The organism is Planomonospora sp. ID67723, from assembly GCF_015711605.1.
Lineage (GTDB): Bacteria > Actinomycetota > Actinomycetes > Streptosporangiales > Streptosporangiaceae > Planomonospora_A.
This window is the reverse complement of sequence record NZ_JABTEZ010000004.1, coordinates 334,397-795,769: the sequence shown is the minus strand read 5'-3', so window position 1 is coordinate 795,769 and position 461,373 is coordinate 334,397. Positions and strand designations below refer to the sequence as shown.

Here is a 461,373-nt window from a genome sequence, read left to right as displayed (position 1 = left end):
CACGGCCGCGCTCACCAGGCCGAAGAGGTCGTCCAGCGGCTGCGTGCCCTGGAGAAGCTCAAGACCCAGTTCCTGCGCAACATCAACCACGAGCTGCGCACCCCGCTGGCCTCGATCCGCAGCTACTTGGAACTGGTCAAAGACGGCGGCCTGGACGAGGCCACCGAGCAGCGGTTCCTCGAAGTGATCGAGCGCAACGGCGACCGCATGCTGCACCTGGTCAACGCGCTGCTGCTGATGGCCAGCCTGAACGCGCAGACCGCCACCTTCACCCCCGCCCGCATCGACCTGGCCGACCTCGTCGGTCGGGCGGTCGAGCAGACCGCCTCGGCCGCCGCGCTCAAGCACCTGGTGCTGAACCTGCACGCCCCCGGCCGGGTGGAGGTGTGGGCCGATGCCGAGCAGCTGGGCAACGCGCTGCTGCAGGTCCTGGACAACGCGATCAAGTTCACCTCCCGCGGCGGCGCGATCGACGTGGTCGTCGTCGCCGGCCCTCCGCCCGAGGTGGAGATCCACGACACCGGCGTCGGGGTGGAATCGGAGGATCTGCGGCGGGTCTTTGAGGAGTTCTACCGCACCCCGCAGGCCGAGGAGCAGGCCGTCGAGGGCACCGGGATCGGCCTGTCCATCGTCGAGAAGATCATGGAGATGCACGGCGGCACCGCACGGATGGAAAAGGGACGACACGAAGGCGTGTGCGTCTATCTCGCCCTGCCCTCATCGGCCGCAGCCGGTGACCGTCCCGTAGCCGACCCCGGCACGACCTGATCGATGCCGACGTCAGCACGGCCTTCTCCTCGCACGGGGGGCAAGGATCTCCTGCCGACCGGTGGTCCGCGCCGGGCGGGGCCGGTGACGGATCGCCCGCGTCGGCGGCGCCGCTGAGGCCGGGAGTGGCCGGCTGGTCGCAGAACCTGCGAGTGTACGCCGTCGACGTGATCGGTGAGCCGGGCCTGAGCGCGCCGTCACGCCCGCCGCTGGTGTCCGAGACGCGGTCGGCCGGAGGCCGAGGGGACCCCGCATCCGGCGTTACCGCGGCCCCCGGGAGCGCGGTACGACCAGTCCCATCTCGTACGCGGCGACGACCGCCTGCGTCCTGTCTCGCAGGCCGAGCTTGCCCAGCACGCGGCTGACGTGCGTCTTCACCGTCTCCTCCGTGACCGTCAGCCTGCCGGCTATCTCCGGATTGGACAGGCCCTCGGCGATGAGCCGCAGGACCTGTGTCTCTCGAGGGGTGAGGGCGGCGAGCGCGGTCGCGGGGGAGCCGTCGGGCTCCGGCCGCAGGAGGGCGAACTCGCTGATGAGGCGGCGGGTTATCGCCGGGGCCAGCAGCGCCTCTCCGGCGGCGATGACCCGTACCGCGTCGAAGAGCCGCTCGGCGGTGACGTCTTTGAGCAGGAACCCGCTGGCCCCGGCGCGGAGCGCGTCGTAGACGTACTCGTCCAGGTCGAAGGTCGTCAGGATGAGGACGCGCGGCCCGGCCTCCGGCGAGCCGGCGATCCTCCTGGTGGCCTCGATGCCGTCCATACCCGGCATGCGGACGTCCATGAGGACGAGGTCGGGGGAGAGCTCGCGGCAGGCCCGCACCGCCTCGGCCCCGTCGGAGGCGGTCGCCACGACGTCGAAGTCCGGCTGGGTGTCCAGCAGCGCGGCGAACCCGGTGCGGACCACCAGATGATCGTCGGCGACGACGATCCGGACCGCCGGGGACGAGGCGCTCAACCGGGCACCCCGTCCCCGGCCGGCAGGCGGGCCTCGACGAGGAAGCCGCCGCCGGCGGCCGGACCGGCGCGCAGCTCACCGCCGATGGCCGCGGCGCGCTCGTGCATGCCGGACAGCCCGTGCCCGTCGGACAGCCCGTGCCCGTCGGAGGGCCCGTGTCCGCCGGACGGCGCCGCGGCCGGGCCGGGCCCGTTGTCGCGGATGAGCAGCCGCAGCTCATCGCCGGTGTAACGCAGCTCCACATCGACGGCGGCCCCCGGCGCATGACGCCGGGCGTTGGTGAGGGCCTCCTGGACGATGCGGTAGGCCGCCAGTTCGACGCCGGGGTCGAGCGCGACCGGCGAGCCGCTCAAGATGAGGCGGGCGCCCGCCCCGGAGGCGCCTCTCGCCTCGTCGAGCAGCTCGTTGAGCTCCTCCAGGCGCAGGCTCGGCTGGGGCCGCCGGTCCGTCGCGTCCGTGCCCGCGTCCTCGCGCAGCACGCCGAGCAGCCGCCGCATCTCGGTCAGCGCCGTCCGGGCGGTGTCGCCGATGGCCGACAGCCGCTCCGCGCCGGCGGCCGGCATCCCCGGGGTGGTCAGCCGGGCCGTCTCCGCCTGCACGGAGACCATGGAGATGTGGTGGGCGACGACGTCGTGCAACTCGCGGGCGATGCGCGCGCGTTCGCCGCGCGCGGTGTGTTCCATGAGGGTGTCGGCGATGGCCTGCCGGGCGGCGCTGTCGCCCAGCGCCCGGGCGTGCGCCCGCCGCGCGATCCCGGCCAGGGCCGCCGCCGGGGCCAGACAGGCCGCCAGCAGGGTGAGAACCCCCGTCCCGCCGGCCGCCGTACCGGCCAGGGCCACCGCCACGAACGGCGCCGCCAGGAGAACGGCCAGCGGCTGCGAGCCGGTGCGGCCGAGCCGGTACCCGCAGATCAGCTGCGCGGCCACGCCCGCCGCGGTCAGGGTGTGGAAGGCCGCCAGGGACAGCAGGCCCGCCGCGGAGGCGGTGACGGCGGCCAGGGCCGGCTGCGCCCGAGCGAGCGCGACGGGCAGCGCGGCGGCCAGGCCGAGCAGGCCGGCCACCACCGAGAGCGCCGGGTCGGCGGTGCTCCGGTCCGCTCGCACGTCCCCGGCGGGCACGGTCACCCCGCCCGAGACATGCGCGACCGACTCGGCCACGGCCAGCGACGCCAGCAGGACGGCCGCCACGGCGGGCGCGTACGGGGTCGCGGCGATCCGCCGTCCCCAGCCACCGGCCCAACCGGCCCATCCGCCCTGGCGATCACGTGCTCGCTCCACGAAAAGCCATTGTTCCCGCGGGGGGAGATTCCGGCATCCCTCGTGTGGGGGATGGACCGTCCCCCACGCCAGCGATGGCCGAGATCGCTCCGTCCCGTGACGACCGGGACCCCGCCGCTGCCTAGTCTGCCGTGACATGGAAGCAACCATCGAAGTCGCCGGGCTGCGCAAGCGCTTCGGTAAGATCCTGGCCCTGGACGGGATGACCTTCACCGTGCGGCCGGGGCAGGTCACCGGCTTCGTCGGCCCCAACGGCGCGGGCAAGTCCACCACGATGCGGGTCGTCCTCGGCCTGGACGCGGCCGACGAGGGCAGCGCACTGGTGGGCGGCCGACCGTACCGGAGCCTGCGCAACCCCCTGGGCCGCGTCGGGGCGCTGCTGGACGCCGGTGCTCTGCAGCCCGGCCGTACCGGTCGCGACCACCTGCTGTGGCTGGCCCACTCCCAGGGCCTGACCGCCAGGCGGGTCGACGAGGTGGCGGAGCTGGTCGGGCTGGGTCCGGCGGCCCGGCGCAGGGCGGGCGGCTACTCCCTGGGCATGCGGCAGCGGCTCGGGGTCGCCGCGGCGCTGCTCGGCGACCCGCCGGTGCTCATTCTCGACGAGCCGTTCAACGGCCTCGACCCCGAGGGCATCGTGTGGATGCGCGGCCTGCTGCGCTCGCTGGCCGCCGAGGGCCGCGCCGTCCTGGTCTCCAGCCACCTGATGGGCGAGCTGCAGGACACCGCCGGCCATCTCGTGGTGGTCGGCCGCGGCAGGGTGGTCGCCGACACCGGCGTGGAGGACCTGATCGCGGCCGCCTCCGGCGGCCGGGTCGAGGTGCGCACCACCGCGCGCCCGGAGGCGATGGCCGCGCTGGCGACCGCCGGGGCCACCGTGGCCGCCACCGGCCGCGACACGCTCGTCGTCTCCGGGCCGGCAGCCGAGCGCGTCGTGGCGCTCCTGACCGCGGAGGCGGTGCCGTTCTCCGGGGTGGCGGCCCACCGTGCGACGCTCGAGGAGGCGTACATGGACCTGACCAGGGACGCCGTCGAGTTCCGCGCCGACGAGGGGGCCGTCGCGGGACGGGAGGCGGCACAATGAGCACCGGCACCGGCACGCCGTACCGCTCGTCCCTGCGGACCGGGCGCGACGGCTTCATCCACCTGCTGCGGGCGGAGTGGACCAAGTTCCGCACCGTCCGCGGCTGGGTGCTCGCCTTGGGGGCCGCGGTGCTGGTCACCGTACTGCTGGGGGTGCTCCTCGCGGCGGGCAGCCACACGTCGTGCAGCAAAGGCCCGGTCGAGGCGCCCTGCCCTCCCCTTCCGACGGGCCCGGGCGGTGAGGCGGTGGAGGACAAGTTCTACTTCGTGTACCGGCCGCTGACCGGCGACGGAAGCATCACCGTCCGCGTGACCTCCATGACCGGGCGGATCCGCCTCCCCGATGAGACCCCGGGAGTCCGGAACGTCGTCCCCGGCGTCGTGCCGTGGGCCAAGGCCGGGGTCATCGTCAAGGAGAGCGGCGAGCAGGGGTCGCCGTACGCGGCGGTGATGGTCACCGGCGAGCACGGGGTGCGGATGCAGCACAACTTCACCCACGACACGGCCGGCCGCCCGGGCAAGGTGTCCGGGAAGTCTCCGCGCTGGCTGCGGCTGACCCGCGCCGGCGAGACGCTGACCGGCTACGAGTCCGCCGACGGCGTCAACTGGGCCGTGGTCGGCACGGTTCGCCTGGCGAGGCTGCCCGACACCGTGCGGATCGGGATGTTCGCCGCATCCCCAGGTGATCTGACGGTGACGCGGGGCGGTCTCGGCGGGCTCTCCGCAGCGGTGCGCTTCGCCGAGGTCACCGCGGTCTTCGACCGGGTCGGTTTGGGGGGCGGGGTGCCCGGCGGCGCGTGGAACCGCCAGGACGTGGGGGTCACCACGGGGTTCGACGGCTCACCCCACCACCCGGGCGGGTTCGTCGAGTCGGGCGGTACGTTCACCGTGACCGGGGTCGGCGACGTCGCGCCCCGCGCGGACGGCAGCAAGATCGAGCTTCCTCTCACCGGTACGATGACCGGCCTGATCGTGGTGATCGTCGTGGCGGTGACGTCCGTCACCGATGAGTACCGGCGAGGCCTGATCCGCACCACCCTGCTGGCCAGCCCGCGGCGCGGACGGGCGCTGGCGGCCAAAGCCGCCGTGATCGGCGCGGTCGCCTTCGCCGCCGGGCTGGCCGCGGCCGGGATCGTGGTCCCGCTCGGCGTCCGGATCCTGCGCGCAGGAGGCAACGACGTCCTTCCGGTGGCGGCGCTCACCGAACTGCGCGTCATCATCGGCACCGCGGCGCTGTTCGCCGCCACCGCCGTGATCTCCCTCGCTTTCGGCGCCCTGTTCCGGCGCGGTGTCGCGGCGGTCGTCACCGCCGTCACGGTGGTCGTCCTCCCGCACATCCTCGCGACCACCTCCGTCGTGCCCGAGGGCCTGTCGCAGTGGCTGCTGCGCGTCACCCCGGCCGCCGGCTTCGCCGTCCAGCAGAGCATTCCGGAGTACCCGCAGGTGATCGGCCACTACGCGCCCGCGGCGGGCTACTACCCACTGGCGCCGTGGGCCGGGGCCGCCGTGCTGTGCGGCTACGCGGTGCTCGCCCTCGGCCTGGCCGTCCTCCTGCTGCGCCGGAGGGACGCATGAGGCGGGAACTGCACGCGGAGTGGACGAAACTGCGCACCTTGTCGGGCACCGGCCGGTTGCTGCTCGCTCTCGTCGTGCTGACCGTGTCGGTGAGTGCCGTGGCAAGCGCCGTCGTGAGCTGCCCGCGTGCGGGCTGCGGCCACGACGCGGCCAAGCTCAGCCTCACCGGCGTCCACCTGGGTCAGGTGGCCGCCGCCATGCTGGCCGTGCTGACGGTCGGCGGTGAGTACGGCAGCGGCATGATCCGCACCACCCTGGCGGCGATGCCGCGCCGGACCACCGTCCTCGCGGCCAAGGCGGCCGTCCTCACGGGCGTGACGATGGCCGCGGGCACCGTCGCCGTACTCGGATCCGTGCTGGCCGGGCGGCTCGTCCTGCCCGGCAGCGGCTTCACCCTCGCACATGGGTACTCGCCGCTGTCCCTGGCGGACGGGCCGACGCTGCGCGCGGCCGCCGGCTCGGTCCTCTATCTCACGCTGATCGCCCTGCTCGGCCTCGGCGTCGCCACCGCCGTCAGGAACCCCGCGGCGGCCGCCGGAGCCATTCTCGGCCTGCTCTATCTCCTCCCGGTCATGGCCTTCACGAGCTCCGACCCGGACTGGCAGCGGCGCCTGTGGCAGATCTCGCCGATGAACGCCGGGCTCGCCGTCCAGGCGACCACGAGCCTTCCGGACCTGCCCCTCAGCCCGTGGGCCGGTCTCGGTGTTCTCGCCGCCTGGGCCGCCGCGGCGCTCCTGGGAGGTGGCCTGCTGCTGTGGTCGCGTGACGCGTGACCCGCCCGCCGTCGGTCGGCCGCGTGCTTCCTGAAGTACGTCCAGCTCGTCGTCGGCGGCGCGGGTGGAGAACCGGAGCGGCTCCGTCACGCTTCCTTCACGGCGGTGTGTCGTTGAAGTCTGGTTGGCGGCAGGAGGCGGATCAAGTACACCGGGGGGAGGCGTCGGCGCGACCGGTTCGCAGGGACCGGCCGCCGGCGGGGGACGCCCTGTTCATCGACGAGCCGAGGAGGCGGGCATGCGTCATGCCGACTGGGGTGCGCTGTCCCCGCGGTGGGCGGGAATCCGCAGCGAGGAGATCGATGTCTGCGGGACCGGCGTGCACTATCTGAGCGCCGATGCCGGCCACGGCGGACCCGTCCACCTGCTGGTCCACCCGATGGCGGGCAGCGCCTCGATGTGGCTGGACCTCATCGCGCCGCTGAGCGCACTGGGGCCGGTCATCGCCCCCGACCTGCCGGGGACCTTGTTCGGGCACACCGGCTCGCCCCATCCGCGCGCGGCAGGGGCCGAGCCGAACGCGCGCTTTCTGCGGGCGTTCACCGCCCGGCTGGGCATCGGGGGCACCATCACCCACGGTTGGTCCATGGGCGCGCTGGTGGCGGTGCTGTTCGCGGACTCCGCCCCTGAGCGGGTCGGGCGGCTTGTGCTCGCGGCCCCGGTCCTGCCCGGTCCGATACCCGCCGACGAGGTGCTGTTCTGGCGCACCGCGGGCAGGTTGCTGCTGGCTGCCGGGCCGCCCGTCGCACGGGCCGTACTGCGCCTTGCCGGTCGGCGGCTGCTCGATCTCAAACTGAGGATGTACGTCGATCCCGGAATCCGGCACGACGGCGACGTCATCGGCGGAGACCCGTCGAGGCTGTCACCGGACATGACCGCGCTGCTGGCCGCCGAACTGCGCAGCGCGCAGCCGCGGCGGCTCGGTGATGCCGTCACGGCCTTCACCTCGGTCCTGTCGGCGTTGTTCGTCGATCGCTCTCCCCTTCACCGGGCGATCGCCGGGGTGAGCGCTCCCGCCCTGCTGCTCTGGGGCGACCAGGACGGCCTGGTGGGTGAAGGCACGATGGGCGACCTCGCCGGGCGCCGGCCCGATTGGGAGCAGCGCGTCTTCGAGACGTACGGGCATCTTCTGCCGCTGGAAACGCCGGGCGGCTACGTCGAGGCGGTCGGCCGCTGGCTGGCCCGCGGGGATTCCCCGCCGTGATCACTCGTGGCCGGTCCCGGCCGGGCTTCGGCCGGTCGCACGGCTCGCCGACGGCCTGCGGGCACGTCCGCCGGTGGCCGTGTCTCACACGGTGACGACGATCTTGCCGCCCACGTGGCTTTGATTCTTTACATCGCCCTGCTCGTGGTCCTGTGTGACGGCCAGGGGTCACGAGTTCCCCTCGGCAGAGGTGGCGATGGTCAGGCCGGCGTCACCGGCATCGGCGTAGGCGTCGTCGATGTGCACCACCGTCCGTCCGGCCCGGGCCAGCAGGCTGCCGGCGGCGGCGGCCCGGTAGCCGGAGCCGCAGTGCACCCACACCGTCCCGTCCGGCACCTCGGCCAGCCGTGCGGGCAGCTCGGGCAGCGGGATGTGGGTGGCACCCTCGAGGTGCCCGGAGCGCCACTCGCCTGTCATGCGCACGTCCAGTACGACGTCCGGGGCGGGCAGGTCACGGACGGTACGGCCGGCGCGGGCGGCGGCCAGGTCGGTGAACGTGGCCACCGTCAGCTCGCCCAGCCGGGCCGCGTCTTCGCCGGTCCACTGCTCGGGGGTGCCGGTCGCGGCGGCGGCGGGGCGGTCGATGCCGATGCGCGCCAGTTCGCGCTGGGCGGCGGCGACCTGCTCAGGGCTGTCGCCCAGCAGCGTGATGGGCGCGCCCCAGGGGGCCGTCCAGGCCAGCCAGGTCGCCATGGGCCCGTCCAGGCCGAAGCTCAGAGTGCCGGTCAGGTGGCGGTGGGCGAAGGCTTTGCGTGAGCGCAGGTCCACCACCCATTCGCCGGCCTCGATCCGCTCCCGTAGCTGTCCGGCGTCGGCCGCCTGCACGGGGGGTGAGGTCGATCAGATCGGCGCCGGCGCTGTTGCGTGCGCCCATGTGGGCGTAGTAGGCGGGGTAGGCGTCCAGCCCGGCCAGCGTCTGGGTGACGAAGGCGTCGGCCTCCAGCCGCAGTGCCGGGTTGGCGTCCTTCTCTCTGCCGATGGTGGAGGCCGGGGCGTCGGACTGGGTGGCCGAGCAGAAACTGCCGAAGCCGTGGGTGGGCCAGATGTGCGCGCCGTCGGGCAGCAGGTCGGCCAGGCGGCGCGCCGAAGCGTGCTGGTGACGGGCCAGGGTGTGGGTGTGCTGGTGGCCGAGCAGGTCGGTGCGGCCGGTGGTGCCGAACAGCAGCGAGCCGCCGGTGAACACGCCCTCGGGTCCTGCGGGGCCGGTCAGGACGTAGGACAGGTGGTGGAAGGTGTGTCCCGGGGTGGCCACGACGGAGAGGCGCATCGTCTCGGAGACGGTGAGCTCGTCGCCGTCGATCGCGGGCGTGTGCTCGAAGCCGACGGCATCGGCGCCGGCGACCAGGTAGGCCGCACCGGCGACCTTGGCCAGGGCCAGGCCGCCGGAGACGTAGTCGTTGTGCAGGTGGGTCTCGGCCACGTGCGTGATGCGCACGCCGAGCCGTCCGGCCAGGGCCAGGATCCGGTCGATGTCGCGCTGCGGGTCGACCACCAGCGCAACGCGGCCGTCGTGGGCCAGGTAGCTGCGGTCGCCCAGGGAGGAGGTCTCCACCACCTCGACGTGAACCATCGTCATCGCGCCTTTCGCTTGATCGTTGTCACCGGCCGGGCTCCCCGCCCACCGGGTGGAGCGGATGTGGTCTCGCCCGATGCCCGCTACGGCGGGCGGAGGGCTCGGGTGGGCTCGGGCGGGTTCGTGGCGGGTTGTGCGTGCCCGGCGCCGTGGCCGTGCCCGGCTGTCGGCTCCCGGGGTCAGGGCCGGTGACCTCGCAGGCCGTCACTGTCCAGATCTTTGGTGTGTATACCCCGGAGGTGCGCGTGCCCTTCCTGCCTGCACCGGGTGGCCGGAGCTCCGATCGGCCGGTTCCTCCGGCCGGGTCCGGCTGACCGGCGGCCGAAGCCATCCAGAAATCACTAAAATGGGATATCATCGCTATATGGCGATGAATGAAGGCGGGCGGTGCGTCGGCGCCGAGATCGCCGCCGGCGTCACACCGGCGGCGGCGCTGTTCCGCTCCCTGTCCGACGAGACCCGGCTGCGCATCGTGCGGCGCCTTGCCGCCGGAGAGGCTCGGGTGGTGGACCTGACCGGCGAGCTCGGCCTGGCGCAGTCCACGGTCTCCAAGCACCTGGCCTGCCTGCGGGACTGCGGCCTGGTCGACTATCGGACCGAGGGTCGCCAGTCGTTCTACGCCCTGACCCGGCCGGAGCTGATGGACATGCTGGCCGCCGCGGAGACCTTGCTGGCCGCGACGGGTCACGCGGTCGCCCTGTGCCCGGCCTCCGGCCCGCCGAGCCGGAGCGGCCTGGCAGAGGCGAGCGGGTGAGCGCCCCGGCCCTGACCGCCGAACGGCGAGCGGCGCTCAACCGGCGCAGTCTGCGCCTGGCCTATGCCACGGCCGGATACAACCTGCTCGAAGGCGTCGTCGCGCTGGCCGCCGGCGCCGCGTCCTCCTCGTCGGCCCTGCTGGGCTTCGGCCTGGACTCCTTCATCGAGGTCTCCTCGGCCGCCGTGGTCATCTGGCAGTTCCGCTCCCGCCTGCCCGAGGCCCGCGAACGCCTGGCGCTGCGCCTGATCGCGGTCTCGTTCTTCGCGCTGGCCGCCTGGGTCGGCCTCGCCGCCGTCCGTTCGCTGTCGGGCGGCGGCGAGGCCGGGCCGTCGGCGGCCGGCGTCGCCCTGGCGGCGGTCTCGGTGGTGGTGATGCCTCTGCTGATGAGAGCCAAACGCCGCACCGGCCGTGAGCTGGGCTCGGCGACCGTGGTGGCGGACTCCACCCAGACGCTGCTGTGCGCCTACCTGTCAGCGGTGCTGCTGGCCGGCCTGGTGCTCAACGCCGCGTTCGGCTGGTCGTGGGCCGACCCGATCGCCGCCCTGGTGATCGCCGCCGTGGCGATCCGCGAAGGACTCCAGGCGTGGAAGGGCGAGCAGTGCGACGACTGCGCCCCACCCGCCGGAGACGTCCGGGCGGGCGGCTGCGGATGCGGGCCGGACTGCGCCGACGCCTGCTGCCGGAGCGAGACGGTCAGCGAGATGCTCAAGGAGACGAAGCAGTGAGACGTCGCACCATGCCGGCGGCCGTACGCGCCGCCTACGCCACCGAGATGGCCGCCGCCCGGACCACCGGTGACCCCGTGGCCCGCTGGCGGCATCTGGAACGGGCCCATATCCTGTCCCAACCCTGGGCCTGGCCGCACACGCGCAACCACATGGCCATGTTCGCCCTGGCCGTGACCCAGCGAGACCGGCGTGAGGCGTTCGGCCAGGTGATCCGGATCCTGGTGGCCGCGCCTGGTTCGGCGCTGGGCCGCTACCCCGAGGGCAACACCGGTCGCACCCGCGCCGGTCTCACCCGGCCCATGCCGATGCCCGCCGATCTGGCGACCCTCATGGCGGGCTGAGCCGGCATCGGCACGGCTCCTCTGACCGGGCCGTGCCCTTCGACGTGCTTTTCGGCCGCCGCCGTACCGGTCACCAGGCGTCGACGAACATGCCACCGCCGCCCGGCGGTACGGGGGCGGCGCGCAGGGCGCGGGCCAGCCAGGCGCGGGTCTCGGCCGGGTCGATGACGGCGTCGATTTCCAGATGGGCGGCGACGTTGACGGCCCGGCCCTGTTCGTAGGCGGCGGCGACCATGTCCTGGAAGGCTTTGTCGCGTTCGTCCGGGTCGGCGATGGCCTCCAGCTCGCGGCGCATCGCGAGCCGGACCGCGCCCTCCAGGCCCATGCCGCCGAACTCGCCGGTGGGCCAGGAGACGTTGAGGGCCGGGGAGTGGAAGCCGCCTCCGGTCATGGACTGGGCACCCAGCCCGTATCCCTTGCGCAGGGTCACGCTGAACAGGGGGACAGTCAGGTTGGCCGCCCGCAGGAACATCCGGGAGACGTGCCGGACGGCCGCGTCGCGCTCCGACTCGGGTCCGACCATGAACCCGGGCGTGTCGACCAGGGAGAGCACCGGCAGGCGGTGCGCCTCGCACAGGTTGAGGAAGCGGGCCGCCTTGTCGGCGCACTGGGCGGTGATCGCCCCGCCGAGCACGGCGGGATCGTTGGCGAGCACGCCGAACGCCCGTCCTTCGAAACGCGCCAGCGCGGTGATCATGCCGGGGGCGAAGGACGCCCGCAGTTCGAGCACGGAACCGGTGTCGGCGAGCGTGCCGAGCACCCGGCGGACGTCGTAGACGCGTTTGCGGTCCTCGGGCGGCAACAGCCGCAGCTCGCGCTGGTCGGCGCAGGACCATTCGGTCAGGTCGCCCTGGAAGTAGGCCAGGTAACTCCGCGCGGTCCTGACCGCCTGGTCCTCGTCGTCCACCACGATGTCGCACACGCCGTTGGCCGCCTGCACGCTCACCGGGCCGATCTCCTCGGGGAGGTAGGCGCCCAGCCCGCCGCCTTCGATCATGGCGGGGCCGCCCATGCCGAGGGTGGCGCCGCGGGTGGCGATGATGACGTCGCAACAGCCCAGCAGGGCCGCGTTTCCGGCGAAGCAGCGGCCGTTGACGATGCCGACGAGCGGTACGCGGCCGCTCAGCGCCGCGAAGCGCACGAAGGTGGCGGTGTCGAGGGCCGAGACCCAGGGGGCGTCGGTGTCGCCGGGGCGGCCTCCGCCGCCTTCGGCCAGCAGCACCAGCGGCCACTTCCACCGTCCGGCCAGGTCGATGAGCCGGTCCAGCTTGCGGTGGTTGTTGAACCCCTGCGTGCCGGCGAAGACGGTGTAGTCGTAGGCGGCCACGGCGCAGGTCGCCCCCTGGCCGAACACGTCGGCGTTGACGGTGCCGACACCGGTGATCAGGCCGTCGGCGGGGCTGCGCCGCAGCAGGTCCTCCTCGCCGCGGCGGCGTCGCTGGGCCGCGACGGCGAAGGCGCCGTACTCGTTGAGGCTGTCGGCGTCCAGAAGCGCGGCCACGTTCTCGCGGGCGGTGCGGTAGCCCCGCTCGTGGCGTCCGGCGACCGCGTCCGGGCGGGCGGCGTCACGCGTCAGCGCCCACCGGTGCCGCACCTCGTGCAGGGCGGGCCGGATGTGGTCCGGGTCCTGCACGGCCGCGGCGGTGTCGCCGGGGTGCGGCCGCCCGCCGAGCGGCTGGAGGAACAGCAGAGGCCGGCCCTCGGAGACGGTGTCGCCGAGCCGGACGGCCAGCTCGCGGACCTGCCCGCTCACCGGCGCCTCGACGGGGAAGTGCATCTTCATGGCTTCCAGGACCGCCAGCAGCCGGCCGGCGCGTACCGGTGTGCCCGGCTCGACCTCGAGCGCGGCCACGACGCCCGACGTGGGCGCGGTGACCGCCACGGTCCCCGCCGGTGCGGTGGCCTGCGGTGCGTGCGCCGCGTCGGCGGCGTGCGGTTCGCGGCCGGTGAAGAAGCGGCCCTGCGGCAGGTCCCGTCCCGCGGCGATCAGCTCGGGCAGGTGCGTTTCCAGCCACGTCGTCGTCACCCGCGCGTGCTGGAGTTCGGGCCTGTCGAGTACGGCGCGCAGCAATGTGATGTTGGTCGCCACGCCGCCGATGTGGAACTCGGCCAGTGCGCGTGCCGCCTGCCGTACGAGCGTCGGCAGGTCGCGGTCGGCGCGGGAGACGACCAGCTTGGCGAGCAGGGTGTCGTAGCCGGGACTGGGGGAGAACCCGGTATAGGCGAAGGTGTCGACGCGCAGGCCGGGGCCGCCGGGTGGTTCGAAGGCGTGCAGCGTCCCGCTCGAGGCGCTCATCCGCCCGTCGGGTGCGAGGTTCTCCATGGTGATGCGGAGCTGGACGGCGCAGCCGGACGGGGGCTCGAGTGCGGGGTCGAGCCGGTCTTCCAGGCCCAGCTCGCGGAGCGTGGCGCCCTGTGCCAGGAGCAGCTGGGCGACCACGAGATCGACTCCGGTCAGCTCCTCGGTGACGGTGTGCTCGACCTGAAGCCGCGGGTTGGCCTCGATGAAGAAGAAGTCGCCGCCGGGCCCGAGGAGGAATTCGACGGTCCCCAGCCCTTCGTACCGGACGGCTCCGGTCAGGCGGAGGGCCGCGTCGATCAGCCGCGCCCGCAGGCCGGGGTCCAGAGCCGGGGCGGGGGCGAGTTCCAGGAGCTTCTGGTGGCGGCGCTGCACGGTGCAGTCGCGCTCCCACAGGTGGGCCACCTGCCGGCCGTCCCCGAGAACCTGTACCTCGATGTGGCGGGCGTCCTCGACGAGAGCTTCCACGTACAGGCCGTCCTCGCCGAAGGCGGCCAGCGCTTCCGCGCCGGCCTCGGCGTAGGCCGCTTCGAGGTCGGCCCTGCCGCGCACGACCCGCATGCCGCGCCCGCCTCCGCCTGCCAGGGCCTTGACGACCACGGCGCGGCCGTCCATCGACGCCATGAACCTCTCGGCCTGCTCCAGCGTGGTCGCCGCCTTCGTGCCCGCGACGACGGGTATCCCCACGCTCTCGGCCAGGGCCCGGGCGGCGGCCTTGTCGCCGAAGGACTCCAGCGTCGCCGCGGAGGGGCCGACGAAGACGATGCCCGCTTCCCCGCAGCGCCGGGCGAATTCGGCGTTCTCGCTCAGGAAGCCGTAGCCCGGGTGCAGGTGCGTCGCCCCGGTCTCGGCGGCGACACGCAGCATCTGCCCCATGTCGAGATAGGCCGCGGCGCCCTGACCGGGCAGGGGCCGTACCTCGTCGGCGCGCAGGACGTGCAGCGACCGCGCGTCGTCTCGGGAGTGGACCGCGACCGAGCGCCAGCCCAGGTCCGCGGCCGCCCGTGCGACGCGGACGGCGACCTCGCCCCGGTTGGCGATCAACAGCGTCGGAGTGGGGGGCATCAGGCTCCTCGTGCGCGCCGTCCGGCGGGTGCGTCGAGCCTGCCGGGACGACCGGCTCGTCGGCGCGTCCGCCCAACATACCGTCCGGACGGTATGGAACGCATCCGGCTCCTCGAGGATGTGAGCCGGTAGACGCGGACGATCCGATCGAGGAGACTGGCCCCAAGGAATGTCCCCTGACGGGGTGGCAGGGGGTGACGCATGACACTCGGCCCTGATCGGCATCTGCAGGCTCACGTCTGGCGGCTGGGCGACCTTCAGGTTTCGCGCCTTTCCGGAGAACTGGACGGGCTCACCGCCCCGGCGGCCCTGGACAGGCTGTACGACGCTCTGGTCGGCGGCAAGGCGATGCTGGTGGTCGATCTGACCCAGGTGACCTTCATGGCCTCGGCCGGCGTCGGCGTCCTGCTCGCCATCCGCCGGCACGTCGCCGAACGGTCCGGGCGCCTGGTGCTGGTCGCACCGGTCGGCGGCAGGGCCTGGCGGCTGCTGGAGCTCACCCGGCTGCTGGAGGTGTTCGAGGTCCGGTCCGACCTCCAGCAGGCCGTGCGCTCCGCCCAGGCTGACTCCGCCGACACCGACCGGCCGGGAGGCCGGCGTACTCCGGAGGTCGCCTGACCCCGGTCCGCCCGCCGGCGCTCTACGGCCGAACGCGCAAGGGCCACCTCACCCGCCGATGCCCGTCAGCCCGATCAGCGGCGGCAGGAGCAGGATGATCAGGATGGCGCCTATGACGTCGAAGCTCGCGCCCGAGCGGATCATCGTGGTGATCGGGACCACGCCGGAACCGTAGGCGATGGCGTTCTGCGGCGTGGAGACCGGCAGCATGAAACCGAACGACGCCGCGAACGTCGCCGCCAGGGCGGGCACGAACGGGTTGACCCCGGCCGCGGCGGCGATCGGGATGATGATCGGGACCACGACGGCGGCGGAGGCCGTGTTGCTGGTGGTCTCCGAGACCAGTACGGCGAGCACCACGGCGAAGGCGGTGATGGCGAACACGCTGCCCAGCCCGAGTGCCGAAGCGGCCGAGGAGCCGATGGCCTTGGCCAGTCCCGTGTCCTCGAGCAGGGAACCGAAGATGATGCCGGTTCCGAACAGCACGATCGTGCCCCAGTCGATGCGGGCGGCGTCGCTCCAGTTGAGAGGGAACTCGCGCCTGCTCCAGTCGGTCGGCAGCAGGAACAGCAGGGAGGCGCCGAGCACGGCCACGATGCCCTCGTTGAGCCGGCCGCTGACGGTGGTGTAGAGGGCGGAGTCCGTGCCGGCGAACAGTGCGACCACTCCCGGGAGGATCCAGAGGAACACGGTGACGCCGAAGGCGACGAGGGTGTTCCTCTCGGCGCGCGACAGCCTGCCCAGGGCTGCCCGCTCGGAGCGCACGTACTCCTCGACGCCCTCGATCGCGCGGATCTCCGGCCGGTTGAGCAGGAGCAGCACGGTCGCGAGCGCGACGAACATGAGCGCGCATATCGGTAGCGCGGTGACCATCCACTGGGCGAAGGAGATGCGCTGCCCGGTGGCCTCCTCGATGAGGCCGCGGCCGATCAGATTGGGCGGGCTGCCCACGGGGGTCAGCAGGCCGCCGACGCTGGCGCCGTACGCGAGCATCAGGACGAGGGCGGCACCGACCCGCAGCCGCAGCGGGTTGAAGTCGGCGGCGACCAGCCCTCGGTCCTGCAGGAGCTTGGCGATGACCGCGAGCATCCCGAGGGCCGTGGGCAGGAGCATCGCCACGGTGGCGGTGTTGGAGACGAACGCCGACAGCAGGCAGGTGATGAGGCCGAAGGCGACGATCAGCCGGGACGTCGAGCGGCCCACGCCGGGAAGCGACAGGATCCGGAAGGCGAAGCGGCGCGCCAGGCCGTGCTTGAGCATCGCCTGCGCCAGGATGAACGCTCCGATGAAGGTGAAGATGGTGGGGGATCCGAAGGGCGCGAGCGCGTCCGCGGCCGGGACCACCCCGAGCAGAACGATCATGCCGACGCCGATGAGACCGCCGACGGGGATGGGTACGGGTTCGGTGACCCACAGGACGATGACGCCGAGCAGGACGGCCGCCAGCGTCTGCTGCTTGGCGTCCATGGAGATGGGCAGCAGCAGGAAGACCACCGTGACGAGCGGCGCGAGCCACATGCCGGTGGTGCGCCTGCCCTTCTCGAATCGCTCCTCGGCCGCCGACAGCTTCTGCTCGCCGAGGCTGCGGTAGGTCGCGTGGCCCAGCAGGGCCTGATCGACATCGGTTCTCGGGCCGCCGGGGTTCATCGCCCGCTCCTCACGTTTCCGCCGCCGTTCAAGGGCCGGGCGGCCCGCAGGTCCACGACGTGTTGGCTACCTGAGTTATAAGCACCTTCTGCAGGCGTGTTCAATGGACATCCGGCAGCCTGAACCTTCCGGCCGCCCTCGGCCATGGCGGCTTCGACCGTCTCCTCCGGCCTTCCGCCGGATGGTGTGGCGCATGTCCGGCGAGCTCTCCCGGACGGCTGCACGTCCGCTTACCGGATACGGTGCCGGAATCCTGGGGCTGCGATCACCGCGTCGGCCACGATGACCAGCCATTGGCCGCACGCGCATCGCAGGTAGTCGACGGTTCCCTCGAAGCTGTCATGAGCCGACCAGGAAGTGGCCGCCGGATGTCCGCACGACGGGCATCCGGGCTGCTGCCGGGCGCCTGCGCTCATGGGGTGCCGGGTGCGGCGGCGAAGGGACCGGCCACCGGCCCATGGACCGGTCCGGCCGGGACGCCATGGTCGACACCGGTGGGCGGATGATCTGGGATATGAGACATGCAACCCTCCTGGAATGAAATTCCCTGAATTAAGATATCATCTGGAATATGATTCCTGAAGCTTCGAGTGGATCGGTCGGCGACCCTCACCCGGTCGGCGGGGTGGCCGCGGTGGTCGCGGCGGCCGCCCCCGGACTGAGGCCCAGCGATGCCCGCGTCATGCACCTCGTGATCGAAGACCCCGGCTTCGTGCGGGACGCCACGGTGGGGGCCGTCGCCGAACGTGCGGGCGTCAGCCCCTCCACGGTGGTCCGGGCGTGCCACGCCGCAGGTTTCGGCGGCTTCCAGGGGCTGAAGCTGGCGCTGGTGCGGGAGTCGGCCCGATCGGCTGACAGCGTGCCGCACACGCTCAGTGCCGGCACCGGACTCGAGGAGGCGTGCGCGACGGTGCTCGCCAGCCACGCCGACAGCATCCGCTCGGTCCGCGCCACCCTCGATCCCGCCCATCTGGGCCAGGCCGTCCGGCTGCTGGCGGCGGCCCCGCACATCCTGGTGGTCGGTGTGGGAACCTCCGCGGCCCCCGCCACCGACGCCGCGTACCGGTTCGCCACGATCGGCTGCCACGCCGAGGCGCCGGCCGACGGCCGGACGAGGCAGTTGCGGGCGAGCCTGCTCGGCGAAGACGACGCGGTCCTGGCGATCAGCCACACCGGGCGCAGTGCTGAGACGCTGGCGGCTGTCGACGCCGCCCGGACCAGGGGGGCGAAGATCGTGGCCATCACCAGTTTCTCGTCGTCGCCGCTGGCCGTCCGGGCCGACGCGCTGCTGGTGGCCGGCGGCCCGGACCTGGGTTTCCAGATGGCCGCCTCCAGCAGCCGGCTTGCTCACCTGGCCGTCGTCGACGTCCTGCACGCTGTCGTCGGGCTCTCCGATCCGGCTCGGTCGCATGTCGCGATGCGGGTGACCGCCGACATCACGGAGGCCAACAGCATCCGCGCCTGACCGGTCGCCTCCGGAACTCGGCGGGGAACGCCCCGCACCCCGCCGGGATGTCCCGGCACGGGCATGCCGGGACATCCTGCGGAGGTGGAAGGGGCGCCGGGCGGGCCGCTTGCATGCGCCATGCCATCCGCCATAAGTTACCGACAGGTAGCTTATGAAGGAGTCGCCATGCCCACGCTCGACCGCCAGGACAACGTCTTCATCCTCGACCTCGGCGACGGCGAGAACCGTTTCCACCCCGACTGGATCGCCTCGGTCAACGTCGCACTGGACGAGGTGGAGAAGGCGGACGGGCCCCGTGCGCTGGTGACGGCTGCGACCGGGAAGTTCTTCTCCAACGGTCTGGACCTGGACTGGCTGTTCGCCCACGCCGACCGGCACCAGGACTACGTCGTCAGCGTCCACGAGCTCCTGGCGCGGGTGCTGTCCCTGCCGCTGGTCACGGTGGCGGCCCTGCAGGGGCACACCTTCGCGGCCGGTGCGATGTTCTCCCTGGCCCACGACTTCCGCGTGATGCGCGCCGATCGCGGCTACTGGTGCCTGCCCGAAGCCGACATCAACATCCCTTTCACGCCGGGGATGTCCGCACTGATCCAGGCCCGGCTTGCGCCGCAGACCGCGCATGAGTCCATGACCACCGCCCGGCGCTACGGCGGCCAGGACGCCCTCGCCGCCGCCATCGTCGACCACGCCGTGGAGGAGGACGCGGTGCGCCGGACCGCGGTGGAGATCGCCCGGGCCCAGGTGGCCAAGGCCGGTCCCACCCTCGGCACGATCAAGGCCCGTATGTACGCGCCCGCCCTGGACGCCCTGCGGGACAAGGACAACCCGCTGGGCTGAAGCCGGCGGTGCGCCGCGTCAGGGGCGTTAACGGGGCTGGGCGGCGGTGATGACGCCGTGCACCGCATGGCCGATGCGCTCGGCGGCGGTCTCGCGGTCGGGCCGGCCGGCGTCCAGCCAGGCGATGACCGCTTCGACGGTCACGGCGGGGATCAGCCGGGCGGCCCAGTCGGCCCAGGGGCCCTCCGGGACGAAGGGGGCGAGGTTCCTGCGGGTGATCTCGGCCGAGGCCGCGGTCAGGGGGCCGGTCAGGGGGCGGGTCAGGTCGCGGAACTCCGGCTCGCGGGCGGCGTAGCGGAACAGCAGCCGGAAGGCGTCGGGGTCGGCGGCGGCCGCGCACAGCAGCGCCGGGATGGGCGCATCGGTGAAGTCGCCGGCGCCGGCGGTCTCGGCCAGACGGGTGCGGGCCCGGTCGAGCACGGCGCGGTACAGGTCGGCCTTGGACTCGAAGTGCCGGTACAGGATGACGCGGGTGACGGCGGCCTCGGCGGCGATGTCGTCCAGGCTGGTGGCGGTGAATCCGGCGCGGGCGAACGCGCGGGTGGCGGAGGCGAGGATCTGCTCGCGTCGCTCGGCCCGGCGCAGTCGGCGCACCGGTGCCGCGCCGGGAGTCTTCGTGTCGGCAGGGTCGCCGGCGGTCACGATCTGGGCCCCTCCCTGTTGTGTACTCGACAGTATACAAATACTGTGGTTCGGACAGGAGGGAGGCCATGACCGGCACGACGGTGAACCATCCGATCTTCGCCCGCTGCTACGCCCGCATCAGCCGCGTGATGGAAGATCGCGGCCTGGCCGCGCACCGCCGCTCCTTGCTGGCGGACCTGTCCGGGAAGGTGATCGAGATCGGCGCCGGCAACGGGCTGAACTTCGCCCACTACCCGCCCGCCGTCACGCGGGTGCTGGCCGTCGAGCCGGAGCCGCGGCTGCGCCGCCTGGCCCACGCCGCCGCGGCGAGCGCTCCGGTTCCGATCGAGGTGGTCGATGGCCTGGCCGAGCACCTGCCGGCCGCCGACGCCGCTTTCGACGCCGCGGTGGTGACGCTGGTGTTGTGCTCGCTGCCGGATGTGCCCGCGGCTCTGACCGAGATGCGCCGGGTGCTGGCCCCGCAGGGGCAGTTGCGGTTCCTGGAGCACGTGCGCGCCGACACCGCCGGCCTGGCGCGAGTGCAGGACCTGCTGGACGCCACGCTCTGGCCGCACCTGTCGGGTGGCTGTCACACCGGCCGCGACAGCCTCGCGGAGATCCGGCGCGCCGGGTTCGCCGTCACCGACCTGGAGCGCTTCCTGCTGCCGGAGGTGCGCACGCCGGTGTCGTTCTTCGTCCGGGGCGCGGCCCGGCCCGCCACCGGACACTGAGCCGGTTCACCGCGAGGTCTCGGCCGGGAGGGCTCGGCCATCTCGAACGCCGCCTCCCGTTCGGCCTCGCCCATCGCCTCCAGTTCCTGGGCGACCTCGGGAGTCTCGACGAACATCAGCACGTACTTCATTCGGCCGCATTCTCTCCGCCGTACGGCAGAGGGCGTGTCCCACGAGCGGTTCCCGATGCGCCAAGATCTACAGGTGTCGGATGGATGTCGGGTTCTGGAGGGGTGTGCGTGTCGGCGTCGTCTGCCGTGGGCGGCTCGGGAACGGTGAGGAGCCTGCAGGAGAGGGCGGCCCGGGCTCTCCCGGCCGAGCATGTCAAGGACGCCGGAGGGTGGTGGCTGCGCCACGCCCCCAGCTGTTCCTGGTGGGTGGGAACGGTGTTGCCGCACGGTGGCGCCCGGCCGGGCGAACTGATGGACAGGGTCGTCGAGGCGGAGGAGTTCTACGCCGCTCGCGGTACGGCCGCGCGGTTCCAGATCAGTCCGGGAGCGTGCTCGCAAGGGCTCGACACGGTGTTGGCCGAGCGCGGCTACCACCGCCGGAGCCCGATGTCGTTGCAGGTGGCGTCGACCGCCCGCGTTCTGCGGCAGGTGCCCGCGGGCTCGCTGCGGGTCCGCTTGGACGAGCGCCCGACACATGCGTGGTTCGAGGTCTGGCACGCCGTGCACGGCCATGGCGGCGACTCCCGCTCCGAGTGGGACATGCTCGGCCGGGTGGGGCGGCCATGCGCCTACGCCTGCGCGGTGATCGATGACGAGGTCCTCGCGGTGGGCCGCGCGGTCGCCGACACCGGCTGGGCGGGACTGTTCGGCATGGCCACGCTTCCCGAGGCGCGCGGGAAGGGCGCCGCCCGCGGAGTGATCGCCGCGCTGGCCGGCTGGGCCGGCGCGCGTGGAGCCGGCCGCATGTATCTCCAGGTGGAGCGCGGCAACATCCCGGCTCTCCGGCTGTACGAGCGGACGGGTTTCCGTGAAATATGCGGTTACCACTACCGCACCGAAGGATGAGCCTCAGGCCCGGCTCCTCCGGGTGCGGTCGCGGTCGCTCGTCGGCGCGGGCGATGTGCGCGATCGGCTCGTAGCGGACGGCGGGTTCGTCGTCTCCGGTCACATCCTGAAACGCGCCCCGGGCCCGGCGACGGTGTCCCCGACCGCGCCGTTTCGCGGGGATCGCCATCTCGCCGCCGGTCAGCGGAAGTCCGCGACGTGGTCGCGGGCCCACGTGGCGTAGTCGCGCGGGGCGCGTCCGGTGACCTGTTGCACGTCCGGCCAGATGCGCATCAGCGCCGACCAGTCCTGGTCGGCGTAGCCGCCTCCCTCGGGGTCGCCGCCGCCGTATTCGACGAAGCCGAGCATCAGATCGGCCGACTCGGCGGCGAAGCCGCCCTGCGCCTTCATCAGCTCGCGCGCGCGTTCGCGGGTGACCTCCTCGTAGCGGACCTCCTCGCCGAGCGCCGCGCCGATGGCCCGGACCTGTTCGCGGACGGTGATCAGCTCTGGGCCGGTCAGCGTGTAGGCCTTGCCGTGGTGGCCGTCCTGCAGCAGCGCGGCCACCGCGACGGCGGCGATGTCGGCCTCGTGGATCAGGTTCATCGGTTCGTCGGCGAACGGGTAGCGCACCACGCGCTCGGTCCGGATGGACGGCGTCCAGATCTGCAGCATGTTCGCCATGAACCCGCACGGCCGTACATGCGTCCACTCGAGCCCGGACTCCTCAACCGCCCGTTCCACCGGGTTGACGTGCAGGCCGGCGGTCACGGACGCCGCCGACAGCACCACGATGCGCCTCACGCCGGTCCGCTCCGCCAGTGCGACGATCTCCCGTGCGGTCTCCTCCACGGAGAACAGGTACATCGCCTCCACACCCTCCATCGCGGGCGCCACGCTCGCCGGTGCGGTGAGATCGCCCTGAACGACCTCCACGTACGGCGGCAGCGCGGCGGCGGCCGGGTTCCTGGTCAGTGCCCGCACGCCGGCGCCCGCCCGGAGGAGCTGATCCACCACATGGCGGCCGACGATCCCCGTCGCCCCCGTCACCAGGATCTTCATCTTCGTCCCTTCCCTGCATCGGCTGAGAACGACGCTAGAACACATCCCGGTCAGTTCCTGGCCGGGAGTCGCGAGAATCCGAGCTCGTGGCGGACGCGGACGGACCCCGTCGTCCCTGACGCACGCCCGCCGCTTCGGGCGCGGTGTGAGCTCTCGGCAAACCCTCTCGGCAAACCGGCGGGCCTACCCCTTACGCAACCCGTCGGCGTGCGGCGCATATCGTAGCCATTAGGCTACGCAGGGCGATGGTGCGACGGGGAGCCGCGGGGAGGCGCGATCATGGGATCAGTCGAGCGGCTGGGCGACGCCCCGGAACTGCAGGCGATCCTGGAAAACGCCCACGACGCGTTCATCTCTCTGGACGACGTAGGCAGAGTGCGGGCATGGAACGCCGCGACCGAGCAGTTGTTCGGCTGGAGCGCGGAGGAAGCCCTCGGCCGCAGCGTGATCGATCTGATCGCTCCGGCCGCGTTGCGCGACCGGTATGACCGGGGCCTGCGCGTCCTGTACGAGCACGGTCCCAGCGTGCTGCCGGGTCACCGCCTGGAGCTGACCGTGACCGACCGGGCCGGCCGGGAGTTCCCCATCGAGATGGCCCTGCAAACCGGCACCGACGCGCGCGGCGCGCTGGTCGTGCACGCGTTCGTCCACGACATCAGCGCCCGGCACGCGGCCCAGCGGGAGCTGGAGGCCGAGCGCATCTTCCTGCAGGCGCTGCTGGACAGCCTGGACGTGGGCGTGGTGGCCTGTGACCACCAGGGCCGGGCGACCGTGGTCAACCAGATGGTGCGCCAGCTGTACCGTGTGATGCCCGATCCGCGAATAGACCAGGAGAGCTGGCCGCAGGCCTACCACCTGTTCACCCCGGACGGGCACACCCTGCTGCGCCCCGAGCAGGTGCCGCTGGCGCGGGCGCTGGCCGGGGAGTGCGTCGACGGTCAGCACCTGATGATCTGCCCGCCCGAGGGCGCGGCGCACCGCTGCCTGGTCAACGCACGGCCCATCACCACTGCCGACGGGCAGCGCCTGGGCGCGGTGCTGGCCGTGCGCGACATCACGAGCCAGCACCGCGCCCAGGTGCTGCGCGACGCCCAGCACGCGGTGGCGCGGGCCCTGGCCGAGGCCTCCGGCAGCGAGCAGGCCGTCACCGGCGCGGTGGCCGCCGTCACCCAGGCGCTGGGATGGACCTACGGCGAATACTGGCAGGTCGCCCATGAGCAGCAGGTGATGACCCGCACGAGCTCGTGGCACCTGCCCGACCGGGACCTGGAGCCCTTCGTCGGCGAGCAGAGCGCCGTCGTCCGGCGGGGACAGGGACTACCGGGCATGGTCTGGGACAGGGGCCAGGCGGAATGGATATGCGATCTGCAGGCCGACGCACGATCCTTCCGCCTCAAGCAGGCCGCTCTGCAGGCGGGGCTGCGCGCGGCCATCGCCCTGCCGGTGCGCAGCGACCGGCAGGTCCTGGGCGTGCTGATCTTCTGCGCCGACACCGTCCAGCAGGCCGATGACGAGCTGATCGACCTGCTGGACGGCATCTGTGCGCACATCGGCCGCTACCTGGAACGGCGCCGTGCCGAGGAGCTCGCCTTGGACCTGGCCGAAAGCCGCCGCCACTTCGACCAGGTCATCTCCCAGCTCGACGACAACGTGTGGACGACGGAGATCACCCCCGACGGGCAGCTTCGCTCGATGTTCGAAGGCTCCAACGTCGCTGCGGTGCTCGGCGTCGAACCGCCCGAAGGCGTCAATGTGGGCATGCTGCTCACCGAACGGGTCCACCCCGAGGACCGGGCGGTCTGGGACGGCTTCCGGGCCGAGCTCATCGCCGGAAGGCCGGCGCAGGGCGAATGCCGTGTCATCGGCCTGGACGGCGTCACCCGCTGGATCTGGATGCGGGGCACTCCCCGCAGGGAAGGCGGGCGGGCGTTCGTCGACGGCATCTCCACCGACGTCACCGAACGCCATCGGCTGGCCGAAGAACGCGACCGCATGAAAGACGAGCTGGTGGCCCTGGTCAGCCACGAGCTGCGCAACCCCATCGGCGCCATCCGCGGCTATGTCGAGATGCTGCTGGACACGCCCGGCCTGACCGGGGTCCAGCGCATGTTCGCCGACGTCATCGACCGCACCAGCGCCCACCTGCTGCACCTGTCCGACAATCTGCTCGACCTGGCCCGCCTGGACGCGGGACACATCACCGTCGACGCCCGACCGGTGTCGCTGACCCGGCTGGTGCGCCAGGCCGTCGCCGACCACCGCGCCGCCGCCGAGGCCAAACACCTGAGCATCGGCATCGAGACTCACCTGCACCCGCCGGTGCACGCCGACCCGCTGCGTCTGCGCCAGGTCCTGGACAACCTGCTGTCGAACGCGATCAAGTACACCCCCGACGGCGGCACCGTCACCCTCACCACAGGTTCCAGCGGCGAGGACGCGGATACAGGCGAGCACGCGGCGGTCATCGCCGTCGCCGACACCGGCATCGGCATCCCCTCCGAACAGTACGGCCAGCTGTTCTCCCGCTTCTTCCGCGCTTCCAGCGCCCAGGAAGCCGGGATCAAGGGCACCGGCCTGGGCCTGGCCATCACCAAGGCCATCGTCGAGGCTCACGGCGGCACGATCACCGCAGGCCCGCGCGAAGGCGGCGGAACCCTGGTCACCGTCCGCCTGCCCGCGGCCGCGGCGGTCCCCTCCTGAAAGGCCACCGGACCGGCGGGTCCCGTCATCTCCGGAAGAGCGGTTCGCCCCGGCCTGCGGCCTGCGGGCCGATTAATGTACGGCACATGCATCGAAGTCGCGTCTACGCCGTTCTGATTGATACGCCCGAAGTCGATGCTCCCCACGCCGACGACGGCCAGACGGGAGTCTGCTGGTTGCGGGCGGTGTCAGGCGGCTGACCAGCCGCCGTCCACGGGGACGATGGCGCCGTTGACGAACGAGGCGGCCTCGGAGGCGAGGAAGACGGCGACGTCGGCCATCTGCTCGGGCTCGGCCATGCGCTCCCCCAGCGCGATCACCGGGCCGAGGCGGGTGATGCCGGCCGGGTCGAAGGAGCCGGCGGATTCGGCGATCCCGGTCAGGGTGGGGCCGGGCAGGATGGCGTTGCAGCGGATGCCGTCCTTGGCGTACGCCCAGGCGACGCTGCGGGTCAGGCCGACGACGCCGTGTTTGGAGGCGGTGTAGGCGGCGCCGGCCGCGCCGCCGCGGATGCCGGCCTCGGAAGCGGTGTTGACGATCGCCCCGCGGCCCTGGGTGAGCATGTACGGCAGGACCGCGTGGGTGACCAGGAAGGTGCCGGTCAGGTTGACGCGCAGGACCCGCTCCCACAGCTCGATCGGGATATCGGCGGGCAACGCCATGCTGTCCAGGATCCCGGCGTTGTTGCACAGCACGTCGATGCGGCCGTACGCGCTGATCGCGGTCTCGACCAGTGTGGCCACCGAGGCCTCGTCGGAGATGTCGGCGGCCACGGCGATGGCGGCCCCGCCGATGTCGGCGGCGGTGCGCTCGGCGCTGTCGGCGTCGATGTCGCACGCCACCACGTGGGCGCCGGCCTTGGCGAACGCGACGGCCATCGCCCGGCCGATCCCGGAGCCCGCTCCGGTGATCAGTGCGACGTACTCGTCGGAGGTGGAGTCGGTCACGTGTGCGTCCCTCTCGATCGGAACGGAGGCCGGACGGGCGAGCGGCATCGACGAACCCGATAACCGGACAGTTACGTCCGGTTATCGGCGCAGCCTCCACCCGGAAGGGGGTCGGGGGACGGGAAGAGCTCGTCGCCACAACCGGACGATATCGTCCGGTTGCTACCGTAGCTGCTATGCCTGTCGTACGTCGAGTCAACAGAGGACCCAGCGCAGCCGCGGAGAACCGGGCGGCGTTGATAGCGGCGGCCCGCGAAGTCTTCGCCAGCGACGGGTACGAGGCGCCGCTCACCTCGATCACCCGGGTGGCCCGGGTCGGCCAGGGCAGTCTCTACCGGCATTTCCCCGACCGCATCAGCCTCGCGCTGGCCGTGTTCGAGGACGGCGTCAGGGAGCTGGAAGCGCTGGCCGCCAGGCCCGGCACCACCCTCGACGACATGCTGGCGTTGATGACCGAGCAGACGATCGCCTCGACCGCGTTCATCGGCATGGTGAGCGTGTCACCGGCCGACGCCCGCGTTCTGCGCGTCAGGGACCGTGTGGCGGGGTTGCTGGAGGGCCTGCTCGCCGAGGCTCAGCAAGCCGGCCGCGTCCGCGCGGACGTCACCACCGATGATCTGATGCTGGCCATGGGCATGATCGCCGGAATCCTCGCCAAGGAGCCGGCCGCCGCCCGGCACGAGACCGCCGAACTGGCGTGGAAGCTGATTCGCACCGGCATCGACACCTGATCCGTCCTGCCTCCGTCGCGGCGGCAGGACGGCGCACCGAGTCGGCGAACCGTTCTCCGTACGAGTGCCGGACCGCCGCCGGGTCCGTCAGGTATCCGTCATCATGACGATGACGAGACCGACGAGATGGATCAGCACGATGAACACCAGCACGCCGATGAACAGCCATTTGGCGGGACCGTGCTCGAAGTGCTTGTCCTCCTTCAGGGGAGGGCGTTGTGCCTGGCGGTCGGCGATCCGCTCCTCCAGGCTCTTCCTTTTCTGACGCGTCATGATCGACTCCTCGGCGACGGCGGGCTGTCGCCCGGCCGGGGCCGGGCCTGCTTCCCCTGCCCCCCGAGCAGGGGAAGCAGGCCCGAAATGCGGTCAGCGTTCGACAGGTACACCGGCCGGGGGAGTCGCGCTCGGCCCACGCGCCGCGATGGATCTCGGGGTGGGCCGGTCGAGCGGCGGCTCCCGGAGGCCACCACCGAACCGACGCGCTCCGGATCGGCTTCAGCGCCCAAGGGCATCAGCCGCCCGCTACTGCACGCGGATCAACGGCCCGCAACGCTAGCCCTCGATGCCGTCACCGGCCGGTGTGCCCCCACTGACCGGTTCGAGCACGAAGACCGGGATCTGGCGGTCGGTCTTGCGCTGGTAGTCGGCGTAGTCGGGGTACGCGTCCACCGCCCGGCGCCACCAGAGGGCCTTCTCGTCCCCGGACACCTCGCGCGCCCGGTACGCCCGGGTCACCACGCCGTCCTGAAGTTCGATGACCGGCTCGGCGAGCAGGCTGGCGTACCACTGCGGGTTGGTCGGCGCACCGCCCTTGGACGCGACAGCCGCGTAGAGCCCTTCGTGCTCGACGCGCATCAGCGGTGTCTTGCGGACCTTGCCGGTCCTGGCGCCCCGATAGGTCATCAGCACGGTGGGCAGGCCATTGATCGTGACGCCGTCGGTCGTGCCGGTGCGCACGATCTGCTCGACGTGCTCGCGGACCCACGCCGACGCGCTCGGTTCGTAATCGCCGACCGACGCCATGCCCTGAGCAGTGTGCCCGGCCCGTCGCGATTCCGCGGCCAGACCCTGCCGGCGGCCGTGGGGGTGGTCGGGGCGCCTGGTATCCACGTTGCCGGTCAGGGCCGTGAGGACGCCGGGCAGTTCTGCCACGGTCCGGGCGGGCAGGCCGGCCACGGTCTCCTCGGCCAGAGCGCACCATAGCTGCTTGACCTGGTCGGTGAGTGCCCTGCCGCTATCGGTGAGTTCGACGATGCTGGCGCGCTTGTCGGAGGGGGCGGGCCTGCGGCGGATATGGCCGGAGGCTTCGAGCTTGCGGGTCATGAGGGTGACGCTGGGCGGCTCGCAGCCGAGCGCCTCGCTGAGCTGTGCCTGGATCATCGGACCGGTCCGGGCGAGTTCGAGCAGGAGCACCTCCTGGCCGGGATGCAGGCCGAGCGGGGCCAGCAGTGCGGCGGCCCTGGCCCGGTGGCGCAGACTCAGCAGGCGGATGGCCTGGTTGAGGGCGTCGGCGTGCTCGAAGTCCATCGGCTCTCCTTGACAATTTAGTTATGCGCATAATATTTATTCGCATAACTAATCTTACATGGGATCGAGGAGCCGGACATGACCGTGAAGGTCGCAGTCATCTACTACAGCGCGACAGGCACTGTGCACGCGCCCGCGCAGGCCTCGCTCGAGGACCTGGCGTGGGCCGACGCGTTCGCGTTCGGGACGCCGACCCGGTGGCGGCTGGCCCAGGTCGCGATCCGGCTGCTGGGGGGCGGCCGCGTCGCCGATGCCGCCGCGGGCGACGGGAACGCTCGCGCAACCACGGCCGGAACAACCTCCCGGACCGCGTGAGCGGCGGGTCGGCAAGGAGGAAGTCATGACAAGCACCAGTACCGCAACTCAGCGGGTCAGGTCGCATGCCGGTCCTGCCTGGTTGGTCCTGTCCCTGGCGTGTGCCTGCCAGTTCATGGTGATCCTGGACGCGTCCATCGTCAACGTCGCCCTGCCCTCGATCCACCGGGACCTCGGCTTTACGCCCACCGGCCTGCCCTGGGTGGTGAACGGCTACCTGCTGACCTTCGCCGGCTTCATGCTGCTGGGGGGCCGGGCCGCTGACCTGTTCGGCCACCGCCGGATGCTGGCCGCCGGGCTGTTGCTGTTCTCCGCATCGAGTCTGGTCGGCGGCCTGGCAACCGCTCCGGAGATCCTGGTGGCGGCCCGCCTCGCCCAGGGCATGGGAGCGGCCATGCTGGCCCCGGCGACGCTGGCCGTGATCAACACCAGCTTCACCGAGGAGCGCGCGCGTGCCCGGGCGTTCGGCGCATGGTCCGCCTCCGGCGGTGTGGGCGGGATGGCCGGCGCGGTCGCGGGCGGTGCCATCACAACCGGCCTGTCGTGGCGGTGGGTCTTCCTGATCAACGTGCCGATCGGCGCGGTGCTGATCGTAGTGGCCATGATGTCGCTGGCCGGCACGCGAACCGGCCGGCGGGAGTCGCTCGACCTCACCGGCGCGGTCACGGGGACGGCGGGGCTGGCCGCGCTGATCTACGGGGTCATGCAGAGCGCCGACCACGGCTGGACGTCCGTGCTGGTCGTCGGGCCGGCCGGGGCGGGTCTGCTCCTGCTCGTCGCCTTCATCGTGGTGGAGGCGCGTTTCGCCACCCGGCCGATGATGCCCCTGCGGCTGTTCAGAATCCGGAGAGTGGCCGTCGGCAACGGCATGCTGCTGCTGTTCGGAGGGATCGCCGTCGCGATGTGGTACTTCACGTCGCTGTTCCTGCAGAACGTACTCGGCTACAGTGCGCTTCGAGCCGGGCTCGGGCAGACACCCGCGGCGGTGACGTTCGTGGTGGTCGCGCGATCGGCCGCCGTCCTGCTGCCGCGAACCGGTGTGCGCCCTCTGGTGCTGGCCGGCTGCGGCTGTTTCCTGGCCGGTTTCGGCTGGCTCGCCCAAGCCCACGCCGACAGCGGCTACGTCATCAGCGTGCTCGGGCCCACACTGCTCGTCGCGGTCGGCATCGGGCTGACCTTCCCCACCCTCATGGCCGTGGCGACCGCCGACGTTCCCGGGAGCGACGCGGGGATCATCGGCGGCCTGGCCAACACCGCCAGTCAGATAGGCGGGTCGGTAGGCCTGGCGGTGCTCGCGACGGCCGCCGGCGCCAGAGCCGCGGTGGAGTCCGGCAGGAGCTCCCCGGCCGCCGCCCTCGCCGCCAGCTACGACCTGGTCTTCCTCATGGCGGCCGGGCTCGGCCTGGCCATCGCGGTGGTGAGCCTGCTGCTGCCACGGCACCGGCGCGGCTGACCGCGCCGGCGAGGTCTGACTTCTTCCTGCTCCGTGTGCGGATCCCTGATTTGTGTCGGTGACGGTCAGTAACATCAGGGCCTCGACGTTGAGGAGGACGCGATGATCCACCCCCTGATCATTCCCGTGCTGGTCACCACCGACCTGCCGCCCCAGACCGATCTGACCGTCTTCGGCCAACTGCTCGCCGACACCGTCACCCTGTTGCGCCGGCCCGGCGCCGTCCCCTACCCGGGCCACCTGCACGGCGGCGTCTTCTGGCTCGACCGCCCGGCTCCCGCCATCGGCCGGGACGCTCCGGCTCCGGCCGTGGAGCCGTTGCGTTTCGCCGCGCTGCTCGGATTCCTGTCGGTGGCGCTCGAAGCTCCGCAGGTCGCGGTCAAGGACGTGCTCGCCGACGCCCGCACGGCGATCACCACGGCTGTCGCCACCGCCTATGATGATCTCGGCAGCCCGCCGGCGGTGCTCGCGATCGGCGCTCAGGACGTGCGCGAGCGCACCCCCGAAAACGCCGTCCGGGTGGCCACGGCCAAAGCGGTCCCACGCCTGGCCTGGGCCGCCCGCACGCAACCGGTGAGCTGAATCCCAGCAGGTACGGCGCCGCCTCCGCCTGCGGGGCGCGGAACAGAGACCACGCCCAACGCAGCCGGGGGAGTGGTCGTCGTGCCGCGACGCCGTACGGGCGGGCCGGAGCCTGGAAACCGGCGGCGGTGGCCGGCGCCCTCCGCTTCCGGCGCGCATTCTGCCGGGCGGGCTCAAGGGCGGACGGCGGACCCTTAAGTTCATCGGAAGGAGACCTTAAGCGCCCTCCGCCACTGTGGAGACATCGAAAGCGAACACGACCGGGAACAGCAATCCCGAAGGGAATCACCTCATGCGCACGTTCAAGCTCCAGGTGCAGACCACCGTCGACGGCTACATGGCCGGCCCGAACGGCGAGATGGACTGGATGACGTTCCCGTGGACCGACGACATCAACGCCTACATCGAGGCGCTCACCGAACCGGTCGACTGCATCGTGCTGGGCCGCAAGCTCGCCGAGGGATTCATCCCGGCGTGGGAGGCCGGGCCTGAAGGCGAGTCCCAGGAGTCCATCGACTGGATGAACAAAACACCCAAGGTCGTGATCTCCGACACCCTCGCCGAGTCTCCCTGGGAGAACGCCGTCGTGGCCGGGGGTGATCTGACCGAGACCGTGAACCGGCTCAAGGCCCAGCCGGGCGGAGACATGATCACCTATGGAGGCGGCACGCTCGCATCGAGCCTGATCGCCCAAGGGCTGCTCGACGAGCTCCACCTGTTCGTCAACCCGACCGCGATCGGCGCCGGAATGCCCGTTTTCGCCAACCGTGGCGTCTACCAGCGACTTCACCTCGTCGCTGCGCGGCCGTTCGACTGCGGGATCACCGCCTTGCACTTCGAGCCGAAGCGCCCCTGAGCACGGCCGACGGCCGTGCTGACGGCCCACCCCGTGCCCCAAGTTCAATGAAACGGGTCTCGTTCCCTCCGCCTGCTGAGGCGCGGGCCGGTCACCTCAGCGGCCGGACGATGGGTCGATCGGCAGGCACACGGTGAAGACCCGGGGCCAGCTCGGCGCTGACGGTCAGCCGCTTGGCCGCGGCCCGGTGGTCGTCGATGGTCTCGCGCAGCAGGCCGGTCAGCGCGACCGGGCGCGGGTCGATGCCCAGGCCTCCGGCCTCATCTCCTCCCGCGAACCCGGCCCCTCGCCGGGCCCTGTGTATGTCCTGGTTCGTCCCCTCGCTCACCAGCCACGCTACGCATCGGGCCACTCCAGGCGATGAGCGGCCCAGCAGCCCCGGGGCCCGGTACCCGCAATCACCGCGGGCCGCGGTAGGCGATGCGTGCCGCCGCTGATGATGATGTTGCGCGTGGAGAAGATGAAGATTCACCTACCGTAATTACGTCAATACTGGTAGAACATCCGAAGTGAGCGGGGTTGCCGGAGGGGGAAGCCGCGCTCACTCGGCGTGCAGGCGCCTGGCCGACCACACCCGGCCGGCCGGGCGCCGCCGCCGGTTATGGTGGGGAGAGCGGGCGCTGGTTCTACGGTGTGCAGGCGTGGGGGTCGCTGCCGTGGGGGTCGCTGTCGTGGCGGCCCGGTGGCCGGGTGGCCGCCCGTAGCGCGGCAGTGATGTCGGGGTGCAGTTCCAATGCCTTTGCCAGGCCGGTGATGGTCAGGACCCGGGCCGGGGCCCCGGTGAGACCGGCGAGCATCAGGCGGGTGCCGCGTGCCCGGCTGCGCTTCAGAGCGGCGATCAACGCGCTCAAGCCGGTGGAGTCGCAGAACCGCAGCTCGCTCAGGTCCATGATCAGGACGGGAAGCTCCGGTAGTGCCCAGACGCGCTCGAGTTCGGCGCGCAGCAGCGGGGCGGTGGCCAGGTCGAGTTCGCCGGCGGCGCGCACGATGATGGCGTCGTCGTGCAGACCGGTGGACAGGGCCAGCGCCGGATCGCGGTCGGCCAGGGGCGTCATGGGATGTCACTCCTTTACCTGCGGGGGTCATGGCAGGTGTGCGGTTGCCTGCCCCGAAGGACGGGCCTTATGCCGTATGCCAGAAAAAGACTGGCCGGCGGGGTGCGGTAGCGGTCGTCGAAGACGCGCTCGATCTCATCGCTCGTGATGCCGATGCCAGTGTCGCAGATCTCCACCGCCGGGGCCGGGATGGCGACACTCACGGTGCGGCTGCATCCGGATGATCCGCGATCATCCGACTAACCGGCCGGCATCCCGTCCGCCCGTACCCTGCCCCGCCGTGCGGCCGGAGGATCGAATCGGGGAACAGGGCCGGTGCTCAGAGGCACTCCGTCCTGGCCCCGCTTTCACCGTTGCCGGGGCAGATGCCGGCGTCCGCAACGGCCGACAACCGCGAGCTCTGGACTCGGGACGCCGAACGCTTCAACGACATGTTCGGCGCCGCGCTCAACTCCCACCGGGCGTCAGTCGGCCTGGCCCCGGTCCCTGACGTGCGCAGCCACGTCTTCACCGACCGGCCCTGGCCGGCCGCCGACCCGACCTTGGGACCCTGGCCCGATCCCGCCGACCAGACCGTGTGCCAGACCGGCGCCTGGATCCTGCCGGACGAGGCTCCGTCACGTCCTGCGGCCCGACGCGGCCGCCCGCGCGCGGGTCGTCGCCGGCACGGTGCGCACGGACGGCGCCAGGGCCGTCGCGCAACGCTTGATGGCCGCGGTCCCTCGGAAAACGTCCTGAGACGAGCTTCAGGCAGGCGGCGTTCTCCCGCCGGGACGGGCACTGGCGGGCCTGCCGTCGCGTCGGGGCGGGCGTGAGGCCCGGGTGCGCAGGATCCGCCCGAGACGCCGGTCGACCGGCCGGTCCGCCGAAGCGGTATGCCCCACCGGCCACCCCGATCGCGGGGCGTCACGTGGTGCTGCCGTAGAGTCGCGGAGAGTGATGCGAGTATCGCTACGGGAGTGCACGCATGTGGGAGAGGGCGCGGCAGCGACGGCGGGCCACCGCGTGGGAGCGGGACCTGCCCGGCAGCCTCACGGCGGAGGCGGCCGGCGACGAGGCCGGGTCGCCGCTCCTGGAGGCGGGACGGCTCTACCGCGGCGTGAGCGGGGTGGACCCCGAGCCGCGGCCGATGAGCGCCGAGGAGATCGCCCGGCTGGGAGATCCGATGGCCACCGTCACCTTCCGCCGAGGGCGGTTCCCGATGACGGTGCACGAACTGCTCGCCGAGATCGACCGGAGCGGGACGGTTCCGGAACAGAAGGTCTTCATGATCGGTGAGGCCGGGCAGATTCCCCCGCAGAACGCCCCGCAGCTCCGGCGTGACCTGCGCTTCACCCTGACACGCGCCGAACGCGGCAGCGCTCCTGATCTGCTGATCAGCACCGCGGCCACGGGCGACCCCGCCGACGGTTTCCTGCAGGTCATCGCCTGGGATCCGGTCGCGCGGGTCTTCAACTACTACATGCGCATCACACCCGCCTGGGTGTGGACGGGCGACTCGTGGGCGGCGCTGGCGCCCGAGTCCCGGGGGAAGGGCTGTTTCGACAGCCACGTCAACGGCAGCGTGGTGATGAAGGAGCTGAAACAGCCCTGGGGCAACTGGCAGTCCATGGCGGCCCAGATCCAGCTCGCTCCCTCCGATCCGCTCCGCGCGGACCCGCTGTACCGGCAGGTCCGCGGCGCCGAGGAACTGGAGCCGATGATCAGGGCGCTGGTGAGCCGGTGGACGGGCGCCCGGCTGGAGGCCGTCATCGCCGACGGCGTGCTGCGCCGCCCCGACCAGCTGCTCCGCCAGCTGTTCACCGGAACGTCGGTGAACCTCGCCAGTGCCCTCACCCAGAGCGCGGCCGTCTCGCCCGGCCAGGATCTGGTGCTGCCTCTGGGTTTCTGGTTGAACGCCGACGCCCTGGTCGACGATCTCGGCCTGGATGTCACCGCGGTCCCGCCCTCGGTCCCGGGCGCGCTGTACCTCGACAGCCTGATCATGTTCGACTTCCGTCTGGAGGAGAAGACGAGCGGGTTCTCCCAGGAAGGAGACACCTTCTTCGCCTTCGTGGTGCCCGAGGCGGCCTATGAGGACAACGACGTCGCCAACCAGATGGTGCGCAAAGGTCTGGTCTCCGCGAAGTTCGCGGCCTGCGCGCTGATGGTGGACTTTCCCAGCCCGGTCTTCAGCCCCGACCGCGCCCGGTTGATGACGTACGTTCCCGCCGAGGCGACGCCGATCGACGCGCTGGACGAACGGATCGCCGAGGCGATCGTCACGGCCGCCGGCAGGTCGCCGGCCGGCAGCCCCGAGCGGCGCTTCGCCGCGGGCTGGGCACTGCCCGACGACCGCTGGCGCGCCGAGTTCGGATCACGTCTGAGCGCCTACCTGGAGAAGGCCGGCGCGCGCATCCGCACCGCCGACGGGTTCGGCGACTACGTACGGCTGGCGGAGTCGCGACGGCGTGACTTCAAGATGATGCGGCTCAACGAGTTCGAGCTGACCTTGCCGGCCACCGGCATCCCGGAGGACGCCCCTCGCCTGCGGATGACCGAGGACGCCACGGTCGCCACCCGCCCCTGAACGGCCCGCGGATCCGCCGCTTCCGGCCCACCGGATTCGCCGCCGTGGCCCGACCACCTGCCACCTGAGGAGCATGATGACCATTACCGCCAGCAGGCTCGCCGCGTACGGACCGCCGGGACGGCTCACCGACCTCGACGAGATCGGCCGCCAGGCATGGCACGTTCTCATCTCCGAGAGCGTCGACCGCGCGATCAAGGGTCCCGATCCGAGCCAGGCGCTGCACGACAGCCCGCGCCCGCAGTTCTACAACCTCACCAAGACCGAGACCGCTCCGGACGCGGCCGAGGTGGCGGTCAGGTGGACCGCTTTCCCCCGCCGCGTCAAACTCCATTCCATCGGGGACAGGAAGCGCTGGGAGCATGCCGACTCCAGCCGCGACGTGCAGGACGAATACTGCGAATGGAGCGTCACCCGCAACGATGCCGGGAAGATCACACGCGTCACCTTCACCTGCGAAGGGCCGGAGTACTGGGAGGTGCTCGCCCAGACACGGCCCGACGTCGTCGTCGACCTCTACCGGCGGCACGTCAGCCCGGACGTGCAGAGAAGCGACCTGTTCGGCCCCGACGGACGCTACCGGCCCCGCAACGAGTGGAACAACTCCACCACTCACGGCGCCATGCACCTCATCCAGCAGTCGAACACCCTCGACGCCGAGATCGAGCTCGCCGCCGCCGCCACCATCCGGCGCGTCATCGACGGCAGGGAGCTCACCACCGCAGAGGAACTCATCAACTGCAGCAAGTACGGCGCCGCCGAACGCAACAGCGACCCCCACATAGGGCAGGTCGTGAACTCCGCCGCCCGGCAGAGGGCCGACATCTCGCTGGCCGACCCGGTCGGCCTGTACATCGACGGCCTGTCGACCGACGGGTGGAGCGCACCCGACGGCTCCGACCCCATGGGCTACTGGAGATACGTGCGCGGCGACGCCGGATATCCGGTCCGGGCCGTCTACGAGGTGCCGGTCAACAGGAACTTCACCGTCGGCGACATCACCATCAACGGAAGACCCATCGAGTTCGGCGCGCAGATCGCCGACTTCATCACCGTCCGGCTCACCGCGGTGGTCTGCCGGGTCGGCCGGAGTACGGCCGCGCCCCAGACCGCTTGCGTGCAGATGCCGCAGGCCACCAGCCCGGAGGAGATCCTCCGGCACGCCAGCATGATGGCCGAGCACGGATATCCGGGTGTCCAGCGCGTCACCCGCCGGTCCTGAGGAGCGCGCGGCCACGACCGGGAGCGGGCCGGCGCTCCTGCCCGGAGCGATCTCCGCCGGAGACCTAGAGAGAGATCACGACCTCCAGGTAGTCCAAGGGCAGCAGCAGGGCGCCGGTGGTGTCGGTGTTGAGCTCCTCGGCCAGCGCCAGCAGGTCCCCGACCAGCGCGGCCCGTCCTTCCTCGCCGAGGGCGTCCATGGTCGTCGCGGTCGGGCCGTACACGTCCGCCCAGACCTGGGCGTGCTCGGCGGGGGAGGGGAACCGCCAGCGCAGGGTGCGGGGGGTGGCGTGGATCCCGGTCCCGGAGCCGAACAGCTCCGCCAGCCCTTCCCGGGTGCCCCACCGGGTCGGCGGGTGCGTGCCCTCCGGGACGGGGACGTACCGGGTGTTCAGCTCCAGCATGCGGCCCATGTAGCTCTCGGGGGTCCAGGTCGCCAGGCCGATCCGCCCTCCGGGACGGCAGACGCGCATCAGCTCGGCGGCGGCCCGTTCCTGGTTGCGGGCGAACATCACGCCGAACGCGGAGGTCACCACGTCGAAGGAGGAGTCGGGGAAGGGCAGGTCCTCGGCGTCACCCTCGTGGAAGGCGACGGCGAGCCCTTCCGCGTCGGCCCGGCGCCGCGCGTGGCCGAGCAGGTCCGGAACGAGGTCGAGGGCGGTCACGGCGGCAGCCCGGCGGGCGGCGGCGAGCGCCAGGTTGCCGGTCCCGGTGGCCACGTCGAGCAGCCGTTCGTTCGCCCGCAGGTCGAGCGCCTCGGTGAGCAGTTCGCTGGCGAGGAGGAACTGCGCACCCACCGTCCGGTAGTCTCCCGAGGCCCAGATGGCCCGCTGTCCTTCCCGTGTCTCCATTCGCCTCTCCCAGGTCGGTTCCGGTTTGAACGCGGGCTCGAGCGGCCGGGCGACCGGATCGCAGCCCGAAGGCCAGTCTTCGTCACCTCACCGGGACGTTCCATTCCTTCGGGTGATCACGATGAGTGATCACCGTCCTGGGCTGCGCGGACGTGCCCGGCCGGATGCGGACAGGCCGCAGGGTCCTCCGGCAGGGTCTCGCGCTGCGGTCTCCCGCCGACCGGCTCTCGCTAGGCGACACGGGCCGCCAGGCGGGTGCGGACGACGAGGTCGTGCAGGAGATCACCCGCGTTCGCCGTCTCCGGGAGCGGGGAGGAGTCCCTCGCCTCCTCCAGCTCGGCCGTCAGCCGGGCGACGTCGCGCTCCAACCGCAGGCGCTCGGGGGCGCCGGCGGGCAGTACGCCGTGCTCCGCCGAGCGTTTGGCCGCCACCAGGTCCGCCAGGTACGGCGGGCCGCCGCCGAGGCGGGTGAGGTCGGCGACGAGCGTGCCGGTGCGCATCAGGTGGACGCCGGTCAGCAGCACCCGGAAGGTGTAGAGCAGCGGCTTGAGCTCACCGGACCGTTCGAACAGCCGCCACTGGGTCCGGGCGAAGCCCAGGTAGTGGTGGGCGTGGCCGCGGGTGACGCACCCCGGGGCGGCGGCGATCAGCTCCTCGTGGACCGGGGAGGACGCCACCACCAGCGGAGAGAGCAGCTGCTCCAGGACGTAGCCGTTGCGGCGCAGCAGCAGGCGGCAGAACTTGGCCAGGTCGTGGGTGACGAGGTCCACCTCGACACCGTGGCGTGTCCAGGAGCCGATGACGGTCTCCTGCCCGGTCCGCAGCCCGACGACCTCCTCCAGCGGCAGCACGTGCACGCCGCGCAGGTCCACGTCGGAATCGGTGGACGGGAAGCCGTACAAGTGCGCGCCGCTGACCGTGGCGAAGGCCAGGGTGTACGGCTGCTCGGCGGGGATCTCGGCCAGCCAGGCCGGCAGGGATACGGTCACAGCAGGGACCTCCGCACGCTGATCAGGTAGTCGTCGACGGTTCGCCGGTCGGGTGCCTCGGGCAGGGCGTCCGTGCCGCCGAGGTCGTCGAAGGCGGCCGAGAGCTCGGCGCGCCAGCGCTCCACCTGCGTCCACGGCATCTCGCCCCGCCGTACGGCCAGCAGCCGGTCGCGGTACTCGTCCATGCGCACCAGGGGCTCGCCCGCCCGCGCCAGGTGCAGCCCGCTGATCAGCAGCCTGATCATGTGCATGGCCTGCTTCCACTTCGGCCGTCCGGGGTCCAGCCGGCGGAACTGCGCGTCGGCGTAGCCGGTGAATGTCCGGCGGGCACGCGTGGACAGGAAGGAACGCCGGATGGCCAGCAGTTCCTCGCCCGCAGGAGCGACGCTCTCGACGATCGGCGACCACAGGCATTCCAGGACCGTCGGGTTGGCCTCCAGCGCCAGGGTGCAGAACCGTTCGACCTCCCAGGAGAACTGCTCCGGAGCGGGGCCCTCGATGTGGGTGGGAGGCTTGTCCAGCCGCCAGAACATCGGGGTCGGCGCGGCGAAGACACCGCGCCGGTCCACGTCGGACTCCTCGGTCTCCAGCCCGTAGGCACGCGAGCCGACGACCACTGACAACACCAGGTGCTCTGGAATGCTGACAGAGCACGCATTCCGCTCCGAGCCGCCCATAACGCCCCCTCGATGGAAAGTCTTCCACGGTAGCCCTCACCGGCCCCCTCCCGCCAAGCCGTTTTCCGGGGAGCCGTTTTCCGGGGAGCCTGGGCCGCCGGAGTTCTGCGTCAGGCGCCGAGGAGCCGCCGTACGCGGTCGGGACCGAGGGCGAGGAGCAGCGCCGGAAGCCGGGGGCCGCTGTCGCAGCCGAGGAGCAGGGTGTAGAGCAGCGCGAAGAAGGCGCGTTGGGCGGCCTTCAGTTCGGGGGCGGCGTCGGCGGTGGACCCGGCCTGAAGCTTCGGCACTCCGTACACCAGGGCGGTCAGGTCGTCGAGTGACCGGTTTTCGTCCAGCCCGTCCAGCAGGTGCCGGAGCGAGGCGCGCTCGGCCGCGCCGAGAGAGGAGAGGAGTCCGGTGGCGGGCGTCTCACGGATCCGGGGACGGTGCCCGGCCGGGATCCGGCCGGCGATCCAGTGCGCGGCCCGGTCGAGCCGCGGCCAGAGCTCATCGAGGGAGGCCACCGGGTCCCCGGGGTTCAGATCATGCAGAACCCGCAGGATCCGCCCGCCGTCGCCGGCGGTGATGTTCACGACCGAGGCGAGCAGGTGGTACGGCAGCGGCCGGGGCGGAGCCGGGAGCGGACGGCCGGTGGCGCCGGCCGAGCGGCGGTAGGCGACGGCCTCGGCCGGCTCCGCCGTACCGTCGGCGACCTCACGGGCGAGGGCGTCCCATTCGTCGTAGGCCCGCTGGAGCTCCCGGCCGAGGGCGATCGTGAAGGGCTGCTCCGGCCGGTGCCGCACGTACGGCAGGCGCAGCAGCGGTGGGTCCATGACCGCCAGCGCCGCGGCGGGGGTCGGCACGCGGCCGCTGCGGTCCTTCCTGGCCATACCGGAGACGCAGACGGGGGCGTGCACCGCCCCTAAGGGCCGTTCACCGTTGAAGACCTCCCTGATGATTCTCCCGGCGGCGGCGAGCGACGGCCCGGGGGAGGCGGGGGAGAACCTCGAGGGTTCGAAGACGACGCCCTCGTGGGCCCAGAACACGGCCAGCTCGACCTCATGCGCCAGCCTGCCGCGGCCGTGCTCGGCGAGCCGGACGGTCTCGGCGTGCCCGCAGGCGCAGGTGTAGGCCAGCGCGGTGGTCTCGTCATCGTAGGAGGTGACCGTGGTCGGGTCGCGGTCGCACGCTGAGCAGTAGGGCCGGTAGGGGAAGTATCCGGGACTCCCCGCCTCCGCGCCGGAGGTCGTCCCGCTCCCGGTTGCGGCCGCCCCGGGATCCGTCCGGTGGCGGGCCAGGGCCGCGCCGATCCGGGCGCGCTCACGCACGGCGACAAGGACCCGTTCCCGGACGGCGCCGGAGGCGTACAGCCGTTCCTGGCTGGCCCCGCGGAACGTGACGCCCAGATCGGCCAGGGCGGCGATCATCGGCTCCTCGAAGTAGTACGCCCAGTTCAGGTAGGCGCTCCAGGGCGGGGACGGCACCGAGGTCAGCGGCTTGCCGATGTGCTCGTTCCATGCCCTGCGGGTCCCGGCGGGGACGCCGATCCCGGAAGGGGCCCCGCCGAACCGCTCGAAGTCATACCAGAACAGGACATGCACGGAGTCGTGACCCCGGTGTCTGAGTTCCTCGGCCACCAGGTGCGAGGTCATCACCTCGCGCAGGTCACCGAGGTGGAGCGGCCCGGACGGGGTGAGCCGCGAGGCGCAGACGACCGGCCCGTCCTGCGCACGCCGTCCCGCCTCGGCGACGGCCTCGTCCGCGAGGCGGGAGATCCAGGCGGCTCCGGTGTCACGGGCAAGCCAGGGAGGTGATGCCACCGACGTATCCTGCCAGGCCCGGCACCCCCAGCGATCCGGCCGGCTGGAGAACGCGGTAATAATCTACATTGTAAAGGAGATCGTCCGTTCAAAATCAAAATCGAGGACTGTCCCACAACAGCGAGAAGGAAGGGCCGGGTCCGGGGAAGGCTGCCAGACAGGACCGGAGACGACGGCGGAACCGACGACTTCCCCGAGCAGCATCGAAAAGAGGCCTGCGGCGAGCACCTTCCTCCACGTCGGTCTCACCGGTTGAACTTCCTTCGCATCCTTGGCAGGGTCGAGCGTCATGACGAAGCGAGAGAAGACATCCGCTCCGATCGCGACCGTCGGGATGGCCGTGGTCCTGTCGCTCACGACCACGGGCGTCCTGGCAGCCGTGCCTGAGGCATCCGCAGTGTCCGCCGACTCCCGGCGGGCTGTCCCCTCGGCCGGCCCCCTCGGCGGTTGCCCGAACACCCCCGCCAACAGCTTCTGGCATGCCGACGTCTCCGGACTGCCGCGTCATCCCAACAGCCGGGCATACGTCTCCAGCATCGGCACGGCCAAGAAGGTCAAGGCCGATTTCGGCTCGGGCCTGTGGGAGGGCGGGCCGATCGGGATCCCCATCACCTACGTCAAGGCGGGGCAGGCGAAGGTTCCGGTCTCGTTCGAGTACGGCGACGAGAGCGATCGAGGGCCCTACCCCGTTCCCCGTAACGCGCGCATCGAAGGTGGTCCCTCCAGCCAGGGGGACCGGCACGTCCTGGTCGTGGATACCGGTTCCTGCACACTGTACGAGCTGTATGCGGCCCACCCCCGGGGCAGGGGGTGGCGTGCGGGCTCCGGCGCGGTGTTCGACCTGAGGTCGAACAAGCTTCGCCCGGCCGGATGGACGTCCGCCGACGCCGCGGGACTGCCCATCGCGCCCGGTCTGGTCCGCTACGAGGAGGTCGCGGCGGGCCGGATCGACCACGCCATTCGGGTGACGGTTCCGCGCAGCCAGAAGAAGTACGTCTGGCCCGCGCGTCATTTCGCCTCCAGCAGCACCGACGCGGCCCTGCCGCCCATGGGTCTGCGGTTGCGGTTGCGGGCGGGCGTGGACACGAGCAGGCTGCCCCGGCAGGCCAGAGTGATCGCGGAGGCGATGAAGACCTACGGCGTCATCGTCGCGGACAACGGTTCCAGCTGGTTCATCAGCGGCACGCCGGACAACCGCTGGGACAACGACCAGTTGCGCATGCTGGGCACGCTCAAAGGCGCCGACTTCGAGGCCGTCGACTCCTCCTCGCTGATGATCAGCCCGGCCTCGGCGGCTGCCCGCAGCCGCTGAGGTCACGCATCGCGGCTTGTGCCGGGCCGTCGTCGCCCGCCCTCCTGGGAGGCCGGCCGGGCACCGGCCGACGGCCGTCACGGAGGTGTCCGCCCCTGTCGGTCCGGGTCGTGTGGGTGCCTGGCCGCGATCCGGGCCCGGTCGAAGGTGACGGAGGATTCGGTGATTCCCTGCCTGATCTGCTGCCGTCCGGCGTCCGCCCCGGCCAGCAGCGCCGCCACCGGCTGATTGTCGGCCAGGTAGGAGGCGGTGAAGGAGGTGATGCCGTGGTCGAGAGCGGCTTCGGCGAGCATCTCGACCAGGACGGTGGCCAGCCCGACCCGGCGCCAGGCGGGGTCGACGGCGACCGCCGCCTCCGCGCTCTTTCCTCCGGGCGACTCGTATCGTGTGATCGCGACGCCACGGCCGGTCGTGGCGTCGCGGGCGACCAGGGCGAACCGGTTGATGTAGTCGACCTGTGTCAGGTGGGCGAGGAGGCGCGTGTTCAGTGAGGGAGCACCCCCCAGGAACCGGCTACGTAACGTGTCGGGGTCGGCGGTGCGGAAGGCTTCGGCCAGCTCGGGGGCGTCGTCGGGCACGATGGGGCGGACGAAGACCGTCCTGCCGTCGGCCAGTGTGGCGGTGCGCTCGAAGGCGCGGGGGTAGCCGGCGGGCGGTGAGGTAGGGCTGAAGGACTCCATTCACCTTCTCCTACGCCGGCGTCGGCGCTGATCGTCCCACAGGAGGGGCTCCGGAACCACCTGCGGTGGGCGGGAAGTCCTTCGCGCACACCGATGGATGGGCCGCTCTCCGCTCGTCGGTGTGCGCCTGCGCCGAGCTCTCGCCCGACACGGTGCTGTCTTCTCGCTCATAGGGGCTCACGGCTCCAGGCACTCGGGGACGGAGTCGGAACGGCCGGCGGGTCGTTCGGTCCGGCCGGCCGCGTCGTAGATCTTGACCCAGCGGACCGACGGGAACTGTCTGAGCGTCGGCGTGATCTGGTCGGCGACGGTGAAGGTGGATCCGCCGCTGGTGCACCGTCCGGTCAGGTGGACCCGGGCGATGCCGTTCTTGACGGTCAGCCTGCTGAAACCGGTGACTTTGGAGCCGGTGAAGCGCAGACCCCTGGCGTACTCGGCCCGGGTCGGTCCGGCGAACAGGCGCTGCAGCGCCCCGTAGGCGGTGCCCGGAAGGGCCACCGGCCGGATCACCGCGGTGGTGTACGGCGTGCGTCCGCTGGCGAAGTTGCGGCTGTTGAGGAAGTAGGTGCGTACCTTGACGGTCCGGTACGGCGTGGCGATGTCGACGACGACCCGGTTGGGCCGGGTGAGGGTGTAGATCCGGTAAGGCGTGCGCTTGGCGAGCCCCACTCCGACCGAGAGCACGGCCTCGTTGTCGCCGGTGGTGACGACCTGGATGACGCCGGGCAGGGGGTAGGTGCGCCGGGTCGGTCCGTAGGTGACCTCGCCGTTGTCGTCGTGGCCGGTGGCGTCGGCGAAGCGGAGGTGCAGCAGGGCGTTTCCGGCGGCGCGCACGGTCATGCCGGAGGGGTCGCCGATGAGCCGGGTGACGTAGCGGGCGCTGCGCCGGGTGGGGAGGGGACCACGGAACTCGAAGACCAGCCGGTCCAGGCCGGGATGGTGGGTGGCGCGCACGTCGACGAGGGTCGGGACGGCGGGTGGGGCGTTCTGCTGCGTGGAGTGCCGTGCCGCCGTCTCCCGCGGCGGGGCGGGGGCCGAGGCGGCGTGAGCCGGTACGGGCAGCAGCCCGGCCGTGACGGTGGCGGTGATGAGGAATCGGGTGGTGAGGGGTCGGGTGGTGAGCACAGTGATCGTCTCTTCTCGTTGATCGTCGCTTGCGGTCTGGTGCTCTGCATCTACGATGCCCGGCCGGATGGCGGGCAGACCTGGCGAACGCGGTGTACCAGTGGGACCTGTTGCGCGTTCGCACCCGCCCGGCGGGGGAGCCGCGGTCCGGGATCGAGCCGGGAACCGGCCGGTGGTGAGGCCGGTCCGAAACGGTGCGCCGTTATCCGATCCTGAGGTAACGCCGGCGTGGCCGGTGCGGGACGCCGAGCAGGGGCAGACCATCGGCACGGTTCGGATGGGCATGTCGTCCTATTCCTGTCGAAGTCATGTGATCGCCGCCACCGTTGTCCGGTCTCCATGCACCGCTCTTGGCGCCCTGCCTATTGTGGTTCGGTGAATATGTCGGCAATTCGGGTGGCAAGCGTGTTCGACGGAGAGCGACTGCTCGACGGAGTCACCGTGGTGCTGGTGAAAGACGGCCGCGTTGCCGGGGTGGAGCGCGGTTCGGCGGTACCGGACGGGTGGCCGACGCAGGACCTGCCGAACGGCACTTTGCTGCCCGGTCTGATCGACGCACACGTGCACCTGTGCGCTGACGGCGGGCCGGGTGCGCTCGACCGGCTCGCCGAGTGCACGGAAGAGCAGCTGGACGCCACCATCGAGGCGTCGCTGGGTGCGCACCTGGCTGCGGGCGTCACCACCGTACGTGACCTGGGCGATCACCGGGACGCCGTGCCGGCCTGGCGGTCGAGGGCCAGACCAGGGCTGCCGGCTGTCGTGGCGGCCGGCGCGCCGATCACCAGTGTGGGCGGGCACTGCTGGTCGATGGGAGGCGAGGCCCGGGGCGCGAGCGGGCTGCGCGACGCCGTACGGCAACGGGCCGACCGCGGCGCCGACATCGTGAAGATCATGGCGAGTGGCGGCGTGCTGACACCCGGCACCGACACGATGAGCCCGCAGTTCACCGACGACGAGCTGAAGGCGGCGGTCGCTGAGGCGCACGCGCTCGGCCTGCCGATCACCGCGCACGCCCACGCGCTCACCGCGGTACGGCAGGCGCTGGATGCGGGCGTCGACGGTATCGAGCACTGCACCTGCCTCACTCCCACCGGCGTCCAGCTCGACGACGCGCTGCTCGCCGCACTCGCCGACTCCAAGATCATGATTTGTGCGACGCTGGGGTCCGACCCGAGTGTCGTGGTCCCGCCGCAGGTCGTGGCGATGGCTGAGCGCGCCGGTATCACCGAGGCCGTCCTGCAGGAAGCCGTCGCCCGTCTTCACTGGGGCGGAGTGCGCCTGGTCGCCGGTTCCGACGGAGGCATCGGTCCCGCCAAGCCGCACGGGCTGCTGCCCGCCACCCTTGATGAGTACGTCAGATCCGGTCTGCCGGCGGCGTCCGTCCTGGCTGCGGCGACCTCGGTCGCCGCCGACGCCTGCGGCCTGGGCGACCGCAAGGGGCGCATACGGCCCGGCTATGACGCGGACCTGCTGGTGGTCGACGGCGACCCGACCCGCGACATCACCGCGGTGGCCCGGCCTCTTGCCGTCTATCTCGCCGGTCGGCCGGTGGCCGGACGCCGGGGACGGCACACCCCCGGCCCCGGATAGGTTTTGTCAGTTGAGGCTGCCCGCCATCCCGTTGTAGATCTCCGTCGCCTCGCAGAAGCCGTACCCCAGATGCCCGGCGAGGGCGAAAGCCTCGTCGATCTTGGTGAGGTTGACGGATGCGGTCGGCTCCCAGCCGTCACGCCGCGCCACTGCCATGATGGCCTCGAACCGCGTGGCGAAGGCGCGGCGCGAGCCGGCGACGTCGCCGGGCGGCACGAGGCCGCCGACCATGTAGTTCTCGACGATGGTGGGCTCGTTCATCCACGACAGTTGCGGGAACATCTCCCGCAGCGGCGCGAACAGCGCCTGCGGCAGGCCGAACCCCCCGGCCGGGACGTCCGCGAGCCGGCACAGGTGCGTCGGCCAGACCTTCCCCCGCGACATCCAGCCCGGAGTCAACGCCGCCGCGTACTCCACGACGCTGAAGGGTATCTCCCGCGCGACGAGCGCCGCGGCGGAGTGTTCCCTGCCGGTATCCGGGTCCCGGATCGTCTCGGTGCCGGAACGGACGGCTGCGACGGCCAGCCGCAGCACCCGCATCCGCCAGCTGATCTCCATGGCGAGGTGGTGGTCCGCCGGCAGTGTCCCTTGTGTGTCCGGCTCGACGAGATCGACCAGACCGGGATCGAGGCGGGCGATCATCTCTCGGGCCAGCGTGGGCACGTCGTCCGGTCCGGCGCTCTGATAGCGCAGGACATCCTGCACGACCTGCTCGGCGGAGTCGGCGATCACGAAGTACGGTCTGCCCCACACGTGAAGATGCGGCTCGAACGTGTCGGCGCCCCGGGCTTCGGCGGCACGCAGCGCGCCGAGCGCCCAGGCCTTGGCGTGGAAGCGCACCTTCCTGCGCTCGACCGCCTCCCGGGTGAGGCGGTCGAGGTCGGAGTCGCTGCCGTATCCGATGATGAACGGCAGGAGCCGGTCCTCGACGAGCGCGATGTCGACGGCGTGGAAGCTGGTGTCGTAACCCATGGCCGCCCAAGGTAACGACACGGTCCGGTGATCGGCAACGTGGAGTCACGCCGGGTGGAGCCGAGACCGACCCTGACCGTGCCGCAGTCGGTGCGGTCAGAGGGTGAAGCTGTCGGCCACCGAGCGCAGCTGGTGGGAGGCTTCACGGAGGGTCTGGGCCATCTGACGGGTCTGCGAGGCGCTGGATGAGGCGGCGTGCGTGGCGTGCGCCACGCCGGTGATCCCTTCGGCGATCTCGGTGCTGCCGGAGGCCGCTTCGCTGACGCTGCGGCCCATGTCGGCGGTGACCGCGGTCTGCTCCTCCACCGCGCTTGCGATCTTGGTCTGCAACTCGCTGACCTCGGCGATGATCTGGCTGATCCGGTCGATGGCGGTGACCGCGTCCTGGCTTTCGGTCTGGATCGCGCTGATGCGCGTGCTGATGTCGTCGGTGGCCTGCGCGGCCTGCTGGGCCAGTTCCTTCACCTCACCGGCGACGACGGCGAATCCCTTGCCGGCTGCTCCCGCGCGCGCCGCCTCGATGGTGGCGTTGAGCGCCAGCAGGTTGGTCTGCTCGGCGATGGCGGTGATGGAGCGGACCACGTCCTGGATCGCGGTAGAGCTCTCTCCCAGCCGCCTGACCGTGGCGTTGGTGTTCGTCGCCGTCTCCACGCCCGAGACCGCCACCTGGGCGGCCTGAGAGGCGCTTTGCGAGATCTCGTTGATGCTGGAGGTCATCTCCTCCACGCCCGACGCCACGGTCCGGACGTTGCCGCTCACGTGACCGGCCGCCGAGGAGACGGCGGTGGCCTGCGAGGAGGCTCGGGTGGCGTTGGCGTCCAGTTCCTGGCTGACCGTGGTGAGCCGCTCGGCGGATCGGCTGAGCTCGGTGGCGCCGGTGCTCATGCCCGCGATGGCGTCGGCCATGAGATCGACCATGGCGTTGAGTCCGGCGCCGATCTGTCCGACCTCGTCGCGGCCGTCGATCGGCATGCGAGCGGTGAGATCGCGGGTGACGAGCCGGTTCAGGAAGGCCAGCGTCTGGCGCAGCGGCGCGGTCACGCTGATGGTGACCCAGAAGACCACCGCCGAGACGACCAGAACGCTGATCGCACCGATGGTGACCTGGTAGCGCAGGAACTCGTCGGACCGGGCGGCCGGGAGGTGGTCCTGGACGAAGAACATCGCGCCAGCGGTCTGGATGACGACGACGAGCGTGCTGAGGCTGATGGCCAGGAACATCAGCAGGGAGCGCATGCTGGGAAACAGCCGCCACAACCGGTTCAGGCCGGACGCGCGGGAGGTGATGGCAGGTGATGGCATGTTCTTCGTATCGGCAGGCGGGCCCGGCATCCCAGCCTTTCCCGGACCGGGTGAGAGGGAGCGGGCAAGGGAGGGCAGGGCATTCCGGTTTCGGCACCTTTCGGCACCGCCGTGTGCGCCGAGGGCGGTGCGGGATGAGCGGCAGCCGGACACGGTCACGCGGGCCGAAGGCGTCGATCTCGAACGCCCACGCGAGATCGGGACTATATGATCTACATTGTAAAGGACCTCATCAAGGTGAGAACTAAGATCACACCCGGACACCCACCCGCGAAGAAGGGCCGGGACGCGTTCTCGGGCCGTGCGGGGCTCACTGCGGCTCAGGCCGCCCGGCATGGGCCCGGCCACCTTTCTGCTCGACGGCGACGAGGTACCAGGGGAGTTCCATCACTGGGGACTCCGCCACGGGGATCGGTCTGCCGGCCTGAGGTGCCCCGCGGAGACCCGGGCGGGGCTCCGGGTCAGCGGTCGGTGTAACTTTCCCCGGAATTCACCTGCCCGGAAAGAAACGCCCGGCCATGCGGGTAGGCGACCGGTATGCGCTATCACGCTTTGGCCTGTGATTATGACGGCACGCTGGCCGGCGACGGCCGGGTCGACGACGACACCGTGGCCGCCCTTGAGCGCCTTGTGCGGTCCGGTCGGCGGCTGATCATGGTCACCGGCCGGGACATGGACGAGCTCGCCTCTGCCTTCGACCGGTTCGATCTGTTCGAACGGATCGTCATAGAGAACGGGGCCGTGCTGTACGACCCGGCCCAGCAGGAGGCCACCATGCTGGCCGAGGCTCCGCCCTCGGAGCTCGTCGAGCGTCTGCGGCAGGCTGGTGTGCAACCGCTCACCGTCGGTTCGGTGATCGTCGCCACGCGGGAGCCCCACGATGAGACCGTCCTGGGCACGATCCGAGACCTCGGTCTCGAACTCCAGGTGATCTTCAACAAGGGGGCGGTGATGATCCTGCCGTCGGGTGTGAACAAGGCGACAGGTCTGGCCGCCGCCCTCGGCGCGCTCGGCCTGTCACCGCACAACACCGTCGCTGTCGGCGACGCCGAGAACGACCATGCCTTTCTCGCCGCCTGTGAATGTTCGGTGGCCGTCGCCAACGCCTTGCCGGCCATCAAAGAACGTTCCGATCTGGTGACCGGTCGGCCGCGCGGGGCCGGTGTCGCCGAGCTCATCGATCGGCTCGTCGACGATGACCTCGCCGACGTCGATCCCGGTCGCCATCATCTGCCGCTGGGGACCACGGAGGGCGGGCGGCAGGTGCGGCTGGCGCCGTACGGCACGCGCCTGCTGATCGCCGGCCCTTCCAACAGCGGTAAGTCCACGGTCGCGGCCGCCCTGCTGGAACGCGTCTCCGCAGCCGGTTACCAGTTCTGCCTGATCGATCCCGAGGGGGACTACACCGACGGCATCGAAGACGCCATCGTGCTGGGTGACGCCCGGCGTGCTCCCACCGAGGAAGAGATCATCCAGGTGCTCGGGAACCCGGCGCAGAGCCTCGTGGTCAACCTGCTGGGTGTGCCGCTGGACGATCGTCCGGGGTTCTTCGAGATGCTTCTGCCGCGTTTGTCGGCGATACGGAGCCGATACGGGCATCCCCACTGGTTGATCGTCGATGAGGCGCACCACATGATGCCCAAGGGGTTCGGTATGGAGTCGGTGGGGTTGCTGCGCCGGGCCGGGGGGCTGCTGCTGGTCACCGTCCACCCTGCTCTGATCAGCGAACCGGTCCTGCGGACTCTGAACGCGGTCGTCGCGGTGGGGGAGAGGCCCGTCGAGGTCTTGACCACCTTCGCCTCCGCCGTCGGGCGGGCCGGGGATTGTCCGGAGCCGCTCGGTGACCTGCCCACGGGGGAGTTCCTCTTGTGGCGGTTGTCCGGTGAGCCGATCCGTGCGCGTCTGATGGCTCCGGAGGGGGAACGCCAGCGGCATCGCCGTAAGTACGCGGCCGGTGAGCTGGGTGAGGAGAAGAGCTTCTACTTCCGCGGCCCGCGTGAGGTGCTGAACCTGCGGGCGGGCAATCTGACGGCGTTCTGTCATATAGCGGACGGGGTCGATGACGAGAGCTGGGAGTACCACCTGCGTCGGGGGGACTACTCCCGCTGGCTTGCCGAGGACGTCAAGGACGGGGAGCTGGCGGCCGAGGTGGCCGAGGTGGAGCGGGGCGGCGGCGAGCCGGCCGACGAGACCAGGCGTCGGGTGCGTGAGCTCATCGAGAACCGCTATACCGCCTCTGCCGAGCCGGGCGGCGCTCTGTGAGTTGCGGGCTGCGGTGCGGTGGTGGACGGGCTCCCGGGTGGTCGCGGTCGCCGGACCCGTCCTCGGAGATCGCCTTGCGGTTCAGGGCGGCCGCGGCAGTGCGGGTCATGGCCGGTAGCGGGGGCAGCCGAGATCGCCGGTGCATGTACCGGTAAGGTTGCCAATGGTGTGCCGGGAAGCCTGGTCGGCAGTGATCAATCTGTTTCCGACCCGACCTGGAGTATCGATGACCGGTAACGCCTTTGGCACGGCTGGATTGTTCGGCAGGGGTTCCTGGCCCGAAGCGCGGCGCATCGCCGACATCCTGCGTAAGGAGACCATCGGCGGCGCGCTGCTTTTGGCCGGTGCGGTGGCGGCGATGATCTGGGCCAACTCCCCCTGGTCAGGCGCGTATGAGGCGCTACGGGCCACCGAGGTCGGCCCCGCCGTGCTGCACCTGCGGCTGGATCTGGCCACCTGGGCCGCCGACGGGCTGCTGGCGATCTTCTTCTTCGTCGCCGGGCTGGAGCTCAAACGCGAATTCGTCGCCGGCGACCTGCGCCAGATGCGGCGGGCGGCGGTACCGGTCGCGGCCGCCGTCGGCGGGGTGGTGGCCCCGGCGGGGCTGTACCTGCTCATCACCGGCAACGCGACCGGTGCGGCGACGGGCTGGGCGATCCCCACCGCCACCGACATCGCTTTCGCCCTGGCCGTGCTGGCGGTCATCGGCCGCTACCTGCCGGTGGCGTTGCGCACCTTTTTGCTGACTCTGGCTGTGGTCGACGATCTGCTGGCCATCGCCATCATCGCGGTGTTCTACACCGACCACCTGGCGTGGGGGGCGCTGGCGGCGGCGGCAGTGCCGCTGGCGGTCTTCGCCGCTCTGGTGCGCCGGCGAGTGCGCGCCTGGTGGCTGCTGCTGCCGTCGGCGCTGGCGGTGTGGGCTTTGGTGCACGCCTCCGGGGTGCACGCCACCGTCGCCGGAGTGCTGCTGGCCTTCGCGGTGCCGGTGGTGCGCAGCCAGGCGGCCGGTGACCCGCAGGCGGGCCCCGGCTTGGCCGAGCACTTCGAGCACCGCTTCCGTCCCGTCTCGGCCGGGGTGGCGGTGCCCGTCTTCGCGCTGTTGTCGGCCGGGGTGCCGCTGGGTGGAGTCAGCGGCCTGGTCACCGCGTTCAGCGATCCGGTCGCCATCGGCATCGTGGTCGGGTTGACCGTTGGCAAACCTGTCGGGATCGCGGTCGCGACCTGGCTGGTGGCCCGCTTCACTCATGCCCGGCTGGATGAGGGTCTGGCCTGGGTCGATGTGTTGGGGTTGTCGATCCTGTCCGGTATCGGCTTCACCGTGTCGTTGTTGATCGGTGAGCTGGCCTTCGGCCTCGGCAGTGACCGCGACGATCACGTCAAAATGGCGGTCCTGGCCGGTTCTCTGGTGGCGGCGCTGCTGGCGGCGGTGATCCTGCGTCTGCGCAACCGCGTCTACCGGGACATCCATGAAGCCGAGACCGCTGACCGTGACGGTGACGATATTCCTGACGTCTATCAGCGTGTGCCGGGTCAGCACGGCTGAAACGGTGCTGCGGGCGATCTGGCGTGTCGACTCGATATGTCTCGTATCCGCCGGCCGAGTGGTCCGTCACGGCGGTGTAGTGCTCTGGGATCAGGGCGGCGACGGGATGTGCCGGGCCCGCTCCGATCGGCTCAGTCGTTCATGCCCGGCCTGAAATTCTGTCGCCGCCTGCGGACACGTAGGAATCGAAAGCCTGCAGCGTTCGGAAGGTCTGACGAGGATGACGAGTGAGTGAACAAGACGACCGGTCCCGGTTCGAGGCGGTGTACCGGCGAACTTATGAGCAGATTCTGGGATACGCCGTGCGGCGGTGTTCCTCTCCCGAGGACGCGGCCGACGTTGTGGCCGAGACCTACGTGATCGCCTGGCGGCGGATAGCGGAGCTTCCCGATGGTGAGGCCGGCAGGTTGTGGCTGTACGGCGTGGCCCGGCGGGTCCTGGCCAACCACCGTCGCAGCGAGCGGCGCAGACTCACCCGGCACGCCGAACTCACCGACGAGATCGGGCACCTCTACACCGCTTCCTCCCACCACGGTGAGCAGGACGGCGTGGATGAGGCCATGGGCATGCTTTCCGGCAGCGATCGTGAACTGCTGGCCCTGGCTCTCTGGGAGGGGCTCGATCCCGGCGAGATCGCCGCAGTGCTGGACTGCTCGCGTAACGCCGCCCGTATCCGCCTGCACCGGGCCCGCAAGCGCTTCGCCAAGGCCCTGGAGAAGACCCGTCCATCGGCCGCCTGGTTCGCGTCGCGGCCGCTCATCGAGAAGGAGTCAGGGTGAACAACGACCAGATCTTCAAGGACCGGGCGAGGGTGCTGGATGAGGGCCTGGCCGGCCGGGCGTCCACCGCGGGGGCGGACGCGCTGCTGGCGGAGATCGTCCGGCTGGAGCGCGTCCCGGCACGGCGGCGGTTCCTGCCCTCCCCCGGCCGCGCTCTGCTCGGCCTGGCCGCGGCGGCCGCCGCGGTAGCGGCCATCACCCCCGCGATGCTGTCCGGCGGCATGATCTCCGTCGCGCCTCAGCCCGGCACGTCGGTGTCGACGACGGTCGAACCGACCGCCCGGCAGATCCTGCTCGCCGCCGCCGTCGCCATGGAGGAGGCCCCTGCGAGCGGCGACTACTGGCGCACCGTGACGATCGGAAAGTCGATGCTGCCCGACCCCACCCGCAGCTATGTGATCGAGACCAGCCGGTCCTTTGAGGCGTGGATGGCGGAACGGCCGGGTCTGCAGAGCTGGTGGATCCGGCAGTATCTCGGCGCCGAGCCCGCGACTCCGCAGGACGAGGCGGACTGGCGGGCCGCGGGAGCTCCCACCAGCTGGCGGTACCCCAGGGACATGGAGACGGGGAACCTGTTCGCCGTCCCGTACAGGCCGCTGGAGGCGGCGGAGGGTGAGCGGACCGCCGAACGGCTCCACGGCAGGTGGAAAGGCAAGGCCGGTGACCTGATGGTGGAGCTGATCACCTGGAAGGAGGTGCGCGCGATCCCGGGCGAGCCCGAGAAGCTCCGGAGCTATCTGGAAGAGCGCATCTCCCGGCAGCTGGCTGCGGACCCCGTCCCCGGGACGGACGTGGAGAAGCTGACGGCGCAGCTCCTCCGGCAAGGCTGCGTGGACATCATCAGCCGCCTGCCCGCCTCGCCCGGGGCCCGGGCGTCCGCGTACCGGATCCTCGCGTCTCTGCCCGGCATACGGGCCGAGGGGGAGATGACGGACCCACTGGGCCGGCGCGGGCAGGCGCTCGCCTACCAGGTGGAAGCCGAGCCGGGCCTGTTCACCCGGGTCCGGCTCATCGTCGATCCCGGCACCGGCCTGCCCCTCGCCGAGGTGACGACGAACACGACCGAGCTCGCGAACGGGCGGCAGGTGGAGATCCGCCACTCCACCTCGTACCAGGCGATCGGCTGGACCGGCGAACGACCAGAACTGCCCGCGCGGCGGAACTGAGCCGTGCAGCAATCTGCGCGTGAATGCCTGCAGGGAGGTCAGCGGCGCGTCGCCTTTTAGTGATCACTCGCCGCCGACGCTTGCGGGGGCCGGTGGGCAGACAAGGTGCAGTGTTCCCGAAGACATCTCACAGTGCTGAGCGTCAAACCCGTAGCGCCGTGAGATTCCCTGGGAGGCATCGGGCCGGTCACCGCACCGGTACCGCCCGATGCTCCTGAGGACATCGCTCAGTGCCGTCGTCTGACGTTCGGTCATGGAGGTCGCCTCAGGGGCGTCGGGGGCGAAATCGACTCCGCTTGGATAGTGGTACTATCTATTATTGGATAGCTAAATTATCCAAAGGAGGTCGAGGTCCATGACCGTGATCGTTCTTGCCGTGGCCACGCTGTGCTTCCGCCTGCTGGGTGCGGTGCTCGGCCTGGCCCGCTTCGCCACCTGGCGTGTGAGTGCCGCACACGGCCTGGCCGTCATGCTCGTGATGACGGCCAGTGCCCATTTCGTCGCGCCAGAGGTGACCTTCATGCCGAACCACGCCGACATGGTGGCCATGGTCCCGCCGTTCATCCCGTTCCCCGCCTTCGTGGTCTACCTGACCGGTGTCCTGGAACTGGCCGGAGCGGTGGCCCTCGTGCACCCGGTCACCCGGCGGGCGGCCGGGGTCTGCCTGGCGCTGCTGTTCCTGCTCATGCTTCCGGCCAACATCCATGCCGCGCTGACCGGGGTGACTTTCGCGGGAGAGGCGGCGACGCCGCTGTGGCAGCGCGTTCCCGAGCAGGTCCTCTACATCGGCATAGCACTCTGGGCGGCGAGCGTCGCGGGGGGACGTCCGAGCCGTGCGGCCCCCGCAATTTGAAAAAGGCGTCCGACGAGGTGGACACTCCGGCGGAGACCTCGATCCCCTATAACCCGACGCGATCCGATCGAGTCCGATCTTCCCCGGCGCCACCTGGGCGAACGCCCCGCTGGCGCGGACCACGTGCTCCACGGCCGGTGCGGTGACAGGCGTCGTGATCGTCCAGGAGGGCTCGACCGCGCCGGAGCCGGAGCCGACCCAGCCCGGCAACCGGCTCGGGACGTCGCCACGGTTCGGCACAATGACTGATGTGCGAGTCGAATTGCTCGGACCGTTCGAGGTCCGGAACCCCGATGGGGCCGTGGTGGAGGTTCCTGGGGTTCGGCTGCGCGCCCTGCTGGCCGCACTCGCCCTCGAACCCGGCCGGAGCGTCACGCGCGCGAGGCTGGTGGACTGGATCTGGGGGCAACGGCCGCCCGCGGACGAAGTGAACGCCTTGCAGGCGTTGGTGTCCAGGCTGCGCAGGGTGTTGCCGGACGGTGTGATCGAGGCGGAGTCCGGCGGCTACCGGCTGGCCGTGGCTCCTGACGCCGTGGACGTGTGCCGGTTCGAGCATCTGGTCGCTCAGGCCCGTGCCGCCGAGCCCGCGGCGCGGGCGGATCTGCTGCGCTCGGCCTTGGCGTTGTGGCGCGGTACGGCCATGGCGGACATCGCGCTGCAGGACAGCGACGTGTTCGACGCCGCGGTCGCGCGTCTGAACGAACTCCACGTCGCCGCCCTCGGGGACCGGGTGGAGGCGGACATCCGCCTCGGCCGCGGCTCGGAGCTGGTCTCCGAGCTGACCGAGCTGGTCGCCACGTATCCGCTGCGGGAGGGGTTCGTGGCGGCCTTGATGCGAGCACTCGCCGAGGCGGGACGTGGGAACGAGGCGCTGACCCTGTACCAGCGGACGCGCGAGCGGCTCGCCGAGGAACTCGGCGCCGATCCGTCGGCCGAGCTCTCCGCGCTGCACACCGCGTTGCTCCGTGGCGAGCTGGGCGAGCGGGCCGAGAACCGCAGGACGAACCTGCGCGCCGAGCTGACGAGCTTCGTCGGCAAGGACGACGACATCTCCGCGGTCGCCGGCCTGGCCGTCAGACATCGGCTGGTCACCTTGACGGGAGCGGGTGGCTCCGGCAAGACACGGCTGGCCGCCGAGACCGCGCGGACGATGCTCACCGAGCTGCCGGATGGGGCGTATCTGGTCGAACTGGCCTCGGTGCAGGCAGGCGGCGACCTGGCGCAGGCCGCCCTTACCGCGATCGGCCTGCGTGACCAGGCGCTGCTCGGTGAGGCGCGGGCCGGGGAACCGATGGATCGGCTCATCGCCGCGCTCCGGGAGCGCGCGATCCTGCTGGTTCTGGACAACTGCGAGCACGTGATCGAGGCGGCCGCGGCTTTCGCGGACCGGCTGCTGGGCGAGTGCCGGAGGCTGCGGATTCTAGCCACGAGCAGGGAACCGCTCGGTATCACCGGGGAGGTGCTGTGGCAGGTCGAGCCGCTCGCACTGCCCGCGGAGGGAGCGGGCCCCTCCGAGGCCGGGTCCTCACCCGCGGTGCGGCTGCTGCGCGACCGCGCGGATCTGGTGCGCAAGGACATCGGCTCCGACGCGCACACCCTGTCGGCCATGGCGCGGATCTGCCGGGCGCTCGACGGGATACCGCTGGCGATCGAACTGGCCGCGGCGCGGCTGCGCACCATGTCCGTCGATCAGCTGGCACGCCGGCTCGACGACCGGTTCCGGCTGTTGACCAGCGGCAGCCGTACGGTGCTTCCCCGGCACAAGACGCTGCGCGCGGTCGTGGACTGGAGCTGGGATCTGCTGTCCGAGGCCGAACGCGGCGTGCTGCGGCGGCTCTCGGTGTTCTCCGGCGGGGTGAGCCTGGAAGCGGCCGAGCGGGTGTGCGGGGACGAGATCGCCGGAGAGCCGGTGTTCGACGCGCTGACCGCGTTGATGGAGAAGTCGCTGCTGCTCGCCGAGGGCGAAGACGCACCGCGTTACCGGATGCTCAACACCATCAGGGAGTACGCGGCGCAGCGACTGGCCGAAGCCGGGGAGACCGAGCCGGCACGCCGGGCGCACCTCGCCTACGTCACCGAGCTGGCCGAGACGGCCGAGCCGTACCTGCGCCGGGCCGAGCAGCTGGAGTGGCTGTCCAGGCTCGAGGCCGAGCACGACAACATCAGTACGGCCCTGCGCGGGGCGATCGCCGAGGGATGGGCCCATGAGGCGATGCGGCTGGCCGCGGCGGCGGGCTGGTACTGGTACCTCAGCGGACACCGGGCCGAGGGCGCCGAGTTGAGCATCGCGGCGGCCTCGCTGCCCGGTGAGGCGCCCGACGAGGTGCGGGCGCTGGCGTACCTCATGGTGACCATGTTCGTGACCGCCGGGGTCAGCGGAGACCAGTTTCAGGCGCGCGAGTGGATCCAGGAGGCACACCGGCTCGCCCGGCACAGCGGGTCCCGCCACCCGCTGATCGGGTTCGCCGGGCTGCTGGAGGCGACGCTGCGGGGCCCGACGGAGTTCCTGCCCGCGATCGAGCCGCTCATCGTCAATGACGATCCGTGGGTGCGCGCGCAGGCCAGACTCACCCGTGGCCGATTCCGGCTCGTGCTCGGCGGCGACGAGACCGACGTGGACCTCGACGCCGAGATCGCCCTCGCCGAGTTCCGCACGATGGGCGACCGGATGGGGATGTCGCTGGCGCTGACCTTCCTGGCCGATCGGCGCGCCTCGCGCGGCGAGTTCGCACGCGCGTGCGAACTCTACGAAGAGGCGATCGCGGCGATGACCGAGGTGGGCGCGACCGAGGACGTGGTCGGCATGCGGGCACGGCAGGCTCAGCTGTACTGGCTGCTCGGCGACGAGCGGTCCAGCGCGTCCGCCATGACGGAAGCGCAGCGGTGCGCGGGCGGGATCGCCTGGCCGGACGCGCTCGCCGAGCTGGCGCTCGCGAAGACGCAGCTGGCGCGCTGGCGCGGTGAGCCGGACGAGGCACGCGAGCACCTGGCCACGGTGCGGGCGGTTCTGGGCGACGCGGAGCTGGCCGGCTCCATCCGTGCCGCGACCATGGACCTGTACGCCTACCTCACCGAGGATCTGGAGAAGGCCCGCGCGTATCGGGAAGAGGCGTTGCGTGCGGCCACGACCCTGGAGCACACGCATCCACCGACGATCGCCTACATATTGATCGGGATCGCGGATCTCGCGCTGCGCCAGGGCGACTACGAGCAGGCCGTACGGCTGCTCGCGGCGAGCGACGTCGTGCGCGGCACGCCGGATCGTTCGCTGCCGGACGCTTGCCGGATCACCGCGGAGACACGCGATCGCCTCAGCGAACGTGTGTTCGCCGAGGCGATCCGTGACGGGAAGCGGCGGGACTGGCGCGAGCTGGCCGAGATCACACTCGCTTCGTGAACGACGTGCGCGCCCACAGGTAGCCGATCAACGCGAGCCCGGCGCACCAGGCGGTCGCCGCGACGGTCGTGCCCGTCGACGGCGCGCCGGTCAGGAACCCGCGCAGGGCTTCAGGGTCCGCAGCATGGTCGCGATCACGTGCGCGTTCAGCACCGCGGCCCGGGACACGTCCATCCGGCGCCGTTGGGCCCGAGCAGGGCGAAGATCGTGCCGGCCCGGACATCGGGGTCGATACCGTCGCACTACAACAGAGGCCACAGCAACCCGTAGAGGACCACCGCGAGGAGGACCACCGCAACGGCGGCAACGCCCGCCTTGATCGGGGTGGGCCGCGGCATCAGCAGCCCGCTGCCGCCGAAGGCCAGAGAGGAGATCCACAGCGGTGCGAGTTTCAGCAGAGCCGTTTCGCTGAGATCGCCGAAGGCGCCACCGTAGATCACCGCGACCTGCGCCGTACCGAACACGAGACCTGCCGCGTAGAGGCTGCGCGCCCCTCCGTGATGCCGAGGGGATTCGGCCACGCCGGTTCTCCTGCCGGCGACCATCGGCGCGGGCGCGGTCCACTCCGCCGGCTGCAGCCCGTTCCCGCCGTTGGCGACGGTGGCGCCACCGCTGGTCAGAGTGGCGAGCACCTGAGCGGCATCGGGCCGGACGGCGGGGTCCTTGGCCAGGCATGAGGCCAGCAACGGCCGCAGCGCCTCCGGAACCCCGGTCAGGTCCGGCTCGCGGGTCAAGACGGCGGTCATCACCGCCGCCGGGTGCTGTCCGGCGAAAGCCGGGCGCCCGGTCGCGGCATAGGCCATGGTGGCGGCCCAGGCGAAGATGTCGGAGGCCGGACCGGCCGGCCGGCCGGAGAGCTGCTCCGGTGCCATGTAGCCGGGGCTGCCCACCAGCGCCGAACGGGTCGTACTCGTCTCCACGGCCCGCGCGATGCCGAAGTCGATGACCACCGGGCCCTCCGGCCCCATGATCACATTGGCCGGTTTGAAGTCACGGTGCACGATCCCGGTCCGGTGGATGGCGGCCAGCGCGGTCGCGGTGGCGACGGCCAGGCGCTCAAGCCCGCCCCCGGCACGAGGCCCTTCGGCGGTGACCAGATGCTGCAGCGACGGGCCGGGGACATACTCGCTGACGAGGTAGAGTCGCCCGTCGCTGATGCCCGCCTCCAGCACTTGGGCGGTGCAGAACGCCGCCACCCGGCGGGCCAGGGCCGCCTCCCGCTCGAACCTCTCCCGGACGGCGTCCTCGGCGGCCATCCGGGCGTGCAGGACCTTGACGGCCACTCGCCGGCCTGAGGGATCGTGGCCGAGGTAGACCGTCCCCTGGCCGCCCTCTCCGAGGACTCCGACCAGCTGATAGACACCGATCCACTGTGGATCCCGCGGCTCCAGCCGACCGAGATCGGACACCGACCACCTCTTTCTTCCACCGTTCGTCCTCAGGTCCGAAGCCCGTGATGACGTCCGATGACTGCGGAGGGTGTCGATCGCGGCACCCCGATGGGCATCCCGCGAGATCCGTATCGCGCAGGCCGCCGCCAGCGTAGCCGTACGGCACCCCGCCCGGCACGCTGCACCGAGTACGGCGTCACCGGCGACGGGCGGCCCCGACGCCGCCGGCGCGGTCGCACGATCCGTCCGGGGTGACGGCGCGCATCGGCCGGCTGAGCCGCCGTACGGCTCACCGAGTCCTCCCGGTGTCCGGAACGTCGAATAGCAGTTCCAGAGATGCTTGGCGGTTCCTGTCCTGTGAAGAATGTTGAGCGCTTGGCGATAGCGCTTCGTCGGCGCTCACGGTCATGCGCCAGGAAGGAGCCGCAGTGCCCGTCACCACCACCCTCCCTGATCTCATATGTCGTTTCCAGGACGATCCGCCTTCCACATCGAACGGCGTACTCGGCGTGATATCGCATGGATACGGCAGCGAACCGCCATCCTTGCACAACGGTTTTCCCGCGCTTCCCATCGCGGTTCCCGACACGGCTGCGACGGGACGCGTGGAGGTATGGAGAAGCAGTCGTGACGTCGTGTCCGGGTTCCACGATGAACTGGTCTACGCACACGACGGACGCTATTTGTTCTGCGGCGGCCGGATCCGCCACGACGCCGCCTACGCCGCCACCACGAAGAATGCATATCTGCGCGCATTCGAGCTTCTCGACCGCCTGGGCTATCCGGAGATCGCACGGGTGTGGAACATCGTCGGCGGAATCACCGGGCAGGCCGCGGAACAGGTCGCGACCGACAGGTACGGCGAGTTCTGCCAGGCTCGGGCACAGGTCTTCAAACAGCGCGGCCTGACGGTCAAAGACATCCCGGCGGCGACCGGCATCGGCGGGCACGACGACCACACGACCATCTATTTCCTGGCCACCCGCTCCCGAGAAGTCATCAGAATCGAGAATCCCCGGCAGATCCCGGCCTACGAATACCCCGAGCGTTACGGCCCCGAGGCGCCGTGCTTCGCACGGGCGACCTATGTCGCTGCCGAGGGCGACAGCCGGTTCGCCGACCTCTTCATTTCCGGGACGGCGAGCATCCTGGGGCACCGGACGGTGCACGAGGGAGACATCGAACGGCAGACCCGCACCACGCTCGAGAACATCGCAGAGCTGGTGTCCGGAAAAAATCTGCGCAACCACGGCATCGACGCGGAACTCACTCTGCACGATCTGGACTGCGTGAAGGTGTACATCAAACGACCGCAGGACGTCGAAACCGTCCGGCAGATCTGTTCGGCGGCTCTGGGCCCGAAGAGCGAGGTCGTGTACGTCATCGCCGATATCTGCAGGGAGGACCTCCTGGTGGAGATAGAAGGCTTCACCTCGGTCGCCCGGCCGGATATCGAGACCGTCAACTAGAACAGGACGGGAAGTCATGAAAGAGGCACTGCACCCGGTCGGCCACTGGCGCAGCTTCGAGCAGCTTCGCGAGGTTCAGGAGAAGCTGCTGAGCACCGCGCTGCAGCGGGCGTACGAGTCGCCGTTCTACCGGCGACGGGCCGCCGGCGACGGCATCTGGAACCTGGACGATGTCCCGATCACCAGCAAACCCGACCTCCGGTCGACCTATCCGTTCGGCATGCTCGCCGTACCGAAGGCGGAGCTGGTCACCTACCACGAATCCAGCGGCACCAGCGGGGCGCCGGTTCCCACGCCGACGTTCTACACGGCGGCGGACTGGGCCGAGATGGTCGATCGCTTCCTGCGCAATCCGATCCCGATGACCCGTGACGACACGCTCCTGGTGCGCATCTCGTACGCGCTGGTCATGGCCGCTCACCTGGCGCACCAAGCAGGCCTCACCGCCGGCGCGACGGTGATCGCCGCGGACGCGCGCACCCTGGCCTCCCCGTATCCGGCGCTGGTCCGCATCCTGCGCGACGCGGAGGTGACCCTCACCTGGTCCACGCCCTTCGAATGCCTGCTCTGGTCCGCGGCGGCGCGGGTGGCCGGCCACCGGCCGGACAGGGACTTCCCGGCGCTGCGGGCGTTCTACACCGCGGGCGAACCGCTCGGTCCGGCCCGTCGCGCCAGGATCTCCGAGCTCTGGGGCGGCGTCCCCGTCCTCGATGTCTACGGCTCGACCGAGATCGGCTCGGTCTCCGGCACCTGCCCGGCAGGGGCCATGCACTTCTGGGCGGACAGGCTGCTGCCCGAGATCTACGACCCGGCGTCGGGAACCTTCGCCAGGGAGGGCACGGGGCAACTGGTCGTCACCACCCTCTACCAGGAGGCCATGCCGCTGATCAGGTACGACCTCGAGGACCATGTGGAGCTGCGCTACGAGCCCTGCGAGTGCGGCTGGAAGCTTCCCACGATCAAGGTGTTCGGCCGCATCTCCCACGACTATGAGATCGCCGGCAAGCAGCTCTCCGCGGCGCAGGTCGAGGAAGCGGTCTTCCAGCTGCCCGCGGAGTACGGAGTGATCTTCTGGCGCGGCCAGGCGCACCCCGACCGCCTGGTCGTGCAGATCGAGGTCGAACCCGAGCACGCCGCGGCGGCCCGCAGGGAGCTGCACGACCTGCTGGTACGGACATTCGACGTCCCGTCCGATGTCGAGCCCGTCGACGTCGGCACCTTCATCCCGCACGAAGTCCTGACGGGCCAGCGCAGCGTGCTGAAGCCCCGCAGGTTCTTCGGCCCGGAGGAGGATTGGGACGGCGCGATCATCCACTGCTAGACGATTCACCGGTGTGGCCGCCGGGCGCTGCTGCGCCCGGCGGCCACACCGGTGTCGGAGGTCCCGCCCGGCGGGGCCCCGTCACAGCGGGGCCCCGCCGCCGCGAGACGGCCTTACGGCAGTTCCGCCACGGCCTTGCGGATGATCTCGATGGCTTCGGCCATCCTGTCCTCGTGGGTGCGAAAGGACAGCACGCAGATCCGGAGGAAGAACGAGCCCCGGATCATGGTGCTGGACAGGTGGATCCGCCCGGACTCGTTGATCTTCTCCAGCAGCAGCCGGTTGGCCTCGTCCGCGTCACCGCTCGACGGGACGTAGCGGAAGGCCACGATGCTGAGCTTCGGCGACCAGGGCACCTCGAGCCCGGGGACGGCCTTGAGCTCGTCGTAGGCGTACCGGGCCAGGTCGAGCTTCTCGTCCAGCGCGGTGCGGAACGCCGCCAGGCCGTACAGCTTGATGGGCAGCCACAACCGCAGGCCGCGGAAATCACGGCTCAGCTCGGTCGAGTACTCCGAGAGGTTCGGGATCTCTGATTCCTCCGCGACGTCCTGCAGGTACGCGGCATCGAAGTGGTGGGCGTCGCGAAGGAGCCTGCCGTCCCGGACCAGCAGGGCGCCCGTGCCGTAGGGAAGGAAGAAGCCCTTGTGGGGGTCGAGGGTGACGGAGTCCGCCAGCTCGATGCCGCGCATGGCCTCGCGGCCACGCTCGGTGAGCAGGAAGGCGCCGCCGTACGCACCGTCCACGTGCAGCCACAGTCCGTGTCGGCGGCAGATCGCGGCAAGCTCGGGCAGCGGGTCGATCTCGCCGGTGTTGACGGTGCCCGCGCTCGCCACCACGCAGAACGGCCGCAGCCCGGCCGCCTCGTCCTCGGTGACCATGCGGTCGAGGGCGGCGGCGTCCATGGACAGGGCGTCGGTGGTCGGCACCGTCCGGACGGCACGCCGGGGCAGCCCGGCCAGCATGGCGGACTTGAGTGCGGCGTGGTGCGTCTCCTCGGTCACATACAGCACCGCGCCGGTGAGGTCCTCACCCAGCTTGGTCGCGCGCGCGGTGACCAGACCGGAGAACACCGACGTCGTACCGCCCGAGGTCAGCACGCCGCGGGCCGAGTCCGGATACCCGACCATGTCGGCCAGCCAGCGGACCGTGGTCGCCTCGATCTGCGCGTACATCGGCACCGCGGACCACAGCGCCACGTATTTGTTCGTCGCCGCGCTCAGGAACGCGGCGACGGCCGACGCGTACAGCCCGCTGCCGGGGACGTAGCCGAGCATGCCCGGCCCGCTGTTGTTGTACGACTTCCTGGCGCCGAGCCGGACGACTCCGAGCACCTCTTCCAGAGTCTCACCGTCTTCGGGGGCGGCCTCCCGGAGGGCGGCCGCGGCTTCGAGCGACCCGTCCAGGTCGTTCAGCATCTCGGGGATGTCGCTGATGAATTCGGCGGCGAGTTCGACCGCGGCCGCGCCCATGGCGCGCATCTGCCGGCCGTCGGGCTCGAGAGGGTATTCACCTGGCATGGGCCGAGCTTAAGTCGGCACCCGAGGGCCTCTCTTATGCCTGATTGCTCACTGCGCCGGCGAGGACGAGGAGATGCGGCCGTGGGAGGCGGTCCGGCACGGGACATCTCCGGGTCGCGGGGCGGCCGCCCCGCGAGACCATCGGTAAAACCGGCGGCAAGTGGCCCATGACCAGGCACGTCTCCTCGTAGAGTCCGCCCATGATTCCGAACGCGTGCCTGACGAAGCGAGCGGACGTACTGATCGTGATGACCCCGGGGCGCGGAACGGTTCGCCTGCTTCCGCCTGCTCGACCGCATCCGACACGGCCAAGCCGATCCGCACGGCCTCCCGGACACCCAGGACTGCTTCGACGACCACTTCGTCGACAGCGCCGCCCGGAGCCGGCCCGCACCGCCGGGTGAAGGCGGCCACCCCGCACCACGGCCGGCCCTCGCAGCCCGGCAGCCGCCGGCTGGCGGCGACATCCCACCCTTTCATCATGATCCCAGGGAGTCCCCATGCGTAAGATCATCGCTTCCACCTACACCACGCTCGACGGGTTCATCGACAACCCGCACCTGTGGTCCATGCAGTACAACAGCGAGGACGCGATGGCCTACGCCTTCGCCATGACCACCGGCTGCGACGCGCTGCTGCTGGGCCGCGTCACCTACGAGGGCATGGCCCAGGCCTGGCCGAACATGGGCGGCAACCCCTACGCCGACCACGTCAACGCGATAACCAAGTACGTCGTGGCCTCGCAGCCGGTCGACATCTCCGCCTGGAACCCCACCACCGTCATCCCCGGCGACGACCTGGCCGGGCAGGTCGCGAAGATCAAGGAGCAGGACGGCGAGGACATCCTGATCTGGGGCAACGGCCGCCTCACCGACGACCTGGCCAAGCGCGGTCTGCTGGACGAGTACCGCATCTGGATCTATCCCGTCCTCAAGGGCGAAGGCGAGCCCCTTTTCCGCCCCGCCAGCACCACCGGCATCGAACCGGTCGACAGCACCACCTTCGACTCCGGCGTCACCGTCCTGGCGTACCGGCCGACCGGCGCCTGAGCGGCATCCGCGCCATGCTCCGACGTCCCTGACGGGCGCGGACCAAGTACGGCAGAAAGGGGCGACGGCCCTTCTCCACGGGCCGGTGCGTCACTTCTCGCGGGGGCCGGCGAACCCACGACCCGTCAAGGCGCTGACCGGCCCTATCGGCCCTTGTGGTCGTACTTGGTCCCCCCTCCGGAGGCGACCCCGTCGTCGAAAGTGGGCCGGAACCCGGTTTCTCTGTGACGCGGACCCGAGCGGGGCCGGGGTGCCTGCGATCCCGCGGCGTGATCCCGCTTGACCTTGACACAGTGACAAGGTCTTCACTGCTGCCAAGGAGGTGGTCCCGATGACCATGCGGAAACAGGACGCGGATACGATGCGAGCTTTCCAGGAGCTGGAGGACAGCCGCTCGTCGGTGCGGCTGCGGGCGGCGATGGCGATCGGTACGACCCCTGGCCCGCGGTTCGTCGACAAGCTCATCGAACGATGCGCGATCGAACCCGAATTCTATGTGCGCGATATGCTGACGTGGGCACTCACCCGACACTCGGCATCCATGACGGTCCCGGCGCTCATCGATGAACTCCGCTCGAAGCGTGCGCAGGCACGAAGCCAGGCGCTGCACACACTGTCCAAGATCGGGGATCGGCAAGCGTGGCCGGCGATCACACCGGCGCTTCTGTCCGACGCCGACGATGAGGTGGCGCGGAGCGCCTGGCGGGCGGCGGTCGTGCTCGTGCCCGACGGTGAAGAGCCCCGGTTGGCCGCAGTGTTGTCGAAACAGCTCGGGCGCGGCGAGCGCGGGATGCAGCTGAGCCTCAGCCGGGCGCTGGTCGCGCTCGGTGAGGTGATCGTGCCCACGCTGCGCGCTGCGATGACGGATCCCGACCCGCGTGTGCGCGCACACGCGATCGCCACGGAACGGCTGTTGCGCGACCCTGATGCCGGATTCGAGTTCGCGATCGAGGAGGCCAAGCGCGTCGCAGCCCTCGGCGGCACCGGCAAGGAGGAGCGATAGGCCGTGTTGATCGGTGATGTGGCACGACGGTCCGGGGTCAGCGCCCGCATGCTCAGGCATTACGACTCGCTCGGCCTGGTGCGGCCAACGGGCCGTAGCCGCGCAGGCTATCGGGAGTACTCCAGCGAGGACGTTCGGCGGATCTTCCATATCGAGAGCCTGCGATCCTTGGGGTTGTCGCTGGGTGAAGTCAGGCGCGCGCTCGACGATCCCGACTTCACGCCCTCGGAGCTCGTCGACAACCTCATCCGCCAGACACGAGAACGCATTGCGGCTGAGACGGAGTTGCTCACGCGACTGCGTCGGATCGACGCCGTGGAACCCGCCGGCTGGGAGGACGTCCTCCAGGTCGTCGCCCTCCTGCAGGCGTTGGGGTCGAAGAGCGCCGGCAAGCGCCAGCGCGCGGCCCTGTCCTCGGCCGAAGGGGTTGCGGTGCCGGTGGAGGCACTGGTCGAGGCAGCGCTGGGCGAAACGGACCCGAACGTCGCCGGAGCCCTCCGCTGGGCTCTGGCGCAGTCGGGCGATGACGGCTTGGCGCTGCTGGCGGAGGGCCTCGGCTCACCAGCAGCCGAGGTGCGCAGACGTGCCGTCCAGTCCATCGCCGAGATTCCGAACGGTGAGGCGACCGCACTGCTGCAGGACGCCCTCGCGAACCCCGACATCGCGGTCCGCAGGTATGCGGCTCTGGCACTCGGGGCACGTGGAGTGGCCGACGCGATCCCGACGCTCATCGATATCGTCGCCGAGGGGACGAACGACGTCGACGCAGCCGACGCCCTGAGCGTGCTGGCGAGCCGTCCCGCATCGGCGGATCAGATCACTGCCGGGCTTGTTGATCGCCTGGCCCACGGCAGCGTCGAATCGCCTGCACGCCGGCGGCTGACACAGGCGCTCGCGGAGATCCCGGGAACCGCGGCGTCACGAGCCCTCGCCGATCTGTCACACGACGAGGACCGTGCCGTCGCGCTTACCGCGACATACATTCTCGGGATACGCGACGCACGATATTGCCCGTCGCGCCCGAGATCTGCCACCTGATATGGTCTCGATCATGATCTACACGTTCATCCGCCTTCGGACTGCCTGAGACGGTGTCCCACCGGTCGCTCAGCGATCAGCGGCGGTTGAGGCGATCCCGCTATAACGTCGCGGCCTGAGTTCCGCGCGCCGCGTTTCGCCCGCCCGGCCCTTCGTTCACGCGCCCGCACCGGCGCACGCAGCCGCCTTCCGTCCTCGGCGCTCTGCCGTGGTCCGGGCCGGTGCCGCGTCCACGATCGCCTGTGTCGTCACCGGGTCCCGGCGAACTCACCGGCGGGTACGCCCGCCATCTCATCAGCGGCTCAACGCGCCGGCATCCGGCACCACGTTGTGTCCGCCCCCACTTCCATCCGATTGGACTGATTCGCGTGTCATCTATCTCAACCGGCTCGTCGCACCCTCGATCCGTTTCCGGCGCCTCTCCCACGTTCGTGCTGGTCCACGGTTCCGGCTCCAACGCGTTCATGTGGTCCTCCATCCAGCGCGAACTCGCGTTGCTCGGCCACCGCAGCTTCGCCGTCGACCTGCCGGGCCATGGCCTCGACGCGCAATACCCCGTCGCCTACCAGGCTCCGCAGGATCTCGATGCGTGGGCGATCGAGCCGTCGACACTGGCCGGGATCACCCTCCAGGACAACGTCGACATGGTCGTCGACGTCGTCCGCCGTGTGGCCGGGTACGGGCCGGTGGTACTGGTGGGCGCCAGCCTGGGAGGGGCAACCGTCACCGCAGTCGGTAACACGATTCCCGGCCTGGTGGATCGGCTGGTGTACATCTCCGCGTGGGCGTGCGTGCAACGGTCGAACCCGATTGAGTACATGCAGGAGCCCGAGTTCGGAGACAGCCTGATGCCGTCCCTGGCGGCGTTCAACGTCGGAGATCCGGCCCGGCTCGGCGTCGGCCGGGCCAACTACCGCACCGCCGATCCGGCGCTGCTGGCAGGCCTCAAGGCGGCGACCATGGCCGACGTCACCGACGAGCAGTTCAGGGCCTTCCTCAACATCCTGCAGCCGGACGAGTCGATCGCGGTGATGATGGCCGACGCCCGTGGTCACGCCGACACCTGGGGCACGATCGCCCGCACCTACGTTCGCCTCACCGGTGACCGATCCATTCCGGTAGCCATGCAGGACAGACTGATCGCCGAAGCGGATGCACTGACTCCCGGCAACCCCTACGACGTCCACACCCTGGACACCACACATGCGGGGTTCGTGTTCAGGGCGGCGGAAGTGGCGGCCATCCTCGACAAGTCAGCTGTCTAGCGACGACTCAGAACCGCCTCGTGTCCACGCTGCCAGGGCTTGGACACAAGGCGCTCGCGAGAAGAAGGCTCAACGGCCCCCGCCGTTTGGCCGAGTCCTCGCGGCCGACCGGCCTTCGCGGCGTCGGACATGGGTACGGCCATCGCGTGATCCCTCGTGATTGCGACATCAGGATCGAAGGATCACGTGGTGGCCGTACCCGACAGCGTGGATCCGACGGCGTGGCCGGCGGAGCAGATTCGTCGTCTCCGCCGGTACGGGTGCCACGCCGCCTCACGGGGTGCCGGCATGCGGCTTGACCTGGACGGGTGAACCTTCGACATGTGCGGAGAGGCCCGGTCGGCAAACCCGTCCACCCTAAACCAGACATGTATCGCATAAATGATTTCTTTGCGCATTATCCATGTCGGCTTACTTCAGGCACATTAGGGACGTCAAGCGTTGAGCTGGCAGGAAGCGGTTCACACACGAACAACATGTTGATCCTGCCTTGCCTGTTTTCTGGGGTCCAGAGGGCGCACATTCGAAGGTGTTAGGAAAACCGGAAAGTGCATGAAAGGTGTGAGGAATGACGAATGCAGTGGCTCGTCCCTTCGGTTTCCGTGACACCGTCAGGCCGTCGATCACCGTCCTGCCCGACCTGGCCTCATGTGAAATCCAGTGGCCGGAGCCGGAGACCTGGGTCAACCATGAGGGGGCCTCCAGACCGCACATCGCCCTCGACTCCGACGAACCGGGGGTTCGCGGCCTGTTCCGGTTCCGCCCGGAGACGGCTTTGCCCCTGAACCAGCTGGTGGAGGTGCTGCTGTGCGGGGAGAGCACCCTGTCGCGGGGGGAGCGCGAGCTGATCGCCACCTACGTGTCGGCGCTGAACGAATGCCGCTTCTGCTTCTACACCCACGCGGCGTTCACCGCGGTGCGCTTCCCCGAGGGGATGGAGCTGGTGGAGAAGGTGCGCGCGGACCTGGCCGCCGCACCGATCTCGGCCAAGCTCAAGGCCCTGCTGGCGATCGCCGGCGCGGTCCAGCAGAGCGGCAGGGCCGTCTCCGCGGCACTGGTCGCCGACGCCCGGCGCGAGGGCGCCACCGACGTGGAGATCCACGACACCGTGCTGATCGCGGCCGCGTTCTGCATGTTCAACCGCTACGTCGACGGGCTCGGCACGGTCGCCTCGGACGACCCCTCCCACTATGCCGAGCGGGCGCAGCGGACCGAGGGGTATGTGGCCGTGCTCGTCGACGCACTGCGCCAGGAGTGAGGAGGGGCGGCGGAGGCCGTTGACCGCGCGCCGTACGCGGTCAACGGCCCCCAGGCGGTCAGGCGAAGAACTCGTCGACGACGTAGGTGTCCTGAGGGAAGCTCCAGCGCTCACTGATCTTGCCGTCGGTGACGCGGAACACGTGCACGCCGCGTTCGTCCAGGATCCGGCCCTCGCGCTCTCCGCGGATGCGCAGCAGCGCCGCCACCTGGCTGTCATCGGACAGGAAGGCATCCGGCTCGAACCTCAGCACGCCACCCAGCTCGACGAACCGCGACAAGTAGTCGGCCACCGCCGCTTTGCCGCGGTAGTCGCCCGCCAGCGCACCCCGGCCGGGGATGTGGAAGGTCACATCGTCGGCAAGCAGGTCATCGCGGAAGCGGTCCAGATCGCCTTTGGCGAGAGCCTCGTAACTGTCGCGGACGACCGCGATGTTCGGGTGTTCTGACATGAAGGAGCTCCTTGCGACGGGATGAGGATTCCGGAATACGGGTGACGCTACCTTGATCCACATTGGCAGACAATACGGTAATATCAGACTTACCGTATGGCCATACGGCCGTGCCGGTTCAGGAAATGACAGCAGTCCATCAGGTGGAGGATGTGGATAAATCCGGCATTGACAGCCGGGTGGTGGTGTAGCGATCATCGAGACCGGTCGGGCGGATTCGTTCGTCACATAAGAGCATTTTCCATGCGTCCCTATAAGGAGCGCCATGCCGCATATCGCCCTCACCTCCGACGATCCGGGAATCCGCGGCCTGTTCCGGTTCCGCCCGGAGACGGCTTTGCCCCTGAACCAGCTGGTGGAGGTGCCGCTGCCCGAGGGGATGGAGCTGGTGGAGAAGGTGCGCGCGGACCTGGCCGCCGCCCCCGATGACCCGGCGGCCTACGCGGCGATGGCCGAGGTGATCGTGGCGGGCGGATACACGCGTGCGGCCGTCCCGGCGGGGCAGCAGAGCCGATGACGGCCGGAGCCGACGGGCACACCCATCGCTATCTGATCGTCGGTGCCGGCCCGGGCGGGCTGCAGCTCAGCTACTTCCTGCAGCGCGCCGGGGCCGACTACCTCACCCTGGAGCGCGAGGCCGCACCCGGCGGGTTCTTCCGCCGCTATCCGCGTCATCGCAGGCTGATCTCGCTGAACAAGGTCCACACCGGCCAGAAGGATCCGGAGATCGCCCTGCGCTGGGACTGGAACTCGCTGCTCAACGACGAGCAGGAACTGATGTTCCCCCGCTACTCGCAGGAGTACTTCCCCCGGGCGGACGACCTCGTGCGCTACCTGCAGGACTTTCAGCGCAGGCACCGGCTCAACGTGCGCTTCTCCACCCCCGTCGACCGGATCGAGAAGAGCGGGGAGCGCTTCGCCGTGCACGCGGCGGGCCGGGTCTTCCACGCGGAGTGCGTGATCATGGCGACGGGCTGGGGCGGGCCGTACATCCCCGACATCCCCGGGATCGAGCTGGCCCGGGGATATGAGGACATGCCGGTCTCCGGGGAGGACTTCACCGACCAGAGGGTGCTGATCATCGGCAAGGGCAACTCGGCGTTCGAGACCGCCCAGGCCATGCTCGGTCACGCGGCCGTCATCCACCTGGCCAGCCCGAGCCCCGTGCGTCTGGCCTGGACGAGCAAGCACCCCGGCCACGTGCGCGGCCAGTACGGCGCGCTGCTGGACAGCTACTGGTTCAAGACCCTGCACGGAGTGCTGGAGTGCCGCATCGACCGGATCTGGCGCGACGGCGACCACTTCAAGGCCGCCATCACCTACACCCTCGCCGACGGTGAGCAGGCGCTGCTGGAGTACGACAGCGTGTTGCGCTGCACCGGCTTCACCATGGACTCCACCGTCTTCGACGATTCCTGCCTACCCGAACGCGCCCCCGGCGGACGGCTTCCGGCGATCCGCCCCGACTTCCGGTCGGTGAACGTCGACGGGCTGTATTTCGCGGGCACCCTGATGCAGGCCCGCGACTTCAAACGCGCCTCCTCGGCGTTCATCGACGGGTTCCGCTACAACCTGCGCACCATGGCCGCCCTGCTGCGCGAGCGCTATGACGGTGTCCCGCTCGAGCGGCGAACCGTGCCGTCCGACCCCGACGGGCTGACCGCCGCCATGCTGGAGCGGGTCAACCACAGCTCAGCGTTGTGGACGCAGTTCGAGTACCTGTGTGACGTGTACGTGGTCGACGAGACCACGGGGAGCATCACGCACTACGCCGACCTGCCGGAGGACTACGCGGTCGACCGGTTCTGCGGCCATGCCCTGTACTTCACCGTCACCCTGCGATGGGGGCGCCGGGAGTATCCCGACGTGTTCGCCATCCAGCGGCATCCCACTCCCGAACGGGCCGACGAGAGCGCCTTCCTCCACCCGGTCGTGCGGGCCTGGCGGTACCGCGAGCAGGTCGCCGAGCAGCACCTGCTGGAGGATCTGATGGCCCGCTGGCTCGATCCCGCGCGGCACGTGCGGCCGCTGTGCGACTTCCTGGCCGCCCGGCTCGCCCCCGGTGAGCCGGGGGATCCTCAGTCCCGCACCTCCGGGTCGTCCTGATCCACCATCCGCTCCACCAGGTGGTCGACCACATCGACGGGCCGCCCGCGCCGGTCGAGGGCGGCGCGCTGGCGCGCCGCCCCGGTTCCGGCGGCGCGCAGCCACTCCATCCGCCGGCCGACCATGTCCAGGTCGCCGGTCTCCTCCAAGGCCGGGCGGATGTGCCGCAGCAGCGCGGCGAGCAACTCGCCGGCGGGCCGCAGCCGGCCGGTGACCGGATCGACGCCGTGCCCTTCCAAGCCATCACGCGCCGCCCTCCAGTAGGCCACCCGGAGCCGCTCGGCCGACAGCCGCGGGCCCAGGTCGCCACGCTCCACCCGCTCCAGGGACGTCACCACCAGGCCGCGCACCACGGCCGCGAGCAGCACCGACTCCCCGGCGGTGGCCGGCACGTCGGCCACCCGGACCTCCAGCGTCGGCAGCCGCGCCGACGGCCGTACATCCCAGAAGATCGTCCCCGGGTCCACCAGAGCCCCGGACTCGGTCAGCGCGGCGATCACCTCCTCGAACTCGGCCAGGGAGGCGAAGTACGGCGGCGGGCCGGCCACCGGCCACTTCCCCCACGACAGGGTCCGCCAGCTGGCATAACCGGTGTCACGGCCCGCCCACAGCGGGGAGTTGGCCGTCATCGCCAGCAGCACCGGCAACCACGGCCGCAGGTGGTTGCCCACCAAAACCGCCCGTTCCCGGTCCGGCAGGTGGACGTGGACGTGCCCGGCGCAGATGGCCTGCTCGTCATGGAGCGCCCGGTAGGTCGCGATGCCCACCTCGTAGCGGGGGTCGTCGGTGATCGGCGGCGGGACGACCTCGCCCAGCACCGGCGTACCCGAGGCGACCACGGCGAGCCCCTCCCCGCGGGCCGCAGCGGCCATCGCCGCCCGCATCCGCCGTATCTTCCCCTCCAGCTCGCAGGCGCGCGCACACGGCGTCGTCTTGGCCTCCACCTGAAACCGGGTGATCTCCGAGCTGACCTGTCCGCCCAGCTCGCAGGCGGCGCGTTCCAGCACCTCGGCCGCCCTCGGCGCCACCGCGCGCGTCAGCGGATCGACGACGAGGTACTCCTCCTCCACCCCCACCAGCGGGCAGAGCGCGTCGAAGGGCATCGGACGCACCGAATCCGCGGTCGCGGTCATCTTCCCTCCCAGCCGGGGGCGCCTTCCCCGTGATCGGCGGTACGGCAGGCGACGACGTCACGTTATCGATCAGATCGCAGGCGCGCAGACCGGAACGGCGGCTTTACCCCGAAGCAGGGGCCAGCCGTTCCGGAATAGGGGAGGCCGCGCTGCTGGGCCGGAGTGAGACGGTCAGAATGCCGAGATCACCGTGCTCCGGCATGAGACGGCGGTGCAGGGTGCGGCGGCCGTTGCGGGCCGCCGCACCCTGCGGTACTGCCATGCGACGAGCGGTTCAGACGCGGAAGCGGGAGACCGCGGCGGTGAGGCCGTGGGCCAGCTCAGCCAGGTCCTTGGCGGCCTGGGCGGCCTGGATCGCGCCGGTGTTGGACTCCTCTGCCGCATGGGAGACGTCGGCGACGCTGCGCGCGATGTGATCCATTCCGTCGGCCGCCTGGCCGACGCTGCGGCTGATCTCCTGGGTGGTCGCGGTCTGCTCCTCCACCGCCGAAGCCACAGTGGTCTGGTGCTCGTTGATCTGCTCGACGATCTCGGTGATCTCCGACAGGGCCTGCGCGGCCTCGCCGCTGCTGGCCTGGATCGCGGCGATCTTGCGGCTGATCTCCTCGGTGGCCTTGGCGGTCTCCTGGGCCAGTTCTTTGACCTCGGTCGCCACGACCGCGAAGCCCTTGCCCGACTCGCCGGCGCGGGCGGCCTCGATGGTGGCGTTGAGGGCGAGCAGGTTGGTCTGCTCGGCGATGCTGTTGATCACCTTGACCACGTCGCCGACCTCGCTGCTGGCCGTACCCAGGGCGGCCACCGAGGCGTTGGTCTGGGAGGCGACGGCCAGCGCCTTCTGCGCGACCTCCACCGCGCTGGCGGCGCTGCGGGAGATGTCGGCGATGGCCGCGTTCATCTGCTGGCTGGCCCCCGCCACGGTCTGCACACTGGCCGAGACCTCGTTGGCCGCGCCGGCGACGCTGTGCGACTGCGTGGCGGTGGTGGTGGCGCCGGACTCGATGCGCGTGGCCAGGCCGGTCAGGTCGGCGGAGGCGGAGGTGAGCTGCCCGGCCTGGGCCTTGACGTGGTCGACGCTGAGGCGCATGGCGGTCAGCGAGCGGCACAACGCGGTGGCCATCATGCCGACCTCGTCACGGCTGGCGGTGTCGGGAACCTCGGTGGTCAGGTCTCCGTCGGCCACCGCGTTGAGCGCGTCGGCGACGCGGCGCAGCGGCCGGCTGATGCCCCGGGCCACCCACAGGGCCAGCCCCAGGCCGAGCATCACCGCGATGCCCAGGCCGGCCAGGGAGAAGGCCACGGCGCGGTCGTACTCGGCGTCCAGGTCGGCCGCGGTGGCCGCGGCCTCCTTCTCCTCCGCGGTGAGCATCTCCTTGAGCAGGTCCTTGGCCGCGTTGTAGGGCGGCAGCGCCTCGCCGTCCTTGACCGCCGAATAGGTCGCCACATCACCCTTGAGCACCGCGGGGATCATCTTCTGCGAGGAGATCGCGGTGTAGGCGTCGAGCTGCTCGATGAATGCGTCCACCGTCTGCGGCGCGGCGGCGACCGGCCGGTACCGGGTGGCCAGGTCATTGATCGCTTCGATGTCTTCGGCGACGTCGGCGGCCTTGGAGGCGATGGCCTCCGAGCCCGGCTTCATCATGACCATCACGTTCTGGTCCAGCCGCAGCAGGCGGAAGGTGTCGCGCAGGTCCGAGGCGACGACCATGGGCTGGACGTTTCCGGTGTAGATCGACTGACCGGCCGAGCGGACCTGGCTGGTCTGGGATAGCGTCACCAGGTTGGCGGCGGAGGAGGCCGCCAGTGCGAGCAGCACAGCACTGGTGATCTTCGCGCCGACCGGCAGGTCGGCCCAGATCCGGCGGCCTGCCGGTCTGGTCGGCAGGGGGGTGGCTGGCATGGCTTTGTCCTTCGGAGGAAGTCGGAGGAAGAAAGTGACGAACGCCTCCTTCGTCGGCGCTCGTCACCCCGAGCTGAGGACATCGCCTCTTCCGCACTTGTAAGGACCGGGCAGGGAGAAGATCTTTTTTCGGGACGGCCGGGTCGACACCGTCGAGCACGACCTTGTCGCGGTAGGACGTGCGCAGCCCGTTCGACGAGGTGGCCAGGCTCGTCATGACGGGTGCTCCTCTGAGGAGCAGCCTCAGAGGCTGCTCCTCAGAGGCTGCGGGCGGTGATGTCGCCGTAGGCGGTGGTGGCGTGGATGTCGAGCTCGGCGGCGCCGTCGTTCTTGAGCGCGTTACTGACGCGGCCGTAGGAGGTGCCGGCGTCCAGCGAGGCCGAGACGCCGGGGGCGGCGCCGACCGAGATCGCACCGGACTGGGCGCGCAGCACGACCGTGCCGCGCACGGCCTCGGCGATCCGGATGTCGCCCTTGCTGGTGCTGATCTCTGCGGGGCCGTTGAGGCGACCGACCTCGACGTCTCCGGCGACGGCGGTGAGGCGGACGCTCGCGGCCTCGTCGATCTTGATCTGGCCGTACGCGCCCTCGAAGACGACGTCGCCGAGGCGTCCGACGCCCCGGAACTCGGCGCTGGCGGCCTTGCCCTCGATCCGGGAACCTGCGGGCAGCTGGACCGTCACCTCGATGGACCCGGAGGAGCCGAGGACCTGGTTCTTCACCGGCGTCTCGATCCGCAGGACGCCGTCGCGGTAGTCGACCGTGGTCTGCTCGGCCGCCTTCACATCACGGCTCTTGGAGGCGTTCGCGGGCAGGATCTCGACCGCGGTGTCGGCGCGCTCGGCAGCGATGACCTGCACACGCCCGGCGGGGATGTCCAGGACGGTGGCGATGGGGGCGGGGGTGTCGAACTTCTGCATTGTTCTCTCCTTGCGGCTGGTCGTTTCGAACAATGCAAAAGCTACGTTGCTTTCCAAAATCTCGCAACAAGATCTTTGCTTCAGAATCATATTCATGCAGGTAAGCGCCACAAGAATGTTGCAATGGGTTGAGATTTAACGCAACGACAGACACTCCGATCGTTGCAATGAGTTGAGGGTGAACGCTATGGTGGAGTCGTCGGCGATCGCCAGGGAACATCAGGGAGGCCATGATGCCGGGAGGCAGGCTCACTCAGCAGGACCGCCAGCAGATCGCGCTGGGGCTGGCCGACGGTCTGGCCTACGCGGAGATCGCCAGACGCCTCGACCGGCCGACCTCGACGATCACGCGCGAGGTGATGCGCAACGGCGGCCCCACCGCCTACCGGGCCGACCTGGCTCACCGCGCCACCGAACGCCGCACCCGCCGACGCAGGCAGACCGCCCCCGCCAGGGCGCAGGCGGCCCCGCAACCGCACGGACGCGACGCCGAGGCCGTCCGTGAGTACGAGGAGACGTTCACCACCGTCCTCATGGCTTCAGGCCTGCCCAAGCTGATGGCACGGGTGCTGAGCTGCCTCTACACCACCGACGCCGGCAGCCTCACCGCGGCCGAGCTGGCCCACCGCCTCCAGGTCAGCCCGGCGTCCATCTCCAAGGCGATCGCCTTCCTGGAGAGCCAGGACCTCGTCCGCCGGGAACGCGACGAACGCCGCCGCGAGCGCTACGTCGTCGACAACGACCTCTGGCACCAGTCGACGATCGCCAGCGCCCGGTCCCTCGCCCAACTCGTCGAGGTCGCACGGCAGGGCGTCGGCGTCCTCGGCGGCGACACCCCGGCCGCCGCCCGCCTCGAGAGCATCGCCCGCTACCTCGACTTCGTCAGCGAGAGATTCACCCGCGCCGCAGAACAAGCCCGCGAAATCCTCTACACCCACCCCAAGGAAACCCGCGACGCCGGGACCGACAACCGCCCGGGGTGACAGACCCCGCCATGGCCGGCCGAGCCGCCGTATGCGGATCACCCTCATCGGCGACACCGGCCATCTCGATCCCGCCTTCCTGCATGACGTCCCGCTCCCGAACGTGTCAGGGCTTGAGCGACGACAGAACGGCCGGTCCGGAGCTACCGAACCGGTGACGGTTCGGCGGGGAAGCCGTGCTTCCCGGCCTCCCCGCGCGGGGCCGGGCCGCTTCTCCGATCACCTCCTCCAGCGCCAGCGACACCGCCAGGCAGATGGTCGTTGCCCGAAGCACCGGGTGGGGTCAGGGCGAAGCGCACGCCCTCGGCCGCCTCACGCCACCACCCCGCCCGAGGCGCCGCCGGTCCCTTGCTGCCGGCTCCCCGGGATCCGGGGTTTGCCGACCGGAGGCCCTGGGCTACTGTTCTAGAACAGTCGAGAGAGGGAAGACGATCATGGGCGAGGTATCCCGGTCCGGCCGGCAGGGCGTCACGGTGCCCGCCGCCCGCGCGATGAGCGACCCCGGCGTCACCGGCCGGTTCGGAACCTACGGCGGAAGGTACGTGCCGGAGTCGCTGGTCCCGGCCTGCCACGAGATCGAGGCGGCGTTCCGCGAGGCCTGGAGCGACCCCGAGTTCCGCAGCAGGCTCGACACCCTGCTCACGGTCTACGCCGGCCGCCCCACTCCGTTGACCCCCGCCTGGCGGCTCTCCCATGAGCTCGGCGTCACCTTGTTCCTCAAACGCGAGGACCTCACGCACACCGGCTCGCACAAGATCAACAATGTGATCGGCCAGGCGCTGCTCGCTCACCGGATGGGCAAGGAACGGCTGCTGGCCGAGACCGGCGCGGGCCAGCACGGCGTCGCCACGGCCACCGCCGCGGCGCTCCTGGGCCTCAAGGCGACCGTGTTCATGGGCGAGCGCGACATCGAACGGCAGGAGCTCAACGTTCTGCGGATGAACGTGCTGGGCGCGGAGGTCGTGCCGGTCACGACCGGGAGCCGCACCCTCAAGGACGCCTGCAACGAGGCGATGCGGCACTGGGTGTCGTCGGCGGACACCTCCTACTACTGCATCGGATCGGTGATGGGCCCGCATCCCTATCCGTGGATGGTGCGCGAGTTCCAGCGGGTGATCGGCGAGGAGGCCCGCGCCCAGTGCGCCGCCGAACTCCCCGTCGGTGTGCCCGACTACGTGGTCGCCTGCGTCGGCGGCGGCTCCAACGCTGCGGGCACGTTCGCCGGCTTCGTCGACACCACTGCCCGGCTCATCGGGGTCGAGGCCGAGGGCGGTGCGGCGGCGACCTTCGGCAAGGCCGGGGTGCTGCACGGCTTCCGCTCGCTGGTCCTCCAGGACGAGAACGGCCAGGTGAGGGAGGCCCATTCGGTCGCGGCCGGCCTCGACTATCCGGGGATCGGCCCCGAGCACGCCCATCTACGCGACAGGGGGCGCGCCCGCTACGAGACGGTGAACGACGAAGAGGTCATCCAGGCGCTGCTGTGCCTGGCCCGCACCGAGGGGATCCTGGCCGCACTGGAGTCCTCACACGCCGTGGCCTGGGTGATCCGGGCCGCCAAGTCCGGCGAGATCGCGCCGGGGTCGACCGTGATGCTGACACTCTCCGGCAGGGGAGACAAGGACATCGCCTCCATCAAGGAGCTGCTGTGACCCAATCCCTGGAAGAATTCCTGACCGCACGCCGTGGCACGGGGCGTCCCCTGCTGGTGCCCTATGTCACCGCCGGGGTCACCCCCGGGTGGACGGACGTCGTCCACGCCTACGCCGACGCCGGAGCCGACGCCGTCGAACTGGGCTTCCCCTTCTCCGACCCCATGCTGGACGGCGTCACGATCCAGGAGGCCTCCGACCGGGCGATCGCGGCCGGGACCACGGTCAAGGGGATCCTCGAGAAGGTCGCGGCGCTCGAGGCCGACGTGCCGCTCATCGCGATGACCTACAGCAATCTGGTGGTGCAGCAGAGCACCGCGGAGTTCTGCGCGCGGCTCACCGCGAGCGGGCTGCGCGGGCTGATCGTGCCTGACTCGCCCCTGGAGGAGGTCGGGGAGCTGGCGGACGCCGCGGCGGCCGAGGGCCTGGATCTCGTACTGCTCGCCGCTCCGTCCTCCTCCCGGGCCAGACTGCGCGAGATCACCGAGCGCAGCCGGGGCTTCGTCTACGCACTGACCCGTATGGGCACCACCGGCGAATGCGGCGAGATTCCCGAGCAGGCCGCCCGGCTCGGCCGCGAGCTCAAGGGACTCACCGACCGGCCGGTCCTGTTCGGTTTCGGGGTCTCCAACCCGGCACAGGCCGCCGAGCTGGCGGGTCATGCCGACGGCGTCGTGGTTGCTTCGGCGCTGATGCGCAAGCTCCTCGACGGCGCCCCGCCACGCGAGCTGGGAGAATACGTGGCGAGCATTCGACGCGCACTCGACCAGGGAGCCAGATGAGCAGTACGCCCCGCTACCGCGCCATCGCCGACGACCTGACCCACAAGATCAAGTCGGGCCACTACCGCGCGGGCGAGGCGTTGCCCGCGCAGCGTGAGCTCAGCGCCTTCTACGGCGTGACGATGATGACGCTGCGGCAGGCGTTGCAGGTCCTCAGCGGTGAAGGGCTGATCGTCCAGCGGGCCGGCCGCGGCACTTATGTGACACCGGCCAGTGCGCAGTACCCCCTCGACACGCTGCGCAGTCTCGGCGACGATCTACGCAGGCAGGGTTACCCCCTGCGGACCGAGGTGCTGTCGGCCGCCATCCGGCAGGCCCCGCGCTCGCTCACCCGGCTGCTGGGCGACGCGCCGGCCGACCCCAGGGCCCTCCGGCTGGCACGCGTACGGCATCTGCTGGGCCGGCCCGCCGTCCACCAGATCTCCTGGATCGTCGAGCCGCACGCCTCGGCGATCAAGAGGACCGATTTCACCGAGACCCCGCTGTACACCGCCCTCGCCGACGTCGGCGCGCGAGTGCACCGGGCGACTGAACGGGTCAGGCCGGCCCTGCTCACCGCCCTGGTCGCGGCGCGGCTGCAGCACCCGGCGGGCAGCCCGGTCTTCGTCAGCGAACGGACGACCTACGACGACCAGGGCGCCCTGATCGTCATGGACCACGCCACAATCCTCGGCGAGTGGATGGAGATCAGGGCCGAGCGCAAGGCCACGGACCTGTCGCTGCACTGGGTCTCCCAGCACTGACCGTTCACGGTTTGAGGGGAAGCTCCAGACGGCCACCCATGGGCGGAGCATCCGCTCAAGACCGCTACAACCCGGGGAAGACCGTGAGTTCCCGACGAGGGACCTTCAGCATGGCTGAACTCACGGCGGACACGCCGTTGTCGTCGCCGGCGCCCTCGGGCAGCTCGGTGACGGTGGCGGGGATGTCGGCGACGGCCCAGCGCCAGAACCCGGACCCGGTGAGGGCGTCGGGGGCGTAGACGGTGACGGCGCAGCTGTCTCGGAGGGGAGAGCGGCCGGGCGGCGGGGGAGCAGCAGCGGGGTCGCCAGCAGGAGCACGCCGGCCAGGCCGATGGCCGTACGCGGGCCGAGCAGGCCGCCCAGCACGCCCCCGGCGGCCGTCAGGAGCGCGGTGGAAGCCTTGGTCGTCACCGCCCAGGCGGACAGCGTGCGGGCGATCCGGTCGGTCGCGGTGCGTTCGAGGCGGTAGGTGGCGTAGACGGGGTTGAAGACCCCGCAGCAGAAGACGAGCCCGAGTTCGACGCCCATCACCAGCAGCAGCCCGCCGGTGCCCGGCCCCAGGAAGGCCAGGCCGACGGGCCAGAGCGCGCGCAGCGTCCCGGCCACGACCAGGACCTGGTGCTGCCCGAACCGGGTGACGAGCGGTCGAGCCAGCCGCGAACCGAGCAGTCCGCCGATCGCGGGCGCGGCGAAGGCGAGGCCGTACTGCCACGGTGCGAACCCGAGCTGGCCGAGCATCAGGACGACCAGCAGCGCGTCGGTGGCCATCACCAGGCCGTTGAACAAGGCGGTGTTGAACAGCAGCGGACGCAGCGTCGCGTCGGCGAGGATGTACCGCCAACCGTCGAGCAGGTCCCCGGCCCGCACGCGCGCGGCCTGCCGGCGCTCGGGCGCCGGCTCCCGGCCGCCCGTCGCGCGGATGCCCAGGGCAGAGAGCAGGTAGCTGACCGCGTCGGCCGCCACCGTCGCCACCGGACCGAGGAGCCCGATCGCGGCACCGCCCAGCGGCGGTCCGATGATCGTGGTCGTCCAGGCCGTGGACTCGAATCGGGCGTTGGCGACCAGCAGGTGCTCGGCCGGCAGCAGCGTCTTCAGGTACGCGCCGGAGGCGGCGCGGAAGGTGATGTCGGCCGCCGCGACGACGACCGAGACCAGCAGGAGCTGGACGAAGGAGAGCACGCCGAGCGCGAGCGCGGCGGGGATCGTCAGCAACGCCGCGAACCGCACCAGGTCCATCCCGATCAGCACCGGCCGCTTGCGGCGGAACTCCACCCACGGGCCGAGCGGCACCGCCACGGCCGCGCCCGCCAAAGCCCCCACGGAGGACAACGCTGCGACCTCCGCCGGCCCGGCGCGCAACACCTGGATGGCGATCAGCGGGAACGCGCCGAAGGCGAGCCACGTGCCGAGCGCGCTGGTCCCGTACGCTCCCCAGAGCCACCCGAACTGCCGCCCCAACCGGTACCCGCTCCGCATGCCCGAGGCTCCTCGCCACCCACTCGCACAACCGATCCGCGACCGAAAGCATCAAAGCGCGCCCCATGCCAGGGGATCAAACAACCACCAGGCCACCTGGCCACAACCAACGGTTGTATCCATAGGCTGTCCGCATGGACCTCGACACCGTCCGGACCTTCGTCGCCGCCGCCGACACGGGGCAGTTCCGGGAGGCCGCCTCCGAGCTGGCGGTCACCCAGCAAGCCGTCTCCAAACGCATCGCCGCGCTGGAGCGCGACCTCGGAGTGCGGCTGTTCACCCGCACTCCGCGCGGCGCCGAACTCACCATCGACGGGCAGGCGTTCCTGCCCCACGCCCGGGAACTGCTCCGGGTCGCCGAGCGCGCGGTCGCGTCCGTCCGCGCCGGCAGCCGTCCGCTGCGCGTCGACATGATCGCCTCGCGCACCGCGGCGTCGGGCCTGATGCGCGGTTTCCACCGCGCGCACCCCGAGATCGAGCTCGACGTGGTGATGCTGTTCGACGTCGAGACGGCCGTCGCCGCCATCTCCTCCGGTGCGATCGACGCGTCCTTCCGCGCCGTCGCCGCACCCGGCCGGCCCCTTCCCGAGGAGATCGCGTCCGTCCGGGTGCTCGACGAGCCGCTCCAGCTCCTCACCGGCCCCGCCCACGCGCTGGCGTCCGCCCGGTCGGTCACCCTGACCCAGCTCGCCGGGCACCGGATCTGGATGCCCGGCATCGTCCCCGGAACCGAGTGGGCCGCCTACTACGACGACCTCGTCGCCGAGTTCGGCCTCACCATCGAGGCGACCGGCCCCAACTTCGGCTCCGACGCGCTCCTCGACACCATCGCCGACACCCCGGCCCTGGCCACCTTCATGGGCGAGCAGACCCGCCTCGTCTGGCCCGCCGACCACGGTCTGCGCCGCATCCCGGTGACCGACCCCACGCCCGTCTACCCGCACTCGCTCCTGTGGCACCGCGACAACCCCCACCCCGCGCTGGCCGCCCTCCGCGGCCACCTCGCCGCTACAGCGGACCGCCGCGGCGCCGCCGGGACCTGGGCGCCGCACTGGGCAATCCCGCGTTGAACGCCGCCTCGACGGGCCGGACCGGCGGACCGGGATTCAGGGGGCGGGCATCGGCACGCTCCGGTCCGGCCCCTCCGACGGCCGCTGTGCCGGGCAGGCGTCGCGGCCGACCGCCTGCCCGTGGCCGGACGTCAGGTCACCAGCGTTCGCGGCGGACCACCGTCTCCAACGGGAGGCGGTTCCGCCAGCCGCGCCGCTCCAGGTCGGGGACCACCTCGAGGTGGGTGACCGGTCCCAGGCAGAGCCAGGCCACCGGGCGGATGCCGTCGGGGATGCCGAGCAGGTTCTGGACGAAGGGCTCCCGGTAGAACGAGACCCAGCCGACGCCCATGCCCTCGGCGGTTGCGGCCAGCCACAGGTTCTGGATGGCCAGGCAGACCGAGTACAGCCCGGCGTCGGCGATGGCGTGCCGGCCCAGCACCGCGGGGCCGGCACGCTCGGCGTCGTAGGTGACGACCACCGAGAGGCTGGACTCCAGCACTCCGTCGATCTTGATCTGGGCGAACCGCTCCGCTTCGGCTCCGGTGAGGGACGCCGCGAAGACGTCCCGTTCCCGCTGGACGTGGTCGTGGAAGGCCCGGCGGGTGCCGGAGTCCTCCACCAGGATGAAGTCCCACGGCTGGGAGAGCCCCACGCTGGGCGCGGCGTGCGCGGCGGCCAGCACGCGCGTCAGGACGTCACCGGGGACGGGCTCGCCGTTGAACTGGGACCGTACGTCGCGGCGGCGGTGGATGACGTCGTAGAGGCCGGTGGCCGAGGGAACGTCGAAAGGACCGGTGCTCACAGGCAGGCTCCCGCTGTGTCGTGCCGGAATTGCACCGGACTTCCCGATTCCCTTTCCGGGGGAGGCACCTCGCGCTGGTCTGTGCCGGAGGCGACTGTAGCGCAACCCGCGCTGCCGCCCGCCGTCCCGGTCACGTGGAGGAGCGACGAGAGAACCGGCGATCAAATCACAAAAAGGTTAATCTACATTGTAAAATCGAGAGGAAGTGAAATCTCAAACCCGGACGGGTCGTGGTTGCCCTGAAGTTCGCCGGTGAGGAATTCCAGGGCGACGCCATAGGACTTGAGCTGCTCGGCGAGCTCAGCCAGGGCCAGGCCGCGTCCGAGGCGCTTGTGCTCGTGGACCACTAGCGTGACACCGAGGCTGGCGGCCCGCAGCTCCCGCGCGAACTCCGCCGCACGGTCGAGCTCGGGACGACTGACGGCGCGGGTTGAGATCTTCTCGGAGAAGATCTTCGTCACGCCCGCGGCGGTGAGAGAGTCGAGCTGGGTGTCGAGCGACTGTCGGGCTGTGGACGCGCGAGCGTACCCGATCCGGACGTGCCCGCTCAGCTCGGCCCCGGAGCTTGCGGGGCGGGGCAGTTCGACCCACGGAGTGCCCGGCTTGCGGATCGGCGGGGTGACAACCGTCAGGGCCTTGGCGAGCGAGGGGACGAGGCGGAACCGGGCGGTGTGGTAGTTGATCGCCACCCTGCCCTTGCTGGTCCGGCAAGGTGACCCGGCGGGCGCGGCACAGCCGGACATGGGGCAGCCGTGGGTTTCCACGCTGAGGTACCCGTCATTCACCCGGCGAGTGTTTCATGGGGTCGTTTCATGTGGCTACAGTTTTGAAACGACCTATGAAACGGCGAATGCCCTGTTCGCGATCTCCGGTGAGAACTGTTTCATGTGTGCTCGTCTATGAAACACCCGCCGGGATCGACCGGAAGTGATCTCGCGGGCCCAGCCTTCAGCCGACCGGTTCTGTGGGACGAGATCTTCCGGGGCCCGCGATCCAGTTTTAGTAGTACTGATGCATCAGGTTGGTTGCCCAGGGGGCTTGCCGTACCTCGTCCTGCGGCGCGAACTCGCGGAGGTACGGTTTGATGTCCAGCACCGGCGTGCCATCCAGGGCGTCAAGATCGGCCACGTGAAGCGCGCGCCCAGGGCCCGATAGTCCTATGACGTCGGCGCGGCCCCGCCAACCCCGGAGACTCTGATGTGCTGATGTCCTACCCGGCGGGCAGGATGGGCACGGGAGGTACAGATGAGCGACATCGCGGGCGTTCCACCCGCCGCTGTGGGCCGGCTCCGGGTGATCTGCGGGGAGCTGCCCGAAGCGTACGAGGAGCCGGCGTGGATCGGCTTGCGGTGGCGGATTCGCCGGCGGACGTTCCTGCACGTCTACACCACCGACGTGAGGGGGTCGGCGTACATCGATATGGACGATCCGGCCATCCTGATGACCTTCCGGGCGCCGCCCGGGGAGTTGGCCGCGCTGGCGCATGCCGGCCCTCCGTTCTTCCGGGCCGACTGGGGTGTGAATGTCGTGGGAATGGTGCTGGACGACGAGACGGACTGGGTCGAGGTTGCCGAGCTGGTGACGGCAGCTATCGCGTGCAGGCGCCCCGCCGCCTCGCGTTCCGGCTGAAGGCAGGTGGATGAACCGCCGGGTACCTCCCCACGTTGCACCATATCCAGGTTCGGTGCTGAGAAACATTCCTATTCACGGTGGGATAGGTCGGGTTGCCGCACTGGCCAGAGATATTTCAGGAGACGATTCCGATGACGACATCACCCAGTGCCGCATGCTCCGGCCGTCTGGCCGGATTTGCGGGTGCAGTTCATTCCGGGCGTGATCGCCTTCGCAGGTCCACCGCGGCGTGACATCGAGGAAGACCTCGCGTCGTTCGTTGGGGAAGCCCGCATTGCTGGTCTTTCCGTAGCCGGTCGTGACTACCTCGCCGGTCGGCACCGCGCCCTGGCTGGGCAGCGCGGGTGCGATGAGGGGCTCCGACAGCAAGATGGGCTGGTCAAGCGCAGGATCGCAAGATCGCCGTCCATTGCCGGGACGCGCCTTCACTCGGTTCGGGCACCGGCCTCGAGCACGGTGAGGTCGCGGACCGCATACCGGTGATGCTCGGCCTCTTCCTTGCACACCACCGTGAGGCAGCGGCGCACGACGTACTCCCGGTCCGGATATGGGTCCGCCGGCTTGCGACCACACACCCGATCGAGCTCGGCCTCGGTGAGCTCGTCGACGACCCGGCGCATCGTGGCCATGCGGGCGAGCCGCGGCGCGAGTACCTCGTCGAGCGTCGGGGTGGCATCGAGGGTGAGCCCGAGCTTCGCCGATGCTTCGGCCGGCATCCCGCCGCTAGGAAGGCCCAACGGGTGGTACGGCGCGTCCTCCTCGAGCACGGCGTTGCCGATCCAGGCATCGCTGGCCATCAGCAGATGCCGCTGCGTCTCGACGAACGACCACTCGCCGTCGACCTGCTCGTGCAGCTTCGCCTCGGGTAGGCGCCTGGCGCGGTCGAGCGTCTCCTCCCATTGCTTCTCGATGGCATCCCAAGCGGCCCGGTATTCGGCGGCGGACGTGGCCTCACGGGCCAGCACCCGGTTGGGATGCAGCCGGTCGAGCTCGGCCTCGACGTAGGCGGTCACGTCGACGTCGTTGACAACGACACGCTCGAAGCCGCCACCGAGGGAGACGTTGCCCCCATAGCAGTCCACGATCTTCAGGCCGGTGACGTCGCAATCGCGAATCTCGAGGCCGGAGAGGTCGCTCAGGTGGATGCGGGCACCACGGAACTGGTCACTTTGGGTGTACTCAGCAGGCATTGGGACAGTTTCCCGTATCCGTCCCGCCCGTGCCAGTGAATGGCACAACGTGAGGGTTGCGTGTTGCGTCCGGGTGGGGGAGTGCGGGATCGAGCATCTTGGCGAGCGCTCGACGATCGATTTTGCCCGCACGGTTGAGGGGGTCGGAGTGATTTGGAACGAAATCCCGATCCTGGACAAGGTCGGACGGGGTCGCCATGATCACGAATTTGGCGGCTGGGCGCATGCCTCTTACTTAGTGGAGCCATCGGCGGCGTGGACGAAGGCGTCCAGGAATCCGGTCCAGGAGTGCACCTCGAACAGCAGATCCGGCAGTTCGATGCGGGGCAGCATCGCGGCGGTCGTCGCCCGTAGCCAGCGCAGCATCTCGCTTTCGCCCAGCGCGCCGAGCCGCTCCACATTCAGCTTGGGGCGTCCCCTCTCCGGGACCACGATGGAGATTTTGGCCTCTTCGCCCGCTTCCTCTAGTTGTTCTGTCCCGTGAGGTTGAGTACGCGGCTGGCGGGTGGTCGGCCATTCAGTGCGGTGTGACCGCGGTGGTGATTGTAGGCGTGCAGCCACTGCGGGAGGGCTTGGCGACGCTCGGTCTCTGAGGTGTAGGGCCGGGCGTAGGCCCATTCGTCGAGCAGGGTGCGGTTGTAGCGCTCGACCTTGCCGTTGGTCTGAGGACGGTAGGGACGGGTGCGTTTGTGCGTGATGCCCGCGGTGGTCAGGGCATCACGCCACAGACGTGAGCGGTAGCAGGAACCGTTGTCGGTCAGCACGCGGGTCACGGTGATGCCGCAGCCGGTGAAGAAGGCCTGGGCGCGCTGCCAGAAGGCGGTGGCACTCTCTTTGGTCTCGTCGGGCAGGATCTCGGTGTAGGCCGGGCGGGAGTGGTCATCGACGGCGTTGTGCAGGTAGCCGTAGCCGAGATTCGGGCGGCCGCGGCGGGTGCGTGCCCGCTGCGGGTCGCGGTGGGCGGAGCTGTTGCGGTCTCCTGCGGCACGGCCGTTACGCCGCAGCCTACTCATCCGTCAGAAACTCAACCGGCATGAAGCGGACGATAGCTACCTGATCGGCTGGTTCGTCCGCATCGTGATCGAACTGTGGTGCTCACGACCAGCGAAAACGCCAAGATCATTCTCACCGCTAATGGCTGTACCGCTGTTCCTCAACCCCGGAATCCGGCGCCCAGGGCCGACCCCGCACCCAGCCAGATCCGCCAGCGCCGGTCCGGGTTCTCTGACGGCAACCTTGATCCACCGTTTCCGAGCGGACCGGTCTGTCAGGCTGCCCGGTCGAGGGAGATGCCCCGCGCGCTGAGCAGCGCCACGAAGACGCAGCTTCCGACGAGGGCGATGTCGGCGAGGTTGCCGACGAACAGTCCGCCGTAGTCGATGAAGTCGACGATGTGGCCCCGGGCGAAGCCGGGCGGGCGGAACAGGCGCTCCAGCAGGTGAGAGGCGGCGCCGCCCAGCAGCGCACCCAACGCCACGGTCCAGGCCGTCGAGCGCAGCCGCCGCCCGACATGCACGATGCCGGCCACGACCGCAGCCGCCACCAGGGTGAACACCCACGTCATCCCCTCGCCGATCGAGAAGGCGGCACCCGGGTTGAACAACAGCCGCAGCTGAATCACCCCCTGGATCACCGAGACGCGTTCGCCGTCGGCCAGCGCCGAGACCGCCCACAACTTGGAGGCCTGGTCGGCGAGAAGAACCATGACGGCCAGCGCGAGCATCCACCCGTACGGCCGCATTCCTCGTCTTGCTGCCCGCGCACTTCGTTCGTCTGACACGCCTACCTCGCAATCGTGGGATCGAGCGCAGCAAATCTAGCGATACCGACCTGGCGGTGGATACGGCGATGACGGTCCGCCCCTCACCCCCGTATACCGGAGCAAGGAGTCCACGACGGCCAGCACCAGCGCCCATCCGGCCAGCGCGTCGCTCGGCCAGTCCGCGCCCAGCTCCAGCCGGGATAGGCCCGCCGCGACGGCGAACAGGTCGGCGGTAGGAGCCGTCCTCAGAGGACGGCTCGGTAACAGCAGCGCAGGGTGTCGGAAGTGATCACCCGAGGGATTTGCTGACGCTCCGGACGGCAGGCGCTCAGCTGAGGCGAAGGCGACATCCGTCACGTGAATGGCCCGCAGGTCAGCGCCAGGTCGCGCAGGCCGGCGTCGTCTTCAGGGCGCAGCTTGGCCGCCCAGGAGCGGAACGCGGCCAGAGCCTCTTGTGGCTCCTTCTTGCAATGGCGGAGGATCGCCATCGGGCGGCGGGAGCCGGCGGGGCGGGGTGAAGCGGTGGAGTTCGAGGATCGGCGGCAGCGGGACCAGGCCGGGACCACCGGCACGGACCCACTCGGCGACGTCGGCGGTGGCGTGCTCGTCGTTGACGAAGGCCAGCCACACCGGACGGCCACCGGCCGCCCGTCCTTCCGGCGTCGGCTGCACGATCAGGACGTTGGCCTGGTCGCACACGTCGAGGCAGCCGGTCACCCGGACCTCGGCGACTTCGGCCAACCGGCGGATCTGCTCGTCGTGATCGAGGGCGGGCACTCTGCGCAGGCTCCCGCAGCAGCAGTCCCGGCACACGGTGATCCTTTTCATGCGTTCCTTCCCCGGGCCGCCCGGTGGCGCAGCACGCAGTCACCGCACATACCGCCTCCGGGCACCCGGTAGTAGAGACAGCAGGTGCGTCGGACGAAGAACGGCCGCGCGGCGAATGTCCCTTGGCCGCGCAGGCGCCCGATACCCATCAGTTCGCTCCCCAGCGCCAGGGCTGCCGCGGTGCACTGCGGCCGGTGCCGGGTCAGAGCCTGGATGCTCCCGGCGAGTGCCGAGGCGGCCAGGGCGAAGGCGAAATAGTCCCCCAGCGCGGCCAGTTCACGCACGCGCGGGCACACGGGCACAGACGTCCGTCCTCTCTCGGGGAGATCCGCCCCGGCTGGCGAGGAGGCGACCGCGTGAGTCTCCTGGCTCTCGGGTCGTCGCTCGTCCCGGCTTTCCCGCCCCGTGGGGTAGTGGCTCGCTCGGGAGTCGCTCGCCGATCACAGTGGCGGGACCGCACCGGAGTCGCACCGGTTTCCTCGTTCCGCCGTCACCTTCACCGGACATGATCCCACAAACGATATAGGGCGCATACCGGCCCCTGACGTCGTCGATGATCGGAGACCGGTCGGCCTGCGGAGTCGGCGCGCTGATGCTCGTCAGCGCGAGCGCCGGTCTGCCCGGGGCTGTGCGAGGAGGGCCGCCCGGGGACTCGTCCGGCGGATCAAGCCATCGACAGGTAAGGGCCTCATGCCTGTCTTCCCGTGGTCGGCCCAGGCCAAGGCAGAGGCAGGGGATCACGACGACATGCCGTGGCCAAGCCACTGACAGCAGCGACGAAACCCCAGGTCGACGAATCGACCGTTCGCGTCCTTCTCCATGTGATCCCGGCAGGGCTAAGGCAGAAGCAACTTGCGGGAATTGTCATTCCCGGTAGTTACCGGTACTTCAAAGCCGCGCAACGGATCGTCTTTACTGACTTCTAATTTCCAGAAATTAAAAGTGGTAGGCTGTGCCGGTGACCGCAGAAGCCACCACCATGACGCCCTGTAAGCACTGCGGGACGCCGATCGAACGGCGCCCGGGGCGGGGACGGCCACGGGCGTACTGCCCGCAGGGCGATTGCCAGGCCGAGGCGAAACGGGAGCGGGAGCTGCGGCGGGCCACCCCGGGCCTGGAAGGGACGCTCGCCCGCGCCGAGGAGTTCTACGAGCGCATGGAGAAAGGCATGGCCGCGGTGATCGCGCCGCTGGCCCACGCCCTGGCCGAGGAGCTGAGCCCGGCCGGAGTGGAGGCCAAGCTGAGCGCGATGCAGGCCGAGGCCCACACCCGGGTGGCGATCGCACGCACCGAACGGGAACAGGCCTTCGAGCAGGTACGGCTGGCGCGCGAAGCCGCCGAACACGCCCGCCGGGAACGCGACGTGATGGCCGGCCAGGCCCAAGAGGCCAACGCCGAGCGCGACACGGCGCTGCGCGACGCCGAGACCGCACGCGAACAGGCACTGGCCGCGCTGCGTGAGGCCGCCAGCACCGAACGCCTGGCCCGCAGCGCCGAGGCGGCGGCGCTGCGGCGGGCAGAGCGAGCCGAGGCGGCGCGGGACGAAGCGGTGCGCGAGCTGGCCGAGCGGGTGGAGGCCGCCGAGGCCCACGTACGGCAGGCACAGGCGCAGGCCGAACAGGACAGGCGCGACAGCGAGCAGGCGCGGGCCGAGCGCGACGCCGCACGCCAGGCGCAGGCCGCCGCACGCGAGGGCAGGGCCAGAGCCGAGCAGGCCTCCGCCGCGGCCGCCGCACGAGCCGAGGCGGCCGAGGCCGAGCGCGACAGGGCGCTGGCGCGGGCCGAAGCGGAGGCCGCCGCGCGGTCACAGGCCGCGGCGGAGGCCGCCGAGGCCGCCGCACGGGCCGAGCGGGCACGCAGCGGCGCCGTCGAGGCCGACCGGCGGCTGACCGCCGCCGAGCACAGCGTCCGGGAGCTGCGTGAGCAGGTGCTCCAGGTCCAGGCCGAGCGGGACGGGATGAGAATGGAACTGATCTTGGAGCGGGCGCGCGTGACCGACCTGCGCGAGCAGGCCGAGACGCTGCGGGCGGAGGCCGCCGCCCTGCGTGAGCGCGCGGTCACGGCGGAGCTGCGGGCCGCCCCCGGCCCGCCCGGCCACCCGTCGGCGCCGTCTTCCGGATAACCGCCCGACGGCCACGGCCGGAACGCCTGATCGGACAGGCCGCGGCCTGAGCGATGACCCCCGGCTCCTCCACGGCTCACGCCTGCGGAGGGTCGCCGTCCCGGGGCGGGTCGTCCGGGACGGGCAGGGTGAAAGCGAAGCGGGCGCCGCCGCCGGGGTTGTCACCGGCGGTGATGGTGCCTCCGTGGCGCTGGACGACCCGCTGGCAGATGGCCAGGCCCAGGCCGGTGCCGGTGTAGCCGGTAGCGGCCCGGTGGAACCCTGCGAAGATCGCCTGATGCTCGCCCGGCGGGATGCCGATGCCCCGGTCGGCGACCTCGATGCGGGCCCAGCCCGGCGGGGCGGGATGGGCGGTGATGTCGACGCGTGCGGCCTGACCGGGCGGAGTGTATTTGACCGCATTGCCGATGAGGTTGTTGATCAGCTGGCGGACCAGAGGCGTGTCGGCGTGCACCACCGGCAGCGGCCCGGCATACACCTGCGGCGGCGGACGGCCCTGGTCGGTGGCCGCGGTGGCCAGGTGCTCGGCGACGACCTCCCCGACCAGCGTGTTCAGGTCGATGTCGGTGAGGGTCAACGTGGCGTCGCGTGCGGTGGCATAGGCGAGCAGGTCGTCGATGAGACGGCTCATCCCGGTGACCGCGGTCAGGATCCGCTCCAGATGCCGGACGTGGTCGTGGGCGACGATGCCGCTTGAGCCGCCGGCGGCCGACACCGGCGGACGGGGGCCGGCCGGCTGGTCCGCCTGGTCCGCTCCGGCCGATTCGGTCAGGTCCTCGTGGAGGAGCTCGGCGAACCCGCGCACCGTGGCGAGGGGGCGTTTGAGGTCGTGGGCGACGATGCCGGCGAACGCGGCCAGTTCGGCCTCGCGCTCGCGCAGTGCGGTGATGGTGAAGGAGGAGGCGACCGCGCCGATGATGTCACCGCCGGAGTCCCGCAGCGGCCGGGCGTGCAGCATGATGACGTGCCGGTTGCCGTCCGGCAGGGCCACCACGACTTCCAGACCGGCGAAACCCTCGCCGTGCAGGGCCCGCACCAGCGGATTCTCCTCAAGAGGCATCGGTGTGCCGTCGGAGTAGGACATGCCCAGCAACGAGATGGTCTCGGCGATGGTCAACGGCCGGGCGTCGACCGGCAGGACGGCACGGGCCACCCGGTTGGCGTGCACGATCACCCCGTCGGAGTCGCAGGTGATCACACTGACGTCGATGGCGTCCAGCACCTGCGTCAGGTAGGCCTCCTGCGCGGCCAGCTCATCGCGGGCGGTCCGCAACTCGACCTGGTCGGCCTGCAGGGCGGCGGCGGCGTGGGCCAGCTGCTGCTCGGCTCGGGTACGGGCGGTGATGTCGTGGAAGACCGCCACCGCGCCGCTCTGCCCGGCGGCGGTGTCCAGGGGCCGGGCCGACACCGAGATGATCACCCCGTCGGGGTGGGCGTCGTTGCGGATCAGCATCGGCACCTGCTCGACGTGCTCACCGGCCAGCGCCCGTACCAGCGGCAGCTCCTCGGTCGGGAACGGAGCCGACCCGTCGGGGGTGAAGATGCCGTAGTGACGCTGCCAGGAGGCGATCTCGTTGGTGTCCAGACCGGTGCCGAGAATGACCCTGGCGGCGGGGTTGTGCAGCAGGAACGTCCCGTGCTCGTCGACGACGCCCACCCCGTCGCTGATGCTGTCCAGGACCGCGCTCATCAACGCTGCCTGGCCGCGTGCGACGGTCTCGGCGGCACGCAGGTCGGCGGTGGCCGCCTTCACCTGCGCGCGTGCCCGAGCCCGGCCGCTGCCCAAAGTGAACACCAACGCCGCCAGCAGCAGGCTGAGCGTGACACCGACGGCGGCCGTCGCCGGGCCCAGCAGTCCGCGGCTGCCCGGTACCCGCCCGCGGGCGGCCGAGAGCTCCAGTTCCCAGGACTGCTGGGCGATCGGGAGGCGGATGCCGCGACGCAGGTCTTTCACCCCCGCCGTCGTGAGCGAGGCGACGGTCACCACGGTGGCGTCGCTCTGGCGGGCACGCAGATGCACATCGACGCCGTAGGTGATGCGCTGCAGCACGGCGCCGAGGAAGTCCTGGCCGTGCAGGCTCATCATCACCCAGCCCGCGAACGACCGCTCACGGCTGCTGCCGCCGTCGGCGGGCACGTAGACCGGGGCGGCCAGCACGAACGACAGCTGCCGCGGCCCGGCGGCCCGGTCGCCGCCGGGCAGGTGGAAGGCGTCGGACACGGCCACCTGCCCGCTGCGGCGCGCCTCGGCCAGTGCCTGGGCGGGCGCGGCGACGTGGGTGATGTCGGTGCCGAGCACAGGAGCGGCACCCGGCACCAGTTCCCGGCTCAAGACGAAGAAGACGTGCTCCTCCGTCCGGTCGGTGTGATCGTGGGGCTGCAGCCTCAGCGCGGGCACGCCGCGCGCCCGCCAGCGCTCCTGCACCTTCGGAGTCTGGGCGTCGGTGGCGGACACCAGGAAGCTGATCGAGGCGGCACCGGGCAGGCGGGCCTGCCGCAGCGGCCCGGTCAACCGGGCGAAGGCCGTGCCGGTCAGCGGCGCCACCGTGCCCGCCGCCTCGGCCACCAGACGCAGCGCATCGACGTGGCGGCCGGTTTCGGCGGTGAGCACCTCACGCATCAGCTCGGTGCGCCGCCGCATCGTCTCCTCGGCGGCGTCCTGCTGCATGCCGTACAGGATGCCGACGGCCACGGCCGTCACCCCGATCCCGGCCGCGGCCACCAAGAGCGCGGCCAGCACCGCCAGCGTGGTCGCCGACCGGGACAGCCGGCGGATGCGGTACCTGATCGCGTGGTCCACGTCGTGTTTTCCTCACCGCCCGCTGGTCAGGTCTCCCGCGCGGATGCGGGCGCCGCCAACGGCACCCGCAGACCTGGGTACCTGGCCCGTACCGCAGTCGGAGGCAAGGGAAAACCCCGCTCGCCTGCGCTCCATACCGGCAATCGGGAAGCTGACGGTAAAGGCCCCGGGCCGTCGATCGGACGGCCGGACAGCAGATCGCGCACGGAGACGGGGAGCAGCCGGACGAACGCCGGCGGCCACGCTGCACGGGTCAGGCAGGCCGGCGCTCGAAGAATCCGCCGGAAGGTAGGCTGGCGGCCGTGGATCATGTCCTGACAACCGGGCGGCTCGTGCTGCGCCCGGTGACCGAACACGACCACGCCGGGCTGCTGGCCCACTGGGGCGCCCCGCAGGTGCGGCGGTTCCTGTTCGACGGACAGGCCCCGTCCCCGGCGCAGGTCACCGGCATCATCGAAGACAGCCTGCGGGGCTTCGCCGAAGCCGGATACGGCCTGTGGCTGATCCGGGAGATCGGCGAGAGCGACCCGGTCGGCGCGGTCGCGCTGCGGCCGCTGGAGGACGCCGGACCCGGGAGGATCGAGATCCTCTACAGCCTGGCGCCCGCCGCGTGGGGCCACGGGTACGCCACCGAGGCCGCCCGCGCCGTCATGGAGCACGCCCTCGGCCGGCTCGGCCTGCCCGAGGTGCTGGCCGAGGTCGACGAGGGCAACACCGCGTCGGCCGCGGTCGTCGAGCGGCTCGGCATGACCCCGTACCAGGTGGTACCTGGCCTGCTCGGCCCGATGACCCGCTACCGCAGGACACGCTGAGCCGCCTCGGGTGGTCGGCCGGTCCGGTTGGGGGTGCGGCGGGGTCAGCCGGCCCCGCGCGCAGCCCCCGCCAGCCGCGCCACGTCCTGCGCGCCGTCCTCGATCAGCTTCGCGGCCAGATCGGACAGCGCCCGCCCCGCCGCCAGTTCGTCGCCTATCCCCGCGACCGGCTGGTCGCTCGGGTTGCGCCGGGCGTGGGCGACACTCTCGTGCCGCACCCCGTCGTGGGACAGCACCGCTCTGGCGGTGGTGACGTCATCGTTGTCGTCTTCCTCGATGAATACCTGCACATCCCACTGCTTGGTCTGCATCACGAACACCTCCTCGTTAAAGCGTCCCCCTCCCAGACAAGCGGAAAAAGAGCACTTGACCGGGACAAAACCAGATTTAGCACGCCCTGTACCGAACTCCGCCACCCACCCGGAACCCGGCCACCCGCCACCACCGCCCCTGGGGACAGCCCCGCCACCCACCGGACCCGCATGGTGAAAACCAATGGACGCAACCGACCACACGGTGGAATAGTCCCGCCGTGACCGCCACCACAGCTTCCCCCGCCCTACCCGTCCCCCTCCCCGACGGCCTCATCCTGAGAGAAGCGCAGCCCGCAGACCTCGACCAGATCGGAACACTCCTCGCCGAACGCGGCGAACCCGCCGACTCCCTCGACCACCGGCTGGTCGTCACAGACCCCGACGCCGGCTGGCCGGCCTGCGCCGTGGTCGTCGACGGCGACCGAGTCGTCTCCACCGCGACACTCCTCGACGAAGAAGTACGCATCGCCGACATCCGCCTGCCCTCCGGCCAGGTCGAACTGGTCGCCACCGACCGCGAATACGAAGGACGCGGACTCGTACGGGCACTCATGCGATGGGCCCACAACCGCTCCGCCGCCCGCGGCCACGTCATACAGGCGATGATCGGGATCCCGTACTTCTACCGGCTGTTCGGCTACGAGTACGCCATCGACATACCGCCCGCACTGACCGTGCACACCCCGCCGCCCGGCGAGGGAACCCCCGCACTGCGCCCCGCCCGGCCCTCCGACATCCCGGCCATGGCAGCCCTGCAGGACACGACCCAGAACCGGTTCGACGTGGCCATGCCGCACTCGCCCGCACGCTGGCGATGGCTGCTGGCCCACGAGGCCAGCACCCTGTGGGTCCTCGAGCACGCCGACACCGTCATCGCCACCGGGCGCACCACACCCCCCGAAGACGACGAACTGCTCCTGGCCGAAGCCGCCGCACTCGACGAGGCCGCGGCACGGGAACTGCTCCGCGGCGTCACCGCACTGGTCCCCGACGGGCAGGCACAGGTCGTCCACCGAGCCGGCACCGTGACCGCCGCCGCCTGGCACGACTTCCTCACCCACGAACCGCGCCGACAGGCGGAGCAGTACTACATCCGCATCCCGGACGTCACAGCACTGCTGGACCGGCTGCGGCCACTGCTCTGGCACCGCCTCACCGCAGCCGGGATAGACCACACCGGCCGCGACATCGTCATCTCCACCTTCGGCGCCCACTACCGGATCCCGGTCCACGCCGACGGCCTCGGCGCGGTCACCGCCGGCGGCGCGATGCAGGGCCCCGCAGCGGTGGGAGGCGCCGGAGTGGCACCCGACTACCTGCCCGCCCTGCTGTTCGGCCCGCACGGCATCGAAGGCCTCAGCCGGATCCGGCCCGACGTCTACACCGCGCAGGAAGAACTGTTCCAGGCACTCTTCCCACCGCTCACCGCCGATGTACTCAGCTACTACCTGCCGTACTAAGACCCGTCCCGTGAACCACGGGGGCCAGTCCGGGTGATGATCAGCAGGACCTGGCAGCGGTAGATGACCGCGTGCCTGGCACGGCGGGAAGCCGGCACGCGGTGACACTCCATCGCAAACAGGCCTAGCGCTGCAGATGGGACCAGGCGTCCAGGGTCAGAATGACTCCGGCGATGCCCATCGCCCAGCCGACCGCCGACGCCGAATTCCTCAGCAGCCATGCGCGCAGCTTTTCGAGCCGGGCCTCCAACCGCCCGCCCGCCACAGCACGGGCACCCATGAGAGCCAGCGCGGGAAGGACCATGACCACGACGTAGGCGGCGAGCACGGGAAGCCACGACACAGCAGCCAGACCGGCCTTGGTGAGAAGGCCGATGGCCGCCAGGTAAGGGACCATGGTGGCGACCTCCACCACCCCGGCGGTGAGCGCCAGCAAGAGCACGGCTCCATGACCGCCGAGCCGCGGCTCCCACAGCGGCTTGTAACCGCGCTTCCTGGAATCGAACCGCCAGCTCAGCGCGAAGAGGCCCACGCCGACGGCCAGCTGGATCCAGTAGGCGGTACGGCTGTAGAGCACGTCGTGGAAGGTGGTCAGCAGGGCGTCCAGGCCGAGCATAAGACCGACGCCGACCAGGAAGTAGAAGCAGGCGATGGCGGCGAGGTAGAGCAGCAGGCGACCGGTGACACCGCGCCCGCCGGTGAGAAGGAGGACGAGCGGCACTCCCAACGTGCCGAAGCTGGTGCTGTCGACGAGCGCGAGGGCCGCCAGCCCGACAAGCAGTCCGACCGACATGCTCCGATCATGCAGCCCTTTGGGCGGCGGCCGCCTCCTTCCCCGGGCCCGGCTTGCCGTACACCTTTGTGCGTATGCGCACAGTGCGGTCGACACGCCTTCGGACACCACCCGCGGGACACGACGCTCGCCTGAGCGCCGGCGACGACCCGGCCGCCCATCGGGCCCGATCGTCGCCGGCGCTCCGTATCCGCCGCTGCGCTCAGAAAGCAGGCCGGACGTGATGAGTCCGGCCACCGGTACCGGTGTGATTGGCTCCGGTGGACCAGACGCGGTCGTTGATCAGAATCTTGTACTCGAAACGCTGCCCCTTGGGGATGCCCACGACGGCACACTCCCACAGGTCGGCGGCCCTGTTGACGCACTCACGGCCGACGCTCCAGCTCAGCGGAGGGATGTCACCGCGGATGGTGATCGTGTTGCCGAATCCGGCATCGTGGTGAACGAGCACGATGCTGTCACCGACGCACATCTCGAGGCGATCGAGACTGCCGTGGGGACCGATGTGCCCGGAACCGACAGTGGCCGTCTGCCCCGCCGCCAGGAAGACGCAGCTTCCCCGGTGCCCGTCCTGGTAGACGAGCCTGAAGGCCAGACCGTCGGCACAACCGTTGGTGGCCATCGTGTAGCGCCAGTCCTGCCCGTAGGACAGGCAGGCGGGAACGACCGCGCCGGAGTCCGACCGGGCGCCGGCAGGGCCGGCGACGCCCAGCAGGGCGGTGAAAGCGACACCGACGCACGCCAGCATCATGGTGAATCGAGATGTCATGCGCTTCTCCTCGTGGAGTGGGGGAGGACTCGTAACGCGCGTGATTTTCGGTACCGGAGCCTGATCCGGGCACCGAAAACACCGGGAGGCGCACCCGGGCGGTAATCCGGGGAAACGGATCACCGCCCGGGCGGCCCGCCGTCAAACCATCACCCTGTCATTCGGCCGTCACTGCCAGGAGTCATTCCTGCTGGCGGTTCCGACCGGGGGAGTGGTGAACGTCCGAACCGGCCGGGACCGCCAGGGCGCCCATGGCAGCGATGAGAGCGGCGACGAGCAGAAGCCCTGCCGGACGCGACCGACCCGTGCGGTTTTCCGTGTGTGTTCGGCCGGGTGTGGTGACACCGTGAATTCTCCCTGGTCACTGACGGATGAGGACAGCCGTGGACGCCGTTGCTGCGGCGTCGGCGTCCACGGGACTCGCGGAGCTCCTTGCGATCTTGAATCTTGCCCGGCCTCCATTAAGGCTGCAAGTCCTTGTGGAAAGTTTCTGAAAGCTTGCATGACACGGTTCACTTCGAACAAGTAACGCAGAGCGGTAAAAGACCGCTGAAGAGCCCTGTTGTCCACGACCTCAAAAGGATCGCTTCCTTGTGAGAAGACTCACAACGGCATTCACGGCAGCCGACCACCCCTTGCGGTCGACCGGATCCCGCAATCCACAAGGAAATATTCCGAAAGCCCGCACAGACGAGAAACCGGTGGGGCCGCCGTTCGCCGACGCACCCGACCGCCGGAAGTCATCCCGGAGCCGCCCGGCCGGGAACCGACAGACTCATCAGTCGCCTTCGGCCGGGTGCCCGTCGCGCACAGAAGAAGGCTCACACCCCGCCGGGAATGCCCCTCGCACTCAACCAACGCCGGACATCCTTCCGGACCGGCAGGGGAGCGGAGTCGGAAGCGGACGCAGAGGCAGAGGCAGGCGCCGGAGGCCCGTGCCGGGGGCAGCGCGACCGGGCGCACGCCTGCCTCCTCGTCGCAATCGCATGCGCGACCACGCGGTGCGGAGCGGCCACGAGACAAGAGGACAAAAGTCGCATTTACTCCCATACCAGACAGAATTAGCCTTCTGTCTGGTATGGGAGTTTCTTCGCGGAGCGGGGTTTCCGTCAGAGGCGGCGGACCAGTCGGGAGGCCGCCCGGTGACTCATCCCGGTCTCACCGCGGATCAGGAAGACCGCCTCGTCGAACTGGCCGGTGTCCTTCAGCTCGCGCGCCTGGCTCACCAGCTCCGGCCCGAGATCACCACCGAGAAGAGCGTTGCGGGGCTTGTGGGTCAGCCGTACCGCGAACCAGATCAAACCCATGATCACCACCACGACGACCGCGGTGAGCGCGATGATCCTGATCATGTCCGCCATAGATCGAGGATAGCCCCGTCGATCGGTCGCTGTCTGTAGTGCGGCGAGCGTGCGGCAAGACAGACGTGCTCGCCGTACGGAGGTCGGCGGGGTTCCGGGCGTGCCGGCCCCTTCTCTGACGTAAGTGATGCATAATCGCACTTATGCATCACTTATGCATCACTTGTGATGTCCTCCCCTCACGCCCCAGGCGGACCCGCCGCAGCCGCACAAGCGAGACCGGACGCACCCCCGCCCCATCGGGTGCGGGGCCACCGGGCGAGAGGCCACCGAGGAGCCGTCCGATCGTCGCAGCGCGCCGCGTCAGGCATCATGACGTCGACGTCGCGGCCTCAGGCTTCGGGCTTCGGGCTTCGGGCTTCGGGCTTCGGGCTTCGGCGACGATGCCCACAGTGATGCCCACAGCGCTCCACCGCGAGCCGTCCGCTCTGCCGTCTCCGACTCGGCCCGCTCTGGCCCGCTGCCGGCGGACCCGCATCCGCGGCCTTCCCTGTGGCGGGCCTCCTCCCCCGGCCTCCTGTGAAGAATCTTGCGTGCTGCTGTAGCTTGGCTTTATATTCCATCAGGATTACGGGCACTCACATTTTTTTCTTAGGCGGAAACAATGATCGACCGTAGTCGTCTGGCTCAGCTCCTCGAGCGTGAACGCCGCGACTTCCGCGAGCGCAACCCCCGCTCGGCAGCGGCTTACGAGCAGGCGCGCGCCCACCTGTTCGGAGGCGTGCCGATGACGTGGATGAACAAGACCGCCGCGGGTTTCCCCCTCTACCTGTCCGAGGCCCGGGGCGCCAGGGTCGTCGACGTGGACGGCCATGAGTATGTCGACCTGTGCCTGGGCGACACCGGCGCCATGGCTGGGCACTCCCCCGCGCCCACGGTCGAGGCGGTCACCGAGCGCTTCGCGCGCCGCGGCGGTGCGACGGTGATGATGCCCACCGAGGACGCGGCCTGGGTCGGCGCCGAGCTCGGCCGCCGCTTCGGCGTGCCGTACTGGAGCTTCTCGCTGACCGCGACCGACGCCAACCGGTGGGCCATCCGCCTGGCCCGGGCCGTCACCGGCCGGCCCAGAATCCTCGTCAACAGCTACTGCTACCACGGCAGCGTCGACGAGGTCCTCCTGGTCGTCGGGCCGGACGGGCGGGCGGTGGCGCGTGAGGGCAACGTGGGGGCTCCCGTCGATCCGACGCTCACCTCCCGGGTGGTGGAGTTCAACGACCTGGCCTCTCTGGAGCGGGAGCTGGCCCACGGCGACGTGGCGGCGGTCCTGATGGAGCCCGCCCTGACCAACATCGGCATCGTGTTGCCCCGGCCGGGCTACCTCGAGGGGGTTCGCGAGCTGACCCGCCGGTACGGCTCGCTGCTGATCAACGATGAGACGCACACGTTCTCGGCCGGTCCCGGAGGGTGCACGCGCGCCTGGAGGCTGGAGCCCGACGTCGTGACGATCGGCAAGGCCGTCGGCGGCGGCATCCCGAGCGGCGGGTACGGGCTGTCAGCGGAGGTGGCGGCCCGCGTCGAGGGCATGAGCGGCCTGGACCTGGTCGACATGGGGGGCGTCGGGGGCACGCTCGCCGGCAATGCGCTTTCGATCGCCGCGATGCGCGCCACCCTGGAGTATGTGCTCACCGACGAGGCCTTCGCCGCCATGGAGGGGCTGGCGGTCCGCTTCACCGAGGGCGTGCTCAAGGTCGTCGACGCGCACGCCCTGCCGTGGTCGGTCGTCCGGCTCGGGGCGCGCGCGGAGTACCGTTTCACCAGCCCCGCTCCTCGCAACGGTGGCGAGTCCAACGCCGCGGCCGATCCCGATCTCGATGACTACCTGCACGTCTACCTGGCCAATCGGGGCGTGCTGCTGACGCCGTTCCACAACATGGCGCTGATGTGCCCGGCCACCACCGCCGCCGACGTGGACCGGCACAACGAGGCGTTCGCAGACGCGGTGAGGGAACTGGCCGGGTGAGCGGGGCACGCGAGCGGCCTGCGCGGGGCGGCACGCCGGCCGGCCTGGACGAGATCGACCGGATCGTGCTGCGCGAGCTGCAGCGGGACGGCCGGATCTCCTACACCGCGCTGGCCGAGGTGACCGGGCTGTCGGCGCCCGCCGTACGGCAGCGCGTGCAGCGGCTGCGCGAGGAGGGCGTCGTGCAGATCGTCGGGGTGACCGATCCGATGGCGCTCGGCCTGCCGGTCATGGCCCTCATCGGCGTGCGCGTCGACAGCGACGTGCACGCCGTGGCCGACCGCGTCGGTGAGCTGCCGGGCGTCATCTACGTGGTGCTCACCTCGGGTTCGTTCGACATGTTCGTGGAGGTGGTGTGCGAGGAGCCCGGTGAGCTGCTGGCCGTGCTCAACGACCACATCAAGCGGGTGCCGGGGGTCACCCGGGCCGAGGCGTTCACCTACTTCGGCATCCACACCCACCGGTTCGCCTGGCCCGGTTCCTGACCTGTCACCGATCGAGCGCAGGAGAGGTGACCGGTCGGGGTCTCGGTGGTTTTGCCGAATCGTTCTCGTCGGGGGTTCAGCTGCCCGCCGGGCGCGCCGATGGATCGTCGGAAGCATAGGAGGGCCTGTCATGCACCGGTTCGTGGAACGGATCCCGGCGAAGGTTCGCAATCTCGTCGTGCTGCTCGGCTATATCGGCGGTCTCGTCACGCTGAGCGTGATGGGCGGTGGTGCGGCCGATGAGGCGGCCGCGTCGCTGCCGGTCGGGGCACCTGCCCGGGATGGGCTGGAGTCCTTCTCCCGGGTCGCGTTCTGGCTGCCGGTCGTGCTGGTCCCGATCGCTGTGTACCTGCAGCTGTCGGTGCAGCTGACCGTCGTCAAAGGTCTCAGGCACGCCGCGAAGGTGGCGATGGCGGCCGCTGAGGGCGACATGACGCAGCGTATGGAGATCATGGGTAAGGATGAGCTGGCGCTGCTGGCCCGGTCGTTCAACACCATGACCTCCCAGGTGGGCGGGACCATCCGGGGCATGCGGGAGACCGCTGACCGGCTCGAGGGGGCCGCCGCCAGGCTGGAGAGCGGCAGCGACGCGATGTCCGGTTCGGTCGGGCGGACGGCGGCCGAGCTGGAGACGGTCTACCGCTCCGTTCAGCGTTCGTCTCACGACCTCACCGGGATCGCCGCGGCCACCGAGGAGATGCACGGCGCGATCGGGGAGATCAGTGTGAACACCGCCGCGGTCTCGACGGCGGCCGCCGAGGCGGTGACGAGCACCGGCCAGGCCGTTGCGGACGTCGATCGGCTGCGGGAGTCCAGCCGCCGCATCGGTGAGGTGGTGCGTGCCATCACCGCCATCGCCTCGCAGACCAATCTGCTGGCGCTCAACGCCACGATCGAGGCGGCCCGGGCGGGTGAGGCCGGTCGCGGGTTCGCCATCGTTGCCGGTGAGGTCAAGGAGCTGGCGCAGGCCACCGCGAAGGCGACCGACGAGATCACCGGGCGGATCGGCGATATTCAGGTCAGTACGGAACGCGCCGTGGGGACCGTGGCGGGCATCGGTGCGATCATCGAGTCGATCGCCTCTCACCAGGGTGTGATCGCTGCTGCGGTGGAGGAGCAGACCGCCGTCACCAGCGCCATGGCCGGTGGTGCCGACGAGGTGTCGCGGAGCGCTACGGCTATCGCTGCCGCGATCACCAATGTCCGTGACGCCGCCGGGCATGCCGGCGAGGTCACGGAGCAGACCCGTTCGGCCGCCGCGGAGCTGGCCTCGATGTCGGCCGAGCTCACCCGGCTGGCGTCGTCGTTTCGCTGCTGAGGGCTGCGGCCGGTGTCGGGTCGGCTCCCCCGCGTTCCGGGATGGCCGGTGGGGCGGGCTCGGTGGCTGTGATGCGGGTGGGCGCTGAGGTTGTACGGCGTGCCGGGGCCGCGCTGCGCGACTTTTGGCCGATAATCCGGCGTATGTGCCGCCTGCGTCCCTGCGGGGGCGCCGTCTACCCCCCGTGGGAGGTCGCCGTGGATCGTGACCCGCTGGTGCTCATGCGCGTGCCTGAGGCGATACAGGAGTTCCTCGCGTCGCTGCGCACCAAGAAGCTGTCCGGGCACACCGTGGCGGGCTATGAGCGTGACCTGCGGGCGGTCACCGAGATCGTCGCCCGGGAGGCGGGTGTGCCGGTGGCCGATGTGGAGGTGCGCCGTCTCACGGGGCGTGTCGTGCGTACGGCGTTCGCCGGCTTCTCCGGTCCGCGCTCGGCGGCGAGCGTCAACCGGGCGTGGAGTGCCTGGAACCAGTTCCTCACTTTCTGTGTCGCCGAGGGGTTGCTGGAGGGTAATCCGATGGCGGCGGTCCCCCGGCCGCGTCAGCCCGCCAAGGCTCCGAAGCCGCTTCTGGGGGACGGCAGTGCCTCGGCGACGTTGCTGGAGCGGATCGCGGAGGGCGCGCGCAGGGCGCGGGATCCGTGGGTCGAGCGGGATCTCCTCGTCCTGGCGTTGGCGCTGGTCACCGGTATGCGTTCGGCGGAGTTGCTGGGTTTGACGGTGGGGTCGATCGGCGGCTCCCCCGGTGACCGGCGTGTCCAGGTTGTCGGTAAGGGCGGCAAGACGCGTTCGCTGCCGATCGAGCCGCCGATCGAGCGGCTTGTCGAGCGTTATCTGGACAGTCGTCTTTCGCGGTTCGGCCTGGCTTCGCTCCCCCGTTCGGCGGCGTTGCTGGTCGACAACGGCAATGAGCCGTTGCGGCGGGGCGGGCTGCAGTATCTGGTCCGGCAGTGTTATCGCCATGCCGGGGTGCACGATCGGGTCCAGCGGGGCACGCTGGTGCACGCGTTGCGGCATGAGTTCGCGACGCGGTTGGCGGAGCGTGGTGCTTCGGCGCATGAGCTGATGGAGTTGCTGGGGCATTCCTCGATCGTCACGGGTCAGGCGTATGTGGCGTCGACGGCTCGTGAGGTGCGGCAGGCGGCGAGGGCCAATCCGGTGTATGGGGTGATTGACCGGCTGGGTGATTGATTGTCTTTGGGCTTGTCTGTTTTATGTGTTTTGTCCAAACCTATCGCCTTTACAATGTAGATTTATAAATGCGCTGTGTCGGCCTGCCGGCACGAGAGACTCCTTCCGGGCATGGACCGCTTGGCCCCGGGCAGTGGACGCCGCATGAAGAACTTCTTCAAAGTCGTGGTGGTCCGGTGGTTGTCGCGCACTCCCCTGGGTCTGGCCCTGCTGGGTGTGGGCTGGTTGCTCGGCCGGCGCAGGAAGCGCCGGGCCCAGGCCGACGCCGCCTGGAGCGGCCCCGACTCGGGCAACCGGCGTGACAGGTCCCGCGCCGGACGGAAAGCGGCCGTGAACCGCTCCCCCGTACGGCGATAACACGGCGATAAATCGCTTGCGGGATTGTCGGACGGCTCTGTTACGGTCGCGGGCGTGTCTGAACAACCCCTCATCTACGCCCGCGGTCTGGTCAAGCGGTTCGGTGACTTCACCGCCGTCGACGGCATCGACCTGGAGGTGGCGCCCGGCGAGGCGTTCGGTTTCCTGGGGCCCAACGGCGCCGGGAAGTCCTCGACGATGCGCATGATCAGTTGCGTCTCCCTGCCGACAGGCGGTGAGCTGCGCATCCTGGGCCTGGACCCGGCGCGGGACGGATCGCGCATCCGGGCGCGGCTGGGGGTGTGCCCGCAGCTCGACAACCTGGATCCCGACCTGAGCGTGCGGGAGAACCTGACGACCTACGCCCGGTACTTCGGGCTGTCGAAGGCGCAGGCGCGCAGCCGGGCCGACGAGCTGCTGGATTTCGCGCAGTTGCAGGAGAAGGCCTCCAGCGCGGTGGAACCCCTGTCGGGCGGGATGAAGCGGCGCTTGACGATCGCGCGGGCGCTGGTGAACGACCCGGATCTGGTGCTGCTGGACGAGCCGACGACCGGGCTGGACCCGCAGGCGCGCCACCTGTTGTGGGAGCGGTTGTTCCGGCTCAAGCAGCGGGGCACGACGCTGGTGCTGACGACGCACTACATGGACGAGGCCGAGCAGTTGTGCGACCGGCTGGTGGTGATGGACGGCGGGCGGATCGTGGCCGAGGGGTCGCCGCGGTCGCTGATCGAGACATACTCCACGCCCGAGGTGGTGGAGCTGCGCTTCGCCGACGGGGTCGACTACGCCGGCAAGCTCGAGGGGATCGGGCGGATCGACCCGTTGCCCGACCGCATCCTGCTGTACGCCGACGACGGGGACGCCGCGGTCGCGGAGGTGCACCGGCGGGGGCTGACCCCGTCGAGCGTGCTGGTGCGCAGGTCGTCGCTGGAGGACGTGTTCCTGCAGCTGACCGGCCGGACGCTGGTGGACTGACGATGGCCCATCCGACGGTGGCCGTGCTGGAGCGGCACCTTCATCTGTACCGGCGGCTGTGGCGGGCCTCGGTGTTCTCCTCCTTCATCCTGCCGGTGCTGTTCCTGGTGAGCATCGGGATCGGGGTGGGAGGTTACATCGGCGACATCGAAGGAGAGGACTACCTGGTCTGGATCGTGCCGGGGGTGATGGCCTCGACGGCGTTCCAGATGGCCATCGGCGAATCGACCTACTCGGTGCTGGGCGACTTCAAGTGGGTGCGCGCCTACCACGCGATGCGCGCGACCCCGGTCGAGATCAGGGACATGGTGGCCGGATGGATGTTGTACATCCTGTTCCGGGTGGAGATCGCCGCCGTGGTGTTCCTGGGGATCACAGGCCTGTTCGGGGCGTTGCGCTCGCCGTGGGCGGTGGTGACGCCGCTGATCGCGGCACTGGTCGCGGTCGCGGCGGCGGCGCCGGTGACGGCGTTCGCGGCGAGCATCGACCAAGACAGCTACTTCGCGCTGCTGTTCCGGTTCGTCATGATCCCCTCGACACTGTTCGCGGGGGTGTTCTTCCCAGTGGAGCAGCTGCCGGAGGCCCTGCGCCCGCTGGCCTATCTGTCCCCGCTCTGGCACGGGGTGGAGCTGAGCCGTGCGGCGACGATCGGAGTGGCTCCCCCGTGGCCGGCGGCGGTCCATGTGGGATACCTGCTGGCGTTCGCCGCGGCGGGACTGCTCTGGGCGGTCTCCGCCTTCCGTAAGCGACTTCAGGACTGAGGGCATGGTTACCACGATGCTGGCCGCCCGGATCTCTCCCTCCCGGGTGGGCGCGGTGATCAACCGCAATGTGGGGGCGTTGCGCAGCGGGCCCTCCTACTGGCTGGTGCTGGTGTCGGGCTTCTTCGAGCCGGTGCTGTACCTTCTGTCGATCGGCGTCGGGGTGGGCGCGCTGGTCGGCGAGCTGAGGCTGCCGAGCGGCCGGGTGGTCGAGTACGCCGAGTTCGTCGCCCCGGCGATGCTGGCGGTGTCGGCGATGTCCGGGGCGCTGGCGGAGACCACGTTCAACTTCTTCTTCAAGATGAAGTACTCCAAGACCTTCGAGGCGGTCCTGGCGACGCCGGTGAAGCCGTTCGAGATCGCGGTGGGCGAGCTGGCGTGGGCGCTGGTACGCAGCTCGGTCTACACGGGGGCGTTCCTGGTGGTGATGGTGGCGCTGGGCCTGACGTCGCCGGGCTGGGCGCTGGCGGCCTTTCCTGCGACGTTGCTGGTGGGGGTGGCGTTCGGCGGGGTCGGGATGGCCATCAGCACGCTGATGCGCGGCTGGCAGGACTTCGACATGCTGACGACCGGGCAGTTCGCACTGTTCCTGTTCTCGGGGACGTTCTCCCCGGTGCAGGACTACCCGGCCGCGTTCGAGGTCGTGGTGGCGGTGACGCCGCTGTTCCACGCGGTGGAGCTGGTGCGGGGGCTGGCCATCGGCGAACTCGGCTGGGGGCTGCTGGGGCATGCGGCGTATCTGGTGGTGATGGGGGCGGCGGGGCTGGCCTTCGCGGCGCGGCGGATCCAGCGGACGTTGTGCGTGTAGACGCCGGACGGTCTCTGCACGCCGCCCGGCGGCACCCCGGTCCGGGCGAGGCTGCACGCGGTCGGGTGGGACAGCCGCGTCCTCAGGTGGGCCGGTGTCGCGGCGCAGCCGGCGCGGGTCGTGGCGGTGGCGGGGCAGGCGAGGAAGTGATCGACGGCTTCGGCCGCGCTGGGCCCGCCCTGGCCGTCCGCAACCGGGCCTCGGCGGCCCAGTGGGGCGCGTTCCATTGGTCGGCGATGGTGGCGGCCTGGGTGAAGTGGGCGGCGGCCTCGTCGGTGCGGCCGAGGAGGACGGCCAGATCGCCGAGGGTGTGGGCGACCGGGCGCAGCGCCAACGACAGGCTCGTTGCACCCGCCGGGGGGGCGTTGCGGTGCGGAAGCAGCGTCGCGTAGATCTCCTCGGCGGCGTCGCGGTCGTTCAAGGCGACGATGGCCATCGCGCGCAACGTTGTGAGGAAGGTGAAGAAGAAGTCAGGGCGGATCGGGCTGGCTGACAGGCGGACCTCGCGGGCTTCGGCGTCCAGGCCGTTGGCGTGGAGGGCGAGCGCGAGCAGGTCGGAGGCCATGGGGCCGAGCGCCGCGTGGAGGGCGCGCACGTCGTCCAGGTGCGCACCGAGCGTGCCGTCGTTCAGCCGGATCGTGGCCAGGGCGAGTTGGAGAAAGCCCGTGTGCACCGATCCGGCGCGCCGCATGCCCTCGTCGGCCTTGATGTAGAGGAGTTCGGCGTCGGCCGATCGGCCTTCGATGAGCGACAGGGTCGCCAGCGTGATCTCGGCGGCGGCGATCGCCTCGCGCATTCGGTAGGTGCGCGCGAGGTCCAGCGCCTCGGTGGCCACCCGGTGCACGGTCACCGGGTCGTTGGCGGCGGCGGCGACGCCGGCACGGTTGAGCAGCCCGGTGACGCGGTAGACCGGCAGGTCGTGCTCGGTGCCGATCTCCACGAGCTCCCGGCAGAGCTCGGCGTCGCCGTGGACTCCCGCCAGGATCTCGAGTGCCGCGGCCCGCAGCCGGGGTTCGGTGGCGAGGTCGAGTGCCTCCTGCGCTGCCTCCACGACCGTCGGGTCGTCCTCGCCGACCAGTTCGTGCGCGTACGCCGTCAGGAGCCGGGACCGCGCCGAAGGGGGCAGGTCACGCTTCAGCAGGCGGCTCAGGCGGTCGACGATGGGCCGGTCCACCGTGCCGTACGTGCGGGCCTGCCAGGCGGTCGGCTCTGTCCACGCGGTGAATGCGGCGATCATCAGGTCGTCGCGGCCCAGGGACTCTGCGTACTCCACGGCTTCACGGCGTGTCTCGCGGGCGGCCCCGACGGCTCCCGCCCGGATCTGCGCGCGCAGCAGCCTGCCGAGCAGTTCGACCCGTTCGCCCGGTCCGGTCGAGTTGGTGACGGCGTCGGTGAGGAGGTCGGCCGCCACGTCGTGGGCGTAGCGGGCCTCGGCAAGCTCGGCGGCCTGGACGCAGTAGCCGACGGCCTTCGGTGAGCCGGCACGCGTGTGGTGGTGGGCCAGCGCCGCGATGTCGTCGGTTCCCTCAAGAGCGGCGGCGATCCGGGCGTGCATCCGGGTGGCACGCAATCTGCTGAGGTCAGCGACGAGCGTGTCCCTGACGAGGGCGTGGACGAAGCGGATGAGGCCTGGGCCGGGCTCGTCGAGGAGCCCGGCGATGACGCCCGCGTCCAGCGCGTCCATCACGCCGTCCTCGTCGGTGTCGGCGGCCTTGACGAGGACGTCCACTGAGCTTTCCCGGCCTGCGACCGCGGCCAGCCGGAGGACGGACACGCCTCCTTCGGGCAGGCGCGCGAGCCGGCGGCGCAGGACGTCCCGTACGCCTTCGGGGACCTCCGAGAGGGCGACCAGCGCGCCTTCGCCGTTCAGCAGCCGGGCGCTTTCGCGCACGTAGAACGGGTTGCCGCCGGTGCGCTCGGCGATCCTTGCGATGGTCTCCTCGTCGGCCTCGCATTCGGTCCGTACGAGCTCCGCGACGGCCTCGTCGTTCAGCCCCGGCAGTGCCAGGCGGAGGGGCGTGGCGCGCGCGACGGAGGCCAGCGTTTCGGTGAGGTGCCCGCTCTCGTCCGCGCGGTACGCGGCGACGACCAGGATCGGGGCCCGTATGCCGAGGCCGCCGCCGAGCAGCTCCAGGGTGGCGGCGTCCGCCCAGTGCAGGTCGTCCAGCACGACGGCGACCGGGCGTTCCGCGGCGACCGCCGCGAGCCACTTCCACACGGCTCGGCGCAGCCGGAACCGTCCGGCGGTGGCGTCGTCGTCCGCCGGTCCGGTGTCGGTGAGCAGCGGCGCGAGGTCGCCTGCGAACTCGCCCGGGGACCTGGTCGCGGCGGCGGCTCTGAGCACCTCAGTCCAGGCCCACGCGGGTGGCGCGCTGTCGACCTCGGGGCAGTGGCCGACGGCGACCAGCCACCCGTCACGTTCGAGCCGCCTGCCGAGGTGTTCCAGCAGCGTCGACTTGCCGAGCCCGGCCTCGCCGGTGACAAGGGCGATGCGGATGCCGTCGGTGGCGGCCGTGGTGGCGGCCGTGACCAGTGCCGACAGCTGTGCCTCGCGTCCGACGAACGGCGCCTGCACGATCGGAGCCGGCCGCGGTGCGGCCGGCGGGGGCGGTGGCAGTGGCAGTGGCAGTGGCACGGTCTCGCGCATGACGTCCGTGCGTTGGGTGAGGATCGCCTCCTCCAACGCCGTCAGGTCCGGGCCAGGGTCGAGCCCGAGCTCCTCGGCGAGGATGCCGCGGGCGCGGCGGAGCGTCGCCAGCGCGTCGGCTTGGCGGCCGCTGCTCCACAGTGCCAGGGCGTGCAGCCGCCAGCCTTCCTCGCGCAGGGGCTCGTCGCGGGTGAGCCGCTCGGCCTCGGGAACCACCGCGGCGGGGTCGCCGATTCGCAGACCCGCCGCGGCGTGCAGTTCGGTGGCGACCAGGCGCAGCTCGTTCAGCCGGGCGGTCTCGGCGGCGGCCCACGGCTCGTCGGCGACCTCGGCGAACGCCGGTCCCTGCCACAGCCCCAGCGCCTCGGCGAGCCGAGCCTGGGCGAGGCGCGGGTCGGTGTCCGTACGGGCTTGGTCGAGCAGGTCCTCGAACCGCCACGCGTCCACCGACTCCGGCGGCAGCCGCAGCGCGTAGCCGGGCGCCGCGCTCACCAGCAGCCGGGCCGGCGTGCGCGGCGGACGTCCGGGCTCCAGCAGCCGGCGCAGGTTGGACACGTACGCCTGCAAGGACATCAGCGCTCGCGCGGGCGGCTCCCCGCGCCACAGGTCCTCGATCATCCGGTCGACCGGCACGACCTGCCCGCGCGCCGCCACCAGCAACGCCAGCACGCCCCGTTGCCGCGGCCCGCCCAGGGGAACGGGCTCGCCGCCGACCTCGGCCCCGAAAGAGCCCAGCACCCGGATGAAGACCATGATCCGCACATTTTACGTGGACGTTCCAAGTCGACTCCAAATCCCCTCCAAACACCCGGGAGCAGCCTGAACACGTCGCAACCGATGAACCCTGCCCAGTCTGAACGTCACGAGGAGAAGAACCATGTCGCTGAAGAACGTCAACACCGTCCTGGCCACCGCCGTGGTCCTGTTCACTCTCTACCTCGGGACGTCCTTCATCCTGATCCCCGCAACGCAGGCGCCGGGCTTCGGCCTGCCGACCTGGCCCTCCGGCGACGGCGGCGGCTTCCTCAACGTGAAGGGCAGCCGCGAAATCGCGATGGGCCTGGCCATGGGCGTCCTGCTGGTGACGGGCCACCGCCGCGCCCTGGGCTGGGTCCTGCTGATGGTGGCCGTCGCCCCGTTCGGCGACATGGCTATCGTCCTGGCCCACCACGGCTCCACGGCCGCCGCGTTCGGCGTCCACGGGCTGACCTCGGCGCTGATCGCGGTCACGGGCCTGCTGATCCTCCGCGAGACCGGCAAGGCCCAGGAGGCCGCCGCCCCGGCGCCGGCCGGGCAGCCCGCCTGACGTCTACGCCCCGAAGGGGTCCGAGAACACGTATTCCTCCGCATTTTCTGAGAACTCGAAAAGGGAGACGACGATGACGACCAACGATCTGCGCGGTGTCCTCAAGGGGCGCGTGCTCCTGGCCGACGACGACGGCTTTGAACAGGCGGCCACCGCGTGGAACCTGACTGTCAGGCAGCCGGTGGCGGCCGTGGCGGAGGCCGCGGATGCCGATGACGTGGCGGCGCTCGTGCGTTACGCGCGGCGGGCGGGTATGACGGTGACCGCGCAGCCGAGCGGGCATGGCGCCTCGGGTGATGTGGAAGGCCTGATCCTGTTGCGCACCGGCCTGCTGAACGAGGTGGAGATACGCGCGCAGGAGCGCGTGGTCCGGGTGGGCGCGGGCGCGAAGTGGGGGCAGGTGCTGGCGGCGGCCGGTCCGCTGGGCCTGACCGGCCTGGCCGGCAGCGCGCCGGGGGTCAGCGTGACCGGCTACACCCTGGGCGGCGGGGTCGGCTGGTTCAGCCGCAAGTACGGCTTCGCCTCCGACAGCGTGCAGGCCATCGACATCGTGGACGCCGATGGCGAGCCGGGCCGGGTGACCGCCGAGTCCGACCCCGAGCTGTTCTGGGCGCTGCGCGGCGGTGGCGGGGACTTCGCGGTGGTGACCGCCCTCGAACTGGAGCTGTATCCCGCGCCGGCCCTGTACGGCGGGCGCGTGATCTGGCCGGAGCACCGGACCAGGGAGGTGTACGACGCGTTCCTGGAGATCACCGCCGAGGCGCCGCGTGAACTCAGTGTCTGGATCAACCGGCTCCAGCCACCCGGCGCGCCGCCGATGGTGACGCTGGATCTGGCCTACCTGGGTGAGGCGGCTCAGGGGGAGGACCTGCTGGCGCGCATCGGCAAGATCGAGGGCGCGATCTCCGACAACCGCGGCGTCGTCCCGGTTGCCGACCTGGGCGACATCGCCGCCGAGCCCACCGATCCGGCCCCATCCGTCGCTCGTGCGGAGTTGCTCACCGGCCTGGACGCGGACGCGGTGGAGCTCCTGCTGGCCAAGCCGGTCGAACCGCTCATCAACATGCAGATCAGGCACCTGGGCGGGGCGCTCGCCGAGCCGGGCGGCGGGGCCGGTGCGAGCGGTGCGGTGGCCGAGCCGTACCTGCTCGGTCTGCTGGGCCTCGGCCTGCCGCACGCGGCCGAGGCGACGCGCGCCAAGCAGGCCGAGGTCGTGGCCGACCTGGGGGCCTACATCAGCGGCCGCAAGCCGTACACCGTGCTGTCCCCCGGCGACACGGCGGCGAAGGCCTTCTCCGGCAGCGCACTCGCGCGACTGCGGGAGATCAAGCGGGCCCGTGACCCGCACAACGTGTTCCGCGCGAACTACCCGGTGCCTGGAAATTTCCCCAGGACGGCAGCGAGGCCGAACGGGACGGCGGAGATCACGGCGGAGACGGGGATCGGCCCGTAGACGTGCGGGAAGACCTCCCCTCCCGCCCCCTCCCGCCCGGGCCCGCCCGGTCCGGCCGGGGCCTCGTAGCGCACGTCGAGTCCGGTGGGATCGACGCTCAGGAGGGTCAGCGGCTCGGTGACACCGCGGTAGAAACGGTGGACGACGCCGTCGAGCTGGACCCGGTCGGCGCAGGCGTGGATGAAGCCTTCTTGCTCGAGGGTGCGGCCGAGGGTGGAGATGCGGTACTCCCCCACCGCTCGGGCGGCGTCCCAGTCCGCGGTGAGGGCCAGGTGCAGGATGGTCATGGGATCAAGTGTGCCCGGCCCGTACGGCCCGCACCGGGTGAGGGGGGTACGGCCGCACGCCGCGGCGGCACGCACGAGCCCGGGCGGCCTCTCCTCGGGGACGGCCGGCGGGCCGGCCTCAGGAGACGCTTTCCAGGATGACGGCGTTGGCCAGGCCACCCGCCTCGCACATGGTCTGCAGGGCGTAACGGGCCCCGCGCTGCCGCATGGCGCTGACCAGCGTGGTCGTGATGCGCGCGCCACTGGCGCCGAGGGGATGTCCCAGGGCGATGGCGCCGCCGTTGACGTTGACCTTGCCGGGATCGGCGCCGGTCTCCTGCAGCCAGGCCAGCACGACGCTGGCGAAGGCCTCGTTGACCTCGAACAGGTCGATGTCGTCCAGACTCAGCCCGGCGCGGCGCAGGACTTTCTCGGTGGCGGGGATGACGCCGGTGAGCATGAGCAGCGGGTCGGAACCGGTGACGGCGAAGGAGTGCAGCCTGGCCAGCGGGCGCAGGCCGAGGCGGGCGGCCGTCTCACTGGTGGTGATCAGTACGGCCGCCGCGCCGTCATTGATCGGGCTGGAGTTGCCCGCGGTGACCGACCAGTCGATCTGCGGGAAGCGCTCGGCGTAGGCGGGGCGGAAGAAGGCGGGCTTCAGGCCGGCGAGGATCTCCACCGATGTGCCGGGCCGCACCGACTCGTCCGTGGCATGCCCGCCGATGGGTGCGATCTCCTCGGAGAAGTCCGCCGCGGCGGCCTTGGCGTGGGAGCCGGCGGAGAAGGCGTCCATCTGCTCGCGGGTGAGCGACCACTTGGCCGCGATCAGCTCGGCGCTGATGCCCTGCGGGAGGAGCCCTTCGGGGAAGCGCTCGGCGATCCCGGGACCGAAGGGGTCGGTCCCCGCAAGGACGTTGGACCCCATCGGGACCCGGCTCATCGACTCCACACCGCAGGCGACGACCAGGTCGTAGGCGCCGGAGATGACACCCTGCGCGGCGAAGTGGACGGCCTGCTGGGAGGAGCCGCACTGGCGGTCCACGGTGACGGCGGGCACCGAGTCGGGGAACCCGGCCGACAGCCAGGCGTAGCGGGTGATGTTCATGGCCTGCTCGCCGACCTGGTCGACGCAGCCGCCGATCACGTCGTCGACCAGGGCGGGGTCCACCCCGCTGCGCTCCACCAGCGCGCGCAGGGTATGGGCGAGCAGTTCCACCGGATGGATCCCGGCCAGTGCGCCGCTGGGCTTGCCTTTGCCTATCGGGGTCCGTACGGCGTGCACGATGACGGCGTCGCGCATCGCATCCTCCTGTCAGTTGGAAAACTGGACCCACTGTAGACGAGTGCGTTGGATTTTCCAATGCACTGCCGTACCCTGGACACATGACAGCGGCACGCCCCTGCTCGATCGCCGACGCCCTCGGCGTGGTCGGCGAGAAATACTCTCTGCTCATCCTGCGCGAGGTGTTCCTCGGCGTACACCGCTTCGACGCGATGGTCCGGGCCATCGGCGCCCCCCGCGACATCCTGGCCACCCGCCTGCGGCACCTGGTCGAGGCCGGAGTGCTGGAGAAGGTCTGCTACAACCAGCGGCCACCGAGATACGAATACCGCCCGACCTCAGCCGGACGGGAACTCCAAGGAGTCCTGCACCTGCTGCGGCAATGGGGCGACCGACACCTGACCGACCGGCCCCCGGTGGTGTTCGAGCACTCCTGCGGCGCGGCGCTCGACCCCGTCGTGGCCTGCCGCTGCTGCACCCAACCCGTCACACCCGACTCCCTGACGATCCGCTCCCGGATCCCCGAATGGGACGCGGCCACCACCACGAGGTGACCCCGACGGCCCCGCAGCGCCGTCAGCATCCGAATTCAGCGGCGAGCCTGCCACTCGCGGCGCAGGATCGCGTAGACCACCTCGTCGGTCCACTCCCCCTTGACCCACTCGTTCTCCACCAGGTGCGCCTCGCGCCGCATGCCCAGCCGCTCCAGAACCCTGGCCGAGGCGGTGTTGCGGCCGTCGATGCGACCGGTCACCCGGTGCAGGCCCAGGCCGTCGAACCCGAGCTCCAGCAGAGCGCGCCCGACCTCGGTGGCGTACCCCCTGCCGTGGTGATCGGGGTGCAGCACATAACCGATCTCGCCGGCGCGATGGGTACGGCTGTGCCAGAACAGCAGGCCGTCGCCGATGACCTCACCCGTCGCGGCGATCTCCACCGCCAGGGAGAGCGCCTGACCCTCGTCCAGGAGCGCCGTCTGCGCGAGCTTGGCCTCCAGCGACTCGCGGACCTGCTCCCGATCGCGGGCCTCCCAGTACAGATAGCGGGTGACCTCGGGCAGCGACTGCACGGCATGCAGGGCGTCCAGGTCGCCGAGGGTGAAGGGACGCAGGAGAAGCCGGTCGGTCCGGATCGGATAGGAGGGCTTGAACATCCGGCCAGCCTAGAACAGGGCGAAGACGACGGGCGATGCAATAAAGTCCCGGCTCCCGCCTTGCCGCCTGGTTTTCGAGAGCCTGATTTCGTGTCCTGTTTATTGCCGGCTTCTTTACATTGTAGATTAATAAGTCGGCACCGCGGCCGGCCGGTCCGCCAGGTCAGTGGGCCCCGCCGGCAAGGTTGAGCACGAGCACGCCCGCGATGATGAGGGCGATACCCGCGATCTTGGCGGCGGTGAGGCTCTCCCCCAGGAACAGCACGCCGATCGCGGCGATGGCGGCGGTTCCCACACCCGACCAGACCGCATAAGCGGTGCCGACCTCCATCTGCAGCCGCAGGGCCTGGGACAGCAGGTAGAACGCGGTGCCGTAGCCGGCGACCACCAGCAGCGACCAGCCCTTGTGGGAGAAACCGTCGCTGAGTTTGAGGGCCGTGGTGGCCAGGATCTCCGCGACGATCGCGCCTGCCAGCATGAACCAGGCCATGTGTGAAGTTCTCCCCCGGAAAAACGCGCTTACAGGCGCTCCAGCTTAGGGTCGCCTCACGCACCCGGATCTCCGGGCCCCTGCCCCGGGGAGGCAGGGGCGGCCCTCAGGCGGTGAGGCGTTCGCGCAGCCGCGGATGATCGGCCAGGGCGGTGACCAGCATGCCGGTGATCAGCGGGGCGAAGGCGGCGCGGTCGATCGCGGCCCAGTCGATGGGGCCGTGCGGCGGCTGCGGATCGTACTCGATCATGAGCTGGACGGTCCGCGCCATCTCCTCGCCGGCCAGCCGGTCGACCAGGGCCAGCGCCATGTCGATGCCGGCCGACACCCCGGCGGCGGTGACGACGGGACCGTCGTGCACGACGCGCTCGGCGACCGGGACGGCACCCAGGCGGCCGAGCACGTCGAGCGCGGCCCAGTGGCTGGTGGCGCGGCGGCCCTGCAGCAGCCCGGCGGCGGCCAGGAGCAGGGAGCCGGTGCAGACCGAGCCGACCACCTGGGCTCCCGCGGCCAGGGCGCGGATGCGCCCCAGGAGCCTGTCGTCGGCCAGCGCGGCGAAGGTCGGCTCGGTGCCACCGGGCACGATCACCGCGTACGGCGCGGCGCGCTCGGCGAGCTGGTCGAAGGTGTGGCTGGCGGTCAGGCCGAGCGGGGTGTCGGTCGGGGCGGTCTGGAGGGTCTCGGCGGCCACCACCACGTCCCAGGAGGGGTCGAAGGCGGCGAACACCGACGCCACCTGGAGGGGGCCGACCAGATCCAGGGCGGTGATGCCGGGGTAGAGCACGAACGCGAGGGTCTTCATGGGCGTCTTTCTTCCTTCCGTCGTCCGCCCTCCACCGTCGCCGCGTCCGGGCCGCGGGGCGAGCCCGCCGACCGGGCAGGTCCGGATTCTTGGGATGCGTGTCCTGCGGACCGACAGGGGGCGGGAGAGGCGGTGACCGCGGGCACCTGCCGGAAGCCCTTGCGAGGGGAGTCGAAAGCGTGTTCCACTGATCCGCATGGGATGGCACTCCCCCGCGTTGCTGGCCGAGGCGCCCGACGCCCGGCCGCGGATCGAGCGCACCGCGGTGACCCGGGTTCATGGCGCGCTGACCTGCTACGAGGTTCGGGCGCGCACCGCGCTGGAGGCGCATCCCGACGGCTGGGCGGTCAGCCCGTACCGCGGCTGCGCCCACGCGTGCCGCTACTGCGCGGCCCGGCGCGGCCACCGCTACCTGGGGCTGGACGCCGGGGCCGACTTCGACTCCCGCGTCGTGGTGCGCACCGACATCGTCCGGCGGCTCCGCAGGGAACTGGCCGGCAAGTGGGACGGCAGAGCGGTCTCGGTGGGCCTGGCGGGTGACTGCTACCAGCACGCCGAGGAGATCTACCGGATCATGCCGCACCTGGCCGGTGCGCTGGCCGAGGCCGGGGCGGCCTTCACCGTGCACACCAAGAGCCCGCTGGTCCTGCGGGACGCCGAGCTGCTGGCGGCGGGCGGGGCGAGCGTGATGGTCTCGGTGGCGTTCGTCGACGACCAGGTGCGCCGCCTGGTCGAGCCGGGGGCGCCCAGCGCGCAGAAACGCCTGGAGCTGGTGGCGGCGCTGGCCGAGCGCGGCGTGCCGTGCGGCGTGGCGATGTCGCCGATCCTGCCGCTGCTGACCGACTCTCCCGACCAGCTCTCGGCCACGGTGCGCCGGATCGCCGCCGCCGGGGCGGCAGGTCTCGAGCCGAGGGTGCTGCGCCTGCCGCCCGGCGCGCGGGAGTGGTACCTCGCCTGGCTCGCCGAGCGCCACCCCGGCCTGGTGGAGCGCTACGCCGAGCTGTACGGCAAGGGCCCCGACGCCGACGCCGGCTACACCGCGCGGATCACCGGGCAGGTGTGCGAGCTGGCCACCCGCTACGGCCTGCGGCCCGCTCCCCCGGCGGTCCGGCCCGCGCCGGCCGCGGCCCGGCAGCTGTCCCTGCTCTAGACGAAGGCTCCGGGCGTGCCCGGTGGAGACCGATCGGGGCCGCCTGGCGGCGGCGCTGCCGCAGCGAGAAGGTCGAGCCGCCGGACGGGGAGCATCAGACCGAACGCGTGGTCGCTTCGGCAGTGCGTCGCTTCGAGGAGATCTTCGCCGGCCAGGTCACGCACCGGCCCGAGCCGGTGCGTGACCTGGCCGGCTGGAGGAGCTGCTGGCCCAGCCGGCACAGTTGAAGGCCGATCCGCGTCCCCGCTGCCAGGTGCGACTCGACCTGCGGCAACTCCGGCTGCGGATTCGACTGCAGAGGCAATACCTGGACCAAGTCCGGTCGTCGCTGACATTCGGGAGGAACGTGCGACGCACGCGGTGCCGGCCCGGCGGCCGCTGCTCGGGAAGGCCGCCGGGCCGGGATCTCAGCCGCCGCTGGAGTCCAGGCCGGGCCCCTCGTCCTCACCGGTGCCGGACTTCTCGGTGGTGGCAGGCCCGGTCGGTTCGGGCGCGGCCGGCCCGGGACCGTTGGGCTCCGGCATCGGGACCGCCTTGCAGGGCTCGACCTCGCCCTCGGTCACCTGCAGCGATGTCGCGGTCGGTGGCTGGTCCGGGTGGGCGTGGTCGAAGGAGACTCTCAGGACCAGCGTCTCTCCGGTAGTGATCTGCCCCGGCTTGAGCTGGAAGAAGATTCCCCTGCCGTCGCGGCCGATCTTTGACTCCACCGGTTCGCCCGCACGGCCGCCCCCGGATCGCCCATCCCGGGGCGCCTCGCAGATCTGGTCCCCGGGCAGGTAGTCCACCTGGGCTGTGATCCCCTCCTCTGCAAGCTTGGCCTCCAGCTCCGCGGAATCGCGAAATTCCTTGATCCACACATCGACTGACCCGCCCGCGCCCTTGGTCACCGCGAAGGCCGGGCTGCCGGCTCCGCTGAACAGGGTGACCGCCACCGCGGTGGCCGCCGCGGCCCCCGCCAGCGCGGCGGCCAGCCCTGCGACGCGGCGCCCCGATCTCCGCCGCACCGGGGTCGTGATCGCCATGCGCTCTTCGGCGGTCCCGGTGGTGATTTCCTCCTTGAGCGCCATGAGCAGGCGCTCTTCGAAGTTGCTCATGCCTGTCCTTCCACGTATACGGCCGGTGGCGAAGCGACGTCTCCAAGAGCGCGTCTGGCACGGTGCAACCGGACTCTCGCGGTCACCTGCCTGATTCCCAGGGCTTCGGCGGCCTCCGCCACGGTGAGCTGATCGATCGCCACGAGTTCCAGCACGGCCCGTTCGCCCTCGGGAAGCTCCCGCATCGCTTCCAGAGCGCTCCGCATCCGACGCTCGGCGTCGATCCGCTCCTCCATGCGGCTGAGGTCGTCATCGTCCATCAGCCGCCGACCGGCGATCCGGCTGGTCACCCGCGCCTCGCGAACCGTCTTCCGCTGCTGGGCGGCGATGACGTTGCGCGCGACGCCGTACAACCATGCGATCTCGCTCCCCTTCCCGGGGCGGTAGGTATGCGCCGAGCCCATGGCCGCCAGGAACACCTCAGCGGTCAGATCAGCAGCCAGGTGAGGGTCACTCACCCGCCGGACGACGAACCGCATGACGGCGTCAACGTGGCGACGGTAGAAGGCCTCTAAGGCCACAGGATCTTCGTTGAGGCGCACCGGCCTCGCTCCCTTCGTCGTTCGCCCTTACACCCCTACTTGGACCGGGCGCCGCAAAGCGTTTCCTCGCAGCTGTAGAGCCACCACCGCAAATCGTCGGCTAGTGCGGTGACCACATAGGTTCACCGGGCCGCTGCTCGCGGTCGCGGGGCCCGGGCCGGCTGGATATGAGGTGTCAGATCTTCAGCTCGAGCAACTGCGGCACGATGACCTCACGGACGTGCTCCTGCACGGTCTGGCCGAAGACCCGCTGCGCTTGGAGGACGACGGTGCCGTGCGGGGCCGCGTGCCGCTTGACGTGCGGGCGCGACTCGAGCTCGACCCCGCTGCCGACCAGGACCGCCACGAACTCGCCCCTGTCGAGCAGCGCGAACGCCTCCTCGTCACGGGTCACGCCCACCGTCCGGAAACCGCTCGCCTCGATGATCGACGTCGACGCGTCGACCAGATGCCGTTCCCTGCCGAGGACCAGTACGTTTTTCATCTCCGTCATTCCTCTCACGCCGTCACGATCTCGGACTCGGGCTCGTCCAGCAGCGGGTTCACCATCTGCGCGCGCCGCGGCAGGGCGAGGAACCCGATCGCCACGATCAGCAGCACCAGGGCGCCGCCGATCAGGACACTCGCGAACGCGTACGCGAAGTTCTTGGCGTCGGCCGTGGCGACCGCCGCACGGAACGCGGTGGCCGTCCCCGGGCTCAGCGCACCGGTGTCACAGCTGGCCGGGGTCCGGCTCGGGTCGAACGACGCCGACCGGTCCGTCACGCAGGCGCGGAAAGCCGCCAGGACCTGCTGCTGCTGGGGGTCGGCCGCCAGCTGCGACTGCAGGGCCGGGGTGGCCGCGTCGGCGCCGCGCTGGTGACCGCTGTCCAGCTGGGCGAAGAAGCCGAGGCTGAGGGTCGCGACACCGAGCGCGATGCCGACCTGCTGCACCGTGTTGAGCAGACCGGAGGCGTTGCCGGCCTGGTCGTGCGGAACCTGGCCGAGCAGCATGTCGAGGCTCGGCGCGACGATGAATCCGAAGCCGATGCCGCACAGCAGGTGCGCCGGGATCAGCTGCCATGAGTTGAGCGACTGCCCGAAGTGGGTGATCAGCCAGGCCAGCAGCAGCCAGCCCGCCGCGTTGATGATGCCGCCGGCCACCAGCACGCGGCTGCCGAATTTCGGCACCAGCTTGGTGGGCGCGTTGCCCGCGCCGATGCCGACGCCGATCGCCAGGGTGGCGGCGGTCAGGCCGGCGTGCATCGGGGACCAGCCGAGACCCGCCTGCAGGAACAGCGTCCAGACGAAGAAGAAGCCGCCGGAGGCGATCCAGAACAGCCACCACATACCCATGCCGACCGAGAACTGCCGGGAGCGGAAGACCCCGAACTCGACCAGCGCCGAGCCGATCGTCGCGAAGCGGCGCATCTCGTAGGCGACGAACACCACCAGGAGCAGGACGGCACCCGCCGGCATCGCGAAGGTCCAGCCGGCCCAGCCCACGTGCCGGCCCTGGGTGAGCGGGTAGACCAGCAGCGTCACCGCGGCCAGGGCCAGCACCATGCCGGCGGCGTCGAGCCGGGGCCGGCGCGCCGAGCGCGACTCGCGGAGGAAGACGGCGCCTGCGATCAGCGAGGCGATACCGACCGGCACGTTGATCAGGAAGATCGTGCGCCACTCCCAGCCGAACAGGTCCCACTGCACGATCACGCCGCCGAGCGCCAGGCCGAAGAGGGCCGACGACCCGGTCACGCCACCGAAGAGGGCGACCGCCTTGCCCCGCTCGTGTGCGGGGAAGGTCACGCGCAGGATGGCCAGGATCTGGGTGACCATGAGGCCGGCCGCCGCGCCCTGGGCGAGCCGGGAGGCGATCAGCATCGCGGGGCTCACGGACAGGCCGCAGCTCAAGGACGCGACGGTGAAGGCCGCCATGCCGATCATGAAGATGCGCTTGCGGCCGTAGATGTCACCGAGACGGCCGCTGAGGATCAGCAGGCCGGCGAAGGACAGCACATAGGCCGCGACGACCCACTCCAGCTGGACGTAGTCGGCCTGCAGGTCACGCTGGATGCTGGGGATTGCGACATTGACGATCGTCGAGTCGACGAGATCCACGAAGCCGGCGACCAGGACCACCGCGAAGGCGAGCCAGCGGCGCGGATCGAGGGCCGTGTCGTCCCGGGCGTCCCGGGGTGCGTCCGCAGTTGATGACGAGAGCTCCTGAGGCATGCCGCCAAGTATGCATCATGAGTGACTATCCCTCAACGTGACTATCTCTCGTAGTGACTATCATGTGAGTTAGCATGGTTCCGTGACACCACAACCGCTGTACGGCCACCCCGCCTGCCTGATGACCCGGCTGGGCGTCCACGTGGAGGCACACCTCACCGAGCTGCTCGTCCCCCTCGGCATCCAGCCGCGTCACTTCGGCATGCTGAGCCTGCTCATCGAGCAGGACGGGCGCAGCCAGCACCAGCTCGCCGAGCCGCTGAACGTGCATCGCAACGTCATGGTCGGCCTCGTCGACGAGCTGGAGCAGCGTGGCCTGATCGAGCGCCGGAGGCATCCGGTCGACCGGCGCGCGCACGCCGTGCACCTGCTGCCCGCCGGCCGCGAGCTGCACGCCGAGGCGGATGCCGTGGTGACCGAGTTCGAGGCGAAGATGCTCGGCGGGCTGTCCGCCGAGGAGGCGGCCACCTTCGTCGAGCTGCAGAAACGGGTTTCCGAGCACGTCGGCATCAGCCATGAGCTGCATCCCGGCCTGCGGGGCGACCTGCGGTAGGGGCCGGCCGCCCCGGCGGCGAACCCCGGTAGCGGCCGGCCCGACCCGCAGTCGGCTCAACGACCCAGTCGGCGGTCTGCTGGGTGTACTGGTTGATCAGGTTCAGGCTGGTGTGGGCCTCGCGCGGGTGCACCACCAGCCGATGCCGTACGCCCCAGTCCCGGTCGAGGTCGTGCAGCGCCTCCACCGGAAAGATGTCGTCGAGCGCGCCGTGCACGCCGAGCGCCTCGGTCCCCGGTACGCCGCCGCCCAGTTCCATGGCAAGTTGGCATCAGGGGAGTACCGGAGCGGATTGGCGCTAGCTGCCGCAGAAGGCGTCGGCGTGGTCGATGGCCCATTCGGCGTAGGGCAGGGCGGGACGTCCCAGCACCCGTTCGACGGTGTCGGTGGCCGGGCCCGGCTGGTCGGCGCAGGTGGACAGGTAGCCGAGCATCCGGTCGGGAACGTCCTCGGGCAGTCCCTGGGCGAGCATGGCCTGGCGCGCCTGCTGGTGGGTGATCTCCTGGAAGGCCAGCCGGCGGCCGATCGCCTCGCCGATGAGACGGACCTTGTCGTGCTGGGTGAGCGGTTGCGGGCCGGTCAGGGCGTAGCGGCGGCCGGCGTGCGCGGGATCGCGCAGGGCCCGGACGGCGACCTCGGCGATGTCGCGCTCGTGGACCGATGCCGTCGCGGCGTTGCCGTAGGCGCCCCGGACCGTGCCCGTCGCGCGGATCTGCGGGGCCCAGGCCAGGGTGTTGGCGGCGAAGTCGGCGCAGCGCAGAAAGGTCCACGCCAGGCCGGAAGCGGCGACTGCCGCCTCGATGCTGGTGAACGCCGCGGCGAAGCGCTCGTATCCGCCGCCGTACTCCACCGTGATCGCCGATAGCAGCACCACCCGCTGCACGCCCCGTTCGGCCGCCAGCCTCAGCAGTTCGGCGGCAGTGTCACCGACGGCTCGAGGCGCGAGCAGCAGCGCCGTGACGCCCTCCAGCGCCGACGCCAGCGTTTCGGGATCGGCGCCGGCGACCCGCACGTCGGCGGGTAGCTTGGCGGCGTGCGGAGCCCGGGTGACCGCGGTCACCTCCTCACCGGCGTCCACCAGGAGTTTCATTACTTCGCGTCCGATGGTTCCGGTCGAGCCGGTCAGAAGGTACACGGGTTTCCTCCGCTGCCACGGCTTCTCAGTACGAGGGTCGTAATATACGAGAACCGTAACAGATTGATTCGAGAGGCGTAAATTATGGTTTCCGTACCATCTGGGGATCCGGATCGCGCTCGACGGCAGACGACAACGGCGATCCGCGGGGCGCTCCGCGAGCTGAGCCTGCACCTGTCCCTGCTCAACCGGCATGTCGGCGCCCACCTCGACCTCAAGGACGTCGACCTGGACTGCCTGGACCTCATCAACGCCCACGGCCCGCTCACTCCGACCGCCCTGGCCCAGCGCGCCGGCCTGCACCCGGCCACGATGACCGGCATCCTCGACCGCCTGGAGCGCGGCGGCTGGATCACCCGCGAACCCGCCCCCGCCGACCGCCGCGCCACGCGAATCCGCGCCCGGCGTGAACGCAACGCCGAACTGCTCGGCATGTTCGCCGGCATGAACGCCTCGCTGGAGCAGATCTGCGCCGATTACGGCCCAGCCGAACTCGAGCTCCTCGCCGGCTTCCTCCAGCGCACCTCCGAGGCCGGCCGTAACGCGACCGAGCAGATCCACCAGGAGCTTCCCGGAAAACGGGCAGGCGCGACCGGACGCCGTAAGCGACGGGACACCGCTTCCTGAGGCGTCGGCAAACGACCGTCTGGCGACACCGCGTAACGGATCACCGGCTTGCCGCCTGGAGTTCGGCCGCCCCGCGGGCGGCACGCAGCTCGCGCAGGTCCGGGACGTGGTTGTAGAGCGTGCTCGCCGAGACGCCGGGCAGACGCGCGATCGAGGTCACCGAGTGCTCGGGGTTTGGTCGCCAGCCGCACACGCGAGACCACGGGGTCCTCCTCAGATCGGGCGGGTATCGGCAACAGTCATCGGCCGCCGGCAAGGAGCGGCAGCAGGACCGACAACCAGAAGACGGCCATGGCCGTGACGCTGAGCAGGATGCGGCGGAGCCGGGGGGTGACCGGGGTTCGCCGCCGTTGTGTCCTCCGGCGGGAGGACGCCGGCGGGCCTTCGCCTCGTCGGCGGATCGGTGTCTTCACGGCCGTGGTCACCGGGGCCCGGGTGCGGAGCCCCGGTTTTGCTCCAGGCGCTCGATGCGTTCGATGAGCGGCTGCAGTTGCCTCTGCACCGCCGCGGCCAGCGCCTGCGTCGGGTCACCGGCAGCCGCAGTCTGAGCGCGCAGGTGCACGTAGCCGGCCAGGGCCGCTGTCACGGCGCGGCGGACCAGGCGGGGTTCGGCGCCCAGCGCCCGCAGCACCTGCCCGGCGGTTCCGTCGGGCTCGGTGATCAATCCCAGGAGCAGGTGCTCACAGCCGACGTAGTTGTGTCCCAGCGCGGTCGCTTCGGTGACCGTCAGTTCAAGAGCGCCCGCGGCGGGATCGCTGAAGTGGACCGATGAGCCCTCGCCGGCTCCGCCTTCTTCTCCGGCCGTCTGCCGCTCCAGGTCGCGCTGGACCTGTGCGGGGTCGATCTCGACCGCTCTGAGCACGTGCAACGCCAAATTCTGCCCCTCGGCCAGCATTCCGGCGAGCAGGTGCCCGGTTCCGACGTTCGGCGCAGCATCGGCACGCGCCCGGTCGATGGCCAGCTTGACGACCGTACGGGCACGGTCGGTGAATCGCGGCAGCCGTTCGCCCAGGTCATCGGCGGCCAGTTCGCCCAGAGCGGTCTGGCGGATGGCGGTGATCCGGCGCACCGCCTGCTCCAGCGCGCGTTGGCAGATCGCCGACACCGGGACGCCGGCGTTCTTGACCGCCTCCGCCAGCTCGTCGGGCAGGTACACGTTGATCTTCGGCACAGCGACGACCTCCCAACATTGGGGTTATCGACGGGTTATATGACACTTATACACCTATAGGGATTACATTTTCTAGCGCTTCTACCCCCATTCGAATGGAGGGGCGGTGTCTGCCGAGTCCGGGCGCACGCCTGGCGCGTGGCCCTGGCATGTGACGGCGGTCCAGGCGTGCGCGCCCGAGCACCGGCCTCCGCGAGAAGGGCGATACGGTCGAGGGCGGAGACGGCGGCGCAGAGGGCGCCGTCGAACGGCGAGCACCAGGATCGCGAAGCGGGTGCGCCGCCGGAGCCGACGACGACGTTCGCGCCGTCGCGCGTGAGGACCTGCTCGGTGGTCCCGCCCGCCCGATGGCCCCAAGATCGTGATCTTTGACCGGGGTCTTCGCAGCGGTCCCGGCTTACGCCACCGCGGGGAGGTGGCGGGCGAGATCCACGCGTCGTCGCGGAAGGCCGCCTACGCCGGCTTCTTCGCTCCGGAGTTCTTCGCCGAAGCCGTACGACACCGGTGTGACAAGTGGCATGACGTGCCGGCCGAGGGAGAGGACACCGTCATGCCGGCACGACCGGGCCGCCGCCCTGTTCCAGCACGGTGTCCTGACCTCTCACCGCTGGTGCGAGGACTGGTAGCGGGCCAGCTCGAGGGCGTCGTGGGCGCTGAAGACCTCGACCCGGTCCCGCGGAAGCTCCCGCAGCCGGGCGAGGTTGGCCAGGCGCCGGGCGTGGTCGACGGCGACGGCGCGCTGGGCGGCGCGCAGCACCAGGGGGCAGCGCGGCGGAGTGGCCACCTCGCCGTGGAAGTAGTAGGCGTCGCCGGCGTGCAGCAGCCAGCCGTCGGCGGTCTGCACCGCGACGGCGGAGTGACCTCGGGTGTGGCCGGCGAGCGGCACCAGGGCGACGCCGTCCACCCCGTCCAGCGGCCGGGCGCTCAGACCGAACAGGTCCTCGCCGGCGTCGTCGTAGGTCGCCCAGTCGGGCCCGTGCGCCCACTGGGCGGACCGGTAGCGGCGGCGCTCATTCGCCGTGGCCGGGCGGGTGGCGGCGGCCAGTTCGGCGGCGTGCAGGTGGACGCGGGCGTGCGGGAAGTCACGCAGCCCGCCCGCGTGGTCGGGGTCGAGGTGGGTGAGCACGATGTGGCGCACGTCGGCGGGGTCCAGGCCGAGCTGCCGGATCTGGTGCACGGCGGGCTCGGCCGGGTCCAGTGCGGGGCGGACCATGCGGGTGAAGCCCGCGTCGAGGTTGTCCTCCCCGGCGGCGAAACCGGTGTCCACCAGTACGAGGCCGCCGCCGGTCTCGAGGAGCAGGCAGTGGGCGACCATGCGGGGCGAGGCCGGTGGGAGCATCGTCCCGCAGTTGAGGTGGTGTGCCTTCATCCCGTTCATACTGGCCGGTAACAGGCCGCCCATCCAGCCGATGTGACGTGGATCACCCTGTGGGGCGGGTCCCGCCGGACATGCGGCGGGACCCGGGGGTCAACCGGCGCTGTCCGCCGTCTCTGCGGCGTCACCGGCGCCCGCGTCGCCGTCGGAGGTGCCGGCCGGCAGGGCGCTGCCCTTCTTCCACTCCTTGAACGACAGCTGCCAGTAGCTCCAGCCGTTGTTCCACTCCACCTCGCGGTCGGTGCCCTTGACGATGATCACGTCGCCGCGCTGGACGGTGTCGTAGAACCATTTGGCCTGGTCGGGCCGGGCGTTGATGCAGCCGTGGCTGACGTTGCGGCGGCCCTGGGCCCAGACGTTGTTCTTGGCGTGGACGTACTCGCCGCTGTTGGAGAACCGCACGGCATGGTTGATCATGACGTCGTAGTACTCCGGATGGCCCTTCTCGAAGCCGGGAGAGATCATCCGCTCGGGGTTGGCCTTGCCCATCGCCAGGTGCACACCGCTGGTGGTGGTGTAGGCGCGGGTGGTGGCCATGCCCGCGCTGATGAGCATCTTCTTGACCACCTTGCCGTCCCGCTTGACGATCATGGTGTGCTTGCGGGTGTTGACGGTGGAGATCTGGGCGGCGCCGACGCGGATGGTCTTGGTGAAGTCCTTGACGCCGTACATGTCCCTGCCGCCCTGGACCCCCTCGAGGTGGGCGGTGAAGGTGATCTTCTGGTGGGCCTTCCAGAACTTGGCGGTCCGGTAGATGACGGTCTTGTCGTCGATCCACCGCCACGCCCCCCGGGCGGGCTTCTCCGCGGTGACCTCCAGCGCCCGCTCGACGTTGGCCTTTCCGGCCCTGGACGGGATCGGCTGGTTGAAGGTCACGATGATCGGCGCCCCCACGCCGACCTTCTCCCCCTTGACCGCCGGGGTCACGTCGGCCACGGCCAGCTCGATCTCCGGCTTCAGCGTGGTGAAGGAGCTGCTGGCGGTCGTGCCGCCGGCCGCACGCGCCGAGACGGTGTAGTCGCTGGCGGGCTTGAGCGGGACCTTGGAGACCCACCTGGTGCGCTCGGCGTCGAACTCGCCCTCCACCTGCTCCCCGCCGCTCTCCACGGTGACCTGCTCAAGCGGACCGCCGGCGGCGGTGACGACGACCTTCTTGTCCGGGCGGACGGTGGCGCTGCCCTCGGCGGGACTGATCTTGATGACCGGCGCGGCCGGGGTGGCCGGCGCGGTCGCGCCCCCGTCACCCCCCGCGGCGGCGGGCCCCGCCCCGGCCGGCTCGTCGGAGCAGGAGGCGGTCAACACGGCAAGGGCGGCCACAGCCAACCCGGCTATCGGCATCCTCAACCGGCTGTGATCAACGTTCAGCACAAAATTCTCCCCCACTGTGCAAACTCATCCAAAAACACTATTAGGAGATGCGCGTGAAGTGCACATGGTTCAGGGGAGTTAGGTCACATTTGCATTACTTCGAGAGGTCAACCCTCTGCCGACAGCGAGTGAACCTGATAGTGGCGTGTCGCCTGGCGCTCCCCGCAGACCCGTCACCGTCCGGCCCGCACCCGGCGGCCCGCCCGCCGCGCCGCTTCCGTGCGGCATCCGCCGCGTCGCCTTCGTACGGCGTCCGCCGAACTGTCCGCGCCGCATGATGGAGGCATGACAGCCACCGCGCAGATCCCGCTGGCCGCCCTGGCCTCCCTGCTGGCCGACGGCACCCGGGCCCGGTTCTGCCTGGCCCTGCTGGACGGGCGCGCCTGGACTGCCGGGGAACTGGCCCGGCACGCCGGGGTGGCCGCCTCCACGGCCAGTGAGCACCTGTCCCTGCTCGTCCAGGGCGGCCTGCTGGCCGAGGAGCGCCAGGGCAGGCACCGCTACCTGCGCCTGGCCGGCCCCCGGGTGGCCCAGTTGCTGGAGGACCTGGCCGCCCACGCCGATCTGGCCGTCTCCGCCCCTCCGCCGCCCGCGACGCTGCGCGCCGCCGCCTCGGCCCGGGCCATGACCGAGGCCCGTACCTGCTACGACCATCTGGCCGGGCGGCTCGGCGTGGCCGTCGCCGACGCCCTGACCGCCCGCGGCCTGCTGCTGCAGGACACCGGTTTCGCCCTCAGCGACGCCGGCCTGGAGTGGTTCGCCACCCGTCTGGAGGTACGGCTCACGCCGTCCGGCAGGCGGCCCCTGGCCAGGGGATGCCTGGACTGGACCGAGCGCCGCCACCACCTGGCCGGCGTGGCCGGGGCCGTGCTCTGCGCGACCGCACTGGAACGCGGCTGGGTGAGGCGCATCGGTTCGGGCCGGGCGCTGCGCGTCACCGGTCCCGGCGCGCAGGCCCTGCAGGAGCTGCTCGGCATCGAGAACAGCACAGGCAGCGGCACGGCCGACAGCGCGGAGGGACCCACGGAAGACGGACCCGCGGTGCGCTCCCGCGGCGACGGGATCTTCTAGCCCTGGCGCAGGCGATGGGTGAGGCTGGTGTGCCGGCGGCCGGCGCCGCGGGTGCGCACCGCCTGCGCCAGCGCCCGGCGTGAGCCGACGATGACGACGAGCTTCTTGGCGCGGGTGATCGCGGTGTAGAGCAGGTTGCGCTGCAGCATCATCCACGCGCTCGTGGCCAGCGGGATCACCACCGCCGGATACTCGCTGCCCTGGGAGCGGTGGATCGACACGGCGTAGGCGTGGGCCAGCTCGTCCAGTTCGTCGAAGGAGTATTCGACGTCCTCGTCCTCGTCGGTGCGCACGACCAGCTTGTGGTCGTCGGGCTTGATGTCCACCACCACGCCGACGGTGCCGTTGAACACTCCGGCGGCGCCCTTGTCGTAGTTGTTGCGCAGCTGGGTGACCTTGTCGCCGATCCGGAACACCCGCCCGCCGTAGCGGCGTTCGGGCATGCCCTCGCGGGCGGGGGTGAGCGCCTCCTGCAGGATGGTGTTGAGGTTGCCCGCCCCGGCCGCGCCCCGGTGCATCGGCGCCAGCACCTGTACGTCGCGGCGGGCGTTGAGGCCGAACCTGCGGGGGATGCGGCTGGCGACCACATCGACGGTGAGCGCGGCGATCTCCTCGGGCTCCTCGCACGGGAACAGGAAGAAGTCCTTCATGCCCTCCAGTGCCGGGGGCAGGCCGGTGTTGACCCGGTGGGCGTTGACGACCACGCCGGACTCCTGGGCCTGGCGGAAGATGTGCGTCAGCCGTACCCGGGGGATCTCCTCCTCGGCGGCCAGCAGGTCGCGCAGGACCTCGCCCGCGCCGACCGAGGGCAGCTGGTCGACGTCGCCGACGAACAGCAGGTGGGTGCCGGGAGCGACGGCCTTGACCAGCTTGTTGGCCAGCAGCAGGTCCAGCATGGAGGCCTCGTCGACCACGACCAGGTCGGCGTCGAGGGGGTTGTCGCGGTCGAAGGTGGCGTCGCCGCCGGGGCGCAGCTGCAGCAGCCGGTGCACGGTGGTGGCCTCGTGGCCGGTCAGCTCCGACAGCCGCTTCGCCGCCCGGCCGGTGGGGGCGGCCAGGATGACCTTGGCCTTCTTGGCGCGGGCCAGGGTGACGATGGAGCGCACCGTGAAGCTCTTGCCGCAGCCGGGCCCGCCGGTCAGCACCGCGACCTTCTCGCTCAGCGCCAGCCGCACGGCCTGCGCCTGCTCGGCGGCCAGGTCGGAGCCGGTCCGGCCGCGCAGCCACTCCAGCGCCACCTCCCAGTCGACCGTCCGGAAGGCGCCGAGCCGGTCGTGCGAGGAGGTGAGCAGGGCGCGCAGCGAGCCGGCCAGCGACAGCTCGGCACGGTGGAAGGGGAGCAGGTAGATCGCGGGGATGGTGTTGTCGCCGACCGGGAGCTCCTCACGGACCACGCCCTCCTCCGCGACGAGCTCCTCCAGGCACGAGGCGACCAGCTCGGCCGGTACCTGCAGGATCTTCACCGCGTCGGCGACCAGGTTGGGCGCGGGCAGGTAGCAGTGGCCGTCGTCGGCGCCCTGGGACAGGGTGTAGCGCAGGCCCGCCTTGACCCGCTCGGGACTGTCGTGCGGGATGCCGACGGCCTGGGCGATGGTGTCGGCGGTCTTGAAGCCGATGCCCCACACGTCGTCGGCCAGCCGGTACGGCTCGCTCCTGACGACCGAGATGGAGTTGTCGCCGTACTGCTTGAAGATCCGCACCGCGATCGAGGTGGAGACCCCGACCCCCTGCAGGAAGATCATCACCTCTTTGATGATCTTCTGTTCCTCCCAGGCCGCCGCGATCATCTTGGTCCGTTTCGGGCCGAGCCCCGGGACCTCGACCAGCCGCTCCGGGCTGGTCTCGATGATCTCCAGGGTGTCGGTGCCGAAGTGGTCGACGATCCGCTCGGCCATCTTCGGCCCGATGCCCTTGATGAGCCCCGAGCCGAGGTAGCGCTGGATGCCCTGGACGGTGGCGGGCAGCACCGTGGTGTAGGACCACACCTCGAACTGCCTGCCGTAGCGCGGGTGCGAACCCCACCGCCCGGTCAGCCGCAGCGACTCGCCGACCTGCGCGCCCAGCAGCGGCCCCACCACGGTCAGCAGCTCGGCGCCCGAGCGCTCGGTGGCCACCCGGGCGATGGTGTAGCCGGTCTCCTCGTTGGCGTAGGTGATGCGCTCCAGCACCGCAGAAAAACTTACAGCGAGGGAACCATCCTTGACACCCTGTCCCCTGTCTGCGGGCTCCACTCCTGCACCCCTTCCGCGCGAACATGCGACTCCACGAGAGTACGGCCGAGGCGGCGACTTCACGCCACTTTGATCAACAAGTTCATCAAGCGAGATCTCCCGGTCTGTCCGGTGGACCGAAGCGACACAGACCGGCCCGTCCGCCACCTGTACGATCGCGTCAACCTGGACATGCGCACCGGCTCCGACGCCCAGCGACGTGCCATCGGGGACAGGTCAGGACCGGCCGCCCGCACACTGCCGCCACCCGCCGCCGGCACCCCCGCCCTGACCGGCGCCGCCTGCAGTCAGACCAGGTCGGCGTCGTGGACCAGGAGAGCGATCTGCACCCGGTTGTTCAGTTCGAGCCTGGTCAGCGTCCGGGACACGTACGCCTTGATCGTGGCCACGCTCAGGAACAGCTCAGCGCTGATCTCGGCGTTCGAGCAGCCCCGCCCGATCGCCACCGCCACCGCCAGTTCGCGCTCGGTGAGGCGGTCGAGCAGCCGCTGGGCGCGCTCACGCCGGGTGTCGGCGATCGGGTCGACGAGGTGGTCGATCAACCGCCGGGTGACGGACGGCGACAGCGTCGCCTCCCCGGCGGCCACCTTCCGGACCGCCTGGATGATCTCGGGCGGCGGGGTGTCCTTGAGCAGGAACCCGCTCGCCCCGGCGCGCAACGCGTGCAGGACGTATTCATCGGTGTCGAAGGTGGTCAGCACGATCACTTGGGGGGCCGGCGGGCGGGCCCGCACCCGCTGGGTCGCGGCCAGACCGTCCATCCGCGGCATCCGGATGTCCATCAGAATGACGTCGGGCCGGTGTGCGTCCACCATCGCCTCGACCTCGTCGCCGTCCGTGGCCTGGGCGACCACCTCGATCCCGTCGGCTCCGCGAAGCAACATGGCCAGACCGGCACGGACCAGCGCGTCGTCGTCCACGATCGCCAGCCGGATCGCTCCATCGTCGGTGGGGTCAGTCATATCGGGCACGGTATCCAGGTTTCGAGGCGGAAGGTGCCGTCGGGGGCGGGGCCGTGGGTGAGGTACCCGTCGGCGAGCTCGACGCGTTCGGCCAGGCCGATCAGGCCGGTCCCGGACCCGGGCACGGGGGAACCGGTCGGCGGGGTGGCCGGGAGGGGGTTGCTGACCTCGAGGTGGAGCCAGCCGGGGGAAGCGGTGAGAGCGAGGCGGACCTCGGCGCCGGGGGCGTGCTTGCGGACGTTGGTCAGCGCCTCCTGGATGAGGCGGTAGATCGTCCGGCCGGTGACTGCCGGTATGGCCTGCGGGTCGGTGACGGTGGTGGTGTAGTGCACGGAGTTGCCGGCGGTGGCGCTCTGGGCGACGAGTTCGGGGACGTCGGCCAGGCAGGGTTGCGGACGTTCCGGGCGGCCGGGGACGGTGGGGCCTTCGTGGAGCAGTTCGATGACCTCGCGTAGCTCCCGCAGCGCCTGGCGGGCGTTGGCGCGGATCACCCCGGCGGCGCGGGAGGTCTCCTCCGCCGTGACGTCGGTGCCGTGCTCCAGGGCCCCGGCGTGCAGGCTGACCAGGGAGATCCGGTGGGCCAGGACGTCGTGCATCTCCCGGGCGATGCGGGCGCGCTCCGCCCGCCGGGCCTGCTCCATCCGGAGCCGCTGGTCACGATGGGCGTGGGCGGCGCGTTCGCGCAGCGAATCGATCAGTTGCCGGCGGGAGCGCACCAGCATCCCCCACCCCAGCACCGCCGCCACGAACATGATCCCGGCCGGTACGGCGGTCAGTTCCCCGGAATCGGGTTCCTGATCGGCCCTGGCCAGGAAGTACAGAGGCGCCGGGGCCAGGGCGAAGGCGCTGAGCAGCAGTGCCGTACCCAGCCTCCGGCGCACCGCGACGGTGAACAGCGCGGCCAGGGCGGCGACCAAACCGGCGGAGAAGACGAACACGCCGAGCGGGGCGCAGGCCAGGGCCACCCCCACCGGCCAGCGCCGCCGCAGCCACAGCGCCAGGCAGGCCAGCGCCCCGAAGACCAGGTCGGCCCGGCGCAGCGGCTCTGACGCCCAGGTGAAGCCCGGGACGAGGCCGTACAGGGCCACCACCGAGGCCGAGGCCGCGAAGAGCATCCCGTCGACGGCCCACGCGGGGATCGTCCACATCGCCCGGTGGGTGCCGCCGTCCCGGTCCCGGGGGTCCTGGACGGCCGGCTCCAGGGCGTCGCCCGGCACCGGGCGCGGCGGTGGGCCGCTGCCGGGCGCGCCCGGCCGGTCGCGGAGCAGGCCGATGACCTCGCGCAGTTCCTGCAGCGCCTGGTGGGCGGCGGCGCGGATCACCCCGGCGGCGCGGGAGGTCTCCTCCGCCGTGACGTCGGTGCCGTGCTCCAGGGCCCCGGCGTGCAGGCTGACCAGGGAGATCCGGTGGGCCAGGACGTCGTGCATCTCCCGGGCGATGCGGGCGCGCTCCGCCCGCCGGGCCTGCTCCGCCCGGAGCCGCTGGTCGGTCTCGGCCCGTTGCGCGCGTTCCCACAGCGAGGCGAGCACCTGCCGGCGGGAGCGCACCAGCATCCCCCAGCCCAGCACCGCCACGGTGGACATGATCGACAATATGATGTTCTCCGACGGCGGCTGGCGAGCCGGGTCCGGGTGCACCGCGAAGTACAGCGGTGCCGTGGCCAGGACCGGCGCGGCGACCAGGAGCGCCACGCGGGCGGGCCGGTGCACCGCCACGGTGAACACCGCCAGGGTGGTGGAGGTGATCACCGTGGGCAGGACGAGGACGCCGAGCGGGGCGCATGCCAGGGCCACCCCCACCGGCCAGCGCCGCCGCAGCCACAGGGCCAGGCAGCCCATCCCGGCGAGTGCTTCGCCGCAGAAGGCCGGCGGCCCGGACGGCCGGATCGCCGGGGCGGATGTCTCGATCTGCACGACCACCCCGGCGACGGCGAGCACGAAGAACAGGCCGTCCACGAGCCAGTCGCGGACGCTCCGCCTCCTGCGGGACACGCCCTCCCGGTCCCCGGCGCAGGGGGTGACGGCACCGGGCAGCAACCACGGATGATCGACCGTGCCGCCCCCGGAACCCGGGGGCGGCACGGCGTTCGACACGTGTGCCATGGTACGGCGATCAGCGTTCGACCGCCGATCACCGGCGCTGCACGTATCCGCCGGCCGACGCTCTCCCATCCGGACGGTCAGTCCTTCGTGGGGGTCTCGCCGGAGCCGGACGCGCCGGGGTAGGGGCTGACTCTGCTGCAGGTGATGTCGGTACCGGGCAGGACACCGGTGAGCAGGTAGCGGTTGGCCACGCGATCGACGCAGGGGTTGCCTTCGAAGAAGGTCACCCCGTGGCGGTAGGCGCCGCGCAGGGTGAGCATGCGGGAGCCGGTCAGAGCCCGGTGCATGACCAGCTGGCCCGCGTAGGGGGTGCCGGGGTCGCCGCTGGCGCCGACGATCAGGACGGGGCGGCCGTTGCGGATCGTGGTGGGGGGCTCGGCGGGCTCGGCGGGCCAGAACGTGCACGGGGTGACGTTGCGGTTGGGCGGCCCGAAGAACGGCTCGCCGGCGCGGTGGGCCTGGATGTCGCGGTAGTAGACCTCGGGGTCACGGGAGGAGGACGCCCGGTCCGCGCACCTGCTCGCCGCCGAGGCGGCGGCCTCGGTGTTCACCTCGGTGGAGGACAGGATGGCCAGGACCTCCTCCTGGGCGGGGGTGGGAGTGACCTTGACGCCGCGGGCGGCGTCGTAGAGCAGGCGCATCATGTCGCTCCAGCGCGCGTACGTCCACTCGGCGTCGGTGCCGAGGGCGAGCCTGCGTACCAGGTTGAGATCGGCCCGATGGCGGCCGATGCGTACCGGGCGGCCGCGGTCGGCGACCCGCCGGATGACGTCCATCGAGGCCAGGACCTGCGCGGTGGTGGCGCCCAGGTGATAGCGGTCGTCGTGCCGGGCCGCCCAGGCCGCCCAGTTCCGCTGTTCCGCGGCGAGCGCGGGCGCGTTGTCGCGGGCCCCGTCGGCCCCGTAGGTGTCGGGATCGGGAGGGCTGTCCAGAAGCATCCGGTCGACGCGGTCGGGGAACATCTGCAGGTAGACCCCGCCCAGGTAGCCGCCGTAGGACCAGCCCAGGTAGGAGACCTTCCGCTCGCCGAGTACGGCGCGGATCACGTCCAGGTCCCGGGCGATGTTGCGGGTGGAGACATGCGGCAGCAGGTCTTTCTGGCCGGCGCAGCGGGCGGCCAGTTTCCTGGTCAGGGCCACGCTGCGGTCGAAGCTGGCCCGATCCAGCCCGACGAACGCGGCCTTCTCGGCGAGCCCGGTGGGCCAGCCGCACGCCAGCGGGGGGTTGCGTCCCATGAACCGGGGATCCATCCCGACCAGGTCGTAGCGTTTGGCGAGCTGGGGTGAGCCGACGGCGAACGGCGGCAGTCCCTGCAGCACCCAGGTCACACCGGAGAGCGATTCACTCGGCCCGCCCGTATTGATCATCAGGGTGCCCAGCCGGCGGGCGCGGTCGGAGGCCTTGCGCCGGGAGATCGCCACCGTGGTCGTGCGGCCGTCCGGCGCGCTGTAGTCCACCGGGACGGTGACCTCCGCGCACCGGGCCCCGGCGGCGTCCAGGGTCTTGCCGATGTCGTCGTTCCTGTTGCGCCGGCAGCTGTGCCAGGTGATCGGCTGCCGGTCGAACCGGGCCAGGCGCGCGTCTCGCCCGTCGTCCGCCGCGTACCCACTCATCGGCCCATTCATCGGCTCGTTTGCCGATGCGGTCGCACCGGTGTCCGCCAGCGCCGCCGGCTGCGGGTTGATCACCCCGCCGGCCGCCAGCACCGCCACCGCCGCCCAGGCGAGGCGCGCCCGGCCTCGCCTCACGGGGTGGGACCGGTCGGGTCGTCGGGGCGGGAGAGGCGTCTCAAGGTGTTCGTTCATCGGGGTCCGTCCGTGGTCGAAGAGCTGGTCCCCCGATCCTTCGTCTCGCCCCGGCCCAGCCGATACGGCTGCCCGGCCACGGGGCCGTCGCTTTGGTCTCCTCCCCGCAACCCGCCGACGAGACCAAAGGTGATCCGGGGATAGACCGGCGGCCTCAGCGGTCGCCGCACCGTTCGGTTTCGCGCTCCCGCTGTGGTGCGAAGACCTGGCGTGAGGCTCGGGAACGCGATGATCGCGGCTCCAGGTCCGGCCGGCCTGCGGCTTCGAACCAGGAACGGCGCTGTGTACTCACCTCATCACCTAAAGTGAAGCGAGTGGATGGCGCCTGCGGAGCCAGGCCGCGAGAAACCGAGGGGACGACGTGCCTGCCGGAGAACGGGAAGCGGCACTGGTGGCGCTGCTGGACGGTGTCACCGCGGCGCTCAGCGCCAGCGACGATCTGGAGTCGGCGGCGCGTGCGACGTTGCGTGCGGTGCGCAAGGCGATCGGCTGGCCGCTGGGCCACATATGGGTGCCGGACGGCACGAGCGGCTGCTTCGTCTCGTCGGGTGCATGGACGGGCGCGGTCAAGGAGTTCCCGCTGCTGTACGAGGTGACGACGGCCGCCCGGCTTCCCCCGGGAGCCGACATCATCGGCCGGGCCGCCGCCACGGGCGAGCCGGTGTGGTCGCGCGACGTCACCCGCGACCCGCTGTTCACACGCGCCCGGCCGGGCGAGGAGGTGGGGGTGAGGGCGACGTTCGCACTGCCGGTGGTGACCACAGTGGGTGTGACGGCGGTGCTGGAGTTCTTCTCCCGCGAGGCGGTCGCGCCGGACGAGTCGCTGATGCGGGTGATGGCCAGTCTGGGCCACCAGATGGGCCGGGTGGTCGATCGCCAGCATGCCCGCCGGGAGGCGGAACTCGCCCGGCACCGGCTGGAGCAGGTCATCGAGACCTCGGTGGAGGCGTTCGTGTCCGTCGACGCGCAGGGGCGCATCAACGGCTGGAACGCCACGGCCGAGCGCATGTTCGGCCTGACGCGCCAGCAGGCCCTCGGCAGGCCGATGGACCAGACGATCATGCCGGCCCGCTACCGGGACGCCTACGAGGAGGACCGGGCCCAGTTCCTGGCCACGGGCAGGTCGCAGGTGCTGGGGCGGCGGCTGGAGCTGAAGGCGCTGCGCTCCGACGGCAGCGAGTTCCCGATCGAGATGGTGATCTGGGCCACGTGCGAGGCCGAGACGTGGACCTTCAACGCGTTCGTCCACGACATCACCGACCGCCGCCGGGCCGAACGGGCGCTGCGTGAGGCCTACGCCCAGGAGCAGGCCGCCGTGGCGCGGCTCAAGGAGCTGGATCGGACCAAGGACAAGTTCATCGAGACGGTCGGCCACGAGCTGCGCACCCCCCTGGTGAGCATCCTCGGCTACCTGGAACTCCTCACTTTCGGCAACGACGACCTGCCCGCCGGCCAGCGCATGCGGATGCTGCGCGCCATGACCCACAACGCCATGCGGCTGCAGAGGCTGGTCGAGGACCTGCTGGCGGTCAACACCGTCGCCGGCGGCAACCTGACCGTCAACCCCGCCCCGGTGGGAGTGGGCGAGATCATCGACGAGGCGGTGCAACTGGCCTCCGCCGAGACCCGCTCCTGTGACCATCGCGTTCAGGTGGACGTCGATGCCGTTCTTCCCCCGGTGCACGCCGACCGGGGCCTGCTGGTGCGGGCGGTGAACGCGCTGCTGTCGAACGCGGTCAAGTTCTCCACGACCGGCACCCCGATCACCGTGTCGGCCTCGGCCACCGATGACGGAGTGGCGATCGCCGTCAGCGACGCCGGGGCCGGCCTCGGCGCCGACGAGCTGCCGCGCGTGTTCGACCGCTTCTACCGCACCCCCTCCGCCTCCGCGGCGGCCATCCAGGGCATCGGGCTGGGGCTGAGCATCGCCAAGGCCATCGCCGAGGCCCACGGCGGCACCATCACCGCCACCAGCGTCCCGGGCCAGGGCTCGACGTTCACCCTCCTGCTGCCCCATTCCCGGCCGGAGCCCTGAGCAGAAAGCGGAACGAAACTTTCCGCATCGGGTGGCATCGTCGCAGTCATGAGCACTCCGCGCACCCTGACCACGACGGCGCTCAACCGGATCACCCTGGACCGGCAGCTCCTGCTGCGCCGCAGCGAGCTGTCCCCGTTGGCGGCCGTCGAGCACCTGGCCGGCCTGCAGGCCCAGTCGGCCAACGCCCCCTACCTCGGACTGGCCGCCCGGCTGGCGCGCTTCACCGTCGCCGACCTGACCGCGCTGCTGTACGGCAGGCAGGCCGTACGCGCCTCTGTGCTGCGCGGCACCCTGCACCTGGTCGCTGCGGCCGACTACCGGTGGCTGCGCCCGCTCATGCAGCCCGTCCTGGCCAGGGGTCGCCAGGCCTCCTTCGGCCGGGTGACCGCGGGGGTGGATCTGGAGGAACTGGCCGCCGCGGGCCGGGAACTGCTGGCCGGGCGCGTCCTGACCCGCCCGCAGCTGGGCCGGCTGCTGGCCGAGCGCTGGCCCGGCGTGCCCGCCGACGCGCTGGGCTGGTCGGCCCAGAGCATGCTGCAGCTGGTTCACGTCCCGCCGCAGGGCACCTGGGGCAGGGGCGGCGCCACCCCGTTCGCCCTGGCCGATGAGTGGCTGGGCGGGCCCGTGGAGCCGGCCTGCCCGGAGGACGGGGCCGGCGCCTCCGGGTCCGTTGCGGCCGGGCCGCCGGTCGAGCGGCTGGTCCACCGCTACCTGGCCGCCTTCGGCCCGGCCGCGGTCATGGACGTGCAGGCCTGGTCGGGCCTGACCCGCCTGCGTGAGGTCGTGGCCCGCATGGACCTGCGGGTCTACCGCGACGAGAACGGCCGGGAGGTGTTCGACCTGCCGGACGCCCCGCCGCCGCCCGACCCGGACACCCCGGCCCCGGCGCGGTTCCTGCCCGAGTTCGACAACCTGATGGTCGCCTACGCCGACCGCACCCGGATCATGACCGACGAGCACCGCAGGCGCGTGTGCGTCGGCTCGATGGTCGCGCCGACCGTCCTCGTCGACGGCACCGTCCACGGCACCTGGAAACTCACCGCGGACCGCCTGGTCGTCCAGCCGTTCGTCCCGCTCACCGCACGGGCCGAAACGGAGCTGAGCCAGGAGGCGGACCGCCTGCTGACCCTCACCGGTGCCCGCGACCTGGAGTTCCTGCCCCCCGCGTGACGGCGACGGGCAGGCCCTCCGCTCGGGAGGAGGGCGGCAGGAGCGCCGAACACGGCCACAAACCCGGATGATTCCGGATCTTCCCAACATCCCACCCGCGGGATAGGAACGGGGGTGCGCCGAAGGTTCCGGGGACGGCGCGCCATCGACACGTGAACGGGGAGATCGACATGACCAGACAGGTGATCATCGAGGCGGTCGCGCAGGCGGGACTGACCGCCGAGCGGGTACGGGAGGTCGCCTCGGCCCACCCGGCCGTGCTGGCGCACCTGGAGACCGCCGATGCCGACCGGCTCATCCTGGGTCAGGCCGTCGCGCTGAGCCGCCAACCGGGTGAGCGGGCGCCGTTCCGGGCGAGCGTGTTCGACCCGGTGTCCAACCGGGGGGTGGAACTGCGCGGCACCGTCGACCGGCCCGAACGGGCCGAGGTTCTGCCCAGCGGCTACCGGCCCAACCCGCGCCCCGCCGAGCTGCAGGCGGCGGCGGGGATCCTCCGGGCGGACGCGCGCTTCCCCGCCGGCGACGACGTGGTCGTCTACCAGCCGATGCCGCCCCTGGCCGATCTCGAGAACCCCGACGGCACCACCGTGCGCCGCCCCACCCTGGGTGTCTACACACCCGGCGAGGACGTCAAGCACCGCATCGTCGCCGTGGACGTCACCGCGCGCACCGTCGACTGGTCCCCGGCCGGGGTCAGCGTCGCCATGCACCCCGGTGACTGCGAGTCGCATCTGCCCGTGCCGGTGGAGAGCCTGCGCGACCGGGGCGGCCCGGACGCGGTACGGCTGCGCGTGGTCGACGACGGCGTCGAGCTGTGGAACCTGATCGTGGTACGGCCCCGCGCCTCGGCGCCGCAGGATCCCGGTGACGGCTCGGGGGTGGAGCTGCGCGAGGTCCGCCACCGGGGCAGGCTGGTCTTCCGCCAGGCGCACGTGCCGATCCTCAACGTCCAGTACGAGGAGGACGGCGTCACCTTCCGCGACTGGCAGAACCAGGAGACCCGTTTCTCGGCGACGGGCACCGACCCGGTCGGCTGGGGCTGGCGGATCTGCGACCGGGCGCCGAAGACCATCCTGGAGCGGCCCGACAACGACGCGGGCAACTTCCAGGGCGTGGCCTTCCACGACGCCGGCGGCGAGCTGCGGATCATCAGCGAGATCTCGGCCGGCTGGTATCGGTACGTCTCGGAGTGGCGCCTGGCCGACGACGGCATGGTCCGCCCGCGCTTCGGCTTCGCCGGGGTGCGCAACCCGCGCACCTGCATGCGCCACCGCCATCACGTCTACTGGCGCTTCGACTTCGACGTCGAGGGTTCCGACAACGACGTGATCGAGCAGTTCGACGGCACCTCCGACGCCCCCGTCGGGACGACGATCGTGCGCGAGACCTCCCGCAAGCGCCGCCCCCCTGCCCGGTTCTGGCAGGTCACCGACAAGTCCAGCGGCCGCGGCTACCGGATCGTGCCCGGGGAGCACGACAACACCGCCGACCCCTACGGCATCAGCGACCTGTGGTTCCTGCGCCGCCGGGCGAGCGAGCTGTACGACGGCAACCCCGACGACGACAACCGGGCGATGCTCGACCGGTTCGTCGACGGCGAGAGCGTCAACGGCACCAACGTCGTCGTCTGGTACGCCGGGCACTTCCGCCACGACCAGAACGCCCCCCACCCGCACCAGGGCCACGTCGTCGGCCCGGACCTGGTGCCGGTCCGCTGAGTGCCCGCCTCGCAGAGCGGTCCCGGCCCGCCGGGCCGGGACCGCTCTGCGATCATTCATGGACCGTTCATGCCCGCCATGTGTTCCCCATCGTGAGGAGAGACCTGTGACCTCTTATGCCGAGTGGTGTGCTTCGGCCCCCGTCCCCGCGTTCAGCGAATGGCTGCGCGCCTCCAGCGAGCCCGACTGGAGCGCCGTCGTGGAGCATCCGTTCGCCGACGCCATCGCGCGCGGCGAGGCCGACATGCGGCGTTACCTGGTGCAGGACTTCCAGTTCGTGGACGCCTTCACGGCACTGCTCGGGGCGGCCGTGGCTGCGGCCGACTCCTTCGAGGCCCGGGTGCCCACCGGCAGGTTCCTGGGGATGGTCGTGGCCGACACCGAGCGGGGCTACTTCCACCGGGCGCTGGCCGCCCTCGGCCAGGATCTGGTTCCTCCGGCCCTGGAGCCGGCCACCGTGGACTTCAGGGACCTGATGGACGAGGCGCGGCTCAGCCAGAGCTACCCGCTGATCATCGCGGTGCTGTGCGTGGCCGAGTGGAGCTACCTGGGCTGGGCGAGCCGGGCCGGGGAGCCGCTGCCCGGTGACTTCGTGTACCGGGAGTGGATCGAGCTGCACCGCGGCCCGGGCTTCGAGGGCTGGGTCGGCTTCCTGCGCGGGGAGCTCGACCGCGTCGGCCCCGGGCTCGGCGTGGACGAGCAGAAGCGGGTGCTGGAGTTCTTCCGGCGGGCGACCCTGCTGGAGCGGCGTTTCTTCGACATGGCCGCCGGCACGCCCGGCTGAGGCGTTCGGTCGAGGCGCCCGGTGAGGGGCGGGCCCGCCTGCGGGCGGGTCCGCGCCGGGCCGCCCGAGATCTGCGGCCTGGCGGAGGCATGGCGGGAGGACTATACTCAAAAGCTTACTTTGAATACAAGAAACCCATTAGACAGGAGTCTACCAAAGAGATGGCGCTCCGTCAACCGGGAACCGCCGGCCCCGCAACCGCCCTGACCGAGGCGATCCGCGTCGAGCAGACTCGTCTCACCCACCTCTACGGCCGCCTCGACATCCTTCGCGAGCAGGCCCGCTCCTCACTGGCCGCCGTCCTGGCGGCGGGCCAGGCGGGCGGGCCGCACCAGGCCAGGATCGAGCGCGACGTCTCCGCCGCCGGGCACTCCCGCCGCCTGGCCCGGCTGTCCGGCGTCGAGCACGGCCTGTGCTTCGGCAGGATCGACGAGACCGGCGGCCAGACCCACTACATCGGGCGTACGGGGCTGCGCGACGACGACGGCGAGATCATCCTGACCGACTGGCGGGCCCCGGCCGCCCGCCCCTTCTACACCGCCTCCCCCGGCGACCCCGGCCCGCTGGCACGCCGCCGCCACCTGCGCACCCACGGCCGGGCCGTGGTCGGCGTCGACGACGAGGTGTTCGATCTGGATCGCCTGAGCGAGCGCGACCGGCGCGGTCTGGTCGGCGAGGCCGCGCTCATGGCGGCGCTGCGGCGGGGCCGCACCGGGCGGATGGGCGAGGTGGTGGCCACCATCCAGACCGAGCAGGACCGGGTGATCCGCTCCGGCCTGGCCGGTGCGCTGGTCGTGCACGGCGGCCCCGGCACCGGCAAGACCGTCGCCGCCCTGCACCGGGCGGCCTACCTGCTGTACACCCACCGCGAGGTGCTGCAGCGGCGCGGCGTGCTCGTCGTGGGCCCCACCACGCTGTTCTCCCGCTACATCGCCCAGGTGCTGCCCTCCCTGGGCGAGACCGACGTGGTGGTGGCCACCCTCGGCGAGCTGTATCCCGGGGTGCGGGCCACCGCCGCGGACTCCCCCGCCGCCGCGGCCGTCAAAGGCGACCTTCGCATGGTCGAGGTCGTCGCCGCCGCGGTGCGCGACCGCCAGCGCCTGCCCGCCGGTGATCTGCAGGTGACGATCCCGGTGCGGACCTCGCTCCGCGACGGGGTGGAGGTCGTGGTCGAGGAGATGACGATCAGCGCCCCGCAGGCCGCCTGCGCCGCCGCCCGCGACCGGGCCAGGCGTTCGGGCCTGCCGCACAACACGGCGCGCCGGCTGTTCGTGCTGGACGTGCTCACCGCCCTGGCCGCCGACGAGGCCGCCCGCCTGGACGCGCTCGTCGCGCTCCCCGCCGAGGAGGCCGCGCGGCTGGAGGCGCTCCTGGCCGAGGACGAGGAGGACCTCCGGCCGGAGGAGCCCCGCGACGCCGATGACCTGCGCTACGCGGGCAAGGTCCTGTGGGCGCACCCGGCGGTGCGCGAGGCGATCGAGCAGCTGTGGCCGTACCTCACTCCGGAGCGGCTGGTCGGCGAGTTCCTGGCCGACCCCGCCGCGATCGCCTCGGCCGCGCCGCAGTTCTCGCCCGCCGAACGTCAGGCCCTGCTCCGGCCGTACGGCTCGCCGTGGACGCCCGGTGACGTCCCGCTGCTGGACGAGGCCGCCGAGCTGCTGGGCGCCGACATCGCCGAGGAGCGGGCGGCACGCGAGGCCGAGGCGGAACGGTGGCGGCAGGAGGAGGCGTACGCGCGGGGCGTGCTGGAGTTCACCGGGCTGGCCGAGGAGGAGGTCATGGAGGCCGGGATGCTGGCCGGTCGCCACCACGACCCCGGTCCGGAGACCACCACCGCCCAGCGGGCCGCCGCCGATCGCACCTGGGCCTACGGGCACGTCATCGTGGACGAGGCGCAGGAGCTGTCGGCGATGGCCTGGCGCACGGTGATGCGGCGGATCCCGGCCCGCTCGCTGACGGTCGTCGGCGACCTGGCGCAGACCGGCTCGGCCGCGGGGGCCCGCTCGTGGGGCGAGATGCTCGATCCCTACCTCGAGGGCCGCTGGCGCGAGGAGCGCCTGACGGTCAACTACCGCACCCCGGCGGAGATCATGACGCTCGCCGCCGACGTGCTGGCCGCGGTCGCCCCGGAGCAGGAGGCGCCCGGACCGGTCCGCGAGGGCGGGGACCCGCCGCGCGCGGTACGGCTGGACGCGGGCGCCAAGGGCGGCGTCACCGGCCTGCCCGCCCTGGTGGAGGCGGAGCTGGCGGTGGTCAGGGCGAGCCTGGGGGAGGCGGAGAGCGCCGCCCGGCCCGCCTCCGCAGAGCCGGAGGACGGTGACGGCCGGGCCTCTCCCCCGCCGGAGGGCACCGGCGCCGCGCCGGAGGCCGCCCACGTGGCAGGGGGACGGCTTGCGGTGATCGTTCCCGACGCCCGGCACGCCGAGGTGGCCGCGTTGTTCCCGCACACGGCCGCCGACGTGCTCGACCGCCCGGTCGCCGTACTGACCCCCGCCGCCGCCAAGGGGCTGGAGTTCGACGCGGTCGTCGTCGTCGAACCCGCCGAGATCCTCGCCCAGGGACCCATGGGCGGCCGTGATCTGTACGTCGCGGTCACCCGTGCCACCCGGCGGCTGACCGTGGCGCACACGGGCGCGCTGCCGGACATGCTGTCGCGGCTGGAGCGGCACTAACCTGGGACGATCTCAGTCGTCTCGGGGAAGGGCCCTGTCGATGTCGCCGGTTCTGGAGAGTACGGCCCGCGCGCTGCTGCGCAGGATCGCGGTGGAGCAGGCCGAGTCGCGCCTGCCGTCCCTGGCCGCGGCCGTGGTGCGCGACGGGCGGATCGCCTGGTTCGGCGCGCGCGGCAAGGTCGGCGGGGCCGCGCCCACCGAGACCACCCAGTACCGGATCGGGTCGATCACCAAGAGCATGGTCGCCGTCGTCGTCATGCGGCTGCGCGACGAGGGCCGCCTGGATCTGCTCGATCCGATCGGCAAGCACGTCCCCGGCACGCCCGTGGACGAGGTGACCGTCGCCCAGCTGCTGTCGCACACCGGCGGGCTGACCGCCGAACCGCCCGGCCAGTGGTGGGAGCGCACGCCCGGCATGCCCTTCGAGGAACTCCTGCCCCTGCTCGGCCCCGAGACGCCCCGGCACCGCCCCGGCCGCCGTTACCACTACTCCAACCTGGGCTTCGGCCTGCTGGGCGAGCTGGTGGCCCGGCACCGCGGCACGGACTGGGCGCAGGCCGTGCACCGGGAGGTCCTGGAGCCGCTGGGCCTGCGCGACACCACCACCCGGCCACGCGCCCCGCACGCCACCGGCTACGCCGTGCACCCGTGGGCGGACGTGCTGCTGCCCGAGCCCGAGCACGACGCGGTGGCCATGGCCCCCGCCGGGCAGATCTGGTCCACCCCGGCCGACCTGGCGCGGTGGGCGGCGTTCGTTGCCGGCGACACCGGCGGCGTGCTGGCCGAGGCGACGCTGGCGGAGATGCGTGAGCCCGCGACCGTCGACGAGGGCGACGTCTGGACCGGCGGGTACGGCCTGGGCCTGCAGCTGTCCCGGCCGGGCAGGCGCCGTCTGGCCGGGCACACCGGATCCATGCCGGGCTTCCTGGCCACGGTCTGGGCCGACCCCGCCGACCGGACGGGGGTGCTGTTCATGGCCAACGCCACCTCCGGGGTGAGCCGGACCCTGCTGACCGACCTGCTGGCCGTACTGGACCAGCACGAGCCGCGCCTGCCGGCCGAGTGGGCGCCCGCCGAACCCGATCCGGGCCTGCTGGAGCTGGCCGGCCCCTGGTACTGGGGACCGTCGCCCTACGCGCTGCGGCTGCTCGGCGGCCGGGAGCTGTCGCTGACCCCGCTGGGCGGGCCTGGCCGCGCCTCCCGGTTCACCGCACAGGCCGATGGCACCTGGCTGGGCCTGGACGGTTACTACGCCGGGGAGACGCTGCGCCCCGTCCGGCGCCCCGACGGCTCCCTCAGCCATCTGGACCTCAACACCTTCGTCTTCACCCGCGCCCCCTACGACCCGGCGGCCGGCGTGCCCGGCGGCGTGGACCCGGACGGCTGGCAGGGCTGAACGGCGGGCCCGGCCGCCCGCCGGAAACCGGATCAGGAAGCCGGGTCGGGGGCGGCCGGGGAGCCGGTCAGCTCGCTCACCAGGCCGACCGGCGGGCCCGGCAGGGGGCCGTGCAGCATCTCCACCCGGTGCACCACGCGCGGCGCGACCAGCGGGACGCCGATGACGCCGGGACCGGCGACCGGGCCCGTCCAGTCCGGGGACGCCGCTCCGGCGGCGCCGCCCGGTCCCTCCCGCTCCGCCGCCAGCGCGGAGGCGGGCAACAGGGTGAGACCGTGCCCGGCGGCGGCCAGGGACACCACCGTGCGCAGGTCGTGGCCGTCGTAGCGGAACGCGACCCGGAACCCCTCCCCGCCGGCCGGCAGGCCCGCCACCTCGCACAGCCGCTCCACCGCGACCGCGGCCGGGGCCTGCAACCACAGCGCGTCGGCCAGGTCGGCCAGGGCCAGTCCCCGCCTGCGCGCCAGCGGATGACCGGAGGGCAGGACCACCAGCAGGCGCTCCTCGGCCAGACCGACGGCGGTCAGCGGGCCGACGTCGGGCAGGCGCAGCGGGTCGCTGGGCGCGGCGATCCCATCGAGCAGCCCCATCTCGGCCGCGCCGGCGGCGACCTGCTCGGCGACGTCGCGGCGGCTCACGGTGCGCAGCGTCACCTCCAGGCGCGGCCCGCGCAGGCGGCGGACGATCGCGGGCGGGCAGGCCAGCGGGGAGGCGGCCACGACCAGGCGGCGCGGTGGTCCGGCGGCGGCGCGCAGCACGTCGGCGCGGGCGGCCCGGTGGCGCAGCAGCAGCGGTTCGGCGTGCTCGAGCAGGCGCTGCCCCGCCGGGGTGGGCGCCACCGGACGGCGCTGCAGCAACGACGTCCCCAGGTCCGCCTCCAGCGCCGCGACCTGCTGCGACACCGCCGACTGGGTGTAGCCGAGTTCTTCGGCCGCTGCGGAGAACGAGCTCAGGCGGACGACGGTGACGAACGTGCGCAGCAGATGTGGATCCACAGTGCATCAGTATCGCTTATCGAATCAGCAGAAATCATCGTTGGCGCTTACCTGCGGGCGCCGCCAGGATGAGGGGCATGACCACCGCGACAGTCGCCCTGGTCGGCGACCGATCCCCCAGCGTCCAGGCCCACACCCGCGTCCCCGCCCTGCTGTCGGCGCTGCGCGAGCGCGACGGGCTGACGCTGGACGCCTACTGGATCCCCACCACCGACACCGGCGACCTCGCCGGGTTCGACGCGATCTGGATGCTGCCCGGCAGCCCGTACCGCAGCGAGGCCGGGGCGGTGAACGCCGCCCGCACCGCCCGCGAGCGCGGCATCCCGTTCCTGGGCACCTGCGGCGGATTCCAGCACGCCATCCTGGAGTACGCCCGCAACGTCCTGGGCCTGGCCGTGGCGCACGCCGAGAACGACCCGGACGCCGGGGACTTCCTGCTGGTGCCGCTGGAGTGCTCGCTGGCCGGACACGAGGACGCGGTACGGCTGGCGCCCGGCTCCCTGGCCGAGCGGATCATCGGGGTGGAGCGGACCGTGGAGCGCTACTCCTGCAACTTCGGGCTCAACGCCGCCTACCTGCCGCGGCTGGAGGCGGGCGGGCTGCGCTTCACCGGCCGTGACGAGGCCGGGGCCGTACGGGTCCTGGAGCTGCCGGACCACCCGTTCTTCCTGGCCACGCTCTTCCAGCCCGAACTCGCCGGGGACGGCACCCGCCCCCATCCGGTGATCACCGCCTTCGCCGCCGCCGCCGTCGCCCACGCCGGGCGGCGCTCAGGTGAGCGGGTCGGCACGGCCGGATAGCCGGGCTAGGGCCCGGCCCGCGGGGCATTCCGTTCCCGGCCGTCCGCGCGGCCTCAGTTGATCGCCTGAACGAAGCTGCGGGCCTCGGCCTCGGCCATCCCGGTCTCGCCGCGCACCAGCAGGACGGCCTGCTCCGCGCGGCCGGACGCCTTGAGCTCGCGGACCCGGCCGGCCAGATCGCCGTGCGGGGTCGTCCGGGACGCCATGGGCATCCGGCCGGCGGCGAGGTCGTCGACGTAGCGCTTGGCCTCGGCAAGGCCGAGGCCGGTCTGCTCGCGGACCAGCTTGATGGCCGAGATCTGCTTTCCCTGAGCGATCAGGGCGTGCGCCTGCGACTGCAGGTCGGCCGCGCTCATGGGGCGGGGCGCGAGGACTCCGGACCGGGCAAGCGCGCGGGAACGCCCGGCGCGCCGTACGAGCAGGGCCACCCCGATGATCAGCAGGATCGGGACGACGAAGATCAGGAGTTCCGTCGGTCCAATATTCGGCATGCTTTGATCTTATTCCGAGAAAAGACCGATCATCGGAACCAGCTGACGGGTCAGCTCGACCGGATCTCGCCGCCGGTCCCGTTCCCGCTCTCCGGGAGATCGCGCAGGGTCCGCAGCGGCGAGAACATGATCGGCAGGAAGCTCACCGCGAGCGCCGCGGCGCCCGCCCACAGCGCGGCCCGCGTGCCGGCCAGCTCGCCGATCACCCCCGCCGCCCCGGCTCCGATCGCCAACGCCCCGGTGAACATGAACCGCATCGTCGCGGTGACCCGGCCCAGCAGGTGGGCGGGGGTGATCCGCTGCCGGAAGCCGACTTTGATCACGTTGGCGACGCCGACCTTGTAGGTGACCACCATCCAGCCCGCTCCGGCCAGCCACAGCCCGGCCCCGGCGTCGAGCAGGGGGATCAGGGGCGCGAACGGCACGATCGCCACACTGGTCAGCCAGACCAGGCGGCTCTCCCCGAAACGCCGCCCGAGCCGGGCGGCGCTCGCCGAGCCGAGAAGGAACCCGGCCCCTCCGGCGGTCAGGAACACCCCGAACCACAGCGGCGACAGACCGAGCTCCCGGACGAATATCAGGGGAAGCATCGTCTGGACGATCTGGATCGCCAGGTTCGTCAGCGCCCCCTCCACGGCGATGGCCCGCAGGATCGGATGCCCTGCGACCATGTGCACCCCCTCCCCGATCTCGCGCAGCAGGCTCACGCGCTCCTGGCGGGCGGGAGAGGGTTCGGGGCGGGTGATCCCGCGCAGGCACACCGCCGACCACAGGTAGCTCAGCGCGTCCACCAGGATCGCCACCGGCGCCGACAGCAGCTGGATCAGCAGGCCGCCGATCCCCCGTCCGGCCAGCTGGTTGGCGGCGTCCATGCTGACCAGCGCGGTGTTGGCGGCCGTGAGCCGGTCCGGGCTGACCAGGTGCGGCAGGTAGCTCTGGTCGGCGATGTCGAAGAAGACGGTGGCGACCCCGCAGGCCAGCACCACCGCGCACAGGTGGGCGAAGGTCAACGCCTCCAGCCACCAGGCCAGCGGCACCGACGCCAGGAGCGCCGCCCGCACCAGGTCCGCGACGATCATCACCGGCCGCCGCCGCAGCCGGTCGACCCACACCCCCGCGGGCAGGCCGATCAGCAGGAACGCCGCCGTGCTCAGCATGGCCAGCACGCCCAGCTCGCCGGGGGTGGCCGCCAGCGCGGTCACCGCGGCCAGCGGGACGGCCAGGTGACCGATCGAGGTGCCCAGCTTGCTGGCGGTGGCCGCGGCGAACAGCCTGCGGAAGTCGGGGTCGGCGAAGATCAGCCGGCCTGGCGCCGTCTTTTCGCGGGGTGTTTTCTCCGGTGTCGTCCTCATGCGGCGACCTTGCCGCCCTCGCGTGGGGAGCTCCATTAATTTAGGCAGGAGCGAATCCGTCCGGCACATCCCGTGCCGGACGGGCCGGAGAGGGGAAGGTGCCGTGCTGAAGCTCGGGTTCGGCCTGGCGGATCTGGCGTGCACCAGGTTCGCGTTCTCGCCCCTGTGGGAGGTGATCGCCAGCGTCCGGGTGCTCAAGAGTCCCGGCGAGCACCCCCTGCACCGACCGTGGGTGACAGCGGTACGGCCCCGTCTGGACGCCTCCGGCCTGGACTGGGACATGCTGGCCGACCTGGTGCCGGTGCCGACCCGGACGATCCCGGCGTTCGTCTGCCCGCCGCCGGTCACCACCTCCCCCGACCTGGAAGTCGAGCTCGCGACGTTGCGCTCCACCCCGCCCGGCCAGGTGGAGGTCGAGGGCGACAGCCCGCGCCTGGCCGCCCTGCGTGAGGATCCCGAGACGGGGCTGGAGACGCTCGCCGAGGTCATCCGGGGCTACTGGGCCGTCACGCTGGCACCGTACTGGCCCAGGATCCGCACCCTGCTGGAGAGCGACGTCCTGTACCGCGCCCGGCAACTCGCCGAGGGCGGGGCGGACAGGCTGCTCAACGATCTGGACCCGGCCGTCCGCTGGGAGGACGACACCCTGTCCGTGGCGCACCGGCACGTGTCGGCGGTCCGGGAACTGGGCGGGCGGGGTCTGCTGCTGGTGCCGTCGGTGTTCGTCTGGCCGCGACTGTTCTCGGTGACCGCCCCGCCCTGGCAGCCGACGCTGCGCTACTCGCCGCGCGGGATCGCCACCCTGTGGGAGCGGCGCCCCGCCGACGTGCCCGAAGCGCTGGCCGCCGTGCTCGGCCGCTCGCGGGCCCTGCTCCTGGCCGAGCTGGACACCCCCGCCTCGACCACCGACCTGAGCGGCCGGACCGGGATGTCGATGGGCGGGGTGTCGCAGCATCTGACGGCGCTGCGTGACGCCGGGCTGGTCGGCGCGCACCGCAGCGGCCGGTACGTGCTGTACGCCCGGAGCCAGACGGGGGAGGCGCTGCTCGCGGCGGCCCGTCCGCCCGCCTGACGGCGCCGCCGGAGGTTCCCCGGCGCGGGGCCGCCCGCCGGCCGGGTGCTCAGGCCGCAGGGGAGAACGCGGGGCGCAGGTCGTCCACGTCGGCGAGGGTCAGCACCCGGTGGAGGTGGTGGACCCCTGCGGGCAGCCCGGCCGCCGCGCGGGTCGCCAGGGCGGCCATCACCGCGGTGGCCTGTGACTGGATCCGGCCGCCGAGCCATCTGACGGTGCCGTCCCCGCTGCGGGCCAGGGCGAGCCAGCGGTCGCTGCCGGGCGGGTGCAGCCCGCGCGGCACCCTCGACGCCCCGGGCACCCGGGTCAGAGCGGCGAGCGCCGCGGTCGCGGCGCGCGAGTCCAGGCCGAAGTGGGTCCGCACGGGGACGCCGAGGTCGCGGGTGAGCACGTGCTGGTCGCTGTAGTCGGTCCGGTACAGGCGGCGCGGGCCGTACCCGGGCAGGACGAAACGGCGCGGGCGCGTGTAGTTGCGGATCGCGGCGCCGGTGGCGGGGTCGTGGAAGTCCCGGCCGAGCAGGTCGTACGCCCACGCGGTCGACGCCCCGCCGTGCCGCTCCCCCGCGCCGAGCAGCAGGGCGATGTCGATCGGCTCGGCGGGGCTCACCTCGTGCACCGCGACGGCCAGCAGGTTGGTGAGCCCCGGGGCGAGCCCCACGCTCAGCAGCACGGGCGCGGGTGGCGTGAGCCGCTCCACCGCGGTGACGTAGCCGGCGGTGGCGGTGATGTCGACGAACGCCACCCCCCGGCCGGTGACCGTCTCCACCAGTGCCGGGTCCTCGGCTCCTGCGGCGTTGACGACCGCGTCCACCCCTTCCAGCGCGGCGTGCAGGGTGCGCGGCTCGCGCAGGTCGACGGTGACGTCGGCGCGCCGGGAGTCCCGGCCGGCGGCGAGGGCGGCCGCTCCCCCGGCCCGGAGCTCGGTGACGATCCGGGCGCCGACCGCGCCGTACCCGCCGAGCACCAGGACCTTCATACGGGCCTCACCACGAGCTTGCCGACGAGGGCGCTGACGGGCTCCCGCCGGACGGCGTACCGGGGGAAGGCGGCGCGGGCGGCGATCTCGGCCCGGCGCAGCGCCAGCGTGAAGTCGTAGATCCAGAGCTGTCCGCCGGGGCGCAGCACGCGTCTCAGCTCGCGCACGCCCGTACCGGGATCACCCCAGTGATGCTGGCTCATGGTGGACACGACCAGATCGAAGGCCTCATCGGGGTAGGGCAGGTCGGCGACGTCCCCGACGGTGAAGCCCACCCGGTCGTCGCCCGCGGCGGCCCGCCGAGCGTGGGCGATCATGCCGGCGGACAGGTCGACGCCCTCGGCGCGCAGACCGGGGCAGGCGCGCACGATCGCGATCGGCACCCGTCCCGGTCCGGTCCCGACGTCCAGGATCCGGGCACCGTCGGACAGGCCGGCCCGAACGACGTCGGCGACGGCGCGCGTGTAGATCCGCCGGAACCCGAACACCCGGCTCATCCGGTCGTAGAGCCCGGCGTGATTGAAGAAGCCGAACATGCTGGCATGAGCATTCACGGCGACCCCCTCCTATAGTTGCATGAAACAACTGTTCTCTCTCCGAGCATAGGACTGATAGTTGTACGACACAACTCATGGGAGCGGATTCCCCGACGACGACCTTCGCCGTCTGATGAAACTGCTGGTGCGCGTGGGCGGGCTGCTCGAACCGCAGGAGTACGGCGGGCTGCGGGCCTCCCTGTCGGAGGTGTTCGCCCTCGGCGAGCTGGGAGAGGCGGGCACACTGTCACAGCAGGAACTGGCCGCCCGGCTCGGCCTGGAGAAGAGCACCGTGAGCCGGCTCGCCGCGGGCATGGAAGGGCGGGGCTGGCTGTCGCGTGAGCGTGACCCGGCCAACCGGCGTTTCTACCGGCTGCGTCTCACCCCGCAGGGGCAGGACGCCACCGAGCGGATCGGCCAGGAGTTCCGGCGCACGCACGCCGCCCTGCTGGAGGCGCTCACCCCCGCCGAGCGCGCGGGGCTCGCCCTGGGCCTGTCCGGCCTGATGCGCGTCTTCGGGGGGCACGGCCGCTGAACTCCCCGCCCCGGGCGGTTGCCGGAGTGTCCTTGTCGGTGCCGCGCGGTACGTTCGTGCGAAGCGAGAAAGGACACCCCCGCCCCCATGCGACCCGCGGATCTCAATCGCCTCACCGTCCAGGAGTCGGCCGACCGCTACGTGGAGCTGATCCGGGCGAAGACCTCGACAGGTGCACTGTCACCGGCCACCGCGGAGGTCTACGCCCGCGACGTGGTGACGTTCGTGGAGCTGGCCGGCGCAGGCCGGGTGCTGGACGACCTGACCGGCGAGGACGTCGACGCGGTCCTGCTCGCCTTCGCGCGCAGGCCCGACGGGCGGCGGGCCCGGCCGCGTGACGGCGCACCGGCGGCCTCCCGCCCGGAAGCCGCCGCGGGACCGGCGCAGTCGCCGTCCTCACAGGCCCGCTTCCGCCGGTCGGTCTCGGCGTTGTTCAAGCACGCGGCACTGGCGGGCTGGGTGCAGATCAACCCGATGACGGCGGCGACGGTGACGGCTCGCGAACGCGGCGGGCTGCGGCCGGAGCGGCGTGCGCTGACCCGCGAGCAGGCCCAGGGACTGATCGGCGCGGCACGGGCCCTGGGCGAGGACGGCGGTGCGCCCGCCCCGTCTCCGGGCGAGCGCGGGGCCAGACGGCGCGACCAGCGCACCGAGCTGCGGGACGCGCTGATCGTGCTGCTGCTGTCGACCGTCGGACCGCGGGTCTCGGAGCTGGTCCGCGCCAACCTCGAGGACTTCTACACCAACGACGGAGTGCGCTACTGGCGGATCTTCGGCAAGGGCGGCGGGACCCGAGACGTGCCGCTGCCCGGTGACGTGGCGCGGATGCTGGAGGTCTACCTGGCCCGAGGACGGCCGGAGACTTCGGAGAAGGCGCTGCTGCTGTCGTGGCGGGGCAAGCGACTGGCCCGGGGGGACGTCCAGGCCGTGATCGACCGGGTGCAGCGGCGGGTCGACCCGGACCGGCGCCGATCGGTGACGCCGCACGGCCTGCGCCACACGACCGCCACCCACCTGCTGGCCGACGCGGTGGACATGGACGCGGTACGGCGCGTGCTGGGTCACAGCGACCTGGCGACGCTCGGCCGCTACCGCGACGAGCTGCCCGGCGAGCTGGAGGTGGCGATGCGCACCCACCCGCTGCTGCGCGGGCACGGTACGCGGCCGGACACCGGTGCGGCAGACTGATCCGCACACGGGGGCACCGCCGCGCACGCCGTCCACGGCCCACGCCGAGACATCCGGCGACCGGACCGCCCGGCCGTTCCGCACCCGGTCACTGCGACCGATCCGCCGCGAGGTGCGCCCGCTCCTCGATCTCGGGCTGCAGGGTCTCGATCGTGCCGCGGACGAGATCGAGCTCCTGCCTGATCTCACGCAGTGTGCCGGCGGTTTCGGAGAGCCGTCCTGTCCTGCCCTGCGCCTCCAGCCGGGCGCACAGCTCCGCCAGGGCGGTGGCGCCCATGTTGACGGCCGAGCCCTTCAGGCTGTGCGCCTGCTCCTCCACGTCCTTGGCGTCATCCCTGCCGACGGCCTCCGCCAGCTCCTCGACGGCGGTCGGGGCCTTGCTGACGAAGGAGGTGGCGAGATAGTCGACCATCTCCCAGTCGTCCTGCCCCGCGTCCGGACCGGCCAGTTCCTCGAAGCGGTTCCTGATGGCGGTCTCCCGGGCCGGCGCCCCGGTCTCCTCCTGCGCTGCTTCCGGGCCGGCCGCCGCGGGTCGCTCCGTGTCGGAAGGCTTCTCATCCGCCCGCTCCGGACCGGCCCCGGCTGTCGGCTCCGCCTGTCCGGCCCGCTCCTCCGGCCGCCTGTCCGGGGTGCTCCCGGGCACAGCCCCCGTGCCGGGGGCGGGCTCCGCGGGCCGCAGCCGCTCGAGGAGTTCTTCCAGTTCGTGTGCGCGCACCGGCTTGGCCAGGTAGTCGTCCATGCCGGCGGCCCGGCAGGCCTCCTGGTCCTCGCCGAGAACGCTGGCCGTCAGCGCCACGATGTACGGCGGGGCCTCGAACTGCTCGGCGCGGATCCGCCGGGTCGCCTCCAGCCCGTCCATCTCCGGCATGTGCACGTCCATGAGGATCACGTCGTAGGAGGCGCGCCGTACCGCCTCCAGAGCCTCTGCGCCGTTGCCGACCGTCTCGACGCGGTGGCCGAGCCTGCCCAGCATGAACTGGGCGACCTTCTGGTTGACCGGGTTGTCCTCGGCCAGGAGCACGTTCAGCACGCCGTGCCTGGCCGCCTGACCGGGTTCGGCCTCCTCACGCCGGCCGGCGGCCGCCTCCGCCCCGGGCGACGGGGCCTTCCTGCGCGCGATCGCGTCCGCCAGCTTCTCCCGCAGCACGGTGCTGCGGGCGGGTTTGGTGAGCACGGCGTCGAACAGGGCCTGCTGCCCGCCTTTGGCACGCCAGTGCACGCTCGTCAGCAGCACCATCGGCAGGTCCCCGCCGGCCGTGAGGTCACGCAGGGCGGCGGCCAGCTGCTCGCCGTTCATCTCCGGCATGTGCATGTCCAGGAGGGCGACGTCGTAGGCGCGGCCGGCGGCGAGGAGTTCCACCGCCTCACCGGGCGAGCCGACGTCGGTGCATTCCATGCCCCAGTTGGTCAGCTGCAGCCGCAGCACGTGCCGGTTGGTCGCGTTGTCGTCCACGACCAGAGCCGAGCGTCCGGCGAGCTCCACGGTGGTGGGCGGCGGCCCGGGTTCCGGATGCTCGGGGTGGCCGGTCAGCACCGCGGTCAGCGTGAAGGTCGAGCCGACGCCGACCTGGCTTTCGACCGTCAGGTCGCCGCCCATGGCCCGGGCCAGCCGCTTGCTGATCGCCAGGCCGAGGCCGGTGCCGCCGTAGACCCGGGTGGTCGAGGAGTCCGCCTGGCTGAACGACCGGAACAACCGGTCCATCCGGTCGGCGGGAATGCCGATCCCGGTGTCCCGGACCGCTACCTGGAGGCGGACCGGCCCGTCGTCCCGCTCCGAGAGCCGCTCCCCCTCCACGGTGACGACGATCTCTCCGGTGTCGGTGAACTTCACCGCGTTGCTGAGCAGGTTGACCACGATCTGCCGGAGCCTCGTCATGTCGCCGCGCAGCGTCCGGGGACAGTCGGGGGCGATGTCCCCGACCAGCTCGAGGCCCTTGCTCTCGGCTGCCAGCGCCATCAGGGCGAGCGTGCTCTCCAGGCACTCCCGCACGTTGAACGGTTCGTCGTCGAGTTCGAGCTGACCGGCCTCGATCTTGGAGTAGTCCAGGATGTCGTTGATGACGGCCAGCAGGGCCTCGCCGCTGTTGCGCACGGTCTCGACGAGTTCGTACTGGTCGGGGTCGAGCTCGGTGTCCAGCAGCAGGTCCGTCATGCCGATGACGGCGTTCATGGGAGTGCGGATCTCGTGGCTCATGGTCGCCAGGAACGACGCCTTGGCCGCCGCCGCCGCGAGCGCCTCGTCCCGGGCCTGGGCGATGACCTGGACTGAACCGTTGACCGCCTCGGCCATCTCGGCCATCTCCAGCGGTTCGCTCACCTCGGCGGGGCGGCTCACATCGCCGGCCGCGACACGTCGGGCGGCGGCGGTGACCTCCTCCGCGGAGGAGGTCACCTTGCGCGTCGTCCACCACGCGCAGGCGCCCACCAGCAGGGCCGAGCACAGCGAGCCCCACAGGATGAGAGTTCGGGTGTCGGCGGCGCTGGCATCGCCGGCACGCTCGCGCTGCTCGAGCAGGCGCGCCTCTTCCTGTCGTATCTGGTTCAGCAAGGTCTGGAAGCGGGCCATGGCCTGCTGGCCGCGACCGGTCATGACGGCGGCTTGCGCGGCCTCGAAGCCCTCCTCCCGGCGGAGACGGATCATCTCGGTCGCTGTGTCGAGCTTCGCCTGGGTCGCCTGGCGCAGCAGTCCCAGCGTCTCCTGCCGGCGGGGGTTTCCGGCGGTCATCCGCTGCAGAGCCGCAAGCTCGTCGTCGATCTGCCCGACCGCCTGCCGGTAGGGCTCCAGGTAGCGGTCCTGCCCGGTGATGATGTAACCGCGCTGGCCCCGCTCGGCGTCCTTGACCAGTTCACCGACGGCCCCGATCCGGCCGAGAACCCGATTGGTGTGCTCGACCCAGCGCAGGTCCTCCTGCAGAGAGCCGATACGCGCATAGGAACTGAGCCCGATGACGGCGAGGGCGAGAAACGCGATCACGTAGCCGACCGCGAGCAGCGGGCCTACGGCCCAGTTGCTCCTGCGCCGGCTCTCAGCGGAGCCGGGCGGATGCGGTCCGGGTGAGGGTGCCGGCGCGGGTGCCGCCATGATCTCGTCCCTTCTCCATCTTCGCCACATGATCCTGTTTATGGTTATATATCCGTTTTTGCGGAAGGGATGTGTCTCACCATCCGCGCACCCGATCCGCCCGCCAGCCGCGCGCCTGACTCCCAGGTCAGTACACCTGGCGCTGCGCCGCGTCGATCCTGCGAGGGTGCGCGCCGACGGGCAGGACTCCTCAGTCCTTGATGAGAACGGCTGCCAGGCCGGACAGGGCGGTGTCCATCCGGGCCAGGTCGAAGGCGGCGGAGTCGAGGCCGAGCCATTCCAGACGATCCTCGTGCTCTTCATGCTCGGGATCGGCGAGGATCTCCAGGAGACAGTCGTAGCCCCAGATGCCACCGCAGTCTTCAGGCGGACAGGCTCGCCGGCCGGTGAGGCGGCGCGGATAGATGATCCACGCACCAGGGTGTCTGGGAGTTCTTGAGCCGGACGCGCACGCCTCTAATCTGGCCTGCGTGCCGAGGCGAGCGTGCGCAGCGTCTCGATGAATGCCACCTGCTGGCTGGTGGCGAGCGAGGATAGGTACAGATCTTCCTGCTTGTGCAGGTCGGCTTGCGCCTCGACGGCGCGGCGCCGACCGGTTCGGGTCAGGTGGAGCCGGTTGGCCCGGCGATCGGCCGGGTCAGGGGTACGCCGGAGCAGGCCCTCCTTCTCCAGCGCATCGATGTCACGGACGATGCGGTTCTTGTCATGCCCGATCGCCTTGGCGAGATCGGCCTGATTGGTGCCAGGGCGGTCCTTGACGGCGACGAGGATGATGTAGCCCCAGTGGGTCAGCCCGTGCCGTCGAGCATTGCCGACCTCCATGGCGAGCACGGCCTTCCACACCGGCAGCAGGACCGCTCCGAGATCCGTCCTCGATATAGTATGCACAAGCATATTATATGCAAGGGTCTACGAAGGAGCGTGATGACCACCATTCACCTGCGACCGGTGGAAGACGCCGACCACGATCAGATCTTCGAGATGATGCGTGATCCCGAGTCGGTGAAGATGGCGGCCTTCACCGCTGCCGACCCCGACGACCGGGCCGCGTTCACGGCGCATATGAGGAAGGTGCTCGGCGATCCTGAGGTGTGCCAGCGCGCAATCACCAGGGACGGGGACCTCGTCGGCACGATCGCCAGCTTCGTGGTGGAAGGCGATAGGGAGATCACCTATTGGCTGGACCGCAGCGTCTGGGGCCAGGGGATCGCCAGCCGGGCTCTGTCGTTGTTCCTGGCACAGACCGCGACCCGGCCCTTGTTCGCCCGGGCGGCGAGCGACAACACCGGTTCCCTCCGCGTCCTGGCCAAGGCCGGGTTCCACGTCGTCGGCACCGAATCGTCCTACGCGCACGGCCGGGGCGGCGACATAGACGAGACCGTCCTCAGGCTCGGCTGAGGACGGTCTGCTCTCGGCCCCGTCGATGCGCCGACCATTGCGTGCGCCGGATTTCGACGGTAACGAACGGCACCGACGATGAGGCCGCCGTCGTGGGCTGCGTCCTGGGCGGCACAGTGCCGAAGGCCTTGCCCGGACACCGGCGGAGTCGCCCCGAGTCACCGCTCAGGACGAGACGATGCAGGCGTAGGTGCGGTCGAAACGGCCACGGGCCAAGTCTCGCCCGTCGATGAGGAAGTCGAGCTGACCGGCGTCCCACCACACCATGTCGGCCGCCTGGTGCGAGTCGACCGAGAACAGGACACGCCAGTGCCCGATCTCCTCGTCGTGCTCCCGACGCCCTGCGACGAACCATTCCAGGTCGTCCACCACCCGGCTGTGGGCGCCTGGGCCATCGACTCCTCCTTCGGGCCGTCGCGATCGCTCGGCCTGCAGCTCCTGCACGGTTTTGTGCCAGTGGAACAGGATGGATTCACGGCCCGACACGCACAGGTACGCGTCCCGGCCGGTGCCGTCTTGAGGATGGCCGCCGATGCGGCTGCGGCCGTCGAGGCCGGAAGGAGCGGGGTGGGGCAGCCTCCGCAGGCGCTCACCGAGATCACCCAGGTCCCACAGCAGCTGTTGCGGCAGACTCACCGTCGCCTGCACTCGCAATGCGCAGGCGGGAAAACCGGTCAGCTCGTCGTTGTGGAATCGGGCAACCGGGGGCGCGCACTCCCGTAAGCGCGACGCATCGGGAAAATACCGGATCGCGTGTACGACGTTCGCGGCCGGCTCATCGATCCCGACGAAGAAACCGAGCAGGCCGACGGGAGGCAGACCGACGATCGACGCGTCGAAGGCACCGAGATCGAGCTGGCCGACGAAAGTCAGCGCCTCGCCGCCGACGGTGGGCCAGTGACCGGAGTCGGGCAGGGCAGGCCTGCCACCCAGGCGGCTACCGGCAGGCAGGGGCGGACCACCGGGCACGACATCCGCCGCGAACGCGGGCAGTGCTGCGGCCTGCATCTCGGGCCATCGATCGGCCAGACCTCCCCGTTCGGCCAAGGCTCGCATCTGCTCCATGGTTGCATCGGTCATGTGCCGTATCCAACCAGCATGCCGCAGGTCATCGGGAGCGTCTGGCCCCAGACCGTCGTCCAAACCTGCGTGGTGCACCTGCTGCGCGCGAGCTTCCGCTATGCCGCCCGCCAGCACTGGGATGCCATCGCCAAGGCCCTCAAGCCCGTCCGCACCGCCCCGACCGAGGCCGCCGCGTCAAGTGCGTCTACATGGCGATCATGAGCCTGGACCCGACCGGCAAGGGCCGCAAACGCTGGGTCACCCGCTGGAAGGCCGCGCCGAACGCCTTCGCCGTCACTTTCGACGGCCGCCTGACCCCGACCACCCGATAACTAATCAAGATCGAAGTACGCCGTTGTCTAGGCTCTGTCCCGTAATCGGTGGTAGCGCAGAGCGATCACCTGCCAGCCTGAGGCGTGCTGAAGATCAACGATCTGGTAGGTGTGGTGTTCTCAGGACTGTCTGCCCTGGTCATCAAGGACGTAGAGGACGAAGGCGACCTCATCCGGATCGTGGCCCGTACCCGCGACGAGCCGGTCCCCTGCCCGGTGTGCGGGGCATTGACCGGTCGAGTGCACGGCTACTGCGGCCGGACGATCACCGACCTCCCGGTCGACGGACGGCGAGTGGTGGTGTCACTGCAGGTACGGCGTCTGCTCTGCCCAGCGCGGGAATACCCTCGGCAGACATTCCGCGAGCAGGTGCCCGGGCTGCTCGAGCGCTACCAGCGTCGAACAAGCAGGCTCACCGGACAACTGAGCGCCGTGGTCAAAGAGCTGGCCGGCCGGGCGGCTGCCCGGCTCTCGACGGTCCTGGCCGTGACGGTCTCCAAGTCCACGGCATTGCGACTACTGATGCGGCTGCCGCTGCCACCGCTGCGGATCCCGCGCGTTCTGGGCGTCGATGACTTCGCGCTCAAACGCCGCCACCGCTATGCCACCATCCTCATCAACGCCGAGACCGGCGAGCGGATCGACGTGCTGCCCGGCCGCGGTGCCGAAGTCCTGGAGCTGTGGCTGCGCTCCCACCCTGGGGTGGAGATCGTCTGCCGCGACGGGTCGGGCGCCTATGGTGAGGCGGTTCGACGCGCCCTGCCGGATGCGGTGCAGGTCGGCGACCGATGGCACCTGTGGGCGAACCTGTGCGACAAGACCCTCGCTGAGGTTCGGTCCCACAGCGCCTGCTGGGCCACGATCAACCCGTCCCGGCCCGCCGGCGTCCGCGAACAGAGCACCCGCGAGCGTTGGCAGCAGATCCACGCCCTGCTGGGCAAGGGCGTCGGCCTCCTGGAGTGCGCCCGCCGCCTGAACCTGTCCCTGGGCACCGTCAAGCGCTACGCCCGCACCCGCGAACCCGAGGCTTTACGCCGGGCTCCGCGCTACCGGCCCACTCTGGTCGATCCTTACCGCGATCACCTGCGCCAGCGGCGCGCCGCCGACCCTGCCGTTGCAGTCCTGCACCTGTTTCGGGAGATCAAAGAACTCGGCTACACCGGCAGCCTCAACCTGCTCTACCGCTACATCACCCAAGGCCGAGCCGAAGGAGAGCGGCCCGTCATCACCCCGCGCCGCCTGGCCCGTCTGCTGCTCACCCATCCCGAGCGGCTGCGGGAAAGCGACACCCGGCTGCTGCGGGAGCTCACGGTCGCCTGCCCCGAACTGACCGAACTCGCCGGCCATGTCCGCGGCTTCGCCGCACTCCTCACCCCGGCCGAAGGCAACGACGCCAAGCTCACCGCCTGGATCACCGCCGTCCGCGCCGCTGACCTGCCCCACCTGCACGGCTTCGCCAACGGACTGGAACTCGACCGCGCCGCGGTGAATGCCGGTCTCACCCTTCCGTACCACAACGGCCGGACCGAAGGCGTGAACACCCGTGCGAAGCGGATCATGAGACAGATGCACGGACGGGCCGGATTCGACCTTTTGCGCTACCGCATCCTGCTGCAGTGAAGATCACCCAGCGTCACCACCGATTACGGGACAGAGCCGATTACGGGACAGACCCGCGGACGGGACCTCTTCTGTCCTGATGATCCCTGCAGGAGATCACCGAGACCCACGACCGCGTCGACACCGACGGTCATCGCAGGTCCTAAACTCCCGCCATGCAGTGGAAAGCCGAGCACTTCGCCGCCGCGGCGCAACGGCTCGACGACGCGGTCGCCTGCCTGCGCGCAGGCCGGCGACGGCGCCGCGGCGCTGGAGTATTTCGACAACCTTGGCGTGACCCTGCCGCGGGTCCGGTCGTAGCTGAACCGGCTGACACACCCCCGACGCCTGACTCAGGTCTTTGGCCGGTGCCACCTTCCACGCTCTCGCCCTCGCGCCACGCTGTGGACCCGGACACTGCGAGAGGGCTCACCCGGGCTCATCCACGAGAGCCGAATAATCGGACGGCGATGTCGAGAACCCGTGTCCGGCTCCGTCCCCGGGGTGAACGCGGCCACAATGGGCCGCACGAGCACCGAGGAGAACCACGATGGCCAAGTACCTGCTGCTGAAGCACTACCGCGGCGCCCCGGCTCCGGTCAACGACGTGCCGATGGACCAGTGGAGCCCGGAGGAGATCTCGGCCCATATGCAGTACATGAACGACTTCGCGGCCCGGCTGGAGAAGACAGGCGAGTTCGTCGACGGTCAGGCACTCGCCCCCGAGGGAGCGTGGGTCCGCTACGACGGTGAAGGGCGCCCGCCGGTCACCGACGGACCGTTCGCGGAGACCAAGGACCTCATCGCCGGCTGGATGATCATCGACGTCGACAGCTACGAGCGCGCCGTCGAGCTGGCCGGGGAGCTGTCGGCCGCCCCCGGGGCGGGCGGCAAGCCGATCCACGAGTGGCTGGAGCTGCGCCCGTTCCTGACCGCGCCGCCCACCATCACGGAGTGACCTCACCCATGGACGAGGTCCTGCTCAGGAGCCTCACGCCGAGCGTGCTCACCGTCCTCGTCCGCCGCGGAGCCGACTTCGCGGCGGCCGAGGACGCCGTGCAGGAGGCTCTGACGGAGGCACTCCGGGTCTGGGCGGCCGACCCGCCGCGGGATGCCAAGGGCTGGCTGGTCACCGTGGCCTGGCGCAAGTTCCTCGACGCGGCGCGCGCCGACGCCGCCCGCCGCCGGCGTGAGGACCGCGTCGAGGAGGAGCCTGCGCCCGGGCCGGCTCCCGCGGTGGACGACACGCTCCAGCTCTACTTCCTGTGCACCCACCCGTCGCTGACCCCGGCATCGGCGGTCGCGCTCACGCTGCGCGCCGTCGGCGGGCTGACCACCCGCCAGATCGCCGAGGCCTACCTGGTGCCCGAGGCGACCATGGCGCAGCGCATCAGCCGGGCCAAACGCACCGTCTCCGGCGTGCGCTTCGACCGGCCCGGCGACGTCGCCACCGTGCTGCGTGTCCTCTACCTCGTCTTCAACGAGGGCTACTCCGGCGACGTCGACCTCGCCGCCGAGGCCATCCGGCTCACCCGGCAGCTCGCGGCCCGCATCGACCACCCCGAGGTGGCCGGGCTGCTCGCCCTCATGCTGCTGCACCACGCCCGGCGTGCCGCCCGGACCGCGCCCGACGGCAGCCTGGTGCCGCTCGCCGAGCAGGATCGCGGCCGGTGGGACACTGCGTTGATCGCCGAGGGCGTGGGGATCCTCCAGGCGGCCCTCGCCCGTGACCGACTGGGCGAGTTCCAGGCCCAGGCCGCCATCGCGGCGCTCCACGCTGACGCGCCCACCGCCGAGGAGACCGACTGGGTGCAGATCGTCGAGTGGTACGACGAGCTCACGCGCCTGACCGACAGCCCGGTCGTCCGGCTCAACCGCGCGGTCGCCGTCGGGGAAGCCGACGGACCGCGCGCTGGCCTGGCGGCGCTCGCGGCGCTGGACGCCTCACTGCCCCGCCACGCCGCGGTGGCGGCGTACCTCCATGAACGCGACGGCGACCTGGCGACGGCGGCACGGCTGTACGCCGAGGCCGCCCACAAGGCACCCAACCTCGCCGAGCGCGACCACCTGACGCGCCAGGCCGCCCGGCTCAACGCCCGCCGATGTCGCTGACGGGTCGCGCTCGGATTTTCCCGCGGCACTGGGCGCGCCTCCACGGCCAGAACGGTCGCCTCACCGTGAGTGGGCGGGTCGAGACCGGCTGCACGCCGCGTTGCCGACGGGGAAACAGCGCCAAAATCCGGTCCGGTACTCCCCTGATGCCTTCTAATGCCTGTCCTGTGGATCTTCCGCTGGTGCCTGTCCGACTCCGCGAGGACCTCGCGGGCGAGCAAAGCGAGTTTGGCCGGCGACGGCCCCGGCCATGGGTGCTCAGATCAGGGAAGTGCGATAGACGGTGGCTAAAGCGTGTCTCATCGCTGTTCGAGCTCATACCCCACTCCGGTGTTGGGGTGGACCTGATCCGGCGCAGCCGGGTCGGCATGCGCGACCGGCAATCTCATGCCAGCTGAAGCGATGAGTTTCGGCGGGCCAACCGGTCCACCTCAGTGAGGCTACGCAAAACCAGCCCACCGACGAGCCGGGGAGGCCCTTGCGGGAAACGCTGTGGTCCACTTCGAGGTGGAGGGCAGGGACGGCGATGCACTTCGGAAGCTCTACTCCGAGATGTTCGCCTGGCGGATCGACGCGAACAACCCGGCGCAATACGGCGTGGTAACCCGCGACGAGAACGTCAACGCCGACGGCATCGGTATCGGCGGTGCCGTATACGAAGTTCCGGAGACGCCCTCGCCGACCTGGCGCGGCCCGTCCCGCGCCGACGGATACCAGGGCCACGTCACCGTCTACGTCGAGGTGGACGACGTGGAAGCCGCGCTCGCGCAGGCCGAGCGCCTTGGTGGCAGCCGGATGCAGGGACCGGATGAGGTAATGGGAGGACTGATCATGGGCAAGTTCAGTGATCCCGAGGGCCACCTGATCGGGCTCGTCAGCAGACCCCTTCGGCAGATGACCGGCTGAGGCCTGGATTGCGACTCTCAGCTCAAGAGCTTCCCCCGGTCACCGATGTGGCAGACGTGGTGCACCGGGGGAGAACTCATCGATCAAGGGACGGGCAGGGCGACCTTGGCACCCCAGCCGCTGAAGCGGGTCTTGATGGTGATCACACTGCGGGAGCTGGAGCGCAGCGACCGGGAGGACTCGGTGCAGGAGGTGACGATCTGGCGAGTGCGCTGTTTGGCGTCCAGCCACAGCTTCCAGCCGATGGCGAGCTTGGCGTTGGATCCGTGCGGCTTTTCACCGATCGTAGAGCGGAAGGATGGTGAGACCGCATACAGCTGGCCGACCGTGATCGCGTGCCCTTGCGCACAGCGGCAGGCGACCCGTCGACCCCGTGCCCGGCAACTTGGACTGCTGGGTGAGGTCGGAGCCGATCACCTTGGAGGCGCCGAACTGGCTCGTGGCTCAGCCCGTTTGAGAACGGACAGCGGATTCGTCCGGCGCGCTCAGCAGCCGACCTGGGAAGTTCCGGCCGAGGCGCCTGCCTCGCCGGGCTATCGCAGCCACCGCAAAGCCGCGTCGGCGCAATCCTCAGGACTGCTGCTGTTGAAGGCGATGGCCGCGTCGGGCGCGTGCCGCCGGACCAGGTTGATCACCTTCTCGAAGAATTCGAGCAACGGCTCGTGCTTGCGGATGCCGCCCCCGATCACCACGCAGGCGTAGTCTTTGCGGGTCAGCGCCTGCACGATCGTTCCTTCGGGGTTCTCCTCGAGTGCCACCAGACACCAGTCGGCCTCAATATTATGATCGTCGAAGCGGGCCTGACCGCGGGCTATCGCCGCCTGGACCGGCTCCGGGTCCCAATCCGGGGTCGTGGCCGGATCGAGGCCGACCACCAGTACTCGTGCCACTGCCACGCGTCCTCCCTCTCGCGGAACGTTTCCACGCCAGCGCGACGGTCGAAGGTGGTGCCCAGGTCCATCGACATCGTCGATCTCCTCCAGAGGGCGTCACGTTATCCCGATCTTGCCACGCGCGCTTCTCCGGAGACAGAGCGAGTACGCCGGAAAGGGGCCCGTCCCAGGCTTGAAGGGCCGTCTCCGCGTGAGATGCAACGGTTCGGTTCCCCCGGCCCGGCAGCCCTCGATACGGAGGTCACACTGGTCGTCAGGACCTGCCCGGAGGCCCGGTTACGCATCCGGTTCCGGATCGGGCGCTGGGGAGCCCGGAAAGTGCGGGGAGGTCAGCGGGGTCGGCGGCTTCGGAACGGGGCGTGAGCAACAACCGAACGGCCAGTGGCGTTAGCGGCCCGGCCTGGCCGTCAACACGGTCGGCCGGGCCTATCGGGAGCTGGAGGAGGCGGGGCTGATCGAAACCCGGGGGCGGGCGGGCTCGTTCGTGTCGGCCGCCGGCGAGGACGGCCGGGAGCGGGCCCGTCGGGCCGCCGCCGACTACGCGGCCGTGATCGCCAGCGTCGGCATCGACGCGGGCGAGGCGATCCGCATCGTGCAGGCGGCTCTGGCGTCCGGCTCGGCGGCACCGGCCCCGTCATGACCGCGACCCGGCCGCGGGAGCTGTGGGAGCCTGGGGCCCGAACGGCGGATGGCGGCGACTCCTCCCGCGCCGGCCAGGGCCTGGGCCACGTGCCGGGCATCGGGCCACCAGGTCGTCGAGGTCGTCGCATCGTCCACCGCAGCACGGTATCGGAGGCATCCCGCCGGGGGTGATTGAGGCGTCCCCGCCCGCACCGGCCGGGGCGGCGTGCCGGCCTGCGGAGGCCTGGAGCCCCCGAGGATCCGCACCGACCGCTACGAGTACTCCACCCCGATCATGTGGGACGGCGATGAGAACTGGTACCGCATCGAGCCCGACGACATGACGTACGGCGAGCTCGGCAAGAAGTGCCGCGCAGGAGCTCCTGGCGGCGCCGGTGGCGGGAGGACAGGGCTGATGGGACGGCACGGCAAGTTCACCCCGGACATTCAGGCCCGCGTGGTGCAGGCACCGGAGGGCGGCCGGATCGTAGCCGTCGCGGCTCACCCCTCTCCTGCGGCCCTTGGAACCCCGGGTGTGCTGGGCGCGCTGACGGCCGAGAAGACCGCCGATGAAATCCCTCACCTGGGTAGAAAAGGCATAAGGGGTGGTGCGTCATGGGGACGAGTGATCGAGACCGCATCGGTGATCCAGAGCGGTTGCGTGTGCTGCGCGCCACCGGTCTGCTGGATGCTCCGGCGGTGCCGGTGCTGGACCGGGTGACCCAGATGGCGACCCGGCTGCTGGACGTGCCGGTCGCGCTGGTGTCACTGATCACCGAGGACCGGCAGGTCGTCATCAGCACGGCGGGGGTGGCCGACCCGCAGGCCGTACGGGAGAGTCCCCTGGCGCGGTCGCTGTGCCGGCATGTCGTGGCCGAGGACGCGCCACTGGTCATCGGCGATGCCTGCGGCGACGGGCGCTGGCACGATCTTGTGGAGCACACCGACGGGCTGGCGGCCTATGCCGGGGTGCCGCTGAACGCGCCCGGTGCGCAGGTGATCGGCGCGTTGTGCGTGGTCGATGCCACGGCCCGCTCCTGGGATCGCGATCAGTTGCAGATCCTGGAGGATCTGGCCGCCCTGATCGAGCCGGAGATCGCGTTGCGGCTGGCCCGCGCCGACGCCGCGCTGGGGGCCGCGCGCAGGCAGCAGGAGCGCATCTTTCTGCGCGCCCTGCTCGACAGCCTGGAGGTGTCGGTGATGGCCTGCGACGAGAACGGCAGACTGGTGATCAACCGGTCGCTGCGTGAGAGCCTGCACACCGATACTCCGCCAGCCGACGTGCGCTCCTGGCTGAAGAACTACCCGCTGTACGCCCCCGACGGGCGGACCCCGCTGACGGTCGAGGAGATGCCGCTGACCCGGGCGTGGGCCGGGGAGTACTTCACCGGCTGGCAGGTGGTGGCCGCGACCGATGTCGGACCGCGCCGCTTCCTGGTCAACGGCCGGCCCATCGACACTCCCGAGGGGCACCGCCTGGGCGCGGTGGTGGCCGGCCACGACATCACCGACTCCCACCGCATCGGCCTGCTGCGCGAGGCCCAGCAGGCCGTCACCCGGGTGCTGGCCGACGCCGCCTCCAGCCGGGAAGCCGCCGCCGGCGTGGCCGCCGCGGTCACCGACGCACTCGGCTGGACCTACGGCGAGTACTGGCAGGTCGATGAGGACCGGGCCGTCGTGACCCGCATCGGTTCCTGGAGCAGGCCCGGCCGGGACCTGTCGGCCTTCACCGGCGGCCACCCGGCTGCCTTCGCTCGAGGGGAGGAGCTGCCCGGCCTGGCCTGGGAGCGCGGTGAGCCGGTCTGGGTCGCGGACACGGCGGCCGACCCGGCCAGCAGCCCCCGGGTGCGGGCCGGGCTGCGGGCCGGCCTGCGCTCGGCTGTGGCCCTGCCGGTGCGCAGCGGCGAGCAGGTCCTGGGCGTGCTGGCCTTCGCCGCCGACCACCCCCAGCGACCCGACAACGATCTGGCCGATCTGCTGGACGGGGTGTGCGCCCATGTGGGCCGGTACATGGAGCGCCGCCGCGCCGAGGAGCTCGCCCTCGCCCTGGCCGAGAGCCGCCGCCAGTTCGACCAGATCATCAACCAGCTCACCGACAAGATCTGGACCGTCGAGGTCCGGCCCGACGGCACCGCCCGCCCGGTCTACGTCAACACCGAGCACACCACCGTGTTCGGCGGACGGCTGCACCTGGATCCCGACGACGACTTCATCGCCGTCATGCTCCGTTTCGTCCACCCCGGCGACCGCGACGCCTTCGGCGCCTACTGCGCCACGCTCATCTCCGGCGAGCGGGCCCAGCTGGAGTATCGGCTCATCGGCCTGGACGGCGTCACCCGCTGGATCTGGACCCGGGGCATCCCCCGCCGCGAGGGCGAGGGCGAGGACGCTCGACTGCTGGTCGACGGCATCTCCACCGACGTCACCGAACGCCGCCAGATCACCGAGGAGCGCGAGCTCCTGCTCGCCCAGCAGCAACAACAGGTCAGCCGCCTGCGCCAGATCGACGAGGTGAAAAACCAGTTCCTGCGCACCGTCAACCACGAACTGCGCACCCCGCTGACCTCGATCCACAGCTACCTGCAGCTCATCCGCCAGGGCGATCTGGACGCCGTGACGCAGGCCCGCTTCCTGGAAGTCATCGACCGCAACAGCACCCGGCTGGGCCAGCTCCTGGACGAGCTGCTGCTGATGGCCAGCCTGAACGCCGGCGACGCCGCCTTCACCCCGGCCCGCGTCGACCTGGCCGCCTTGGCCCGGGAGGCGGTGGAGGCGATCACCGCCCAGGGCCGCGCCGAGCACCTGACCGTGACCGTACACGCCCCCACCAAGGTGATCGCCTGGGCCGACGCCGGTCGCATCCGGCACGCGCTGGCCCACCTGCTGGACAACGCGGTCAAGTTCACCCCGCCCGGCGGCCGGATCGACGTCACCGCCGGCCCGGCCCCGGCGATCGAGGTCGCCGACACCGGCATCGGCATCGACCCGCAGGATCTCGACCACGTCTCCGACGACTTCTACCGCGGCGGTGCCGCCGAGCAGCAGGCGATCGGTGGCACCGGCGTGGGCCTGGCTCTGGTGCGGAGAATCGCCGACATGCACGGCGGGAGCCTGCACATCGACAGCCGTCCTGGCCACGGCACCCGGGTCCGCCTGGTCCTGTCCGACACGGCCGAACCCCCTACCGGTCGGCAAGCCCGCAGACGATCATCATCTTCGGCCCGGTCACACCGGCACCGGTGATGCCGCGCGCTGTAGGCCCTCCGTGTCTTCGCCGCGCTGGCCGTGTTCATTCGCGAGGAGTCGACCTCGGCGCCTGACGCGTTGAACCTCCCCCATGAGGACCCATCATCGGCCGCGGAACGCGAACCGTCATCCCTCAAGGCTTGTGAGAGCTGCGACCGGCCCTGCTAGCCCTTTCCGGCGTACTCGGTCTGCCCCCACCCACAGCCGCTTCACGTTCCGCTACACCGACAACCCCGCCCGGCCGACCAGGCCCTGCGCGGCGGCCTGCAGGCGATGGCCCAGAAGCGCGGCCGGTTCTGGCCTTCTGACGTCGTACGGCCCCGCTCCGGCACCGGTACGCGCCCGGACGGGGCGGGGCTGTACGACTGTCAGCGCCCGTCCGGGCGCGTGCCGCCGGAGGCCCGCCCGGCCCTCTCACGCCGGCCCCCGTCCCGCGGGACTGCGGTACATCCGGCCGATCCAGGCATCGTAGCCGGGCCCGGCGACCCGGTAGTCGTGCCGCCGGTACAAGGCGAAGGCCCGCCGCTTGACCTCGCGCTCGGCGAGGTCGAGATTCGGCGGCAGCGATGTGATCGGGTAACCGGAGTAGGAGATCACCTCGATGTCCGCAGGCGCCGCCTCGTCGGCGAACCGGGCCGCGGCGACATGGTCGGGATGGTCGGGCCGCCTCCCGGCGGGCGGAGCCGGGTCCAGGCTGCGCAGCACGGCGGGCCTGAAGGTCCGTATCGCGGCGCGCAGCATGCCCAGCACGTCCGCCCGGCTCAGGCAGGCGGGGCCGGAGGCGATGGCGTGCACGCAGGCCGCACCGGACCGGTCCGTCCACAACCGCGTCAGCGCGTTCCGGCCACCGTCCGCGCGGGGGTCGCCCCCGTCGGGCAGCCGGGCGAAGACCAGCTTGATTTGGGGCCGCTCCACGAGCGTGTCCACGGCTACCCGGACCCCGCCCAGGCTCGTCGTCTCGCGCCGCCAGTGGTCACGGAAACCGGCGACCCAGGCGTAGGCCGCCCGCACGCCCCGCTCCCGGTCCTCGATGTAGCCGACAGGGTTGCGGTCATCCTCCAGCCCGGCCACGGCCTCCCCCGCAGTCAGGTAGACCGTGACGGTGTTCCTCCCCCGGGCGATCCCCCGCAGCAGGTCAGGGCTCATGAACAGCAGATCGTCGTCGGGATGCGCAACCACCTGGAGGGAAGACCTGCCGCTGTCCGCCGCGGCCGTACCCTGCAACAGCGCGCCCGGCTCGTATGTCTGGGCCAGCGGCAGCGCGAGCGGCAGCACCAGAGCGGCGATCACCGCGATCACAATTACCGTGCGTATGCTGCGCACGCCCCTCATACCGCCCCCGTGGCCCCGATGTGGTCCAAACCTAAAGAGCGGCTTGTCCGCTTTTATGGCCTATCGGGATGATCTTTTGGGGTATGAGGTCATTCCACAGACGGAACCCGGGATGCGACCTGGGGATGATCCGATCCACCGCCCCTCCCGGAGAAGAGGGCGCCGAGCCGTCCGCGAGGGGAGCCTCCTCTCCCGCCTGTGATCAAGATCCGTCGACGGCAAAGGGCCCGGCTCGCTTCCGCCCTTTCCCGGTCGGCGCGGCGTGCGCGCCGTCGCCCACAGCTCCGACGAATGGCGCCAGGTCATCACCGGGCAGGCGGCTCCGATGGTCGCCAAGCGTTACGAGCAGATGCTCACCTGGCGCTCCGGGAGAGCCGCCGCACGCCGACCCTCCCGACACAGAACGCGCGATCGATTCCGGTCATCTCAGCGACCTGGGCCTGCGGGTGGATCTTCCCGTCCTGGCGGACGGCCGTCTGCCAGGGATTCTCGGGAGTTTGGTGATCGCAGCCTCGTCCACATCGGTGATCTTCCAGTCCACGGTGAAGCCTCAGGCATGCACTAGAGCGAGTTTCAGGACAGAGCTGGCTACGGGGAGAGCCTCCGCGCACACGGCCTCACCCTGTCGCTGCCGTCGATCAGGGCGATGACGCTCTCCAAGGCCGGCCTGGCGAGGTGGCCGAAGTTTGACCTGATCATGAGAGGTGCCCCTGCTGGGAGCGGGCGGCGATCACGACCTCCCGGAGCCGGTCAGCGACACGATCGGCACGCGTGTGCCACCCCAGCCATGTCGCCAGGTTCGATTTCTGCACCGCCCAGGCCGAGATGACCCTCCCGGCGTGCGTCTCGATCGTGATGCCGTCGTCGTGCGCCGAGATCGACGCGATCTGGGCGAGGGGGATCCGGTGGGTCGACAGCGGGTTGCGGATGATCACGACCTCACCGTTCAGCCGTATCCAGGGACGGATGCTGTCCAGCAGGCATTTCACAAGGAGTGCTCTCATCAGCGGGACGAGCCCCACCAGGCCGAGCACGGAGGCGACCGGGGCCACCTCGAACCCAGAGATTATGATCATGACGACGAAGGCGAGCACCCCGAGCAGCACCAGAAACAGGCCGACTCCAACGATCCTCAGCGCGAGACTTACGCGCCATGTCTGTTCCATGCTGCGCCTCCCGTCGTAGGCGGTGCGCCTGGACGATCAACGAGAGTGGCGCCCGGGAGGTTCCGCCCCGACGGCCAAGGCGATCTTGTCCACCTACCAGATGATCGCCACGCCCGGCCCCTTGCAGGGGTACGTGATCAGCAGTCTCGCCCTCATCGGCAGCGCGGTGACCCCCATCGAGCCGATTGGCCGCTCTGACGCATCCGACATAGAACATGTGATCGATAAGACGGTAGAGTCGGCACATGCCCGCCTCCGCGTTGCTGCCGGTGCCGCCGCTGGTGCTGTATGGCAGGCGGCCGGTGTTCCTGCGCGGGGCCGCGAACCCCGTGAGGGCCAGCTGTGGGCGCACATCTGCTGGATCCTGCCAGGCGAGCCGATCACCGCCGCGCCCGCCGTCATCGACCAGCGCCTGCCGTATGCGGATCTGGCCGAACTCGACGGCCAGCCCTACAACCAGCTCCCCCACCGCCCGGGAGCCCTGCTGACGCTGCCGCCAATGGTCGCCTACGCCGGCCAGGTGGTGCTGCTACGCGGCTGGCGCCACGCCAGAGGCTCGTGGTGGGCGCACCTGGCCCGGCTGACCGTGGGAGAACGCGACGACAAGCGCCGCGCGGTCCTGACGGATCTACACGCGGCCGCAGCATCGGCGCCAGCACGGCGTTTTGCTGTCCGAGCTCGGCAAAACCGGCCACGATCTGCTCCAGCAAACAAGTATTGCCGCTGGCGATCGCCTCGCTGATCACCACCTGGGTGGTCTGGGCCTGCGCCAAGACCACGGTGAGGGTCTCAGCCAAGGCATCAGCGCGGGCATCACCGGCCTGCAGGACCTCCTGCAAGCGAGCTGCCAGCTCCTGCTCCAGCCGCCGTAGAGCCTCGTCCATCTGCTCATCGGCGCCTGCACCGTCGCTGCCGTCCCCAGCAGTGATTGACCCATCGGCATGCGAGGCGCCCAGGCGGGTGCGCTCCCGTGCAGCAAACAGCGAAGCACCCATGGCATCAGACAAGATGTTGGTTCCAACCGAGCCGACGACACCAAACCAAGCTGCTACCACCGCTGGACCCGGCTCAGCCAGTGCCAGCGGTGCCAGCGCGCCAGCAGCCAAACTCGCCAGCAGTGCCCGCGGGGTCGCCCACTTCACACCCTGCGCAATGGTGTGGCGCACCCAACCACGCACCCCCTCCTGCGCCGCGGCGATTTGCTGCGGCGGCACGCTGGAGGCATCCGGCTCAAGCGGCTCGCCATGCTGCTCGCCCGAAAGCCCCACCCTGTCGTTCCTGACCGCGCCACATTCTCTGCCGACATGCCTGCACGCCGCTGCGGCCAATGATGATCACGGCTCCACAGGGCCCATGGGTTCATCGGCTCTGCTCGCTTGAGCGCTACCGACTGTGGCCATAGGAATCCAGATCGGTATGGCAGGAGGCTGGGTAGTCGCCGTGAAGGGAGATGGAGGGTCGAGAAGTCACGCAATAGGGGAGCTCACTCAGATACCAGACAGTATTGTTGTTCTGTCTGGTATCGGATGACGGTCTCCGTATGTCACTTCTCGTTCTACTGACTCCGCGAGGTCTGCGGCCATGAGTAGCCGTAGCGTCGGCACATGACGCCCTGTGGCGGGCAGCTCTGAAAACCCTATATCGATCCAGGTGAATTCGAGCGACCTTGTGGGCGGCGCGAATCGGTTATCAAAAAATCCCCAGAATGAAAATTTTCCGGCCATGATTTTGCCGGGGCCAGGCGGATGCTCTCGCATCGCCCGGCCCCCGGCGATGCGCGTGGTCAGCACGGTCAGTTCCGCGTCCCAGGACACGACGAGATCACAGGTCAGAGCGCACGTCACGCACCGACGATGGACTAACCGCGTCCCGTGGCGGAGCCAAACGAATCAAGATCTATGAATGTAGTACCGGAAAGTAACAAAACTTATGATTGACTCAGTAGCATGAGCTAATGACGACGCTTATGTGTTATCACCATAAGTATACCGTCCGGCATGCATCTAAAAAGACTGGCGCATGCCGGACGTATGCTACTATCTTTCGACTTCTATTCGCAATGCTATTGAATCTTCTGCTAGCCACCCAGAATAGGTATCGAAATCGAAGTGATTTCCGTCAGGAACTTCACTCTGGGCAAGCGCTAGAAGATGTCGTGCTAGAGATATCAGGCCAGCCGGGTTTCCAGATATTACGGCTGTCTGCTCAGGAGTTGGCCAGACTTCCACGCGAAGCGTGGCATCATCCTCGTTCCAACTCCCGATGCCTCGCCTAGGGTCGTAGGCTTGGACTTCCACCGTAACAGCTTTTTTGCGTGGCCATCCTTGCTGGCTAGGTTCTATCGCAGATGCCACCCTGACTCCTCTGGTAGATATACATGAAAGTTTTCTCGCGGTGGTCCGCCACGCATCCCAGGGCCGATAGGTTGATTGTATATTTCGAAATTAATGTGAGGATCCTGTCGCCGATGTGCGAGGTCACCATCTGTCATTCGCACTTGTCTCAGACCGTCCTTGCTGAGGAAGCGTCCGCCCCCCATGTCTCGATACCCCGACCCGAGGAATTCTATCGCCGTGTCCAGAGCGTCATCCGTTGTCATATAGACGTCGTGGTCGAGATTTTTCAATCCGCCCGGTACTGTATTCCGGGCTGTTCGAGCACTTCCTCCGCCGCCGAGCCTAATAGCGCCAGTATCGTCGGCGAAGTCAAGCCTCTTACTCCAATTCCTAATATTATTCCAGATCTCTCTGGCATTTCTGGCGACCGATACGACGGCTCTGGCGCCTGCGCGGACGGGGGTGATCATCTCGGCGATGGTGCTGGCGGCTCCGCCCTTGTCATACCAGGAGTTGGCGGTGGTGGTGCAGGCGTAGCCGGGGTTGATCTTTTTGCGGGCGTAGGCGGTGAACCCGAAGGTGACGTCGTCGATAGCGCCGTTGAAGAAGCCCAGGGCATCTCCGGTAAAGCCCGTGGTGAGGTCTTGTGTGGACGGGCCCATCAGGACGAGCTTTTCGAACAAGTTGCAGTCTTCGCACAGACCGGTGGGGTCGGTCAGCTGCAGGGGGTTGTTGCCGACGTAGGCATACAGTTGGCCGGTGGCGTCGATGAGGGGGTCGATGGTGAGGAACTGGCCGGTGGCCGGGTCGTAGTCGCGGGCGCGTAGGTAGACCAGGCCGGTGGCCGGGTCGGTCCAGTTGCCGGTGTAGCCGATGCGGCTGTCGGCGGTGCCGGTGTGGGCGGTGCGCTTGCCGTAGGGGTCGTAGGTGATGGTGGCGGCGGCGGCGCCGTCGGTGGTGGTGATCAGGCGGGTGGAGCCGAGGTTGTCGGCGTGCAGGTACTCGATGCCGCCGTCGCGGTTGATTTGGGCGTAGGGGGCCAGGTCGGGGCCGTACAGGTAGGTGTGGGTGCCGTCATCGAGCAGCAGCGGCATGGCGCCGGTGGTGGCCCACAGGAACGTCTCGGTGCCGGTGGCGGTGGTGCGGCTTTGGCGCAGGCCGGTGGCATCGGCGGTGTAGTCGACGCTGGTGCCCTCGGCGGTGGTGGCGCCGGCCAGGTGGTTGGCGCTGGTGTAGCGGTAGCTGACGCTGCTGCTGACGGCCGGGTCGCTGCTGGAGGTGGTGGTGGCGCGGGCGCGGTTGCCGCGCTGGTCGTAGGTGTAGTCGGTGACCGCCCCGGCCGCCTCGGTGAGGCGGGCCAGCTGGCGGGCGTCGTTGTAGCTGAGCGTGGCGCCGTTCGGCAGGCCGGTGAGCAGGCCGGCGGAGGTGGTGGCATAGGAGCCGTCGGCGAAGCTGCTGGTGCCGGTGGTGGTGGCGACGGATTCCAGCTGGCCGGTGGGGCTGTAGGTGTAGCTGCGCGCGTCCCCGCCGGTGGCGTCGCCGCTCAATTGTGCGGCGTCGTCGTAGCGGTAGGTGTAGCGGCCCAGTACGGCTTGGTCGTGGGTGATGGTGATGTCGACCGGTTGGCCGACCTGGTTGTAGTCGGTGGTGGTGGCCACGTCGTTGGGGGTGGTGCGGGTGCGCTGCTGGCCGTCGGCGGTCCAGGCAAAACGGGTGGTGCGCTGCTGCCAGTCGGTGGCGGCGCTCATCTGCCCGGCGGCGTCGTAGGTGTAGATGACGGTTTTGCCGCCGGGGTAGGTCAGCGCCTCCAGCTGGCCCAGGGCGTTGTAGTGGTAGCCGACTTCGGCGCCGGCGCCGTTGACCGAGGTGATGCGCCGGCCGAGTGCGTCGTAGGTGTGGCGGGTGGTGCCGGTGCCGTCGGTCATGGTCGTCATGCGGCCGAGCGCGTCGTAGGTGAAGGTGACATCGGCGGTGGCCGGGTCGCTGTAGTCGATGTGCTTCAGCTGCCCGCGGGGGGTGTAGGTGCGGGTGATGGTGCTGCCGTCGGACTGGGTGGTGATCTGGTCGCGTCCGGCGGCGTCGTAGCTGTAGCGGGTGATGGCGCCGCCGGGCAGGGTGCGGCTGGTCTTCTTGCCGCTGACCGGATCGTAGCTGTAGCGGGTGGTGGCGCCGTCGGCGTCGGTGACGGCCAGCAGCTGGCCGTCGGCGTTGTAGTCGGAACGGGTGGTCTTGCCGTCCGGTCCGGTGACGGCGGTCAGCAGGCCGTCGCGGTCGTAGGCGCGGGTGGTGGTGCGCTTGTTGGGGTCGGTGCTGGCGGCCAGCCGTCCGGCCGCGTCGTAGGTGTAGGTGGTGGTCTTGCCGCGCGCGTCGGTGCTTGAGGTGGGGCGTCCGGCCGCGTCGTAGGCGGTGCTGGTGCGGGCGCCCGAGGGCAGGGTGATGGCGGTCAGCCGGTTGGCCGCGTCGTAGGTGTAGGTGGTGGTGCGCTGCAGGGCGTCGGTGACGCCGGTGCGGTTGCCGCGCTTGTCGTAGGTGTAGGTGGTGACATTGCCGGCTGCGTCGGTGATGGTGGCCGGCAGAGCGGCGTCGGTGTAGGTGGAGGTGGTGCGGTTGCCGGCCGCATCGGTGACGGACACCAGTTCCCCGGCCAGGTTGAAGGTGGTCGTGGTGGTGTGCGCTGCGGCGTCGGTGAGCTTGGTGCGGTGGCCGTCGGCGTTGTAGACGAAGGCGGTGGTGTTGTCCTCGGGGTCGGTGGTGGCGGTGATGCGGCCCAGCCCGTCCAGGGTGTAGGTGGTGGTCTGGCGGTTGGTGTCGGTGGTCGCGGTGACGCGGCCGTCGGCGTCATGGGCACTCGTGGTGGTCTGCCCGCCGGGCCCGGTGACCGAGATCAGGTCACCGTCGGTGTTGTAGGTGAAGGTGGTGCGGTAGCCGGCCGCGGTGGTGGCGCTGGCCAGGGTGCCGTTGGCGTTGTAGGTGAAGGTCTGGCTGCGCCCCTCGGGGCTGGTGACGTGCGTGCGGTTGCCGCGCGCGTCGTAGCCGTAGCGGGTGGCGTTACCGGCCGCATCGACGAACTCGACCAGATCTCCGACCTCGTTGTAGCGCCAGGTGCTGGTGGCGCCGACCGGGTCGGTCATCGTGGCGCGCTCACCACTCGGCAGGTAGGTGAAACGGGTGGTGTGCCCCAGCGCATTGGTGATCGAGCTGATCTGGGAGGTGAGCGGGTCGTAGGTGTAGCTGGTAGTGGCCGCCTCGCTGGTGCCGGCGGCCTTGGTCTGGGCGCGCAGCTGGCCGTCGACATAGGACTCGACGGTCTTGACCCCATCGGGTGCGGTAATGGTGACGGTGGAGGTACCGAGCGCATCACCGTCGACGTAGGCGAAGCGCCAGATGCGGCCCTCCGGGTCGACCTGCTTGATCACCCGGCCGGCGGCGTCGTAGGTGTTGGCGGTCACGGCGCCGCGGGCGCTGGTCATTGTGGTCAGCAGATGCTGGTCGTTGTAGGCGTAGCGGGTGGTGGCGCCGGTCGGGTCGGTGACCGCGGTCAGGTCACCGGCCGCGTTGTGCTCATAGACCACCTTGGCGCCGGAGGGAGCGGCGGCGGTGGCCAGGTAGCCGGCGTTGTCGTAGGTGAAGCGCAACGCCCGCCCGGAGGCGCCGGTGACCGCGCTCAACTGCCCGGCAGTGTTGTAGGCGTAGGTGAGGGCCTGGCCGCTGCGATCGGTCTGCTTGATGATCTTTCCGGCGGTGTTGAAGACCATGACCTGCCAGCGCTGGCGGGTGAAGGTCCAGGTGCCGTCGCTGTTTTTGACCAGGGAGGCCTGCACCCGGGGGGCGGCTTTGAAGCTGCCGTCGGCCTGGCGGGCAAAAGCGACGACGCTGCCGTTTTCCTGCCGCACCAGCACCTGGCCGGTGACAGGCTCGGTGACGGTCATGCCGTACGGCCAGGCCCAGCCGTAGCCCAGCACCGAGCGCGTGCTGGCGGCCGCGGAGCTGTAGGTGCGCGACATCTCCAGCGCGCGCGCCTGGTCGGAGACGCGCAGGTCGGTGACCGGTTCCAGCAGCGCGCCGGTGTCGGTCTGGATCGGGTCGCCGTGGCAGGCGTTACACGCCGCCGCCTCGGGTGAATCGGGGGCGCCGATGGTCGGGTTGTTGCCGCCGGTGGTCTCTCCCGGCAGGCTCGGCCCGCCCTCATAGGTCGGCAGCTTCGTCTTGCGGATCGACAGCAGCCGTTTGGTGGAGTCGGTCAGGTAGAGGCGGCTGCCGTCAGTGGCCAGACCGTTGATCAAACCGAGCAACCGGCCGGTGTGTACCAGCGTGACGGCACCGGTCTTGCTGATCCGATATACCTGGTAGTAGGAGATCCCACTCTCCCAGTACTGAGCGGCTCCGTAGAGGTAATCACCGGCCAATAGCGCGCCCGTAAAGGGGAGGGAGGGCAGGCTGGTAGTGATCGTAGTAGAGCCGCCAGTGGCGCGGTCGATGCGGTAAAGGGTGCTGTTTGAGACGAGCCACAGGTAGTTTTCGTCGCCGGCCATCACTCGGCCGGAGGGGGCACTGTAGGTCAGTGTGCGGAAGGTACCGGTGACCAGGTCGTATCGGTCGATGGAGGGCCATCGTGCGTCGATGTAGCCATACAGGGTGTTGCCGATCACCGCGACCTGGTTATAGTAGGTGCTGGTCAGGGTGGAGGTGACACCGGTGGACGCATGGATGCTGCGCAGCCCGCACCCGTCGGTGACGTAGATCAGCGTGCCGTCAGTACCCACTACCTTGGGGGGAAGAGGGCTGCCCCAATCAAGGGGCTTAGAAGTGAAGCGGGCCGCTGAACCGCTGGCAGCATCGGTACAGCCGCTCTGCGTGGCCGAACCGGCCAGCAAGGTAACGACTCCGGTGCTCTTGTTGATTCGCACGATGCGGTAGCCGTCAGCGACGAAGGCATCCTCACCGAGCACGGTCACGCCGTTGGCCGCCGACAGCGCCCCGGTCTCGGTCACCGCGTTGACCGCACCAGCCTCCAACACCGGCGCGGCGGCCGCAGGGGAAAACGAGCGGGCGCTGGTGGCGCTCACGCTTTTCAGCCAGGTACCGCGTGAGCCGGAGTCGGCCAGATAGAGCTTGGTGCCATCGGTGGCGATGCCGGTAGGAAAATAGAAGAGGTCACCGCTGCCCGCGCCGCCACCGGCGATCAATCGCCGGGCTCCGTCGGTCTTGCTGACCCGCATCAAAGCAAGAGCACCGTCATACGGGGCGTTATACGGCCGCGCGGTAAGGTACAGGTAGCCACCGACTGACAGCAATGCGGTAGGGCTGGCATTCAGACTGTTGGTGACCGTGGTGACGTTGCCGGTGATGCGGTCGATGCGGTAAAGGGTGCTGTTTGAGACGAGCCACAGGTAGTTTTCGTCGCCGGCCATCACACCGCCATAGGTGACCTGACTGGTCAGGGTGTGGACGGTACCGGTGACCAGGTCGTATCGGTCGATGGAGGGCCATCGTGCGTCGATGTAGCCATACAGGGTGTTGCCGATCACCGCGACCTGGTTGTAGTAGGTGCTGGTCAGGGTGGAGGTGGCACCGGTGGACGCATGGATGCTGCGCAGCCCGCACCCGTCGGTGACGTAGATCAGCGTGCCGTCAGTACCCACTACCTTGGGGGGAAGAGGGCTGCCCCAATCAAGGGGCTTAGAAGTGAAGCGGGCCGCTGAACCGCTGGCAGCATCGGTACAGCCGCTCTGCGTGGCCGAACCGGCCAGCAAGGTAACGACTCCGGTGCTCTTGTTGATCCGCACGATGCGGTAGCCGTCAGCGACGAAGGCATCCTCACCGAGCACGGTCACGCCGTTGGCCGCCGACAGCGCCCCGGTCTCGGTCACCGCGTTGACCGCACCAGCCTCCAACACCGGACCGCTCTCGGTTTCGGCGCTGGCCTGCATCGCCGAATTGCTCATCGTCATCGGCGCGGAGCTAAAGGAGAAGGACAAGGCGGTGGAGAAGCCGACACCAGTGCCGCGGATGCCGGTGCGGTACGAGTAACGCCCGCTGGTGCGCCCCTCATCGGCGGCCTTGTCCCGGCGGGAACTGGGATCCGTAGAGGCCGTGGTGGTCTTGCTAGTGATCACCCTTTGGCTGCTCTGAGGGCGCGCGGGGAAAGCGGCGGCTGTGCGGCCCAGGCGCTCGGCGACCGGCTCGGCTGTGGCCGGAGCGGCGACTGCGACTGCGGCCGTGCGGGAAAAGCCGAACGCGGCAGAAGTCTCCGCAAACGAGCCGGACGTGGCGACAACGGTTGCCACCAAACTGACCGCGATCGTCCGAATCCGGCGAGAACTTCTACGAGCAGCGCCAGAGAAGGCGGGCACAGTTTGTCCCACGTCACACACTCACAAGCAGCTAGAAGGGGTGAAACGGAGGTAACCGTACGTGCGCCCTTTTGGTGCCTTATGCCGTGTTTACATCCACCGGCGGTGATCTACTTCGGCTTGACCCGGTGACGCAGGTCACCTCCTTGGAAGTGACCTGGATGAAGGACGCCGCGGATTCTCGGCGGCGGGCTGCTCGCCGTGACGGCGAATGGATCTTTCTCCTCGCCTGGAGTGAGGAGCGTCACAGCGAGGCCCTGGTCATTCGCCAGATGAAGATCAACGAAGCTTTGCCGCGCTTTGCCCGGTTTGCCGTTTCCCTTTACACCCTCCGCTGCCTTACGTATTCGCTCTGTCACTGCACGTATCGCAGGGGTGCAGGAGGGGCATGTCACCATGCCGCCAGATCGGTGGCGTGATCAGGTTCCTGTCGCGCGCAGCCGTCGCCTCGGCAGGGCCGGGTGAGGAAAGCCGATGTCGTGCGGCCTCCCCAAGCCAACCGTGCACCGCGCCGGACGACGGCAGGCCAGAAGACTCGCCGGTCGCTCTTGTATGGGGTTCACCCCGGTGCCGCTGCGCCCCAAGGGGGGTGACCCGCCGCAGAAGGCCGGCACCCGGAGCGCGCCGGGGCGGGGAGTGTGGTGCACCGCCTGAGCAAACCCGGTGAGCTGACGGCGGCATAAAAGATGCTCCTGCGGGGCCGACCGCTCCGGCGAAGGCCGGGCCACTCCAGCCGACCGGTGATGGAGTGCGGCTGCGGCGTCAGCCGCGGGGTGGCGGCTCCCGCGGGCGGGGCGTTCAGGTGGAGCGTTGCGATGGGGCAAGGTCCGGGACACGCCCATAGAAAGCGGGGAGGCCGCCGGAGATAGGAAACCGATACGAGAAGGCGCCGTAGGCGGCTTCGCGTGGTTCCGGCGATGCGGTCCCGGCGCCTCCAAAAGCGCGCCCTGCTCCGGCCCTGTCACCGGCGCCACGCTGCCGACCGGGATCTTTGCCGCATGGCCATGACAATCCCATAGATGTTTAAAGATTTCCCATATCGGCTTCCACGCTTATGGGACACAAAATGCGCCCCGGTAAAGTATTTCCGTTTTGCTTCTCCTTTGGCTTTTGGACTCCGCGATGAGATCTTTTGGGCGTATGCCAGCGAACAGGCCGGCTATCCCTGCCCTTCCACCCTCGCCGGTGGATGCGGCCGGCATCGCCGCCCGGCCCTGACCGCTTCGGCTGTCGCCGCCCTGCCTCAGTCACGGCTGCCTGGCGGCCCCGGCCGCGCTGAGGTTCGTCACCCCGGCGGCCCGCCCGGTCGCCTCCTCGTGTCCCGGTGCATGTGTTGCGTGCCGGATGCCGGTGATGCGGCGAGGCCGCCTGCCCCCTGCCGCACCGTCAGCGGGGACACCCCGACCCCTATCGATTGCGCTTTTCATGAGACTCCTCCCCCGCACCCGCCCGGTCACCGGCCTTCTTGCCGCCGTGCTGCTCAGCGCTGTGGCAGCGCCTGCTGCTGAGGCCGCAGCCCGGCTGCCGCTGAACTCCGGCACGGTCGCCGATTCTCGTGACATCGCCCGCGATGAGGTCATCAAGAACGCCACGTTCAAGCCCAAACCAGCACCGACCGCCACCCGCATGCCCACCCCGGCCCCGACGGTGGCGGCGGTGGTCGCGACGCCGACGGTGACCATGACGGCGGCCCCGGCGCCGGCGGTCACCATCACCGTGACGCCGACCCCGACGATCACCATCACCGCGGCACCCGCAGTGGTGGTGCACTCACCGCCCCCGGTGCCGCCGGCCGGCGCGCTGCCCCAGCAGGTGTCTGCGCCTGCGGCCACCCCGCCGCTTGCCGCTCCGCCGGCGTCACCCGAACCGCCGCTCGTCCTTCCTGCCGCCGGAGCCGAACCGGCTGCGGCCGCGGCAGCTTCTGCTCCCGTTCCCGCCCATGAGCCGGCCACCGCCGAGCCGGTCGCCATCGTGCCGGTCGCTGAGCACGCCCCGCTTGCTGAATCCGACCAGCAGCAGACCGTCAGCCTGGCATTGGCCGGCCCGGCGCTGCTGCTGATCCTGGCCGTGATCACCGGATTGGTCTTCGTCGACGGCCGCACCCGCCGCCGCCCCGCCCCGCCGGCCGCTGCGCCTGCCGACGACGCCCACCCCGCCTTCGCCTGACCCCACCACCCTCGCCAGCCTCGCCCTGCCGGAAAGAAGACCCCTGCCTCGTGAACACTCTTGCCCGCCTGCTGTCGGTCACCGCCGTGCCCTTGGCCGCCGCGGCGATCGCCGCGCTTCCCGCCCACGCCATCCCGATGCCCACGCCCACGCCGAGCCCCACCTCCGGCACCCCGATGACGACTGCCGGTGCTCCGATGAGCGCTGGTGTCCCGATGAGCGCGGCGACGGCCTCGGCCCGGCAGGCCACCATCGCCTACACCTGCGCCGCCCCGCTCGGCACCGGGACCGCCACCCCTATGCAGGTGATGGCCACCATCCCGGCCACCGCCGCCGTCGGCCAGCCTTTGGCGGTGCAGTGGAACCTGACCACCGGCCTGCGCGCCCCCGAGGCCATCGCCGCCAACACCGCCCTGCACAAAGGCGTCCTGAAGGTGATCGGCGGCGCCCCGGCCGAGATCATCACCAGCTCGGCCGGCAACCCGGCCGCCATCGGCACCGGCCAGCCGCTGGCGCTGCCGGCCATGCAGGCCAGCTACACCCCCACCCAGGCCGGAACCCTGACCCTCATGGCCGGCGACGTCAGCGTGCTGCTCACCCGAGGCGGCATCGCCCAAGAGACCCGCTGCAGCGCCGATCCCGCCGCCGCGCCGTTGGCGAGCGTGAGCGTCAGCGCCAACGGCGTCACCGGCGGCGCCCCGGCCGCGGCCCCGGCGCCGACCGTGACCGTCACCGTGACCGTGACCGCCACCCCGACACCGGACAAGAAGAGTAAGGCCGCGCGTCCGCAGACCGCGATCACCCCCAAGGGCGGCGCACCGACCGGCGGCGGCGGCTTGGCCGGCGCCAACCCGTGGCCGTATGCCGGCCTGGGCGTCGGTGTGCTGTTTGCCGCCGGGCTCGGCTGGGAGCTCCGCCGCAAGCGCATCCATGGCTACTGACCCCTCCCCCGCCCGCCGCACGCGCCCACTGACCTGGACGCTGCTGATCGCCGGCATCAGCGCGGTGATCGCCACCCCGGCGGCCATGGCGCTGCGCGTGCTCAGCGACAGCACCGCCCCGCCCCTGCTCTCCGGCGCGCCCGACACCTCGCTGGTGGCACAGCCGCCCACCGCCGCGCCCCCGCAGGAAAACGCCTCCAGCGCCAACGCCCCCAGCGCCGCAGCGGCCACGACCGCAGATGCCCCGGCCGGCCTGCCGCGCTCGGCGCCGGTCCGGTTGAGCATCCCGGCAATCAAACTGTCGGCCCCGATCACCACGGTCGGCGTCGACGGCGACGGTGTGGTGCAGGTACCGCCGCTGAACCGGCCCCAGCAGGCCGGCTGGTACAAGCACGGCCCCACCCCGGGCGAACTCGGGCCCGCCGTCATCCTCGGCCACGTCGACACCACCACCGGACCCGCGGTCTTCGCCCGGCTGGGCGAGCTCGCCAAGGGCGACGCCATCACCGTCACCCGCAAAGACGGCAGCACGGCCACCTTCACCGTGACGTCCATCTCCAAGGTCGCCAAGAAGAACTTCCCGACCCGCCGGGTGTACGGCCCGCTCGACTACCCGGGCCTGCGGTTGATCACCTGCGACGGCGACTTCGACACCCGCACCCGCAGCTACACCGACAACATGATCGTCTACGCCGCGGCCCGCTGAACGCCCCCCGCTCCCACCCGATGAAAGACACCACGCACCCCTCCCTGACCTCCCCTTTCACCCCATCTGCCCCGGGTGCCGTTCCCGCCCGGCCGGTCCGGCCGGGCGGCGGCCTGTCCATCGCGGTGGTAGTGCTGCTGGGCGCCACCACACTGGTCGATCTGGCCGCGCTCGTCATCACCGTCGACCACCCGCAGACCAAGGAGACCGGCGAGGACACGCGAACCGTCGATCCGACCGGCGAAGCTCACCCGCCGCCCGCGCCCAACCCGGCGACCTATCAGGCGTCCAGCCGTACGGTCCGCCGGGAGAGCCGTAGAGGCATTCACCCAACTGGCGGCTCCAAGCCTGTCACGCCGACCCGGGCTGTGAACCCTGGTGACTGATTGCGTCCGGCGGGTACCCTGAACCCCATGGACGCCGAGTACGAGATCACCGAGCCGGAGCAGGAGCGCACGCCCTACTCCGATGCGCAGCGCGCGAAGGTTCTCGCCCAGCTCCTGGAGATTATGGGCGGCGAACCCTCCGAGGAGATGCTTCGTCTTGCCGAGCAGCGCGATGAGGAATTCGCTCGGCGTCGTTCCCACGCCGCGTGATCGGTCGCGTTCTGGACAGCAGCGCCTTGATCCACTGGGCACGCCAGTCCTCCCCCTACGTCAACGCGATCGTCTTCTCCCGGGCCAAGCACCCGGGTTACATCGTGCCCGTCGTCACCACCGCGCCCGCCGTCACCGTGGCACTTGCCCAGCTGCCCGCCTCGGCCGTCCCCATCCTGGACGCGCTCATCGGCATGGAGATCTGCCTCGTCGATGACCTGACGCCGAGCAGCGCGCCCGGCGTGGCCGAGGTCCTCCAGGTTGTCGGCCCATACGCCGCTGAGCACCTGCTGACCGCGGCCAGTATCGTCCAGGCCGCCCGGCGCCGGAATATCCCCGTCACGACCTCGAACCCCTATCCGCTCACCGAGCTGGCCAGCCGTCTAGGGATCGAGCTGGAGACCGATCCGATCCCGTAGCGCTGCCTCAGACGCCGGCCGAGCAGGCTGGTGCCGGAATGGGGACCCTTCATGCAGGTAGAGGACCGCGGAGCAGAGGTCGTCGTCACGATGGCCAGAGAGGAATTCTTCCTTGTCGTATCACTCATGAGTGAGGCTTTTTCATCCTGATAGCCTGACACGACAGGTCGACGGAGAACCGTGCCTCCATGGAGCCCGCAAGAGCTTGCAGCGAAGCGATCCACCGATCGCGGCCTATCCGCGGGGACCACGGGCGGCGGGTTCTGCTCACCTCGGCCTGGGAAAGCCCCCGCACAGGTAGATGGACTCCTCCAGCAGTTGCGGCGTCATCGTGATCCCGGTGAGGCGCTCGGCCAAAAGAAACGCCGGCCCTTCGTAGGGGTCGGGGCACGACGGGTAGACGAAGTCGATCCGCTCCATGGTCTCCGCGAGTTCGTCCGGCATCTCCTCCGAGCCTTCCTGCGGCGGGAACCTGAGCTGGACCTTTCCGTCCTCGATCCAGTAGAAGTGAGCCTTTTTCATCCTGCGTAGCGGTTGGCTTCGACGTCGTGCAGGACGAGGATGGCCTGCACGATCGCGGCGGCTCGGCGGGGGCAGCAGCGCAGCTTTGTCAGTAGTTTCCAGGTTCCCGAGAAAACATCTTCGTGATCCGCGGAAAGCGGATCGTCATCTCCATTCGATCGCTACCCGCGCCCCAGGGTCGAAGCGTTCTCGGTTGGTGAGACGGTCACGCCCCTGGGGCGGACGGGTGGATAAGGGCATCCTGGTGCTGAGATGACAAACGCGACCCCTCATGATCGTCGGGTGTCTGCGCCAGACGATCAAGAACAGGGACCGCGTTCATGCACCGTCATCCCCGACCGACGTGCTCGTCCGCCACATGGAACACGTCTCCACAGCCGATCCACTGTTTGGCCTGCCCGCACTGGCTGAGGTTCTGGCTGCCGCAACCCGCCCGCGCAGCCGCCGCTGCCAGCTCGGCTCGCTGCCGGCCTTGGCCCTGTTCGCCGTGCTCAGAGGGTCGATGCCTGGTGAAGATCACCCGGTTCCTGCCTGGCCTCCTCTCACCCCGGGTGAGACGAGAACAAAAGACTTTCGGTGATCTTCTAGCACGCGGCATGCCAGCGGATCGAGGCCACTTCCGTGAAGTTGGGGCGGTTCGGGAAGGAGACGACGCGCTCCCACTCGTACGTCGTGTTGATCCGCGGCATCCGCGGCCCATCCGGTGCCTTCACGGTGGCCAGGATTTGGCCGGCGCTGTTGAGGAAGGAGAAGGTGCTGTGCCAGATGTCGGCGCTGTTGGTGTGGGTGGTCCAGGCCCGTGCGTGCCAGATCAGCTCGTTGGTGGTGTAATCGATCCCCACGGTGACGGGGTCTCTATCGAAGGCCGGTGCCATGACACAGTCGCCGACAGGGAAGGCGCTCCACAGCCTGCTCCCGAAAATAGCGTGGCCGGGACGCGAGAAGAGGTCCTCGACATGTTCGAACGGGAGCATCAGGTTGCGGGGGTTCGGCGCCGACGCAGCCGTCGATGCGGTTGATGCATATGACGATCCCGGGAGAGTGGTCAGACCGATCAGCGTGGTGGTGACGGCTAGTGCGAGGACTCTGAGGCCGGGCTTGGCCATGCTGGTCTCCTTACTGTGGGCACCGTCGTCGGACGACGGCGCCTCATGACGATTGATGGGGAAAGCGGTCCGAAGAGCGAAGAGCTGCTCCGGTTTTCCTTCGAACCGGTCGCCACCATTTGACTCCGAGCCTGTACGGCGCACATCCGTGCTCAGTACGGAACTCCCGTCAGTGGTGAGGGTCACGCCCGCATCTACCGAGACACCGTCGATGTCACCTCGATCAGGCCCCAGCCCTGCGACCTGACTCCATCGGAGGCCTTGAACTGCGGAGACGCCGAGGCGAAGCCACCCGGATGACCCACCACCGCCTCTCGAGTGTCCGTCACCGGCTGCAGGCACCCCACCGCCGCCGCCGAGGTCGCCATTGAAGTCGGCCAGCCGGGCCGCGACCGTGTCCGTCGCCGCCGCCAGCCGTTCCGGTAGGACGGCGGAGAACTTCAGCCCGCTGACGGCACGGCGGTCGACGTCCGGCAGCACCAGGATCTCCCCGTCGCCCGCTCTGTCGCGGGCCTCCTGCCAGGCGGCGGGGGGTAGGTCCTCGCGCAGCCGTACGGAAAATCCGTCGGCCGCTGGACCGGGTCGGCGATCGATGGCAGTGTGGCGGCGAGCGTGGCGTTCGCGCGGTAGCCGGCCCAGGTCCACCACCGCACGTCGTCACCGGTCCGGGTGATCAGCGTCCCGCCGGGGTGCACGATGCCGGGCGCCTCCTCCTCGCGCCATCCGGCGCAGATCGCTGAGACCCGTCAGCGCTGTGCCCGTCTTGCCGCCGAGGTCCGCACGAGCATCGCGGCGGGATAAGACAACAATGAGGCTCTCGTTGGCGCATCAGATCTTGGTCGGCTCTGTCTGACCGGGGCCTCATCTCACTCAACCTGGCCTTCTATCCGATGAACCTCGGGTGCTGGTGGAGGAGCCGCCGGTCTGGATGTCTCTTCGACGAGGCCCGGTGCCATCACCGGGATGAACCCGTAGGAGACGAGCAGGCCCCGCTCGTACCTGCAGTCCCTTCAACGAGGTCCGGCTCCACCGCCGGAATGACGGTCACCTGTACAAGGTGGCGAGGGCGTCCGGGGTGTCGGCAGTGATCGACACGGCGGCGGTGCCGTACCTGTCCGGGGCCCGCGAGGCCGTACGCGACGGGGGAACGCGGCGCAACCTCGACTGGGTCGCGCCGCACGCCGACTTCGGCCGGGCGGACGAGGAGACCCGGTTGCTGCTGGCCAACGCCCAGACCTCCGGCGGCTGCTGCTCGCCGGAGAGATCCCGGGCGCGCCGGTGATCGGGGAGCTCGTCCCCGCCGGGAGGACGTGCTCATCCTGCGCTGACCGGTGCCGCGGCGTCGATCACCGCCGGGGCGCTACGCCCGGCGCGTGGCGCCGATCACCGACCGGCACAGCGCGCTCAGCTCGTCGACCACCGTGTCGAGGGGCGCCGAGGAGCGCTGCGCCTGGGCGAACACGAGCGCGCCCTCGAGCGCTCCGACGACGAGCACCGCCACGGACCGCGCCCGCCGCGGGTCGGCTCCGTCCGCGACGAGCTTGTCGGCGATCAGGCCGCACCAGGTCTCGAACGTCTCCCCGGCGATGTCCCGGGCGGTCCGTTCGGTGCCCAGGGCCGCCGCGACGATCGGGCAGCCGACGGTGTGGTCGCCGGCCTCGAGGCCGCGGCGCCACAGGTCGGCCATCGCGCGCAGCGCGCCCGGCGCGTCCGAGGCGCCGAGCACCCGGGCCACCCGGGTGTTCAGCTGCTCGGCGGCGCTGCGGGTGGCCTCCTCGACGAGCTGGGACTTGCCGCCGGGGAAGTGATGATAGATCGAACCGCGCGGCGCGCCGCTGTCGGCCAGGACGTCGGCGAACGAGACCGCGGCGATGCCGCGTCGGCGGATCAGCCTGATCGCGCTACGGATCATCGCCGCGCGGGGACCGGCCGGGTCCTGCTCTCTCGCCATACCCTCTGCTCCCGTCGTCACCGGCTCTATGTATGTTGTCATACATACACCCGTATGCGAAGGAACCCCCGTTCCGCTCCGAGGAGACAGCGTGACCGAGATCGACGCTCCGCCGCATCCGTTCGACGCGGCCATCGCCCTGCCCCCCGCGACCGACGGCCGCATCACGAGCCGGACCCGGCCGGAGTACGCGAACATGGTCGGCCCCTTCGGCGGCATCACCGCCGCCACCCTCCTGCGGGCCGTCCAGCAGCACCCCGACCGGCTCGGCGATCCGCTCTCCCTCACCGTCAACTACGCCGCCCCCGTCGCCGACGGCGACTTCGACATCACCGCGCGGGCCGTGCGCACCAACCGCACCAACCAGCACTGGACGCTCGAACTGACGCAGGACGGCGCCGTGACGACCACCGCCACCGCGGTGTTCGGCGTCCACCGCGACACGTGGTCGGACACCGAGATCGACATGCCGTCGGCGCCGCCTCCCGAGGCCGTGCCCGTGCAGAGCTTCCCGGACTTCATCGCCTGGGCCCAGAACTACGAGATGCGGTTCGTCGAGGGCGCGGTGCCGGACCAGGACGCCGGCGAGCACCCGGACTCGACCTCGACGCTGTGGGTGCGCGACGACCCGGCCCGCCCCCTCGACTTCCCGGCGCTGGCATCGCTGTGCGACGTGTTCTACCCGCGGGTGTTCCTGCGGCGCGGCCGGTACGTGCCGGCCGGCACCGTCTCCCTCACCATGTACTTCCACGCCGACGCGGAGGAGATCGCGGCCCAGGGCGCCGACCACGTCCTGGGCACCGCGCGCACCCGCCGCTTCTCACGCGGCTACTTCGACCAGACGGCCCACCTGTGGGGCCGCGGCGGCACCCTGCTGGCGTCCAGCCACCAACTGGTCTACTTCAAGGACTGACACCCCCGTCGAGGTACGGCGGCGGCCGGGCGTCCACGGCAGGAGGGGGACGGCCGCCACGGCGCCGCCGGGCCTGGCCAGGTCTCGTGCTCGTGCTCGTGTCACTACATCTTCGTGGTGGTGCGCTGGATGACGGCGGGGGCCAGACGGACGCGCCGGGCCGTGACCCGGTGGCCGCGGGTGTCGGTGACCCAATGAACGCGACCTGGCGTGCGAGCCGGATGTCGCGCTCGAGCCTTCAACGAGGTCCGGCGTCACCGCCGAAATGAACCGCCTGGGGGCTGGGCGATCTACGAGCCGACGTGGGCCCTTCGACGAGGCCCGGCTCCACCGCCGGAATGAACCCGCCAGCGCGAGAATCTCCACCGGCGGGTCGCGGGGAACCTTCAATAAGGTCCGGCATCACCGTGAACCGCGCCGGGTTCCCTGGAGGCCCTGAAGCCAGCATGATCTTGCTGGCGGAAGGGAGAATCACACGCGATGCCAGCCCCCAGGAAGTACCCCGACGAGCTCCGCGAGCGCGCGGTATGGATGGTCTTTGAGATCCGAGAGCGCACCGGTGAGCCGAAGGGCGCGATCGCCCGCGTCGCCGAACAGCTCGGTGTGCACCGCGAAGCACTACGCGGCTGGGTCCGCCAAGCCGAGATCGACAACCGGCAGCGGCCCGGTACCTCCACCGCCGATGCCCAGCGCCTCGCCGAACTCGAGCGCGAGGTACGCGAGCTGCGCCGGCCCGACCTGCTCAACGGGTTCATCGCCGAGACCGGACTGACGATCGCTGATCCGACGTAACCTCCGGCTTTCTTGCTCAGTAGTCGCCGGCGCGCTCGATCGCATGCACGGTGCCGTACCGGGCGGCCCGGGTCGGCAGCTCGTCGAGGACCTCACCGTAGACGACCGTCACCGAACCGGAACAAGTCCGGAGGCAGCCAGCTCAGACTCGGCCACCGCTGCATGTACGGCCAGTTCCTCGACAGCGCGTTGAAGGTACCCGGGGTTGAGGAATCCAGGAACGGCGGTTATCGCTGAGAACGATCTTGTGTGACGGTCAGGCCGGGGTTGCGTGGGAGACGGAGGGCCAGGCGGCGGGGCCGAGGACGGCGGTGACCTCGGCCATGGTGGCGTGTGAGGGTTTGAAGTAGCGGCGGGCGTGCTGTTCCTTCTTGTGCCGGGACTTGGCCATGAACAGCAGTAGCGATAGCCCCGACTCGCCCAGGTGGGTGAGGGCGGAGTGGCGGAGTTCGCGCAGGTCGCATCCGGTGCCCGCTTCGCCGCCGATGCAGGTGGCCGTGTCGAATAGGGAGCGGGCTTGTCCGTAGGACAGGCGGGCTCGTCCGGTGTCCGGGCATAGGTCACGGACGTCGATCTTCTTGCCGGGGCCGGGGCGGCGGTGGCCGATGAACAGCGGCCCGCAGTTGCGGTCGCCGATAAGGACCGTTATCCATGGCAGTGCCGACGGCGCCCAGTGTGAACTCCCGCCAACCACCCTTCAAGATCATCCTCAAGTGCGCCCGGTTCATGTGAGGACCGGAGTTATCCGCCGAACTGCTCCGCTTCGGCATCGACGCCTCGAACCTCTTGTCCCGGAAGCGTTTGGGCTGTTTGCGGGACAAGAGGTTCGAGGCACTGCTCGGAAGGGTCCGGCTAATACGCGTGACGCAGTAGCAAGGTGACGAAGCCGAGCTTGCCGCGGTAGCCCTTGAGCCACATGTCACGGTGCTCCAGCGCGGCGGCGAGCGCGGTGTCGCCGCCGGGCCCTGGGTTGTCCATCGCCCAGCGGGCCAGCGAGCCGGTCCACGACCACTCGTACTCGTCCCACTCGCCCAGCGAGCTGGTGTGCGCGTAGACGGTGCGATACCCGGGCTCCTCGGCCTGGGCGACAAGTCCGGCCAAGTCAGGGTATTGGCCGATCTCGGCCTCCAGCTCCGGCGAGGGGGGCGTCTCCCAGAAGCCCTCCCCCACCAGCACCAGCCCCTCTGACCGGGTCAGCTGCCTGATCGCCTGCAAGCTCGGCGTGAGACCGTCGAAGGCGTGGGTGGAGCCGACGCACAGCACCAGATCGTACGGCTCGGCAGCGCTGAAGTCCGCCGCCCCCATCTCGTGCAGCCGGATGCGCTCGCCCAGCCCGCGCGCCTCGGCGTGCTTGGCCGCGGCGGCCAGGGCACTGGCGGAGATGTCCACGCCGTCAGCGGTCGAGCCGGGAAACAGCTCCAGCGCCCGCAACGTCCACATCGCCTCGCCGCAGCCGAGGTCGAGGATGCGGGCCCCCTGGCGGAGCTTGGTCCGCCGTAGCAGCGTGTCCAGGCTGGCGGCGCTCACCGGGGCGGCGATCGGGTGGTCGCAATGGGCGATGCTACTGATCAGGGAGCGGTCCATCGGTTCCTCGTTCACGGCGTGGCCGTCCGGGCGTAGGTGAGGAAGAGGACGCCGCCGGGCAGGGCGGTGCTGTCGGTCAGGGTGTGGTGGTGTGGGCTGAAGGGCGTTTTGTCGCCGAAGAGTGGGATGCCCGCGCCGACGGTGACGGGGTTGACCTTGAGGATCAGCTCGTCGATCTCTGGGTGGAGCGCCCCGGCCAGTTCACCGCCGCCAACTAGCCAGATCCCGAGGCCGTCCTGGGCCTTGAGTTCCCTGATCTTCGCCACGGGGTCGGTGGCGACGATGTCCACCGATGGGTCCGGGCTCGGGCCGAGGGTGCGGGAGAAGACGTAGTGCCGCAGGTGCGGGTAGGCGTTGGTGACACCCATGTCCAGGCCAAGCTGGTAGGAGCGGCGGCCTTCGACGACGGTGTCGAAGCGGGTGCCGGGCGCGGTGATACCGAGTGCCTGGCGCGCCATGACCGGCAGGGTCTCGGGGTAGTGCGCGATGATCTGCTCGACGTAGTCGGGGGTGGGGGTGAGGATCCCGCCCGGCCCGGACGGATCGGCGCCGGTGGGGTCGGCGATGAAGCCGTCGAGGGTGGTGGCGACGTAGTAGGTGAGCTTTCGCATGGTTGTGCTCTCTTCGTTAAGCGTGAAGGGGTCGTGCGTGGCCGACCGCGTCGAACAGGAGCTTCGCGGCGACCGTCGCACCGTCGGTGCGGATCGTGTCGGCCACGGCGGTCGCTCGCGCACGGATCTGGGGGGTCAGGGCCGTTGTGAGTGCGGCTGAGAGCGACTGTGTGGTCGGGGTCGGACCGTTGTGGGCTATGCCGATGCCCAGGTCTGCCACCCGGCTCGCAAAGTAGGTCTGGTCCACTGTCTGCTGGGGAACCACCACCTGCGGCACGCCCGCCCAGGTGGCCGTTGTGGTGGTGCCTGCCCCGCCATGGTGGACGACGGCAGTCACGCGGCGGAACAGGGCCTGGTGGTTGGCCTCGCCGACGGTGAAGCAGTCGTTCTGGTCATCGATCAGGGCCAGGTCGGCCCAGCCATGGGACAGGAGCGCGCGGTGGCCCTGCGCGCGGATCGCCTCGATGGCCGCCCTGGCCATGTCGTGTGAGCCTGTCGTGGGCATACTGCCGAAGCCCACGTAGACCGGTGGTGTGCCGGCGTCCAAGAACGCCTCCACCTCGGGCGGGAGCGGGCGTTCGTCCGGCAGGAACCATGCGCCGGTCTGCACAACGTCCAGGTCCGCCGGCTCCTGCCACGGGCCCAAGACGGGATCCGCCGCAAGCCACGGCCTGTCGGTGAAGGCGTAGTCACGGACGTTGCCCACCGGTGATAGGCCGATCGACGCTCGGTGAGCGTTGACTACCTCGGCGAACAGCACGTTCGAGCTCTCCGCGTCCAGGTCCCACAGCACCTGGTGATCGGTCACCTCAGGCGGCAGCGGCCGGAACGGCCGCGGGGCCGGCGGATGGTGCGGCGACGGCAAGGTGACCGCCTGGTAGCAGGCATACACGTAAGGGATGCCGAGCTTGTCAGCCACCGACCGTGCGGAGGCCACGGCCGCCAGCACACCGGTCGCCAACATCACGTCACATCCCTCGGCCGCCTCGGTAAGCGTGCCGAAATGCGCGGCGACCAGCTCGGCCACGATCTGCTGGAAACCCGCAGCCCCCGGCGGTCGCGCCTCGGTCGCCAGCGAGCGCACCGCCGGGCCGACTGGCACCATCTGCACGCCCACACCAGCCAGCCGCTTGCCGAACTCCTCATCCGGCGGCGCGCACACCCGCACCTCCGCGCCGAGTTCCCGCAGCCGTACCGCGAGTCCCACTATGGGTTCGACGCCCCCACGCGAATCGTAGGTCGACAACAACACCCGCATATCACGACTCCAGTCTTCTAGGTTCCGGCCTCGGCCGACGATCATCACCGGCGTAGCCGGTCTGGTATGGGGCGTCAGGCGATCCACGGCGGGATGACCTTGTCGGTGCTTCCCGGGACACCGGCCCGGGCGCCGGCGGGGGCGGTGACGATGGCGGTGAAACCCTGCGGGCCTGCGGTCACCTGGCGGGTGGCGTCGGCGGCCAGGATGGCAGTGTCGCCCTGGCCGAGATGCAGGTCCCGGCCGTCCAAGGTGATCGTCGCCTCGCCGACCATGAGCGCCCAGACCTGCTCGGCGTCGATGAGGTGGACGGGGCCCTGAGCAGCAGGCTGCATCTCCACGCGCCAGAGCGCCAGCGTGGCCTCCCCTTGGGAGGGGGAAGCCAGGGTGGTCATGACGGCGGCGGGCGTTTCGGTACGGCGGGCATCGGCAGAGCGGATCAGTGTCACGGCAGTCCAATCGTGAGAACGGGCAAATCGACTACCCCATGGGGTCGGTGTGCTGGAACGGCCACACGCCTACGACTCCTGACGCATCGGCATGGTGTCGTACGGCCACTCAGGCGGTGGCGCTCCAGCGGTCCACAGCGGTGTAGGCGGGTCGCCAGCGGTGCCGATAGGCGTGGCGTACCGGTTCGGGGAGTGCGGCCAGCAGGGTGGCGACGGTCTGGTCACTGGCACCGTCCAGGAGCCAGGGCAGGATCCGGGAGGTGTCAGAGCGGATCCACCGGAAGTGGATCCGCCGGAAGTGCTCCCACTGCCGGCGGGTGGTGAGGCGGAGGACCAGCGGCACCGCTTGGTCCTCCTCGTGTCTGAGATGTCCGACCACGCCCGTGGCCAGGGAGTCGATGAGGTCGCTGAGCTGGTCCAGCCCGGCCTCGGGGTTGGCCAGGGCCGCGTCGATCGCCTCGATGACCTCGTTGATGGCGCCGTGCTCGGCTTCCAGCGCCTCCAGCGGCACCAGGTCGGTCGGCCGGTCGGCCAGGCCCTCGCGCAGGCCGGGCCACAACGCCTCGTCTTCGGCGGTGTGGTGGACGCGCAGGGCCGTCTTGAACAGTTCCCAGCCGGTGGCGGTGCGCAGCACAGAGCGGGGATCGCGGCCAACTCGGGCAGTGACCCTGGCCAGATGCCCCGCTTCCCGGCGCAGCGCGTCGTGCATGACGTACATCGCCGACAGGTCGAGCGTGCTGCTCACGGGCCCTCCCTCGAGTGGTCAGCCTGGCGCGGTTTCAGACGTCCCCAACTCTGGAATAGGACACAGACCGTATCAACACGTGATTCCGTATGATCCCTATAACCTGTGAGTTATCAACCAGATCGGAATGACGTGGAGCTTCGGGACATCGAGATCTTCCTGGCCCTGGCCGAGGAGCTCCACTTCGGTCGGACGGCCGCCCGCCTGCACATCTCCCAGGCCCGGGTCAGCCAGGCGATCAGCCAGCAGGAACGCCGGCTCGGGAGCCCGTTGTTCGATCGCTCCAACCGCCGCCAGATCCGCCTGACCCCCATCGGGGAACAGTTGCGTGATGACCTGCGGCCGGTGTACGCGGGCCTGCGCGACAGCCTCGAACGCGCCCACCTCGCCGCCCGCGGCATCACCCACGTCCTGCGCGTCGGCATGATCCCCCTCAACGCCCACGATCTGCGCCCCTTCTGGGACACCTTCCGCGCCCGCCATCCTCAGTGTCGGCTGCAGATCCAGCACGCCTCCTTCGTCGATCCGTTCGCCGGGTTGCGCCGTGGCGACCTCGACATGCTGGTCTGCTGGCTGCCGGTCGAAGAACCCGACCTGACGGTAGGCCCGGTCCTGTTCACCGATCCGCGGGTGATGGCCGTGGCCGCCGAGCACGAGCTCACCCGGCGCACCTCCGTCTCGCTGGACATGCTCGCCGACTTCCAGCACAGCGACGCCCCGTCGAGGCCGGACTACTGGGCCGAAGGCTTCGTCCCGTCTCACACCCGCTCAGGACACCGGATCGAGCGCGGCCCCTTGGTGCACAATTCCGAGGAGATTCTCACCCTGGCCAGCACCGGGGAGATCGTCAACCTCTTCCCCGCCCACGTGATGCGTTACTGGGGCCGGCCCGACATCGCCTACCTGCCCGTCACTGACATCGACGCCCTGTCGTACGCCCTGGTGTGGCGTACCGAGACCGAGAACGACCTCATCCGCTCCCTGGCCCAGACCGTCCGCGACCTCGGCCCCACCGCCTTCTGACACGCCTCCACCGGCCTTCGGACAGCTCACGACCACGAGAGCGGATCGGCACCGGCAGGGAACTACTCGCCGTGACATCGACCCGAAACCGGGAAGTCCCAGACGAATGAGTGCGTCACGAACGCGGCGATCAGTCGTCCTCCTGCCCGCCCGGCCCGCCCGCTGCCGTCCGCAGGGGCCGCAGCCTCTGTCCCGGTCCCGGTCCCGGTCCCGAGGGCGCGATAGCGTAACGACCTAGGCAATCGAGGTGGGCATGACCCAGCGGGGACAGCCGGGCCACGTGCTCATCGGTGACGCCGATGCCTTCGGTGGAGGTCCAGCCGACCGCCCGCAGGTGATCGGCGATCGCCGACACGTACGTGGAATTCCACAGCACCACGGCGTTGACGACCAGCTCGAGCGCGGCTAGTTGATCTTCCTGGCCCTCCCAGTAGGCCTGGCGGATCTTCCCGCCTCCGCCATGGCAGATCTCCGCGCGAGCCGGTGCCGCGACTCCTGGATCGACAGCTGGCGGCCCAGGGTACGCCGGCAGGTGTTGTCGATCGGGTCCAAGATGTTCAGCAGGTGCAGAGTCTTGTCGATCCGGCCGTACTCGGCGAACGCCTGCCCCAGCAGGCCGTAGCCGGACACCGGCGGGCGGCCGTCGTCTGCGGTGGGCAGGTCGGCCCGCCGGAAACCGCTGGTCGCCCAGGTCGGCGAAGCGGGGCGCGAACCGGTACCCGAGCATCGCGAAGATCCCGGACACCATGTCCGGATCGGAGGCCTGGTCGGTGGTGTCCTGGGCCGCGGCGTGGGCGGCGCGGTCGGTGGCCGCCGCCAGCTTCTCGCTCAGCCGAGTGGCGGTGGTGACCTGTTCGGCCAGCTCATCTTGCACGGCCAGGGCCGCGTCCCGGGCCGTCTCGGCGCCGGTTCGCGCGGCCTGCTCGGTGCCCAGATCCCGTAGAGCTTTGAGCTCGGAGGCGATTGCGGTCTCGGCGCGCTCGTGCGCCTCGGCGGCGTCGCGGTCGGCCTGGGTGCGGGCGCCGGTGAGGCGAGGTTCGGGGCGGGATCAGGCGCGGAGGTACATCAGGACGGCGCGGACACGGCGGTGGTCGTCGGTGACCGTGGGCGGGAGGTCCAGTTTGGTGAAGATGGCGTTGATGTGTTTGCTGACCACCTTCTCGCTCACCCTCAGCTCGTTGGCGATCGCCATGTTGGAGCGGCCCTGCGCCATGAGGGCGAGGATCTCGCGTTCGCGGGGCGTGAGGCGGGTCAGCGGGTGGTGGGTGAGGAGGCGGCGGACGACCTCGGGGTCGATGACGCAGCCGCCGGCGGCGACCCGTTCGACGCCGTCGACGAACTCGCGCACCTCAAGGATGCGGTCCTTCAGCAGGTAACCGATGCCGCCGTCGTTCGTGGACTCCAGGAGCTTGGCGGCGTAGGCGGTGGCCACGTACTGGCTGAGGATCAGGACGGGGAGGCCGGGGTGGGCGTGGCGGAGGGCGACAGCGGCGCGCAGGCCCTCGTCGGTGAAGGTAGGCGGCATGCGTACGTCGGTGACCACGATGTCGGGGGACTGCTCGGCGACGGCGGCGGACATCGCATCCGGATCGCCGGCGGCGGCTACCACCTCGTGGCCGAAGCGGGCCAGCAGCGCGGCCAGCCCCTCGCGCAGCAGTAACGCGTCCTCAGCGAGCACTATGCGGAGCATGGCAGCTCCAGGCGCAGGGTCGTGGGCCCGCCGGGCGGGCTGGTCAACGTGATGGTGCCGGCCAGGGCGTCGACCCGGTCGGCCAGTCCGGCCAGGCCGGTGCCGCGCGCCGGGTCCGCGCCGCCCTTGCCGTTGTCGCCTACGACGATGGTCAGGGTGTCGGCGGTGGCCGAGCCGGTCACCGTGATCTTGGTGGCGGCGGCGTGCCGGGCCGCGTTGGTCAGAGCCTCGGCGACGACGAAGTACGCCGTAGACTCCACCGGCGCCGGTAATCGTTCCGGTACGTCCATCGCCACGGTCACCGGCACGGTCAGGCCCGCCGCGAGGTCGGTGACGGCGGCGCGCAAGCCCAGGTCGGTGAGCACCCGGGGATGGATGCCGTGGACCAGCTCGCGCAGCTCAAAGAGCGCGGCTTTGGCCTCGTCGGCCGCCTGGGCGAGCAGGGGGCGGGCAGCCTCGGGGTCGTGGTCGAGTTCGAGCTGGGCCGTGACGAGCGTCATGCCGAGCCGCAGGAGCCGCTGCTGGGCGCCGTCGTGCAGGTCGCGCTCGATGCGGCGGCGTTCCGACTCGAAGGCGTCGATGAGGCGGACGCGGGAGCTGGTCAGCGAGCGGACGCGAGCCTCATCGCCTGGGGAGAGCAGGAGGCGGGCGAGCGCGCCGTGGGCCAGCGCGGCGAGGGCCGTCGCGTAGGCGAGGAGGACGGCGGTGCCAAGCACGGCTAGCGCAGCACCGCCGACCAGCGCAAACACCTGGCCGTCGGCGGTGTCGGCCCGCATCGCGGGCGTGGCGGACGCCGGTCCGTCGGGCTGCGAGGTCGCGAGGTTGGCGACGCCGCTCAGGTAGACCAGCGCAGGGGCTGAGCCGAGCAGCAGCGCCACGACGTTCACTGCCAGGAGCACGCTGCCGTGCAGCACCAGGTAGGCCAGCTCCCGCCAGGTGGCCGCGTCGGTGTGCTGAGCCCTCAGCCAGGCGGCGAGCCCGGCATGGTCCGGGATGCGGTGCGGGTCGGGCAGCGCGGGCAGGCCGAGGAGTGCGACGCGCCGCCGCTCGGCCGCCGCGAGTGGGGACGTCAGCAGCGGCGTGAGCACGTACGCGCCCGCCACCAGGGCCACCGGAACCCACGCCAGGGCCAGCAGGCCGCTGACCACGCCGGTGAGTACGTAGGCGGCGGTGCGCAGCGGCCAGGGGGACGCGACGAAGCGCAGGGGAGCCCCGCGCAGCGCCTCTGCCATTTCCATGGCCGCCACTGTACGAGGTAGAGCCTGCCCACCCCCGGAACTGGGTGCGGAGACTCCTGTGCCCGCCCGCCGCACCGCCTTGGATGGGCTTTCGACACCTCACGAAGGAGGAGCTACATGATGGGATTTGCGCACAAGGCGGGTGCGGTGCTCACGGGCGCTGTGCTCGCATTCCCGGGCGGTAGCGTGCTTCCGGGCCGCGGCGCGGCAGCGGAGCCGAAGATCGCGTGGGCGCCGTGTGCGGCCAACCGGGCCGTCGAATGCGGTGAGCTGCAGATCCCGATCGACTGGGGCCGCTCGGGCGGGGCGAGGTTCGGCCTGGCGGTGGCCCGGCTCAAGGCAGCAGAGCCCGGGCGGCGCGTCGGCGTCCTGGCGGTGAACATCGGCGGCGGGCCGGGCACCGATTTCGTCCAGGGCGAGGCGAGCACGTACTTCAGCAAGGAGATCCTGGCGAGATTCGACATCGTGGGGTTCGACCCGCGCGGCGTGGGACGCAGCTCCCCGGTGCGGTGCTCGGCCGACATCGTCCGGCGCGAGCCCCTGCCCACACCGCGTGACCAGGCCGACTTCGACCGGCTCCGGACGTACGCCGCCGAGCTGGCCGCCGACTGCCGACGCCGCACCGGACCGGTGGCCGATCACCTCGACGCGGTCAGCGTCGCTCGGGACCTCGAGGCCGTACGGGTCGCGCTCAGCGAGCGCACGATCAGCTACCACGGCGTGTCCGCGGGAACACTGCCCGGGCAACATTACGCGGAGCTGTTCGGGCGTAACCTCCGGGCGATGTCGCTGGATGGCGTCCTCGACCACAGCCTGCCCACCGGCCGCTTCCTGGTGAGCCAGGCGGCCAACGCCGAGGAGGCGTTTTTGGCGTTCGCCCGCTGGTGCGCCCGCGAGCGGGCGTGTGCGCTGCACGGCAGGGACGTCCTGCGGATCTGGGACGGGCTGATGGCCCGGGCGGACCTGGGCACGCTGCGCGATCCCGCCCTGGCTGGCCGCGTGCTGAGCGCGTACGACCTGGCCACGGAGGCGCATCTGGGCGGCCTCATGGGGCCGGACTACTCCTGGCTGGCCGAGCGGATCGCCTCGTTGCAGTCGGGGAGGCCGGGACCGCGCGGCGTCGTACGCGGCCAGCCGGGTCCGGAGGTTCGGGAGATCGAACATCCGGCCCCTGCCGCCTGCCAGGACTGGCGGCTGACGATCTCCGACCACCGGCGGTTCGCCGCCCATGCCGCGAAGATGCGCCGGGTCGCGCCCCACATGCGTACCCAGCCCGACACCCAGGCGTTCGCACTGACCTGCGCCCTGTGGCCGGTCGAGCCGCGCAACCCCCAGCACCGGCTGAAGGTGCCGGCGGGCACTCCCCCGATCCTGCTGGTCAACGCGCGTCACGACCCGGCGACCGGGCACGCGTGGGCGGTCGGCGTCCGCCGGCAGCTCGGTCGGGGTGCGGCGCTGGTGACCTACGAGGGCGCGGGCCACAGCGCCTACCAGCGTACGGCCTGCACCCGGCGGGCGGTCGACGACTACCTGTTGCGCCTGCGCGTCCCCACCGAGGGCCGTCTCACGTGCGGGCGCTGAGTTGTGCCTTCACCACCGCCGACTGACTCCCGCACGTTGCGCTCCCACAGCCTGCTGCTCGTCCTGACAGAGCAGATCATCCAACTGCATCCTCTGGTCCGTGCGGTCCTGCGGGTCCGCCGCTCCCCTTCACCAGGGGCGGATCCCCGTGACGGAGCCGATACGGCGGCTCGCTCGATCTGCGCACATGGCCGACTGCGCGGCGGCTATAGTCCAGCTGATCACCAGGAGTCCGCACAGCAGCCGCGCCCGGCTGGGCGGGCAAGAGCATAGGGAGACCCGGGCAGCGGTGACCGAGCGCAGCAGGGGACGGCCCGGATGGCTGCACGTGGGCCCGCTGGAGTCGCGGCTGCAGCGCCACTGGGATGCCGACGCCTTCCCGCCGGCCGAGTCCTTGCTTGCGATCATGACAGTGGCGGCGCTGCCCCAGGCGCTGGCCACCCGCCTGGCCGCCCACCTGACCGGCGGCATCATCATCGGCCCCGGGGCAGTGCCGGACCTGCCCGGTTTTGAGGGGCTGCGCGGGGTGGCGCTGCCGATCCAGGCCGGGTCCTGGGAGCGCACCGCCGGCGTCCGAACCCGCGGCCGATCAAGAAATCCTCGCGCGCTGGCGCACCCGGCAAAGCGCCTGATCACCTCCACCCCGCTGGCCGAGCCCCGGCGATGGCACCTGCGGGCATCTGCCCTGTCACGCGCATCTGGCCACCCTGATGCGGAAGAACCCCCCGGCCGAGGGTCGGACAGCGCCACCGGCCGGGTGGCGACCGGCGCCGGAGATCGCTCCCCGCACCCGAAGGCTTGACGGCTTCCCGCTTCATCGCCCCGCGCCGCCCGTCTCGAAGGACAGAAGGTCTTACCGAGGCTCGGCCCTGTGGATCAGCGGCCTGGCCAGCTCACCGCGTCTGGGCTGCGCCGCGATCTCCCATGCCCGCGGGCTTTGACACCGGGCGGCGCGCCCACCGCCTGGAATATACCTGGGGGGGTATCTGTTGAGGAGGAGTGAGCGGCGGACCGCTTCCGTGGAAGAAAAGGCCGCCTGCACTCATGCACCCCGGCGGCACACTGGATCTTGAGGTGGAGACCATGGAGATGGACGCGATCGTCTTGGCCGATGCGCTCACCCGGCTCAGGCGGGCCCACGGCCAGCTGGGCGGGGTGATCGCGATGATCGAGAACGCCGAGGACTGCGAGCGGGTGCTGACCCAGCTGGCGGCGGTGTCCAAGGCGCTGGACCGGGCCGGATTCAAGATCATCTCGACCGGCCTGCAGCAGTGCCAGGTGGCGCGCGAGCGCGGCGAGGAGCCGCCGATCAGCCCCGAGCGGCTGGAGAAGCTGTTCTTGGCCCTGTCCTGACCCGACGCGCACGGTATCCCCGCTTGCCGGGCCGGTGAGCGGGAACCATGCCGCGATCAGGGCTTTTCTCTGCCCATCGCATACCCCCCCGGGTATATTCGCTGAGGAGTGACCTGATGACGATCCGTGAGATGACCGTTGCCGAGCTGCGGCGCGACGACCGGACCGGCACCGCCGCGCAGGCCCTGCACAGCGCCGGGGCGCGGGTGCGCTCCCTGGCCGGCGGCACCGATGCCTGGCAGCGGGCCGGCCTGCCGCTGCAGCACGGCCGCTGACGCCCCCGCACATCCCGCAACCGACACCGACGACCTGTTCCTGATTCCGACGACGTGAAGGCGGCAACGACGATGAGCACGATCCACGTCGAGGTGGTGGAGACCTCCTCCCTGGGCGACCGCAGCTACCTGGCCCACGACGGCCGCGTTGCGCTGGTGGTCGACCCGCAGCGCGACATCGACCGGATCCTGGCCCTGGCCGGACGGCTCGGCGTGCGCATCACGCACGTGGCCGAGACCCACCTGCACAACGACTACGTCTCCGGCGGCCTGGCCCTGGCCAAGGTCGCCGGTGCGGCCTACCTGGTCGCCGGCGCCGATGCCGTCGGCTTCGAGCACACGCCCGCGATCGACGGCGACGAGCTCACCGTCTCCGAGACGATGCGCCTCTCCGTCGTGGCCACCCCGGGACACACCTTCCACCACCTGTCCTACGTCCTGACCGGCCCCGCAGGACCCGAGGGCGTGTTCACCGGCGGCTCGCTGCTGTTCGGCACCACCGGCCGCACCGACCTGCTCGGCCACCAGCACACCCACACCCTGGCCCGTCACCAGCACGCTTCGGCGCGCCGCCTGGCCGACCTGCTGCCCGACGGCGCGCACATCTGGCCCACCCACGGCTTCGGCAGTTTCTGCTCGGCCACCCAGTCCGACGCCCCGGCCTCCACCATCGGCAGAGAGAAGGACGCCAACCCGGCACTGCGGCTGGAGGCCGACGCCTTCGTCACCCAGACGCTGGCCGGGCTGGACGCCTACCCCGCCTACTACGCCCACATGGGCGCACGCAACAGCGCCGGCGCCGATCTGATCGACCTCACCCCCCGTGCAGGCGGCCGACGCCGGACAGCTACGGGAGCGGATCGAGGCCGGCGAATGGGTGGTGGACCTGCGCTCACGCAAAGCCTTCGCCCACCGCCACCTGACCGGCACTCTGAGCTTCGGCCTGGACGGGCCCATGGCGACCTGGCTGGCCTGGACGGCCCCCTGGGGCGCGCCCATCACGCTGCTGGGCGACAGCCCTGAGCAGGTCGCCGCCGCCCAGCGCGAACTGGCGCGCATCGGCATCGACCGCCCCGCCGCCGCCGCGACCGGCACCCCCGAGCAGTGGACCGGCGAAGACGCGGCCCGGCTGGGCGAGCTGACGGTGGCCACGTTCACCGACCTGGCCGCCGCCCGCGCCGGCCGTACCGTCCGTGACCTGCCCGCCCCGGACGTCGTACTGGACGTGCGCATGACAGGCGAGTGGCGCTCCGGGCACCTCGAGGGTGCCACCCACATCCCGCTGCCCGAGCTGCCCGCACGGCTGGCCGAGGTGCCGGACGGGACGGTGTGGGTGCACTGCGGCTCCGGCTACCGGGCCGCCGCCGCCGGCAGCCTGCTGGCCCGGGCCGGACGGACGGTGGTGCACATCGACGACGCCTATGCAGGCGCCAGTGACGCCGGCCTGACCCTCACCGCCCCCGCGAGGTGACCCTCCGCAAAAACCGCCCCCGGGGAAGGCGGCCGCCGTCCGGCGGCCGCCGCCCGCAACCGGCCGACCGCCCTGACCTCTCGACAAGGAGACCGCATGACCGCCGCCGACACCCCGAAAGCCCCCGCCGCCCTGGACACCGCCGTCCTGCGGCGGCTCCTGGAATCCGGCGAGCCGCCCCGGCTGATCGACGTGCGCACCCCCGGCGAGTTCGAGACCGCCCACATCCCCGGCTCCTGCAACGTGCCGCTGGATGTGCTGCGCGAGCACCGCGACGAACTGCGCCCCCACCTGGACGAGCAGGTCGTGCTCATCTGCCGCTCCGGCCAGCGCGCCCAAGCGGCCGAGCAGGCCCTGGCGAGTGCGGGCCTGCCCAACCTGCGCGTCCTGTCCGGCGGGATCACCGCCTGGCAGGCCGCCGGAGCCCCGGTTGCCACCGGCAGGCCCCGCTGGGAGCTGGAGCGCCAGGTTCGCCTGGTCGCCGGCTCCATCGTGCTGGGCTCGCTGCTGACCAGCACGGTGATCCCCCGAGCCAAGTGGGTCGCCGCGGCCATCGGCGGCGGGCTGACCTTCGCCGCCCTGTCGGGCACCTGCGCCATGGGCATGGCCCTGGCCAAGCTCCCCTACAACCGCGGCCCGCACACCGACATCACCACCGTGCTGGGCGCCCTGGCCGACGAGCGCAAATGAGCCGGGACGGCGCGCCCCGGCCCCTGACCGACCGGACGCGCCGCCCGGCCCCGGCCGACCGAACCGACCGAAGCGACTGAACGGAGACGGCGATGCTGAGTGCACTCGGCCTCGGCGCCGTGATCGGCATCCTGCTCGGACTGCTGGGCGGCGGCGGCTCCATCCTGGCGGTTCCCGCCCTCGTCTACGGCGCCGGCCTGCCGCTGGCCTCGGCGATTCCGGCCTCCCTGCTGGTGGTGGGCATCTCCTCGGCCACCGCCGTCCTGCCCCGCATCCGCGCCCGCCAGGTGCGTTGGCGCATCGCCGCCGTCTTCGGCGGCGCCGGCGCGGCGGCCGCCTTCGCCGGCGCCGCCCTGGGCCGGCTGCTGCCGCCGCAGGCGGTCCTGATCGGGTTCGCCGCCCTCATGGTGGTGGCCGGCTGGCGGATGCTGGCCGAGCAGACCGCCGTGGGCGGGGCGTGCGCGCTGCCCGGCGGCGGGGTCAACTAGCGCAGTTGCCTGCCCAAGAGCATCGTCGCGGGCGCGGTCGTGGGCGCTTTGACCGGCCTGTTCGGCGTCGGCGGCGGCTTTTTGATCATCCCGGCCCTGGTGCTCGGCCTGGGGCTGCCGATGACGGCCGCGGTCGGCACCTCGCTGCTGATCGTGGTCGTCAACGCGGCCGCCGGGTTCGCGGCCCACGCCGGGGACGCGGTGCTGGACTACGGCGTCATCGCCTCCTTCACCACCGCGGCGATGGCCGGGTCGCTGGCCGCTGCCCGGCTGGGCCGCCGCCTGGAGGCGGTACGGCTGCGCCGCTGGTTCGCCTACCTCGTCTTCGCCGTAGCGGCCTTCGTCGCCGTCCAGGAGCCGGTCAACCCGGCCGCCCTGAGCGGCTGATCCGGCCCCGGCCGGGCCGTGCGCTCCGCGACCGGCCGAACCCGCGGCGGGCGGGGGGTTGGCGCACGCGCGCCGGGCATCCTCCCTGGTGAGAAGACTTTTACGGCCAGGAGCAGCCGATGGGCTACGCCCATACCATCACCGTGACGGCGCCCTTCGACGAAGCGGTGGCAGCCACCCGCCAGGACCTGGCCGAGCACGGGTTCGGCATCGTCAGCGAGATCGACATCCGCGCCGCCTTCGCCGGCAGACTCGGGCCCGAGGCCGCCGCGACCGGTGACTACCTCATCCTGGGCGCCTGCAACCCGCAGCTGGCCCACCAGGCCCTGGGCGGTGAGGCCGAGCTGGGCCTGCTGCTGCCGTGCAACGTCGTCGTCCGCCGGGCCCCCGGCGCCGACGCCACCACGGTGCAGGCCGTCGACGCCCGGATCATGGGCACCCTGACCGGCGCCCCGCAGGTGGCCGAAGTCGCCTCCGACGCCGACGCCGACGCGCGGCTGCGCGGGCCCTGCGGGCCCTCACCATGCCGCAGGCCTGACCCCGCCCGGCGCAGCCGCCCCGCCTGAACGGCCCGCCCCTACCGTCACCGCGGGGTGCCGGGATTGACTCCCCTCCCGGCGGGCATGGCCGCTGCAAGCACATCACCACCGCTCATCACGGTTCACAGGAGAGCTGGAGAGGGGAACCCCTGATGGCCCAGCACGCAGACTCATCGCCCGCGCAACGCCGGCACCCGCCCGGCATCGCCCTGCCCGGCATCGTCTTGGGCATCGGGCTCGGCGGGTTCGTCGACGGCATTCTGCTGCACCAGATCCTGCAGTGGCACCACATGCTCACCAGCACCGGCACCGACAACATCGGGCTGGCCCCCTATCCGGCCACCACCGTGCACGGCCTGCAGATCAACACCCTGTGGGACGGGCTGTTTCACACCTTCACCTGGCTGGCGGTACTGACCGGCTTGGCGCTGCTGTACTCCCGTGTCACCCATGCCCGCGGCCGCGTCTGGGCCTCCCGGGTGCTGTGGGGCTGGGTGCTGGTCGGCTGGGGGCTGTTCAATCTGGTCGAAGGCGTCATCGACCACCACCTGCTGGGCATCCACCATGTGCGCACCGGCCCCGGTCAGCTGGCCTGGGACCTGGGCTTTTTGGCGCTGGGCGCGCTGCTGGTGGCCGGCGGCTACCTGCTGCAGCGCAGCGCGGCGCCGGCGGCCACCGCGACCGGTCCAGCGCGATGACCGCCCTGCCCTCCGCCCACGCGCACGCCGGGCCGGGCGCGTGGCTGCCGGTGGCCGCCCTGGCCGCGGTGGCCGGCGGCTACCTGCTGCTGGCCGCCCGGCGCCGCCGCGCCGGGCGGGCCTGGAGTCGGCGGCGCAGCAGATCCTTTTTGACCGGCTGCGCCCTGCTGGCCTGGGCCACCGGCCCGGATCTGCTGCCCTTCGCCGAAAGTGACTTTCGCGGCCACATGCTGCAGCACCTGCTGATCGGCATGCTCGCCCCGCTGGCCCTGGCGCTGGCCGCCCCGATCACCTTGCTACTGGGCACGCTGCCCACCTCCTGGGGCCGGCGCCTCGGCCGCGCCCTGCGCAGCCGCCCGGCCCGTCTGCTCGCCCATCCGGTCACCGCGCTGCTGCTCACCGCAGGCGGCCTGATCGCGCTGTATGCCACCCCGCTGTACGCGCTGACCGCCACCACGCCCTGGGCGCACCACCTGGTGCACGTCCACTTCCTGGCTGCGGGCTACCTGTTCGCCTGGGTGATCGCCGGAGTGGACCCGGCCCCGCATCCTCCCTCGGTGCCGTTCCGGCTGGTCGTGCTCGGGGCGGCCATCACCACCCACGCCGTGCTGTCACAGCTGATGTACGCCGGGCTGTTCATCGACCTGCCGGTCCCGGCCGAGCAGCGACGCGGCGGCGCCGAGCTGATGTACTACGGAGGCGACATCGCCGAACTGCTGCTCGCTTTGGCGCTGTTGGCCACATGGCGGCCGCGCCGCCCCCGGCCGGAACAGCACCGCTCCAACTCCCCGGCCGGTGAGTCGATCACACCGGCTTTCCCCCGCGCCTCAGCGCCCGGCCCGCCCCAGTGAGATCCGCATCGGCTTCACCTCGCTGCACGAGAACCTCGACACCACCACCCCGTGCGGGCGGCTGGTCTTCCACGTCTTCGCCGCGCTGGCCGAGTTCATCCGCGAGCGCATCGTCGCCGGCACACGCGAGGGCCTGGCCGCGGGCCTAATCGGCGGCGCGAAGGAGGCCGTCGAGACCGCGGCCCGCAAACTCGACCGGTATTGGGTGGCCACGGCCGGGCGGGCGCTGGCGGAGATCCGCGACGGGCGGCTGTATGAGCTGTACGGCCACAGCTCATACAGCGACTACGTGGCCGAGCGGTGGGGAATGGTCCGCCAGCACGCCTACAAGCTGATGCGGACCGTACGGGTCCAGCGGGCGCTGCCGGAAGCGGAGGTGGACTGGACCGTCCGGCAGGTCGATCTGCTCGGGTCGGTGGCCGAGCCGTACGACTTCAGGACCTCCGCAAGCTGCGTCTGGTGGCAGTGCCTCGGCCCTGGGACGTGGGTGGTGGGGCCACGTTCTTGTGGCTCACCGGCAGGTTGCCGGGGCGAGGGCGCGGACGGAGGATCAGTGCCCGTCGCAGAGGAGCCACGATGACGTTCACGGCCAACGGCGCCGCCCAGGCGGCCATCACGGTGGTGAGGACCTACAGCATCGAGGCGGACAAGGTCGCCTCCGTCAAGGAGGCGACCGGGTTCTCGGTCCACTTCGAGTGCTCGGGCAATCCGCCCCAGCAGGGCCTCGATGACGTGTCCGGCTGGACCTACTGTGCCCTGTACGAAGAGGGCACGAACCAGCCGTACGCCACGATGATCTCCCAGGGTCCTGATCCGGCCAGGCTTGTCGAATGGGCAGCCAAGCTGCACAGCGCCCAGGTCAACGTCTGGATCAACTCGGCCAAGGCCACCTCGGCCGGAGTACTCGCGGCCATCGCCCTACACGAGTTCGAGCTGCACGTCCTGGCCTTCTACGAGTTCTTCAACCGGCTCAGCACGCTCGCCTACCACGCCGACCTGCACAACTCCACCCAGGCGGCCGACACGCTCAGGGATCTCGTCGGAGACGTGAACGCGGGGACCTACCGAGCCTCCACCCAGCACGCCTCGACCGTCCTGCGCGCCAACCAGGCCCTGTCCGCCTTCGCCCTGGCCGCCGAGCAGGTCGCGGGCAGGATGACCGACGTGGGCGCCAAGCCTGAGATCGACCCGGACAGCTACGAGTACGCGGCGATCATGACCACCCGCAACGACATCACCGAATCCTTCGAGGACCTCGCCCCGGTCAAGGCCGCCTACGGCGGCAGGCTCGGGCCCCTGGAGACAGTCTGCGGCAAGGAAGTCGTGGACTTCGTCGTCTCCGAGTTCGAGACGGAATAGATGATTGATCCCAAGGGTGGTGTTTGGCGGAGGGCATGGAGCGAGGGTATTCAAGATCCGTCAGCAGAGGGAGCAAGGGGACTCCCGGGGACGGCTTCCAAGGGCTGAGGCCTCCGCTGGAAGGTACAGAAATCAAGCACATTGTGGCGCCAATCCGCCGAGTTGACCCGGGCGGAAACCGACTCGATCAGGTCCAAATCGTACGCGGGATCAGGATCGCCGAAGCCCACGCCTAGTGTCTTGAGTCGCTGATTCGCTGCGTAAATTGGTTGATATTCGACATGACGGCGGGGTAGCGAGGACGGGACGGCCGAAGGCCGAGCTGGTACTGACCGAGGACGAGCGTATGACGCCGACCCGCCGGGCCCGGCGCCGCACCTCCTCGCAGGCGTTGGCGCTTCCGCGCCTGGATCGCGACCTGGAATGACGATCCCAAGCCCTTCGTCTGGACCAAGACCGCAGACGAGATCTTCGAACGACTCTCCGGATATTTGAATCGAATTAACGACTCAGGACACTAGATGCCCGATCCCGCCTCGCAAAGCGAGGCGGGATGCTCTTCCCTGTGCAAGACGGCCTTCAGCGATATCCGTCATGCGGTCAACGCGATGCCCGGGAGGATCCGGTGGAGTACGAAGACCGGAATCGCTCGGTAGGACGCCACCATGACTAACACCTTACGTCTGCTGGCCGGTCGCGTCCGAGATGCGGTGTAAAAGTGAACGAGCGTAGGTTGCCGTGGTGAACCGGCCAAAGGATGCACAACGGCAGCCGGGCCGAGCCGATCTTGGCCACCTGGGGCATCACCACCGCCGGTAAACCGGTCTTCGTCGGCCTGGCCGCCGCCGGATCCGAATCCACTGATGCCTGGCACGACTTCCTGCCCGACCTGACCGCCCGCGGCCTGAAGCCGCCGCTGCTCATCGTCTCCGACGGCGCGCCCGGCCTGATCAGCGCCGCCGAGCAGGGCGTCTCGCACTCACTGCACCAAAGGTGTCTGGTTCATCGCGCCCGCCACGTACCGGCCGAGGTCAGCGCCACCGATCAGGCCGAGGTCAAGGCCGCCTACCGGCAGATCTTCGACCTCACTGAACCGGGCCAGAACGTCAAGCCCGGCCAGCACCTCGTGGACTGGGCGCAGGCCCGCATCGACGCCTTCGCCGAGGTCTGGGGCGGCCGCTGTCCGGCGGCGGTCACGTACCTGCTCACCGACCGCCACAGCCTGACCACCTACCTGCGCTTCCCGATCGAGCACCACAAGCGCGTGCGGCACTCCACCTTCATCGAGCGGACCTTCGGCGAGACCCGCCGCCGCGTCAAGGCCATCGGCCACTTCCCCGGCGAGAGCAGCTGCGTCTCAATCGTATGGGCCGTGCTCGATCGCGCCCCTCGGGGCTGGCGCGGCTTCACCATGACCAGCACGGGTCTGCGCATCCTGCAAGACCTCCGCCGGGCCCTGCTGCATCCACCCGCCCAGCTCCGCTCGACCGACGACCCTGCCTTGGCACCCGGCATCGAGGCTGCCTAAGATCCCCTCGCGGTACCTGCCTCGTCGAGCCATTTACACCGCTCCGCGGACGCGACCGGGCGAGGACCGGCGGAATGGCTTACGCCGCTTCCGGTGTACGGCGGGCATCTGCACCCAAGCTCATCCCCGATGAGACCACTGGGACCAGCTGAACAGATCGAGGCTCAGTGCACGGCGCCGCACCATGGGGTCGCATCAGGAACGAGATCGACATGACAGGTAGGAAATTTCCTACATATAGTGGGTGCATGACCATCACACACGCGCGATTCGTCACCCTGCCCGTCTCCGACCAGGAGCGGGCCAAGGACTTCTACGTCACCGCCCTCGGATTCGAAGTCGTCGCCGACCGGCAGATGGGACCGGTGCGGTGGCTGCAGGTGGCGCCCGCCGGGGCGCAGACCAGCTTCACCCTGGCCGCCCCCGCCCAGGGGTTCGCACCGGGCAGCGCCCAGGGCATCATGCTGGAAAGCGCCGACCTGCAGGCCGACTGCGCCCGGCTGACCGCGGCCGGGGCCCAGGTGGAGGGCCCGGTGGACCTGCCCTGGGGACGGCAGGCGACCCTGCGCGACCCCGACGGCAACGGCTTCATCCTGGCCGCGCCGGTTCCCGCGGGCTTCTAAGAACCGGCATGAACAACGCCCCACGGATCTCCGAGGACCGGGTCTTCGCGGCGCTGGCCAGTCCGGTGCGCCGGGAGGTGCTGCGGCTGCTCCGGCAGGAGGGGCCGCAGCCCGTGCAGCAACTGGCCGGACACTTCGCGATGGCCCGCCCGAGCTTTTCCGAGCACCTGCGGGTGTTGCGGGAGGCCGGGCTGGTCACCGAACGCAAAGTGGGACGGCAACGGCTGTATCAGCTGCAGGCGGTGCCGCTGAACGAGGTGCAGCAGTGGCTGAGCCCCTTCGAGCGATTCTGGCGCGACAAGCTCACCGGACTGCGCGACCTGCTCGACCGGATGGACGACGACGAGTCATGAGCGACGACGACCTGACCATCCTGCACCTCGACCAGTTCCTCGCGCACCCGCCCGCCACGGTGTGGCGGGCGCTGACCGAGCCGGACCTGCTCGCCCAGTGGCTGATGCCCGGCGACTTCCGGCTCCAGGTCGGGCACCGATACACCATGCGGGCCGTCCCCATGCCCGCCACCGGCTTTTCCGGCACCGTCCTGGCCGAGGTGCTCGCCTACGAGACCGGCACGATGCTCAAGATCGGTTGGCGTGACGCCGAGCCCGGCGGCGACGCCAGTTGGACGATCACCTGGACTCTGCAGCCGGAGGGCACCGGCACCCGCTTGTTCCTCCTGCACGAGGGATTCGACCCGGACAACCCGCTGCAGCAGCGGGCCCGCACGATCATGGGCGGCGGCTGGCGCTCGGCCGTGTTGCGCGACCTGGAAGCGATCCTCGCCCCTCTCTAGAGCCGGACCGCACGTCGGGAGGCGGCGGCCGTCCCCTTCCCCTTCCCCTTTCCCCATCAAAGATCGGATCATCACATGTATGGAATCGCCGACCGGTTCGACCGCCTCGCGGATGACTTCCTGGCCCGCGTGCGGGCCGTACCGGCCGATCGCTGGGACCGCCCGAGCCCGTGCGCGGGATGGACCGCCCGTGACGTCGTGACGCATGTCATCAACGGGCACCGCGGCATCATCGCGGCCGTACGCGGCACCGCGCCCCGGCCCTCGCACGGCGTGGGCGTGTCCGGCATGGCCGGCGCCCCGGCGGTCGAGCCCGGCGCCGACCTGGCCGCCGCCTACGCCGAAGTCCGGACGGGGCTGCGGGACATCCTCACCGATCCGCGCCTGGCCGCCACACCCCTGCCCTTCACCCCGATCGGGCCCGTCCCGGTCGAGCAGGCCGCCGACGTCGTGGGGGCCCTGGAACTGCTCGTCCACACCTGGGACCTCGCCCGCGCCGTCGGCGGGGACGAAACCCTGGATCGCGAGGCCGTCGCCAGAACCCACGAGAGGCTGCGCCCCCACTACGCCGCCCTCCAGGCGACCGAGGCGTTCCATCCGCAGACCGCTCCCCCTGCGGGAGCCGATCCGCAGACGGCGTTCCTGTACTTCACCGGCCGCCGCCCCTGACACGGCCCTCCCGCCCGGTGCGCAGCGGACCTGTTCGGGTCAGGACCTGATGGATACGGTGCCGGCCGGAGAACCGTTCACATTCACGCCGGGCATCCCGCAGGGGACGTTGCCCCTCATCGTCTGGACGATCCAGTTCGCGGTCGGGCAGGCTGCGGTGTCCTGCGGCGGACGGAACGGTGCACGACGGCGTGTCGTGGCACCGTTTCTCATCCACCGGTTCTGTCGGAGCCCGTGTTCAGGCTGTCGGCCATGGGCGGAGCCGAAACAACCGGCGCCGAGCCGCAGGTCCTGCTCGCGGGCGCGCGAGTCAGCGACCAGGCTGCCTTCGGCGCCCTGCTCTCACCCCATCACCGGGCACTGCACCTGCACTGCTACCGGATGCTCGGCTCGTCCGTCATCGGACATCGGTGGCCGGGGAAGCATCACCGGGTTCCGGGGAACGGAACCCGGTGACGCCCCCGCCGGTCAGCCCAGCCGGCCGCGGTCCGGGGTCAGCCGCACCACTGTGTACGGCAGCACCGGGCTGGTGGCTCCGTACTGGAAGTTGACCACCAGCAGGTCGCGGCCGTCGAACGCTGCCGTGGAGGGGCCGTGCAGCCTCGGATCGGTGACCCGCGCCAGCAGTCTGCCCCGGCCGGAGCGGACATCGAGCCGTATCACGTTGACGGTGTTGCCGTCGCCGTCGGCGTTGCTGACCGCGTAGAGCGTGTGGCCGCGGAGGAGCAGGCCGTCACCGCGCACCAGGGCGCCGCCCAGGTCGATCGGCCTGACGGTGCGCCGCCGCAGATCGACACGGTGCAGCACTCCGTCGTTGTAGTCGGCGACGACGAGGTATCGCTGGTCCGGGGTGACGGTGATGCCGTTGAGGTTGAAGCCCTCGGTGTACACGATGTCCGTTCCCCGCAGGTCGAGGAAGGGCCGCAGCGGTGCGGTCGCCCCGCTGCCGCCCCGCAGCTCCGCGGCGCCGATGCGGTAGATCGTCGGCTGGAACGAGTCGGTGACGTAGACGTCGCCGTTCCCGGCCACGGCGACGTCGTTGAGCATCGAGTTCGGCGTGGCGGTGGCGAAGCGGTGCAGCAGGGCGCCGGTCCGCGTGTCGTACACCCACACGAAGCCGGTCGCCCCGCCCGCGACGATGAGGCGGCCGGCGGCGTCGACCTTCATCCCACCGGCGGTGGTCCGGCCGTCGGCGGCGTTGCCGGGTAGCCACACCGAGGTCTGCGGCGAGCGGACGTCGCCGCGGTAGATGCGTCCGTCGGTCACGCTGCCGACGTAGAAGTACGGCGTCCTCGGATCGCGGGCGATGCCCTCGGGGTAGGCGTCGTCGCCGGCCAGGACGTAGACGCCGGGCCGGTCGGCCTGGGCCGCCACCCCCGCCGCCTCCGTCGCCGTCGCCGATGCGGTCCCGGCGGAGGAGGCGAGCACCACGGCCGCCACGGCCAGGGAGAGAAGTCGGTGGATACGCACGGTTTCCCTTCGATAGTCGATCGCAGCCAGCCTCGCGCCCGGACCGACACCTCAACAAGATCGTTTTGGGTATCCCGGTATACCCTGGCGGTATGTCGATCGACCTGCGACTCATGCGGTACGTCGTCACGATCGCCGAAGAAGGCGGTTTCCAGCGGGCCGCCGAACGCCTGCGCATGGCCCAGCCTCCGCTGAGCAGGCAGATCCGCGACCTGGAACGCCGGCTCGGGGTACCGCTGTTCCACCGCCGCCCGACCCGGCTCACCGAGGCGGGCGAGGCCTTCGTGGCGTCCGCGCGGAGGCTGCTGGCCGACGCCGACTCGATGATCGAGCTGGTGCGGGCGGCGGGGCAGGGCCAGTCCGGCACGGTGCGCCTGGGGATGGTCATGAGCGCCGCCCACGAGACGGTGCCGGAACTGCTCGCCGCGTTGCGGGCGGCGTACCCGGGCGTCACCGTTCAGGCGCGCGAGGCGTGGTCGGGCGAGCTCGACGCCGGCCTGCGGGCGGGCCGGTTCGATCTGGTGCTGGGGCGGATGATCCCGCGGCGGCCCGGCCTCGCCCGGCAGACCGTCCGGCGGGAGCCGCTGGTCGCGGTCGTCGGCACCGCCCACCCGCTCGCCGGCCGCCCGGTGGCGGCCCTGTCCGACCTGTACGGCAGCCGGCTCCGCCTGGTCCCCGGTGACGTGGCGCCGGACTACCGCAGCGCGCTCCTGGCCGCCCTGGCACGTACCGGTCTGGAGTTCGAGGTGGACGACTGCGAGGTGCTCGGCTGGCGCCACCTCGGCCTCGCCGACGGCAAGGGTTTCGCGCTGGTACCGAGTTCGCTCGGTGCCCTGCCCACGGCCGATGGTGTGGTGCTCCCGCTCGCCGACCACCTGCCCGCCCCCGACCTGGAACTGGTCTGGCGGCGCGACGCCCTGCCTCCGGCCGGTGCCGCCTTCACCCGTGTCGTGGAGGCGACGGCGCGTGAGCGCGGCTGGCTGGAAGCCGCCCCCACCGGTCTGCCCGTCTGACACCGGTGCCGCCCGCCGGCCTCGGGGAGGTGATGGCGGTGACCGCCGGCGCCGACGGCGGCTTCACGTTCTCAGCAGCCGGGGAACCGTACGGCGTTGCCGCCGACCGGCTCACGCAAGGCGGGGCCCGCGACGGCGTCCTTGCCTCCTCGGCGTCGCCGTCATCATGGACGCGCCCCGTACCTGAACAGCCCTGCGGCGAGCAGTGAGGCCGGACGATCCCTGCGATAGGCCCCGAGAGAAAAGCTTCCGCCCGATTCACCATTCGGCGTGTTGTGGTAGCCGTGCCTGCCGGCATGCTCGGATCCCGCGACCGTCGGCCGTAGCCTACGGGCTCATGGTTGAGCGGAAGGTGCGGCGGTAGGCGTCCGGGGGTACGCCGACCGTGCGGTTGAAGTGCCGGCGCATTGTCGTCGCGGTGCCCATGCCGGTGGTCGCCGCGATGGTGTCGATGCTGTCGTTCGTGGTCTCCAGCAACTCCTGGGCGTGGCGGATCCGCTGAGTCAGCAGCCATTGCAGCGGGGTGGTACCGGTCACCGACTTGAAGTGGCGGCCCAGGTTGCGTGAGCTCATCCGCGCCTGGCGGGCCAGATCCGTCACGGTCAGCGGCTGGTCGAGCCGTTCGATCACCCAGGGGAACAGGCCGGCGAGCGGGTGGTTGTCCGGGGCCGGCACCGGGGTGGTGACGAACTGGGCCTGGCCGCCGTCCCGGTGCGGCGGCACGACCAGGCGGCGGGCAACCGTGTTGGCGATCGAGGAGCCGTGGTCGCGGCGTACGAGGTGCAGGCACAGGTCCATGGCGGCGGCTTTTCCGGCGGAGGTGAGCAGGCTGCCGTTGTCCACGTACAGGACGTCCGGGTCCACCTGCACCCGGGGGTAGCGGGCGGCCAGGACCTCGGTGTGCGCCCAGTGTGTGGTTGCGCGCCGCCCGTCCAGCAGGCCGGCGGCGGCCAGCACGAACGCGCCCGTGCACAGGGAGGCCACGCGTGCGCCTGCCTCGTGAGCCGCGCGCACCGCCTCGACCAGGTCGGCGGGTGGATCCTCGTCGACGTCGGCCCATCCGGGGACGATCACGGTGTCGGCGCGCGAGAGTTCGCCGAGGCCGTGGTCGGGCTCCAACCGGAACCGGCCGACCCGTACGGCGGCCGGCCCGCAGACGGTGACGTCGTACCAGGGGACCGTTACGCCGGCCGGGGCGGCGGCGAAGACCTCGTATGCCAGGGACAGTTCGAAGTGCAGCATGCCGTCGGTGACGGCCAGTGCGACAGAACGCATGTCCGGAATTGTACGAGTCATGGCGTTCCGGACACTCACGGTCGGCGGCCCGTTCCCGCCAGGATGTCCGCAGCGGATCATTCGAGCACAGGAGGGAATCCATGGGACCGGGGCAGATGGGATCGGGGCAGACGGTGGCGGTGTTCGGCGCGTACGGGCACACCGGGCGGTTCGTGGTGGCAGAACTGCGGGAGCGCGGGTTCGTCCCGGTTCTCTCCGGCCGCGACGCCGGCAAGCTGCAGGCGTTGGCGGCGTCCCATCCCGGACTCGAGGCCCGGCCGGCGTCGGTCGACGATCCGGTCTCGCTCGATCGCGCACTGGCCGGGACGGCGGCCGTGATCAACTGTGCCGGGCCCTTCGCCGCGACGGCAGCCCCCGTGATCGAGGCGGCGCTGCGCGCCGGGATCCCGTACGTGGACGTGGCGGCCGAAATCGAGGCCAACGTCGACACGTTCGCGCACTTCACGGACCGCGCCCGCGCCGCAGGAGCGGTGATCGTCCCCGCGATGGCCTTCTACGGCGGCCTCGGCGACCTGCTGGTCACCGCGGCGATGGGCGACTGGAGCGCGGCCGACGAGGCGCACATCGCGTACGGGCTGAGCGGCTGGCACCCCACCGCCGGGACGCGCACCGCGGGTACGGTCTCCCGCGAACGGCGGGGCGGCCGGCGCGTCCGCTACGCGAACGGACAGCTCGAGTACCGCGCTGACGCCCCGCCCACCCTGGAGTGGACCTTCCCTGACCCGATGGGCACCCGGGCCGTCATCGGGGAGTTCACGATGGCCGACGTCGTCACCGTTCCCAGCCACCTGTCCATCCCCGAGGTGTGCACCTACATGGCGATCGAGGCGGCCAGGGACATGGCGGACCCGGACACGCCCGAGCCGGCCGCGGTCGACCGGCTCGGGCGGTCCGCGCAGACCTTCCTCGTCGACGTCGTCGTGCGCTCCGGCGGCGGCGAACGGCGCGCCGTGGCGGGCGGCCAGGACATCTACGCCGTCACCGCCCCCCTCGTCGTGGAAGCGGTCGACCGCATCCTCACCGGACGGACCAAGACCGTCGGCGTCGCCTCCGCCGGTGAAATCTTCGACGCCCTCGACTTCCTCCGCGCGCTGTCCCCGCACATTTCCCTGGAACTGCGCCCTTGAGCGGCCCCGCCGGAGGCCGCCTGCGGGCTGGGCCCGCACGACACCGCCTTCGATGCGTCACTGCTCACCTGCTTCCGGCGGCGCCTGGCTCGCTCACATGACCCGAACCGGATCTTCACCCGGGTCAAGCAGGTGATCGCGGCCATCGGAGTGCCGGCCGGGCGACAACGGCGCGCCCTCCGGAATCGCCGGCACCGTCACGACCTCGATCTCTCCGTCGTCGAGGACCGTCACGTAGCCGGCCGCCTTTCCCGTTTCGAACAACTCGACCACCGGTTCCGTCTCCGCCCGGACGGCCTCGAGGAACACCGCCGTCCAGGCGGAGGCGACGGGCCGCCAACGACCGTAGGTCCGGAAGTTGTCCACCTTCGAGTCCTCGATGAACCCGACCAGCTGCTGCCGGTAGTACACGGGAGCGTCCATACCGTCCTTTCCGGGTCCGTGGTGAGCCCTCTCCATCCCGGGCCGCGAGCTTCCGGCCGGTCCCGCAACACGGCGCGCACGCCGTTTCGGCAGCCGGGTAGCGGCCGGCCGGCAGTCTCTCCGCATCAGGGCCGGTTGTTCTTCCCGTCCAGCCAGAGTGTGTCGGATTCATCGCGGTGGGAGCCGGAGCTGCCGACGTGTTTGGCGTCGATCTCCGGACCCTTCTTGATCACGTGGACCAGGGCCATCGCGTGCCCGCGTCCCAGGTCATAGTCCTGCTTCAGCCACTCCACGATCGGTCCCGCCTTGGTAGACGGGTCGTCGAAGCCGCGTTCCTCCGCCAGGGCGATGAACTCACGGGGAGTCAGGCCGGTCTTGTCCTCGATGTTGTCCAAGTACGCCTGGAAAGACATGTGCGCCCTGTTCCCCTCTGCGATGTCGCCGCCGAGTATCGCAACAGACGGTCTTGCGCGCGAACGGCGGGCCCCTCTCGTATCAGACCGAGGCGCGTGCATCCCGGGGGCGGGGTCGGACCGGTCACATTATGGGTCAAGTGACCTATAGTGGGGCCATGGACGATCTACAGTTCGATCCCGCGGGCCCCGTGCTCCTGGTGGGCGGGTACGGCACGGTCGGCGCCGAGCTGGCCAGGCTGGCGGCCCCCTCCTGGCCGCTGCTGCTGACCGGCCGCACGACGGAGCGCGGCGAAGCCCTGGCGCGGGAGGTCGGCGCGACGGTCCGCCGCTGGGACCTGTCCGACCCCGCCCCGTTCTCGGCGAGGATCCGTGCCGTCGTCGGCGTCGTGAACGACCCCGACGACCGGGTGCTGCGCGCCGCCGTACGGGCCGGGGTCCCCTACGCCGACGTCACCCGGTGGACCGCCCGCCTGCAACGGGCGGCGACCGTGGCCGCGACGCTGCGCCCGGACGCGCCCGTACTGCTCTCGTCGAGCTGGATGGGCGGCGTCAGTCCCCTGATGGCCTCGGCACTGGCCACCCGGACCGGCGGAGCCGACACGGTCGAGATCGCGGTGCGCTGGGATCTGAAGGACCGGGCGGGAGCCGACTCCGTGGAGTTCATGGACCGGCTCGGCCTGGAGTACGAGATCGTGGAAGCCGGGCGGCGGCGCCTGATCACGCCGCTCACCGACACCCGCACCGTCACGATCGGTTCCTCGCGCACCCGGGTGGCACGGATCGACACACCGGAACAGTTCACCCTGCCGATCGCCCTCGGCGTGAGCACGGCGGCCACCCGGATCGGTTTCAGCTCCCCCGCCATGACCTCGGCGCTCCTGGCCGTCAAGCGGTCGGGGTTCTTCCGATGGGGACGCGGCGAGCGCTGGACGTCGCTCCGCCGTTCCCTGCTGCACTCCGCCGGCGAGGGCGGGATCGCGCAGCTCCGGATCGACGTCACCGGCCCGGCCGGAACCCGTGCGGCGACCGTCACCGACCCCTTCGGGCAGGCGCACCTGACGGCGGTCGGGGCGCTGATGGCGCTGCGCAGGATCCTGGGCGCCGACGGCGCCGTCCCGCCGCGGGGGCTCGTGTTCCCGGAGATGACCCCGCGCCCGCAGGACGTCCCCGCCTTCCTGGAGTCCGTGGGGGTGTCGGTCACCGAGGGCACCCCCGTGCCGGCGGAGCGAGCCGCATGACGACGGCCGGACCGGGCCCGCTGGCGAACCGCTCCTCCCCCGCGTCGACCGCCAAGGGAGACAACCGACGGCAGAACCTGCTCGACGTCACCGAGCACATCCTGGTGACCAGGGGAAACGCCGAACTGTCCCTGCGCGCGGTCGCCACCGCGGCGGGTGTGCGCCTGGGGCACCTGCAGCACTACTTCCCCACCCGCGGCGAGCTGATCCACGCGGTGCTGAACCGCGTCCTGGAACGCTCACTGCGGCAGGTGGCCGACCTCATGGGCCCGCAGGACGCGATCGGCGTCCGGTCCCACGAGCCCGTGCAGCTGATCCAGGTCTTGCTCACCCAGCAACAGGACGACCGGCTCGTCCGCCTGTTCACCGAGGTCTGGGCCCTGGCCGCGCACGACGCCTCCGCGGCCGGCGCCGTACGCGCCTTCTACCGCGACTACGTGGGACATGTGGCCGCCTTCGTGCAGCAGCGGGATCCCGTCCTCACGCCGCAGGTCTGCCAGGCCCGCGCCGAGACGTTCGTCATGCTGATCGAGGGCGCCGCCCTCTTCCGGTCGGGCATCGCGTCGAGCGTCTCGGCCGGGACCGACGCCGAGCTCCTCACGACCGCCGCCGCACTGCTCGGGAGCGGGCCTCCCGGATCGGAGTAGGAGCACCGCAGGTCACGGCCCCGCGCCGAAGACGACGGCCACCGGCGCCATCGGGCCGAGGACGAAGTAGCCGCCAGCCCACAGACCCGCTGGTTCGTGTCGGGCGCACGGGGGCGGCGGCGCCCCGCGGGTGTGGCTGCTTTCATCCTGACCACGTGTTGACAAACCGTGTTCGGATATTTACTTTCAGTAATGGAGATAGGAAACGGTTATCTTTTCCAAGCCTATCTGCCCTGCCGCGAACGACACGGGCCCGGTCCGTTCACGGCTGCCAGCCGCCCCGGCACGCACGGACGCAGCCTGCGGCGCCACCCCCCACCCCCGCTTCCCCCGCGGAAAAGGAGCCAGCCATGCCGCTCGCCAGCGCCCTGCCCACCGGATCGGTGATGATGGTCCACCACGTCACCGGCACCTACTTCATGTGCAACGACTTCCACGACAACGTCGGCAACCACGTCCAGACCTGGGCTCAGGACCCCTTCGCCGACGCCACCAGCCACCGCTGGACGCTGGGCCGCAACCCTGACGGCACCGTCGTCATCCGCTCGGCCGCCCACGGCCGGGCTCTGACCGTCGGCGCCACCCCCGCCGAGGTGGTGACCCTGCGTGAGGGCAACGACAGCCTGCACCAGAACTGGCGCTTCGAACATGTCGACACCAGCGCCGACAGCTACGTCATCGCCTCGGTCGTCCACCCCAGCTACGCCCTGTCCATCGCCTCCCACTTGCAGGCCAACGACCAGCTCCTCGGCCTGACCCGCATGTGGGGCGGCCCGAACCTCTCCCAGGTCTGGAAGGTCTTCTCCCAGGGAGCCTGACCGCTGACGAGCCAGGCGGACGGGTGAACGCGGTCCTGACCGTGCTTGAGAGCCGTCGCGACTCACCCGATCCGCCGAGCGGTCACTGGCCGGTGCGCCGTCTCGCAACGTCGGCGCACCGCGCGATGCCGGCCCGCAGACCATGGGTGCGCCGGGGCCGGCCCGCAAGGCGAGCCGCCGCCGGTTTGACCTTGACGCTGCGTCAACTTCTAGCATCGGAGCCATGTCGATCACTGTTCTTGACACCTACTCCGCCATGAGGCGGATCCTGCTGGCCCCGGTCGCGGGCCGCGTTGACCTGCTGCGTTCGATGCTGGAGGCCAACAGGGGCATGTACCGCCACCACCCCGGCGAGGTCGACCTGGTGGCCATGCACCTCCAAGCGTCCGGGTTCCCCGTCGACCGCGACGAGGAGCGTTGCCTCGACGCGCTCGAAACCCTGGCGGCGGCCGGAGCCTGGGAGCGGATGCAACGCGCCCTCGACGACGCTCTCGCCGTACTGCTGGAGGCGAGGCCGGGGCTGGAGGCCCCGGACATCACCGTGCTGTTCGTGCTCGGCGATCCCGGTGACGAGCACTTCATGGGGCCCTGCCAGGGAGTGACCGGGTTCGGCGGCATCTCGGGCCACATCGCCATCACGTTCTGGCCCTTCCCCGAGAACGTGGAGCGGCTGGAGGCCACCGCCGTGCACGAACTGCACCACAACCTGCGGTTCGGCCCGGGCGGGGTTGTGTGGGACCCGATGACCGTCACGGTCGGCGATCACATCGTCTCCGAGGGCCTGGCCGACGCCTTCGCCCGCCAGCTCTACGGCGACGGGCTCGGCCCCACCCGCATCGGCGTGCCGCACCTGCACGACGACGAGGTCGTCGCCAAGGTGCTCACCGGGCTCGACGTGACAGGCATGCAGAACTTCACTGCCTGGGTGCACGGCGACCCCAGCGCCGAGCGCTTCGGCCTCACGCCGGTGGGGCTGCCGATGGGCGCCGGGTACGCCGCGGGCAACCGGCTGGCCGACGCCTACCTGGCGGCGACCGGGCAGACGGCGGCGCAGGCCCTGCACGCCGACAGCTCGGAGGTCATCGCAACCACGCTCCGACGCGGGTGACACTGGGACGATGGAGTGGACGATCCAGGAGCTCGCGGCGAGGGCCGGCATCACCAGCCGCGCGCTGCGTCACTACGACCGCGTCGGGCTCCTGGCCCCGTCCCGGGTCGGCGCGAACGGGTACCGCTACTACGACTCCACAGCGGTCGCCCGGCTCCAGCGGATCCTGCTCATGCGCCGGCTCGGCATGGGCTTGCCGGCCATCGCCGGGGTCCTGGCCGACGAAGTGGACCCGTGCGACGGGCTCCGCGCCCACATCGCCGCGCTGGAAGAGGAACGGGACCGCATCGAACGGCAGATCCGGTCTGTGCGTCACACGCTCGAGGCCCTGCAGGCGGGGGCGGAACCGCGGATGGACGTCATGTTGGCGGGGTTCAACGACCGCTACAAGGACGAGGTGATCTCACGCTGGGGCGAGCGCGCGTTCCAAGTGAGCAACGACTGGTGGCACGGCAAGACCCTCGACCAGCAGCGGGCCTGGAAGCAGGCCGCCGAAGACCTCGTCGCCGCATGGGTCGCCGCAGCGAAGGCCGGGGTTTCCCCGACATCGGAACACGCCCGGTCACTGGCTGCCCGGCACGTCCGGTGGCTGGGCCAGATCCCGGGCACCCCCACGGCCGAGGGCGACCGGGAGCGCTCGATCGAGATGGTGAGATGCCTGGGAGACATGTACGTCGACGACCCCCGCTTCGCCGGCATGTACGACGACGCCGCGGGGGCGACGTTCGTCCGGGACGCACTGCAGGCGTACGCGCGGACCCGGATGTAGCTCGTGCGGTTCGCGGGAATGACCGGTTCTGCGAGATCCGGTCACCGCCCGCCGGACGTCCGGTTCGTTTCTGAGTTTCGTTCTCAGAACCTCTTGCGCAACCGGGTTCTCGGAACGCCGTCCGCACGGGGTTCTGAGAACCGTACACCTCGGCCAACGCTTCGATCTCGATCACGTCGTCTCCTTGATTCGGGGAACCCCGGCCCCGGCTTGCGGGGCCGGGGCCGGTGATCAGAGCTCGTCGAGAACCTCGATGTCGTCAGCGGTGACCTCCCGGGCCACCGCGAACGCCGCGGCGGCCACGGTGGTGCCGGGCAGCGTCTGGCGGGCCGCGGCCAGGCTGGCGGCCGAATCCCAACGCCAGACGCCGACCCATGTCTCGTCGTCGAGCCGGCCGAGGCGCGCCTCGGTGAGGCCCGGCAGAGCGGCTCTGGTCGCCGAGACCAGGGCCGCGTGCCGGGCTCGAACCTGGGCGGCGTCGGCGGGATCGGCCTGGAAGCGGGTGACACTGATGACCGTCATTGCTAGACCTTCTCTCTAGAGTTGACTTCTAGTGAATGAATCTAGAGATAGACTCTAGCCATGAGTGATGTCAAGCAGCCGAGCAAACGAACGCAGAAGGCGAAGGAGACGCGCCGGCGCATCCTGCAGGCGGCACTCGAGCTGTTCGTGCGGGACGGCTATGGCGCGACGAATCTCCAGGACGTCGCCGACAAGGCCGGAGTCGCGGTGCAGACGATCTACTTCGTCTTCGGAAACAAGCGCGCCCTGCTGAAGGAACTGGTCGACGTGACGATCGCCGGTGACGACGAACCGGTGTCCACGATGGACCGGCCGTGGTACCGAGCGGCCCTGGCCGCCGACACCGCCCAGGACATGTTGCGCGCCTACGTTACGGGCACGAGCGCGATCCTGCAGCGGGTCGCGCCGATCGGACAGGTCTTGGAGGCGGCGGCCGCGAGCGATCCCGAAGTCGCCGCCTTGTGGCCGCACGATGTCGATCCGCGTTACGTCGTCCAGCAGGAGGCGGCCAAGGCACTGGTCGGCAAGCCGGGCGCACGGGCGGATATGCCGGTGGAGGAGGTCGCCGATCTGCTGTACGGGCTGCTCAGCCCGGAGCTGTACCTCCTGTTCGTCCGTGAGCGCGGCTGGTCGCGCGAGCGCTGGGACGGCTGGGTCGGCGAGACCCTGCGCGGCCAGCTCTGCCAGACCTGACCGGGCCGGACCGGCCTGCGCCGGTCAGCCCCGGCGGCGGGTGCGGTAGGCGGCGGTCTTGGCGGGGCGGCGCAGGCGGCACTGCAGCGACGCCGCGTGGCCGCCGGGTCCGCGCCCGTGCCGGACCGCCTCCTTGATCTCCGCAGCTCGTCCACGAGATCATGCATGGGCGTCTCCAGCCCTACCGCAGCCATCCACCAGACCCCGGACGGCTGATCCGCAGATGGAGCACCGCTGCGGATCGACCGGAATTCGCTGCGCCACCGGGGCTTGGGGGACACTGGGCCGAGTACCCCACCCGAAGGAAGAGCATGAATGCACGTTCCGAGGCGGGCAGCCGCCTCACCGCCCTGGGCACGCAGTTGCTCGAAGTGCATATCTGGCTCCGCGAGATGCTGGAAGACCTCCAGGACAGCATCGACGACTACTTCGACGGCAGGGGGCTTCCGCCACGGGACCTGCGTGCCCACTGCCTCTCCTTCTGCACGGCGTTGACGCGCCACCACACCGGCGAGGACAAAGACGCGTTCCCGGCGATCGCCGAGGAGTTCCCTGAGCTGCGCAAGGTGCTCTCCGACCTGCGCACGGACCACAACCAGCTGGACTGGCTGCTGGGGAATCTACAGAAACTGCTCGACTCCCTCCCGGAGAAGCCGGACCCGGCCACGGCCTCCAAGGTGCGCGAGGAGGTGGAGGCGCTGTCGGCGGTCATGCAGACGCACTTCATCTACGAGGAAAAGAAACTGATCTCCGTGCTCAATTCGATGGATGTGCCCGAGTGGCGCGAGAACCGGCCCGGGTTCCTGCTGATCGACGACGAAGACGAGCCCCGGACTCCTTCTCGGTGAGGGTCCGCACCGGGAGAACGGCCGATCCGGACACCGGACGCGTGTTCCTGCTGCCGGTCGAGCGCACCGGAGCGGGCGAACAGTCACCGGTGCCGTGCCTCGGCGATCGTATGGGCGTCCCCGGACTCCATCACGATCTCGCTCACGGGTCCGCGCTCTATGATCGCCGTCGGCAGGACGCAGCCCGTCGCGGACGGCGGATCGAACGGTGGGACACAGTATGATCGAGGAGTTGCTCCAAGACGTCATGGCGACCGCGTACGGCGAGTGGACGCCGGAGAACGGGTGTACCGGCACCGAGATCGCCGCGGCTGAGGACCGCCTCGGGATCGGCCTGCCGGACGCCTTGCGCGCCTACTACGCAGTGGCCGGGCTGCACGCGGAGATGATGGGGGCCGACGGGCACCAGCACACCCTTCGGATGAGCGCCCCCGAGCGCCTCGTGGTCGAGGGCGGGTGGCTGATCTTCTGCGGGGAGAACCAGTGGCCCGCGCAGTGGAGCACGCACCCGGACGACGACGACAGGCCCGACCCGCGCGTCCACGGCCGGACCGGACCCGGGGAGAAGTGGTTCAGCGAGTCCCGCTCGCTGTCGGCTTTTCTGATCAACGTCGCCTGCCGGCAGGCCGTGATGTCGCTGCCGTACCAGGCCACCTGCCGGCTGCGGAAAGGGCAGTTGGAGACCGTCGAGTCACTGCTCGGCTACGTCGGCTCGCGGGAAGCCTGCCGGGGCGGCGACTGGCTGAGCTTCCTCGACCGGCCGACCCGGACCCTGGCCAGTTACTCCTTCATCACCTCGACGGTACGTGTCGGAGCGACGGCGCCCGATGCGCTCGCGTCCTTCCAGGAGCGGTCGGGCCTTCGGCTCAAGGCGGCCGAGGGCCGGGGGCCGGCTGCCCGGCCGTGACCGGCCCGGCTCTCAACCTGCCGTGACCCAGCGGATGAGGATCCAGCGATAGTCCGGCTGGACCGGACGGCCGCATCCCCGCGCATTCCACTCGGTTGAGCGCACCCGCAAACAGCCAGAACATGATCGGACCGAAGCCGCCGACGGCAACCGTCCGGCACCGGTGAGGCACTGGTCCTGCCACGCCCATTCGGTGGACTGGGCACCGGCCAGAGGGAAGAGCGCCGACCGGTATCCCGTCCGGCCACAACTCCGACGGTTCGTCTCACCTGCCGTCTGGGCCTGCCGATGAAGGGAGGTCGGAGTTCATGGAAGAAACGGACAACCCTCATGCGTTCCCCCTCTCGTCTGGCCGCCGCGCTGGCCGCCGGCGCCACCACCGCGGCCCTGGTCGCCGTCCCCGCTCTCAGTGCCCAGGCCGCGGTCAAGGATGACGGCCTGCAATTGGTCGTGCCGACCCTGGCGGCGATGCTGCCCGGCCAGCAAGGCTGGGTCAGCGCCATGTGGAAGGCCACCACCGATGTGTGTGATGTGAAGGTCACCGCCACCGCGCCGGGACTGACCGTCGGCTACCCGGCCAACACCGCCACCTACACCTCGCTGTACGACAGCTCCGCGCTGCTGACCGACGCCATGGACTTCACCGCGCTCAACCTCGCCGTCCCTGCCGGCGCCTCCGGGCCGGTGAGGGTCACCCTGAACATCTCCTACACCCAGCTGCCTCCCGGCCAGGCCAAGAAAGACGACGCCGGCATCACGCAGAAGTTCGACTGCAAGGGCCCCAAGGGCAGCCAGAGCCTCACCGCGACGCTGCCCATCGGCTCGGCCTCCGGCGCGGCGGTGGTGCAGAAGACCAGCGCCGTCACCGTCACCAAGGACGCCCCGGCCTGGGTAAAGATCGCCTTTGAGGGCCGCGAGGTGGGCGTGGACGACTTCCGCCTCACCCTGACCGCGCCGCGGGGCCTGGAGGTCATCTACCCGGACGAGAAGACCTCGGCCGGCCTGCACACCGGCAACGCGCTGGCGGTGGCCCGGGAGGACTTCGCCGCGGTTCGCCTGGACGCCTCCGGCCTGGCCGCCGGCACCTACGCCGTGCCGGTGCACGTCACCTACACCGGCGGCAGCTACGACGGCGAACTCACCGTCACCGTTCAGTAACGCCCATCCGCCGAGCCGGGCCCCGTAGCCCCGGGGCCCGGCCGCCCGGATCCCTTCGCCCCGCATCGATCACCGCAGGAGACCGCCGACGTGAAAAGCCGTACCGTAGCCCTGATCATCGCTGTGCCGATCATTGTCGCCGCGACCACCATCACCCTCCACCTGCTCACCTCCTTCGGCACGGTCGGCCGGCAGGCCGCCGCCGCACCGGTCGCACCCAGCACCGTGCCGGCCGAGCCGGTCGCCGCCACGGCTCCGGCCGGTCCGGCCGTCGCGCAGACGCCCGAGGAGCTCTTCCTGTCGGTCACCGCCGCGCACCTGTGCACGGTGCAGTCGACCGTCTACACCGATCCGGCGGCGATGGCCGAGGCGTATGCCGCCGCCCCCGACTACCCGGCGGGCCTGACCGAGGACCAGGCCGCGCAGCTGCGCCAGCGCCTGACCGACGACGGCGCGTTCTCCGCCCGGCTGACCCAGCGGCTGGCCGACACCTGCCAGCCTGCGGCCACTCCGTAACCGGGTCGATGCGCATGTGCTCGGCCATCGCCCAGCCGACGATGCGCCGGGAGCGCACGTCCAAGACCACGGCGAGGTAGACGAAGCCCTGCCGGGCCGGCACATGGGTGACGTCGGCGGCCTGGACCCGGTTCGGCTCACCTGCCGCCGCTCAGGTCGGTCAAGCCGCCTCGGGCGGTGGTGAATCGATCGGCAGGCACACGGTGAAGACGGTGCCGCCGCCGTCGCGGGGCGCGGCGGTGATGGTGCCGCCGTGTGCTTCCACGATGGCCTTGGTGATGGCCAAACCGAGACCGGTGCCCTTGATGCCGGCGTCTTTCGCGGTGGAGGCGCGGAAGAACCGCGAGAACAACCGGTCGTACTGCTCGGGCGGGATGCCGATGCCGGTGTCGGCGACCGTGAGCACGACCGCCTCTCCCACGCAGGCGTCGCCGGCGGCGGCGAGGGTGATGGTGACGGTTCCTCCTGAGGGCGTGTATTTGATCGCATTCGACAGCAGGTTGTCGGCCAGCTGACGGATCCGTACCGGATCGGCGTGCACCCGCAAGGCCGGGGTCAGCTCGGCGCTGATGGTCAGCTGTTTGGCCGCGGCCGCGGGCCGGTGGTCGTCGACGGCCTCACGCAGCAGGCCGGTCAGCGCGACCAGTCGCGGATCGATGCCGATGCCGCCGGCCTTCAGGCGGGCCAGGTCCAGCAGGTCGTCGACCAGGCGCTGCAGGTGGGTGCTCTTGCGGTCGATGACGTCGGCGAAGGAGCGCTGCTCGCCGCTCAGGGCCTCATTGTCCAGCAGCAGTTCGGCGTAGCCGCGGATGGCGCCGATGGGGTTGCGCAGTTCGTGGGTGACCATCGCCATCAGCTCGTCCTTCATCGCGTCCAGCTGGCGCAGCCGCCGCACCTGCTGCTGTTCTTGGGCCAGCAGGTACTCACGCTGCTCGGCCAGCCGGCGGCGCTCGGTGATGTCGGTGGAGATGCCGTCGACCAGCAGCCGGTCGCCCTCGCGGCGCGACATGCCGCGCATCCAGATCCAGCGGGTGACGCCGTCCAGGCCGATGAGACGGTATTCGGCCTCAGCCTTCCCGCCCGAGGCGGTGGCGGCCTGGAAGGCGGCCATGGTCGAGCGGTCGTCAGGATGGACCTGGCGCATGACGAGCTCGGACGGATCGACGCCGGCGGGGATCGGGCCGCCGAGCAGCTTGCTCAGGTTCGGGCTGACCAGGGTCCGGCTTGAGCCGTCCGGCCCGATCTCGGTGGTCCACACATCATCGTCGAGCTGGGCGATGATCCGCTCGAACCGGCGGCGGCTTTCGGCCAGCTCCAGCGCGAGTTCCTCGGCGCGGCGGCGTTCCATGTAGCGGCCCACATGCGCGCAGATGCTGTCCAGCAGGGCGACCAGGTCCTCGTCGGCCTCTTGGGCGGTGTCGGTGAAGAAGGCCAGCACGCCGTGCACCTGGTCACCGCTGTGGATCGGCAGGCCGATGGCCGCGTGCAGGCCCGCGCGCATCGCCTGGGGCTTGCGGGTGAAATTGCGGGGATCGGTGGCCAGGTCCTCCACCCACATCACGCGGCCGCTGTCCCACACCAGCCCGGCCAGCCCCTGGCGGCGGGCGAAGGTGAGCGGCTCGCAGCTGGTGAAGGCCGACACGTCCCGCCCGGGCCGATGCCAGGAGGCGGTGCGGGTGATGCCGCTTCGGCTGGGCTGGACCTGCCAGTACTCGCCGCAGGTCCAGCCCAGCGCGCCGGTGATGGCGGCCAGCACGCCGGCGGCGGCCTCCTGACTGGAGCCGGCCTCGGCCAGCACCCGTACCACGGCGTGATGCGCTTCACGCAAAACCTGCATGCGGCGCTGGGCGGTGATGTCGTGCAGCACCGCATGACACAGCGACCCGTCCTGCTCGGCGTCGACCTGCACGATCATCTCGGCGGGGAACTCCCGCCCGGACCGATCGACCGCGGTCAGCTCCAGCCGCTGCCCGAGCGGAGACGACCCGCTCTCCTCCCGCACCCGGCGTTGTATCTGCTCCCAGTCCGAACGCAGCCGCTGCGGGCTGATCAGCGCACCGGCCTGACAGCCGGCGGCCTCGGCGGCCGACCAGCCGAACAGATGCTCGGCCGCGGCGTTCCACGCCGTCACCGCCCCGGAGACGTCGAAGGAGATCACCGCCTCCGGCACCCGGTCCAGCACCGCCTGCGCTCGGGCCAGCCGCGCCTCGATCTCCGCCTCCACCATCGCGGCCAGATCCCCCAGCGTGCCCAGCTGCTCGGTGCTCCACTGCCGGGGCTGATCATCGATCACGCACAGCACGCCCAGCACCTGACCGCCGCCGGACCGCAGAGGCACTCCGGCATAGGCCGCCGGCTGCCCGCCGGAGACGGCCTCGACCGCGCGCCAGCGCGCATCGGCCCGCGCGTCCGCCACGGTCAGCGGCGCATCGTCGACCACGATGCGCTGGCACATCGACTGCGACAAAGGACTGTGCCCTGCCTGCCGCCGGTCGGCGGGCCCGGCCGCGCTGACCACGACCTGGCGGTCGACGTCGATCAGCGAGACCATCGCCACCGGCGCCCGCAGCCACTGGGTCGCCAGCCGGGTCACCCGATCCAGCAGCGGCACCTCGCTCGCCTCCATCAGGCCGGTGGCGTGCAGCACCCGCAGCCGCCGCGTGTCCTGGATGCGATCTGTCGCCGGCATGGTCTCATCTCCCCCGCGAATCCGGCCCCTTGTCGGCCCTTTGTACACCTGGGTTCGTACCCTCGCCTACCAGCCACGTTACGCACCCGGCAGCGCCGGGCGATCCGCCCCCTCCAAGATCAAAAGTTTCGGGTCTGCGACGCAGGCTTCAGCGCGGCCTTCTCCTCACCCTGAGGTGGAACTTCGAGTGAGCGGCACCGGCTGCACGGTGTGCGTCCCGGGCGATTTCAGGGCCCCGGCAGGTGAGCCGGGGCGAACAGGCGCAGGTGCAGGGCCTCGGCTGCCGGGGTTCCACACGCAGGTCCGTGACCGCCGGGATTCTGAGGTGCCCCCGTCTTCTGTGAAGAGACCGGCCGGTGACTGTTTGCCGTATCTATGATGAGGAAGTGCGGAAACGCGTCGGCCGCAGCCGGCTGGGAGTGTGGCTCCTCGCCGTCGCCGTAGCGGTGTTCGCCATGATCCGGCGGTTCCGGTTCGCTTCACCGCCGAGCGAGCCATGCGCGCCACCCGTCGTCGACGACTCTCCGCCGGCGCAGCCGACGACCGTGGCGTCTCGGATCCGCAGGTCCGGGCTATTGATCGGCGTCGGGGTCCCGTTGCTCGCGGTAAGCATCGGCATGGGATGCATCGCGTGGGGTCAGTACGCCATCGCGACCGTGCAACCGCCCCGGCTGACGTCCGAAGGCTCCGTAACGGTGTACGTGCCTCCCGACGTCCAGGGCGTCGAGCCCAAAGCGGTCGTCGCCCAGATGAACCTGACCCCTGACCGCTACAGCATGAGGCTCTTCCTGCAGATACACCCACGCGTGTGGAGATCCGCCTGCGTTCCCTACGTGGTCAGCCTGTACGGCTCCGCGCGGTTGGCGTCTCCCGAGCCACGGCTCATTGATCAGGGCGTCGTCATCGAGGGCAACACCTGGCGCCGCACCGCAGAGGAACTGCTGGTTCGCGGATCGGCCTGTCCTGGACGCTCCGCGGACGGTCAGGACCCCGGTCGGCTGTACGGAAGCGTCGGATGGCCTCTGGCCGGGCCGACCGTGATACAGCAGGGCAGTTGGACGGCCCTCGCCATCCCCTCGCTCGCGGTGCGGACCGGTGACCGGGAGGACTTTTCCGCCATGGTCCGGGACTTCGACAGCGGTTCGCCCCATGGGCTGGGGACGACGTATTCCGCCGACGCCGAGTGCACCGTGGACCTGGGGCCTCTGGGGCCCGTCGACCGGCTGGAAGCCGCGGCTCCGCCGCTCGACGGGCCCGGGCTTCGCTGGCTGACTTGCGAGAAGCCCATGACGGCCCTGCTCGTGTCGATCCCGCTCAAGGCCGACGCGGATCGAGCACTGTTCTGGGCGGGCCTGTCCGGCGGACTTGCCTTTTCGCTGCTTCTCTTCATCCTGCAGCTCATCGTGCAGGCGCTTCTCGATTCGTGACCAGGAACAGCGCTCCCCGAAAAGAGCTCGACGACCACCCAGCTGACCGAGGCCGGCTGCATCCGGATCTTCACCGACCGCGCCGAGCTCGCAAGGCGCTGGACTGCCTGCGCCGCCGCGCCACGGCGTCGGCTTCCGATCGCTGCAAGAAGCCCGCGACCTGTCCGCGCGGGTCAATCCACCCATGGAGCACGAGCTAATGTGGATGGCCGATCGCGTCCGTGTCCTTCCGAACCCGCAGGAACCGGGGTTTCCGCAACCTGGACTCCCGGAGATCGGGCGAAAACGGATACGGCTCGGTCGGTATCCGAAGCTTCGGGGCCGCCTCGCCTCTCCCCGGCGCTCCGGAAGTATCGGGCCGCGTAGGCCTGGCCTCCAGGCGTCGGCCCTTCAGCAGCGACCGATCGGCCGGTGGCGATAGCGGGTCGGCACGTGGTGCGTTGCCTCATCCAGCGCTCCGATGCGGGCGGCAGCTGGCGGTGCTGCCCGAAGACTCGGTCGACGACGGCGACCTGCTCGGCGTGAACTCAAGCGACAGGGACCATCGCCCGCCGGAAAACCGTTTGAGCCTCCCTTCCGCGTTCCCATAGGTTGCCCACGGCCCCGTTGCAGTGAGGACAGAGGACAAAACCGCGTGACCCCGCCTGCTCTTTAGACCTGACGCCTTCTTCCGCTCACCTTCAAGCCGACCCTCCCGTCGGCTCCGCCGGGCTGCCCGTGTGCGCCCGGTCATACAGCGTTCGAGGCCGCGCGCAATCGGCCTCGTGTCAGGTCTAGAGAGATCATGTCTTCACAACCTCATACTGTGCTGCCCTGGGTCGTTCGTCGGACCAGGCTGCCTCTGCTGTCGTTGCGGTGCGTGGACTGTCGGTCGGAGTCGGCCACCACCGGCGAGGGCAGGTTCCGCGTCAATGCCAACGGCAAGCTGCTGGACGTGTGGCTGCTGGTCCGCTGCGTGTCCTGCGACCGGACGAGCAAGCTCACCGTGCACGAGCGGGCTCCGGTCAGATCCTTCGATCCGGCCGAGCTCGACGGCTACCACGCCGACGATCCGGGGCTGGTGGCGTCCAAGCTGTTGGATCCGCTCCTCGCCCGGCGCAACCGCTTCACCCTGGACTGGGAGGGGGCCTGGCGGCTGGACACCCCGTCGGTACGGTCCGACGAGGCGTGGCCGGTCCACGTGGATGTCGTCTTCGAGGATCCGGTACCGGTGCGCCCGGAGCGGCTCATCGCGCAGGGGCTCGGCCTCAGCAGGAACGAGGTGCTGCGCCGGATCAAGTGCGACATCCCGCTGCGCCGTCCGACGAGCGCCGGGTTCACCTTCACCGTGATGGCCGGGGACTAGCGGGAATCCGGCCGCGGCGCGCGGTCCCCTCAAGCATCCGTGCGAAATACGCCTCGTCCAGCGGCGGCTCCGGCGGTATGGAGTCGCCCAGGGCGGCCACCGCCGCGCGGGGGCGAGCTCCACCCTGAGAGGCGGGCACTCCTGGTCGACCTGGGCGCGGACCGGCTGTAGCCGGTCCGCGCCCAGCTGTCCGATCACCTGGCTGGCAGGACAGCTTTCCATCCCCCGCAGCGGCTTGGATCAGGCGTACTTCTGCACCCACATGTTGATCGTGTGGGACTTGGGGCTGAGGGAAACGACGGCACGGAACTGACCCGGCCGGCCGTTGTTGATCCTGATTCGGTGGTACATCTTCCCGCCGACGCAGTAACCGCTGCTGCTCCCACCCGCGGTCAGCCAGATGCCGGCGCGCTTGAACTGGAAGTACGCTTTCGCCCGCGTGCCGTCACCGCCGTTCCAGCATTGAACCACGATCTGCAGGATCTTGGTCCTGTCCGACCGGGTGGCGCTGACCAGCTTCTTGGTGTTCTTGTTGCCGTACCAGATGGTGGACCAGCGGGCCTGAGCCGATACCTCGCCTGCGTCAGTCTCCAGGGGACCTTCCACCTCCGACAGGGGAGAAGGATCTTGGGCGTCGGAGACCGCCTCGGCCGACGTGGGTGTCGGCGTGGGCTCGGAGCCGACCGCATAGGCCGCCGTCGGGATGAAAAGGCCCGTGGCGAGCGCGCCGGCAACCATAGTGGTGCGAAGGTGTCTCATCGTGCTTCCTCTCAGTTCGTCGTCCTGGACGTGGGACAGTCCAGCGCTGTTCAGCGTTCGGTGGAGGAGCCCTCGCGCACCGGCCGTGAGGGCTGATTCCCGCCCTCTGCCTCGAGGCACGGCCCGGAGAGGCCGGCACAACGAGGCGAGCGGCCGGATCGGGCCGTACCGTCTGTTCATGGGGGACAGGGCACGTACCTGCCGACGGTGCAGCCCGCAGCGGCGATAACCGCACATCCAGGTTCTGTCCGCTAAACCCGATACCCTGAGCCGGGCAACCACCCGGCGAGCCGGTCATCGGCCGCGCGGGCAGTGTGATTCGAGTGCCGCTATCCGATCATGCCGGGCCGCCGTGCACAGCCATGCAGCCACCGCACCCCGTCGTCAACATGGCCGCTGAGCTGCGCAGTGCGGCTTCGGTCCGTCCTTGGCCTGTCCCCAACGATGAGGTTCACTTCTCCTCGCCCCCTGAGCCCTGTCACGGGATTTCGTGCGGTAGGTGATGGCTTTCCCCTTGCTGCCGAACACCGTCCTCACGCTATGAGCGATGCCGGTAAAGGTCGTCAAGCTGAGGCGGTAATCATGGGTTCCTTCTCGCGGTAACCCGCCGGGGGATTCGCAACTTTCGCGGTATTCGGGCTGAACTTTCGCAGGACACTCCCCGCTCCCCTGCAGGGACAGATTCGACAACCAGCGCGGTCTGCTCGCCTTCGCCGCGCACGCGATCGGCAGAAGCGCCGCCGCGCGCATCGCCGGACATCTGCACGCCGACCTGCCGGGCCTGGAGCGTGCCCAGCTCATGCTCGAAGAGCTCCTTCCGCTGGACGAGGACCGCCGCGTCGAAGTCGACGTGTGGCTGGCGTGTCGGGTGCGCTCGCGCGTCGATGAGTCCCTGGCGGAGCTGCGCGGCACCGGATGGGCGGGCGAACGCCACATCTGCCGCCTCGCGGTCGCCTCCTGTCACGACACGCCGTCGCCCGAGATCGGAAAGGAGTTCGCCGATGCCGGCATGGAACGGCAGGCAGCGCGGCTCCATGTGTTCATGGACGGTCTGACGCTGCAGACGGCGGCCTACTCCCGCAACTTCACCCGCAGGGCATCCGCACAATCGTCCGTGAAGAGCTGCGCCTGCTGACCGAGGCGCGGCGACCTTCCGCGGAGAAGGATTCCGGTGGCCCGAAGCCCCGCCCGGGAACCTGCTGAGATCGGTCCTGCTGCTCCTTCCCACTGGTGGACACCGGCGAGGACAGTTGCCGCGCCGGACGCCATGGCGTCGCCGACCATGCGTGTAAATAAAGTTTGACACGGTGTCTCAGTCGCTTTACATTAGTTGATGTCAGCCTTGCTTTACATGAGGAGCGGGCATGGCCTTCGAGGAAAAGCGCGCCTGGGTGATGATCACAGTCTCCGGCGGCGCGTACACGATCTCCATGGCGGCCGCCCTGGGCCGGGTCGGCGACGACCCCTCCCGCCGATGTCGCCTACGCGAGAACTCTGCTGTGGACCATCGGTGGCGCCGTCGCCGCCGCGATCGTGGCCCACCAACGCGATCCGGGCCCTGCGGTTCGCGCGCGACGAGATGACCCAGGCCGAGCTGGCCGACCGGGTCGGCGTCCCCTCCAGACCGTCATCGCGATCGAAAAGGGTCGCCACTCCCCCTCCCTGGGGATGGCATTCCGCATCGCCCGGGTTTTCCGGGACGGACTCGACGACGTCTTCCAGTACCCCGACACCGAAGGAGACCCCTCATGAAGGCGATAGTCCAGGACGAGTACGGCCCGCCGCACGCGCTGAGCCTCGGCGAGGTCCCGACCCCGACACCCGGCGCCGACGATGTGCTGATCCGGGTGCACGCGGCCGGCGTCGACTACGGCGTGTGGCACGTCATGACCGGCCTGCCGCTCATCGGCCGCCTCGGCTTCGGCCTGCGCCGGCCCCGCAACCGCGTGCCGGGTATGGACGTGGCCGGCGTCGTGGAGTCCGTCGGCGCCAACGTGACCGCGTTTCGCCCCGGCGACGAGGTGTATGGCGCGGCGACCGGCGCGTACGCGCAGTTCGCGCTCGCCCGCCCGGGCAAGCTCGCCCGCAAGCCCGCCAACCTGAGCTTCACCGAAGCGGCGGCCGTACCCGCGTCGGGGGTGACCGCGTTGCGGTCCGTCGGCCAGGTCACCGCCGGCGAGAAGGTACTGGTCATCGGTGCCGGCGGCGGAGTGGGCAGCTTCGCGACGCAACTCGCGTTCGCCGGCGGCGCCCACGTCACCGCCGTGTGCAGCACCGCCAAGGCCGACCTCGCCCGGTCGCTGGGCGCCCAGGCCGTCATCGACTACACGCGCGAGCCGCTCACCGGGGCGTACGATCTGATCATCGACATTGCGGGCATCCGGCCGCTGGCCCTGCTGCGCGGGCTGCTCACCGAGCGCGGCCGGCTCGTCATCGTCGGCGGCGAGGGCGGCGGCCGGTGGTTCGGCGGGCTCGGCCGGCTGCTGGCCGCCCGACTGATCACCCCGTTCACGCGCCAGCGCCTGGACGCGCTGATCGCGCTGACCCGCACCGCCGATTTGGACACGCTGCGCGATCTCATCGAGGCTGGGACCCTGCGACCGGCCGTCGGGCGCACGTACCCCCTGGCGGAGACCTCCACCGCAGTGGGTGACCTGGCGGCGGGCAACGCACCCGGAAAGCTCGTCATCACGGTTGATTGACCCCGGGACGCCGAGATCAACACCCTGCACCGGGTCTTGGCAGAGGTGCGTCCGATGACCTCTACCGCCCGGCGGTCCTGGATCGACGAGCCACAAGATCAACGCTGTTTGGGGCTTGACACGTTTCTTACCAGTACCCCTTAGGTTGGTGTTCGCGTGCCTTGGTCAGGGGACAAGCAGGTTGATGGCGACACCGACCGGGATGGAAACGGCGGCACCTATGGCGAAGAACAACCGCTGCTGACGGCGTTCGGCGAGGATCGCTTGGTCTCACCGACGAGGATGCTCCGGATCCTCTCGACTTCAGGGCGGTCCAGGTGTGGTCGATGCCCTTGCGGGCCCGGTTGACGCCCCACAGCAGGTCATCGCCGACCGAGTAGCAGCCGTGGAAGGAGCGCACGCCCTGGGTGCGGCGGTAGGTGGCCGGTAGCCGGTCCGGCCTGCCTTGCGGTGCCCAGCCCGTCCCGGCGGTGGGCCGGATGCCCAAGGGCCCGATCTCATTGAAACGGTGGATCACATCGCGCACGGTGTCCTTATCGGCGGCGACCAGGCGGGCGATGACCGGGACGGTGTTGCCGCCGGCCGAGGCCGGCAGCATCATCGCCCGCCGGTAGCGCACCGAGCTGGTGCTGCCCCGTCGCACGATCCGCTGCAGCTTCTGTCCTTCTTGGTCGGTGGGTCTGCGGACCTTGACCGGTTGGGTCACCTGGCCTTCCGAGTGCTGATCGAACGTGATCAGCGCCCATCCAACCGGCCGGGACGTCCTACACGCCAACCCGGTGATCGTTTCCGGTCACAGCACTGGTGTTTTCCTGCGCCTGGTGACCTTCACCGACAACGGGGACATCGTCACCCGCGCCGCGCCGGACGACGAGTCGTTCGATCGATCGTCGTTTGAACAGGAGCAGGCGCCTCACGCCGTCCTCTCGGCCTTGTCGAGCGGAGGCGGCGGTGGCTGGTTTGTCGCCGTCTTCCCTGAAGCGGTCACGGGCCGGGCGCCGAAGCTGGTCATTCCCGACTCGGCTACTCTCGGCGCCACCGACGTTCATTCTTCGATCCGGGCCAACTACAACCGCATCGTCGGACGGGAGACGCCAACGCATGAATACGCCACCATCGCCACCTGGAGTGGAGCAGACTGACGGATCAGCCGTCCGGATCGGCGCTCTCGTTCCGCTAACCCGGCCTGGCTGGGTACAGGCAGGCCGGCACGTGCTCGCCGGACTCGAGCTGGCCGTTCGCGACGTCAACGACGCCGGCGGGATCGTCGGAAGACCGCTCGAGCTGGTGGTCCGAGACACCGCGGCTGATCCGCACAGGGCCGCTGCGGCCGTCGACGAATTGGCCCGCCTGGGCGTGGCCGCCTTGGCGGGGGAGTATCACAGCGTCGTCGCTCGCGCCGCTGCCGCCAGGGCCGACGTCCTCGGCCTGCCGTTCCTGTGCTCGTCAGCGGTTCTCGACGCGCTCACCGAACAGCCGACGCAATGGGTCGCGCGCCTCGCCCCGGCACAGTCCCACAGCTGGCGGGTCTACGCAGACTTCCTCCTCAGCGCGGGCCACAGCAGAATCGCCGTAGCGGCCGAATCGAGTGTCTACTGGTCATCGGGGGCCCGCATTCTGCGGGACTACCTCGCTCCACGCGGCGGGACCGTCATCGAACTCGACATGCGCGCGCTCGCCCCCACCGCCGTGTGCGACGAACTCGCCGACAATCGGGCGACGGCCCTCCTTCTCCTGGTCGGCCACCCGGAGCCGGCGGTGTCGATCGTCAGGTCCGTCCGCCGCGACCAGCGCCTCGCCGAGATCATGATCGGTGCTCCGGCCGGGCAACCGGAGTTCGCCGAATGGGCGAGGTTGCTGGGCGACGACAGCGCCGCGATCCCGTTCTTGCGCTACCTGCCCGAGCGCCTCAGCCCACTCGGTGCACGAGTCGAGACGGCCCTTCGTGAGCGGCTGGCCGAAGCGCCCTCCTTCGTCGCCTTCGAGGGCTACGACACGGTCACCGTCCTCACCGACGTGCTGCGTTCTCACGGCGCGGACCGGGCGCGCATCGCCGAATCCTGGCCACGCGTCGCAGTCGAAGGCACCCGCGGGCAGATCCGGTTCTCCCGCACGCCAGGCGTCAGCGTTTGGCAATGGGCTTGGACGCCGATCCAAGTCGTTGATCGAGATCCGGCGGAACCCGATCGCTTTCGGATCCTCCATACCGGCTGAGAGAGCGCGGAGGCGCGACTGCCCCGATCACACCCTCTTCGCCGGGCGCCGGATCGGGGTGGGCCAGGGCGGTCAAGGCCACCGGAGCAGGCGCTTTCACCGGGGGCGGTGACGGAAGTGCCTGGTCATGGCCACCACTCCCTGGACCAGGTCCCGGGCCGGTTCGTACGCCGGGCCCGTACCGAGGCCGGGTCGCATCCGGCGAAGTGGCGTCTTTCCGTGTCGGACCGCGGACGCCAGGGAGGCGCCGCTTCCGTGGACGCAATCCGGCCGTTTCCTGTGCTGATCGGTTGGCGATGGGTACAGCTCCTGGATGAAGCGCAGCGCCGCCACGCTGTTGAAGGGGTGCGGGCCGCGGCCCCGCCCTCGAGGTCGGCCTCCTTGACCGCGTCCCGCACGGCATCGGCATACAGCCACAGCGCCCGCCGGGCGCGTATGGTCGTAGCAGGCACTCCACGCCGCCGGCGCTTCGGCGAAGCCGGGGAGTGAATCGCGGCAGACACCGTATCCCTGACCGCCGAGATCAGCGTGTCGGCGATCAGGTCGCATTGACCGACCTGTCCCGGGCGGGCGTTCAAGCCGACCCGGGACAGATCGTTCAACCGCAGCGCGACGTCACCTTCGCCGGTGATCGTCACACCGGGCGGCCGGGACCCGATCACCTGGCCGCAGGAGCAGTGCGGCCGCGGCTGCGAGCAGCACTCCCCCGGCCGGCACGGTCATCAGGCGCGTCCGGATCACCATTGGACGTAGGCGAACCCCACTTGGGGATAGTCCCTGGCCGTCGGCCAGAAAGGCTTGTTGGCCTGTCCCCGGCCGTTGCTGTGGTGGGTGTAGTAGATGCCGTACTTGTCGTTCCGGGTCTTCTTGGTCAGGATCGAGACGTGACCGATCTTGGACCAGGACCGGTGACGCCAGTACATCACGTCGCCGAGCTCCACCAGGTAGAAGTTGGGCTCCCAGTAGACGCGCTTGCGCTTGATGCCGAAGTGCTCGTAGTTGTAGTAGGCGCCGGTCCAGCTCCACGTCTTGTTGAGTGAGTTCTCCCACCAGTACATCCGGTTGCGGTACCAGCCGGAGTACTTCTTGGCGCCGCCGCCGTAGCGGACGGCCTTGGAGACGAAGTTGGCGCAGTTGTCCCTGTACTGGTGCCGCATGCCGACGTTTCTCAGCGCCCAGCTGGCGATGCCGCTGTGGTTGACGCGGGCCTGGGCCTTGAGGGCACCGTCATCGGCGGCGCGGGCCGCAGCGGCGGGCGCGTCCACGTTGATGAAGTGGCTATCGTCGATCGTCTGCTCGGCCTCCTGCCCGGGGGTGAAGGCGTTGATCTGGATGGCGTTGCCGGTCCCCTCCTGGCTGACCGATGTCAGAGTCGGCTCCTGAGGGTCGGCGGCAGCCACTGCACGGGCCGCGGGCGCCCCCGGCAGGGTGAAGACGAAATCGCTCACCTCGACGAAGTCACTGTTGGTGCGGTCCTCGGCTGCGGTCCCCGCCTCGTTGGCGTAGACGGTGGTTCCGGTGAGAGTGGCCCGGACGGTGACCGTCTTATCGGTGTCGGAGTAGCTGACGAACACCTTGGGGACGTTGAGCGTAGTGCTCAGCTGGGCGGCCCTGACCTCGGCGGCCTCCTGCCGTGTCTGAAGGATGCCCCCGGCCAGGGTGTTGAGCAGGTCGCGGAACAGCTCACCCTGGGTGCTGGCCTTCACCGCCTCGTCGGCGCTGTCGTAGCGGTTCTCCATCAAGCCTTCACGGCTGATGACGAACTGCTTGACCGCCTCGGTGTATGCGGCGACGTCGCCCGGCACCGCCTGCGGGGTTACGGTTCCGCCGGCGGTCCACTCACCTGTGCCGTAGGCGTTGCGGGCGCGTACCCTGAACCGGTACCCGGTTCCGTGGGTCAGACCGGTGACCGTCACCTCGGGTTTGGTGGTGGCGAGGGTGTTGACGACATGACCGCCGGAGTCGAGCACGTGGACGTCGTAGCCGGTGATGACGGAATCGGGGTCGGCTCCGTCCGCGGCCGGGGCGGGAGCCGCGCCGGTGTCCTGCGGAGGACTCCACGTCAGCTGCGCCGACTTGTCGCTTCCCAGGGAGCTGATGCCGCCGGGGGCTCCGGGGGCCGTCGCGGGGACGTAGTCGATGGTCGCCGACAGGCCCGACCCCGGGTAGCTGATGGGGGGAAGCGCATCACCCGCGAGCTTGAGGATCAGTCCGTCGTTCTGGTCCTCGCGCCACAGCGTCGCCAGGCCGCCCAGGTTGAGTTTGGCTCCGTTCAGCTGGGTGGTCTCATCGACCGCCTCGGGCAGCAGATTCGACGCCGCTTCGGTGCCGGTGGGCTCGCCGGTCCAGGTCTGCTTGGGTTCGTGTCCCGCGAGTTTCGCCGTGGTGGGGCATGAGGCGCCGCATGAGGCGGCGCCGAACTCCAGGGTGGCGCCGACTACGCGAGCCCCGGCCGGAAGCGAGCTCAAGTCCAGCTTGACGACGGAGAGCTGCTGCTGGTCGCCGGTGCCGCCCAGGTTGACGGCGGTGGCCTCGGCCAGCGGGCACGGGGCGCCGTTGCACGCCTTGTCCCCGGTCATGGCACCAGTGATCTTAATCTTGTCGGGTCCGAGTCTGACTTGGGTAGTCTGCGGAGCCGGTGCGGGCTGCGGCACGGTGAAAGACACCGGAGACGTCGGCGGGCTACAGGCGTCGCCGACGCAGGCGTCCATCCGCCACGTGTAGGTCTTGCCCGGCTGGACCAGGTCCTCTGGCAGCCGCAGGCTCACGCTCTCTCCGCCCTTGACCACGCCTCTGCCCAGCGGGCTGGCGCCCACCGGGTTTCCGGCCTGGTCGTGCAGGTAGAAGCGGCCGGTGACGGGTCCGCCCGACGGGCGGTTGACGGTTCCGGTGAGCACGGGCTGCTCGGGCGTTTCCAGCGACGTGGCGAGCGATGCGGGCACCAGAGGCGCATCGACGAGGAGCCATCGCCAGGTGGACCAGATGTCGTCCTGGCCGTCGGCGGCTTTGACGCGGAAGCGGTAGGCGCCCGGGTTGCTCAGGACGTTGGCGGGCACTTTCCAGACGCCTGCGTCGCCTGCGGGCACCGACGCCGCCGTGCCGTCGGCCACGGGGGTGTCGGTATGCAGCGGGGCCACCTCGAAGGTGTAGGTGACCGGGTCGGCCCCGATCGACGAGGCCAGCGCCGACAGCGTCGGGGTGGTGCTGTTGACTCGTGTGCCCTCGGCCCAGGTCGAGTCGGACGGTACGGCCTCCAGCATGGTGAAGCCAAGTCCCTCGCGGAAGTAGCCGTACACGGCGACGCTGACGGTCGCGGCGGCCGTGCCCGTGTTGCGGATCAGCACCTTGCCGTCCGCGCCGAGCTTGACTACGGTGGATGCGGTCGCCCGGACGTTGGCGTCGAAGCCGACCGTGTGGGTGGTGGGCGCCGTCGTGCCCGAGGGGTAGGACGTGAGGGCGCCGGCGGCTGTGCTCTGGGCCGTCAGGCTCACCGAGACGGCGTCGACGCCCGTTACGGGAACGCCGCCCTTGCCCAGCGGGGCCAGGCTGTAGGTGGCGCCTGCCGCGATGCTGGCGTTGGCGACCAGGCGGGAGGGCTGGACCCCGCGCAGCGTCGGGCCGGTGGGCTTGTTCTTGGTGAAGTACCCCGCGACGTCGACCCACACGGTGACGGGGGAGAAACCAAGGTTGTGAATGTTGATCCTGCCGCCGCTGCCGATCTTGGTGATGGCGAAGTTCTGCAGCGCCAAGCCACCGGCGTAGTCGATCGTGGCGTCGGCCGGCCAGATGTCTCCGGCCGCGTAGGCGCGCAGGGTCCCGGTCGAGGTCGCCTTCGCCCGCAGGGTGTAGGCCAGCGACTCGACGTCGGAGGCGGGCACGCCGCCCTTGCCCAGCGGCGACAGCTCGTAGTTGCCGTTGGCGGGAACCGTCACGGCGTTGGCGATGCGTGCGGGCGGCAGGGGGACGTAGGTGCTGCCGACGGTGGTTCCGGCCTGGGTGAGGGTGTAGCCGTGGACGTCAAGGTAGACCCGGGCAGGACCCGGCCCCTTGTTGGCGACCTTGACGTTGCCGTCGGCGCCGACCTTGATCGTCACCAGGTTGCCCCCGTACACCTCCTTCCGGTAGCTCACGGCGGTGGCGGCCGGCTCGGCGTCGCCCGAGGGGTAGACGACGATCGAGCCGGTTCCGGTCGAGCCCTTGGCCGCGATGTTCAGGGCGATCGAGCCGACGCCCGACCAGGGCACGGCGCCGACGCCGACGACCCGGACGGTGCTGGTGGAGCCAGCCGCGATCTCGACGTTGTCCAGTGCCCTGCCGCGCGTGGGGAAGAATTCGCCGGGAGCCGACTGCGGCGTTTCCGCCTTCGCCTGGCTCCAGCGGAGTGCTGACGGCAGCGCCAGCGCGGATACCGTCAGCACTAAAGCCATCACCGTGCGTAGTGTTCGTTGGTGACGGCGGAGGGGGGGTGCGTGCATTGTCTCCATCCGGCGATGAGGGGGCGGACGTGTGGCGCCGACCCTAGCGCGGCAGCACTTCGTAGTGATCAACCGAGGAGTGGAACTTCCTTCCACCCCGCACGGTAGCCGTGTTTCCGTCGTCAACCTTCGGCGGTATACGCAGCACGCCTCGACCGGCTCGTCACGCAGCCGCTCGGCCTCGCTCCGACGAGAGGCCGATGCCTACGTGGACGACGTCCTCCAGGAACGCCCGAGCTCCGGAAGAAACCAGGTCAGCCGCACCAGGGAGACGTTGATGCGCCTGAGCGGCTGCGCGCCCCTCGTGCCCGGAAGGTGAACCCCGGGAAGCCGAACGAGGGGTGCTCGAAGGAGCCCCCGCGTCGTCCACCCCTGCGGTAGACGATCCGGCTCTTGTCCGGGTGCCGTCTTTTCGCGTGCCGCCCGGCGGTGGCCAGGCGGTCGCGCCAGGCGGCCGTCTCGCGGGCGGTGACCGCCCAGCCTGCCGGCGATGGCGACGGCCTCTTCCCCGGTGACATGGGCGGGTCCTGCCGGCGCACCCCGTTTCCTTATCGGCTCCTTACATGCAAATATCTAAAGTACTAGGACACTAGATAAATGGGAGAACCGGTGATCGAGTTCCATCTGGATGCGAGGTCCGGCGTCTCGCCGTACCTGCAGCTGGTCCAGCAAGTGCGGCATGCGCTACGGCTCGGTCTGCTGCACGAGGGCGACCAGCTGCCGACCGTCAAGGAGGTCGTGGCGCAACTGGCGATCAACCCCAACACCGTCCTCAAGGCCTACCGGGAACTCGAGCACGAGGGCCTGGTCGCCGCCCGGCCGGGGGTGGGGACGTTCGTGACGGCGACCCTCACCGACACCTCGCTGGCCGCGCACGGCCCGCTCCGGCTGGAACTGCAGCGCTGGCTGGCCAAGGCCCGCCGCGCCGGCCTCGACGACGAGAGCATCGAGGCCCTCTTCATGACCACCTTTCGGACCACCGCTCAGGAGGACATAGCGTGACCGCTGTCTTACAGGCCCAGGGGCTGGGCAAGAGATATGGCAAGCGCTGGGCGCTGCGCGAGTGCACCATCGACATCCCGGCGGGCCACGTCGTCGGGCTGGTGGGCCACAACGGGGCCGGCAAGACCACGCTGCTGAAGCTGGCCAGCGGCCAGCTCGAACCGACGGCGGGCGACATCACCGTGCTGGGCGGCCGGCCCGGGGACAGGCCCGCACAGCTGGCCAGGGTCGGCTTCGTCGCCCAGGACACCCCCGCCTACGCGGGGCTGACCGTCGCCGAGCACCTGCGGCTGGGGGCACGGCTCAACCCCCGCTGGGACGCCGCCATGGCACGGGAGCGCATCGCGCGGCTCGGGCTCGATCCCACCCAGCGGGCGGGCAAGCTGTCAGGCGGTCAGCGCGCCCAGCTCGCCCTCACCCTGGGCCTGGCCAAGCGGCCCGAGCTGCTGATCCTGGACGAGCCCGTGGCCTCGCTCGACCCGCTGGCCCGCCGCGAGTTCCTGCAGGGGCTGATGGAGGCCACCGCCGAGCACGAGTTCAGCGTCGTGCTCTCCTCCCACCTGGTCTCCGACCTGGAACGGATCTGCGACTACCTGATCGTGCTCTCCGACTCGCGCGTCCAGGTCGCCGGGAACGTCGACAGGCTGCTGGCCACCCATCACCGGCTCACCGGCCCACGCCGCGATCCCGACCGGCTCCCCGCCGGCCAGCACGTGGTCTCCGGGCGCCACACCGACCGGCAGAGCACGTATGTGGTCCGTACCGACGCCCCGATCCATGACCCCGCCTGGACGGTCACCCGCCTCAGCCTGGAGGACCTCGTCCTGGCCTATATGGACAAGCCCACCGCCGCCGACCGGCGAGCCCTCCTGGAGGTTCAGCGATGATCTGGCTGACCTGGCGCCAGCTCCGCGGCTCGGCCATCATGCTGGCGATCTTGCTGGCGCTGCTCGTCGCGATCCTGGGCCTGACCGGCTCCCCGCTGGCCGCCGACTACGCCAGCGGGCTGGCCGCCTGCACCCGGGGCGAGGAGTGCCTCGGCTTCTACGACCAGCTCTTCGACGACTACGAGATCCCCTTCCTGGCCAGCATCCTCGTCGTGCTGCTGCTGCCCGCCCTGATCGGACTGTTCTGGGGCGCGCCGCTGATCACCCGGGAACTGGAGGCGGACACGCACCTGCTGGTGTGGAACCAGAGCATCACCCGGACCCGGTGGCTGGCGGTCAAGCTCGGCCTCACCGGCCTGCTCGCCGTCGCCGCCGCGGGTCTGGCCGGTCTGGCGGTGACCTGGTGGTCCGGCCCGCTGGACCAGTCCGCCCCGCAGGGCTTCGCGCTCATGGATCCCCTGGTGTTCAGCGCGCGCGGGATCGCTCCCCTCGGGTACGCGGCCTTCGCCTTCGCCCTCGGGGTGACCGTGGGCATGCTGGTGCGCCGCACCCTGCCCGCCATGGCCCTCACCCTGGTGATCTTCGCCGCCGTGCAGATCGCCATGCCCATGCTGGTCCGGCCCCACCTGATCCCTCCGGTCACGGGGACCTTCGAGATCGGCCAGGAGAACACGGACGGCTTCGGCATCAATCGCGACGGCACCTTCGATGTCCGTATCGGAGCGGCGATCCCCGGCCACGCGGGCGCGTGGGTCCTGGCCAGCGACCTGGTCGATCCGTCCGGACGGACGATCGCCAGCAACGGCGCGGAAGGCGTCGTCAAGGGGGTCTCCACCACGTCGGGACCCTGCGCACCGGCAGCGGGACCGCCGAGCGCGAACGGGTGCCCGGCCGAGGTCAACCGGCTCGGCTACCGGCAGAAGGCGACCTACCAGCCCATCGAGCGCTTCTGGCCCCTGCAGTGGATCGAGACCGGGGTCTACGCCCTCTTCGCCGCCGGTCTCACGTGGCTCTGCTTCTGGTGGATCCGGAGGCGGCTGACATGACCGAGCCCGTCGAGGCCGTCGACAGACACAGCGCCTCGGTGACGAGGCCGGCGAAGGATGGCCCATGACCTCCTTCAGGGCCGCGGCAGCCGGGCTCGCCCTGCTCCTGGCGGCGGCCTGCACGGCGCCGACGCCGCCGCGCAGCCAGGCGAGCGCGGCAGCCGGTACGGCCTGCGCGCGGCCTTCGGGGCCCCTCGGGGCGGAGACGGCCACCACGATCGACGTGATCGAGCAGGCGTACTTCTGCATCCTCGACCGCTACTACAGCGGCGCCACGCTGGACGCCCGCTCGCTGCTGACCTCCGGATTCATCGCCCTGACGCAGGAGCTCAACCGCAACGGACGCGACGTGCCGGAGGCGACCATGCCGGCGCTGACCGGCGACCGGAAAGCCGACTGGACCGCCTTCGAGGCCGCCTACCGAAAGATCACCGATCAGGTCCCCGAACTCCGCGACAAGCTGGCCGTCGTCACCCTCGAAGCCGTCGTGTCCGCCCTCGGCGACAACCACGCCCAGTGGATGCGCGACGTCAAGCCACCGCCCGACTCCTACGACGGCGACGGCTACGGCCTGGGCCTGCAGGTGAACGTCACCGGCCTGCAGGCGGACGGCGGCCCCGGCGTCGCCCTCCCCCCGCTGTTCGTCACCGCCGTACAGGGCGGCGCGGCGCAGGCGGCCGGCCTGCGCCCGGGCGACATCATCGAATCGATCAACGGATCGGCGCCCTTCGTCGAGGGGAAGGCCACCCCCGCGATCGCCGCCCTCTACCCGCAGTACCCCGAAGCCCGCCCGGTACGGCTGCGGCTCCTGCGGCAGGCCACCGGCCACCGCTGGACCGCCACGCTCAAACCCGGCCTCTACCCGCAGGATCCGGCCGCCCTGCAGGTGGTGAGATCGGAGCTGCTGGAAGACGACATCGCCTACGTACGGCTGCGCGGGTTCCCCTCCGACGCCGCCAAAAGGGTCTTCAACGCGATCACCCGGCTGCGCACCGGCCGGACGCTGTCGGGCGTCGTGCTGGACCTGCGCGGCAACGGCGGCGGCAGCCCTTCGGAGGCGACCCGGCTGGTGAGCGCGTTCGTCCACGGCCAGGCCACCGGCTACCAGTGCGCCGTGGACGGCACATGCGAGACCATGCGGACCGACGACACCGTCGAGCTGCTCAACCTGCCGCTGGTGGTGCTCATCAACAGCGACTGCCCCTCGGCCTGCGAGCACTTCAGCTCCGCGGTCAAGGACCTGCGCCTCGGCCGGCTGGTCGGCACCAGGACCGCCGGGGCGATACCGGGTCCGGCGCAGTCGTACCTGCTCGCCAACAACACCCTCCTGCGCTTCCCCACCACGCGCCACCTCGGGCCCAACCGCGAGGTGATCGACCGGATCGGCGTGCCGCCCGACCACCACGTGCCCCTGACCCCCGAGGACGCGGCCGCCGGGCGCGACCCCGCGCTGGCCAAGGCCCTGACCTTGCTGCACAAGTGAATGGACCTCCCGATGAGACAGCTCCTGGCAGTCGCCGCGGGACTGGCCGTCCTCGCCGCGTCCGCCTGCACCGCGCCCACCCCGCCCAGACCCGCCGGCGTGGCGGCCACGCCGACCGGCCCCGTCACGCTGCCCGCCCCCACCGGTGACCATCCGGTCGGCACCACCGTCCTGTACCTGAAGGACGCCTCCCGCCCCGACCCCTGGAACCTCGACGCCGACGCCCGCGAGCTCAAGGTCACCCTGTGGTATCCGACCGGACAGCGCGACGGGCAGCGGGCGCCGTACATGACGCCGAAGGAATCGGAGCTTCTCCTGAAGGGCTCCAGGATCACCGGCGTGCCGTACGACACGCTGAGCAAGACACGCACGCACGCCGTCGAGGACGCCGAGCCCACGGGGCGGAGGCTCCCGCTGGTGGTGCTCTCCCCCGGCTTCACCAAGCCGGTGAGCACGCTCACGTCCCTGGCCGAGGATCTGGCCAGCCGCGGGTACGTCGTGGCCGGGATCGACCACCCCTACGAGAACTACGCCACGACCCTCCCCGGCGGGCGGGTCGCCGAATGCATCGCATGCGACAGCGACGGCGACCCGGGCTTCGGCATGGGCGTGGTCCAGGGCCGGGCGGCCGACGTCTCCTTCCTCCTCGACCGGCTGCCATCGGAGTGGGACGGTTCCGACCGGATCGACCGCTCCCGCATCGCGATGGCGGGCCAGTCGATCGGCGGGGCCAGCACCCTGGCGGCCATGGTGAAGGACCCCCGCGTGCGCGCCGGGATCGACATGGACGGCACCACCTACGCCCGCATCCCCAAGAGCGGGCTCACCCGGCCGTTCATGTTCATCGGTTCGCCGCAGCACGTCCCCGGGGGCCGCGACATCTCGTGGGACCGTGACTGGAAGCTGCTGACCGGGTGGAAACGCTGGGTCGTGCTGACGGGCGCGAACCACCAGTCCTCCACCGACCTGCCGCTGCTGGGGAGCGTCCTCGGCATCACCCTCCCCTACGGCGCCCTGTCCGGGGCGCGATCGGCCGAGCTCACCCGCACGTACGTCGCGGCCTTCCTCGACCAGAACCTGAAGTCGCAGCGGCAGCCCCTCCTGGAGGGGCCGTCATCACGCTACCCCGAGGTCAGGTTCTGCCCTGTGGCGTGCGGTCGGTCCTGAGGTCCGGCGGGGGCCGGGCGACGGCCGGACCTGGTCCGCGGTCTGGTCATGCTCAACACCGCGGATGACGCCTGCCGGCCACCGGGTCGGTCATGGTGGTTCTCCTGGCAGCTCCGGTATCGGTCGGTCACAGGTAGGACTTGCGCTGTGGCGCAGAACCGTCGTTCGCGGGAGAAAGCTTTCCCGGGCCTCCGCGGGCGCGATCGGATCCGGATCGAGGCCGGCGCCCCGCTGCTGCCAAGCCTCGCGCACGGCGGCGGCCATCGCCGCCGCATGGTCGCGATGGCCGCCGTAGTGGCCGCCGGCGGCGTGCATGCGCTCCATCGCCTCGGCGGCGACCTGACGATGCACCTGCAGCAGGTCGGTGACGGCGCGCTCGAGGGCCGCACACGCGGCGGCCTCGGCGGCGGCCTCGGCGCTGACGGCGTGACCGCTCTCGGGCTTGGGCGGGTCGAGGGCGCCGACGCCCCGCGCGATGCGGTGCCGGTGGTGGGCCGCCTCGGCGGCGGCCAGGGCGGCGCCGGCGGCGTGCTGGTGCGGCATCTGCTCGCCCGCCCACAGCCGCAGGTAGCGGGCGCCGGCGTCCCCGGCCACGTCGGCGATGCGCTCGGCCAGGTCGGCGTGTTCGGCCGCCAGCAGTTCGCGACGCGCCCGTAGCGCCGTCAGGTATCGGTCGGCAGGTTCGGGCCGGTCGACCAGGTCGCGCAGGACGGCACGCGCGATGCCCGCGGCGAGGCAAGAGGGCGGCGCGTCGGCGATCGTCGGCTCTGGGGGGATCGGCACACCGTGACGGTAATGGCCGTATTGCGCACTCGACAGCCCTACCCCGCGGTAGGACGAGAATGTGATGCTCGCCGGTCGCCTGCCGTACCGCCCCGGCCCCTGAGCCGCCACCGGAACGAGGGGCCGCCGGACCTGCCGATGCCGAACAGCGGCCTGGCAGGCTGCGCTGTCGGCGGCCATGCGGGGTAGGACAACGGTTGTCAGCGGCCGATGGCGGGCGTCGGGCCGACGGGGGGCGAGGAACGACCTATGCCGAACGAGGAGCGGGAAGAGTCGCTGGTGGCGTTGCTGGAGGACGTCACCGCGATCGTCGATACCACCGAGGATCCGCGCTCGGCGGCCCAGGCGATGCTGCACGCGGTGCGCAAGATGACCGGCTGGCCGCTGGGCCACCTGTGGGTGCCCGACGGTCCCGGAGGCGCGTTCGTCTCCTCCGGCGTCTGGGCGGGACCCATCGAGCGCTTCCCGCACCTGCATGAGGTGACGGCGCGCGCCCAACTGCCGGTGGGAACCGGCGCCGCCGGTCAGGCCGCCGCCACCGGACGGCCGCTGTGGTCACGCGACCTCACCGGCGACCCGCTGTTCGCGCATGTTCACCATGATGGGGCGGTGGAGGCCAGAGCGGCGCTGACGGTGCCGGTGGTGACCGGCGACGTCGTGGTCGCCGTATTGGAGTTCTTCTGCCCCCAGGCGCTCGCACCGGACGAGCCGATGCTGCGGATCCTGGCCAGCCTGAGCCGCCAGATGGGCCGGATGGCCGAGCGCTGGCGCGCCCGCCAGGAGACGCAGACCGTCAAACGCCAGCTGGAGCAGGTGATCGAAACCTCGGTGGAGGCATTCGTCTCCACCGATGCCGATGAGCGCATCATCGGCTGGAACGCCGCCGCCGAGCGCATGTTCGGACTGTCGCGTCAGCAGGCTCTCGGTAAGATCATGCACCGCACGATCGTGCCGGCCCGCTACCAGGCCCTCTACCAGCAGGAGCGGGAACGCTTCTTGGCCACCGGCCAGTCATCGACGCTGGGACGGCGGCTGCAGGTGGCCGCGGTCCGCGCCGACGGCAGCGAGTTTCCTGTCGAGACAGTCATCTGGGCTACCCGCGAAGCCGGCGCGTGGACCTTCAACGCCTTCCTGCACGACATCACCGACCGCCGCCGCGCCGAACAGGCCCTGCAGCAGGCCTACACACAAGAACAGGCCACCGTGGCGCGGCTGGAAGAACTGGACCATGCCAAGAGCGCGTTCATCGACACCATCGGCCATGAGCTGAGCACCCCTCTGGCGGGCATCCTCGGCTATCTGGAGATCCTCACCACCACTGATGACGACGCGCTGCCGGCCGACCGGCGTATGCGGATGATGCGGGCCGTGATCGACAACGCCATGCGGCTGCAGAAACTGATCGAGGACGTCCTCGCGGTCAACGCCACCACCGGCAGACCCCGGAAGACCGTTCCCGTTCCGACGACGGTGCAGGCGGTCATCACCGAGGCCGTGCGCACCGCAAAGGCCGAAACCCGTTCCGGCGAGCATCCTGTCCGGGCGCACGTCGACGCCGGTCTGCCGGCCCTGCACGCCGACCACGGCCTGCTGGTGCGCGCGGTGAACGCGTTGCTGTCCAATGCGGTCAAGTTCTCCGTGACCGGGACCCCGATCACCGTGCACGCCTCACTCGCCGGCGATGCAGTGGCGATCGCCGTCAGCGACTCGGGGATGGGCATCGGCGCCGACGATCTGCCGTATGTCTTCGACCGCTTCTACCGCACCGCCGCCGTCCGCCAGGCGGCCATCCAGGGCATCGGATTGGGACTGGCCATCGCCAAAGACATCGTCGAGGCCCACGGCGGCACCCTCACCGCCAGCAGCCTCCCGGGAGAGGGCTCAACCTTTACGCTCCTCCTCCCCTACCCGCGATCCGACCCCTGACAGCTCTGCGCCATGATCCCGGAGCCCTTCGCATTCCTCCCGTCGCCGGTTCGCTCCCCCGACGATCTTTCTCTCGGTGTACACCGTCACCGGGTTGTTCCAGGCATGGCTCCTCTGACTGATCGCACGCGGACGTGGAAAGACCACGCCTCCCGCGGGGGGCACTCCGGCTCCAGGACGATCGCCCTGGGCGGGGACCGGGTTCGCAGGTGGCTTGGGACCGGCTCGTCCCGCCGTCACAGAGCAGGCCGAGCAGATCGGGGTGCCGAGGTCGTCCGGCCGTGAGGCGCTCCGCCTTGGCACTCCGGCGCTGGCCCGCTCCTTGACGGGCGGGACGACGGCGACGGGAGGATCCGCCGGGAGGGATACGTGCTGCCCGCACGGGGTTCAGGTGCGGAACGGGCCGCTCACGCAGTAGGTGATGCCGCCGGAGGAGGAGCCGGTGGTGCCGCGCTGGGAGGAGAAGTACAGGCGGTCACCGGCCGGGTTGAAGGCCGGACCGGTGATCTCCGAGGAGCTCTGGCCGTTGATCCGCAGGAACGGTGAGATCGTGTCGTCCGGGGTGATCAGGCAGATCTCCATGCTGGCGCCGTCCTCGGCGACGTACAGGTCGCCGAAGGTCGAGCCGGTGACGTTGTCCACGCCGGTCAGCGGGGGTGTGCCGGGGTTGACGAGGCTGTCGTCGTAGGCGAGCTCGTAGGTTCCGGCGGCGAGGTTGACCTGCCAGACCCGGTTGTCGCCCTTGGTGGTGAACCACACCGTGTCATCGGCGTAGTAGCAGCCCTCGCCTCCGTTGAAGGACTTGGCGCCGGCCACCTGGCTGCGGGTGGCGGTTGGGAAGCCGTCGGGGTCGGGGACGTCGGCCCAGGTGAAGGTTCCGGAGGCGGCCGACCCGGCGCGCAGCACCTGCAGCCGGCCGGAGGACAGGTCGCCCCAGGTGGTGGGGACGAACCGGTAGAAGCGGCCGTTGCTCTCATCCTCGGTCAGGTAGATGACCTTGCGGACGGGGTCGGCGGCGGCGGCCTCGTGCTTGAAGCGGCCCATGGCCGGGCGGCGCACCGCGCTGCCGCCGAAGGGGTAGGTCTCATAGACGTAGCCGCGGCTGACCTCCTCGCAGGAGAGCCAGGTGTTCCACGGGGTGGCGCCGCCGGCGCAGTTCTGCCGGGTGCCCGACAGGATCGAGTTCGCGGAGACGACGACGCCGCCGGAGTCGAAGCGGAGGGCCGAGGCGCCGCCGCCGGGGCTGATCTCGGAGTTGGAGACGTAGATCCAGCCGCTGCCGTCGGCGAAGCAGGCGCCGCCGTCGGGAGCCCTGTGCCAGGTGTAGGAGGTGCCGGGCACCGTCTGGCCGGAGCGGGCGATCACCTGGCTGGTGAAGCCGGCCGGCAGGTGGATGCCGTTGGCGTCGGCGGCCAGCAGCGGCCCGTAGGGACCGGGGGCGTTTTGAGCCGGGGCGGCCAGAGCGGCGTTGTGCCAGAGGCTTCCGGTGAAGGCCAGGGCGCCCGTGCCGAGCACCGAGGCGCGCAGGAATGTACGGCGTTGCATGGATGAGCCTCCCAGGTGGAGATCAGCAGGACCGTGCTCCCCCCTAGCGGCTTCAACGCTAGGAGCACCGGCGAACGTGCGCCAGTGCCGCGGAGGTGAACGGAGGATGGCCTGGGCGCAGCCCTTGGACCGTGTCCTCCTGGTGAGCGTCCTCCGTGGTGAGCGTCCTCCGTGGTGAGCCTGGGACGCCGCCTGCGGCAGGTCATGACCGCGCCGGACCTCGCGCTTTCGGGGCCCGCGCCGCAGGGCTCCGGGATCAGGCGGCGCGGTCGGCGGCGACGACCTCGGCCAGGACGTCCAGGGAGACGCCCAGGGCCTGGGCGAGGGCGGCGATGGTGAAGAAGGCGGGCGTGGGCACCCTGCCGGTCTCGATCTTGCGGAGGGTCTCGGCGGACAGCCCCGCGGCGGCGGCCACCTCCACCATGCTCCGTGCGCCACGCGCCTGGCGCAGGAGCGCGCCCAGGCGGTGGCCGCGTTCGCGGTCGAGTTCGGTCAGCGGAGGTCGCACCATGCACGCGATCCTACAACCGTGATAACAATACCGGTATAAGTATTGGGCAGCGAGGAGCGTGGAACATGGTGGAGATCAAGACCGCGACCGAGATGGAGTGCATGGCCGAGGCGGGGAGGGTCGTGGCGGCGGCGCTGGCGGCGGTGAGCGCCCAGGCCGCCGTCGGGGTGAGCCTGCTGGAACTGGACGAGACCGCCCGGACGGTGATCGCCGAATTCGGCGCCCGGTCGGCTTTTCTGGGCTACAAACCCGGATTCGCACCCACGCCGTTTCCCTCGGTGATCTGCGCATCGGTCAACGAGGCCATCGTGCACGGCATCCCCGGCCGCTACCGGTTGCGCGAGGGGGACCTGCTCAGCGTCGACTTCGGCGTCTATCTGGACGGCTGGGCGGCCGACGCCGCGGTCAGCGTCATCGTCGGCCGCCCCCGCGCCGGGGATCCGGAACTCATCGCGACCGCCGAGGCCGCGCTGGAGGCCGCGATCGCCGCCTGCGTGCCGGGCGGACGGCTGGGCGACATCGGCCACGCGATCGCCCGGACCGGCCGGGCCTCCGGGTACGGCATCCCGGAGGACTTCGGTGGGCACGGCATCGGCCGGGCCATGCACGAGGACCCGTCCGTGCCCAACCACGGCCGCCCGGGCCGGGGCCTGGTCCTGCGGCCCGGCCTGGTGCTGGCGATCGAGCCGATGTTCACCGCCGGAGGCCGCGACGGATACGTGATCGCGGCCGATGGCTGGACCTTGTCCAGTTCCGACGGCAGCCGCGCCGCGCACGTGGAGCACACGGTGGCGATCACCGAGGACGGCCCGCGCGTGCTCACCCGGCTCTGACCACCCGGCGCCGATCTCGGCGGAGCGGGTTCTCCCGCTCCGCCGCTTCCTTTGCGACGGGAACGAGCATGATACTGAGCGACCGGCGGGACGACACGGTCGACCTGGTCCTGCCGAAACTGCAGCGGCGCGGTGCTGCCGATGTTCTCCGAGGCGCTGGTGGACCGAGTGCTGCCGGAGGCCGACGGCGGGCTGCTGACCATGATCGGCCTGGGGCTGGCACTGGCCGCGGGCATCGAGGTGGTCAGGCTGCGCGGCTCGATCGAGCTGCACGACGTCGGTTTCCGGCGCGACCGGTCAACTACGACGGCGTACCGCTGCCGCAGCTCAACCTCCGTTCCCTGCGCCACCGGTTCGGCGTGGGCAACCAGGATCCGTCGCTGTTCACCGGCTCGATCCGGGAGAACATCGCGCTCAACGACCCCGACGCCCCGATGGAGCGGATCATCGAGGCGGCCGAGCCGGCCTGCCTGCACGAGGAGATCTGCGCGATGCCCATGGGGTACCAGACCATCGATCCGGCCACCACCGGGAGCTGATCGGCGTCGGCCGTCGTGACCGCCTTCGGCCCGGCCGTTTGTTCATGCGAGACGGCCGGCCCGACCTCGGCCCGCTCAGTACGTGATGAACACGGGCTGCTCGGTGATCTGGACGACGTCACCCGGCCGGACCGGGGCGCCGGACCCGTCGAGACGCCATACGTTCCGGGCCCCGGGAGCGGCGATGGAGGCCGTCCCTTGGTGCGTCCAGCGCAGGACCGCGGCGTGCTCGCCCTCCGGACCTGCGACGGTGAACTCGCACTGCCAGACGTTGTCCGGCAGCTCGATGGCCAGCCCCTGCCCGCAGGAGCGGAGCCGGGCGTGGGCGAGCCAGCGCTGCAACTGCTCGACCGCCAGCGCGGCCCGCGTCGGAGCGCCCCCCTCGGCCTGCAGCACGACGGGGATGGAGTTGCCTCCCCAGTTGTAGAAGTACATGCGCTTCAGGTTGAGATTGGTGGCGTACAGACCCAGCAGGTAGAAGCGCACCGCGTAGTCGGCGGCCCGCCGCTCGTCCAGTGACCCCTGCAGCGGGATGTCATAGCTCGTCCCGGTGTTCCACAGCGGTGGATGCACACCGAGCCGGTGGAACACCCGGTCGACCAGGCGCAGGACCTGCAGCATCGTCTCCGGAGGATCCGAGGCGCGGCGCTGGTGCAGCTTGATGCCGGCGGCGTCGCAGTGCCGGTAGCCCCCGAGCTCGGCGAACCGCTCCAGCGCCCGCCGGGCACCGGGGTCCCACAGCCTGCCCATGCCGGGGCACACGACGGTCGCGCGCGGATCGATCCGCCGGATGATCCGTGCGGCGCGACGCGTCATCTCCACCAGCACCGGGACGCCCCCGGTGAAGAACCGCTCGTCGTTGCCCATCACCCACAGCTCGTAGGCCTCGATCCGGCCCCGGTACCGGGTGACCAGGGTCCGCACGAGCGCCTCCCAGTCCGCCAGGTCGTCGGGCGCCCCGGCCCGGGACTGGTCGCCGTAGGGACCGGGCGGCGCCTGCGGAGCCGCCCATGCGGGAGTCCCGCCGAAAACGAACAGCGCGGGAAGCCCGGCCCGGTTGGCACCCGTCACCAGGCGGTCCAGCGTGCTCCAGTCGTACTCCCCGCGGCGCGGCTCGATGCTCGCCCATCGCGTCCCGCTGTCCCAGAACCTGACGGCACCGACCCGGAAGGAGGGCATGGTTCCCGTGTTGGAGTTCATGGTGACGCCGAACAGCTCCCGGCGCACGGGCGCGGGCGCCCGGACCCAGCTGGGGCCGGAGATCCACTGCGCCGCCCGCGTGGTCTCCCGGGGCGGCGCGGCGGAACCCGCGGCGGACGCGCTCCCGGCCAGCCCGGCGAGCACGAGAACAATGCCGAGAACGCGCCTCCATCCCGTCGCCCCGCCGGTCCCCGGGCTGCGGGGTACGGCCTCCGCCCGGCGTGGCGCCTGCTCGGCCGAAGCGGCGGACTCGGCGGACTCGGCAGCCGGACGACCGGGCCCGGCGCCCGTCTCTTCGGCCGCGCCCGCCTCTCCTCCCGGAGCCGCCAGCGCCGACCAGGCCCGCAGCACCTCCTGCAGTTCTCTGCTCCCGGCTCCGCACTCCCTGGCGATGCGCATCACCACCCCGATGTCGGAGGGCACGCTCTTGCCGTTGCAGTAGCGGTGCAAGGTCGACCGGCTGACGAACGACGCCGCGGCCAGGTCCTCATAACTACGCCCGCTGCGTTCCTTCAGCCTCCGCAGCAAGAGGGAGAAGTCGCGCTCTTCCCGCCCGCCCACCGAACCTCCTCAGCGTTCCGGTCCCGACATCGAAGCGTGTCAGACCTAGCGCCGAAGGATGTCAGATCCTCCCAAAGAGGAGATGAACTCGCAGGCCGGAGCATCTTCCCGCATCCCACCCGTCTCGTTTCCCCCTGCCCCCTTGTTCGCATTCGAAGCTTCTGATCATACTTGCGATCCGGCTGATCAAGAGCCCCGCCCGGGGCGTGACACCGTACCCACCGACGGTCGTGCAAAAGAGGGACCATGAAGACCCAGAAAGCCGCAGACCGCGGCAGAGCGTTCGAACCAGGTCGTGAACTGGAACGCCGGCACCCGGTGCCACTTCGCGGTGCGGGCCTGCTCGCGTCCCGATGACGGCCGTCCGAGCGTGTGCGGCAAGTGGTACGTCGACCGGAGCTGACCACCCGGCGCCCGGAGAGCCGGCGACGCCGGCTCTTCGGTGTAGGGACCGTGATGGGTCATCTGCATGCACAGTCCCTCGGTGAAGGTCACCGGCTGCGCCCGATGGGTCATCGGGGTCGCCGGGCAGGCCGGCTCCCGGGTCCGGCCGGCCAGGGGCGCGGGCACCTCGTCCGGCACTCGCCCCGGCCGGTGAGGCCCAGGGCGCGGCCCGTGCCGTGCTCGGCGAGTTCGGAGGCGTCGGAGGCGTGGTGCCAGGTCATGAGAGATCCTCCAGTCGGATCATCAGGTCGGTGACCAGCCGCTCGGGCGGCGTGGTGACCGGGTCGGACAGGTAGACCTCGCGGACGGGGCCGCGCGCGGGATGCCCGCGCTCGGCGCACCAGGCGAGGAGCGCGTGGTAGGCCAGGGTGATCTGGTCGTACGGGCCGACATGCGTGACACGGGCGAAGGCCCCGCCGGGCAACAGGTCCAGGGCGGTTCCCGGCGGCGGGCGCAGCTCTCCGCCCGCGTTCCGTAGGGCGGAGTCGGCCGCGGTCCCTGCGGCGGCCGGGGCGAGGTCCAGGGCGACGGCGACGGGCAGCGGCTCGTCCGGTTCGACGGGGAACAGCCCGATCAGCCGCGCGGGAGCGGTGTCCTGCCCGCCGGGGCCGTCCCGGACCGCCACGCTCTCCACGACGGCGTCCTCGCCACGGGGGCGGGCGCCGTCGTGGACGGCCGGCAGCAGCCGCGCCACGCACGAGGAGACGGCCCGGCCGATGTCCTGGGCGGAGGCGGCCGTGTCCCGGGCCAGCGCCACCCGGCGGGCCGGTTCGGCCACGACCTCGACCGGTGAGGCGGGGATCCCGTGGAGAAGGACCCGCTCCAGCGTGGCGAGGGTACGGCGGCGCCGCGCCAGCTCGGCCTCCAACTCGTCGCGGACCCGTCCCAGCGTCCGGACCTGCGACGAGCCGGAGGCCGTACCGGACAGCACCTCGCCGATCGCGGCCAACGGCACGTCCAGGGAGCGCAGCAGCCCGATCGAGAGGGCCTCGCGCGCCTGCCCGGCCCGGTAGTAGCGGTATCCGGTGGCCGGATCCACCCATGCCGGCGCCAGCAGCCCCAGCTCGGCGTAGTTGCGCAGCTGCTTGACGCTGAGCCGACACAGCCGCGCGAACCGCCCGATCGGCAGCAGTTCCCCGCCGTCTTCCCGTTCCTCGTTCACGCCTTCAAGCATGGGCCATCTCCCGGGGGGAGAATCCAGCCGCGATAATCGGCTTGACCCTCACGTAACGGCAGGCCGCACCCTGGAGCGCGTAAGGGAAAGGGGGACGGCCATGGGCTACTCGGTCGGGCAGGTGGCCCGGCTCGCCGGGGTGACGGTGCGCACGCTGCACCACTACGACGAGGTCGGGCTGCTGTCGCCCGGGCAGCGGTCGGCGTCGGGCTACCGGCGCTACACCGACGCCGACCTGGAACGACTGCAGCACGTGCTGTTCTACCGGGAGCTGGGCTTCCCCCTCGAAGAGATCGCGGTCATCCTCGACGACCCGGGCAGCGACGCGCTGACGCACCTGAGGCGCCAGCACGAGCTGCTCAACCGGCGCATCGGCCGGTTGCAGGAGATGGCCGCGGCGGTCGAACGCGCCATGGAGGCGAACACGATGGGAATTTCACTGACGCCGGAGGAACGTTTCGAGATCTTCGGCGACTTCCGGCCGGAGGACCACGAGCAGGAGGCCGAGGAGCGCTGGGGCGGCACCGAGGCGTTCGAGCAGTCGCGGCGCCGCATGGCGAAGATGACCAAGGACGACTGGGCGCGGTTCACAGCCGAGGCCGCCCGCACGACCGAGGCCTTCGCCGAGGCGTTCACCGGCGGGCTGCCCGCCGACAGCGAGCGGGCCATGGAGCTGGCCGAGGAGCATCGGGCGCACATCACCCGCTGGTGCTACGACTGCTCCTACGAGATCCACCGGGGCCTGGGCGACATGTATGTGGCCGACCCGCGCTTCACGGCCAACTACGAGCCGCTCACGGCCGGCCTGACGCAGTACATCCGCGACGCGATCCACGCCAACGCCGACCGTGCCGCGGACTGATCGGCGGCCACCCGGAAGCTCTGCGACGATTACCTCATGATCCGTGCGATTCTGTTCGATCTGGACGGCACGCTGATGGACCACCGCGGCGCGGCCGACCGCGCCGCGGTGGCGTGGGCGAGCGGCCTGGCGCCCGGCCACCCCCGGCTCGAGGAGGTCCCCGCGCTGTGGCGGCGCCTGGAGGAGACGCACATCACCGCCTGGCAGGCGGGTGAGTGCTCCTTCACCGAACAGCGCCGCCGTCGCGTCCGCGGCCTCTGCACCGAACTGGGCCTGCCCGGTCCCACCGGGACCGCCGGCGCCGACGCGTCCTTCGCCGTCTTCCTGGACTACTACCGGCAGCGGTGGCGGATCTTCCCCGACGTCGCCGAGACCCTGACGGCCCTGACCGCGCTCGGCGGCCTGCGGCTGGGCGTGCTGACCAACGGCGAGGCGGCCGTGCAGGCGGCCAAGCTCGCCCGGATCGGCCTGGCCGACCTGCTGGACCCGGTGCTCACCGCCGACCTGCTGGGCGGCCACTTCAAGCCCGCCCGCGCCTGCTACCTGCACGCCGCGCGGCTGCTCGGCCTGGAACCGGGGCAGGTACTGGTGGTGGGCGACGACGTCGCCGCCGACGTGACGGGCCCGCGCACGGCCGGGATGGGCTCGGTCTGGCTCGACCGCGACGGCGCCGGGCATCCGGGTCCGCCGCCACCGGCACCCCGGATCAGCCTGCTGACGCAGCTGCCGGCCCTCCTGACCGGCGCGCCGGCGGCCGGAGGATTTCCTCTGGTCCCCCTCGCGCCCGGGGGCGGGCCTCCCCCGCCGTGACGGCTCAGCCGCGTCGGCACGCGCCCGCCGACGGAGGACTCCTCGGATCATCATACCGGCGTGGCCGCCCGCCCTCCGGGCCGGGACCGCGCAGGCCGGCCCGTAGGCTGGGGCCGTTCCCCGAGGTCGTCTGAGAAAGGGTGGCTCCGTCGTGCCCACCGCACTTCGTCTGTTCCGTTACGTGGCGATCGCCGAGGCGTGCTCGTGGGCCGGACTGCTCATCGGCATGTACTTCAAGTACGTCGCCGCCACCGGCGACCTCGGCGTCAAGATCTTCGGCCCGATCCACGGCGCGCTGTTCGTGCTGTACGTCGCCGGGGTGTTCGCCGCGGCCCGCGTGGCCAGGTGGAGCCTCGGCACGATCGTGCTCGGCCTGGCGTGCGCGGTGCCCCCGTTCACCTCGCTGTGGTTCGAGCGGCGCATGCTGGCCCGCTTCCGCGAGCCCGTCGCCGCCTGATCCGCCGGGGCACGGGACCGGCACCGCGCACGCGGATGCCGCGGAGGCGCGAGGGGCTACGGATTCAGTACGGCGCGCGTCACGGCGCGGCACCGGCCCGGATGCGTGAGCAGGTCTGCGGAGTCGGCGAACTGGTCGACCGAGCCGACCGGCGGCAGCCCCGCCACGACCGGGTCGGTGATCGAGGCCGTCAGCGCGTCGGCGAACCGCTGGGCGTCGATGACCTGGAAGGGCCGCGCGTGGTGGCAGCGGGTGGAGCTCTCCAGCGGCTCGGTCAGAGCCAGCCGGTTGTGCAGGGCCGCCACCCGTTCGTAGGCACGGCACAGGTGCCGTTCGCGTTCCCGCCAGTCCGTGGCGGCCAGGGCCGCCGACAGGGAGTCTCCGAGCTCGGCCGACCCGGACAAGCGGGCGAAGCCGCTGCCGAGCCATTTGGAGTAGGGCGGGTAGCGGCGGCGCATCAGCAGCGCCAACCGCACCACGTCGCGTACGAGGCGGGCGGTCACGAGGGCCGACCCCAGGTCGTCGCCCACCTCGCCGCACCGCCCGGGGAACGCCTCCTCCTGGGCCAGGCGTCTCCACTGCGCGGCCAGCACGTGCCGCCACAGGTCGCCGGGGTACCAGCGCAGCGCGGCGCGCGCCTCCTCCAACGCGCCCAGGCCGTCGTGGAAGACCTCCCCGCTGGTGACCTCGGCCAGTCTCTGCCAGGGAGCCGACAGCCAGTCCAGGGGGGTGATCTCACGGCGCGGGTCGAACCCCAGCTGTCGGGTGAACCATCCCCCAGGCTCGGCGACCTCGACGCCGTGCCGGCCGCCGAAGACGGTCGGGTACCCGCCGAAGGTGGGGGGAAGCGCCCGCTCGACGGCCTGCCGTACCTTCCCGGCCAGCTCACCGGCGACGAACAGGACGACCCTGGGCCCCCAGTCGTGGTCGGTGGAACGCTCGGTGTCGAATTCCAGAACCTCCGAACCCGCGCCGATCAGCGCGGCGCTGTGGGGAACGTCGGCGACCGCGGGCCGCACGACCTCGGCATAGAAGTCACGCGACAGCTCCAAACCAGGCACAAAACTGGACATCATTTCGCCCACTTTGCCCGTCGGCTCCCCTCTGCGCACCCGGTTTTCCCGACCGGGTCACCCGCCGTCACACTGCCGTCACACTGTCGCCGGACTGCCGGCGGACTCCGGCCGGAGGCCCTCAGCAGGCGGCCGGCTGCTGGCGTAAGCTGGGTGGGCGCGCTCAGGGCGCCACCGGTCCGCGGGAAGGGCTGAGCCCACCTGATTCTCACCGAACGACTCGGCCCGACCTCTTTTCCGGCCTGACCATGCGGACACCAGGCCAGACGGAAAGGAGGCCCTGGTGCCTATCCACCGCCTGCCCGACAATCCCAGCATCGAACGGCTCCGCAAGCAGGCCAAGACACTCCTGCGGCGTGCGAAGGCGGGAGCTCCCGAGGCGCTCGGGCTCGTCGCCGAGTTCCATCCCCGACCGCCGGAGACGCTCAAGCTGTCCGGCGCACAGCTCGTCACCGCCCGCATGTACGGCTTCGCGAGCTGGCCCAGGCTGAAAGAGCACATCGGCACCGTCGAGCGCTACTCCCGGTCGCCGCACCGGGTCGCGCCGAGCCGGGAGTTGCCGCAGGAGTTCTTGCGGCTTGCCTGCCTCACCTACGGCACCGACCATCCGGGCCGGGTCGCGGAGGCCGAGCTGCTGCTGGCCAGGCATCCCCGGCTGCCCACCGCGAACGTCTTCACGATGGCGGCCACCGGCTCGGCCGACGCGCTGGCCGACGCGCTGGCCGGAGATCCGGGCCTCGCCCGGGCGCAGGGCGGCCCTTTCGGATGGGAGCCGCTGCTGTACCTGGCCTACGCGCGCCTCCGCACTCCCGGCCGGTATGCGGCGGCGGCCCGGCTCCTGCTCGAGCACGGTGCCGACCCCAACGCCGGCTTCCTGTGGGACGGGCTGAGCTCGCCGTTCACCGCCCTCACCGGCGCATTCGGCGGAGGAGAGGGCGACCAGCCACCGCATCCGCAGGGACTGGCGCTGGCCAGGCTGCTGCTGGAGGCCGGAGCGGATCCCAACGACGGCCAGACCCTGTACAACCTCGGGCTCGGAGGCTCCTTCTCCGACGACACCGCCCACCTGCGGCTGCTGCTGGAGTTCGGCCTGGGCCGCGGCCGGGGCGGGCCGTGGCATGCCCGGCTGGGGCCGACGCTGCAGTCCCCGCAGCAGATGCTGCGCGACGAGCTGGCCACCGCCGCGCTGCGGGGCGGCCCGCAGCGGGCCCGGCTGCTGCTCGCGCACGGCGCGGAGGTGAACGGCCTGGGCGGGCATCCGGCGTACGGCGGACGCACTCCCTACGAGCTCGCCCTGCTGAACGGGCACACCGACGTCGCGGAGATCCTCGCCTCGGCAGGCGCCTCGGCGATGCTGGAGGAGATGGACGCGTTCATCGCCGCCTCCATGCGCGCCGACGCCGACGCGGTGGCCGGGTTCGGCGCGGAACTGCTGGCGCGAGCGCTCGCCCGATCCCCGGAGTTGATCAACACTGCGGCCGAGCAGCGCAAGCCCGAGGCGGTGCGGCTGCTCGCCGGTCTCGGCTTCGACGTCAACCACCTGTGGCGGACCACCCCACTGCACCGGGCGGCCTGGAACGACGACGTGGAGACGGCCAGGACACTGATCGAACTCGGCGCCGATCCAACGATCAAGGACACCGAGCACGGCGCGACCCCGCTCGGCTGGGCCGAGTACGGCGGCAGACACCGCGTGGCTGCCTACCTGCGGAATCCGAGGTAGACGCCGGCGATCTGCGAGGCGATGGCCTCCCGCCACGAAGTGGGCTGGGTGGCGGCTCGGCGGACGGGGCGTTGCCGACGCGGCGGCGGCCGTCGTGGTTCTGGGCGGCCACCCGCCGCTCCGTCATACGGCGGCCCGTCTCCGCAGCGTTCCGCTTCGGCCGCCGACCACGCCGGTGCACGGTCGGCAAGCGGACGGGCCGGCAGGAAGCATCGGACGACGTCCTCCCCTTGACGAATCAAATGAACAGTCTTTTAGTTTGAGCGTGGGACGCATCGCGGGTGTCACCGCCGCCGAAACACGCGAGCGACTGCTGCGCGCGGCCGCCGACGTCTTCGCCCAACGCGGGTACGACGGCACACGTGTGGCCGACATCGCCGCAGCCGCGGGTGTGAGCAACGGCGCGCTGTACGCCCACTTCGGCTCGAAGGCCGACCTGCTCGTGGCCGCGCTGCACGCGCACGGGCGGCGGCTGCTCGCCGGCCTGTTCGCCGCCGATCCCAACCGGTCCATCACCGACCTGCTCCTCGTCATCGGCCGCTGGCTGCCCCGCCGTCGTGACGCCCCCGGCCACCTCGTCGTCGAGGCCCTGGTCGCCGCCCGCCGCGACCAGGACGTCGCCCGGCCGATGCGCGGCTACGTCGGTGAACGCGCCGACTGGATCGCCGGGCTCGTCCGCGCCGCGCAGACCGGCGGAGAGCTCGACCCCGCGCTGTCACCGGACGCGCTGGCCCACTTCTGCCTCCTGCTCTCGATGGGCGGCGCGCTCGTCACACCGGACCTGCACCCGGTCGACGATGCGGAGTGGACCGCGCTGCTCACCCGCGTCGTGACCGCCCTCGCCCCCGCCGACACCACCGCACAGAGCGGAGCGCCGCAGTGAAAGTACGGATCGACCCCGAGCGCTGCCACGGGCACGGCCGCTGCTACGACCTCGCCCCCGAGCTGTTCGCCGAGGACGACGAGGGCTACGGGCGGACCGTCGGCGACGGCGCCGTGCCGCCGGGAGAGGAACAGGCGGCACGCCTGGCCGTGTCCAACTGCCCGGAACGGGCGATCGACGTCCTCCAGGAGGCGTGACATGACCGTCGACGACCGTTTCACGGGCGACTTCCGGCAGACGCGGACAGATCTGCCCTTCGGCACGCGCAACGAGATCATCACCGGCCCGGTGGCGGACTGGGCGACCGACTTCTCCCACCTCGAACCCGAATGGGCCGCCGACCCGTACCCCGTCCAGGACGACCTGCGGCAGCGCTGCCCGATCGCGCGCACCGAGCGGTTCGGTGGCGGATGGCTGCCGACACGCTACGAGGACGTCGCGGCGATCGCCTACGACACCGAACGCTTCTCCTCCCGATCGATCATCATGAGCAACTTCCGGCCGCCACGCGAGATAGCGCCGGTGGGCGGCACGCCGCCGATCTCCTCCGACCCGCCGTTCCACCACGACGCGCGCAAGCTGCTGCTGCCGGCGTTCACCAGGAGCGCGGTCACCAAACGGGAGCCGACGACCAGAGCGCTCTGCCACTCACTCATCGACGCATTCGACGGCCGGCACGTCGTCGACGCCGCCCGCGACTACGCCCAGCACATCCCGATGCGGGTCATCGCCGACATGCTCGGCTTCCCGCCCGAGGACGCGCCGCGGTTCCGCGAGTTCATCGAGAACGCGCTCGAAGGCGTCAATCTGCCCCCGGAGGAGCGCATCGCGCGGATGGGCCGGCTGTTCGACTACCTGCTCGCGCAGATCCGCGACCACCTCGACCACCCGCGCGACGACCTGACGACCTACCTCGTCAACGCCGAGCTCTACGGCAGCAAGCTCAGCCCCTCCCACGTGGCCGGCACGATGGCCTTGCTGCTCATCGCCGGGATCGACACCACCTGGAGCGCGATCGGCGCCTCGCTGTGGCATCTGGCCAGGACTCCGGGCGACCGCGAGCGCCTGGTCCGCGAGCCCGGCCTGCTTCCGACCGCGATGGAGGAGTTCCTGCGGGCCTACGCGCCCGTCACGATGGCCCGGCTGGTCAAGGAGGACATGCACTGGCACGGCGTCGACATGAAGGCCGACGACTGGGTCCTGCTGTCGTTCCCGGCCGCCAACCGCGACCCGGCGCAGTTCGACCGGGCGGGCGAGGTCGTCATCGATCGCGAGGTCAACCGGCACGCCGCATTCGGCCTCGGCATCCACCGCTGCGTGGGCTCGCACCTGGCGCGCATGGAGCTGCGGGTCGCCCTCGAGGTCTGGCTGGAGCGGGTCCCGGCGTTCAGCCTCGCCGATCCGACGGCGGTGACGTGGTCCGCCGGCCAGGTCCGCGGCCCGCGCACGCTTCCGCTCCGCATCGGCTGACGCTCCGGGCACGTCCCGCACTCTCCCGTCAACGGCGTCCCCGCGGTCTCGCCCTTCGAGGCGGCCGGCGCGGCTCGGCCGGCACGGGCGCCGCGCCGGCCGCTTCGTCTCTTCCACCGCTCTCGCGGCTGCTCTCGTCCGCTGCCGCCGACACGCCAGTCGACGCCTCCTCTTGACGTCAGCCCACGACGGGAACTGTCCGTGGTGATTGAATTACACAGAGCAGTAGAGCGCCGGCGGCGGGAGTGGCTTCCCGCCGCCGGTCGTACGGCTCGACCTCCCGCCCCCTCCGCGATCACCACCGCAGTCATTCCCTCACCCCTTAGGGAGCCGGCCCCGTGTCACGGCGTGAACGTGTGCGTTCCATCCTGGAGTCCCGCTTTTTCCAGCGGGCCCTCATCACCGTCATCGTCCTCAACACCGCGACCATCGGCGCGGAGACCTCCGCGGTGCTGACCGATCACATCGGCGGGATCCTGCACACCGTCGACCGGGTGACCCTGGCGGTCTTCGTCGTCGAACTCGGGGCGCGCGCGTACGCCTACCGGGGCGCGTTCCTCAAAGATCCGTGGAACCATTTCGACGCCGTCATCGTGGCCGGTGCCCTGATCCCGGCCTCCGGGCCGGTCTCGGTGCTGCGCGCGTTGCGGATCCTGCGGGCGCTGCGGCTGGTCTCGGCGGTGCCCAGCATGCGCAAGGTCGTCACGGCGTTGCTGGCGGCCATCCCCGGCATGGCCTCCATCATCGGCCTGCTCGTGCTGGTCATGTACGTCTCGGCCGTGCTCGCCACCGAGCTGTTCGGGCAGGCGGCCCCCGCCTACTTCGCCGAGCTGCCCGTCTCGCTGTTCACGTTGTTCCAGATGATGACCGGGGACGCGTGGTCCGACATCACTCGCACGGTGATGGCCGAACACCCCTGGGCGTGGGTGTTCTTCATCGGCTACATCCTGGTGTCCACCTTCGTGGTGCTGAACCTGTTCATCGCCGTGGTGGTCAACGCCATGGACGAGCAGAGCACCTCCTCAGAGGAGGAGCGCACCGACGAGCAACTGGCGACGGTGCTGGCCGAGCTGGCCCGTCTGCATGCCAAGATCGACGCCATCCAGGCCGCACCGGCCGTGCCCGTCGTCCCCGACGGCCGGCTCCCAACGGGTACCGCATGACCGGCTGGGACCCGTGCGCGACCGGCGGTGCGCTCCACGAGCGCACCGCACCGGCCCGGCCGAACCCGGGACCCGGGCCTACGGCGAGGTCAAGGCCGCGGCGGCGACCGGGCGGATCCGCATGCCCAGCCGCTCGTACAGCCGGATCGCGCTCTGGTTGTCGGTGTCGACCATCAGCGCGACCCGTTCGTGCTCGGCGGCCAGCGCACCGAGCACGAACCGGCACACCGCCTCGCCCAGGCCGCGGCCCCGGAGGGCGGGGGCGGTGGCCACCCCGGCGACGAAGCCCACCCGCGGCGTCGACCACGCGTCGGCGGCCACGGCCGCCAGCGTTCCCGCGGCGTCCCGGATCCCCGCCCACCGGCGGATTCCCGTCAATCCCGGAACCGCCCACGCCGACGGAGACGCCTGGGCCAGCAGGGCCGTCACCTCCGCGTCGGATTCGGGGCCCAGCCAACCGGCCTCGCCGTCCCGCCCGGAACCGCCGGACCCGTTCCCGGCGGTGTCCATCCACTCGAACGTCCCCACGACCTCCGCTCCCGGCACCCGCCGTACCACCTCGGCGACCAGCGGCCGCTCACCCAGCAACCGGTAGGACGGCCCGAGCTCGGGGCGCACCTGCCGCACCAGCTCGGCCACCTGATGCGCGGGGCCGCGCACGGCCAGGCGGTCGCGGCGGTTCAGGTCAGGGCAGGCCACCGCCACGGCCCCGTCCGACGCCCACGCCCGCACCCCGGCGCGCAGTCCCTGCGCGGTCCACATGATGACGGCGTCGTCGCCGGACGCGGTGGCGACATCCTGGATGGTCTTCAGTTCCACGGGCGGCTACAGGATCGCCCCGGGAACGTACGCGGCGGCCTGCGGGTAGCGGGAGGTGATCTCCCCTACCCGCGCCACGACCGCCTCGACCTGCTCGGCCGCGGCACCGGTGAACACGATCCGGTCGGCCAGCAGCGCCTCCAGACCGGCCCGGTCCAGCGGGAACCGCTCGTCGGACGCCAACCGCTCCAGCAGCTCGTTGCCGGCCCCGCGCTCGCGCATCGCCAGCGCGGACGCCACCGCGTGCTCCTTGATCAGCTCATGCGCGGTCTCCCGGCCCACCCCGGCCCGCACCGCAGCCATGAGCATCTTCGTCGTCGCCAGGAACGGCAGGTACCGGTCCAGTTCGGCGGCGATCACCGCGGGGAACGCGCCGAACTCGGCCAGGACCGTCAGCATCGTCTCCACCAGCCCGTCGAAGGCGAAGAACGCGTCCGGCAGTGCCACCCGGCGCACCACCGAGCACGACACATCGCCCTCGTTCCACTGGTCCCCGGCGAGCTCGGCGGCCATCGACGCGTACCCGCGCAGGATCACCGTCAGCCCGTTGACCCGCTCGCACGAGCGGGTGTTCATCTTGTGCGGCATCGCCGAGGAGCCGACCTGGCCCTCGGCGAAGCCCTCGGTGACCAGCTCGTGCCCGGCCATCAGCCGGATGGTCTTGGCCAGCGACGACGGCGCGGCGGCCAGTTGAACCAGCGCCGTCACCGCCTCGTAGTCCAGCGAGCGCGGGTAGACCTGCCCGACGCTGGTGAAGCGGTTGGCGAACCCCAGGTGCGCGGCGACCCGGTCCTCCAGCTCCGCCAGGGCGCCGCGGTCGCCGCCCAGCAGGTCCAGCATGTCCTGCGCGGTGCCGACCGGCCCCTTGATCCCGCGCAGCGGGTAGCGGGCGATCAGCTCCTCCAGCCGCTCGAACGCCACCAGCAGCTCGTCGGCGGCCGAGGCGAACCGCTTGCCCAGCGTCGTCGACTGCGCGGCCACGTTGTGCGAGCGGCCCGCCATCACGGTGCCCGAGTGCTCGGCGGCCAGCGCCGCCAGCCGGGCCAGCAGCGCCACGCACCGATCGCGCACCAGCAGCAGGCTGTCGCGGATCTGCAGTTGCTCGACGTTCTCGGTCAGGTCCCGCGAGGTCATGCCCTTGTGCACGTGCTCGTGACCGGCCAGGGCGTTGAACTCCTCGATGCGGGCCTTGACGTCGTGGCGGGTGACGCGCTCGCGCTCGGCGATGGAGCCCAGGTCGACCTGCTCCAGCACCTTCTCGTAGTCGGCCACGACTCCCGCGGGGACCTCCACCCCCAGCTCCGCCTGCGCGGCCAGCACGGCCAGCCACAGGCGCCGCTCGGCCACCACCTTGTATTCGGGGGACCACAGGCGGGCCAGCTCCACGGAGGCGTAGCGGCTGGCCAGGACATTGGGGATACGCGGCTTGGCAGTCACGTTGCCGCAGTCTATCGGCGCCGTCGCCCGCAGTGCGCCCCGCCCCTTCCCGTGGCCTGCGGCATCTCGTCCTCAGCCCGACTACCGGGATCCGGAGGCGGTCCGGTGTCGCGGCCGGGAAGGTCCACCGGGAGGAGGATCATCGGTGAACGGGGTCGGTGAATTAGGCGCGGAGCCGGTGACGCGTGCGCATCAGGATCCGGCCGAGCATGTTCTTGCCGGTTCCGGTCCTGCCGCGCCCCCAGTAGTGGTCGGTGGTGGTGTCCTCGACGATCTCCTGCTCTCCGGTGGACAGCAGGATGGCGCGAATGTCGGCGTGCGCGTGGAACTTCGCCGCCACGGCACGGCGCATCACGTCGTCTTTGACCCGCTCCCAATCCCGCCGTAGCGGCCTGGACGGGTCCCGGCCCAGTTCGGCGGCGCGCAGGGGGGTTCGGGCCCGGCGGATGACATCGGCGTGGCGGGTGCCCGCGAACTTGCAGGCCTGGAAGTAGTGCTCCGAAGTCGGCCACCAGTGTCCGTCAAGGTCGAAGCCGTGTGCGGAGAAGTTCGAGAAGCATCCGTAGGGAACCTCGTCGGCGGCGTAGAAGTAGATCGTCATCCATTCCTCGGTGGGGTTGCCCGAACCGGCACTTTGCCAGAGACCCGTGGCCCTCGCAATCGTTTTGCCCGCCGGTCCCGGGGCTCGGCGCACCGGCCCCATGCGACCCGGCTCCGCAGGCCGCATGGGGCCTGACATGCACACGGGCCGTACGGCGGCGTGCGCCGTACGGCCCGTGTGCATGTCAAGGGATCACTTGGCCGGGGCCAGCTCCCCCGGGTTGCGGACCTCGGCCCCGGGCTCCCGCCCACCGGCCTTCGGCTTGCGGCGCAACCGCTCCTTGGTCCGCTCCAGCATCACGTACAGGGTCGGCACCAGCACCAGCGTCAGCAGCGTCGACGACAGCAATCCGCCGATCACCACGATGGCGAGGGGCTGGGAGATGAACCCGCCCGACCCGGTCAGGCCGAGCGCCATCGGGATCAACGCGAAGATCGTCGCCACCGCGGTCATCAGGATCGGCCGCAGGCGGCGGCGCCCGCCTTCGATCACCGCCTCCACGATGCCCAGGCCCTGCGCGCGGTACTGGTTGATCAGGTCGATCAGCACGATCGCGTTGGTCACCACGATGCCGATCAGCATCAGCATGCCGATCAGCGCCGGGACGCCCATCGGGGTGCCGGTGACCAGCAGCAGCCCGAGCGCGCCGGTCGCCGCGAACGGCACCGACACCAGCAGGATCAGCGGCTGGACGAAGCTCCGGAACGTCGCCACCATGATCATGAAGACGATCGCGATCGCGGCCAGCATCGCCAGTCCCAGCTGGCCGAAGGCCTCTGCCTGGTCGGCGCTCACGCCGCCGATGGTGTACGACGCCCCTGCCGGCAGCGACAGGCCCTTGAGCTTCTCCGTCAGCGCCGCCGTCACGCTGCCCAGGTCGCTGCCGGTGGCCGTGCCCGACACCGTCGCGCTGCGCTCACCGTCGATCCGGGTCACCTGAGTGGGCCCCCCGATCTTCTTCACCGACGCCACGTCCGCCAGCTCGACCAGGCCGGTCGCGGTCGGCAGCTTCAGCTCGCGGATCTCCTCGACGTCCTTCGGCGCGTCACCGCTGCGCAGGACCACGTCGCCGGCCTGCCCGTCCAGCGTCATCTCGCCCAGTGGCGCGCCGCGGAACTGCTGCGCGACGATCTGCCCGATCGCCGCCTCGCTCAGGCCCCTGGCCGCGGCCTTCTCCCGGTCCACCTGGACCTCGATCCGCTCGGCGCTGGCCGCCAGGTTGGAGGTGACGTCGCGTAGCCCGTCCAGCTCGGCCATCGCGCCGCGCACGGTCTCGGCGGCCGTCTTCAGCGTCGCGAGGTCGGGCGCCTGCACGATCACCTGCAGCTGGTTGGTGGAGCCGCCGCCCATGCCGCCGCCGCTCGCGCCCACGGTGATCTCACCGGTGCCCTGCAGCTGGGCCAGACGCTTGCGCAGCGCCTCCTCCAGTGCCGGGGTGTCGGTGCCCTCGGCCACGCTCACCGAGTAGGACGCGCGGTCGCCGCCGCCGCCCGTCGCACCGCCCATGAAACCGCCGCCGCCGCCCACGTTGACCTGATAGGACTGAACGCCCTGGCTCTTGAGGCCGGCGAGCACCTCCTCGACCTTCTCGGCCGCCGCGTCCGTGGTCGCCAGGTCGGTCCCGACCGGCATCTTCTGGCTGATGGAGATGGTGTTCTGCCCGGAGGAGTCCAGGAAGTTGGTCTCCAGCCGCCCGGCCAGGCCCAGCGTGCCGACGAACACCACGATGCCGATCAGCACCGTCACCAGGCGCCGCCGGGTCGCGAACCGCAGCACCGGCAGGTAGGCGCGCTGCAGCGGGCTGCGCAGTTCCTTGGCCTCGGCCTCCTCGCGGACCGCGCGGGCCTGCTCCGGGCTGAGCACCGGGGCCTTCAGGAACCAGTACGCCAGCACCGGGATCACCGTCAGCGAGACCAGCAGCGAGGCCAGCAGCGCCACCGTCACCGTGATCGCGAACGGCGCGAACAGCTGGCCCACCATGCCGCCGACCACGGCGATGGGCGCGAACACCGCCACCGTCGTCAGCGTCGAGGCCGTCACCGCGCCGCTCACCTCGCGCACACCGGCCAGCACGGCGTCACGCTTGGCCTCGCCGTACCCCAGGTGCCGCTTGATGTTCTCCAGGACCACGATCGAGTCGTCCACCACGCGGCCGACCGCGATGGTCAGTGCGCCCAGCGTCAGCATGTTCAGCGAGTAGTCGCCCAGCCACAGCGCGATCAGCGCGATCACCACCGAGAGCGGGATCGACACCGCCGTCACCAGCGTGGAACGCAGCGACAGCAGGAACACGAGGATGACCAGCACCGCGAAGGCCAGGCCGAGCAGCCCCTCGGTCGTCAGGTCCTCGATCGAGCGCTCCACGTAGGGCGCCTGGTCGAAGATGACCGTCACCTCCGCGGCGTCGCCGAGCGCGCGGACGATCTCCGCCTTCTTCTCCTCCACCGCGTGCGAGATCGCCACCGCGTTGCCGTCGGGCGACATCGTGATCGACACGCCCAGGCTGGGCTCGCCGTTGGTGCGGGTCAGCGAGGTCGCCGCCGCCGGCTCGCGCTCCACCTCCGCCACGTCGCCGAGCCTGACCGGCTCGGGTGCGGCCGCGGGCCGCTGCTGGGGCTGCTGCTGCGCCGCCGTACGGCCGGGCGCCTGGCGGCCCTGCTGTGCCTGGGCGGCCGGGTTCTGCTGGGCCTGGGCCGCCGGGGCGAGGTAGAGGTCCCGCAGTTCCTCGATCGAGTCGATCCTGCTGCCGACCTGCACGGTCAGCGACATGTTGTCCTCGGTGAAGCTGCCGGCGGGGATCGGCTGGCCGTTGGCCCGCAGCGCCTCCGCGATCGCGGTCGGCTGCAGGCCGCGCAGGGCGAGCTTCTTGAGGTCCGGGGTGATGACGACGTTCTCCTCACGAACGCCGGTCACCGTCACCTCGCTGACGCCCTCGATGCCCCGCAGCTCCGGAACCATGATCCGTTCGAGCTTGTCGGCCATCGCCCGGGCGTCCCCGCCGTCGCCGACCGCGAGCACCATGACCGGGATGTCGTCGGTGCCGCCCGCCAGCACCTGCGGGTCGACCCCCTCGGGCAGCTGGGCCTCGATGCGGGAGACCGCCTGCTGCATCTTGCCGACCGCGGCCTCGATGTCGGTGCCGTACTCGAAGGACGCCTGGACCTGCGACATCCCCTCCCTGGAGGTGGAGGTCACCTCGGTGATCCCCTCGATGCCCTGGAAGCTGTCCTCGATCGGCTTGGTGACCTGCTCCTCGACGATCTCGGGGGAGGCGCCGAGGTACGGGGCCACCACGAACGCCCCGGGGAACGAGAGCGAGGGCAGCAGTTGCTGCTTCAGCGACGGGATCGCGAAGGCGCCGAACGCGCTCAACACCAGCGCGATCATTATGACGAGGCTGCGGTTGGCGAGGCTCAACCTGGCCAGGGCGGTCATCGGGACGGACTCCTAGGGCCGGGGACGTCACAGTAAATTTCGCACAAGACTAACACTTCGCCTCACACGAATATTTAATGGCGTCTTACAATCCTGATAACCTTCTCAGGAAGCGAGGGGTGAGTGTGGACGACGAACGCGACCGGCTGATCGACCGGATCGGACAGATACAGCGCGACCTGGGCCGATTCCTCGCCGAAAGCCGCCAGCACTCCTCCCCCCTCCTCGACTCCAACCTCACCATGCGCCAGCTCAAGGTCATCATGTTCCTGGCCTTCCGCGAATCCGCCTCCGGACAGGACATCGCCCACCACCTCGACGTCGGCCTGGGCACCGTCACCGGCATCGTCGACCGCCTGATCGGCCACGGCCTCGTCACCCGCCGCGAGGACCCCAACGACCGCCGCGTGCGCCGCGTGGAACTCACTCCCGAGGGGCACGTCCTCCTCGAACGCATCTCCGAGGCGGGCATCGACGACTTCCGCCGTCTGCTCGAACGCCTCGACACCCGCCTCCTGCACGACCTGTGCACCGTCCTCGGCGAGATCCAGGTCACCGTCGCCGACCTCGGGGAAGATCCACCTCGGTAAAGGTGGGATGATAGGATTAAGGGCTATGCCCGGATATCTCGATGACCTCTTCTCCCTCACCGGCCGCACCGCTCTGGTCACCGGCGGCAGCTCCGGCATCGGCTACGCCATCGCCGAAGCCCTCGGCCGCGCCGGCGCCCGCGTCGTCATCGCCGCCCGCCGCCCAGGGCCCCTCGCGACCGCCGTCGAGAACCTGCGCCGCCACGGCGTCCAGGCCGCCGCCGTCAGCGCCGATCTCGGCGACCGCGCCGATGTCGCCCGCCTGTGCGAACAAGCCGCCACCCACCACGGCGAAATCGACATCCTGGTCAACGACGCCGCCAACAACATCCGCCGCCCCATGGCCGACCTCACCGTCGACGACTACGACCAGACCATGGCCGTCAACATCACCGCCCCCTACCTCCTGGGCCAGCACCACGGCCCGCGCATGGCCGCCCGCGGATGGGGGCGCATCATCAACATAGGAAGCCAGCAGTCCATCAGCGCCTTCGGCGACAGTGGCGCCTACGGCGTCTCCAAAGCCGCCATCGCCGGCCTGTCCCGCTCCCAGGCCGAGGCCTGGTCCGCCTCCGGCGTCACCAGCAACACCATCATCCCGGGCTTCGTCCTCACGCCCCTCACCGAGCCGGCCCAGGCCGTCCCCGGGCGCGTCGAAGCCCTCGCCGCCCGCGCCATGACAGGCCGCAACGGCCTGCCCGCCGACTTCGCCGGCCTCGCCGTCCTCCTCGCGAGCCCCGCCGGCGCCTGCATCACCGGCCAGACCATCTGCGCCGACGGCGGTTTCTCGGTCCACTGAACCTCCCCGGCCCCTCCCTCCGAAGGGGAACCCGGACCGGAAACCCACCGGGCACCCGGCGACCCGCCCGATGATTGAATGACGACTCCCAGCCGATCACCACCCCCGGGGACGAACATGAGCACCACCACGACCCAGCAGGCCGTCAACGCCCGCCGCGCCGTGTCCTACTTCTTCATCCTGCTCGGCACCGTCTCCGGCGTGTGGGCCGCCCGCATCCCCGCCGTCAAGAACAGTCTCGCCCTCACCGACGGCCAGCTCAGCTACGGACTCCTGGCCGCCGCCGGCGGGCTCGTTGTCGGCATGCGCTTCGCCGGCCGCCTCACCGACCACCTCGGCAGCACCCGCGTCATCGTCCCCGCGGGCATCGGCACCGCCCTGGCCATCATCCCCGCCGGCTACGCCCCCAGCCTCCCCCTCCTCATCGCCGTGCTCTTCCTCTACGGCCTGATCAACGCCTCACTCGACGTCTCCATGAACGCCCACGGCGTCGAAGTCGAACGGGCCCACGGCCGCCCCATCATGTCCTCCTTCCACGGCATGTTCAGCATCGGCGGGCTCATCGGCGCCGGCATCGGCGGACTCTTCGCCTTCCTCGGCCTCAGCGCCGGCATCACCCTCATCGCCACCGCCGTCCCTCTCGTCCTGCTCTCCCTCTACGCCGGACGCCACCTGCTACCGGCCACCCGCGCCCCCCGCGCCTCCGCCACCACCGGCCGCGCCCCCTGGAGCGGCTGGATCGTCCTCATGGGCGTCGTCGCCTTCGCCGGGCTCGTCGGCGAAGGCGCCGCCGTCGACTGGACCTCCGTCTACCTCTTCGAGGACCTCCACGCCTCCGAGACCGTCGCCGCCCTGGGCTTCGCCGTCTTCTCCACCGCCATGACCGTCGGCCGCTTCGCCGGGGATCGCCTGGCCCTGCGCCACGGCCCCGTCCGGCTCGTCCGCGTCTCCGGCGTCGTCGCCACCCTCGGCCTCGGCGCCGCCCTGCTCGTCGGCACCGTCCCCGTCGCCATCGCCGGTTTCGCCCTGTTCGGCCTCGGCCTGGCCACGATCGTGCCCCAGGTCTTCTCCGCCGCGGGGAACCACGATCCCGCCCGCGCCGGGCAGGCCATCGCCCAGGTCGCCACCGTCGGCTATGCCGGACTCCTCGCCGGCCCCGCGATCATCGGCGGCGTCTCCGAGCTGGTCGGCCTGCCCGCCGCCCTCGCCGTCCCCGTCGCCCTGGCCGCCTTCATGGCGGCCTCCGCCGGCGCCCTCCGCCCCCGGCAGGTGCTGGCCCGATGAGACGCGACTCGGCTTCTGCTGCTCTGGTCCTGCTGGTGGCTTCTATTTGGTCTTGAAACAAGCAAACGCCTTTACGTTGTAGATCAACAACGCTGGTCCCGTCACTCGCGGCGAATCTCGTGAAGCCCCCGGCCCTCGTGCCACATCTGGATGACCAGGTGCGTCCCGCCCGGGGCCACGAAGGTTCGGACCACCTCGGCCACCTCGATCCGGAACAGGTGCGCCCCCTCCCCCGGCAGGCCGAGCCGCTCCAGCACCTCCGGATCGGTCACCTCCACCGCCCGGCCGGCGAGTTTCGCGTCCCCTGCCCACGCCGCCGGATCCGCGTCGTCGGGATCCTCCGACGCGCTGTGCAGGGCGACCCGCGGATCCCGCCGCAGGTCCTTCGCCTTCATCGCTCCCGGCATGGACCCCAGCCACAGCTCCCCGTCCTTGAACTGCGCCTCCGTCCCGCTGATGCGCGGAGAGCCGTCCTTCCTGAGGGTGGCCATCGTCTTGTGCCGGTGGGCGTCGAACAGCTCGCGCACCCTGCCCGCGAACTCGGGCTCTTCCTTCTCGATCTCCTGCCACGAAGCCATGGGGACATCGTGTACCCGCCCACCGACAGATTCCGCGGAATCAGCCGATGAACTCGAGGATCAGAGCCGTGATCTCCTCAGGCCGCTCCATGCTGGGCAGATGGCCCGCCCACGGCAGTTCCACCAGCCGGGCCGAGGGCAGCTCCGCCGCCACCCGCCGGGCCGACAACTGGAAGTAGGGCAGATCATGGGCGCCGGAGACCACCAGCGCGGGCGCCTCCACCTTCGCCAGGTCGACCTCGCCCTCCAGCTGCGAGGGTTCAGGGTCGGCGGCGAGCTGCACCTGGAAGGCGTGGCGCTGCATCTCCGCCAGCCGGGCCCTGACCTCCTCGCCGGCCTCCGGGCCGAGCCAGGTCCGGACGTTCAACTCGACCGCCGCCTCGATCTCCCCCGCCTCCAGCAGCCGGTTCTCCTCCGCGCCGAACGCCTTCAGGTCGGGGGTGGCCTTCAGCCCGGAGCCGGGATTGAGCAGCACCAGGCGGGAGACCAGCCCCGGGTGGGCGGCGGCCAGCTCCAGCGCGACCCCCGCGCCGTGGGAGGAGCCCACCAGCACGGCCCGCTCCACCTCGATCGCGGCGAGCAGCTCGGCGACGTCGCCGCTGTCGGAGTAGGGCCTGTCCGCCGCGTACGGCGTGCGGCCGTACCCCCGCAGGTCCGGCCGGACGACCCGGAAGCGGCCGGTCAGGACCTCCCACTGCGGGTCCCACATCCGCGAATCGGCGGTACTGGAGTGCAGCAGCACCACCGGGCTCCCGCTGCCCCCGTCATCGAACATGATCGTCATCGCGCCTCCACCGCCAGTCGCACGCCCAGGCCGATCAGCACGGCACCGGAGACCTGCTCCAGGCGGTACCGTACCGCGGGCCGGCCGAAGACCATCCGGGCCCGTCCCACCGTCCAGATGAACAGGCCGTACCAGACCGTGTCCACCAGCACCCAGACCACCGCGAGCAGGGCCAGGGTGAGCGGCACGTCCGCCCCCTCGGGCACGAACTGCGGCAGGAACGACATGGCGAACACCGCGGCCTTGGGGTTGGCCAGGCACGTGCTGAACCCCAGCAGGTAGGAACGGCGCCAGCCCTCCGTGACCGGGCCGGGCCTCTCCTTCTCCGGTCCCGCCTGCGCCGCCCGTCCCCCACGCGCCCGCCGGATCGACTGGACGCCCATCACGACCAGGAAGCCCGCGCCGAGGATCCGCATCACCTCGTAGGCGACCTCCGAGGCCAGGACCAGCGCCGACAGCCCGAAGGCCGCAGCCAGAGCCCACAGCAGGATGCCGGTCTCGTTGCCGAGCGTGGCGGCCATGCCCGGCCCCCTTCCGGCACACAGGGTCTGGCGGAGGATCACGGCCGTGCTGACACCCGGGATCATCGCGAGCAGGAAGCACGAGCCGACGAAGGCGACGAGGAGCATCACGACATCGTCACCGCTCTGGTACGGCGACCGCAACGGGTTTCCCGCGCCCGGAGACCGACCGGCCCGGCCTCCCCGGGGCACATTCCGACCGAACGCCACCAGGCCGGCCGATGCCTGGCGGGATGAGTTCGGCGAGAGCACGGCTCGTAGCGGCGGCCACCGCGCGTCGAGAACCACCCATCGCCAGGCGGAAAGCAAGGTTGGAAGCTGTCCCTATGCGACGGGGTTGCTGCTGCGGAGACGGTTGATCCATTCTTTGAGGGCCGCTGTGTCTGCGCTGTCGAGTTGGTCGAGGAGCATCAGCGCGGCCTGCCAGCGTTCCTGCGCCCTTTCCTCATCGCCGGCCGCGGCGTGTGTCTCACCCAGATGGGTCAGGAGCGTCGCTTGCATCGAGCACTTGCCCAGTTCCTGGAGCAGGACGTACGCCTGCTCGTAGCAGTCGATGGCTCGGTCGAAACGGCCCAGGTGGTGATGGGCGTAGCCGAGGCTGTCGAGGGTACATGCTTGGCCGTACAGGCAGTCGACCTGCCGCTGCATGGCGAGGCCTTGCTCACCGGCCACGAGGGCATCGGTGTGGTTACCGAGGCGGCTGTGGCACCAGCCGATCATGTTGAGGGCGTTGGCCTGTCCGGTGGCATGACCCGCTGATCGGAAAAGTTCCAAGGCTTGTGATGCGTTTTCCAGCGCCGCTCGATAGTCGCCCTGGCCTTCCAGCACCAGAGCGAGGTTGAGGTGCACATTGGCGCGGGTGGAGTCGTCACCGTGTCGGGAGGCCAGCTCCAGCGCCTCCTGCAGGTGGATACGCGCCTCGTCGCGGCGGCCGAGGGAGGTGCAGGCGCTGCCCAGAGAGCGCAGTACCCTGATCTGGCCCAGATGGTCGCCGAGGCGCCGGGCCGCCTCCAGGGCCGTGTGCTGGGTGGTCACCCGGTCGCGCCAGTGTCCCCGGCGGTCCAGGAAATCAGTCATGGCCCAGGCCAGTTGCCATGCGTGGACGTCGAATCCCGAGCGGCTCGCCTGGTGCACGGCTGCGAGCAGATTGTGGTGCTCGGCGGTGAACCACTCCATCGCCCGATCGCGGTCAGGCACGTCGCCGAATGTCACATCCGGTGCCGGATCGGCTACCGCCACCGGGTCGCGGTGCGGGTTGAGTGGAACCAGCACTTCGTCTTCAGAAAGGCCGAAGTCATCAACAACCGGCAGGCATGGTGGATCCACCCTCGATACACCGACATGCAGCGGTGCCTCGACGTCACGAACGGCACCAGCAACGGCGGCGAGCAGCTCCAGATCTGGTCGTGCCACTCCGGGTGGCAGCAGCAGTTCCACGTCGAGGAAGCCGGCAACGGCCGGTTCAGGATCAAGCCCTCGTACAACGGCTGGTGCCTCACCGCCAACTATCCCACCACGGGAGACCTGGTGCCGATCAGGCAGTATCAGTGCCCGAACTGGAGCTGGAGCTCCCAGGAGTTCCTTCTCCAGAGGGCCTGACGCCGGTTCCAGGCACCGGTGACACGTAAACGCTGTGCCCGGGCTGATCCGCCCGGGCACAGCCCGCCCCACACCCCGCCACGCCGGGATACCGTCACGAGGGCGGTTCGGAGCCTCCGTCGTACAGCTCGCCGAGCCGGGCGACCGCCTCGATCATCAGGGCGCGCAGCTCGGCCGGTTCCAGGACCTCGACATCGGCTCCCATCCGCAGCAGGAGCCAGCGGGCGTGCCGGACAGACTCGATCGGCAGGCGCACGGTCGTCCAGCCCCGCTCGTCGGGCGGCTCCGCCCCGGCCAGCGCGGCGTCGGCGGCGTCGTCACCGACCGTGACGCGCAGCAGGCCCCCGGCTCCGGGCGCCAGCCTCACCAGCGCCTCCGCGGTGTACATGCGCTCGCGGAACTCCGCGGCGTAGCGCGTCCAGAAGTCCGCCAGGTCGAAGTCGTCCGGCCGATCGAACCGGCCGTCGAGCACTTCCACGGTCACGATCCGCGCGACCCGGTAGGTGCGCGGCGCCCCGCCATCGACGGCGGCCACCATGTACCACGACCCGCCCTTGAGGACCAGCCCGTACGGATGGGCCAGGCGCTCCACGTCCTTCGGCCCCCAGCGGCGGTAGGTCATGCGCAGCGGCCGCTGCTCCCAGACCGCCTCGGCGACCTCCGACAGGAACGGCACCTCGTCGGTGCCGCGGTACCACCCCGGGACGTCCAGGTGGAAGCGCTCGCGCATCCGGGCGGCGTGGAGGCGCGGCTCCGGCGGCAGCGCGGCCAGCAGCTTGAGCTCGGCGGCGGCGACGACCTCCCCCAGTCCGAGCTCGGCCGCCGGGCCGGGCAGCCCGGCCAGGAACAGCGAGGAGGCCTCTTCGGCGGTCAGCCCGTTGAGCCGGGTGCGGTAGCCGTCCAGAAGCCGGTAACCGCCGGCGGGCCCCCGGTCGGCGTAGACCGGCACTCCTGCCGACGACAACGCCTCCACGTCCCGGTAGACGGTCCGGACCGAGACCTCCAGCTCCCGCGAGAGCTCGGCGGCGGTCACCCGCCCCCGGGTCTGCAGGAGCATCAGGAGTGAGAGCAGCCGACTCGCGCGCATGCCCCCGAGTCTCCCGCAGATTGCTTTTCTCACATGCATCATGTTCAAATGAACACATGGAAAGTTCTGACCGGTTGCGGGCGATCATGTCCGCCCTGCGCGCTCACGACGCCGTCTCGGTGGCGGAGCTCGCCCTGCAGCACGCGGTCTCGGAGATGACCATCCGCCGCGACCTCGACGAGCTCGCCCGCCAGGGCGTGGTCAGGCGGGTCCGCGGCGGCGCGGTGAGCCTGCTGCTGCGGGGCGAGGAACCCCCCTTCGAAGTGCGGGAGCGCGAGGCGGTGGAGGCCAAGCAGCGGATCGCCGCCGAGGTCGCGGAGCTGCTCGCCGACGGTGAAGCCGTCCTGCTGGACTCCGGCACCACCGCCCTGGAGATCGCCCGCGCGATCCGCCACCGCCGCCTGACGGTCCTGCCGCTCTCCCTGCGCTCCGCCCACGAGCTCGGTACGGCCCCGCGCATCCGCCTGGTCCTGCCCGGCGGCGAGGTCCGGCCGGGCGAGCTCAACTTCACCGGCCCGCTGACCGAGGGCTCCATCCGGTCCCTGCGCTTCGACACCGCCGTCATCGGCTGCTGCGGACTGTCCGCCGAGCACGGCCTGACCACCCACGATCTGGCGGAGGTCGCCGTCAAACAGGCCGCCATCGCCTCCGCCCGCCGCGTCATCGCGGCCGCCGACTCCGCCAAGTTCACCCGCACCGCCTTCGGTGCCGTCTGCTCCCTGGACCGCCTCGACCTGGTCGTCACCGACTCCGGGCTTCCCTCCTCCGAGCGCGACGCCCTCACCGCCGCCGGCGTCGCCGTCCGAACCGTCTGACCCGCACCACCATCGGCGCGGGTCCAGCGGGTGCACCGTCCCCGCCCCCGAACCGGGCCTCAGGAGCATCGGCCCGGCCACCTCACGCGGTCCGCAGCCGAGGCCGGCCCTCTCTGTCACACCGCCCCGGCGCCCCGTTCCCGGCCACCACCTTTGGAGACCCCCTTGACCCTCATCCTTGGCGACCGTGCCGCGCTGCGGCGCGGCACGGTCGCGGTCTACCTGCTGTTCCTGCTCTCCGGAACGGCGATCGGCACGTGGACGGCCCGCATCCCGACGATCAAGCAGGAGCTCGGGCTCGGCGACGGCCAGCTCAGCGTCGGCCTGCTCGGCATCGCCGCCGGGGCCATCACCGGCATGCAGGTGGTGGGCCGTCTGGTCGACCGCTTCGGCAGTGTCAGGGTGATGGTCCCGATGGCCTTCGCGCAGAGCCCGGCGCTGGTCCTACCGGCCCTCGCCCCGAACCTGGCCACCCTCACTCTCTCCCTGTTCGCCTTCGGCGCCGTCCACGGCACCCTCGACGTGGCGATGAACGCCAACGCCGTCGAGGTCGAGCGCGCCGCGCAACGACCGATCATGTCGTCCTTCCACGCGGTGTTCAGCATCGGCGGCTTCCTCGGCGCCGCCACCGGCGGCCTGCTCGCGACTGCCGCGCTCACCCCCGCCGCCACCTTCCTCGTCGTCGCCGCCGCCATCGCGGTCATGGCACTGTGGGCCTCACGCTGGGCCCTCGCCCCGGAGGCCGGAGCCGGCCCGCAGGAGAAGACCGGCGGTCCCGGAGGCGGGCGCGGCGTGCTGCTCCTGGGCGTCCTCGCGTTCTGCTGCATGATCGGCGAGGGCGCGGCCGCCGACTGGAGCTCGGTCTACCTCCGCGAGGACCTGGACAGCCCGGAATGGCTCGCCGCGGCCGCCTACGCCGCCTTCTCCGCCATGATGACCGCCGGGCGCCTCGCAGGCGACCGCCTCACCGCTCTGCTCGGCCCGGTCGTCCTGGTCCGCGGATGCGGCGTCCTGGCCGCCGCCGGCCTCGGCACCGCCCTGCTCGTCGACCGGCCGATCGCCGGGGTGATCGGCTTCGCCTGCTTCGGGGCAGGTCTGTCCTGCATCGTCCCGCAGGTCTTCTCCGCCGCGGGTCGCCGCGACCCCGCGCGAGCGGGCCAGGCCCTGGCCCGGGTGGCCGGCCTCGGCTACGTGGGCTTCCTCACCGGCCCTGTACTGATCGGCGGAGCCGCGGAGTGGCTGGGCCTTCCCCGGGCGTTGGCGATTCCCGCCCTGCTGGCCCTCTTCGTGGCGCTGGCGGCCTCGGCCCTGCGCACCGGCGGGCCTTCCTCCGCTGTCGCCGGGTCTGTCCGCATCGGCTCGGAGGATGAGGATGCCCAGACCACGTCCTTTACAAAGTAGATCATCTAACTGGACGCGGCTCAGGAGCCCGTCTGGTCGATCCCCAGCTTGGCCACCATCGCGATTACCACGCAGAGCAAGACGATCCGCACGAACTTCGCCCCCTTGCGCAGGGCCATCCGGGCGCCGAGCTGCGCCCCGGCGACGTTGCAGGCGGCCATGCCCAGCCCGAGGAGCCACAGCACGTGCCCCTGGTAGGCGAAGACCAGCAGTGCGCCGAGGTTCGTACAGGAGTTGATGATCTTCGAGTGAGCGGATCCCCCCACGAAGTCCATGCCGAGGAGCGTGGTGAACGCAATGATCAGGAAGGTGCCGGTACCGGGGCCGAGGATGCCGTCGTAGAAGGCGATCGCGACACCGGTCACGGCGATCGCGGCCAGAGTCCGGGCACGGGTTCCCAGATGGGGCTCGGGATGGACCCCGAAAGCCGGGCGGAGGGTGACGAACAACGCCACCACCACCAGCGCCGCCATGACCAGAGGGATCAGCGCGTCCCGCGAGATCGCCGCCGCGGCCGAGGCGCCGAGCCCGGCGGAGGCCAGCGCGGCCAGCCCCGCGGGGATCGCGACCCGTTTGTCGATCTTCGTGGTGACGGCGTAGGTGACGGCGGCGGAGGCCGTGCCGAAGACGGAGGCGAGCTTGTTGGTGGCCAGCGCCTGCACCGACGGCACTCCCGCCAAGAACAGCGCGGGCAACTGAAGCAGTCCTCCCCCGCCGACCACAGCGTCGATCCACCCCGCCCCGGCTGCGGCCACCAGCAGCAGCGCGACCTCCGCCATATCCATATATCCCCCGAAACGATCCGATCGCCAGGCAGAGCGTACCGGCGGGGCGACGCCGCCTCGGGACCCGGCGGGGCGGCGCTCCCTCCTGCAGGGGAGACCGCTCCCCCGGGAGCGGGAGTGGCCAGGCCGCCGCCGCCTGGGAAGATCTCCCTGTGAGACGTGTCCTGGCCCCCCTGACCAGCGTGACCACCTACCTGCGGTGGACATGCCTGATCCTGGGCGGAGCCCTGGCGACGCCGTACGTGATGGCCGGCTCGGTGGTCGACGGGCTGCTGAGGCTGCCGGATCCGGAGGGTTACCCGCTGCTGGTCAGGGACCCGGTCGTCTTCACGGCCATGCTCCCGGTGATCGCACTGACCGGGCTGTTCCTTCCGGTCCGCGGACTGGAGCTGACCGCCGCCCGAGGACTGCTCGGAGTGGAGGTCGGCCCGGTGCCGCCCGGCGGAAAACGGACCTGGGCCGAGCGGCGCCGCACCTCAGCCTGGTTCACCCTGCACCTGGGGATCGGCGCGGTGGTGGCGGGCGCGACGCTCGCGCTGATCCCGTTCGTCCTGTGGCTGTGCCTGCTCCCCCTGTTCGGCGACCCGGCCGGGATGCTGGGCGTCACGTTCGAAGCCGGCTGGACCAGCGCATGGGGGCCTCCGGCCGGAGTGGTGACGCTGGTCCTGCTCATCCATGTGGTGGCGGGTGCGGGGGCCCTGCTGGAGCGGTTCGCCCCGGCGCTGCTCGGCCCCTCGCCCGCCGACCGGCTGGCCGCGTTGCAGGAGCGGGCCCGGCGGTTGGCCGCGCGCAACCGGCTGGCCCGGGAACTGCACGACTCGGTCGGGCACGCGCTCAGCGTGGTGACCGTGCAGGCCGGTGCAGCCGGCAGGGTGCTCGGATCCGACCCGGAGATGGCGCGCGCCGCGCTCACCGCGATCGAGGAGACCACCCGGGCGGCACTGGAGGACCTCGACCACGTGCTCGGCGTGCTGCGCGAGGAGACCGACCGCGAGGGAGCCGGTGACAAGGACGGTGACGAGGACGGCGGGCGCGGCCCGGTCCGGACCCTCGCCGACCTGCCCGAACTGATCCGCGCGACCGGAGCCGCCGCCGAGGTCACCGGCGACCTCGGCGGCCTGCCCGCCCTGGTCTCCCGTGAGGCCTACCGGATCCTCCAGGAGGCCCTGACCAACGCCATCCGGCACGGCGCCCGGCCGGTCCGGCTGGTGGCGGCGGTAGGGGACGACGGGCTGAGCCTGGACGTACGCAACCCGATCGGGGAGCGGCCGGGCCCGGGCGGCGGGCGCGGGCTGGCCGGCATGCGGGAGCGCGTGGCGCTGCTGGGCGGCCGCATCGAGGCACGGGCGGCCGGCGGCGAGTGGCTCGTGACCGTGCGGCTGCCTCTGCACGGCGACCGGACCTGATCCTCTCGCGTTTTCCCTCAGAGGGGGCGCGTCGTGTCCGATCAGCGTCATGAAGTGGCTGAACCCGTCCGGCAACCGGGCGGCATCCCAGCGCGCTCCACTGCCGCGATGCCGCCGGTTCGGCGACCGGCGGGGCCGCCCCGAGAGGAGGAACATGAGTCAGACGTTCCCCGGAGCCGCACTGGCCGCCGGAGCCCGTCTCACCCGCGGGCCGCACGGCTGGCTGGCGTTCCTTGTGCTGTCCGGGCTCCTGGCCCTCGCCGCCCCGTTCCTGGCCTCCCTCTCACCCGTCCTGGACGTGCTGCCCTGGGTACTGCTGCAGGGCGCGACGGCGCTGGCCGTCATCGTCGGGATCCGCCGGCACGACCTGAACCGGCAGTGGTCGTGGCGGCTGATCGCCGCCGCCAACGTGATCATCTGGCTGGCCACGACCGTGTGCTGGGGCATCGGCTGGGTCTGGCTGGAGATCCCGTTCCTCCTCGATCTCTACAACCGCGTCGCCGTGGACTGCCGCATCCTGACGCTGATCGCGCTGGTGATGCTGGGACGCCGCGAGAGCGGCTCGTCCGGCGCCGCCCTGCTGGATGCGGGCATCGTCACCGTCGGCGTGGCCATGCCCGTCTGGGCCTTCCTGCTCCACCCCATGCTCCACAGTCTCCCGCGCAGCGGCGTGGATCTCGTCCTGGGACTGGCCACCCCCATCACCGACCTGTTCGTCGTGGGCCTGGCCGCGCGGCTGGCGCTCAGCAAGGGGCGGGCGCCGTGGCTGGTCCTGTTGAGCGCCTCCTACGGCATGGTGTTCATCGGTGACAGCGCCTACCTGCTCGACCAGATGGCCGGCCGGCCGGACGGCGCCGTCGCGACGGTCGGCTGGCTGGCCTGGTCGGTCCTGATCGGCGCCGCCGCGCTGCACCCCAGCCTCGCCCACACCGGGGACCGGGCACCGGCCCTCGACGTCTCCCGTCGGGGCCGGGTGACGACGTTCCTGATCCTGACGCTGCTCAGCCCGATGGCCTCGATGCTCCAGTTCACCGTCCTCCACGGGTACGGCCCGGAGACCACCGACAAGCTACTGATCATGGGGTTGACGGTGGTGCTGGCGGTGCTGCTGGTCCTGCGCCTGAACACCGTCGCCCGCCTGGCCGAAACCCACGCCGCCGCCCTGGACCGCCAAACCGAGCAACTCACCCGCCAGACCCACGAACTGTCCACCGCCCTGCACACCCAGGAACTCCTGCAGCGCAGCCTGTCGCACCGCGCCTCCCACGACCCCCTCACCGGCCTGGCCAACCGCACCCTGCTCGGCCAGGCCCTGCACCGCGCCCTCAACCAGCACCAAAACCACACCCACACCCACACCCACACCCACAGCCAGGGCGAGGGCCACAGCCACAGCCACAGCCAGGGCCAGGGCCACAGTCAGGGCGCGGATCAGGACACGGCACCCGCCACCCCGCCCGCCCTGCTGCTGCTCGACCTCGACGACTTCAAAGACGTCAACGACAGCTTCGGCCACCCCATCGGCGACGACCTCATCATCGACGTCGCCCACCGCCTGCGCGCCCTGACCCGCCCCGGCCACACCCTGGCCCGCCTCGGCGGCGACGAATTCGCCCTGCTCATGCCCGCCACCGACACCCCCACCGCCCAGCACACCGCCGACGCCATCCGCACCGCCCTGGCCGCCCCCTACCGGCTCGGCCCCCACGAAATCCACCTCACCACCAGCATCGGCATCCTGGCCGAAGTGCCCGTGGCCACCCCCGCCGAAGCCCTGCGCGACGCCGACCTGGCCCTGTACGCCGCCAAAGCCGCCGGCAAAAACCAGACCACCGTCTTCGACACCGCCCTGCGCACCGCCCGCCTGGAACACACCCGCCTGAGCAACGGCCTGCGCCACGCCCAAGCCCGCGGCGAGCTGTCCCTGGCCTACCAGCCCGTCGTCGACCTGCGCACCGGCCGCATCCACGCCGTCGAAGCCCTGCTGCGCTGGCAACCGGCCACCGGCCGGCCCATCCCCCCCGACGTCTTCATCCCCATCGCCGAAGACACCGGCCTCATCGTCGACATCGGCCTGTGGGCACTGCAGCAGGCCTGCGCCGACGCCGCCCGCTGGCACACCGAGCACGGCCTGGCCGTCACCGTCAACATCTCCGGCCGCCAACTACGCGAACCCGCCTTCGCCCACGCCGTGCTGGAGACCCTGGCCCGCCACCGCCTGCCCGAACACGCCCTCATCCTGGAGATCACCGAAAGCATGCTGCTGGCCACCACCCCGGCCGAGACCAGCCGCCTGACCGGCGTGCTCAGCCGCCTGCGCGCCCACGGCGTGCGCATCGCCCTGGACGACTTCGGCACCGGCTACTCCTCCCTGGCCTACCTGCGCACCCTGCCGGTCGACATCCTCAAAATCGACCGTTCCTTCACCACCCCGCCCACCGCCGCCGACCACGCCCAGACCCGCGCCTTCACCAAGGCCATCTTGGAGCTGTCGGCCAGTTTGCACCTGCAGACCATCGTCGAGGGCGTGGAAACCCCCGAACAAGCCGTGCTGCTGCAGCAGATGGGCTGCCCGCTGGCGCAGGGCTACCTGTTCTCCCCCCCGGCCGACGCCCACCAGATCGACGACCTCCTCCAGACCACCCCCGGATACGAGGCCGCCTGACGATCCGGGCGAGGCCGCCTGACGGTCCGGGCAGGGCGGTGACGGAAACCTCCGGCCCGGGCGCCGGGGAGGTCGCGCGCCGCCCTCGCAGTCGGACGAGCGCCTCCCGGGCACGGCGGCTCCGGCCGCAGACGCCGTAGCCTGCCGGGGGCGCTCCGCTACGTTCTCATCGTCAGGCCAGCCAGACGGCGGTGTCGGAGGGAAGCTCCTCTCCGTCGAGCGAGCCGCTGGCCAGCAGCACCGATCCGTGCGGCGGGAGCCGTACCGGATCGGAGCCCAGGTTGACCACGCAGGTCAGGCCGGACTCGCGGGTGAAGGCGAGAACGTCGGGACGGAGGTCCAGCCAGGTGAGCGTGCCGTCGCCGAGCCGGTCGCGGCGCAGGCTCAGCGCGGCCCGGTAGAGGTTGAGCATCGAGCCGAGGTCCTCGGTCTGGGCCTCGACGGTGAGCTTGCGCCAGTCCTCCGGCTGCGGCAGCCACGGCTCGCCCTCGCCGAAACCGAACGGCGGTTCCTCCCCCGACCAGGGCAGCGGCACCCGGCAGCCGTCCCTGCCCGGAACGGTGTGGCTCGAGCGGGTCCACATCGGATCCTGCCGGAGCTCGCCGGGGATGTCGTCCACCTCCGGCAGGCCCAGCTCCTCGCCCTGATAGATGTAGACGCCGCCGGGCAGCGCCATGGCCAGCAGCGCGGCGGCCCTGGCCCGGCGGTATCCCAGTTCCAGGTCCGACGGCACGCCGTCCCTGCGATCGCCGTGGTCCCAGGAGGTCTCAGCCCTGCCGTACCTGGTCACCACGCGCGCGACGTCGTGGTTGGACAGCACCCACGTGGGCGGCGCACCGAGCGGGGTGTGGGTGTCGAGAGTCTGCTCGATCGAGCGGCGCAGCGCCGCGGGCTCCCACGGACAGGCCAGGAAGTCGAAGTTGAAGGCGGTGTGCAGCTCGCCCGGGCGCAGGTAGCGGGCGAAGCGCTCCTGGTCGGGGAACCACACCTCTCCGACGAGGATGCGCTCGTCGTACTCGTCGGCCAGGCGGCGCCAGCTCCGGTAGATCTCGTGGACCTCGTCGAGATCGGTGTAGCCCTCGGGGTCGCCGCCGTCGAAGTCCTTCACCAGCACCGCGGCCGAGTCGATGCGGATGCCGTCCACACCCCGGTCGAACCAGAAGCGCAGAACGTCGTGGAATTCGGCGTGCACCTCTGGGTTGGTCCAGTTGAAGTCGGGCTGCTCGGGAGCGAACAGGTGCAGGTACCACTGCCCGTCGGGCACCTGCGTCCAGGCGGGCCCGCCGAAGATGGACTTCCAGTCGCCCGGCTCGTCCTGGAACCAGAACCGCTCCCTGGCCGGTGAGCCCGGCTCCGCGGCCAGAGCCTCCTGGAACCACGCGCTCGCGGTCGAGCTGTGGTTGGGCACCACATCGATAATGATCTTGATCCCCAGCCCGTGGGCCTCCTGGATGAACTCCTCCGCCTCGGCCAGGGTGCCGAAGACCGGTTCGATGTCCCGGTAGTCGGCGACGTCGTAGCCGCCGTCGGCCATCGGCGACGGGTACCACGGATTCAGCCAGACGGCGTTGATCCCCAGGTCTGCGAGGTACGGCAGGCGGGAACGCAGCCCCGCCAGGTCTCCCGTCCCGTCACCGTTCCCATCGGCGAAACTGCGCAGGTAGACCTGGTAGATCGCGGCCCCCCGCCACCACGTTTCCGGCATGCTGAACACGACTCCTTGCTGGTAGACCTTGACGGTGGAGAATCTCAGCCCTTGAGGCTGCCGGCGGTGAGGCCCGCCATGATGTGACGCTGGAAGAGGAAGAACACGACGATGGTCGGGATGCTCGCGATCACGAGCGAGGCGATGAGCACGTTCTGCGGCATCTGCGACGACAGGCTCGCGATGCCGATGCTGACCGACATCCTCTCGCTGTCGGTCAGCACCAGCAGCGGCCAGACGAAGTCCCGCCACACGTTGACCACCGTGAGGATGGACACCACGCCCAGGATCGGGCGGGAGATGGGGATCACGATCGACCACAGGATGCGGCCCGGGGCCGCGCCGTCGATCTCGGCCGCCTCCAGCAGCTCCCGCGGGATCGAGTCGAAGAAACGCTTGAGCAGGAAGATGTTGAACCCGTTGGCCGCCGCGGGCAGCCAGATCGCCCACGGCGTGTTGAGCAGGTCCCATCCCAGCAGCGGCAGGTCTTTGACCGTCAGGTAGGCGGGCAGCATGATCACCATCGGCGGGATCATGAGCGTGGCCAGCATCAGGGCCAGGACGAGCTTGCCGAGCACCGGCCGGAGCTTGGACAGGGCGTAGGCGGCGGTGACGTCGATCGCCAGTGTGAACAACCAGGCCCCGCCCGCGTACAGGGCGGTGTTGCCCAGCAGCAGGCCCAGGTCCATCAGCTCCCACGCCTCGGCGTAGGCGTCGAGCGTGAACTGCGGCGGCAGGAACGTCGGCGGGATCTGCACGAGGTCCTCGGTGGACTTCATCGCCCCGGTGATCATCCAGTACAGCGGGAAGACGAAGGCCGCGGTGAAGCTCACGACGACGACGGTCAGAACGCTCCAGTAGACGGCGCGGCCCCGGCGGGAGTTGAGCTGGTGCGGTGAGACGACGGTGCGGAACTCCTGCCGGATCTTCCTGCGCGGCCGTTTCGGAGGAGCCGGGAGAGCCGCCGGCGGCGCGGGCCGCCGGGGTTCCTTGGACACCACGGTGAGGTTCGACATCAGCTCTTGTCCTCCCGCGAGACGCGCAGGTAGATGGCCGAGAAGACCATCAGAACGATCATCAGCATCACGCCGAGCGCGTTGCCGCCGTTGATGTTCCCGAAGTTGAAGGCGTACTGGTACATGAGGTAGACGACGCTGACCGTGGAGTTCTCCGGGCCGCCTCCGGTGAGCAGGAAGGGCTCGATGAAGACCTGCATGGTCGCCACGATCTGCAGCAGCAGCATGACCAGCAGGATCAGCTTGGTCTGCGGGATCGTGACGTGCCAGATGCGCTTGAGGATCCCGGCGCCGTCCAGCTCCGCCGCCTCGTACAGCTCTCCGGGGATCGTCTGCAGCGCGGCGAGGTAGATGAGCGTGCCGGTGCCGAGGTTCATCCAGGTGGAGACGACGACCAGGGAGATCAGCGCGGTGTCGGTGGAGTTCAGCCAGTCCAGGGCGGGCAGGTGGAAGAAGCCGAGGACCTGGTTGAACAGCCCGTACTCCGGCTCGTAGAACCACTGGAACAGCAGCACGCCGACGGCCGGGGGCAGCATCACCGGCAGGTAGACGACGAATCGGAGGTAGGCCCGCGCGTGGCGCAGTTCGTTCAGCACCAGTGCGACGACGAACGGCACACCATACCCGAAGACCAGCGCCAGGACGGTGAACATCACCGTGTTCTTCCAGGCGGGGCCGAAGGCCGCGTCCTCGAAGACCGTGACGAAGTTCTCCAGTCCCACCCAGACGGGCGGATCGACGAAGTTGGTCTGCTGGAAGCTGAGCACAACCTCCCAGATCATGGGGTACCAGGAGAAGAACGCGAAGCAGATCAGCGCTCCGCACAGGAATCCGTAGGCGGTGACGTTCCGCCGCACGGCGCGCCGCCGCCTGGTCGGGGGCCGCCCTCGCGAGCCTCGCGAGGGGCGCATGCCGGTTGTGGTCATTCTGTCTTCCGATCTCGACGTGATCGCCGGGGGCGGCGGGAGCGCCGCCCCCGGCTCCTGCGGGTCAGCCCTTCTGCTCCAGCAGGGCGTTGACCTTCGCCTCGGCGTCGGCGAGCAGCTTGTCGATGTCGGCGTCCTGCCTGGTCAGCACCGCGGACATCGGAGTGTCGAGGATCGCGTAGATCTCCTGTGCGTACGGCCCCGGCTCGGCCTTGGCCGGGATGCCCTTGGAGCCTTCGACCCAGAGCGCGAACTGCCCGGGATCGACGTTGGCGTTCTCGGCGCGCAGCTTCAGGACTTCCTGGCCGGAGGGGGTGTCGGCGCCGTACAGGTCGGGGTACGGCTGGCCGACGGTCAGGTTCGCGCCCTTGGCCCGCACGTAGTCGAGCTGGCCCTTGCCCGGCGTGAGGAACTCGTACTCGATCCACTTCAGGCCTGCCCGGATCTGCTCGGGCGTGGCCTTGGGGTTGATCATGTAGCCGGCGCCGCCGTTGAACAGCGCCTTGGCCTCGGGCAGGGAGGTGACGGCGTAGTTCTCGAACTTGGCCTGGAAGTCGTTGCGCAGCCCGATCAGCACGTCGGGGGCGCCGACCATCATCCCCATCTTGCCGCCGGCCATGGCCTTCATCAGCGCGGGCCAGTCGATGTAGAGCTTGGACCCCATGCTGTTGTCGGCCCAGCGCATCTGCCTGAGGTTCTCGAGCACGGCCTTGCCCTCGGGGGTGTTGAAGGCGGCCTTCTTGCCGTCCGGGGTGATCACGTCACCGCCCCGGCCGTAGAGGGAGGCGGTGAAGTGCCAGCCGCCGACGTTGTTGCCGCTGTACTCGCCGAAACCCACGTAGCCGGGGCCGAGGGCAGCGATCTTCTTGGCCGCGGCCTGCACGTCGGCCCAGGTCTTGGGCGGGTTGTTCGGGTCGAGCCCGGCCTTGGTGAACACCTCGCGGTTGTAGACCAGGCCCATGCCGTACCCGTCGGTGGGCAGGCCGTAGATCTTGCCGTCTTTCTTGAAGATCTCGATGGAGGCGTTGTAGTCCTTGAAAGTCTTCAGTTCCCCGACGTAGGGGGTGATGTCGGCGGCCTGGCCGCTCTCCATCAGCCGCCCGACGTTGGGGAAGTTCACGTAGAAGACGGTCTCGAGCTGGCCGCCGGCCAGCTTGGCCTCGAAGGTCCGGGGCTCATAGCACGGGAAGGCGTCGGTGGCCTTCTCAACCTTGATGTTGGGGTTGAGCTGCTGGAACGCCGCGAGATCCTCCTCGAAGGTCGCTCGCTGCGCCTTGTTCGTCTTCGGCGGCATGCAGTTGACCGTGATCGACACCGGCCCGGCCGCGGAGCCCTGCGCGGTCGGCTTGGACTCGTTCCCGGCCGGCTTCTCCTCCGAGCCGCATGCCGCCGCCGTCAGGCCGAGCGCTGTCGCGAGCAGCAGTCCCATGGTTCTGCGATAGCCGGATCTCGTCATGGAGCTGACCCTTCTGATGCGTGTGGAAGCCGGCGAGCTCGAGGACGACCCGATCCGGCGTGGCCATCACGATAGGCTTCATGACACTGCTATGCAATATTTCAACAGAACTATGAAACATAACGACTAGATCACGCGCCAGATTGAAGGAGCAAACGAAAGAGGGGATGACACGGCTACCGTGTCATCCCCTCCGCAGGGCCAGGAGGCGGGAGGTCAGGGTGAGGGCCGCGCCGTCGAGGCCCTCACGACCAGCTCCGGCTCGAAGAGCAGTTCCTCGGCCGGCACGACGGCCTTGTCGATCAGCGCGACCAGGAGGTCGACGACCGCCCGCCCCATTGCGTCGATCGGCTGACGCACCGTGGTCAGCGGCGGCTCGGTGCAGTTCATCAGGGCCGAGTCGTCGTATCCGATGACCGACACGTCACCCGGCACCGACAGTCCCGCGCGGCGCACGGCCCTGACCGCGCCGAGCGCGAGCAGGTCGCTGGCGCACACGACGCCCGTGACCCCGCCGCGCAGCAACCTGGCCGCCGCCGCGTGCCCGCCCTCCAGAGAGAACATCGTGTGCTCGACGAGCCCCGGATCGCCCCCTGCGGCGAGGAAGGTCTCCAGTTTGCGGCGGGAGGGCATGTGGTCCTTGGGCCCCAGCACCATGCCGACCCGTTCGTGGCCCAGCGACCTCAGGTGGCCCAGGGCCATCTCGGCGGCCACGACGTCGTCGCAGGAGACCTGGGGGAACCCCAGGTGCTCGACGGCCGCGTTGACCAGCACCACGGGCAGACCGCGTTCGAGCATCAGCTCGTAGTGCTCGTGGGAGGCGTCCGCCTGGGCGTACAGGCCACCCGCGAAGACCATGCCCGACACCTGCTGCTGCAGCAGCAGGTCGACGTACTCGGCCTCGGAGACCCCTCCCACGGTCCGGGTGCACAGCACCGAGGTGAACCCCTGCTGGGCGAGGGCCCCGCCGACGACCTCGGCGAAGGCCGGGAAGATCGGATTCTGCAGCTCGGGCAGGACCAGGCCCACCAGGCGGGCCCGGTCACCGCGCAGCTGGGTGGGGCGCTCGTAACCGAGCACGTCGAGGGCCGTCAGCACGGCCTCCCGGGTCGCCGCCGAGACCCCCGGCTTCCCGTTGAGCACGCGGCTGACCGTCGCCTCGCTCACCCCGACCTTCTTGGCCACCTCTGCAAGTCGTCGAGTCATGCGCAAACTATATGACAATGAGCGCAAGTGGTTTCACCGACTTGCGTGATCCTGATGTCGCGAACTTGCGCCCAGAAGGAAGAGTTTCACGACTCCGATGATCGCCTGACCGGGGAACATGTTCCCGGGACCGTTCCAGGCAAACAATCTATTTCTTGCGAAACTTAATCGTAATATTGCAAATAGCTGCTACTCATCTTACGGTTCAGGCCGTGAGGCCCGGACGCTGAACCGCCTGAGCCCGGGCCGGCACCCCCCGCATCCCAGAGAAGAGACGGCAGAACGGATGAAAGCCACACACCCAGTTCTCCTACGGCTGATCACGGTGATGACCGTCCTCGGCCTGATCGTCGCCGCCGGGCCTCCCTCCCCCGCTTCCGCGGCCGGCGGCCCCAACCTGGCCGCGGGCAGGTCCGCCTCGGCCAGCGGCGCCAGCGGCCCCCACTCCCCCGGCAACGTCAACGACGGCGTCCAGGCCACCTACTGGGAGGGCCCCGCCGATGCCTTCCCGCAGTGGATCCAGGTGGACCTGGGCTCCGCCGTACGGGTGAACAGGCTCGTGCTGAAGCTGCCGGCCGGCTGGGAGGCCCGCACGCAGACCCTGGAAGTGCAGGGCAGTACGGACGGCTCGGCCTTCTCCACCGTCGCCGCCTCGGCCGGCCACCGCTTCGATCCCGCCGCCACGATCACCTTCAACGCCGTGACCGCCCGGTACGTACGGCTGCGCTACACCGCCAACACCGCCTGGCCCGCCGCCCAGCTCTCGGAGTTCGAGGTGTACGGCACCGCCGTCGGCGACACCCAGGCCCCGACCGCACCCGGCACCCTCGCCTACACCGAACCGGCCGCCGGCCAGATCAAGCTGACCTGGACCGCCTCCACCGACAACGTCGCCGTCACCGGCTACGACGTCTACGCGGGCGACGTCCTGCGCACGAGCGTGGCGGGCACCGTGCTGACCTACACCGACGTCCAGCCCGCGAGCGCCACCGTCACTTACCACGTCAGGGCCCGCGACGCCGCCGGAAACCAGTCCGCCGCCAGCAACTCGGTCACCCGGTCCGGCAGCGGCGGCGGCTCGAACCTGGCCGCAGGCAAGCCGATCAGCGCCTCCTCCCATGTCCACACGTTCGTGGCGGCCAACGCCAATGACAACAGCACGGCCACCTACTGGGAGGCCGCACCCGGCGCCTACCCGAACACGCTGACCGTGAAGCTGGGCGCCAACGCGAGCGTCACCTCGGTCGTGCTCAAGCTCAGCCCCGACGGCGTCTGGGGTACCCGCACCCAGACGGTCGAGATCCTCGGCCGCGAGCAGACCGCCTCGTCCTTCACCACGCTGAAGGCGGCGGCGCCGTACACCTTCGACCCGGCCACCGGGAACTCGGTGACGCTCCCGGTCACCGCCGACGTGGCCGACGTCCAGCTCAGGATCACGGCCAACACGGGGGCGAGCGGCGGACAGGTCGCCGAGCTCCAGGTGATCGGCACCCCTGCGCCCAACCCCGACCTGACGGTCACCGCCCTGGCGTGGACACCCTCCTCCCCGGTGGAGAGCGACGCGATCAGGCTGCAGGCGACGGTGCGGAACTCCGGCACGCGGGCCTCGGGCGCCACCGATGTGAACTTCTACCTCGGCGGGACCAGGGTCGGCACCGCCCCGGTGGCGGCGCTGGCCGCGGGCGCGTCCGCCACCGTCTCGGCCGGCATCGGCACGAGGGACGCGGCCGCCTACCAGGTGAGCGCCAGAGTCGACGAGGGCAACGCGGTCATCGAGCAGAACGACCTGAACAACGAGCTCGTCGCCTCATCCCCGCTCACGGTCAGGCCGGTCGACAGCTCCGACCTGGTCGCCTCACCGGTGAGCTGGACACCCGGCAACCCGGCGAACGGCACCGCCGTCGCCTTCTCGGTGGTGATCAAAAACCAGGGCGGCGTCGCCTCGGCGAGCGGCGCCCATGGCATCACGCTCACCGTGATCAACGACGCCGGGAGCGTCGTGCGCACCCTGACCGGCTCCCACACCGGCGCCGTCGCCGCGGGTGCCACCACCGCTCCGGTGAACCTGGGCACGTGGACCGCCGCCAACGGCAGGTACACCGTCAAGACCGAGCTGGCCGCCGATGCCAACGAACTGCCGGTCAAACGGGACAACAACACCACCACGCTCCCGCTGTTCGTCGGCCGGGGCGCGAACATGCCCTTCGACATGTACGAGGCCGAGGACGGCGCCGTCGGCGGCGGCGCGCAGGTCGTCGGCCCGAACCGGACCGTCGGCGACCTGGCGGGCGAGGCGTCCGGGCGCAAGGCCGTGACACTGAACACCACCGGCTCCTACGTCGAGTTCACCACCAAGGCACCGACCAACACCCTCGTCACCCGCTTCTCCATCCCGGACGCACCGGGCGGCGGCGGGATCGACTCCACGCTCAACGTCTACGTCAACGGCACCTTCCACAAGGCGATCAACCTGACCTCCCGGTACGCCTGGCTGTACGGCAATGAGACGAGCCCGGGCAACTCGCCGGCCTCCGGAGGGCCGCGTCACATCTACGACGAGGCCAACATGATGCTCGACTCGACCATCCCGGCCGGAAGCAGGATCAAGCTGCAGAAGGACGCCGCCAACACCACCGCCTACGCCATCGACTTCGTCAACACCGAGCAGGTGTCGCCGCTCGCCAACCCTGACCCCGCCCGGTACGTCACGCCCACCGGCTTCGGCCACCAGGACGTCCAGAACGCCCTGGACAGGGCCCGGATGGAGTCCGGCCGACTCGGCGTCTACCTGCCGCCCGGCGCCTACCAGACCGCCGGCAAGTTCCAGGTGTACGGCAAGCCGGTCAAGGTCGTCGGCGCCGGGCCCTGGTACACGAGGTTCTACGCGCCCGCCACGCAGGACAACACCGACATCGGCTTCCGCGCCGAGGCCTCGGCCAACGGTTCGACGTTCGCGGGCTTCGCCTACTTCGGCAACTACACCTCCCGCATCGACGGTCCCGGCAAGGTGTTCGACTTCGCCAACGTGGCCGACATCACGATCGACGACATCTGGGCCGAGCACATGGTCTGCCTGTACTGGGGCGCCAACACCGACCGGATCACGATCAAGAACTCACGCATCCGGAACACGTTCGCCGACGCCGTCAACATGACCAACGGCAGCACCGACAACCTGGTCAGCAACAACGAGTCCCGGGCCAGCGGCGACGACAGCTTCGCGCTGTTCTCGGCCGTCGACGCGGGCGGCGGCGACGTCAAGGGCAACGTCTACGAGAACCTGACCTCGATCCTGACCTGGCGCGCCGCCGGCGTCGCCGTCTACGGCGGGTACGACAACGTCTTCCGGAACATCCACATCGCCGACACGCTGGTCTACTCCGGCATCACGATCAGCTCGCTCGACTTCGGCTACCCGATGAACGGCTTCGGCGCCGACCCTCCGACGCGCTTCGACAACATCTCGATCGTCCGCGCCGGCGGCCACTTCTGGGGCTCGCAGACCTTCCCCGGGATCTGGGTCTTCTCCGCCTCGAAGGTGTTCCAGGGCATCCGGGTGAGCAACGTGGACATCGTCGACCCGACCTACCACGGCATCATGTTCCAGACCAACTATGTCGGAGGCCAGCCGCAGAACCCGGTCAAGGACACGGTCTTCACGAACATCTCCATCACCGGCGCCCGCAGGAGCGGGGACGCCTACGACGCCAAGTCCGGGTTCGGCATCTGGGCCAACGAGATGCCCGAGGCCGGGCAGGGGCCGGCTGTCGGCTCGGTGACCTTCAACAACCTGAAGATGAGCGACAACCAGCAGAACATCAGGAACACGACCTCGTCCTTCACCATCACCGTCAACCCCTGACGGCCCCGACCGGCCCCTGAGCCGGCTCGCCGTCCGGGCGGGAGCCCTGCCTCCGCCCGGACGGCAGCCTGTGCGCGTGGCGGGGCGCGGCCCCCCATCGGCGTCACTCCTCGCCCAGGGCGTTCGCCAGCGCCTCCCGGCGAGCCTCCAGCTCCGTGATCAGGCTCTGCTGCTCGTCCGCCATGTTGATCATCTGTGCCCGCTCGACGGCGTCCGTGGCACCGATCTCCCCGACCTGGTCGCGCAGGGCGGCGACCTCCGCGCGCAACCGTTCCAGGTCCGCATCGACCTGGCGGAGCTCATCTCGCTTGCTCATCCGCTGTCCATACCCAGAGATCGCGGCTCGACGCGGCACGTCCCTCCTGACGGAACCGCGCAGCGACAGCGGCCGCGCCGGTGACCCGGGAGGGGGACCCGAGAGGTGGGCCACTCACCGTGCGGGCCGATGCCTCCCCGCGGGCAGGCCTGAGACCGCCACGTCATGCGCGGGAACCGTCTCCGGCCATGTCTCGTTGGGCTGGGTGAAGATCCGTCCGGCGATGCAGGGGTCCGGCCACAGGAGGAAACACCCGATGCCCGATTTCGAAGCCGACCGCGAGAGGTTCTCCACCCCCCAGAATTATCGGCCGGTCAAGCGCGCATCGAGGTGGCCGGCTCGAATGATGATCGCCTCGTGGGTCGTCGGCCTCCTGTGGACGGCCGTCTACTACACGATGCCCGACGCCCCGGTCGTCCGCGAGCTGCACAACTGGAATCTGCTGGTCGGATACCTCTTTCTCGGCCTCGGCGTGGCGCTCGGGATAGGTCTCCTCCTGCGGCGGTAGCGATGCCGCGCGCCGGCTGCGGAGATGCGCACCGGACACCCGCGCAGCGAACGGAGAACCGGAGCCGGCGGAGGAAAGGCGGTCGGAGCGCGGGGCTCGTCGGCCGTGGTGAGCTCCAGACGCAGTGCGATGGCGTCGTACACCAGCGCCGTCAGCTCGGGGTCGGCGCCTGCTCTCCCGATCAGGGCTGCGGCCTGCGGCGTGCCCCTTTCAGCTCCGGGGTTCCGGACGCCGGGACCCGCTGCCACAGAGGTTCCCCGCGGCGGCCGCCCGCACCCCTACCTCATTGCTCATTGGCGGCCGGCCGGGCCGGCTGCCGCTCGATCACGACCGCGGCGCGGCCGAGATCCTGCCGGGGTCCCGGTGAACACCACGCGGGCGCCCGCGATCGGGAACGGCGGCGACGTGACCTGTGAGCCCGATCGGCGCGCCTCATGGACCGTGTGGTGCTGATCACCCTGGCTGTGTGGATTTCTCCATAGTTGATCTCTGGGCTTCTCCGTAGCGTTCAGATCGCTGCCGGGGGGACCGGCGGCACCGACCAACGGAGGAACCCGATGCGTAAGACCTTCACGATCGCCGCTCTGGCCGGCTCGATGGCCCTGACCGGCCTCGCCCTCACCCCGGCCACCGCCCAGGCGGCCACGCAGCCGGCCGCCTCCACCGCGACCACGGTCGTGCAGTGGGGCAAGTTCTTCTCCAGCGACCACAAGGCCTACACCTTCGGCAAGACCTGGAAGTCGCACGGCAAGGTCTACACGAAGTGGCACGGCGCCGACAGGGCCGGCGGCAAGAAGGGCTGGGTGTGGTTCGAGGTCTACCAGAACGGCGACTGGCACAAGTTCAACAAGTCCTGGGACGGCGAGGTTACCGGCACCTGGAGCGGCCACGGGATCAAGAAGGTGTACACCTACACCTGCTGGGCCGGCAAGTTCGACAACTGCGGCGAGAAGTACCGCATCTATTAGACGAGCATGTCCGATCACCCGGTCGGTGACCGGGTGATCGGGACGTTGGTCGCATGATTGCGCCAGATCGCGGTGGCCGTCGCCGGAATGCGCCGGGCGAGGCGGGTGGCGACTCCCGCGAAGGATCGGCCGCCGTGGGCTTCCGGGTCGCATCGGCTTTTGAGAGTGTCGTCGGGCGATTCGATCGACTGCCGGACCTTCTTGAGCACCGGCTCGCCGTAGCGGGCATTCGCATGACCCGCTTGACCAGGCCGAGCACAGCGCGTAGCCGCTCGTCGTAACCGGACTGCCGGGGCAGGTACGGGAACAAGTCGGCTCGGCGTGATACGACAACCGTGGGGCTATGATCCGCGCTGCTGTCAGGCGATGTGTCCCAGCACCAAGGCGGCGATCACCGGGCCCATGTACAGCAGGGGAAAGACGACGGTCGAGTACGAGCGTGCCCGGAGCACGGTGAAGACGGCTCCGGCGAAGTACAGCACCAGGCCGATCCCGGCCAGGAGGCCTACGACCGGCACGAACAGGCCGACCAGCAGGCCTGCGGACCCTGCGGCCTTGGCTGCGCCGAGCCAGGTCCACCATGAGCGGGGGACGCCGTAGTCCGTCAGCGGCTTCACGACCCACTCGGCGCGGCGAAGGAGGGAGAAGGCGGAGAAACCCACCCAGAGGGCGGCCAGGACGGTGACAATGGTGGCGGTGGTGGACATGGGGACACTCCCTAGCTGGTGCTTTCTTGTGACACCAATCCTGCGAGCCCCGGTTGATAGATCCGCGATGCGTTCACGACGCGCGGGCTTCCCGACCGATCCGTGACCCGGCGGCGAAGCATTCCGCTCGGAAGCCTTCAGACTTCCTCGTCCGGGGGACGAGACACCCGCCTCTGCCGGGGTCGGCCGCGGCGGCCACCTTCGGGAGGGCAGGCCGAGTGGGCCGGAAAGGGGCACGCCGCACGTCGGAGGTCGGGCCAGAAGCGGATCATCAACCCCAGGAAGCAGTACCGGCCGAAGAGCGGAGACGTTGCCCCTGCCTGTCGTACGTGGTCTGTTCCCGGGTCCGGCCTGCTCGGCCTACCGCCGCTCGGCGGGCGGAGGCGTGCAGCGGACCGGACCGCCGGCGCCCCGGGCGAGTTGTTCGGCGTACGCGCCGATCTTGCGGGTGATCAGGCCGAGGGACTCGGTGAGCTGTTCGATCTGCGTGGCGACCTGGTCCCGGTGCTGCCTCAGGAGGGCCAGGAGCTGCTCCTCGTCGCCCGTCCCTTGTCTGATGAACTCCGCGTATTGGCGGATGGCGGGCAGCGGCATGCCGGTGGCGCGCAGGTTGACGCAGAGGTGGATCCACTCCACGTCGCTCTTGCTGTAGAGGCGCCGGCCACCGGGTCCACGTCGCACCGGGGCGGCCAGAACGCCTTCGCGCTCGTAGAAGCGAAGCGTGTGGACGCTCAGCCCGGTGAGCTCGGCGACCTGCCCGATGCTCAGCCCCCGGTTCGTCTCCGGCATGCGGTCCACACTAAGGCTTGATCTAGAGTCGGCTCTAACTCGTAGGCTCCGACGCGCGCCCGGCCCCGACCGCCCGGCGGGGATCGTTCCGGCGCTCCCCCATGACGTCTTCCAGGAGCCTGATCATGCGTTACCGCGTTCTCGGCGGCACCGGCATCGAGGTGAGCGTCCACTGCCTGGGCGCCATGATGTTCGGCGCGGTCGGCAACCCCGATCACGACGACTGCGCCCGCATCGTCCACCACGCCCTCCACCAAGGGATCAACTTCATCGACACGGCCGACATGTACTCGGCCGGCGAGTCGGAGGAGATCGTCGGCAAGGCGCTGCGCGGCCGGCGCGATGACGTCGTGCTCGCCACCAAGGTGCACTTCCCGATGGGAGAGGGCCGCAACAGGAGCGGGAACTCGCGACGGTGGATCATCAAGGAGATCGAGGAGAGCCTCCGGCGCCTCCGGACCGACTGGATCGACCTCTACCAGGTCCATCGTCCCGACCCCGCGACCGACGTCGAGGAGACGCTCGGCGTGCTGGGCGACCTGGTCACGCAGGGCAAGATCCGGGCGTTCGGCTGTTCGACGTTCCCGGCCTCCGACATCGTCGAGGCGCACCACGTGGCCGAGCGGCGCGCCCTGCGGCGCTTCAGGACCGAGCAGCCGCCGTACTCGCTGCTCGCCCGCGGCATCGAGGCCGACGTGCTGCCGGTGTGCCAGCGGTACGGCATGGGCGTGCTGACCTGGAGCCCGCTGGCGTCGGGATTCCTGTCGGGCAGGTACAGGAAGGGCCAGCCCGTCGACCTGTCCACCGGCCGCCCGTCGATCAACCCGGATCGCTTCGATCCCTCGATCCCCGAAAACGCCGTCAAGCTCGACGTCGTGGAGCAACTCGTCGAGCTCGCGACGGGCATCGGCTGCACGCTGCCCGAACTCGCCGTCGCCTTCCCCGCGGCGCACCCGGCGGTCACGTCGGTCATCGTCGGCCCGCGCACCATGGAGCAGCTGGACGCCACCCTCAAGGGCGCCTCCCTCGCACTCGACGACGCGACCCTCGACCGAATCGACGAGATCGTGCCGCCGGGCACGAACCTGTACCGGCCCGACGGTGCCTGGCGGCCGCCTACCCTGGCGGACGCCGCGCACAGGCGACGCCTGCCAAGCGACCGAGCCGCGGGCTGACGGGCACGTCCGCGGCGGCCCCGGCGCGGTTGCACACCGCCGCCCGATCGCGGGTTTCGCCGGTTGCGTCGGGGACCGCACGGTTATCGTGGCAGCATCTGCTGCGCTATGTCCTCAGGGGAGCTGGATGTCTGATCAGTCGTGGCCGGCGCGGATCCGCGCCGAGTTCGCCCAGTGGGTGCTGGACTTGCGCGCCGAGCACCCGGGCATCGGTGCGTCTCTGGATCAGCACATCGCCGCGGTGCGACATGCGCTGGCCGGAGTAGGTCAGCACTCGGTCTGCCTGCTGGCGTATCTGATCGGTTTCTGGGACGGCGCCCATGAGAAGGGCTGGCGAGCACCGCAGCCGGGCCAGCCGCTGGACTTCGCCGCGCTGCGGCTGAGCGCATTGTGCCTGATGCTGGAGACGGCTCCGGCTTCCTGAACGACCCCACCCGCCCGGTCCGGCGGACGGCCCGTGAAAGGGAACGGTCGGCCGGACCGGGGCAGGCGCGGCCGGACCGTTGAGGACCGGCCGCAGCCGCCGACGGGCAGGTGTCTGTGGTTCAGCCCTGCGGAGGGGCCTGGCCGGGGTAAGACTGCGGGCCGGGCATGGGACGCACCTCGCTCTCGACCGGGATCGGGGCGGCGGTCCCGGCGCTGGCCGGGCGCGCGGCCTCAGGCACCTCGACGGTGGCCATCGCCTCGGAGCGGCCGCGGTCGTAGGCTGCGGCCTGGCTGCGGATGACGCCGGTCTCGGCCTCGGCGCGGGTCAGCCAGCCCTCCCAGCGCTGGCGCATGGGGCCGATCAACCCGCCGCCCACGCCGACGACGAGGATGCCGGCCACGGTGGCCAGGAAGGCGATCAGGACCGGGGTGGTGACGGTGGTGGCCACCTCGATCTGGTTCAGCGCGGCGATGACGCCCAGGCCGATGATGAACGCCGAGGCGATGGTCGCCAGGGTGCGGCCGTACGACAGCCCGCCGAGTGCACCGGAGACGATGTCCTTGACCGCGCGGGCGATGGCGGTGGCGATGACGATGATGACGATGGCGACGGCGGCCTTGGGCAGCCACGCGACGACACCGGCGAGCAGGGTGCTGACCGGGTTGGGGCCGAAGACCGAGAAGCCGATCTGCAGGGTGATCAGCAGCACCGCGTAGTAGGCGAGCTTGGCGATCAGGTCGGAGGCGTCATAGCGGCTGCGGGCCAGGACGCGGCCGACGCCGCCGCGTTCCACCCACCGGTCGAATCCGACCCGTTCCAAGACGGCGTCGATGGCCTTGCGGAGCAGTTTGGCGAGCAGCCAGCCCACCAGCAAGATCACCAGGAAGGCGAGGAACTTGGGGACGAAGGTGGCGATCGACGACCAGGCGTCGGCGATGCCCCGTCCGAAGTCGACGGGAGCGGCCATGCGGGCCTCCTGATATCGGGGGGTGCCCACCGGGATGGCGGGCCGTTCGGCGGCTGTGGCTACCCCGTGATCGGCCTCTCATACCAGAACCGCGTTCGCTTCGTCACGGAACGCAGCACTGCGAGGCATGGCGATGGCTGTGCGGCCGCTCGGCCGGGGACTTTCCGGGGCCGCCTGCTCCCCATCCTGTCGTGGGCTGGGAGCAGGCGGCCTCTGCTGCGGACACCGCGGCATATCGGCGCCAAACGGGATGAAGCCGCGGTATGACGAGCTGGGCGCCGGCGCGTAGCGCGGCCAAATGAACGCGCAACGCATGCAAGGCGTAGAACGCGCCGCCGGTCCGGTGCGCATAAGTGCCGTCCGGGCCGGGCGATGTCAGGCCGTCCTCGGCACCCGAGACGTTCAAGACTGCGACGTTCGGCTTGCGGCCAGGTCAGTGATCAGCGGGTTCCCACCACGTCAGATGGGCGGCCGCCTGGGCCACCGGCTCGATGATCTCCCACGCCTCGGCGATCAGCCCTCATCGAACCGCCAGATATCGACGACCGCGATCCCCGGCTCGGCACCGGGAAGCCGGCGCCGCGAGTACATCACAACGTGATCACCGTCGGCCAGCACGTGACGGACCTCGACATGCATGCCGGCGAGCGGGATCAGCGCGGCGCCCACGGCGGCGAGCCATTCCGCCTTGGTCTTCGAGGTCACATCCGGCCGATGGTGGACGAAGCCGTCGCTCGGCAACGGCGCGAGCACATCGACGTCGCCCGTCGCGACCGGTGCCGTCAGGGGCCGGGTGCAGGGGGGCCTGCAGCCTGGCGGTGACGCGGGCGTGCATGCCCGGCCCGCTGAGCTCTATCCATCGGTCTCGGCCGGATGCGGCGGGAGACTGCCATGCCCGAGCGGCGGACGAGGTCGCCGTCGCTGCTGCAGGCCTTTCCCCGGCGGCCCTCCGCATCAGTGCTGAAGATCGCACCGACGATGAGGAGGGCCAGGAGAAACTCACCGGTCTTGTACAGGCCGTATCCGATGCAACCGCGCAGCAGGGCGAGCGTTCTGGATCAGCGTCCGGATGCAAGCGGAGGGTCGTAGACGGTGACGGTGATGCCCTTGTCTGTCAGGGATGCGGTGATGAGGGGTGTGATCCGGTCCCAGGATCCGCCCGCCAGGTCGGCGCCGATGCGGGGCATGTGCACGCTGGCCCGGCGTGCAGCGGCGGCGTCAGCCAGGGTGTCCAGGCACTGCTTCAGGGCGTCGTAACGGATGGGCGCGCTGTGGTCGCCTCGGCGCACGCCCGTGGCGGTGCGTAGTCCGGTGGCGGTGCGGATGCCATGCTGGCCGATCATGTTGGCCACCCAGAGGTCGTCGCCGACCTGCACGATCTGCACCGCGCCGAGGGTGAAACCGTCGCCGGAGTGGTGCCAGGCGCGGTAGGCGGCCTCCGGTTCGGGCCAGCGCTGGGAGAGGGCCTTGACGAAGCCGCGTCCCCAGGCGCCGATGTCGTTGCACACGTGCGCGATGATCTTCAGGTCGCTCCCGGCGGGGGTGGTGGCGTCGCCGGTCCGGTAGGTGATGGTGGTCATGCGGACCCTTCGTCGAGGAAATCAGGCGGCAGACATGCTGGCGGGCGGCCTGCGCCATCGGCAGACCGCCCGCCGGCATACGGAGATGTCACAGGAAGTCGGAGACCATGGCGGCGAACTCATCCGGAGTGATGATCCGCACGCCCAGGTCCTCGGCCTTGGTCTTCTTCGATCCGGCCTTCTCCCCGGCGACCAGCAGCGCGGTCTTGGCCGAGACGCTGGAGGAGGCCTTGCCGCCGGCGCGCTCGATCAGCTCGTTGACCTGGTTGCGGGACAGCTCGGCCAGCGGGCCGGTCATCGTCCCGGTGGCCACCACCGACATGCCCGCCAACGGCAGCGCGGTCGCCGCCGCATCGCCGCTGCTGTCACCGTCGGCGACTGCGGTCGCCGTAGTGGCGCCGGGCTCGGTCATGTTGACGCCCGCCGCGATGAGCTTGTCGATCAGCGGCCGCACTTCGGCCAGCTCTTCGAGCATGAGCTTGGCCTTCTCGGTTCCCATCCCGTCGACGGCCTGAATGGCTTCGGCGTCGGCGGCCATGATGGCCTCCATGCTGCCGAAGTGGCGGGCGATGCGCCGCGACATCGACCGGCCGGTCCCGCGGATGCCCAGCGCGCAGAACACCCGGCTCAGGGGCCGGGTCTTGACCGTCTCGATCGCGGCCAGCAGCTTGTCGGTGTTGGCGGCGCCCATGCGCTCGAGGCTGAGGAGCTGCTCGCGGGTCAGGGTGAACAGGTCGGCGAAGTCGGTGATGAACTTCGCGTCCAGCAGCTGCTGGACGCGGTTTTGCGCCAGGCCTTCGACGTCGAGCTGATCGCGCCCGGCGGCGTAGACGATGGAGGCCAGCGCCCGGCAGGCGCGGCCGCGCACGCACCGCCAGCGTTCCTGGCTGGTGTCGATGGCATCGCCGCAGTTCGGGCACACCTGCGGTACGGCGATCGGCTGCTCGTCGCCGGTGCGCAGATGCACGACCGGTGCCTCGACCCGCGGGATGATGTCGCCGGCCTTGTAGACGGTGACGTGGTCACCCAGGAGCAGGCCGCGGCGGGCGATGTCGGCCGCGTTGTGCAGCGTGGCGAAGGACACGACACTGCCGTCGATCTCGACCGGCTTGAGCACCGCGCGCGGGGCGATGATGCCGGTGCGCCCGACGTTCCACTCCACGGCGATGAGCTGGGTGATCTTCTCCGTGGCCGGGAGCTTGTAGGCGATCGCCCAGCGCGGCGCCCGGGAGCTGAACCCGGCCGCGTTCTGGTCGTCGGCCAGATCCGCCTTGACCACGATCCCGTCGATGCCGAACGGCAAGGAGGCGCGCGCCTCGGCGATCTGCTCGATGCGGGCCTGGACCTCCTGCACCGTGGCGGCGACGATCCCGGCGACCGGCGTGGCCGCGGTGGTGGCCACACCCCAGGCGGCGACCTGATCCATGATCTGACTGTGCGGCAGCGTGCGCAGCCGCTGCGCGGGCTCGGAGGCGTCGCCGGGCGGCAGCGGCAGCGCCCCGTAGCCGAAGAACGTCAGCTCACAGGTGTAAGCCCGGTCCTGAGCGCGCAGGGTCCCGGCGGCCGCGCTTCGCGGATTGGAGAAGGTGGTGCCGTCGTGCGCCCGCCGCTTTTCGCACGCGGACTCGAACTGCGCGGCCGTCATCATCACCTCACCGCGGATCTCCACCGTGACCGGCTCGGTGAGGGCGTCCGGCAGCCCGACGACGGTCCCCATCGCGTGGCTCACGTCCTCGCCGGCGACGCCGTCGCCCCTGGTCACCAGCTGGACCAGGCGGCCACGCCGGTAGCGGGCCGAAATCGCCAGACCGTCCAGCTTGGGCTCCACGCTCCAGGCGGTAATCTCCCGGCCCAGGCGGCGCTCCAGCCCGGCGGCCCACCGCTCCAGCCCGGCGGCGTCGAAGACGTTGTCCAGGCTGAGCATCGGCACCGTGTGCGGCACGTCGCCGCTGACGGCCCCACCGGCGACCTTGCCGGTGGGGGAATCGGGCAGCACCTGCTCGGGGTGGTCGGCCTCGTAGGCCTCGATGCCACGCACCAGCCGGTCGTAAGCATCATCGTCGAGCGGAGAGGTGCCGTCGCCGTAGTAGGCGGCTGCGGCGTCGACCGCCAGCTGCACGGCAGCGGCGTAGGCGGCCTGGTCGGCCAGGACGGTGACGGGGGCAGGGGCCGGAGGAGCGTCGTTCATAAGGTCATTCTGTCGGGCGGGACCGACATTCTCCGACCGGCGAGTACGGGCATGAGCTGGGGGATCGCCGGTTCGTGTGGCAGCCGGACCGAGGGTGAGGGCCTGTGTCCGAGCGGCAGGCTCCTTGAGAGGGCGGTCACACGGTACGGCGTGACCGTCCATGCGTTCTCCGTGGATCGGGTGAGAGATCAGCGCCGGGACCGGCAGTGGCCTGCAGGGCGCCACCGACTCGGAGCTGCTCAGCGGGGTGGAGAGCGGGCGAGCCACCTGCTTCCGTACCGATGCGGGGACCAGGCGGCCTCCCCGCGCTCAGGTATTGCCCCCGTGCACGTGGGCCGTTCTCGTCCCGACGCTTCGGACACCGCAGAAGACGCGTGCCCGTCGGGCAGCACCGTCTCCTGGCGGAGGCCGGGTCCGCCGGCGGCGAGGACTCTGAGAGTGCGTTACGTGAGCTGACACCCTTTTCGTCGTTGCGGTTGGATGAGGTCTGCTGATCGATGGGTCGCCGCTCGGTCTGTCGTCACGGCTGAGTGAACAAGCCGGGCTCGGTTTCGATGAGGATGCCGCGGCTGGTCAGGCGTTTGAGCTTGGCGCGGACGTTTTGGATGCCGTTGGGCGTCAGAGGCAGGTCCATCGCCAGAGCCAGGTCGCGGGTATCGGGCCTGGTCATGTCCACCGCCAGGACGGGGTCGCGGAGGTCAGGCGCCGGGACATCACGTCCGTCAACGCCCAATACACCCGTGATTCAGAACTGGCTGGACGGTGCTCGTAGTCGCGGATCAGGCGCCGGTGGAACATCAAGATTCCGTAGGTCTGCTCGACGACCCATCGTTTCGGCTGGGGCACGAAGCCTTTGTCGGCGGGGTTGCGTTCGACGATGTCCACGGCGATCCCCAGGCTGGCGCCATGGGCGACGACCGTGTTCTTGAACCCTTGGTCGACCAGCGCTTTGGTCACGCTGCCCTCGGTGACGACGGCGGCCTGGTCCAGCAGGGCGATCCCGGCCGTGTTCTCGTGGGCTGAGGCCGCGAGCACGACGACCGCGATGACCAGCCCAGCACGTCTACGGCCAGGCCTCGCTTGCGTCCCGGCACCTTCTTGGCGACGTCCCGGCCGGTCGTTTCGGCGGGAACCCCGGCCGCGACGTGGACGCTTTGGGTGTCCAGTACTGAGCAAGAAAGCCGGAGGTTACGTCGGATCAGCGATCGTCAGTCCGGTCTCGGCGATGAACCCGTTGAGCAGGTCGGGCTGGTACTGCATGGATTTGAGCCGACTCTTGATCAGGGTGGTGAGCTGGTCGATGCCGTGAACGGTGAAGTCGAGGGCCTTGGTGCGCAGGTTGGACCAGATGCCCTCGGCCGGGTTGAGATCGGGTGCGTACGGCGGAAGCCGGTAGACCAGCAGCCAGTCGTCCTGGGCGGCGATCCATGCGCGCATCTCGGCGCTGACGTGCTCGGGCAGGCTGTCCCACACCAGCGAGATCGGCCCGCCGAGCTGGGCGTGCGCGGCGCTCAGCAGGGCCTGGAAGGCTTTCTCTCCGAAGCCCTTGGGCTCGTGCTTGCGGCGGTGGTAGGTGAGCGTGCGGTAGATCAGCCGTGTCCGCCGGCCGGGCTTGACGCAGATCAGCCCGGCGATCGAGGTCCGCCCGGCTCCGCTGTAGGCGACCGGCAGGACCGGCGTACATCCCGCGGGTGCCCACGTTCTGCCCTTGGGCGGCCTGGAGGCTCTGACCGGACTCGTCGGCGAAGCAGAGCCACGAGCCCCAGGCCGCCCGGGTGCTTTTATCGCAGGCCAGGTCCGCTTGACCCAGGTGGCGACCTGGTCCTCGTCGCGCCGGGCGACCCGGTGCGCCGGGACCTGGAACGACCAGCCCAGCCGCTGGAGCAGGTAGGTCACCCCGCGCGAGGTGTAGCGGATGTGGAACGTCTGGGCGATCAGTACAGCGATGCGTGCGCTGGTCCAGCGCTGGTCGTCCCAGCCGTACGCGGCCGCGCCCGTTCCTGTGTCGCAGACCAATTGTGCGCTTGGATCGGTTCCGTGGCTCGAGCCCGCCAGCGTGGAAGATCCCTCGGTTGTCTCCGGGCGTGGAGCCCTCAGCAAAGACAGGGAGCCGCGATGGTCGCCGGGATCACGGACGGCTCATCGGATGTCAGGCCCAGAGCCTTCCCATTAGGGCGCCGTGTGGTTCCGCCAGGGCATTGACCAGCGACAACGCCAACACCGGAGGCAGAACTTGAAGATCACCTGCGGTATCGACTGGGCCGAGAAACACCACGACATCGCCCTCATCGACGAAAACGGCGCCCTGATCGCCAAACGACGCATCAGCGAGACCGTCGACGGCTTCAACGAGTTACTCTCCATGCTTGCCGAGGCCGGCGACAGCCCACAGACCCCGATCCCCATCGCGATCGAAACACCCCGCGGCCTCCTGATCGCCGCGCTCCGTGCGGCCGGCCGACAGATCTACCCGATCAACCCCATGGCCGTCGCCCGCTATCGCGAACGCCACCCAGCCTCGGGCAAGAAGTCCGACCACGCCGACGCGATGGTCCTGGCGAACATCCTGCGCACCGACGCGCACGTGCATCGGCCACTGCCCGCAGACACCGAGCTCGCCCGCTCGATCAAGGTGCTTGCCCGCGCCTGCCAGGACGCGACCTGGCGACGGACCCGTGCAGGTAACGAGCTGCGCTCCCTGTTACGTGAGTACTATCCGGCGATGCTGGAAGCGGCCGCCAATCGCAGCGGCAGCCTCCACGCGCCGCTCACCCGGGCACTGCTGCAGTTGGCCCCCACCCCGGCAGCCGCCCTCAAAGTTTCCCAGGCGAAAATCGCTGCAGCCCTGCGCAGGGCCGGCCGCCTGCGCCATGTCGAGGAGGTCGCCGCTGAACTCCATGCCATCTTGCGCCGCCCTCACCTGCGCCAAGACCCGCTCGTCGAGCACGCGATGGGCGTCCAGGCCCTGCGCCTTCTCGCCACTCTCAGCACCGAGTGCGAGAGCATCGAACAGCTGTCACAAGCCACCGAAGAGGCGTTCCGGCAACACCCCGACTACGAGATCATCACCAGTTTCCCCGGCATCGCCGACCAAGCCGGCGCGCGGATCCTGGCCGAGATCGGCGACGACCGCACCCGCTTCACCAGCGCCCGATCCCTCAAAGCGTTCGCGGGATCGGCCCCGGTCACCCGTGCTTCTGGCCGCAGCCTCGTCGTCTCCTGCCGCAGAATCAAAAACGACAGACTCGCAGCCGTCGGCTTCACCTGGGGCCTGTCCACACTCAATCTCTCGCCCGGAGCCCGCGCCCACTACGACCGGCGACGAGCCACAGGCGACGGACACGCCGCCGCCTTCCGCAACCTGTTCAACCGCTTCCTCTACCACTGCCTCCACAAGCGTCTGCACCACAACGAGACACTCGCCTTTCCACCCACCGTCCCAGCCGCGGCTTGACTCTTACGCCCATCGGATGTCTTGCCGGCGAGCGTGACGATGCCGGCCCGTTCCAGCATGCGCAGGATGCCCCAGATCCGGGCGGCGCTCAGATCGTGGACCTTGCCCGGCAGAGCCCCCGACGTCCACAGGATCGTCCCGTCCGGTGCGGCGAGGACCTGCACGTTCATCCCGTGCACGCGATGCTTCCGGAGAAGTACGGCCGGTCGGCCTTCACCCGGTCGGTGTGGATCAGCGTGCCGCCGGCACCAGGTAGGGCAGCCCGTTCTTCTCGGCTGTGCGCAGCGCCCTGCGTAGCTTCGGCGACCTCGCCGACAGCAGTGTCACCGTCTCTTCCACGTACCGCCACGCGGTGGTCGTCCAGACCCCGAACCCGGCGGCGATCTCGTTGAACGTCTCTCCTTTACGCAGGTAGACCAGCACGAGCAGGGCTTGCTGCCGGGGGTTCAGCCGCCGCCAGGGCGAGCCGATCGCCTTGCGCCTGCGGCGGATCAGGCCGGCCACGTAGTTCAGCGTTGAACGCGACACATCGACCGCGGCACGGTAAAACAACACCTGAAGCTCCTGGTTGGGATGGGTCTGGTTGTGGTGATCAACCCATCTACCAGGAGCTTCTCTACGTCGTCAGGCGAACACCCGACTCCCGATCATGCTGTGACCAGGCAGGCCTCTACCCGGGGATGAAAAGCGTTCACTGTAGAGATCACCTGGCCAGGACACTCCACGACCTCACTCAAGATCAGCAGTTGTTCAACCCTCACTCACTGATGCCAGGTCATCTGTTTCGGGGGCAGGAACGGATGGCTGTCACCTCGGCTGGTTGGATTCCTTCATGACGGATTGGTCGCAACTCAGCCACGCCTATGGCTGTGCGGAGGATATCCCAGCCCTGCTGGATCGGCTCGAGACGGACCCGGACGCTGACTGGAACGATCTGTGGTCTGCTCTGTGTCACCAGGGCACCGTCTACTCGGCCAGCTTCGCAGTGCTGCCCTGGCTGATGGCGCTCGCGACCGACGGTGATGAGGACACACGGCTGGATGCGCTGTTCCTGGCGGGTGCGATCATGGCAGGGGCCGACCAGCCTCATGGAGCAGGCGCGGTCCGCCAGAGGTACGCAACCGAGATTGCACAGCTGCTGCGGATGGCCAACGAGCGCCGGCGCACGCTGCACGACTGCACCGACTACCTCTACCTGCTCCACGCCATCGTGGCGTTCGAGGGTGTCCCAGGGGGATGCGAAGCTTTGGAGGGGCTCGGGAACGGGGTGTACGCAGTCTCCTGCCCTGCCTGCGCAACCGCTTTGTTCATCGTCATCGGCGACGACGGCTACTTCTCCACCAGCGGCGACCATGTCCTGAAAGACGATGTCACGAAGACTCCCCTGCGTCCTGCGAACCCGGAGAGCCTGAACGGCGTCGGCCGACGCCTGCACGGCATCGCCCTGGCCGACGGTCAGCACGACGCCGCCGCAGCGATGACCTACCTGTTCGGGACCGCACTGTGCACCAGCTGCGGAGCGGCTTTCTGCGTGGCCGACCAGGTGGGCCGCGCCTGAGGACCATGCCATAAGCGGTTACAGCAATCCAGCCGAGGACATATGGGCGGCATTACGGACGAAGCTGTTCAACTTCACCGTCGGCGACATCGACCAGCTCGCCGCCCTGATCAGAAGCCGGCTCAAGCCCATGCAGTACCGTTCCGACCTGCTCAACGGGTTCATCTCCGCGACAGGTCTCACGCTCGACTCGCTGTAACCCCCGACTTTCGGCCTCTGTAGGCATCCGGTGAGGCTGGGTGGGAACCGATGCTTCTGGTCCCCCAGCCATCCTCAGCGGCCCTCCTCGCCGCTCCTGCCCTCCGGGCGCGTCGGCTTGGCCTCGGGCCGGGGACGGTCGGCGCGGCGACGCCGACGCTCGGCGGCCAGCCGGAGCGCGGCGGCGGTCAGGTTGAGGCCGACCACCAGCAGCGGTAGCCACTCGGGAAGTTGGTTCATGCGCGAACCAACCCGAACGAATCGCTGCGTGAGATCCCCCGGGGTGGGCATGCTGATCAGCACGAACCCACGATCGGCCGGCGGCGGGATGTGGGGATGTTCGCCGCCCTTCGAGCCCTACGTCGAACACTCGGCGCACGGGCGCGGCGCCGTACGTCAATAAGCGCCCACTGATTCACGTACAAGATCACCCCGAAACATGATGACAGCGCCCGCCGCGCGGCGGGCGCTGTCATCACTCCCTGGTGATAGGCCGCGGCGTCGCCACCGACCCGCGGGGCTCAGGCGCCGGCGGCCGTGAGGAAGTCGGCCTCGTCGGTGTCCGAGAGCGGCGTGTTCAGGTCGGATACGACGTCGCCGTTGACGAGAACCCGGTGTACTGACTGCAGGTTCCCGCTGCCGTCGAAGAGGACGGACCCGAGCTGCGGGTACGTGCCCCTCAGCTGTGTCAGAGCCTCCCCAGGGTGGCGGCTGTGACGTCGGCCATCCGTTCGTAATTAGTGAAGCGCAGGAGCAGGCCGCTGAATCTGAATCTCATGGCAGAGGCCATCTCCCCACGGGGACCGTCTCAACCCGTGACCCGCCCCGCGCCTGGCTGCCTGCTCAGCTGTCGGAATAGGCCTCCTCCTCCCGAAACTCCGAGGGCGGGGCCGCGATGCGGCCCCGTCCTCGTCGTGTCGGCTCCGGGAAACGGCGGACGCCCCGCCGTACGGCTCGCGCCGAAACGGGGCGTCGCAGGAGGAATTCGGGCGGCTCAGCCGGTGCGGCCGCCGGAGCCGTAGGGGTTGTATCCGCCGTACCGGGAGCCGCCGAGGATGTCGAGGTCAAGGTCGAGGTCGAGAAGACCTCCCTTTCCCTTCCCGTACCGGTGGTTGCTGGAGAGGATGTTGAGGTCGGCGTCGAGGTCGAGGAGGCTCCCGTTCCGAGCGCCGAGGTTGGCATCGGTGCTGAGACCGGGCTGGGCTGCGGCCGGGGCGGCGGCGAGCAGCACGCCGAGGCCGGTCAGGGCGGCCGCGGCGGTGAGCCGGGTCGGGCGGGGCATGGGCGGGTCCCTTCGGTATCGGGGCGGCGGGGTGCCGCCCCCACTTTGACTACGAAGAGTAAAATATATATCACATTGAGTAAAGGTTTGGGGGGTGCGGCCCGCCGGGCAGTCGCAGAGCCGGGCGGTTTCCGCGCCTGGCAGGCCTGCTCCCTCCTCGCTGCCAGGGTGAAGGCCAGCCCGGCCCGAGTCCGCCACTTCACCACGGCGGGCACGCCGTCCGGTGCGGGACCGCCCTCGGCCTCCAGTGGCCGCCGGGGACGTGCGGAGTGCTGACCTTGTGGGGCGGCGCATCACTCGCGATTCCTGGGCGACCGGGGTGACGTCGCGGGCCGGCCTGCCCGCGGTGACATTGACCGGCTCGGGCCGGTGTCGCCCGGCTCCGCCGTCACAGAGAAACGCCTGACCATCCGCAAGGCGGCATGATAACTCTTGGTAGTCAAATAATTGCAATCAGCCCACCATGGGTTCGTCAAGAACGGAGAGTGCACGTGCGTCCAGTGTTCAGGACGGCCGTCATCGCAAGTCTGCTCACCGCAACCCTCACCGCGGGTGCCACGGCTGCCAGCGCAGTCAGCGCAGAGGTGAGCGTGGGCGGGGGCGGCGCACAAGGCGCTGCCGTCAACTCGCCGGGAATCGCCTCCGGCAACGTCGTCCAAGTCCCGGTACAGGTTCCGGTCAACGCCTGCGGCAACACCATCAACATCGTCGGCCTGCTGAACCCCACCTTCGGCAACACGTGCGTTAACTACTGATCGGGCCCAGGCCCGGCCCGCTCACGGCCAGGGCCGGCCTGAACCCGAGACGACACCCGCCGGCCCGGGAACCGGCGGGTGTCAGGAGCAGTCCGGCGCGAAGCCGGGCTCATGCCGTCCGGCCCCGCCCCTACTCGTCAGGGTTTGACCTGCAACCGACCGGTGAACGGCGTTTGCTGGGCCTGATTGGACAGTCCCTGGGTTCTGCCCGGTCGCCCTGTGGCGTTACCTCTTTCCGGCGTCCCTGATCCGCCCTCAAGGACAGGCAGTCAGAGCACCAGATCGTCGTGTTCGTCGAAGATCCAACCGTCTTCGTAGAGCACCTCGAACAGGTGACCGTCGGGATCGGCGAAGTATCCGCTGTGCCCCCAGGAATTCGGGCCGGCCGGGCGGGTGACGGTGGCGCCTAACTCGGCGGCCTTGGCCATGACCTGGTACACCTCCTCGGCGCTGCGAGCCACATATGCCAGGGCGAATCCGGCGAAGCCACCCGGCTGACGGTCGGGTAGACCGGCGTCGGCCGCGAAGGCTTCCCGGGACTGAAACGCGACCGCGACCCCACCTAACTCGAACAACGCGAACTCGTCCGAGCCTGCCGTGGACCTTCGCCAGCCCAGTTCCTGGTAGAACGCGACCGAGGCGGCGACATCGCGCACACCAAGCAGAATCAGATTGAGTCGCTGCCGCATGTCTTCCCCCTGGGAACTAGCGTCCGGCACGTCATCCTGCCATCTCCGGCCACCACCATGACCAGCCCTATTAGCCCTTTCCGGCGACTTGGCCTGCCCCCGCAGGCCGCGTCGACGGCCAGACGGGCCTGGACCAGGGCGCCCAGTGCGGCTGAGGACACAAACGTCACCGCCGTCAGGTCCACCACCAGCGACACCGGCCTACTGTCATCGGTGAGTTCGGCCAGCTTGGCCTCGAACGCCGGAACGGTCGACGCATCCAGCTCGCCCACCAGGCGAAGGATCCACAGATCCCCCACTGCGTACCTCTGCCCGGGGAGGGCGCCCATCGGCCATGCCGTGCTCCTGCCCGCGGTGATCACTGGATGGAGTGTTCCACCTGCGATCGCTTCGTGGCGCGCACCGGCGGGCGGCTGCGCTTGTTCTTCCTGCCCGCCTACGCACCCGAGCCCAACCCCGATGAGTGGGTCAACCAGAACCTTCGGACGCGGGTGGCCCGCCAGGCGGTGGCCGATGAGCACGAGCTGGCCGCGGCCATGCACGCCGGCATGCGCCGGCTGCAAAAGCGGCCCGACATCGTCCGGGCCTTCTTCGCCGATCCGCACCTGGCCTACATCACCAGGTAGCACTGATAGTCCCAGAACTTACGGCCGACTCAGTATCCGCCGTTCTCACCACGGGGGATCCACCGGTTCGAGCACACCCGTACACCCGCCTGCGCCGGTGTTCGCCCGGAGGCGTATAACCGGGGTCATGACAGCGGATACCTTCACGGATTCGACGACATTCCTCACCTCCAAGGGCGCCGCCGAGATCTCCCATCCCGGCGGAACGCTCCTGCAGCACCTGCAGCGCGTCGCAGTCCAGCTCAACGCCTGGGGCGCGGCTGAAGAAGTGCGACTGGCCGGACTGTGCCACGCGACCTACGGCACGGACGGCTTCGACCGGCGGCTTCTCGACCTCGCCGATCGGGCTACGCTGGTCGAGCTGATCGGGCCCCGGGCCGAGGCGCTGGTGTACCTCTACGCTTCCTGCGACCGTACGGCGACCTATCCCGCCCTGCGCTTCGCGGATCGCTTCACGGGCCGGCCGGTGGACCCCTCCGATGCCGAGCTCCGGGCATTCGTCCTGATCACAGCCGCGAACGAGATCGACGTCGTACGGCACAACCCGGACATCCGTGCGCGGCACGGGGCAGCGCTGCACGCGTTCTTCACCCGGAACCGGGACCTGCTGCCACCGGTCGCCTGGGAGACCGTCAAGGAGACCTTCGCGGTCCGCATCGCTAGCCTCGACCACCTGGTCCTGACCGTGGTGGACATCTCCCGGACGATCGACTTCTACCGGGATGCCCTCGGAATGGAGCCGGTGACCTTCGATGACGGCCGCCACGCGCTGACCTTCGGCTCCAGCAAGATCAACCTGCACGCGGCCGGGCACGAGATCCGGCCGCACGCCCTCCGTCCGGTGCCCGGCAGCGCCGACCTCTGCCTGATCACCAGCTCTTCCCTGGACCAGGTGGCCGCTCACCTGGCTGCGGCGGGCGTCCCCATCGAGGAGGGGCCGGTTCCCAGAACCGGCGCGCTCGGTCCGATCACCAGCCTGTACATCCGGGATCCGGACCACAACCTCATCGAGATCGCCACCTACGACTGATCCGGCGCGGCGTCAGGGTCACCCCTCCCCTGGACGTTGGATGTCAAGCGGCGAGGCCGATCTAAGCGCGTATCCAGAAGTCCTGCATGTAACAGGGTGTGAGATCGCCGGAGCAGACAGGCGTTGACATGAGCCTCGCCGGGGGTTGGATCGAGGTTGCTCAGACCGTCTGTCCGCCCCGGCGAGGTCGTGGTCAGTATGCGCCCTGCTGTCGTGTTCGCCAATGCTTCGGACGCCTCGATCGAGCACCTGCGCGCGACCCTGCGTAGCCAGCGGCGGCAGGCGACCCGCGCGATGATGGTGCTGTTGTCGCTGCACGGGCTGTCGGCGGCGCAGATCGCCGAGCTGCTCGGCTACGACCCGGGTACGGTGCGCCGCTGGATCGCGGTTCAACCGGTTGGGACCGGACGGCCTGGCCGACCACCCACGTTCGGGCCGCCCGCCGCTGGGGGGACGGCGGTTGTGCGACCGGATCACCGCGCTGCTGACCCGCCCGGGCCCGTGGACCATCCCCGGCTGTGGCGGTTGTTGCACCGGCCCCGCCTCAGCCGGCGCACCCTGTATCGGCGCGTGCGCCAAGTGGCCATCTGGCGGCGACCCAAACTGATCGCCAAGGGCGATCCGGACCGCTGGCGAACGGTCGCCGCCATCGCCGCCCGGCTACGGGCCCTGCCCCGCGGGGCGGTGGTGTGGGCCGCCGATGGGACCCACATCCACTGGCTGCCGCATCTGCGGGCCAGCTGGACGCTGCGCGGCCACCGCCCGAACGTCGTCACCCCGGGAAAGAACCGGCAGGTCACCGTGCTGGGCGCGCTGGAGCTGACCACCGGGCGGTGGGTGTATCGGCTGGGGCTCCGGTGCGCAGCCGACTTCCTGCTCCTGTTGCAGCAGGTGGTTGCCGCCTTCCCGGCCGCCCCGGCGATCGTGGTGATCTGCGACAACGACAGCATCCATCACGCCAAGCTCATCACCGCCTATCTGGCCGAGCATCCCCACGTAGAGCTGTTGTACGCGGCGCGCTACAGCCCGCACGACAACCCGACCGAGCGCATCTGGATTGGCTCCGGCCGGTTGCAGGCGGAACTTTTGGGACGTCGCTCAGGTCGCGGGGCATGTGTGCGGATACGACCGCTCGGGGACGTGTCGTCGCCACTGCGCTTCGGCCAGGCTGCGGATGAGCACGCCGCAGATGTGCTCGGCCGAGCGCCGGGCGTCGGTCTGCCAGACGATGACGGCCTGGTCGGCGCCGGCACTGGCCAGCAGGCGGCCGTCCGGGCTGAAAGCAATGGCTTGCACCGGCTGCGTGTGGCCGCTCAGGCGGGCCAGAAGCCGTCGGCCCCGCAAGTCCCACAAGGCGATGGTGTGGTCGCCACCGGTGAAAGCGAGGGTGCGTCCGTCGGGGCTGAAGGCCACCCCGGTGGTGATGGCGTCGGCATGCTCGGGCAAGGTGGCCAGCCGGGTGCGCCGCGCCACATCCCACAGCATGACGGTGCGGTCGGCGCCGGCGCTGGCCAGGATGCGACCGTCCGGGCTGAAGGCGACGGTGCGCACCCAGCCGTTATGGCCTGCCAGCGGAGCGGCCAGCGGTTTGCGCGTGACCACATCCCACAGCATGACGGCGGGGTCGTGCCCGGCGCTGGCCAGGATGCGACCGTCCGGGCTGAAGGCCAGGCCGTTGACGGCCAGGCTGTGGCCGGTGAGCGTGGCCAGGCGTGTACCACGGGCGGCATCCCACACGATGACGGTGTGATCGACGCTACCGGTGGCCAGCAGCCGTCCGTCCGGGCTGAAGGTGGCATCGAGCACCGGGCCGGTGTGGCCGTTGAGCCGGGCGGCGATGCGTCCGTCGCGCCACAAGGTCACCGCGCTGCCGGCGATGAGGGAGGGCAGTCCGACGGTGCCGCCGGCGGTGGCGAGCGTGCGTCCGTCCGGGCTGAACGCCAGGGCGTTGACCTGCGGTGAGGGATCGTCGTAGACGGCCGACAAGGTGCGATCGGCGCTGTGCCACAGCATGGTGCGCCGGCCACTGGCGGCGGCCAGGGTGCGCCCGTCCGGGCTGAAGGCGATGTCGGCGACCGTGGTGGCGTGGCCGGCCAGGCTGGCCTGGGTCAGGTCCCACAGCAGGATGGTGCCGTCCTCGCCGGCGCTGGCCAGCGTGGGCGAGGACGGATCGAAGGCGATCGTGTAGACGTTGGCCTGGTGGCCGGTGAGTCGGCCGCGCAGGGTGCGGTGCGGCACGTCCCACAGCAGCACCGCCGGGTCGTGTCCGGAGCCGGCCAGGGTGCGGCCGTCCGGGCTGAAGGCGAGAGTGATGATCTGCCCGCCCCCGCCCCCGCCTCTGACCTCGCTACCGCCCCTGACCTCGCCGCCGTCACCGCCGGGGCCGAGTCGGGCCAGCCGGGTGCGCCGCGCCACATCCCACAGCTGGACGCTGGCCTGCCCGCCGGCGCTGGCCAGGGTCCGGCCGTCCGGGCTGAAGGCTACGGCGGCGGCCGTCTCAGGGTGCTCGCCCAGCAGCGCCGGTGGCGCCTGTCGGGTCAGGTCCCACAACAGCACGGCCCGGTCGTCGCCGGCGCTGGCCAGCGTGCGGCCGCCCGGGCTGAAGGCCACTCCGCGCACCGCGGCCCGGTGACCGGTGAGGGTGCGCAAACGCACGCGCCGCTCCACATCCCACACCACCACGTTGTGATCGTCGCTGGCGGTGGCCAGCGTGCGGCCGTCCGGGCTGAAGGCGATCTCCCGAATCTGTCGCTCATGCCCGGGCAGTGCGGCGATGCGGGCGCGGCCGGGCACATCCCACAGCACCAAGACGCCGTCCTCGCCGCCGGTGGCCAGGGTGCGGCCGTCCGGGCTGAGCGCCGCAGCTTTCATCCAGGTGTCGTGACCCATCAGGCTGGCCAGCAGGGCGCCGCTGCGCACATCCCACAGCCGCACGCTCCTGTCGCGGCCGGCGCTGATGAGTGTGCGGCCGTCGGGAGTGAACAGCACCTGGGAGACCGCGCCCGCGTGACCGGTGAGCGTGCCGCGGCGCGCCAGGTGCGGCGTCATGCTGAGCAGGGCGCTGCGGGCCTCGGTGGTCGGCGCCAGGGCGTGTGCTTCGACCGCGAGCGGCATGGCCGCATCGGGCTGGGAGTCGGCCAGGTACAGCGCCTGCGTGGCGAGCTGGCGTGACAGCGCCACTCCGTGTGCCTGGGCGGCCTCGCGCCACTTTGCGGTCGCGAACACTCCCGTGGTCGTGGAGATGACCAGCAGCAGCGCCAAGCCAGCGGTGAGCATGCGCAGTTGGCGTCTTCGGCGCACCGTCTTGGTGTGCTCGGCGGTTTCCTGCGCGATGGAGGCATCCACAAAGGCCCGTTCCAGCGTGTTGAGCACGCCGCGGTGCGCACCGGCGTCCTGGCCGTGGCGGCTCCCGGCGTCCTGACGGTTCAGCCATTCGCGGGCGATCACCAGGCGGGCGCCCCGATACAGCGCGCCGGGGTCGCGTTCCAGCTCAGTCCATGCTTGGGCCGCCTGGGTGAGCCCGCGATGCACGCACAAGTCCTCCCGGTCGGTGGTCAGCCACTGGTGCAGCCGGGGCCAGGCCCTGATCAGTGCCTCGTGGGCGATCTGCACCGTGTCCGCGCTGAGCGTGATCAGACGGACCCGGGTGAAGTGCTCCAGGACGCTGCGGGTGTCGGCGTCGATGGGCTCCAGCTCGGCCGGGGAGATCGGGCGGCCAGTGTCGCCGGTGCCCTCGCCGAAGGCGGTCAGCCGTACGAACACCTCGCGGGCACGGGCCTGCTGAGCCAGGGTGAGGGCGGCGTACACCGTCTCGGCGGTCTTGGCCAGGGCGCCGTGGATGCCGCCCGCCGCCTGATAGCCGGCCAGGGTCAGGGTGGTGCCGCGGCGACGGCGCCAGGTCTCGGCCAAGGCGTGCGAGATGAGCGGCAACGCACCGATCTGACCTGCCGAATCAGCCATGATCGCAGCCAGCAGGGAGCCCTCGACGACGCAGCCGGCCTCCTGGGCGGGCCGGGTGACGGCCTGCCGGAGCTCCTCGGTGGTCATCGGCCCGACCGGTACCTGAGCGCCGGTCAACGCTGCGGCCAGTTCGGGATGGTCGGTGCAGTGGGCATAGAAGTCGGCCCGCACCCCCAGCACGACGCGCCCTGCGCCGGCCCCGTCGGCCAGGGCGGGCAGGGCCGCGATGAAGGCCGCCCGCTCCCGCCTGTCCCGGCAGAGGGTGAAGACCTCCTCGAACTGATCCACGATCAACAGCAGCCCGGGGACTACGGTGAGCCCGGCCGGATCATCTTGCAACGTGGCGTGGAGTTCGTCCGCCGAGGCGCCGCTTGCCTCGGCCAGGCGCTGTGCGCACTCCAGCAGCGGATGCGCACCCGGCGTCATCAGTACCGGGCGCCACCCCTGCGCGCACGCGCGGGGCAGCAGCCCCGCGCGCAGCAGCGATGACTTGCCCGCCCCGGAGGCGCCGCACACCGCCAGCAGACGCCGCCGGCCCAGCCGCGCCATCAGGTCGTCGATCAGGCTCTCCCGGCCGTGAAAGCGCGCGGCGTCTTCGGGCTGGTAGGCCGCCAGACCGACATACGGCGCCTGCTCGTCCTGGCCGTCATCAGCCGGCGCGGGGGCGCCGACCTCCTCGGCCACACAACGCCAGCGCTTCTCCCAGTGTTCGGCATCCCCGCCACAGGCCCGCACATAGGCCCGCACCACCGCCAGGCTGGGCAGCGTCTCTCCGCGCGCGGCCTGCGCCAGCGTGGTCGGCGCGTAGTGCGCCCGCCGCGACAGCTCCCGATAGCCCGGGTTGCCGGCCTGCCGCCGCAGCTCGCGCAACTCCCACGCGAATCGCTGGAGGACCCCGGCCTCCGGATCGACCGGACGCTCGGGACGCGGCATCTCCTACCTCCGGGGCTGTCAAGGCGACTGGGGCGGCGGTGCAGTTGTGCGGTGTTGATTGTGCACCGGCTACCCCGAAACCGCACAACCCGACAAGCACTACACATATCGCTACACGGGCAAGCCATGGCGGAAGATCGCGCTTGCCCGGAAGACGCCATATCTCTGTAGGGAGGGCTCTTTGAGCATCGGACGAAAGTTCTGCGCGACCGGCCTCGCCGCGGTGAGCGCCGCTGTTCTCCTGGCGGTGGGCACGGCAACTCCGGCCTCCGCGAATTCCAGCGAGTGCACCGTTCCTTGGGGCTGGACCACTTGCACCACAGGCCGGGTCGCGGCCGATCCGAACGGGCATTTCGTGGAGATCAGCACGTGGGAATCACCGAAACCGTTCAACAATCCCATCTGCAGCGAGAGCGAGATCAGGTGGAAGGTGGTGGACGCGATAACCGGTGATGTCGTCCGTCGAGGGTCTGGCAAGGTCACTGACCTGAGAATCGACCGCGTCTACAGCCAGTACGTCGCCCGGCTCGACAACTGCCCCCGCATGACCGTGCATCTGTCCGGCTGATCGAAGAAGCCTGCTGCCCGGTTCACCCGGCCGGGCAGCAGGGCACCGTACTGATCTAGAAATGTGGGCGTGACGTAATGCCAGTCCCTTTCCGAGGCGGGTTTTCCCTGGTGGCAGCCTTGAAGGATGAGGTACTCCGATAGAAGCGGCGGACTGTCCGCAGCCGAACGGGAGCGGCGCCAGGCGTTGCGGTTCCAGGCCGCGGACATGTTCGCCGGGAACATCGCCCCACCGCGGGTCGCCCGCCTGCTGGGCATCACCCGCAAGTCCGCCTACGAGTGGCATGCGCTGTGGAGGCGCAACGGCAAGGCCGCGCTGGCCTCCAAGGGCGCCGCCGGGGCCGGCGGCAAGCTCACCCAGCGGCAGCTGGAGCGGCTGCAGGCGCTGCTGGAGCAGGGCGCGGCCGCGCACGGCTGGGCCGACCAGTGCTGGAGTGCTGCGCGCATCGCGCTGCTGATCGCCGAGAGGTTCCGCATCCACTACACCGCGCGTGGGGTGGCCTATCTGCTCAAGCGGCTGGGCTGGTCATTTCAGGTGCCCGCGCATCGGGCGCTTCGCCGTGATGAGGCCCGCGTCGCGACCTGGGTCAGGCGGGTGTGGCCGGCGATAAAAGTACCTGGGCGGCCTGGGGCTCCTGGCTCGTCTTCGCCGAGGAGTCCGGCCAAAGCCTCCAGGCCGTCCAAGGGCCGAACCTGGGCCCGCAAGGGCCACACCCCTACCCTGCCGGTGTCCTACCGCGGCTCGGGCCGGGTCTCGATCGCCGCGCTGCTCTGCGTCAAGCCCGGCCGGCGCACCCGGCTGATCTACCGCACGCTCACCTACCACCGCCGCAAGCACGAGCCCAAGGGCTTCGGCGAGCAGGACTTCCCGAACCTGCTGAGCGCCGCCCACGCCCAGCTGGGCGGGCCGATCCCACTGGTCTGGGACAGCCTGCCCGAGCACGTCAGCACCCCGATGCGCACCTGGATCACCGCGCATGAGGACTGGCTGAGCGTCTATCGGCTGCCGCCGTACGCGCCCGGCCTCAATCCGGCCGAGGGCATATGGGCGGCATTACGGACGAAGCTGTTCAACTTCACCGTCGGCGACATCGACCAGCTCGCCGCCCTGATCAGAAGCCGGCTCAAGCCCATGCAGTACCGTTCCGACCTGCTCAACGGGTTCATCTCCGCGACAGGTCTCACGCTCGACTCGCTGTAACCCCCGACTTTCGGCCTCTGTACGACCAGGCTCGGGTCGGCTAATCGGCCCTTCTTCTCGCGCAGGTGCCAGCGCAGCAGGTCGTGGATCGTCTTGTCGGTGCCGTCGTCGCGCCATTTGGCGAAGTAGTAGTACGTCGCGCCCTTGGGCGGCAGGTCATGGGAAGACAGTCCCATTGGACGCCGGTTCGTCCCTGGTAGCGGATCGCGTTGACGATCTCCCGCAGCGCATAGTTGCCTTCGTGGCCGCTGACCGAGGGGTGCGCGGCCTTCCATGCCGTGAGGACCGGTTCGATCAACGCCCACTGAGCGTCGGTTGAGTCGCTCGGGTACGGCTTGCGCTCAGTCACCGCGCCATCCCAGCACAACTGGACCCGCAGACTGGCGGTAACACTACAAATCCACACGATCACATAACGACATCACGGATGGAGGCTCACGTAGGCACTCTCAGGGGCTCGAGGGCGGCTAGGACGAGGTCGAGGCCGAAGGTGAACTCCTCCGCCGGGTCGTAGCCGGCAGCGGCGAGCGCCGCGGCGGACTCGTTGAGGTAGGGGAACTCGTCAGGAGGAAGCTGGGGCAGGAAGACGTCCTCGGCCATGTCCGCGAACTCATCGGCGGTGTCGAACGGCAGGCTGGCTTCCTGCAGGGCGAAACCGTAGACGTAGCTGTCGAGCAACCAGTTGGCGTGCGTCGCCATCAAGACCGGGAAGCCAGCCCTCCGCAGGCAGGCGGTGACCGCTTCGCGGTGGCGGAGGTTCGCGGGCCCCGGCGATGTCCGCGACTCCATCAGGCCGATCGCCCACGGGTGGCGTGCGAGAACCTGTCGGGCGGATACCGCCCGACGTCGCATCGCTGACTGCCAGTCGGTCTCTGCAGGCGGGAGCTCGATCTCCTCGAACACGACGTCGATCATGGCGTCCAGCAACTCCTCCTTGCTCGCCACGTAGTAGTAGAGCGACATCGCGCCCGCGCCGAGCGCGCGAGCCAGCCGGCGCATGCTCAGCTCGCCGACCCCCTCGCGGTCGGCGAGCCGGACCGCCTCGACCACCACCCGCTTCTTGCTCAGCCCCGCATCTGACGCGACCTGGCGTCGTTCCCTCGCAGACAACGGGTCTCCTCGCTCCCTCGAACGGCTTGACAATCGTCCAGCGTACGGTCATCGTACAGCGTACGATCGTAGTACAGCGTACGACGTACGATGTACGAACCAGCGAGAGTCGCAGCTCGGACGTGAGGAGGCTTCTGTGGGAATCGAACAGCGATCGAGTGCCGGAGCACGCCTGGTGCCGGGGGCAAGTCCGGCCGGGGCGACGACGATGCGGGCCGCCCTCAGTGCTCGAGCCGTCCGAGGTCGGGCTACCTCTGCCCGGTCGAGGCGATGTGCTCGTCCAGGCGGGCGCAGTCTCGGTACACCCTGGCGCCTACTTCGTCATGACCGGTGAGCCGTACGTGGTGCGCTTGGCGTTCAGGCTCCGCCGGCCGCGCCACGGCATCCCTGGCAGGGACCTCGCTGGCGTGGCGGCAGCGGCCGGGAAGGATGTCACCGCTCTCCGCCCCGGCGGCGAGGTGTTCGGCCAGAGCACCACTGGAACGCTCGCGGAGTCCGCCTGCGTCCCGGCGGACAACCTCTTGTCCGCGCCCGCCAACCTGTCGGTCGTGGACGCGCCAGCGGTGCCCACCTCGGCCATGGCGGCGTTGCAGGCATTGCGCAAGATCGAGAACGTTCGACCGGGCCAGACGGTGCTGGTCACGGGCACGTCGGGCGGCGTGGGCTCCTTCGCCGTACAGATCGCCAAGGCGTTCGGCGCCGAGGAGACGGGTGTGTGCAGCACCCGCAACGTCGACGAAGCAGCCGACGCCCTCCGCTACGTCGCGGCCGGCCACACCCGAGGGAAGGTCGTCGTCACCGTCTGACGACCGGACCGACGAGAACGACCCAACCCCGTGCGTATGTACGCCCCAACCTGCCGCCACTCCGGCGGACGGACCGCTCCTCTCGAAAAGAAGAACCGATGACCATCCGGACGAAAACCCCGAACCTGCTCGACAACCCGCCGGTCCCCGTGCAGGTCAAGCTCGCCGCCGCATGGACCAGCTCCATGTTCCTCTACATCTACGTCGACTACTTCCACCTTTACAAGCCTGGCACCGTCGACAACATCCTGGCTGGCGTCGTCTTCGAGTTCGACATCAGCCCGACATTGTTGACCGTTATGCTCGCGTCCGTGGCGACCCCGGCCCTGATGGTGATGCTCTCCATGACGCTGCCCGCCCGGGTGAACCGCGCCACGAACCTCGTCGTTGCATCGCTCTACATCCCCTACTCGGTGTTCAACGCGGTAGGGGAGTCCTGGGACTGGGCCCCCTTCTACGGCCTCTCCATCGGAATCGAGGTGCTGCTCCTGGCCTTCATCCTGCGCTCCGCCTGGACATGGCCTCGAACCCCCGTCGTCCCAGCCGGTCCCGCGACGACCGACCTTCGACAGGACCTTCGACAGTAGGTGTCCGTGCAAAGCCCTACGGCGTGAAGCCCGCCGCCGCGGACACCGGGCCGACCGTGACCAGCTCAGTCGCGGTATACGCAGAGAACCTGCTCACGAGCGGTCCGGTGTTCGCGCCAGCCGCGCCCGTAGGCCGAACGGCGGCTGACCGACCAGCAGACCTCATCCAACCAACCACAACGACGAAAGGGGCATTAGCTCGCTTAACGCACTCTGAGACGTCGGTGGGCGCCATGGAAAGGCACCTGACCACCTGGCCGGAACTTCGAGAGCAGGACCCGCTGACCGGCGCCGTGCCGGTCGTCAATCAGCAGCCTAAGGCGGCCGTCATCGAGCGGATCCCCCGGTCTACCGGCGCCCGGTGCTCGCCGCGAGTCTTTCGCTTGGTCGCCTTCCGGACGAGATAGCGCCAATGCGCCCAGTTTCGGCCGGCCTGCATCTGGTTCATGTCCCGCAGGTGTGGGCGTAGCGGCACCACCCAAAGGGACAAAAACCCCAACGACACCGCGGCTGGCACAACGAGCGAGGCAAGCCTGACGGCGGCGGGAATCTGCTTCTCGCCATGATGCGCAAGCTGCGTGATCGCGGCCACCAGCGCCGTGACGACGAGACAGAACGCGAACGCCGAGCGAAAGTGCACAATCGAGAACAGCCGAGTCATGGCGGAGGCCGTCGTCTGCCGGTTTCCGGACGCCGTCAAGATCTTGTTCCTCATCGTCGCTCGCATGCTCGGGCCTGGCCTTGTCGCGTCGGGCGCGGAGGCCGGGGATGAGGCCAGAGGCCGGCGCTGGAGATCGACTTGCCGATCACCGGGGCGACCCGAGGTCCTGGCGGCAGTCGCCGAAATCCAACGGACGTCGTTGATCAGCGACGGCGTGGAGCATTCCGGCAAGGTCAGCGACGTCCCCGGCCCGGCCCGGGGACTTATCCGGGGATCGGCCGGTCATCGGGGAGAGTGCCTCGTGCCCTCTCATCTGGTCAGGGGTGCGTTCAAACGCAGGTGATCTCCAGGGGGCGCGCTCATCCGGCGGGCGTGCACGCTCGAAAGCTAACCTGGTCGGCGACGGTGCTCGCCTTGGGCGCGGCCCTGACTCTCCTGGCAGGCCCCCTCGGCCTGGCCGGCCCCGCGCAGGCGGCGCCGGTCACGGCGAACACCGACCTCAACGGCGACGGCTACAACGACCTGGCGGTGGGCATTCCCGGCTATCCCGGTTACGAGGGAACCAGCAACAGCGGCCTGATCGCCGGATAACGCCCGCGCTACCTGCCCGTGATGTTGGGCGTGAAGAGGCGCTCATGCTCCTCGAACAACTGCGTACCGGTGACGATCACGCGGCGGTGACCGCCGGCTTCCTCCTCAGCGCCGTATCAGGCTCCTCGCCCGGCATCGATTCGACGGGGCAACGGCTCCCGTGTATCGCCCGCAGGTGGCGCCGCCGGGCCGATGCCCGCTCCATCAGGGCCTGCAGCGATGCTGTGGGCCGGCAGCCGGGGAGGGTCACCAGCTGCACCGCTGGGCGCGGGCGTTGTCGGGAGACTCCCAGGGGGTGTCGGCAGTTGCCCGACGAAGTCCCGCATTCGGCCCGCGCCCTTGGAAACACCGGAACACGACGTCCGCTACCTCTGCGGTAGCCGGTCGATGTAGGAACGGATCGCGTGTTCCGCGTCCTGGGGATAGGCGAAGCCGTACGCCTCGGCGACGTCCCGGGCGAGGTCGCCGAACAGGTCAGCTGTCTCCTGGGCCTGCCGTAAGGGGTCGTGGATACCCAAGACCTTCTCGACGCGCTCCCAGACACCCGGCGCCGCCCAGTCCCGCATCTTGGTCCCGATATGCCAGACGTCATGACCGGGGCCGTAGTGGGTCACGGCATGCCATTCGATCATGGATAGGAGGAGTTCCTTGGTCTCCCAGTCCCGGGCCCTGACGACCCACAGGTCGCCTCGTGCCAGGTAACGGGGCAGGTGAGCGATCTCGAACCAGAACTCCGCACAGGTCTCCCGGAACTCCTCCTCACCGGGTGCCTCCGTGAGCGGAGCGCTCCGAGTGGCCGCCGGAAGCCGTGCCGCGATGCCGTCACGGTCGAAGAGCACCTGGTAGCCCCGCTGGTGGAGTTCGTCCAGACCGCCGTCGATCATGTTCTCAAGGAGACTCATCGGCACCACCTGGAAGTCGACCTTGACACCACCCTCGAAGAACACCAGGTGCGCGGGGTTGTCATAAGGGCCCTCAAGCTCGATGTTCACCCATACCGCACCGAGTTCGCCCACCCACTCGTCCGATCCGGCGTACTCGTCGGGGGCGGTGGTGTAGAGCTCGATGTCGTGGTCGGACAGTGCGTCGACGCTGCCGTCACCGCGCGCGCGTGATCCGGTGCGGAGCATGGCCCTGATGTCCGGCCGGCGCCGTGCCCATTCCACCAGACGTGTCACCAGCGCATCATCGTCATCAGTGATCATGGCACCACGTTAGCCACCTCGTGCGGAGCTCGGTTTCCAGCGGGCAGCCGCCGACCCGGGACAAGGGCGACTCCCATACCCTTATCGATCATCGATGCGATTCCGCCGCCGTCGCCGCCCTGCGCCGCTACAGCCTGCTGAGCCGGCCTGCCGACGCCCTGGCCGCCCGGCACAACCTCATCCACGTCTGTCGCAGCCCGGCGGAGGCCTACGCTGAAATCGCTGAACAGCGGTGATGCGTTGGTCTCTTGAGACCGCCATCGTCTACGGGACGATCCGTCAAGATCGTTTAGAGATCGCGTTTCCGCAAGCTCGGGGAGACCATCTCGGCCATCGCCAAGGCCCTCGGGGTGGGGCGCTCCACGCTGTACCGGGCGCTGGAAGACGATCCGGCCCCGGTCCCCCACTCCCCCGCCTGAATCCGGCCGGGGGCCGCCCACGTGGCCGTAGCGGCCCCCGCATCCCCCAGAACCCACGACGACCCGAAGGGACACCCCCATCAGGGCGAAGTCCTCCACCGTCGCGGAGATCCGCGAGATGGTGACCCACACCGAGGCCTGCGAAGAGTGCCGCGGAGGCGACTCCGACATCCTCGCGGCCACCTACGACGAGAGCCTGCCCCCGCAGGAGCTCGCCGACTACATCGCCTCCACCCACTCCCCGGAGTGGACGGCGTTCATGGAGAGGCACGGCCGATGACCATCCCGGTGCCCGATCTGGGCGACGACATCTTCGCCGTGCTCGCGGAACTGGAGGAGGTGTTGCTGACGTACGCGGTCTGGGAGAGCGGCGGCGTCACGCGGTACAGGAAGGAGCCTTCGCCCCGACCGCGATGCGGTAGGCGGTGGAGATGAGTTCGCTCTCCACTCGCTTGTTCCCGGTGAACATCTGGTTGACGGTGCCGGTGACGGAGGTCTTCGTGCCGGGGTCGTAGAGCATGAAAGCTCCGTGCGCACCCAGATGGCCCCAGAACGCCGTCTTTCCCTCCTGGATGCGCATGATGCCCAGGCCGTAGCTGCCTTCGCTACGCGGGGTGGCCTGCAGCATGGTGTCGAGCGTCTGGGCGTGCGCGAAGACCCGGCCTTCGAACAGGCCGCGGATGAACCGGGTCAGGTCGGCGCCGGTGGAGACCAGGCCGCCGCCGCCGAAGGTGTCGTAGGTGGGGTTCCAGCGCCTGAAGTCCAGGTCCAGGACGTACGGGTGCGACAGCCGCCCGCGGTGAGGCTCCCAGTGCTCCAGGTAGGTTGCGCGCATGCCCAGCGGCTGCAGGATCTCCTGGCGGTAGACCTGGTGCAGGCGCTTGCCGGCGGCTTTTTCGATGATGAGCCCGGCCAGCACGTAGCCGGTGTCGGAGTAGTGGTACCCCTTTCCCGGCTGGAACGAGGCAGGAAGCCTCAGTCCCCGCTCGGCCAGTTCGCGAGGTGTCCAGGTGCGGCGGGGGGAGGCGAAGACCTCGCTCATCCACGACGGGTCGTCGGTGACGTAGTCGGCGATGCCGGAGGTGTGGTCGAGCAGCTGCCTGAGGGTGATGCGCGAGCCGTAGCGGATCTTCTTCATCAGGGCGGGATCGAGGTGTTCGCCGATCGGCTCGTCGAGGTGCAGTCTGCCCTGCTCGACGAGCCGGAGAGCTGCCACCGCGGTGAAGGTCTTGGTGACGCTGGCGGTGCGGAAGGCGTCGCCGGGGCGCAGTCTGCCTGCGCCGAGGGCGAGGCGGCCGGCGGCGCCGGTGAACCGGGTACCGGGCGTTCGGACGTCCAGCACGATGCCGGGGATAGGGGTCTTGACGTGCCCCGGAACAGGCGTCTGGTCCTTGGGCAGGTCGGGCAGGGGCGTGGCGGCGACCTTGTCGATGAGGCAGCGGTAGGGCGAGGGATCGTTCGCGCCGGCGTCGGCCCTGGCCGCTGACGGCGTCAGCACGGCCAGGGCGGCCGCGGCGATCACGGCGAGTTTCGCGGAATGCACGAGGGGTTCCTTCCGGAAGGGCGGAACAGATACCTATGAAAGGTCATGGAAGATGGGTCCGCGACGGATCAGGGTGATCCCCCGCCCGTCCCTGAGCGTCAGGATCAGGCCGGTACCTCAGGAGGAGGCCGAATGGCCGATCACCGTAGGGGCGCGGCGTCGGCGGCCGCCGGAGTTCTGCGAGTTTCGCGAGCTGCCCGCGCGGGCGCGCGGCCACCGAAGTGCTCCGGCAGATGCGCGCCGACTGGGCGGCAAGGTTGGAGCGGGCCGTGGCCGACGACGTCGGCATCGCCCCCCGGCGGGCCCGCAACCAGGACCCGCGCGCCCGGGAGAGTCCCGGCCGGCCACCAGCCTGGCTGAGGCCCGCCGCCAGCTGGAGGCTGTGCGCGCCGAACTCGCCCCGCCCGGATCGCGGCCGGGGCGGACGCGGCCGGTAACCGGACCCGAAGGACGAAGATCTCTGAGACGCTCACCAGCCGCTCTTCGTGCCGAGGCCAAGCCAGCGGGCGAAGGCCGTGCCGAGCCTCACCGGTCCCGGCTGAGCCCGGCCGGCTGCGGGACGCCTGGTCCACTATTGAGTTACCGCCGCCGCATCCGAGTCCGGTGGGCGGACACGTGGACCCTAGTGGCGCACTGGCGTGAGCAGTATTCGCGGCGGCCGTTGCGGGACACATCGACGAAGACGGCGCGGCACCCCGGTGCCGCGCACCGGCCGAGGCGACATGGATCGGTCTCGGTGAGTACCAGGGCGAGCCCGGCCGCTGTGACGGCCCGTACTCGCGTGACGACGTCGGCGTTCTCATCGGCGTAGTGCAGGTGCGGTGGCTGGCCATCGTGCGTGGACACATACGGACGGGCTGCCGCATCAGCCAGCAACCGGTTGACGACGGCGACTCGCTCCTGCGTGGTGGCTGCGGCGAAGACCTCCCACAGGCGAATACGCCACGCCAGCAGGAGCTCCAGTTGATGGTCGGTCAGTTGGGCGCGCGCCACCCGATGCTCGGCCAGCAAGGCCTCCACCACGAGCGTGTCGCATCGATCGTCGAGGTTCGACAGGGCCGCCGCCAGCAACGCCGCGTTGCCGCCGTAAGCGTTGAAATGCACTTACTCATTGCACCACGGTCATGGGGTGACAATGCACATCTTTCTCCCCCGCTCCCAGCGCTCGACGTCTCTGGCGCGGGTGCGCGACCAGGGCTGCGTGTGCGGCCGCTTGCGTGTGCTGCCGAACTGGCAGGCCCTCAACGACGAACTGGCGTTGCCACGCGAGCTCCGGCTCGCCGATCCGGCGAGGATGCTCACGAGTATGGCCGACGGCGGTGAGCCGACGTGGTAGCCCTCAGCTGGGCCGAGCTGGGTAGCTTCGTCGCGCTGTGCCTGATCCTCGCGGCAACCCCCGGCGCCAATCTCACGGTCGTGCTGCACTGCGCACGACAGGGCGGTCAGCGCACCGCGGTCGCTGCCACGATCGGCCTGACGCTCGGCAAGATTTTCTGGGCTACGGCCTCGATACTCGGGCTCGCCGCTTTGCTGGCGTCCTCACGCGTGGCCTACGACGTGCTGCGCCTGGCGGGCGCGGCGTACCTGATCTGGCTGGGCATGCAGTCCCTGCGCTCGACCCGGTGCCGGGCAGCCGGTCGGCGGTCCGACGGTTTCGCTCCCACGCTCTCCATGCTCGGCGGGTTCCGCCGCGGTCTGGTCGGCGACCTGCTCAACCCAAAAGTGGGCATCTTCTACACCACCGTGTTCCCGCAGTTCATCAGGCCGGACGACGCGGTCGCCCCCACTGCTGCCGTGCTGCTCCTCGCGCACGCCGCGGTGCTACTGACGTGGTATCCCGGGATGAGCTTCCTGCTCACCCGAGCGGGTCGCCGAGTTCGGCGGCCCACACTCTCGGCGGTGCTGGACGGGGTCATGGGCTCCGCACTCGTCGTGCTCGGCATCCGGCTGGCCATCGCCCCGCTCTGAGGCGTCCGACCGAGGCGTGATGCAGTCCCTGCAGCCACGGCGGGTCACGTCCAGCGAAGTGGTGTATGAGCCGACCTTCGCGTGATCCTGTTTCTGCAGGTTAAGCGGTAAGTGTCTGCGGCAACGCGTTCTGCCCCGGTGTGTCGCCGCAGATCATCCGTAGCCGGACCTTGGCCAGTACGTCCAGGCCCATGTAGCGGCGGGCCTCGGTCCACTCATCGGTCTGCTCGGCCGAAACCGCACCGACGAGACGGACGATCGCAGCTCGGTCGGGGAAGATCCCGACGACGTCGGTGCGGCGGCGGATCTCCTTGTTCAGCCGTTCCTGCGGGTTGTTCGACCAGATCTGCTTCCAGACCTCGCGCGGGAACGCGGCGAAGGCCAGCAGGTCCTCGCGTGCCGCTTCCAGGTGCTCGGCCGCCGCCGGATATTTCGCTTCCAGAGCGTCGATGACCCAGGTGTGCTGGGTGCGCACCGCCTCGGCGGTGGGCTGGTCGAAGATCGTGCGCACCAGCGTGGCCACCCATGGCTGGGCCGACTTGGGCATCGTGGTGAGCAGATTGCGCAGGTAGTCGAAGCCGTAAAAGATCGCTAACGTGTTGGGGTCGCTGCCGGAGTTCGCGCACCCGGGCGCCAAGAAGACGCTGGCCGAGATCTGGGACGCCGAGGACAAGACGCACGCGCCGGCGGCCGTGGAGGCGTTTTCGGCCGCTTACGGCGCCAAGTACGGCAAGGCGGTGGCCAAGGTCACGGGTGATGTCGGCGAACTGCTGGCGTTCTACGATTTTCCGGCCGAGCACTGGATCCACCTGCGCACGACCAACCCGATCGAGTCGACGTCTGCCACCGTCCGGCACCGCACCAAGGTCACCAAGGGGCCGGGGTCGCGCGCGGCCGGGCTGGCGATGGCGTTCAAGCTGATGGAGTCGGCCCAGGCTCGCTGGCGCGCCGTGAACGCGCCTCATCTGGTCGCCCTGGTCCGCGCGGGGGCCACCTTCGTCAGCGGCAAGCTCGTCGAACGTCCAGAAGGGATCGCGGCATGAACGACAAGGCCACCACCGGAACACTGCACCACATCGAGATATGGGTGCCCGACCTCCATCGCGCCGTGATCAGCTGGCAGTGGCTGCTGCAGGCGCTCGGATACACCCTCTTCCAGGACTGGAGCGGGGGGCGCAGCTGGCGGCTGGGAGCCACCTACCTGGTCCTGGAGCAGTCATCCGCGCTCAGCGCCGACCGGCACGACCGTTGCCGCCCTGGACTGAACCACCTGGCCTTCCACGTGGAAAGCCGCGCCCTGGTCGATGCGCTGACCGAGCAGGCGCCCGCACACGGCTGGAGGCTGATGTTCCCCGATCGCCATCCGCACGCGGGTGGCGAACAGCATTACGCCGCCTATCTGGAGGACACGGACGGGTTCGAGGTCGAGCTCGTCGCGGCCGATATGACAGACCAGTCCTGACAATCCTGCTCTCAATCGATCCACGACTCTTGACGATTGCTCCAATCATGAGTCACGGGGTCTCTACCTGGGTCCCGGAGCACTGGCCCTACCTGGCACGGTAGGGACCGCCTTACCGGTGGTCAGGGGGTGAGCCGGGCTGACCGGCCCGGTACTGATCCCTAGTGTTGGGCCTCACTTCCCCATTGAAGAGAGACCATGATGTTGCGCGCATTGACGCGGGCCGGACTGTCCGGTTCCGCCGTGATCCTGCTATCAGGACTGTCCGCCCCTGCGGCCATGGCCGGATCCACCGGACCAGTCCACGACGGATCATTCGACTCCGGGCGCGTACAGGCCTTCCTCGATCGGCGCGTTCCCCAGCTGCTGCGGGAACAGAAGGTGCCCGGTGCGGCGGTGTCGGTGGTGGACAGCGCCGGTGAGATCTTCACCGGCGGTTACGGCTATGCCGATCTCGCCGCCGGGAAACCGGTTGTCGCCGACACCACGGCATTCCAGACCGCCTCAATCGCCAAGACATTCACCGCGGTCGCCGTCATGCAATTGGCGGAGACGGAGAAACTGGATCTCGATGCCGATGTCAACGGCTATCTGCCCGAGAAGGCCAAGCTTCCCGACACCCATCCCGGACGCCCGGTCACCTTGCGTCACCTGCTGACCCACACCGCAGGTTTCGCCGAGATCACCGAGGGCACGGCAGCCCCCTCCGCCGAGAGGGTGTCGGCCCTGGGCGACTACATCGTCCGTTACCAGCCCGCCCGCATCCACCCACCCGGTCGCTTCGTCGCCTATTCCAACTACGGCATCGACCTGGCCGGATACATCGTGCAGACCGTCTCGGGCCGGTCCTTCGAGGACTACATGACCCAGCGGGTCTTCGCTCCCCTGCGGATGACCCGCACCGCCTTCATGCAGTTGGACGAAGCCCGCAGGCGGTTGTCCGCCCCTGTCCCATACGAGATCATCGACGGCGAGAACCGGCCCGTTCCCCTGTGGTACGCCAACGGCGCCCCTTCGGGAGGGTCCTACGCCACCGTTACCGACATGGGCCGTTTCCTGCGCGCCCTGCTCAATGGCGGCGAGCTCGACGGCAGGCGGGTGCTCACCTCCACCAGTGTGAAGGCGATGCTGCGACGACAGGCGGGCCCCCAACCGGAACTCAGGGGTCCCGGATTCGGAACGTTCCAGGGAAAGGGCACCGGTCCGCAGTGGGCGTGGCACACCGGTGACGAGAGCGGCGCCCACGCCGAGTACGCACTGGTCCCTGAACGGGGCGTGGGTATCTATATCGCGGTCAACGGCGACGGTGTGGCGCCGGACAAGCTGTCCGGCGTCCGCGACGTGGTCATCAGGGAGTTCCTGACGACGTTCGCCGGAGTGAAGCCGTACCCGGTGCCCGCCTCGCCCGCCGCCCCCGGCCGGGATCTGGACTCCTACACCGGGGAATACCTGGCCACACGGATGAGCGAGGGCGAAGCGTATGAGCTGTTCCTTTCCGCCGCGGATCGGGTGACCGTCACCGCCCTCGGGGACGGCACCCTGCACACCTCCCACCCGGTACTGCCGGATCGAGTGTGGATTCCGGCCGGCGGTGAGACGTTCGTCTCGGCCGACGGCACGGACCGCCTGGGGTTCATCAAGGAGGAGGGAAAGATCGTCGGGTTGTCCTCTGACGGCAACCCCACACAGAACTACGAACGAATCTCCTGGTACGCATCCCCGATGGTGCTGCTGCCGACGGCCGCAGGCGCCCTCCTGGTCCTGCTCGGCGCGCTCGCCTGGCCGGTGGCCGCCCTGGGACGGCGGTTGCGCGGACGTGCCACACCGCCGACGGGCCGGGCTGCATGGCAGGCACAGGTGCCAGCCGTGGCGACCGCGCTGATCTGCCTCGGCTACCTGGGCTTCCTGACCCGCGCGGCTTCGGATCTGGCATCGCTTTCCACGGGTACGGCGTTGCCGTTCTCGCTGGTGTGGGTCCTGCCCACCACGGTGACGGTCGTGGCGCTCGCGGCGCTGTCGTGGTCGCGAGGCTGGTGGTCGAAGGCGGCGCGAGTACGCTACAGCGCCGTGGCGGCAGGCGCGGTCGTCTTCCTCACCATCGCCGCCCGTTACGGCTTGATGTGAGAAGGGAAGCGGGACGGCGATCTCACGACGGTCACCGCTGCTCCGGGAGCGGCGGAAGAGCGGCGAGTCATCCCGCCGCTCTTCCGCCGAACCGCGTCGTCGGCCACGACTACCCGCACGGCACCTCCGCCACGATCACCGTCGGCCCGCCCACCGGTGAGTCCACCGACAGCTCGCCGTCCGCCGCCCGCAGGCGGTCGGCGAGGCCGGACAGGCCGTGTCCCTTGGCGACGTGCGCGCCGCCGACCCCATCATCCCCGATCGTGAGCATTAGGACGCCGCCGGTCTTGGCCAGCGTCACCGTGCAGACGCTCGCGTGGCTGTGCTTGGCGATGTTGGTCAGGGACTCGGCGACCACGAAGTAGACGGTGTTCTCCACCGCGGCGGCGAAGCGCCCCTCCACCTGGACGTCCAGCTCGACCGGGACGGTGCACCGGCTGGCCAGCGCGGCCAGCGCCGGGGCCAGACCGCGGTCGGTGAGGATCGGCGGGGCGATGCCGCGTGACAGGGCGCGCAGCTCGTCCAGGGTCTCCCGGGTCGAGGTGATGGCCTGGGAGAGCATCTGCTCGACGGCCTGCGGGTCGCGCTTGAGCTGGCGCTGGGCGCGGGACAGGTCCATGGCCAGGGAGACCAGGCGCTGCTGCGGCCCGTCATGGATGTCGCGCTCCAGCTTGCGCAGCGCGTTGGCCTCGGCGGAGACCGCCGCGGCCCGGCCCTCGGCCAGGTCGTCGATGCGCTCGTGCAGCTCGGCGACGCCGGTCAGCATGGCCCGGCTGAGCCCGGCCTGGATCAGCGCCCCGCCGCGGATCACCACCGGCAGCGTGATCGCGAACAGCAGACCGACCCCGGTGGTGATGAGCACGTCGATTACTGTGCTGTCACCGAAGCCGAGCAGGTAGGCCGGCCCGTAGTTGTCCGGCATGCTGGCGGTGAGCCAGCCGTAGAGGGGAAAGGTGAGACCGACGATCGTCCCGGCCCACCAGGTCACCGTGAAGCAGAACGTCACGACGGCGATCGGGAAGTTCACGATGGCGTGCAGCAGGTCCAGCCAGGACTGCCCGCTGGTCAGCGGGTTGACCATGCGGCGGAACCAGCCGGCGCTCTCGGGGGCGCGGCGGTAGCGCGGCCGGGCGACCGGGTGGCCGAGAACCCCGGCAAGTATCGTCCGCTGCAGATCGGCGACGCTGCGGGCGAGTGTCAGCGTCGCCGCCAGAATCGGTGCGCCCACCCAGACGGCCACTGTTCCCGCTCCGGCGGCGAACCCTGTCACTACCAGCGCGAAGACGACTACGGCGAGAGGAAACCCGACGAACAGATAACGGGTATCGGCACCGATACGGCGCAGGAGGGACTTCATGGGGGTAACCGTATGAGGTATGACATCCACCATCGACCTTGCATGCAGGAATCGTCAGAGTAGTGCTGACCCCACCCCAACTGTGGAACCTGGAGGTGCTATTGGTCGGAAGCCCTTCTGGGCTATGACGGTGGCCATCGGCTGATCATGCTGAACAGCGCCGCTGGCTTTAGCACCTGACGATCTCGAGGGTTTTGAAGAGCTGGTGATCATCTGGTTGAACGCCAGGACCGAGGTCGGGGAGGCTGACAGTCGAGAAATCCCTGGAAGGCGGTCGGGTGGCGTCGTCGATCAAGACGGGCCGAGCGTTCAGGCTGTCGCACAGTCATGGGACCGCTGCGGAAGGCGATCAGGCTTGCGCCTGGCAATTCCCGGCCTCGCCCGAGAAGCGGGTGCCGGAAGGCCGGTTCCCGTACCCACTCTCCTACCGTGCGTCCCGGCAGGTGCAGGAGTACGGCGCTGCCCCCGCTGCGGAGCGCCGGAAGCATGGCGATCGGCGCGAGAACGGACTGCGACGGGCCAACAGCCACCGGTGAGCGGGATGCTCATGGTCCACCGACCAGGCGGCAGCCCGGCAGGACGCACCGGTCACGGTGTCGCTCGGTGAACCTCCGCCAGCAGCCGGGCGTATGCCGAGACCAGAGGTGAGCTCTCGGTCCTGCGCCAGGCGAGGACCAGGCGGCTCGGCGGGGCGTCGGTGATCGGGCGGAAGACCACGCCCTCCGCGGGAGAGCGCTGCGCGACCCGGGCGGGCACCATCGCCACGGCGCCGTCCCACAGCACGGAGGCGTACCAGCGGTGCCCGCCTCGGGAAACGGTGACCGACCGCACCACGGCCTGGCCACGGGTGATGAGACGGGCCAGGCGCTTGGCGGAGTCGTGCAGCCACACCTCGCCGAACGTGGGGATGCGTAACCGCCGGTAGGTGACCAGCCGGATCCCCGGTCTCTTCACGTCATGGGGATGCGGAAGTACCGGGTCCCGCTCGGGGATGCCGCGGTGTCCAGGGCAGAAAAGTCTCGCTTCGTGGCCGTGATGCCCGGCAGATCAGGGGCGGGTGCGGAAGGTGGTGCGGTAGGTCTGCGGGGAGGTGCCGACGGCGCGGGCGAAGTGGGCACGCAGTGTCGTGGGAGAGCCCATGCCCACCGCTTCGGCGATCCGGCCTATCGGCAGATCGGTGCTTTCCAGCAGGTGCTGGGCGCGGCGGATACGGGCGTGCAACAACCACTGCAGGGGAGTGGTCCCGATCTGAGCACGGAACCGGCGAGTCAGGGTCCGTACGCTGACGCAAGCGTGACGGGCGATGTCACCGAGACTGAGCGGCTGGTGCAGGTTGGACTCCATCCAGGTGAGGACGGGCTGGAGCGCGGTCCCCAGGTCGCGGGGATCGGCGTGCCGGATGAACTGCGCCTGGCCTCCGTCGCGCTGGGGTGACATCACTATCCGGCGAGCGGTCTCAGCGGCCACCGCCGAGCCGTGATCGCGCCGGACCAGATGCAGGCACAGGTCGATGCCGGCCGCCACACCGGCCGAGGTGAGCAGATCGCCGTTGTCGGTGAACAGCACCGAGGCGTCGACCTCGATGGCGGGGTAGCGCCGGGCCAACTCGGCGGCGTAGGTCCAATGCGTGGTCGCCCGCCGTCCGTCGAGCAGCCCGGTGGCAGCCAGCAGGAACGCCCCAGCGCAGATCGAGGCGATCCGCGCGCCGCGCCCAGCCGCCGCCCGCACCGCCTCCAGGACGTCCCCGGGTGGCTCTTCCAGGAAGTTCCAATGACCAGGGAGTACAAGGGTGTCGGCCGCTGCGAGGTCATCGAGACCCCATGCGGTCTCCAGCCGCATCGCGCCGAAAGGCTCCGAGGTCCGGACGGCACCGCCGACGGTGCACAACCGCGTCTCATACAGCGGCTGATACCGATCACCCGTGGAACTGCCGAAGACCTGGGCGGGCACCGTCATGTCGAAGGCGACCACTCCGTTCATCGCCAGCACACCGACCACATGCATGGCCAGAATCTAGCGCAGTACGGCATTACAGCCACTTTCCGCACGGTCCCTCAGTGGCCACGATCAAACCCATGACAGATCACTTCACCGGCTTCGCGATTCCCGACACCCCACTGACCCGCGAGGCGTACGGGTTCGTCCAGGAGATCGCCGCGCAGGCCGTCCTGACCCACAGCGTGCGCAGTTACCTGTTCGGCAGGGCCATCGGGGAGCGACACGGTCTTCGGGCCGAGCACGATTACGACGACGAGGTCCTGTTCCTGGCGTGCATGTTGCACGACGTCGGGCTGACCGAGCGGGGCGAGCGAGGCGGGCGGTTCGAGGTGGACGGCGCGGACCTGGCCGCGGAGTTCCTCACCGAACAAGGGCTGGCCGCGGACCGGACCCGCCTGGCCTGGGAGGCGATCGCCCTGCACACCAGTCTCGGCATCGCCGACAGGATGCGGCCCGAGATCGCGCTCACCCATGCCGGTGCGGGGGCGGACGTGGCGGCGTTTGGTGCCGACAAGCTCCCCGCAGGCTACGCCGACCGGGTGCACGCCACCTACCCGAGGCTGGGCGGTAGCGTCGAGTTGACCGAGCTCATCGTCGGCCAGGCCACGCGCAACCCGGCCAAGGCCCCGCCGTTCTCCTTTCCGGCGGAACTGCTGCGGCAGGACGCTCCCGGCACAGCCGTTCTGCCATGGCGTGAGGTGGTCACCGCAGCCTGGTCCGGCGTCGCCTGACAGGGCTGGCACTCATCAGCCCCGTGCAAGACGGGGAGCGTCTCCCTCCGAGAGGTCCATCTGCACCACCAGGCGCTGGAGGCCGTCGCGGGCCGCTGCGACCACTGAGCGCTGGTCGAGTCGCGAGAACACCGACCGGATCAGATCTGCGACATCTCCGATGGTCGAGCCGTCGGCGGCGAAGAGCACACGGCCGAGGCTGAGCCCTACCTCTCCACGCCGCCTTCTGCACCCGCAACTCGGTGATCAGATCCAGACCGTTCGGCAACAGGCCGCCGAAACCCGCCCTCTCCGAAGGGCGCAACGGGCCGTGTCGCACCAGCCATGGCCCCTTTCCGGCGTACTTGGCCTGCCCCCGGAGAAGACCTACGTCGGCGTCAGGCCCGGTCCGGAGCGCGCAGGTACGTGAAGGCGAAGTGGGCATCGGCCAGTCGTCGCGCGGCGTCGTAGCAGTGCACGATGATGCGCAGCTTCCCTGGATAGCTGTAGGAGTTCCACGACAGCACCCGGCACCACCGCGCCTCCGGGCCGATGGCGGCGACGTCGACCAGGTCGGCAGGGTAGGTGAAGGGGTTGCCGATGGCTTGGTAGTTGATGTCGTACACGCCTGGCGCTGTGCGGGCGATGGTCGGCAGTTCACCAGTGCTGCTCCACGAGCGCCGGGTGTCGATGCCCGGCGCCGACGCGTTCCCCGCCGTGCTCGCGTACGCCGCCGGTACGGCGGGATCGTGGTGGGTGCCGACGCCTTCGGTGTAGGACAGCAGCCACGGCGTGCTGCGTGGGCGGAAGTCCGCGCCGAGGCACTCCACGCCGATGCGAACGCCCGTACCGGTGTCCTCGGTACTCGTCGCGCGGCACCGGACGCGTACGTCGTTGAGCGCGGTGATCCGCGCGTATCCGGTGGCGTCGAAGACCGCGCCCCCGGCCGTCACCTCGTAGCGGCCTTCACCGGCCCGACGCACCTCCACCGGGCCCGCGGCGGAGTTGTACGTATCGCCGTTCACCAGCGGTAACGCGTTGCCGAATCCGCCGACAGTCTCGTAACGCGCTTGGAGCTGCGGCTGTGCGCCTGGGCTCGGCCCGCTCGCCCAGACGGCGAACGGCAGGTTGCTGGGCGTTCCCGCACCGTCGAAGCAAGCCACGTCCAAGTGCTTGTCGGTGCCGTTCCTGGTTACGGTCTCCAGCTGGCACCAGGCGGCGTCCATGCGGCCCCACGAGACGCCCGCGCCAGCATGCGCGACGCCCGGGGTCGTCCCGAGGCCGGGCAGCGTGACGGTGTAGCGGCCGGTCCCCGTACGGATCATGGTGGCGTGCCTGCTCACCTGTTCCGGATCGCTGTCCCGTTTCCAGGTGCCCCATTGCCAGGACGGGTCGAGGGTGACTACCTCGCCGACCGGGGCCTCGTACTGCAGGGCGCGCGTGGAGGCGTAGCCCCAGCTCGCCGCCGGCGGTGCAACGACCCGTACGGTGACATCGCACCTGGATGTGTACCGTGGGTCGGCGAGCCAGGTGGCCTCCGGTGACAGGCGGTAGTCGCCGGGTGCGGCGGCGGCCGGAGTGGTGATGAGCAGCCGGCTCACCGTCGTCGCCTTGGCATCCAGGTCGGCGCTGTCCCCGCTCCATGACCAGCCGGGCTCCAGTTGCCCGGCCAGGCCCAGGCCGACGGCTCCCGACTGCTCGCTGGTGTTTTGCACGGGAAGGCGCAGGGCGACGGTTTGTCCGGCGATGACCTGCACCTCGCGTCGCCGGGTGGGGGTGGAGCGGTCGAAGCAGTCCACGGCGGCGCCCGGACCCGGCACGTCGAAGTAGACCGTCGTCGTCGGCCCGGCCTCGTTGACCATCCGGATCGCGACGTTACTGGGCGTGCCGTCGCGCCAGGGGCCGGTCATGTCCCGCTGCGGCGTCTCGGGGTCGCTCGCGTCCCATGCGTAGTGGGTGCACGAGTAGTCCGGGCAGGGGCCCTGCAGTCTGATCGGGTAGGCGTCGGGTGCGTTGTTGTAGTACTGGCTCTCGTCGATACGCCACACGGCTAGGCCGTTGTCCTTCACGTCGGCGTCATAGCCGCCGGGGCGGCGCCATCGGTTTTCGACCAGGAGGTAGTCGTCGGTGCCTCGGTCGGGGTCGTAGAGCAGGAACGCGGTGTCGCTGGTGTCCCAGGTGGGGACGCCGTAGTAGCCGTCCCGTGTCACAATCGTCGGTTTCGCCCAGCCCAGGTGCATCTTGTGCCAAGAGTTGAGGTCCACGTACCACTCGTCCTCGGTGCAGGTGTTCCCCATGACGTCGAAGCCGTGAATGGGGTATCCGTGGAAGTCGCGGTCCAGGCCGAACGCGGCGTGCATCATCTCGTGGTCGAGAGAGATCTGGTTGGTCGCGCTGTTGGCCCAGACGTTGACCCGCCTGTCCAGATCCATTCCATCGAGCACGGGACCCGGGAAGACCTCCCGGGCAGCGCCGCATTCTCCGATGTACCCGCCGGTGTCGGAGCGTACTGACTGCAGGACCACGATCACCACCTCGTCCTGGCCGAGCCGGTGATCGCCGTTACGGTCGAAGGCCGCGTAGTTCACCAGGGGGTCAGCCAGGTTCACGGCGTGACGCATCATCTGCTCGTCGGTGAGCGCGGTCCACTGCGCCAGCGTCAGCCCGTAGTCGACGGTGACGATCCCGTCGTCGTGGACGCCGGAGCTCTCGGCGGCGCGGGTGAGGTACACCCGGCCGTCGGAACTCTGCACGAAGTAGTCGCGCACACTGGGGTAACCCCCGAAGTAACGCCGCCCGAGCCAGGCGTCGTCCTTGACCGCGGGCCACGGCACATCGGTGAAGCCTCCGCGGATGATCAGGACAGGCCGGCTGGTGGCCGCGTTGACCGGCTGGTACCAGGGGTAGTGCGGTGCGTGCGGATGGGCGAAGTCCGGCAGCGGCTCGGGGTAGTCCATCGCCGCTGTCAGAGCGACGATCACCATCATGATCACCGGAGCGGCGAGCTTCCTGGCGAGCGTGTACAGCATGCCTACCCCTGTGAGGTCCAGCGCCAGACGATGTAGGAGATCTTGAGCGGGGCGTCACCGGTCGGGATGACGGGGAACTGGATCGCGACGAGGTTGCCCTCGGCGGTGCGGGCGCAGGCCCAGTCACCAGCCGCCATCGTGCCGACCTCCACCTGGTCGTAATCGCGAGCGGCCAGCGCCCGCGCGCATTCGGCAGGGCCGGGGCGCACGTCCACGGTGGTGATCGGGCGCTTGCCGCCGCCAGCCGTCCACAGGGAGCGGTACGGGCTGACGTACCACAGGTCGCTCGTGGCCGGGGTGATCGTACCGATGCGGCCGGACTCGACGTCGAGGTAGTCCTGGTCGCGTAGGGACGCCTCAGCCTCGTGGATCACCTCCCCGGCTGACGCCGAGGGTGTGGGCCCCGTAGCGGTGGCGCTCGTGCCGCGGGACGAGTCCGGGGACGGGGACGGGGACGGCACGGTGGGGCCACGGGACGCTTCCGTGAACGCCGCAGGCCCGGTGGCGCCATTCACTGGAGCGGCGGCGGACGGACTGCCTCCGGCGACCGCGTCGGCACGATACCGCTCGATCATCACGCCGGTCAGCCCCGCACCGACGGCGATCAGCGCAACCATCACCATGGCCGGCATCCGCATGGGCTGCCCGTGGAGCTGGATCAGTCCGAGTGTCCCTGCGAGCACCGACAGCAGCCCGGCGACGAGGATCCCGTGCCGCGACTCGGTGGTGACGAGCTGCGCGATCGCCGCCATGTCGGCGATCGAGCCAACCCCCGCCAGCGCGGCGGCCCGGCGGGCAGCGCCCTTGTCGGGCCCGTCGTCTTGCTCCGGGACGGCGCTCTGCTGCGTCTCCGTGGCGCTCACCCGCCCATCTGCGTACGCCGCAAGCCGTGCTCGTTCACGGTGGATCGCAGCGTCCCAGGGAGGTGATGGATGCGCCTGGCATCGTATCCAGACAAGGCCGTCATAACCGCAGTGTGCATGATTGGTAATCGCCTGTCAGGGCGAAGCGTGAACATCGGCGTGAACGCACTACGAATCCTGCTACTGGAGGCCGGCGTGACGGTGACCACCGACGCCGGTGGTGGCGAGCGCGTCGACGCGGTGACCACCTGGCTGCAGTACGGCCTGCACCTGGTGGCCGCCGGCGACCAGGTGCAGACGGCGCCTGGGTGGGGCCGTCTGCACCTGACCGGCGGCACCGGCGGGCCGCCGCGGCGGTGAAGGTGGCCGTCGACCGGTCGGCGGGCCTGACCGCCGGGACCGCTGACGGCTGAGACGGCCGCCTGCCCGGGACGCGACGGCTGGCCCGCAAGGAGGGCGGCTGAGGCCGCCGGGAAAACAAGACTGCTCTTTCCCGGCGTTTCTCCCTAGATTTCCCAGCACGGTCGACGAGGAGGACACCTTGACGGAGCTGTGGACGTTGGGCGCGTGGGATCTGGCAGAGCTGATCCGCGCCGGAGAGGTCTCATGCCGGGAGGTGATCGAGGCGCATCTACGGCGGATCGACGCGGTGAACTCCCGGGTGAATGCGATCACGGTCACGCTGGAGGAGGAATCGCTCGCGGCGGCGGACGCGGCCGACAGAGCCCGCACGCGAGGGGACGCGGTCGGTCCCCTGCGCGGCGTACCGATAACGGTGAAGGAGAACATCGACGTCAGGGGGTCGGCGACGACGCTGGGAATCGTCGCGCTGAGGGAGACGGCGGCGGCCGTCGACGCGCCTTTCGTCGCCGAACTACGCGCGGCGGGGGCGATCCCGATCGGCCGGACGAACATGCCCGAGTTCGGCATGCGCTGGCACACCGACAACGCGTTGCGCGGCGCGACGGTGAACCCTTGGTCCGCCGAACACACGCCGGGTGGCTCAAGCGGCGGGGAGGCGGCCGCTGTGGCGACGGGAATGTCCCCGCTCGGAATCGGCAACGACGGTGCGGGCTCGCTGCGATGGCCTGCCCAGTGCTGCGGCGTCAGCGCGCTGAAGCCCTCGCTGGGCAGAGTGGCGCAGGCCGGGCAGGGGGCGGGGCCGGCTCCCTTCGCGTTCCAGCTGCTTGCCGTCCATGGTCCGATCGCCCGGCGCGTGCGGGATCTGCGTTTGGCGTTCGACCACATGTGCGGGCGGTCCGGCGGGGACCCGTGGCACGCGCCGGTGCCCGTGTGCGGCCCGCCCCTGCCGGCACCGGTACGAGTCTGCGTGGTGACCGATCTCGATGGGACCGAGATGGACCCGCAGGTGGCCGACGCGCTGAAGCGCGCGGCCGCGGCCCTGGCCGACGCGGGTTACCTCGTCGAGGAGGGCTCGGCCACGGCCCTCACCCGGGCGAGCGAGATCTTCACGCAGATCATGTCGGACTACGGCCGGATCCACCGGGAACAGCCCCCTGCGGACGCGATCGCCTCTCCTGGGTTCGTACGCTTCTGGCAGGCGTACGAGCCGATCTGGACGCGGGCCCGCGGAGAGCAGGCGTTCGACCCGATGATGGAGCGGGCGTCCATCGCGCGCCTGTGGAGCGCGCAGCTGAGCCGTACCCCGCTGATGCTCGCGCCGATCCGCACACGTCCGGCCTTCCGGATCGGATCCGATCTCGACCCCCGGTGGCTGGACGATTGGCCGGACACAATGCGCATGGTCGTGGCGATCAACCTTCTCGGGCTGCCCGCGGTCGCTGTACCGGTCGCCTCGGCCGATGCGCTGCTGCCGCAGGCCGTGCAGATCATCGGCCCGAGGTTTCGCGAGGATCTGTGCCTGGAGGCGGCTGCGGTGGTGGAAGCCGCGGCCGGGACGCCGACGCCGATCGACCCCCGCTGACCGTCCGCTCCTCGTGGGGGCCGCGCAGGACCTCCCACGGTTCGCGGAACTCGAAGGACCGGCCCGCTATCAGGCGGCCGACGCTTGTCCCGCCTGCCCCGAAACGGTCCCGTCGCAGATCGATCCCCGGTTCGGTGTCCCTGCGGCGTGGGCTGTCCGGTGTGTCGTGTCACCCGGAGGGCGGGCGGCAGGTCGGCCGTACGGGTGACGCCAGGTCTGCCCCGGCCCATCAGAATCCGTTCCATGAATGCCCAGAAGATCGTGCGGTCGGCGGTGCTGCTGGCCCTGGTGACGACCCTGACCGCCCCGCACGGGCCGGCGCGGGCGTCCGCCCCGGCGCCGGGGAACACCGACTTCAACGGCGACGGCTACAACGACCTGGCCGTCGGCAGCCCGAGCTACCCCGGCTATCCCGGCACGGGGAACTCCGGCCTGATAGCCGTCCTCTTCGGCGGGCCGGACGGGCTCACCAGCCACCGGCACATCATCCGCCCCGCGCCAGGCTGCACGAGCTGGGGACCCTGCACGGGGTGGGGCCGACATGTAAGCGCTGCCGACGTGGACTCCGACGGCAGGACCGACCTCGTCTCCGAAGGACATTACGACATGCAGGTCGACTCCTGGACCTCCCAGGGAGCCACCACGATCGAGCGCCGCGTCATCGGACCCCTCCTGGGCCCCTGGGGACTGACCGGCGGCCAGTTCGACGACCAGCCGGGAACCGACATGGTCGGACCCACAAGGGGCGGCTACTGGTTCCGCGTCGGCGGCTGGTACAACAGGGACGCGAAGCCCGTCTACCCCGACTTCGAAGATCGAAGCTATATCTCCCACGAGACGAGCGCCGCCGCCGGCGACATCGACGGCGACGGCAAGCTGGAGATGGCGGTCGTCGCCAGCAGGCACTCCGGCGAAGGGGAGCCCGGGCCCCACCTGTGGCTCATCGATGATCCGCACCGGGCCCCGGTAAAGCTCACCACGCTGGGTTCGCCGTCCACCTGCACCTCGCCTCCCTCCCCCGGCCACGGCTGCCCGAAGAACGACTCCAAGCTGGCGATGGGCAACGTCAACGGCGACGGGCACACCGACCTGGTCATGCTCACCCCGAGCACCGCCTCGCTGCAGGTCTGGTACGGCAGGGCCACCGGCCCGTCCCCCGCCCCCGGCCACACCATCGACCTGTCCTCGCTACCCAACGCCGCCGAACTGGGCCCGGGCCTGGCCGTGGGCGACGTCAACGGCGACGGCTGGGCCGAGATCGCCGTCGGTGCCGCCAAGGCCACCGTCTCCGGCCACAGCGAGGCCGGCGCCGTCATGGTGATCCCCGGCTCCGCCAACGGTCCGGTGGTCAAACACGCTCAGATCATCACGCAGGACGGCGTCGGGACCACCGGCGGCGGGACCTCCGCGCCCGACCCGATCCGTGAACAGTCCAGGCCCGGTGACCACTTCGGACAGGCCATCACGATCATCGACGTCACCGGTGACGGCAGGGGCGAGGTCATCGTCGGCACCCCCGCCAAGAACGGGGGCAGCGGCATGCTGGCCGTCTTGCACGGCTCGGCCACCGGCGTCTCGGCCACCACCGCCCAAGCCGTCCACCCCAGCTCGTACGGCCTCAACTCGACCCAGGCTAATTTCGGCGGATTTCTACTGAAATAAGCCGACCGACGCGGTCAAAGGCTCCCGGAGCCACGCCCAGCAGAGCAACCAAGCATCCGAAGGCGGCCGACAGGAACGACTGCTGCCCGCCCGGCCTCCACGCCCGGCGGGCAGCGGCATGTCCCCGCGCGCGGTCCTGCGCTCCGGAGCCTCCGATGATCAGCAGCCGGACCTGGGGCTGGATGGCGGGCCTGATCGCGGCGGTCGTCGCCGCGGCCGATGCGCTGTATCGGTGGCGCGCCCCGCACGGCTCCGGGCTGGGCGCCATCCGGTGGGTGGTCGAGCGGACCTTCGCCCGGCTGCACCCGTTCAAACGGTTACGCGTCCGCTACGAACACCGTGCCGATCTCCGGCAGGGCCTGCTCGACCTGGCGTGCAGCATCATCTGCCTGCGCCGCCTCCGAACCCCATGTTGAGATGATCACGAGGTTGCGGCGTGAGTCCGACCGATCAGCGTCGCCACGCGGACGTGCTCGGTGAACGGCGCATACGGCTCCAGCGCACAGCGGACCTGCTCGGCGAAGGAGGGCCTGCGGTCCGGGGCGGGAAGCTCATCGACGGGAAGTGCCGAGTAGACGCTGCCCACGATCCGGTCGAGGTCCAGTTCGTCGGTGTAGTCGACACCGGTCTCGTGCACCTCGAACCCGGCGGCGGCCAGGCTCGTGCCGTATCGCCTCCGGCTCTCTTCGTCGGTGCCGCAGGTGCGGGTGAGCTTGCGACCGCACCACTGCTCCAGGACGTCGCGCAGCGCCCGCGACCAGGCAGTGTCCTGCTGCCAGAGCGGGGTCCCGTTGGCCAGCACGGCCACGCCTCCGCCGGGGCGCACCAGCGGAGCCAGTGTGTGGAACAGTCTGTCGTGGTCCATCCAGTGCAGGGCCTGACCGATGGTTACTGCGCCCACGGTCCCGTCGCCGAGCAGCCTGCCCAGTGTCGGCGTGTCGGTGTCGGCCCCGATCATCCAGCTCACATTGGCGACCCCCTGTTCGTCGGCAGCACGCCGGGCGCGGAGGAGCATGTCGGGTTCCGGGTCCAGGCCGACGACCGCCCGCACCTGTCTGGCGATCGGCAGGGCCAGTTGACCGGTCCCGCAGCCGAGGTCGACGACGGTGTCGTCCCCGGTGAGACCGAACGACTCCACCAGCGAGTCGATGACGGCCGGGGGATAACCGCGCCGGTACCGGTGGTAGAGATCGGCCACCTCACCACGGAAACCAAGATCCATGATCCCAACCTGCCCGCCCAAGGCAGTGCGGGGTAGCGGTTCAGCTATCGGCGTTGAGCGATCTCTGCATGACGGGAGCCGCCCGGCGGGCGTTTCCCGCCTGAAACCAGCACACCGTTCATTTTGGAATGGGTGCAGTTCGTTCTGAGTGACTGCTCCCAGAGAGGAAGCGGGTGCCTTGCGCCACCCCGAGAACTCCGCGCAAGTGTCAGAGCCGTCTCCGATCGGATGTGATCGCGCCCGGGTAGGGTGAGGGCATGCTTTGACGCCTGCCCGGTAACCGGGCACCTCCGGATCTCCTTCGTTTGTCGCAGCTCCGCCCCGGACCCACGAAGGAGATGTCTTCCATGAACACCTCGACCCGCATGGACGTTCCCGCCCTGTTCGCCGCGTCGTATGCCGCCAACGGCGCCGAGGCGCGCACCTGGATCACCGATCTGCCGCGTCTCGGCGGCAAGTTCCTGGACCGCTGGGGACTGCGGCCTGACGGCCCGGCCGCATACGGCATGGCCTCGCTGGTGCTGCCTGTACTTCAGGCCGACGGGACACCTGCCGCCCTCAAGCTCCAGCAGCTGCGGGAGGAGACCGCCGGCACCGCCGCCGGCCTGCGGGCGTGGAAAGGCAACGGCATTGTGCGCCTGCTCGACTATGACGAGATAAGCGGCACGCAGTTGCTGGAACGCCTGGATGCGACCCGGCCCCTGTCCTCAGTGGCCGACGATGATGCGGCTGTGCAGATCCTGGCCGAACTGCTGGCCCGTCTGACCTCGTTGCCTGCTCCAAGGCATCTGCGACGGCTGTCCGACATCGCCGCGGCCATGCTCGACCGGGTCCCGCAAGCCGTACCGGCACTGCGGGATCCCGACGAACAGCGACTGGTGCGCACCTGCGCGTCCGCCGTGGCCGAACTGATCGGCGAACCCGGCGACCGCCTGCTGCACTGGGACCTGCACTACGACAACGTCCTGGCGGGGGAACGGGAACCCTGGCTGGCCATCGACCCCGAACCGCTGGCGGGCCACCCGGGGTTCGAGTTGCTGCCGGCACTGGACAACCGGTGGGAAGAGGTGGAGGCCACCGGCGATGTGGCTCGCGCGGTGCTGCGCCGCTTCGACTTGCTGACCGAGATCCTCGGTCTCGACCGGGGGCGAGCGGTGGGATGGACCCTCGGCCGCGTGCTGCAAAACGCCCTGTGGGACATCGACGACGGCAAGACCACCCTCGAACCTGCCCAAGTCGCCATCGCTATGGCGCTGCTGCTCCGGCGGAGATGAGAAGGGTGTAGTTCGTTCCGAGCAACTGCGTTGATCAGGCGGTGAGGTTGTATTCGCCCTGGTAGCCGTGGTGGATGCGCTGGTGTTCGCGTGCGAGGTGGGATCGCCATTAGGCCTCCAGGTCACCGTCGGCGATCACATGATGCTCAGAACCCGTCTTTCCGCCGCACAGCGCCTTGCGGTCATCCAGCCGCTTGCGCCCGGGGTAGCGCTGCCGTCGCTCCGTCTTCGGCAACAGCGGCTCGATCCGCTCCCACAGGCCGTCCGAGACGATCCACGGAGGCTGCCCACCCTTCCTCACACGCAGATCAACGATCATCCGGGAGGGTGGATACGGCCAAGGTCATTTTGCTGGGAGTTGTAAGCCCGCCGTCGGCGACCGGTGGTCAGCAGCAGCGCAGCGCGGGTTGCCCGGGGGCGGACCTGCGACGAGCCCTCTTCCAGCCACGCGGGGCTTCGTCGGAGGTCAATGGATGTCGCATGGGCGAGGTGACTGTCAGCTGGCCGTCTCGCCCGTCTCGGCCCGCGGTCAGAGGCCGATGACCTCGGCCAGGAGGTCCACCTGTGCGGGATCCGGATCGTTGCCCATGAAGATCAGTTCGTCACAGCCGATCTGGTCGAGGCGGTGATCGCGGCGGTGATCTGTTCCGGTTCGGTGTAGGCGATGGAGATGCCGTACTGCGCGTACTCGTCGCCGGCGAAGGCGTAGTAAGAGCCGATGGCATCGGAGATCGCAGCCTCGGCATCGGAGCCGAGCGCGTACATCACCGACGCCACCAGGCGAGGCGCGCCGGCTCTGCCGGCCGCTTCCCAAGCCTTCCGGATCTGGGGTGCGAAGTCCTGCACGTCCTGTACGGTCGCGTCGCCGGCGATCCGTCCCGTTCCGTGCGAGGCGATGCGGCGCAGGGTCGCCTTCGAGTTGCCGCCGAACAGCAGGGCGGGCCCGCCGGGTGTGGCCGGCCAAAGCGATCAAAGGCTCCGGCGTCGACCAGGCCAGACGGTCACTGACGCTGAGGGTGGAAAAGCCGCGTGCTTCGGCACGGCGTGCCCACTCCACCAAGGTTGTGCCTTCGGTCCACCGAGCATGCCCGGGCAACCCGATACCGATGTCCATCGCTGGTGAGATTCCTTTCAGAAAGAGATGTCGAGACGGTGCAACAGGCATGACCGGAGTCGTCTGTCAGCCAGGCCGGTCAGGGTTGATCAGAACGCCGTGTGAGCCGGCCGGTTCGTTCCGCAGGAGCCCTTGCAGATCGGCGACGGGCTGGACTCCGGAGACCGGCGGGCGGCCGTCGATCACGAGGCTGGGCACGCCGGTGATGCCGTGCTCTGCCGCGTGGCGCCGGTCGGCGCGTACCTCGTCGGCGTAGTCGTCGCCGTCCAGCACAATGCGCACCTCCCTGGTGTCCAGCCCGGCCTCGCCGCCGAGGCGCTGCAGGACCTGCGCGTCGGCCACGTTGTGTCCCTCGGTGTGGTACGCGTGCAGCAGCAGCTCCATCATCTGGTCGGCCCGGTCGCGGTCGGCGGCGAGCTTGACCAGCCGGTGCGCGTCGAGGGTGTTGACCGGGCGGGCCAGATGCAGGTTCAGTTCCAGGCCTTCGGCGGCGCCCACGGACCGGATGCGGGCGATGCGGGCGGGCGCCTGCTCGCCCCACCAGCCGGCCATGGCCTCCGCGGCGGTCGGGCCGGGTGTAGGTCCCCGCGAAGCGGCGGTAGTCCGCCTCGCTCGCCCAGTGCGCGATGTTGTATACCCGGGTCCCGTCGGTGCTCACATGGAAACGAGCCGAGCGGTAGCCGGGGTAGAAGCGCACCCACCGCTCTTGGATCTCCGCGAACGCCTCGGCAAGCTCACGCTGTGTGTCAAAGCCGTCAACGGTGTAGTCGATGATCGAATGGAAACCGGAATCGGTGCTCATGAACAACTCCCCAAGATGCAGGGGCGACGCCCCGGCCGCCATCGTGCGATCTCAACCAGAGTTGAGGTCAAACGCCCGGGCGAAGGCGCAACCGATCCTGCTCTGCTTTCGGAATGCCTCAATTCCGGAAGCAGACTCCGAGGGTGGCTTCCGGAAACACAATCCCAGAGATCGCGCAAGTCCTCTGCACAGCTTCCGGAAACACAACCCGGTCCCGGACCGTCGTGCTCCCCCGGCCCGTACGCGGCGATCCTCGACGACTACGCCACCGCGCTCGAGCGCTCGCCGCTGGCTGACTCCAGCGAAATCAAGTCACCGGTCATGGTGTCGCTCGGTGAACCTCCGCCAGCAGCCGGGCGTATGCCGAGACCAGAGGTGAGCTCTCGGTCCTGCGCCAGGCGAGGACCAGGCGGCTCGGCGGGGCGTCGGTGATCGGGCGGAAGACCACGCCCTCCGCGGGAGAGCGCTGCGCGACCCGGGCGGGCACCATCGCCACGGCGCCGTCCCACAGCACGGCGTGCATGCACTCGTCCACCGAACGGACCTCCGGTCCGCCCGCATCGCCGACCGGCTGCCAGAACGCGCGCCAGTGCGCGTCCGCCTCCGCCGGGAGCCGCACCCACGAGCACCCGGCGAGGTCGGCGAGGCGTACGGCCCGCGCCCCGGACAGCGGGTGATCGGCGGGGAGCACGACGACGCACGGCTCCTCGGTCACCTCCTGGAGAACTAGACCGGTGGTGTCGAACGGGGCCCGGGTGACCGCGAGATCGACGGCGCCGGCCGCCAGTCCCATCGTCGGATCGGAGAAACCGCCCTGGCGGAGCTCGACCCGCGCTCCGGGATGGGCCTGCCGGAAGACTGGCGCGACCCGCGCCGACAACGTCTGCTCGCCGGGTCCGAGCACGCCGACCACCAGGCGCTGCGCGCCCGCCGCGGCGCGGACCCGTTCGCGTGCGGAGTCGACCCTGGCCAGCAGGTCGCGGGCTTCGGTCAGCAGGATCTCGCCGGGCCGGGTGAGGCACATCCCGGCAGGCGTCCGCTCGAACAGCGCACAGCCCAGCTCCGCCTCGAGTTCGCGGATGCGCTGGCTCAGCGGCGGCTGCGACATATGCAGCCTGCGGGCGGCTCGCCCGACGTTGCCCTCCTCGGCGACCGTCACGAAGTACAGCAGCCGCCGCAGGTCCACGCAGGCACGATATCAGCGTGTTGACCACCCGGTCCGAGACGGACTTAGACACCGCCGCTGCGACTGGGATGTGATCGGAGCATGTGCTACAAACATCCATCCGACCTGAATCTGATCCCCCGCCTGAAGGATCTGGCGCCTGCCGAGGCATCGGCCTTCCTCGATTTCCACAACGCCGTGGGCCGCTCCAGCGGGGCGGTCCCGCCCCGCTACCGGGAGCTCGTCGCGATCGGGGTCGCGCTGACCACTCAGTGCGAGTACTGCATCGACACCCACACCCGCCAGGCACGTGAGGCCGGAGCCACGGCCGAGGAGCTCGCCGAGACCGCTCTCGTGGCCGCCGCCGTACGGGCGGGCGGGACCCTCGCGCACGCCCTTCTCATGATCCGGCTGCACGACGAGGCACGTGACGGGGTACATCGCGAGGTGCGCGGCGAGGCGGCGGCCGATGCGTAGGCTGCTGCGGAGGGTCACCCGGCTGTGCGGCCGGTGCGCGACGGCCTGCACGCCGCGCCGGTTCAGGTGGCGCCGGTGACCTTCCGGTCGTCCCGACAGGTGGCACGACCGCCGGCGGAACCGGGATAGCCGGAGAACCGGTGACCTGCCGGCGGCGACGGCATCCCGCCGGTCCTCGGCCTGACCGGCGGCAACCGCGGGCGACGTCACCCGGCTCATGCCGCTGGCTCAAGGGGATCCCGCCGTTGCCAGGGCCGGCGCGGGCGGCCCCGGCAACGGCCGAAGACCTTGTCCGCCGACCGCGGCTACGACCATGACAAGTACCGGCGCATGGTCTGGGTCAAGGGCGTGAAGCCCGTCATCGCCCGCCGGGGCACCCCGCACGGTTGGGCCGCCCGCATGGCGGAGCGGCGGATCGTGTGGTCCATCGCCCCTCCTGCAAAACGCTTCTCACCGGTCCGTCCATCACCGCTGTATGAGGCGGGGCCGCCGCCCGGTTGGGCGCTCCGAATGCGCGCGCCGGCCGTACCGGGTGGTGCCCCGTGGTTTGTACACCGCCAAGACCATGGCCGAAAGCAGCACCAGCAGGCCACCGCCGGAGTGCAGGACCAGGGAGATCCGCAGCTCCCGCAGGTCGGCGCCGGACGGCCCTGTCATCGCGGCCGCGTCCGCCACTGCACCGATCACCCCCAGCTGCATCACCAGGACGCCGATCGCAAAAACGGTCAGCGCGAGTTTGGCCAGCACCCAGTAGTGCCGAAACAGCCCCCACGGGGTGCCGAGCGAGGAGACGACGCCGCTCAGCAGAGTAGCGAAGGCCAGCGGGACGATCGCCGCCCAGGTGATCACCTCCATCGCCGGGTAGAGCCCGCGTCCCCTCGGGGCGTCCTGGCCGCTCAGGCCGGTGACGGCGAGCGCCAGGAAGCAGACGACCGCGCCGAGCCAGCCCGCCGAGGAGGTGACGTGCACGGTGAGGGCGAGCTTGCGCACCGCCGGGGCCATGGTCACGGCCCGCCCATGTGGCGCGCTGCGCCGGCGACCAGGGCCGTCCGGTGAGCGCCGTCGCCGGACGGCAGGTGACGGCCGGGGCCGTGCTCGCCGCCGCTGATCAGGATCACGGCGATGGCGAGCAGCACCAGGACGACCACCGTGATCGCCGCTACCTTCACCCAGCGGGGCGTCGGCCCGCGGTCGCCGCCCGTGCCGTCACTGCCCGCAGAGGGCGGAGGGTCGGTCATGTGCGTCTCCTGTGCCGTAGGTGCCCGCCAGGACGTTCTCCCACCAGTTTTTCGAGACAGTATGTCTATGTCAATACATCATGTGTCAATATCGGCGATGCGTAGACTGAAGCGGTGCCGAAGCTGTGGAACGAGACCATCGAGGCGCACCGCCGCGCGGTACGCGAGGCGACCTTGGACACCACCGCGGCGCTGGTGGCCGCGCACGGGCTGCGATCGGTGACGATGTCACGAATCGCCGAGGAGACAGGCATCGGGCGCGCGACGCTGTACAAGTACTTCCCGGACGTGGAGGCGATCTTGACTGCCTGGCACGAGCGCCAGGTCGCCGGTCACCTGGCCCGTCTGTCCGAGCTACGCGATCGGGCCGACGGCGCCGGAGCGCGGCTCGAAGCGGTGCTCGAGGCCTACGCCCTCATCCAGTACGAGCATCCCGGTGGTGAGGTGGCGGCGCTGCTGCACCGGGGTGAGCATGTGGCCCGGGCACAGCGGCACCTGCGTGATTTCCTGCAGGATCTGCTGGCCGAGGGCGTGCAGGCCGGACAGCTGCGTGACGACGTCGCCCCGGAGGAGCTGGCGGGCTACTGCATGCACGCCTTGGCGGCGGCCGGCGGCCTGCCGTCCACCGACGCGGTCCGCCGACTCGTCATGGTCACCGTGTCGGGGTTGCGTCCTGCGCCTGCCGGCCGGGGTGCGTCCCGTCTGGGGGGTCAGCCGAGTGTGGTGAGCAGTTCCTGACGAGCCCGCTCACAGTCGCGGCAGGCCTGGGGTGCAGACCGGCGCGCTGAGCCTCCCCCTCGGCACCGATATTCCTTCCGAGCCGATCGCGACCCGTTCAGCGAGGGCGAGCGTGGCGGCCACCCGTACGGCGGTGCCGGCCGCGCGCTCGGCTGCGTGCGGAGCGCCTTGACATCGGCGGGCCGTTCCGGCCGATCAGACGCCTGTTCAGGAGCCGCCTACCGGTGACCGCTCCCCCGACGGCCGCGCCGACAGCCGTCAGGAGGATCCCGGTGGAGATGCCGCCGGAGTCGTCGACCGCTGAGGAAGCGGCGGCTTCGGCTCTGGTGGTCTGTATCGGAGCGGGAGAGGCGGCCGGAGTCTTCACCCCGGTCTGAGCGCTTCCCGCCGGAGGGGGCGCGGTCTTCTCCGGTTCGGCTTCGGCCTCGTGCGGGATGGTCACGGGTTCGGCGGGGTCGGTGTCCCTGATCGACCAGGCGCGGGTGGAGAACGGCACCGGGTGGTTCTTCTTGCCGACGCCCGGGCCCCACTTGGTGATGACGTAGTCGACCTTGATGTGGCCCAGACCGCCGTTGCCGTGCACGGTCAGCGTGCGCGGGTCGAAGGTGCCGCCGGTGAGGTCGGCGAAGGTCTTGGCGTCCAGATCGAGCATGATGCCGCGGCCGGAGGGCTCGCCGGGGCCGCGGTCGCCGACGAAGAAGGGGGCCTTCTTGCCCTTGTGGACGACGTAGCCCTCGGTCAGCAGCGGCCAGCTCGGGCTGGCGGCCAGGCCCTTCTGCATGGGCTTGCCGGAGGCGGGCAGGCCGGTGTCGCCGGCGCGGCCGGAGCCGTCGTCCCAGAAGTAGGAGGCGGTGGTGGAGCCCTTCAGCATGACCTGCTGATCGTTGTCCGCCTGCGCGGCGCCGGCGGCCGGGGGCGCTCCGGTGGCCAGGGCCAGTCCGACCGCAACGGTCAGCACGCGGGAACGGCCGGTACGGCGGACGGCTGGAGCCATGAGGAAAGCAGACCCTCCAGGGGAAGACACGGGTGTCCTCGACCGGGGCGGCGCCGGATACGCCGTTGAGCGGTCGTCTTCTCCACTGGACCCGCCGAACGTAGCGGGAACAGGAGCGCGGAGGGTGCCGAAGGGTTGCCGGGACCATAGACCGATCAGCCGCTGCAGGCCGTCGGGGTGCGGCAGATCGTCGTTCATGCCGGAAACGAGTGGAGTCCTTCCCCCCAACCGGGGGAAGGACTCCACTCGTTTGCGGCGGCGGTTCCTATCTGAAGCCGCGCAGGCGCAGGCTGTTGGTGACCACGAACACGCTGGAGAACGCCATCGCCGCTCCTGCGATCATCGGATTGAGCAGGCCGAGGGCGGCCAGCGGCAGGGCGGCCACGTTGTAGGCGAAGGCCCAGAACAGGTTGCCCTTGATGGTGGCCAGGGTCCGCCGGGACAGTCGGATCGCGTCCGCGGCCACCCGCAGGTCGCCGCGGACCAGGGTCAGATCGGAGGCCTCGATGGCGGCGTCGGTGCCGGTGCCCATCGCAAGTCCCAGGTCGGCCTGGGCGAGCGCGGCGGCGTCGTTGACCCCGTCGCCCACCATGGCCACCGTACGGCCCTGCTCCTGCAGCCGCTTGACCACGTCCACCTTGTCGGCGGGCAGCACCTCGGCGATCACCTCGTCGATGCCCACCTCGGCCGCGACCGTCCTGGCGACGGCCTCGTTGTCGCCGGTCAGCAGCACCGGGGTCAAGCCCAGCGCGCGCAGTCGCCGGACGGCTTCGGCGGAGGTCGCCTTGACGGTGTCGGCGACGACCAGGACCGCGCGGGCCCGGCCGTCCCAGCCGACCGCGACCGCGGTGCGGCCCGCCGCCTGCGCCTCGGCGAGCTTGCGCTCCAGCTCGACCGGCAGGTGCTGGGACCACTCGGCCAGCAGTTGCGGGCGGCCGACGAGCACGGCGTGGCCGTCGACGACGCCCCGCACGCCCAGCCCCTCGATGTTGGCGAAGTCCTCGGGGAAGGGCAGCTCACCCACCTGCTCGGCCGCGCCGCGGGCGATCGCCTGGGCGATGGGGTGCTCGGAGGCGTGCTCCAGGGCGCCCGCCAGGCGCAGCACCTCCTCGGCGTCCTCACCGTCGGCCTGGTGCACGTCGACGAGGGTCATCCTGCCCTCGGTGACGGTGCCGGTCTTGTCCAGCACCACGGTGTCGATCTTCTGGGTCGATTCGAGGACCTCGGGGCCCTTGATCAGGATGCCGAGCTGGGCGCCGCGGCCGGTGCCGACCAGCAGCGCGGTCGGGGTGGCCAGGCCCAGCGCGCAGGGGCAGGCGATGATCAGTACGGCGACCGCGGCGGTGAAGGCCGCCCCGGCGCCGTCACCGGTGCCGAGCCAGAAGCCGAGCGTGCCGACGGCCAGCGCGATCACGATGGGGACGAAGATCCCGGAGATGCGGTCGGCCAGGCGCTGCACCTGGGCCTTGCCGGTCTGGGCGTCTTCGACCAGCCTGGCCATCTGGGCGAGCTGGGTGTCGGCGCCCACGCGGGTGGCGCGCACCACCAGGCGTCCGCCGGCGTTGACGGTCGCGCCGACCACGGTGTCGCCGGGCCGCACCTCCACCGGCACCGACTCGCCGGTCAGCATGGAGGCGTCCACCGCCGAGGAGCCCTCCTCCACCACGCCGTCGGTGGCGATCTTCTCGCCGGGCCGGACCACGAAGCGGTCCCCGACCACCAGCTGGTTGCTGGGGATGCGGACCTCGGTGCCGCCGCGCAGCACGGCGACGTCCTTGGCGCCCAGTTCCAGCAGCGCCCGCAGGGCGGCGCCGGCGCGGCGCTTGGAGCGCGCCTCGAAGTAGCGCCCGGCCAGGATGAACGCGGTCACCCCGGCGGCGGCCTCCAGGTAGATGTTGCCCGAGCCGTCGGTGCGCTCGATGGTGAACGCGAACGGGTGGGTCATCCCCGCCGTGCCCGCGCTGCCGAAGAACAGCGCCCACAACGACCAGCCGAGCGCGGCGATCGTGCCGAGCGAGACCAGGGTGTCCATGGTGGCGGCGCCGTGCCGCAGGTTGGTCCAGGCGGCCTTGTGGAACGGCCAGCCCGCGTAGACCACGACCGGAGCGGCCAGGGTGAGCGACAGCCACTGCCAGTGGGTGAACTGCAGGGGCGGGATCATCGCCATCGCTATCACCGGCACGGCCAGCACGACGGAGGTGATCAGGCGGGCGCGCAGCGACGCGAGTTCGTCGGCCGCCTCCTGCGGGGCGGCCTGCCCGGCGGTGTGCCCGGCGGGCGGGGCGGGCAGCGCGGCGCTGTAGCCGGCCTGCTCCACCTGCTCGATCAGCGTCTGCGGGTCGAGGCCCTCGGGGAAGGTGACCTTGGCCTTCTCGGTGGCGTAGTTGACCGTCGCGGTCACGCCGTCGAGCTTGTTGAGCTTGCGCTCGATGCGGTTGGCGCAGGACGCGCAGGTCATGCCGCCGATGGAGAGCTCGACCGCGCCGGTGGCGGCCGGTGGTCTGTCGTCGGTCACGGGGGACATCGACGTCACCGTTCCTTTCTCGCGTCGCGCATGTGCGTCAGTGCGTGTGCTCGCCGTGCGAGCCGGACTTCTCAGGGGTTGCTGCGGGCCGCGGCGTGGGCGCCGTGTCGGCAGGACGGGCGGGGGTCGCCGTCGGGGCCGGGCTCTGGCCGGCGTGGGCGGTGAAGGCCGCGGTCCGCACGACTCCCTCGTGCTGGAAGTCCAGGAAGAGCCGGTAGTCGCCGCGGCTGGGCACCTCGGCGTGGAAGGTGATGCCCGGACCGGCCGCCGTCGTGCCGTCGCCGGGCTCGCCGTCGGGGTGCACGTGCAGGTAGGCCAGGTCTCCGGCGCGCAGCGCGACCAGGTGCCCGTAGGCGCCCAGGTACGGCTGCAGGTCGGTGACCGGCTTGCCGTCCTTGCTCACCGTCAGCGTCAGGGCGCTGGAGGCGCCGGGGACCAGCTCCCCGCCCAGCTCCACCGTGTAGCCGTCGACCGTGGCGGTGCGGCTCACCTCGGGCAGCGCCCTGGGCGTGTAGTCACCGGCGGCGTGCAGGTCCGTTCCCAAGGTCAGCCCATGGCCGCCTTCGGGGGCGAAGTCGGCGAACGCCCGGTAGACGCCCGCCTCCGGCAGGGTCAGCTTCACCGACCAGGTTCCGTCGGCGGCCTTGGCCGGGTGCAGGTGCTGGAAGTCGCCCAGATCGCGGGAGACCACGATGAGGTGAAGCTGCTTGCCGTGCTGGGTCTGATAACCGGTCAGCGGCCGGCCGTCGGGCCCGGTGACGGTGAACCGGAAGTCGGTGGCCTCGCCGGGTGGGACGGTCGTCGTCTGCGGGGTGAGGGTGTAGCCGCTTTCGGACATCTGAAGGCCTCCTGGAAGGGACGCCGGGGCCGCCGCGGCGGGTCGGCGGGGAGTCGCGCTCGGGGCCTCGTGGACGGTGTGGGGTTGCGCGGCGGGTGGGGAGGCGACAGCGCCGACGGCGTTGCCGATCCCCAGCGCCCCACCGAAGACCACGGCGAGTCCGAGGGCGTAGGCCCCCAGCTTGGCGGGGGTGTTCACGACGGCGTCACCACTTCGTACCCGGCCTCCTCCACGGCGGCCGCGACCGCGGCGGGGTCGATCGGGCCGTCGCTGTCGACGCTCACCCGGCCGGCGGCCAGGTCGACGTCGACACCGGTGACGCCGGGGACGGCGCCGACCTCTTCGGTGACCGAGCTGACGCAGTGGCCGCAGGTCATCCCGGCGACGGTGTAGGTGGTGGTCATGATGATCACTCCTTGTCGTTGCTGGTCGATCTAGTGGTCAGGGTGGTCAGGAGCGCACCAGGCGGGCGATGGCCTCGGAGGCCTCTTTGACCTTGGCCTCGGCCTCGGCGCCGCCCTTGGCGGTGGCGTCGGCCACGCAGTGGGCCATGTGCTCCTCCAGCAGGGCCAGGGCGAAGGACTGCAGGGCCCGGTTGGCCGCCGAGACCTGGGTGAGGATGTCGATGCAGTACTTGTCCTCCTCGACCATCCGCTGCAGGCCGCGAACCTGCCCCTCGATGCGGCGCAGCCGCCTGAGGTGGTCCTGCCTGTCGTGGGTGTATCCCGCCATGTCCCCGCCTCCCGGTCATCGTGCTCTCATCTCTCACAACACCATACCCCCCTACCGTATTTCGATTCTCGTGGATTCATTCGACGCAACCGGCCGGTAGCGGGCGGAGCGCAGCCGGACATCGGTCCGTGCGGTTGCTCCAGAAGCCGTCCGCACCACCGATCACGGCGATCTCACTGTCGTGGCCCGGTCGGCTGCCGACTTCTCCCGCCGCTTCACCAAGGACGTGGGCATCACCCCCGGCCGCTACGTCGAGCAGATCCGGGTCAGAGCCGCCCAGGTGCTGCTGGAGACCCGCGACGACACGTCCACGTTGTCCTGTTGTCTCCTCGCCCTGCACGACAGGCGTGCCACCCGGAGGAGACCTCCGGGTGGCACGCCCGATGATCCTGATCAAAACGGTCCGCTGTGATGACGGCCTGCCGCGCTGCGCGGGTGGACACCCGGGCGGGCGACGTGGGCCGGCTCAGGCCCTGACCGCCTCCTGCCGCGCGTCCGTCTCGGTGGTCGCCGGCTTGGGGCGGCGCATGAGCAGCACCGTCAGGACCGCCCCGGCCGCCGCGACGGTCCCGGCGCCGATGAAGGCGGCCTGGAAGCCGCCGGTGAGCCGGGGCAGGTCGCCGAGCCGGTCGGCGCCGGAGGAGGTGGCGATCGCGGTCATGACCGCCAGGCCGAGCGCGGAGCCGACCTGGTAGGTGGTGTTGACGATGCCGGAGGCCAGCCCGCTGTCCTCCGGCCGCGCTCCGGACATGGCCGACATCATCGCCGGGATGTAGGCCAGGGACATGCCGACCGCGGCCACCAGCGAGGCGGGCAGCACGTCGGCGGCGAACGCCCCGTCGGGGCGCACCAGCGACAGGCCCGCCACGCCCGCGGCCAGGATCAGCAGGCCACCGGTGATGAGCGGCTTGGCGCCGAAGCGGCCGAGCAGCCGGGCGGTGATGGCGATCATGAAGATCATGATGGCGACGGTCATCGGCAGCAGCGCCGCGCCGCTGGCGAAGGCGCCGTAGCCCAGCACCTGCTGGAGATAGAGGTTGAGGAAGTACCACATCGGGATCCATGCCGCCCCCAGCAGCGCCATGGCCAGGTTGGCGGTGGCCAGGCCCGGGGTGCGCCAGATCGCGAGCGGCATGAGCGGCTCGCGCACGCTGCGCTGGATGAGCAGGAACGCCACCAGGAGTGCGACGGCCCCGGCCAGCTCCAGCACGGTGGCGGCCGAGCTCCAGCCCTGTTCGGGGGCGCGCACGATGGCGAACACGGCCAGTGCGATGCCCGCGGTGACCGCGGCTGCGCCGAGCAGATCGAGCGAGCCGCGCCGGCCGGCGACGGCCGGGAGCAGGGCGGGGACGGCCGCCAGCGTGGCCAGGCCGATCGGGACGTAGACGATGAACACCCACGGCCAGCTCAGGTATTCGGTGATGACGCCGCCGAGGAAGACGCCGGCGGTGCCGCCCGCGGGCGCGGCGGCGCCGTACAGGGCCATGGCCTTGCCCAGTTCTCGCTGGTCGTGACCGAACAGCATCATGAGCAGCGTCATCGCGGCGGGGGCGATGAGCGCGCCGCCGACGCCTTGCACGGCCCGGCCGAGGATCTCGACCCAGGCGGTGCCGGCCGCCGCGGCGACGACGGATCCGGCGATCAGGATGATCCAGCCGGTGGTGAAGACCTTCCGGGCGCCGAACAGGTCCGACAGCCGGCCGCCGAGCAGCAGCAGGCCGCCGAAGGCGACGACGTAGGCGTTGAACACCCACTGCAGGCCGCCGGGGCTGAAGCCCAGGTCGGCCTGCATGTCGGGTAGCGCGACGCCGATGATGGAGGTGTCCATGATGACCATGAACTGTGCGGCGGCCAGCACGATGAGTGCCTGCCACCTGCGGGGACTGACGGCGTTCATGCCGTTCTCCTGGTTTCTCGCCTCCGTGCCGAAAGATGGCAGGATGCGTCGTAGGGGGTTGGGTGGATGTCGATTCGGACCGGCCCCGCGGGTGGGCGTGCATGCCAGTGCACGCCCACCGTCTGTTGTCCGGGACCGTCCTTTATGGGCCTTCAGGCGGAGGCGGGCGCCGCGCCGGCCAGGGTGTAGCCGGCCCGCTCCACGGCCGCGCGGACCTGCTCGTCGGAGAATCCCGCACCGCTGACGCTGACCTCGCCGGCGGGCAGGTCCACCCCCACACCGGTCACGCCCGGGATCCGGCCGACCTGCGCCGAGACCGACGAGACGCAGTGCCCGCAGGTCATGCCGGTGACCGTGTAGACGGTGCCCGCGCCGGTCCCGACCGGGGCGGAGGTGGTGTCCGTGGTGCTGCAGGAGCATGCCGTGCACATGGGCGCCTTCCCTTCATGTACCCCAGTGGGGTATCTGCTGTCGGGTCGCAACATACCCCTATGGGGTTTCATTCCTCAAGTGGCGGCCGACATCCGACATCCGGCGGGCCGCACCTGGCCGACGTGCTCGCAAGGCGTGCAGGGCCGGGTGCCACGCGGCGTTGCGGCAGCTGCGCCTCCTGCGGCGATCGCCCTGATCCGCGAGCACCTGACCGCCGAGGCGGCCGGCTTCAGCAGGGGCGACTACGACCAGCACGCCGGACACGGCCGACCCCACCCCGGACGCTTCTACCGTCAGCGCCAACGACTCCCGGGTTCCTCAGCACCGGCGCCGGCGAAGACGAGACCGAGTTCGTAGGCGAGGATCGCCGCCTGGGTGCGGTCACGGGCGCCGAGCTTGTCCAGGACGTTGCCGACGTGCGTCTTGACCGTCTCCGTCGTCACGTGCAGGGCCGCCGCGATCTCCGCGTTGTTCCGTCCGAGCGCGATGTGCCGCAGGACGTCCAGCTCGCGTGGAGTCAGCCCGACCGGCGTGCGCGGTTCGGCCGTACCGAGATGCGGGGAGGCGATGCGGCGCAGCGCGTCGGGGAAGAGCACCGCGTCGCGTGCGTGCACCAGCCGGACGGCCTCCACCAGCTCGCCGGCGGGCGCGCGTTTGAGCACGTACCCGGCGGCGCCGGCGCGCAGGGCGCCCCAGACCAGCTGGTCGTTCTCGAACGTGGTGACCACGATGACGCGCGTCGCCGGGCAACGCCGGGCGAGTTCCCGGGTCGCGTCCAGGCCGTCCATACGGGGCATGCGGATGTCCATCAGCACGACGTCGGCGCCGGCGCCGGCCTCGACGGCCTGGTGGCCGTCGGCCGCCTCGCCCACCACCGCGATGTCGTCGTGCAGGGAGAGCATGGTCGTCCATCCCGAACGGATCAGCTTCTCGTCGTCGGCCAGGACGACCCGGATCACAGCGGCAGCCTCGCCTGAACGCGCCATGTCCCGCCCGCCTCCTCCCAGGTGAACGTCCCGCCGGCCAGGCGGGCCCGCATGCGCATGCCGGTCAGGCCGCGGCCCTGCCCGCCGCAGGCGCCTGCGGTCGCGTTGGCCACGGTCAGGATCAGGTCGGCCTCGACGGCGACGTCGAGCGTGACCGGGCCGTGCCCGTGGCGCAGGGCGTTGGTGAGCGCCTCCCGGGCGATGGCGAAGGCCGCGCGCGAGGTCGCGGCCGGCACCTTGTCGAGGGGGCCGACGCTCGCGTGCACGTCGAGGCCGCGGGTGAGGGCGCCGAGCGCCTCCAGTGTGGGCGCTTCGGCCGTGGTGCCGTCGTCGAGCACGCTCAACAGCACGTCGAGGTCCTGCTGGGCGTGGCGGGCGGTGGTCGTCAGATGCTCCAGCGACTGCGCGGCGAGCGCGGGCGCGGTCCGCTGCAGCGCCGCCTGGGCAGCCATGGCCTGCACCAGGACGACGCTGAGGGCATGGCCGACCGAATCGTGCAGCTCCAGGGCGAGGCTCTGGCGGCGGCCGAGTTCGCCGATCAGCCGGGACGGCTCGGTGCGCAGCAGTCGGCGGGCTGCCCAGCGCTGGCCGAATCCTGCGGCGACCATCGCCGCCAGCACGGCGGCGGCGAGCAGGAGCACCTCGGCCAGCTCGCCCGGCGCCGGGCGCCACAGCCCGCCGAACGGGACCAGCCCGGGAGACAACGCCAGCACACCCGCACTGAGCGTGGCGCCGCCGTACAGGTGCAGACCGGTCAGGGCGGTCAGGTAGAGGCGATCGGCTCGCTCGGGCACGTCGACGTCGAGCAGTTCCGACAGCGCGACCACCTCCAGACGCCGCATCAGCGGCGTCATGGCCAGCAACACCGCGGCGGGCAGGCACACCGCCCACAGCACCAGCACCCGCCCCGGCGTCAGCTCGTTCACGATCGGCAGCCCGAGCGCCACGGCGAGCGGAGTCAGCAGCGCGGCGCCCAGCACCTGGTAGATCCCGGCCCTCACGGCCTGGGCGATACGGCGCTTCACGACGACCGACGTTAGCCGACGCCCCGCCCGGCTGCCTCCCTCGCCAGGGGGAGGCGGCCCGCTCCGGCCGTTCCTAGCGTGGGCGGCATGACGAGAACTGCTAGGGCCCCCGGCGCGGGGCCGCCGCCCGCGGTGACCACCGGAACGGAAGAATCGGCGACGGCCGGTGCACCAGTGGTCACCGGGCGGCTGCGCACCGCGTGGAGGGCCGCTCATGCTCCGGTGCCCGGGGTCCCCCGCTGGGCGCGGCTCGCCGCCTACGCCGTCCCGTTCACCGTCCTGCCGTCCAGCCTCTGGCGGCTCCCGCTCGTGTTCCGCGACGGGGTCGGGTTCGGCGAGCGGGCCTACATCGTCTCCCTTTCGGTCGTGTCGGAGCTGGTGGCGTTCACCGCCGTCGGGTTGGTCGCCGCCTGGGGAGAGCGGTTCCCGCGCTGGATTCCCGGGTTGCGTGGCCGCACAGTGCCAACGCCGGTCGCCGTCATCCCCGCGGCCCTCGGCGCCGTGGTCCTGACGGCCTTGTGGACCTACGCTTTCGTCACCGTGCCCGCCGGGGTCACCCTCGGCGGTGAGCCGATTCCCGCGGACTTCCCCACACAAGCGGGCGGTTGGGAGGCCGCGATCTTCTACCTCTGCTACCTGCCGCTTCTGCTGTGGGGGCCACTGCTCGCCGCCGTCACCTACGCCTACCACCAGCGCCGCAGGAAGCACTGATCTCGTTGGCCGGGTCGGCGCGCAGGCCCTCGATCCAGAACCGGCCCGCGGTGTAGCCGGCCACATACAGGGCGATGCCGCGGCGGCGGCAGGCGATCCACATGCCCACCCCGCCCAGGGCCACGGCGCCCCAGATGCCCAGACCGCGCCAGCCCGGCCCGGACTCGCTCCAGATCAAGAGCGCGTCGACAGGTGCCAGACGCCCTCGGGCGGGCTGGGGATCGCGGCGAGGGTCAGGGCAGGCATCAGGTTCCGATCAGCGGTGAGGGAAGAGCCGCCGGGCGGATCACCGGCGGCCGGGGGCGGTTATCCGCGCGGGGCGTACATGATGACCACCACCCCCACCAGGCAGATCAGCGCGCCGATCACGTCCCAGCGGTCGGGGCGGAAGCCGTCCATGACGATGCCCCAGACCAGGGATCCGGCGACGAACACGCCGCCGTAGGCGGCCAGGATCCGCCCGAAGTGCGCATCGGGCTGGAAGGTGGCCACGAACCCGTAGGCGGCCAGGGCCAGGATCCCGGCGGCGATCCACGCTGGGCCGCGGTGCTCGCGCCAGCCCTGCCAGATGAGCCAGGCGCCGCCGATCTCGAAGACGGCGGCCAGGGCGAACAGCACCAGCGAGCGGACGATCGTCATGACCGGCTATCCCAGCACAGGCGGCGGGCCGGACCATGACCGGCCCACCGCCGCGGCGCGGCGGGCGGTCAGCATCCGCAGCCACCGCCGCATCCGCAGCTGACTCCAGAGGCGGCGGCCTGACGGGCGGTGCGGCGCCGGTGCAGCCACCACATGCCCGCCGCGGCGGCGATCAGCAGCCCGGAGACGGCCAGCAGGGCGTTTTCCACCAGTGCGGCGCCGGCTCCGGTCAGCAGGCCGCCCGCGATCAGCAGCGGCAGGGCGCAGCAGACCGCGCACGCCAGCACGGCCAGGGCGGCGGTGACCTTGCTGCGGGTGGGGGGCGCGTTGTCCGGGCCCGCGGGGCGGCGAGCGGCGGTCGTGGGCAGGGTGGGGCGGTCGGTGGGCAGGGTCATCGGGTTTCTCCTCCGGCCAGGTCGGCGAACGGCAGCGGGCAGTCGGCGCAGGTGCAGGTGCAGGTGCAGGTGCAGGGGGTGAGGCTGTCGCAGCGGGCGGCCACGACCTGCTCCAGGGCGGTGCGGATGGTGGTCAGGTCGGTGATGCGGGCGTCGACTCCGGCGAGTTCGGTTTTGGCGCGTTCTTGCCGCCCGCATACACGCGCACGCCGGTGTGGCCGAGGCGGGCGAAAGCGGCCGCAGTGGTCTTGGAGCGTCCACGGTCTTGGAGCGTCCACAGGCCGGACCGGAGCAGTAGACCGCCACGGAGATTGTCGGGTCCGGGGCGAGCTGGGCGGCCAGGGCCGCGGTCAGCCGGTCGGGCACGTTGACGGCGCCGGGGATGGCCCGGCGGCGTAGGCGGCCGCCGGCAGAGCCTCAATGGGCACCACCGCGTCAGCCTCCAGCAGGACGCGCAGTTGCTCGCGGCTGATCGTCTCCATCACCCGGTCTCCGGGATGTCGGCGGTGCCGAACAACGCGGTCACCAGTTCCTGAGCGGCCTCCGGCGCGGTGGCGGTGAACGTCATGCCGCCAGGGCCGAGGCTGAGGGTGAAGGTGAAGAACGAACAGCACGCGAACTCGGCGGCCGCCAGGCGGGCCAGCTCCACCGCGACGTCGGCGTCGTGGGCATAGGTCAGCCGCAGCCCGCCCTCGACGGCCTGGCGGCCGCCGGCGGGGGCGAGAACCGCCTGCCAGGCGGCCACGCGCTCCCGCATCGCGTCCACTCCCCCGCCCAGCGTGCACACGATCTCCGGCTCCGCCGCCGGTGCCGTCGCATCGGTGAGGGTCAGGGCGGTGCGGGAGAGGGGGATCTTCGGAGTGGTCACCGCCGACGCCGCGCCCAGGCACGCGCACTCCTGGTCGCACGCCCCGGCGCGGGCCGAGGCGGCCAGGTGCTGAGCGGCGGCCTGCAACCGGGCCATCTGGCCGGTCAGCTCCGCCGTGCCGGTCTGCAGCGCGGCCAGCACGTCACCACCCGCACCGGCATCGGCCCGGCGCACACCAGCCGCATGCTCGATCTGCTCAATGACGGCCCGCTCGGCCGCCTCCAGCCGCTCTGCCGTCAGCTGCCGCATGCGCGCCTGCACCACGGCGCAGTCGCCACCGTCGAACAGGCCCACCAGCTCGGTCAGGACCGCACCGGTGATATCCAGCTGCTCGGCGCCGGCGAGGAACCGCGCCCGTACCGCCGCGGCGCCGGTCATGTCGCCGGTTGGGACGGGGTGCAGCGCGCACCCGCCACTCGTGCTCTGACCTGCCATGACGTCCTCCCGTCGATCGGTGTGCTTCGACGGTAGGGCTGTACCTGGGTACCGGATGCAAGTCCTATGGGCGAACTCATCACCGGCTCATCACCGAGCGAGGACATCAGGCGGACCCCGGGGCCGCCGGTCTTCACTGACAACAACCGGGCGTACGGTCACCGACAACAATCAGACGCCATCCCAGCAACCGGCATGAGTCCAGCAACGTGGCTCCATCCAACTCGGGGCACATCACTCCATCAGACCCGGCGCGGTTCAGGGCACCCGCCAACGCCTCGACCGCTTCCCGCTTGAACTCTTCGGGATCCCTCTTGCTCGTGCGCTCTCTTTAATCACTTTCCTGGACGTCGAGGACGGCTTTTCCGGGAACCTGTCGTCTCAGCAGCTGCTCGATGGCTTCTTCGTAGGAGTGCCAGTCGCCCCTCCAGCCGACGGGGATCTCCAACCGGCCCTGCTCGGCGAGGTGGACGAGGTACTGCAGGTCGCTGCCGAGCGGTACGGAGATGTTGAACGTCTCGATGCGCCCGCGATCGTGACCGATCCGGGCCTGCTCGAAGTCGATCGTGGTCGGCTCCTTGGACGCCATGCCCACCGCCGCGACGACACCGCCGGATGAGAGCCGCTGGTACGCGTCCGCCAGCTGCTGGCCGCCGACGTTGTCCACCACGCCGTCGACCCGTCCCCTCATGGCGTGCGGGCCGATGACGACCTCCGCCGCGCCGAGGGCGAGCAGGCCCCTGCCGCGTTCGGGCGAACCGACGGACGCGACGACCTCCGCCCCGGCCAAATTCGCGAGCTGCACGGCGTACCTGCCGACACCGCCGGACGCCCCGGTGACCAGCACGCGGCTGCCCAGGATGGGGCCGAGCCGCCGGACGGCCTGCAGCGCGGTGACACCGGCGACCGGCAGCGCCGCCGTGGATCCGAGGTCTACCCCGTCCGGAACGACCGCGAGCTCATCGGTGTCGACCGCGCGGAACTCCGCCCACGCGCCTGCCCAGCCGAAGGCGACCACGCGCGCTCCGGTCGCCGGGCCTGAGCCGTCGGCGGCCGGAGTGACCACGATGCCCGCCGCGTCCCATCCGGGGATCGTGCCGTCCGGAAGTTCCGGCGTCCGGAAGGCGACCTCCCCGAAGTTGAAGGAGAACGCGACGACCTGAATGAGTGCTTGTGATGGACCGGGCTCCGGGGCCGGTGCGCTGTCCATGCGCAGCATGTGCTTGCCGGCCCGGTGGTGAACGAGTGCTTTCATCTGGTATCCGATCTGCGTGTGCGCCGAGCCCGCTGTGCGCTTCTCAGACACGCCACTGGTCGGCATGCTCGGCGATGAACTCCCTGATCGTGCGCGGCGAGCGCCCCGTGACCTTCTCGACGGTGTCGCTGACCGTGGCGAACGTCCCGTCGTGCACCCGGCCGAACATGTCGCCCACGACTTCGGCGAGCCACGGGGCGGCTCCGGCGATGGCCGCCGACAGCGGCGGGACCGAGGCTGTGACCTCGGTGCCGATCGCGGCTGAGATGTTCGCCGCGATGTCGGTGGTGGTGACCGCCTCCGGGCCGGTCACGGTGTAGGCCTTGCCGTGGTGGGCGGTGGGGTCCGCGATCGCCTGCACGGCGACGGCGGCGATGTCGCGGGTGTCGACCCAGGCGATCGGCGTGCCGCCGGTGGGCAGGCTGATCGTCCGCTCGCGGCGGATCGCGTTGAGGAAGTAGCGTGGATCGGTCAGCACCTGCTGAAACCACGACGGGCGGAGGATCGTCCAGCGGCTCGCGTTGCCGGTGACGGCGTCTTCGACCTGCCGCACCCAGCCGTCGGCCGCGACCCGGTCCGCGCCCTGCTCGGAGACGAGGACGATGTGAGCGCCCGGTGCGGCGGCGATGAGCTGCGTGACCAGCTCGGCGGAGTCCTGGACGTCCGGGCGTCCGAGGTAGATCGCGTCCACCCCCTCCACCGCTTTCGGCCAGGCCGACCGGTCCCGCCAGTCGAAGGCGACCGTTGTCGGCTCCTGCGAGCTCCGCGAGGACCCACCGCGGACCACGGTGTCACCGCGTCCGGCGAGTTGCGCCACCACTTCGCGACCGGTCTTCCCACGCGCTCCGGTGACAAAGACGGTTCTGGTCATGTTCATCGGTCCTTCGATTTACTCGGTGTTCTCCAGCGCCGGGTAGTCGGTGTACCCGGTGTGGTCGCCGCCGTAGAACGTCGCCTGGTCCGGCGTGTTGAACGGGCCGCCGGCCTTGATGCGCACATCGAGGTCGGGGTTGGCCGGCCACAGAACGCCCAGGGAAACTGCGTCCGCGATACCGGCCTCCATCGCCTGCTGCGCCGCCTCGACGGTGGCCGGGAAGACCTCCATGGTCTCGTGCGGGTTGAGGATGAGCGTGCGCGACCAAGCGGCCCGAAGCTGCTTGGTCAGGTCGCGCGTGCCCATCTCGACGACGTGGATGTAGGCGATGTCGAGCGCCGCGAGTTCGTTGAGCAGTGCGGTGTAGACCGGAACCGGGTCTGCTTCGACCATGTTGTTGTACGGGCTGCCCGGCGAGACCCGGATGCCGACGCGGTCGGCGCCGACCACCTCGGCGACCGCGCGCACGACCTCGACGGCGAAGCGGATGCGGTTGGCGACGGAACCGCCGTACTCGTCGGTGCGCAGGTTGGTGTTGTCGGCGAGGAACTGGTGCACCAGGAAGCCGTTCCCGCCATGCACCTCCACCCCGTCGAAACCGGCCTCCAGGGCGTTGCAGGCGGCCTGCGCGAACTCCTCGACGGCGTTGGCGATGTCCACGGCGGCCATCTCCCGCGGCGTCGGGTGGTCCACCGGCCCTTCGAAGCCGATCATCTGCTCACCGGAGACCACCGGGGACGGCGCGATGGGCAGCTCGCCGTTCGGGTACAACGACGGGTGCCCGATCCGGCCGCAGTGGGTGAGCTGCGCCACGATGCGGCCGCCCTTCGCGTGCACGGCATCGGTGACAGTGCGCCAGGCCGCCACCTGCTCGGCGCTGTGCAGGCCGGGGATCAGGATGTGGCCCTGGCCCAGCACGCTCGGCTGGATGCTCTCGGAGATGATCAGACCGGCGCCGGCCCGCTGGGCGTAGTACTCGACGGTCAGCGGAGTGAGGATGCCCTCCGGGGTCGCCCTGTTCCGCGTCATCGGGGCCATCACCAGGCGGGACGGCAGCTGCAGCTTGCCCACCGCCGCCGGGTCGAACAGAGTGCTCACGACTTCTCCTCACCGAAAAACGCCGGACGCGGCCGAACGCGAATTACTTGATTGACTCATGGATATCCTGGCACGGTTACTTGAGTCGATCAAGCAATCTCGGATTCTTGAGTGACTCAAATGCCTGGCCTACAATCACCCCATGGCAGTGCCCTCTGTACCCGCGAGCGCCGCGACCGACGTCGAACAGGCGATGTTCGAGTTCGTCGACGCCTACAACCAGGCGTGGGAAGCCGCGGCGAACGAGCATGGGCTCAGCACCGCCCACGCCTGCGTGCTCGGACGCGTCGAGACCCGCCGCAGCATGGGGAAGCTCGCCGAGGAGCTGCGCTGCGACGCCTCCAACATCACCCAGATCGTCGTCCGCCTCGAGACCCGCGAGCTGGTCCGCCGTGAGCCCAACCCGGAGGACAGGCGCTCCCGGCAGATCGTGCGCACGCCGAGCGGCGACGACCTCTACGGCGCGTTCGAGGAGTCCTTCGAGTTCCCGAGGTCGGCCGCGGCGAACCTCACCGTCGCGGAACGCAAGCAGTTGACGGCGCTGCTGCGGAAGGCGATGCGGGGCTGACACGATGACGGCCGCGCCCGTGGAACCGGGCCCGGCCATCGGCTTTCTCCCCGCTCATTCCGCCGGCAGCAGCCCGAGATGTCGCCGGGTCAGGGTGGCCGTGCCGCGCCACCGGCCGTGTCGCACACCGATCGCTAGCGGGGCGTCCCGTCGTGCCCGCTTCTTCGGGCGAGGCGTTGGAGTTGCCCTTCGTGCACGTCGCTCACCCACTCCCAGCCAGGCTTGGCCGACGGGCCGACCCGTGGGTCGGCGGGGACCTGCCCGTTCTGCAACGCGAGTACGTACGCCCGATCCTGTTCGATCCGTGCCTGTACCTGGTCGGATCCGCCGACGGAACCGTGGCCCGGGACGACGACATCGACGCCGCCCGCCACGCCCTCGAGCAACCGCAGCGCGGCGAGGTAGTCCTCGATCGGGTCAGCGGTGCCGTCCAAGTCGAGCATCGGAATCAAGACATCGGAAAGCATGTCGCCGGCGACGAGAACCCGGCGTTCCTGGATCAACAGCGCCGCGTGGCCCGGTGCATGCGCTTGATGCTCGATGACCCGGACCCCGGGGCCGTCCCAAGGGATCTGCGCAGTTTCGGCGGGCAGGCCGGTAATGAGACCGAGTAGGTCCAGCGGTACCTGCCCGGCGATTTCCGTCTCGAGCAGGTGGGCGGCGATGCGGGCCTTCGCATCTGCGTCCGACAGCTGATCCCGGACGGTGGCCGCGCAGCGCGCCGTGCCGTAACGGGGCGCCTCGCCGAGCCGGGCGTGCCAGAGCAGGTGGTCCCAGTCCGGATGCGTAGAAAACCCCGCCACAACGGGCTGACCCAACTCGCGAAGGTCGTTCGCGAGGCAGTCGATCTCGGAGCCGGTCACCCCGGGGTCGATGAGCAGCACACCGGCCCGGCCCTGCACCACAACGGCGTTGCTCTGCACGAACTCGCTCTCATGGACCAGCACACCCTCCGCGACCTGCCTCAGCACGAGCTCGCCTCCTTCGCGTCCCGGATGGCGTAGCGATGCATCGTGACGCCCTGCGCGAACGATCGCTGCTCAAGCAGGTCGAGATCGATCGGCATGTCGTAGTCGTCGAACAGCGGCCTGCCGAAGCCGAGGATTGCCGGGTGGGTGAAGAGCAGCAACTCGTCGAGAAGCCCCGCCCGGAGCAGCTGCGTCGCGAGCGCCGCGCCACCCACACTGATGCTGCCGTCGGTCCCGGCCCGGAGCGCGGCGAGCTGCTCGATCGCGTCGTCTCCGCCGATGATCCGGGTGTTGTGATCGGCGCTGAGGCGCGTGCGGGAGACGAGCACCTTGGGCTTGGCGGTCCAGATCTCGCCGTACTCACGCATGTAGCCGGGCAGCGACGCGTCCTCGCGCGCCCGCGGCCAGCACTCCTCCATGACCTCGTAGTAGACCCGGCCCTGGACCATGAGCGCGAGCGCCTGCGTCTGCGCGTTGGCCTCGCGGTGCAGTTCCTCGTCGATGCACAGCCACTCGCCAGCGCCGTTGTCCCCCGGAACTTGCTCGATCCGCAGGTCGAGGGACACCTGCATCGAATAGACGAAGCGGCCCATCGGCGCCCCTCCCCAAGAGTGATTGTATTATGCAACTACTATAAGTACGATGAAATGCCTGTCAAGGAGGAGATCGTGGAACCACGATCCGGGTGTCCGATCAACGCCGCCGTCGAGGTGCTCGGAGATCGCTGGTCGTTGCTCGTGCTGCGCGACGTCATCTTCGGCGACCGCCGCTACTTTCGGGCGCTGCTCACCGGGTCGATCGAGGGCATCGCTTCGAACATCCTCGCCGATCGCCTCGTGCGGCTCGTCGAGGCCGGGATCCTCACCCGCGGTACCGCCATGCGGGGGCAGCGCGCTCGCTACAGCCTCACGGAAACCGGTATCCAGACTCTTCCGATCATCTACGCCCTCGGCAACTGGGGCCTCGCCTGGCGCCCGGGCAGCGACGAGCTCCGGAGCCGGCAGCAGCTCATGCGCGATGAGGGTCCGGCGTTCATCGAGGAGCTCATGGACGAGCTTCGCGTCCGCCACCTCGGCGCCCCGCCGAAGCCGCACGACGGTCCAGGCCCGTTCGAGCGCCTCGACGCCGCCTACGCCGCGGCCTCCGAGCAAGAGCACGTCGACTAACGGTGACGGAACGGCCCCCGCCCCGACCTTCTTGGGCTCCGGTAGCTTGCCGTCACCGCACACAAGCGTCGCCGCCATGGGACAGACACGCTGCCTGCCCGACGTCGGATGGCTCCGCGACGCCCAGGACCGTTTTGAACTCGGGCCTTGCCGGATCCCTGGTTGCTGACGAGGCGGCGCCAAGACACGGTGGCGTACGGCTGTCCTACGCTCATCTTGCTGCAGCGGCCGCCCGTCAACCGCCGTCGAGCGACGGCTGCCCTGACTGCCCGGGCGACCTACGCCGACGGAGCACACCTGCAGGCGGTGCCTGAAACTCACCCGGCGCGAGCCCGTCGTCGATCGGCTGAGGCTGTTCGACGACTCCGGCCCCACCATGGTCGTGCCCCTGGCCCGCTGCTCCCCCGTGGCAGGGTCCTCGTGGCCGGCACCACCGCGCGCCTCGGCCGACAGCCGGGTGCACACGACCAGCCTGGGCACGCCCAACGCCGCGGACTCCGACCGGGCCGAGGACTCGCTGAACCGATTGAGGGAGGTCGCCGCAAAGCGGCTGCGCTCGATTCCCGGCGTGACTTACGCGGTCGGTGGTGACGTCGCCAGGCACAACGACGAGATTGCCATCCAGGCCGAGAAGATGCCGTGGGTGGTGGGATTCGTCCTGCTGCTGACATTCCTGATCATGTTCGGGGCGTTCCGATCCGTGATCGTCGCGATCACCGCGATCGTGCTGTCCCGGCCGCCGCGTTCGGTGTGCTGGTGACGGTGTTCCAGTACGGGTGGGCTGAGCAGCTGCTCGACTTCCGGACCAACGGCGCGGTCATCTCGTGGGTTCCGCTGTTCCTGTTCGTCGTTCTCATCGGACTGTCGACGGACTACCACGTGTTCCTGATCAGCCGCATCCGCGAGGCCGCCGGACGTCCGGGTGCGTCCACGCGGGACGCGGTGGCGGGCGGCATCATCAGCTCGGCCGGAGTGCTCACCAGCGCCGCGGTCGTCATGGTGTCGGTCCTCGCCTTCGTGTTCACCGCGATGGTGGAACTGAAACAGCTCGGCCTGACACTGGCAGTCGCCGTGCTGCTGGACGCGGTGGTCATCCGGATTCTGATCCTGCCCGCGCTCATGGTCTTGCTCGGCAGGTTCAACTGGTGGCCGTCCACGCTGTGGCGCAAACCCATCACCCTGGCAGGAGGTGATGAGGACACCGTGAATGCTGAGGGCAATCGCGCGGACACCCAGCCCGCCTGGGGACAGCGCTGAAATAGCTCCGGCCGGTACGCCACGCCCGGCAGCTTCGGCACGCCGAACGGAACCGGTGCTCGAAGTGCTCGGCCAAGCCCCGGGCCGGCGCCCGGTCAGCCACCGGAGCGGCGAAGCACCGCGACGTCCCGGCCGAACCCCACCGCCAGCTCGCCCTCCGGTCCCCAGGCCAGGGCGTTGGGCACCATCGGGAATACGATCCCTGCGTGAGGCGGTCGCTCGGGATCGTCCCACAGCAGCACGGTGCGGTCCGCCACGGCCACCGCGATGCCACCGCTCACCGGGTCCGCAGCGATCGCCGTGACGTACGTGGACCGCGCGTCCGGGCCGGACTGCCCGGTCGCGTCGTTCCGGCCGGCGGCCGGCCCTGGCAGGACGGGGCCGGGCTGCCCGGTGCGCAGGTCCCAGAACCCGACCGGGCGCTCGTTGCGCCCGCGATCAGCACGGGGCGGCCGTCCAGACAGGAGACGGCGTAGGCGTCGAGGTCTTGGGAGTCGAGCAGGGACCTTTCGGCCCGGAGCGGGCTCAGGCTCCCCGCCCCGCCGGCGCCGGTGCGGGGCGGCGCCGATGATCATGCCGTTGGCGCTCATCTGATCGGTGCTCATTCCGGGGCGCCCTCCGGGCCGTAGGGCAGCCGGGCCGACACGTGAAAGCCTCCTTCGGGCCGGGGTCCGGCGCTGAACGTGCCTCCGTACATCCTGGCCCGTTCCCGCACGCCGATCAGGCCGCGGCCGCCCTGATCGGCGCGGCCCGCACGCGGCGGGCGGCCGTGGTGGGGGCCGTCGTCGACGACCTCGATCGCGGCTTGGCGCCCGTCGACGTCCACGGTGACCGCGCAGCGGGTGGGGCCCACGTGGGTGATGACGTTGGTCAGGGCCTGTTGCACGATCCGGTACACCGACATCGCGACCGCGGGGGGCAACGCGGCCTCTTCGCGGACGGTCAGGTCCACCTCGATTCCGGCCGAGCGGGCGTGGACGGCCAACTCGGGCAGGTCCGCCATGCCGGGCGCGGGCAGGCGGTCCTGCCGGGGGTCGCCGTCGGAGCGCAGCAGGTCGAGCACCCGGTGGATCTCGGCCAGCGTGCTGCGACTGGTCTGCTCGATGACGGCCAGCGCGGCGCGCACCTCCTGCGGGCGGGCCTCGGCGAGGTGGTTGGCGACGGTGGCCTTGACGGCGATCAGGCTCATGCTGTGGCCGATCACATCATGCAGTTCCCGGGCGATGCGCCGGCGTTCGTCGGACACCGCGGCGTCGGCGATGCTCTTTCCATCGAGGTGCCATCCAGGCCATTTCATGGCGGCAAGTTATCGCCTCAACAGATCATCCGGCGTCTGCCCACGGTCGGACATCCGCATCCGTCCAAGGTCGCATCACCGGCCCGTGCCTGCCCGCCAAGATGCGACCCGGGCCAGACGCGCACCCCCCGCCCCACCCAGCACCATTCTGGTGTGCCCCGGCAGACCGGCCCGGGCACACCACTACGGACAGGACGGGCAGCACTCCATGAGCATCGACCTCCACGGGCGCATCACACGGTGGCGGCAGACCGGCGCGGACCGGCGGGCCGCCAACACCGCCGCCAACCTGGACCGCCAGCCGGCGTTCCCCGGCCGCTGGGTGAGCGCCGCCTCACTGATCGCCGGCCCCACCCTGATCATGATCGGGACGCTCCTGCGCTCCTCGTTCTACTACTTCGTCCCTTACCAGCTCGTCGCCTACACCCAGCATCCCACCCTCATCACCGCCGCCTACGCCTGCTTCGCCTTCGGGTTCGTGCTGCTGCTGCCGGGGGTCGTGGCACTGGCCCAGCGAATCACCGCCACCAGCCCGCTGTGGGGACTGTGGGGCGGCTGCCTGGTGATCGTCGGCCTGTTCACCCGGACCTTCCAATTCGGCACCGATCACCTGGCCTTCCACCTGACCGACACCCTGGGCCTGCAGACCATGCTCACCGGCATCGACGGCTACTACGACGCCTGGCGCGAGACGGTCTGGCACCCGTTCCGGTCCATGTCCGGACCGGCCTTCTTCGGCTGGGTCGTGCTGGCCATCGGCGCCTACCGCTCCGGCGCCCTGGGACTGGGCCGCTCCATCGCCCTGGGCCTGATGTCGGCACTCGCACTCGGGACGCTCAAGGGCACCGAACCGCAGTCCTTCATCGCCGTGGGCGGCCTGTGCCTCGCCTTCATCCCCCTGGGCATCTCGCTGCTGCGCAGCGGCCCCCCGCCGACCAGGCGCGCCATGATCTGGATCGCCGTCCTCATCGCCATCCATGTCCTCATGACGGGCTTCGGCCCGCGAGGATGACGACCCGGACCGGTGGTACGCCGGTGAGCCCGAAACCCAGCTCAGGCCTGGCCGACTCCGCGCAAGAAACCACCCCCACGTGGATCGCGCCTGGACCCCTGCAAGCCGTTCATCCACGACATGCTCCGCGTTGATCTGGACGCGCCGCCGTCCTCGCCCGCCGCGCACGCGGAGAATCCATCCGCGCCGTCGCCGCCGACGTCAACGTCTCCATCGGCGTCGCCCACAAGACCCTCGCAGACGCCAAGGACTCATAAGCCGATCCGGCGACCACCCGCATCAGAACGGCCAGTGACGCTAAGCCGGGCCCACCGAGCTCCTTATCGTCATTGGCCGTTCGGCTGCTGCTCAAGCCCCGACTCAGGCCTGGGGAACGAGGGGGCCGTCGGTGAACGAGCGGCCGACGCCGAGGGCCTTGGCGATGACCGGGACGGTCTCGCCGCAGGCGCGGGCGGCGGCGAGTTTGTCGGCGTCGATCGCCGGCGGCCGGCCTCCGCGGCGGAGGTGGCGGGGGCGTTCATGCTTCCATCGCCCTGAAAACGGTCCTGGAATTCAATTTACGGGGACGGAGTTCCGGGATGAGTTCCGGGACGATCCGCGACGATCACTCCTGCGGAAATTGTCAGCTTCGGTCACGTCCAGCGAAGTGGTGTATGAGCCGACCTTCGCGTGATCCTGTTTCTGCAGGTTAAGCGGTAAGTGTCTGCGGCAACGCGTTCTGCCCCGGTGTGTCGCCGACAAGGACACGCAGCCGGACCTTGGCCAGCACGTCCAGGCCCATGTAGCGGCGCGCCTCGGTCCACTCGTCGGTCTGCTCGGCCAAAACCGCCCCGACCAGACGGACGATCGCGGCCCGGTCGGGGAAGATCCCCACCACGTCGGTGCGGCGGCGGATCTCCTTGTTCAACCGCTCCTGCGGGTTGTTCGACCAGACCTGCTTCCAGACCTCGCGCGGGAACGCGGCGAAGGCCAGCAGGTCCTCCCGCGCGGCCTCCAGATGCGTCGCGGCGGCCGGATATTTGGCTTCCAGGGCGTCGATGACCCAGATGTGCTGAGCCCGGACGGCCTCGGCGGTCGGCTGGTCGAAGACGGTCCGCACCAGCGTGGCCACCCACGGCTGCGCCGACTTGGGCACGGTGGTGAGCAGATTGCGCAGGTAGTGAAGCCGTCAAGAAATAAGGCGTTGCTTTCCGATCTTGAACTCGTTGAGATGGTATGGCGATCTCCAGCGAGGTCCGTGGCCAGCTCGCGCGCAAATTCCAGGCGCTGCTCCCGCATCTGAACGAACGCCAGCAGCGGCTGGTCCTGGCCGCCGAGGCGCGGCTGCTGGGACACGGCGGGGTGCGCGCCGTCGCCCAGGCCACAGGAGTCAGCGAGACCACCATCCGCAACGGCATCTTCGAGCTCGAAGACGGCCGCAAGCCGCTTGCGCCGGGTCGCATTCGTCGGCCCGGTGGCGGTCGCAAACGGGTGGAGGACACCGATCCGGCCGTGCTGGCGGCGCTGCTGGGGCTGGTCGAGCCGGATGAGCGCGGCGATCCGCAGTCCCCGCTGCGCTGGACGACCAAGTCGCTGCGGCACCTGGCCACCGAGCTGACCCGGCAGGGCCATACGGTCTCGGCGCCCACGGTGAGGCGGCTGCTGAAGTCGGCCGGCTTCAGCCTGCAGGCCAACGTCAAAACCCTGGAAGGCACCCAGCACCCCGACCGCGACGCCCAGTTCCGCTATATCAACGAGCAGGTCAAAGCCCATCAGGCCGACGGCGAGCCGGTGATCAGCGTGGACACCAAGAAGCGGGAACAGCTGGGCCGGCTGCCGATGGCCGGACGCGAGTGGCGGCCCAAGGGCGAGCCGGTCCAGGTCGAAGACCACCACTTCTTCTTCACCGGCCCGGATGTCGAGCAGGCCATCCCGTATGGGATCTACGACATCACCGCCAACACCGGCTGGGTGAACGTCGGCGTCGATCATGACACCTCGGTGTTCGCGGTGGAGTCCATCCGCCGCTGGTGGAGGGCGCGCGGCCACCGTGACTATCCGGCCGCCTCGCGTTTGCTGATCACTGCGGATGCGGGTGGCTCCAACGGTTATCGCTACCGGGTCTGGAAGAGCGAGCTGGCCGCGCTGGCCGCTGAGACCGGGCTGGCGATCACGGTCTGCCACTTCCCGCCGGGCACCTCCAAATGGAACAAGATCGAGCACCGGCTGTTCTCCCACATCACCTTCAACTGGCGCGGCAGGCCGTTGACCAGCCACGAGGTCGTGGTCAACACCATCGCCTCCACCCGCACCAGCAGCGGGCTGCGGGTGGAGGCCGTCTTGGACCGCGGCGACTACCCGACCGGCGTGGCGATCAGCAAGGAGCGCTTCGCCGCTCTGCCCCTGGAGCGGCACGCCACCCGCGGGAACTGGAACTACACCCTGCGCCCCGCATCAACCGACGAACCGGCCGACCTCAGAGCGGTTGGCGAGGCCGATGGGCCGGCGCAGCGGCGCCAGGCCATGCTCGGCCGCCTGGCCGATGCGCGGCTGACCGGCATGAGCCTCGACCGGTTGGAGCAGTTGGCCGCGGTGCTCGCTCCGGCTCAGGCCGCCCGCACCCAGGAGCGACACAGCCGGCAACGCGGCGGCCGCGCTCGGCGGGCCACCGGCAAACTCCGCGTCAGACCACTGTTCGACGATGCCGCCCGCCTGCTGCTCACCCTTCTCTATCAGCGGCAAGTCTGCTCCATGCGCGTGCTCGCAGATCTTTTGGAGGTCACCGATGCCTGCATCGCCGACCTGGTGAAGGAGACCCGCAGAGTCCTGGAAGACCGCGGCCACCACACCGGAGCAGCTCAGGTCCGCTTCGCCAAGCCCGTCGCGCTCCTGGACTTCCTGGACACCGGCTGGCGCCCCGCACGAGCCGTGATCACCGACCGGCTGGCGCATCCGGTCCTGACCGGGATCACCCGCAACGAGCTTCATCTCCTCACCCAGCGCCTGGCCGCCTCGCAGAGTGCTCAAGGCGAGCGCCTCGGTTACCAACGGCGGGGCGCTCCCCGTCAGCCCGGAACCCGATCCGGTGTCTTCCCGCAGAAGATCAGCAACAGTGAACGGGTCCTGCTCACCATCCTCTACCAGCGGAAACTCTGCACCCTGGAGGTCCTGGCCGACGCCTTGGGCGATGTCAGCAGATCCTCCATCGGCAATGTCATCCGGGAAACCCGCCCCCTGCTCCAGCAAGCAGGTCATGTCCCTGCACCGGCGACCGTCCGTTACCGCACGGCGGCAGATCTGCTTGCCGCAGTGCCAGGCGACCGCGACACGCCAACAAGTTGATCTTTTACGGCTTCAGTGGGTGCGGCAGCGCTGCCAGGCCGCGCCCGCCAGCGTCGCGCCGACCGCCTCCACCAGCCCGCGGTGGGCGTCGGAGACGACCAGCTGCACCCCTGACAGGCCCCGGGCCACCAGGGAGCGCAGGAAGCCCAGCCAGCCTGCGCCGTCCTCGGCGGAGGTGACCTCCATCCCCAGGATCTCCCGGCGGCCGTCGGCGTTGACCGCAGTGGCGACCAGCACGTGCACGTTGACGGTCCGGCCGCCCTCGCGGACCTTCTGAGTCAGCGCGTCCAGCCACACGAACGCATACGGGCCACCGTCCAGCGGCCGGGTCCGAAACGCCTCCACCTGCCCGTCCAGTACCTTGGCCATCTCACTCACCTGGCTTTTCGAGATCCCGGTGACGCCGAGCTGCTCGATCAGCTTGTCGACCCGGCGGGTGGAGACGCCCAGCAGGTAGCTGGTGGCCACCACGCTGATCAGGGCTTGTTCGGCGCGGCGGCGGCGCTGCAGCAGCCAGTCCGGGAAGTAGGTGCCCGAACGCAGCTTGGGGATGGCCAGCTCCACGGTGCCGGCGCGGGTGTCCCAGTCCCGGGTCCGGTAGCCGTTGCGCCGGTTGACGCGGTCTTCGCGGCGCTCGCCGTAGGCGGCGCCGCACCGGGCGTCGGCCTCGGCCGACACAGGCGCCTCGGCCATGGTCTTCACCATGGAGCGCAACAGATCCGGGTCGCTGGTCTGAATCTGCTCCGCCAGCCAGGCGGCAGGGTCCACACTGTTGGGCACGGCCATCGCTTTCTTCCTTCGATCTTGATGTCGCAATCACGAAGGATCACGCGATGGCCGTCTTCATGTCCGGCGGCACGCCTGTGTGCTGGGGAAACTCTTACACCACTTCCATGGACGCAACCCTACTACCGGTGCCGCTGGGACACCTGCTCCCTGAGCATCGGCGGAGAGGATCCCACGGCCATCCCGGATTGGGAGGACGAGCAGGTGGTCGAGGGCGGTGAGTACGTGGCCAGCCATATCGCGCCAGACGATGCCGTCCGCATCCTGCTGGAACTTCACACCGTTTGGAAGGGGAAGACCGATACGGCTGATCAGCCGGAGGGATAAGGGTGTGGTCTTCACGTCTTCCTGCTGTTCCACTTCCTTGGAAGCGGAACAGGTGCGGCAGGCACGGCTGAAGGCCGCCAGCGGAGACTCCTCTCGCCGGAGCGGCGCTGGCCGCCCTACCACGACCGCAAGGACTTCCTTTTTAGTCGTATATAAGTGTTATGGGTGGTATCGGCGTCCAGGGTGGAGGTCGACCGTGAGGCGCACCTTTGCGTGAGCCGTCTCCCATCGCCCCACCCCCACCTCCGCCCCTCGAGGAGCCCCCTGTGCGCCGGACGATCACCCTCCTCATCCCGCTGGCGTTGCTGGCCCTGCTACCACTGGCCTCCTGCGACGACGGCCGCATGAACGCGGCGGAGTTTCGCGACCGCGCCCGGCAGACGGCCGACCGCTGGCGCGGCTCATCCGCCGACCGCGCCTGGCGGGAGGGGTTCGTGCCGCTGCGCCCCCTCGAGGTCGACCGCCGGCAGATGCCGGACTGGGCGATCGTCAGCGCCATGAACGGCGCCTGGGAGCTGGCCACCGGCCTGCCCGCGGCTTCTCCGTCCCCGGCCCGGCTGCGCTGGCCGGACGGCTCCACACTGACGGTCGGCCTGATCACCGCGGCGACGGCGTATGCGCAGCTGAGCATGCCCGACGAGGTCCCCGACGCCGACTGTCCTGCGGCCGGCTGCCGACCGCTGCGGGTCACCGCCGTCGAACTCGGCCGCACGCCGGTGCCCACCAGTCGGGGCATGGTCGACGTGCCCGCCTGGCGCTTCACCGTCGCCGACGTGCCCGCCCGCGTCAGCGTGCTGGCCGTCGACCCCGCGGCGATCACTCCCCGGCCCACCCCCGAGGACGGGCTCGAGGAGGTGACCTCGTTCAAGACGGCCGCCGGCGACCCCCGCCGGATGCGGTTGCACTACGGCCACGGTCAGTGCGACACCGTCCACGGCGCCCACGTCTATGAGAGCGCCGAGGTGGTCGTGGTCGACGTCGACACCGAGTCCAGCGGCGGGATGTGCACCGCCATGCTGGTCCTTGGCGAGATCACCGCCATCCTGGATGAGCCGGTCGGCGACCGGATCGTGCTGGACGCCGAAAGCGGCCTGCCGGTCCTGCCGGCCGCGCTCGCACCGCGCTGACCGCACCGTCCCGCCCTCCGCCGGTACAGAACACGCCGCACAACACGGCGGCACCGGCCCGCCCCACGAACCGGCCTGGTCCGCTCCCGAGCAAGCGCAACGGTTGGCCTCCCGTCACCGGACGGTTCACCGGACCACCTGGATGAGACGGCATCGGCGCAGGTCACGTCCTCCTGTTGTCCATGATCGGGAGTGTCCGGTGGAGGTTCCTCTAACGGACATCTCCGCGACCGGGCCAAGCGCGAGACCGAAAGCCGACACTAGGTGCACCGAGCAATACATGTCGGAAACCCGCCTTTCCGCGGGCACCGGCGAGGAAATCCTCAGGCACTTCTCCAGCCAGAAGCCGTAGCGTGAGACTGTGATCACACGTCAGCCGCCTGTTCCGGCGGAACCGCTCCGTCGGTTGCCTACCCGGGATGTTACGCTCCTTCTCCTGCAGAACCTCGCCAGCGGCGGTCGGCACGTTCAGTTCGCCGGACTAGTCAGCTCAGCGAAACAAGCGTTCCAAGGAGAGCCGGACGCCCCTGCTTTGCTGGACCGGCTGGCCGATGCGTGGACGTGGCTTGAGTCGCGCGCCCTGCTGTCCCGGGACCCCACGCAGTCCGAAGGCTTCTGTCGGGTGTCGCGGGAGGGCAGGGAATTGGTGAAAGACCCCCAAGGGCTCCAACGTTTTCAAGCGCGCGAGCGGCTCTCAGGGCCGCTGCACCCGCGGCTCGAAGGAACGACAGTGCGCACCAACTTTGACCTGGGTGACTACGAGACGGCGTGCTTCTCCGCGATGAAGGCAGTGGAGGCCGCCGTCCGGGAGGCATCGGGCCTGGCCAATTCCCTGGTTGGCGTGGGCCTGATGCGCGCCGCATTCCAGCCGCATCAGAAAGGCAAGACCGGCGGCCCACTCGCCGACGCGGGAGCCGAAGCTGGCGAGCAGGAAGCGGCTTCGGCTCTCTTCGCGGGCGCCATGGGCGCATCCAAGAATCCGTCCAGTCACCGCACGGTCGACTTCGACGACCCCATCGAGGCTGCCGAAATCATCCAGTTCGCAGATCTCTTGCTACGGCAGATCGAGCGAGCCACAGCTCGCCAGTCCCTGCCGTAACCCTAACGGCCGCCCTTCGAGGAGGTGAAGCGGGTGGGCTCGGGGTCGGGGAGGAAAGCATCGGGTATATCATGGCGGATCATGAAGTCGCGTCCGCGGTCGTAGGCCTCCCTGGTCCGGCTGTAGAGGGTGAGGAGGCCGAAGATCCGCCGGTCATCACCTAGTGTCCTGAGTCAGTAGTTCGTCTAGTGTTCGGTTATGGCGCGTCCTGGACCGAAGCTCGCACCACTGGATTTGACCGCCAACGAGCGGACAGAGCTTGAGCGCTGGGCGCGGCGACGCAAAGGCGCCCAGGACATGGCCCTGCGAGCCCGGCTGATCCTGGCGTGTGATGCGCCGGCGAGGACGGGCTCCCCGTCTCCACGAAGATCGTCGCTGATCAGATCGGGGTGTCCCGGGAGACGGTGTCGAAGTGGCGCAGACGGTTCCTGTCCGACCGGCTGGAGGGCCTGTCGGACGAGCCACGCCCAGGGCGGCCGCGCACCGTCAGCGACGAGCAGATCGCCGAGCTGATCGCGCGGACGCTGGAGACCAAGCCGAAAAACGCCACCCACTGGTCGACGCGGTCGATGGCTCGGCAGGTGGGCCTGTCGCAGTCGACGGTCTTTCGGGTGTGGCGGACCTTCGGCCTGCAGCCCCACCGCTCGCAGACCTTCAAGCTGTCGACCGACCCGTTCTTCGTCGACAAGGTGCACGACGTGGTGGGCCTGTACCTCGATCCGCCTGAGCGGGCCGTGGTGCTGTGCGTGGATGAGAAATCGCAGATCCAGGCCCTGGACCGGTCTCAGCCGGTGCTGCCGATGATGCCCGGCGTTCCCGAGCGGGCCACCCACGACTACATCCGCTCGGGAACCACGACGCTGTTCGCCGCCGTCGACGCGGCCTCGGGCAAGGTGATCGGTTCCCTGCACCGGCGGCACCGGGCGGTGGAGTTCAGGAAGTTCCTGTCGTGGTACTGCCTGCAGGAGTGGGTGCCGCCGGCGCCGCGCCCCGGCCAGTATCCCCACCTCGCCCGGCTGGATGCGGTCTCGCCTCGATCTCAGAAACTCACCGAACTCACGTAGATCCACGGCCGCCATTGTGGGCCGACGACTCGCCGACAGACAGGCGCTGTCAGCACCGGGCAAGGTTCAGAGTCTGGTCGCGGTGCGGATCAGTGAGGCGAGCGCCAGGGACCGGCTGTGCGGCGGCCAGGCGATCACGGTCGTCACCGTCGGCGCGTCCGGCACCGGCACCACGGCCAGGTCATGGAGTAGCTGGGCGCGGCATGACTCGGGCAGGATCGCCGAGGCGCGGCCCAATGCGATCAGCTGGCACAACTGCGCGAGGTCGCGGACCTGCGGGCCGGGCCCATCGGCGTAGGTGCCGTCCTGACGGGGCCAGCGCGGCTGCGGCAGTCCGGGCAGGTCGGTGACGTCGGCCATCCGTAGTTCGGCCCGGTTGGCGAAGGGGTGCCCGGCGGGCAGCACGGCGACCTGTCCCTCCGCGTGCAGCTCTTCGGTGTCGAATCCGGTCGTCGAGTCGTACGGCAGATGCAGCAGCGCCACATCCGCCCGGCCGTCGCGCAGCAGCCGCTCCTGCTCGGCGATCCCGCACAGGATGACTTCGACGGCGACGGAATCCGGCTCGGCGGCGTAGGCGTCGAGCAGTTTGGCCAGCAGTTCGCCAACGGCTCCGGCCTTGGTGACGAGGACCAGGCCCGGTCGGCCAGTCGCGGCTCGTCGGGTGCGGCGCTCGGCGGCCTCGACCGCGTCGAGGGCCGCCCGGCCCTCGCGCAGCAGGACTGAGCCGGCCTCGGTCAGCGCGACAGCGCGGCTGGTGCGGGTTAGCAGCAGGACGCCGAGCCTGCGTTCGAGCTGCAGGATGGCCCGCGACAGGGGCGGCTGCGCGATGCCGAGCCGCTGCGCGGCCCGCCCGAAGTGCAACTCCTCGGCGACCGCGACGAAATACCGCAGCTCTCGCGTTTCCATGCCCTCACCGTACGGCGGAGCGGCCCGTCCCGCACCGCATTGATACCGCTGAGGTATCGCCGGGCACCCAAGCGGTGTTGGAAACCGCAGCCGGTGCGCCGCCAGGATCGAGGCATGAGCGAACAGTCAATCGCGCTGGTCACCGGCGCGAACAAGGGAATCGGTTACGAGATCTCGGCCGGTCTGGGCGGCCTCGGCTGGCGGGTCGGGGTGGGCGCCCGGGATGCGGGACGCCGGGAATCGGCCGTGGAGAAGCTGCGCGCGGCGGGCGTCGACGCGTTCGGTGTGCCGCTGGACGTCACCGACGACGCGAGCGTGGCCGCCGCGGCCCGGCTCGTCGAAGAACGCGCCGGGCGGCTCGACGCGCTGGTCAACAATGCCGCGGTGACCGGCGGCATGCCGCAGGATCCCACGACGGTCGACCTGTCGGCCGTGCGTGCGGCCGTAGAGACCAACGTGATCGGCGTCATCCGCGTCACCAATGCGATGTTGCCGCTGCTGCGCCGCTCCGCCTCTGCGCGGATCGTGAACATGTCCAGCAGCGTCGGCTCCCTCACCCGGCAGACCACGTCCACGGACCTGGCCGTGACCGGGCCGCTGTCGGCCGCGTACTCGCCGTCCAAGACGTTTCTCAACGCCGTCACCCTCCAGTACGCCAAACAACTGCGGGACACGACCATCCTGATCAACGCCGCCTGCCCCGGCTTTGTCGCGACCGACCTCAACGGCTTTCGCGGCGTGCGCACGCCCGAGCAGGGCGCGGCGATCGCGATCCGGCTCGCCACCCTGCCGGACGGCGGCCCGACCGGTGCGTTCTTCGAGGACGCCGGGGTGGTGCCCTGGTAACGGCCTCCCCGAAGCCCGTTCACGGACGCGAGGTCTTCAGTTCCCGCCATTCTCGCGGCGTCATGCCGTAGGCCTGTTTGAACAGGCGGCTGAAGTGGGTGGCAGGGGTCTCGGGATCGGTGAAGCCTCGTCCTCTTCGTTGAGGTTTTTGTAGTGATGGTGAAGAGAAGGAAGCGCGTGACCGGCCCGTCCATGGATGCCCTGGTCCGGTGTCGAGCGTTGCTCTGACAGAGAATGCCTGCTCGCGCGAGGGTCGGCTTCGTACACCGGCTCAGGCGTCCCAGCCGCTCACCGGGCCGGCCGCCGTCGTCGTGTTCTGGGCAGTGCCTGGTACCGCTCCGAGACCGGCTGGCCATGAACGACCTTGGCCTTTGATGAACCCAAGGGTGCATACTGAGTCGGCCGTAAATTTTGGGACTATCAGCGCTACCCGGTGATGTAGGCCAGGTGCGGATCGGCGAAGAAGGCCCGGACGATGTCGGGCCGCTTTTGCAGCCGGCGCATGCCGGAGTGCATGGCCGCGGCCAGCCCGTGCTCATCGGCCACCGCCTGGCGGGCGACCCGCGTCCGAAGGTTCTGGTTGACCCACTCGTCGGCATTGAGCTCGGGTACGTAGGCGGGCAGGAAGAACAACCGCAGCCGCCCGCCGGTGCGCGCCACGAAGCGGCCGACCGCGGCGGCGGTGTGGATGGAGGAGCCGTCCACGACCAAAAAGATCGGCTGTGTGATGCTGCGCAGCAGCTGCGTGCAAAAGCCGAGGAAGGCCCAGCGGTCCATCGCTCCACAGCCCAGCCGGTAGCGCAGCGTGCCGTCGGCGCCGACGGCCGAGAACATCTTGATCGACCGGCGGCCGGCTCCGGCGCACACCACCGGCGTCTTGCCGACCAGGCCCCAGGTGGTGCCCGAGCGGTGATTGACGCGCATGCTCATCTCATCGGCGAACAGCACCAGCGCGCCCATCCGGCGGGCACGGCGGCGAAGGCGCGGGAAGGTCGTGTGCATCCACCGGGCGATGGCCGCCGCATCGCGCCGGATCGCCCGATAGGCCGGGCGCTGTACCGACAGACCCACCTCGTGAAGCAGCCGCCCGACCGAGGTCACCGAGATCCCGATGCCGAACCAGGCCGCGATCACCAGCGCCACCAGCGCCCGCGTCCACAACACCACCGCGCTGCCCAGCACCTGACGGGGGGTGACATCGCGCACCACCGCCTTGACGGTCTGCTCCTGGCCGGGTCGCAATCGCCGCGGCCGGCCCGGCGCCTTCTTGATCCGCAGCGCCTCACTGCCGCCGGTGCGCGCCTGGCGCTTCCACCGGAAGATCGATTCGCGGCCCACGTCCAGTGCCTCGGCCACCCGATCCGGGGACATGCCCTGCTCCAGCAGCCTCAGGGCGAAGACCTTCTCCTCGAACGTCGCTCTGCGACCTTTCCTGGCCATTCTCCCAGCATGACCCCACCAGAACGCGATCTTTCACCGCCCCCGGCAAGTACCAAAACTTATGATCGACTCAATACCCCCGAGCCGTCAAGCGCCCCAGAAAAAGCAGCTACCGCGAACGACGCCCCTCCGACAAGGGCACCCGCCACGCCGGGCCACCCACCGTCCGACTCGTGCCCACCACCCGAGGTGCCCTGCCGCCCAGATGATCTATCTAAACGGCATTGGCTGGACCTTGCCCCGGCCCCGCACTCCCGAGCAAGCCGAGCGCTGGACCTGGCTCATCATCGCCGCCTACACCCAGCTGCGCCTGGCCCGCGTCATCGTCACCGATCTACGCCTGCCCTGGGAGAAACTGTTACCGGCTCACCGATTGACCCCGGGGCGTGTACGGTGTGGATTTCGCTCTGTTCATGCGGAGGTCGGTACTCCCGCCAGCGCACCTCAACCCTGCGGGCGCTCTCCAGGCCGTCCGTGTGGCACCACTCGCGGCCCTGCTGCCCGTCATCCGGCCATCAAAACGACCAACCAGGCTGCCTGACGCCCCATCACGGGTTAAAAGTGAAGCTTAGTGGGCAATCCTCGGTCCGGTTCTCTGGGGTTACTCGGCATCAACGATGTGGTGCCCATCTCTACGAACAGGGCTTCCAACAATAGCAGTTACACCTTCGTAGACTAGCGAGATTAGCTCTCCGCCGAATATGCATAGCGTTTTCTCCCAAGGATGCGCAAAGGTCCCGAAGCTCAAGTCTTCCGAGACGTAAATGTAATAGTCACCATCTGGGAATATGGATCCAGGCCATCGACGTTGTCCTGAGCCTCCGACAGAGCGCGGTTGAAACCGTATAGCCTCATGATACCAATCTATAGAGTAGACCCAGCCTCCCGGTGGCGTACATACGGATATCCCCTGCTCGATCATCGACTGAAGACGGGAAACTTTCACTCCTTCCATGCTTTCTTCTATGGGATCATTCATAATCTCAAGCAAGCTCCACGTAAACGAGGGCTTCGGCTCTCGAATGCTTGGCCATTCTTCTGAATAATAGCTAGGGTGAAAATGAAATTTACTGCGAAATGAGTCTGCAGCCTTGACATATTCGGCCCCCTCGAGCTCCATGTATGCATCTTCTTCCATCTCATAATGATACACCAAGGGCCCTCTCTTGGCACACTTCCACTCCAGCTAGGAGGTGATTTGTTATTTTTTGTACGTCTCTCCTATCGCAAGTTAGCCGAATGTCTGGGATGGTTTTCATCCCAGACATTCGGCTAACTTGTGTTTGAACGAGGTTTGGTCGTTCTTATACCTCGCTTGATCCCTGCTATCTGACCAACGTCTAAACTATGCCTTATTTCCAGTCTGGCAATTGATAGAACGTTTTGTAATGGTCTGTAGTTATATATGCTAGTCCGTCATCAGAGTAGAGTAGCCGTGCACCCGGCTGCTCGGCGCGACTTCGCGACGACGTGAGACCGATATCCGCCTCTCTCCATGTACGGCCTGCGGCCACCGGCAAGCCAACGGAAGCCGGGTCATTGAATGCATCTCCACCGATTCGACCGTTTGGGACGTAATTCCCTAGGGCTTTCCCACTTTCCCAGCCAGCGGATTTGGCTTGGTTTTTCGTCACATAATTAGAGGGGAGTTGGCCTGTCGACCTCAAGCTTTCCAGAGCGGTGTTGGCAGATTCTGCGACCGCAAGGTCTCTGCGAAGCCCAGCCCTAGCAGCGTTTGTTGTGGCGTTGTTAAGGATCTTCTTTCCGGTGATAAGATCTCCGAAAAATGGGATGATGCCGATAGCTGATAGTGCTGCTTCCGCATAGTTTCCCTCGGAAAGATTTGTAACACCGTCCAGTACGTCGGCGGGAGTTCCGACTAGAGGGACGAAGCCGAGTCCACCGAAAAGCGCGTGCGCAGCGTCTTGAATTGTCGTATTGCACGACTCAGGGCTAATCCTGCACAGGATGGGGTAGATAGCTGGGTTTGTTCCCGAGCTTGGGCTGGGAGTCGGGCTCGCGACAGGAATCGGCTCTACCGGAGCAGCTGGTACAGGCGCATTCGTGGAAGGAGCGGGTGCAGGAGATGGTGACGGCGCCGTGGTGCCTGTGGAGCGGCTGCCACTTCCACTGTTGACAGGGCCAGTGACACTGCCAGCGTCAGCACCACTTCCGCCGCCTTCGCTGCTGCCGCTGTCGGGGCCGTAGCCCTCCTGCCATGGGTCACCGGAGTTGCAAGCGGAGTAGATACCGCACTGTGCGCCGCCGTCCAGCAACAGTCCGGTGGGGTCGGAGAAGGTGACGGGGTTGTTGTTGGCGTAGGTGTAGCCGTGGATCTGCTGGGGGTCGGCCAGGTCCATGATCGGGTCGACGCTGATGAACCGGCCGGTGGCCGGGTCGTATTCGCGTGCGCCCAGGTGGGTCAGGCCGGTGCTGTCGTTGGTGCCGCCGACGAATCCCCGCTCGCCGGGCCACAGGCCGCTCGAGCCGCGTAGGCCACCGAAGGGCAAGGTGCGGCGTAGGGAGACGTTTTGGGTGTTGGCGTTGATGGACAGCTGACCGGTGCCCTGGTGGTCGGGGGCCAGGAAGGACACGCCTCCGGTGGAGGTGCGCATGGCGATGGCTTGGCCGGCGTGGTTGTAGTAGCGGGTGGCCGAAACCACGGTGGCCTTCTTCAGCTCTAGCCCGTTCGGCAAGTACAGGGTGACGGTGGTGCCGTCACGCCGGATCAGCCGACTGCCGGTGGCGTCGTAGAGGTAGGAGGTGGTTTTGCTGCCGTCGCTGACCTTTTCCAGGCGTCCTTCGGCGTTCCAGGTGAGGGTCTGGGTGGTGGCGCCGAGGGTGCGGGTGGTGGTGTTGCCGGTGGCGTCGTAGGTGAAGGTGTCGGTGCGTTCTCCGGTGGCGCCGCTTTGCTGAACGCCGGTCAGGCGGTGCTGGCCTTGGCCGGGCGCGGGGTAGGTGTAGGTGCGGGTGGTGTCGGCGGTGCTGGCGATGCCGTGCTGGATCTCGCTGGTGCGGTTACCGGTGGTGTCGTAGGTGTAGGAGTGCCAGTACGGCTGCACGCCGCCGACCGCGTCACCGGCTGGAGCGGTCGAGCAGGTGGTGTCACCTTCGGTCCAGGCTTCGGTCAGGCGGCGCAGGTAGTCGTAGGTGAAGCACTGGTTGTCGGTACCGGAGCGGGAGGTGTCGGCGATGGAGGTGATGTTGCCGGCTGGGTCGTAGGTGTAGCCGGCCGAGCGGTCGATGCCGGCTTGGCCTTCGCGGTCGACGCGGGAGGTGGCCAGGCGCTGGGTGCCGTACTCATACAGGTAGGTGAACCAGGCCTTCTTGCCTGCGGTGGTGCCGACTTCGTACTGCTCGGTTTTTCCGGTCAGCCCGTACTGGGTGCGGGTGACGTAGGTGGCCAGGTTCGAGCCGGTGGTGGTGGGGCGGGCCAGCTCGTCGTAGCCGTAGGTGACCACTTCGGCGGCCAGGCCGCCGGCAGCCGGGTAGCTGGTGGACTGCACCGTGCCGTCGAGGTTGTAGGCGGTGTTGAACTGATAGGAGCCAGCCAGGCCGGTTTCGGCGGTCGGGATGGTGACTGTGCTGCGTACAGCCCGGTTGAGGTTGTCGTAGATGTTGACGGTGGAGGTGTAGGCCTGCCCGGCGACGTAGCGGGTGGCCGAGGTGAGCTGTCCCTTGCGCACAGTGTCGTAGACGAACTGGGTCAGCAGCGTGCCGGTGGCCGAGCCCTGGCGGGTGTGGGTGGTGCGGCCCAGGCCGTCGTAGGTGGTGTGGATGGTCGTGCCGCGGGCGTCGGTGCTGGTGATGCGGCGGTCGAGGTTGTCGTAGGTGTAGGAGGTGGTGCCCTTGTCGGAGTCGGCTTCTTGGATCTTTCGGCCGCGCTGGTCGTAGCTGTAGCTCCAGGCGTTGCTGGCTCCGTCGGTGACTTTAGACAATTGCCCGAACGGCGTGTAGTCGTAGGTGATTACGTCGTAGGCACCGGTCGGGGCATCGCCCTTGTACTGGCGGGCCTCGATCACCTGGCCGCGGGCGTCGGTGATGGTGGTGGTCGGGGTGGCGCCGGCGGGCGGGTCGATGTGGGTGCGGTCACCGCCGTAGCGAGTGGTGGTGCGCCATTTCTCTTCGCCGGTGCCGTTGCCGGTCAGCAATCGCTCGACGGTGACGCGGCCCAGGCCGTCGTAGGTGTAGGCGACCTGGGACTCCACCCCCTCGGTGACCTTGAACAGTGATGGTTCGGGCGCGCCGGTGGCGTAGTAGGGGGCGTAGCTGCGGTCGGTTTTGCCGAGGCTGTTGTAGAGGGTGTCAGTCAGCAGCCGGCCGCCGTTCGGCCCGGGGGCCTGGCTCTGGCGCGGGCGCAGCAGCCCGTCCAACAGGCTGTAGCTCCACGGGGTGTAGGCGCCGTCCTGGCCGAGGGTGCGGCTGCCGACGGCGACGATCGTGTTGGCCTGGATGCTGTAGCTGTATTCGGTGCTGGCGCTTTGGCCGCTGGCTTTGCTTCGGTTGGGCAGCCACACCTTGTTCAGCCGGCCGAGGGCGTCGTAGGTCAGGTCGGTGCGGGCTCCGGCGGCGTCGATCGCAGCAACTGGAAGGTTGTAGGCGTTGTCGATCTCGGTGGTGGTGGTCATCGCGGTGGTCGCGGTGGTCGCGGTGCCGGCGGTGGCCGGGGGACTGGTAGTTTTGACCGAGGTCGGCAGCCCGGTGCTCAGCTTGTATGGCGAGTGCAGGCCGGGCTGCGGCCGTATTGGCTGCGGGACCTGGATGACGGGTCCTGGCTCGCGGTCATCACCAACCCTGCGGTGGGCCTGCACTGGTCACAGAAGGATCGGCTGCGTAAGGACGCCTGCCAGGGCCGGCCTCTCGATCCCGACCGGGCGGTATCGTCCGCGTGGTCGACTACACCGTGCCCGACCGCAAGGGCGACCACATCAGGCTGATCACCACCATCCTCGACCCGGCCGATGCGACCGCCGAGCAGCTGGCCTCCTGCTACCACGAGCGGTGGGAGGCCGAAACCGGGTTCGATCAGTTGAAGACCTATCTGCGCAGGCCCGGCAGGATTCTGCGGTCCCGGACCCCGGTTCTGGTCCGGCAGGAGATCTGGGCCTACCTCCTCACCCACTGGGCCCTCGCGACGCTGATCTGTGTCGCGGCCACCACCGCCGGGGTCGACCCCGATCGGATCAAGTTCCTGGCCATGGTCCGCATCGTGCGCCGATCGGTCACCGGCCGAGCGGCCTTTCCCCCCTGAGCCCCACGACGGCCTCTGGATGCGCACCGTCCTGCGGGTCGGCCGACCTCGAAACCGTAACCCCGCCCGCCGTCACCGCAGCTACCCCCGAGCTGTCAAGCGCACCCGACGCAGCAGCTACCGCGAACGTCGCCTCTCCGACAAGGGCATCCGGTACACCGGCCCGCCCACCGTCGCCCTCCTCCCTCGGTAAGCCCAGGTCCGAGGCGTGATCGTTAACTAAACGGCATTGTCCTTGCGGGCCGGGCTCGAAGCGCGTCTCGGCATCTAGGGCCTGTCCGGCAGATCATGTGAAGCGCCATGTTGGGTCATTGTTCCGGTCATGGGGCGGGGCGATCTGACACATCAAGAGTGGGCGCGACTTGCGCCGCATCTGCCGAAGTCCGGTCTCCGGGGAGGACGCTGGGCTGATCACCGCAAGGTGATCAACGGGATCTTGTTCAGGGTCCGCACGGGTGTCCCATGGCGAGATCTGCCAAGCCGGTTCGGGAGCTGGAAGACGGTCTATGAGCGCCATCGCCGATGGTCGGCGGATGGCACCTGGGAGAGAATCCTTCAGGCGATCCAGGCACACGCAGACGACCAAGCGCAGGTTGACTGGAGCATGGTGAGCGTGGATTCCACCTCGTGCCGGGCGCACCAGCACGCGGCTGGGGCACCGCGCAGAACGCCGCGGGTGCCGAAGAGAAGATCAACGCCTCGACAGCACCGTCCCGACGAAGGACTCGGCCGTTCGCGAGGCGGTCTGACCTGCAAACTCCACCTTGCCGGAGAAGGCGGCCTCCGCCCGCTGGCACTGCTGATCACCCCTGGTCAGTGGGGCGACAGCCCACAGCTGATCCCGGTCCTCGAACGCATCCAGGTCAAGCGCCTCGGCGGTGGTCATCCACGTACCCGCCCTGACCACTTGGGCGGGGACAAGGCGTACAGCTCCCACCGTAACCGCTGCTACCTGCGCAGACGCCAGATCAAGCACACCATCCCGGAACCGAAGGACCAGCGGGCCAACCGTCGACGCCGAGGAAGTCGAGGAGGTCGACCCGCGGGCTTCGACAAGAAGAAGTACGGGCGCCGAAACGAGGTCGAGCGCACGATCAACCGGCTCAAGCACTCCCGCGCCGTGGCCACGCGCTACGACAAGCGCGCCTACGTCTTCCACGGCACCGTCACCGTGGCCTCCATCCGTCTGTGGCTCAGTCCGTGGGCGAGCAGATAAAGCGGTGGTCGTCTGATTGGCTTCCCTGCCACGATCTGGGTGTGACCACGTTGTTCCTGATGGTCGGCCTGCCAGGGGCCGGAAAGACCACGAGGGCTCGGCAGCTCGCTGCGGAGCACGGCGCGCTGCGCCTGACGCCCGACGACTGGATGATTGCCCTGTTCGGCGAGGCGGAGGCGGACGGGAAGCGCGACGTGCTGGAAGGACGCATGCTCTGGCTCGCCTTGGAGGCGGTCAAGCTGAGCACCAACGTCGTCATGGACTACGGCTGCTGGTCACGGGACGAACGGTCTGCGATCCGCTGGCTGGTGGAGGCCGAGGACGCGTGCTTCCGCATGGTCTACCTGCCAGTAGACCACGCGACCCAACGCGCCCGTATCGCCCATCGCTGGGCGACCACCCCCGAGGAAACGTTGCCAATGTCCGAGGCCGACATCCTGCACGGGCAGGCGCACTTCGAGGAGCCCGACGCGGCGGAGCTGGAGGGCCGCGGGGCCGCCGGCCCGCCGCCCGGCTGGGCGGGCTGGCGGGAGTGGGCCGCCAACCGGTGGCCGTCGTTCGCGTGACTGCTGAGGCCCACGACAGCGCAGCCGTAGCGGGCGTGCCCGGAATGATCCGCCGGACAGACCCTAAGACGTGCAGTCCAACTCTCGATGCAGCGGCGCCGTGCGCTGCCACCTCCCTTGCCGGCGCTCCTGCAGGTCGTTGGTTAATTTGATCACAAGAGTCAGTTTGATCAGGGATCTTTCTTTGTGTAAATTTACTGATATCTTCGAGAAGTCGAACATGTGTTCGTATGCCCTGAGCTTTAGCGTGGGCCACTTGTATGTATGCAGGAGACCTGAGTGACCTTAACGACAGGAAGTGGAGAGCCCTTACCGCTCTCCTCCAGTCCTCGAAGGCGTAGACGCCGTTTGGCGAACGCCACCGCCGCGATCCTGACCGTGACCATGGTCGTCAGTCTGAGCGCGGTCCCGTCCTGGGCCGAGCAGGACCCCACACCGGCCACCACTCAGACCTCCGCCCCTCCCGCTCCGAAGGGGGGAGAGCCCGTCGTGGACGAGACGGTGGAGGCGGCCAAGAAGAAAGCTCGCGAGACCAGCGAGCGGGTGGAGATCCCCGAACGTAATACCGAGACCTCGACGCTGTTCGCCAATCCCGACGGCAAGACCCTGCGGGCCGAGCTGTACACGGAGCCTGTGCGTGTCAAGAAGGCCAAGGGTGAGGGATTCACCCCGATCGACACCACGCTGGTGCAGCAAGACAACATCATCAAGCCCAAGGCTGTCGAGGGCGAGCTGATCCTGTCGGCGGGTGCGGACACCACCGTGCTGAAGAGCAAGACCGCCCAGGGCACCGCCGAGATCGCAGCTCCGGGTGGCAAGCTGCCCAAACCCAAGCTCGCTGGTAACACGGCCACCTACCGGTCCGCTTACGGCAAAAACACAGACCTGGTGGTCGCCACGACCCCCACCGGTTTCCGGCAGAAGATCGTGATTCGGGAGCGGCCGAGTGGCCCGGTGACTTTCCGTGTGCCGGTGGACCTGCCCAAGGGCCGGTCTTTTGGCAAGAACGCCACCGGGCAGCCTACTGTGCTGGACCAAGACGGCAAGCAGCTTCTCGACATACGGCCGGTGCCACTGCTGGACGCCACCGCTGTGGACGCCAACGCGCCGATCGATGCCGGCAAGGTTGGCAAGGCCGCCGTCACCCTCGACGTCGACGGCTCCACACTGGTGTACACCCCCGATGCGGCGTTCCTGGCCGACCCGGCGGTCACTTACCCGGTGACGCTCTCGGCCGCCGACTCCGACTGGTGGGAATGCGCCATCGGACGCACCCCCTGTACTTCCCCGAGGGGCGGGGAGGACACGTTCGTCAATAACGATGCCTATTACGACAGCTGGAACAACTTCAACCTCGACCGGATCCTGGTCGGTAAATCCAACAGCGGCGCCGTGCGCTGGCGCAGCTACATCCGCTTTCCCAACATCTCCGAAGGGCTGAGGGGAGCGAAGGTCCAGAACGCCGACCTGGTCCTGTGGAACCACCTGTCCAACGACTGCGGCGGGTCCGTCGGCTCTGGCATCGTCGCCCGCCGGGTCACCTCACCGTGGGATGAGATGACCATGCAGTGGACCAGCCAGCCGTCGGTCACCACCGCAGGCCAGGACGTCGAGTACGCCGCCTACAGCCCCAACTGCACCAGCGGTGCGGCCAGCTGGGCTGGTAAAGAGTGGGATCTGATTCATTCCGTCAACCAGATCGTCCAGGCTTGGGTTGATGGTCAGCCGAACTACGGTTTCCAGCTCGCCGCTGCCAACGAGTCCGACATCACCAACTGGCGCCGCTACCGCACGCAGGAGTACACCTGCTGCAGTGCAGGTGCCCACCCGCCCAAGCTCACAGTCGACTTCGAGCCTGCGGAACGCGTCAGGGTGGTGTTCAGCACCAACGGAGACTTGACGTCACTCCCCACTTATAGCGAGGCGGTGGCGATGCAGGAAGTCTTGCTGGCCACCCCGGACCACAGCGTCCTCACTACCGAGCAACTGAATGTGATTGAACGCCAGCGCTACGCGGAATCCGACACCGCTATTGCTGATCTGCTGCCGCTGGAGGGGGAGAGCCAAGAGCCACCCGCCAATCCTGGCGTCGGTGACATTACCGCGCCGTCCGTTATCGAGACCACTCCGGCTGATGCTGCAGGCGACGTGCCGACCGACGCCGGCGTCACCGTCACCTTCAATGAGGATGTAACGGATGCGGACCTTGTCCTGAAGGACGCCGACGGCGGGGTCGTGACCGCCACGGCCAACGAAGTCGCTGAGTACGGCAGCGCCACCCTCACCTTCGCACTCAGTCAGCCGCTGCGTGCCAGTACCGTCTACACCGCGACCGTCAGCGGCGCGACGGACCTGTGGGAAAACGTCATGTCCCCCCATTCGTGGTCCTTCAATACAACAGGGCCGGACACGACCGCTCCGATGGTGAGCGGGACCGATCCGGCCAAGGACGCTACCGACGTGCCGGTCGGTGCACCTGTACGAGTGACCTTCAGCGAAGCCGTGTCCGACGCGCAGGTCACGATCAAAGACGCCCAGGGCGCGGGGATCACCGGCACTGCGGAGATGGACGCCGACAACAAGGTGGTGACCTTCACTCCTCAGCAGCCGCTGGCTAACAGTGTGAGGTACACCGCCGAGGTGAGCGGGGCCAAGGATGCGGCGGGCAATGTCATGGCCGAGCCGCACACGTGGTCGTTCACCACGGCAGCACCGGACACCACGGCGCCCACGGTGAGTGAGACGAGCCCCGTCAAGGATGCCGTCGATGCGCGTGTCGATGCGCTCGTGAAGGCCACCTTCAGTGAGGCCGTGTCGGAGGCGCAGATCACCGTCAAGGATGCCCAGGGCGCGGGGATCACCGGCACTGCGGAGATGGACGCCGACAACAAGGTGGTGACCTTCACTCCTCAGCAGCCGCTGGCTAACAGTGTGAGGTACACCGCCGAGGTGAGCGGGGCCAAGGATGCGGCGGGCAATGTCATGGCCGAGCCGCACACGTGGTCGTTCACGACTGCACAAATAGTCTCGAAAACGATCTCATTGCCGGTACAGACCGATGCCACGATCGACAGCTTCGGAACCTCTGACCCAGGTGGGAGTACGTTGTGGGCTGGTACCTACGACTACGGCGGCGGAATACTGAGCCTCAACCGATCGTATCTGACATTCGATGTCTCCGCCCTAGCAGGTAAGACGATCACTGATGCCCGGCTGGAGCTGTGGAATTTCGCAGGTGGCTCCTATGGGTGCGGCACCAGTAACTCGGGCATCAAGGCCCAGAAGGTCACCGCCGCCTGGAACGCTGAGACCTTGCAGTGGAGCAATCAGCCCACGACCGTTACCAGTGGCGAGACGATCGCCAAGGACCCGGGTGGGTGCACCGACTCTTCCGCACCGCCGAGTGATGTTGCCTGGAGTTGGCCCGTCACCAGCATCATGCAAGGTTGGGCAGCAGGACAGCCCAACCACGGCCTGCTGTTGCGCGGGGTCGATGAATCAGCCTCGGTACCTATGTACGACCGCGGGTTCAACGCATCGGAAAACAGCGAGCCCAATGCTCACCCACCAGTGTTGAAGGTGACCTACACCGACACCGCTGGTCCCGACCCGACCCCCACAGCCACTCCCACCTCAGGGTCAGATGCGATACCGCCGACGGTGCTGGAGGTTGTCCCGGCTAACTTGGCTGAAAACGCGGCGGACCACGACCAGGTGAAGGTGACCTTCAGCGAGCCGGTGACCGGCGTCGGGTTCACTTTGACGGACCTGATGTTCAAGAAAGAAGTCCCGGGCACCGTAACGATGGACGTCGGCAACACGGTGCTGACATTCACCCCGAACGAACCCTTGCATTCCTGGTACTACGAGGCGACGGCCAGCGGAGCCAAGGACGCCGTCGGCAACACCATGGCCGAGCCCTATGTATGGGGCTTCTCCAATGGCATGGGAGTGGCACAACGCCGGTCGGACGCGCGAACCGCTACCGCGCTGGCCGATGCCAAGCCGTTGGTGAGCAAGCTGTGGACCCGCTCGCTGAAGCGTAAAGACGGCACGGTGGTCGTACCGACCACGACCCCGGAACTGATGGTCAAGGTCTCAGACCCGCTGAAGCGGCGCCCCACAGTGGAAGTCGAGGTCGCCCATGATCCGAAGAGACCTTCGCAGGGCAAGGATTTGATCTGGTCCGAGACCGCCGACGTTTCCGCTGGATCTGTGGGAATCGTTCAACTGCCCGACGGGAAGCTGAACGACGGATGGCAGGTGCAGTGGCGTGCTCGCGTCACCTCGGCTGGCACTGCTTCGCCGTGGTCGGACTGGCAGCAGGTCAAGGTGGACCTCAGCGACGGTAGCCAGGCCAAGGTCGCAGCGGAGGCGAAGGCCGCCACTGTCCAGGCCACTGGCTTCGACTATAAGCACATGAGTCTTGAAGACTGCACGGCCGTGCGCCGGAACTCGAGTATGCCGAATGCCAGCTTCGGATGGCAGAAGTCCACCCGATACAACGCCTGCTGGAGCAAGATTATAGGCGTCGGCGAATACATCAAGAGGGGAGAGAACGTTCGACCGCAGGTGGAGGACGGCTACTTGGTGGAGGCCACGACTGTTTACCACACCTATCTAGGAACCGCCAACGGTGTGGGTATTGTCAACGGAACGGGGGTGACTCCGCAGACGATCTCGTTGTTCACCCGGCTGCAGAACATCGTCGCCTATGACGATGGCGAAGTGATTCCAGCCGACAAACTCGATGAGTACCGGATCGGCCTGGTGATCAGCTCGAAGGGTGAGAGTGGCTCCACCTGTAGGCCCACCTCCGCCACTATCAATGAGATGAAGGCGAAGGGCTGGAGGGAGTATGCAGAGGACATCTGGACGTTCCGGGACAGCATTGCCAAGTTCAAGGCCAACGGCGACACCTACTTCCGTTTTATCTCCGATAGCACCGACAGCGACCTTGTCAACACCTGCACGCTCCGTCCCCGGCTGTACAACACTCTGGATGAATGGGACGACGGCATCGAGGACGAGAGCTGGGGCACGGCGGCGATCCCGCTGTGGAACACCGGCTGTTTCGACGACCAGGGCCGTGACGTAGGAAAAATTATCGGTACGGCCCGCGTCTGTGGCGGCCCCAGCGTTGCTTACGCCCCGACCGTCAGGTGTGACGAGCTCACTCTCGGCGACAATGAGATCATCCCCGATAATGATGAGGGCATCCAAAGCAGCCTAAAGGCATCGGCCTCGGCTGCGGCGAACAGCACTTATGGAGTGCACACCGGCGGCTGCATTTTCAACATCACTCCCGTGTTCACCATGTCGAAAAGCGCTGCGGTGGCGGCCGGAAAACCAATGGACGAAGTGATCGACCACATCGCCGAGGCGCTAGATCCGGCGAGGAACAAAAACACCTGGCCGTATCTGCTGGACGCGAACGGCAATCGTCAGCCCAAGAACATTCCAGGTAGTGCCGACCGTCCCGGGCAGCCGCTAACCTTCCTCAAAGACAAGGGGAAGCAGCATGAAAACCGGAAGATATTCAGCTGGAGAAGGAATGTTAACGGCTTTTATACAAAGGGTGAATGTGACCTGTATTACTGGGATCAAAATCCCGCTCTAAGAGGGAAGCAGCACTACACTGCCGCTAGTCTGGAGTGCGATGAATTTCCCTTTGCCAGCACATACGAAGGGGCCGCATCACTCAATTACGATTATTCCGTCAAGCCTGTCAATAAAGTGCACAACAATAAGCACGGATGGGTATGGCTCAATGCCTTCTATTCGAGAAATAGAATCGACGACAAGGATCCGTTCCTGGTGAAAACCAGAAGCTGAAACCGGCCCCGGCCCTCTGCCCGCTCGGCAGAGGGCCGGGGCAAATCAGCGGCCAGTTCGGATACGGCATAATCGTCCTGTCCATGAAACGTCAATCCGAGGAGCGTCATGAGAGGTTCCGGGCCAGTGGGATGGTCTGGCATCAGCGGGCGCGGCTGGGCTGATCTCGAGGCGGTTCGTGCCAGGCTGGAAGCGGGCGCCGACCCGAACTCGGGCGTCTATGCCTTCGGCAGCTACGACGGGAAGCCGTTGCACCTCGCAGCAGAATGGGGAACTCCTGAGACGGTGACCGAGCTGGCTCGCCGCGTCAACGATGTGGATGCCGAGCACGACGACCGGACCGCCCTATGGGTAGCGGTCTTCGCCCACCGCCTGGACAATGCCCGCGCCTTGGCCGCCGCCGGAGCGGACCCATGGCGGCCCATGATGGCCGGATGGTCTCCTGGACGGCTCGCCCTTGCCGGTCCGGCACCCGACCTGTTTCCGATCCCCGCAGGGTACCCCGGCCTGTCGCCCGCCGAGGCCGCAACGGCCGCGGAGGCACGACGCCTGATCGCCGCACTGGGGGAAGCGGGCGAAGACAATCTGGGCGTGGCGTGCGTGGCGAACATCACCGCAGCCGAGGCCGCCCGACGGCTGGAAGCCCGGCCGGTCGACGACGCCGATACCGAGGCTGTCCTGAGTGATCCGTGGTCCGACCCCGATGCCAGTCTGAAAATAGTTGGAATCACCGACGTTCCCGGCGGATGCGTCGTCACCCAGCCATGGGGATACGCCCCCTCCACCCCCGAAGTGACCCTGCCGCTGTCGGTGGGAACGGTCTGCTACAGCATGTTCGCCAATCCGAAGAGCGGTAACCAGGGAGCCGTGAGTCGCAACGGCGTCCTCGATGACTCGGACACACATCCCGGCGGCGGCGACGCCGGTGGACACCTGACGGCCGACGAGATTCTCGCCGAGTACCTATACCAGGACCAGGCCGTAGCCTATTGCTGTGCCGCGGCGGGACTGCGAGTACCCGACGCGCGGGCCGTCACCGGCCCACCGGATCTGTGGTTGCGGCTGTCAGAACGAGACCGCTGAAGCTGAAGCGACCAGTCGGTCTTGGCGGCGGTCCGCGGTTCGCTCCTCCGCCTCCAGCCCGTGCCCATACCCTGTACGGGCTGGGTGGTTACCATGATGGCAGCCGCCTCCGCCGAGTCGTGGGTGCCGCCACTCCTGGCGGCACCTGCACGAAGGCGGGTTCGACGCCCGCCGTTACACGGTCAGCGCCCCGTTGACTGAACGAAGCACGCTGATTGTGCAGTTCAGGGCACGGGTTCGGCTATCGCGCAGTACGGTCTGCGGTCGTGATGGACGATCGTGTTCCCGAGCGGGATCTGTCGAGGCTGACGGTTCCTCGGTGGGGTCGGCTGGTGGAGACCGGCGACCGGTACGAGCCCTATCGGCTGGTCGACGCCGACGGTGTCGCGGTGGAGCCGGTCGCGATGTTCTTCCAGGAGCTGCTGGCGGCCGGGAAGGCAGCGGCGACGGTCCGCTCCTACGGCATGGACCTGCTGCGGTGGTGGCGGTTTCTGCACGCCGTCGACGTGTCCTGGGATCGGGCGACGCGTGTGGACGCCCGGGATTTCAGCTGCTGGCTCCAGCTGACGGTCAAGCCGCGAGCGACCGCGGCCAAGCGGCGGCCAGCCCGGACCGTCGGAGCCCCGAACCCGGTGACCGGGAAGCCGACACCGGGGCCCGGCTATGCCCCGTCGACCGTTGCCCACGGCGAGACGGTACTGCGCCGGTTCTACGACCTGCACCGCGATGCCGGATCCGGGCCGCTGCTGAACCCGTTCCCACTGGACCTGGCGCGTCGCTCCGGCCGCGCGCACGCGCACCACAACCCGATGGACGCCTGGGCTCCGGAGCGGACGGGCCGCTATCGGCCCACGGTTCCGCACCGGATCCCGCGCTCGATCCCGGACGAGTGGTTCAACACGCTGTTCGCGGCGCTGCCGTCGAACCGCGATCGAGCGCTGATCACATTCTGGATATCCAGCGGAGTCCGGGTCTCGGAGCTGATCAGCCTGCGTCAGTGCGACGTCGACCCGGGCCAGCAGCTGATCAGCGTCGTGCGGAAGGGATTCTCGGGGCGGCAGCAGGTACCGGCGTCGTCGGACGCGTTCGTGTGGCTGCGGCTCTACCAGACCGGGCTGCACGGTCTGGTGCCGCGCGGCCGGACGCAGCCGGTCTGGTGGACGCTGCGGCGGCCGATCCGGCCGCTGACCTACCACGGTGCACACCGCATGTTCGAGCGGGTGAACGCTGCCTCCGGTGCGGACTGGACGCTTCACGACCTTCGCCACAGCGCCGCCGCCCGCATGGTCCGCGACCCGCAGCTGACGTTGACCGTTGCCGACCTTGACCGACCACAGCTTCTTGCCACCGGCGTCAATCGCCGCCGCGTGGTGGCTGGTCTTGCCCGCGTCGATCCCCACCCACACATCCGCTGCCGTCACTCGGCCCGCCTTTTGTTCTCGCAGGTCAACCCCATGGACGACCCCGCCGGCAGGTCCCTAAACAGCGACGATTCGCATCAGATCTCAATCAGCGGCCAGGGCGTCCAGGGCGGCGAGGCGGCAATTCTTTCGAAGCCACGACAGAGGCAACATCCCAGCAGCCACACCCCGTCGCCTTGGGTATCCAGAGCGACTCACTCCAGACAAATCGATCTTAGGGACATTCCAGGGGTTATGGGCGTCAAGCGGCAAGGCGATCGGCGTGGTGGTGCCAGGCGGTTGCCTCGTCATAGACGGTGCCGGTTTTGAGACATCCATGCAGGATGCCGACGAGCCGGTTGGCGAGCCGGCGGCCGCGGCGCTGCGCCGTCTGCTGGCCGCCCACGCGACCAAGGCGGTAGACCTGCGCCTGACGGCCTGCATCGCCTCGGAGAACCAGCCGGGGGGCGCTCCCCCGTCGCCCACCTTCACCACGTTCCAGCAGCGGCTGCAGCAGCTGCAGCTCGACCACCTGGAGATCCTGCCCGCGCCGATGACTCTGGATGTGGCCTATCTGGGGCAGGCGGTGCTCGCAGGCGAGGACGACGTCTCGTTGATGGAGCGCATCCACGCCGTGCTCTTTCCTGCCCAGTCCTTCGCGCTGCAGGACGCGCTGCGCTTCGCACCGCCCGGCCAGGATGCGGAGAAGACCAAGCGCAAGTGGCGCAACCGGCTCCTGGACGTCCAGGCCCTGTGGTGCCACCTGCACCACGGCGGCGACGTCTTCGTCACCACCGACGTGGACTTCCTCAGCAACCGCCGCCAGTTGGCGCAACTCGGCGCATCGATGATCTGCACCCGGGCGAGGCTCTGGACTACATTTCCCAGCATCGCGGCACCGGTGAGGTCTCACCGACGTAGTCCGCCATGGCCGGGCACACTCCCTTGCTCCCGCCCTGGTCACCCCCTACCCCCCGGGGCCAAGGAGGAGGCCGTGCTGACGTTGGCGTCGCAGCCCCGAAAAGTTGTTGATCTTGACTGAAGGGTGCCGCCGACGGCCCGGACCAACCCGGGGATCGGTCGGACGAACGTCAAGAGAGCGGGAATTGCTGCGCTTGCTGCACCGCCCTCGCGCGCAGGCGTGGGGAGGACTGGAGATGTTCGTGCTACCGCTGTCACTAATTCGGCTCACCCCCACGAGTGCGGGGCCGACAGACAGCCGACGCAGCAACCGCCCGGATTCCGTGCACCACACCCGGCATGCGGGGTGTGGTCGCGATCGGAATGAGACTTAAGGTGCCATGCGCGCCCCGCCACGGCAAACGCCGGATGCATCCTGTGTCGTTTGCGCTTGATCGGACCGGTGAAGCACTGACCGTCTCGGTGGCCGAGGCTTCACCGTGCTCGCTTCAGTACTCGTCGTCCCTCGGCTGGGTGATGAGCCCCAGGTCCCGGCCATAGGACAGGTCCGCCATCACGAACCCGTCCTCGCGGACCTGCCAGCCGGCGCGGAGCACGGACTTGACCGGTGCCGGGAGGAGGTGGTCCCGTGGGCTGCCTTCGCCGATCTGCTCACGGGCAGGACCGTGATGGAGTGGCCGCCGTCCAGGGTGTAGCCGTACCAGCGTTCCAGCTCGTCGGGCAGCTTCCCCGGGTACGTACGGCCTTGCGCCTGCATGTGGCCGAGGCCGCCGACACGCCCGCCCCGGCATAGAACACGCGATCGATAAAACGGTAGAGTCGGCGCATGCCCGCCTCCACGCTGCTGCCGGTGCCGCCGCTGGTGCTGTACGGCAGGCGGCCGGTGTTCCTGCGCGGCCGCGAACCTCTCGAGGGTCAGCTGTGGGCGCATCTGTGCTGGATCATCCCCGCCGACCCGGTGACGGACGCACCATCCATCATCGAGCGATGCCTGCCGTATGCGGATGTGGCCGAACTCGACGGCCAGCCCTACGACCAGCTCCCCCACCGCCCGGGAGCCCTGCTGATGCTGCCGCCACTGGTCGCCTACGCCGGCCAGGTGGTGCTGCTACGCGGCTGGCGCCATGCCAGAGGCTCGTGGTGGGCGCAGCTGGCCCGGCTGACCGTGGGAGAACGCGACGACAAGCGCCGCGCGGTCCTGACGGATCTACACGTGGCCGCAGCCGAGGTCACCCCGCTGCCCGGCCAGAACTATGCGCACGTTCCACGCACCCACCACTCGCACCAGTAACCGCCTGGCCGCGCGCACCGCCCCGCTGGGATGTGGCGTGGTGCGGAGCCTGCGGGCACCGAGAGTCACCCAGCGAGGAGGCGGCCGCAGGCTCCGGATGCGGATGCGATTTCAAGCACCGCATCCGTCACCCGCGCCCCACTCCCCCCGGGCCGGGATCGACTATCCCGGAGCGCCCAGTCACTCGGTGGATCGGCTTGGCCTACCTGATCGGCTGGACCAACATCGCCGCCGTCGCCGACCATTGCCACAGCCGTCCCGCGGACGGTCTTCAGCCACTTGGTCGCACAGCATGAGGACGCTGCGGCCCTGGCTGGCAGAGCCGCAGTATCACTCCGCCCTCTGCCGCCCGCAGCGCTACGGATCTATGAAGTCCGGAACAATCCCGAGCTTGATTACATCGCGCCGTACACTCGCAATGAACTTATCGATACAGGCGGCGAGCTCACCCCATGAAATTGGATCACTTTGCAGTTCCGGTGTGAAGATTGAGCTCACCGCCCAGCCGGACTGGCCACGGATAATTCTTACCGCACCCGGATCTTCAAAGGAAAGTGATGAGAAGGAGAAGTCCGGAGCTTGAGGCTCGCCCGTCGATACCCAGCGAGCAAGCTCGCGCGCCAGCTCTGCTACAGGGAAGCAGGACTCTGAGTAGATCACTTCGGATCCGTCGACTATCTCGAAAAATGCCTCGACGTTCACGAGGACGTCCGCGACCGTCGCCCCCCTTAGATCGCTTGCGTTGATTTCGCGGTAGAGCATTCGCATTGAATCACTTCACATTAATCGAGAAGGCGTTGATCGCTCTGCCGTCATTGGCCACAATGAGGCTTTTTCATCCCGGGCGGGACGCCTGCTGATCACAGCATGATCGCGGGTACGGTGTTCGCCTGATGATGCAGAGAAGCTCCCGGTAGACGGATTGATCACCACAACCACGTCCGTCACAGCCAGGAGCTTCAGGTGCTGTTCTACCGCGCCGCGGCCGATGTGTCGCGTCCGACACTGACCCACACGGCCGGCATCATCCGCCGACACCGCAAGACGATCGGCACCCCCTGGCTGCGGCTCAACCCCGGCCAGCAAGCCCTGCTCGTACTCGCCTACCTGCGGAAAGGCGAAACATTCGCCGAGACCGCCGCCGGCTTCGGCGTCTCGGCAGCCACCACCTGGCGCTACGTCGAGGAAACCGTGCGCCTGCTGTCGACCCGCTCCCCAACTCGACCAGACCCTGCACACGGCCAGGAAGAACGAACTGCACTACCCGGTCCTGGACGGCATGCCCATCCGCACCAACCGCGCGGGCCGACCGGCCCTCCTACTCAGCCAAACACCGCACCCACGGCATGAACATCGGAGGTCATCACCTCCCCGGACGGGACGATCCTCTGCACCTCCGGCGCCCTGCCGGGCACAGCCCATGACCTGACCGCCGCCCGCATCCGGGGCATCCTGCGCGCACTGGAACGGGCCGGCATCCTCACCCTCGCCGACAAGGGCCACCAGGGCGCCGAAGGCCCGGTCGTCACGCCACACAAGGGCCGCAACAAACCCGTCTCCCACATTCGGCTCCGCGGTCCCGGCGAGCGCGCCAACGCCCAGCTCAAGAGCCGACGCATCCTGAACAGACTCCGCTGCAGTCCCAGCAAGGCCGGACACCTGTGCAAGGCCATCGCCGTCCTGCAGAACTACGAGGTCACCCGAGGATGAAAAAGCCTCCATGATCATGATCAGCGCAGGGAATGTCGCCTGGCAGGCCAGGCCACCGCCGCCGCCGCTCGGTGTGCGGTGCGGCCGCGGTGCGCTTCCGGTGTTGTTTCCCGCTCCCGGGTGGCCACATCCGGACACGCCTCCACCCGTCCGGCAGGAATTGTCGCCGACGGCATTTACGGTGAAATCCGCTGCTCGTGCTCATCTCCGCTCCTTTTCGCTCCCGTAGTCGAAAGGTCGCTCGATGACCGCTCGGTTTTCTCCTCGCCCTGTGCCTTCCGGCGGCGCCGGTGCCTCCGCTCACGCCCGCTACCGCGAACTGCTGGCCGAAGGACGCCGCCGGCGGCTGCTGGTGCGCGCCGCCCTGACCGTCGCCGCGGCCGGTGACGCGCGTGCTGCGGCTCCAGTTCTTGGAATCGACCACCCAGATGCCGGTGGGGCCGATCACCATGTGATCTACATTGCTTCGGCTGCGGGGCAGGGCCCGGTCGTGCAGCAGCGCATACCCGCGCCGGGCCAGGGGGCGCAGCAGCCAGGCGGTGCGCCGCTCGCCGACGGCACCTTTGCGCCAGGTGCGCACCGCCTCGTCCTTCTGGTGACCGATCAGGCCGGGACGAGGCGCCGACATGAGGTCAGGCTGCCCAGCCGCGCAGCGCGGCGGGGATCGCCGAGCGGAAGGTGGCCTCGGCCGTGGCGGTGTCGAGGGCCCCGGCCAGTTCGAGCGTCACCAGACCGTGCAGGGTCACCCAGAGGGAGAGCGCGATCGAGGTCGCGTCACCCGAGAGTGTGGAGGCCGATCGAGCGCGGTCTATCGCCTCGATGAGCGGCCTGACGGGATCTGCGGCGCCCACTTCGCCGGACGGGTCGAAGCTCTGCACGCCGCCGAACAACACGGTGTAGAGGTGGCGGTGCTCGCGCCCCCATCGCCGGTACGCGACCGCCAGCGCATAGAGGTCGGCGAGGGGGTCATCGGAGGTCGGCGCCGCCGACAGTTCCCGGGACAGCCCGGCGACCGCCCTGTTGCGCACTTCGGCGATCAGCCCGTCCTTGCCGTCGAACAGCGAGTAGACCGCGGCGGTCGCGGTCCCGGCGGCGGCGGCCAGGGCTCGAATGGTGATCGACTCCCGTGGACGGGTGGCGAACATCTCGGTCGCGGACTCGATGAGGCGGTCCTTCACGGTGTCGTCGTTCGTTCTCGGCCTTCCCACGACGACCAGCCTAGCCGAGCTGGTAGTGTTTCCAAACATCGTTTTGAAACAGCGTTTGGAAATTTATATGTCTCTTCCCGTCGCCATCCGCCTTCTCGGCCGTCTGATCCTGGTCCTGCTCGCCGTCGTGGGGCTGGCCGGGCTGTTTCTCGCCCTCGTCGTAGTGACGGACGGCGCGCGCTCCGGGCTCGCCGCCTGGCTGACCGCCTTCGCAGTCGGCATCGTCGCCGCGCTATGGCGCGGCCGGGGCCGTACCTGGCCGGGCCGGCTGTGGCCCTTCGTCCCGGTGGTCGCCGCCGCGGCGCTCACCGCGTCAATCTGCGTCCCCACCGTTCCCACGACTCGGCAGTACCCGCCTGACCTGCCCTTCGTCGCGATGGGGCACTGGAGCCTGAGCACGGGAAGCCGGGTCGCGGTCTACCACTATCCCCCCGTCGGCGCCCCCCGCCGTCCCACGCCGCTCGTCTACCTCCACGGCGGGCCCGTCCGCTCCATCTCCGTGCTCGACCACCGCTTCCTGCGGCTCCTGGCCGGACAGGGCTACGACGTGTACGCCTACGAGCACCCCGGCGGCGGGCGGAGCGACCTGCTGCCCATGGAGCAGTACACAATCTCCAGGTCCGTGCGCGACCTCGCTGCCTTCATCGACCGCCTGGACAAGGGCCCGGCCGACATCCTCGGATTCTCCGCGGGCGCGATCGTGCTCACCCGGGCCCTGGCCACCCCCGACACCGCCGCCCGCGTGCACCGGGCGATCATCGCCGAACCCGGCCCCATGGACGGCCCCACCGCACTGACCAGCGGGCAACAAGGGCGACCGTCCGCGCGTGGCCTCGCCCCGGCCCCGACCGGAGGGCGGGCGACACACGTCCCCCGGTACGCCGTCGCGCTCGGCCTCATCCAACTCGGGCTCCTGCCGCCCGACACCGGCCTGATCACGCAGGCCGAAGGCGTCAACGCCTTCAAGGCCGCCGATCTCGGCAGCGACACCGCCTCCGCCTACTGCGCGCGCGACGCCGGCCGCATCCCCACCGAGGACACTGCGGAGAACTTCTCCTTCAACGCCGCCGCCAGCCTACGGATCCAGCAGACGATCAAAGACTCACCCTCTATCGTTCCCGGGCTGAGCCGCTCCCGGACCCCCGCGATGCTGATGATCGCCGAATGCTCCTCACAGACACGCCAATGGCAGACCAGCATCCTCGCCGCCGGCTCCGCCATCGAGCGAACCCAATACATGCCCGGCGTCGGACACCGCCTGTGGAACGGCCTCGACGACAACAACGAGCGCGCCGCCGCCGTCATCACAGCGTTCCTCCAGGGCGAGCCGTCGCCCCTGCCCAATTACCCAACCCGCACTGGCATCTCCGCCTTCCTCCGCGACCACAGGTGAGGCTCGCAGCGGGCCGATGTCATCCCACCGGAGGTCCGCTCGCGGGTCCAGTGAACGGTGTAACTCGATCTTGATTGCTTCTATCGGGAAACCGGGTTCAGACGGCCTTCGCCATGGCGCGGGGAGACCTCACCAATGAGGAAGGGGGTCTTGATACGGCCCCACCCGTCTTGGGCGAGCACGGTTCAATCCAGGCTTGCCATCAAGCTAAGTCGAGGTTCTACGGTCATCACAACGGTCTCGCCCGACCGGTATTCGAAGGAGCGATAATGAGTCTTGAGATCTTCGGCGTTGCCGACGACCCTCAGAATGACGTGGACGCGATCGTCGGCCTGGTGGCCGCGGTTCAGGAAGCCCAGCAGAACGAGAAGGTCGAGGCTTTTCTCAGTCTGTTCCGTAAGGCGGACCCGGTCTGGACGACCGGGCACGGCAAGCGCCTTTCCGGCTGGCAGACCATCCACGACTTCACCGCCCAGGTCCTTCCGGGCTCCACCCGGCATGGAACCGCTGCCTACACTCCGGTTCGGATCCTCTTCATCCGCCCGGACGTGGCCGCTGTCAACGTCCATCAGGTGCTCCTCAACTCTGATGGCACTCGCGCCGACGGCCCCGAAGGACGTCCCTTCTACATCCTCGCCAAGGAAGAAGGTCTCTGGAAGATCGCGGCCGCCCAGAACACTCAGGTCCACGAGAACCCCTGAACCATCTGACGCCACCGGCCCGCTGGCCGTCGCCCAAGCTCCGGCTCGGCTGATCAGCGTGGACGGCACAAGTTGGCGGGCCGCCGGGAGAACACAACGGTGCTCCCCGGTCATCACAGGCCCTGATGTCGCGTCGGCACAGATAGACACCGTTACCGCAGGAGGAGTACGTCTTGGCCCAGTACTCCCGAAACTACGGTGAGCTGCAAAGCCATCGGTGTACCCGCCGGTGACATGGGGGAATGCCTGCGGCGAGGACCGCAGCCCCTACCCGGATCTTACTAGTCGTGATAGAACCTTTACCCTTCGTAGTCATTGTGGAGAGCGGCGCCCCGCCGCCCCAATACGGAAGGGACCCGCCCATGACCCGCCCGATCCGGCTTACCGTCGTGACCGCCCTCGCCAGCCTCAGTGTGCTGATCACCAGCACCCCGGCCTCGGCCCAGCCAGCCCCCGTCGGCGTCACCGCCGGCACCGATTTCCTGGGGAGTCTTCTGGGGCAGGTAAACAACGTCCTGTCCGGCATTCTCTCCGGGGGAGCCCTCAACACCATCCTGCCCAACGGTGTCCTCAGCGGCTGAGCCGTAAGGGCTGCTGCAAGGCGGATGCTGGCCGCGCGCATGGCCGACAATGCGACGCCGCCCTTCTTGGCGCGAGGAGGGCGGCGTCGCGAGCCCTCAGCTCATGGCGTCCAAGGTGCCGATCCTCTCACCCTGCTTGTGCACGAACCGCTGAGCAGCGTTGATCTTGGCCAGCAGCTGCTGGTGCTCGATCGGGCATAGCGCCACTTGCCCCAAGCTCGCCCGATCCAGCTCACCGGACAGCTGAGCGCATCGCTGTCACACCGCGCCGGTCCAGGTGATCTTCGGGGAGCTGGGGACCAGGCGCAGGACCGGCTCCCCGATGCTCACTTCGGCATCGGCGGTGATCACCGCCCACACCATGTCGGGCAGTACGTCGGCGGGCTGGCCGGTGGTCAGCGCCTCGGCGACCCGGTGACGGACGCACCATCCATCATCGAGCAGCGCCTGCCGTATGCGGATGTGGCCAAACTCGACGGCCAGCCCTACGACCAGCTTCCCAACCGCCCGGGCCCGAGGGTGGAGCTGCCGCCAATGGTCGCCTACGGCGGACAGATAGTCCTGCTGCGCGGCTGGCGGCGCGCCAGTGGTTCGTGGTGGGCGCATCTGGCCCGGCTGACCATCAGCCAAAGCACCGGAGCGCGCCGCGCGACCCTGGACGATCTACATGTCGCTGCCGCCGAGGTCATCCCGTTGCCGGGCCAGGACTACCGGCGGGTGCCGCGCGAATACCACACTCACCCGTGACCGGCGCCGCTCTCCTTTGTTTCCTGGATTGCCGGGTTCGGTCGCTACGGTCGCTGCCCGGCGGCGGCTGCCGTCAGCTCCGCCAGAACCACGCCGACCCGGGCCGTGGCCTCCCGGACCTGCGCGGCGCCTGCGGGATCCGGTGGCAGCTCCCGCAACTGCCCTGCCAGCAGGCCCAGATGAGCCAGGAACCGCTCGCAGGCGTCGACGGCAGCACTCACCGCGGCGGGAGCGGCATCAGGCAGACCGGGGAAGGGATCATGGGGGGTCACGGTGAGCTACGCTACACCGGCCAGCGCGACCAGGTCGGCAGGTCAAGCCGATTCGCGTCCGATCCTTCGCGGCTTCGAGACCATGCCAGACGGCATCCAGGGTGCACTTTGTGGCCGCGGCGCATGAGCGGTCTTCGCCCATTAGCCGCCGCCGGCCCGCTACCGTGGCAGTCGGAGGCTTTGGTCATGCGGTCGCGCGGCCGGGGTCTTTGTAGGGGGTCGCCTGTTCCTGGCTCCTGTCGTGGACGGGGAGCAGGCGGCCCCTGCCGCGTAGCGCGTCCTGTCGCGGCCGCCTTCCGGGCCGACGCGGCAGCCTCTGCCTGCGATCAGCTCTCCCCCAGCGGATGCAGCCAGCGGGCCGGGACCCGGATCGCCGCCGCCACCGGCATCTCCACCGCCCGGCCGTCGGCGCCGTACCACTCGCCGCGTATCCGGTAGGCGACGCCGCTCTGCAGCCCGAAGGCCTCGACCTGCGCGGGCGTGAGCGCGACCTCGATCCGGCCGGAGTCGACCACGCGCAGGCCCTCCACCATCGGGATTCCTGCGAGAACCACCGCCGTGGCGGTGACGGTCAGCTCGAAGGTCGTGCCGCGCAGCCGGCCGTACTCGCGATACAGCACCGGGCCCAGTGCGGCCAGCGGGTAGCGGCCGGGCGGCAGGTCCACCGGCACCCGGACCAGGTAGGTGGCCCCGGCCACGACGCCACGAAAGCGCACCGTCGCCTCCTGCAGCCGAGTCGTCTTCACCGGGAGGCCTACCCGACCCCGTGCGGGCACAGTCGGATAAGCCCGCAGCCGGGCGCCTGCAGAGCGGGTTCGGCGGCATCGCTGCCTTCGTACCCCCGGGCAAATGCGCGGCACAACGCTCGCAGGCCGGTCGTGGCCGAAGGCGCCCCTGGCACGTCCGGCGATAGCCGTCGCTCACCGCCCGTCCAGGTCGTCGCGGCGAGCGTGCCCACGGGGCCGGATCTCATCGATCGGGCACACGGCCAACCACCTGCTACAATGACATCGAAAGCTCTGGGCGCCTCCTGGTGAGGCCACCAGAGTTCTGGTTCTTCATCACGAGGGGCGCCCACCGTACGGTGGGCGCCCCTCGTGATTTCCGGGGCGGACGCCACCAATAGCCAATACGTGCCGCAATCTTTCGCTTACCGTAGGTGCTCCTGGTGAAGGAGTGTCCCTTGTCGGAAAGGTCGAGGCGCCGGTGCTGTCCGAACCCCCCGCCCGTGTGCTCGAGCAGCGGTTGTCGCCCGAGCGACTGGGCCGCTATCGCACCGCGGTCGGCGGGGATCTCCGCCAGGCCATCGCGCTGTATGAGTGGAACGCCACCATCAGCGCCACCTTCTGGAGCACCCTGGGGCACTTGGAGGTGCTGATCCGCAACGCGATGCACCAGCAGCTGACCGCGTGGTCGACGGCGTCATACGCTCAGCCTCGCTGGTATCTCGATCCTGGCCGGGTCTTCAGCGATCAAACCCGCAGGGAGATCGCCAAAGCCCGCGGCCGCGCCACCCTCAACGGCCGTCGACCGGAAACCATCGGGCACGTGGTGGCAGAGCTGTCCTTCGGGTTCTGGCGCTACCTGCTGATCAGCTCATACGACCGGTCCCTGTGGCCCCATCTGCGCCACGCGTGGCCGAGCCGGCAGCTGCGCCGCGACGTCTACGACCCTCTCGCCCAACTCCACGATCTGCGCAACCGCATCGCCCACCACGAACCCATCTACGAGCGGCCGCTGAAGGAACTGCATGCCGCCACCCTCGACGTCGCCGGGTGGACATGCCCGGACACCGCCGCGTGGATCCGATCCCGGTGCGCAGTGTTAGATGTCCTGGCCCGGCGCCCGGCAACGATTCCCCGTCCCCGATAACAGCTGCTATGGGTTGGCGGACCGTATCGCTACCAGCCGTTGCCGTGCTCAAGCTGGGCGGCGTGGACGTGCTGAACCTCGGCCAACGTGCCCAGGGTGTCCCGGGACAGCTACGCAAAGGCCTGGGGGAAGCCTCTGAGCATGTCTGCGGCACGGGCGGTCTGGAGGCCGCTCGCGCATCCTGGCCCCTGGTGGTGGTGTGCGGGAGGGTGAAGGCGGTCTCCTGGCCGAAGGCCTGCATGCGCTGCACCGCCGTCGGGGTGCAGCTACCATCCAGCCACATCGGTATGGGACGAACGACGCCGGACCGGATGCCGGTCCCGGAGTGACCGCCACCCGACACACCCGGCCTGGGACGTAGTGCTGTCCTGAGACACCTGACGAAGCCGCTCATACGGCGTAGTGTCGACGACGCGTGAAAACTGACTCTCAGGCGACGGCCGAAATCTGACCCCTCCGCTGTCATCGTGGAGGGTGATCAAGGTGGAGGACTGGGCGGAGATCCGCCGGTTGCACCGGGCCGAGAACATGCCGATCAAGGCGATCGCTCGGCGGATGGGCATCTCGAAGAACACCGTCAAGCGCGCGCTGGCGGCCACAGAACCGCCGAAGTACCGGCGGGCGAGCAAGGGATCGATCGCAGACGCGGCCGAGCCGCAGATCCGCAAACTGCTGGAGGAGTTCCCGGACATGCCGGCCACCGTGATCGCCGAGCGGATCGGCTGGCAGAACTCCCTGACCGTGCTCAAGGACCGCATCCAATTGCTGCGGCCGCACTACAAACCCGCCGACCCGGCCTCGCGCACGACGTATCAGCCCGGGCAACTGGCCCAGTGCGACCTGTGGTTCCCGCCGGTGCGGATCCCGGTGGGCGCCGGACAGACGGCGATCCTGCCGGTGCTGGTCATGGTCAGCGGCTACTCGCGCTGGCTGATGGCCCGCATGCTGCCCTCACGCGCGGCCGGGGACCTGTTCGCCGGGATGTGGGCCCTGCTGACCGCTCTGGGTGCGGTGCCCAAGACGCTGGTGTGGGACAACGAGAGCGCGATCGGGCAGTGGAAGGCGGGCCGACCGCAACTGACCACCGAGGCCAGCGCGTTCCGCGGAACGCTGGGCGTGGCCATCCACCAGTGCCGACCGGCCGATCCCGAGGCAAAGGGCCTGGTCGAACGGGCCAACGGCTATCTGGAGACCTCGTTCCTGCCGGGGCGCTCCTTCGCCGGCCCGCACGACTTCAACGCCCAGCTGACCGACTGGCTGAATCGCGCCAACGCGCGTCATCACCGGCGCATCGAGTGCCGGCCGATCGACCGCCTCGACGCCGACCGGACCGCGATGGTCACGTTGCCGCCGGTCGCCCCGGTGACCGGCTGGCGCAGCTCGACCCGGCTGGCCCGCGACCACTACGTGCGCATCGCCTCCAACCACTACACGGTGCACCCCTCGGTCATTGGCCGGCTGGTCGAGGTCGCCGCCGACCTGGAGCAGGTGGTCGTGACCTGCGGCGGTCGTCTGGTGGCCCGGCATGAGCGGTGCTGGGCCGCCCACCAGACGATCACTGATGCCGGTCACGCCGCCGCGGCGGCGGCGCTGCGCCGCTCGGTCAACCAGGCCGCTCGGCCCGCGGGCGTGATGGTGGTCGAGCATCGGCGGCTCAGTGACTACGACACGCTGCTGGGCATCGAGGGGGTGGCCTGATGGCCGCTGCTGCGACCGGCTCGCGCAACGTCGCCGCTGAGCTGGCCTATCTGACCCGGGTGCTGAAGGCGCCGTCGCTGGCGGCGGCGGTGGAGCGCCTGGCCGAACGCGCCCGGGCCGAGTCCTGGAGCCATGAGGAGTTCCTGGCCGCCTGCCTGCAGCGTGAGGTCGCCGCCCGCGAATCGCACGGCGGTGAGGCTCGCATCCGCGCGGCGCGTTTCCCGGCGCGCAAGGCGCTGGAGGACTTCGATTTCGATCATCAGCGCTCTCTCAAGCGCGAGGTCATCGCTCATCTGGGCACGTTGGACTTCGTGGTGGGCAGAGAGAACGTGGTGTTTCTCGGCCCGCCCGGCACCGGCAAGACGCACCTGTCGATCGGGCTGGGCATCCGGGCCTGTCAGGCTGGTCACCGGGTCGCGTTCGCCACCGCGGCCGAATGGGTCGCCCGCCTGGCCGAGGCACATGCCGGCGGCCGGTTGCAGGACGAGTTGGTCAAGCTCTCCCGCATCCCGGTGTTGATCGTCGATGAGGTGGGCTACATCCCGTTCGAGGCCGAGGCGGCGAACCTGTTCTTCCAGCTGGTGTCCAGCCGTTACGAGCGGGCGTCGCTGATCGTCACCAGCAACAAGCCGTTCGGGCGCTGGGGTGAGGTGTTCGGCGACGATGTGGTGGCCGCGGCGATGATCGACCGTCTCGTCCATCACGCCGAGGTCATCAGCTTGAAGGGAGACAGTTACCGGCTGAAGAACCGTGATCTGGGCAGGATTCCTGCGGCCGAATCCGGCAACGACCATTAGCGACAATCCGTGACCAACATCAGCGTCAGGGGGTCAACTTTCAGTCGTCGGTAGGGGGTCAGAGTTCGAGCGTCGTTGACACGTAGCGTCGAAGACATGGCGCAGGAGAAGGAGACGCCGGTCTGCGGGACCTGCCTGGGTGCCCAGGGCGAGTGGGTCGATCGCAACGGTGACAGCACGAAGCAGGCCGTCTGGGTGCCGTGTACGTCCTGCGCGGGGACGGGGCGTCAGTGACCGACCCGATCATCTGCCCCGAATGCGGCGGCGACGGCGGTCAGCGCGTCGGCCGCCTCCGCCTCGCCTGCCGGTTCTGCGGCGGCTTGGGCCGGGTCGGCGGCGAGCACGAGCCCGCCGAACGCGGCGGCCAGGAGCCGCCCGCCGGGCCGCCTGCGGTCTGGGAGCACCGCATCTGGACCGACCCGGTGGCCGCGGCCGCGCTGGGCTGCCGCCGCTGCTTGGGCGCCGGGACCATCACTCACCTCGACCGGGCAACCCGCACGCTCACGACCGCGCCCTGCGAATGCCGTACGCCCGACAGCCGGTCGGCGTAGGCCATAGGCAGGCGGGTTCAGTCCTCGCCGAACAGAGCAGTCATCCCGTCCAGCATGATCATCAACCGGTGCCCGAACCCACCGACAAACGGTGCCGGTTCTCACAGGCAAAGCCATGCGTCATTTCTTCGAGTGCCGTGTGGCGGAGGAGCCAGCAGGTTGATGCAGCAGGCGTTTCATGGTCTCGCTGCGCTGAAGATGGGTGTGCTGTCCAGCGGTCCTGCCGGTGAGGCTCCGCGAGGGGCTCAGCACCGGCAGGGGGCATCTCATCCGGTGAGCTGGTGGGTGATTGACAGGTCGGTGATGGCGGTGTCGGCGGCCAGCAGGAACGCCTTGGACAAGATGACCGAGAGCATTCCGCCGTCTTCTTCGAAGGGCAGGAAAACGGAGCCGGTGTCTCGGTCGCGGCCGGGGACGATGCACAGGTAGGCGTCGTTGGGCTCCATCAGGATGTTGCCCGACCCGAGGTGGATCTTGTAGGTGCGCAGGTCTCCGCGCACGCGCAGGAACCGGTCGGTCAGCTCGGCCCGGTCGGCGATCTTCAATCGGGGCAGGAGGCGAGCCAGCGCGTCGCGCCGGGTTCGGGCGGTCTCGGTGAGCTCGCCGAACCCGTAGGACTGCCAGTAGTCGCCGTGGCCTTCGGGGTCCAGGCCGGTGGAGGTGACGCCGACGGCCAAGTCGGCGTCGCGCAACGTCTCCGACAAGATGAGCGGAGCAACCTCGGCCAGCGGGACCGGAGAGGTGCCGGCGCGGACGCACAGGTCGCCGCTGACGCACATGGAGACGGTGGTGCCGTAGCCGTCGCGTTCGTAGGAGTGCTCGTCCAGGTGGAAGTCCCACCTGGCGGTCAGGCCGCCGGGCAGCTCTTTGGCGGCGGTGCACTGGCCGGATCCTCCGGCGGCGTCCCAGTGGCCCAGCGACATACCGCTCCAGCCGCGCTCGGTGAGCAGTGCCTTGGCTTGGCCGTAACGGAGTAGATGATCGGAGAAGCGGCGTGAGTGGTCGCGCGTCACCTCCTCGGCAGGGGTGAGCAGGTAGACCTCCCGGAAGGCCTGCTTGAACGGCTGGCGCAGGCCAATCGCCAGGAGGTGGTCCCGCCAGGTGCGGACCTCGTCGGCGGTGTGGGAGATGGGGTGCCACAGGCGGACCAAGGTGTCAGGGCGCGGTTGGATGCGGTGCCCGGTTGGGTCGGTCAGCTCCCAGGCTCTGTCGACGCGGACAGGGAGTCCGGCCGGGCCCTGGATGATCTCCCAGATCAGGTTCCGGGCGAAGGCGCCGGTGACCGGGTGGTCGAGGTAGAACGCGCACGCCTCCTGCCACGGCCAGGTCCGCTCGGATGCCAGCGCGCGCTCGACGCGGAACCGTTCGGCGGGAATCGTCTTCTTCAGTTCCTTGGCCGTGGCCTTGAATTCGGCCAGCAGCTCCCGGTCGACGCTCCTGGGGATGGTCTTGCGGCCGTTGCAGGTGATCGCGCCGGTCACTGACAGGGTCAGCCCCCGTTCAGTGCGCGTGCCGTCGTGGTCCAGGCCGAAGGTGGGGACGGTGCGTTCGAGCAACTGCTCCGGAGACAGGCCTGTCTGTGCGGCTATCGCCTCGAGGATCTGCTTGACCTTGGCCAGGATGCTCTTCCTGCGCACCTTGGCCTGGATGCGGGCCAGCTGGGTGACCGCCTCCGTGCCTCCGCGCCGGGCCAGTACGCCGAGGGCCGCGTTGGCCACTCGCTCGCTGCGTGAGTTCGGGCCTGATCCACCGATCCCGGTGCTGGTGGCCAGGGCCACCTCGCCCAGGAGCCCGGTTACCCAGGGCTCGTCGATCAGCTCGCAGGTCCAGATCATCCCGCGCAGGAGCTCGGCGGTGCGTTCCCGGAGATAGGTGACGACTTCGCGGTAGCCGTTGTGCCAGGGTCCTTCACGGTAGGTCGGCACGCGGCCCAGGATCTCTCGCATCAGTTCGACCGTACGGGGCGTGAGCAGCTCGGCTGCGCGTGCTGTCCACTGCGCTGTCGAGGTGGCGGATGTCGCGGTGGCCCAGTGCCTCAGGAGCGGGAGGGCATCGCTCTCGCCCAGGCGCTTGCCGTACTCCTCGCGCAGCAGCACGGCGAAGCCGTCACCCTCGGGCACCAGAGAACGCGTGGCCTCGGCGGGGTCGTCGGCGAGATGCTCAGCAAGCAGGTCGTCCAGCAGCCGCTTGGCCGCCCAGCTGGCTGAGATCGGGGTCGCCTCCATCTCCCGCTGAGCCCACATGAGGTAGGGCAGGAGCGATTCGCGCTCGCTCGCTGGCAGCCCCTTGATCGAGGAGATCGGGATGCGGTAACACACCTCCGTCCAGTACTGCTCCGGCGGGGTGAGCGTGGTCCGCCACAGCAGTTCCCGCTCCTGCGGGGTCCAGCGCAGTTTGCGCTGCGCCAGCCTGGTGAGAAGTCTCTCGCCGGCGATGCTGCCGTCGGTGGTCCGCGTGAGCAACTGCGCCCACAGCGCCGTCGTCCGCCATTCGACCTCGCCCCAACCGGCGGAGAGCTCCTTCAGGAGCGTGTCGTCGGCGAAATGGTAAGCATCCTGGGGTCGGAGGGTAGCGTCGAGACGCCGAAACATCTCCAGGGTCGCTTCGTCCAGCCCGTCGAGCCAGCCACGAAGCCCGTCTGGAAGACCGCCGATGACCCCCACGTCAGCCTCCGGCCAAGGGAACGAGTTTGACGAACGACACCACGGGATCGGCGATCAGGTCGATTTCGGTGTCCAGGTCCTCGATCGGGCGGTCGCCGACCAGCAGCAGGAAGCCGTTGCGGGCGAACGCGGCCTCAGTCGCGTCGGCCTGCTGCTCCCCGTCCAGCCTGCGCGCGGTTCGCATCCGGTAGCTGTTCAGCTCGGTCTCGGCGTCGGTGGGCTTGACCAGCCCGCGGAAGTGATGAGAGGGGGCGGCGTTGTGGCGGGCCGCCTCCTCCCGGACGCGTAACCGCACCAACTCCCGCGTCGAGATGCTCTCCGGAAGATCCGGCAGCGCGAACTCGGCCCGCGGTTTCCCGGTTGCCGTCTCATCCCGAAAGGTGACCGTCACCATTCCACAGCTCCATAAATCATCGGATGTTGCAATGGAGGCCATGGATATCACCGAAGGACGACAGAACCTCGTGTGCGGGATTTGGCGGGCTCAATCGGTCACCCGGCGTTCGATAGGTAGGCGGCTACGGCCAGCAGCGCGGCGCCCAGCCGTACGGCCGTTTTCCGGTCGACCGGGCCGTTGACGCCGTACGCCATGAGCACCCGGCCGTTCTCGGCGAGCACCGCGGTGCCGTCGTCGAGCAGATCCCCGGGGTGCCGTCGATGTCGACCAGCGATGGCAGGGCCAACTCCGCCAGCCGGGCCTCCCTGTCGGCCAGCCGACTCCTCAGCTCGGTGGTGCGCTCCTGGGCGGCGGCGCGTTCGGTGGCCAGCTCGGCCTCGAGTGCGGCGGCTCGGGTGCGGGCGGTCTCGGCCTCGGTCCGCAGCCGCTCGGCCGCGGCGTGGACGGTCGTCAGTTCGGCGCGGGCCCGCTCGGTGTCGGTCTCGGCGCGGTCGGTGGCCGCCGCCAGCTTCTCGCTCAGCCGGGCCGCGGTGGTGACCTGCTCGGCCAGCGCGGCCTTGGCCTCGGCGGCAGGCTCACCCAGATCGTCACCTACTACCAGCCGCCCCATCCCCGCCCACCGCACCGGCTGATGATCACCGGAGCGCCCGGCTCCGGCAAGACCGTTCTGGCCATCGAACTGGTCTTGAGCCTGCTCGCCGCCCTGTTGCCAGTGGGCGCGCCAGCGCCGTTCCGTAAACCGGAGTCGGGCCTTCATGGATTGTCGGCACACCGCCCTTATGGTCGATCCGTGACCGCTCCCGCCTGGCAGCAGATCGAGTCGGAACGCTACGAGGACTTCTGGGCGCCCTTTGATGCCCGCTTCGACTTCCGGCCCAGCCCTGAGCCGTACGACGAACCTGCGATCAACGAACCGGCCCCATCGATCACCATTGACCTGTCCCCTATCTTCGCCATCAGTGGATCGGCCCAGTTCGCCGCGGCGCAGGACGCCGTCAACACTCTCGGTCTGCTGGCGATGACCCGCGTCTTCGCTCCATCACAACGACTGCTCGTGCTCGACTGGCACCATCCCAGCTGGTGGTTTTGGCCTCATCGCCAGGCCCTCGACGAGAACCCTCGCTGGCCCGTCGAGATCTTCCCTGACGGTGACTACTACGTCTTCTTGTCTGAGGACATGGCGAACGGCACCTTCGGCCACCCCTGGGAGCAAACCCTCTGTGTCTTCGGCGCAAGCCTGACCGGTGTGTTGGCACCGCTCCTGACGTCATGGCTGCCGGTCAAGCGTGCCCGTTCCTAACGGAAGCGGCGGGGTCAAACGCGCCGCCCTTGCGCTGCCCCGTCCCGCGGTGAGACGGGTCGATGTCGTGCACGGATTGCGCTTGCTGACTTTTCGCTGAGTTCGGTCCGCGAAAGCCTTTCTGGGACCGAGCGTACGGGGCTACGGCTTGAAGACCTCGACGGTCTCGCCGTCGGCGATCGCCCTGGCCGTATCCAGGACATGGTCACCCTGGCAGACGTCGAGCCCGGCGCGTGCCAGGGTCTCGACGACGCCCTGACCGAGCTGGCTGCGAGTGACGGCACCGGATTATATGAGCGCCCAGACCTAACTCTTTGAAGGCTCTCACCTTCCGAGCGTAACGCGCTAGGTGATCACATGGAGGCTGTCGAGCCAAACGATGGCCGCCTATGCCCGGATGTCCGGGTTTTCGGGGCGGCGGAAGCAAGGCTCGACCACGCCGTCGAGGTCATCACGGCGTTCGGCGCCGTCATCGGGGCGCCGAGGCGTCCTCCAGCCACAGCCGGACCGCGAGCGCGGTCTCCCGCAAGGCGATGGTGGCCACGTCCGGCCAGGACCGCCCGGGTCAGCAGGTCGGCGATAGCGTGGCGGTTGACACCGGAGGCGGCGGCCAGGCCGCGCAGGTTCAGACGCCGCACCGGCCCCGAACCGCCCGGCGAGCATGGATACGAGCCCGGAGACGAAGAGAGCCCGCCCGATCCGCACGATCAGACGAGCACTCGTGACACATGATCAGGCCATTTCAAGAACAACCCGGTCAGGGAGCCCAGGGCAGCCGTACCGCTTCGATCTCGGGGTCTTTCAGCAGGACCTCGATGAGCGAGGCGGGTCCGGCCACTTTGGTGGCCCACAGGTCGTAGTCGGTGCAGATGATCCATGAGCGGTCCTCGGCCCAGAGGTTGGACGGGCTGAAGCCGACCTCGGGGTTGTCGTACAAGATCTCGGCATCGCCGAGCAGACCCGCACGCACATGGAGGTTCTCGAAATCGGTGGCCCCGAGCGTTAATGGGCTGTAGTAGGCCAGGCAGCGGGTGTCCGCGCCCGCAGGGCTATGAACGCGGAGCAGGCCGATCAGACGGTTCCAGGTCTCACGGTCCATGCTGCCCTCGGTCGGCGGAACGATCGTGATGGGCCAGCTGCCGTTGATGGAGACGGAGGGAAAGCAGCGGTAGCAGGGCAGAAGACGGTCGGGGATCATCGGGTCGCCGCTGCGTCGCGCGAGGTCGGCCCAGCGCAGCCGTTTCCAGCCGGGACCGGGGTGCTCGGCGCGGCCCAGGCCGCCTCCGGTGACGGTTCCCACGGTGTTCATGTCGATGCCGCCGACGATCTCGGGGGACACGCTTCCGTTCGCGATCGCGGCGCGGTGGACGTCGTCATGGGAGATACCGGTAGGGGCCTGATCATGTTCGTACATGGCGTTCAGCACCCAGGCCGCGTCCGGGAGCGGAGGCGGCATGAAGCCGGTAAGACCGTCGCCGGCGAGTTCTCGCAGCCAGTCGGTGGCGCTGGCGGGTGCGAGCGGCCACCGGGCTGAAAGCGCGGTCGATGCCTGGGACATCTCACTATTCTCCCAGGTCAGGGTGATGCCGCAGACTCGCCCAAGGAGCCACTGCCCCAGGGCGCCAGCATGGCCGATCTCACCCCAGAACGATCTCGATCGCATCGCTCAGAAGCTGAACGCCCGGCCTCGCAAGACGCTGGAGTTCGATACCCCCGGCCGATGGGTTTGCCGCCCTGTTGCGTTGATGGGTTGAGTGCACCGCTTCTTCACATACCCCAGCGGGCTCGGCGGGCCCGCTCCAGGGGCAGCAGCCCGAACGTCCCCACCGCGGACGATGGTCTCATGGTCAATCTGCACGCCTACGGCACTCGAGCCTCTGGCGCTCTGGTCATCTACCTGGCCCGCACCGAGACCGACACCGCCGCGGCGACCTACGTCGACAGCTTCGAGCGTGTCTGGGCCGGCGCCGAATCGGCCATGTCCCGGCTCTGAGCGGCAAGGCTCCGGGCTACTCTCCGCTTTCTTCGGGGGTGAATCGCGTGATCTTCTTCCCCGTTTCGGTCTCCACCCGCTTCACCGCACCGATCCAGTCCCCATCGGGATACTCCCAGCTGGTCGGATCCAACAGGACCGAGTGAAGCCGCTCTGCAGGGATGAGATCACCGGGCTGAAAACCCTGCTGGCCCGTGGGGCTGGTCCACGCCTCATACCGGCACACCTCGATCCACCCACGATCCACCAGGGACAGCAGGACCCCGGCCAAGGTGTCGACCGAAGCATCGCCGGCTTCAGCGAGATCGCCCCAGACGCCGGCGAGGATGTCGATCTCACCAGAATTGATCAGGAAGGCTTACTCTGTTTGGGTCAGCCCATCCCATACCGCCTGCATCATGCCAGGTGGGAGCGCATGTGAGGCTCAAACAGTACCTTGGGCGACTCGCGAGGCACCCAGACGACATCAAGATGCAGGGCTCAGGGCCCGTGCGACAGATCCGGCTCGGGAGGCGGGCGGCACTCCGATTAGATGATCTTTGGTATGTCGTGACGACAGTATCGTGACCGACGTGCCGCGAGCAGAGCGCGGTCAGGGATCGGCCGGCCCGAGGAAGTCAGCCGGCCCAGAGACGGCGGCCCTGCTTCAGCACGGCGAGGCCTGCGGGACTGCTGGTCGGCCAGATGTCGATGCGGTAGCGGAAGTGGTCACCGGGTTCGGAACCGTTGTGTCCGGATGCCGGAGGATCAGAAGGCAGGTAAGACACACGCACCCGATAGCGACCGGCTGCGACGGTGACATGCCGTTCCTGGCCGGGATCGCCGGCGGCCGCGCACACCCGGCACAGCAGCCGCCTGCCCCATGTGCGGATCCGCCGACGAGGCCGCGGCCTCGTCGGCGCCGGCCTGGCTGTCATGGTGGCCGGTCAGCGCGCCCGCGCCGTCGGCGTCGCCGGTGTCGCTCTCGTCGCAGCCGTCGCAGTCGGTGACGTCGCAGTCGGTGATGTAGCAGGCACGGTTCCGTTGGATGATCCGGTACGGCGCGTCCTGCGGCCGGCTTTCGAGTGCCGGCGCCAGGAAGCGGCGGGCGACCTCCTGCCTGGCGAAGTGCATCGGGCGGCCCGCCTCGTCGGTCGCCTCGCACCGTGACCGGCTCCGGCGATGTATGGGCGTTTTATGAAGTATCTTCCTCTATCGGCGCAAGACATGACGATTGTCGGTCTTGTTTGGGCGGTGGTGGCCACCTTGCGAGGGTGAGAGACGCGATGAAACACGGGGCAGCGGCGGGGCTGGCGATAATCTGCCTGCTCAGCTTCGCGCTGCTGACCGCACCGGCCGCACAGGCGTCACTCGCCCGCTCTCCCGATCCCGGCGTGATCGAACCCGGCCCGGCGACCGAGGAGGACGCCTCACCAGAACCGACGCCCCGCGCGCCTGAGCCGACCGTGACGATCACGGTGAGCAGCCCGCCCGCCGTCACGCCGCCGGCCGCCCCATCATCCCCGGCGCCGTCGCTCCCGCCCGATCCCGCCCTACCGCTGGAGAGCCCGCCCGCTCTCACGCCGCCGCCTACGGCCCCCAGTGGCCAGGACCCCAGTGGTCAGCAGATGCCGGAAACCCCGCTCGTTCTGCCGGCAGCGACGACGCCGCCGGTGATGCCGTTGCCGACCGCGCCCAGCGCCGCGCCGACGCTGCCCGCCGCTCCTGAGCAGATGTGGACGACCACCGTCTCCTCTGATGGCGCCGTGCCTGATGGCGAGGTCAGCCTGCGCTTGGCCGTCCCCGCCCTCATGCTGATCTTGACGGTGATCGCGGGATTGATCGCCGTCGACCGCCGCACCCCCAAGCGTGTCCCCGCCACTGCCCATCCCGCTGCTCCCCGGGAGCGGCACATCGGCCAGCACCGCGCCCCCTGAGCGTCCCTTCGGCGCTCAGATCGCCCCCGTTGAAGCTAAGGAAGCTGTTGTGAACACCCCGATTCGCCTGTTGACGCTCGGCCTGCTCGCCGCCGCGGCCACCCTCGGATGGCCTGCGGCGGCAGTAGCCGAGCCGACCCCCACCCCTACACCGACGCCCACTGCGGTGCAGACCACGGTCAACTACACCTGCCAGGCCCCCGTGGGCGGCGGGACGCTCACCTCGGCGCGGGTGAGCGCCAGCCTGCCGACCTCGGCGGCGGTCAACCAGCCACTGGTGGTGGAGTGGAACATCGACGCCGGCCTGCTGGCCCCCGAGACGCTGCCCGCCGGCGCGCTGATCCAGCGGGCGGCCATCAAACTGTCCGGCGCCCAAAGCGGCACCATCGCCACCGTCTCGGCCCCCAGCACCTCCGCGCTGAGCAAAGGCCAGGCGCTGGCGCTGCCGGTGATGAAGGGCAGCCTCACCCCGACCCAGAGCGGCAGCCTGACCCTCACCCCGGGCGATCTGACCATCGCCATCACCCACAACGGCAGCCTCCAGCAGACCTCGTGCACCGCTGATCCCGCCGCAGCGGCGCTGGCCACCGTCAACGTCGGCGCCGCTCCCACCCTGACGCCCACGCCCACGCCCACGCCGACGTCGAGTTCGACTGCGACGGCGCGGCCGACCGCGACCGTGACGGTCACCGCCACCCCGACCCCGACTCCCAGTGAAGCGCCGGCGCAGATCGCGGTGACACCCGAAGGCGGCGCCCCGACCGGCGGCGGCGGGCTGGCCGAACCGCTCGTGTGGCCGTATGCCGCCGCCGGCGTCGGTGTGCTGTTCGTCATCGGCATCGGCCTGGAGATCCGCCGCAAGCGCATCCATGGCTACTGACCACCCGCCTGAGCATCTGGCGCCGCGGCGCGCCTGGATCGACCGCTACGGCGTGCTGTGGATCGAACCCGCCCCACCCCCGCCGCCGCTCCCACCGCCAGCGGCGCCGTCTGCGCAGCCGGCGCGCCCGTGGAGTGCGTTCACCTGGAGCCTGATCATCCTCGGGGCGCTGGCGGCCATCGCCACCCCGCTGGCGATGGCCGCAGCGATCCTCAACGCCGCCGCTGCCCCGCTCGCGGTCGGGCCAGCCGAGCAGCCCGGCACCGCCATGAGACTGGAGCCGGTCCCCGATGCGGCGCAAGCCGCTTCGCCGCCCGACGCCACGGCGGCAGTGCTGCCACGCTCGATGCCGGTGGCCATCCGCATCCCCGCGATCGGCGTTTCGGCGCCGGTGCGGGCGGTGGGGCTGGACGCCGACGGAGCGGTCAGCGCCCCACCGGTCCGCCAGCCGAACCTGACTGGCTGGTACAAGCACGGCCCCACCCCCGGCGAGCTCGGCCCGGCGGTGATCCTGGGCCACGTCGACACCATCACCGGGCCCGCGGTGTTCGCACGGTTGCGGGAGTTGGCGCCCGGAGCGGTGATCGAGGTCGTCCGGCGCGACGGCAGCACGGCCACCTTCGTGGTGGACGGCCTGGAGAAGGCCTCCAAGCGCACCTTTCCCACCGGCCGGGTCTACGGCCGTCTCGAGCATGCGGGCCTGCGCTTGATCACCTGCGGTGGTGACTTCGACCACAGTGCGCGCAGCTACACCGACAACGTGATCGTGTACGCGCACCTGCGTTGACCGCCTTCCCTTGCGTCGACGCTGAGTGGGTCACGCGCGTCGCGTCTGTCGCTTGCCCCTGGTGGTGGACAGCAGAGCGGCCACACCCTCACCTGATCGATGATGACCGGTGCCCTCGGGCGCCGGCGGCCGCTGTGGCTTTCGGACGATCAGTCATCGGTCGATAACAATGCTTTTGCAGCATTTGAGACTTATGTGATCTTTATGTAGCTTCTAACCGTTTGTTGTTCATGTGCCTCATGTGGTTGATCTCGGCTCTGGTCGGGCGCGCCCGTGAGGCGGCCCGCAAGGCGCTGGTCGTCACGCTGGTTGATGCGAAAGGTGACGGCATATGCGCCGCAGTTTGTCCTGGTCACGTTCGGCGGGTCGCACGACCTGGCTGACGGCGGCGTTGACCGTCGCCCTGACGCCGGGCCTGTTGACGATGCATGCGCCTGCGGTGAGCGCCGATGGATTGTCGATCACACGGGCCACAGCGCCGGTGGACACCCCTGACCAGTTGACCGGATCGGCGGCGAACCTGCCGTCGCTGGTGGATGCCAAGGCCACCACGACCACGGTGCCGATGCCGGAGGCCAAGCAGGATGCCCGGCCTCCCAAGAACGCCCTGGCACCGGAACAGCGCCTGATCGATGAGAACGCGGGTAAAGCCGGCAACAACAGCGAGCCGACACAACCGGCTGAGCCGGCGTCGGTGCGCCGCACGCCGTCGAAGCAGCCGCTCATCCGCAACGCATCTTCCCGCGCCTCTGCCACCGACACCGCTGCCGCGCCGAAGCAACCCGCCGTACGGCAAGCGTCTTTCGCTACCAACACGGGATCAGTCAACGCCGGCAACGCCCTGATCGAGAACTACTGCGACCGGTATCGCTATTTCGACTCCATGACCTTGTATCCGCCGGGGTCGGTGGTGACCTACAAAGACCGTGTGTGGACAGCGATGAAGGAGGCCATCGGCCAGTGGCCCGGAGGCGGATGGGGTGGCTACTGGAGTGATGGCGGGCCGTGCCCGCCCCCGTCCACTCCGCCCCCGCCAGCGCCGAAGGCCCCGACCCTGTCGAAGACGTTCCCCACCGACCAGATGCTGGTCGACTCCCGTACCCCCCTGCTGGTGGCAGGTGGATGGAGCAACGAGGGCAGTTACGCGGTCCGATTCACCTTCACGGTGTGTGACACCGAGCAGATGTCCGGAGACGGCTGCTTCTCCTCCGGAGAACTCGGTAACAACGTCAACAGCTGGCGGGTGCCGGAGACCAAGACTCTGGCGTGGAGTAAGCAGTACTGGTGGACGGTATCGGTCAGAGACACCTCCAACAACCTGACCGCTGACTCCGGCAGGCAATCGTTCACCACCGGGGTGCGCCAGCCGGCCATCACCTCGCAACTGGCCGCCCGCGGCGCCAACGGCCAGGAGTTTCACCAGCTCACCGGCAACTACACCACCACCTTCACCGACGCGACGGTGGCCAGTGCCGGGCCGCCGCTGTCGATCGTGCGCTCCTACAACAGCATGGACCCGCGCAAAGACGGGCTGTTCGGCGCGGGCTGGTCGACCCGGTTCGACATGAAGATCCGCCCCGAGACGGCCGGGGCGGTCAAGACGCTGCTGGTGACCTACCCCGACGGCCGCCAGGTGCGGTTCGCCGACAACGGCGACGGCACCTTCCAGCCGCCGCCGGGCATGTACGCCACCTTGGTGGAAGTGCTGCAGCCGGCTCCCTGCTCCACCGAAGTGCCCGCAGCATGCCCCCAGACCATGGTGCCCGCGGGCTGGCGACTGATGGACAAGTCCTCCACCTCGTATGGGTTCGACACCCAAGGCCGGTTGACCAAGGTCACCGACGCCTACAACCGCAGCATCGAGTTGGAACACGCCGCTGACGGCAAGCTGAGCAAGGTCAGCGCGCCGGGCGGCCGGTACCTGACCTTCACCTGGAACGGCGCGCATGTGGCCTCGGTCTCCACCCCGCCGGTGGACGGCCAGACGCTCACCTGGAACTACACCTACCAAGGTGACCAGCTGGTCAAGGTGTGCACGCCGACGGCCACGCCGACCTGCACCACCTTCGGCTACGGCGACGGCTCGCTGTATCGCAGCAGCGTGCTGGATTCGGACGCGCTGGGCTACTGGCGGCTGAATGAGACCTCCGAAACCACCGCGGCCGACTCCGGTTGGAGCGAAGGGCCGGCTGCCTATTCATCGGTGACGCTGGCCCAGCCAGGTGCACTGGCCGGTACTGGGGACACCGCGGCCACCTTCAGCGGCGGCGCCAAGCTGACCTTGCCGCCCGACAGCCTGGCCCGGCTACAGGGTGCCGCCTCCTTCGAGACCTGGTTCAAGACCACTGGGCCAGGCACTGTGCTGGCCATCGGCGGCGCCGCGGGTCTGCTGTATGTCGGCAACGACGGCCGCCTGCGCGGACAGCTGCGCAAGGTGCAGGGCTCGACGCCAATCGCACCGATCACCTCCACGGCTACGGTCACCGACGGTGCCTGGCACCATGTGGTGCTCACACTGACCGAGACCGAGCAGCGGATGTACCTGGACGGTCAGCAGGCCGGCGTTTTGATCGGCATCCCTGTCGCTGGCTGGCCGAGCACTGCCACGGTCGGCACCGGCACGATTTTCGGTACCTGGCCATCGGCTCCCGCTTCGGGCTCATTCGCCTTCAACGGTCAGATCGACGAGGTCGCGCTGTATGCCAAGCCGCTGGCGATTGAGGAGGCGCAGGCCCACTATGCAGCGCGGGCCGCAGTGCCGTACAAGCTCACGAAGATCACGCTGCCGTCGGGCCGCATCTGGGCAGCCAACACCTACAACGCCGCCACCGACCGGCTCGCCAGCCACACCGATGCTCACGGCGGCACCTGGCAGCTCAGCGCTCCGGTGTACTCAGCCGAAACGGGCATGTCGACGGTGAAGGTCACCGACCCCAACGTCAACACGTTGACGTCTGTGCACGATGCCTGGCGCGGCTATCGGCTGGCAAGCCAAACCGACCAGCTCGGCAAGACCACGAAGTTTGACTATGACACTGGTGGCTTCCTCTCCAAGATCACTGATCCTAACGGCAACGTCACCGAACAGGTCAACGATGCACGCGGTAACGTAATCGCAGTTACTACCTGCCGAACGGTAGGAAATTGTCAGATCACCCGTCAGTCGTTCTACCTCAATAAGGACGACGAGTTCGATCCGCGCAACGACAAAGTGACCGTCAGTCGGGATGCCCGCTCGACTAGTGCCAGCGACACCACCTATGCCACCGCCTTCGACTACACCACTCGCGGTGATCTCGCGAAGGTGACCACTCCGGCCACGCCAGACTTCCCCGAGGGACGATCCGCTATCTCCACCTACACTGACGGAACCGAGCCCGCCGTCGGTGAGGGGACCATGCCAGCCGGTCTGCTGAAGTCGCAGAAGAACGCCCGTGGCGATGAGACCACCTACCGCTACACCGCCTCTGGTGACCTGACTGAGCAGATCACCCCGGCCGGGCTGAAGAGCACATTCACTCATGACGCGCTGGGCCGAGTGATCTCCCGCACGGAGATTTCCGAAGCTTACCCCGATGGGGTTACCTCCACCTTCACCTACGACGGTAGTGGCCGCTTGCTGGCCCAGACCGATCCCGACGTGAAGAACGAGATCACCGGCATCACTCACACCACCAAGACCACTTATACCTATGACGCCGATGGCAACAGACTCACCGAGACTGTTGCAGATCTGACCGGTGGTGACCCCGCTCAGACAACCGCCTATACCTACGACGCGGCTGGCCGAGTCAAGTCGGTGACTGACCCCGAAGGAAGCGTGGTCACCTCCACGTGGGATATCACCGGTGCGCTTACCTCGGCGACCGACCCAATGGGCACACTTCACACTTTTGCTTATACCAAACGCGGCGAACCTGCCTCTACCACGATCAAGAATTGGACCGGCAGCCCAGTCGCCCCACAGACCGCTCGCGATGTGGTACTGGAGTCCTATGCCTACGACCCCGCAGGCCGACTGGCCACCAAAGCTGACGCGATGGGCCGCAAGACCTCCTACACCTACTTCGCTGACAACCGTCTGTCCCAGGCAATCGCTGACGAGGTGCGGCTAAACGGCTCCACCACGCCGACCGACGTGGTGCTTGAATCCAACACATACGACGCGGCCGGCAATCTGACCAAGCAAGTTACTGGGGGAGGCAAGGCCACCACTGATTATGTCTACGACGCGGCTGGGTTGATGAGGTCGACCACATTTGACTCAGCCGAGCTCAGGCGTAAGACCGCCTACACCCACGACGCAGTCGGCAACATCACCACAGAGGCATTCACCGGCACTGACAGCAACCGAGTGGAATCCACCAATTACGCCTACAACGCTTTGGGTCAGGTCATCCGCCAAAGTATCGACAATGGCGACACCGACCTGACTTCCATTTGGACCTATGACGAGCGTGGTCTGCTGGTCAAGCAGACCGACCCGCGTGGCAACGCCGATGGCGCTGAGGCTGGCGACTTCACCACCACGATGCGTTATGACCTGGTGGGCCGCCTGGTGGAGAGCACCGCACCGCAGGTGAAGATCGAAAAGAACGGATCGGCCACGGCTGGCCGACCGACCGTCCGCTATGGCTACAACAACATCGGCCTGGCCACCCACACTGTGGATGCCGAAGGACGCCTGCTCACCTCGACGTTCGACAAGGCTGGCCGACTGACCTCAACAACCGGGACGCCGTACACCGTTCCGGATCTCGACTCTGGCTCCGGCCCGATCGGCGGGGAGGTTGGTTCGTGGAAGATGGAGGAAGGCTCCGGAACCGAGCTGACCGACTCCTCCGGGCGTGGCCGTACTGCGACGTTGGCCGGGCCGGTGGTCCGGGGTGAGGGCAAGATCGGCCAGGGCGTCACCTTCGACGCCGGCACGCACGCGGTGACCTCGGCTCCGGTGCTGGCCACCGATGCCAGCTACACGGTGAGTGCCTGGGTCAAACTCACCCGGGGCGATCTGTCCTCGGCGGTCCTCAGCCAGGACGGCGCGGTCAACAGCGCTTTCAAGCTGGCCTACTCCTCCGGCGACAAGAAGTGGCGGATCGCGGCTTATGGAACCGACGCCGCCGGTTCCACCGAGACCAAGGCCGTCTCCTCTCGGGAGGCCAGGCTCAACGCCTGGACGCACCTGACCGGTGTCTACGACGCCCAGGCGCGTAAGCTGCGGCTGTATGAAGACGGTGAGCTGGTCGCTGAGACCGACTACACCAGCACCTGGAACGCCACCGGCGGCCTGCTGATCGGCCGCACCAAGTTCGACGGCTCCTACCAGCACTCCTTCCGCGGCACCATCGACGAGGTCCGCGCCTACGACAAGGCCCTACCCGCCGACCAGATCCGCACCCTCATCACCACCCCCAAGCCTGCCGCAGACGGCAGGGTCGGTTCGTGGAAGATGGAGGAAGGCTCCGGAAACCAGCTGACCGACTCCTCCGGGCGTGGCCGTGCCGCGACGTTGGCCGGTCCGGTGGTCCGGGGCGAGGGCAAGATCGGCCAGGGCGTCACCTTCGACGCCGGCACGCATGCAGTGACCTCGGCTCCGGTGCTGGCCACCGATGCCAGCTACACGGTGAGTGCCTGGGTCAAACTCACCCGGGGCGATCTGTCCTCGGCGGTCCTCAGCCAGGACGGCGCGGTCAACAGCGCTTTCAAGCTGGCCTACTCCTCCGGCGACAAGAAGTGGCGGATCGCGGCTTATGGAACCGACGCCGCCGGTTCCACCGAGACCAAGGCCGTCTCCTCTCGGGAGGCCAGGCTCAACGCCTGGACGCACCTGACCGGTGTCTACGACGCCCAGGCGCGTAAGCTGCGGCTGTATGAAGACGGTGAGCTGGTCGCTGAGACCGACTACACCAGCACCTGGAACGCCACCGGCGGCCTGCTGATCGGCCGCACCAAGTTCGACGGCTCCTACCAGCACTCCTTCCGCGGCACCATCGACGAGGTCCGCGCCTACGACAAGGCCCTAACCGCCGACCAGGTACGTGGCCTGACCGCGACGATGATTCCGAAGACCGTTTACGGTTATGACGCGGCCGGGCGTCAGATCAGTGTTACCGACCCCCGCGGGTACACCACCACGACCGAATACGACGCGCTGAGCCGTCCGGTGCGCATCACCGAACCGGGGCCTTCGGGTCCGGGTGGGGCGCGGGTAGCCGAGTTCGACCTGGTGGGCGAGCAGCTCGCCGTGATCGATCCGACCGGCGCCCGCAGCGAGGCCACCTACGACGACCTGGGCCGCACTATCACCCAGACCGTGATCGAGCGCAGGCCCACCACGGCGGCGCTGACCACCACGCTGACCTACGACACCGCGGGCAATCTCACCAAGGCCGTTGCGCCCGGCGGTAAGATCACCAGCTACGCGGTCAACGCTGCTGGTCAGGTCACCGCCATCACTGATCCGAACGGCAACACCACCAGTCACGCCTACGACGCGGTCGGTCGTGAAACGAAGGTCACCGACCCGCTGGGCAACGTTACCGAGATCACTTATGACCTGGCTGGCCGGAAGATCGCCGCCAAGGACCTCGACGCGGCCGGCGCGACCGTGCGCAACGTCGGTTTCGGCTACGACCCAGCTGGCAACCTCACCCACAGCACCTCGGCTGAGGGACATGTCACACGCCAAGAATTTGACGCGTTAGGCCGGATGACCGCACTCATCGAACCGGTCTCGGCCGACAAGTCGATCACCACGACGTTCGGCTACGACGCAGTCGGTGCGCGCACCCGCCTGACCGACGGTCGCGGTAATGCCACCTGGACCAGCTACAACAGCCTGGGCTTGGTCGAATCCCTCATCGAACCATCCACGACCGCGCACCCGAACGCCGCCGACCGTACCTGGACCCAGATCTACGACGCGGCCAGCAACAACACCGCCACGCTGCAGCCGGGCGGGGTGCGTATTGACCGCACCTTCGACCACCTGGGCCGCACAGTCAGCGAGCGCGGAAGCGGCGCCGCGGTGGAGACCCCGCAGCGCACCTATGGCTACGACGCGGCCGGCCGGCCCAGCGCGATTGGCGACTACGGCCTGGAGTACAACGACCGAGGCTTGCTGACCAAGCTGTCCAAGGCCGCCGCCCAGGTCGCCACCTACGCCTACGACGCTCTGGGCAACCCGACCCAGCGCGTCGATCCCACGGGTACGGCGAACTTCACCTGGGATAACGGCAGCCGCCTGGCCACCGCCAGCGACCCGGTGACCGGGCGCACGTGGACCTACGGCTACGACAAGGCCGACCGGCTCACCAGCCAGACCTCCGCCAACCCCATCAACATTCATACCTTCGCCTATGACGCGGTCGACCGGCCCACCTCCCACACTCTGACTGGCAGCGGCGGGGCTGAGCTGGCGAAGATCGTCTATGGGTGGGACAAGGACGACCGGCTCACCTCCAAGACCACCTCCGGCACCGCCGGAGCCGGCAGCAACAGCTACGGCTACGACCACGCCGGACGCCTGACTTCCTGGACCGGCCCCGACGGCAAGAGCGTCGACTACGCCTGGGACGAATCCGGCAACCGCATCAAGGCCGGAGACACAACCTTCACCTACGACGAACGCAACCGGCTGACCTCCGGCGCCGGTGTCGACTACACCTACAGCCCGCGCGGCACCCTGGCCACCGAGACCACCGGCGGCACCACGAAAAATCTGGTCTTCGACGCCTTCGACCGGCTCATCACCGACGGCGAGACCAGTTACGGCTACGACGCCCTGGGCCGGATGACCTCGCGCACCAAGGGCACCGCTCAGCAGCGCTTCACCTATTCGGGCCTCAGCAATGACATCAGCGTCATCGCCGACGGTGTCGGTGCGGTTCAGGCCACGTACGGCCGTGATGTGGCCGGTGGGTTGCTGAGCATGCACGAAGGCGGTAGCCCCGCGCTGGGCGTGATGAACGACCTGCACGGCGATGTGGTCGCGACCTTCTCCGGCACCGCCCTGGTCGATTCCACCGCCTACGATCCGTTTGGCCAGGTCACCCACACCTCCGGCAGCAAGCGATCGATGGGTTATCAGGGGGAGTACACCGACCCGGACACCGGCAAGGTCAACATGCACGCCCGCTGGTATCAGCCCGGCACCGGCGCCTTCACCTCCCGCGACGACTGGACCCTCGACCCCAACCCGTCGGTGCAGGCCAACCGCTACACCTACGCCAACGCCTCCCCGCTGACCGGAACCGACCCCACCGGCCACGAAATGATCAACACCATTAGTGATGATCGTCCTCGGGAATACAGTGGCGTGTGTGACGAGTCGTGCCTGTATTCATGGGACCCAACTCCCGCAGACCTTCGTTTCCACGGCACTACTGAGGAAGACCTCGCTTGGCATGAAGCGAACTTCGGAGGGAGAGGATGGATTCCGGAGCTTTCAGAGGAAGAGGCACGCCGAATTGGATACCTCACCACTGGAGATCCGGCACCTGATGGCTACTGGCGTGCCACAAAAAAGCAGCGAGCAAAATACATTGAAGGATACGATAGGAATGCGGCCGACGAATACAATAATGCGCTCTGGATAATAATAATAGGAAAGAATCCCAAGGTGAAGGCGGGCGGATTTTTCGCCAAGCTGGCCACAGCCCCTCCGCCTAGGAAACTCAACGCCTGTGAGAAAAAATGGGGTGTAGAGCAGTGCCGGATGCCCCTCTCGGTGTCACTTAACGGCGACCTTCTCTTTCCGCCCTCCGCCCATGCGTTTGCAAAGGCAGTAAAAAACGCAAAGGATCATCTCTGTTATAAAAGAATCCGATGCTCCGGGTGGGCAACCCCCGAAGGGCAGGCATATCTCCACCTTTATGTTTGCGTCCACAATAAGACATGGTGCGGAGATACCTGGGCAGCAAAAAACAGTATCGGCCAGGAGGATCCGTATGCGATAAAGGAGATGGGATTCGGATCTGCTGCTGCCCGACTGGGAAATCTCCTTAAGGCGACCTCAAAGCTTGCCGCAGGATTTAGAAACAATACGGTTTATGTGGGGTATGATGCCTCAGGAAATATAATCTATGTGGGAATTACCAAGAATTTTGCGAAACGTTCTCAGCAGCACGGGGCAAGATTCACGATGAGAGCTATCGCGAACGGGCTTACCCGTGGAGAGGCGCGTGCGATCGAGCAAGCAGTAATCCATAGACACATGATGGGGGGCGGTCGCTTTAATTTGACAAATAAAATTAACAGCATATCGCCGAAGCATCCATATTATCAGAATATGGTAAACTGGGGAGTCCGGTGGCTCAGAAGCAATGCGCCACACCTTCTCTAGAGAGTAGGGATAGAAATGCATGGCGAAAAAATTCACTTCGAAGTACTTGGTAGATCACGAAAAGCCCTAGCCCCTGGAGACCTATTCACCTTCTCCATAAAAACTCGTGGATACTTTTTCGGGCGCGTTATATCTCCTTCCATGCCCGAAGATCATCCACTCACTAGCTCGGCATGTCTCATATATATCTACGCCTTCGAAAACTCTGAAAAGCGGATCGACCTTCAGTCTATAGATGTGCGATCGTTCCTTATTCCGCCGCTCTTCACGAATCGGAGGCCATGGACGATGGGGTATTTTCAAGTACTAGAGAATATCCCCTTAACCCAAAGGGATGTCTTGGAGAAGCACTGCTTCTGGGATGTTCCTTTTGATAGATATGTAGATGAGATGGGGTGCCTTGTAGAGAAAAAGATTGAGCCATGTGGCTCTTTTGGTTTGGCTAGCTACTATGGAATTAGCGAAGAGATAGGAGAGGCTCTGGGGTTGCCTGTGATCGCAGGGCCAGAAGATTATTGAGGTTTCTTAGTGAGGTGCAGGAACCGTGCTGCTGGAGTGAGTCTCCGGATGGGGAAGGGCTGCGACAGGCGTGAGGCCAGGGCCGATGTGTTCTCCGTTGGTGAGACGGGCGTGCCTCTGACACGTGCGATTAGTTGAGGGCTCCCCGGAACAGGGAACGGCAAACGCGACCCCTGATGATCGGCGGTTGTCGAAGCCAGTCAATCAAGGACGGAGCCACGTTCACGCGCCGATGCACGCTGATAGGCGTCTCGGTCGGGGTGGCGGTGACCATCCAGGCCCCACTCGCTCAGCGGGTGGACAGCGTGCGCATGAAGGTGTGCTGGGATGGCACCTGCCACATACCGGAGCAGGTTGTCCTTTACCCCGCCAGTGATGGGGCGGCCGCCTCCTCCGGCGATCGGCATGTCATGGGCGAGGTGCCGGAACTGCCGGAGCGACCGGTGCAGGTGAGCTTGTCCCTGCTGGATGCCCACGGTGAGCCCCTGCTGAAGCAGCGGATCGATGTCAGGCCGAGGATGATCTATCCCAACGGCCGGTCCTGCGGGGCGGGAGGCCCTCAGACTGTTCTGCTCGTCGATAGTGGTGGCCGGCTCCGCGAGAGCACACCTACCCGGTGATCGTCCTTTATGGCCGTGCAGGTGATCCGCGCCTTCAACTTGCTGGACAAAGCCTCTACCCACGATGAAAACGCTCAAGGAGTGCACGATCAGCCGCTATCGCGGCGGCTACATCCTGACACGCGCCACCGGCGGCGCACGGCAGTCAGCTCGCCCTACCGGCACACGCTCCGCTCGAGCCTGCGGGAGATGATGTTCGCGGTCAAGACCGGAGCGGCCTACGTCACCGGGACTTCCACCTTGGACGTGGACACCTTGAGACCTGAACCATGGAATGGTTCAGGTCTCAAGGTGTCCACGTCGGGGACGTTCAACTACCCGGCGGAGTTCCGGGCTGACGCTGTGGCGCTGGTGCGCTCGTCAACCCGGCCGCTCGCGCAGATCGCCAGACAGCTCCGGTGGTCAGCGGTAGCTCGCCACGGTCTGCGCGCTCACCGGGCGCAGGTCGGCCAGGGCTGTGAGTGCCTCGGCCTCGGACGGGGCGCTGACCTCGATCAATGTGTCCTGCCGCTGGGCGGTCACAGAGACCTGCCCGTACTCGTCGGCGCGTAGCCAGAGGTTGCCGGAAAGCAGCCGGCAGGTCTGGCGGGATGCGGCGGCGGACGGCCGCGTGCACAGCTCCTCCGTACTGCCCCAGGACGCGGGAATGAGCATGACGTCGATGGACCTGATATCGGCGCTCCCGGCGGTGCTGCGGAGTTCGTACCACGCGGTGAGGCCGGTGGGCAGGTCCTCCTCTGCGTGGTCCTGCCAGAGGATGGACCCGTTGGACTGGTAGGTGCGCGCGTCGAGTCCGAGGAGAGTGAGGTCCAGGCCTGCTATCGCCCGCTCCTTGTGCCAGTCGGCGATCGCGGCCCGTCCCTGGAGGATGACGGCAACGAGGACGCAGAGCGCCGCGGCCGCCGCGATCCTCGGCCACCGCGAACCGCGACCGGCGGCGATCCAGGCCACCGCCGCATAACCGATCACCCCGGCGAGGACGAACGGGAGCGCGTAGAACACCTTGGGCAGCTCGGGAGGGGAATGGCTGGGGATGAGCGCGTTCAGCGTCTGCACCAGGGCCGCGAAGGCGAGCGGCCCGGCCAGCGCGCTCGCCCACCAACGGGGCAACCGGGTGCCTGCGGCCAGCATCGTGCCCAACGGCACGGGCACGAGCAGGATCAGCAACAGGTGGATGACGGCGATGCCCTCGGCATGCCACCAGATCGCACCCTCCACCGTCCCGACGGCGGCGCCGATCAGGGCGCCCCGGCCGGTGACGGCCCAGGACGTCATTGTTCTCATATATGGATAATCGGGCAGGAAGCTGCATGAGTGGGGCCATGCGTCCCCAGTTCCGGCTGAGTATGCGTACTCATCTTGTTGTGCTCGGTGCCGCTGGCCGCCGAGGCGGGGAGGTACCTGGCTTTCCAGCACGCCCGCAGGCCCGTACCCGGAGGCGGGATGCTCGAGCAGGCCCACCCCGGCGATCCGCTGCCGTTGCTGCCGCGTGAGCTCTTCCGGCCTGCCTGGGAGGTGTTCCTCCACGCACTGCCACAGCCTGCTTACTTTCGGGTCCCGGGTTGGATCTTGGCTGGTATTGCGTTCAATGAGGTAGGCGGCGATCCGCCATCGATCGATGACGCTGCGTTCGTGAAGAGGATGATGTTTGATGGGGTGGATGCCGCTCTGGCGACTTCGTTCGGACACGTTTCTATGCAGGTCATACTTGCTGCGCAAGTCCTTGGTTACCATCGATTGAAGGATGAGCGCGATATTGGCAATATCCTCTACACGCTAAAGAATCCTGCATCGAATCTATTTATTGTTGCGTCTTATATATCTATGCTACATAAGTATATGGGAGGTGGTCATTGGGGTGATGGGGAGGCAAGGTGGATCGCGGCGGTCTATAATGGAGGACTGGAGGGCTGGAAGTCTGCCAAGGCTCAACGTTATGCGCGGGACTTTATGGCAGCCAAGCCTATAGTGACAGAAATCCTTGGTGGAAAGTAGGGGGAAGACTTATGGTCAATCAAGGCGAGGATAATCGTGTCTCGAAGGGCGCTTCTAATTGGAGAGCGTGGCATGTAGCGGGCACGGCGACTTGGCTGCTATTTTTTTCGCTGAGCGCGCTTATCGCTCTTGCGGGCTTCGTTGTCAATGTATACGATTACAGCTGGAACACCGGCGAGCCTATAGGTGTTGATCCTGACGCCCTCCTTGTGGCGCGATTAATTTTCTATTTCGCTATTAGTATGAATATGCTTTCCATGACTCTAGCGCGTGCAATGTCAATGCGGGCCGCATCTCTTGTGTTGGGACTCGTGGTTATCGTGCGGCTAGCTTCTTTCCCTGGCTGACCTCGTGGTGCTTCAAAAGCTCAGGGGTATAACGGTCGACAGGCGTTCATGTTGAATATTCGTGTTGAATATTCATGTCGGAAGAATACTGCTAATAGTAAATGCCTATGCGAGAACGCTGGCAGCTCATGGATAAGCGCTGCAGCGGGGGAATGTACAAACAGCGGCTCTGTCGCAGATTCGGTGGCGACGGAACGTCCCGCCACGTCACGCTGAGCTGTGCTTGATGCCGACGAGCTACTGAGAGCGTGACTCATTTGGTGAGTCGGCGGTAGCAAATGAGAGCGGCAGCCAGCGCGACGAAGGACGCGAAGTGGTCCGCGCGGCGCTCGTAGCGGCGATGTAGCCGACGGCATCCGCTCAGCCAGGCGATGGTGGCTCTTCGAAGTTAAGCGGGGTTGAGGCATCCGCGGCTTCGTCGGGTGGTGGCGCAGCGGGTGCGTAGACGCTGGTTTTCCGGATTGCGGAAACCGTAGGCGTCTCGGGCGACCGTCTTGATCACTCGGTTGGTGCCCTCGGAGCCGGCGTTGGTGACGCCGGTCTGGATGAACGCGAGGATCTCGAGCCACCAGGTCTCGACCGTGCTCGCCAAGCGGTGGAGCTCGGGCAGGCCGGAGGCCGCGCATCGGTCGTAGAAGCGAAACAGCCGCTCGGCGATGAGCGTGCGATCGGGGTGCGTGCGGGCCAGCGCGAGCAGGTCGAGCAGGTCTTCCTTGGCGTTCCACGCGGCCAGGATCGGCACACCGATCCGCTTCGGCAGCGCCGCCAGGTCATCGACCATCGGATCAAGCTGCGCGCCGTGCATCCGGGCGGCCGAGCGGGTCAGCCGGTTGCGCAGCTCCCATTCCCGGTTGCCCTTGCGCCCGCGCCAACCCCGCACCTGGACGGTGACGCGGCGGCGGACCTCGGTGACGGCGGCGTTGGCCAACTGCACGATATGGAAGTGGTCGACCACCAGCCTGGCCTGCGGTAACACCGCCCGGACCGCGGACTTGAAGATGGTGCACATGTCGATCGCGACGAAGGCCACGCCATCGCGCCATGCCTGGCCGCGCTCGCCGAGCCAGCCGGTGACGGCGGCGCTGGTACGGCCTTCGACCTGACCGAGCAGCCCTTGCCCGCCCGAGATGTCGACGAAGCCGACATGCCAGCGGTCCACGACAGTCTGCCAGGTGTCGGTGGTCTCATCCCAGCTCCAGCGAGGCCGGCCACGGCGGATCTCATCGATCCCCAGCACCGTGACGGGGGCGGGCTGATCGGGCAGGACGCGGGCGGCGTGCGCGGTGAACGCCGCACAGGCCACCGGCCAGGACATGCCATGGTCACGAGCCGACTGCACGATCGTCCTCCCGCCGTCGGCGACCGCCGCCCCAGCGGCCTGGCGTAATCGCACCGTCAGCCGGGCCCGGGCCGGGACCTGGGCGACGTGCTCGGTGAACGTCCCGCGCGGGCAGGGCGACTCGTCGCAGTACCAGCGGCGTTTACGCCAGCGCAGGTCACAGCGGCGGCCCGCGACCGGCAGATCACGTGGGCGGGTGGTCACCCACTCCTTGACCCGGGCCGCCGGCGTCCCGCACTCGGGGCAGGCCCGGGCGGTCTCGTCGGCGGTGACCAGATGCACGATCGGCCCTTGTCCGTACTCATTTCCGTCCTGACGTGCTGTGATGACGTCGACGACGGCCAGGCCCTCCAGGCCCAGCAGCCGGGTCGTATCGTTGACCATGCTCGCGGCTCTTCTGTTGTCGTTCTTGCCTAGACAACAGGAATGATCAAGGAGAGCCGCGGGCTCCCTCAAGATGCGATCTCAGCCCCGAACAGCCCGGTGAGTGTTCGGACCCCGGCTAAGTTCGAAGAGCCGCGATGGTGCGCTCGATCACCCACCGATGGCGGCCCAGGCGCTGGCTGGACTCCACAGCGCGCCGCGCGATGTGCGGGGTGATGCCGCGCTGCCGCAGGAAACGCCGCACGCCCGGGTAGTCGTATCCCTTGTCGCCGTGCAGCTTGGCCGGGCGGCGTCGACGCCGCCCGCGCCGGGAACGGGTCGGCGGGATGGCGCGTACCAGCGGCTCGACGGCCAGGCTGTCATGGACATTGGCCGCCGAGATCGCCACGGAGATCGGCAGACCGGTCCGCTCGATGATCATATGGATCTTCGCCCCGCTCTTGCCGGGGCGTTCACAAGTACGGCTGAGCTGTGCGAATCCGAGGGTTCGATGATCGCTTCCCGGACACATGATGATCGTTTCCCAGTGCTCGCAGTCCGTCCAGGAAGTGATCGACTACCGGCTCGCCAGGGGTTCCCGCTCCGGCGAGCCCAACGCCGGAGGGGCTTCGGGTCGAAAACGTGGTGGCGCACGCGCTGCAGCGCCTGGCGCATCTTCTGCACAACGACCCCGTCGTGGCGGCGGCGTTCGCGGAGACGCCGGCCGCCGTCCGAGGTCTACAGCGGCTGCCGTCCGAACTGGTCACAGCCGGGCTGTCGCCGTCATGCCGGCAGCGGTCAGCGCGGCGAGCAGGGCCCAGGCGGGAGTGAAGCTGTCGGTCAGGTCGGTGAGCAGGCCGAGCACGGGTGGTGCCAGGATGACCGCCACCTGGTTGACGGCCATGGCCAGGCCGAGGGTGAAGCCGGTGTGGGCCGGCGGCGCCGATTCGGCGGCGTAGGCGACCCAGGGGCCATACCAGCCGATTCCGAAGAAGCCGAGCCAGATGAAGAGCAGGCAGGCTGCGACGGGGGATCGGCCGATGGGGGTCGTCAACGCCGTCATCCCGATGATCACGGCGGTCAGGCAGGTCAGGACGCAGGCGTAGCGGCCGGATCTGTGGCGGTCGCTCCAGGCCGCCAGGCAGATACGGCCCAGCGCACCCGCGCACTGGACCGCGACGTAGACCAGGGCCGCCGGGGCGGAGTCCATGGACGTAACCTCGTGCAGGTACAGCACGGTGAGGACGCCCACGCCGCTGTGCACCGACACCATGCTCGCACCGGACAAGATGATCTTCTTCATGTACGGTTCGCGGAGCAGTTCCAGCCGCACGCGGGATGTGGTCGGTATGGGGCGTTGGCCCGGTGGGCGCCGATAGAAGCCTATGAAGGCGACGGCGCCTGACAGTGCGACGAGCGCACCGGCTAGGAGCGTCGACCGCCAGCCGAAGGCCGTTGCCAGTGCGGGAAGTGCGAAGGCGGCGAGGACTCCCCCGAGGTCGCGTCCTCGGAGCGGTGTAAAAGGCTCGACGAGGTAGGTGCCGTGGGCTGATCTTAAGCGGCTGCTGTTTCGGGTGTCGAGTCGGTGGCCGGGGTGGTTGTCGGGTGGATCCGGCTGGGCGGGGCAAGCAGGGCGCGGCGCAGGTCTTGCAGGGTGCGCAGGCCCTTGGAGGTCATGGTGAAGCCGCGCCAGCCGCGCCAGCCGCGGGAGGCGCGGTCCAGCACCGCCCAGACCAGGCTGACGCAGGAGGTCTCGCCGGGGAGGCGGCCGATGACCTTGACCCGGCGGCGGGTCTCGCCGAAGGTGCGCTCGATGAAGTTGGAGTGGCGGATGCGCTTGTGGTGCTCGACCGGGAAGCGCAGGTAGGTCGTCAGCGCGGCGCGGTCGGTCAGCAGGCTCTTGACCGCCGCCGGATAGCGCCCGCCCCAAGTGTCGGCGAAGGCGTCGATGCGGGCCTGGATGCAGGTGACCAGGCCCTGACCCGGTTCGATCTCCTTGTCGTCGCCCTCCTGCAGGCCGCTGAGATCGAAGATGTCCCAGAAGGCGGCCTTGATGGTGGCCTGGTCTCCGGCACTGACCTTCGAGAGCACATTGCGGCATTTGTGAAGTCGTCAAGAAATAAGGCGTCGCTTTCTGATCATGGACTCGTTGAAGTGGTATGGCGATCTCCAGCGAGGTTCACGAGCAACTCGCGGCACGGTGTGCGGTGTTGCTGCCGCATCTCAATGAGCGTCAGCGGCGCCTGCTGCTCGGTCAAGAAGCGCGGTTGCTCGGGCATGGCGGGGTTCGGCTGGTGGCGGCCGTGGCGGGAGTTTCGGAGACGACGGTTCGCGCTGGGGTGGCCGAACTGGAAGCGGGTGAAGAGCCTCTGCCCGATGGCCGGGTGCGACGGGCCGGAGGCGGCCGCAAGCTGGCCGAAGCTCTCGATCCCAACCTGATCACCGCCCTGTTGACACTGGTGGAGCCGGACGAGCGCGGCGATCCGACCTCACCACTACGCTGGACGACCAAATCTCTGCGGAACCTGGCCGAGGAACTGACCCGGCAAGGCCATCCTGTCTCCGCGCCAACCGTGGGCCGGCTGTTACGCGGCCAGGGCTTCAGCCTTCAGGCCAACGCCAAGACCCTGGAGGGCACCCAACATCCTGATCGCGATGTCCAGTTCCGGTACCTCAACGAGCAAGTCAAGCAGCACCAGACGGCCGGCCAGCCGGTGATCAGCATCGACGCCAAGAAGAAGGAGCAGCTCGGGCAGTTGCCGAACCCGGGGCGGCAGTGGCGCCCGAAGGGTGATCCGGTGCAGGTGGAGGACCACAGCTTCTACTTCATTGGCCCGGACGTTGAGGTGGCCATTCCGTTCGGCATCTACGATTTGACCCGCGATTCCGGCTGGGTGAACGTGGGCACCGACCATGACACCTCCGTCTTCGCGGTGGAGTCGATCCGCCGCTGGTGGCGCGCACGCGGACACCTCGACTACCCCAGCGCCGACCGCTTGCTGATCACTGCGGACTGCGGCGGTTCCAACAGCTACCGCTACCGGCTCTGGAAGGCCGAACTGGCGGCGTTCGCCGCCGAGACCGGCCTGACGGTGACCGCCTGCCACTTCCCGCCCGGCACCTCCAAGTGGAACAAGATCGAGCACCGGCTGTTCTCCCACATCACCCTCAACTGGCGAGGCAGGCCACTGACCAGCCACGAAGTCGTGGTGAACAGCATCGCGGCCACCCGCACCCGCACCGGGCTGCGCGTGCATGCCGAGCTGGACACCGGCGCCTACCCGACCGGAATCTCCGTCAGCCGCGACTACCTCCGCTCACTGCCGATCAGCGCCCATGAGCACCGGGGAACCTGGAACTACACCATCGCGCCCACCGGCCCCGGCAGCACCGCCCTGAGCACCGACGAGCGGGAACAGTCGCGCACCCGCACCTTGGCCATGCTGGCCGATCCCCGGCTGACCGGCATGACCCGCGAAGATCTGGATGCCTTGTGCGGTCTGCTGGCGCCCGCGCAAGCGGCCCAGGCCGAGCAGCGCAAGTTCCAGACACGCGGCCGCCGACGCCTCAAGGCTCCGGGCAACCACGGCCGGCCTCTGCTGACCCATGCCGACCGTGTCCTGGTCACCGTCATCTACCTGCGTCAGGTCTGCCCGCAGAAAGTCCTGGCCACTCTGCTCGGCACCAACGCTGTCACCATCGGCGAGGCGATCCGGGAAACCCGCGCCCTCATGGACGAACAGAAGATCACGCTGGGCCAGACGACGCACTACTTCTCCCAGGCCCAGGATCTACGTGACTGGCTCGACCACGGCGCGGTCACCAGTCAGATGCACATCTTCCAGGCGCTGACTCACCCGCAGCTGACCGGCATGCCTCTCCGCGACTTCCACGCCCTGGCCGAACGGCTCGTCATTCCCTACCAGGCCCTCCTCGAACAGCGCCGCCACCACCGCCGCGGCGGCGACCGACGACCGGGAACGCGCCGTGGCGTCTTCCCACAGAAGATCACCGACATCGACCGCATACTGGCCACCGTCCTGGCCCAACGCCGCCTATGCAACCAACAGACCCTGGCCGATCTGTTCGGCGTCAGCCGCGGCACCATCCGCAACGCCGTCGATGACGTCCTTCCCCTGCTCAAACAAGACGGATATCTGCCCGAACCAGCCACCCGTCACTTCGCCACGGCTGCAGACGTTCTTGCGTTCGTCACCAGTACTCCCGGCGACGAAACGCCAGGTTGAATTTTCACAACTTCACAGTGGGTGCGGCAGCGCTGCCAGGCCGCGCCCGCCAGCGTCGCGCCGACCGCCTCCACCAGCCCGCGGTGGGCGTCGGAGACGACCAGCAGCGGTGGACGCAGCCCGCGTCCGGCCAGATCGGTGAGGAAGTCGTGCCAGGCGTCGGTGGACTCGGCGGCGGCCGGGGCCAGGCCGGCGAAGACGGGCTTGCCGTCGGTGGTGATGCCCCAGGCGGCCAGGACCGGCTCGGCGCGCTGCCCGTCGTGCATCTTGAAGTGCGAGGCGTCGCAGAACAGGTAGTCCAGCTCGAGCGCCGACAGGTCGCGGCGGCACCAGGTGTCGTACTCGGTGACGATGGCCTGGCAGATCGCTGAGACCGTCGACTTCGACAGGGCGGCTTCGGGGCCGAGGGCGTCGGCCAGGGCGCCCTCGACGTCGCGGACCGACAGGCCGCGAACGAAGGAGGCGATGACCAGTGTCTCCAGCGCGTTGGTGCGACTCACGCCGGTGCCGAACAGGCGGGAGGCAAACGTTTCGGTGGTGCCGCGCAGCTTCGGGCGGGCGATGGTGATGGGCCCGCTGGTGGTCTTGACGGTGGTCGGGCAGTGTCCGTTGCGGTGGCCGGGCCGTACGGCCTGCTGCTCACCGGCAGCGGAGACGGCGGCGGTGCGCTGGTAGCGGGCGCGGCCGAGGAAGGCGTCCACCTCGGCCTCGACGGCGGTCTGGATGATCAGGCGGGCGCCGAGACGGGCGACGTCCTCGATGACCTCGACCAGGTCACGGCCTTCAGTGAACAGGGCGTCGATCTCGGCGTGGATGGCTTGAACGGGCGGTAGTGTGCGTGCCACGAGCGTAGGTCCTTGCGTCGTGCGAACTTTGGACGGTTCAGCACGGCAACCTACGCTCGTTCTCTTTTACACCGCATCTCGGATGTGACCGCGCCGCTGCGACGAGTAGCAGCGCCTGAAGAGCGGCTAGACCCTCGAGGAACAACGGGCCAAGGACACGCATCAAAGTGGATCAAGCACCGGGGTGAGCGTTCAGGGCCGGACCATCGTGTCCCGTTTCATATATTTAGCGGAGAAAATCACGATTAGTGCTGCCTGAGAGGTCCCATGGTCACGTTGGAGGCGGCCGACTGCATGCCGCGCGCGGCCAGGAACGCCCGGGTCGTCATGACGCTCCAGTCGGTCTTCGGGGCGCTGGCTATCGTGATGCTTTCCATCGTGCTCGTCGGCACGCTCGACACGCCGGCCCAACCGGAGGGATCGACCAGGCTCCTGCTCCTGAGCCTGGGCTTGGGAACCGCTCTCACCGCGCTGACCAGTTGGCTGGTGCTCAGATGGGATTCGCGTAAGCGGGGCGTATGGAGCGCTGCGCTTCTCCTCCAGAGCCTGCTGGCGCTCTTCGCCGTCGCCGGCGTGGTGTTCGATCCCGCTTCCGGGATCACTGACTTGCTCGGGTTCAACTTCGTGACGCCGGTCATCGTCACAGTTCTGCTGCTTCTTCCCTCGGTGAGGGCCTGGTTCGATCGCTGACCGAACAGCAGCACTCCCCCGCCGATGGTCCAGGCCGCGCTCCGCCATACCTCTTCGGCACTGACCATCATGCTCTCGCGCTCCCAGCGGCGGGGTGCCGCGGCGGGACCTAGTGTCCTGCACCTGAAATTCGTCGGCAATATTTAGCGAGGGATTCCAGGATCTCTTCGGCGCTCTTGGTCCACACGAACGGCTTGGGATCATCGTTCCACTGATCCATCCAGGCGCGGATGTCCTTCTCCAGGGCCTGGACGCTCTTGTGGACTCCCCGCCGGATCAACTGCTCGGTCAGATAGCCGAACCACCGCTCGACCTGGTTGATCCACGAGGAGCCGGTCGGGGTGAAATGCATGTGGAACCGAGGATGACGAGCCAGCCACGCCCTGATCGCCGGGGTCTTGTGCGTTCCGTAGTTGTCGCAGATCAGGTGGACGTCCAACTCGGCGGGGACGCTCTTGTCGATGGTGATCAGGAACTTCTTGAACTCGGTGGCGCGATGCTGTCGGTGCAGTTCACCGATCACGGTGCCGTCTTCGACGTTGAACGCGGCGAACAGGCTGGTGATCCCGTTGCGCACGTAGTCATGGGTGCGGCGCTCGGGCATCCCCGGCATCATCGGCAGCACCGGCTGGGACCGGTCCAGGGCCTGGATCTGCGATTTCTCATCCACACACAGCACCACGGCCCGCTCCGGCGGGTTGTGATACAGGCCCACGACGTCGACGACCTTCTCCACGAACAACGGATCGCTCGACAGCTTGAAGGTGTCGGTCCGATGCGGCTTGAGTCCGAAGTCCCGCCAGATCCGCCCGATCGTCGACCTGCTCAGCCCGCTGCGCTCGGCCATCGAGGCCCGTGACCAGTGCGTGGCCCCTGTGGGCGTCTCCTCCAGTGTCGCCACCACCACCTGTTCGACCTGGTCCAGGGTGATCGACGGCGGCCGGCCCGGCCGCTGTTCGTCGATGAGCCCCTCCAGTCGCAGCCGGCTGAACCGGGTCCGCCATTTGGACACCGTATCGGGATGTACCCGCAGTTCAGCGGCGATCTGCTGGTTGTCCTTGCCGTCCGCACACGCCAGCACGATCTTCGACCGCATCGCCAGGACCTGTGACGATTTGGCCCGTCGTGCCCATCGCTGCAGCGTGGCTCGTTCCTGGCCGGTCACCGTCAACTCCGACTTCGGTCGTCCTGGACGCGCCTGGTCGATCAGCCCGTCGATCCCGCCGTGGGCGAAGGCCGCCCGCCATTTGCGTACCGTGGCCAGAGCTGCTCCCAGGTCCCGCGACACCTGCGCGTTACTTGCCCCCGGCTCGGCACACGCCAGCACGATCTTCGCCCGGATCGCCCGCCTCGACGGTTCCGCCGACATGCCGATCAGCCGAGCACGCTCAGCCTCACTCAGATGGATCTCCACCGCCGATGGACCAGGATGCGACATACGAATCAGCATAGAAACTTATGCGGCGAATTTCAGGCGTATGACACTAGGAGCTGTTCGAGGTTCGGATCATGTGGTTGAGGTGAGGAACTTCAGCCACATGATCGAACCTCGAAGGTAGAGTCCAGCCTCGTAGCTCTCCGGGGCCTTGTCATAGCGGGTCGCCAGAGCGCGCCAGGTCTTGATCTTCTGGAAGCAGCGTTCAACGGTGTTGCGCTCCTTGTAGAGATCGGTGTCGTGACTGACGGGCCGACCGCCCCGGCTGCCCTTCCTCCTGCGATTGGCGGCCTGGTCCTTCTTCTCCGGGATGACCGCCTTGATGTGGCGTTTCCTCAGGTAAGCACGGTTGGAACGGGAGGAGTAGGCCTTGTCCGCGGCGAGGGCGCCCGGCCGGGTGCGGGGCCGACCGACCGGACCGGGAACGCGGATCTTGTCCATGACGGTGATGAACTGCGGGCAGTCGGCGGCCTGGCCGGGCGTGAGCACGAAGGCCAGCGGCAACCCTCGGGTGTCGACCGCGGCATGGACCTTGCTGCTCAGCCCGCCGCGGGACCGGCCGAGCCCGGCGGCCTTGGTCCGGGCCCTGCGGCGTCGCCGCGCAGCGGCGCGATCCTGCTCCGACGAGGTGTCCGCGCCGGGTGTCACCGGAGGCGCATCACCCGCAGCACCGGCGGCTGCTCCGATAGCGGAGCCCCCTTTTCCTCGGTCAGGGCCTGCTCCAGCGCATCCAGGGTCTCCCCGGCCACGGCCAGACCGGCCGATTCTTGATGCGCCCGCACGATCGTGGAGTCCACGCTGACCAGTTCCAGCCCGACCTGCCCGCGCGATGCCGCCTCAGCGATCAACGCGTCCATCAGCCCTTGGAACACCCCGGCCTTGACCCAGCCGTTGAACCGGGAGTAGAGCGTGGACCAGGGCCCGTAGCGTTCGGGGACGTCACGCCAGCCGGACCCGGTGCGAAAACGCCACAGGATCCCGTTGAACTGATCACGCACCCGCCGCGGCAGCGGCCCGGTGGCCGCCACCGGCAGATACGGCTCGATCAACGCCCACTCGGCGTCCGTCACATCAAAACGCGCCACATCCGAGTTCTACCAGCCGCCGGCCCGCCACCGGGCCCTACCTAGATCCGAACCCCAAACAGCTCCTAATAGCGATGGTCAGAGGCACGAAAGCCTACTGGACGGTCGGGCCGGGCGCCCAGCAGTACCTTGGGCATCCGGCCCGGCCGATACCGCACAGCTTCACCGTTCTGTCTGGTCACAGGAACCAGATCGTCCCAGGTCATGGCCCTGAATCCGATCGCCCCGCCAATCCGGTCCCCGATGCCGCACCGGGACGGGCTGCCGAAACCCGGCCCTGGAGAGCGGTACGGAAACTCGCGCTGAGCTGGACCAATCCGCCTACTTTGCGGCTCGCCGCAGCTAATGGAGGTGCAACCGCCCCTCAGGAAGAGGGAAGAACGGTTGTGCAGCCAGCCGGCCGGTGAGCACTTGGCGTAGCGGGGCCGTCGATGAGCCCTACCCGAAGATCGTGCCCCGGCCGGCCGGTGAGAAGGGTCGATGGCTGGTGGGATGAGGTGCCGAGGTCCGAGCACTGATCCATTAGCGCGCCGCTGTCCTTCTCATGGCTGATCCGATCACCGGACACGGAGGGAGCACTACATGATCTTCGTAGGGATCGACTGGGCCGAACACCACCACGACGTGTGCCTGCTGGACGCCGACGGAGGCGAACTCGACCACGCCAGGATCACCGACGGCGCAGCCGGAGCGCGCCGGCTGCATGAGCTGATCGCCCGTCACACCGACGACCCCGACCAAGTGGTCGTCGGGATCGAGACCGATCACGGGCTGCTGGTCACCGCGCTACTGGCGACCGGCTACCGGATGCACGCGATCAACCCGATGGCCGCGGCCCGCTACCGGGAGCGGTACGCCACCTCCCGCGCCAAGTCCGACCGGGCCGATGCCCGGGTGCTGGCCGACGTCGTCCGCCTCGATCGCCACCGGCACCGCCCCATCGCCACCGACTCCGACCACGCCGAGGCGATCAAGGCCCTGGCGCGGGCGCACCAGCAGCTGATCTGGGCCCGCCAGCGCCAGGTCAACGTGCTGCGCAGCCATCTGCGGGAGTTCTACCCGGCCGCGCTGCAGGCCTTCGACGACCTGACCGCACGCGACGCGCTGGCCGTGCTGGCCAAGGCTCCGACCCCGCAGGCGGGCCGGGCTCTGACCCGGGCGCAGACCACCGCGGCGCTGCGCCGCGGCGGACGGCAGCGCTACCTGCCGACCCGCGTCGAGCGCATCCAGACCGCCCTGCGTTCTGAGCACCTGGAGGCGGCGCCGATGCTCACCACCGCCTTCGGCCACGCGGTGCAGGCGCTGGTGGGCGTGATCGCCGAGCTGACCGCCCGCATCGACGCACTCGAAGAACAGGTCAACCGGCTGCTCGATGCCCACCCCGACGCGCAGGTCGTGCGCAGCCTGCCCGGCCTGGGCGGAGTCGTCGCCGCCCGGCTTCTCGGCGAGTTCGGCGACGCCCCCGGCCGGTTCACCGACGCCAAGGCCCGCAAGGCCTACGCCGGCACCGCCCCGGTCACCCGCGCCTCCGGCACCCGACAGGTTGTCCTGGCGCGCGTCGCCCGCAACCGCCGCCTGTTCGATGCCTGCTATCAGTGGGCGTTCGCCGCGATCCGCTGCTCACCCGGCGCCCGCGCCCTCTACGACCGGCGCCGCGCCGCCGGCGCCGGCCATCACGAGGCTCTGCGGGTGCTGGCCAACCGCCTGGTCGGCATCTACCACGGCTGCCTGCGCCACCACACCCGCTACGACGAGCAACGCGCCTGGGGCGTCCGGATCAGGGCCGCTGCCTGACGGTGCTCCTACGGTGAAATCCCCCTAGGAGCACCAGGTCTGGCTAAGCGCCCGCTACCGCACGTTCCGCCGCCATGATGGCGTTGCGGAATAGCATCGCGACGGTAGTGGGTCCCACTCCGCCCACGCGCGGTGTGATCGCACCCGCAACGCTCTCGACCGACTCGTCCACGTCCGGTAGCAGGCGGCGGCCCGCGTAGCGGACCCCGCCACCGACCACGACCGCGCCGGGTTTAACGTGCTCGGGCTGGATGATGCCGGGCACGCCCGCCGCGGCTATGAGAATGTCGGCTCTTCGCGTATAGCGCGCCCAGTCGGGCACACCGGTATGGACCACGGTGACGGCGGCGTTGGCGGTCGGGCGCTTCTGGCTGAGCAACATGGCAAGCGGCCGTCCAAGGGTGGCGCCACGGCCCAGGATGACGACCTCCCGCCCGGACACGGCAATGTCGTAGTACGCGAGCAGCGCCTCGATACCCGCCGGCGTGCACGGCAACGGACCAGGCATGCCGAGGGCCAGGCGACCCATGTTGAGCGGGTGCATGCCGTCGACGTCCTTATCCGGGTCCATGGCTTGCAGCGCGGCGTCATAGTCGAGCTGTTCGGGCACCGGGTACTGCACCAGCAGTCCATGCACTGTCGGGTCATCGTTGTAGGTCGCGATAGCGGCGTGCAGATCGGCCTGAGTGGCACCAGCGGGCAGGTGCGTATGCGGTGAATCGAAACCGAGCTCGGCGGCCTGACGCTGCTTGATACGGATATATCCGGCACTGGCGTCATCGTCGCCGACGAGGATCGTGGCCAGAGACGGAGTGACGCCCTTCTCGGTGAGTACGGCGGCGCGGGCGGCCACGTCGTTGAGTACACTCTCGGCGACCGGGCCGCCGGGCAGCATGCGTGCGCTGGACATGCGTCTCCTCGGGAGTGGTCGCCCAGGCGGTCGGCTTCCACAACGAGCTCCCCGATGGTCGATTCCATCCCCTTGCCGCCAGTCGCGCTCTCTAGGATGCCCGGCATTCGAGCAAACTGCGATGGCTCGGTGCTTCCAAAGGCGTCCGTATCAACGCTGCCGCTTGACGGCTTAGCACTGTGTGGCTCTGTAGGTGAGTTGTGACAGCGTTTGTCGGTCGGCTGTGACAGCGATCGTTTGTGGCGCACGGCGATGTCGCTGAGAAGTAGCAGCGCTCTCGGGCTTGCGGTGGAACGATGGGTGTGCTCCTCAACGTGAGGGGGATCCGGTGCAACCGAAGTCCAAGGTCGAGTTGTACGCGGCGATCCGCCGCGATTCCCGTGCAGGCCTGGCGAGCAGGGCTTTGCAGAGTAAGTACGGGGTGGGCTTTCGCACGATCGAGAAGGCCTTGGCATCGGTCTGGCCGGAGCCACGTAAGCCGCTGCCGCCCCGACGGTCACGGTTGGACTCGTTCAAGCCGCTGATTGATCAGATGCTGCGGACGGACCTAGACGCGCCACGTAAACAACGGCACACGGCCAAGCGCATCTTCGACCGGCTGCTGGAGGAGCACGATGCTGATCAGCTGTCATACGGCATGGTGCGCGACTATGCCCGCAAGCGGCGCCCGGAGATCCGATTACAAGAGGGACGGGATCCCCCACAGGTCTTCATCGAGCAAAGTCATCGTCCCGGTGCCGAGGCGGAGGTGGATTTCGGGGATGTGTGGATCCGCCTGGCCGGTGAGCTGACCCGGTGTTATCTGTTCTCCTTCCGCCTGTCGTGGTCGGGCAAGGCCATCCACCGGATGTTCCTGACCTGCTCGCAGGAGGCTTTCTTCGAAGGTCATGTGCACGCGATGACCATGCTGGGCGGGCTGCCGTCGGACAAGGTGCGCTATGACAACCTCAAGCCCGCAGTGGCCAAGGTGCTGGGCTTTTCCCGGGCCCGCGTGGAGAGCGAACGCTGGGTCGCCTTCCGTAGCTGGGCCGGGATCGAAGCCTTTTATTGCCGACCGGGTGTGGAGGGAGCGCATGAGAAGGGCGGGGTGGAGGGCCAGATCGGCTGGTTCCGCAGAAACCACTTCGTCCCGGTGCCCGATGTGGCCTCGCTTGCCGAGCTGAATGCGCTGATCGATAGCTGGGACCGGCACGATGAGCGGCGCCGGATTCGGATGCGGACCCAGACCATCGGCGAACGCTTCGCCCAGGAACAATCGCTGCTGAGGCCGCTGCCGATCGAGCCGTTCGAGATCGGCCGTCTGCTCACCCCGCGCGTCAACCTGCACAGCCAGATCACCGTGCGCACCAACCGCTACTCGGTGCCCATCCGTCTGGCCGGTCACCCGGTGCGGGTGATGCTGTTCGCTTCTCACCTGGTCGTCTATCACAAGGGCGTGGAGGTCGCCCGGCACGAGCGGCTGATCGCCAAGGGCGGGGCCCGGCTGGAGCTGGATCACTATTTGGAGGCCTTGGCGCACAAGCCCGGTGCGCTGGCCGGGGCCACCGCGCTGGAGCAGGCTCGGGCCGCCGGCACCTTCACCGCTACGCATGAGGCCTGGTGGGCCGCGGCGCGCAAAGCGCACGGGGAGGCCGCTGGCACCGGGGAGCTGATCGAGGTCTTGCTGCTGCACCGGCACATGGCTCACCACCACGTGGTTGCGGGCATCGCGGCCGCGCTGAAGGTGGGCGCGTTGAGCGCGGACGTCGTCGCCCTGGAGGCGCGCAAGATTGCCCAGGCCGGCGACGGGTCTGCGGCCGAGTCCGCGCTGCCCCGCCCAGAGCACTTGGTCTGGATCGATGAGCCCGCGGTGATCTCGCTGACCACGCGGAGGCTGGCCCAGTTGCCACCCGATACCCGGCCGCTGCCGTCGGTGGCCGTCTACGACCAACTGCTGCGCCGTCGCACCGGCGGCGCTCAGCCCGCATCCGAGGGAGAAACGCCATGACCACCTTTCACCGCCGCGGGCTGACCGAGGAAGCGGCCGAGGCCTCGATCTATGCGGCCTGTCAGCGGTTACGCCTGCCGACGATGCGCGGACAGTTCACCGACCTGGCCGGGCGGGCCGCCCGTGATCAGATGAGCTATCTCGGCTTCCTGGCCGAGTTGCTGCTGGCTGAATGTGATGACCGGGACCGGCGCACCTCGGAGCGGAGGATCAAGGCGGCAGGCTTTCCCCGGCAAAAATCGTTGCGGGAGTTCGACTTCGAGGCCAACCCCAACATCGACCCGGCCGTCATCCACACGCTGGCCACCAGTGATTGGGTGCGCAAGAGCCTGCCGTTGTGTCTGATCGGCGACTCGGGAACCGGCAAGTCACATCTGCTGATCTCACTGGGCACCGAGGCCGCGATGGCCGGGTTCAAGGTCAAGTACACCCTGGCCGCCAAGCTGGTCAACGAGCTGGTCGAGGCCGCCGATGAGAAAGTACTAACCAAGACCATCGCCCGCTACGGCCGTGTCGATCTCCTATGCATTGATGAGCTCGGCTACATGGAGCTGGACCGGCACGGAGCCGAACTACTGTTCCAGGTTCTCACCGAAAGAGAGGAGACCAACAGTGTCGCGATAGCGTCAAACGAGTCGTTTTCGGGATGGACTAAGACATTTACCGAACCGCGGCTCTGTGCCGCTATCGTCGACCGCCTTACCTATGGCGGCAACATCATCGAGACCGGTACAGACTCCTACCGACTAGCACAAACTCGCGCTCAAGCCGACATCACCGCTGGCCAGAAGCGTGCCACCGGATAATCGGGGATAGAGCCGGGACGCCGGGAAAGAGGCTGTGGCAAGCAGCGGCCACACCGGCCATCACGTACCCTTTGTGGACATTCATCCGGTTTCAGGTGCCTTGTGAGCGTGACGTGTCCATGATCAGACTTCCTTCTCCCTACGCTCCCGGGGAACCCGACTGGACACTCGTTATCCGTTCGCTGACCCAAGTCGTCGTCTTGAGCGTGTCGCTGTTCATGGTCGGCACCGTCGCGCTCTCCATGATCGCCGACAGTCGTGAGCCGGAGCACGCGAAGGAGCGATTCGCCGCGGTGATGGACACCGCCGTGCAGATCGCCAATCCCGACTACCGCTTCCACGGCTTCAGCAACGACGGTGACGGGGCATCGGACCGATTGCGCCTGACAGGCGAGCCGCTGGCAGCCAGCGACGGCATCGCCGAAGACATCCACGGCGATGGCGTCACCTACGAGGTCACCAGGGACTCCTCCGGCAAGGTCGACGCCGGCTCCGCCCTGAGCATCGGCGACTCGGCACTCGATCAGAGCCTGATGACCATCGGTGAACGCGACCAGAGCCAGGATGCGGCCCGCCGCCAAGCCCGAAAGCGCCTGGATGCCCTGCCGGCGGCGATGAACGCGGTCGCGCTGGTGGAGTTCGAGCGCCCTCTGACCGCATCTCAGCTGGTCGACTTCACCCGCCGGCACGGTCACTGCGGCATGACCACCTACATCTACCGGCCCTTCGGCCATGGCAACGGCCTCAATCCGGAGAACGCGATCAGCTGGCACGTGGGCATGAACCCGTTCCCGGACACGGCCGGCTTGTCACATGAGTGTGAGAAGGAGCCGGAGGCGGCGCTGGCGTCATACCGCTCCTGGGTCGCCGCACTACGCCCGCAGGACGATGCCGGCTTGCGGCAGCTGGCCCTGACCCGAGCGGGACTGGCCGACGCCGCAGGCAAGGGTGTGGCGCATGCTTTCGTCGCCGAATCCTGGATACTGGCCGACCTGCGCGCCCTGCTCGATGATCCACAGGTGCGGACCGTCCGGGTGACGGATGTGGCCTTCAATCTAGTGAGCCGGTCTTGAGATCCTGTCGCAGTAGCGGCAGATACGGTCGATGATCTGGTCGGCAGTCTTGGTCCACCGGAACGGCTTGGCATTGTCGTTCCAGAACGCGATCCATTCCTCCAGAGCGGTCGTCAGCGCCCCCAGGGAGCAGAACACCCCACGCTCCAGGCAGCGTCGCTGCAACTCGGCGAACCAACGTTCGACCTGGTTGATCCACGAGGCATAGGTTGGGGTGAAATGCAGCGTGAAGCGTGGATGGGCCAGCAGCCAGCGGTGCACCAGCGGCGCCTTGTGTGCCGCGAGGTTGTCGCAGATCACATGGACCTGCAGGTCGGGTTCGACCTGCAGGTCCATCTCGGCCAGGAAGTCGCGGAAGTCGATCGCGCGGTGCCGGGCCGACAGTTTGCTGATCACCTGGCCGGTTGCGGTGTTCAGCGCGGCGAACAGGTCCACAGTGCCGTGCCGGATGTAGTCGAAGCTGCGCCGCTCCGGGGTCCCGGGCAGCATCGGTAGGACGGGCGCAGTCCGTTCCAGGGCCTGGATCTGGGGTTTTTCATCCATCGAGAACACCACCGCGCCGGCCGGCGGGGCCAGATACAGTCCGACCACGTCCCGGATCTTGTCGATCAGCAGCGGGTCCGGGGAGATCTTGAAGTCCTCGGTCCGCCACGGTTGCAGGCCGAACGCCCGCCAGATCCGCAGCACACTGGTCGGGGAGATGCCCACCTTCCGGGCCAGCTCGCGTTTGGACCAGTGGGTGGCTCCGGCAGGGACTTCTTCCAGCGTGCGCACTACCACCTCCTCGACCTGGGCGTCGGTGATGGTGCGCGGCACGCCGGGCCGGGGCTCGTCATGCAGTCCGTTCAGCCGGGCGGACAGGAATCGGCTGCGCCAGCGGGCCACGGTTTTACGGTGGATCCGTAAGCGTCCGGCCACCGCCATGTTGCTGCCGCCCTCGGCGCAGGCCAGCACGATCCGTGCCCGCAGTGCCAAGCCCTGCGCGGTCGTACGGCGTTTCACCCACCCCTGCAACGTCGAGCGTTCGAGCTCGGTCAGCACCAGCGGCTCCAGTCGTGGATCACTCATCCCTCCAGCAGAACGCGGCGCGGAGGTCTCGTCACCTCGCGCTGCGGCCTGAAACACAATTCACCTCATGTGGTGACACCACAGCTCAAGACCGACTCACTAGGTTGAACGCTCCGTCAGCTGAGATGACGACAAACGATCGCGTTCCTTCTTCCTCGGTAGCTGTCCGATCGGACAGCCGCCATACCGGGTGGAGAGGAAGAGCCGACTCCGCCAAACGTGACCTACCGTGCCGTTGCAGCGCTGCTACTTCTGACCGACATTCCTAACGCGCATCCATCCAGAGCGCTGTCCAAACTGACCGACAAACGCTGCTGCTCATCACCGACGTAATCACACTGTGGGATGTCTTCGGGAGCACTGGGCCATCATGGACGGGAAGGGCCGTGGGGATCGTCCGCCGAGGGGAACCGCTGTCGCCAAGGGATGCCCCCGGGTGCCGGCCAGGTGTCTTCCGCCATCCGCGTTTCCCACTGATGAACGTAGTCTTGGAGCCCGGCCTCCGTCCGCGGCATGTCCAGCCACTCCTGGGCCGCCCGCTTGAACTCGCGCAGGGCCAGGGCATCGGTGTCCGATCCGTAGTCCAAGGGCCAGCCATCGAGGATGTCGTCGATCTCCGCCCAGATGCAATAGACACCGCCCGCGCCCCACAGGTGCCCCCCGTAGGGCGATTCCGTGCAGTGCCATTTCACTTCATGGACGAAGTTGCGCGCCTGCGCTACGTCCTCACTGGCGAGAACACCCCGCATGAGCGGGTCAAGCTCTGCCATGAATCTGGAGAGCTCCAGATCCACGGGATCGGGATCGGGATCGGGATCGGTCATAGCTTCAGCATCGCAAGCAGGCGCTGAGCAACTGCGGTCAGTCTGGCCAAGGCCGCGACGATCGCTGTAGGTGGCCGACCGCCATAGGTGTCGGCCCTGTACTCCCAAAACTGCGCCGAGCCGCAAAGTAACTCATCTGAACAGGTCAGAGCCCTGATCGAAGGCGCTTCCTCGGACCACGGGAACCAGTAGTTCCCGCAACATGAGCTCCCAAAAATCGGATGAAACAGGGCGCGGGACGACTCCCTGTGATGCTCCGGGGTCTACCTTGCGGCTCGGCGCAGCTATGGGAGTCCAAGGCCTAGAAGTCCTAGAGTTCCCGCGAACTCAGGGGTTGAGGCTGAGCGGGTGGGTGGTCTGGGAGGTTGTGCACCCTTGGGTTCGCCGGAATCCGGGGCCGTCTATGGTCAGCCGGCCCCGGAGCGACACCGGGCGGTGACCGGGAACCCGACGACGGCGGTCGGCCCGGCCTGGCGAGCGCCGAGGTGCCTGGGCTGGTGTACGGAGCTGTCCCCATGTGAGCAGGCGTTCTTTGTCAGCGCGGCACTCAGCGCCGGGCCGAGCCGCCCTCGACCGGGGCCGGCGCGCGACTCCTCGGCTTCACCGCCGCTGCAAAAACCTCAGCGACAAGAGAGGAGCTTCACTGATTCCGAGACTTCCTCAATCGCCAGAGCGACGTGCTCTACGCGGAGAACGCCCTGGTCCTGGGGCTGGATGGCCAGGAGAGCAACTCGGGAACTCAGAGGTTATTCCTTATAGAGCAGTGAACCTGGAGGGCGGTAAATCAGGGCCTCAACCGAAGCCGGAGCGGTTCACACCATGCATTCGTTATGGCTACCCGGTGATCAGCGGAGGGATGATCGTCACCGATAGCCAGGCGAGGAAGGTGCATCCGAACCAGGCCGTAAGCATCCATAGCACGGCGCGGCGTGCTCGGGTGCGTTCGGCGTGCGTCCGCTGCGGGCGACCGGAGCATCCCAAAATCACGCCGGCCACCACAAGGAGGCAGGCGGTTGAGATGAAGAACGTCGGCGTATAGACCAATGCATCCTCCAGAGGGCTCCGATGCTGCAGGTGCCGCGCGCCGACCCCCAATGACCTGGTCACGAGGACGGCGCGCGGCTTTTACGTGGACTAGCGAATTGGTCTTTTACCAGCAGATCTCAGGGCCTGGCTTTTTGACCGTCCGGTAGGTGTCCTTGTCGCGCCAGCGTCTCTGGACGCATTTACCTTTCTTCTTCTTGGTGCAGACAATCTCTTTGTCATACACTTTTTCGATGACGAGTTGCTTGCAGCAGGTCTTGTACGACGTGTTTTGGCAGTAGGTAAGTGCCCCTCCGTAGGCGATCGAGCATGCCCCCATGCAGGGGGCACATCCGATCCCCAAAGTGCCGACGCAGACCGCCCCGCAGGCCGCCATGCAGCCTGCATAGATGGCCACGATTGGATCATGACATGTTGCGAATGCATCATGATCAAATACCTGGTAGGTAGGCCCGTAGCAGGCCTTGCCGTCGAGATCGAGGCCGTTGACCGGGTCCTGCCGGGCGTAGTCTTGCCGGTTGGCGCAGGCGCCGGGGATGGGGTCGGTTTGCAGCATGCGTCCCGTTGCGGGGTTGTAGACACGGGCGCCCATGAGGACCACGTCGCCGATGGTGTCGGCGGCGCGTTGCTTACTGCCGAGCCAGCCGTAGCGCTCTGGTGCAGTGGCGGTTTCCCGAGGGGCACCGAACTCGGTGTATTCGGTGTAGGAGGCGATACCGGTGGAAGTCGGCTCGGTGGTAGCAACGATATCGCCATGCAGGTTGGCCAGTTGAAGCTCAATTCGGCCGTTGCTGCGATAGATGGCATTCATGTCGCCCAGCCCGTTGAGATAACGGGTCCAGGTTCCGTCGGGCTCGGTGGTCCAGGCGGGTGTGTCGGCGCCGGTGGCGTAGTGGTGCGTTGCGGTGCCGGAGGTGTCGGTTTGGGTGAGAACGCGTCCAAGCGGGTCGAGGGTAAAGGTCTGAGTTTGCCCCGCCTGGCTCAGTGAGGCGACCATGTTGTTGGCGTGGTAGCCGCTGGTCAGCACCTGCCCGCCGGCGACCTGGTCTCCAGGGGTGGTCAGGATTCGGTCGAGGTTGTCGTAGGTGTAGCCGGGGTCGGTGATGCGGTCGGCGGCGTCATAGGCGTGTGTGGTCGTGACCGGGGTGGTCGAGGTGGAGCACACGCCGCCTGGCCCTGCGGGGTAGCTGGCCTGACTGGTGCGGTTGGAGTTCTTGTCGAATCCGTAGGCGCGGGTGAGGCAAGCACCATTGTGGGTGTCCTGAATCCTGGTGAGGCGGCCGTTGACGTCGTAGGTGTGACGCTGCTGACTCACCGGACTGCTTGCGGCCACCGTGCGGGACATGACGTCGCGGGTGACGGTGAAGCTCAGCCAGGTCTGCCCGCTCTTGCGATAGTTGAGTGTGCTCTCGGTCCCGGTGTTGTCCACGTTGGTGATGGCGGTCAGGCCGCCAGGCAGCACCTCGTGGTACTGGTGTCCATCGGCGTCGTAGGCATAGCCGAAGGCGCCGACACCGGCGACATCGATCCGGGTGGTCTTGCCGCGTCGCTCGGGCTTGCCTGCTGCGTCGACGCCGTCGTATGAGAACGTGATCGTGCCCTTGCCGTCGTTGACCGTGGCCGGTCGCCCGTAGGCGTCGTAGGCGGTGGTGACGGTGTTGCCGCCTGCGTCGGTGTAGCTGGTGGGTCGGCCGAGCGTGTCGTAGGCGGTGGTAACCGTTCTGCCGCCGGAGCTGACGGTGGTGGGCACGCCGGTTGTTGGATCGTAGCCGTAGCTGATGGCAGGTACCGGGATGCCACCGTCGGCGGCAGGGGCGACCTCGACCTTGAGCGCGGTGATCCGGCCCGCAGTGTCGAAGGTGGAGGAGGTAGTGCGGGTGGTGCTGCCGGAGGTTTCGGTCTTGCCGACGAGCTGACCGTAGTAGTTATAGCTCCTCGTCTCCACCGGCAACGGGGCGCCTGCGGGCTGGACTGACGGCGCGATTCTGCAGGCGAGTCCGGCCCAGTGGGGCTTGTTGCCGCACTCGGTCATGCTTGGGTGAGTTCCGGCGGTGTAGTAGGCGGTCACGGTTGTCCCGGCGTCGGCGCCGCTCGATTTCGGTGTCCGCGTTTCGATCGTCCGGCCAGTCGCGTCGTAGCGGGTGCGCTGGACGATGTCATCGCCACCGGGCATGACACTGGTGACGCTGGTGGCCTGCCGCAGGGTCCAGCCGGAGGCATCCCCGGCCTTGATCGGGTCATAGCCCAACTTCTTGATGGTGCGGTCGCTAGCTGTCGGGCTAGCCAGGCCGTCCATCACGACCGGCTCCACCGTCGTCGTGGTGGTCAGGTGGTAGGCGATCGCACTGCTTGGCTTGCCTTCGTCATAGACGTTGGTGGTGCGCTGCCGGGCCGAGACCACTGCCCCCGATGCCAGTACCACCGGATGGACAGGGCCGATGCTGCTCTGCAGGTCACTGTCAGGGGAGAAGGTATTGATGTTGGCGAGCAGGTTGGCCCGCTCGGCCGAATCGGCTCGCCCGGCCACATATGGGTCGGTGTCGGTCGTCGGTATCAGCGCCTGAGCACGGTTGCTGGCAGAAAGATCCCACGTCATGTTGCCGCGTTCGTCATAGCGGGCAGCGGAGATCTGCCAGGCTCCGGCGCCGTAGGCGGCCGAGTTCACCGCCC

General features: G+C 69.8%; 410 protein-coding genes, 33 pseudogenes and 2 riboswitches (2 of these 445 only partly in view). Of the genes and pseudogenes, 230 read left to right on the top strand and 213 right to left on the bottom strand.

Features of this window, described 5'->3' with window-relative positions; translation table 11 throughout:
- Positions 1-768, top strand: partial view of a GAF domain-containing sensor histidine kinase gene (locus tag HS041_RS30385; protein WP_196444245.1) — the 3' portion only. Its footprint begins 486 nt before the window's first position; 768 of the gene's 1,254 nt are visible here — the last part of the coding sequence; its start codon lies beyond the left edge, outside the window; its stop codon occupies positions 766-768.
- A 261-nt stretch (positions 769-1,029) separates the two neighbouring features.
- Here the strand turns inward: HS041_RS30385 and HS041_RS30380 are convergent, their stop codons facing one another.
- Positions 1,030-1,722: a response regulator gene (locus HS041_RS30380; protein WP_196444244.1), complete on the bottom strand. Its 693-nt coding sequence runs from the start codon at positions 1,720-1,722 to the stop codon at positions 1,030-1,032.
- Positions 1,719-2,999, bottom strand: coding sequence for a sensor histidine kinase (locus tag HS041_RS40245; RefSeq protein ID WP_196444243.1), 1,281 nt, complete (start codon positions 2,997-2,999; stop codon positions 1,719-1,721). Before HS041_RS40245 ends, HS041_RS30380 begins: the two co-directional genes overlap by 4 nt.
- Before the next feature lie 136 nt (positions 3,000-3,135).
- Here HS041_RS40245 and HS041_RS30370 point away from each other — a divergent pair, with 136 nt between their 5' ends.
- The 4 genes from HS041_RS30370 (at position 3,136) to HS041_RS30355 (ending at position 7,631) form a co-directional block, all read left to right on the top strand.
- Positions 3,136-4,080 carry an ATP-binding cassette domain-containing protein gene (locus tag HS041_RS30370; RefSeq protein WP_196444242.1) on the top strand — a complete coding sequence of 315 codons (945 nt, stop codon included), beginning with the start codon at positions 3,136-3,138 and terminating at the stop codon, positions 4,078-4,080.
- Positions 4,077-5,654, top strand: a complete 1,578-nt coding sequence (locus HS041_RS30365) for an ABC transporter permease subunit (protein ID WP_196444241.1) — start codon at positions 4,077-4,079, stop codon at positions 5,652-5,654. The genes HS041_RS30370 and HS041_RS30365 overlap by 4 nt, the downstream gene beginning before the upstream one ends.
- Positions 5,651-6,427, top strand: coding sequence for an ABC transporter permease (locus tag HS041_RS30360; protein WP_196444240.1), 777 nt, complete (start codon positions 5,651-5,653; stop codon positions 6,425-6,427). Before HS041_RS30365 ends, HS041_RS30360 begins: the two co-directional genes overlap by 4 nt.
- 238 nt (positions 6,428-6,665) lie before the next feature.
- Positions 6,666-7,631, top strand: a complete 966-nt coding sequence (locus HS041_RS30355) for an alpha/beta fold hydrolase (RefSeq protein ID WP_196444239.1) — start codon at positions 6,666-6,668, stop codon at positions 7,629-7,631.
- Positions 7,632-7,799: 168 nt separating this feature from the next.
- On the opposite strand, the gene HS041_RS38895 is transcribed toward HS041_RS30355, so the two are convergent.
- Together HS041_RS38895 and HS041_RS30350 are read right to left on the bottom strand one after the other, a co-directional pair.
- Entirely contained in the window at positions 7,800-8,324 is a 525-nt protein-coding gene (locus HS041_RS38895) for a rhodanese-like domain-containing protein (RefSeq protein WP_230879864.1), read from the bottom strand.
- Positions 8,257-9,207: an MBL fold metallo-hydrolase gene (locus tag HS041_RS30350; RefSeq protein WP_230879863.1), complete on the bottom strand. Its 951-nt coding sequence runs from the start codon at positions 9,205-9,207 to the stop codon at positions 8,257-8,259. Before HS041_RS30350 ends, HS041_RS38895 begins: the two co-directional genes overlap by 68 nt.
- 361 nt (positions 9,208-9,568) lie before the next feature.
- Between HS041_RS30350 and HS041_RS30345 the strand changes: the two genes are divergently transcribed.
- The 3 genes from HS041_RS30345 to HS041_RS30335 are packed head-to-tail and all read left to right on the top strand — an operon-like array spanning position 9,569 to position 11,030.
- Positions 9,569-9,958, top strand: a complete 390-nt coding sequence (locus HS041_RS30345; protein WP_196444238.1) for an ArsR/SmtB family transcription factor — start codon at positions 9,569-9,571, stop codon at positions 9,956-9,958.
- Positions 9,955-10,686 (top strand): cation efflux transmembrane domain-containing protein, encoded by a 732-nt coding sequence (locus HS041_RS30340; RefSeq protein ID WP_196444237.1) that lies wholly within the window; start codon positions 9,955-9,957, stop codon positions 10,684-10,686. The genes HS041_RS30345 and HS041_RS30340 overlap by 4 nt, the downstream gene beginning before the upstream one ends.
- Positions 10,683-11,030, top strand: a complete 348-nt coding sequence (locus HS041_RS30335; protein WP_196444236.1) for a DUF3703 domain-containing protein — start codon at positions 10,683-10,685, stop codon at positions 11,028-11,030. Before HS041_RS30340 ends, HS041_RS30335 begins: the two co-directional genes overlap by 4 nt.
- A gap of 70 nt (positions 11,031-11,100) precedes the next feature.
- Here the strand turns inward: HS041_RS30335 and HS041_RS30330 are convergent, their stop codons facing one another.
- Positions 11,101-14,394, bottom strand: coding sequence for an acetyl-CoA carboxylase family protein (locus tag HS041_RS30330; RefSeq protein WP_196444235.1), 3,294 nt, complete (start codon positions 14,392-14,394; stop codon positions 11,101-11,103).
- Between the two features lie 201 nt (positions 14,395-14,595).
- On the opposite strand from HS041_RS30330, the gene HS041_RS30325 reads away from it, so the two are divergent.
- Positions 14,596-15,012, top strand: coding sequence for an STAS domain-containing protein (locus HS041_RS30325; RefSeq protein WP_196444234.1), 417 nt, complete (start codon positions 14,596-14,598; stop codon positions 15,010-15,012).
- Positions 15,013-15,060: 48 nt separating this feature from the next.
- Here HS041_RS30325 and HS041_RS30320 read toward each other — a convergent pair whose 3' ends face one another.
- Complete coding sequence (locus HS041_RS30320; protein ID WP_196444233.1) at positions 15,061-16,659, bottom strand: SLC13 family permease; 1,599 nt, start codon at positions 16,657-16,659, stop codon at positions 15,061-15,063.
- A 571-nt stretch (positions 16,660-17,230) separates the two neighbouring features.
- Between HS041_RS30320 and HS041_RS30315 the strand changes: the two genes are divergently transcribed.
- Both HS041_RS30315 and HS041_RS30310 read left to right on the top strand, forming a co-directional pair.
- Entirely contained in the window at positions 17,231-18,124 is an 894-nt protein-coding gene (locus HS041_RS30315; RefSeq protein WP_196444232.1) for a MurR/RpiR family transcriptional regulator, read from the top strand.
- A 168-nt stretch (positions 18,125-18,292) separates the two neighbouring features.
- Positions 18,293-18,964 (top strand): enoyl-CoA hydratase-related protein, encoded by a 672-nt coding sequence (locus HS041_RS30310; protein ID WP_196444231.1) that lies wholly within the window; start codon positions 18,293-18,295, stop codon positions 18,962-18,964.
- A 27-nt stretch (positions 18,965-18,991) separates the two neighbouring features.
- Here HS041_RS30310 and HS041_RS30305 read toward each other — a convergent pair whose 3' ends face one another.
- The gene (locus tag HS041_RS30305) at positions 18,992-19,606 is read right to left on the bottom strand and encodes a TetR/AcrR family transcriptional regulator (RefSeq protein WP_196444230.1); all 615 of its coding nucleotides are present in this window, start codon (positions 19,604-19,606) and stop codon (positions 18,992-18,994) included.
- A gap of 68 nt (positions 19,607-19,674) precedes the next feature.
- On the opposite strand from HS041_RS30305, the gene HS041_RS30300 reads away from it, so the two are divergent.
- Both HS041_RS30300 and HS041_RS30295 read left to right on the top strand, forming a co-directional pair.
- Positions 19,675-20,319, top strand: a complete 645-nt coding sequence (locus HS041_RS30300) for a class I SAM-dependent methyltransferase (RefSeq protein ID WP_196444229.1) — start codon at positions 19,675-19,677, stop codon at positions 20,317-20,319.
- A 239-nt stretch (positions 20,320-20,558) separates the two neighbouring features.
- On the top strand, positions 20,559-21,335 hold the full coding sequence (locus HS041_RS30295; protein WP_307845515.1) for a GNAT family N-acetyltransferase: 777 nt from the start codon (positions 20,559-20,561) through the stop codon (positions 21,333-21,335).
- 180 nt (positions 21,336-21,515) lie between these two features.
- On the opposite strand, the gene HS041_RS30290 is transcribed toward HS041_RS30295, so the two are convergent.
- Positions 21,516-22,376 carry an SDR family oxidoreductase gene (locus HS041_RS30290; protein ID WP_196444227.1) on the bottom strand — a complete coding sequence of 287 codons (861 nt, stop codon included), beginning with the start codon at positions 22,374-22,376 and terminating at the stop codon, positions 21,516-21,518.
- Positions 22,377-22,655: 279 nt separating this feature from the next.
- Here HS041_RS30290 and HS041_RS30285 point away from each other — a divergent pair, with 279 nt between their 5' ends.
- Entirely contained in the window at positions 22,656-25,076 is a 2,421-nt protein-coding gene (locus HS041_RS30285) for a PAS domain S-box protein (protein WP_196444226.1), read from the top strand.
- A 188-nt stretch (positions 25,077-25,264) separates the two neighbouring features.
- On the opposite strand, the gene HS041_RS30280 is transcribed toward HS041_RS30285, so the two are convergent.
- Positions 25,265-26,023, bottom strand: a complete 759-nt coding sequence (locus tag HS041_RS30280; protein WP_307845514.1) for an SDR family NAD(P)-dependent oxidoreductase — start codon at positions 26,021-26,023, stop codon at positions 25,265-25,267.
- Positions 26,024-26,199: 176 nt separating this feature from the next.
- On the opposite strand from HS041_RS30280, the gene HS041_RS30275 reads away from it, so the two are divergent.
- The gene (locus HS041_RS30275; RefSeq protein WP_196444224.1) at positions 26,200-26,754 is read left to right on the top strand and encodes a TetR/AcrR family transcriptional regulator; all 555 of its coding nucleotides are present in this window, start codon (positions 26,200-26,202) and stop codon (positions 26,752-26,754) included.
- Positions 26,755-26,841: 87 nt separating this feature from the next.
- Here HS041_RS30275 and HS041_RS30270 read toward each other — a convergent pair whose 3' ends face one another.
- The gene (locus HS041_RS30270; RefSeq protein WP_196444223.1) at positions 26,842-27,027 is read right to left on the bottom strand and encodes a hypothetical protein; all 186 of its coding nucleotides are present in this window, start codon (positions 27,025-27,027) and stop codon (positions 26,842-26,844) included.
- Between the two features lie 279 nt (positions 27,028-27,306).
- The gene (locus HS041_RS40240; protein WP_196444222.1) at positions 27,307-28,281 is read right to left on the bottom strand and encodes a nitroreductase/quinone reductase family protein; all 975 of its coding nucleotides are present in this window, start codon (positions 28,279-28,281) and stop codon (positions 27,307-27,309) included.
- Between the two features lie 78 nt (positions 28,282-28,359).
- Between HS041_RS40240 and HS041_RS30260 the strand changes: the two genes are divergently transcribed.
- From HS041_RS30260 to HS041_RS30245, 4 genes are all read left to right on the top strand, one after another.
- Complete coding sequence (locus tag HS041_RS30260) at positions 28,360-28,596, top strand: NADPH-dependent FMN reductase family protein (protein ID WP_196444221.1); 237 nt, start codon at positions 28,360-28,362, stop codon at positions 28,594-28,596.
- A 25-nt stretch (positions 28,597-28,621) separates the two neighbouring features.
- Positions 28,622-30,049: an MFS transporter gene (locus tag HS041_RS30255; protein WP_196444220.1), complete on the top strand. Its 1,428-nt coding sequence runs from the start codon at positions 28,622-28,624 to the stop codon at positions 30,047-30,049.
- Between the two features lie 102 nt (positions 30,050-30,151).
- Entirely contained in the window at positions 30,152-30,631 is a 480-nt protein-coding gene (locus tag HS041_RS30250; RefSeq protein WP_196444219.1) for a hypothetical protein, read from the top strand.
- Positions 30,632-30,923: 292 nt separating this feature from the next.
- Positions 30,924-31,487, top strand: a complete 564-nt coding sequence (locus tag HS041_RS30245) for a dihydrofolate reductase family protein (RefSeq protein WP_196444218.1) — start codon at positions 30,924-30,926, stop codon at positions 31,485-31,487.
- Between the two features lie 91 nt (positions 31,488-31,578).
- Here the strand turns inward: HS041_RS30245 and HS041_RS30240 are convergent, their stop codons facing one another.
- Both HS041_RS30240 and HS041_RS30235 read right to left on the bottom strand, forming a co-directional pair.
- Positions 31,579-31,815 (bottom strand): hypothetical protein, encoded by a 237-nt coding sequence (locus HS041_RS30240; RefSeq protein WP_196444217.1) that lies wholly within the window; start codon positions 31,813-31,815, stop codon positions 31,579-31,581.
- A gap of 298 nt (positions 31,816-32,113) precedes the next feature.
- Complete coding sequence (locus HS041_RS30235; protein ID WP_196444216.1) at positions 32,114-32,542, bottom strand: STAS domain-containing protein; 429 nt, start codon at positions 32,540-32,542, stop codon at positions 32,114-32,116.
- Between the two features lie 967 nt (positions 32,543-33,509).
- On the opposite strand from HS041_RS30235, the gene HS041_RS30230 reads away from it, so the two are divergent.
- Both HS041_RS30230 and HS041_RS30225 read left to right on the top strand, forming a co-directional pair.
- Positions 33,510-35,111: a hypothetical protein gene (locus tag HS041_RS30230; RefSeq protein WP_196444215.1), complete on the top strand. Its 1,602-nt coding sequence runs from the start codon at positions 33,510-33,512 to the stop codon at positions 35,109-35,111.
- A 73-nt stretch (positions 35,112-35,184) separates the two neighbouring features.
- The gene (locus HS041_RS30225) at positions 35,185-36,333 is read left to right on the top strand and encodes a DUF8225 domain-containing protein (RefSeq protein WP_196444214.1); all 1,149 of its coding nucleotides are present in this window, start codon (positions 35,185-35,187) and stop codon (positions 36,331-36,333) included.
- A 64-nt stretch (positions 36,334-36,397) separates the two neighbouring features.
- On the opposite strand, the gene HS041_RS30220 is transcribed toward HS041_RS30225, so the two are convergent.
- The 4 genes from HS041_RS30220 to lysS form a co-directional block, all read right to left on the bottom strand.
- Positions 36,398-37,183, bottom strand: coding sequence for a class I SAM-dependent methyltransferase (locus HS041_RS30220; protein WP_196444213.1), 786 nt, complete (start codon positions 37,181-37,183; stop codon positions 36,398-36,400).
- Between the two features lie 230 nt (positions 37,184-37,413).
- A complete protein-coding gene (locus HS041_RS30215) occupies positions 37,414-38,172 on the bottom strand; it encodes a nucleotidyltransferase domain-containing protein (RefSeq protein WP_196444212.1) in 759 nt (252 codons plus the stop codon).
- On the bottom strand, positions 38,169-38,798 hold the full coding sequence (locus tag HS041_RS30210) for a nucleotidyltransferase domain-containing protein (RefSeq protein ID WP_307845513.1): 630 nt from the start codon (positions 38,796-38,798) through the stop codon (positions 38,169-38,171). Before HS041_RS30210 ends, HS041_RS30215 begins: the two co-directional genes overlap by 4 nt.
- A gap of 161 nt (positions 38,799-38,959) precedes the next feature.
- Positions 38,960-40,648, bottom strand: a complete 1,689-nt coding sequence (gene lysS / locus HS041_RS30205) for a lysine--tRNA ligase (protein WP_307845512.1) — start codon at positions 40,646-40,648, stop codon at positions 38,960-38,962.
- 289 nt (positions 40,649-40,937) lie between these two features.
- On the opposite strand from lysS, the gene HS041_RS30200 reads away from it, so the two are divergent.
- Positions 40,938-41,960 carry a hypothetical protein gene (locus tag HS041_RS30200; protein ID WP_196444210.1) on the top strand — a complete coding sequence of 341 codons (1,023 nt, stop codon included), beginning with the start codon at positions 40,938-40,940 and terminating at the stop codon, positions 41,958-41,960.
- A gap of 77 nt (positions 41,961-42,037) precedes the next feature.
- On the opposite strand, the gene HS041_RS30195 is transcribed toward HS041_RS30200, so the two are convergent.
- Entirely contained in the window at positions 42,038-42,640 is a 603-nt protein-coding gene (locus HS041_RS30195) for a GNAT family N-acetyltransferase (RefSeq protein WP_196444209.1), read from the bottom strand.
- A gap of 177 nt (positions 42,641-42,817) precedes the next feature.
- Positions 42,818-43,765, bottom strand: coding sequence for a GerMN domain-containing protein (locus HS041_RS30190; protein ID WP_196444208.1), 948 nt, complete (start codon positions 43,763-43,765; stop codon positions 42,818-42,820).
- 405 nt (positions 43,766-44,170) lie between these two features.
- Here HS041_RS30190 and HS041_RS30185 point away from each other — a divergent pair, with 405 nt between their 5' ends.
- Entirely contained in the window at positions 44,171-45,355 is a 1,185-nt protein-coding gene (locus HS041_RS30185; protein ID WP_196444207.1) for an amidohydrolase family protein, read from the top strand.
- 6 nt (positions 45,356-45,361) lie between these two features.
- Here the strand turns inward: HS041_RS30185 and HS041_RS30180 are convergent, their stop codons facing one another.
- Together HS041_RS30180 and HS041_RS30175 are read right to left on the bottom strand one after the other, a co-directional pair.
- On the bottom strand, positions 45,362-46,327 hold the full coding sequence (locus HS041_RS30180; protein ID WP_196444206.1) for a hypothetical protein: 966 nt from the start codon (positions 46,325-46,327) through the stop codon (positions 45,362-45,364).
- Between the two features lie 96 nt (positions 46,328-46,423).
- Positions 46,424-47,629: a methyl-accepting chemotaxis protein gene (locus HS041_RS30175; RefSeq protein WP_196444205.1), complete on the bottom strand. Its 1,206-nt coding sequence runs from the start codon at positions 47,627-47,629 to the stop codon at positions 46,424-46,426.
- A gap of 552 nt (positions 47,630-48,181) precedes the next feature.
- On the opposite strand from HS041_RS30175, the gene HS041_RS30170 reads away from it, so the two are divergent.
- The 6 genes from HS041_RS30170 (at position 48,182) to HS041_RS30145 (ending at position 57,632) form a co-directional block, all read left to right on the top strand.
- Positions 48,182-49,891 (top strand): HAD family hydrolase, encoded by a 1,710-nt coding sequence (locus HS041_RS30170; RefSeq protein ID WP_230879861.1) that lies wholly within the window; start codon positions 48,182-48,184, stop codon positions 49,889-49,891.
- Between the two features lie 226 nt (positions 49,892-50,117).
- A complete protein-coding gene (gene nhaA / locus HS041_RS30165) occupies positions 50,118-51,437 on the top strand; it encodes a Na+/H+ antiporter NhaA (RefSeq protein WP_196444203.1) in 1,320 nt (439 codons plus the stop codon).
- A gap of 227 nt (positions 51,438-51,664) precedes the next feature.
- A complete protein-coding gene (locus tag HS041_RS30160; RefSeq protein ID WP_196444202.1) occupies positions 51,665-52,216 on the top strand; it encodes an RNA polymerase sigma factor in 552 nt (183 codons plus the stop codon).
- A complete protein-coding gene (locus HS041_RS30155) occupies positions 52,213-53,382 on the top strand; it encodes a CU044_5270 family protein (RefSeq protein ID WP_196444201.1) in 1,170 nt (389 codons plus the stop codon). The genes HS041_RS30160 and HS041_RS30155 overlap by 4 nt, the downstream gene beginning before the upstream one ends.
- A 355-nt stretch (positions 53,383-53,737) precedes the next feature.
- Positions 53,738-54,235, top strand: a complete 498-nt coding sequence (locus HS041_RS30150; RefSeq protein WP_196444200.1) for a DoxX family protein — start codon at positions 53,738-53,740, stop codon at positions 54,233-54,235.
- Positions 54,236-54,485: 250 nt separating this feature from the next.
- Positions 54,486-57,632 carry an AfsR/SARP family transcriptional regulator gene (locus HS041_RS30145; protein ID WP_501224837.1) on the top strand — a complete coding sequence of 1,049 codons (3,147 nt, stop codon included), beginning with the start codon at positions 54,486-54,488 and terminating at the stop codon, positions 57,630-57,632.
- 242 nt (positions 57,633-57,874) lie between these two features.
- On the opposite strand, the gene HS041_RS30140 is transcribed toward HS041_RS30145, so the two are convergent.
- Positions 57,875-59,041, bottom strand: coding sequence for a serine/threonine-protein kinase (locus HS041_RS30140; RefSeq protein WP_196444198.1), 1,167 nt, complete (start codon positions 59,039-59,041; stop codon positions 57,875-57,877).
- Positions 59,042-59,451: 410 nt separating this feature from the next.
- Between HS041_RS30140 and HS041_RS30135 the strand changes: the two genes are divergently transcribed.
- Both HS041_RS30135 and HS041_RS30130 read left to right on the top strand, forming a co-directional pair.
- On the top strand, positions 59,452-60,492 hold the full coding sequence (locus HS041_RS30135) for an FkbO/Hyg5 family chorismatase (RefSeq protein ID WP_196444197.1): 1,041 nt from the start codon (positions 59,452-59,454) through the stop codon (positions 60,490-60,492).
- A 16-nt stretch (positions 60,493-60,508) separates the two neighbouring features.
- A complete protein-coding gene (locus HS041_RS30130; protein ID WP_196444196.1) occupies positions 60,509-61,813 on the top strand; it encodes a phenylacetate--CoA ligase family protein in 1,305 nt (434 codons plus the stop codon).
- Positions 61,814-61,926: 113 nt separating this feature from the next.
- Here HS041_RS30130 and HS041_RS30125 read toward each other — a convergent pair whose 3' ends face one another.
- Positions 61,927-63,330: a pyridoxal phosphate-dependent decarboxylase family protein gene (locus HS041_RS30125; RefSeq protein WP_196444195.1), complete on the bottom strand. Its 1,404-nt coding sequence runs from the start codon at positions 63,328-63,330 to the stop codon at positions 61,927-61,929.
- A 500-nt stretch (positions 63,331-63,830) separates the two neighbouring features.
- On the opposite strand from HS041_RS30125, the gene HS041_RS30120 reads away from it, so the two are divergent.
- From HS041_RS30120 to HS041_RS30100, 5 genes are all read left to right on the top strand, one after another.
- Positions 63,831-64,379 carry a dihydrofolate reductase family protein gene (locus HS041_RS30120; RefSeq protein WP_196444194.1) on the top strand — a complete coding sequence of 183 codons (549 nt, stop codon included), beginning with the start codon at positions 63,831-63,833 and terminating at the stop codon, positions 64,377-64,379.
- Positions 64,380-64,710: 331 nt separating this feature from the next.
- Positions 64,711-65,382 (top strand): HEAT repeat domain-containing protein, encoded by a 672-nt coding sequence (locus HS041_RS30115; protein WP_196444193.1) that lies wholly within the window; start codon positions 64,711-64,713, stop codon positions 65,380-65,382.
- 3 nt (positions 65,383-65,385) lie between these two features.
- Positions 65,386-66,420, top strand: coding sequence for a HEAT repeat domain-containing protein (locus HS041_RS30110; RefSeq protein ID WP_196444192.1), 1,035 nt, complete (start codon positions 65,386-65,388; stop codon positions 66,418-66,420).
- A gap of 431 nt (positions 66,421-66,851) precedes the next feature.
- Positions 66,852-67,685 (top strand): alpha/beta hydrolase, encoded by an 834-nt coding sequence (locus tag HS041_RS30105; protein WP_196444191.1) that lies wholly within the window; start codon positions 66,852-66,854, stop codon positions 67,683-67,685.
- A gap of 568 nt (positions 67,686-68,253) precedes the next feature.
- A complete protein-coding gene (locus tag HS041_RS30100; RefSeq protein WP_196444190.1) occupies positions 68,254-68,943 on the top strand; it encodes a carboxymuconolactone decarboxylase family protein in 690 nt (229 codons plus the stop codon).
- 58 nt (positions 68,944-69,001) lie between these two features.
- Here the strand turns inward: HS041_RS30100 and HS041_RS30095 are convergent, their stop codons facing one another.
- Complete coding sequence (locus tag HS041_RS30095) at positions 69,002-69,394, bottom strand: nuclear transport factor 2 family protein (protein WP_196444189.1); 393 nt, start codon at positions 69,392-69,394, stop codon at positions 69,002-69,004.
- 265 nt (positions 69,395-69,659) lie between these two features.
- Between HS041_RS30095 and HS041_RS38880 the strand changes: the two genes are divergently transcribed.
- Complete coding sequence (locus tag HS041_RS38880) at positions 69,660-69,911, top strand: hypothetical protein (RefSeq protein WP_230879859.1); 252 nt, start codon at positions 69,660-69,662, stop codon at positions 69,909-69,911.
- Positions 69,908-71,500: an NAD(P)-binding domain-containing protein gene (locus HS041_RS30085; protein WP_196444188.1), complete on the top strand. Its 1,593-nt coding sequence runs from the start codon at positions 69,908-69,910 to the stop codon at positions 71,498-71,500. The genes HS041_RS38880 and HS041_RS30085 overlap by 4 nt, the downstream gene beginning before the upstream one ends.
- Here the strand turns inward: HS041_RS30085 and HS041_RS30080 are convergent.
- From HS041_RS30080 to HS041_RS30070, 3 genes are all read right to left on the bottom strand, one after another.
- Entirely contained in the window at positions 71,473-72,633 is a 1,161-nt protein-coding gene (locus tag HS041_RS30080; protein WP_196444187.1) for a carboxylate-amine ligase, read from the bottom strand. The two genes, HS041_RS30085 and HS041_RS30080, sit on opposite strands and share 28 nt — an antisense overlap.
- Positions 72,634-72,907: 274 nt before the next feature.
- On the bottom strand, positions 72,908-74,530 hold the full coding sequence (locus HS041_RS30075; protein ID WP_196444186.1) for a methyl-accepting chemotaxis protein: 1,623 nt from the start codon (positions 74,528-74,530) through the stop codon (positions 72,908-72,910).
- A gap of 257 nt (positions 74,531-74,787) precedes the next feature.
- On the bottom strand, positions 74,788-75,450 hold the full coding sequence (locus HS041_RS30070; protein WP_196444185.1) for a DUF4097 family beta strand repeat-containing protein: 663 nt from the start codon (positions 75,448-75,450) through the stop codon (positions 74,788-74,790).
- A gap of 233 nt (positions 75,451-75,683) precedes the next feature.
- On the opposite strand from HS041_RS30070, the gene HS041_RS30065 reads away from it, so the two are divergent.
- The 4 genes from HS041_RS30065 (at position 75,684) to HS041_RS30050 (ending at position 79,607) form a co-directional block, all read left to right on the top strand.
- A complete protein-coding gene (locus tag HS041_RS30065) occupies positions 75,684-76,433 on the top strand; it encodes a helix-turn-helix domain-containing protein (protein WP_196444386.1) in 750 nt (249 codons plus the stop codon).
- A gap of 434 nt (positions 76,434-76,867) precedes the next feature.
- A complete protein-coding gene (trpB, locus tag HS041_RS30060) occupies positions 76,868-78,082 on the top strand; it encodes a tryptophan synthase subunit beta (protein ID WP_196444184.1) in 1,215 nt (404 codons plus the stop codon).
- Positions 78,079-78,864 carry a tryptophan synthase subunit alpha gene (gene trpA, locus HS041_RS30055; protein ID WP_196444183.1) on the top strand — a complete coding sequence of 262 codons (786 nt, stop codon included), beginning with the start codon at positions 78,079-78,081 and terminating at the stop codon, positions 78,862-78,864. Before trpB ends, trpA begins: the two co-directional genes overlap by 4 nt.
- Positions 78,861-79,607: a GntR family transcriptional regulator gene (locus HS041_RS30050; RefSeq protein ID WP_196444182.1), complete on the top strand. Its 747-nt coding sequence runs from the start codon at positions 78,861-78,863 to the stop codon at positions 79,605-79,607. Before trpA ends, HS041_RS30050 begins: the two co-directional genes overlap by 4 nt.
- Positions 79,608-79,671: 64 nt before the next feature.
- Here HS041_RS30050 and HS041_RS40555 read toward each other — a convergent pair.
- Both HS041_RS40555 and HS041_RS30045 read right to left on the bottom strand, forming a co-directional pair.
- A pseudogene (locus HS041_RS40555) lies at positions 79,672-79,809 on the bottom strand (hypothetical protein); the annotation flags it as partial.
- A gap of 89 nt (positions 79,810-79,898) precedes the next feature.
- Positions 79,899-81,083, bottom strand: a pseudogene (locus HS041_RS30045) (MFS transporter); the annotation flags it as partial.
- Positions 81,084-81,217: 134 nt separating this feature from the next.
- Here HS041_RS30045 and HS041_RS30040 point away from each other — a divergent pair.
- Positions 81,218-82,153, top strand: coding sequence for a LysR family transcriptional regulator (locus HS041_RS30040; protein ID WP_196444180.1), 936 nt, complete (start codon positions 81,218-81,220; stop codon positions 82,151-82,153).
- A 136-nt stretch (positions 82,154-82,289) separates the two neighbouring features.
- Here HS041_RS30040 and bluB read toward each other — a convergent pair whose 3' ends face one another.
- The 3 genes from bluB to HS041_RS39540 all read right to left on the bottom strand — a co-directional run bounded on the left by bluB (position 82,290) and on the right by HS041_RS39540 (position 84,098).
- Positions 82,290-82,937 carry a 5,6-dimethylbenzimidazole synthase gene (gene bluB / locus HS041_RS30035; RefSeq protein WP_196444179.1) on the bottom strand — a complete coding sequence of 216 codons (648 nt, stop codon included), beginning with the start codon at positions 82,935-82,937 and terminating at the stop codon, positions 82,290-82,292.
- Positions 82,938-83,119: 182 nt separating this feature from the next.
- Complete coding sequence (locus HS041_RS30030; RefSeq protein WP_501224839.1) at positions 83,120-83,701, bottom strand: recombinase family protein; 582 nt, start codon at positions 83,699-83,701, stop codon at positions 83,120-83,122.
- 235 nt (positions 83,702-83,936) lie between these two features.
- Entirely contained in the window at positions 83,937-84,098 is a 162-nt protein-coding gene (locus tag HS041_RS39540; RefSeq protein WP_271217825.1) for a TrmO family methyltransferase domain-containing protein, read from the bottom strand.
- Positions 84,099-84,182: 84 nt separating this feature from the next.
- Here HS041_RS39540 and HS041_RS38865 point away from each other — a divergent pair, with 84 nt between their 5' ends.
- A complete protein-coding gene (locus tag HS041_RS38865; RefSeq protein WP_230879858.1) occupies positions 84,183-84,566 on the top strand; it encodes an MmcQ/YjbR family DNA-binding protein in 384 nt (127 codons plus the stop codon).
- A gap of 428 nt (positions 84,567-84,994) precedes the next feature.
- On the opposite strand, the gene HS041_RS30020 is transcribed toward HS041_RS38865, so the two are convergent.
- From HS041_RS30020 to HS041_RS38860, 6 genes and pseudogenes are all read right to left on the bottom strand, one after another.
- Entirely contained in the window at positions 84,995-85,759 is a 765-nt protein-coding gene (locus HS041_RS30020) for a DinB family protein (protein WP_196444178.1), read from the bottom strand.
- 231 nt (positions 85,760-85,990) lie between these two features.
- Complete coding sequence (locus tag HS041_RS30015) at positions 85,991-86,191, bottom strand: hypothetical protein (protein WP_196444403.1); 201 nt, start codon at positions 86,189-86,191, stop codon at positions 85,991-85,993.
- A gap of 32 nt (positions 86,192-86,223) precedes the next feature.
- A pseudogene (locus tag HS041_RS30010) lies at positions 86,224-86,760 on the bottom strand (integrase core domain-containing protein); the annotation flags it as partial.
- A gap of 266 nt (positions 86,761-87,026) precedes the next feature.
- Positions 87,027-87,500 (bottom strand): signal peptidase II, encoded by a 474-nt coding sequence (locus HS041_RS30005; protein WP_196444176.1) that lies wholly within the window; start codon positions 87,498-87,500, stop codon positions 87,027-87,029.
- Positions 87,501-87,926: 426 nt separating this feature from the next.
- The gene (locus tag HS041_RS30000; protein WP_196444175.1) at positions 87,927-88,349 is read right to left on the bottom strand and encodes a hypothetical protein; all 423 of its coding nucleotides are present in this window, start codon (positions 88,347-88,349) and stop codon (positions 87,927-87,929) included.
- Positions 88,346-88,633, bottom strand: a complete 288-nt coding sequence (locus tag HS041_RS38860; protein WP_307845510.1) for a (2Fe-2S)-binding protein — start codon at positions 88,631-88,633, stop codon at positions 88,346-88,348. The genes HS041_RS30000 and HS041_RS38860 overlap by 4 nt, the downstream gene beginning before the upstream one ends.
- Before the next feature lie 54 nt (positions 88,634-88,687).
- A riboswitch (cobalamin riboswitch) is annotated at positions 88,688-88,873 on the bottom strand.
- 434 nt (positions 88,874-89,307) lie between these two features.
- Between HS041_RS38860 and HS041_RS29990 the strand changes: the two genes are divergently transcribed.
- Positions 89,308-90,471 (top strand): coiled-coil domain-containing protein, encoded by a 1,164-nt coding sequence (locus tag HS041_RS29990; protein ID WP_307845509.1) that lies wholly within the window; start codon positions 89,308-89,310, stop codon positions 90,469-90,471.
- Between the two features lie 76 nt (positions 90,472-90,547).
- Here the strand turns inward: HS041_RS29990 and HS041_RS29985 are convergent, their stop codons facing one another.
- A complete protein-coding gene (locus HS041_RS29985; protein ID WP_196444174.1) occupies positions 90,548-93,271 on the bottom strand; it encodes an ATP-binding protein in 2,724 nt (907 codons plus the stop codon).
- 302 nt (positions 93,272-93,573) lie between these two features.
- Here HS041_RS29985 and HS041_RS29980 point away from each other — a divergent pair, with 302 nt between their 5' ends.
- Entirely contained in the window at positions 93,574-94,083 is a 510-nt protein-coding gene (locus HS041_RS29980; protein WP_196444173.1) for a GNAT family N-acetyltransferase, read from the top strand.
- Between the two features lie 44 nt (positions 94,084-94,127).
- Here HS041_RS29980 and HS041_RS29975 read toward each other — a convergent pair whose 3' ends face one another.
- A complete protein-coding gene (locus HS041_RS29975; RefSeq protein WP_196444382.1) occupies positions 94,128-94,394 on the bottom strand; it encodes a dsRBD fold-containing protein in 267 nt (88 codons plus the stop codon).
- A gap of 221 nt (positions 94,395-94,615) precedes the next feature.
- Here HS041_RS29975 and HS041_RS29970 point away from each other — a divergent pair, with 221 nt between their 5' ends.
- The gene (locus HS041_RS29970; RefSeq protein ID WP_196444172.1) at positions 94,616-95,857 is read left to right on the top strand and encodes a GNAT family N-acetyltransferase; all 1,242 of its coding nucleotides are present in this window, start codon (positions 94,616-94,618) and stop codon (positions 95,855-95,857) included.
- 124 nt (positions 95,858-95,981) lie between these two features.
- On the opposite strand, the gene HS041_RS29965 is transcribed toward HS041_RS29970, so the two are convergent.
- From HS041_RS29965 to HS041_RS29955, 3 genes are all read right to left on the bottom strand, one after another.
- A complete protein-coding gene (locus tag HS041_RS29965) occupies positions 95,982-96,650 on the bottom strand; it encodes a GAP family protein (RefSeq protein ID WP_196444171.1) in 669 nt (222 codons plus the stop codon).
- Between the two features lie 202 nt (positions 96,651-96,852).
- Positions 96,853-97,419 (bottom strand): alpha-amylase inhibitor, encoded by a 567-nt coding sequence (locus tag HS041_RS29960; protein ID WP_196444170.1) that lies wholly within the window; start codon positions 97,417-97,419, stop codon positions 96,853-96,855.
- A 1,109-nt stretch (positions 97,420-98,528) separates the two neighbouring features.
- On the bottom strand, positions 98,529-98,780 hold the full coding sequence (locus HS041_RS29955) for a hypothetical protein (RefSeq protein ID WP_196444169.1): 252 nt from the start codon (positions 98,778-98,780) through the stop codon (positions 98,529-98,531).
- Between the two features lie 604 nt (positions 98,781-99,384).
- On the opposite strand from HS041_RS29955, the gene HS041_RS29950 reads away from it, so the two are divergent.
- The 8 genes from HS041_RS29950 to HS041_RS29915 all read left to right on the top strand — a co-directional run bounded on the left by HS041_RS29950 (position 99,385) and on the right by HS041_RS29915 (position 106,634).
- On the top strand, positions 99,385-100,740 hold the full coding sequence (locus tag HS041_RS29950; protein WP_196444168.1) for a transaminase: 1,356 nt from the start codon (positions 99,385-99,387) through the stop codon (positions 100,738-100,740).
- Entirely contained in the window at positions 100,737-101,225 is a 489-nt protein-coding gene (locus HS041_RS29945; RefSeq protein WP_196444167.1) for an Lrp/AsnC family transcriptional regulator, read from the top strand. Before HS041_RS29950 ends, HS041_RS29945 begins: the two co-directional genes overlap by 4 nt.
- A gap of 130 nt (positions 101,226-101,355) precedes the next feature.
- On the top strand, positions 101,356-102,543 hold the full coding sequence (locus HS041_RS29940) for a methyl-accepting chemotaxis protein (RefSeq protein ID WP_196444166.1): 1,188 nt from the start codon (positions 101,356-101,358) through the stop codon (positions 102,541-102,543).
- A 221-nt stretch (positions 102,544-102,764) separates the two neighbouring features.
- A complete protein-coding gene (locus HS041_RS29935) occupies positions 102,765-103,733 on the top strand; it encodes a tyrosine-type recombinase/integrase (RefSeq protein ID WP_196444381.1) in 969 nt (322 codons plus the stop codon).
- A 144-nt stretch (positions 103,734-103,877) separates the two neighbouring features.
- Positions 103,878-104,090: a DUF6203 family protein gene (locus HS041_RS29930; RefSeq protein ID WP_196444165.1), complete on the top strand. Its 213-nt coding sequence runs from the start codon at positions 103,878-103,880 to the stop codon at positions 104,088-104,090.
- Positions 104,091-104,144: 54 nt separating this feature from the next.
- On the top strand, positions 104,145-105,065 hold the full coding sequence (locus HS041_RS29925; RefSeq protein WP_196444164.1) for an ABC transporter ATP-binding protein: 921 nt from the start codon (positions 104,145-104,147) through the stop codon (positions 105,063-105,065).
- 2 nt (positions 105,066-105,067) lie between these two features.
- Positions 105,068-105,826, top strand: a complete 759-nt coding sequence (locus HS041_RS29920; protein WP_196444163.1) for an ABC transporter permease — start codon at positions 105,068-105,070, stop codon at positions 105,824-105,826.
- A gap of 4 nt (positions 105,827-105,830) precedes the next feature.
- Entirely contained in the window at positions 105,831-106,634 is an 804-nt protein-coding gene (locus HS041_RS29915) for an ABC transporter permease (RefSeq protein ID WP_196444162.1), read from the top strand.
- Between the two features lie 82 nt (positions 106,635-106,716).
- On the opposite strand, the gene HS041_RS29910 is transcribed toward HS041_RS29915, so the two are convergent.
- Positions 106,717-110,034, bottom strand: coding sequence for an ATP-binding protein (locus HS041_RS29910; RefSeq protein ID WP_230879857.1), 3,318 nt, complete (start codon positions 110,032-110,034; stop codon positions 106,717-106,719).
- A 124-nt stretch (positions 110,035-110,158) separates the two neighbouring features.
- Between HS041_RS29910 and HS041_RS29905 the strand changes: the two genes are divergently transcribed.
- Together HS041_RS29905 and HS041_RS29900 are read left to right on the top strand one after the other, a co-directional pair.
- A complete protein-coding gene (locus tag HS041_RS29905; RefSeq protein WP_196444161.1) occupies positions 110,159-110,587 on the top strand; it encodes a DUF4267 domain-containing protein in 429 nt (142 codons plus the stop codon).
- A gap of 73 nt (positions 110,588-110,660) precedes the next feature.
- Positions 110,661-112,040, top strand: coding sequence for an FAD-binding oxidoreductase (locus HS041_RS29900; protein WP_230879856.1), 1,380 nt, complete (start codon positions 110,661-110,663; stop codon positions 112,038-112,040).
- On the opposite strand, the gene HS041_RS29895 is transcribed toward HS041_RS29900, so the two are convergent.
- The gene (locus HS041_RS29895) at positions 111,953-112,327 is read right to left on the bottom strand and encodes a DUF952 domain-containing protein (RefSeq protein ID WP_196444160.1); all 375 of its coding nucleotides are present in this window, start codon (positions 112,325-112,327) and stop codon (positions 111,953-111,955) included. The two genes, HS041_RS29900 and HS041_RS29895, sit on opposite strands and share 88 nt — an antisense overlap.
- 118 nt (positions 112,328-112,445) lie before the next feature.
- A complete protein-coding gene (locus HS041_RS29890) occupies positions 112,446-113,606 on the bottom strand; it encodes a thiolase family protein (protein ID WP_196444159.1) in 1,161 nt (386 codons plus the stop codon).
- Positions 113,607-113,689: 83 nt separating this feature from the next.
- On the opposite strand from HS041_RS29890, the gene HS041_RS29885 reads away from it, so the two are divergent.
- Entirely contained in the window at positions 113,690-114,142 is a 453-nt protein-coding gene (locus HS041_RS29885; RefSeq protein ID WP_196444158.1) for a winged helix-turn-helix transcriptional regulator, read from the top strand.
- A gap of 35 nt (positions 114,143-114,177) precedes the next feature.
- On the opposite strand, the gene HS041_RS29880 is transcribed toward HS041_RS29885, so the two are convergent.
- The 3 genes from HS041_RS29880 to HS041_RS29870 all read right to left on the bottom strand — a co-directional run bounded on the left by HS041_RS29880 (position 114,178) and on the right by HS041_RS29870 (position 116,030).
- Positions 114,178-114,738 (bottom strand): GNAT family N-acetyltransferase, encoded by a 561-nt coding sequence (locus tag HS041_RS29880; protein WP_196444157.1) that lies wholly within the window; start codon positions 114,736-114,738, stop codon positions 114,178-114,180.
- A 163-nt stretch (positions 114,739-114,901) separates the two neighbouring features.
- Complete coding sequence (locus tag HS041_RS29875) at positions 114,902-115,228, bottom strand: DMT family transporter (protein WP_196444156.1); 327 nt, start codon at positions 115,226-115,228, stop codon at positions 114,902-114,904.
- A gap of 106 nt (positions 115,229-115,334) precedes the next feature.
- Entirely contained in the window at positions 115,335-116,030 is a 696-nt protein-coding gene (locus HS041_RS29870) for a DJ-1/PfpI family protein (RefSeq protein ID WP_196444155.1), read from the bottom strand.
- Between the two features lie 196 nt (positions 116,031-116,226).
- Here HS041_RS29870 and HS041_RS29865 point away from each other — a divergent pair, with 196 nt between their 5' ends.
- Positions 116,227-117,180, top strand: coding sequence for a radical SAM protein (locus tag HS041_RS29865; protein ID WP_196444154.1), 954 nt, complete (start codon positions 116,227-116,229; stop codon positions 117,178-117,180).
- Positions 117,181-117,587: 407 nt separating this feature from the next.
- Here HS041_RS29865 and HS041_RS29860 read toward each other — a convergent pair whose 3' ends face one another.
- The 4 genes from HS041_RS29860 to HS041_RS29845 form a co-directional block, all read right to left on the bottom strand.
- Positions 117,588-118,274 (bottom strand): hypothetical protein, encoded by a 687-nt coding sequence (locus HS041_RS29860; protein ID WP_196444153.1) that lies wholly within the window; start codon positions 118,272-118,274, stop codon positions 117,588-117,590.
- Positions 118,271-118,816 carry an RNA polymerase sigma factor gene (locus tag HS041_RS29855; protein WP_196444152.1) on the bottom strand — a complete coding sequence of 182 codons (546 nt, stop codon included), beginning with the start codon at positions 118,814-118,816 and terminating at the stop codon, positions 118,271-118,273. Before HS041_RS29855 ends, HS041_RS29860 begins: the two co-directional genes overlap by 4 nt.
- A 175-nt stretch (positions 118,817-118,991) precedes the next feature.
- On the bottom strand, positions 118,992-119,300 hold the full coding sequence (locus tag HS041_RS29850; RefSeq protein ID WP_196444151.1) for a hypothetical protein: 309 nt from the start codon (positions 119,298-119,300) through the stop codon (positions 118,992-118,994).
- 14 nt (positions 119,301-119,314) lie between these two features.
- Entirely contained in the window at positions 119,315-121,027 is a 1,713-nt protein-coding gene (locus HS041_RS29845) for an MFS transporter (protein ID WP_196444150.1), read from the bottom strand.
- An 82-nt stretch (positions 121,028-121,109) separates the two neighbouring features.
- On the opposite strand from HS041_RS29845, the gene HS041_RS29840 reads away from it, so the two are divergent.
- Positions 121,110-121,580, top strand: coding sequence for a MarR family winged helix-turn-helix transcriptional regulator (locus HS041_RS29840; protein WP_307845508.1), 471 nt, complete (start codon positions 121,110-121,112; stop codon positions 121,578-121,580).
- On the opposite strand, the gene HS041_RS29835 is transcribed toward HS041_RS29840, so the two are convergent.
- On the bottom strand, positions 121,537-121,839 hold the full coding sequence (locus HS041_RS29835; RefSeq protein ID WP_196444149.1) for a hypothetical protein: 303 nt from the start codon (positions 121,837-121,839) through the stop codon (positions 121,537-121,539). The two genes, HS041_RS29840 and HS041_RS29835, sit on opposite strands and share 44 nt — an antisense overlap.
- Before the next feature lie 39 nt (positions 121,840-121,878).
- Positions 121,879-122,910: an NAD(P)H-binding protein gene (locus tag HS041_RS29830; protein ID WP_255530097.1), complete on the bottom strand. Its 1,032-nt coding sequence runs from the start codon at positions 122,908-122,910 to the stop codon at positions 121,879-121,881.
- Here HS041_RS29830 and HS041_RS29825 point away from each other — a divergent pair.
- Positions 122,800-123,342, top strand: a complete 543-nt coding sequence (locus HS041_RS29825; protein WP_196444147.1) for a MarR family winged helix-turn-helix transcriptional regulator — start codon at positions 122,800-122,802, stop codon at positions 123,340-123,342. The two genes, HS041_RS29830 and HS041_RS29825, sit on opposite strands and share 111 nt — an antisense overlap.
- A 421-nt stretch (positions 123,343-123,763) precedes the next feature.
- On the opposite strand, the gene HS041_RS29820 is transcribed toward HS041_RS29825, so the two are convergent.
- The 3 genes from HS041_RS29820 to HS041_RS29810 form a co-directional block, all read right to left on the bottom strand.
- Positions 123,764-124,513 (bottom strand): Clp protease N-terminal domain-containing protein, encoded by a 750-nt coding sequence (locus tag HS041_RS29820; RefSeq protein ID WP_196444146.1) that lies wholly within the window; start codon positions 124,511-124,513, stop codon positions 123,764-123,766.
- A gap of 601 nt (positions 124,514-125,114) precedes the next feature.
- Positions 125,115-125,882, bottom strand: coding sequence for an MBL fold metallo-hydrolase (locus HS041_RS29815; protein ID WP_196444145.1), 768 nt, complete (start codon positions 125,880-125,882; stop codon positions 125,115-125,117).
- Positions 125,883-125,981: 99 nt separating this feature from the next.
- On the bottom strand, positions 125,982-127,256 hold the full coding sequence (locus HS041_RS29810; RefSeq protein WP_307845507.1) for a L,D-transpeptidase: 1,275 nt from the start codon (positions 127,254-127,256) through the stop codon (positions 125,982-125,984).
- A gap of 285 nt (positions 127,257-127,541) precedes the next feature.
- Between HS041_RS29810 and HS041_RS29805 the strand changes: the two genes are divergently transcribed.
- A complete protein-coding gene (locus tag HS041_RS29805; protein WP_196444144.1) occupies positions 127,542-128,327 on the top strand; it encodes an ArsR/SmtB family transcription factor in 786 nt (261 codons plus the stop codon).
- Here the strand turns inward: HS041_RS29805 and recD2 are convergent.
- The 4 genes from recD2 to HS041_RS29785 form a co-directional block, all read right to left on the bottom strand.
- Positions 128,324-130,495, bottom strand: a complete 2,172-nt coding sequence (gene recD2, locus HS041_RS29800; protein WP_196444143.1) for an SF1B family DNA helicase RecD2 — start codon at positions 130,493-130,495, stop codon at positions 128,324-128,326. The two genes, HS041_RS29805 and recD2, sit on opposite strands and share 4 nt — an antisense overlap.
- 350 nt (positions 130,496-130,845) lie before the next feature.
- Positions 130,846-131,520 (bottom strand): response regulator transcription factor, encoded by a 675-nt coding sequence (locus HS041_RS29795; RefSeq protein WP_196444142.1) that lies wholly within the window; start codon positions 131,518-131,520, stop codon positions 130,846-130,848.
- Positions 131,517-133,613, bottom strand: coding sequence for an ATP-binding protein (locus tag HS041_RS29790; protein ID WP_196444141.1), 2,097 nt, complete (start codon positions 133,611-133,613; stop codon positions 131,517-131,519). Before HS041_RS29790 ends, HS041_RS29795 begins: the two co-directional genes overlap by 4 nt.
- A gap of 86 nt (positions 133,614-133,699) precedes the next feature.
- Positions 133,700-135,235, bottom strand: a complete 1,536-nt coding sequence (locus HS041_RS29785; RefSeq protein ID WP_230879854.1) for an alpha/beta hydrolase — start codon at positions 135,233-135,235, stop codon at positions 133,700-133,702.
- Positions 135,236-135,788: 553 nt separating this feature from the next.
- On the opposite strand from HS041_RS29785, the gene HS041_RS29780 reads away from it, so the two are divergent.
- From HS041_RS29780 to HS041_RS29755, 6 genes are all read left to right on the top strand, one after another.
- Positions 135,789-137,462, top strand: coding sequence for an ATP-binding protein (locus HS041_RS29780; RefSeq protein ID WP_196444139.1), 1,674 nt, complete (start codon positions 135,789-135,791; stop codon positions 137,460-137,462).
- A 48-nt stretch (positions 137,463-137,510) separates the two neighbouring features.
- Positions 137,511-138,635: a winged helix DNA-binding domain-containing protein gene (locus HS041_RS29775; RefSeq protein WP_196444138.1), complete on the top strand. Its 1,125-nt coding sequence runs from the start codon at positions 137,511-137,513 to the stop codon at positions 138,633-138,635.
- 170 nt (positions 138,636-138,805) lie between these two features.
- Entirely contained in the window at positions 138,806-140,353 is a 1,548-nt protein-coding gene (locus HS041_RS29770) for a hypothetical protein (protein ID WP_196444137.1), read from the top strand.
- A 106-nt stretch (positions 140,354-140,459) separates the two neighbouring features.
- Entirely contained in the window at positions 140,460-141,137 is a 678-nt protein-coding gene (locus tag HS041_RS29765; protein WP_307845506.1) for a TenA family protein, read from the top strand.
- Positions 141,138-141,298: 161 nt separating this feature from the next.
- Positions 141,299-143,809 carry a HelD family protein gene (locus tag HS041_RS29760; protein ID WP_196444135.1) on the top strand — a complete coding sequence of 837 codons (2,511 nt, stop codon included), beginning with the start codon at positions 141,299-141,301 and terminating at the stop codon, positions 143,807-143,809.
- A 40-nt stretch (positions 143,810-143,849) separates the two neighbouring features.
- Positions 143,850-145,205 carry a serine hydrolase domain-containing protein gene (locus HS041_RS29755; RefSeq protein WP_196444134.1) on the top strand — a complete coding sequence of 452 codons (1,356 nt, stop codon included), beginning with the start codon at positions 143,850-143,852 and terminating at the stop codon, positions 145,203-145,205.
- A 32-nt stretch (positions 145,206-145,237) separates the two neighbouring features.
- Here HS041_RS29755 and HS041_RS29750 read toward each other — a convergent pair whose 3' ends face one another.
- Positions 145,238-146,200, bottom strand: coding sequence for a LysR family transcriptional regulator (locus HS041_RS29750; protein WP_196444133.1), 963 nt, complete (start codon positions 146,198-146,200; stop codon positions 145,238-145,240).
- A gap of 77 nt (positions 146,201-146,277) precedes the next feature.
- Between HS041_RS29750 and HS041_RS29745 the strand changes: the two genes are divergently transcribed.
- Positions 146,278-147,000: a CTP synthase C-terminal region-related (seleno)protein gene (locus HS041_RS29745; RefSeq protein WP_196444132.1), complete on the top strand. Its 723-nt coding sequence runs from the start codon at positions 146,278-146,280 to the stop codon at positions 146,998-147,000.
- A gap of 53 nt (positions 147,001-147,053) precedes the next feature.
- Here HS041_RS29745 and HS041_RS29740 read toward each other — a convergent pair whose 3' ends face one another.
- Positions 147,054-147,491, bottom strand: a complete 438-nt coding sequence (locus tag HS041_RS29740; RefSeq protein WP_196444131.1) for a ribosomal protein L7/L12 — start codon at positions 147,489-147,491, stop codon at positions 147,054-147,056.
- 50 nt (positions 147,492-147,541) lie between these two features.
- Complete coding sequence (locus HS041_RS29735; protein WP_196444130.1) at positions 147,542-148,843, bottom strand: MFS transporter; 1,302 nt, start codon at positions 148,841-148,843, stop codon at positions 147,542-147,544.
- 103 nt (positions 148,844-148,946) lie between these two features.
- On the opposite strand from HS041_RS29735, the gene HS041_RS29730 reads away from it, so the two are divergent.
- Positions 148,947-149,915: an ArsR/SmtB family transcription factor gene (locus tag HS041_RS29730; RefSeq protein ID WP_307845505.1), complete on the top strand. Its 969-nt coding sequence runs from the start codon at positions 148,947-148,949 to the stop codon at positions 149,913-149,915.
- Between the two features lie 49 nt (positions 149,916-149,964).
- Here HS041_RS29730 and HS041_RS29725 read toward each other — a convergent pair whose 3' ends face one another.
- Both HS041_RS29725 and HS041_RS29720 read right to left on the bottom strand, forming a co-directional pair.
- The gene (locus HS041_RS29725) at positions 149,965-150,891 is read right to left on the bottom strand and encodes an NAD-dependent epimerase/dehydratase family protein (protein ID WP_196444128.1); all 927 of its coding nucleotides are present in this window, start codon (positions 150,889-150,891) and stop codon (positions 149,965-149,967) included.
- The gene (locus HS041_RS29720) at positions 150,888-151,445 is read right to left on the bottom strand and encodes a class I SAM-dependent methyltransferase (RefSeq protein WP_196444127.1); all 558 of its coding nucleotides are present in this window, start codon (positions 151,443-151,445) and stop codon (positions 150,888-150,890) included. The genes HS041_RS29725 and HS041_RS29720 overlap by 4 nt, the downstream gene beginning before the upstream one ends.
- Positions 151,446-151,506: 61 nt before the next feature.
- Between HS041_RS29720 and HS041_RS29715 the strand changes: the two genes are divergently transcribed.
- Positions 151,507-151,962 carry a MarR family winged helix-turn-helix transcriptional regulator gene (locus HS041_RS29715; protein ID WP_196444126.1) on the top strand — a complete coding sequence of 152 codons (456 nt, stop codon included), beginning with the start codon at positions 151,507-151,509 and terminating at the stop codon, positions 151,960-151,962.
- 87 nt (positions 151,963-152,049) lie between these two features.
- Positions 152,050-153,150 (top strand): tyrosine-type recombinase/integrase, encoded by a 1,101-nt coding sequence (locus tag HS041_RS29710; protein ID WP_196444125.1) that lies wholly within the window; start codon positions 152,050-152,052, stop codon positions 153,148-153,150.
- An 88-nt stretch (positions 153,151-153,238) separates the two neighbouring features.
- Here the strand turns inward: HS041_RS29710 and HS041_RS29705 are convergent, their stop codons facing one another.
- The 3 genes from HS041_RS29705 to HS041_RS29695 form a co-directional block, all read right to left on the bottom strand.
- Positions 153,239-156,232 (bottom strand): hybrid sensor histidine kinase/response regulator, encoded by a 2,994-nt coding sequence (locus tag HS041_RS29705; RefSeq protein WP_196444124.1) that lies wholly within the window; start codon positions 156,230-156,232, stop codon positions 153,239-153,241.
- 190 nt (positions 156,233-156,422) lie between these two features.
- Positions 156,423-156,581 carry an IS1096 element passenger TnpR family protein gene (locus HS041_RS40550; RefSeq protein WP_374058893.1) on the bottom strand — a complete coding sequence of 53 codons (159 nt, stop codon included), beginning with the start codon at positions 156,579-156,581 and terminating at the stop codon, positions 156,423-156,425.
- Between the two features lie 107 nt (positions 156,582-156,688).
- Positions 156,689-157,054, bottom strand: coding sequence for a MarR family winged helix-turn-helix transcriptional regulator (locus HS041_RS29695; protein ID WP_230879980.1), 366 nt, complete (start codon positions 157,052-157,054; stop codon positions 156,689-156,691).
- A gap of 102 nt (positions 157,055-157,156) precedes the next feature.
- Between HS041_RS29695 and HS041_RS29690 the strand changes: the two genes are divergently transcribed.
- Positions 157,157-157,630, top strand: a complete 474-nt coding sequence (locus HS041_RS29690) for a GNAT family N-acetyltransferase (protein WP_196444122.1) — start codon at positions 157,157-157,159, stop codon at positions 157,628-157,630.
- A gap of 165 nt (positions 157,631-157,795) precedes the next feature.
- On the opposite strand, the gene HS041_RS29685 is transcribed toward HS041_RS29690, so the two are convergent.
- Positions 157,796-158,710, bottom strand: coding sequence for a DUF1963 domain-containing protein (locus tag HS041_RS29685; protein WP_196444121.1), 915 nt, complete (start codon positions 158,708-158,710; stop codon positions 157,796-157,798).
- An 18-nt stretch (positions 158,711-158,728) separates the two neighbouring features.
- Between HS041_RS29685 and HS041_RS38850 the strand changes: the two are divergent.
- The 5 genes and pseudogenes from HS041_RS38850 to HS041_RS29660 all read left to right on the top strand — a co-directional run.
- Positions 158,729-159,024 (top strand): annotated as a pseudogene (locus HS041_RS38850) (transposase); the annotation flags it as partial.
- A gap of 84 nt (positions 159,025-159,108) precedes the next feature.
- Positions 159,109-160,644 carry an ISL3 family transposase gene (locus tag HS041_RS29675; protein ID WP_501224836.1) on the top strand — a complete coding sequence of 512 codons (1,536 nt, stop codon included), beginning with the start codon at positions 159,109-159,111 and terminating at the stop codon, positions 160,642-160,644.
- A gap of 529 nt (positions 160,645-161,173) precedes the next feature.
- Positions 161,174-161,581 (top strand): YciI family protein, encoded by a 408-nt coding sequence (locus HS041_RS29670; RefSeq protein ID WP_196444119.1) that lies wholly within the window; start codon positions 161,174-161,176, stop codon positions 161,579-161,581.
- An 8-nt stretch (positions 161,582-161,589) separates the two neighbouring features.
- Positions 161,590-162,735: an RNA polymerase sigma factor gene (locus HS041_RS29665; RefSeq protein ID WP_196444376.1), complete on the top strand. Its 1,146-nt coding sequence runs from the start codon at positions 161,590-161,592 to the stop codon at positions 162,733-162,735.
- Between the two features lie 492 nt (positions 162,736-163,227).
- Positions 163,228-163,641, top strand: a complete 414-nt coding sequence (locus HS041_RS29660) for a VOC family protein (protein ID WP_196444118.1) — start codon at positions 163,228-163,230, stop codon at positions 163,639-163,641.
- 533 nt (positions 163,642-164,174) lie between these two features.
- On the opposite strand, the gene HS041_RS29655 is transcribed toward HS041_RS29660, so the two are convergent.
- Positions 164,175-164,537 (bottom strand): hypothetical protein, encoded by a 363-nt coding sequence (locus HS041_RS29655; RefSeq protein ID WP_196444117.1) that lies wholly within the window; start codon positions 164,535-164,537, stop codon positions 164,175-164,177.
- Between the two features lie 534 nt (positions 164,538-165,071).
- A complete protein-coding gene (locus HS041_RS29650; protein WP_196444116.1) occupies positions 165,072-165,311 on the bottom strand; it encodes a hypothetical protein in 240 nt (79 codons plus the stop codon).
- 459 nt (positions 165,312-165,770) lie between these two features.
- Here HS041_RS29650 and HS041_RS29645 point away from each other — a divergent pair, with 459 nt between their 5' ends.
- Complete coding sequence (locus tag HS041_RS29645) at positions 165,771-168,398, top strand: GAF domain-containing protein (RefSeq protein ID WP_196444115.1); 2,628 nt, start codon at positions 165,771-165,773, stop codon at positions 168,396-168,398.
- Between the two features lie 417 nt (positions 168,399-168,815).
- Here the strand turns inward: HS041_RS29645 and HS041_RS29640 are convergent, their stop codons facing one another.
- Positions 168,816-169,724, bottom strand: coding sequence for a PIG-L family deacetylase (locus tag HS041_RS29640; protein ID WP_196444114.1), 909 nt, complete (start codon positions 169,722-169,724; stop codon positions 168,816-168,818).
- A 704-nt stretch (positions 169,725-170,428) separates the two neighbouring features.
- Positions 170,429-170,899 (bottom strand): hypothetical protein, encoded by a 471-nt coding sequence (locus tag HS041_RS29635; RefSeq protein WP_196444113.1) that lies wholly within the window; start codon positions 170,897-170,899, stop codon positions 170,429-170,431.
- An 85-nt stretch (positions 170,900-170,984) separates the two neighbouring features.
- On the opposite strand from HS041_RS29635, the gene HS041_RS29630 reads away from it, so the two are divergent.
- Entirely contained in the window at positions 170,985-171,641 is a 657-nt protein-coding gene (locus HS041_RS29630) for a hypothetical protein (RefSeq protein WP_196444112.1), read from the top strand.
- A gap of 745 nt (positions 171,642-172,386) precedes the next feature.
- On the opposite strand, the gene HS041_RS29625 is transcribed toward HS041_RS29630, so the two are convergent.
- The 3 genes from HS041_RS29625 to HS041_RS39535 all read right to left on the bottom strand — a co-directional run bounded on the left by HS041_RS29625 (position 172,387) and on the right by HS041_RS39535 (position 179,522).
- Entirely contained in the window at positions 172,387-172,713 is a 327-nt protein-coding gene (locus HS041_RS29625; RefSeq protein ID WP_196444111.1) for a hypothetical protein, read from the bottom strand.
- A 222-nt stretch (positions 172,714-172,935) separates the two neighbouring features.
- Positions 172,936-173,127 (bottom strand): Imm32 family immunity protein, encoded by a 192-nt coding sequence (locus tag HS041_RS40620; protein WP_501224838.1) that lies wholly within the window; start codon positions 173,125-173,127, stop codon positions 172,936-172,938.
- Positions 173,128-173,237: 110 nt separating this feature from the next.
- Positions 173,238-179,522, bottom strand: coding sequence for an RHS repeat-associated core domain-containing protein (locus tag HS041_RS39535; RefSeq protein WP_196444110.1), 6,285 nt, complete (start codon positions 179,520-179,522; stop codon positions 173,238-173,240).
- A gap of 194 nt (positions 179,523-179,716) precedes the next feature.
- On the opposite strand from HS041_RS39535, the gene HS041_RS29615 reads away from it, so the two are divergent.
- The 7 genes from HS041_RS29615 (at position 179,717) to HS041_RS29585 (ending at position 184,416) form a co-directional block, all read left to right on the top strand.
- The gene (locus tag HS041_RS29615) at positions 179,717-180,007 is read left to right on the top strand and encodes a hypothetical protein (RefSeq protein ID WP_196444109.1); all 291 of its coding nucleotides are present in this window, start codon (positions 179,717-179,719) and stop codon (positions 180,005-180,007) included.
- A gap of 1,054 nt (positions 180,008-181,061) precedes the next feature.
- Positions 181,062-181,754, top strand: coding sequence for a hypothetical protein (locus HS041_RS29610; RefSeq protein ID WP_196444108.1), 693 nt, complete (start codon positions 181,062-181,064; stop codon positions 181,752-181,754).
- A gap of 50 nt (positions 181,755-181,804) precedes the next feature.
- Entirely contained in the window at positions 181,805-182,695 is an 891-nt protein-coding gene (locus HS041_RS29605) for a hypothetical protein (protein WP_196444107.1), read from the top strand.
- Complete coding sequence (locus HS041_RS29600; RefSeq protein WP_230879852.1) at positions 182,685-183,401, top strand: class F sortase; 717 nt, start codon at positions 182,685-182,687, stop codon at positions 183,399-183,401. The genes HS041_RS29605 and HS041_RS29600 overlap by 11 nt, the downstream gene beginning before the upstream one ends.
- 20 nt (positions 183,402-183,421) lie before the next feature.
- Entirely contained in the window at positions 183,422-183,787 is a 366-nt protein-coding gene (locus tag HS041_RS29595; RefSeq protein WP_196444106.1) for a hypothetical protein, read from the top strand.
- 27 nt (positions 183,788-183,814) lie between these two features.
- Entirely contained in the window at positions 183,815-183,997 is a 183-nt protein-coding gene (locus HS041_RS29590; protein ID WP_196444105.1) for a hypothetical protein, read from the top strand.
- The gene (locus HS041_RS29585; protein WP_196444104.1) at positions 183,994-184,416 is read left to right on the top strand and encodes a hypothetical protein; all 423 of its coding nucleotides are present in this window, start codon (positions 183,994-183,996) and stop codon (positions 184,414-184,416) included. The genes HS041_RS29590 and HS041_RS29585 overlap by 4 nt, the downstream gene beginning before the upstream one ends.
- Before the next feature lie 267 nt (positions 184,417-184,683).
- Here the strand turns inward: HS041_RS29585 and HS041_RS29580 are convergent, their stop codons facing one another.
- The 3 genes and pseudogenes from HS041_RS29580 to HS041_RS29570 all read right to left on the bottom strand — a co-directional run bounded on the left by HS041_RS29580 (position 184,684) and on the right by HS041_RS29570 (position 186,524).
- Positions 184,684-184,938, bottom strand: a complete 255-nt coding sequence (locus tag HS041_RS29580; protein ID WP_230879851.1) for a DUF6461 domain-containing protein — start codon at positions 184,936-184,938, stop codon at positions 184,684-184,686.
- Positions 184,935-185,042, bottom strand: a pseudogene (locus HS041_RS29575) (IS5/IS1182 family transposase); the annotation flags it as partial. The pseudogene HS041_RS29575 and the gene HS041_RS29580, both read right to left, overlap by 4 nt.
- A gap of 480 nt (positions 185,043-185,522) precedes the next feature.
- A complete protein-coding gene (locus HS041_RS29570) occupies positions 185,523-186,524 on the bottom strand; it encodes a DUF6294 family protein (protein ID WP_196444103.1) in 1,002 nt (333 codons plus the stop codon).
- Positions 186,525-187,128: 604 nt separating this feature from the next.
- Between HS041_RS29570 and HS041_RS29565 the strand changes: the two genes are divergently transcribed.
- A complete protein-coding gene (locus HS041_RS29565) occupies positions 187,129-187,326 on the top strand; it encodes a hypothetical protein (protein ID WP_230879850.1) in 198 nt (65 codons plus the stop codon).
- Between the two features lie 78 nt (positions 187,327-187,404).
- On the opposite strand, the gene HS041_RS29560 is transcribed toward HS041_RS29565, so the two are convergent.
- The gene (locus HS041_RS29560; RefSeq protein ID WP_196444102.1) at positions 187,405-187,995 is read right to left on the bottom strand and encodes a TetR/AcrR family transcriptional regulator; all 591 of its coding nucleotides are present in this window, start codon (positions 187,993-187,995) and stop codon (positions 187,405-187,407) included.
- A 91-nt stretch (positions 187,996-188,086) separates the two neighbouring features.
- On the opposite strand from HS041_RS29560, the gene HS041_RS29555 reads away from it, so the two are divergent.
- Both HS041_RS29555 and HS041_RS29550 read left to right on the top strand, forming a co-directional pair.
- On the top strand, positions 188,087-188,908 hold the full coding sequence (locus tag HS041_RS29555) for an acyl-CoA thioesterase (RefSeq protein WP_196444101.1): 822 nt from the start codon (positions 188,087-188,089) through the stop codon (positions 188,906-188,908).
- A 480-nt stretch (positions 188,909-189,388) separates the two neighbouring features.
- Positions 189,389-189,700, top strand: a complete 312-nt coding sequence (locus HS041_RS29550) for a transposase (protein WP_196444100.1) — start codon at positions 189,389-189,391, stop codon at positions 189,698-189,700.
- 256 nt (positions 189,701-189,956) lie between these two features.
- On the opposite strand, the gene HS041_RS29545 is transcribed toward HS041_RS29550, so the two are convergent.
- From HS041_RS29545 to HS041_RS29520, 6 genes are all read right to left on the bottom strand, one after another.
- Positions 189,957-190,394: a hypothetical protein gene (locus HS041_RS29545; RefSeq protein WP_196444099.1), complete on the bottom strand. Its 438-nt coding sequence runs from the start codon at positions 190,392-190,394 to the stop codon at positions 189,957-189,959.
- A gap of 158 nt (positions 190,395-190,552) precedes the next feature.
- On the bottom strand, positions 190,553-191,284 hold the full coding sequence (locus HS041_RS29540; protein WP_196444098.1) for an SAM-dependent methyltransferase: 732 nt from the start codon (positions 191,282-191,284) through the stop codon (positions 190,553-190,555).
- Positions 191,285-191,295: 11 nt separating this feature from the next.
- Positions 191,296-191,895: a dihydrofolate reductase family protein gene (locus HS041_RS29535; protein WP_196444097.1), complete on the bottom strand. Its 600-nt coding sequence runs from the start codon at positions 191,893-191,895 to the stop codon at positions 191,296-191,298.
- A gap of 16 nt (positions 191,896-191,911) precedes the next feature.
- A complete protein-coding gene (locus HS041_RS29530; protein ID WP_196444096.1) occupies positions 191,912-193,153 on the bottom strand; it encodes a glycosyltransferase in 1,242 nt (413 codons plus the stop codon).
- A 74-nt stretch (positions 193,154-193,227) separates the two neighbouring features.
- A complete protein-coding gene (locus HS041_RS29525) occupies positions 193,228-193,602 on the bottom strand; it encodes a cupin domain-containing protein (protein WP_196444095.1) in 375 nt (124 codons plus the stop codon).
- Positions 193,603-193,711: 109 nt separating this feature from the next.
- A complete protein-coding gene (locus HS041_RS29520) occupies positions 193,712-194,347 on the bottom strand; it encodes a hemerythrin domain-containing protein (RefSeq protein WP_196444094.1) in 636 nt (211 codons plus the stop codon).
- A gap of 132 nt (positions 194,348-194,479) precedes the next feature.
- On the opposite strand from HS041_RS29520, the gene HS041_RS29515 reads away from it, so the two are divergent.
- Positions 194,480-195,370: a LysR family transcriptional regulator gene (locus HS041_RS29515; protein ID WP_196444093.1), complete on the top strand. Its 891-nt coding sequence runs from the start codon at positions 194,480-194,482 to the stop codon at positions 195,368-195,370.
- A 130-nt stretch (positions 195,371-195,500) separates the two neighbouring features.
- Here the strand turns inward: HS041_RS29515 and HS041_RS38825 are convergent.
- The 3 genes and pseudogenes from HS041_RS38825 to HS041_RS29500 all read right to left on the bottom strand — a co-directional run bounded on the left by HS041_RS38825 (position 195,501) and on the right by HS041_RS29500 (position 198,298).
- Positions 195,501-196,000, bottom strand: a pseudogene (locus tag HS041_RS38825) (Tn3 family transposase).
- Between the two features lie 418 nt (positions 196,001-196,418).
- The gene (locus tag HS041_RS29505) at positions 196,419-197,060 is read right to left on the bottom strand and encodes a response regulator transcription factor (protein WP_196444091.1); all 642 of its coding nucleotides are present in this window, start codon (positions 197,058-197,060) and stop codon (positions 196,419-196,421) included.
- Positions 197,048-198,298, bottom strand: a complete 1,251-nt coding sequence (locus HS041_RS29500; protein ID WP_196444090.1) for a sensor histidine kinase — start codon at positions 198,296-198,298, stop codon at positions 197,048-197,050. Before HS041_RS29500 ends, HS041_RS29505 begins: the two co-directional genes overlap by 13 nt.
- Before the next feature lie 117 nt (positions 198,299-198,415).
- Here HS041_RS29500 and HS041_RS29495 point away from each other — a divergent pair, with 117 nt between their 5' ends.
- The 20 genes and pseudogenes from HS041_RS29495 to HS041_RS29410 all read left to right on the top strand — a co-directional run bounded on the left by HS041_RS29495 (position 198,416) and on the right by HS041_RS29410 (position 212,062).
- Positions 198,416-199,879 (top strand): alpha/beta hydrolase, encoded by a 1,464-nt coding sequence (locus HS041_RS29495; protein WP_196444089.1) that lies wholly within the window; start codon positions 198,416-198,418, stop codon positions 199,877-199,879.
- A 289-nt stretch (positions 199,880-200,168) separates the two neighbouring features.
- Positions 200,169-200,681, top strand: a complete 513-nt coding sequence (locus HS041_RS29490; RefSeq protein ID WP_196444088.1) for a hypothetical protein — start codon at positions 200,169-200,171, stop codon at positions 200,679-200,681.
- Positions 200,682-200,962: 281 nt separating this feature from the next.
- On the top strand, positions 200,963-201,232 hold the full coding sequence (locus HS041_RS29485) for a metal-sensitive transcriptional regulator (protein ID WP_196444374.1): 270 nt from the start codon (positions 200,963-200,965) through the stop codon (positions 201,230-201,232).
- Positions 201,233-201,348: 116 nt separating this feature from the next.
- Positions 201,349-201,507, top strand: coding sequence for a rhodanese-like domain-containing protein (locus HS041_RS29480; protein WP_196444087.1), 159 nt, complete (start codon positions 201,349-201,351; stop codon positions 201,505-201,507).
- Positions 201,508-201,579: 72 nt separating this feature from the next.
- The gene (locus HS041_RS29475) at positions 201,580-202,530 is read left to right on the top strand and encodes an MBL fold metallo-hydrolase (protein ID WP_230879849.1); all 951 of its coding nucleotides are present in this window, start codon (positions 201,580-201,582) and stop codon (positions 202,528-202,530) included.
- The gene (locus tag HS041_RS38815; protein WP_230879848.1) at positions 202,463-202,978 is read left to right on the top strand and encodes a rhodanese-like domain-containing protein; all 516 of its coding nucleotides are present in this window, start codon (positions 202,463-202,465) and stop codon (positions 202,976-202,978) included. Before HS041_RS29475 ends, HS041_RS38815 begins: the two co-directional genes overlap by 68 nt.
- Before the next feature lie 96 nt (positions 202,979-203,074).
- On the top strand, positions 203,075-203,668 hold the full coding sequence (locus HS041_RS29470) for a rhodanese-like domain-containing protein (RefSeq protein WP_196444086.1): 594 nt from the start codon (positions 203,075-203,077) through the stop codon (positions 203,666-203,668).
- Between the two features lie 92 nt (positions 203,669-203,760).
- A pseudogene (locus tag HS041_RS29465) lies at positions 203,761-204,543 on the top strand (sulfite exporter TauE/SafE family protein).
- 119 nt (positions 204,544-204,662) lie between these two features.
- Positions 204,663-205,109 (top strand): DUF302 domain-containing protein, encoded by a 447-nt coding sequence (locus HS041_RS29460; RefSeq protein ID WP_196444085.1) that lies wholly within the window; start codon positions 204,663-204,665, stop codon positions 205,107-205,109.
- 125 nt (positions 205,110-205,234) lie between these two features.
- Positions 205,235-205,780: a DUF2243 domain-containing protein gene (locus HS041_RS29455; protein ID WP_196444084.1), complete on the top strand. Its 546-nt coding sequence runs from the start codon at positions 205,235-205,237 to the stop codon at positions 205,778-205,780.
- Positions 205,777-206,631, top strand: a complete 855-nt coding sequence (locus HS041_RS29450) for a cytochrome c oxidase assembly protein (protein ID WP_230879847.1) — start codon at positions 205,777-205,779, stop codon at positions 206,629-206,631. The genes HS041_RS29455 and HS041_RS29450 overlap by 4 nt, the downstream gene beginning before the upstream one ends.
- Positions 206,576-207,211, top strand: coding sequence for a recombinase family protein (locus tag HS041_RS40545; protein ID WP_374058883.1), 636 nt, complete (start codon positions 206,576-206,578; stop codon positions 207,209-207,211). Before HS041_RS29450 ends, HS041_RS40545 begins: the two co-directional genes overlap by 56 nt.
- Complete coding sequence (locus HS041_RS29440) at positions 207,208-207,990, top strand: hypothetical protein (RefSeq protein WP_196444083.1); 783 nt, start codon at positions 207,208-207,210, stop codon at positions 207,988-207,990. Before HS041_RS40545 ends, HS041_RS29440 begins: the two co-directional genes overlap by 4 nt.
- 401 nt (positions 207,991-208,391) lie before the next feature.
- Positions 208,392-208,511, top strand: a pseudogene (locus HS041_RS38810) (IS630 family transposase); the annotation flags it as partial.
- A gap of 233 nt (positions 208,512-208,744) precedes the next feature.
- Positions 208,745-209,518 (top strand): annotated as a pseudogene (locus HS041_RS29435) (transposase); the annotation flags it as partial.
- A 248-nt stretch (positions 209,519-209,766) separates the two neighbouring features.
- A complete protein-coding gene (locus tag HS041_RS29430; RefSeq protein ID WP_196444081.1) occupies positions 209,767-210,141 on the top strand; it encodes a VOC family protein in 375 nt (124 codons plus the stop codon).
- 8 nt (positions 210,142-210,149) lie between these two features.
- Positions 210,150-210,494 (top strand): ArsR/SmtB family transcription factor, encoded by a 345-nt coding sequence (locus HS041_RS29425; RefSeq protein WP_230879846.1) that lies wholly within the window; start codon positions 210,150-210,152, stop codon positions 210,492-210,494.
- On the top strand, positions 210,491-210,937 hold the full coding sequence (locus HS041_RS29420; protein ID WP_196444080.1) for an SRPBCC family protein: 447 nt from the start codon (positions 210,491-210,493) through the stop codon (positions 210,935-210,937). The genes HS041_RS29425 and HS041_RS29420 overlap by 4 nt, the downstream gene beginning before the upstream one ends.
- 75 nt (positions 210,938-211,012) lie before the next feature.
- Complete coding sequence (locus HS041_RS29415; protein WP_196444079.1) at positions 211,013-211,606, top strand: TIGR03086 family metal-binding protein; 594 nt, start codon at positions 211,013-211,015, stop codon at positions 211,604-211,606.
- A 234-nt stretch (positions 211,607-211,840) separates the two neighbouring features.
- Positions 211,841-212,062 (top strand): hypothetical protein, encoded by a 222-nt coding sequence (locus tag HS041_RS29410; protein WP_230879845.1) that lies wholly within the window; start codon positions 211,841-211,843, stop codon positions 212,060-212,062.
- Between the two features lie 12 nt (positions 212,063-212,074).
- On the opposite strand, the gene HS041_RS29405 is transcribed toward HS041_RS29410, so the two are convergent.
- Positions 212,075-213,076 carry an SMP-30/gluconolactonase/LRE family protein gene (locus HS041_RS29405; RefSeq protein WP_196444077.1) on the bottom strand — a complete coding sequence of 334 codons (1,002 nt, stop codon included), beginning with the start codon at positions 213,074-213,076 and terminating at the stop codon, positions 212,075-212,077.
- A gap of 92 nt (positions 213,077-213,168) precedes the next feature.
- Between HS041_RS29405 and HS041_RS29400 the strand changes: the two genes are divergently transcribed.
- Positions 213,169-214,089, top strand: a complete 921-nt coding sequence (locus HS041_RS29400; RefSeq protein ID WP_196444076.1) for a LysR family transcriptional regulator — start codon at positions 213,169-213,171, stop codon at positions 214,087-214,089.
- A 327-nt stretch (positions 214,090-214,416) separates the two neighbouring features.
- On the opposite strand, the gene HS041_RS29395 is transcribed toward HS041_RS29400, so the two are convergent.
- On the bottom strand, positions 214,417-215,364 hold the full coding sequence (locus HS041_RS29395) for a helix-turn-helix domain-containing protein (RefSeq protein WP_196444075.1): 948 nt from the start codon (positions 215,362-215,364) through the stop codon (positions 214,417-214,419).
- A gap of 101 nt (positions 215,365-215,465) precedes the next feature.
- Here HS041_RS29395 and HS041_RS29390 point away from each other — a divergent pair, with 101 nt between their 5' ends.
- Positions 215,466-216,512: a saccharopine dehydrogenase family protein gene (locus tag HS041_RS29390; RefSeq protein WP_230879844.1), complete on the top strand. Its 1,047-nt coding sequence runs from the start codon at positions 215,466-215,468 to the stop codon at positions 216,510-216,512.
- Between the two features lie 93 nt (positions 216,513-216,605).
- On the opposite strand, the gene HS041_RS29385 is transcribed toward HS041_RS29390, so the two are convergent.
- Both HS041_RS29385 and HS041_RS29380 read right to left on the bottom strand, forming a co-directional pair.
- Positions 216,606-216,923, bottom strand: coding sequence for a hypothetical protein (locus HS041_RS29385; protein ID WP_196444074.1), 318 nt, complete (start codon positions 216,921-216,923; stop codon positions 216,606-216,608).
- A gap of 137 nt (positions 216,924-217,060) precedes the next feature.
- Positions 217,061-217,348, bottom strand: coding sequence for a DUF4287 domain-containing protein (locus HS041_RS29380; protein ID WP_196444073.1), 288 nt, complete (start codon positions 217,346-217,348; stop codon positions 217,061-217,063).
- A 158-nt stretch (positions 217,349-217,506) separates the two neighbouring features.
- Here HS041_RS29380 and HS041_RS29375 point away from each other — a divergent pair, with 158 nt between their 5' ends.
- The 5 genes from HS041_RS29375 (at position 217,507) to HS041_RS29355 (ending at position 221,931) form a co-directional block, all read left to right on the top strand.
- Positions 217,507-218,589 (top strand): saccharopine dehydrogenase family protein, encoded by a 1,083-nt coding sequence (locus tag HS041_RS29375; RefSeq protein ID WP_196444072.1) that lies wholly within the window; start codon positions 217,507-217,509, stop codon positions 218,587-218,589.
- Positions 218,586-219,236: a TetR/AcrR family transcriptional regulator gene (locus HS041_RS29370; protein ID WP_230879843.1), complete on the top strand. Its 651-nt coding sequence runs from the start codon at positions 218,586-218,588 to the stop codon at positions 219,234-219,236. Before HS041_RS29375 ends, HS041_RS29370 begins: the two co-directional genes overlap by 4 nt.
- Before the next feature lie 350 nt (positions 219,237-219,586).
- The gene (locus HS041_RS29365) at positions 219,587-220,054 is read left to right on the top strand and encodes an RICIN domain-containing protein (protein ID WP_196444071.1); all 468 of its coding nucleotides are present in this window, start codon (positions 219,587-219,589) and stop codon (positions 220,052-220,054) included.
- 223 nt (positions 220,055-220,277) lie between these two features.
- A complete protein-coding gene (locus HS041_RS29360; RefSeq protein ID WP_196444070.1) occupies positions 220,278-221,162 on the top strand; it encodes a DUF2268 domain-containing putative Zn-dependent protease in 885 nt (294 codons plus the stop codon).
- A gap of 10 nt (positions 221,163-221,172) precedes the next feature.
- Positions 221,173-221,931, top strand: coding sequence for a MerR family transcriptional regulator (locus HS041_RS29355; RefSeq protein WP_196444069.1), 759 nt, complete (start codon positions 221,173-221,175; stop codon positions 221,929-221,931).
- A 231-nt stretch (positions 221,932-222,162) separates the two neighbouring features.
- Here the strand turns inward: HS041_RS29355 and HS041_RS29350 are convergent, their stop codons facing one another.
- Entirely contained in the window at positions 222,163-222,453 is a 291-nt protein-coding gene (locus tag HS041_RS29350) for an antibiotic biosynthesis monooxygenase (RefSeq protein WP_196444068.1), read from the bottom strand.
- A gap of 60 nt (positions 222,454-222,513) precedes the next feature.
- On the opposite strand from HS041_RS29350, the gene HS041_RS29345 reads away from it, so the two are divergent.
- From HS041_RS29345 to HS041_RS29325, 5 genes are all read left to right on the top strand, one after another.
- Entirely contained in the window at positions 222,514-223,146 is a 633-nt protein-coding gene (locus HS041_RS29345) for a TetR/AcrR family transcriptional regulator (RefSeq protein WP_196444067.1), read from the top strand.
- A 311-nt stretch (positions 223,147-223,457) separates the two neighbouring features.
- Positions 223,458-223,994: a hemerythrin domain-containing protein gene (locus HS041_RS29340; RefSeq protein ID WP_196444066.1), complete on the top strand. Its 537-nt coding sequence runs from the start codon at positions 223,458-223,460 to the stop codon at positions 223,992-223,994.
- Positions 223,995-224,202: 208 nt separating this feature from the next.
- Positions 224,203-224,901: an SMI1/KNR4 family protein gene (locus HS041_RS29335; RefSeq protein WP_196444065.1), complete on the top strand. Its 699-nt coding sequence runs from the start codon at positions 224,203-224,205 to the stop codon at positions 224,899-224,901.
- A 330-nt stretch (positions 224,902-225,231) separates the two neighbouring features.
- Positions 225,232-226,059 (top strand): hypothetical protein, encoded by an 828-nt coding sequence (locus HS041_RS29330; protein ID WP_196444064.1) that lies wholly within the window; start codon positions 225,232-225,234, stop codon positions 226,057-226,059.
- A 90-nt stretch (positions 226,060-226,149) separates the two neighbouring features.
- On the top strand, positions 226,150-226,575 hold the full coding sequence (locus HS041_RS29325) for a hypothetical protein (protein WP_196444063.1): 426 nt from the start codon (positions 226,150-226,152) through the stop codon (positions 226,573-226,575).
- Between the two features lie 13 nt (positions 226,576-226,588).
- Here HS041_RS29325 and HS041_RS38805 read toward each other — a convergent pair.
- Both HS041_RS38805 and HS041_RS29320 read right to left on the bottom strand, forming a co-directional pair.
- Positions 226,589-226,702: pseudogene (locus tag HS041_RS38805) on the bottom strand (DDE-type integrase/transposase/recombinase); the annotation flags it as partial.
- Positions 226,703-226,735: 33 nt separating this feature from the next.
- A complete protein-coding gene (locus tag HS041_RS29320; RefSeq protein WP_196444062.1) occupies positions 226,736-229,264 on the bottom strand; it encodes an ATP-binding protein in 2,529 nt (842 codons plus the stop codon).
- Positions 229,265-229,650: 386 nt separating this feature from the next.
- On the opposite strand from HS041_RS29320, the gene HS041_RS29315 reads away from it, so the two are divergent.
- Both HS041_RS29315 and HS041_RS29310 read left to right on the top strand, forming a co-directional pair.
- The gene (locus HS041_RS29315; protein WP_196444061.1) at positions 229,651-230,691 is read left to right on the top strand and encodes a hypothetical protein; all 1,041 of its coding nucleotides are present in this window, start codon (positions 229,651-229,653) and stop codon (positions 230,689-230,691) included.
- Positions 230,692-231,475: 784 nt separating this feature from the next.
- Positions 231,476-232,036, top strand: coding sequence for a DUF1062 domain-containing protein (locus tag HS041_RS29310; protein WP_196444060.1), 561 nt, complete (start codon positions 231,476-231,478; stop codon positions 232,034-232,036).
- Positions 232,037-232,276: 240 nt separating this feature from the next.
- Here HS041_RS29310 and HS041_RS29305 read toward each other — a convergent pair whose 3' ends face one another.
- Positions 232,277-232,795: a hypothetical protein gene (locus HS041_RS29305; RefSeq protein WP_196444059.1), complete on the bottom strand. Its 519-nt coding sequence runs from the start codon at positions 232,793-232,795 to the stop codon at positions 232,277-232,279.
- A gap of 700 nt (positions 232,796-233,495) precedes the next feature.
- Here HS041_RS29305 and HS041_RS29300 point away from each other — a divergent pair.
- Both HS041_RS29300 and HS041_RS29295 read left to right on the top strand, forming a co-directional pair.
- Positions 233,496-233,930 (top strand): TetR family transcriptional regulator C-terminal domain-containing protein, encoded by a 435-nt coding sequence (locus tag HS041_RS29300; RefSeq protein ID WP_307845527.1) that lies wholly within the window; start codon positions 233,496-233,498, stop codon positions 233,928-233,930.
- 613 nt (positions 233,931-234,543) lie between these two features.
- The gene (locus tag HS041_RS29295; RefSeq protein ID WP_196444057.1) at positions 234,544-235,497 is read left to right on the top strand and encodes an NAD(P)-dependent alcohol dehydrogenase; all 954 of its coding nucleotides are present in this window, start codon (positions 234,544-234,546) and stop codon (positions 235,495-235,497) included.
- A gap of 298 nt (positions 235,498-235,795) precedes the next feature.
- Here the strand turns inward: HS041_RS29295 and HS041_RS40230 are convergent.
- Positions 235,796-236,203, bottom strand: a pseudogene (locus HS041_RS40230) (helix-turn-helix domain-containing protein); the annotation flags it as partial.
- 25 nt (positions 236,204-236,228) lie between these two features.
- Here HS041_RS40230 and HS041_RS29285 point away from each other — a divergent pair.
- Positions 236,229-236,639 carry a hypothetical protein gene (locus tag HS041_RS29285; RefSeq protein ID WP_196444056.1) on the top strand — a complete coding sequence of 137 codons (411 nt, stop codon included), beginning with the start codon at positions 236,229-236,231 and terminating at the stop codon, positions 236,637-236,639.
- Positions 236,599-237,711 carry an ABC transporter substrate-binding protein gene (locus tag HS041_RS29280; RefSeq protein WP_196444055.1) on the top strand — a complete coding sequence of 371 codons (1,113 nt, stop codon included), beginning with the start codon at positions 236,599-236,601 and terminating at the stop codon, positions 237,709-237,711. The genes HS041_RS29285 and HS041_RS29280 overlap by 41 nt, the downstream gene beginning before the upstream one ends.
- Positions 237,712-238,448: 737 nt before the next feature.
- Here the strand turns inward: HS041_RS29280 and HS041_RS29275 are convergent.
- Entirely contained in the window at positions 238,449-242,129 is a 3,681-nt protein-coding gene (locus HS041_RS29275) for a fibronectin type III domain-containing protein (protein ID WP_196444054.1), read from the bottom strand.
- 654 nt (positions 242,130-242,783) lie between these two features.
- On the opposite strand from HS041_RS29275, the gene HS041_RS29270 reads away from it, so the two are divergent.
- The 5 genes from HS041_RS29270 (at position 242,784) to HS041_RS29250 (ending at position 247,771) form a co-directional block, all read left to right on the top strand.
- Complete coding sequence (locus HS041_RS29270; RefSeq protein ID WP_196444053.1) at positions 242,784-243,188, top strand: GntR family transcriptional regulator; 405 nt, start codon at positions 242,784-242,786, stop codon at positions 243,186-243,188.
- Positions 243,185-244,075, top strand: coding sequence for an ABC transporter ATP-binding protein (locus HS041_RS29265; protein WP_196444052.1), 891 nt, complete (start codon positions 243,185-243,187; stop codon positions 244,073-244,075). The genes HS041_RS29270 and HS041_RS29265 overlap by 4 nt, the downstream gene beginning before the upstream one ends.
- A complete protein-coding gene (locus HS041_RS29260) occupies positions 244,072-245,121 on the top strand; it encodes an ABC-2 membrane transporter-related protein (protein WP_196444051.1) in 1,050 nt (349 codons plus the stop codon). The genes HS041_RS29265 and HS041_RS29260 overlap by 4 nt, the downstream gene beginning before the upstream one ends.
- Positions 245,122-245,185: 64 nt before the next feature.
- Positions 245,186-246,604: a S41 family peptidase gene (locus HS041_RS29255; RefSeq protein WP_196444050.1), complete on the top strand. Its 1,419-nt coding sequence runs from the start codon at positions 245,186-245,188 to the stop codon at positions 246,602-246,604.
- Between the two features lie 12 nt (positions 246,605-246,616).
- Positions 246,617-247,771 carry an alpha/beta hydrolase family protein gene (locus HS041_RS29250; protein ID WP_196444049.1) on the top strand — a complete coding sequence of 385 codons (1,155 nt, stop codon included), beginning with the start codon at positions 246,617-246,619 and terminating at the stop codon, positions 247,769-247,771.
- Positions 247,772-247,861: 90 nt separating this feature from the next.
- On the opposite strand, the gene HS041_RS29245 is transcribed toward HS041_RS29250, so the two are convergent.
- A complete protein-coding gene (locus tag HS041_RS29245) occupies positions 247,862-248,554 on the bottom strand; it encodes a hypothetical protein (RefSeq protein WP_196444048.1) in 693 nt (230 codons plus the stop codon).
- Positions 248,555-248,803: 249 nt separating this feature from the next.
- Between HS041_RS29245 and HS041_RS29240 the strand changes: the two genes are divergently transcribed.
- Positions 248,804-250,480: a sensor histidine kinase gene (locus HS041_RS29240; protein ID WP_196444047.1), complete on the top strand. Its 1,677-nt coding sequence runs from the start codon at positions 248,804-248,806 to the stop codon at positions 250,478-250,480.
- A 387-nt stretch (positions 250,481-250,867) separates the two neighbouring features.
- On the opposite strand, the gene HS041_RS29235 is transcribed toward HS041_RS29240, so the two are convergent.
- Both HS041_RS29235 and HS041_RS29230 read right to left on the bottom strand, forming a co-directional pair.
- Positions 250,868-252,025 carry an alkaline phosphatase PhoX gene (locus tag HS041_RS29235; protein WP_196444046.1) on the bottom strand — a complete coding sequence of 386 codons (1,158 nt, stop codon included), beginning with the start codon at positions 252,023-252,025 and terminating at the stop codon, positions 250,868-250,870.
- A gap of 256 nt (positions 252,026-252,281) precedes the next feature.
- Positions 252,282-252,536: a helix-turn-helix domain-containing protein gene (locus HS041_RS29230; protein ID WP_196444045.1), complete on the bottom strand. Its 255-nt coding sequence runs from the start codon at positions 252,534-252,536 to the stop codon at positions 252,282-252,284.
- Between the two features lie 65 nt (positions 252,537-252,601).
- On the opposite strand from HS041_RS29230, the gene map reads away from it, so the two are divergent.
- On the top strand, positions 252,602-253,369 hold the full coding sequence (gene map, locus HS041_RS29225) for a type I methionyl aminopeptidase (RefSeq protein ID WP_196444044.1): 768 nt from the start codon (positions 252,602-252,604) through the stop codon (positions 253,367-253,369).
- Between the two features lie 359 nt (positions 253,370-253,728).
- Positions 253,729-253,908, top strand: a complete 180-nt coding sequence (locus tag HS041_RS29220; RefSeq protein WP_196444043.1) for a hypothetical protein — start codon at positions 253,729-253,731, stop codon at positions 253,906-253,908.
- 75 nt (positions 253,909-253,983) lie between these two features.
- Here the strand turns inward: HS041_RS29220 and HS041_RS29215 are convergent, their stop codons facing one another.
- Positions 253,984-255,669: a helix-turn-helix domain-containing protein gene (locus HS041_RS29215; protein ID WP_196444042.1), complete on the bottom strand. Its 1,686-nt coding sequence runs from the start codon at positions 255,667-255,669 to the stop codon at positions 253,984-253,986.
- 661 nt (positions 255,670-256,330) lie between these two features.
- Complete coding sequence (locus HS041_RS29210; RefSeq protein WP_196444041.1) at positions 256,331-257,287, bottom strand: MerR family transcriptional regulator; 957 nt, start codon at positions 257,285-257,287, stop codon at positions 256,331-256,333.
- A 100-nt stretch (positions 257,288-257,387) separates the two neighbouring features.
- Between HS041_RS29210 and HS041_RS29205 the strand changes: the two genes are divergently transcribed.
- The 3 genes from HS041_RS29205 to HS041_RS29195 all read left to right on the top strand — a co-directional run bounded on the left by HS041_RS29205 (position 257,388) and on the right by HS041_RS29195 (position 259,416).
- Positions 257,388-258,149: a MerR family transcriptional regulator gene (locus HS041_RS29205; RefSeq protein ID WP_196444040.1), complete on the top strand. Its 762-nt coding sequence runs from the start codon at positions 257,388-257,390 to the stop codon at positions 258,147-258,149.
- Between the two features lie 36 nt (positions 258,150-258,185).
- Entirely contained in the window at positions 258,186-258,959 is a 774-nt protein-coding gene (locus HS041_RS29200) for an HAD family hydrolase (RefSeq protein WP_196444039.1), read from the top strand.
- A gap of 151 nt (positions 258,960-259,110) precedes the next feature.
- Positions 259,111-259,416 carry a DUF3817 domain-containing protein gene (locus tag HS041_RS29195; protein ID WP_307845504.1) on the top strand — a complete coding sequence of 102 codons (306 nt, stop codon included), beginning with the start codon at positions 259,111-259,113 and terminating at the stop codon, positions 259,414-259,416.
- Positions 259,417-259,472: 56 nt separating this feature from the next.
- Here HS041_RS29195 and HS041_RS29190 read toward each other — a convergent pair whose 3' ends face one another.
- The gene (locus HS041_RS29190) at positions 259,473-260,477 is read right to left on the bottom strand and encodes a DUF4037 domain-containing protein (RefSeq protein WP_307845503.1); all 1,005 of its coding nucleotides are present in this window, start codon (positions 260,475-260,477) and stop codon (positions 259,473-259,475) included.
- A 295-nt stretch (positions 260,478-260,772) separates the two neighbouring features.
- Between HS041_RS29190 and HS041_RS40225 the strand changes: the two genes are divergently transcribed.
- From HS041_RS40225 to HS041_RS29165, 5 genes are all read left to right on the top strand, one after another.
- Entirely contained in the window at positions 260,773-262,212 is a 1,440-nt protein-coding gene (locus tag HS041_RS40225; protein WP_196444037.1) for an ankyrin repeat domain-containing protein, read from the top strand.
- Positions 262,213-262,477: 265 nt separating this feature from the next.
- Positions 262,478-263,095 (top strand): TetR/AcrR family transcriptional regulator, encoded by a 618-nt coding sequence (locus HS041_RS29180; RefSeq protein ID WP_196444036.1) that lies wholly within the window; start codon positions 262,478-262,480, stop codon positions 263,093-263,095.
- The gene (locus HS041_RS29175) at positions 263,092-263,292 is read left to right on the top strand and encodes a ferredoxin (RefSeq protein ID WP_196444035.1); all 201 of its coding nucleotides are present in this window, start codon (positions 263,092-263,094) and stop codon (positions 263,290-263,292) included. The genes HS041_RS29180 and HS041_RS29175 overlap by 4 nt, the downstream gene beginning before the upstream one ends.
- 1 nt (position 263,293) lies before the next feature.
- The gene (locus HS041_RS29170) at positions 263,294-264,565 is read left to right on the top strand and encodes a cytochrome P450 (RefSeq protein WP_196444034.1); all 1,272 of its coding nucleotides are present in this window, start codon (positions 263,294-263,296) and stop codon (positions 264,563-264,565) included.
- A gap of 356 nt (positions 264,566-264,921) precedes the next feature.
- Positions 264,922-265,728 carry an ion transporter gene (locus HS041_RS29165; RefSeq protein WP_307845502.1) on the top strand — a complete coding sequence of 269 codons (807 nt, stop codon included), beginning with the start codon at positions 264,922-264,924 and terminating at the stop codon, positions 265,726-265,728.
- A gap of 78 nt (positions 265,729-265,806) precedes the next feature.
- Here HS041_RS29165 and HS041_RS29160 read toward each other — a convergent pair whose 3' ends face one another.
- From HS041_RS29160 to HS041_RS29145, 4 genes are all read right to left on the bottom strand, one after another.
- Complete coding sequence (locus tag HS041_RS29160) at positions 265,807-266,547, bottom strand: GNAT family N-acetyltransferase (RefSeq protein WP_196444032.1); 741 nt, start codon at positions 266,545-266,547, stop codon at positions 265,807-265,809.
- Between the two features lie 6 nt (positions 266,548-266,553).
- Positions 266,554-267,984: an adenylosuccinate lyase gene (gene purB / locus HS041_RS29155; protein WP_196444031.1), complete on the bottom strand. Its 1,431-nt coding sequence runs from the start codon at positions 267,982-267,984 to the stop codon at positions 266,554-266,556.
- Between the two features lie 163 nt (positions 267,985-268,147).
- Positions 268,148-268,585 carry a riboflavin biosynthesis intermediates N-glycosidase gene (ybiA, locus tag HS041_RS29150; protein ID WP_196444030.1) on the bottom strand — a complete coding sequence of 146 codons (438 nt, stop codon included), beginning with the start codon at positions 268,583-268,585 and terminating at the stop codon, positions 268,148-268,150.
- Between the two features lie 192 nt (positions 268,586-268,777).
- The gene (locus HS041_RS29145) at positions 268,778-272,020 is read right to left on the bottom strand and encodes an efflux RND transporter permease subunit (RefSeq protein ID WP_196444029.1); all 3,243 of its coding nucleotides are present in this window, start codon (positions 272,018-272,020) and stop codon (positions 268,778-268,780) included.
- 119 nt (positions 272,021-272,139) lie between these two features.
- Here HS041_RS29145 and HS041_RS29140 point away from each other — a divergent pair, with 119 nt between their 5' ends.
- The 3 genes from HS041_RS29140 (at position 272,140) to HS041_RS29130 (ending at position 274,693) form a co-directional block, all read left to right on the top strand.
- On the top strand, positions 272,140-272,610 hold the full coding sequence (locus tag HS041_RS29140; protein WP_196444028.1) for a MarR family winged helix-turn-helix transcriptional regulator: 471 nt from the start codon (positions 272,140-272,142) through the stop codon (positions 272,608-272,610).
- Positions 272,611-272,635: 25 nt separating this feature from the next.
- The gene (locus HS041_RS29135) at positions 272,636-273,409 is read left to right on the top strand and encodes an SDR family NAD(P)-dependent oxidoreductase (protein WP_196444027.1); all 774 of its coding nucleotides are present in this window, start codon (positions 272,636-272,638) and stop codon (positions 273,407-273,409) included.
- A 117-nt stretch (positions 273,410-273,526) separates the two neighbouring features.
- On the top strand, positions 273,527-274,693 hold the full coding sequence (locus HS041_RS29130; RefSeq protein WP_196444026.1) for an MFS transporter: 1,167 nt from the start codon (positions 273,527-273,529) through the stop codon (positions 274,691-274,693).
- A gap of 101 nt (positions 274,694-274,794) precedes the next feature.
- Here HS041_RS29130 and HS041_RS29125 read toward each other — a convergent pair whose 3' ends face one another.
- The 4 genes from HS041_RS29125 to HS041_RS29110 form a co-directional block, all read right to left on the bottom strand.
- The gene (locus HS041_RS29125; protein ID WP_196444025.1) at positions 274,795-275,271 is read right to left on the bottom strand and encodes a pyridoxamine 5'-phosphate oxidase family protein; all 477 of its coding nucleotides are present in this window, start codon (positions 275,269-275,271) and stop codon (positions 274,795-274,797) included.
- 40 nt (positions 275,272-275,311) lie between these two features.
- Positions 275,312-276,055 (bottom strand): alpha/beta fold hydrolase, encoded by a 744-nt coding sequence (locus HS041_RS29120; protein ID WP_196444024.1) that lies wholly within the window; start codon positions 276,053-276,055, stop codon positions 275,312-275,314.
- The gene (locus HS041_RS29115; protein ID WP_196444023.1) at positions 276,052-276,684 is read right to left on the bottom strand and encodes a LysE family translocator; all 633 of its coding nucleotides are present in this window, start codon (positions 276,682-276,684) and stop codon (positions 276,052-276,054) included. The genes HS041_RS29120 and HS041_RS29115 overlap by 4 nt, the downstream gene beginning before the upstream one ends.
- A 216-nt stretch (positions 276,685-276,900) precedes the next feature.
- Positions 276,901-277,848: a tetratricopeptide repeat protein gene (locus HS041_RS29110; RefSeq protein WP_196444022.1), complete on the bottom strand. Its 948-nt coding sequence runs from the start codon at positions 277,846-277,848 to the stop codon at positions 276,901-276,903.
- On the opposite strand from HS041_RS29110, the gene HS041_RS29105 reads away from it, so the two are divergent.
- On the top strand, positions 277,825-278,175 hold the full coding sequence (locus tag HS041_RS29105) for an RICIN domain-containing protein (RefSeq protein WP_196444021.1): 351 nt from the start codon (positions 277,825-277,827) through the stop codon (positions 278,173-278,175). The genes HS041_RS29110 and HS041_RS29105 overlap by 24 nt on opposite strands.
- A 94-nt stretch (positions 278,176-278,269) precedes the next feature.
- Here the strand turns inward: HS041_RS29105 and HS041_RS29100 are convergent, their stop codons facing one another.
- On the bottom strand, positions 278,270-279,262 hold the full coding sequence (locus HS041_RS29100; RefSeq protein ID WP_196444020.1) for a helix-turn-helix transcriptional regulator: 993 nt from the start codon (positions 279,260-279,262) through the stop codon (positions 278,270-278,272).
- 56 nt (positions 279,263-279,318) lie between these two features.
- Here HS041_RS29100 and HS041_RS29095 point away from each other — a divergent pair, with 56 nt between their 5' ends.
- Together HS041_RS29095 and HS041_RS29090 are read left to right on the top strand one after the other, a co-directional pair.
- A complete protein-coding gene (locus HS041_RS29095; RefSeq protein WP_230879841.1) occupies positions 279,319-280,077 on the top strand; it encodes a DeoR/GlpR family DNA-binding transcription regulator in 759 nt (252 codons plus the stop codon).
- Positions 280,078-280,242: 165 nt separating this feature from the next.
- Complete coding sequence (locus HS041_RS29090; RefSeq protein WP_230879840.1) at positions 280,243-281,478, top strand: MFS transporter; 1,236 nt, start codon at positions 280,243-280,245, stop codon at positions 281,476-281,478.
- Positions 281,479-281,498: 20 nt separating this feature from the next.
- Here HS041_RS29090 and HS041_RS29085 read toward each other — a convergent pair whose 3' ends face one another.
- Positions 281,499-282,263, bottom strand: a complete 765-nt coding sequence (locus HS041_RS29085; RefSeq protein ID WP_196444019.1) for a TSUP family transporter — start codon at positions 282,261-282,263, stop codon at positions 281,499-281,501.
- 152 nt (positions 282,264-282,415) lie between these two features.
- Between HS041_RS29085 and HS041_RS29080 the strand changes: the two genes are divergently transcribed.
- Positions 282,416-283,669, top strand: a complete 1,254-nt coding sequence (locus HS041_RS29080; protein ID WP_307845501.1) for a sensor histidine kinase — start codon at positions 282,416-282,418, stop codon at positions 283,667-283,669.
- Positions 283,670-283,823: 154 nt separating this feature from the next.
- Positions 283,824-286,334, top strand: a complete 2,511-nt coding sequence (locus HS041_RS29075; protein WP_196444018.1) for a putative bifunctional diguanylate cyclase/phosphodiesterase — start codon at positions 283,824-283,826, stop codon at positions 286,332-286,334.
- 172 nt (positions 286,335-286,506) lie between these two features.
- Here the strand turns inward: HS041_RS29075 and HS041_RS29070 are convergent, their stop codons facing one another.
- From HS041_RS29070 to HS041_RS29050, 5 genes are all read right to left on the bottom strand, one after another.
- A complete protein-coding gene (locus HS041_RS29070; protein ID WP_196444017.1) occupies positions 286,507-288,039 on the bottom strand; it encodes a glycoside hydrolase family 13 protein in 1,533 nt (510 codons plus the stop codon).
- Positions 288,040-288,083: 44 nt separating this feature from the next.
- On the bottom strand, positions 288,084-289,055 hold the full coding sequence (locus HS041_RS29065) for a carbohydrate ABC transporter permease (protein ID WP_196444016.1): 972 nt from the start codon (positions 289,053-289,055) through the stop codon (positions 288,084-288,086).
- Entirely contained in the window at positions 289,055-289,981 is a 927-nt protein-coding gene (locus HS041_RS29060; RefSeq protein WP_196444015.1) for a carbohydrate ABC transporter permease, read from the bottom strand. Before HS041_RS29060 ends, HS041_RS29065 begins: the two co-directional genes overlap by 1 nt.
- Positions 289,982-290,045: 64 nt before the next feature.
- Positions 290,046-291,410, bottom strand: a complete 1,365-nt coding sequence (locus HS041_RS29055; RefSeq protein WP_230879839.1) for an extracellular solute-binding protein — start codon at positions 291,408-291,410, stop codon at positions 290,046-290,048.
- A gap of 243 nt (positions 291,411-291,653) precedes the next feature.
- Positions 291,654-292,643 carry a LacI family DNA-binding transcriptional regulator gene (locus tag HS041_RS29050; RefSeq protein WP_196444013.1) on the bottom strand — a complete coding sequence of 330 codons (990 nt, stop codon included), beginning with the start codon at positions 292,641-292,643 and terminating at the stop codon, positions 291,654-291,656.
- A gap of 328 nt (positions 292,644-292,971) precedes the next feature.
- Between HS041_RS29050 and HS041_RS29045 the strand changes: the two genes are divergently transcribed.
- Complete coding sequence (locus HS041_RS29045) at positions 292,972-296,505, top strand: discoidin domain-containing protein (RefSeq protein WP_230879838.1); 3,534 nt, start codon at positions 292,972-292,974, stop codon at positions 296,503-296,505.
- A 103-nt stretch (positions 296,506-296,608) separates the two neighbouring features.
- Here the strand turns inward: HS041_RS29045 and HS041_RS29040 are convergent, their stop codons facing one another.
- Positions 296,609-296,821, bottom strand: coding sequence for a hypothetical protein (locus HS041_RS29040; RefSeq protein WP_196444011.1), 213 nt, complete (start codon positions 296,819-296,821; stop codon positions 296,609-296,611).
- A gap of 256 nt (positions 296,822-297,077) precedes the next feature.
- Between HS041_RS29040 and HS041_RS29035 the strand changes: the two genes are divergently transcribed.
- The gene (locus HS041_RS29035; protein ID WP_196444010.1) at positions 297,078-297,329 is read left to right on the top strand and encodes a cell division protein CrgA; all 252 of its coding nucleotides are present in this window, start codon (positions 297,078-297,080) and stop codon (positions 297,327-297,329) included.
- A gap of 557 nt (positions 297,330-297,886) precedes the next feature.
- Positions 297,887-298,297 (top strand): hypothetical protein, encoded by a 411-nt coding sequence (locus HS041_RS29030; protein WP_196444009.1) that lies wholly within the window; start codon positions 297,887-297,889, stop codon positions 298,295-298,297.
- A gap of 14 nt (positions 298,298-298,311) precedes the next feature.
- On the opposite strand, the pseudogene HS041_RS29025 reads toward HS041_RS29030, so the two are convergent.
- From HS041_RS29025 to HS041_RS29015, 3 genes and pseudogenes are all read right to left on the bottom strand, one after another.
- Positions 298,312-298,524: pseudogene (locus HS041_RS29025) on the bottom strand (IS982 family transposase); the annotation flags it as partial.
- Positions 298,525-298,656: 132 nt separating this feature from the next.
- Complete coding sequence (locus HS041_RS29020) at positions 298,657-299,004, bottom strand: DoxX family protein (RefSeq protein WP_196444007.1); 348 nt, start codon at positions 299,002-299,004, stop codon at positions 298,657-298,659.
- A 360-nt stretch (positions 299,005-299,364) separates the two neighbouring features.
- Positions 299,365-299,793: a MerR family transcriptional regulator gene (locus HS041_RS29015; RefSeq protein WP_196444006.1), complete on the bottom strand. Its 429-nt coding sequence runs from the start codon at positions 299,791-299,793 to the stop codon at positions 299,365-299,367.
- Positions 299,794-299,918: 125 nt separating this feature from the next.
- Here HS041_RS29015 and HS041_RS29010 point away from each other — a divergent pair, with 125 nt between their 5' ends.
- Positions 299,919-300,968, top strand: coding sequence for an aldo/keto reductase (locus HS041_RS29010; RefSeq protein ID WP_196444005.1), 1,050 nt, complete (start codon positions 299,919-299,921; stop codon positions 300,966-300,968).
- Between the two features lie 127 nt (positions 300,969-301,095).
- Entirely contained in the window at positions 301,096-301,392 is a 297-nt protein-coding gene (locus tag HS041_RS29005) for a DUF6401 family natural product biosynthesis protein (protein ID WP_196444004.1), read from the top strand.
- Positions 301,393-301,513: 121 nt separating this feature from the next.
- Here the strand turns inward: HS041_RS29005 and HS041_RS29000 are convergent, their stop codons facing one another.
- From HS041_RS29000 to HS041_RS28970, 7 genes and pseudogenes are all read right to left on the bottom strand, one after another.
- Positions 301,514-302,362 carry a mechanosensitive ion channel family protein gene (locus HS041_RS29000; RefSeq protein ID WP_196444003.1) on the bottom strand — a complete coding sequence of 283 codons (849 nt, stop codon included), beginning with the start codon at positions 302,360-302,362 and terminating at the stop codon, positions 301,514-301,516.
- A 513-nt stretch (positions 302,363-302,875) separates the two neighbouring features.
- Entirely contained in the window at positions 302,876-303,115 is a 240-nt protein-coding gene (locus HS041_RS28995) for a nuclear transport factor 2 family protein (RefSeq protein ID WP_196444002.1), read from the bottom strand.
- Between the two features lie 305 nt (positions 303,116-303,420).
- On the bottom strand, positions 303,421-303,942 hold the full coding sequence (locus HS041_RS28990; protein WP_196444001.1) for a macro domain-containing protein: 522 nt from the start codon (positions 303,940-303,942) through the stop codon (positions 303,421-303,423).
- Positions 303,943-304,030: 88 nt separating this feature from the next.
- On the bottom strand, positions 304,031-306,130 hold the full coding sequence (gene ligA, locus HS041_RS28985) for an NAD-dependent DNA ligase LigA (RefSeq protein ID WP_196444000.1): 2,100 nt from the start codon (positions 306,128-306,130) through the stop codon (positions 304,031-304,033).
- A 520-nt stretch (positions 306,131-306,650) separates the two neighbouring features.
- Positions 306,651-306,806 carry a hypothetical protein gene (locus tag HS041_RS28980; protein WP_196443999.1) on the bottom strand — a complete coding sequence of 52 codons (156 nt, stop codon included), beginning with the start codon at positions 306,804-306,806 and terminating at the stop codon, positions 306,651-306,653.
- Positions 306,797-307,165 (bottom strand): transposase, encoded by a 369-nt coding sequence (locus tag HS041_RS28975; RefSeq protein ID WP_196443998.1) that lies wholly within the window; start codon positions 307,163-307,165, stop codon positions 306,797-306,799. The genes HS041_RS28980 and HS041_RS28975 overlap by 10 nt, the downstream gene beginning before the upstream one ends.
- Before the next feature lie 153 nt (positions 307,166-307,318).
- A pseudogene (locus tag HS041_RS28970) lies at positions 307,319-308,125 on the bottom strand (IS630 family transposase); the annotation flags it as partial.
- Between the two features lie 238 nt (positions 308,126-308,363).
- Between HS041_RS28970 and HS041_RS28965 the strand changes: the two are divergent.
- A complete protein-coding gene (locus HS041_RS28965; protein ID WP_230879837.1) occupies positions 308,364-309,584 on the top strand; it encodes an IS110 family RNA-guided transposase in 1,221 nt (406 codons plus the stop codon).
- A 20-nt stretch (positions 309,585-309,604) separates the two neighbouring features.
- Here HS041_RS28965 and HS041_RS38785 read toward each other — a convergent pair.
- Positions 309,605-310,139: pseudogene (locus HS041_RS38785) on the bottom strand (transposase family protein); the annotation flags it as partial.
- Between the two features lie 265 nt (positions 310,140-310,404).
- Here HS041_RS38785 and HS041_RS28950 point away from each other — a divergent pair.
- Both HS041_RS28950 and HS041_RS40615 read left to right on the top strand, forming a co-directional pair.
- Entirely contained in the window at positions 310,405-311,142 is a 738-nt protein-coding gene (locus tag HS041_RS28950) for a hypothetical protein (protein ID WP_196443994.1), read from the top strand.
- Between the two features lie 25 nt (positions 311,143-311,167).
- A pseudogene (locus HS041_RS40615) lies at positions 311,168-311,341 on the top strand (IS630 family transposase); the annotation flags it as partial.
- Between the two features lie 74 nt (positions 311,342-311,415).
- Here the strand turns inward: HS041_RS40615 and HS041_RS28945 are convergent.
- The 3 genes from HS041_RS28945 to HS041_RS28935 all read right to left on the bottom strand — a co-directional run bounded on the left by HS041_RS28945 (position 311,416) and on the right by HS041_RS28935 (position 312,622).
- Entirely contained in the window at positions 311,416-311,580 is a 165-nt protein-coding gene (locus tag HS041_RS28945) for a hypothetical protein (protein ID WP_196443993.1), read from the bottom strand.
- Between the two features lie 281 nt (positions 311,581-311,861).
- Positions 311,862-312,023 carry a ubiquitin family protein gene (locus HS041_RS40540; RefSeq protein ID WP_374058892.1) on the bottom strand — a complete coding sequence of 54 codons (162 nt, stop codon included), beginning with the start codon at positions 312,021-312,023 and terminating at the stop codon, positions 311,862-311,864.
- A 311-nt stretch (positions 312,024-312,334) separates the two neighbouring features.
- On the bottom strand, positions 312,335-312,622 hold the full coding sequence (locus tag HS041_RS28935; protein ID WP_196443992.1) for a hypothetical protein: 288 nt from the start codon (positions 312,620-312,622) through the stop codon (positions 312,335-312,337).
- Between the two features lie 491 nt (positions 312,623-313,113).
- On the opposite strand from HS041_RS28935, the gene HS041_RS28930 reads away from it, so the two are divergent.
- Positions 313,114-313,377: a chaplin gene (locus HS041_RS28930; RefSeq protein WP_374058881.1), complete on the top strand. Its 264-nt coding sequence runs from the start codon at positions 313,114-313,116 to the stop codon at positions 313,375-313,377.
- 269 nt (positions 313,378-313,646) lie between these two features.
- Here HS041_RS28930 and HS041_RS28925 read toward each other — a convergent pair whose 3' ends face one another.
- Together HS041_RS28925 and HS041_RS28920 are read right to left on the bottom strand one after the other, a co-directional pair.
- Positions 313,647-314,066, bottom strand: a complete 420-nt coding sequence (locus tag HS041_RS28925) for a VOC family protein (RefSeq protein ID WP_196443990.1) — start codon at positions 314,064-314,066, stop codon at positions 313,647-313,649.
- On the bottom strand, positions 314,045-314,395 hold the full coding sequence (locus tag HS041_RS28920; RefSeq protein WP_255530094.1) for an STAS domain-containing protein: 351 nt from the start codon (positions 314,393-314,395) through the stop codon (positions 314,045-314,047). Before HS041_RS28920 ends, HS041_RS28925 begins: the two co-directional genes overlap by 22 nt.
- A 36-nt stretch (positions 314,396-314,431) precedes the next feature.
- On the opposite strand from HS041_RS28920, the gene HS041_RS28915 reads away from it, so the two are divergent.
- The 3 genes and pseudogenes from HS041_RS28915 to HS041_RS40220 form a co-directional block, all read left to right on the top strand.
- Positions 314,432-314,692, top strand: coding sequence for a transposase (locus HS041_RS28915; RefSeq protein ID WP_196443988.1), 261 nt, complete (start codon positions 314,432-314,434; stop codon positions 314,690-314,692).
- 127 nt (positions 314,693-314,819) lie between these two features.
- A complete protein-coding gene (locus tag HS041_RS28910; protein ID WP_196443987.1) occupies positions 314,820-315,722 on the top strand; it encodes a VOC family protein in 903 nt (300 codons plus the stop codon).
- Between the two features lie 198 nt (positions 315,723-315,920).
- A pseudogene (locus HS041_RS40220) lies at positions 315,921-316,766 on the top strand (IS630 family transposase); the annotation flags it as partial.
- Positions 316,767-316,820: 54 nt separating this feature from the next.
- Here the strand turns inward: HS041_RS40220 and HS041_RS28900 are convergent.
- Positions 316,821-320,615: an nSTAND1 domain-containing NTPase gene (locus tag HS041_RS28900; RefSeq protein WP_196443986.1), complete on the bottom strand. Its 3,795-nt coding sequence runs from the start codon at positions 320,613-320,615 to the stop codon at positions 316,821-316,823.
- A gap of 181 nt (positions 320,616-320,796) precedes the next feature.
- Here HS041_RS28900 and HS041_RS28895 point away from each other — a divergent pair, with 181 nt between their 5' ends.
- Together HS041_RS28895 and HS041_RS28890 are read left to right on the top strand one after the other, a co-directional pair.
- A complete protein-coding gene (locus HS041_RS28895) occupies positions 320,797-321,183 on the top strand; it encodes a hypothetical protein (RefSeq protein WP_196443985.1) in 387 nt (128 codons plus the stop codon).
- 126 nt (positions 321,184-321,309) lie between these two features.
- Positions 321,310-322,383 carry an IS630 family transposase gene (locus HS041_RS28890; RefSeq protein ID WP_196443984.1) on the top strand — a complete coding sequence of 358 codons (1,074 nt, stop codon included), beginning with the start codon at positions 321,310-321,312 and terminating at the stop codon, positions 322,381-322,383.
- A gap of 40 nt (positions 322,384-322,423) precedes the next feature.
- Here the strand turns inward: HS041_RS28890 and HS041_RS40535 are convergent, their stop codons facing one another.
- A complete protein-coding gene (locus HS041_RS40535) occupies positions 322,424-322,732 on the bottom strand; it encodes a transposase (protein WP_374058891.1) in 309 nt (102 codons plus the stop codon).
- A gap of 86 nt (positions 322,733-322,818) precedes the next feature.
- Complete coding sequence (locus HS041_RS28880; protein ID WP_196443982.1) at positions 322,819-323,493, bottom strand: TetR/AcrR family transcriptional regulator C-terminal domain-containing protein; 675 nt, start codon at positions 323,491-323,493, stop codon at positions 322,819-322,821.
- Positions 323,494-323,615: 122 nt separating this feature from the next.
- Between HS041_RS28880 and HS041_RS40530 the strand changes: the two genes are divergently transcribed.
- Positions 323,616-324,299, top strand: coding sequence for an NAD(P)-dependent alcohol dehydrogenase (locus tag HS041_RS40530; protein ID WP_374058880.1), 684 nt, complete (start codon positions 323,616-323,618; stop codon positions 324,297-324,299).
- 98 nt (positions 324,300-324,397) lie between these two features.
- On the top strand, positions 324,398-324,886 hold the full coding sequence (locus HS041_RS28870; RefSeq protein ID WP_196443980.1) for a DUF6326 family protein: 489 nt from the start codon (positions 324,398-324,400) through the stop codon (positions 324,884-324,886).
- A 307-nt stretch (positions 324,887-325,193) separates the two neighbouring features.
- Here the strand turns inward: HS041_RS28870 and HS041_RS28865 are convergent, their stop codons facing one another.
- Positions 325,194-325,601: a hypothetical protein gene (locus HS041_RS28865; protein WP_196443979.1), complete on the bottom strand. Its 408-nt coding sequence runs from the start codon at positions 325,599-325,601 to the stop codon at positions 325,194-325,196.
- A 318-nt stretch (positions 325,602-325,919) separates the two neighbouring features.
- Here HS041_RS28865 and HS041_RS28860 point away from each other — a divergent pair, with 318 nt between their 5' ends.
- Positions 325,920-326,138 (top strand): FG-GAP repeat protein, encoded by a 219-nt coding sequence (locus tag HS041_RS28860; RefSeq protein ID WP_196443978.1) that lies wholly within the window; start codon positions 325,920-325,922, stop codon positions 326,136-326,138.
- A 365-nt stretch (positions 326,139-326,503) separates the two neighbouring features.
- Here the strand turns inward: HS041_RS28860 and HS041_RS28855 are convergent, their stop codons facing one another.
- Entirely contained in the window at positions 326,504-327,343 is an 840-nt protein-coding gene (locus tag HS041_RS28855) for an aminoglycoside 6-adenylyltransferase (protein ID WP_196443977.1), read from the bottom strand.
- A 314-nt stretch (positions 327,344-327,657) separates the two neighbouring features.
- On the opposite strand from HS041_RS28855, the pseudogene HS041_RS40525 reads away from it, so the two are divergent.
- Both HS041_RS40525 and HS041_RS28845 read left to right on the top strand, forming a co-directional pair.
- Positions 327,658-327,762, top strand: a pseudogene (locus HS041_RS40525) (helix-turn-helix domain-containing protein); the annotation flags it as partial.
- Positions 327,763-327,880: 118 nt separating this feature from the next.
- Positions 327,881-328,042 carry a hypothetical protein gene (locus tag HS041_RS28845; RefSeq protein ID WP_196443976.1) on the top strand — a complete coding sequence of 54 codons (162 nt, stop codon included), beginning with the start codon at positions 327,881-327,883 and terminating at the stop codon, positions 328,040-328,042.
- Between the two features lie 96 nt (positions 328,043-328,138).
- Here HS041_RS28845 and HS041_RS28840 read toward each other — a convergent pair whose 3' ends face one another.
- Both HS041_RS28840 and HS041_RS39830 read right to left on the bottom strand, forming a co-directional pair.
- Entirely contained in the window at positions 328,139-329,305 is a 1,167-nt protein-coding gene (locus tag HS041_RS28840) for a serine hydrolase domain-containing protein (protein ID WP_196443975.1), read from the bottom strand.
- Positions 329,306-329,884: 579 nt separating this feature from the next.
- Positions 329,885-330,409 (bottom strand): CGNR zinc finger domain-containing protein, encoded by a 525-nt coding sequence (locus tag HS041_RS39830; RefSeq protein ID WP_196443974.1) that lies wholly within the window; start codon positions 330,407-330,409, stop codon positions 329,885-329,887.
- Positions 330,410-330,434: 25 nt separating this feature from the next.
- Between HS041_RS39830 and HS041_RS28830 the strand changes: the two genes are divergently transcribed.
- Both HS041_RS28830 and HS041_RS28825 read left to right on the top strand, forming a co-directional pair.
- On the top strand, positions 330,435-330,641 hold the full coding sequence (locus tag HS041_RS28830) for a hypothetical protein (RefSeq protein WP_196443973.1): 207 nt from the start codon (positions 330,435-330,437) through the stop codon (positions 330,639-330,641).
- Entirely contained in the window at positions 330,635-331,273 is a 639-nt protein-coding gene (locus tag HS041_RS28825; RefSeq protein WP_196443972.1) for a LysE family translocator, read from the top strand. Before HS041_RS28830 ends, HS041_RS28825 begins: the two co-directional genes overlap by 7 nt.
- 100 nt (positions 331,274-331,373) lie before the next feature.
- On the opposite strand, the pseudogene HS041_RS28820 reads toward HS041_RS28825, so the two are convergent.
- Positions 331,374-331,844: pseudogene (locus tag HS041_RS28820) on the bottom strand (transposase); the annotation flags it as partial.
- Between the two features lie 13 nt (positions 331,845-331,857).
- Here HS041_RS28820 and HS041_RS28815 point away from each other — a divergent pair.
- The 3 genes and pseudogenes from HS041_RS28815 to HS041_RS28805 form a co-directional block, all read left to right on the top strand.
- Positions 331,858-332,316: pseudogene (locus HS041_RS28815) on the top strand (transposase); the annotation flags it as partial.
- Positions 332,313-332,735, top strand: a complete 423-nt coding sequence (locus HS041_RS28810) for a VOC family protein (protein WP_196443971.1) — start codon at positions 332,313-332,315, stop codon at positions 332,733-332,735. The pseudogene HS041_RS28815 and the gene HS041_RS28810, both read left to right, overlap by 4 nt.
- A 243-nt stretch (positions 332,736-332,978) precedes the next feature.
- Entirely contained in the window at positions 332,979-334,859 is a 1,881-nt protein-coding gene (locus tag HS041_RS28805) for a serine hydrolase domain-containing protein (protein WP_196443970.1), read from the top strand.
- A gap of 109 nt (positions 334,860-334,968) precedes the next feature.
- Here HS041_RS28805 and HS041_RS28800 read toward each other — a convergent pair whose 3' ends face one another.
- The 3 genes from HS041_RS28800 to HS041_RS28790 all read right to left on the bottom strand — a co-directional run bounded on the left by HS041_RS28800 (position 334,969) and on the right by HS041_RS28790 (position 338,220).
- Entirely contained in the window at positions 334,969-336,216 is a 1,248-nt protein-coding gene (locus HS041_RS28800; RefSeq protein WP_196443969.1) for a sensor histidine kinase, read from the bottom strand.
- A gap of 588 nt (positions 336,217-336,804) precedes the next feature.
- Positions 336,805-337,170, bottom strand: a complete 366-nt coding sequence (locus HS041_RS28795) for a type 2 periplasmic-binding domain-containing protein (protein WP_196443968.1) — start codon at positions 337,168-337,170, stop codon at positions 336,805-336,807.
- A gap of 93 nt (positions 337,171-337,263) precedes the next feature.
- Positions 337,264-338,220 carry a GlxA family transcriptional regulator gene (locus HS041_RS28790; RefSeq protein WP_196443967.1) on the bottom strand — a complete coding sequence of 319 codons (957 nt, stop codon included), beginning with the start codon at positions 338,218-338,220 and terminating at the stop codon, positions 337,264-337,266.
- A 71-nt stretch (positions 338,221-338,291) separates the two neighbouring features.
- On the opposite strand from HS041_RS28790, the gene HS041_RS28785 reads away from it, so the two are divergent.
- Positions 338,292-338,945: an HD domain-containing protein gene (locus HS041_RS28785; protein ID WP_196443966.1), complete on the top strand. Its 654-nt coding sequence runs from the start codon at positions 338,292-338,294 to the stop codon at positions 338,943-338,945.
- Positions 338,946-338,960: 15 nt separating this feature from the next.
- Here the strand turns inward: HS041_RS28785 and HS041_RS28780 are convergent, their stop codons facing one another.
- The 3 genes from HS041_RS28780 to HS041_RS28770 all read right to left on the bottom strand — a co-directional run bounded on the left by HS041_RS28780 (position 338,961) and on the right by HS041_RS28770 (position 342,816).
- On the bottom strand, positions 338,961-339,134 hold the full coding sequence (locus HS041_RS28780; RefSeq protein WP_196443965.1) for a hypothetical protein: 174 nt from the start codon (positions 339,132-339,134) through the stop codon (positions 338,961-338,963).
- Positions 339,135-339,322: 188 nt separating this feature from the next.
- Positions 339,323-341,953, bottom strand: a complete 2,631-nt coding sequence (locus HS041_RS28775) for a hypothetical protein (protein ID WP_196443964.1) — start codon at positions 341,951-341,953, stop codon at positions 339,323-339,325.
- A 2-nt stretch (positions 341,954-341,955) separates the two neighbouring features.
- Positions 341,956-342,816 (bottom strand): hypothetical protein, encoded by an 861-nt coding sequence (locus HS041_RS28770; protein ID WP_196443963.1) that lies wholly within the window; start codon positions 342,814-342,816, stop codon positions 341,956-341,958.
- A gap of 159 nt (positions 342,817-342,975) precedes the next feature.
- On the opposite strand from HS041_RS28770, the gene HS041_RS28765 reads away from it, so the two are divergent.
- The 4 genes and pseudogenes from HS041_RS28765 to HS041_RS28750 all read left to right on the top strand — a co-directional run.
- Complete coding sequence (locus tag HS041_RS28765; RefSeq protein ID WP_196443962.1) at positions 342,976-343,176, top strand: hypothetical protein; 201 nt, start codon at positions 342,976-342,978, stop codon at positions 343,174-343,176.
- A 181-nt stretch (positions 343,177-343,357) separates the two neighbouring features.
- A complete protein-coding gene (locus HS041_RS28760; RefSeq protein WP_196443961.1) occupies positions 343,358-344,761 on the top strand; it encodes an amidase in 1,404 nt (467 codons plus the stop codon).
- 243 nt (positions 344,762-345,004) lie between these two features.
- Entirely contained in the window at positions 345,005-346,423 is a 1,419-nt protein-coding gene (locus HS041_RS28755) for a VCBS repeat-containing protein (RefSeq protein ID WP_196443960.1), read from the top strand.
- A 236-nt stretch (positions 346,424-346,659) separates the two neighbouring features.
- Positions 346,660-346,839, top strand: a pseudogene (locus HS041_RS28750) (transposase); the annotation flags it as partial.
- 5 nt (positions 346,840-346,844) lie between these two features.
- Here the strand turns inward: HS041_RS28750 and HS041_RS28745 are convergent.
- Positions 346,845-347,645, bottom strand: a complete 801-nt coding sequence (locus tag HS041_RS28745) for a class I SAM-dependent methyltransferase (protein WP_196443959.1) — start codon at positions 347,643-347,645, stop codon at positions 346,845-346,847.
- Positions 347,646-347,992: 347 nt separating this feature from the next.
- Between HS041_RS28745 and HS041_RS28740 the strand changes: the two genes are divergently transcribed.
- Complete coding sequence (locus tag HS041_RS28740) at positions 347,993-348,919, top strand: aminoglycoside phosphotransferase family protein (RefSeq protein ID WP_196443958.1); 927 nt, start codon at positions 347,993-347,995, stop codon at positions 348,917-348,919.
- A gap of 109 nt (positions 348,920-349,028) precedes the next feature.
- On the opposite strand, the gene HS041_RS28735 is transcribed toward HS041_RS28740, so the two are convergent.
- The 5 genes and pseudogenes from HS041_RS28735 to HS041_RS28715 form a co-directional block, all read right to left on the bottom strand.
- Entirely contained in the window at positions 349,029-349,238 is a 210-nt protein-coding gene (locus HS041_RS28735; protein ID WP_196443957.1) for a hypothetical protein, read from the bottom strand.
- 275 nt (positions 349,239-349,513) lie between these two features.
- Positions 349,514-349,765, bottom strand: coding sequence for a hypothetical protein (locus tag HS041_RS28730; RefSeq protein ID WP_374058879.1), 252 nt, complete (start codon positions 349,763-349,765; stop codon positions 349,514-349,516).
- 334 nt (positions 349,766-350,099) lie between these two features.
- Positions 350,100-350,585: a DsbA family oxidoreductase gene (locus HS041_RS28725; protein WP_196443956.1), complete on the bottom strand. Its 486-nt coding sequence runs from the start codon at positions 350,583-350,585 to the stop codon at positions 350,100-350,102.
- 91 nt (positions 350,586-350,676) lie between these two features.
- Positions 350,677-350,835: pseudogene (locus tag HS041_RS28720) on the bottom strand (antibiotic biosynthesis monooxygenase); the annotation flags it as partial.
- 319 nt (positions 350,836-351,154) lie between these two features.
- Entirely contained in the window at positions 351,155-352,021 is an 867-nt protein-coding gene (locus HS041_RS28715) for a LysR family transcriptional regulator (RefSeq protein ID WP_196443955.1), read from the bottom strand.
- An 81-nt stretch (positions 352,022-352,102) separates the two neighbouring features.
- Between HS041_RS28715 and HS041_RS28710 the strand changes: the two genes are divergently transcribed.
- Entirely contained in the window at positions 352,103-352,477 is a 375-nt protein-coding gene (locus HS041_RS28710) for a carboxymuconolactone decarboxylase family protein (RefSeq protein WP_196443954.1), read from the top strand.
- A gap of 465 nt (positions 352,478-352,942) precedes the next feature.
- Here HS041_RS28710 and HS041_RS28705 read toward each other — a convergent pair whose 3' ends face one another.
- Complete coding sequence (locus HS041_RS28705) at positions 352,943-353,485, bottom strand: hypothetical protein (RefSeq protein ID WP_196443953.1); 543 nt, start codon at positions 353,483-353,485, stop codon at positions 352,943-352,945.
- Positions 353,482-353,715, bottom strand: coding sequence for a hypothetical protein (locus HS041_RS28700; protein WP_196443952.1), 234 nt, complete (start codon positions 353,713-353,715; stop codon positions 353,482-353,484). The genes HS041_RS28705 and HS041_RS28700 overlap by 4 nt, the downstream gene beginning before the upstream one ends.
- A 114-nt stretch (positions 353,716-353,829) precedes the next feature.
- On the opposite strand from HS041_RS28700, the gene HS041_RS28695 reads away from it, so the two are divergent.
- A complete protein-coding gene (locus HS041_RS28695) occupies positions 353,830-354,453 on the top strand; it encodes a TetR/AcrR family transcriptional regulator (protein WP_196443951.1) in 624 nt (207 codons plus the stop codon).
- A gap of 97 nt (positions 354,454-354,550) precedes the next feature.
- Here the strand turns inward: HS041_RS28695 and HS041_RS38770 are convergent, their stop codons facing one another.
- The 5 genes from HS041_RS38770 to HS041_RS28670 form a co-directional block, all read right to left on the bottom strand.
- The gene (locus HS041_RS38770; RefSeq protein WP_230879836.1) at positions 354,551-355,447 is read right to left on the bottom strand and encodes a hypothetical protein; all 897 of its coding nucleotides are present in this window, start codon (positions 355,445-355,447) and stop codon (positions 354,551-354,553) included.
- Positions 355,448-355,712: 265 nt separating this feature from the next.
- Positions 355,713-357,971, bottom strand: coding sequence for a heavy metal translocating P-type ATPase (locus tag HS041_RS28685; protein ID WP_196443950.1), 2,259 nt, complete (start codon positions 357,969-357,971; stop codon positions 355,713-355,715).
- A gap of 37 nt (positions 357,972-358,008) precedes the next feature.
- Positions 358,009-359,007, bottom strand: coding sequence for a DUF8832 domain-containing protein (locus HS041_RS28680; protein ID WP_196443949.1), 999 nt, complete (start codon positions 359,005-359,007; stop codon positions 358,009-358,011).
- Positions 359,004-359,213 (bottom strand): heavy-metal-associated domain-containing protein, encoded by a 210-nt coding sequence (locus HS041_RS28675; protein ID WP_230879835.1) that lies wholly within the window; start codon positions 359,211-359,213, stop codon positions 359,004-359,006. Before HS041_RS28675 ends, HS041_RS28680 begins: the two co-directional genes overlap by 4 nt.
- A 46-nt stretch (positions 359,214-359,259) precedes the next feature.
- Positions 359,260-359,541 carry a metal-sensitive transcriptional regulator gene (locus HS041_RS28670; protein WP_196443948.1) on the bottom strand — a complete coding sequence of 94 codons (282 nt, stop codon included), beginning with the start codon at positions 359,539-359,541 and terminating at the stop codon, positions 359,260-359,262.
- A 181-nt stretch (positions 359,542-359,722) separates the two neighbouring features.
- On the opposite strand from HS041_RS28670, the gene HS041_RS28665 reads away from it, so the two are divergent.
- Complete coding sequence (locus HS041_RS28665; protein WP_196443947.1) at positions 359,723-359,953, top strand: hypothetical protein; 231 nt, start codon at positions 359,723-359,725, stop codon at positions 359,951-359,953.
- Between the two features lie 54 nt (positions 359,954-360,007).
- Here HS041_RS28665 and HS041_RS28660 read toward each other — a convergent pair whose 3' ends face one another.
- The 4 genes from HS041_RS28660 to HS041_RS40215 form a co-directional block, all read right to left on the bottom strand.
- Positions 360,008-361,438 (bottom strand): MFS transporter, encoded by a 1,431-nt coding sequence (locus HS041_RS28660; RefSeq protein ID WP_196443946.1) that lies wholly within the window; start codon positions 361,436-361,438, stop codon positions 360,008-360,010.
- Positions 361,439-361,590: 152 nt separating this feature from the next.
- The gene (locus tag HS041_RS28655; RefSeq protein WP_196443945.1) at positions 361,591-361,869 is read right to left on the bottom strand and encodes a heavy-metal-associated domain-containing protein; all 279 of its coding nucleotides are present in this window, start codon (positions 361,867-361,869) and stop codon (positions 361,591-361,593) included.
- A 294-nt stretch (positions 361,870-362,163) separates the two neighbouring features.
- Positions 362,164-362,829, bottom strand: coding sequence for a response regulator transcription factor (locus HS041_RS28650; RefSeq protein ID WP_307845500.1), 666 nt, complete (start codon positions 362,827-362,829; stop codon positions 362,164-362,166).
- A complete protein-coding gene (locus tag HS041_RS40215) occupies positions 362,826-363,881 on the bottom strand; it encodes a sensor histidine kinase (protein ID WP_196443943.1) in 1,056 nt (351 codons plus the stop codon). The genes HS041_RS28650 and HS041_RS40215 overlap by 4 nt, the downstream gene beginning before the upstream one ends.
- Before the next feature lie 87 nt (positions 363,882-363,968).
- Here HS041_RS40215 and HS041_RS28640 point away from each other — a divergent pair, with 87 nt between their 5' ends.
- On the top strand, positions 363,969-364,592 hold the full coding sequence (locus HS041_RS28640) for a hypothetical protein (protein WP_196443942.1): 624 nt from the start codon (positions 363,969-363,971) through the stop codon (positions 364,590-364,592).
- Here the strand turns inward: HS041_RS28640 and HS041_RS28635 are convergent.
- The 9 genes from HS041_RS28635 to HS041_RS28600 form a co-directional block, all read right to left on the bottom strand.
- Positions 364,555-364,770 (bottom strand): hypothetical protein, encoded by a 216-nt coding sequence (locus tag HS041_RS28635; protein ID WP_196444402.1) that lies wholly within the window; start codon positions 364,768-364,770, stop codon positions 364,555-364,557. The genes HS041_RS28640 and HS041_RS28635 overlap by 38 nt on opposite strands.
- A gap of 128 nt (positions 364,771-364,898) precedes the next feature.
- Positions 364,899-365,231 carry a YnfA family protein gene (locus HS041_RS28630; RefSeq protein ID WP_196443941.1) on the bottom strand — a complete coding sequence of 111 codons (333 nt, stop codon included), beginning with the start codon at positions 365,229-365,231 and terminating at the stop codon, positions 364,899-364,901.
- A 68-nt stretch (positions 365,232-365,299) separates the two neighbouring features.
- Entirely contained in the window at positions 365,300-365,626 is a 327-nt protein-coding gene (merT, locus tag HS041_RS28625; protein WP_196443940.1) for a mercuric ion transporter MerT, read from the bottom strand.
- On the bottom strand, positions 365,623-365,904 hold the full coding sequence (locus tag HS041_RS28620) for a hypothetical protein (RefSeq protein WP_196443939.1): 282 nt from the start codon (positions 365,902-365,904) through the stop codon (positions 365,623-365,625). Before HS041_RS28620 ends, merT begins: the two co-directional genes overlap by 4 nt.
- Before the next feature lie 72 nt (positions 365,905-365,976).
- Positions 365,977-366,108, bottom strand: coding sequence for a hypothetical protein (locus tag HS041_RS39515; RefSeq protein ID WP_255530093.1), 132 nt, complete (start codon positions 366,106-366,108; stop codon positions 365,977-365,979).
- Positions 366,108-366,929: a hypothetical protein gene (locus HS041_RS28615; RefSeq protein WP_196443938.1), complete on the bottom strand. Its 822-nt coding sequence runs from the start codon at positions 366,927-366,929 to the stop codon at positions 366,108-366,110. The genes HS041_RS39515 and HS041_RS28615 overlap by 1 nt, the downstream gene beginning before the upstream one ends.
- A 331-nt stretch (positions 366,930-367,260) precedes the next feature.
- Positions 367,261-368,184 carry a zinc-binding dehydrogenase gene (locus HS041_RS28610; protein ID WP_196443937.1) on the bottom strand — a complete coding sequence of 308 codons (924 nt, stop codon included), beginning with the start codon at positions 368,182-368,184 and terminating at the stop codon, positions 367,261-367,263.
- Between the two features lie 43 nt (positions 368,185-368,227).
- Positions 368,228-369,055 carry an NAD(P)H-binding protein gene (locus HS041_RS28605; RefSeq protein WP_196443936.1) on the bottom strand — a complete coding sequence of 276 codons (828 nt, stop codon included), beginning with the start codon at positions 369,053-369,055 and terminating at the stop codon, positions 368,228-368,230.
- A gap of 18 nt (positions 369,056-369,073) precedes the next feature.
- Positions 369,074-370,156, bottom strand: a complete 1,083-nt coding sequence (locus HS041_RS28600; protein ID WP_196443935.1) for an alkene reductase — start codon at positions 370,154-370,156, stop codon at positions 369,074-369,076.
- A 142-nt stretch (positions 370,157-370,298) separates the two neighbouring features.
- Between HS041_RS28600 and HS041_RS28595 the strand changes: the two genes are divergently transcribed.
- Entirely contained in the window at positions 370,299-370,724 is a 426-nt protein-coding gene (locus HS041_RS28595) for a MarR family winged helix-turn-helix transcriptional regulator (RefSeq protein ID WP_196443934.1), read from the top strand.
- Positions 370,725-370,858: 134 nt separating this feature from the next.
- Here the strand turns inward: HS041_RS28595 and HS041_RS28590 are convergent, their stop codons facing one another.
- Both HS041_RS28590 and HS041_RS28585 read right to left on the bottom strand, forming a co-directional pair.
- The gene (locus HS041_RS28590) at positions 370,859-371,695 is read right to left on the bottom strand and encodes an MBL fold metallo-hydrolase (protein ID WP_196443933.1); all 837 of its coding nucleotides are present in this window, start codon (positions 371,693-371,695) and stop codon (positions 370,859-370,861) included.
- Entirely contained in the window at positions 371,689-372,264 is a 576-nt protein-coding gene (locus HS041_RS28585; RefSeq protein ID WP_230879834.1) for a dihydrofolate reductase family protein, read from the bottom strand. Before HS041_RS28585 ends, HS041_RS28590 begins: the two co-directional genes overlap by 7 nt.
- Before the next feature lie 96 nt (positions 372,265-372,360).
- Here HS041_RS28585 and HS041_RS28580 point away from each other — a divergent pair, with 96 nt between their 5' ends.
- From HS041_RS28580 to HS041_RS28570, 3 genes are all read left to right on the top strand, one after another.
- A complete protein-coding gene (locus HS041_RS28580) occupies positions 372,361-372,858 on the top strand; it encodes a winged helix-turn-helix transcriptional regulator (protein WP_196443931.1) in 498 nt (165 codons plus the stop codon).
- 376 nt (positions 372,859-373,234) lie between these two features.
- Entirely contained in the window at positions 373,235-373,618 is a 384-nt protein-coding gene (locus tag HS041_RS28575) for an MMPL family transporter (protein WP_196443930.1), read from the top strand.
- Entirely contained in the window at positions 373,609-374,115 is a 507-nt protein-coding gene (locus HS041_RS28570) for an MMPL family transporter (protein ID WP_196443929.1), read from the top strand. Before HS041_RS28575 ends, HS041_RS28570 begins: the two co-directional genes overlap by 10 nt.
- A 95-nt stretch (positions 374,116-374,210) precedes the next feature.
- Here the strand turns inward: HS041_RS28570 and HS041_RS28565 are convergent, their stop codons facing one another.
- Together HS041_RS28565 and HS041_RS28560 are read right to left on the bottom strand one after the other, a co-directional pair.
- Positions 374,211-374,396 carry a hypothetical protein gene (locus HS041_RS28565; protein ID WP_196443928.1) on the bottom strand — a complete coding sequence of 62 codons (186 nt, stop codon included), beginning with the start codon at positions 374,394-374,396 and terminating at the stop codon, positions 374,211-374,213.
- Between the two features lie 320 nt (positions 374,397-374,716).
- Positions 374,717-375,412 (bottom strand): sensor histidine kinase, encoded by a 696-nt coding sequence (locus HS041_RS28560; protein ID WP_196443927.1) that lies wholly within the window; start codon positions 375,410-375,412, stop codon positions 374,717-374,719.
- Positions 375,413-375,620: 208 nt separating this feature from the next.
- Between HS041_RS28560 and HS041_RS28555 the strand changes: the two genes are divergently transcribed.
- Positions 375,621-376,424 (top strand): hypothetical protein, encoded by an 804-nt coding sequence (locus HS041_RS28555; protein WP_196438856.1) that lies wholly within the window; start codon positions 375,621-375,623, stop codon positions 376,422-376,424.
- A gap of 688 nt (positions 376,425-377,112) precedes the next feature.
- Here the strand turns inward: HS041_RS28555 and HS041_RS28550 are convergent.
- Positions 377,113-377,592: pseudogene (locus HS041_RS28550) on the bottom strand (transposase); the annotation flags it as partial.
- Positions 377,593-377,639: 47 nt separating this feature from the next.
- On the opposite strand from HS041_RS28550, the gene HS041_RS28545 reads away from it, so the two are divergent.
- Positions 377,640-379,745: an ISAzo13 family transposase gene (locus HS041_RS28545; protein WP_196443925.1), complete on the top strand. Its 2,106-nt coding sequence runs from the start codon at positions 377,640-377,642 to the stop codon at positions 379,743-379,745.
- A gap of 15 nt (positions 379,746-379,760) precedes the next feature.
- On the opposite strand, the pseudogene HS041_RS28540 reads toward HS041_RS28545, so the two are convergent.
- Positions 379,761-380,531 (bottom strand): annotated as a pseudogene (locus tag HS041_RS28540) (IS256 family transposase); the annotation flags it as partial.
- 593 nt (positions 380,532-381,124) lie between these two features.
- Between HS041_RS28540 and HS041_RS28535 the strand changes: the two are divergent.
- The 3 genes and pseudogenes from HS041_RS28535 to HS041_RS28525 form a co-directional block, all read left to right on the top strand.
- Entirely contained in the window at positions 381,125-381,985 is an 861-nt protein-coding gene (locus tag HS041_RS28535) for a hypothetical protein (protein WP_196443924.1), read from the top strand.
- A 532-nt stretch (positions 381,986-382,517) separates the two neighbouring features.
- On the top strand, positions 382,518-383,084 hold the full coding sequence (locus HS041_RS28530) for a TIGR02391 family protein (protein WP_196443923.1): 567 nt from the start codon (positions 382,518-382,520) through the stop codon (positions 383,082-383,084).
- Positions 383,085-383,282: 198 nt separating this feature from the next.
- Positions 383,283-384,031 (top strand): annotated as a pseudogene (locus HS041_RS28525) (IS630 family transposase); the annotation flags it as partial.
- 183 nt (positions 384,032-384,214) lie between these two features.
- Here HS041_RS28525 and HS041_RS28520 read toward each other — a convergent pair.
- Entirely contained in the window at positions 384,215-385,054 is an 840-nt protein-coding gene (locus HS041_RS28520; protein WP_196443921.1) for a LysR family transcriptional regulator, read from the bottom strand.
- Positions 385,055-385,168: 114 nt separating this feature from the next.
- On the opposite strand from HS041_RS28520, the gene HS041_RS28515 reads away from it, so the two are divergent.
- Entirely contained in the window at positions 385,169-385,900 is a 732-nt protein-coding gene (locus HS041_RS28515) for an SDR family oxidoreductase (protein ID WP_196443920.1), read from the top strand.
- A 19-nt stretch (positions 385,901-385,919) separates the two neighbouring features.
- Here the strand turns inward: HS041_RS28515 and HS041_RS40520 are convergent.
- From HS041_RS40520 to HS041_RS39825, 4 genes and pseudogenes are all read right to left on the bottom strand, one after another.
- Positions 385,920-386,000 (bottom strand): annotated as a pseudogene (locus HS041_RS40520) (helix-turn-helix transcriptional regulator); the annotation flags it as partial.
- A gap of 326 nt (positions 386,001-386,326) precedes the next feature.
- Positions 386,327-387,340 carry an IS630 family transposase gene (locus HS041_RS28505; protein WP_196443919.1) on the bottom strand — a complete coding sequence of 338 codons (1,014 nt, stop codon included), beginning with the start codon at positions 387,338-387,340 and terminating at the stop codon, positions 386,327-386,329.
- A 601-nt stretch (positions 387,341-387,941) separates the two neighbouring features.
- Entirely contained in the window at positions 387,942-388,478 is a 537-nt protein-coding gene (locus tag HS041_RS28500; RefSeq protein WP_196443918.1) for a DUF2716 domain-containing protein, read from the bottom strand.
- A gap of 214 nt (positions 388,479-388,692) precedes the next feature.
- Positions 388,693-391,968, bottom strand: a complete 3,276-nt coding sequence (locus tag HS041_RS39825) for an RHS repeat-associated core domain-containing protein (protein ID WP_196443917.1) — start codon at positions 391,966-391,968, stop codon at positions 388,693-388,695.
- A gap of 260 nt (positions 391,969-392,228) precedes the next feature.
- On the opposite strand from HS041_RS39825, the gene HS041_RS28490 reads away from it, so the two are divergent.
- The 8 genes and pseudogenes from HS041_RS28490 (at position 392,229) to HS041_RS28455 (ending at position 404,903) form a co-directional block, all read left to right on the top strand.
- Positions 392,229-392,591: a transposase gene (locus HS041_RS28490; RefSeq protein WP_196443916.1), complete on the top strand. Its 363-nt coding sequence runs from the start codon at positions 392,229-392,231 to the stop codon at positions 392,589-392,591.
- Between the two features lie 322 nt (positions 392,592-392,913).
- Positions 392,914-393,807 (top strand): IS5 family transposase, encoded by an 894-nt coding sequence (locus HS041_RS28485; RefSeq protein ID WP_196443915.1) that lies wholly within the window; start codon positions 392,914-392,916, stop codon positions 393,805-393,807.
- 41 nt (positions 393,808-393,848) lie between these two features.
- A complete protein-coding gene (locus HS041_RS28480; protein ID WP_196443914.1) occupies positions 393,849-394,373 on the top strand; it encodes a P-loop nucleotide/nucleoside kinase family protein in 525 nt (174 codons plus the stop codon).
- 489 nt (positions 394,374-394,862) lie between these two features.
- Positions 394,863-400,208, top strand: a complete 5,346-nt coding sequence (locus tag HS041_RS28475) for an Ig-like domain-containing protein (RefSeq protein WP_196443913.1) — start codon at positions 394,863-394,865, stop codon at positions 400,206-400,208.
- A 126-nt stretch (positions 400,209-400,334) separates the two neighbouring features.
- Positions 400,335-401,291, top strand: a complete 957-nt coding sequence (locus tag HS041_RS28470; RefSeq protein WP_307845499.1) for an ankyrin repeat domain-containing protein — start codon at positions 400,335-400,337, stop codon at positions 401,289-401,291.
- Positions 401,292-401,560: 269 nt separating this feature from the next.
- A pseudogene (locus HS041_RS38745) lies at positions 401,561-402,571 on the top strand (tyrosine-type recombinase/integrase); the annotation flags it as partial.
- A 457-nt stretch (positions 402,572-403,028) separates the two neighbouring features.
- The gene (locus HS041_RS28460; RefSeq protein ID WP_196443910.1) at positions 403,029-403,733 is read left to right on the top strand and encodes a hypothetical protein; all 705 of its coding nucleotides are present in this window, start codon (positions 403,029-403,031) and stop codon (positions 403,731-403,733) included.
- 705 nt (positions 403,734-404,438) lie between these two features.
- Positions 404,439-404,903 (top strand): hypothetical protein, encoded by a 465-nt coding sequence (locus HS041_RS28455; RefSeq protein ID WP_196443909.1) that lies wholly within the window; start codon positions 404,439-404,441, stop codon positions 404,901-404,903.
- Between the two features lie 357 nt (positions 404,904-405,260).
- Here HS041_RS28455 and HS041_RS28450 read toward each other — a convergent pair whose 3' ends face one another.
- The gene (locus HS041_RS28450) at positions 405,261-405,671 is read right to left on the bottom strand and encodes a DUF7878 domain-containing protein (RefSeq protein ID WP_196443908.1); all 411 of its coding nucleotides are present in this window, start codon (positions 405,669-405,671) and stop codon (positions 405,261-405,263) included.
- A gap of 195 nt (positions 405,672-405,866) precedes the next feature.
- On the opposite strand from HS041_RS28450, the pseudogene HS041_RS28445 reads away from it, so the two are divergent.
- Positions 405,867-406,613: pseudogene (locus HS041_RS28445) on the top strand (transposase family protein).
- Here HS041_RS28445 and HS041_RS28440 read toward each other — a convergent pair.
- Together HS041_RS28440 and HS041_RS28435 are read right to left on the bottom strand one after the other, a co-directional pair.
- Complete coding sequence (locus HS041_RS28440) at positions 406,600-407,241, bottom strand: nuclease-related domain-containing protein (protein ID WP_196443907.1); 642 nt, start codon at positions 407,239-407,241, stop codon at positions 406,600-406,602. The pseudogene HS041_RS28445 and the gene HS041_RS28440 overlap by 14 nt on opposite strands.
- A gap of 4 nt (positions 407,242-407,245) precedes the next feature.
- Complete coding sequence (locus HS041_RS28435; protein WP_196443906.1) at positions 407,246-407,821, bottom strand: TetR-like C-terminal domain-containing protein; 576 nt, start codon at positions 407,819-407,821, stop codon at positions 407,246-407,248.
- A 67-nt stretch (positions 407,822-407,888) separates the two neighbouring features.
- Here HS041_RS28435 and HS041_RS39820 point away from each other — a divergent pair, with 67 nt between their 5' ends.
- From HS041_RS39820 to HS041_RS28415, 4 genes are all read left to right on the top strand, one after another.
- Complete coding sequence (locus HS041_RS39820; RefSeq protein WP_196443905.1) at positions 407,889-409,214, top strand: alpha/beta hydrolase; 1,326 nt, start codon at positions 407,889-407,891, stop codon at positions 409,212-409,214.
- A 269-nt stretch (positions 409,215-409,483) separates the two neighbouring features.
- On the top strand, positions 409,484-409,915 hold the full coding sequence (locus HS041_RS28425; protein WP_196443904.1) for an SgcJ/EcaC family oxidoreductase: 432 nt from the start codon (positions 409,484-409,486) through the stop codon (positions 409,913-409,915).
- Between the two features lie 362 nt (positions 409,916-410,277).
- A complete protein-coding gene (locus HS041_RS28420) occupies positions 410,278-410,496 on the top strand; it encodes a hypothetical protein (RefSeq protein ID WP_196443903.1) in 219 nt (72 codons plus the stop codon).
- A 414-nt stretch (positions 410,497-410,910) separates the two neighbouring features.
- The gene (locus HS041_RS28415) at positions 410,911-411,243 is read left to right on the top strand and encodes a hypothetical protein (RefSeq protein ID WP_196443902.1); all 333 of its coding nucleotides are present in this window, start codon (positions 410,911-410,913) and stop codon (positions 411,241-411,243) included.
- Between the two features lie 44 nt (positions 411,244-411,287).
- On the opposite strand, the gene HS041_RS28410 is transcribed toward HS041_RS28415, so the two are convergent.
- The gene (locus HS041_RS28410; protein ID WP_196443901.1) at positions 411,288-411,515 is read right to left on the bottom strand and encodes a hypothetical protein; all 228 of its coding nucleotides are present in this window, start codon (positions 411,513-411,515) and stop codon (positions 411,288-411,290) included.
- A gap of 326 nt (positions 411,516-411,841) precedes the next feature.
- Positions 411,842-412,231, bottom strand: coding sequence for a hypothetical protein (locus HS041_RS28405; RefSeq protein WP_196443900.1), 390 nt, complete (start codon positions 412,229-412,231; stop codon positions 411,842-411,844).
- 460 nt (positions 412,232-412,691) lie between these two features.
- On the opposite strand from HS041_RS28405, the gene HS041_RS28400 reads away from it, so the two are divergent.
- The 6 genes from HS041_RS28400 (at position 412,692) to HS041_RS28375 (ending at position 416,433) form a co-directional block, all read left to right on the top strand.
- Positions 412,692-413,387, top strand: a complete 696-nt coding sequence (locus HS041_RS28400) for an Abi family protein (RefSeq protein ID WP_196443899.1) — start codon at positions 412,692-412,694, stop codon at positions 413,385-413,387.
- Between the two features lie 44 nt (positions 413,388-413,431).
- A complete protein-coding gene (locus HS041_RS28395) occupies positions 413,432-413,716 on the top strand; it encodes a hypothetical protein (RefSeq protein WP_196443898.1) in 285 nt (94 codons plus the stop codon).
- A gap of 145 nt (positions 413,717-413,861) precedes the next feature.
- Complete coding sequence (gene istA, locus HS041_RS28390; protein WP_196443897.1) at positions 413,862-415,085, top strand: IS21 family transposase; 1,224 nt, start codon at positions 413,862-413,864, stop codon at positions 415,083-415,085.
- Positions 415,085-415,882, top strand: a complete 798-nt coding sequence (gene istB, locus HS041_RS28385; protein ID WP_196440301.1) for an IS21-like element helper ATPase IstB — start codon at positions 415,085-415,087, stop codon at positions 415,880-415,882. Before istA (HS041_RS28390) ends, istB (HS041_RS28385) begins: the two co-directional genes overlap by 1 nt.
- Positions 415,883-415,978: 96 nt before the next feature.
- A complete protein-coding gene (locus tag HS041_RS28380) occupies positions 415,979-416,116 on the top strand; it encodes a hypothetical protein (RefSeq protein ID WP_196443896.1) in 138 nt (45 codons plus the stop codon).
- The gene (locus HS041_RS28375) at positions 416,113-416,433 is read left to right on the top strand and encodes a hypothetical protein (RefSeq protein ID WP_196443895.1); all 321 of its coding nucleotides are present in this window, start codon (positions 416,113-416,115) and stop codon (positions 416,431-416,433) included. Before HS041_RS28380 ends, HS041_RS28375 begins: the two co-directional genes overlap by 4 nt.
- 266 nt (positions 416,434-416,699) lie before the next feature.
- Here HS041_RS28375 and HS041_RS28370 read toward each other — a convergent pair whose 3' ends face one another.
- The 3 genes from HS041_RS28370 to HS041_RS28360 form a co-directional block, all read right to left on the bottom strand.
- A complete protein-coding gene (locus HS041_RS28370; protein WP_196443894.1) occupies positions 416,700-419,096 on the bottom strand; it encodes a DUF4132 domain-containing protein in 2,397 nt (798 codons plus the stop codon).
- A gap of 1 nt (position 419,097) precedes the next feature.
- On the bottom strand, positions 419,098-419,490 hold the full coding sequence (locus tag HS041_RS28365; protein WP_196443893.1) for a hypothetical protein: 393 nt from the start codon (positions 419,488-419,490) through the stop codon (positions 419,098-419,100).
- A gap of 124 nt (positions 419,491-419,614) precedes the next feature.
- Positions 419,615-420,118, bottom strand: a complete 504-nt coding sequence (locus tag HS041_RS28360; protein ID WP_196443892.1) for a hypothetical protein — start codon at positions 420,116-420,118, stop codon at positions 419,615-419,617.
- A 6-nt stretch (positions 420,119-420,124) separates the two neighbouring features.
- Here HS041_RS28360 and HS041_RS28355 point away from each other — a divergent pair, with 6 nt between their 5' ends.
- A complete protein-coding gene (locus HS041_RS28355) occupies positions 420,125-420,793 on the top strand; it encodes a DUF2716 domain-containing protein (RefSeq protein WP_196443891.1) in 669 nt (222 codons plus the stop codon).
- Positions 420,794-421,550: 757 nt separating this feature from the next.
- Here HS041_RS28355 and HS041_RS28350 read toward each other — a convergent pair.
- Positions 421,551-422,351: a hypothetical protein gene (locus tag HS041_RS28350; RefSeq protein ID WP_196443890.1), complete on the bottom strand. Its 801-nt coding sequence runs from the start codon at positions 422,349-422,351 to the stop codon at positions 421,551-421,553.
- A 285-nt stretch (positions 422,352-422,636) separates the two neighbouring features.
- Here HS041_RS28350 and HS041_RS28345 point away from each other — a divergent pair, with 285 nt between their 5' ends.
- Positions 422,637-422,786 (top strand): hypothetical protein, encoded by a 150-nt coding sequence (locus HS041_RS28345; protein ID WP_196443889.1) that lies wholly within the window; start codon positions 422,637-422,639, stop codon positions 422,784-422,786.
- 747 nt (positions 422,787-423,533) lie between these two features.
- On the opposite strand, the gene HS041_RS28340 is transcribed toward HS041_RS28345, so the two are convergent.
- Positions 423,534-423,899, bottom strand: a complete 366-nt coding sequence (locus HS041_RS28340) for a hypothetical protein (protein ID WP_196443888.1) — start codon at positions 423,897-423,899, stop codon at positions 423,534-423,536.
- A 152-nt stretch (positions 423,900-424,051) separates the two neighbouring features.
- Between HS041_RS28340 and HS041_RS28335 the strand changes: the two genes are divergently transcribed.
- The 5 genes from HS041_RS28335 to HS041_RS28315 all read left to right on the top strand — a co-directional run bounded on the left by HS041_RS28335 (position 424,052) and on the right by HS041_RS28315 (position 436,231).
- Positions 424,052-424,702, top strand: a complete 651-nt coding sequence (locus tag HS041_RS28335) for a hypothetical protein (protein WP_196443887.1) — start codon at positions 424,052-424,054, stop codon at positions 424,700-424,702.
- 49 nt (positions 424,703-424,751) lie between these two features.
- The gene (locus HS041_RS28330) at positions 424,752-425,582 is read left to right on the top strand and encodes a hypothetical protein (protein WP_196443886.1); all 831 of its coding nucleotides are present in this window, start codon (positions 424,752-424,754) and stop codon (positions 425,580-425,582) included.
- Positions 425,572-426,369, top strand: coding sequence for a class F sortase (locus HS041_RS28325; RefSeq protein WP_196443885.1), 798 nt, complete (start codon positions 425,572-425,574; stop codon positions 426,367-426,369). Before HS041_RS28330 ends, HS041_RS28325 begins: the two co-directional genes overlap by 11 nt.
- Positions 426,370-426,700: 331 nt before the next feature.
- Positions 426,701-435,712, top strand: a complete 9,012-nt coding sequence (locus HS041_RS28320; RefSeq protein ID WP_196443884.1) for a LamG-like jellyroll fold domain-containing protein — start codon at positions 426,701-426,703, stop codon at positions 435,710-435,712.
- Between the two features lie 15 nt (positions 435,713-435,727).
- On the top strand, positions 435,728-436,231 hold the full coding sequence (locus HS041_RS28315) for an Imm26 family immunity protein (protein WP_196443883.1): 504 nt from the start codon (positions 435,728-435,730) through the stop codon (positions 436,229-436,231).
- A gap of 1,022 nt (positions 436,232-437,253) precedes the next feature.
- On the opposite strand, the gene HS041_RS28310 is transcribed toward HS041_RS28315, so the two are convergent.
- A complete protein-coding gene (locus HS041_RS28310) occupies positions 437,254-438,135 on the bottom strand; it encodes a hypothetical protein (RefSeq protein ID WP_196443882.1) in 882 nt (293 codons plus the stop codon).
- 159 nt (positions 438,136-438,294) lie between these two features.
- Here HS041_RS28310 and HS041_RS28305 point away from each other — a divergent pair, with 159 nt between their 5' ends.
- The gene (locus HS041_RS28305) at positions 438,295-438,846 is read left to right on the top strand and encodes a hypothetical protein (protein ID WP_196443881.1); all 552 of its coding nucleotides are present in this window, start codon (positions 438,295-438,297) and stop codon (positions 438,844-438,846) included.
- 600 nt (positions 438,847-439,446) lie between these two features.
- Here HS041_RS28305 and HS041_RS28300 read toward each other — a convergent pair.
- The 5 genes and pseudogenes from HS041_RS28300 to HS041_RS38735 all read right to left on the bottom strand — a co-directional run.
- A pseudogene (locus tag HS041_RS28300) lies at positions 439,447-439,569 on the bottom strand (IS5/IS1182 family transposase); the annotation flags it as partial.
- Positions 439,570-439,581: 12 nt separating this feature from the next.
- The gene (locus HS041_RS28295) at positions 439,582-440,916 is read right to left on the bottom strand and encodes an ISL3 family transposase (protein WP_196443880.1); all 1,335 of its coding nucleotides are present in this window, start codon (positions 440,914-440,916) and stop codon (positions 439,582-439,584) included.
- A gap of 127 nt (positions 440,917-441,043) precedes the next feature.
- Positions 441,044-441,427, bottom strand: a pseudogene (locus HS041_RS28290) (transposase); the annotation flags it as partial.
- A gap of 231 nt (positions 441,428-441,658) precedes the next feature.
- Positions 441,659-442,381, bottom strand: a pseudogene (locus HS041_RS28285) (MFS transporter); the annotation flags it as partial.
- 68 nt (positions 442,382-442,449) lie between these two features.
- Positions 442,450-443,004, bottom strand: a pseudogene (locus HS041_RS38735) (transposase); the annotation flags it as partial.
- A gap of 50 nt (positions 443,005-443,054) precedes the next feature.
- Here HS041_RS38735 and HS041_RS28280 point away from each other — a divergent pair.
- Positions 443,055-445,142 (top strand): ISAzo13 family transposase, encoded by a 2,088-nt coding sequence (locus HS041_RS28280; RefSeq protein WP_196443878.1) that lies wholly within the window; start codon positions 443,055-443,057, stop codon positions 445,140-445,142.
- Positions 445,143-445,159: 17 nt separating this feature from the next.
- Here HS041_RS28280 and HS041_RS28275 read toward each other — a convergent pair.
- A pseudogene (locus HS041_RS28275) lies at positions 445,160-445,987 on the bottom strand (IS256 family transposase); the annotation flags it as partial.
- Positions 445,988-446,254: 267 nt separating this feature from the next.
- Here HS041_RS28275 and HS041_RS28270 point away from each other — a divergent pair.
- Complete coding sequence (locus tag HS041_RS28270; protein WP_196443876.1) at positions 446,255-446,677, top strand: hypothetical protein; 423 nt, start codon at positions 446,255-446,257, stop codon at positions 446,675-446,677.
- 109 nt (positions 446,678-446,786) lie between these two features.
- On the opposite strand, the gene HS041_RS28265 is transcribed toward HS041_RS28270, so the two are convergent.
- Positions 446,787-448,127, bottom strand: a complete 1,341-nt coding sequence (locus HS041_RS28265) for an IS630 family transposase (protein WP_230879130.1) — start codon at positions 448,125-448,127, stop codon at positions 446,787-446,789.
- Between the two features lie 57 nt (positions 448,128-448,184).
- A pseudogene (locus HS041_RS28260) lies at positions 448,185-449,197 on the bottom strand (IS5 family transposase).
- A gap of 582 nt (positions 449,198-449,779) precedes the next feature.
- On the opposite strand from HS041_RS28260, the gene HS041_RS28255 reads away from it, so the two are divergent.
- Complete coding sequence (locus HS041_RS28255) at positions 449,780-450,991, top strand: IS110 family RNA-guided transposase (RefSeq protein WP_196443875.1); 1,212 nt, start codon at positions 449,780-449,782, stop codon at positions 450,989-450,991.
- 43 nt (positions 450,992-451,034) lie between these two features.
- Here the strand turns inward: HS041_RS28255 and HS041_RS28250 are convergent, their stop codons facing one another.
- A complete protein-coding gene (locus HS041_RS28250; protein WP_196443874.1) occupies positions 451,035-451,901 on the bottom strand; it encodes a bifunctional 5,10-methylenetetrahydrofolate dehydrogenase/5,10-methenyltetrahydrofolate cyclohydrolase in 867 nt (288 codons plus the stop codon).
- Positions 451,902-451,914: 13 nt separating this feature from the next.
- Positions 451,915-451,997: riboswitch (ZMP/ZTP riboswitch) on the bottom strand.
- Between the two features lie 232 nt (positions 451,998-452,229).
- Here HS041_RS28250 and istA (HS041_RS28245) point away from each other — a divergent pair.
- The 3 genes from istA (HS041_RS28245) to HS041_RS28235 all read left to right on the top strand — a co-directional run bounded on the left by istA (HS041_RS28245) (position 452,230) and on the right by HS041_RS28235 (position 455,767).
- Positions 452,230-453,888 carry an IS21 family transposase gene (istA, locus tag HS041_RS28245; RefSeq protein ID WP_196443873.1) on the top strand — a complete coding sequence of 553 codons (1,659 nt, stop codon included), beginning with the start codon at positions 452,230-452,232 and terminating at the stop codon, positions 453,886-453,888.
- Positions 453,885-454,694: an IS21-like element helper ATPase IstB gene (gene istB / locus HS041_RS28240; RefSeq protein ID WP_196443872.1), complete on the top strand. Its 810-nt coding sequence runs from the start codon at positions 453,885-453,887 to the stop codon at positions 454,692-454,694. The genes istA (HS041_RS28245) and istB (HS041_RS28240) overlap by 4 nt, the downstream gene beginning before the upstream one ends.
- 200 nt (positions 454,695-454,894) lie before the next feature.
- On the top strand, positions 454,895-455,767 hold the full coding sequence (locus HS041_RS28235) for a hypothetical protein (RefSeq protein ID WP_196443871.1): 873 nt from the start codon (positions 454,895-454,897) through the stop codon (positions 455,765-455,767).
- On the opposite strand, the gene HS041_RS28230 is transcribed toward HS041_RS28235, so the two are convergent.
- The 3 genes from HS041_RS28230 to HS041_RS28220 all read right to left on the bottom strand — a co-directional run.
- On the bottom strand, positions 455,750-456,835 hold the full coding sequence (locus tag HS041_RS28230) for an IS630 family transposase (protein WP_196438539.1): 1,086 nt from the start codon (positions 456,833-456,835) through the stop codon (positions 455,750-455,752). The two genes, HS041_RS28235 and HS041_RS28230, sit on opposite strands and share 18 nt — an antisense overlap.
- A 368-nt stretch (positions 456,836-457,203) precedes the next feature.
- Positions 457,204-457,659 carry a hypothetical protein gene (locus HS041_RS28225; protein WP_196443870.1) on the bottom strand — a complete coding sequence of 152 codons (456 nt, stop codon included), beginning with the start codon at positions 457,657-457,659 and terminating at the stop codon, positions 457,204-457,206.
- Positions 457,660-458,809: 1,150 nt separating this feature from the next.
- Positions 458,810-461,373, bottom strand: the final stretch of a protein-coding gene (locus HS041_RS28220) for an RHS repeat-associated core domain-containing protein (RefSeq protein WP_196443869.1). The gene runs 3,583 nt beyond the window's last position; 2,564 of the gene's 6,147 nt are visible here — the last part of the coding sequence; its start codon lies beyond the right edge, outside the window; its stop codon occupies positions 458,810-458,812.

Bases quoted from the DNA above. Each gene is read 5' to 3' on its own strand.
- HS041_RS29450 (WP_230879847.1), top strand. From the start codon at position 205,777: ATGACCGCCCTGCCCTCCGCCCACGCGCACGCCGGGCCGGGCGCGTGG.
- HS041_RS29305 (WP_196444059.1), bottom strand. From the start codon at position 232,795: ATGAGACACCTTCGCACCACTATGGTTGCCGGCGCGCTCGCCACGGGC.
- HS041_RS28455 (WP_196443909.1), top strand. From the start codon at position 404,439: ATGCCCGCCTCCACGCTGCTGCCGGTGCCGCCGCTGGTGCTGTACGGC.
- HS041_RS28305 (WP_196443881.1), top strand. From the start codon at position 438,295: ATGCTCGAGCAGGCCCACCCCGGCGATCCGCTGCCGTTGCTGCCGCGT.
- HS041_RS28935 (WP_196443992.1), bottom strand. From the start codon at position 312,622: ATGCCCCGCCCGACCCGGCTCACCGCCGCGGCCGCCCTGACCGGCCTC.
- HS041_RS39825 (WP_196443917.1), bottom strand. From the start codon at position 391,968: ATGACCACCACCACCGAGATCGACAACGCCTACAACCTTCCAGTTGCT.
- HS041_RS29085 (WP_196444019.1), bottom strand. From the start codon at position 282,263: ATGGATATGGCGGAGGTCGCGCTGCTGCTGGTGGCCGCAGCCGGGGCG.
- HS041_RS29795 (WP_196444142.1), bottom strand. From the start codon at position 131,520: ATGACTGACCCCACCGACGATGGAGCGATCCGGCTGGCGATCGTGGAC.
- HS041_RS29955 (WP_196444169.1), bottom strand. From the start codon at position 98,780: ATGGCGGACATGATCAGGATCATCGCGCTCACCGCGGTCGTCGTGGTG.
- HS041_RS28920 (WP_255530094.1), bottom strand. From the start codon at position 314,395: ATGGGCGCCCTCCCCGGGCAGAGGTACGCAGTGGGGGATCTGTGGATC.
- HS041_RS29580 (WP_230879851.1), bottom strand. From the start codon at position 184,938: ATGAAAAAGGCTCACTTCTACTGGATCGAGGACGGAAAGGTCCAGCTC.
- HS041_RS38770 (WP_230879836.1), bottom strand. From the start codon at position 355,447: ATGGCTCCAGCCGTCCGCCGTACCGGCCGTTCCCGCGTGCTGACCGTT.
- HS041_RS28660 (WP_196443946.1), bottom strand. From the start codon at position 361,438: ATGAACGCCGTCAGTCCCCGCAGGTGGCAGGCACTCATCGTGCTGGCC.
- HS041_RS28990 (WP_196444001.1), bottom strand. From the start codon at position 303,942: ATGACCACCATCACCTACCGGACCGGCGACGCCACCACCCCCGCCGGG.
- HS041_RS30350 (WP_230879863.1), bottom strand. From the start codon at position 9,207: ATGACGATGGTTCACGTCGAGGTGGTGGAGACCTCCTCCCTGGGCGAC.
- HS041_RS30040 (WP_196444180.1), top strand. From the start codon at position 81,218: ATGGACCTCGACACCGTCCGGACCTTCGTCGCCGCCGCCGACACGGGG.
- HS041_RS29745 (WP_196444132.1), top strand. From the start codon at position 146,278: ATGACCACCGCGACAGTCGCCCTGGTCGGCGACCGATCCCCCAGCGTC.
- HS041_RS38880 (WP_230879859.1), top strand. From the start codon at position 69,660: ATGCCGCATATCGCCCTCACCTCCGACGATCCGGGAATCCGCGGCCTG.
- HS041_RS28250 (WP_196443874.1), bottom strand. From the start codon at position 451,901: ATGTCCAGCGCACGCATGCTGCCCGGCGGCCCGGTCGCCGAGAGTGTA.
- HS041_RS29710 (WP_196444125.1), top strand. From the start codon at position 152,050: ATGCGACCCGCGGATCTCAATCGCCTCACCGTCCAGGAGTCGGCCGAC.
- HS041_RS29470 (WP_196444086.1), top strand. From the start codon at position 203,075: ATGACCGCCGCCGACACCCCGAAAGCCCCCGCCGCCCTGGACACCGCC.
- HS041_RS29480 (WP_196444087.1), top strand. From the start codon at position 201,349: ATGACGATCCGTGAGATGACCGTTGCCGAGCTGCGGCGCGACGACCGG.
- HS041_RS28420 (WP_196443903.1), top strand. From the start codon at position 410,278: ATGACCCGCCCGATCCGGCTTACCGTCGTGACCGCCCTCGCCAGCCTC.
- HS041_RS28365 (WP_196443893.1), bottom strand. From the start codon at position 419,490: ATGGTGACGGTCACCTTTCGGGATGAGACGGCAACCGGGAAACCGCGG.
- HS041_RS29825 (WP_196444147.1), top strand. From the start codon at position 122,800: ATGGTTTCCGTACCATCTGGGGATCCGGATCGCGCTCGACGGCAGACG.
- HS041_RS28615 (WP_196443938.1), bottom strand. From the start codon at position 366,929: ATGGCAGGTCAGAGCACGAGTGGCGGGTGCGCGCTGCACCCCGTCCCA.
- HS041_RS30255 (WP_196444220.1), top strand. From the start codon at position 28,622: ATGACAAGCACCAGTACCGCAACTCAGCGGGTCAGGTCGCATGCCGGT.
- HS041_RS30220 (WP_196444213.1), bottom strand. From the start codon at position 37,183: ATGGAGACACGGGAAGGACAGCGGGCCATCTGGGCCTCGGGAGACTAC.
- HS041_RS29895 (WP_196444160.1), bottom strand. From the start codon at position 112,327: ATGACCATCCTGCACCTGGCCCTCACCGCGGACTGGGACGCCGCCCGA.
- trpB (WP_196444184.1), top strand. From the start codon at position 76,868: ATGGGCGAGGTATCCCGGTCCGGCCGGCAGGGCGTCACGGTGCCCGCC.
- HS041_RS29755 (WP_196444134.1), top strand. From the start codon at position 143,850: ATGTCGCCGGTTCTGGAGAGTACGGCCCGCGCGCTGCTGCGCAGGATC.
- HS041_RS29940 (WP_196444166.1), top strand. From the start codon at position 101,356: ATGCACCGGTTCGTGGAACGGATCCCGGCGAAGGTTCGCAATCTCGTC.
- HS041_RS30355 (WP_196444239.1), top strand. From the start codon at position 6,666: ATGCGTCATGCCGACTGGGGTGCGCTGTCCCCGCGGTGGGCGGGAATC.
- HS041_RS28915 (WP_196443988.1), top strand. From the start codon at position 314,432: ATGGAGTGTTCCACCTGCGATCGCTTCGTGGCGCGCACCGGCGGGCGG.
- HS041_RS30050 (WP_196444182.1), top strand. From the start codon at position 78,861: ATGAGCAGTACGCCCCGCTACCGCGCCATCGCCGACGACCTGACCCAC.
- HS041_RS38895 (WP_230879864.1), bottom strand. From the start codon at position 8,324: ATGGCGACCTGGCTGGCCTGGACGGCCCCCTGGGGCGCGCCCATCACG.
- HS041_RS29120 (WP_196444024.1), bottom strand. From the start codon at position 276,055: ATGACGATCATGTTCGATGACGGGGGCAGCGGGAGCCCGGTGGTGCTG.
- HS041_RS30100 (WP_196444190.1), top strand. From the start codon at position 68,254: ATGACGAATGCAGTGGCTCGTCCCTTCGGTTTCCGTGACACCGTCAGG.
- HS041_RS28545 (WP_196443925.1), top strand. From the start codon at position 377,640: ATGGCGATCTCCAGCGAGGTCCGTGGCCAGCTCGCGCGCAAATTCCAG.
- HS041_RS29340 (WP_196444066.1), top strand. From the start codon at position 223,458: ATGAATGCACGTTCCGAGGCGGGCAGCCGCCTCACCGCCCTGGGCACG.
- HS041_RS28450 (WP_196443908.1), bottom strand. From the start codon at position 405,671: ATGCGAATGCTCTACCGCGAAATCAACGCAAGCGATCTAAGGGGGGCG.
- HS041_RS28440 (WP_196443907.1), bottom strand. From the start codon at position 407,241: ATGTCGGCGCCTCGTCCCGGCCTGATCGGTCACCAGAAGGACGAGGCG.
- HS041_RS30310 (WP_196444231.1), top strand. From the start codon at position 18,293: ATGCCCACGCTCGACCGCCAGGACAACGTCTTCATCCTCGACCTCGGC.
- HS041_RS29595 (WP_196444106.1), top strand. From the start codon at position 183,422: ATGAAAGACACCACGCACCCCTCCCTGACCTCCCCTTTCACCCCATCT.
- HS041_RS30200 (WP_196444210.1), top strand. From the start codon at position 40,938: ATGACGAAGCGAGAGAAGACATCCGCTCCGATCGCGACCGTCGGGATG.
- HS041_RS30365 (WP_196444241.1), top strand. From the start codon at position 4,077: ATGAGCACCGGCACCGGCACGCCGTACCGCTCGTCCCTGCGGACCGGG.
- HS041_RS29635 (WP_196444113.1), bottom strand. From the start codon at position 170,899: ATGGAACAGACATGGCGCGTAAGTCTCGCGCTGAGGATCGTTGGAGTC.
- HS041_RS29295 (WP_196444057.1), top strand. From the start codon at position 234,544: ATGAAGGCGATAGTCCAGGACGAGTACGGCCCGCCGCACGCGCTGAGC.
- HS041_RS29065 (WP_196444016.1), bottom strand. From the start codon at position 289,055: ATGTCGAACCTCACCGTGGTGTCCAAGGAACCCCGGCGGCCCGCGCCG.
- HS041_RS30095 (WP_196444189.1), bottom strand. From the start codon at position 69,394: ATGTCAGAACACCCGAACATCGCGGTCGTCCGCGACAGTTACGAGGCT.
- HS041_RS29695 (WP_230879980.1), bottom strand. From the start codon at position 157,054: ATGGAGGTCGGCAATGCTCGACGGCACGGGCTGACCCACTGGGGCTAC.
- HS041_RS29505 (WP_196444091.1), bottom strand. From the start codon at position 197,060: ATGCTCCGCATAGTGCTCGCTGAGGACGCGTTACTGCTGCGCGAGGGG.
- HS041_RS29590 (WP_196444105.1), top strand. From the start codon at position 183,815: ATGGACGCCGAGTACGAGATCACCGAGCCGGAGCAGGAGCGCACGCCC.
- HS041_RS30325 (WP_196444234.1), top strand. From the start codon at position 14,596: ATGACACTCGGCCCTGATCGGCATCTGCAGGCTCACGTCTGGCGGCTG.
- HS041_RS30005 (WP_196444176.1), bottom strand. From the start codon at position 87,500: ATGCGGCCGTACGGGTGGATGCTCGCGCTGGCCGTCATGGTTCTTCTC.
- HS041_RS29685 (WP_196444121.1), bottom strand. From the start codon at position 158,710: ATGACCGATGCAACCATGGAGCAGATGCGAGCCTTGGCCGAACGGGGA.
- HS041_RS28335 (WP_196443887.1), top strand. From the start codon at position 424,052: ATGAAACACGGGGCAGCGGCGGGGCTGGCGATAATCTGCCTGCTCAGC.
- HS041_RS28310 (WP_196443882.1), bottom strand. From the start codon at position 438,135: ATGAGAACAATGACGTCCTGGGCCGTCACCGGCCGGGGCGCCCTGATC.
- HS041_RS29095 (WP_230879841.1), top strand. From the start codon at position 279,319: ATGGAAAGTTCTGACCGGTTGCGGGCGATCATGTCCGCCCTGCGCGCT.
- HS041_RS29040 (WP_196444011.1), bottom strand. From the start codon at position 296,821: ATGAGCAAGCGAGATGAGCTCCGCCAGGTCGATGCGGACCTGGAACGG.
- HS041_RS29430 (WP_196444081.1), top strand. From the start codon at position 209,767: ATGACCATCACACACGCGCGATTCGTCACCCTGCCCGTCTCCGACCAG.
- HS041_RS30125 (WP_196444195.1), bottom strand. From the start codon at position 63,330: ATGCCAGGTGAATACCCTCTCGAGCCCGACGGCCGGCAGATGCGCGCC.
- HS041_RS30130 (WP_196444196.1), top strand. From the start codon at position 60,509: ATGAAAGAGGCACTGCACCCGGTCGGCCACTGGCGCAGCTTCGAGCAG.
- HS041_RS29145 (WP_196444029.1), bottom strand. From the start codon at position 272,020: ATGACCGCCCTGGCCAGGTTGAGCCTCGCCAACCGCAGCCTCGTCATA.
- HS041_RS29060 (WP_196444015.1), bottom strand. From the start codon at position 289,981: ATGACCACAACCGGCATGCGCCCCTCGCGAGGCTCGCGAGGGCGGCCC.
- HS041_RS29380 (WP_196444073.1), bottom strand. From the start codon at position 217,348: ATGTCTTTCCAGGCGTACTTGGACAACATCGAGGACAAGACCGGCCTG.
- HS041_RS29020 (WP_196444007.1), bottom strand. From the start codon at position 299,004: ATGTCCACCACCGCCACCATTGTCACCGTCCTGGCCGCCCTCTGGGTG.
- HS041_RS38865 (WP_230879858.1), top strand. From the start codon at position 84,183: ATGAGCGACATCGCGGGCGTTCCACCCGCCGCTGTGGGCCGGCTCCGG.
- HS041_RS29365 (WP_196444071.1), top strand. From the start codon at position 219,587: ATGCCGCTCGCCAGCGCCCTGCCCACCGGATCGGTGATGATGGTCCAC.
- HS041_RS28500 (WP_196443918.1), bottom strand. From the start codon at position 388,478: ATGGAAGAAGATGCATACATGGAGCTCGAGGGGGCCGAATATGTCAAG.
- HS041_RS28315 (WP_196443883.1), top strand. From the start codon at position 435,728: ATGCATGGCGAAAAAATTCACTTCGAAGTACTTGGTAGATCACGAAAA.
- HS041_RS28560 (WP_196443927.1), bottom strand. From the start codon at position 375,412: ATGAAATGGCCTGGATGGCACCTCGATGGAAAGAGCATCGCCGACGCC.
- HS041_RS30275 (WP_196444224.1), top strand. From the start codon at position 26,200: ATGCCTGTCGTACGTCGAGTCAACAGAGGACCCAGCGCAGCCGCGGAG.
- HS041_RS29015 (WP_196444006.1), bottom strand. From the start codon at position 299,793: ATGCCGGAGACGAACCGGGGGCTGAGCATCGGGCAGGTCGCCGAGCTC.
- HS041_RS29235 (WP_196444046.1), bottom strand. From the start codon at position 252,025: ATGCAACGCCGTACATTCCTGCGCGCCTCGGTGCTCGGCACGGGCGCC.
- HS041_RS28515 (WP_196443920.1), top strand. From the start codon at position 385,169: ATGAGCGAACAGTCAATCGCGCTGGTCACCGGCGCGAACAAGGGAATC.
- HS041_RS29535 (WP_196444097.1), bottom strand. From the start codon at position 191,895: ATGCGAAAGCTCACCTACTACGTCGCCACCACCCTCGACGGCTTCATC.
- HS041_RS28670 (WP_196443948.1), bottom strand. From the start codon at position 359,541: ATGGCGGGATACACCCACGACAGGCAGGACCACCTCAGGCGGCTGCGC.
- HS041_RS28855 (WP_196443977.1), bottom strand. From the start codon at position 327,343: ATGATCACTGATGACGATGATGCGCTGGTGACACGTCTGGTGGAATGG.
- HS041_RS28790 (WP_196443967.1), bottom strand. From the start codon at position 338,220: ATGCATGTGGTCGGTGTGCTGGCGATGAACGGAGTGGTCGCCTTCGAC.
- HS041_RS29440 (WP_196444083.1), top strand. From the start codon at position 207,208: ATGACGTTCACGGCCAACGGCGCCGCCCAGGCGGCCATCACGGTGGTG.
- HS041_RS30345 (WP_196444238.1), top strand. From the start codon at position 9,569: ATGGCGATGAATGAAGGCGGGCGGTGCGTCGGCGCCGAGATCGCCGCC.
- HS041_RS28785 (WP_196443966.1), top strand. From the start codon at position 338,292: ATGACAGATCACTTCACCGGCTTCGCGATTCCCGACACCCCACTGACC.
- HS041_RS29500 (WP_196444090.1), bottom strand. From the start codon at position 198,298: ATGGAAATGGCAGAGGCGCTGCGCGGGGCTCCCCTGCGCTTCGTCGCG.
- HS041_RS28910 (WP_196443987.1), top strand. From the start codon at position 314,820: ATGACAGCGGATACCTTCACGGATTCGACGACATTCCTCACCTCCAAG.
- HS041_RS28340 (WP_196443888.1), bottom strand. From the start codon at position 423,899: ATGCACTTCGCCAGGCAGGAGGTCGCCCGCCGCTTCCTGGCGCCGGCA.
- HS041_RS28605 (WP_196443936.1), bottom strand. From the start codon at position 369,055: ATGACCAGAACCGTCTTTGTCACCGGAGCGCGTGGGAAGACCGGTCGC.
- HS041_RS30115 (WP_196444193.1), top strand. From the start codon at position 64,711: ATGACCATGCGGAAACAGGACGCGGATACGATGCGAGCTTTCCAGGAG.
- HS041_RS29845 (WP_196444150.1), bottom strand. From the start codon at position 121,027: ATGCCTCAGGAGCTCTCGTCATCAACTGCGGACGCACCCCGGGACGCC.
- HS041_RS29455 (WP_196444084.1), top strand. From the start codon at position 205,235: ATGGCCCAGCACGCAGACTCATCGCCCGCGCAACGCCGGCACCCGCCC.
- merT (WP_196443940.1), bottom strand. From the start codon at position 365,626: ATGACCCTGCCCACCGACCGCCCCACCCTGCCCACGACCGCCGCTCGC.
- HS041_RS28800 (WP_196443969.1), bottom strand. From the start codon at position 336,216: ATGAAGTCCCTCCTGCGCCGTATCGGTGCCGATACCCGTTATCTGTTC.
- HS041_RS29390 (WP_230879844.1), top strand. From the start codon at position 215,466: ATGGGACCGGGGCAGATGGGATCGGGGCAGACGGTGGCGGTGTTCGGC.
- HS041_RS28295 (WP_196443880.1), bottom strand. From the start codon at position 440,916: ATGGTCAACGATACGACCCGGCTGCTGGGCCTGGAGGGCCTGGCCGTC.
- HS041_RS29260 (WP_196444051.1), top strand. From the start codon at position 244,072: ATGATCTGGCTGACCTGGCGCCAGCTCCGCGGCTCGGCCATCATGCTG.
- HS041_RS29560 (WP_196444102.1), bottom strand. From the start codon at position 187,995: ATGGCGAGAGAGCAGGACCCGGCCGGTCCCCGCGCGGCGATGATCCGT.
- HS041_RS28925 (WP_196443990.1), bottom strand. From the start codon at position 314,066: ATGCGGCAGCGACTCAATCTGATTCTGCTTGGTGTGCGCGATGTCGCC.
- HS041_RS28280 (WP_196443878.1), top strand. From the start codon at position 443,055: ATGGCGATCTCCAGCGAGGTTCACGAGCAACTCGCGGCACGGTGTGCG.
- HS041_RS29350 (WP_196444068.1), bottom strand. From the start codon at position 222,453: ATGACGGTCATCAGTGTCACCCGCTTCCAGGCCGATCCCGCCGACGCC.
- HS041_RS29475 (WP_230879849.1), top strand. From the start codon at position 201,580: ATGAGCACGATCCACGTCGAGGTGGTGGAGACCTCCTCCCTGGGCGAC.
- HS041_RS28320 (WP_196443884.1), top strand. From the start codon at position 426,701: ATGCGCCGCAGTTTGTCCTGGTCACGTTCGGCGGGTCGCACGACCTGG.
- HS041_RS29860 (WP_196444153.1), bottom strand. From the start codon at position 118,274: ATGAGCAACTTCGAAGAGCGCCTGCTCATGGCGCTCAAGGAGGAAATC.
- HS041_RS38815 (WP_230879848.1), top strand. From the start codon at position 202,463: ATGGCGACCTGGCTGGCCTGGACGGCCCCCTGGGGCGCGCCCATCACG.
- HS041_RS29270 (WP_196444053.1), top strand. From the start codon at position 242,784: ATGGGAGAACCGGTGATCGAGTTCCATCTGGATGCGAGGTCCGGCGTC.
- HS041_RS28775 (WP_196443964.1), bottom strand. From the start codon at position 341,953: ATGCTGTACACGCTCGCCAGGAAGCTCGCCGCTCCGGTGATCATGATG.
- HS041_RS30150 (WP_196444200.1), top strand. From the start codon at position 53,738: ATGACCGTGATCGTTCTTGCCGTGGCCACGCTGTGCTTCCGCCTGCTG.
- HS041_RS29975 (WP_196444382.1), bottom strand. From the start codon at position 94,394: ATGCAGACCAAGCAGTGGGATGTGCAGGTATTCATCGAGGAAGACGAC.
- HS041_RS28640 (WP_196443942.1), top strand. From the start codon at position 363,969: ATGACGAGAACTGCTAGGGCCCCCGGCGCGGGGCCGCCGCCCGCGGTG.
- HS041_RS30020 (WP_196444178.1), bottom strand. From the start codon at position 85,759: ATGCCTGCTGAGTACACCCAAAGTGACCAGTTCCGTGGTGCCCGCATC.
- HS041_RS29100 (WP_196444020.1), bottom strand. From the start codon at position 279,262: ATGCGCGCGAGTCGGCTGCTCTCACTCCTGATGCTCCTGCAGACCCGG.
- HS041_RS28325 (WP_196443885.1), top strand. From the start codon at position 425,572: ATGGCTACTGACCACCCGCCTGAGCATCTGGCGCCGCGGCGCGCCTGG.
- HS041_RS29425 (WP_230879846.1), top strand. From the start codon at position 210,150: ATGAACAACGCCCCACGGATCTCCGAGGACCGGGTCTTCGCGGCGCTG.
- HS041_RS29725 (WP_196444128.1), bottom strand. From the start codon at position 150,891: ATGAAGGTCCTGGTGCTCGGCGGGTACGGCGCGGTCGGCGCCCGGATC.
- HS041_RS28890 (WP_196443984.1), top strand. From the start codon at position 321,310: ATGAGGTACTCCGATAGAAGCGGCGGACTGTCCGCAGCCGAACGGGAG.
- HS041_RS28610 (WP_196443937.1), bottom strand. From the start codon at position 368,184: ATGAAAGCACTCGTTCACCACCGGGCCGGCAAGCACATGCTGCGCATG.
- HS041_RS30225 (WP_196444214.1), top strand. From the start codon at position 35,185: ATGATGACCATTACCGCCAGCAGGCTCGCCGCGTACGGACCGCCGGGA.
- HS041_RS29865 (WP_196444154.1), top strand. From the start codon at position 116,227: ATGGGATGGCACTCCCCCGCGTTGCTGGCCGAGGCGCCCGACGCCCGG.
- HS041_RS29170 (WP_196444034.1), top strand. From the start codon at position 263,294: ATGACCGTCGACGACCGTTTCACGGGCGACTTCCGGCAGACGCGGACA.
- HS041_RS30230 (WP_196444215.1), top strand. From the start codon at position 33,510: ATGTGGGAGAGGGCGCGGCAGCGACGGCGGGCCACCGCGTGGGAGCGG.
- HS041_RS29830 (WP_255530097.1), bottom strand. From the start codon at position 122,910: ATGCCGGTTGAGCAGGGACAGGTGCAGGCTCAGCTCGCGGAGCGCCCC.
- HS041_RS30300 (WP_196444229.1), top strand. From the start codon at position 19,675: ATGACCGGCACGACGGTGAACCATCCGATCTTCGCCCGCTGCTACGCC.
- HS041_RS29740 (WP_196444131.1), bottom strand. From the start codon at position 147,491: ATGCCGAATATTGGACCGACGGAACTCCTGATCTTCGTCGTCCCGATC.
- HS041_RS29885 (WP_196444158.1), top strand. From the start codon at position 113,690: ATGACAGCGGCACGCCCCTGCTCGATCGCCGACGCCCTCGGCGTGGTC.
- HS041_RS29125 (WP_196444025.1), bottom strand. From the start codon at position 275,271: ATGGCTTCGTGGCAGGAGATCGAGAAGGAAGAGCCCGAGTTCGCGGGC.
- HS041_RS29420 (WP_196444080.1), top strand. From the start codon at position 210,491: ATGAGCGACGACGACCTGACCATCCTGCACCTCGACCAGTTCCTCGCG.
- HS041_RS28735 (WP_196443957.1), bottom strand. From the start codon at position 349,238: ATGATCGTTGATCTGCGTGTGAGGAAGGGTGGGCAGCCTCCGTGGATC.
- HS041_RS28725 (WP_196443956.1), bottom strand. From the start codon at position 350,585: ATGGCCGGCTGGTGGGGCGAGCAGGCGCCCGCCCGCATCGCCCGCATC.
- HS041_RS28675 (WP_230879835.1), bottom strand. From the start codon at position 359,213: ATGACCACCACCTACACCGTCGCCGGGATGACCTGCGGCCACTGCGTC.
- HS041_RS29330 (WP_196444064.1), top strand. From the start codon at position 225,232: ATGCGTTCCCCCTCTCGTCTGGCCGCCGCGCTGGCCGCCGGCGCCACC.
- map (WP_196444044.1), top strand. From the start codon at position 252,602: ATGGTGGAGATCAAGACCGCGACCGAGATGGAGTGCATGGCCGAGGCG.
- HS041_RS29890 (WP_196444159.1), bottom strand. From the start codon at position 113,606: ATGCGCGACGCCGTCATCGTGCACGCCGTACGGACCCCGATAGGCAAA.
- HS041_RS30120 (WP_196444194.1), top strand. From the start codon at position 63,831: ATGCGTAAGATCATCGCTTCCACCTACACCACGCTCGACGGGTTCATC.
- HS041_RS28740 (WP_196443958.1), top strand. From the start codon at position 347,993: ATGAACACCTCGACCCGCATGGACGTTCCCGCCCTGTTCGCCGCGTCG.
- HS041_RS29070 (WP_196444017.1), bottom strand. From the start codon at position 288,039: ATGCCGGAAACGTGGTGGCGGGGGGCCGCGATCTACCAGGTCTACCTG.
- HS041_RS29805 (WP_196444144.1), top strand. From the start codon at position 127,542: ATGACAGCCACCGCGCAGATCCCGCTGGCCGCCCTGGCCTCCCTGCTG.
- HS041_RS30085 (WP_196444188.1), top strand. From the start codon at position 69,908: ATGACGGCCGGAGCCGACGGGCACACCCATCGCTATCTGATCGTCGGT.
- HS041_RS28230 (WP_196438539.1), bottom strand. From the start codon at position 456,835: ATGAGTGATCCACGACTGGAGCCGCTGGTGCTGACCGAGCTCGAACGC.
- HS041_RS29030 (WP_196444009.1), top strand. From the start codon at position 297,887: ATGCGTAAGACCTTCACGATCGCCGCTCTGGCCGGCTCGATGGCCCTG.
- HS041_RS29665 (WP_196444376.1), top strand. From the start codon at position 161,590: ATGGACGAGGTCCTGCTCAGGAGCCTCACGCCGAGCGTGCTCACCGTC.
- HS041_RS30370 (WP_196444242.1), top strand. From the start codon at position 3,136: ATGGAAGCAACCATCGAAGTCGCCGGGCTGCGCAAGCGCTTCGGTAAG.
- HS041_RS29280 (WP_196444055.1), top strand. From the start codon at position 236,599: ATGAATACGCCACCATCGCCACCTGGAGTGGAGCAGACTGACGGATCA.
- HS041_RS30175 (WP_196444205.1), bottom strand. From the start codon at position 47,629: ATGCCATCACCTGCCATCACCTCCCGCGCGTCCGGCCTGAACCGGTTG.
- HS041_RS40240 (WP_196444222.1), bottom strand. From the start codon at position 28,281: ATGGACTTCGAGCACGCCGACGCCCTCAACCAGGCCATCCGCCTGCTG.
- HS041_RS29400 (WP_196444076.1), top strand. From the start codon at position 213,169: ATGTCGATCGACCTGCGACTCATGCGGTACGTCGTCACGATCGCCGAA.
- HS041_RS30180 (WP_196444206.1), bottom strand. From the start codon at position 46,327: ATGGGTTACGACACCAGCTTCCACGCCGTCGACATCGCGCTCGTCGAG.
- HS041_RS29645 (WP_196444115.1), top strand. From the start codon at position 165,771: ATGGGGACGAGTGATCGAGACCGCATCGGTGATCCAGAGCGGTTGCGT.
- HS041_RS29770 (WP_196444137.1), top strand. From the start codon at position 138,806: ATGACCAGACAGGTGATCATCGAGGCGGTCGCGCAGGCGGGACTGACC.
- HS041_RS29005 (WP_196444004.1), top strand. From the start codon at position 301,096: ATGTCTGATCAGTCGTGGCCGGCGCGGATCCGCGCCGAGTTCGCCCAG.
- HS041_RS30330 (WP_196444235.1), bottom strand. From the start codon at position 14,394: ATGCCCCCCACTCCGACGCTGTTGATCGCCAACCGGGGCGAGGTCGCC.
- HS041_RS28900 (WP_196443986.1), bottom strand. From the start codon at position 320,615: ATGCCGCGTCCCGAGCGTCCGGTCGATCCGGAGGCCGGGGTCCTCCAG.
- HS041_RS30000 (WP_196444175.1), bottom strand. From the start codon at position 88,349: ATGAAAAGGATCACCGTGTGCCGGGACTGCTGCTGCGGGAGCCTGCGC.
- HS041_RS30065 (WP_196444386.1), top strand. From the start codon at position 75,684: ATGCCGGGAGGCAGGCTCACTCAGCAGGACCGCCAGCAGATCGCGCTG.
- HS041_RS29250 (WP_196444049.1), top strand. From the start codon at position 246,617: ATGAGACAGCTCCTGGCAGTCGCCGCGGGACTGGCCGTCCTCGCCGCG.
- HS041_RS28745 (WP_196443959.1), bottom strand. From the start codon at position 347,645: ATGGATCTTGGTTTCCGTGGTGAGGTGGCCGATCTCTACCACCGGTAC.
- HS041_RS28865 (WP_196443979.1), bottom strand. From the start codon at position 325,601: ATGAGGAACAAGATCTTGACGGCGTCCGGAAACCGGCAGACGACGGCC.
- HS041_RS29240 (WP_196444047.1), top strand. From the start codon at position 248,804: ATGCCGAACGAGGAGCGGGAAGAGTCGCTGGTGGCGTTGCTGGAGGAC.
- HS041_RS29670 (WP_196444119.1), top strand. From the start codon at position 161,174: ATGGCCAAGTACCTGCTGCTGAAGCACTACCGCGGCGCCCCGGCTCCG.
- HS041_RS29930 (WP_196444165.1), top strand. From the start codon at position 103,878: ATGAAGAACTTCTTCAAAGTCGTGGTGGTCCGGTGGTTGTCGCGCACT.
- HS041_RS30360 (WP_196444240.1), top strand. From the start codon at position 5,651: ATGAGGCGGGAACTGCACGCGGAGTGGACGAAACTGCGCACCTTGTCG.
- HS041_RS30270 (WP_196444223.1), bottom strand. From the start codon at position 27,027: ATGACGCGTCAGAAAAGGAAGAGCCTGGAGGAGCGGATCGCCGACCGC.
- HS041_RS29045 (WP_230879838.1), top strand. From the start codon at position 292,972: ATGACCGTCCTCGGCCTGATCGTCGCCGCCGGGCCTCCCTCCCCCGCT.
- HS041_RS30075 (WP_196444186.1), bottom strand. From the start codon at position 74,530: ATGCCAGCCACCCCCCTGCCGACCAGACCGGCAGGCCGCCGGATCTGG.
- HS041_RS29495 (WP_196444089.1), top strand. From the start codon at position 198,416: ATGATGGGATTTGCGCACAAGGCGGGTGCGGTGCTCACGGGCGCTGTG.
- HS041_RS29130 (WP_196444026.1), top strand. From the start codon at position 273,527: ATGAGCACCACCACGACCCAGCAGGCCGTCAACGCCCGCCGCGCCGTG.
- HS041_RS29690 (WP_196444122.1), top strand. From the start codon at position 157,157: ATGACCACCATTCACCTGCGACCGGTGGAAGACGCCGACCACGATCAG.
- HS041_RS28520 (WP_196443921.1), bottom strand. From the start codon at position 385,054: ATGGAAACGCGAGAGCTGCGGTATTTCGTCGCGGTCGCCGAGGAGTTG.
- HS041_RS29905 (WP_196444161.1), top strand. From the start codon at position 110,159: ATGTCGCTGAAGAACGTCAACACCGTCCTGGCCACCGCCGTGGTCCTG.
- HS041_RS29135 (WP_196444027.1), top strand. From the start codon at position 272,636: ATGCCCGGATATCTCGATGACCTCTTCTCCCTCACCGGCCGCACCGCT.
- HS041_RS29850 (WP_196444151.1), bottom strand. From the start codon at position 119,300: ATGAAAAACGTACTGGTCCTCGGCAGGGAACGGCATCTGGTCGACGCG.
- HS041_RS29360 (WP_196444070.1), top strand. From the start codon at position 220,278: ATGTCGATCACTGTTCTTGACACCTACTCCGCCATGAGGCGGATCCTG.
- HS041_RS29205 (WP_196444040.1), top strand. From the start codon at position 257,388: ATGGGCTACTCGGTCGGGCAGGTGGCCCGGCTCGCCGGGGTGACGGTG.
- HS041_RS29915 (WP_196444162.1), top strand. From the start codon at position 105,831: ATGGTTACCACGATGCTGGCCGCCCGGATCTCTCCCTCCCGGGTGGGC.
- HS041_RS30290 (WP_196444227.1), bottom strand. From the start codon at position 22,376: ATGAAGATCCTGGTGACGGGGGCGACGGGGATCGTCGGCCGCCATGTG.
- HS041_RS29965 (WP_196444171.1), bottom strand. From the start codon at position 96,650: ATGTCGGTCGGACTGCTTGTCGGGCTGGCGGCCCTCGCGCTCGTCGAC.
- HS041_RS29050 (WP_196444013.1), bottom strand. From the start codon at position 292,643: ATGACTCGACGACTTGCAGAGGTGGCCAAGAAGGTCGGGGTGAGCGAG.
- nhaA (WP_196444203.1), top strand. From the start codon at position 50,118: ATGACCGGTAACGCCTTTGGCACGGCTGGATTGTTCGGCAGGGGTTCC.
- HS041_RS30235 (WP_196444216.1), bottom strand. From the start codon at position 32,542: ATGACGCCCCTGGCCGACCGCGATCCGGCGCTGGCCCTGTCCACCGGT.
- HS041_RS29910 (WP_230879857.1), bottom strand. From the start codon at position 110,034: ATGGTCTTCATCCGGGTGCTGGGCTCTTTCGGGGCCGAGGTCGGCGGC.
- HS041_RS29395 (WP_196444075.1), bottom strand. From the start codon at position 215,364: ATGCGTTCTGTCGCACTGGCCGTCACCGACGGCATGCTGCACTTCGAA.
- HS041_RS28350 (WP_196443890.1), bottom strand. From the start codon at position 422,351: ATGTCCCAGGCATCGACCGCGCTTTCAGCCCGGTGGCCGCTCGCACCC.
- HS041_RS29920 (WP_196444163.1), top strand. From the start codon at position 105,068: ATGGCCCATCCGACGGTGGCCGTGCTGGAGCGGCACCTTCATCTGTAC.
- HS041_RS29530 (WP_196444096.1), bottom strand. From the start codon at position 193,153: ATGCGGGTGTTGTTGTCGACCTACGATTCGCGTGGGGGCGTCGAACCC.
- HS041_RS29010 (WP_196444005.1), top strand. From the start codon at position 299,919: ATGCGTTACCGCGTTCTCGGCGGCACCGGCATCGAGGTGAGCGTCCAC.
- HS041_RS28945 (WP_196443993.1), bottom strand. From the start codon at position 311,580: ATGAACCAACTTCCCGAGTGGCTACCGCTGCTGGTGGTCGGCCTCAAC.
- HS041_RS29870 (WP_196444155.1), bottom strand. From the start codon at position 116,030: ATGAAGACCCTCGCGTTCGTGCTCTACCCCGGCATCACCGCCCTGGAT.
- HS041_RS28655 (WP_196443945.1), bottom strand. From the start codon at position 361,869: ATGTGCACGGCATGCTCCTGCAGCACCACGGACACCACCTCCGCCCCG.
- HS041_RS29000 (WP_196444003.1), bottom strand. From the start codon at position 302,362: ATGGCCGCTCCCGTCGACTTCGGACGGGGCATCGCCGACGCCTGGTCG.
- HS041_RS28595 (WP_196443934.1), top strand. From the start codon at position 370,299: ATGGCAGTGCCCTCTGTACCCGCGAGCGCCGCGACCGACGTCGAACAG.
- HS041_RS28710 (WP_196443954.1), top strand. From the start codon at position 352,103: ATGTGCTACAAACATCCATCCGACCTGAATCTGATCCCCCGCCTGAAG.
- HS041_RS39515 (WP_255530093.1), bottom strand. From the start codon at position 366,108: ATGGAGACGATCAGCCGCGAGCAACTGCGCGTCCTGCTGGAGGCTGAC.
- HS041_RS30285 (WP_196444226.1), top strand. From the start codon at position 22,656: ATGGGATCAGTCGAGCGGCTGGGCGACGCCCCGGAACTGCAGGCGATC.
- HS041_RS30260 (WP_196444221.1), top strand. From the start codon at position 28,360: ATGACCGTGAAGGTCGCAGTCATCTACTACAGCGCGACAGGCACTGTG.
- HS041_RS28255 (WP_196443875.1), top strand. From the start codon at position 449,780: ATGATCTTCGTAGGGATCGACTGGGCCGAACACCACCACGACGTGTGC.
- HS041_RS29705 (WP_196444124.1), bottom strand. From the start codon at position 156,232: ATGGCGGCACCCGCGCCGGCACCCTCACCCGGACCGCATCCGCCCGGC.
- HS041_RS29785 (WP_230879854.1), bottom strand. From the start codon at position 135,235: ATGAGTGGGTACGCGGCGGACGACGGGCGAGACGCGCGCCTGGCCCGG.
- istB (WP_196440301.1), top strand. From the start codon at position 415,085: ATGGCCGCTGCTGCGACCGGCTCGCGCAACGTCGCCGCTGAGCTGGCC.
- HS041_RS29230 (WP_196444045.1), bottom strand. From the start codon at position 252,536: ATGGTGCGACCTCCGCTGACCGAACTCGACCGCGAACGCGGCCACCGC.
- HS041_RS29345 (WP_196444067.1), top strand. From the start codon at position 222,514: ATGAGTGATGTCAAGCAGCCGAGCAAACGAACGCAGAAGGCGAAGGAG.
- HS041_RS29255 (WP_196444050.1), top strand. From the start codon at position 245,186: ATGACCTCCTTCAGGGCCGCGGCAGCCGGGCTCGCCCTGCTCCTGGCG.
- HS041_RS29935 (WP_196444381.1), top strand. From the start codon at position 102,765: ATGCGCGTGCCTGAGGCGATACAGGAGTTCCTCGCGTCGCTGCGCACC.
- HS041_RS29880 (WP_196444157.1), bottom strand. From the start codon at position 114,738: ATGTTCAAGCCCTCCTATCCGATCCGGACCGACCGGCTTCTCCTGCGT.
- HS041_RS29310 (WP_196444060.1), top strand. From the start codon at position 231,476: ATGTCTTCACAACCTCATACTGTGCTGCCCTGGGTCGTTCGTCGGACC.
- HS041_RS29950 (WP_196444168.1), top strand. From the start codon at position 99,385: ATGATCGACCGTAGTCGTCTGGCTCAGCTCCTCGAGCGTGAACGCCGC.
- HS041_RS29200 (WP_196444039.1), top strand. From the start codon at position 258,186: ATGATCCGTGCGATTCTGTTCGATCTGGACGGCACGCTGATGGACCAC.
- HS041_RS29415 (WP_196444079.1), top strand. From the start codon at position 211,013: ATGTATGGAATCGCCGACCGGTTCGACCGCCTCGCGGATGACTTCCTG.
- HS041_RS29055 (WP_230879839.1), bottom strand. From the start codon at position 291,410: ATGGGACTGCTGCTCGCGACAGCGCTCGGCCTGACGGCGGCGGCATGC.
- HS041_RS29355 (WP_196444069.1), top strand. From the start codon at position 221,173: ATGGAGTGGACGATCCAGGAGCTCGCGGCGAGGGCCGGCATCACCAGC.
- HS041_RS29775 (WP_196444138.1), top strand. From the start codon at position 137,511: ATGAGCACTCCGCGCACCCTGACCACGACGGCGCTCAACCGGATCACC.
- HS041_RS29600 (WP_230879852.1), top strand. From the start codon at position 182,685: ATGGCTACTGACCCCTCCCCCGCCCGCCGCACGCGCCCACTGACCTGG.
- HS041_RS28425 (WP_196443904.1), top strand. From the start codon at position 409,484: ATGAGTCTTGAGATCTTCGGCGTTGCCGACGACCCTCAGAATGACGTG.
- HS041_RS29815 (WP_196444145.1), bottom strand. From the start codon at position 125,882: ATGAAGGCACACCACCTCAACTGCGGGACGATGCTCCCACCGGCCTCG.
- HS041_RS30080 (WP_196444187.1), bottom strand. From the start codon at position 72,633: ATGACCGCGACCGCGGATTCGGTGCGTCCGATGCCCTTCGACGCGCTC.
- HS041_RS30250 (WP_196444219.1), top strand. From the start codon at position 30,152: ATGATCCACCCCCTGATCATTCCCGTGCTGGTCACCACCGACCTGCCG.
- HS041_RS28345 (WP_196443889.1), top strand. From the start codon at position 422,637: ATGGTCAATCTGCACGCCTACGGCACTCGAGCCTCTGGCGCTCTGGTC.
- HS041_RS28870 (WP_196443980.1), top strand. From the start codon at position 324,398: ATGACCATCCGGACGAAAACCCCGAACCTGCTCGACAACCCGCCGGTC.
- HS041_RS28845 (WP_196443976.1), top strand. From the start codon at position 327,881: ATGGTGACCCACACCGAGGCCTGCGAAGAGTGCCGCGGAGGCGACTCC.
- HS041_RS28685 (WP_196443950.1), bottom strand. From the start codon at position 357,971: ATGTCCCCCGTGACCGACGACAGACCACCGGCCGCCACCGGCGCGGTC.
- HS041_RS28555 (WP_196438856.1), top strand. From the start codon at position 375,621: ATGAGCATCGACCTCCACGGGCGCATCACACGGTGGCGGCAGACCGGC.
- HS041_RS29460 (WP_196444085.1), top strand. From the start codon at position 204,663: ATGGGCTACGCCCATACCATCACCGTGACGGCGCCCTTCGACGAAGCG.
- HS041_RS28355 (WP_196443891.1), top strand. From the start codon at position 420,125: ATGATCACCGGAGCGCCCGGCTCCGGCAAGACCGTTCTGGCCATCGAA.
- HS041_RS28485 (WP_196443915.1), top strand. From the start codon at position 392,914: ATGGGGCGGGGCGATCTGACACATCAAGAGTGGGCGCGACTTGCGCCG.
- HS041_RS29960 (WP_196444170.1), bottom strand. From the start codon at position 97,419: ATGACATCTCGATTCACCATGATGCTGGCGTGCGTCGGTGTCGCTTTC.
- HS041_RS29375 (WP_196444072.1), top strand. From the start codon at position 217,507: ATGGACGATCTACAGTTCGATCCCGCGGGCCCCGTGCTCCTGGTGGGC.
- HS041_RS29210 (WP_196444041.1), bottom strand. From the start codon at position 257,287: ATGCTTGAAGGCGTGAACGAGGAACGGGAAGACGGCGGGGAACTGCTG.
- HS041_RS28505 (WP_196443919.1), bottom strand. From the start codon at position 387,340: ATGGCCAGGAAAGGTCGCAGAGCGACGTTCGAGGAGAAGGTCTTCGCC.
- ligA (WP_196444000.1), bottom strand. From the start codon at position 306,130: ATGAACGACGCTCCTCCGGCCCCTGCCCCCGTCACCGTCCTGGCCGAC.
- HS041_RS30195 (WP_196444209.1), bottom strand. From the start codon at position 42,640: ATGGAGTCCTTCAGCCCTACCTCACCGCCCGCCGGCTACCCCCGCGCC.
- HS041_RS29320 (WP_196444062.1), bottom strand. From the start codon at position 229,264: ATGCCGGCGACAGATCGCATCCAGGACACGCGGCGGCTGCGGGTGCTG.
- HS041_RS28585 (WP_230879834.1), bottom strand. From the start codon at position 372,264: ATGCAGGTGTCCCTCGACCTGCGGATCGAGCAAGTTCCGGGGGACAAC.
- HS041_RS30315 (WP_196444232.1), top strand. From the start codon at position 17,231: ATGATTCCTGAAGCTTCGAGTGGATCGGTCGGCGACCCTCACCCGGTC.
- HS041_RS29835 (WP_196444149.1), bottom strand. From the start codon at position 121,839: ATGGAACTGGGCGGCGGCGTACCGGGGACCGAGGCGCTCGGCGTGCAC.
- HS041_RS29370 (WP_230879843.1), top strand. From the start codon at position 218,586: ATGACGACGGCCGGACCGGGCCCGCTGGCGAACCGCTCCTCCCCCGCG.
- HS041_RS29540 (WP_196444098.1), bottom strand. From the start codon at position 191,284: ATGGACCGCTCCCTGATCAGTAGCATCGCCCATTGCGACCACCCGATC.
- HS041_RS28380 (WP_196443896.1), top strand. From the start codon at position 415,979: ATGGCGCAGGAGAAGGAGACGCCGGTCTGCGGGACCTGCCTGGGTGCC.
- HS041_RS30070 (WP_196444185.1), bottom strand. From the start codon at position 75,450: ATGCAGAAGTTCGACACCCCCGCCCCCATCGCCACCGTCCTGGACATC.
- HS041_RS28225 (WP_196443870.1), bottom strand. From the start codon at position 457,659: ATGACCGATCCCGATCCCGATCCCGATCCCGTGGATCTGGAGCTCTCC.
- HS041_RS29900 (WP_230879856.1), top strand. From the start codon at position 110,661: ATGACGACCAACGATCTGCGCGGTGTCCTCAAGGGGCGCGTGCTCCTG.
- HS041_RS30320 (WP_196444233.1), bottom strand. From the start codon at position 16,659: ATGAACCCCGGCGGCCCGAGAACCGATGTCGATCAGGCCCTGCTGGGC.
- HS041_RS28630 (WP_196443941.1), bottom strand. From the start codon at position 365,231: ATGACGATCGTCCGCTCGCTGGTGCTGTTCGCCCTGGCCGCCGTCTTC.
- HS041_RS29075 (WP_196444018.1), top strand. From the start codon at position 283,824: ATGAGTCAGACGTTCCCCGGAGCCGCACTGGCCGCCGGAGCCCGTCTC.
- HS041_RS28270 (WP_196443876.1), top strand. From the start codon at position 446,255: ATGGTCACGTTGGAGGCGGCCGACTGCATGCCGCGCGCGGCCAGGAAC.
- HS041_RS28265 (WP_230879130.1), bottom strand. From the start codon at position 448,127: ATGCTGATTCGTATGTCGCATCCTGGTCCATCGGCGGTGGAGATCCAT.
- HS041_RS29550 (WP_196444100.1), top strand. From the start codon at position 189,389: ATGCCAGCCCCCAGGAAGTACCCCGACGAGCTCCGCGAGCGCGCGGTA.
- HS041_RS30245 (WP_196444218.1), top strand. From the start codon at position 30,924: ATGCGCACGTTCAAGCTCCAGGTGCAGACCACCGTCGACGGCTACATG.
- HS041_RS28700 (WP_196443952.1), bottom strand. From the start codon at position 353,715: ATGACCGACCCTCCGCCCTCTGCGGGCAGTGACGGCACGGGCGGCGAC.
- HS041_RS28575 (WP_196443930.1), top strand. From the start codon at position 373,235: ATGGTCGTGCCCCTGGCCCGCTGCTCCCCCGTGGCAGGGTCCTCGTGG.
- istB (WP_196443872.1), top strand. From the start codon at position 453,885: ATGACCACCTTTCACCGCCGCGGGCTGACCGAGGAAGCGGCCGAGGCC.
- HS041_RS29115 (WP_196444023.1), bottom strand. From the start codon at position 276,684: ATGCTCCTCGTCGCCTTCGTCGGCTCGTGCTTCCTGCTCGCGATGATC.
- HS041_RS39820 (WP_196443905.1), top strand. From the start codon at position 407,889: ATGTCTCTTCCCGTCGCCATCCGCCTTCTCGGCCGTCTGATCCTGGTC.
- HS041_RS29485 (WP_196444374.1), top strand. From the start codon at position 200,963: ATGGAGATGGACGCGATCGTCTTGGCCGATGCGCTCACCCGGCTCAGG.
- HS041_RS29875 (WP_196444156.1), bottom strand. From the start codon at position 115,228: ATGGCCTGGTTCATGCTGGCAGGCGCGATCGTCGCGGAGATCCTGGCC.
- HS041_RS28810 (WP_196443971.1), top strand. From the start codon at position 332,313: ATGAACGACAAGGCCACCACCGGAACACTGCACCACATCGAGATATGG.
- HS041_RS28460 (WP_196443910.1), top strand. From the start codon at position 403,029: ATGCAGGATGCCGACGAGCCGGTTGGCGAGCCGGCGGCCGCGGCGCTG.
- HS041_RS28755 (WP_196443960.1), top strand. From the start codon at position 345,005: ATGAATGCCCAGAAGATCGTGCGGTCGGCGGTGCTGCTGGCCCTGGTG.
- HS041_RS29035 (WP_196444010.1), top strand. From the start codon at position 297,078: ATGCCCGATTTCGAAGCCGACCGCGAGAGGTTCTCCACCCCCCAGAAT.
- HS041_RS29735 (WP_196444130.1), bottom strand. From the start codon at position 148,843: ATGAGGACGACACCGGAGAAAACACCCCGCGAAAAGACGGCGCCAGGC.
- HS041_RS29760 (WP_196444135.1), top strand. From the start codon at position 141,299: ATGGCGCTCCGTCAACCGGGAACCGCCGGCCCCGCAACCGCCCTGACC.
- ybiA (WP_196444030.1), bottom strand. From the start codon at position 268,585: ATGACGATCTACTTCTACGCCGCCGACGAGGTTCCCTACGGATGCTTC.